The sequence below is a fragment of the Anaeromassilibacillus sp. SJQ-5 genome (genome assembly GCF_054108045.1).
Genome location: NZ_JBPJWQ010000001.1, coordinates 2,880,367 through 3,335,267, shown reverse-complemented (window position 1 = coordinate 3,335,267; position 454,901 = coordinate 2,880,367). Strand labels below are relative to the sequence as shown.

Below are 454,901 nucleotides of genomic sequence, written 5' to 3'. Positions count from 1 at the left end.
GATTCCGCTGTGCGTGCGTTCCAAGAGTGTGGACGATATTGTGAACACCGTGCGCCTGCTGGCGGGCAGCTTCGGCGGCGTCAACCTGGAGGACATCTCCGCCCCCCGCTGCTTTGAAATCGAGCGGCGGCTCAAGGAATGCTGCGATATCCCGATTTTCCATGACGATCAGCACGGCACCGCAGTGGTGACCCTGGCCGCTATGCTTAACGCCCTCAAGCTTACCGGTAAGAAGATCGAAGAGATCCGCGTGGTGACCAGCGGCGCGGGCGCGGCGGGCATCGCCATCATCCGCCTGCTCATCGCCATGGGCCTCAAGGACGTGGTTCTCTGCGACCGGCAGGGCGCGATTTATAAGGGCCGGGAGGGCCTCAACGCCGAGAAGACGGAAATGGCCGAAATCACCAACCAGGAATGCCGTAAGGGTACTCTGGCCGAGGTGCTCAAGGGCGCCGATGTGTTCATCGGCGTGTCCGCCCCCGGCTGCGTGACTCCGGAAATGGTGAAGAGCATGGCCCCCAACCCCATCCTCTTCCCCATGGCCAACCCGGTGCCGGAAATCATGCCCGCCCTGGCGCTGGAAGCCGGCGCCGCGGTTGTCGGCACCGGCCGCAGCGACTTCCCCAACCAGATCAACAACGTTCTAGCCTTCCCGGGCATCTTCCGGGGCGCTCTGGACGTGCGGGCCAGCGACATCAACGACGAGATGAAGATCGCGGCGGCGAAAGCCATCGCCGCGTTCGTCACCGACGATAAGCTGACCGCCGAGTACATCATCCCCAGCGCGCTGGATCGCAGCGTGGCGGCCGCCGTGGCCAAGGCGGTGGCCGAGGCCGCCCGGAAAACCGGCGTGGCCCGGATCTAATTTGTTTGTCCCCAGCCCCGTGGAGCCTCGGCTCCACGGGGCTTTTTTCATGGAACTCCCCTCCCGCTCTGGACATGGACAGGCCGCGCATGGTATACTTCGAGCATAAGGCTCGGACAGGGCCGCGGGGGATGCCCCCGCGTCGATTTGAGGAGGAGTTTCATGGGGCGGTATGTGGCGGAATACACCATCGGGCAGCCGGATGATTTTATTCGGCTGGTCAGTGAGGATTATTTCCAGAAGGAAGGGTTCAAGCTGGTTCCCTATAAGGGAGAAATGCTGTGGAAAAAGGGGCGCGGGGTGCTGACCGCTCCCCAGTATATCAAGCTGGCCTACGGGCAGGGGATTGTGCACGTGGAGGCATTCATCCGCTGGACCATCCTGCCGGGTGTATACGTGGGCGAAATGGCGCTGGACAACGGGTTCGTGGGGGCCATTCCCAAAAGCATGCTGATGGACAAGGTAAACACCCTGCTGCGGCTGCTCAGCCAGCCGATGCCGGCCGCCGCGCCTGCGGGCGGCCCGATGCCTGCAGCGGCGCCGGGGGCTGGAGCCCCGCAGGCGGCTGTTCCCCAGCCTATGCCCGCGCCGGGAGCGCCGATCCCTGCCACGCCCCCCATGCCGGGCGCGTATCCGGGAGCGCCGGCTCCATATGCGGCGGCGCCCGCTTACGCGGGCGGGCCGGTTCCGGTGGCGGTGCACAACCCCACCGGAAAGGCGACCATGGCCTTGGTGTTCGGCCTGCTGAGCGTCCTGGGGGCGCTGGCCTTCCCGGTGGGCATCGTGTTCTCCATCCTGGGAATAGTGAACAGCCGGACGGGGATGAAATCCACCGCCAAGGGCATGGCCGTGGCCGGTCTGGTGCTGAGCATCCTGTTCCTGGTGGTCAGCCTGGTGGAATGCGCGGCGATGATCCTGCGGTTTTGGCTGAGCCTGATTTGAGGAGGTTGGATTGATGCGTGCTATGAACATACGGGCCACGGCGCTGGCGGTGGCTTTCCTGATGTCTTTGCCGCTGCTGGGCGGCTGCAACACCATTCTGCTGACGCGGGAGCTGGCCGCCAAGACGGAGGAAGGGAATACTCCGCAGACCGTCGCGACCCCCGACGGGCGGTATGAGGTGACTGTGACCGGCGGCTGGACCGAGGACAGCAAGCAGTTGGAGAATCCGCAGGCCCTTCGAGTAATCCATACGCGCAGGGACATGGTAGTCATCGTGCTGGCGGAGAGCAAGGAAGAGATCGGGCTGGACATAGGGATCGAGGAATATATGGACGCGTCCCTGGAGGTCATGCAGGAGGATGCACAAGACGTTACCCATACCGCGGGCGTACCGGTGACAGTGGGCGGCATGCGAGGCTTATCTGCTGAAATGCGGGAGGAAACCGACGATTTGGAGCTGATATACTGGCTTTATTTCCTGGAAAATGACGACGATTTCGTCCGGGTAGTCGGCTGGACGACGGCCGAACGGGAAGCCGATAACCGGCAGGCCGTTCAGAACGTGATGCAGTCGGTGAAAACGGCGGAGCTCATCGGATAAAAGGGGGATCGGCCGATGAACAGGACGGATCGGCTGCGGCTCTGGTACGAACGGGCAGCTTCCCGATGGGAGGAGACTCTGCCTATCGGCAACGGCAGCCTGGGGGCCATGATCTGGGGCGGCGCGCCCTGCGAGGTGCTGGGCCTCAACGAGGAAAGCCTGTGGTCCGGATGGCAGCGGGATCGGAACAATCCCGGCGCCCGCGCGCATCTGGAGGAGGTGCGCCGCCTGATCCGGGAGGAACGGTACGGCGAGGCGGAAGCGGTGGCCGAAGCCCATATGCTGGGGGAATACGGCGAGAGCTATCTGCCGCTGGGCAGCCTGCATCTGGCGTTCAAACACGGGCCGGCGACGGATTATATGCGGGAGCTTGATTTGGAGCAGGCGACGGCCCGGGTGGCCTATACGGCCGATGGCGCGACCTACGAGCGGGAGTATCTGGCGAGCTTCCCGGCCCGGGCGATACTTGTCCGGCTGACCTGTTCGCAGCCCCGGATGGCCCTGACCCTTTCGTTCGAATCGCCGCTGTCCTGCCGGACGCGGGCGGATGAGGACGGGCTGATCATCGAGGGGCAATGCCCCGAGCATGTGGATCCCCCTTATATTCCCGACAGGCCGGAGGCGGTCATTCAGGGCGAGCGGGGCCGGCGTTTCTCCGCACGGGTGCGGGTGCTGTCCGGCGACGGGACGGTGCGCGCGCGGGACGGCCGCCTGTCCGTGGACGGTGCGTCTCGTCTCGTCCTGGCGGTGTCGGCGGTGCGGGAGCCGGAACTGCCCGCGGGCGCTTCGTATGAAACGCTGCGCGAAGCGCATATCCGGGATTACCGGGCCCTGTTCGACAGGGTGGAACTGTGGCTTGGGCCGCAGAAAGCTATGCCCACCGATCGGCGGCTGGCCGTCCTGCGGGAGGGCGGAGAGGATCCGGGGCTGTACGCGCTGTATTTCCAGTACGGCCGGTATCTGCTCATCGCCTCCTCCCGGCCCGGCGGCCTGCCCGCCAATCTGCAGGGGATCTGGTGCTGGGAGCTGCGGCCCCCTTGGAGCAGCAACTGGACCACCAATATCAACGCGCAGATGAACTATTGGCCTGCCCAAAGCTGCGGCCTGTCGGATTGCCTGTCCCCTTATGTGGGGCTGCTGAAACGGCTGTGCGAGCAGGGGCAAAAGACGGCGGCGGCGCACTACGGCTGCCGCGGCTTCGTCCATCACCACAACGCCGATGTCTGGGCCAACACCAATCCGGTGGGGATCCCCTACGGCGGCGCGGCGGGGCAGCCAGGCAGCGCGGAATGGGCGCTGTGGCCCATGGGCGGCGCCTGGATGGCGGCGGAGCTGTACAAACACTATGCCTATACGCTGGACGAGGCGTTCTTGCGGGAAACTGCGTATCCCTTGCTGCATGAGGCGGCGCGGTTCCTGGCCGACTGGCTGGTGGAGGTGGACGGCCGATACGAGACCTGTCCCTCCACGTCCCCCGAAAACCGGTTTATCGGGCCGGATGGGAGCGCCCATTGCTTGGCCATGTCCACGGCCATGGATTTGGCCATTATCCGGGAGGTGTTCCGGGATTTCCGCCGTGCCTGCGAGGTGCTGCACATTGAGGACGGGCTGCTGGATGAGATAGACGAGCGGCTCGGGCGACTGGCCCCCTTTCAGGTGGGCAGCCGGGGGCAGCTGCTGGAATGGCACAGGGAGTTTGAAGAACGGGAACCGGGGCACCGGCACCTGTCCCATCTGTACGGCCTGTTCCCCTCCGATCTGTTCGCCGGGGATGCGCGGCTGACCGAGGCGTGCCGGGTGTCCCTGCGGGAGCGGCTGGCTCACGGCGGGGGACATACCGGCTGGAGCTGCGCCTGGATTATCAATCTGCTGGCGGTGCTGAAGGATGGGGAAGGGGCCTACGCCTATTTACGTACTCTGCTGACCCGATCCAGCTACGACAATCTCTGGGACGCCCACCCGCCGTTTCAAATCGACGGAAATTTCGGCGGCACAGCGGGGATCGCCAATATGCTCGTGCAGGATCGGGGCGGCGAGGTGAAGCTGCTGCCCGCCCTGCCCGCCGCTTTTCCGCAAGGCTATGTCCGGGGGCTGCGGATTACCGGCCGCCGGGCGGTGGATATCCGCTGGGAAAACGGGACAATGACGGCGCATCGGATTTACACGGTGGATTGAATTCGGAGAGAGATGGTCATGGATTTCATCCGATCGGTTCTGCCGACGGCGGCGTTGCTCTTTCTATACGCCCTGATCCTGGCGGCTGTCTTCCGCTTCTTGGGAAACCGCCTCGTCAGCTCCTCCGTCTGTAAATTCCTATGGGAAAAGCTATGCGGCCTCTTTCATAAAGCCCAGTAACAACCACGCGCCGAAGGAAGATTCCTTCGGCGCGTGGTTGTTGTTTTACCGCGATTCCAGCTCGATATAGAATTCCACCCCGTCGCCGTGGGCGCTGCGGCAGTTGTAAGCGCCGTAGGGCATGCCGTGGGCTTTCATGATGGCCGCCACCACCGACAAGCCGATGCCGGTGCCTCCGTAGGCGCGGGTGCGGGCCTTATCCACCTTGTAAAAGCTCTCCCAGACGCGGGGCAGATCCTCCTCGGGAATATGGCTGCCGGTGTTGAACACGGTGACACGGACCCGGCCGTCCTCCTTGGGGATGATGCGGGCCTCCACCCGTCCCCCCTCGTTGACATGGTTGAGGGCGTTGGACAGGAAATTGGTCAGGACGTTTTCCATGAGGTAGTCGTCGGCCCAGACATATACCGGCCCAGACTCCGGCAGGATGGGAACGATGCCTTTTTGGGAAAAGCGGATGCTCATTTTGTTCATCAGGTTGTCGAGCAACTCGGTGATGTCAAACCGCTCGATCACCAGCTGCTCTCCGCCGGCTTCCAGCTGCATGAGCATGGTCATCCGCTTGATAAGCTCCGACATCTTCTGTGCCTCGTCCTCGATGACCTCGCAGTAGTAGTCGCGGTTGGCCGCCCCGTCGGCGATGTCCTCCTTCAGGCCCTCGGCATAGGTGCTGATGAGGGCGATTGGCGTTTTCAGCTCATGGGAGACATTGGAGATGAAGGCGCGGCGGGCCTCGTTCTGCTGGTTCTTTTGCTCGATGTCGTTCATCAGCTGGCGATTGGCGGTTTTCAGGTCGGAAATGGTGCGCTCCAGGGAGATGGACATGGAGTTGATGCTCGCCCCCAGATCGGCCAGTTCATCCCGGCCGCCGCCGGTGTACCGGTCCTGGAAGTCCAGGCGCGCCACGCTGCCCGCCACTCGGGACAACTCCCGGATGGGCCGGGTGAACCGGCGGGAAAAGAAAAAGACCAGGAGCAACGAGACCAGCAGGGTGACGGCACCCGAAATTAGCAGGAACTGGTTGGTGATGCCCACGCTTTCCTTGATACCCTCCACGGAGGTGCGCATCTCGATGGGAAACCCGTTGCTCAAAGCGCCGGTCAGGGTGATAAAGCTGGTTTTCAGCTTGGTGTCCTGCACCACCGTCACCTCGCAGGAGCCGGGCAGGTAGGTCTTGGTGGGGCGGACGGGGATTGCCTGGGTGCCCTCCGCGCGGTAGCGGGCGATCAGCCGGCTGCCCGCCCAGATGGTGCTGGATATGCCGTCGTTGTTGGCCAGGCTGTCCAGCGTCAGGTCGATGATTTCCAAATTGGCGGTATAGTCCTGGGAAAAGAGGCTGTTGACCTCGGTGAAGGCCATCTGCACCGCGTCGGATTTTTGCCGGCGGTAATAGCTTTCCAGCGCGAAATTGTTCAGCAGCCAGTTGACCCCTAGCAGCAGCGTGATGCACAGCAGGAACCAGCCCGCCAGCTTCCACACGATGGAATGGCGGGGAGGCAGCAGGGCCTGCAGGCTCTTTTCCGATAGGCGGTTGTGCGCAAGCTTGTCCATAGGTCTGTCCCTTTATCCGGCGTCGGGCTCGAATTTGTACCCAATGCCCCGAATGGTTTTGATGCAGTCGCCGTGACGGCCCAGCTTGCTGCGCAGCTTTTTGACATGGGTGTCCACCGTGCGGGCGTCGCCGTAATAATCGTACCGCCAGACGCTGTCCAGAATTTTGTCCCGGGAGAGGGCGACCCCGCTGTTGGTCATCAGGTAGGTCAGCAGCTCGAACTCGGTATAGGTCAGTTCCACCGGCTGGCCGTCCACCTTGACCTCGCGCCCCACCGGATCCACCAGCAGGCCGTCCACCACGGGGCGGGCCGCCGGCTCCTCGGGCGCGCCCCGGCGGAACACCGCCTCGATGCGGGCCAGCAAAATTTTCAGGCTGAAGGGCTTGGCGATGTATTCATCCACCCCCAAGGAAAAGCCCTGCAGCTCGTCGTCCTCCTCGGAACGGGCCGTGAGCATGATAATGGGCACCTGGGACTTGGAACGAATATGGCGGCAGACCTCCCAGCCGTCCATGCGGGGCATCATGACGTCCAGCAGGATGAGGTCCGGACGCCCGGATTCAAACAGACTCAGCGCCTCCACGCCGTCCCCCGCCTCCAGGGTTTCATACCCCTTGATGTGCAGATAATCAGCGATGACGCGGCGCATGCGGATTTCATCGTCCGCGATAAGAATGGTTTTTGACGCAGTGTTTTCCATAGCAAACGCCCCTTCATCTGATCCGTCGGACCAACAGCCAGCAGCCGTCCGGTTTTATGGAGCCAACGGGATATAGTATGCGATACCCGTGTGATAACCGTGTGAATTTCCGCTTGAAATTTTATGACGGTACTAGGTAAACGATAAAAAGATCATGCCTGACTGCTCAGCGGCGGCTTGGCGGGAAATCCCCTGGGGGAATTCTTCTGCACCGATCTAACCACTGGCTTTTTCATCATCGCTTACCTAGTATAACATAAAATCCGGCCAAACGGACAGTCGCCGCTGAAACGAATATTTTTTCTTTTTTCGGAAATACTATGGCAAGCGGTTGATTATATACCTCTATATATCCGGACAATTTTCTATGGATAATCCGATAAAACAGGCAATAATACGAAAAAGTATACAAATAAAAATTACATTATAAAAAATATTGCAATAAAAAACAAGATAACCGCTTGACATGTCAAGCGGTTGATGCTATACTGCAATTGTAGAGAACAGAGAGCGGCTGAACGCCGCGATCCGAAGGCGGGAGGTACCCTTTATGGACAATACCATTATGCTCATCACCTACGCGGACAGCTTGGGGAAAAACCTGAAGGAGCTGGGCGGGGTTTTGCGGGATCACCTGGACGGGGTGGTCGGCGCCGTGCACATCCTTCCCTTTTTCCCTTCCTCCGCCGACCGGGGCTTCGCCCCCATGCGGTACGACATGGTGGATCCGGCTTTTGGGGATTTCGAGGATATCCGGGCCATCGCGCAGCGCCACGCTGTGATGTTTGACTTTATGGTCAATCACATTTCCGCCCACTCCCCCTATTTTGAAGATTTCTTGAAAAACAAGGACGCCTCTCCCTATCGGGATATGTTCATCCGGTATAAAGACTTTTGGCCGGGCGGAGCGCCTACCGAGGATCAGGTGGATAGGATTTATAAGCGCAAGCCCCGGGCCCCTTCCATCACGGTCACCTTCGCCGATGGAACCACGGAAGACATCTGGTGCACCTTCTGCGAGGAACAGATCGACCTGAATATGAACAGTGCCGTCGCCCGGAAGTTTATCCGCAGCACCCTGCGGGACATGTGCGAAAAAGGCGCCGCGGTCATCCGGCTGGACGCCTTCGCCTATGCGGTCAAAAAACCGGACACCAGCTGCTTTTTCATCGAGCCGGAGATGTGGGAGCTGCTCGAGGACATCGAAGAGGTGGTCAAGCCTTACGGAGTGGATATCCTGCCCGAAATCCACGAGCATTACACCATTCAGCAGAAAATCGCGGACAAGGGCTTCTGGGTGTACGATTTCGCGCTGCCCATGCTGGTGCTTCATGCCCTGTATACCGGCAAGGGGGAGGAATTGGTGCACTGGCTGAACATCTGTCCCCGCCGGCAGTTCACCACCTTGGATACCCACGACGGCATCGGCGTGGTGGATGTGGCCGACCTGATGTCCCAGGAGGAAATCGACGCCACCAAGGAGGCGCTGTTCACCAAAGGCGCCAACGTCAAAAAGATTTACAACACCGCGGCCTATAACAATTTGGATATTTACCAGATCAACTGCACCTACTATTCCGCCCTGGGGGACCAGGACGCGGCCTATCTGCTGGCCAGGGCGATTCAGTTTTTCGCCCCCGGTATTCCGCAGGTGTATTACGTCGGGCTGCTGGCCGGCGGCAACGACATCGAGCTGCTGGAAAAAACCAAGCAGGGCCGGGATATCAACCGCCACTATTATTCCCGGGAGGAGGTGGACCGGGAAGTCCGCCGCCCGGTGGTGCAGAAGCTGTTTGAACTTATGCGGCTGCGCAACGCCCATCCCGCCTTCGCCGTGGAGGGAGAATGCCGGCCGGAGATGCTGGATGAAACTACCTTGCGGATTACCCGGTGCAGCGGGGAAAACCAATTGATGCTGACCGCCGATTTGGCCACTCACGCATTCCAGATAACCGAAGGCGATGCAGTCCTGTTTTCCCAAGAGGTATAAGGCTAAAGACGCTCGTGCCAAGCTGCCTTGGCCCCGCGTTGATAGGGCGGGGATTCTCCCCGCGAAACAACACAAATTTGATAAAGAAAGAGGTAATGACCATGCTGAAACGTATCCTGGCGGTAACCCTCTCGGCGGCCATGATCGGCGCCGTCCTTACCGGCTGCAGCAATGACAAGGAACCCGGCACCGAAAGCAAGATGAAGCTCACCTTCCTCAACTCCAAGGGTGAAATCCAGGACGGCCTGGAGGCCGTGGCCAAGGAATACAAGAAAAAGACCGGCGTGGATATCGAAATCCTGGTGGCGCCGGCTGGCACCTCTCCCTCCGAGCGGTTCTCCCAGCTGTACAACTCCGGCACGCCGCCTACCATGTCCATGCTCGACACCACCGACGTGGTGGACATTGGCTGGGACAAGGCGGTGGACTTGACCGGTGAAAAGTGGGTGGCCGACGCGGGCAACCAGGCCTACCGCATCAACGACAAAGTGTATTCCTTCCCCATGGGGGTGGAGGGCCGCGGCCTGATTTACAACAAAACGGCCATCGAGAAGACCCTGGGCAAAACTTTCGATCCCAAGGAATACAACACCATGGATAAGCTCAAGGCCCTTCTGGAGGAGCTGAAGAGCAAGGGGATGGCCACCCCGGTCGTGATTTCCAAGGAAGACTGGTCCCTGGGTTCCCACTATTTCGGCTATCTGTATATCACCCAGTCGGACGACGAGGGCGCCAGCGCGGCGTATATTGACAAGATGAAGAAGGGCGAAATCGATCTGAAGAACGATAAGCGCTTCAATCAGCTGCTGGACACCTTCGATCTGCTCCGCTCCTACAACATCAACGGCAAGGCGCCTCTGGACGCCAAATATGAGGTGGATCCCTCCTACGTGGTGGATGGAGAAGCGGCGTTCTGGTTCAACGGCAACTGGGCGTGGCCCAACATGAAGGAATTCATCACCGCCGACAACAAGAACGAGTTCGGCCTGATGATCCTGCCTTTGGGCAACGACGCCAGCGATTTTGTCAACACCAAGATGCTGGGCACCGCGTCCAAGCAGATCATCATCGATAAGACCAAAACCTCTGAGGAAGAGCAGAAGGCTGCCAAGGACTTCCTCAATTGGCTGGTGTATGACGAGGCGGGCCAGAAGGGCATGGTGGAAACCCTGCAGCTGGTGCCGGCATTCTCCAACATCAAGCTGGAGCCCACGGATCCCCTGGGAAAGGCCCTGAAGGTTTATGTGGACGAGGGCAAGACCAGCCCCGACTGCATCGTCCCGGCGGATCACTGGAGCAAGGTGGGCGCGGCCATGCAGCAATATCTGGCCGGCAAATCCACCCGTGAGCAGCTGGCTGCCAAGGTGCTGGAGTACTGGAAGAGCAAAGCGTAATAGCCCCATAAACGGCACCGCTTCCCGGACGCGGAACGCCGCGTCCGGGAAGCGGCGGCCGATACATACGGCGGCCACCCGGCGGGATTCCCACGGGCAGCCATGCAGAAAGAAGGCTTATCATGAGAGAAAAAACAAAACTGGGCAACCTGAAATTGTTTTTGATATTTGCCGGGCCGGCCGCGGTTCTGTTCCTCTGCGTGGTCGTCATCCCCTTCCTGTACGGCCTGGTGTTGACCTTTACCAACTGGAACGGCATTTCCGACGGGGCGGGCTTCGTGGCGTTTCAGAACTATGTGACCGCCTTTAAAGACACGGCGTTCTGGCATTCCCTGCTGCTGACCCTCGGCTACGTGGCCGCGTCGGTGATCCTCATCAACCTGGTGGCCTTTTTCCTGGCCTATCTGCTGACCAGCGGCATCAAGGGGCAGAATTTTCTGCGATCCGCCTTTTTCACCCCCAACCTCATCGGCGGTATCGTCCTCGGCTTCATCTGGCAGTTTGTGTTCAATAACGCGCTGACCAGCTTCGGCAGCGGCATCGGATCCGATTTGCTCTCCAGCTCCTGGCTGAGCGATCCCACCATGGCGTTCTGGGCGCTGGTGGTGGTGACGGTCTGGCAGTATTCGGGCTATATGATGATCATCTATGTGGCCGGATTTACCAGCGTGTCCCACGACCTGCTTGAGGCGGCCAGTATCGACGGCTGCACGGCCTTTCAGACCACCCGCTATGTCACCCTGCCCCTGATGGTACCCTCCTTCGTCATCTGCTTGTTCTTGTCCATCCAGCGGTGCTTTATGGTGTACGATGTCAACCTGTCCCTGACGGGCGGCGGTCCCTACGGCACCACCATCCTGTCCGCCATGCATGTGTACCAGAAGACCTTCGTGTCCAAGGAATACGGCGTGGGCCAGGCGGAGGCGCTCATCCTCTTCCTGGTGGTGGCCATTATCAGCATCACCCAGGTGTCCTTGGGCAAGCGGAAAGAGGTGGAGGCGTAACATGAAAACGAGCCTCACTCGGGATGGAATCCGATATATGGCCGTCTGCGGGCGGCGGAATGGGGGGATACGATGAAACGGCAGGTTATCGGCGGCACCCGTACGCGGATCTGGGGGATCGTCAAGACGGTGATCCTGTTTGCGCTGCTTCTGGTCTATATGGTGCCGTTTTTCATGGTGATTATCAACGCGTTCAAAACCAACCGCACCATCCTCAAGGAACCGCTCAAGCTGCTGGAGCCGGGCGGCCCGATCTTCACCAACTTCTCTTACGCCTTTGATAAAATGGATTTCCTGCGCGCCTTTTTCAATTCGCTGTTCATCACGGTGCTCAGCGTGCTGCTGATTGTGATCATCACCTCCATGACCGCCTATTTCTTCGTGCGGGCGGATTGGAAAATTAATAAGGTGTTTTTCGCCCTCATGGTCGCGGCCATGATCGTCCCCTTCCAGGTCATCATGACCCCGCTCATCTCCATCTACGGCAGCTTCCTGGGGATTCTTGATCACCGGCTGACCCTGGTGTTCATGCACGTGGGCTTTTCTATCAGCATGGCGGTGTTCATCTATCACGGCTTCATCAAGAGCAACATTCCCCTCTCCCTGGAGGAAGCCGCCACCCTGGACGGCTGCAGCCGGACACAGACCTTCTTCCGGATCGTATTCCCGCTGCTCAAACCCATCACCGCCACTATCATCGTCCTCAATGTTCTGGCCATCTGGAACGACTATCTGCTCCCTTCCCTGGTGCTGACCAAAAAGGAGCTGTTCACCCTGCCGCTGTCCACCTATTCCTTCTACGGCAGCTATCTGACCAACTACGGCGCGGTGATGGCCGGCCTGATGCTGACGGTTTTGCCGGTTATCATTCTGTACCTGTTCCTGCAAAAGCAGATCATCAGCGGCGTGATTTCGGGCGCGGTCAAGGCATAATTCGATTGCGTTCATTGGAAAGCCCTGTTATAATGGCGGTATAAGCGGCCGAAAGGAGCGGATAGCGGCATGGCGACTCTCAAGGATGTGGCGGAGCTGGCGGGCGTTACGGTGACCACGGTCTCCCGCGTGCTCAACAATCGGGGCTACATCAGCGATAAAACGAGGCAGGCGGTCTATGAAGCCATGAAGCGGCTGGACTACCGGCCCAACGAGCTGGCCCGTTCCCTCTCCAAACGGCGCACCAACGTCATCGGGGTCATCGTCCCCTCGGTGGCCCATCCGTACTTTTGCCGGGTGGTCAGCTTTCTGGAGCAGGAGGCGGCCCGGCATGGGTATAAAATCATGCTCTGCAACTCCTTCCATCAGCGTGAGAAGGAGATCGAATATATCGATATGCTCAAATCCAATAAGGTGGCGGCCATCGTCCTGTGCAGCCGGACGCCGGACATCGGGGCCTATCTGGACATGTCCCTGCCGGTGGTCACCTTCGAGCGCACGGAGGAGGGCAATGTGTCCGCCGTGTCCTGCGATAATTACCAGGGCGGGACGCTGGCCACCCGGCACCTTATTGGGAAGGGCTGCCGCCGCCTCGCCCATATCAGCGGAAGCAGCGAGGTGCATATGCCTGCGGATCAGCGGTGCGCGGCGTTTCTGGATGTCTGCCGAGAATATAATCTGACCGGCAAAGTGTTCGACACGGCGGAGGCCCAGTTTCTTTCCATGGATTATGGAGCATTTTTGGATCGGATTCTGATGGAAAACCCGGAGCTGGACGGCGTCTTTGCGAGCAGCGACGTCATCGCTGCCCAGCTCGTGCAGGCCTGCGCTCGGTGCGGCCGGCGGGTGCCGGAGGACATCAAGGTGGTCGGTTTCGACGATGTGGATATCGCCGCCCTGACCACACCGCCTATCACCACCATCCGCCAGCCGGTGGAGCAGATGTGCTCCTTCGCCGTGCGCACCATCCTGCAGCAGCTCGAACAGGGCTGTACGGCGGTCAAAACGGTGCTGGGCGTGACGCTGGTGGAGCGGGGCACGACGTAAGGAGGCGGAAAGACGCGATGCGTGATTTGGTTTCTCTCGGCGAGTTGCTGGTGGATTTCACCCCGGTGGGGGAATCCGCGGCGGGCAACCCGGTTTTTGAACGCAACCCGGGCGGCGGCCCGGCCAACCTGGCCTGCGCGGCGGCCCGCCTGGGCGTGAACACCGCGTTCATCGGGCAGGTGGGGGATGACGCCTTCGGGCGGGCTTTGAAGGGGATTCTCGCAGACAGCCGGGTGGATGTCGGCCGCCTGAGGCTGTCCGCTGACTATCAGACCACCCTGGCCTTCGTGCATCTGGACGCGGGCGGGGAGCGGTCCTTCAGCTTCTATCGGCGACAGGGCGCGGATACCATGCTCGTCCCGGAGGAAGCGGATTTCGCCCTGGCGGCTGATTGCCGGTGCTTTTTCTACAGCTCGGTGCTCATGACCGGCGGCCCCTCCCGCCAGGCGAGCTTTCAGCTGGCATCTCATGCCCGGGAGCGGGGGGCCGCCACGGTCTACGATCCCAATCTCCGTCTGAACCTCTGGGACAGCCCGGAGGAGGCCCGGTCGGTCATTCTCTCGGCCATGCAATGGGCCGATATCGTCAAGGTGTCTGAGGAGGAGCTGGTGTTCCTGACGGGTGAGCCGGATCTGGATAAGGCGGCCCGGCAGCTGAAAGCGGCTTACGGCGTGAAGGCGCTGCTGGCCACCCTGGGGGCCAAGGGCTGCTTCGCCCTGGTGAATGGGGAGCGGATCGACGTCCCGGGCTTTGCGGTGGAGACGGTGGACACCACGGCGGCCGGCGACTCCTTCACCGGCGGCTTCCTGTACGGCCTACTACAGGGCTGCACCCCCATCGAGGAGCGCTCCGCCGATCAAATCCGAGATATGCTGACCTTTGCCAATGCGGTGGGGGCGCTGACTACCACCCGGAAGGGCGCCATCTCAGCCCTCCCCTCCTACGGCGAGGTGCTGGAGTTTTTACAGCAACAAGGCCATATGTAACGCAGCTTCAAGCCCCGGCGGATTTTTCCGCCGGGGCTCAGCTTGTCGATAAAGTCGACAAGCTGCTGGACGGGGACGCCGGATCACGGCGGCTCACTGACGTTCGCCTTGTTCCATCTGTCCCCGCTGGCGGAGCGTTCGCTCCGCCCGACCACGCCCTGCTCTTGAAAACCGGCGGAAACACGTGTGTTTCCGCCGGTTTTCGCCTATAAGGTGTGTTTGCGAGGCACATGTCCTCGCAAACACCGATTGGTAACCCGCCCCCGCTTTTTTCGTTTTCCGAATGGCGGATTCCCCTTTTTTGACAGACTGCAAGCCCCGGCGGATTTTTCCGCCGGGGCTTTTTTGGACAGGCTGGTTCTTGACAACGGCGCTTTTGTTCCTTATAATTAGCATATCAACTATTAGGGTGCTAATCATTCGCCTGCAAATGATTAGCACCCTAATGATTAAATCGCGTATACTGATAAAGAAGGCGGCCCCCGCCGGACAGGAGACGACATATGAAAACGCCCTTTCACCTGCTGCTGATTCGCACCTATCACGCACAGAAAAACCGGCTGCGCCCCGAGATGGCGGGGATCGGCCTCTCGCCCGGCCAGCCGAAAATCCTCAACCGCTTGATGGAGAAGGACTGCTGTATGCAGAAGGAGCTGGCCGAATCCTGCGACATTCAGCCCGCCACCGTGTCCCGCATGCTGGACACCATGGAGCAGGCGGGGCTGGTCTGTCGGCAGGAGGAGGCTCCCCGCCGCCGAGCGGCCAGCGTGGCCATCACCGAGGCGGGCCGGGAGGCCCATCGGCAGTGGCAGGCCATCTGCGGCCGGGTGGGCGAGGTTTCCCTGGCCGGCTTTACCGAGGAGGAACGGCAGCAGTTCGCGGAATATCTCCGCCGGATGTACCGCAACCTCACCGGCCGGGAGATCGACGCAGGCGTGTAGAACAGGAGGCGGCTTCGGGTATGTTCAAGCGATTTTGGGCCTATTTCGGGCCTTATAAAAAATATCTGGTCATCAGCAGCGTCTGCGTCGTTTTGGAAGGGACGTTCGAACTGGTGATTCCTCTGATCATGGCGGATATCATCGACGTGGGCGTGGCGGCCCGGGACACGGGGTACATATTGGGCAAGGGGCTGCAGATGGTGTTTTGCGCCCTGGTTTCCCTGGCGCTGGGTGCAGTCTATGCCCGTCTGGCCGCCCTGGCCGGCCAGGGCTTCGGTGCCGAGCTGCGCCGGGCGGAATACCAGAAGGTGCAAAGCTTTTCCTTTTCCAACATCGATCGGTTCAGCACCTCGTCGCTGGTCACCCGGCTGACCAGCGACGTCGCCGTCCTGCAGAATGCGGTGTGCAACGGCATCCGGCCGCTGGTGCGGGGGCCGGTGATGATGGTCACCGCCCTGACCATGTCGATTCTGCTCAACGCGCAGCTGGCGTTGATTTTCGCGGTGGCCATTCCGCTGCTCGCGGCGGCGCTGTTCCTCATCCTGCGCAAGCTGCGGCCCGCCTATGGCCGGATGCAGCGGGCGCTGGACAAGGTCAACTCCGTGGTGCAGGAGAACCTGACGGCCATCCGGGTGGTGAAATCCTTTGTCCGGGGCGATTATGAGTGTAAAAAGTTCCAGGATGTCAATGAGGACTTTCAAAAGACCAGCGAGCATGCGTTCCGGTTCGCGGCGCTGAACATGCCCTGCTTCCAGCTGGTGATGTACGCCACCATTGTGGCGATTCTATGGTTCGGCGGCGGCATGGTGAACGCGGGCAGCATGCAGGTGGGGCGGCTGACCGGCTTTCTCAGCTATGTGCTGCAAATCCTCAATTCCCTGATGATGATTTCCGGCGTGTTCATGATGCTCACCCGTTCCATGACCTCCGCCTCCCGCATCGCGGAGGTGCTCGACGAGGTGCCGGGAATTCCGGCCGCCGGGCGGGAAAGCGCCCGGGTGGAGCGGGGCGGCGTCGATTTTGATCACGTGTATTTCAAGTATGCCGATACAGCGGCGGAATATGTGCTCTCCGACATCTGCCTGCACATTGCCCCGGGGCAGACGGTGGGGATCTTGGGGGGCACCGGATCGGCCAAAACCTCCCTGGTGCAGCTCATCCCCCGGCTGTACGACGTGTCGGGGGGCACGCTGCGCATCGACGGTATCGATGTCAAGGACTATCCGGTGGCCCATCTCCGGGACGCCGTGGGCATGGTGCTTCAGAAGAATACCCTGTTCACCGGCACCATCCGGGAAAACCTTCTATGGGGCAACGAGCAGGCCGGCGACAAGGAGCTGGCCTGGGCCTGCCGGGCGGCCTGTGCCGATGAGTTTATCCGCCGTCTGCCTGAAGGGTACGAGACGCATCTCGGGCAGGGGGGCGTCAATGTTTCGGGCGGGCAGAAGCAGCGGCTGTGCATTGCCCGGGCTCTGCTGAAAAAGCCTAAGGTGCTGATTTTCGACGATTCCACCAGCGCGGTGGACACCGCCACCGAAGTCCGCATCCGGGAGGGGTTGGCCGTCAGCCTGCCGGACACCACCAAAATCATCATCGCCCAGCGGATAAGCTCCATCGAGCACGCGGATCAGATTGTGGTGCTGGACGATGGACGGATACAGGATACCGGTACCCACGAGGAACTGCTGGCCCGCTGTGCGATATATCAGGACGTCTGGGCGTCCCAGAAGAAGGGGGCGACGGCGTAATGGCGCGGACCATGCGGCACGAAAAGCCCAAAAATTTCGGTTTGACCCTCCGGCGGCTGCTGGCTTATCTGAAGCGGCATACCCCGATGCTTCTCCTGATTTCCCTGCTGGTCCTGATCAGCGCGGGGGCCAACGTGTTCGGCACCTATCTGCTCAAGCCGGTGGTCAACCGGTATATCCTGCCCGGGGACATCGGCGGCCTTATCCGGATGCTGGCGTTTATGGGGGCGATTTATCTGGCAGGGGCGGCGGCCACCTTCGGTTACTCGCAGCTGATGGTGAAGACCGCCCAGCGGATTATCCGGGAGCTGCGGCAGGATTTGTTTGGCACTGTCCAGAAGCTGCCGTTGAGCTATTTCGATTCCAAAACCCACGGGGAGCTGATGAGCCGGTTCACCAACGACATCGATACCATCGCGGAATCCCTGAACAACAGCTTTACCGCCCTGGTGCAGAACACGGTCATGATTGCGGGCACCCTGACGGTACTCCTGGTGCTCAACTGGAAGCTGGGCCTGATTGTCATCGCCACCTTTGGCGGCATGGCCCTGTTTCTGCGGTACAGCAGCAAGAAAAGCCACGCCCACTTTTCCGAGCAGCAGGCCTATCTCGGCAGCTTGAACGGCTTCATCGAGGAATCGGTGGAGGGCCAGAAGGTGGTCAAGGTTTTCAACCATGAGGAAAAGAACCTGGAGGAATTCACCGCCCGCAATGAGAAGCTCCGGGGCGCGGCCACCCAGGCGTTGACCTATTCGGGCCTGATCATCCCGGTGGTGGTCAGCCTGTCCTATTTCAACTATGCTCTGTGCGCGTGTATCGGCGCGTTCTTTGCCATCGCAGGGGCCATCGATCTGGGCAGCCTGGCGTCCTACTTGGTCTACGTCCGGCAGGCCGCCATGCCCATCAACCAGTTTTCCCAGCAGGTGAATATCATCATGGCCGCCCTGGCGGGGGCGGAACGGATTTTCGACGCCATGTCCCAAACGCCCGAGGTGGACGAGGGCGACGTCACGCTGGTGAAAACAGCGGACGGGCAATGGGCCTGGCGCTCCCCGGAGGGCCTGGAGCCCCTGCGGGGGGACGTGCGCTTCCACGGCGTCAGCTTCGGCTACCGGCCGGATCACCCCGTTCTCAAAAATATCGAGCTGTACGCCAAGCCCGGGCAGAAAATCGCCTTTGTCGGCTCCACCGGCGCGGGCAAGACCACCATCACCAACCTCATCAACCGCTTTTACGAGGTGACGCAGGGCGTCATCACCTACGACGGCATCGACGTGCGCCGCATCCGCAAGGACGATTTGCGCCATTCCCTGGGCGTCGTGCTGCAGGATTCCCATCTGTTTACCGGTACCATCGCGGATAACATCCGCTATGGCCGGCTGGACGCCTCCATGGAGGAGGTGATCGCCGCCGCCCGGCTGGCCAATGCCGACGGCTTCATCCGCCGCCTACCCCAGGGGTACGATACCCTGCTGACCGGGGACGGGGCCAATCTGAGCCAGGGTCAGCGGCAGCTGCTGACCATTGCCCGGGCGGCCATATCCGACCCGCCGGTGCTCATCCTGGACGAGGCCACCAGTTCCATCGACACCCGCACCGAAAAACTCATCGAGGCGGGCATGGATCGGCTGATGGAAAACCGGACGGTGTTTGTCATCGCCCACCGGCTGTCCACCGTGCGCAACGCCAAGGCCATCATCGTGCTGGAAAACGGCGAAATCATCGAGCGGGGCAGCCACGACGAGCTGGTGGCGCACAAGGGCCGGTACTACCGGCTGTATATCGGCCAGTTCGAGCTGGAATAAGCCAAAAACACCCGCCATTTTTCAACGGCGGGTGTTTTGTGCGTGTGTTTATACAAACTGTTAATCCAAAACCAGTTCCCGGTGCTGATCGGCGGAGTCGTACAGCGCCTGCATGATGCGAGAGGTGATGACCGCGGTATCGATGTGGGAGGGCAGCTTTTCACCGGTCTGGATGCAGCGGATGAAGGCGTCGATTTCCTGCTGGAAATGATCCTTGGTGGGGAAGACGGGCGTGTAGGAAATCAGGGCGTTGTTCTCGGTGGTGTAAACGGTGAATTCCTTGCCGTACTGCAGGCGGATGCCGCCCTTGTCCCCCATGAAATCGATGAACATTTCTTCCTCGCCGATGTTCTGAGCCCAGGCGCCGTTGAGGGTGATGACCGGCCCCGCGGTGCGGATAAGGCCGGTGACCGAATCGTCCACGTCGTATACGCCGTCGTATTTGGGCGGGCCGGCCCACATGTTCTTATACACGTAGCCCTCCATCTCCTTGCCGAGCTTGCAGAAGGTTTCGCCCGACACGGTCCTGGGCGCGGGATCGCCGCAGCAGTACATGACGATGTCCAGGAAATGCACGCCCCAGTCGATGAGGGCGCCGCCGCCGGCGATGGCCTTGGTGGTGAAGGCGCCGCCCAGTCCGGGGATGGAACGGTAAGAGCGGAAGCTGACGTAGACGTGAAACACCTCGCCCAGCTTGCCGGCCTCTATGTATTCCTTGATCCGGTTGACGCTGTCGTTGAACCGGTTGACGACGCCGATGTTGAGAACCTTTCCCGTTTCATGCTGCACCCGCTGCATCTCCAGGGCTTCCTCATAGGTGCGGGCGGCGGGCTTTTCACACAGCACATGCTTGCCGGCCCGTAGGCAGTCCATGGCGATGGAGGCGTGGACGTTGTTGGGCGTGCAGACCGAGACCGCATCAACGGACGGATCCGCCAGAATCTCTTGGTAATCCGTGACCGGCTTGCCGCAGCCGTATTTGTCCACCGCGGCCTGGGCCCTTTCCGGGAGGATATCGCAGAAATACACGATTTCCGCTTCCGGGTTGTTCATGTAGGAGGGGATGTGCGCGTGGTTGGCAATGTTGCCGCAGCCAATGACAGCGATTTTCATGGGAACAGCTCCTTTTTTTGTAATATGGGAGAATCGCCCGGCGGCTTCCGGTTGTCCTCCGCCCAGCGCTTGTATTCGCGGGGGGACAAACCAATTTCCCGATGGAACGCCCGGCTGAATGCGTGAATGGATTGATATCCCAGGGCCTCGGCGACACTGGTGATGCTCATACCCCGGCAAAGATATTCCCGCGCCTTTTCAAAGCGGCGGCGGGCGGCATAGGTTTTCAGGGTTTCGCCCGTGATGGATACAAACTTATGCGCCAGATACGTATAGCTGTAGCCGAATACCGTGCTCAGGCCCGACAGGCTGCCGATGTCAGCAATGTGGGAATCCAGATAGTGGATGATGTCGTACACCAGCTTTTCATCCGTTTCCCGCGCCTGGTCGGCCAGATACGCCCGGTAGCGCTTTTGGCTGAACAGCCGGTACGCCGTACCGACGATTTGATGGATGGTTCCTTCCAGCAGGGAGGGAGAAAGAAAATCGTCGGTAATCAACTCGCTGAACAGCCGGATAAACGCCTCCTGCATGTCGGTCACACCGTGAAGGCACAGGTTGGCGGGATTGTCCAGCGTCTCCCGCAGCCGGCGGACAAACGCGGATTTTTCCGCGTCCCCGGTAAACCGAAAGCCCAGATAGTAAAACCGCAGGGGGTCGTCCTTCGACGACTGGATCTCATGCAGCTCGCCGATGCGGTTGACAAACACATCCCCCCGGCTCATGGGCTGGCCCCGGCCGTTTGTGCTGTTGGTACCGGTTCCCTCGGCCACATAGGTGATTTCGTACACCAGCTGCCGGTGGGGCGGCACCCGGTACCCCGGCTCGCAGCACAAATCGCCCGCCTGATACAGCAGATAGGGGCCAATCGTGACGTTCATATCGCCGTAAATGGTGTCGAAATGGAATTTGGCGCGGTTCAGCGGCATATGGGCCTCCTTTCCCCCGGTGTCACTTGTATTATAAACTTGCCCGTTCTAAAAGTATTTGATACATTTAACAACATAGGTATCCGTTTTCTCCAATGTACCATTTTTAAAACCTGCCTGCAAGGGAAAATTAAGAGTTAGGCGGTTTCTTTTGCTGCCCCGGCATGGTATAATAACCTCCGTAAGCGGCGCGGTGGGCGGAAAGCGTAGCTTCCCGCAACGGAGAACATTGTACCATCAAAAGGCCCTGCTGCGGCAGGGCACTGTCGTGCCCCCACAAACGTCGTTTGCTTGCTTTTGTGGTATAATAACCTCACGCCGTAAGCGGAAATCCAAGATTTCCGACGGCTGAGAGAACATGGAACCACCCCGGAACGGTCAAAACCGTTCCGGACTAAGGTAGGCAGCACGCTGCGCGTGCCGCTTTGTGGTATAATAATGCAAAAACATAAGACGACGCACGGAAAGGAGGCCGGTCATGCAGGATATCCATCGGATAAAAAAGGCACTGCTTCTCAGCGGGGCGAAAACGATTCTGCTGTTCCTGCTGTGGCTGACCGCAACGCTGGTGCTGGTGATCGGGCCGCTGCTGGCACCCGGCAATAAGGTGCGGGTGGAAGGCAAGCTGCGGGTAGAGGCCTATGCCTACGAGGGCACCGCCCAGACAGGGCCGGATTTGAGCACCCAGAGGGATTTGTCGGCGGATCCCATTCCCATCATCTCCAAGGACGATTGGCTGGAGGGAAAAAGCCGGGTCAAATTCCTGGAGGTACGCAACAAGGGGGACATTCCCGCCCGGGTCAAACTGAATTTCTCCATCACTGACGAGTCCATGGCCGGCGCGCTTTGGTACGATTTTAACCGGGTGGACGACAGCTGGAAGGAGATGGGGGAGCCCTCCCGCCGGCCGATGAACACCCTGGAACAGGTGGGCGATATCTATACCTATACCCTGCAGCCGCAGGAGACGCTGCGGCTCAAGCTGGAGTATGGGGTCAGCGAGGAGGAAAGCGCCTCCGAGCTGCATCCGGAGTTTGAGGCGGACGCTGTCGTGAGGGCCGCCCAGGTCATCGGCATGGAACAGATGGTCAAGGTGTACGATGCCGTGGATTTTTTGGATCGCAACGATCATCCCACCTATGTGCTGATGCGCAGCATTAAGGGAGACGTGTCCCTGAGCAGTCTCGCCAATATCGATTTGAACGGCTATACGCTGGACGGCAGCGTCCGCTTCGGCGCCGAGGCGCCGATCCTGGCGGCGGGGGATTTGTATATCGGATCGGGTACGGGCGGCGTCATCACCGGCAGGGTCTACGTCGACGCCCCCAACGCGGAGGTCTACCATTATGGCACGGCGGACAGCGTGAGTATCAAGGCGGCCGCCGGGTATCATTTCTATGGGGAGTCCAAAGTCTCCTTTTGGATGCAGGAGGGAACGCTGACCATCGGGCGGGACGCGCTGGTGGAATCGCTGAGCGTTTCCTCCAAGGCGGCCGCGCCGATAAAGATTGTCAACGACGGTGTCATCCGCGAATTCGAGGCGCAGGTGGAAAACGCCGCTTACACGCCGGTGATCACCGGCAACACCCCCCAGGTGCTTACAGAGGGGACAAAGGCCAATCTCGAGCAGGCAACCGGCTGGGATGGCGAATTCCTGACCGAACCGGAGCAGCGGGGAGGCGTTTACCAAATCGGTTCCGCGGCCGAGCTCGCCTGGATTGCCAACGAGGTCAACACGAACGGTCTCACACAGATCCGGATGTGCCTGACGCGATCGATCGATCTCAACGAGCGGGAATGGACGCCTATCGGCCGGCTCCATCCCTTTACCGGCTCGCTGGACGGGCAGGGGTACACGATTTCCCGTCTGCATGTGACCGACGGCGCCCAGCATAGCGGCCTGTTCGGCCTGGTCAGAGGGGCGGATATTCAGAATCTTACGCTGGAGGCGGCCACTCTCCAGGATGTCAATTCCTATTCCGGCGCGCTGATAGGGCGGGCTGTGTCCGCGTCACTGAAAAACTGCCATGTGCGAAACAGTACGGTTTCGGCTGCCTCCGCCTCGGTGGCGGTGGGCGGGCTGATCGGGCAGGCCGCCGAAGGCGCCTTCCGCGCCGAGAACTGCTCGGTGTCGAATACCTCCGTATCCGGCTACTTCAATTTGGGGGGATTCATCGGCTCCTGTCTGGCGGAGAAGAATCAGAAGCTGCTGCTGTCCGCCTGCCGGGTGGAGCGTGTGTCGGTCACGGCCGCCCCTTATGAGGGCGATGTGGAGGCCTGGAGCGGGAAATATGTGCAGACTCACCGCTTTATCGGGCAGGCGCAGGCCGATGCTGCCGGGGCTTCCCTGACGCTCCAGGGCTGTTCGGTTGCGGACAGCACCGATAACCTGTCGCCCGAGGCGCGGATCGGTTCGGAAGAGCTGAAGGACTGGATGGCGCGGGGCGTCGGCGATATCCGTATACAACCATAATGCAAAGAAAGAGGAAATGCCCGTGCCGATTCGAAAATCCGGCCGCGCGCTGACGGACAGGCCGGCTGTCAGGCTGGCGCTCGTGACTCTGGCGTCGGTGATTATGGCCGTCAATATCAAAAGCTTTGTGGAAGCGGGAGGCCTGTTTCCAGGCGGCTTTAATGGTCTGACGCTGTTGATCCAGCGCAGCCTGCAGCAGTTCGCCGGCGTAACCCTCCCCTTTTCCCTGATCAACTTCCTGCTCAACGCGATCCCCGCCATTGTCAGCTTCCGCCTGATCGGCAAACGCTTCACGCTGTACTCCTGCCTGATGATTGTGCTCACGAGCGTGCTCACCGATGTCATCCCTTCCATGCCGCTGACCGACGACGTGCTGCTCATCTGCATCTTCGGCGGCATCATCAACGGCTTCGCCATCAGTCTCTGCCTGCTGGGGCGGGCGACCAGCGGCGGCACCGACTTTATCGCCGTGGCCGTCTCAGAACGGATGAATGTGGATGCCTGGAACTATGTGCTGCTGGGCAACGCGGCGATGCTGGCGGTGGCCGGCTTCCTGTTCGGCTGGGATAAGGCGCTGTACTCCATTGTGTTCCAATTTGCCTCCACCCAGATCGTGCATATGCTCAACCCGCGGTATAAGCGGACGACGCTGTTCATTATCTCGGATAAATCGGAGGATATTTACGAGCATATCAAGGATTCCACCCACCACGGCGCCACCCTGTTCCGCGGTACCGGCCTGTACAACGGCGCGCCCAAGGATATGATTTATTCGGTCATTGCCGGCGATCAGGTCAAGCTGGTGACCCGGCAGGTGAGGGAAATCGATCCGCAGGCGTTTATCAACATTCTCAAAACCGATCAGGTGGCGGGGAATTTCTACCAGCGTCCCAATGATTGACACAAAACAAGGCGGCTGCTCTCCGGCAGCCGCCTTGGTCTATAAGGGCTCTCTGGGCTCAAAAACCAGATCCGTCATGCCATTGTACGTCTCGGTGGAAACCAGCCGCAGCCGCTGTTCCTCGTCGCGCGTGCCGAACAGACGCAGACCGCTCCCCAGAATGGTCGGGATAATCGTCAGATGATACCGGTCGATTAACCGTCGGTCGATCAGCTGGTTCACGATGTCGGCCCCGCCGCATATCCAGATGTCCCGGCCCTCCGCGGCCTTGAGCCGGGTTATCAGCCCGGCGATTTCTTCATCCGTAAAAATCACATCGCCGGCGGGCCTCTCCCGCCGGTGAGTGAGCACATAGCTGGTTTTCCCCTGATAAATCCACCCATCCGGGAAGAGTTCCGTCACAATTTGACGGTACGTCGCATACCCCAGGATGACCGTGTCGATGGATTCGTAAAACCGCGGGTACGATCCCGGATGATCCGGGCTGGAGCCGTCCCCAGCGAGCCATGCCACCCCGCCGTCCCTGTCCGCGATATACCCGTCCAGGCTCATGGCGATATACAATATGGTCTTTCTCATCCCGCGTCCCTCCCTCTATAGGATTTGTCGGACAAGTCGCTTGTATCCCTGCCACCCCGGACAATTCTTCCCACTAGCAAGGTATGGTAACAAATTTCTTTCCCAATATTGGATTCTGCCGGTTTCAGGATTGCAGACATGCGATTACGGCCATAGGCGATGAAACAATGAGTATAGAAAAGTCCCCACCAGTCAGCTGGTGGGGACTACTGTTTCGGATATATCTATATAGAAGAATATTTTGGATTTAAAGGAAAGGTAAAATAAAATGACCCCACAGCTACAAGTTAGATTGTAGTGTGGCACACTGACCGTTTTTTTAAGATCAATAGGACTGCCCCAACGCCGGCACTCAAAAGCAGGACGCCCGCTCCAACCAAAATCCAACCCCAAACCGGAAAACTGGAAGCAGACTGTCCCCCCATAAATATTGCCTGATCGCTTATAAACCACAGAGAGCAATGATCGGTACAAAAGGTTAGCGTTCCATCCTGTGCCACCAACTCTGTCGCTGCTTCAATCGGCTGATTTTCTTCATTCAAATAATAAACATACACCTGTTTGTTTGCATATTTCTCCGTTAACTGGATGGATATTTCCGCTGGGGCGGGCAGCGTACCGTGATGGGCAAACGCAAAGGGATAAACAGAGCGGTCTCCAGCAGCTTCTTGGATCTGCTTGCGCTCTGCCTGTGGAACCTGATCCCCAAACGAGATCGTTCCATTTAGCTCTCCCACGGTATCGCTTTTGAGATTCACTCCCGAAAATTTCCAGCGATATTTTTCTCCGATTAACACCAAGTCTTTTCCGTCCTGGACTGCTTGAGCAAACACCCCGGCGGGAACTACAGGTGTCTGTGTAAGATTCACTTGAAAAGCTGTCTGCTCTGGAGCGGATGCTGTTCCCTCCTGAGAAGAAGTGACAGGGGAGCTGGTTGGCTGGGAGGAAGTCTGTTCTGAGCGGCTGGGTTTAGAACTGGGAGGAGTGTTGGACTGGGGGAAATTGGTTTTTTTCGAACCGTCAGTCCCTTTCCCATAGGCCTTAGCTGCAATTTTATGGGTCTTGGCAAAGGTCGCTACTGTAGGAAAATTAGAGGAGTCATAGCTTTTTAACATATCCTGCCCCATCAGGACATATGAACCAGGATTAGAATCCTCAAAGGTACAATCGATACCATACCATTGGCCATCCAGCTCGACCATATTCCATACATGAACCGTTTGATAGTTTGAAAGGAGAACATTTTCCAGCCCCATTAAATCCAGAAAACGCATCATAGTAACCGCATAGGAGGTGCAGACGGTATTGGTCCGCACCTCGTTTAACACATCATACACCCCGTTAATACTGTCGTATCCGCCGCCGGGCAACTCTTGACTGCCATACTGCGCTTTTTTACAGATATATTCCGCAGCATATCGGATCTGCTCCGCCTGAGATTTAGAAGAAACTGCCGAAAGAATTTGCCGGATCTCAACGTCCGCCTTGGCAAGTTCCTCTTTAGTATCATTAAAGGTCAGGTCGATGGTTCCCCAATGCTCCTGAACCGACCCGTCTTCGGTCAAAGAATCCATCATCGTTGGAGTGACACAGACGGTGTTGGTATTGTAGTCCTTAAAATCGTCAAATTGAGTTTTGGTGTCATAATGGGTAAAATTTAACACATTATTACTGTAGGAACTATCCCATTGCTGTTTGTCCGTTTGATAGCAAACATTTACATGCTCCAGATGATTGTCAATGGCATACTGCACCATCTGCGCATATTCCTCTTTGGTGTTAACACAGGTGTAAACCTGTCCGTTTTTGGTTTTGATAGTCAACTTTGCTGCCGCTCCAGAGACAGTAAAGGAAGCCAGGAATGCGACTGTCATCAACAGACTCCCAAAGAGGTAGTGTCAAGAGTTATGCGCAAATTAGTTTGCAGTCAAAAACAGAAAGAAGTCAACCGGCAAAAGAGGCATCGTCACACGCCCCGTCTAAATGCTTCATGTTCATATACTTCTTGCTGCCCCACTGAGTGCCGGCCACATGACGCAGCCGGGCACAGACAAGCATGAGGGCAGAATTACCGTCTGGGAAAGCCCCCACCACGCGAGTGCGACGGCGGATCTCCCGGTTAAGACGTTCAATCACATTGTTGGTGCGGATGCGCGTCCAGTGCTCATAGGGGAAAGCAGTGTAAGCAAGTGTTTCCTCCAGCCCATCCTCTACCTTTTTCGCCGCCTCGGGCAGTTTCATTTCACGCAGAGCGGTCACTACGTCCCGCGCCTTCGCCTGGGCGGCGGCTCTGCTCTCTTGGGCATGGATTGCTTTGAGCATCTTGGCCACCAGCTTCCCCTTGGTGCGTGGGACGCAGGAAAACACGTTGCGGTAGAAGTGTACCACACACCGCTGGTATTTCGCGTCCGGGTACACCTCTCCCACAGCTTCCAGCATACCGAGGCATTTGTCTCCCACGATGAGCTGGACGCCCTCCAGACCCCGCCCTTTGAGCCACTGAAAGAAGCTGACCCAGCTAGCCTTGTCCTCTTTCATACCCTCGGCAGCGCCCAGCACCTCGCGGTAGCCGTCTTCGTTAACCGCAATGGCAACCAGTACGGCCACATTCTCATACTCTCCGCCCCAGTTGCGGCGCAGGTAGATGCCGTCTACATACACATACGGGTACTTACCGCCCTGTAAGGGGCGGTTGCGCCAGTCTTCAATGTGGACATAGGCTTTCTTGTTCAGTTCGCTGATGGTAGAGGGGGACACCTTGCTGCCCCACAGTGCCTCGGTGATGTCCTCCACGCGGCGCATAGATACTCCAGCCAGATACATTTCAATCAGCGCTTCCTCCACGCTGCTCTCCCGGCGGCGATACCGCTCGATGATGGCGGTTTCAAAGGTTGCTCCCTTTAAACGAGGGACGTTCAAGGTCACGTCGCCGGAGCTGGTGGTCAAGTTACGCTGGTAGTGACCGCTGCGGTAGGCCTGCCGCTCCTCGCTGCGCTCGTAGCGCGCCGCCTGGGTCAGTTTCTGCGCCTCCGCCTCCAACAGGCCGTTGAGGGTCTCCTCCACGCTCCCACGCACCAGTTCCCTGATTTCACCCTTGATTACTTCCTCATTTAGTTGTACAATTTTCTCGGACATAGTTTATTGTCTCCTTTCAGAATGGTGTGTCGTGACTTCATTCTACCAAAGACTGCAAACTATGTCTCTTTTTTTATCCCTTTTTCAATTTGCGCAACTTATTCTACCTTATCTCCCAAAGAATTTGATCCGTTTCATCCTGTCATTCTCCACAATCCATGTTGGATTTATTCTAAGCATAACAACAAACTCCTCACTGAAGGACAGCGAGGAGTTTGTTTGTGGGAAGCGTTGACAAAAAAGATGCCCGGCAAAATCATAAAGACCAAAATAGACTTTTGGGTTCAATTCTCAATAGGCGTTTTCTATTCTATTCATTCCCTTAAGATAAAGCATATTCTCTAAAATGCCAATGCTCTTCCACCAATTTTTGGCGACTGCCCATTCTTCAGGATAGCCCTCCCACCTCCAAGGGATGTCCCAAGAGCCGTCAGGAAGTTGGGTTGTGATGATATAATCGCACTCATATTCAGCAATTTCTTTGTTATCCGCATAGAAAATACTGTTGGTCGAGTTGAAAAACGACGATGGTTTCGCAATATAGCTATCCCATTTTGAAGTATCCTTTTCGATGACATTGCTTATCATATTTTTTAACTGCTGCAACAATAATTCAGGGGTATGTGTAATATCGGCTAGATTTATATTTGCAAACATGTCAACCAATCCGCCTGCTTCATGCATTTCTATAGCATCATGGTTAGTTACCTTTTGTGCGGCTTTGTTGGCTATATCCATCGCCTTTTTATAAAGTGCAGACGATTTATCCGCCGCTTTAACTATAAAGCTCACAATTCCCGCAGTGGGATTATATTCGGCTGCACCGTCAAAACCCATTTCGGTTTCTTTTGAGTATTCCCACCAAGGAGAGTGCGGAAAATCGTTGTTTGAAGGGATTTTTAACAGCCAACCGTTATGATGTTGAAACGATGTGTTTTCAAAATAATCCAGAATGGCTTTAATCATTTTATTCGAACAGTCGTAGAAATCAATTTCTCTTAAAATACCTGTAGCACTGGCGGTGGAAACGGGCGATGACTGTTCATTCCATAAATCGGGTTCTAGTGCGTATCCAAAACCACCGTCCGCATTTTGATAGTAAGACAAAGCATGGATTACGGCTTCTTTACTGCCGTTTTCAAAATGGTATTGCCATCTGGCTAAATCAAGCGGTCTTGCGTTGCGGTAAATAAATCTTCTTGCTTTTTCTAATGTATGCATATGTTGTCACCTCTCAAAAACGTCAATAAATTATACCATTGATTAACAAGGGCAAACACGCCTGACGGCGGTCAAAAGGGGCGCTGCCGTCGTTCTCGGATTTGGCGGGCGTCAGCCCGCCGACATCCTGTGGCCTAGCCAGCGCCTATTTTTATCCCGAAAAACCGTGTTTGCCCTTGTCAATCGATGGTATCAATAATATAGCATTCATTATGTTAAAAATCAACGGATATAAAAAGGGGCCTCAGCAACGTGAAAAGAGGATCCCCTTTCGGGAACCCTCTTTTCACGTTGTCAAGATCGGACGAAAAAGATCCGCTCCGGCGCGGGCCAATCGTTTGGACAAAGAAAAACCTGCGGTGCGCGTCTTGCTCACCGCAGGTGTGGGAAGTGTTGACAAAATAGATACCCAGCTAAAAATAAGAATTATAGGTTTAGCGTAAGTTTGTTTTTACAAACACTTAGATTTTCGCCGTTTCTTGCCCTATATTCAGTTTTTCACCACCCCACCAATTATATCATTAAAAGGCGGTGTGGCCCGGAGAAGTAAAAGCATGGAACAAAGTATTTAGATATCGGGCAAATCGATATGGCTTGTCCCATTCTTAATTGCTGCAATGACATCACCATCGCAATAACCAGCATATTTAATGAGAAGACTATTGTATGTATTGGGTTCGACATCTTTCAGAAAAGCCAAGTTCCCCAATATAGTATTTGGATTGTTAATTGCTTAAAATTATGATATATTGTTTTTGAGAGGTGAAAAAGATGTTTGATGATATGGTTAATCTCTTTAATTTGGGTGCTTTTTCGGACGAGGAAAAAGAATTGCTCAGAACCGATTTTACATATAAGAAGCAAATGAGCCGACTTTTAAAAGAAGCACGTCAAGCTGCAAAGAGAGATACTTGCTATTTTTGTGGAAAGAGCGTTACGAGCTTTTGTAATTCGCATTCTGTTCCGAGATTTTGTCTTGAAAATATAGCCACAAATGGCGATGTACTCACATTAAATACCGTTGTGGATAATCCTTTGATAGATACTGAAAACGGAGTGAATAAAGCAGGAACATTTCATTTAATTTGCAATGATTGCGACAGCAAGATTTTTTCGGATTATGAGAATCCGGATAATTATTCAAATCAACCTACTCCAAAGATGATTGCCCAAATGGCATTAAAAAACAGTTTGAAATCCATTAGCAAACGGCTTTTTGAAATCGAACTTTTTAATATTTCTGCCCAAAAAACAGATGCCGCACGGATGTTTAGCGATGCAAAAAACACTGCAAATGAAATGGATTTAAAGGAATATGAGGACAGCTATAAAAAAGCAAAGAAAGCATTAAAAAAAGACAGTTCAACAGACTACTATGTATGCTATTATGAAAAACTAAATTATGTGGTTCCAATTGCTTTTCAATCTTCGTTAGCATTGGCAGTTGATTTTAACGGTAATATTATCAACAACATTTATAATCCATCTCCTGAGTACAGAATACAAAACATTCATATAAGCATATTACCTTTAAAATCGGAAACTGTAATCGTGATGTTTATTGAGGATGGAGATAAGCGTTATAGGCAGTTTTACAAACAATTTAATAAACTTAAATTAGAGGATAAACTTGCCGCATTGACATTGATTATGTTTATGTATTCGGAGGATATGTACTTTTCAAAATCTATTGAGAATGAGGTCCGTGAAAGCAAGGTCCTTTGCGAAGCGGGAAAAACTGGGCAAGATATTGTTTCACTTACCCCATTCTTCGATCCCTTGGAAATACTTAGAGAATCACATTCTTTAGATAAAAGGCACGAGATTCCGAATTTGCTTTCAGAAAAATATAAATTGGCATAATCAAAACCCGCCACCTTAGAACTTAATCTAAGATGGCGGGCTTCTGTTTGGTATCAGAGCGAACATTTCACGGCAAAACCGCCTGCAAAAAGTAGGTGTTCGTCCAAGACCCGTTTGAGTCTGTGCTACAAAAAAGATACCCGGTGAAAATGGGAATTCCGGGTTCAGAATAAGTCTATTTTCATTTTTACACAGTGGTTTTTCGAGTTTTATTTCTGGATGTCCTGTTTTGGTAAAGGAGGACGATTCTAAAAAACGGCTTAAACGCCGGATTTATGACATGAAAAAAGAGGTCGAATTTGGATTGTCTCATTTTTGAGTTCCAAATTTCAACCTCTATTCACATGGTGCCGGTGGCCGGACTCGAACCGGCACGCTGTCGCCAGCGGTGGATTTTGAGTCCACTACGTCTGCCAATTCCATCACACCGGCATATGCATACGATGCTCACACATTATACAACATTCCCCGCCCGAACGCAAGAGGAAATTTGCCGCCGTGCCGGGGCCTCGCCTGCATATTTTCTCCGGCTTGCATTGCGGTGGCATCCGCGAGGCGGGCCTGGAAGGGCTGCTGTACCGCCAGGCGGACAATTTGATGGCCATTCTGTGGCCAGCGGAACAGCAAAACAATAGGCGGACAGACTGCACCGCACAGTCCGCCCGCCTGTTGTTTTCAGGACGTTTTCGACGGTTATACGCCGGGAATGTCGGGAATGGCCTGCAGGTCGTAGGGGCCGGTGTAGGAGTTGACGCCGTGGATCCAGCGGCCGCCGGTGAAATCCGGGATGGCCACCGGCGCGCCGCCCAGGGCGATGGATTCCTCGCTCAGGCAGGTGACGGCCATCCAGGCCGCCGCGTCGTAGATGTCGATGGGCACGCCGGTGCCGTTTTTCACGCTCTCTACAAAGGCGCGGAACACCAGGTAATCCATGCCGTCGTGGCCTCCCCGCACCCCCTTGGCCTGGTAATCTTTCCACAGGGGATGCTCATAGGTTTCCCGGTACTTATCAGTCGGCTCCCAGGTATGGGGTTCGGACACGCCCTCTATGTACAGGGAATGGTTGTCCTCCATCCAAGCCCCCTTGGTGCCCTGGATCCGCAGACCACGGGAATAGGGGCGGGGCAGGGTGGTGTCATGGATGAGCAGAATGGTTTCCCCGTGGGCGCATTTGATCATGGTGGTCACCACGTCCCCCTGGGTGAAGGCGCGGCCCATCAGGTCGGCGTCGTCGCTTTTGTGGGCGGCGATCCAGCTGTGCAGCCCCACAGCCTTGGAGGCCATGGAGGTCAGGGAGACCAGCCGGTTGCCCTTGTGGATGTTCAGCAGCTTGGCGATGGGGCCGAGCTCGTGGGTGGGGTAGATTTCTCCGTTCCGGTTTGAATAATTATCCAGCCGATAATGGCGGTTTTCCTTCCCGAGAGCCACCTCATCCCGCAAATCGTGCTCATACCCCCCCTGACAGTGCACCAGTTCGCCGAAAACGCCCAGGCGGGCCATATGTAGGGCCATCATTTCGTCCCGGCCGTAGCAGCAGTTCTCCAGCATCATGCAAGGAACGCCGGTCTCCTCTTGGGTGTGCACCAGCTGCCAGCACTGGTCGAGGGAGTAGGCGCCGCCCACCTCGAAGGCGGTGTACAGGCCCCGGCGCATGGCGGCGATGGCGATGGGCACGTGGTCCTGCCAGGAAGTGGCGATGATCACGCCGTCCAATCCCGGGTGGGCCAGCAGATCCCGGTAATCGGCATAGGCGGTGCAGGGGGTGCCCCGCACCTCTGTCACCTTGGCGGCGGCCTTCTCCCGCCGATCCTCATACAGGTCGCAGACTGCCGGGATGTCCACATCCTCCATGGGCAGCAGCAGAAACTCCAGCAGGCCGCCGCCCCGGGCGCCCAGGCCGATAAAGCCAAGGCTTATCCGTTCTTTCATATCCGACCGCATCCTTTCGCGCAAATTCCTTGGTTCTTCTATCCGCAGAATACCACACGCGGCGGGGAAAGACCATTGCATTATGTAACCTGAGCATGGTATAATGTCACTATGAAAATGGGGAGGTGGAGCAGCTTTGGACTATATGGATGATGCGAGGCAGGCGGTGGGGTTTCTGGTGGACAATATGCATTTGCCAGGCCTGAATCCCATCAACTGCGGGTGGCATCAGCGGCAGAGCCGGCGGCGCTTCGGACCGGGGGTGCGGGATCACTATATCCTGCATTATGTCCTGTCTGGGAAAGGGGTATACACCTGCGAGGGAGAGACGTATCCGGTGGGCCGGCAGGAAGTCTTCCTTATACGGCCGGGGGAACGGATATGCTACGAGGCCGACGCGCATACTCCCTGGGCCTATGCCTGGATCGGCTTTGAGGGAGAGGGAGCGGAGCGGCTGCTGCGGGCGGCGGGGTTCATCGGGCCGGTGCGCACGGCATCCCTACCCGAAATGCGGGAGTTTTTCCAGTCTCTGAAGATGGAAAAGAGCGGCACCCTTCTCTCCCCGCTGCTGCTGTGTGGGCGGCTGTACGAGCTGTTCGACTGGCTGCGGCAGCGGCAGTCGGTTCCAGCGGCGATTTCGGCGCCGGAGCAGTACGTCCGGCGGGCGGCGGAGTACATCCGCGCCAACTTTGCCCGTCCTATCACGGTGGAGGGGCTGGCCGGCGCCATGGGCATTGACCGGCGCTATTTTTCCCGGATATTTACCGAGTCCATGGGGATAAGTCCTCAGGCGTATCTGGTGGGGTTCCGCCTGGAGAAGGCCGCGGCGCTGCTGGCCGACAGGCGGTGCACGGTGGGGGAGGCGGCCAAGAGCGTGGGCTATGAGGACGCGTTCGTCTTTTCCCGCATGTATAAAAAGCGGTATGGGCTGCCTCCCTCCGCTACCCTGGCCGCCGGGGCGCTGCCCGGGGCGGAAGAGGATGAGGAGCCCGTTAATGAGAGCGATCCGCCTACCCATGGCTAAACCATGGATTTTGGAGACTTGCCCCCGGTTTTTACTGGGGACAATCTGCGCGTCCCGTTCCGGCGGCATACAATGGCCCTGAAGAGACTCAATACGGGAAAGGGGCTATGCGGGATGGATATCCATGTCGTCCGGGCGGGCGAAACCCTGAATGATATCGCACAGCGGTATGGCGTTTCCACCGAACGGCTGGCGCAGGATAACGGGCTGGCGGATCCGACGCGGCTGGTGCCGGGGCAGACCCTGGTGGTTTTGTATCCCAGGCGGGTGGTCACGGTGCAGCCCGGGGAAACCCTGGCGGGCATCGCCGCGAGGGAGGGGGTCACGCTCAATCAGCTGCTGCGCAACAATTACGGCCTGGGCGGGGACGTGACCGTCTATCCCGGCCAGACCATCGTCATCGACTATGAGCAGGAAAAACAGGGTGTCCTGTCCACCAATGGGTATGTGTATCCCTTCGTAGACAGGGCGGTGCTGCGGCAGGCGCTGCCCTATATGACCTATCTGACCATGTTCACCTACGGCTTCACCCCGGAGGGAGAGCTGATCGAGCTGGACGATGAGGAGCTGATCCGCCTGGCGCGGGAATACGGCGTTTCGCCGCTGATGCATCTGTCCACCCTGACGCCGGAGGGGAATTTCAGCAGCGCTCTGGCCGACGCTCTGCTGAACAATCCGCCGGTGCAGGATATATTGATCGATCGGGTGCTGGAGACCATGCGGGCCAAGGGTTACGACGGGCTGGACGTGGATTTCGAGTTTATCGCACCGGAAAACCGGCAGGCGTATGTGGATTTCATTCAGAAGGTGGCCGATCGGCTGAATCCGGAGGGCTACATCTTGGTCACGGCTCTGGCTCCCAAAACCTCCGGCGACCAGCCGGGTCTGCTGTATGAGGGGCACGACTACGCAGGGATCGGCGCTGCCAGCAACGCGGTGCTGCTGATGACCTATGAGTGGGGGTATTCTGCCGGGCCGCCCATGGCCGTGGCCCCCATCGGCAATGTGCGCAAGGTGCTGGACTACGCGGTGACCGTCATCGAACCGGGCAAAATATATATGGGGTTCCCCAACTACGGCTACGACTGGCCGCTGCCCTTTGTGCGGGGGGAGACCCGGGCCCCCTCCATCGGCAACGTGGAGGCGGTGGACATCGCCGCCCGCCATGGCGCGTCCATTCAATACGACGAGGTGTCCCAGGCCCCGCATTTCAACTATTTCAGCACCACCTGGCAGGAGCATGAGGTCTGGTTCGAGGACGCGCGCAGCGTCCAGGCCAAGCTGGCGCTGATACCAGAATACGGGCTGCAGGGGGTGGGGTATTGGAACCTGATGCGGCCCTTCCCGCAGAATTGGCAGGTGCTCAACGCCCTGTACGACATCCGGAGGGCCTAAAGAAACCGGCGGACGATTTCGTCCGCCGGTTTCTTGCAGGATGGGGTGGCCGTATCTTATTTTTCTTTGTCCTCCATGGCCTTCTGCAGCGCCAGGGCGAAGGCGCTTACCGCCGGCGCGGCGTCCTCCTGCTTGGCCAGGTACTGCTGTACCGCCCGCTTGGACATGCCCGCCCCCGCGCCGGTGCGCTCGCGGAATTTTTCCGCCTTTTCCCGGAATCCGCAGCGGCAGACATAGGACTGCTTGTCGCCGTCCCCGAACAGCTCCAGCTTTTTGTGGCAGACCGGGCAGCGGGAGTTGGTTTCCATGCTGACGTTCTGCCGGTGCCCGCATTCCCGGTCGGGGCAGACCAGCATCCGCCCCTTTTTCCCGGTGACCGCCAGCATCAGCTTGCCGCATGCCGGGCAGGGCGTCTGGGATACGTTGTCGTGCACGAAGCTCTCCGTGCTGTCCTTCACCGCCTGCACCAGCTCCTTCGTGTACCGGCGGATGTCGGCCAGGAAGGCGGCGGGGTCGGCCTTCTCCCGGCTGATGGCGTCCAGCTTCTGCTCCCACTTAGCGGTCAGCAGCGGCTCCTTCAGGTCGGGGGGCACCAGGCTGATGACCTGCGTCCCCTTGGACGTGGGCACCAGGGACACCCCCTTTTTCTCCACATAAAAGGCGGAGAACAGCTTCTCGATGATATCCGCCCGGGTGGCCGGGGTGCCCAGCCCTCCGCCAATGAACTCTTTCATCTGCTTGTCGTCGATGTACGGGGAGGGGTTTTCCATGGCGGACAGCAGGGTGGCCTCTGTGTATCGGGCCGGCGGCGCGGTCTTGAGCGCCTTGCACTGCACCAGGCCGCCGGTGTAAACGTCCCCCCGATGGAACAGGGGCACCGCCTGTTCGTCGGCTTCGTCCTCGTCCCGGCTGTCCTGCACCTTCCGCCACCCCTGCTGGAGCACTGTTCGTCCGGCGGCGTAGAACCGTTCCCCCTCGGCCAGCAGCTCCGCCCGGGTGCGCCGGTACTCGTAGGGGGGATAGAAACAAGCCAGAAACCGTTTGACCACCATCAAATAAATCCGTTTCTCCTCCAGGGAGAAGCGGGCCAGATCCGCCGCCTGCTCGGTGGGGATGATGGCGTGGTGATCCGACACCTTGGCATTGTTGACGCAGGCTTTGGCGATGGAACGCCTTTCTCTCTGGATTTCGGCCACATAGGGGGCGAATTCCCCCCGGGACACGGCCCGCAGCCGTTCGGGCAGGGTGGGGACGATGTCCTCGGTCAGGTAACGGGAATCGGTGCGGGGGTAGGTGAGCACCTTGTGAATCTCATACAGCCGCTGCATGACCGACAGGGTGTCCTTGGCCGACATCTGGTACTGCTTGTTGGCATCTCGCTGCAGCTCGGTCAGATCGTACAGCATGGGCGGCGGGGTGGCTTTGTCGGCGGCCTTCACATCGTAGACCCGGAATTCCTTCCCCTTGATTTTTTCCGCCAGCGCCTCGGCCTTTGCCTTGTCAAAAATGGCGGTCTGCCCCTTCCCGTCCTGCCAGGTGACGAAGAATTTGCCCAAATCCGCCTGCACCATGTAGTAATCCTTGGGCACGAAGCGCTTGATCTCCTCCTCCCGCCGCACGATGAGCGCCAGGGTGGGGGTCTGCACCCGCCCGGCGGACAGCTGCGCGCCGTAGTGGCAGGTCATGGCCCGGGTGACGTTGAGCCCCACCAGCCAGTCGGCCTCCGCCCGGCAGACGGCGGAGCGGTACAGGGGCAGATACGCCCGCCCGTCTTTCAGGTTGGCGAACCCCTCCCGGATGGCCTTGTCGGTCTGGGAGGAAATCCACAGCCGCTTGATAGGTTTGTGAAACCCGGCCTTGTCCAGGATCCATCGGGCCACCAGCTCCCCCTCCCGCCCCGCGTCAGTGGCGATGACCAGGGAGTCGATTTCCTTGCTGTGCAGCCAGGTTTTTACCACGCCGAACTGCTTGGCGGTTTCCGGGATCACCTTGAGGGCCATCTTTTCCGGCATCATGGGCAGGCTGTCCAGGCTCCAGGTCTTGTATTGGCTGCCGTAATGCTCCGGCTCCGCCAGCTCCACCAGGTGCCCCAGCGCCCAGGTCACCACATACTGCGCCCCGGCCATGTACCCGCTTCCGCCGCCATGGCAGCCCAGCACCCGGGCGATTTCCTTGCCCACCGACGGCTTTTCCGCCAGTACCAGCGTCTTTCCCATAGGTATCCCGCCTTTCTTTCGTCTATTGTAGCATACTCCCCTCCGGTTTTCCACCGGCAGAGCGGGACTGGTGGAAAACTTTCAGCCGCCCGCCTCCTTCCGACAGACCAGCAGGGCGTGGTTGCTCATGCCGGTGCACGCCTCGCTGGCGCACATCCGGTCGGCCAGTGGTTGGTATAAGGCGAAGGTTTCCTCGCTCATGGCGTCGATAACGCTGGCCGCCAGGAAGAAATCCAGCCCCAGATTGCTCACCTTGGTCAGCCCGTGCCGCTTCGCCGCGGCCTCCATCTCTTCCGGCGTGGTGTAGAAAAACACTCCCGGCTTGAAGTCGTCGGTCCCCTGCCCGAGCACGTATTCGTTGGCCCTTTTGCTGGGATAGAACTGCCGCAGGGTGTCGTGCACGCAGGCCGCGGCGTACACGCCTATCTGGCAGATGTAGGCGAAGGCCAGCACTCCGCCCGGCCGGCAGACCCGGCGGCATTCCGCAAAGACCAGCTCCCGCTCCTCCGGCGGCAGGTGGTATAAAGGGCCGAAGCAGCAAACCACGTCGAAGGAATCGTCAGGGATTTCCCCCAGCTGGGTGGCGTCCCCCACCCGGCCCGTGGCGTTGGTCAGCCCGGCCGCCCGGACGTTTTCCCGCAGCCGGTCAATGTGGGCGGGGACGAGATCCACCCCCACGTATTCCCGGCAGAGCGGGGCCAGCCGCAGGGCGTAATACCCGGTGGCGCACCCCACCTCCAGCACCCGGTCGGTTTTCTGGATATGCTTTTCCATGGTCTTCATGGTGTAGGCGAATTCCATGCCGGCCGAGCGGGATTGCGCCGCCCGGCTCTCCTCACGTTCGCCGTCCGCGTACAGCGCGCGGATTTGTTCTTCATTGCTGGACATAATGACCTTCCGTTCTCTCTTTGGCGTCTTATCGTGGATAATAGGTATAAAAACAAAAATCCCGCCGACTGGTGTCGGCGGGATTTTTTGGTGCGCCCGAAGGGATTCGAACCCCTGACCTTTTGGTTCGTAGCCAAACACTCTATCCAACTGAGCTACGAGCGCATAGGCTGTCCTTTTGAACAGCATAATAGATTATAGGGGGTTTTCCTCGGAATGTCAAGCGATATTTTTGCATTTTTTCGGTTTTTTCCAAACAAAAGCGGCCGCCCACACGACGGGCGGCCGCTTTTTCCGCACAATAGCGCGCGGTTTCGCTTATTTCTGCTCCGCCATCAGGCCGCAGATCTGATTCGAGAACTCCACCGGGTCCTCCACCGACATCCCCTCGATGAGAAGGGCCTGGGCGTACAGAAGCTGGCTGTAGGTTTTCAGCTTCTCCTTGTCGGTTTCATACAGGGCGGTCAGTGTGGCAAAAATGGGGTGGCTTTCGTTGACCTCCAGCACCCGCTCGGCCTTGACCTTGTTGTCGGTGGGCATGGCGTTGAGCACCTTTTCCATCTCGAGGGACAGCTCGCCGGCGGATGCCAGGCAGACGGGGTGAGTTTTCAGCCGCCGGGACAGGCGCACGGTCTGCACCTTGCCGTCGAGGGCCTCGGTCATGAAGGCGAAGAGATCCTTGTTTTCCTCCTGCTGCTTCTGCTCCTCTTCCTTCTCCTCCGGGGTATCCAGATCGAGATCGCCGGCGGAGACCGACTTGAACTCCTTGCCGTCCAGGTCATGGAGCACCTTGAGGGCGAATTCGTCCACATCCTCGGTCAGATAGAGGATTTCATAGCCCTTGTCCCGTACCAGCTCGGTCTGGGGCAGTTTTTCGATTTTTTCCACCGACTGGCCGCAGGCGTAGTAGATGCAGGTCTGGCCTTCCTTCATCCGGGAGACGTACTCGGCGAAGGTCACCGGCTTTTTCTCGGTGGAGGAGTAGAACAGCAGCAGATCCTTCAGGACGTCCTTGTTGCGGCCGAACTCGTTATACACCCCGTATTTCAGCTGCAGGCCGAAATTTTTGAAGAAGGTCTCGTATTTCTCCCGATCGTTTTCCAGCATGGAGAGCAGCTCGGACTTGATTTTCTTTTCCAGGCGGGAGGCGATGATCTTCAGCTGCCGGTCGTGCTGGAGCATCTCGCGGGAGATGTTCAGGGAGAGATCCTGGCTGTCCACCAGGCCCTTGACAAAGCTGAAGTGATCGGGCAGCAGGTCGGCGCATTTGTCCATGATGAGCACGCCGCTGGCGTACAGCTGCAGGCCCTTCTCGTAGTCCCGGCTGTAGTAGTTATAGGGGGCGCGGGCGGGGATGAACAGCAGGGCGTTGTAGGTCGCGGCGCCCTCGGTGCTGGAATGGATGACCCTGGCCGGGTTCTCGAAGTCGTGGAACTTCTCTTTATAGAAAGCGTTGTAATCCTCTTCGGTCAGCTCACTTTTGTTTTTCTTCCACAGGGGCACCATGCTGTTGAGGGTTTCCACCTCGGTATAGGTCTCGTATTCGCTGTCGCTGCCCTCCTTCAGGCGGCTGCGCTCCATCTCCATTTTGATGGGGTAGCGGATGTAATCGGAATACTTCTTGACCAGGGCCTGCAGCCGGTAGGGCTCCAGAAATTCGTCATAGTTCTCGTCGTCCGCGTTCGGCTTGATGTGCAGGATGATGCGGGTGCCGTGGCCCTCTTTCTCGCAGGGCTCCACCGTGTAGCCCGCCGCACCGTGAGACTCCCAGCAAAAGGCTTCGTCCGCGCCGAAGGCCCGGCTTTCCACCCGCACGCAGTCGGCCACCATGAAGGCGGAGTAAAAGCCCACGCCGAACTGGCCGATGATGTCCACGTCCTCCTTGGCCTCGTTCTCCTTTTTAAAGGCCAGGGAGCCGCTCTTGGCGATGGTGCCGAGGTTGCTCTCCAGCTCCTCCTTGGTCATGCCGATGCCGTTATCCTCCAGGGTGAGGATCCGGTTGTCCTTGTCCGCCGTGAGCTGGATGGTGAAATCCTCCCGGCTGACGCCGGTGACGTCGGCGGTCAGCGACCGGTAATACAGCTTGTCCATCGCGTCGCTGGCGTTGGAAATCAGCTCCCGCAGGAAAATCTCCTTATGGGTGTAGATCGAGTTGATCATCAGGTCCAGCAGCCGCTTGGATTCGGCCTTGAACTGTTTGGTTCCCATTGCAATCCCTCGCTTTTACATGTTGTACCGGGGCGGCGAAGAGCGTTAGCACTCGCCGCGCCAGAGTGCTAAAATAGAGTATAATCCAATTGAAGAGAAAGCGCAAGGCGTATTTGTTAAAAAATTGTAAAAGCTGATAAGGGAACGATTTCCGGAAAGGGGAAGGGGGCGGATTCGCGGGAAAAGCGGTAGACTTTTTGACGGACATGTTGTATATTAAGTTAGATACAATTCTTTAGCAAAGGCAGCGCGGGGGTTCACCCCGCTGAATAAAGGGAGATTCCATATGCCGAACAAAAAACGCAGACGAAAAAGACGGCGGGCGCTGCGCATACTGGTGGTCGCCCTGGGGGCGGTCGCGGTCGTGGGCGCGGCGGCCGGCCTGGTGGGCGGTGCCATCTGGCTGGCCGTGGCCCATCCGGACAAGCCTTCCTCCGGCCAGTCAGAGCCGGCGGGTCCGCCGGATTCCTCGGCCGCATCCGCGACGCTCCCCGCCGCGACGACCGACGAGCCCGGGGAGACGACGACCACCGCTCCGGCGCGGCCAGCCACCACCACACGCAGAGCGGCCACCCCTGGCTCCACCACCCGCGGTTCCACCACCGCGGCGGCGGTGGATACGCAGGCGCTCAACCAGAAGCTCGACGACATTCTGGCGAAAAACGGACGCACGCCCAAGGCCATCTACGACTATGTGCACGGGCACATGACCTACAAGAGCATGGCGCGGGGCAGCTCCTATGAGGAGATGGCTCTGTACGCTATCAAATACGGCAAGGGCTCCTGCTACCAATTCACCGCGCTGACCTATCTGCTGCTCAAACGGGCGGGCTACGACGCGTATTACATCGACGGCAACGGCTGGCAGGGCGGCGGGCCGCACACCTGGGTGATGGCCTATTTCGACGGGGGCTGGTATTTCATCGATTCCGTGTACGTCCGTTCCGCCAAGCTGACGCGGGCCGATCTGCTCCGCATCGGGTACAAGTGGGACGAAAGCCAATACCCCGCCTGCACCTGAGAACGGGAGCGGGCCGCCGGAAAGGACGGGATTTCATGACACGCAACCGACGGCTGGCCGCCGGCTTACTGACGGCGGCGGGCCTTATCGCGATGCTGGGAGGCTGCACGCCCGCCGCGCCGGCGGACGGGGACGCGTCCTCCCGCGCGCAAACCCCGGCGACGACGGGCACGGCGGCGCCGCCCCCCCCGCCCGAGGAGGCGGTGACCGACCCGGTCACCGGCGTGCTGTGCGTAAACGCCAACCTGACGGGCAAGACGGACAGCCAGTTCGAGCTGCCGCTGGCGGGGGCGACCGGGTACGCGTCGGTTCCGCTGAGCCTGACAGCCACGGCGGGAGGGACGGACAAGACGGCGGAGCTGAAAGCGGGGGAAGCCTTCCGCATCCTCGAGGAGCAGGGGGACAGCTGGCGGGTGGAAACCCGGAATGGCGCGTCCGGCTGGGTGCCCCACCGATACGCCTTTGTCAACCTGCCGGATATCCTGCCCTCCATCGTGTACGACATCACCAACGCCGACGCCTCGGTGTTCGTCAGCGCGGGCAAGGACATCCCGGGCATCACGGGACAGAAGCTGTACGACAGCCGGATGCTCAACGAGAGGCTGGAGGACAACGAATACCTGGTGCCGGTGCTCTACGCCATGGCAAAGAAGATAGCGGCGGCCCAGAAGGCCGCCCTTGCCAAGGGGGACACGCTGGTCATCGTGGAGACCTTCCGGCCGCTGGACACCCAGCTGCTGGTGGCCAAGCAGCTGGAGGCCCTGAGCGACGCGGACAGCGAGGTGCGCCGAGGAATTTCCACCGCGCCCTGGGGGATCGGCTGGTTCATCGCCAACCAGGTGTCCACCCATCAGAAGGGGTGCGCCATGGACGTGACGCTGGCCAAGCTGAAAACGGTGCGCCGCTACCGCAGCGGCGCGTATGTCTACAGCCGGGCGTCGCTTTACGAGCCGTACGAGATGCCCACCCCCATCCATGAGCTGAGCAACCGGGCGGTGTCCCTGGCAAAGCCGGTAAACTCCCGCTCCGCCACCGCGTGGAAGGCGGTGGCGGCCGCTCCCACCATGAACGAGCCGGCGCTCAAGCTGCGGCAGTACTGCACCGACGCGGGCCTGTCCCCCCTGGCGTCGGAATGGTGGCATTTCAACGATCTCGAGGCCAACGCGGCCATCGGCAGCCGCTACATGACCACGGCGTTCCAGGTGGCCGACTGTCTGACCGCCGCCTGCCCCTGATCGGCGGCGGGGCCGGTTTCCGGTCTTGTTTTACGATGAAGTTCCCTTGACCACAAACGCTACGGGCCGAAAGGTGTTACGACGTTTATGACATTCAGTTCCGTGAGTTTTCTCTGTCTGTTCCTACCGGCGGTGTTTGGGCTGTACCACATCCTGCCGGGGGCGCGGGCGAAAAACGCCCTGCTCATCGCGGCGAGCCTGCTGTTTTACGCCTGGGGCGAGCCGGTGTATATTCTGCTGATGATCCTCTCCGTCCTGGTCAACTGGCTGGCCGGGCGGTGGATCGGGAGCGCCCGGAAGGGCGCCCGGCTGCCCATGGTGCTGGCGGTGGTGTTCAACCTCGCGCTGCTGGGGGTGTTCAAATACAGCGGGTTCCTGATGGAGACCCTGGGCGCGGTGACAGGGCTGGCGCTGCCCGTACCCCGGATCAGCCTGCCCATCGGCATCTCGTTCTTCACCTTCCAGGCCATGTCCTATGTCCTGGACGTGTACTGGAATCCGGGGCAGATGCAGAAAAGCTTTTGGAGGCTGCTCTTATACATCTCTTTTTTTCCCCAGCTGATCGCGGGGCCCATCGTGCGGTACCACGACATCGAGGGGCAGCTTTCCAGCCGGACGGTGACGGCGAACGAGACGGCGGCGGGGCTGCGCCGGTTTCTGGCGGGGCTGGCCAAGAAGATGCTTTTAGCCAACGCCATGGCGGTGGCGGCTGACGGCATTTTCGGTATGGATCTGTCTATTTTGAGCGCGCCGGCGGCCTGGATCGGCGCGATAGCCTATCTGTTCCAAATTTATTTTGATTTCAGCGGGTACAGCGACATGGCCATCGGCCTGTCCCGGATGTTCGGGTTCACCTTTCCGGAAAACTTCCGGTACCCCTACGCGGCGCTGGGGATCAAGGATTTCTGGCGGCGGTGGCACATCTCCCTGTCCGGCTGGTTCCGGGATTATCTCTACATCCCGCTGGGTGGCAACCGCAAGGGGAAGGTTCGTACTTGGCTCAACCAGTTGATCGTCTTTTTCTGCACCGGGCTGTGGCACGGGGCCAACGTCACCTTCATCGTCTGGGGCCTGTTCCACGGGGCGCTGCTCATCGCGGAAAGCAGCGGGCTGCTGAACGTGCGAAAATGGCGGTTCAAGGGACTGGCGCATGTGTACACCCTGCTGATGGTGACGGTGGGCTTCGTGATTTTCCGGGCGGACACCATGGGGGATGCCTGGCTGTATCTCAAGGCCATGTTCACCTCCTGGAGCGTGGGCGGGGTTACCCTGCGGCAGGCGGTGGGGTATCTGACCCCGTATTTCCTCCTGCTGACCGCAGCGGCGGCCTTGGCCTGCACACCGGTATGGCCGCGGCTGCAGGAGGCGGCGCGGCGGCGGGCCGAGACGGGAGGCGGCGACGGGCTGGCCCGGGCAGTGCGGGCAGGCTCCTACGCCCTGTCGGGAGCGGCGCTGCTGCTGTGCCTGTTCGCGCTGGCCACCGATTCCTACAACCCGTTTATTTACTTCCGATTCTGATATGAGACCCATACCCACAGGTGGGAGAGACGCTATGAAGAAGAAACCGATAAAAATCGCCTATGTGGCCCTGGTGCTGGCGGTGTGCGCCTTCCCAGTGTTCACCATGCCGCTGTTCGGCGAGACGGCATCGACGGAGAAGCGGGAGCTGGCCGCGTTCCCCCGCCTGACGAAGGAGGGGGAAGGGTTCAACCTGGCCTTTTTCTCTGAGCTGAACACCTATTTGTCCGAGCATTTCAGCTTCCGCTCCCAGCTGGTGACGGCGGACAGCGTGGCGAAGGCCAGCTTGTTCGGCACATCGTCGGAGGACCAGGTGATCGTGGGCACTGACGGGTGGCTGTATTTTGAAAAGACGATGGACGATTACTGGGGACGGAACGTCCTGGACGAGAGGGGGACGGCCTGCCTGGCCCGGACGGTGGAGCTGATGCAAGAGTATGTGCAGGGGCAGGGGGCGGCCTTCGCCTTCGCCGTGGTGCCCAACAAGAACACGGTATATCCCGAGCACATGCCCTACTATACTCTGAAAACGCCGGATCCCACCAACCGGGAGCGGCTGGCCGCCGCCCTGGGCCCCCGTTCCTACGTCACCGATCTGACCGCGGTGCTCAGGGCGCCGGGGGAACTGCTGTATCACAAGCGGGACTCTCACTGGAACACGCTGGGGGCGCTGGCGGGCTATAACGCGGTGATGGACACGCTGGGGCTGCCCCATGAGGATTACGCGGACACGCCCCGGAGCGTACAGCAGATCTGGGACGGGGATTTGGACGCGATGCTGGATCCGGGGCTGGGACGCAAGGACGATCAGGTGGTGCTGGACACGACGTGGCATTACCGGTACACCTCCTCCTTTCGCAGCGAGGAGGACATCACCATCACCACCGAAAACGACAGGGGAAGCGGCCGGCTGCTGATGTTTCGGGATTCCTTCGGCAACGCGGTGCTGCCCTTTTTCGCGCAGGCGTTCCGGGAGGCGGAGTTTTCCCGCGCCGTGCCGTACCGGCTGGATTTGACGGCGGCGCGGCAGGCGGACGCGGTGGTGGTGGAGATCGTGGAGCGCAATCTCCCCGACTTGACCGTCCGCGCCCCGGTGATGCCCGCCCCCCGGCGGGATCTGCCGGGGGATGCCCCAGCCGACGGGAGCGCGGCGGCGCGTATCAAGACGCGCACGTCCCATGGCTTCCTCCACGTATACGGCGAGTTGGACGCGCGTTACAGCGGCAGCACAGCCGTCTATCTGCGGGCGGGCGGCGTCGGCTATGAGGCGTTTCCCATCCGGGAGGAGGCGCTGCTGGACGAGGGAGAGGGCGCGGGCTTTTCGGCCTACCTGCCCCCCGAGGCGGCGGATGGGCCGATCGAGCTGCTGGCCGAACAAGACGGGACCGTCACGGTCCTGGGAACCATCCAGCCCGCGCATGAAGCGACGGGCGACTGACTAGGAAAGGCAGGATGCTTACAATGAAAAAGTGGTTGAGCGTATGGGCGGCGGTGCTGCTGCTCCTTCTGGGGCTGACGGCATGCCAGGATAAGGGGGCGGACAGCTCTTCGGGCAGCCGGGCGATTGGGGATTTCCAGGCCGGGGGCGTGAGCGTGGCGCTGGGGCAGGAATATACCGAGGCGCTGGGGAACAGCCTGGGCGGCGCCACCGACGTGGTGGAGGCGCCCAGCTGCCATTACGACGGGATGGACACCATCTACACCTTCGCGGGCTTTGCGCTGTATACCTACCGTGCGGAGGATAAGAGCATCATTTATCTCATCGAGCTGAAGGACGACACGGCCGCCACCCGGGAGGGGGCCAAGGTGGGCATGACCGCTGGGGAGATCGAGGCGCTGTACGGCACCGGCTACACCGAAAGCGGGGTCATCCGCAGCTATCCCCTGGGCAAGGACGCGACGCTGGATTTCACCATGGAGGACGGCAAGGCGGCGCTCATCGAATACGTGGCGAAATAACAAAAGAGACAGACGGACGTGTCCGTCTGTCTCTTTTTGTTCCTGAAAAGCGGAGGAGGGCGCGCATGTTAGGAAAACGGGCGGATATGGAAAACAAAATGGGTGGCGTTTGTCCTTATCAAACGATATAATACGACTATATCGGATAAGGAGGAAAACCCCATGAATTTAGGAAACAGTTTATTTCATGCAAGGAAAAAACGCGGCCTTTCGCAGGAGGAGGTGGCGGAGAAGCTGGGGGTCAGCCGGCAGACCGTTTCAAAATGGGAAACGGACGAGACCGTTCCGGATATCCGCCAGGCGAAAAAAATGGCCGTGCTGTACAACCTGCCGCTCGATGACCTGATTGCTTTCGACGTTGACGTAAAGGAGATCCAGGAGATTATCGATAAAACCAGCGAGGAAGCGGAAGAAAAAATCGACTGGACAAAGGCATGGGGGAAAAAGTACCCGATTCTGGTCCGCTATCAAAAGGAGGTCAATGTTCCCGGCTATGCCCGGCGGCTGGCGGCCATGCTGGATGAATTGCGGCAGGAGTATTCGTATAGCGAACAGGATGCGATGCTGGTGCTGAAGGATATACTATACACGGTCTGGAAGAGCCGGAAAAGCTGACGAGGCGCCGATTGGCCGGAGCCGGTGATGGTGTATTCCCCGCCGCCGTCCAGGGAGGCGGCGGAGCGAGCGCCTACGATATTCTTAAGGCCCCGTGAAGGCGGAATCATAGTGTACAACCCCTCCGGCATACAGTGGACTGGAAGGGGGCGAGGCCATGAAGCCGCCTGTATTTGTGGTCACCGAGGCGTTCCGCCGACCGGACGAGGAGGAACGGCGGGCGTTTGTGCAGCGGGAGCTGCTCCGGTACATCGAGGCGCTGCGGAGGGCGGAGAGATGAGCCGCGCGGCGCTGTACTGCCGGCTGAGCAAGGAGGACGAGACGGCGGGGCCGGGCGGGGAGTCGGAGAGCATCCAGAACCAGAAGGCGCTGCTGGCCGCTTACGCGCAGGACAAGGGCTGGGAAATCGCCGGGGTGTACAGCGACGAGGATTATTCGGGGGCGGATCGGGATCGGCCGGGGTTCCGCCGGCTGCTGGCCGACGCCGAGGCGCGGCGGTTCGACATCCTGCTGGTCAAGACCCAATCCCGGTTCACCCGGGACATGGAGCTGGTGGAGCGGTATCTCCACCGGGATTTTCTGCTGTGGGGGATCCGATTCATCGCGCTGGTGGATCGGGTGGACACCGGAGTGCAGGGGGGCAAAAAGGCCCGGCAGATAAACGGGCTTATCAACGAATGGTATCTGGAGGATTTATCCGACAATATCCGGGCGGTGCTGGATTTCAAGAGGCGGGAGGGACGGTTCATCGGAAGCTTTGCGCCTTACGGATACCGGAAGGACGAGGCGGATCACAACCGGCTGGTCCCCGACCCGCAGGCGGCGCAGGTGGTGCGGGAGATATTCCGGCGGTATCTGGCGGGAGAGGGGACGGCGCGGATCGCGGCCGGACTCAACGCGGCGGGGGTGCCCAGCCCCACGGCCTACAAGCAGGAGGAGGGGCAGGCGGCGGCGACGCCGCTGTGGAGCCGCACCACGGTCTCCCGGATCCTTCGCAACCCGCTGTACACGGGGGTGGTGGCGCAGGGGAAACGGCGCAAGCCCAGCTACAAATCCAAGGTGCTGCTCAGCGTGCCGCGAGAGGACTGGGTGGCGGTGCCGGGGGCCTGCGCGCCGCTGGTGGACGCGGCGGATTTCGAAGAGGCGGGGCGGCTGCTTGAGGCGCACACCCGCTCGTCGGGGCAGGGAGAGCGGCACCGGCTGGCAGGGCTGGTGTTCTGCCGGGACTGCGGGGCGGCCATGGTGAAGGTATCCAGCCGGTACAAGGGGGAGACGCACAGCTATCTGCGGTGCGGGCGATACGCCGCCGACCGGGGGCAATGCGCCTCCCACGCGGTGCGGCTGGACTATCTGGAGGATCTGGTGACGGGGCGGCTGTGGGAGCTGCTTGCCCGGTGGTTTTCGCCGGAGGAGGTGCCGCCCTACCGGCCGGACGAGGAACTGGAGGCGGCGGTGAGCCGGGAGGCGGCGCTGCTCAAGGGGGAGATCGGCCGGCGGGATCGGGCGCTGAAGGAGTTGTATCTCGACAAGGCCTCCGGGCTGCTGACGACCGAGCAGTTCCGGGAGATGAGCGGCGACTATGCCCGGGAGAAGGCGGCCATGAGCGAGCGGCTGGCCCGGCTGGAGGAGACGATGGCCCGGCAGGCACAGCCGGAGCCTGCCGGGCGGGCGCTGGAGGATTTCGTGGACAGGGAGGCGATGCCGGCCCAGCTGCTGGCGGCGTTCGTGGAGCGAATAGAGGTCGGGACGCGGGACGGCGGCGGACGGCAGGCGGTCCGGATCGCGTGGAAGATTTAGGGAACCGGCGGGCGCTGGTTCAGACAGAGGACAATGGGGAAACCGTCGCCTAGGGGATGAAAAACACCGTGGGAACGCCGTGACTCGAAAAAGCGAAGAGGATGCTGCTAATTTTGCAGCATCCTCTTCACCTTTTTGTTTTCAGGAGGGGATCGACAAAAGCCCGCCCGGAGGGGCAGGCTTTCGGATGGATACGGGGGAATGGCTTATTCGGCGAAGCCGGATTCCACCAGGGTGACCAGGCCGTCCACTGCGCTTTCTTCGTCGGCGCCGTCGGCGATGATGCGGATGTTGGTGCCGCCGACAATCCCCAAGGACAGAACGCCCAGCAGGCTCTTCGCGTTGACGCGGCGCTCTTCCTTTTCCACCCAGATGGAGGATTTGAATTCATTGGCTTTCTGGATAAAGAAAGTCGCGGGACGGGCATGCAGCCCCACTTGATTCTGAACCAGCACATCTTTTACATACATATCGATTAATCTCCCTCTCAATATCGTAAAGCATCTATCGCCGCAAAGGGCGCTTATCCGGCCAGTAGGTAATGGGAAAAAGACGGTTTCCCCGCCTTGCTGTCTTATTATACCACAAATGTATGCCCCGTCAATCGCTTTTGTCCACAGAAATCGGGAAAAACCGCAATTTTGGTTCTCTGCCCTATTTTCCGGGAAACGCCGGTTCGTGGTTTGTCACTAATCACGGAAACCGTTAATAACTTTTGTAGAGAAAATCGAAGCCTCGCCTTAAATACACCACATTTACTGGAAATGGACACAAAAATGACAGGGAAGCCTCCGCCGTCGGCCGGCTCACTCGTCAGGGGTTTGTTGTAAAAACGCCCGATCTTCCGGGGTAAGTTCCGCCTTTTCCAGCATGTCTGGCCGATGGCGGCGGGTGCGCAGCAGGGACTGCTGGCGGCGCCACCGGGCGATGTTGAGATGGTGGCCGGTGAGGAGCACGTCGGGGACCGGCCGGCCCTCCCAGACCGCGGGACGGGTATACTGCGGGTATTCCAGCAGGCCGGCGTAATGGCTCTCCTCGGTGAAGCAGCCCTCCTCCGAGAGCACGCCGGGCACTAGGCGGGACACGCAGTCCACCAGAGCCAGGGCGGGCAGCTCGCCGCCGGTGAGCACATAGTCGCCCATGGAAATCTGCTCGTCCACCAAGGCATCAAGCACCCGCTCGTCCACCCCCTCGTAGTGGCCGCAGAGAACGCAGAAGCGGGGAAGCTGCGCCAGTTCCTTGGCCCGCTGCTGGGTTAGCACCGCGCCTTGGGGGGACATATAGATGAGGTGGGGCCTCACACCGCCATCGGCGCAGACGGCGCGGAAGCAGTCGGCAATGGGCTGGGCGTTCATCACCATGCCCAGGCCGCCGCCGTAGGGATAATCGTCCACCTGCTTTTGCTTATTGAGGGTATAGTCCCGGATTTGGTGGCAGCGGATATCCAGCAGGCCCTTGGCCTGGGCGCGGCCGATGATGCTTTCGTCCAGCACGGCGCGGCACATATCCGGGAACAGGGTGAGCAAATCGATTCTCATGCGTCAAACAGTCCTTCCAGGGGGCGCAGCCGGATGACGTCGGCATCCAGGTTGACCTCCACGATCACCGACGGGATGGCGGGGATGAGGATTTCTCGCCCGTCCTCCATCGCCATGTGATAGACGGGGTTGGCCCCGGTTTCGCTGACGGCGGTCAGGGTGCCGTAGGGATGGCCGCTGTCCGCGTCCACAATGGCCATGCCGATCAAATCCTTAATAAAATACCGCCCCGCCGGCAGCTTCAGATCCGCGCGGGCGAGATAGAGCAGCCTCCCTCGCAGGGCGGAGGCGTCCTGCACGGTGTCCACCCCGTCCAGCTTGGCCAGGGCGATGTTTTTATGAGGGCGGGACTTGACCCGGACGGGGGACGCGCCCGCCTTATCCCAGTACAGCGTGGTCAGGGTGGCGAACAGGGCGGGGGAATCGCACCAGGGCTGCACCCGCACCTCGCCCCGCACCCCATGGGTGCCCACGATTTGCCCGGCCTCGAGAAACGCCTGCTTCGGCATACGGCTGGCTCCTTCCTTTCCATGGTTCAACAGAATACATTGATTATACGGGCGGGGGACAGGTTTGTCAACCGGCGCGGCGGTCACAAAAAAGCCGGCGGCCTTGCGGGCCGCCGGCTTTCGGAATTAAATGGAAATTTCGTGGGCCATGCGGTAGAGCTCGAAATCGAAGGGCTTTTTCATTTGCAGCGCTTCCTCGATGTCGTAGTCCAGAATGTGATCGTTCTGGATGGTGACCACCCGGTTGCTCTTGCCGTCGAGCAGGAGGAGGACGGCGTGATAGCCCATCTCGCTGGCCAGCACCCGATCCCGCAGGGAGGGGGAACCGCCCCGCTGCACGTGACCGAGGATGGTGGCGCGGGTCTCGATGCCGGTGCGGGCCTGGATCTTCTCCGACATCTCGATGACGTGGCCCACCCCTTCGGCGACGATGATGATGAAATGCTTCTTGCCGGTGGCGGAGGTGGCAAACATCCGCTCGATGATATCCTTCTCGAAATCAAAGGGGATTTCGGGCACGATGATGCTGGTGGCGCCGCAGGCGATGCCCACGTTCAGCGCGAGATACCCCGCGCGGCGGCCCATGACCTCCACCACGCTGCACCGGTCATGCGACTGGGCGGTGTCCCGCAGCTTGTCGATCATTTCCATGCAGGTGTTCAGGGCGGTATCGTAGCCAATGGTGTGTTCACAGCAGGAGATGTCGTTATCGATGGTGCCGGGGATGCCGATGCAGGGCATGCCGTGGCGGGTCAGATCCTGCGCGCCGCGGAAGGAACCGTCGCCGCCGATGACCACCACGCCTTCGACGCCGTTGTCCCGGCAGGTCTGCACCGCCTTCTGAATGCCCTCCTCGGTGCAGAATTCGGGGCTGCGGGCGGTGTACAGCATGGTGCCGCCGCGGTGGATGATATCCGAGACGCTGCGCAGATTCATCTCCACCAGATCCCCGTGGATCAGGCCGTTGTACCCCCGGTAGACGCCGAGAACCTGCACGCCCCGGCTCAGAGCGGTACGCACGACGGCGCGTACCGCGGCGTTCATGCCGGGAGCGTCGCCGCCGCTGGTCAGTACGGCAATTTTTTTGATGGCCATAACGAATTTCTCTCCTATCCATCCCCGGAACTGGCCGGGGTAGAAATTACAAATGTCCTGCAAACAGCGCCCCGCCGGAACGGTCCGGCGCTGAACGGTATACGAACTTATTCTACCAGATTGTCAAGAAGATATCAATCCTGTATTTATCTAAGAAACCGCCCGTTTTTTGATGTATATTCGACATGTTGACGGCGGGTTCGCGCGAAATAACACGTGTTAATCGACCAGGGCCACGTTCTCCTCCCCCAGCACCCGGCACAGTTCTTCGAGCAGGGGGGCGTTGGGCCAGATCCAGAGGCTGCGGGGGGCCCGCACCAGCTTGCCGGTATCGGTGAAGCGGATATACACCGGCTCCTCCCCCTCGAAGATGGCCAGCAGGTTTTCCGCCCGCTTATAGGCCGGGCAGTCCTTGGAGGGCAGGCGCAGATATAGGCCGTGCCGACTGGAACGGGGCTTGGGGGCGGAGGGAGGAGGCGCGGCGGCGGCCCGGGGGTTCTCCGGCCGGGCGGGAGGGGGAGCCGCCGGATCGGGAGCCTCGGAAAACCGGTCGGCCAGGAGCTTGGGCTCCTCCTCTTCCCGGACGCTCAGCCGGCCCTGCACCAGCACCACGGTCCCCGCCTGCACCAGCGGGCCGTAGCGGGACAGGGTTTGGGGAAACACCAGCAGCTCCATGGCCCCGTAGAGATCCTCGAACTGGACATAGGCCATGACCCCGCCGCTTTTGGTCGTCTGGGTGCGCACGGCGCCGATCATGCCGAGCAGCTGCACCTGGGCGCCGTCGGCATAGCCGCCGCCCTCCTCCAAGGAGGTGAGGATGCGGTCTATCCGGGCGGCCCGCAACGTCTTATACAGCGGGGCATAGGGAGCCAGAGGGTGGCCGGAGAGATAGAGACCCGCCACCTCCTTTTCCATGGCCAGCAGCTCGGCATAGGGCAGCTCGGGCACATCGGGCAGAGGGATTTCATCGTTCCCCTCCAGGCCGGGAGTGTCGAAGAACCCCATCTGGCCGTCCAGATTGCGCCGGTTCTGATCGTCGAGCTGATCGATCACCCGATCAGCGATTTCCAGCATCTGCCGCCGGTTGGCCCCCAGGCCGTCCAGCGCGCCGCAGCGTATGAGGCTGTCCAGACCGCGGCGGTTGAATTCCCGGCAGGGGGAGAGGCGCTTGCAGAAGGTATAAAAGCTGCGGTAGGGGCCGTTTTCCTCCCGCTCCCGCGTCAGCTCCGCGATGAAGCCGCCGCCCAGGTTTTTCACCGCCAGCAGGCCGAAGCGGATATGGTCCCCTGAGACGGTGAAGCCGGCGGTGCTCTCGTTGACCGAGGGGGGGAGCACCTGGATGCCCAGCCGCTCGCATTCCCCGATGTAGCCGGCCACCTTGCCGCTGCCCAGGACGCTGGTCAGCAGAGCGGCCATGTATTCCCGGGGATAGAAGCATTTCAGATAGGCCGTCTGGTAGACCACCATCGCGTAGGCGGCGGCGTGAGGCTTGTTGAAGGCGTAGGAGGCAAATGCGGACATATCGTTAAAAATAACATCTGCTACTTTTTCCGGAACGCCGCGACGGTCGCAGCCCTCCACCACCACGGCTCCGGTTTCATCGGTCAGGCCGTGGAGAAAGATCTCCCGTTCCCGGGCCATGACGTCGTGCTTCTTCTTGGACATGGCGCGGCGCACCACATCCGCCCGGCCCAGGGAGTAGCCCGCCAGCTCGCGGAACACCTGCATGACCTGCTCCTGATAGACGATGCAGCCGTAGGTGACGCTGAGGATAGGCTCGAGGCGGGGATGAAGATACCGCACCTGCTCCGGATGGTGGCGGTTGTGGATATATTTGGGAATGGAATCCATGGGGCCGGGGCGATAGAGGGAAATCACGGCGATGAGATCCTCGAAGCGGTCGGGCTTCAGGCTCATGAGCACCCGCTTGAGGCCGGAGGATTCCATCTGAAACACGCCGTCGCTGTTGCCGGCGGAGAGCATGTCGTAGACCTCCTTGGCGTCCAGGGGCAGGCCCTCCACCGCAAAGCCGGGCTCCCGGCGGCGGATCAGCTTTTCGGCGTCGGCGATGACGGTCAGGTTGCGCAGGCCGAGAAAATCCATTTTCAGCAGGCCCAGCTCCTCCAGATTCTTCATGGGGTACTGGGTGGCGACGGCTTCGCTGTTGACGCACAGGGGGACGAAATCGCTGACCGGGCGGGGGGCGATGACCACCCCGGCGGCGTGGGTGGAGGCGTTGCGGGGCATCCCCTCCACTTTCTTGGCCATATCCACCAAGCGGCGCACCTGGGGATCCGTCTCCACACACTCCCGGAAGGCCTTGGACTGCTCGAGCGCCTTGTCCAGGGTCATATTCAGCTCCCAGGGGACCAGCTTGGCCACCTTGTCGGCCAGGGAGTAGGGCATGGCCAGGGCGCGGGCCACGTCCCGGATGGCGGCACGTGCCGCCATAGTGCCGAAGGTGATGATCTGCGCCACCCGGTCGGCCCCGTATTTCCGAATTACGTAGTCGATGACCTGCTGGCGTTTCTCGGTGCAGAAATCAATATCGAAGTCGGGCATGCTCACCCGCTCGGGATTGAGAAACCGCTCGAAAAGCAGGTTGTATTTCAGCGGGTCGATGGCGGTGATGCCGATGCAGTAGGCGCACAGGCTGCCGGCGCCGGAACCGCGGCCCGGCCCCACCGGAATGGCGTGGGTTTTGGCGTAATGCACATAGTCGTGGACAATGAGATAGTAGTCCACATAGCCCATCTGCTCGATGGTGTCCAGCTCATAGCGCAGGCGTTCGGTCACTTCAGGGGACGGGGATTCCCCATACAGCCGGTGCATCCCCTCGGTGCAGAGCTGCTCGAAGTAAGCGGTGCTGTCCCCGCCGGGGGCGTCGAAGGTGGGGAGCTTCAGCTTGCCGAATTCCAGCTCCACCCGGCAGCGCTCCGCGATGCGCACGGTGTTGTCGAAGGCCTCGGGGACGGCGGGGAACAGGGCGCGCATCTCCTCCTCCGATTTGAGGTAGAATTCCTCGGTGGCGAAGGCCATGGGGCTGGGGTCGTCCACGGTGGTGCCGGTCTGGATGCAGACCAGCACCTTCTGCATCTGGGCATCCTCCCGGCGCAGATAGTGGGCGTCGTTGGTGCAGACCAGGGGGATCCCGGTCTGAGCAGAGAGGCGGAGAATTTGCGGATTGACAGCCTTCTGCTCGGGCAGGCCGTGATCCTGCAGTTCGAGAAAATAGTTGTCCGGGCCGAACAGATCCCGGTACCACAGGGCGATGGCCTTTGCGCCGTCGAAGTCGCCCCGGCGCAGAGCGCGGGGAATTTCCCCGGCCAGGCAGGCGGACAGGGCGATGAGGCCCTCATGGTATTGGGTGAGCAGCTCCCTGTCCACCCGGGGGCGGCTGTAAAACCCTTCCGTCCAGGCGGCGGAAACCAGCTTGACCAGGTTGCGGTAGCCGGTTTCGTTCTCGCACAGCAGCACCAGGTGGCTGTGCTCGCTGTCCACGCCGTGCACCTTGTCGTGCCGGGTGCGGGCGGCCACATAGACCTCGCAGCCGAGAATGGGGTGCACACCCGCCTTTCCGGCGGCCTTATAAAAGTCCACCACGCCGTACATGACGCCGTGATCGGTGATGGCCACCGCGGTCTGGCCCAGCTCCCGGGCGCGCTCCACCAGCCCCTCGATGCGGCAGGCGCCGTCCAAGAGGCTGTATTCACTGTGAACATGGAGATGGGCGAAGCCGGACATAATCCATCACATTCCTTTCGGTCAGGGCAGCTTGTCCGCGTGTTCCACAATGCGGCGCAGCCGGTGGTTGATGCCGGATCGGCTCAGCGGCGGATCCATGGTCTCTCCCAGCTCTCTGAGGGACATATCGGGATTTTCCAGCCGCAGGCGCGCCACCTCGCGCAGTTCCTCGGGCAGCAGTGCGAGGCCGCCGTGGGCCTCGATTTTCCGCACCGCGTCCAGGTGGACGGCGGCGGCGGCCACGGTTTTGTCGATGTTGGCGCTCTCGCAGTTGGTGACCCGGTTGGCGTTGTTGCGGATGTCCTTGACCATTTTGATGCCCATCAGCTCCAGGGAGGCGTTGGTCGCGCCCATGAGGGTCAGGCAGTCCTCAATCTGCTCGCTTTCCTTGAGATAGACAACCTGGGCGCCCTTGCGGCAGACCTGCTTGGCATGAAAGCCCAGCTCCCGCAGCAGGGCCAGGAGATCGCGGCAGAGGTTGTAATAGGGGACACTGAATTCCATATGGTAGCCGCTGGCGGGGTCGATGACCGCGCCGCAGGCGAGGAAGGCGCCCCGCAGCAGGGCGGGCGCGCAGCCGTCGCATTCCAGGTTGGCCCGATTGAGGCGGACGGCGAGATCGGCGGGGCTGTGGCCGAAGCGCTCCAGCACCCGGGCGCGGGGGGCGTCCCCCTCCACCGACACGATGCAGAAGCCGCCCCGGCGGGGCAGGGTCTGCACGGCTGGCGGCGCGATGCCGCACACGTCGGCGGCCAGCGCGCTGTATAGGTGGGCCACGGCGGCGTGCTCGGTCTGCAGGGACATGCGGGAGCCGGTAAAGGCGTGGCCGAACTCCAGCAGGCCGTAGGCCAGCGCGGCGCGGCAGCAGGGTTTGTCGGCGGTCAGCTCCGCCAGCTCCTGTTTGACTTCGGAGGAAAAGGACATGGCCCATCACATTCCTTTCGCGTTCGGGGCGGCGGCCGGCGGCAGTTGCAAAAAACTGCCTGCGGGGCGCAGCATCGCCCGCAAGCAGTTTTCATCAGGCAGCCGGGCGTTTTCCCGTTCAGGCTTTTTCGATGTCCCGGTGGTTGACCATGACCCGGTGGCCCATGGCCGCGATATGTTTGGCCAGCTCTTCCGCCAGGGTGACCGACCGGTGCTTGCCGCCGGTGCAGCCAATGGCGATGACCAGCTGGCTTTTGCCCTCGTTGATATACAGGGGGAGGAGGTAATCGATCATGGCGTACATCCGCTCCTGGAAGCCTTTGGTTTCGGACTTTTCCAGCACGTAGTCCCGCACGTCGGCGTCCAGGCCGGTTTTGCGCTTGAGCTCGTCCACATAGAAGGGGTTGGGCAGGCAGCGGACGTCCAGCATCAGGTCCGCTTCCGCCGGGAAGCCGTATTTGAAGCCGAAGGACATGCACTGGATGAGCATGGCCTTGGAGGTGTCGCCCATAAACAGGGTGGTGATCCGCTCCTTGAGCTGGGCGGAGGAGAGGTGGGAGGTATCGATGAGGTAATCGGTGCGGGAGCGGGCGGATTTCAGCAGGGCACGCTCCATCTCGATGGCCTTGATCACCGAGCCGCCGTTGGCCGCCGCCAGGGGATGCTTGCGGCGGGTTTCCTTATACCGCCGGGCCAGCACCTGGTCGTCGCATTCCAGAAACAGCAGGGTATAATCCCCGCCCTGGCGCTTGAGCTCGTCCAGGCTTTCGGTCAGGTCGTCGAACAGCTCGCCGCCGCGGGCATCGATGACGATGGCCACCCGGGACAGGGTTTCCTTGGACTGCAGGCACAGCTCGGCAAATTTGGGAAGCAGTTTGGGAGGCATGTTGTCCACGCAATAAAACCCGATATCCTCCAGCGCGTCCACAGCGCGGGATTTCCCCGCGCCAGACAGGCCGGTCACTATAACAAATTCCACAGGCGCCTCCTCTTTCTATGCCGCACGCTTAAGGTAAGCGACGAATCCAACACGTCTGGCGGTTTGGTGGAGATTAACCACTGGATGGACCCATTGCTTATTAAAATTCTCCGATGAACCGAACTTCCGGCTCCAGCTGCACGCCCTGCTCGCGGAACACCCGCTCCTGCACCGCCTCGCACAGACGCAGCACGTCCTGTGCGGTGGCGCCGCCCCGGTTGACCACGAAGCCCGCATGTTTTTCACTGACCTGGGCGCCACCGACGGCGAAGCCCTTGAGGCCGCAGCCCTCGATGAGGGCACCGGCAAAGTGGCCGGGGGGACGCTTGAAAAAGCTGCCCGCGCTGGGGTATTCCAGCGGCTGCTTTTCCCGGCGGCGGCGCAGCAGCTCCTCCATACGGGCGGCAATCTCCGCCGGATCGCCGGGGGTGAGGCGGAGGGTGGCGGACACCACCATGTCTCCCTCGTCCATGAAGACGCTGTGCCGGTATCCCAGATTCAGCCGATCGGCGGCAAAGGTATGCCGCTTGCCCGTCCGGCTCAGGCCGGTGGCGGACACCAGCACCTGATCCATCTGCCCGCCGTAGGCGCCGGCGTTCATGTATACCGCGCCGCCCACCGCGCCGGGGATGCCGAAGGCGAATTCCAGGCCGGTGAGCGCCTTGTCCCGGGCATACTGGCACAGGCGTTTAAGAGACACGCCGGCGGAGCACTGGACGGTGCGGCCGTCGGGCTGAAGAGTGGGGGCGGCCTGCCGGCCGTCCAGACGGATCACCGCGCCGCGAAGGCCTTTGTCCCCCACCAGCAGATTGGTGCCGTTGCCCAGCAGGTAAACGGGAATATCCTCCTCCCGGCAGCGGATCAGCGCCGCGGCGGCCGCCGCCTCGGTGGGGGCGGTGATATACACGTCCGCGGGGCCGCCGATTTTAAATGACGTGTAATCGATCATGGACACCTGTTCTTCCGCCGTGCACCCCAGGGTGCGCGCATACGCGGCCAGCGCAGAAAGCCGCATGGCTCTCCTCCTCCGTATGAGTAATCCGGGCTATCCGGGGATGTGCGTTACCGCTCCCCCAGGAAGGCAGCGCCGATGATGCCCGCGTCGTTGCCCAGGGTGGCGACGCACAGGCGGGTCTGATGGCTGCTGTACTTGCTGTACCGTTCCCGCTCGATGTGGGCGGCCAGGGGCTTGAGGAGGGTATCCCCCTCCTTGCAGATGCCGCCGCCGATACACAGCACCTCGGGCTGGAAGATGTTGATGACGTTGATGAGACCGGTGGCGATGTATTTGATATAGGTATCCACCACCTGCGCGGCCACGGCGTCCCCGGCGCGCATGCCGTCGAAAGCGGTGCGGCCGTTGACCTTATCCAGATCCTCCGCGATGCTCCACATGGCGCTGTCCGGATGGTTGACCATGGCGCGGCGGGTCTGGTTGATAAGGGCGGTGGCGGAGGCGTAGGCTTCCCAGCAGCCGAACCGGCCGCAGGTGCACAGCTCCCCGTCCACCATGATGACGGTATGACCCAGCTCCGCGCCCGCGAAGTTGAAGCCGCCGTAAATCTTGCCGTCGATGATGATGCCGCCGCCCACGCCGGTGCCCAGGGTGATGCACACGCAGCTCTGCGCGCCCTTGGCGGCACCGGCCAGGGCCTCGCCCAGGGCCGCCGCGTTGGCGTCGTTCTCAATGTAGACCGCTTTGTCCAGCATGCCGCCCAGCATATCCCGCAGGGGCAGCTTTTCGAATTGCAGGTTGTTGGAATATTCCACGATGCCGGTATCGGCGTTGCAGGTGCCGGGGCTGCCCACGCCTACATAGGCGATGTCCGCCATAGTCAAGCCGGCGTTCTGCACGGCCTCCTTGGCCATGCGAGCCATGTCCACCACGATTTCTTCCGCCGGGCGGGGAATGCGGGTTTTGCATTTGGCGGTGGCGACGATGCGGAACTCGTCGTCCACGACGCCCGCCACGATATTGGTGCCGCCGAGGTCGATGCCGATTCTGTACATGGGTGTTCCTCCGATTTTATACGATTATGTAGAAGCCGCAGGGCTTCGGTAAAGGGTACGCCAGTTTAATATACACGCGGGACTCAGAATTTATTCCATTCCACCTGCACCTGGGGCGGGGCCTCGGTCTCGTCCAGCATCCCCAGGTTGTGCATGAGCTCCTGGGCCGCGTTATAGCCCATTTTTTTCTGCCGGTTGTTCATCGAGGCCACCTCGATGATGATGGCCAGGTTCCGGCCGGGCTTGACCGGGATGGTCAGCTGGGGCACGGTGATGCCCAGAATGTCGGTGTATTCGTTGTCCAGGCCCATGCGGTCGTAGACCTTTTCGCTGTCCCAAGGCTCCAGCAGGATGACCATGTCGATTTTCTCAGTCACCTTGACAGAGCCCATGCCGAAGATGCGGCGGGCGTTGACGATGCCGATGCCCCGCAGCTCGATAAAGTGGCGGATATTGTCCGGCGCGGAGCCCACCAGGGTCTTGGACGACACCCGACGGATCTCCACCGCGTCGTCCGCGATTAGCCGGTGGCCGCGCTTGACCAGCTCAATAGCCGTTTCGCTTTTGCCCACGCCGCTGTCCCCCATGAGGAGGATGCCCTCGCCGTACACCTCCACAAACACGCCGTGGCGGGTGATGCGGGGGGCCAGCTGCACGTTGAGATAGGCGATGAGGCTGGCCATGAAGCCGGAGGTGGTGTCCGCCGTGCGCAGGAGGGGCACCTGGTATTTCTCGCAGCTGGCCTTTAGCTCGGGGAAAATCTCCAGGCCGCGGGAGACCACCATGGCGGGGGGCTTATGGGACGCCAGCTCGTCCAGGCGGAGGGCCCGCGTTTCGGGGGCCAGATCCTCCAAAAAGCCGAATTCGCTTTTGCCCATGACCTGCACCCGGTCGTTGTCGAAATAATCGAAATAGCCGCTCAGGGCCAGGCCGGGGCGGTTGACGTCGCTGGAATACACCAGGATTTCCTCCGGCGGGGCGGGCATATAGATGGTTTCCAGCATGGTTTCCTTGATGATACCGGCCAGGGGGACGGTAAAGGTTTTCGCCATCGGGCATCACGCCTTTTCGTTTATTCAGGCTGGGTTCGCATATATATTGAGTATTATATCGTATTATACCGTATTCGGAAAAAACTTTAAAGGGCTTTTTCAGAGTTTTTCCACTGAAATTAAGAAGATATCGCCTGTTTCCACTTGAATCCGCGCGGGCGGGTATAGTAAAATAGAAGACATCGGGCCGGTATGCCGGCAAAGGGAAGGAAGGGACTCTCCGCATGAGCCGTTTGAAAATCGGGCTGTTTAACGATTCGTTTCCCCCCACCATCGACGGGGTGGCCCAGGCTGTGAAAAATTACGCGGCCGTGCTGCACGACAAGCACTGCGATGTGACGGTGGTGACGCCGGATTATAAGGATGTACAGGACGATTACCCCTTCGAGGTGTTCCGGTACCGTTCGCTGCGCGCCGACAAGCGGATCGGCTACCGGGTGGGCAATCCTTTTGACCCCAAAACCCTGATCAAGCTGCGCACCAAGCGGTTTGATCTGATGCATATTCACTCCCCCTTCGCCTCGTCGGTGCTGGTCAGCAACATCAACCACCGGCCCAAGGTGCCGGTGGTGCTCACCTACCACACCAAATTCGACGTGGACATCGCCAAGCGGGTGCCTCTGGACGGTATGCGGAAAATCGCCATGAAGTTCCTGCTCGACAACATCAACGCGGTGGACGAGGTCTGGGTGGTGACAGAGGGCTGCGGCCGCGCCCTGCGGGACGTGGGGTACCGGGGCAGCTACCACGTGATGGAAAACGGCACCGATTTCGCCTACGGCCGGGCGCCGCAGGGGGAAATCGACGCGCTGCGGGAACAGTACGGTGTGCGGGAGGACGAGTTCGTTTTCCTGTTCGTGGGGCGTATGATGTGGTACAAGAACGTGCGTCTCATTCTGGACGCGCTGAAATATCTGTACGGGCAGGGGGTGCCCTTCCGGGCCTTTCTGGTGGGAGACGGGTTCGACGCGCCCGATATACAGGCCTACGCCAAGGGGATCGGGCTGGAAGGGCCGGTCACCTTTACGGGGGCGATTTACGACCGGGAGGCGCTGCGGGCGTATTACTCCCTGGCGGATATGTTCCTGTTCCCCTCCACCTACGACACCTCCGGCATTGTGGTCAAGGAGGCGGCGGCCTGCGACTGCCCCGCCCTGCTGGTGGAGGGAAGCTGCGCGGCCGAGGGGGTCGCCCACGATTTCACCGGCTTTCTGGCGGAGGAAACCGCCGAGTCCTGCGGGCAGGTGCTGTTTAAGGCCTGCGAGGATCGGGGGCATATTGCGGAGGTGGGCAAGCACGCGGGCGAGCACCTTTACCTCTCCTGGGAGACGGCGGTGGAGCGGGCCTACAAGCGCTACACGGAAATCCTCGACCGATGGCCGGGTCCCATGCCATATAACGGAAAAACCCGGTGGTACTGAACAAGCAGAGCCCGCTGAAGCCATGGCTTCAGCGGGCTCTGCTTGTTGAACGGAGGCTCAATATTGCTTGCGCCGCAGGATGCGGGCGGAGAGAAGCAGGGAGGCGGCCAGGGCGGCCGCCAGAACGGCCGCGCCGATAAAGGGCAGGGCTGTCACCACCCCGGCGGGGATTTGCGAAAGCATGGAAAACGCGTCGGGGAAAAGCTTGCTGACCAGGACGATCGCCATAACGGGGAAGAAGACCACCAACAGCATGATGATCCGGCTTTTATTGACCCCGAACTTATAGAAGATCGGGAAGAGGATCGCCATGAGAACCAGGGCGGCCACCAAGGCGCCGATGAGGCCGAACAGCATGTCGTTGAAGGCGGCGTTCCCTTTGACCAGCTGCACCACCGAGCTGACGCCGGCGGTCAGCAGGCAGCCGAGCAGCCCCAACAGCAGGCTGGAGGCGTACCGGGAGAGAACCACCTGCATGGGGGGCAGCGGCGAGGCGGCCACCAGCTTATCGAAGCCGTTCTGTTCATCGTAGGCGAAGCAGTTGATGGACAGCATGAAGCAGACGACAGCCATGAAGGAGCTCATGCTGGCCGCCCCGTCCCCGATGCCGGAAAAGATGGCGACCATCAGCACAATATACACGATAAAAAATTTTCCTTGTCTGCCGATGAGGGACAGATCCTTATATATCAAGCCTTTCATGACCGGCCGCCTTTCTTTTTTCTGGTATAGAACAGCATGATTTCCTCGATGGTGGGGCGCTCGGCTGTCAGGGCGGGATACCGGCGGGCCACATCCCGGCGGCAGAGGGCCTCAAAGCCGAAGGCGTTCTCATGCACGCCGATAAAATCGGCGTCGTTCAGGACGCGCCGCTGATCCGCCCCGCCCTTGACAACGGCGTAGTCCTCCCGCAGCACGTCCTTTTCCTCGTGGAACAGCAGCTTTCCCTCATGGAGAAGGGCGATGGTGTCCGCCACCTTGTCCAGATCGCTGGTGATATGGGAGGAAAGGATGACGGCGCGGGTTTCGTCCTGCAGAAAATCCAGAAAAATATCCAGGATTTCATCCCGCACGAGGGGATCCAGACCGCTGGTGGGTTCGTCCAGAATGAGCAGGTCGGGATGATGGCTCAGGGCGGCGGCAATGGCCAGCTTCATTTTCATGCCGCGGGAAAACTCCTTGACGATTTTGTTTTCCGGCAGGCTGAAGTCCCGCAGGTAGCCGGCGAAGGCTTGGTCGTCCCAGTCGGCGTACAGGCCCTTCATGTACCGGCCGATCTGACGGGGAGCCAGCACATCGTGAAAGCAGGGCTCGTCGAACACCACGCCAATGCGCTTTTTCACGGCGGTCTCCTGCTCGATGTTGTCCAGTCCGAAGAGGCGGATGGATCCCGCGTCGCGGCGGATCAGGTTGAGAATGAGCTTGATGGTGGTGCTCTTGCCCGCGCCGTTGGCCCCTACCAGGCCGGTGATGGTGCCGGGCGCCACCGAGAGGTTCACGTTGTCCAGGCAAAACCCGTCGAACCGCCGGGTCAGCCCTTGTATCTCCAGAATGTTGTCCATGGTTTCTTCTACTCCCTTATGCGTTAGAATGGATCCTGGTACAGGATCCGGATGAGGGCGCACAGCTCGTCGGCGTCCACCCCGGCGGCGCGGGCCGCGTCCACGGCGTCGGCCAGATGGGCCTCCAGCCGCCGCCGCTGTTCCTCCCGCAGGATGTCCAGGTTTTTCGCCGCGACAAAGCTGCCCCGTCCCGTCATGGTGACGATAAAGCCTTCCCGCTCCAGTTCCTCATAAGCGCGTTTGGTGGTGATGAGGCTGATGCGCAGCTCCTTGGCCAGCAGCCGCATGGAGGGCAGCGCTTCCCCCTCCGTCAGCTCTCCGGCTACAATTGCCTGTTTGATTTGCACCACGATCTGCTCATAAATGGGCATGTCGCCGGTGTTGCGAATCACAATGTTCAAGGGGCGATCCTCCAAACGTGCTTATTGTGTATATAGTATATACACAATATTCTGTTTTGTCAACCGGTATTTTTCCCCGCGCCGCTGTCGAAAAAATGTGGACGGAACTTGCCGGTGGATCGTTGCGTGCGCGGTCGGAATGCGGTATACTAAGGGCAGCGGATAGAGGTTGTATTGTATATTTATCGTATTATATACGATGAGTTTAGAAAATAAGATGGCGGAAAGGGTAAAGGATGGCTGTGGAATATAACGCGTATGTTCCGTCCCCGGAGGAGATGCAGCGTCGGGCTCTGCGGGCGGACGGCAACTTTATTGGAACCGGCATGCTGTTCTTGGTCGCCCTGTCCCAGTTTCTTTACACCATCGTGGTGCTGGGGCTGGTGTTCTTTCATGTGATCCCCTATGCGTATGTGGGACTCAACGATCTGGGGCTGGGCAACACGTCGTATTTGCTGCTGTATATGGGCGTATACATCGTGATGATGGGGGCGCCTCTGCCGGTGGCGGCATTGATCCAGCGGCGGCGGATTCAGCCCTTCGGCCCGGCCAAAAGGGTGCACCCGCTGGCGTTCGCCGGCGGAGTGCTGGGCGGCATGGCCATGTGCGTGGTGGCCAACATCATCGCCAGTTACATCATGAATTTCCTGATGCTGCTGGGCATTCCCCAGCCGCCCATGCCCGATACCCTGACGCGCACGCCGCTGAGCCTCGGACTCAACCTGTTGATTTTCGCGGTGCTGCCCGCGCTGCTGGAGGAAATGGTGTTCCGGGGCTATGTGCTGCGCACGCTGCGGCCCTACGGCGACCGGACAGCCATTCTGGTTTCCTCCCTGCTGTTCGCCCTGATGCACGGGAACGTACTGCAGGTGCCTTTCGCGTTTATCGTGGGGCTGGTGCTGGGGTATGTGGCGGTGCAGACGGACAATATCTGGCTGGCGGTGGTCATTCACTTCGGCAACAACGCCATGTCCACGGTGCTGCAGTACCTGCAGATCGGCATGAGCGCGGAGGATCAGAACCGGATGACCACGCTGGTATTCTGCGTGCTGGCGCTGGTGGGGCTGCTGGCGCTGATCCTTCTCAAGGTGCGGGGCAGCCGGCTGGCGGCGCCGGTGAACCGGAACGGCGGCGGGGTGCCCACGACCCGGCATTTGAGCGGGCTGGTGGCGGCGCCGGCCTTTACGATTGCGATCATCGCGTTTATTCTCCTCATTCTGCTGAACACCGCGCTGAGCGTGGTACAGGCTGCGGCGTAAAGAGAAACCGCACGGAAAGGGGCACATGGTCTTGGCGGACGAAACCTACATGCGTCTGGCGCTGGAGCTGGCGCGGCAGGCGGCGGAGGAGGGCGAGGTGCCGGTGGGGGCGGTAATCGTGCGGGACGGCGAGGTGATCGCCACCGGGCGAAACCGGCGGGAAACCGCCCGCCACGCCCTGGCTCACGCGGAAATCGAGGCCATAGCCGGGGCCTGCGCGAGGCTGGGGGGATGGCGGCTTTCCGGCTGCGATTTGTACGTGACGCTGGAGCCCTGCCCCATGTGCGCGGGGGCCATCATCAATGCCCGGCTGAGCAGGGTCGTCCAGGGGACGGCGGATCCCAAGGCCGGCTCCTGCGGGTCGGTGGTCGATTTGTTCGCCCTGCCCTACAACCACCGGCCCGTGCTGGTGACCGGGGTGCTGGAGGAGGAATGCGCGGCTGAGCTGACGGGGTTCTTCCAGCGGCTGCGGCGGGAGCGGGACGGAAAAAAGCGGACGGGGCCGTGGAATGAGCAAAAAAAGAGGTAGCCTTTTGCAAAAATCTGTGGTATACTGAATTTATCAACAGAATACGTGCCGGAGCGATTGAGTTGTGCACAAACAGGACCTGGGGAAACCGCGGGTGTGTTTGCTGTACAGCTCTTTTTTTGTCTTGCGGGCGCTGACAGGGGGAATCGAATCTATGCCAAACCAATCCACCGCCTTTGACGTCGCGATCATCGGGGCGGGCATCGTCGGGTGCGCGGCCGCCTTCGAACTGAGCAAAACCACCGCCCGGGTGGCGCTTCTCGATCGGAGCAACGACGTGGGCACCGGCACCACCCGGGCCAACAGCGGCATCATCCACGCCGGGTACGACCCCGAGCCGGGCACGCGGATGGCCCGCTTCAATGTGGAGGGCAACGCGCTGACCCGGCAGCTGGCCGGAGAACTGCGGGTGCCTTTTGTGGGCAACGGCTCTCTGGTGGTCGCCTTGTCCGAGGAGGATTTGCCCGTGCTGCGCGGGCTGTACGAGAGAGGGCAGGCCAACGGCGTGCCGGGGCTGGAGCTGCTGAGCGGCGAGGAGGCCCGCCGGCGGGAGCCGGCGCTGGCCGGCGAGGTATGCGGGGCCTTATGGGCGCCCACGGCGGGAATTATCAGCCCGTGGGAGATGGCCATCGCCCTGGCGGACACGGCGGTAGTCAACGGCTGCGAGTTCCACGGAGGCTGCGCCGTGACCGGCATCGAACGGGAGGCGGACGGGTTCCGGCTGCACACCACGGGGGGCGATTTTCTCGCCCGGCGGGTTATCAACGCGGCGGGCACCCACGCGGACGCGGTCAACGCCTTCGTCACTGCCCCCTATTTCCGGATACAGCCCTCCAAGGGGCAGTACTATCTGCTGGACAAATCCCAGGGGGAACTGGTGGGGGCCACGGTGTTTCAGTGCCCCTCCGCCGCGGGAAAGGGCGTGCTGGTATCCCCCACGGTCCACGGCAATCTCATCGTCGGGCCGGACGCCATCCCCGCCGCGGGTCCGGACGATGTGGCGGTCACGGCCCAGGGGCTGAGCTTTGTGGCGGGGATGGCTCGCCGCTCCGTGCCTGGATTCAACCTGCGGGAATCCATCCGCAATTTCGCGGGGGTGCGGGCTATCAGTGATCGGGACGATTTTATCGTGGAGGAAGCGCCCGGCTGTCCCGGGTTCATCAACCTGTCGGGAATCAAGTCTCCCGGTCTGACCTCGGCCCCCGCCCTGGCGAAGGAGGCGGTCGCGCTGCTGCGAAAGAGCGGCCTTGTCCTGCAGGAGCGGGAGGGATTCCGCCTACATCCCCGGCCGCGGCCCTTCCGGTACGCCGGAGCGCGGGATCGGGCAGCCATGGCGGCGGAAAACCCGCGGATGGGCCGGGTGATCTGCCGGTGCGAAACGGTGACGGAGGGGGAAATCGTCGAAGCGATACACGCACCGGTTCCCGCCCGTTCCATCGACGGGGTCAAACGGCGGGTGGGCAGCGGCATGGGCCGGTGCCAGGGGGGCTTCTGCAGCCCCCGCATCGCGGCCATTTTGGCGCGGGAGCTGAACATTCCCCTGACTGCTGTGCTGCAGGACGGGGAAGGGACCGAAATACTCACGGAGGAGCTGGGACATGAATACCATCGGATATGATTTGGTCGTCATTGGCGGCGGCCCGGCGGGGCTGGCGGCGGCGGTGGCCGCCCGGGACAAGGGAGTGCGCTCCATCCTCGTGCTGGAACGGGACGGGACGCTGGGGGGCATTCTCAATCAGTGCATTCACAACGGGTTCGGGCTCCACTATTTCAAGGAGGAGCTGACCGGGCCGGAGTACGCGGGGCGGTTCATCGACAAGGCGGCCCAGGGCATCGACATCAAGACCGACACCATGGTGCTGGACATTTCCGACAGCCGGCTCATCCAGGCAGTCAATCCCACCGACGGCTATCTGTCCATCCAGGCGGGGGCTATCGTGCTGGCCATGGGCTGCCGGGAGCGGACGCGGGGAGCCATCGGCATCCCCGGCACCCGGCCGGCGGGGGTTTACACGGCCGGATGCGCCCAGCGGTTTGTCAACATCGAGGGCTGTATGCCGGGCCGGCGGGTGGTCATTCTCGGCTCGGGGGACATTGGGCTTATCATGGCGCGGCGGCTGACCCTGGAGGGGGCCAAGGTGCTGGCCTGTGTGGAGTTGCAGCCCTATTCCGGCGGGCTGCAGCGAAACATCACGCAATGCCTGGAGGATTTCGGGATTCCGCTTTACCTGTCCCACACCGTCACCGACATCCGGGGAGACAAGCGGGTGGAGCAGGTGGTGGTGTCGGCGGTGGACGACAGCCGCCGGCCGGTGCCGGGCAGCGAGATGGTGTTCGACTGCGACACCCTGCTGCTGTCGGTGGGGCTGATTCCGGAAAACGAGCTGTCCCGGCAGGCGGGAGTGGAGCTGGATCCCCGTACGAACGGGCCGCGGGTTTATGAAAATATGGAGACGTCCCTGTCGGGGGTGTTCGCCTGCGGCAATGTGGTGCATGTGCACGACCTGGTGGATTTCGTCACCATGGAGAGCACCCGGGCAGGGGAGGCCGCGGCGGCTTATCTGCAGGGGGACGCGCGGGGCGGCCCGGCCCTGGAGGTGCCGATCCGGGCCGGGGAAGGCGTGACCTACACGGTGCCTCAGGTGATCCGGCCGGATCGGATGGGCAAGACGGCGGAGCTGTTTTTCCGGGTGAACGCGGTGTATGAAAACGCCGTGCTGCGGGTGAGCGCCGGGGAACGGGTGCTGCTCGAGAAAAAACGGGAGCATATGGCGCCCGGCGAGATGGAACGGCTGCCGCTGCCGGCCAAGCTGATGCGAGACGCGGCGGAGCCGGTTACGGTACAGGTTGTGAAGGGAGGGAACGGCTGATGGACGGTTTGGAACGCCGGTTGGTCTGCATCGTCTGCCCGAAGGGCTGCCGGCTGCGGGCGCGGCAGGAGGAAGGGCGCTGGACGGTTGAGGGCAACGGCTGCCCCCGAGGCGAGGCATACGCCCTGCAGGAGCTGACCGCGCCCACCCGGGTGCTGACCACCACCGTGCGGCTGACGGGAGGGGCGCATCCCCGCCTGCCGGTCAAGACAGTGGGGGCCATCCCCAAGGAGCGGCTGTTCGACGCTATGGAGGCTCTGCGGCAGGTGGAGCTGACCGTTCCTGTGCGGCGGGGCGACGTGGTGGTGCCCGATCTGCTGGGCACCGGCATAGCGGTGGTAGCCACGCAGGACGCGGAATAACGAAACGAATAGAATAAGCCGGGAGCGGAAAGCTCCCGGCTTTTGTTTACAGACGCCGGGGGGTATGGTACACTGTATCCGACGCACAAAGCAGAGGAGGGGGTTCCGTGCGGTTTCGCGGGGCGATTTTTGATTTGGACGGCACGCTGCTCGACTCCATGGGCATGTGGGACGACATCGATGTGGCGTTTCTTTCCCGGCGGGGGCTGACCGTTCCGGATGACTACGTGCAGGCCATTGTTCCGCTGAGCTTTCGGGAGACGGCCGTATATACCATCGATCGGTTCGGGCTGACGGAAACGCCGGAGGCGGTGATGGAGGAATGGATGCGCATGGCGGAGGAGGCCTATGCCTTCCGGGTGGAGCCCAAACCCTATGCGGCGGAGCTGCTGCGCCGGTGGAAGGCGCGGGGCATCCGGCTGGCGGTGGCGACGGCCAACCACGAGAAGCTCTTTGCCCCGGCACTCCGGCGGGCGGGGATTTACGACTGCTTCGACGCCTTCACCACCCTGGCGGAGGTAAAGCGGGGCAAGGGCTTCCCCGACATTTATCTGCGCACGGCGGAGAAGCTGGCTCTGCCGCCGGCGGACTGCCTGGTGCTGGAGGACATTCTGGCGGGAATACGGGGCGCGCGGGCGGGCGGCTTTCAGACCGCGGCGGTGGCCGATCCCTCCAACCGGCACTCCAGGGAAGCGCTGGCGCGGGAGGCGGACCTGTTTTTGCAGGATTTTTCTGAAGCGCTGCGCTGGTGAGCGGGCTTGACAAAGTTTCCACAAGGGTGTATGCTGATTACGCCGCGAAAAACGGCGAAAAGACACCTGCATAAACGAAACAAGGGGTGCTGGCGTAAGGCCGGCTGAGAGGAAGCCCGTTTGGCTTTAAACCCTGTACCTGATCCGGATAATACCGGCGGAGGGATGTTTTCATAGGCGGCTGCCGGACGGGCCTTGGGCCTGTCTTCCGGAACTGCGTGAAAATCCTCCACCAACGGGTGGAGGATTTTTTTATGAAGCATGATTCGTGGCAGGAAAGAGAAGGGAAGACGCCTCTATGCAAACCAGCAAATCCATCCGACTGACGGAGAGCGCCATCATGCTGGCGTTCGCCACCGTGCTCAGCCTGATCAAAATCGTGGACATGCCCTTCGGGGGCAGCGTCACGGCCTGCAGCATGCTGCCGATTTTGATCATCGCCTACCGCTATGGCACCAAATGGGGCCTGTTCACCGCCTTTGCCGCCAGCCTGCTGCAGATGCTGATGGGGCTGAACAGCTTCAGCTATGTGACCAGCACGCGGGCCCTGATCGCCGTGGCTGTGTTCGATTTCCTCCTGGCGTTCATGGCAATGGGACTGGGCGGGGTGTTCCGCAAGGTCATTTCCAGCCAGAGCGGGGCCCTGGCTGCCGGCGCGGTGCTGGCCTGCTTCATCCGGTATCTCTGCCATACGGGGGTGGGCGCCACCGTGTGGGCGGACATCTCCATCCCGGCCCATGACGCGCTGATTTATTCCATCGTGTACAACGCCTCGTACATGGTGCCCGAGACCATCATCACCGTTATCGGTGCGATTTTTGTGGGCCAGATGCTGGATTTCCGGCGGGAAACCATCGAGCGGGTGCCGGCGACTGCCCGCAAGGGCTCCAATCTGCTGGGCGGCCTCTGCCTGGCAGCGGCGGTGGCGTTTGACGCGCTAATGCTGTACAACGCGGTGCAGACCGAGGAAGGCTTCGATATCACCCTGATCGGCGGGGCCAACTGGCTGCTGATGGCGGCGGTGTCCCTGTGCGCGGTGGTTCTCTATTTTGTCCCGCAGGCTGCGCGGCCCTGGACACTGGGCGGGTTTGCTCTGGCCTATGACGTGGTGCATGTCATCCAGCACGGCACGGCCGGCGCGGACTGGGCGATGCTGGCCGGGCTGACCGCTGGAGCGGTGGTGCTGGCGCTGGCTTTCGCCGGGCTGCGGAAATCTGCGGTGGTGGCCGCGGTGGTTTTCTTCGATGGGATCCATATCGTTTCCACCGCTCTTACCGAGGGGCTGCCCGCTTTTGTCTGGCCCGACGCGGTATGGTATATCGGGCCGGTGATGGCGGTGGCGCTGGGCGCGCTGGCCATTCTGGCGCTGAACAAATACGACAAGACCCGCGCACAGCGGGTGGCAGCGAAACCTGAGGAAGAAAAGACGCCCGTTCACGCGGGATAAACCCGGGGCCGGGAGAGGGTATCCTCTCCCGGCCTTTTTGCATATACTGGCAGGAATGCGTTGAATTTTAACAAATGGCGTGGTATGATGAAGGGGAAGAATAGGCACACTATCCATAGGATCGCCGTGATGGGATTGTGGAAGGAGTATGCCATATGAAACGGGTGCGGGGAATCGCTGCGGCGCTGGCGGCGGCGTTTTGCGTTTGTCTGGCCTCCTGCCGCCCGGCGGAGGGTTCCCGGGCGGAAGACAAGCATCCGGCCCCGCCCTACGCCGGCGTTACCGTCCGGCCGGCGGGGGATGCGGTCGAGGTGGACTGGAAGGCGGGGGACGTGGTAAAGCTGGAGTTTTACACCCAGCCGCCGGGCCGGGAGGCTGCTTCCCGGGTGCTGACCGACGCCAAGCGGCTCAAGCGCGCGCTGTCCCTGCTGACCCGCATGACGCTGCACGACAATGCGCCGCAGGATTGGGGCGAACGGAACGGCACGGCTTTGATTCTGGAGTTGACGTACCGGGACGGCACGGTAAGGACGGTGGCCTATTTCGATGGGTGCCTACGCATCGAGGGCGAGGCGCCGCCCCAAGGCGGGCGGTGGCTGACGGTGGAGGGCAGGCCGGATCTGGCCGCGCGTATGCAAACACTGTAAATGACCGGCGGATGTATCCATCCGCCGGCTTTTTACGCTGGATTTATAAAGGCCAAGCGGCCGCTTACGATGGTTCTTCTAGTTCTTTTCGTCCGGATACATGGCCGCGTGGAGGGCGGCGATATCCACCTTTCCCTGCTCGTAGGCTTCTTGCAGGGTGAGCACCTCGTCGCGGGTCACCACGTATATGGCCAGGCTATACGGCGCCATCTGCCCGCCGGTGAAGGTATAGCCGCCGATGTCCTCGCTGTACGGTTTGCCGTCGAGCTGTGCGTCCCAATGGGCCCCCATATGCTGGCGGAACACGGTGTAGGATATCCCGTCATACAGCACTGGAACGGTTTCGGTGAACGCCGCCCGTTCGTACATGCCTTTGGGCCAGGCACCTATTTTCTCCAGGTGATCGAACAGTCGACCCGCCATTTCGCCGCGCGCGCCGGGCGTCGAGGGATTGGTCACGGAGGCGGGGGGCTTGCCGGTGGTCTTCACTTGTGGGCCCGGATTGGTGGTCTGAACCGTGCAGGCTTCGATGCGCAGGGCGTTGACCTGCGGCGGATAGGTTTCCATAATCCGCCCGTCGTAGTAGACGGTGATACGATCGCCCGCTTCGAAGACGGGGGCGCCCTTCGGCGCGGAGACATGCACCCGCTCCCCCGCGTACTTGAAATCGGCTTCCGGCCTGACCATATAGGAGCCGTTCAGGCTTTCGAGAATCGTCGCGTAGAAAAAGGGCGTCTGCACGGCCGATGTGGCGGTTGTCGGCAGCGCGGCGGAGGAGCCGCCGGCTCCCCGCCGTTCTTTGGGGAGCATCCGCCACACGTCCGCCGCCTGCACGCTGCCGGCCGCCACCGCGTCTTCCAGGGTGGACACCCGGTCGCTCCACACGATATACACCCCCAAGGGTGAGGGGCTGTATATCGCGGGGCTGAGGAACGTATAGCCATCCAGCAGGATGGAGTGAACCGCGTCGTCCCCGGGGCCGGCGTACGTAACCACCGCGTAGTCGCCGCAGGTGCCCAGCAGGCCGAACGCGTCGGCCGACCAGGGCTCCCCGCCGTTTTCCGCCCAGTAGGCGGCGAAGGCCGCCCGGATCCGGGAATCTTCCATACCGGTGGAGGACTCCGCCTCCCCCGGCCCTATTCCGGGCTCCTTCGGCAGACTGCCCGCCACATAGGGGATGGTAAAGGCCGCCAGCGCGATGAGCACCGCCGCGCAGGCGGCTCCCGCGGCGATCCACGCCCTGACGGGCTTCTGATCTTCTGGAAGGAATCGTTCGCAGGAGGTGTAGCGGCCCACGATGTCCGGCTTTTCGGGCAGCGTCAACCGGACGTCGCCGCGCAGGCGCTCCTTCCAGCCTTGTTTATCCGACATGTGTTTCCCTTCTTTCGCCTTTATCCAATTGCTCGTAATACCGTTTGAGTTTTTTCTTCCCCTCCGAATACCGCCAGAGGACGGTACCATAGGGAATATCCAGATACCGGGCGATTTCGGTGAGCTTCAGGCCGGCGAACACGTGAAGAACCACCACGGGATATTCGCCGGCGGAGAGCACCCGCAGCGCTTCGCCGACGAGCATGGTCTCCAGGCAGCCGGTTTCCGTCCCGCCGGCCGCGGGCAGGGCGTCGGGCTCCTCCTCGTCCATCGTGTCGTAGTGGGCGCGCCGCAGCTGCCAGCGGGCCACATTGCGGGTGACGCCGAACAGCCACGCCCGCCCGTTGGTGCCCGGCCGGTACCGGCCCGCGCAGGTCTGCACTGTCAGGAACACTTCCTGCACCGTATCCTCCGCCAGCGCCGTATCCCCCGTCAGGGACGCCGCCAGTAGAAAAACCGGCTGATAATAGGCCCGATACAGCTCGGCCAGGGCGTTGGGATCGCCTGCCGCAACGGCCGCCAGGCCGGCCTCCAGTTCCGCTTTGGTCATCAGCACCGCTCCTCCCGCCCATCTGGGCCAACCTCTGCAGAGTCGAGGGGATCGGAGCCGATCCCCTTCATCTATATATGATACCAGAAAGCCGAATCCTTGGGTGTTTACGGGAACAAAATAAAAAACGCCTGCGAAAATTTCCGCAGACGTTGCTTGCAAAGGGTGCCGGATCCTTTATAATAAATACAGGGAGGGGATAGGATGCCGGATTGTGAACAGAAACATTGTCCGTACTGCGGTCACTCCCTGCCTACCGGGACGTCCTTCTGCCTGCACTGCTGCAAAAGGCTCGTCCAAACCCGCCGGCCGTTGAATCGAAAGCCGTTTCCAGGGGCGCTGCCCCTCTCCGCCGGGGCGCTGCTTCTGGCGGGCTGTGTGCTGACGGTCCTGCTTGTTCGGGAATCGCCGTCCGGCCTCCCCGTCGGGGCCGCCTCACAGCCACCCTCTGCCAGCCAGGCACCGTCCGAAAACAGCGCGTCAGGCGGCTTGACCCCGCCGGCGGAGCCGCCATCCCAGCTGTCGTTTTCGGGCTCCGAAGCGTCTGTTTCGCCCAGTCCCCCTCATTCCGTATCTGGCTCCGCGCCCGCTTCCTCGTCATCGACGGGCTCTTCCGCCGTGATAAACCGGACAGGCTATTACGGCGAAGTCGTCACCAACGCGTACCGGCTGGAACAGGCAATTAAATCCTTGATCCGCCAGGAAGACAGTGGACTCTACGTGCCGTCCGCTATGTACCGGCCGGACATTATGGCCACCGATCCCCTGTATACCAAGTTTATGGCCTCCTATGAAACCGATTTGCGGGTTCTGAAGGTAAACACCTCCCGGCCGGCGGATTTTACCGCCTTGTATGGGAATCACTGGTATACCTATGAAATCCGCTGGAAGGAAAAACCGCTGCTGAGCGTTGTGCTGGAGAACACAAGCGGCTTTGTCCAATTGGACAGCGACGGTTCTTATACCGACCGGGCTTTAGAGCCGCTGCTGATGTTCTATGCCTATCGGGTGATTACTCAGAGCAATCCGGCGCATAGCAGCAGCTTCGACATCTATACAGCCATGCTGAAAACCCGCCCGCTCATTTGGAACGATCACGCCCAGGACTACCTCTGGGCGGAGGACTCCGCTGCCTTCTTGGGCAGCGCGCCCTATTGCCTGGAAATAACACAAGAGGGTTATTTCCACCAGTACGAATTGTATCTAGACGGTGAAAAAACCAGCGACGTCCGGCACCGTCTGTATTTTTGCCCTGCCGATCGATACAAGGGCGGCGCGGCAAAGCCCTCCTCCAGCGCACCGGAAAAGACGTGGGCCCATCTGACCGCCGAGGCCGGGCTGCGTCAGGCGCTGGCCGCATGCCCGTGTGAGATTCTAAAGCGCGAAGAGCTGAAAAACGGCCGGTATCGGTATACGCTGACGCACCGCACGGAAAAGAACCCGTTTACCATGGAGTTCTCCGTGTATGGGGATTACGTGCGCTTTACCATCGAGCAGCGCATCCTCTATCGGCTGGAGGCGGTCGGTTCGCCCGGCTGGGCCGCCGCCCGCGCCCGTATGGATACCATGCGCAGTGTCGCGGCGGAAATCGCCGCTCGGATAACGCCGGACTATACGGAAAATATTTCCGCCTATTTGCGCGCGGATTCCAGCGGCCGCCAAAAGCTGACAAGAGGCATGCTGGTGCAGACGCAGCAGTACCCGCCCGTGGACAGCGCTAAGGACCTTAGCTGGAATCCGGACGATATGGACAAGGACGGGTATGTCACCTCCCGTCATATCATTGAGCTGTATCTTTACTAGGCCCTGCTTGGAAAATAGACAGTATTCTGGATTTTCCAAACAGAGCCTAATCCAGCGGCTTCTCCCCCACATCGTCCAGGGCCTGATTGCAAAGCAGCACACTCTGGTGCGTATGCAGGGCCCGAATCAGTACGGCGTCCCGCCGGATTTTCGGGTACAGCACCGGATATTGGCAGAATTTTAAGCAGCGCTGGCATTCCTCCAGCGTCAACTGCATGGCCAGTGCCAGGCGCAGGATCTTATCCCGGGCAGGGAATTTCTGCCCCGCGAAAATCGCGTAGGCATAGCTGGTGTGAATATCCGCGGCTTTGATGACGTCCGCCCGTTTCTTCCCGCGGCTTTCCACCAGCTCCGTCAGATATTGTCCCACGGTTTGATGGACAAAGCCGTCCCGGTTTTCCTCCAGATAGCTTTCCATATGCAGATCCGCCTGCTGCAGCTCCAGCAGCATATCGTCTGTGGCCCGTTCCAGCATGTGGCTCCCTCCTGCGGCAATACTGTATAAAATTATAGCGAGACGGTGACGAGAATGCAACCATGGCTCGATTGGTTCCAAGCCGAATATGAGGACGTGCGGATACTCAAGCAGACCGCCGCCTCCCGCATCGGCCTTTGCCGTCACAGAAAAACGGGCATGGAGCTGGTGCGGCTGGATCTGGAGAATACCAACGAGGAGGTTTATCGGCGGCTCCTGCCGTTGGAGCACCCCTGCCTGCCGCGGATTTATGAGGTGCGGGCGGACGGAGACCGGCTGATCGTTCTGGAGGAATTTGTGGACGGCGTCACCCTGGCCCAACGGATGAAGCAAGGCGCTGTATCTGGGAAAGAAGCGCGCCGCTATATGCTGGGGCTCTGCGACGCCCTGGAAATCCTGCATGACGCCTGCATAGTCTATCGGGATATCAAGCCGTCCAACATCCTGATAACCAACGACGGAACGATTACCTTGATCGATTTTCACATCTCCCGTATACGCAGCGGCTTTCAGGAGAGAGACACGCAGGTGGCCGGCACGGTGGGATACGCCCCGCCGGAGCAATTTGGACTGTCCGCGACCGAGCCGCGGGCGGATATCTACGCCTTGGGCGTTCTGTTCAACCAGATGTTGAGCGGGGAGCATCCCTCCGTCCGGATGTGCCGGGGATACCCCGCCCACATGGTTCGAAAATGTACGCGCACGGATGTGGAATCCCGGTATCCTTCCGTTGTCTCCCTGAAGAGAGCCTTGCTGCTTTGGCCCGCCTTCCTTCCCAGATAAAAATCAGTGACCGACTTCCTTCCAGCGCATAGAATGGAATGAGCTCGGAAGAAAGGAGGTCACCGATTATGTGCCTGAAGAACCTGTTTTGCGGCCTGGACTGCACGTGGATCCTGTTCATCATCATCCTGATTCTGCTCTGCGACGACAACGATAGCGGATGTGGATGTGGTGAGGCGCGCGGCTGTGGCTGCGGCTGCTGATTCTTTTCCTCCTCCATAACGGGGAACAGGGGCGCGGTAAATACCGCGCCCCTGTTCCCCGTTTTTAAATCAGCTGTTTGTTCATCCACTTGCCTCGGAAGAACCGGATGGCGAAACACAGGATGCGGAACGCCCAGTCGATGGTCATGGCGATCCAGACTCCCAGCACCCCCATCTGGAGCCCCTTGGCCAGCAGGTAGCTGAACCCGATGCGGAACACCCACATGGAGACGATGGACACCGTCATGGTAAAGCGGACATCCCCCGCGGCCCGCAGCCCGTTGGGCAGCACGAAGGAGGCGGGCCACAGCAGGATGGTGCACGCGATGCAGTACAGCATCAGCTCCCGGGCCAGCGCCGCCGTGGCGGGGGAGGGGTTGTAGATGCCGATGACCACCGGCAGCAGGGCGAGCATCACCAGATTGAGCGCTCCCATGGCCAAATAGGCGAGGCCGGTGAGCTTCAGCGTATATCGTTTGGCCTCCTCCTGCCGCCGGGCGCCGATGCACTGGCCTACCACCGTCACCATGGCGAGGCCGATGGCGGTACCGGGGATTTGGGGGAAGGCGGACAAGCTCATGCCGATGGCATTGGCGGTGGTGGCCGTCAGGCCGAAGGTGGCCACCAGCCCCTGGGTCATCAGCCGGCCGATCTGGAACATACCGTTCTCCAGGCCGGTGGGCACCCCGAATTTCAGGATATTCTTGATCATCTCGGGCTGGAAATCCAGCTTAAACACGGCCTCCAGCTGGATGACATGGGGCTTGAAGCGCAGCAGGCAGGTGATGAGCACCGCCCCCACCATGCGGGCGAACAGGGAGGCGATGGCCGCCCCCGCCACCCCCATATGAAAGCCGAAAATCAGCAGGGCGTTGCCGGCGATGTTGATGGCGTTCATCAGGGTGGAGGTGAGCATGGAGACCTTGGAATTGCCCATGGAGCGGTAAAGCGCCGCCCCGGCGTTATAGACGGCCAGGAAGGGATAGGACAGGGCCGACCAGAAAAAATACACCCGGCAGTTATCCATCACCTCCGGCTCGATTTTCCCGAAAATCAGATCGAGGATGGGGTTTCGTCCGATGAGGCAGACGGCCATAATAAACACCGACATAGCCGTGGTCACCAACAGCAGCTGCTTGGCGGCGACATTGGCCCGCTTGTTGTCCTCCCGCCCCAGGTACTGGGAAGCCACGATCGCCCCGCCGGTGGCCAGGGCGGAAAAGATGTTGATGAGCAGGATATTGATAGCGTCCACCAGGGACACGCTGGACATGGCCGCCTCCCCGGTGCTGGCCACCATGATGGTGTCGGCCATGCCAATGGTGACCGCCAGGAATTGCTCCACAATCAGGGGTAAAATCAGTTTGCGCAGATCCTTCGCCGTAAACATGCCGCCGCCCTCTTTCTCAAACCTTAATGATAGAGGAAGACCGCCGCGAATGCAAGCGCTAAAGCGACAAAAAATGCGAAAATACGCGAAAAAATCGGCGCGCCGTATGGGCGGCGGGTGAAAAAGTGGGAAAAGTTAAGAAAAAACCGCGGGGTTTTTGCAAATCGGCGCCTCCCGCCGTTGCGATGGCCGGGAATCCTGTGGTATACTATTCCATACCATCAAACAAGGAGGGCTGCGCCGTGAACGTCCAAGTCGGGGACATTCTGGAAATGAAAAAAAACCACCCCTGCGGGGCCAATCGCTTCGCCGTACTGCGGGTGGGGATGGATTTCCGCATCAAATGCGAGGGCTGCGGCCATGAAATGCTGGTGCCCCGCCTGAAAATCGAGCGGCACATCAAACGCATCCACCGCCAGGACGACACCCTCTAGCCGGCCCTGTATACAAGTTGTAAATATAACCAGAATTATACGGAGGCCAATATGCTGGATAAATTGAGCGAAGTGGAAAAACGATATGAAGAAATCGAGCACCGGCTGTACGATCCGTCGGTGGTCGCGGACGTGGAGCAGTACCGCCAGCTGATGAAGGAAAGCGCCGCACTGCAGCCCATCGTGGAAAAATTCAGGGAATATACGGCGGCCAAGCGGTACGCCGAGGAGGCCCGCGGCCTGCTGGACGGGGGCGGGCTGGACAAAGAGATGCGGGAGCTGGCGGAGCAGGAGCTGGCGGAGAACCGGGAAAAGGCGGAGGCCTGCGCCGAGGAGCTGAAGCTCCTCCTCCTGCCCCGGGATCCCAACGACCAGCGCAACGTCATTGTGGAAATCCGGGCGGGCGCGGGCGGGGAGGAATCGGCCCTGTTCGCGAATTCACTGCAGCGGATGTACACCATGTACGCCGAGCGGCGCGGCTTCGGCACCGAGGTGATGAACCGCAACGAAACCGAACTGGGCGGCTGCAAAGAGGTCAGCTTTATGGTGACCGGTGACGGTGCATACAGCCGCTTCAAATTCGAAAGCGGCGTCCACCGGGTGCAGCGGGTGCCCGAAACCGAGGCGGGCGGCCGGATTCACACCTCCACCGCCACGGTGGCGGTGCTGCCCGAGGCCGAGGAGGTGGAGCTGGAAATCAACCCCGCGGATTTGCAAATCGACACCTACCGCTCCAGCGGGGCGGGCGGCCAGCACATCAACAAAACCGAATCGGCCATCCGGATCACCCACCTGCCCACCGGCACGGTGGTGGAATGCCAGGACGAGCGCAGCCAGTTCAAGAACAAGGATAAGGCCATGCGGGTGCTGCGGGCCCGGCTGTTCGAGCGCAAGCAGCAGGAGCAGGACGCCGCCATCGCGGCGGATCGCCGCTCCCAGGTAGGCACCGGGGATCGCAGCGAGCGGATCCGCACCTACAACTTCCCCCAAGGGCGGGTGACGGATCACCGCATCGGCCTGACCCTCTACCGTATCGACGCGATCATGGACGGCGATTTGGACGAAATCATCGACGCGCTCATAACCGCCGACCGGGCGGAAAAACTACAGGCGGCGGGTGAGGGACAATGAGCGGCGAAACCCTGCGTCTGACCGACGCGCCCGCGGATTTGCGGCGGGCGGCGGAGCTGCTGCGGGCCGGGGAGCTGGTGGCCATTCCCACCGAGACTGTCTACGGCCTGGCGGCGGATGCCCTGAACGGGCGGGCGGTGCGGAAGATTTTCGAGGCCAAGGGCCGCCCCATGGACAACCCGCTCATCGTGCATATTGCCGACATAAGCGACTGGGCGGCGCTGGTGACCCATATTCCGGAGAAGGCCCGGGCGCTGGCCGCCGCCTATTGGCCGGGCCCGCTGACCATGATCCTGCCGCACGCCCCCTGCATACCGGACGAGGTGAGCGCCGGGCTGACCACGGTAGCCGTCCGCTTCCCCGCCCATCCGGTGGCGCGGGACCTCATCCGCCTGACGGGGCGGCCCCTCGCGGCCCCGTCGGCCAACCGCTCCGGCATCCCGAGCCCTACGACCGCCGCCCATGTGCTGGCGGACATGGAGGGGCGGATCGCCGCGGTGGTGGACGGCGGCCCCTGCGCCGTAGGGGTGGAATCCACAGTGGTGGATCTTTCGGGCGAAACGCCCCGGCTGCTTCGCCCCGGCGGGGTCACGCTGGAGATGCTGGAGGCTGTCGCGGGGCCGGTGGACGTGGACGAAGCGGTGACCCACGCCCTGCGGGAAGGGGCTGCGGCCGCCTCCCCCGGCATGAAATATAAGCATTATGCCCCGGCGGCCCATGTGGTGCTGGTCAAGGGATCTCCCGCCGCCTACGCGGCCTATGTCAACCGGCGGGGGGCCGCGTTCCCCGGCCGGGTGACGGCCATGTGCTTCGACGGGGAAGAGAGCGCGCTGACCGTGCCGTTCGTCACCTACGGGCGCCGGGAGGACGGAACGGATCAGGCCCATCGGCTGTTCGACGCGCTGCGGCGACTGGATGAACTGGGAGCCGAGGAGGTATACGCCGCCTGCCCGCCGGAGGACGGCGTGGGGCTGGCGGTCTATAACCGGATGCTGCGGGCGTCCGGATTCGAGGTGGTGGACGCGGATGAACCGGCCGGATAAGCTGTTTGTCCTGGGACTGACCGGCCCCACAGGGGCGGGCAAGTCCGCCGTGGCCGGCATGCTGGCCGCCGCCGGGCTGCCGGTGCTGGACGCCGACAAAATCGCCCGGGAGGTGGTGGAGCCCGGCTCCCCCTGCCTGGCCGCGCTGGCGCGGGCCTTTTCTCCCGACATCCTGCGCCCCGACGGAACCCTTGACCGCAAAAGGCTGGCCGCCCTGGCGTTTCAGGACGACGCCTCCGCTAAAAAGCTGAGCGCCGTCACTCACCCGGCCATTATCGCACGCTCCCTCGCCCGGCTGCAGGAGTGGGAGGCGGCGGGCTGCCGGGCGGCGGTGGTGGACGCGCCGCTGCTGTACGAAAGCGGCATGGACGCCATCTGTGGCCTGGTGGCGGCGGTGATCGCCCCGGAGGACTTGCGTCTGAAGCGGATTCTCGCGCGGGACGGCATCACCGAGCAAGAGGCGCGGCGGCGGATGGCCGTGCAGCCGGACGAGGCCTTTTATCGGGCCAAGGGTGCCCGGCTGCTGGTCAACGACGGCGATTTGGCCGCCCTCAGGCGGCAGGCGGACGCGCTGCTGGCCTGTATAAACCATCGGACATAAGACAGAAAGGGGTCCGGCCGTGAGCAAGGCAAAAACCGAAAATAAAAAGCGCGGCGGGCTCTCCATCCTGCTGGAGCTGCTGCTGCTGGCGGCGCTGGTCGTCGGTACGGGCTTCTTGCTGCGGGAGGGCTATCACCGCTATATGAAGGCGGCCTATCCCCTGCAGTATGACGAGCTGGTCGGCCGCTTTTCTCAGGAATACGGTATCGAGCCGTCCCTGGTGTACGCCGTCATCCGCACCGAAAGCGGGTTTGACCCTCAGGCGGTATCCTCGGCGGACGCCCGGGGCCTGATGCAGCTGACCGCTGACACGCTGGACTGGGCGGTGAGCAAGTCTCCGGGCGCCGAGCCGGTGGGCGGGGAGGATTTGTTCCGCCCGGAGGTGAATATTCGCTACGGGGTGTATGTCCTCAAGCTTCTGGGGGAACAATTTAAGGAACCGGACACGGTGCTCGCCGCCTACAACGCGGGTATGGGCAACGTGCGCCGTTGGCTGAAGGATCCGGCGTACTCGCAGGACGGCGAAACCCTGACCGCCATCCCGTTTGAGGAAACCCGGAACTATGTGCAGCGGGTGCGGGACGCTCAGGCGATGTACCGCGAGCTGTACGATATGGCGTAAATACAGCCGCTTCAAGCGGCATTTGGAAAGGAATGTGTGTCGACATGGCGGACAAGAACAAGGAACAAACAGCGGCCGACAAGCTGCGGGAGGAGCTGTGCTACGCGCCCACCCAGGCGGCCAAAACCCTCAGCGAGGAGGAAATCGCCAAGGCGGACGCCTATTGCGAGGAGTATAAGGCCTTTATCGACGCGGCCAAGACCGAGCGGGAGGCGGTGGAAACCGCTATCCGGGAGGCGGAAAAGGCGGGCTTCGTCCCCTTTGACCGGACCGCCGCGCTCAAGCCGGGCGACCGGGTGTATTACAGCAACCGGGATAAATCCCTGCTGCTCGCGGTAATCGGCAGCCGGCCGATTACCGACGGGGTGTCCATCGCGGCGGCCCACATTGACTCTCCCCGCCTGGATCTCAAGCCCAACCCCCTGTACGAGGACAGCAATCTGGCCTATTTCGACACCCACTATTACGGCGGAATCAAGAAGTACCAGTGGACGGCCATTCCCCTGGCCCTGCATGGGGTCATCGTCCGCCGGGACGGCACCACCGTGCAGGTGCGGGTGGGCGAAGACGACGGGGATCCCGTCTTCTGCGTCACTGACCTGCTGCCCCACCTGGGCACCGAGCAGATGAAGCGCCCCGCCACCGAGGTCATCAAGGGTGAGGATCTCAACCTGCTTATTGGCTCCCGCCCCTTCCGGGACGATGAGGGCAGCGATCTGGTCAAGCTGAATATCCTGAAGCTGCTTCATGAGAAATACGGCATTGTCGAGGCCGACTTCCTGTCGGCGGAGCTGGAAATCGTGCCCGCCTTCCGGGCGCGGGATCTGGGCTTTGATCGGAGCATGATCGCGGCCTATGGCCACGACGACCGGGTCTGCGCGTATCCTGCGCTGACCGCCCTGCTCGCGTTGGACGTCCCGGCCTACACCGCTGTGACCATCCTGGCCGACAAGGAGGAAACCGGCTCGGAGGGCAATACCGGCATGCAGTCCGCCTTCCTGCGGTATTTCATCGCGGACATTGCCGCCGCCTTTGGGCAGGAGGCCCGCCATGTGCTGACCAATTCCCTGTGCCTGTCGGCCGACGTCAACGCGGCGCTGGATCCCATCTATCCCGAAGTAATGGAGAAGCGCAACTGCGCTCAGCTCAACCAGGGCGTGGTGCTGACCAAATACACGGGCTCCCGCGGCAAATCGGACACCAATGACGCCTCGGCCGAGCTGATGGGGCAGATCCGCCGCATCATGGACGACAGCGAGGTCGTCTGGCAGATCGGGGAGCTGGGCAAGGTGGACGCCGGCGGCGGCGGCACTGTGGCCAAGTATATCGCAGATTTGGACGTAGACACGGTGGACATGGGCGTGCCGGTGCTGAGCATGCACGCCCCCTACGAGGTAGTCTCCAAAATCGACGTGTATATGGCCCACCGAGCGTTTTACGCCTTATTAAACCGTCAATAAAAAAGAAGCGGCCGCGCAGCGCGGCCGCTTCTTTTTTTGCTCTTATCCCCAAAGCTCCTGGATTTTGCGGTTGACCCGCTCCCGCATGGCCAGCACAGCCTGCGAGGTGCGGGGGTACTCTTTGAATTTCACCGCGCCGTCCTGCTCAAGCAGCGCCACGATCGCCTCATGAGGCAGCTTCTGCTCCAGCAGCTGGAGCGCCCGCAGATCCTGCAGCCCCTCGTGGAACACCAGCTGCCGGATGGAGGGCACCGGCTCCCCGTCCGGGCCGGGATATACCAGGAAGGCGTCCCCCGCCGGGAAAGCGTCCTCCGCCCCCGTCTCGGCATACGGGTCGATCGGCCGCTTGGAAAGCATGCTGTACCAGAAATTATAGCCCCACTGTAGGAACCCCTCGATGTGGTACTTGAACAACTGCGCCCCCAGAATCCGATTGCGCGCCGACGGCATGGCCATGAAGCGATTGCTCACATCCTCCCCCTGCCCGCAGCAATAGTAGGTCCACAGATGCTCCACCCCATGATCCAGGAAGGTGTCCACATGGTTATTGGCGGGAATGGGATGCTTCACCAGCCCCTTTTCATAGAAGGCATAGTCGGACAGCGCGTCAATGACCGGGTATTCGCCGCCCAGGGCCTCGTCCACCACCGCCGCCGCCCGGCCGTAGCTTTCCAGCGCGTCCATGCTCGGCTCATCGGACACGTGGAAATAGCAGCGGGACAGTCGGTCGTTCGCCCGTAAATGCGCCTGGAGCGCCTCCAGAAACGCCTTCAGGAAGCCCGTGTACTCTGCCGACGCCGCGTCGGTGTCCCACCCAAATATCTGTTTGACCTCGCCGTCCACGTCGGCCAAAATTTTGGGCGCCGCCGTGGCCCCCCACTGAGTAAACAGATGGGAGATCTCAAAGTACTGGATGCCGGAGGCTTCCGCCATTTCCATGTAGCGATCCAGCTTGTCAAAGCCGAAGCGCACCTCCCGGCCACGCACCGTCACATCGACCAGCTGCACGGTGGGCCGCTCCCCGCCCACCGCCGTGTCCAGCGGCGGGGTAAACACCGGCGTCAGCAGCAGGTTGATGCCATACGCCGCCGCGTTCTTCATATACTTGCCGAGAATGGTCCAGTGCTCCTCGGAAAGCGGCTCCACTCCGTACCAGGTGGCCAGACAGTCCGCGTGGAACCATTCGGTATGTACCAGCGTCTGGGGGGGAAGCGCGGCGCCGATGACCTCCACCCGGAACGTCGCCTCGGCCTGCTCCTCTCCCGCCGTCAGCCGCACCGTCACCACGCTCTCTCCAGCGGGGGCGTCATCCGGCACCACGAAGGATACCCACAGGCAGCGCCACTGCCCGCTGAGCACCCGCAGTTCCCCCTTGTGCGGAAAAAGCGGATCGGGGTACAGCCCCGGCTTGGTGCTAAGATACTGCCCGTCCCCCTGGCCATAGCAGGGGAGCGCCACCGGCGCCTGTCCCACGTCGTACAAATCGGCCTCGCCGCTGAAGGGCAGCTGAGCCCGGGCGGCCACCAGCATCCGTGCGACCTGCGTGGAACGGCAGGCCACTTGAAAATTCACCCGTTCCCCTCGCAGGGCGGTCACGCCCGCCGTCCCGCCGGCCGGCAGTTCCTCGTCGGCAAACACCTTTTGCAGGGAGTCGAGTACTCGTATGTCCATCCCCATTGTCCACATCTCCTTATCCGCTACAGTAAATCCCACAGTATGGCTCAAATTATAGCAAATTCTCTACGGCGGGGATTGACACTTTCGGCCAGGATTGTATCCGATTCGGCCAGTTTTTTTGTTGCGCTTTTTTCCTATTTCTGCTATGATGGTAGCTATGGAAACCCGTCCGGCGGCCGACTGCCGGAGAAAGGAAGATCTCTATGGCGTTTGTGAAGGAATTGCTGGCCGCCTGCGCGGCGGAAGGCTATCGGATAGATGAAAAAGCGGGCACCGCCAGCGGCGTGGCCTCCGGCATCGCTTTTCTAGCCCGGGTGGAGCCCGGCACCATCGAAATGTCGGTCAACATCCCCGCCGACCACCTGCCGAAGCTGCAGGCCGGCATTGCCGCGGCCAGTCCCGCTTATGCGGCCGCCACCGTGGTGCATCATAATTTCGGGGTGCTGTTAACCCTGCCCGGGACGGACGGCCTGTCCCCCGAGGAATATACCGCGCTTATCCGCATCGCCGCCGTCGAAGCTACCAAGCTCATCGGCGTGGCCTATGACGATAAGTTCGACCGGGACGGAGAGCCGGTCTCCGCCTACATCCGGGGCTTTTTCGGCGCGCTGCTGGGCGCGGTGGTCGGCATTATCCCCTGGGTGCTGGTCAGCAGCCTGCTGCACATCACCTCCTGGTATCTGGGCGCGCTCATCAGCGTTGCCTCCTTTTACGGCTACTGCTATCTGCGGGGCGCCCACAGCACCCGCTACGCCGTCACCCTGATCGTCGTCTTCTCCCTGGGCGTCATGGTGCTGCCCGGCGTCGTAACCCAATGCATCTACGTCATGCAGGAGGGCGCCGCGTTTTGGGATGCCCTGGCCCTTGCCTTTCAGCCCCAGGTGCTGATAAGCAATCTGGCCTCCATGGGCTTCGGGCTGCTGGCGAACATCGCCGGCCTGCTGGCTATCAAGAACCGGGTGCTGTCCTACACCCATGAGGCCCAGTTCCTCCGCCGCCCCCGCAAGCCGAAATTCTGATCGCCCGCCGCGTTAAGCGGGTATCGATAGGCAAAAAGGCCATCCGCACAGCGGACGGCCTTTTTGCAGTTCTTTTCCGTTTGCATGGGCGTTTCCCGGAGCTGGTACCGCCTGTTCCGGCACTCCGCCGTCTCCTCTACTCGTTGGCCTCGATGACCCGCCGGCACAGCTCTCCCAGATCCGCCAGGGAGGCGATTTGCCCGGCCTCGCCCCGGAAGCCCGCCGCCCCTTTAAGCCCCCGCATGTACCAGGCCGCGTGCTTGCGCGCCTCCCGAAGGGCCACTCGCTCTCCCTTGAGGGATACGGCCAGCTCGATCTGCCGGTACAGCACCGCCATGCGGCTGGACACCGGCGGCGGGGGCAGCTCCTGCCCGTGGTTCAGGTAGGCCTCGATTTGCGCGAACAGCCAGGGCGCGCCTAATGCCCCCCGGCCCACCATCACCAAGTCGCAGCCCGTCTGCTCATACAGGGCGGCGGCCTCCCGGGCCGTGGTGACGTCCCCGTTGCCGATGACCGGGATGCCCACCGCCTCCTTCACCGCGCGGATGATATCCCAATCCACCGGCGGGGCGTACATCTGATCCCGGGTGCGGCCGTGCACCGTCACCGCCGCCGCCCCGCCAGCCTCCACCGCCCGGGCCACCTCCACCGCGTTGACGCAGTCGGGGCCGTAGCCCTTGCGGATTTTGGCCGTCACCGGCACCGGCACCGCCCGGGCCACCGCCTGCACGATCCGCCGGCAGAGATCCGGCTCCCTCATCAGGGCGCTGCCGCAGTGGTTGCCCGCGATTTTCGGGGCGGGGCAGCCCATGTTGATGTCGATGACGTCGGGCCGGTATTCCATGGCCAGCACGGCCGCCCGGGCCATGATGTCCGGATCGTCCCCGAACAGCTGCACCGCCGCCGGCCGTTCCTCGTCGTCCAGCCGGAGCAGCTCCCGGCTTTTCGCGTCCTGAAAGCACAGCCCCTTGCAGCTGACCATCTCGCCTACCACATATCCCGCGCCGTAATCCACGCATATTTTCCGAAAGGCCCGGTCGGCCACCCCCGCCATGGGGGCCAGCGCCGCCCTGCCCTGGATCTCCACTGTCCCTATCCGCATCGCTCCGGCCTCCTTCGCCTTATCCTCATTATACCGGAATCGACGCGCGCGGGCAAGTCATGACCACCCGTAAAACGGGTGGCATGAAGGAGCCCTAGAAGGGCATAGGAAGGCCAGCGCCTAAAAGACGCTGGCTTTCACTATGTTCAAGCCGTAGTGGACTGACTACCGGCTACCCTTGAAAGGGTCGTCGTATTCTTTGGTAGTCAATTTGTCTTCGAGCATATCCTGCTTTTCCTGCTCTCGGATATATTTCTTGATGGTTGCCTCATTCAGTCCAACGGTACTCACGTAATACCCGGTTGCCCAGAAGTGCCTGTTGCCGAACTTGTACTTCAGATTCCCGTGTTTTTCAAAGATCATCATTGCCGATTTCCCTTTCAAGTACCCCATAAAGCTGGAGACGCAATATTTCGGCGGTATCGACAACAGCAGATGCACATGGTCGGGCATCATATGCCCCTCCAATATCTCCACACCCTTCCATTTGCACAAATCCCGAATATACTGCTGTATATCCACTCGTAATTGGTTGTAGATGATCTTTCTTCGATACTTCGGACTGAACACGATGTGGTACTTGCATACCCATTTTGAATGTGCTAAACTTTGTGCCATAGAGCAACACCTTTCCTTCTTTTTTGACGGCTTGAACATCGTCATTATACCAGGAAAGGTGTTGCTCTTGCTTAAGCCCACAATCCCACCCGCCTAGCGGGCGGCTTTTTGTAGGGGCCACCGCTTCGCGCTGTCCCCTACATGCTTAAGCATAGCTAAAAACCGCCCGGACAGCTTGACTGTCCGGGCGGCTATAAATAGTATAGATCTTAAGCCAGCACCACCTCGTGGCCAGAGGCGGCGGATTCGTAGGCGGCCTGCAGGATGGTCATCAGGGCCACCCCGTCCTCCGCCGGGGCGCGGCAGGCTGTGCCGCCCTCCACGCAGGACACGAAGTGACGGATTTCGTTCTCAAACAGCCCGTCGAAGCTCAGCGCCGTGCCGGTGGCGATGGTGGTATTGGTCATGTACCCCGCCTGCTGGCTGTACAAGGTCAGTTCCGGATCCAGCTTGGCGCCGGCCTTGGTGCCGAAGAGCTCAATTTTCCCCTCATCCTTTTCGATGTTCAGGCTGAAGCTGGCCTCGATGGACAGCACCGCGCCGTTGTCGAACCGGATCATCACGCTGGCCATATCCTCCACGTCGAACACTGGCTTCTCCTCGGTGGTGGAGGACTGATACGCGTCGCCCTTCTTGATGCCGGGGCGATCCCCTAGTTTCTGGAAGGTAGCGCCGTAGACCGACACGGGCTTCGGATTGCCCATCAGATACCGCACCAGGTCAATGACATGCACCCCCAGGTCAATAAGAGGGCCGCCGCCGGAACGGGATTTATCCCCAAACCAGCCGCCCGGGCAGCCGTTGCGGCGCAGATAGGTGGCCTTGGCGTAATACAGATCGCCGAAATACCCCTCATTGATGAAATCCTGCACCACCGCGCAGTCGTTGCCGAACCGGCGGACGAACCCGATCATCAGCAGCTTGCCGCTGCGCTTCGCCGTGTCCCGCATGGCCTCGGCCTCTGCCACATTCATGGCCATGGGCTTTTCGCACAGCACATGGAGACCCGCCTCCAGCGCCGCAATCGTACAAGGGGCGTGGGCCGCGTTCCAGGTGCAGACGCTCACCGCGTCCAGCTCCTCCTTCGCCACCATGTCCTTCACGTCGGTGTACAGCCGGGTCACCCCGTGCCGCTCGCCCTTTTCCTTCAGCCGCTCCTCGTTGATGTCGCAGAATGCGGCCAACTCCACCCGGGGATCGGCCTTATAGCCGGCAATGTGCATCTCGGCAATGCTGCCCACGCCGATAACGCCCACCTTGATTTTCTTTTCCATATGCTTTGCTCCCCCTTATCGAATCAGCGATTGCAGGAAGTTGACCGCCAGACGGATGTCTCCCTCCGGATCGTCCCCGACCTCCCGCTCGATGGTCAAATAGCCCGTATAGCCGATGTCGTTCAGCGCACTTAAGTATGCGGGGAAATCCACGTCCCCCTGGCCCAGCGGCAGCTCGATGAAGGGCGCCTCCGCAAAATCCAGCGTGCCGTTGTAAATGGTCTCCGGGTTGACACGGCGGAGCATCCGGCCGTCCTTGGCATGGGTGTGGACGATGTACTCCTTGAGGTTGTGGACGGCCTTGACCGGATCGTCCCCCGCCACCATGACCAGATTGGCTGGGTCGAGATTGACCGCCACGCCGGTGGAATGCAGGGTGTCCAGGAAGGTCTTGAGAACGGCAGACAGCTCGGGTCCGGTCTCGATGGCGAAATGGGCCCGCAGGCTGTCGGCGTAGGCCGCCAGCTGGCCGCAGGCGTCCTGCATGATCCGGAAGGTGTCGCAGTCGGTATCCGCGGGCACCACGCCAATATGGGTGGTCACCACGTCAGTCTCCAAATCCTTGGCCAAATCCAGAATGCGCTTGGATCGCTCGATGAGTTCTGGATTCTTCTCCGGGTTGGCAAAGCCCTGGCCCAAATCGCCGCACAGCGCGGAGATGGTCAGCCCCCGGGACTTGCACATGTCGAGGAACTCCCTCCGTTTCTGCGGGGATAGGCTCTCGGGGGAAAACGCGCCGCTCGTGGCATACACCTGCAGCCCGGACGCCCCCACCGCCACTGCTTTATCAAGCGCGGTGGTCAAATCGGTGCGGAAGGAATCGAGAATCACGCCGATGGAAAAAGGATACATAACGCGGCACTCCTTTACTGCTTCAAATATTGACACTTTCTACTGCTCATTATATACTCAAGATAAGGGATGTAAAGGAACAAACTTGTCTTGTCGTAACAAAATATTGCGATTTGTGATAGCCTCAAAATAGCCACACGTTTAGGAGGCGCGGGATGCAGAAGCAGATTTATGAAAAGCATATCCATGACGATCCGGATTTTCCTTTCTTTTTTCATGTCCGCATGCAGGCGGTGCCGTATTCCCCCGACCTGTTTCACTGGCATGAGAGCATCGAGCTGCTGTATGTCCTCGAGGGGACGCTGCGGGCCGTGTGCGGGGAGGAAGTCGTGACCGCGCGGGCGGGGGACTTGGTGATCGTGCCGCCCAACGCCCTGCACGCCGTCTGCGCGGACGGAGCCCCCGCCGTGTACCACTGCCTGATCGTGGACAAATCCTTCTCCGATGGGCTTAAGCTCTATCTGTCGGGCATGCGGTTCCGCCCCTGCGCGGCCAGCCCCGAGGCCGGGGAGCTGTTCGGGCGGATCGCGGCGGAGGTGACGGAAAAGCGGGCGCTTTACAAGCTCAGCGTGCGGTCCTATGTCATGGCCCTGCTGGTCTTTCTGTGCCGGGACTGCCGCGTCGCGGGGGAGGAGGAGCTGCCCGGGCGGGGCACTCATAAAATCGAGATGGTCAAGACCGTCATCGAATATCTGCGCCTGCATTTTGGGGAGGATCTGTCCATTGAGGACCTCTGCGGGGTGGTGGGGTTCAGCAAATACTACCTGTGCCACGCGTTTCGGCAGATTACCGGCAGCACGGTGGTGGATTATCTCAACAGCCTGCGCTGCTCCCACGCGCTGCAGCTGCTGTCCTCCGGCGAATACACGGTGGGGGAATGCGCGGAAAAATGCGGGTTCCACAACCTCTCCTATTTCGCCAAGGTGTACCGCCGGTACCGGGGATGCTCCCCCTCCGATGAGCTGGGAAAGGCCTCCGTAGCCACATAAAGTCGAAAAAAGCGCATACAAACGACGCTTTTTTCTGCTTTTTCCTCGTTGGAGCGCTCAAAAGCGAAAATTCCCGGCCCCTTTCAAACGGTTTTAAAAGGGGCCGGGATTCTTCTGAGCACGATATTGCTTTTTATGACAAAGCGCGATCAGGGCAGGACATTTCCGGCGGCCCGGTATATCGCGTACCATTCCGGCCGGGTGAGCTCGACGTCATAGGCGGCGGCGATGTCCTTCAGACGCTCCGGCTTGGTGGTGCCGACGATGGGCTGCATCCCGGCGGGATGACGGAGAATCCAGGCAATCACCAGGGCCTGGGCGGAGACGCCCTTCTGGGCCGCCAGCTCGTTGAGGGCCTGGTTCAGCGCGGGGAACTGGGGGTTATCCAGGTACACGCCCTCGAAAAAGCCGTACTGATAGGGGGACCAGGGCTGGATGGTAACGCCGTTCAGGCGGCAATACTCCAGCAGGCCACCGTCATGATCGACGGAGGGCGGATTGGTCATGTTGACGTTGAGGCCGCTGTCGATCATGCCGGTGTGCATGGGGCCGAACTGAAGCTGGTTGAACAGGAGGGGCTGGCGCACCGCGCGGCGCAGCAGCTCCATCTGGCCGGGATTCTGGTTGCTCACGCCGAAATGGAGCACCTTGCCCTGGGCCTCCAGCCGATCGAAAGCCTCGGCCACCTCCTCCGGCTCCATCAGGGTATCGGGCCGATGGAGAAGCAGCGCGTCCAGGTAATCGGTATGCAGGCGGCGCAGACTGTTATCCACCGCATCGAGAATATGCTCCTTGGAAAAATCGAAGTAACCGGGGCAGATGCCGCATTTGCTCTGCACCCGCATCTTCCCCCGCAAGGCGGGATCCTTTTCCAGTACCCGGCCGAACAGCTCCTCCGACCCGCCGCCGCCGTAAATATCCGCGTGATCGAAATAGGTCACGCCGCAGTCCAGGGCGGTGCGCACGAGGGCATCCGCCTGCCCAACATCCAGCTCCGCCAGGTGCATACAGCCCAGGGCGATGGCCGAGACCTCCAGGCCGTTTTGGCCGCCCACTTGCAATGTTTTCTTCATTCTAATGACTCATTCCTTTCCAGAAACCGGGGAATTGTGCCGGTTTCGCTTGCGAAATTCCCGCCTTTGGCGGGAAAGGCACAAAACCCGTTTGAAAGAAAGGCATTCGCCTTTCTTTTATACGTTTTGTAATAACAGCCTGTAAGTTTACAAAATCCCGCCGGACGGCGGGATTTTGGCTTCTTATTTGATAAAGGTGAAGAGCTTGCCGATAACCGGCAGGGGCGTCCGCTCGCCCTTGGCGGCGTGGACGATGCCCAGGATGACCATAGCCGCCACCAGCAGCCACAGCAGGGTGGCAATCAGGCTGAACACCCAGCCCACAAACGGAATCCAGTGGAAAACGCCCAGAATGGAGGCGACAATGCTGACCGCGATGTCGAAGATGCAGAGGATAATGCCCTGATTGGTATGAAATTTCACATCCTCGTTGTCCTTCTCGACGAAGAAGCCCAGGATAAACAGGATGCCGATATAATCCAGGATGGTAATCAGCTTGACGGTGGAATTGTTATTGTTCATAGTCGCAGCGCTCCTTTATCCAGTATGTATAATAAGCCGGAAATATACCATTAAGGGAGAAAGAAAACCTGCTCTAGGCGGGGCTGGGCGCCGGTGCAGGGGTCCATCTCCATGACCATGACGTCCTTCATATACGCGTTCCAGCGATCCACCACCGGGCTGCCGGCCTGCACGCGGGCAGCGTATTCCACCCCTTTTTCACACTCGTAATAGCCGAACAGGTCGTTGCCCACGTTCCAGATGGTGTAATTGGAAATGCCGGCCTCTTTCAGCACGGCCTTAAGCTCTGGCCACAGCGCAGCATGGCGGCGTTTGTATTCCTCCAGCTGGCCGTCCAGCACCTGGGCCTTCCAGGCATAACGCTCCATAGGTCATCTCTCCTTACCTTTCAATGGAATTATTATAGCAGGTTTGCCGCCAAAAAGAAACGGGGGAATGTAAATTCCGGGTGAACTTCCTCTTAAGATTTTCGAGCGGACGGCGCAAAACGCCAGGAACCCCGAGCGGCCTAGGGCCGCCCGGGGTTCCTGTATTCTATGGGCTTATGGGGGGCAATTAGAAGGTGACGTCGGTGCCGTAGTACGCGCAGGTCAGGACACCGAGCATCTCCTCGTCGCTGACCGGACGGGGATTGGAGGCGGTGCAGGGATCCAGCACCGCGTTGTGGGCGATGGCCTGGCAGTGGGCCTTGAAGTCTTCCTCGGACACGCCGTTCGCCTGGTAGGTCTGGGCGATACCCAGTTTGGCGTTCATGGCGCGGACGGCCTCGACCAAAGAATCGGTCAGCTGTTTATCGGTGGCGCCGGGCAGGCCCAGCGCGCGGGCGATCTGCGCGTAACGGGACATGCAGACGCGGGAGTTGAACTGAATCACGCTGGGCAGCAGGATGGCGTTGCAGCAGCCATGAGGAATGTGGAAAATCGCGCCCGTCTTATGGGCCAGGCTATGCGCGATGCCCAGCAGGGCGTTGGAGAAGGCCATGCCGGCCAGGCACTGGGCGATATGCATGGCGCCCCGGGCTTCCTTGTCGCCATGATAGGAATCGATCAGGTTGTCAAACACCGAGGAAATCGCCTGGAGGGCCAGGGGATCGGAGAACTCCGACCGGGCGGTGGCCACATAGGCCTCAATAGCGTGCGTCAGCGCGTCCATGCCGGTGTGGGCGGTGAGGGTCTTCGGCATGGTCTGGGGAATATCGGTATCCAGGACAGCCACATCGGGGGTGATTTCAAAATCAGCGAGCGGGTACTTGATACCGGTGGAATAATCGGTGATGACCGAGAACGCCGTCACCTCAGAGGCGGTGCCGCTGGTGGAGGGCACGGCCACAAAGATAGCCTTGGTGCGCAGGCGGGGCAGGGAGAAGGGCTCTTTGATGTCGTCAAAGGTTTTCTCCGGGTACTCATAGAACACCCACATGGCCTTGGCGGCGTCCATGGGCGAGCCGCCGCCGATGGCGACGATGACATCCGGCTCGAATTCCCGCATGGCCTTGGCGCCGTCATACACCCGCTCGATGGAGGGATCGGGCTCCACGCCGTCGTACAGCCGGGTTTGCAGGCCCGCGGCCTTCAGGATATCCTCCAGCTTCTGCAGAAAGCCGGTCTTTTTCATGGAGCTGCCGCCGGTGACGATGAATGCCTTCTTGTAGCCTTTGAGATTTTTCAGTTCCTCCATAGCGCCGGGACCAAAGTACAAATCGCGGGGTAACGTGAAGCGTGCCATAAGCGAACGTCCTCCTTATGTATGATAGTTTATCGGTCGATCGAGTCGTTAATAATTTAACAACTCGATTTGTTATTATTTTAACACTCTCTAGAAAAAATTGCAAGCGGTTGACACACTATTAAAAATTTTTTCACAATTGTATGTTAAGGCGCTCCAGGGAAAACGAACGCTGGCCCCGTTAAACGCGGAGAAATTCCGGGAGATACGGGACAGAGGGCTTTCCTCCTGCCGGGTTGTGGCCAAAAACGGGGATTCCATCTGGATAACCGAGGAGGAAAACCGCGTTATTTTGAAAAAAGAGGAAATCCGCCGCGCCACGAAAACATGGTTTCACGAGAACCCAGCGGTGAAATTGGAGGTCATCGAACCCGCGTAAGCAAAACCGCCCCCGCGTCCGGAATTGGACGCGGGGGCGGTTGTTTGTGTCAGCCTTCCGGTGCCTTGGTGGTCGTGGCGGCGGGGGTGCTGGTGGTGGCCGGGACGCTGGTGGTGGTCGCGCCGGCCTGAGTGGTACCCGCCGGCGGGTTGGCGGCGGGAGAGCCGCCGCCATGGACGTTGCAGGTGCCGGGGATGTTGTCGCTCTTATACACACCAGTCGCTTTGGGGCAGCCGGCGGTGGCGATGAGGCCGGTCTGGGTGCAATACTGCAGCTCTTGGGTGTTGCCCTTCTTGTCGAAGGATTTCGGCTCCAGGCCTTTATGCAGGGCCTTCATAGCCTGGCTCCACAGCTTTTTGGCATACAGGGTCTGGGAGCTGTTGAGGCTCTTATTATAGTCGTAGCCGAACCAGGAGGCCCCCACGTAGTAAGCGGTGCCGCCGCAGAAATACACGTCCTTATCGTCGCTGGTGGTACCGGTTTTGCCGAAGACCTCCCACCCCTTCCACTGGTTGCCGACACCGTTGTAGCCGGTGCCCTTGGTGATAACCTGCTGGAGGATGCGGTTCATAACGTAGGCGGTGCCCTCGTCAATGGTCTGGATGTTCTGGGGGCCCTTTTGGAGCAGGATCTCCTTTTCACCGCCGGAGGCGGCACGGCTGACCTCGTAATAGGTATAGGGCTTGTTGTATTGGCCCCCGCCGCCGTACACGGCGTAGGCGGCGGCCATATCCCGGGCATACACGCCATCGGTCAGGCCGCCCAGGCCCATGGGGGCCAGGTCGATGTCCGAGACGATGCCCCGGTCGGTGGACCGGGATTTGACCAGGGTGGACAGATGCAGGGTGTTGGTGGCGAAATCAAAGGCCTTTTGCGGGGTGAGCTTCTCCACCACGCGGACAGCCACGGTGTTCAGGGATTCCTGCACGGCGTAGTTGAGCAGCACATTGCCGTTATCCGCGGCCTTTTTGCGGTAGTTGACCGGCCACTTCTTTCCGTTTACTTCCTTGAGCCAGGCGTCCCGCTCCAGGGAGGAGTAGTGAATCACATTATAGAAGATACCGGGGCCGTAGACGGATACCGGTTTCATGGAGGAACCGGGCTGCCGCTTGGACTGGGTGGATCGGTTGAGCACCCGGTCGGCGGTTTTCTCCCCACGGCCGCCGACGGTGGCCACCACGCGGCCGGAATAATCCATGATGAAGATGGCGGCCTGGGGATCCTCTTTATCTTTGGCGATGGATTTGGGGAAATTCTTTTCGTTGGCGTAAATTTCCTCCACGGCCTTCTGCTGGGCGGGCTTTTCTGCGGAGCGGATGGTCAGGCCGCCGTGATACACCATGTTCTGGGCCATGCGGTAGGTATAGCCCTTGACATCCATGAGATCCGCGATGACGTCCTCCACAAGCAAATCCATGTAGTAGTCTTCCACGGCGGCGTGCTTGAGGCCGTTTTTAAAGTGCAGCTCCTCGCCGCGCGCCTGCTTATACTCTTCCTCGGTGATAAATTCCAGCTCATACATCTTCTGGAGCACCAGGCGCTGCCGGGCGCGGATGTTTTCGGGGCGGGTATACGGGTTGTATTTGCTGGGGTTCTGGGTAATGCTGGCGATGACGGCCGCCTCGGCAATGGACAAATCCCTCACGTCCTTGCCGAAATAATACTGCGCGCCCGCGCCCACGCCCACGATGTCACCGGTCAGGGGCAGGTTGTTCAGGTACGCCTCCAGGATTTCCGGCTTGGTATAATAATTCTTCTCCATCTCGATGGCGCGGAGAATCTCGGTGATTTTCCGCTCGATGCTGTGATCGTCGTCCTGGGTGGTGATTTTAATCAGCTGCTGGGTGATGGTGGATCCGCCGTATTCGGTGGAGCTGAAGTGGAAAATCAGGTTGGCGAAGGCGGAAATCGTCCGCTTCCAGTCCACGCCGTAATGATCGTAAAACCGTTCATCCTCGATAGCGACCACGGCGTCCTTCATGCACTGGGGAATCTCATCCCCGTCCACCCAAATGCTGTTGGTACCCTTGAGCTGCTGGAACACTTCCCATTCGCCCTTGTCGTTCTGCACCTCCACGGTGGTGGTGGCCTTCATGGACATCTGGCCCAGCTCAGTGGGAATGCCGTCGTTATCCTTGAAGTTGATCATCACGTACACGACCATCACGCAGCCCACCATGGTGGCGGTGATCACGCCGATGAGCAGGATGGTCATCAGGCACTTGAAGACGGCGGAGACAGCCTTCAGGGTATGGCGCACGGCGGGTTTTTTCATCACGGCGCGCCATTTTCCGGATTTGCGGGAATCAGCCATCTGTCTTGCCTCCTTACTCTTTAAAATACCGGGGGACCCGGCGGTATGTTACGGCAGGCGCGAACCCGCCGCACGGACTGGCTGAGGAAACATTTGGTCTTTCCCTATCTTATAGCACCGCAAGGAAAAAGTCAAATATCAAAACTGTAAGAGTTTCGACCCCTACGGATACAGCTTCGTAACCTTTTTGAGAAAGCGCCCCTGGATATTTTGCCCCAGATTGGGAAAGAATAGTAGGTGCAGAGAACTTTTTTATCAAAACAAAAGGCAGGCGGCCGGTTCCGGCCGCTCCGCCTGAGAAGGATGTGCTGGCATGAAAACGATACATCGCCGTCTGACCATATTGATTGCCGCGGCCGCGCTGTCCCTGGGCGCCATCACCACCCTGCTGCTCGTGGGGGCGCGGGGGCCCGCCGATCCGGCGTCGTCCACTTCGGTGCAGGCACTGTACACCATCGGGCAGTACGAGGGACAGGTGGCGGTATTCCTGGCGGGGCAGTCCCGGCCGGATCAGGTATTCGACGTCTATGTCGCCAGCCTGCCCGCCGAGGAGCAGGAGAGGCTGCACCAGGGAATCCCAGTATACGACGACAAGGAGCTGCAGCGACTGCTGGAGGATTACACCAGCTGAGGATCGGCGCGCCCGTCATTCAGCCGGGGGATGGGACTGGCGGTAGCCGGTGGGAGTCTCGCCAGTCAGCCGGCGGAACACCTTGGAGAAATACAGCTGATCCTCATACCCCACGGCGTGGGCGATGCTTTTAACGGACAGGTTGCTGCTTGAAAGCATGGCGCAGGCGCTCTGCACGCGGAAGCGGGCCAGGTATTCGTTGGGGGAAACGGCCAGGAACCGGTGGAACAGCCGGAACAGGTGGGTGCGGCTGATGCCGAGATGGGCGGCGATATCCTCCACCGACAGGGGCCGGTGGTAACGGGTGGTAATGAACTGCAGGGCGCTCTGCACATAGCCATAGCCGTCGTCCATCGGCCGATCGGGCGGGAATTTCTCCATATAGGTGCTCAGCAGCACATGGAGATAGCCAGTGGCCCGGGCTTGGTGGTACTCCTTATGGCCGTCCCCGGCAGCGAGAATCCGGCGGTAAAGCGGCTCCATCTCCTCCCGGGGAAGGGGCGGGGCCACGGGACAGCCGAAGGAGAAGCCGGTCTGCCTCAGGAGGGCGGCGGCCTCGCTGCCGCAGAAGTCCACCCAGATGTATTCCCAAGGAGCGGCGGGGTCGGGGGCGTAGCGAATGACGGCCCGGGGCCGCACCAAGAAGGTGCCGCCGGTTTCCACCGGAAAGACCCTGCCGTTTTCCTCGAACACGCCCCGGCCCCGCAGGACATAGTGCAGAATATAAATTTCCCGCATGCCGGGGCCGAAGCTGTGCAGGTCGGCGCAGTCCTGGGTGCTGCCGCTCAGGTAGGTGACGGGATAGACATTGCGGGCCCAGCCGGGGGCATTTATCAGCTCCATCATGACGACTCATCCTTTCCGCCGGGCATGGCGCGGGGGAATCATGGTACGATATTCCATATGGTGGGAACGATAGGAGATAGAAAACCCGGGGCTTCCGTGTTAGAATGAACCCGATCGGTCACCCGTCCGCGGGGGATCAGACTAACGAGGAAACGGGGTCAGAATCATGGTCAAGAATTTACCGGCACTGGGCTTCAACACCTGGAACACCTTCGGCGAGAATATCAACGAGCAGCTGGTGCGCGACACGGCGGACGCCATGGTGTCCACCGGCCTGCGGGACGCGGGCTACACCTATCTGGTCATCGACGACTGCTGGGCGGAAAAGGAACGGGACGACAGCCACCGGCTGGTGCCCAGTCATGAAAAGTTCCCCTCCGGCATGAAGGCGCTGGCCGATTATGTCCACGGCAAGGGGCTGAAGTTCGGCATGTATTCCTGCGCCGGCAACCAGACCTGCGCGGGCTATCCCTCCAGCTTCGAGTATGAGTTTATCGACGCGGCCACCTTCGCCTCGTGGGGCGTGGATTTTCTGAAATACGACTTTTGCAACCGGCCCGCTCACGTGCCGGGGCACATTCTGTACAAACGCATGGGTGCGGCGCTGGCGAACTGCGGGCGGGACATTCTGTTCAGCGCGTGCAGCTGGGGCGCGGAGGACACCAAGAGCTGGATCAAAACCACCGGCGCGGGTATGTGGCGTTCCACCGGGGATATTTTTGACAACTGGGAATCCATCAAGTCCCTGTTCAACCAACAGGTGGACATCCAGGCCTACAACGGGACCGGCTGCTTCAACGACATGGACATGCTGGTGGTCGGCATGGGCGGCGCCGGCAACGTGGGCATGGGCGGCTGCACCTTCGAGGAGTACCGCACCCATTTCACGCTGTGGGCGATGCTCAATTCCCCGCTGATGATCGGCTGCGACATCCGGAACATCCGCCAGGAGTCCCTGGATATCCTGACCAACGCCGACGTGCTGGCCGTCAATCAGGATCCCGCCTGCCGTCAGCCCTACATCATCTCGGGCGGCGCCGACACCCCGGTCATCGTCAAGCTGCTGGAGGGCGGCGACTTCGCCATCGGCATGTTCAACATGACGGACGAGGTGCGCGGCCCGCAGTTCACCCTGGCGGACATGGGACTGGGCCGCGTGTGCGGCAAAACCCTGGAGATGCGGGAACTTTGGAGCGGCAAGACCGCCGCGCCGCAGGATTACCTGTATCGCGAGGTCATCCAGCCCCACGACTGCCGGATCTTCCGCGCCCGCGTCGTCGACGCCCGCTAGAATGGACACGTGCTATCAGTGCGGCCGCCGGCTGACGGCCGACGAAATCGGCGCCCATAAAAAGCTGGTCAACCGGGGGGCGGAGACGTTTTTGTGCAAGGCCTGTCTGGCGGCGAAATTTCGGGTCAGCGAGGCGCTGATCGACGAAAAAATCCGGCAGTTCAAGGCCATGGGCTGCACCCTGTTCGCCCCATAAGCGCGGGATGATGAAATGGCGCACGCCTGCGCTTATCATACTGGATTCCACGACGAAATGCAAGACCGGGAACGGACGAATCCGTTCCCGGTCTTGTTGATCGGCTTATTTAGATGCCGCTGCCTTGCGCGGCGGAGGCGTTGGCGTCCCGGAGGGTCAGGGTGAGGCTCAGCTGCCGGTTGCCTCGGAGGACGACCACGGCGAGCTGGTCGCCCACGCTGCGGCCTTGCAGGGCCGCGTTGTAGTCGCTCATCGAGTCGATATCCTTCCCATCGATGGAAAGAAGCAGGTCGCCCGACTGGAAGCCGTCGGTATTGGTGGTCACTTCATAGACATAGACACCAGTGCGGCTGACGCGGTACTGCATAGCGGTGGCCTCGTCAGTCAGGTCAATGGGGGTGAAGCCAGTATCCACGCGGCCGGAGACATAGCCCTGGCTGATAAGCTGTTCGATGACGGGCTTGGCGGTGTTTATCGGGATGGCGAAGCCCAGACCTTCCACGCCTTCCTTGGCGTATTTCGCGTTGACGACGCCGACAAGCTCCCCATTGCTGTTGAACAGGCCGCCGCCGGAGTTGCCGGGGTTGATGGCCGCGTTGGTCTGCAGCAGGGTCATGGTTTGATTATCGATGGTGACTTCCCGGCTCAAGGCGCTGATGATGCCGCTGGTGACAGTGCCGCCCAGCTCGCCCAGGGGGTTGCCGATGGCAACCGCGGTTTCGCCCACGACCAGGTCGTCGGAGCTGCCCAGCACCGCGGGGGTCAGGCCGCTGGCCTCGATTTTGAGAACGGCCAGGTCGGTATCGGGATCGGTGCCCACCAGATTGGCGGCGTAGGACTTACCGTCCCGGGTGCGCACGGTGATGCTGTCCGCGCCGGCGACAACGTGATTGTTGGTGACGATATAGCCGTCGGCCGACAGGATGACGCCGCTGCCCGCGCTCTGGCTGACCCGCTGACCGCCGTAAAAGCTGCTCGACACGGTTTCGGTGTTGATTTCCACCACCGAATCGGCAGCTTTGGCGGCCACCTCAGCCACCGAGAGACTGCCCTTATTGGTGTTGTTGGAGACCGACTGATAGAAAACGGGCTGGCCGCCCGAGGCGCCGGAGGACGAGGCGGTACTGTTCAGCCGGCTGGCGAGATAACCGCCGCCGAAGCCGCAGCCCAGGGAGAAGACCATGCAGGCGGCCATTACGGCGGCAAAAGCGCCTTTGCGGCGGTCGCGGCGGGGCTTCTCACGGGGCGCCGGCGGTTGCGGGGCCGCGGCCCAGGGAACATAGGCGGCGGGCGGGGGAGCCGGGGATTCCGACTGCGGATTGTCGGCGGAGGCGGTTTCCACGCGGGTCCATCCGGTTTGGACGGTATTATCGGGCTGGTTATCCGGGCCGATAGGCTGATAGGGATTATACATAAGGGTTTCCTCCTTTTTGTTGTTAACCAGGTGGGGGGAAGTATCCCCTCGTCATGGTTTTAGTATAGGCCCCTTATGTGTCGGTTGGTTGGAGAAGAATGAGGAATTTTTTAAATAAGCTGTGACAAAAATATGTCCTGCGCTATGATTTGGTCATAAAAAAGCGAGCGGGTTACCGCTCGCTTTTTTGTACGTGTTAATCCTTACCCTGCCGCCGGCGCATGCTTTCCAGCAGCTGCAGACGGAATTCATATTCCCGCTTTTCCTTTTTAATAATGGCGTCCAGAACCATGCCGTTGAAAAAAGCCATGAGAGCGGCAACCATTACAAAGCCGCAGACGATGAGCGTCGGGAAATTCGGGACCAGTCCGGTCCGGATATAGGGAACTAAAACTACCGGTATGAACACGAGAGCATCGATAACCGTCAGTACAGCGGCAAGAACCGTGAAAAAATGAAAAGGCCTGTAATTTCTCCATAGATCGAATATGGTTTTCAGTACGGACAAGCCGTCGGAAATCGTATTGAGCTTGGATACACTGCCCTGAGGCCTGTCCCGATAATCAATAACGACGTTGTCCACCGACATATTTTTGTCCACCGCGTGAATGCTCATTTCGGTTTCGATTTCAAAGCCGCGGGACAGCACGGGAAAGCTTTTGACAAACTGGAAGCTGAAAGCGCGATAGCCGGTCATGATATCCTTGATCCTGCTTGAAAACAGCGCATTGATACTGGAACGAACGAGCCGATTCCCCATGTTATGAAACGGCCGCTTATTTTCCGTGAAATACGTGGAAGACAGACGGTCGCCGACCACCATATCAACCTGTTTGTTCAACACCAAATCCGCCATTTCTCTGGCGTTTTCAGCCGGATACGTATCGTCGCCGTCTACCATAATATAGCAAGCGGCATCAATTTCTCGAAACATGCGGCGAATGACATTACCTTTGCCTTGCTGATATTCATGACGCACAACCGCACCCGCTGCTTCCGCGATTTTATCCGTATGATCGGAGGAATTGTTGTCATAGACGTAAATGACAGCTTCCGGCAGAACCTTCTTGAAATCGGTGACAACTTTTTCAATTGTTTGGCTTTCGTTATAGCAGGGAATTAAAACAGCGATTGTATCCATAAAGATTTCCTTTCACGGTTATTGATTGGTTCTTTCTTGGGACGCGCTTTCCTCGGTTAAGACAAAGCTGATGAGCAGAGGAACCGACATAACAATGGGATATACATAGCGATACAAAACTACCGGTCCCAGAAGCAGGGTCAGCCATAGAGCAACCAGGAAGCTGGCAGGAACCAGGTATCTGTATTTTCTCTGATAAAGGCACCATGCTATATATAGAAAAACAATCCAAACCATAAACCCAGAGCTAAACAGCATGGATATAATCGGAATCTTCTGATAGCTATTTTTATACGTCAGCGTGTCGTAAAAGTTCGACAGCCATTCCATGCCGGACGGCGGGGTTCTTTCAACAATGAAAAAGGAGCCTTGAGCATTTTGCTGAGTGGATATATATTCCCAATACGGATGATACGCCCCTGGATCCCGGTAATTCATATCTGGATACCATAAGCCAACGGTGATGCGCAGGAAAGCGTCAATATACGTAGTGGGACATCGCAAACCAATACGCGCCCACAGTTTGATAAATTCGCCGGGCTTCTCGCGAAAACGCGCCGCATTAAACGTGTTTTTCATAGAATCCGAAATCGAGGTGAAGGTGGAATAGTGCTTATAGCCCGGAATGTAGTCTTCAATAATTTCTTTTTCTTCCGCGGTGAGCTTATCGGGCGCGTAAAGCATGACCCGGGACAACTGCATGCACGGGATACTCATCATTTCTCTCAAACCGTCAAATTTTTTCCCTTTGCACAAAGTGGTGATCGGTCCCGAGTATACCAGGAACAAAACCACACACGCTGAAAAAATGGCCAATACTCTCTTCCATTGCTTTCTGAGCCATATAAAACAAAAAATCATACCAAAAAAGAAAATATAAATGCCTTGGCTGCGGAAAATCATCATGAAGAAAGTGACTAGGACGCATACCAAACAAAATAGGTTCTTTTTTAAAAGGGAAGGATTTTCGGCTATAAGCAATAGGCCCAAAATCATTAGAGCAAAAAGAGCGGAAAATATAACGTCTTTGGTTGCGGAAAAAGACATTAACGCATTTACCGGCAAAAACATAAAAATCAGTAAAAACGCCGCCCGAATCAATACGGATGTATTCCTGCGCGCCATATAATAACAGATGGCGGCAAACGTCGCGGAAAGACAGAGCATTTGAAACAGGGAATAAACAAGCATGCCGATTTCCGGGCTGCCAAAGAGATTGCCCAGAGTCACCACACAGAACCCTAAGAGATAGGTATGGATCAACGGATGGTGCAAATAAATGGAGCCGGAAAGATAGTACCCGATTTGATAAACGCTGTCATAGGCATATATGCCAGGGAAAGAAGCGATCAAACCGGGAACCCATGCCAAAAAAATGAGCAGCCAGCTGATAAAAAACACCTTTTTCCATCCGAAAACACGTGTGGAAAAATTCTCCAGCTTTGAAATCTTTGTGACCGCATTCCACTTGGGGAGCGTCGTCAAAATCATGACGATCAGTGCCATGAACAGCGGGGTGCCAGCAAGAATACGCAGCCATGTAAACGTTTTATTTAAAAAGGCATAATTCCGCTGCAGAATATTGGCGCCGCATATCATAAAAGCCGAAAAGAAAAAGCCGAACACACCGGACACCACAGCTAACCGCTTGTTTATGCGCAAATAGGCGGCCCGTATCAGCCAAAAGAGGCCGACAAAAAGCACGACTGAAAAAACACTGTTGCTGATGGGATACCGACCGGCATCGAGCTTCAGCATAGACGTTAGGGCCCACAAGGATAAAAATGCTGACATAAGACACAGTATATTCTGTTTGATTTTAGGCATGCGCTTCCTCCTCCGTTATATACAGCTTTTGAGCGCCTTCAAAACAGCTGTATTCCCCATTTTCTCCAGCAGTATTCCCACTTAACCACCGTTCATCCCAGAAGAAGGGCGAGGCCGCTCGGCCCGACAGCGCTCCTTATTCCCACTCGATGGTGGCGGTGGGCTTGGGGCTTAGGTCGTAGCAGACGCGGTTGACGCCCTTAACCTCTTTCAGAATCCGGTCGGTGATGCGGAACAGGATCGGCCAGTCCACGGCTTCCACCGTGGCGGTCATGGCGTCCACTGTGTTGACCGCCCGCAGGATCACCGGGTACTCGAAGCAGCGGGCGTTATCCCGCACGCCCACCGACTTGAAGTCGGGCACGACGGTAAAATACTGCCACACCTTCTTGTCCAGGCCGGCGGCATGGAATTCCTCCCGCAGGATGGCGTCCGCCTCCCGCACGGCCTCCAGTCGGTCGCGGGTGATGGCGCCCAGGCAGCGCACCCCCAGGCCCGGGCCGGGGAAGGGCTGGCGGTAGACCATCCCGTCCGGCAGGCCCAGCTCCACGCCGCAGGCGCGCACCTCGTCCTTGAACAGCTGCCGCAGGGGCTCCACCAGCTCGAAAGCCAGATCCTCCGGCAGACCGCCGACATTGTGATGGGATTTCACCATTTTGGCGGTTTTGGTGCCGCTTTCCACAATGTCGGGGTAGATGGTGCCCTGGGCCAGGAAGTCGATGCCCTCCAGCTTGCGGGCCTCTTCCTCGAAGACGCGGATGAATTCCGCGCCGATGATTTTCCGTTTCTGCTCCGGATCGGCCACGCCGGCCAGCTTGCCCAGGAAGCGCTCGGAGGCGTCCACATAGACGAGATTCGCACCCAGCTGCTTCTGGAACACCTCGACCACCTGCTCCGGCTCGCCTTTGCGCAGCAGGCCGTGATTGACGTGCACGCAGGTGAGCTGATCCCCGATAGCCCGCAGGAGCAGGGCGGCGACCACGGAGGAATCCACGCCGCCGGACAGGGCCAGCAGCACCTTTTTATCGCCCACCTGACGGCGAACCTCTTCGATCTGATCCGCGATGAAATTCGGCATATTCCAGTTGGCCTCGGCCCCGCAGACGTCGAACACGAAGGGACGCAGCGCGTCGGCCAGCTTGTCCTCCTCCGGCCAGGCCGCCAGCTGGCGCTCCGTTTTCGCCGCGGGGTGATCCACCGCCAGCACGGGCAGGCCGCAGGCATACACCTCGTCAGCCACGAAAATCTCGCGCCCGTCCACCACATGGTTGGGGCCGCCGTTGACAATGACGCCCTTGACGCCGGGCAGAGCGGTCAGCTCGGCGGCGGAGATGTCGTGCGGATAAATCTCGCTGTACACACCCAGCGCGCGGACAGCGCGGGCGATGGTGGTGTTTTCGGTGCTGCCCAAATCCAAAATGACAATGCGATCCTGTTTCATGCGGGAACCCAGCCTTCCTCTGATAAACTTCCTTTATTTCCTATAGGAGACTATACCACAGGTCGCCCCCTCCAGTCAAACGGTTTGCATTCCGGACGGTCAGGAGGTATAATAAAACAAGAATACCGCTTGGGGAGAACCGTTATGGAGTACAGAAAAGTGGCTTTGGAGGAAATCGATCGGCAGCTGTTCCGCGCGTTTGTCCGGCGGCAGGACGTTACAAAATGCTGGCGGAAGGAGGGCGGCGACTGGGTAATCCGGGACATCGCGTTTATCGACGACTGGAGCGAGGCGGATTATGCGTATCTGGTCACCTGCCTGCGGGGGACGCTGGAAGGTGGGGGCGTGCTGTTCGGCGCGTTTGAGGGCGGTGTGCTCAAGGGCTTCGCGTCGGTGGAGGGCCGGCCGCTGGGGAGCCGGGCCGACATGCTCGATCTTTCGAGCCTGCATGTCTCGCGGGACCGGCGGGGCCAGGGCGCCGGCAGACGGCTGTTCACCCTGGCGGCGGGCTGGGCCAGGGAGCACGGTGCCAGTAAGCTGTACATATCCGCCCATTCGGCGGTGGAAACCCAGGCGTTTTACCGGGCCATGGGCTGCGTGGAGGCGGCGGAATACGACCCCCATCACACGGCCAAGGAGCCCTGCGACTGCCAGCTGGAATACCGGCTGACGGCAATCTGAAATCTGGAGACTGGTGTATGGAGAGGGATTCCATTTCGCGCACACTGCGGCGGTTTTCCAACATGCGTTACCTGCTGGTGCTGGAGGGCATCGGCGTGGGCGCGGCGGCGGGGCTGGTGACGGTGCTGTTCCGGGCGGTGCTGAGCCAAGGGGAAACGGTGCTGCACGCGGCGCTGGCCTTCGGGACGGCCCACCCCTATTTTATTCCCCTGTGGTTCGTCATCCTGCTGGGGGCTGCCGGGCTGGTGACTTACCTGCTCAAATGGGAGCCGCTGATCAGCGGCTCGGGTATTCCCCAGGTGGAGGGGGAGATGCAGGGACGCATCCGCACCGTCTGGTGGCGGGTGCTGCTGGCCAAGTTCTTAGGTGGCCTGCTGACCATCGGGGCAGGGCTGGCGCTGGGCCGGGAGGGGCCCTCCATCCAGCTGGGCGCCATGGCCGGCAAAGGGGTCTCCCGGCTGACCAAGCGGGTGCGCACCGAGGAAAAACTGCTGATGACCTGCGGGGCCAGCGCGGGGCTGGCTGCGGCCTTCAACGCGCCGCTGGCCGGGGTGCTCTTTTCCCTGGAGGAGCTGCACAAGAACTTCTCGCTGGATGTGCTGCTGCCGGCCATGGCCTCCTCTATCACGGCGGACGTGATTTCCCGCAACATATTCGGCCTGAAGCCGGTTTTTGATTTTTCGGGCATCGCCATGATGCCGCTGAAAAACTACTGGCTAGTGCCGGTGCTGGGGCTGATTCTCGGCCTGTTCGGCGTGCTGTATAACCTGTGCGTCGACAAGGCGCAGAACCTGTACGATAAAATCAAAATTCCCTATATCAAAACCGCCATTCCCTTTATGCTGGCGGGGATCCTGGGCTTTGTCTGGCCGGCCGTCCTGGGCGGCGGCCATGGGCTTATCGCGAGCCTCACCGGGCAGACCGCCCTATGGGGGCTGTTGGGGCTGCTGGCCGTCCGGTTCGCATATTCCATCCTCAGCTTCAGCGCGGGGGTGCCGGGGGGGATTTTCCTGCCGCTGCTGGTGCTGGGCGCGGTGGCGGGCAGCCTGGTGGGCGGGACGGCGGCCGCCGTCGGGCTGGACGTACATCTGGAGAATTTCGTAATTCTGGGCATGGCGGGATATTTCGCGGCAGTGGTGCGGGCGCCGGTGACCGGCATACTGCTCATCTGCGAAATGACGGGAACGCTGTCCCACATGCTGTCCCTGGCCATGGTGTCCCTCATCGCCTACGCCACGGCGGATTTGCTCCGCTCCAAGCCGATATACGATCAGCTTCTGCACCGGATGCTGCGCAAGCGCCGGCCGGAGGCGGAGAAAGCCGCCTCCGGGGACAAGGTGCTGGTCAACGCGCCGGTGCACCTGGGCGCGCCGGCCTGCGGCAAACGGATCGGCGACGTATCCTGGCCTGCAGGGTGCCTCATCGTTTCCGTCCGGCGGGGCGAGGAGGAGCTGGTTCCTAAAGGGAACACCCGGCTGCGGGCGGGGGACGATATCACCGTGCTGTGCGACGAATACGACAGCGAAGAGGTATACCGCGCGCTGGAGGAACAGTGCAAATCCACCGTCATTCCCCGCCGCACTCATTTGAAATAAGAAGGGAGGCCCGCCGTGGTCCCTTTTCTGCGTTTCTTACGGCGTTTCGGACGGCGGAGCGCCCGCTATTTCACCCATTTTCAAAAGAGCGTCGCCGAGAAAAACTGGATCGCCATCCGGCGGGTCAGCGTGTGCAGCCTGGCGCTGCTCACCGGCTATTTTGTCATGGCTCTGTTTTGTGTTCCGGCAAACGATTCTGCTGGCGACCTACGGGGCGTTTATCCTCCCTTACATCGGGCTGGTGGCTTACACCCGCCGGAAAAAGGGCGTCCCCTCCGCGCGGCAGGCGGAGGCGGTCTGCCTTGCCTACATCGTCCTCATCATGACGTTCATCACCATTATCACCGTGTTTCCCTATCCCGGCAGGCCGGCGATATTCTTTTCTCTGTTCTGCCTGCTGATGAAACAGAATCTGAACATAAAACGTAGAATCATCTTTATTGGCTGTATTTTTATGTTGTGTTTCTTAGTGGTATTATTTGTAGCGATACGCGTAGTTTTATCTGTTAAAAAAGCTTTAAATGGTACCACAGCAATAAACGCCCATATAGAGCCTTAAAGCAAAATTGTTTTAAAATTGTTTTGAAGACTACCCCATTGGCTTGCTACATACCAGTGGGGTAGTCAACCTATTTTTCTATTTACGGCAACAAAAGGCAACTAGATGATCACGACCGTGAAGTACGGGTTTGGGTACGACGGGATCGGGAACCAAACCAGCGTGACGGTGGGGAACGGGAGCGCGTTGAAAACGCTGATGAGCAACAGTTATGACAGCATAGCAGAAAAATCAGCGCTAATGTCGGAAATAAATTCTTTGTTAGACCTACCTGCCAGACGAGCCTTGTTCTCGGCCAATGGCGATGACAGCATCCTGCTTTGAGGATTTCAAAACAGCTTCCCCCCGTTTTTTGAGTTGTTCTATTTTCAACGACCGCATAAATGAGAGAATCAAAGCCACCGCCACAATCATAGCGATAAAGTCCGAAATCGGCGCAGCGAACAAAATGCCCTCGATACCAAAGAATTTAGGAAGAATCAGGATCAGCGGAATAAAGCAAACAATATCTCGTATCATCGAAGAAACAACCGCTTGCACTGGTTTTCCGACCACCTGAAAGAAAATAGAGGTCATTTTTATAATACAAGTGAACGTGACCAGCGAAAGGAAGATACGGAATGTTTTCTCGGCAAAATCCCAATAATCTTTGGGGTTCGGTATGTTGGTCGGTGTTCCGAAAATACCAACAACCGCCTGCGGCGCTAATTCGAATAGTAAGGTAGAAATTACGCCGATTACAATCGTACACAGAAGAATGGATTTATACAGTTTTTTTACTCTATCGTAATTCTTTGCACCGATATTATAGCCAATAATCGGCTGACAACCAAGAACAATTCCAACAACCAAGTTGATTACGACGGTAAAGACCTTGCTTTCGATTCCGATAATTGCAATCGGTATATCCACGCCATAATGCGACATTGCGCCGTACTTTGCCAGCATAATGTTGCAGACCAGCGAAATAATAACAATCGTCATCTGTGTAATAAATGAAGAAGCACCAAGTTTTAGAGCCCAAGCAAACGCTTTGAAATCGGGAATAAAGCTTTTCTTTGTAAGTTTGAAGGTCTTGGTACGGAAAAAGTAAAGAAAACTAATCACAAAGGAAACAAACTGCCCAATAACCGTCGCGAGAGCAGCGCCCTTCATACCCCAATGCAAACCAAAAATAAATACCGGATCTAAAATGATATTTATAATTGTGCCAACCAGCATTGAAGCCATAGACCAAGAGGGGCTTCCATCTGCACGAATAACGGCATTCATCATATTAGAGAGCATATACACGGGGAAAAATGCTAAAATGATATTGAAATACTCGATTGCCATACCAATGCTGTTTTCCGAAGCACCGAATAAGGTTAGGAGTTGTGTCTTTAACGGAAAAAATACAATCATCAGCACAACACTCGCAAACAGCGTAATAACAATTCCTGTTCCGATCGCCTTGGGTGCAGACTGTGTATCCTTTTTACCTTGACAGATGTTCAAATAGACGGCACAGCCATCGCCAAAACACCAAGCAAAGGCTTGGGCGATGATAAAGATCGGAAAGACAACACCAGTTGCCGCATTCCCGAGCGCACTCAATTCACTGTTGCCGATAAAAACTTGGTCAACAATATTATAGAGTGCGCTTACCAAAAGGGAGAGTATGCAGGGAATAGAAAATTTCAGCATCAGTTTTGATATTTTTTCCGTTCCTAAAAATTGACTGTTTTCAGACTGGTTCATAAGGTCCTCCTTGAAATTATAGTTGGAGTCTTTATCAGAGAAAAAGCTGCCTGAAAACTACGAAGAACAAAGAAAAAAGAGCGTAGAATCGTCGTGATTCTACGCTCTTTCGGCTGTTCGACCCGTATATTTTATATTAGAAAACTGTTTTTGTCAAGAGATCAATCGCCGTCGGTAGTGTCAGATAAAATCAGCAAATTCCTTAGCTGTGAGAAGCAACTCATAGCCAAGGGGCTTTTTGTCGTCTCTATCAGCCCATAAACATCGGGGGATTTTGACCTTTCAAGTTATTCGAACTCGATCGTGGCCGGGGGCCGGTAAGCCCCCGGTAGCGCTCGCCTCTTTATTCCCACTCGCTCCTGTCAGAAGTTTTCTAAACAGATTTGCTTATGGGAATTAGCTCAGATTATTGGCATTCTTTTCATTATTCAGATAGTAGAGGCTATCTGATTTTTTGTTGCCATGGTGTTGCCAGCAGTGTAACTGCGAAACTCTATGCAAGAATTATTATACCATACAAAAAGCCGCTCATCAAATTTATTACTACGCTATCTTGAATACTTTCTACTATCCACTTCAAGTATCTATCGATTGCTTGTTTTGCTGTTTTGCCCAGTCATTAGCCTCTTGCACATGTTTGGGATCTTTATAATACTCACGAATTGAAGGCAATAAAATTCTAGCAAAGCTTTCAATCTGCCATTCTGACAGTTCAAAATTCTCCAAGTTATATTCTTCAGTATACGTTGTCTCAAAGTTCTCGTCAAAATGTACGACTATCATCGGCACTTTTGCTGCTTTAAGCTTTTCTTCAAGTTCCATATTTCTCCCACCAAGCTAAAAAAGATATAAATATCTGGCTTTTTAGTTGTCCGGTATGAACTTTCGCATACTTAAAATAAATGTGGTTGAGCATGAGACCAAAGAAGCAATGAAATTTCGCAATACTTTATGTTGACGGCTACGATATCCGGCTTCAAATGATATATAGGCTTACTCGCTCATATAATCCAGCATTTGCTGATTCAGTGTTTCCTTTACTACTCGCCACTCCGGAAAAAAGGTATCCATATACTTCTGGAATTGCTCGTTGTGATTTCGCTCCAGCAGGTGTACCAATTCATGGGTCACAACATAAGCGAGACACTCTGGAGTTTTCTTTGCAAGCTGGAGGTTAATCCAAATTCTTTTCCGGTCTATATTGCAGGTTCCCCACTTGGTACGCATGTTTTTGACCTTCCACTCAGATGCATGGACACCTACAACCTGTTCACATTTTTGAATCACTTCCGGCAGCTTGCTTTTTAGTTGCTCCCGATACCAGTCATTCAAAACACGCTCGCGCTGCTCCGGAGTGCTTTCAGGCCGCACTTGTAAAATCAGATGCCCGCCTGTAAGGGATACCTCATTCCTAACATTTGAGTATTGCACATCCAAACGATAACGCCGCCCCCAGACATAGTAACTCTCTCCAGTCACATACTGTCGCTTTGTTTGACGTGCTTGAGCCTCAAAGCTCGCACGCTGCTTTTTAATCCAGGAAATTCTGGATACCGCAAACATTCGGATCGCGTCATCCCCAGCAGAGTGCGGTACAGTAATTTGGACTTTCCCATCGGGCGGCAGAACGCGGATGTACATATTCTTGATGTTCTTTTTTGTAACGGCAATACTCACGTTGCCGATTTGCAGTTCATCCACTAAAATTCACTCTGCTCCTTTACCAATGCAAGCAACTGATCGGCTTCCTGGTCATCTTTTACGACAGCACGAATAGCACGCCAGATTTTACGCTCTTTGATTTTGCTTCCCCGGAAATTGTCCTGTTTGCTGGACATGACAGCGTTATATATCTGATTGGCCACAACCGTATCCCCGTTAAGATGGTCATAAAAGGCTCGCTTGGCGGCACTCTCCCGGATTCCCGAAGGATATTCTGTGCCGCTTTCCGGCTTATGTACCTTTCTTGCCAGTTCCACAATCTGACGCAAATACTCCTCATAGTTGATCACGTCATTTTTGCGCTTTTCAATCAATTCTCGAAGAAGCGCAGACATCTTCTCATAGTATTTGGGGTTACTTTGGATTCTTTCAACAATTTCCTTGCCAATATTGTTTTCAATAGTCTCTGCAACTGCTTCCTGCTCTTTGGGTGTAGAGGCAGGCATATCCTTCAGCGCAGAAATTCCGTTGTCTACCAACAGCTCCACCAGTGTTGCTCCTCCAAAGGAGGTCAACACACGACTGGGATCAGCCGACAAATAAGTATCGATTAAATGGCGCATGTCCGGATCATATTTCTTCAAATCCACATAGTCACCACTAGCCAGACGCACATCGTCACGCACCTTGATGTAGTAGGTAACTTCTCTCTCCAGCGCCTTGATCTGTTCCACGGTATAGTGGTACTTTTCTTGCAATTCACCCGATACTTCACCAAAAGCGCGAAGAGCTGTCGCTGACAGATTGTAAAGCTGTTCCCGCTTGGGCATATTTTCTTCCAATTCATCCAAGTCAAAGGATTCGGTGTTGACACCGCAGAAATAATGGTAGTAGTCTACCATATCTTTAGGCGGTGCCACAGGCTCGCACAGTGCGCGCAGAGCTTCCAGAGAATCCTCCAGCTGTTCCTTGGCCTTGTCCAAACGATCTGTCAGCAGGCCGGAGACATCTTCCTTATCGTAGCAGTCAAATGCTTCGGAGGTATAGTCTGCAACCGCATTTTCCAAGGATCGAAACAGGTCTTTGTAGTCAATAATATACCCAAATTCCTTATCTTCACCATCCAAACGATTGACGCGGCAGATTGCCTGGAACAAGCCATGGTCTCGCATGGACTTATCAATATACAGGTAAGTGGCAGGCGGAGCATCAAAGCCTGTCAGCAACTTATCCACCACGATCAGCAGTTTCATCTGTTCCGGCTGCTTGATAAACTTTTCCTTGACCTCTTTTTCAAATGCCTTCGGGTCTTTCCCACCCAGCATCTTCATGTAGATCTCGTATTGCTCCACAGCCTCGGTCTCACCATCATCACCTACGGTTTCAGTGCGAATATCACCCACCGCTGGTTCGTAAGAAGTCACGATGGCGCACTTGCCCTTCAGCTCGGTCTCCTGGAACAATTCATAGAATTTGCACGCCTGATAGATACTGCCAGCCACCAGCATGGCATTACCCCGTCCATCATGCAGGCGCGGTTTTGTCTCCATATCAAAAACAATATCCGCTACAATCTGTCCCAACCGGGCTTTGGAGCTAAACATCTTTTGCAGATTGCCCCATCGCTGTTTCAGCTTAGCTTTTGCCACACCGGTCAGCCCGCGCGTTTTTGCCTCAAACCAAGCGTCGATCCGATCCTGCTGGACAACATTCTGCTCTACTTCACGAGCTTCATAGCGCAGATCCAAAACCACTTTATCCCGCACTGCTTCATCAAACTTGTAGCGATGGATGTAAGGGCCAAATACCTCCAGACTGGTCTCCTTATCCTTTTTCATCAATGGAGTACCGGTGAAGCCGATAAAGGTGGCATTCGGCAAAATGGTTTCCATCGCTTTGTGGAGTTTGCCGGATTGGGTACGGTGGCATTCATCCACAAAGACATAGAAATCGCCTTTGGGAGAAAAGTTTTCCGGCAGTGAGCGTTTCAGCTCTTCAATAAATCCAGCATAGTCGGTCTCGCCGCTCTTGCCTCTGTTTTTCTTGCCAAACTTGTGGATCAGGGAGCACATCATGACAGGCGAGGTGTCGTTGATCTTCTGAATCAATTCGCTTCCCCGGCGAATACGGACAATGCTCTCATTGACCCCGGCAAACACCTGCTCGATCTGCACATCCAGCTCGTCCCGGTCGGTGATAATCAGGATACGGCTGTCAGAAATATTTTCCTTAATCCACTTGCTGAGCCACACCATGGTCAAGGATTTTCCGGAGCCTTGGGTGTGCCAGATGATGCCGCCCTCATGCCGCCTTATAAAATCCCGCGCTGCCATATTTCCGAAGAACTGATTAGGCCGACAGGTCTTTTTCACTCCGCTGTCAAATACGATAAAATTGTGCAGCAGCTCTACAAGCCGCTCTTTCCGGCACAGAGAAATCAGGTTTTTGTCCAGACGCAGGGGATATTTTCCGATTTGAGCGCGTACCGCTACGGAAACCTCATCTTTGGCATTGGAATCTTCTTTCCAAGAAAGATAATACTTTTCCGGAGTGCCAGTAGTGCCGTAACGTGCCCCTTCCGAATCATTGCCTGCCAGGACAAGCCCAACGGTGGCAAAAAACTGCATAATCATATCCGGGCGCTGGTTGGTCAGGTTCTGGCGGATACCCTCCGACATGGAAACGGTGCTGCGCTTCAGCTCTATGACAGCAAAAGCGATACCGTTGATGTACAGCACAAGATCCGGACGTTTATGCTTGATAGTTACTTCCTCGGCGATGTAAAAGTCATTTTCCAGCGGATTTTCCCAATCCACAAACTGGACGGTAATCTTATGCTGGCCGACAGACTCGCTGACCTTGACCCCATAGCGCAGCTTTTTATAAGTCTGCTCGTTCAAATCATAGAGGTTCACCGACTGATCTCCGGCGGCATCTTGCAGCTCCTTCAAGGCGCGGTTGATAAGTACCGGCGAATAGCCCTTGCGGGTCAGAAATTTCGTCAGCAGTTCGGTTTCAATATTGGCGTTTTTTCGCTCGGTGAAATCGCCCAGATAGGTGTACCCAAGTTCCTGGACAAATAGTTTTATGACACGCTTCTGCGTGGCTTTTTCCCGTTGGCCAATACTCATGGCTTTCCTCCTTCGTTTGAATATAATTCATCGAAGCAAGCTGCATGTCGCGAAAAATCCAACTCAGCAATATTTTGAACAATTGCTTGGTTCCAATACTGGTATCTTGGATTAAAAAATAGGTTCTTGCGCATTTCCTTTGGGTATTGGGGATCAAACATATCCATCACACAAAAGGTTAATGCCCAACTTTGGATTGGAACAGTAAACTTTATGTTTCGCGTTCCTATTTTTTTCAAGAATCGTGCGGACTGCGTTAATATCCACTCATTTTCAGGTGACCACTCCGTTTTTGTATCCCAGCATCGTACGATGGTATTTATTATTTTACAAAAGATGCTTGCGACATTGTCTGCCAGTTGAATCAGTTCCTCTGCTTGACTATCTGCAAACTTAACAGTCACATCGAAATGTTTAAGTTCTTGTTTTAACATTTCATCGATACCTGAAATATTATCATGAACAATATCAATTTTTCTGGTATCACAGTTGCGCTCAATTTCAATTACTTCCAACAACTCTGAGAGAGCATTAAGATTAATAAGATTAGCAAATTTCCGATTTGAATAACTTCCAAACTTTAGAAAGTCATTTACAAACGTTTCTTCAATTCCTCTGTTCTGAATCTCTGAAACAGCCCAAACTAATCCATTTCCAGACGTTGGAATATGTTGATATGAATAGTTCTTTAAGTATTCAAACAGTTCGTGCACACTTGTCTCTGTAGCTCGCTTTGTTAGTTTGCAGAATGTAGCAAATAGCTCATCTTTTTCTTGCGAAAGGTCACTCACCAACGAGTAATATTCTACCGGGAACTGTTCTCTTGCTTGTTCTCCCAAAATGGCAAATAGCAAAAGCGATGCCAGGTAGAATTTTTTATCATACAAACATATCGAAAAATGGATATCATCTAAAATATTGTCCAAGAAGTATTCTAGAGCATTGTTATTTTCTTTTGTAAACAGGGAGTTTCCTTTCAGCTCTTTCTCAGATGCAAATTGACTCTTAAATGCTGTATATTTCTGATGAAGCAGCTGTTCACTTTGCATATCATGAGTAACAACAGCTGCCAAACAAAAATGGCGCTGTGTTCCATAATTTAGTTTTGTATTCTTATCAGTTATGCCACCAGTGTTTCCTGCTTCATCTAGAAATAGACGCATTAAACATGTCACCTCCCGTGGATATTAGCTTTCAAATAGATCTTCGCACTTTTTAATTGCTCGCTGAATATCCGAATCTCGGAAATAGGTCTTTTTCAGTTTATCTCTCCATTCCTTATTAGAACGAATCAAATCTTTAATCGAGGCTACGGAAATTTCCTTACCTTCCCGCCGCAAGTCGCAGATTGCCATATCTACCGTTGCCAAAAGCTCCAGCTCATTGACACTTGTGTACTGGAACTGCGACACCAGCCAATCCACATCTCCCTGCTTTCCCCAGTCTTGCAAATAGGTCAACGCCTGTTGCATTTGCACACCTTTTTCAAAACGGCTGCCCTTTTCGTTCCTTTTGACCTGGATATACTTGTTTTTCTGAGCAATCGGCTCGCCGCCTTTATAGCGGACTTCATCAGCGTAGGGACCAGCCGCTTTTTTATGAAAGGCAGAAATATCCGCCTGCTCCTTGCGGCGAACGAGATAAAGCAGCTTCTGAACTTTTTTACGTCCCAGAGGGTACTTCTCGGAATAGAAAGCGTTCACAATTCCTGCAATCATGACTGCATCATCAAAATGCTGATTGTGTGCTGGTTGCCTTTCCTGAAGAATCTGTGTTTTCGACTGTTCTTTGCCATCTGCATCTACCAGCCGAATCCGTCCGGTGAGCAACTCCTGCATCATGCCCTGCTTGATCTGTTGGTACTTCGCCAGTTTCTTTTCCAACTGTGCGATTTCGTCATCCATGTCAGAAAAAACTTGGGCAATAGCTTGTTGCTCCTCTACCAATGTGGGGTATTTCAAAACCAACGTAGAGATATTTGCCTTACTGATAGAAGACACCTTAATCCCTGTGATAAAAGGCAGCATTTGATTGTGAAAGCACTCTGCGTTCATGTAATAACCGAGGAATTTAGGTGCAAAAGTGATCTTAGGGCGACACAGCATTGTGTGCTGTCCGGATAAAACCTTTCCATGAACATTTACAAGCTCAACACATTTGCCAGTAGTACTATCTTCTGCTGTATCGGCTATAATCACATCGCCTTCTCTGACATAACTGGATTCAGAATATTTTCTTACAGAAACCGACTCCAGTAAATATGGCACATCCGTCTTGGCCATATCTAAACAGGCTCCATACTTTGTCAAAATATCACCGTAGTGGACATTCTGAATAGTTCCGTTATCCGTCATTTGATCCCTTGTAAACGCATTTGTAGGAAGAAAGTCAAAAAGATTCGCAAATGGTGCTTCGCTCCACTCCACGGAAAACCCCGGCAGACGTTTTTGGCCGGTGAGCAGTTCCTGTATGGACCCCTGCTTAATGGCTTTCTTTTTCTCAATCAGCTTTTGCAGGTAGAAAATCAGGTTGTCTGCATCGGACACGGCTTCTGCTATAGCTGTTTGTTCTTTCAAAGCTGGATACGGAATAGGGCATCTTCCCAAAACCGTTTGGTCAATAGTTGTCATAGTTGCCGTTTTTGCATTAGCAAGAAAATATTTTCTTGCATCAGGTCTTATGCATGCAAGGTATAAATACATTGGATTTACAACATCTGTGTTTGTCTTAAATCTTACTACATGACTATCAAACACAACTGCCTTTTTCTCGCTACATCTGTACCAATTACAAAATGCTATTCCACTTGGTACAATAGACGATCTTGTGAAAAACAAATCCCCATTAAATACTTGGTACCTTTTAATCTCCTCTGCTGTGGCATTAAACAACTCTAACTTGTCGTTTGCAATCGGAGAAGATTTATACAGATCCCCAACGTTAATTATTGGAATACCTTTATTCTTTCGAGCAACCTCATAAAACAAGCCATTTTGGAAACCTTCTATGGATAACTCAGATAACAGTACTATTCTCCAATCTTTTGGGTAATGGTTTACCATACAAACCCCATCCTTTCCAGATGAGATTTGACCTTGGCCTCGTACTGGTCTACTTCATCCTCGCATTCCTTCAGGGTATACTCATACCGCTCTACCAGCTGGGTCACACGGGCAGAAAGATGATGGGACACTGCTTCATGGATGGCGTCTATCCCGCTGTAAATAGCGGCAAACCACTTTTCCTCTACCAGCAAATGGCGAATCTCCTCCAGGGTCAGCTGAGGGTATTTTTTCTCCAGTTTGGTGTCCAGGTCTGCCTCAGCCTGCTTAATTGCCTTTTTGTAATTGCTTTCGGCATCCAACAGGGACATATACTCCTTTAATGCAGCCAATTCTTCCTTGGCAGCGGGATCTTTCTTGATTGCCTTGATCCGGGCGCTGACGGTGGCTTTTTTCAGATCGTCCAGCTGAGCAAACAGTCCATCCTCGCCGCCATTTTCTTCGGCCAGTTCTTCCAGCTTGGTGGACACCTCATCCAGTTGGCCCCGAAGGGTATCCAGTGCCTTGACATCCTCCTCAAAAAAGTGTGCGGCAATCAAAGCCTTGGGGAGCAACTTGCCCTCAAAGCCCTTGATCTTATCGGTCTTGACCTCGATGGTCTGGCCGTTTTCTTTTTTCTTCTTAGTCACATACTCATAGGCAATTTCCCGCCCAGCCTCGTAGCCGTCATAGCAGACCGCATACACATCGTCCTGCATGGTCTCCGCCCAGTACTCCATCAGCACTTCATAGACATCATATTTGTCGAGAAGAGCCACCTGGGAAAAATCATCAAGGAGCTGCTCGGAAATTTTGGCAATCAGCTCTTTTGGGTGAATATCCCGGCTGAGTTCCATCAAATCGCGGGTAACCGTCTCCTTCCATTGGGCATAGGCATCATCCACCCGGTCCGCATGGCGGATAAACTCCGGGTGGGAGGTAATCGTGGAAACCACTTCTTCCTTGTCCACCGCCGGACGCAGATACCCCGGACGAAGCGACTGGAACAGGATTTCCTTCAAAGATGGATATACCACCCAATATTCCGCCATGCTGTCCACATCGGTTTCCGGAATGCCGCCGTTCAGGTGAGCATTGATGTCCTGTAAATCTTCCGGCTCGCTGCTATCAATATAGCGCGGGATATTCAGGTTGTACTCGTTGGTGACTTTGATCTCCTCGTTCGGAACAAACCGGGCATACTTGGGGTCCGATTCATCCATTGTAAGGAAAGTGGTCACGATCTTGTGAATATCCTGTTCCCGCAGGCGATTCTTGTTGCCATCCTTCACATAGCCTTTGCTGGCGTCAATCATGAAAATGCCGGTACGATCAGCAGCATCCTCTTTGTCCAGCACCAGGATACAGGCAGGAATTCCTGTGCCATAGAACAAGTTAGCAGGCAGACCAATAATGCCTTTAATATAACCCCGGTCAATGATCTTTTTGCGAATGTCAGCCTCGGCATTGCCACGGAATAGCACGCCATGGGGCAAAATGATCGCCGCCTTGCCGTTGGATTTCAAGGATTTCAGGACATGCAGCAGCCAAGCATAGTCACCGTTTTTCTCCGGCGGCACGCCCAACACAGTCTCGCTGTATCTCCCATAAGAATCAGGGATCGTAATGCCATCCATCCAGGATTTATCCGAGAAAGGTGGATTGACTACGATGTAGTTGAAGGTTTTCAGCAGTTCAGGGTTGTTCTCATCTTTATACTGGGGTGCAGACAAGGTGCTTTTATTGCCGACAATGACGCCAGCGCCCTTGTTGTGTAGGACCAGATTCATGCGGGCAAGACCGGCGGTGGAGTTGTCCTTTTCCTGTCCATAGATGGAGATCTCGCAGGGGGCCTCATCCGCCGCACGAATCAGCAGCGAACCGGAACCGCAAGCAGGATCGTAGACTGTCATGCTGGGATCGGTGGCTTTATCAATACCAATCACCTTTGCCATAATCCGAGAGACTTCGCCCGGTGTATAGAACTGGCCCTTGCTCTTGCCGGAATCCTGGGCAAATTTCCGCATCAAAAATTCGTAGGCGTCGCCCAAAATGTCATCACCGCCAGCGCGATTGTTGGTGAAGTCCAACTCCGGTTTCTGGAAAATTTCCACGAGACCAGAGAGCTTATCTACCGCTTCCTTGTCGGTGCCCAGTTCCTCGCTGTTGAAGTCGGCAATGTCGATAATGCCTTTCAAGTCGTTGGCTTCTGCCAGCTTGCCAATGATGATATTGATGCCTTCACCAATGTTTTTCTTATATTTCAAGGCAATAACATCGTCAAAGCTGCCGCCTTCTGGCACTTCAATGTCCCAGTTATCACTGCTCTTGAAGCGGTCGGACACATACTTCACAAACAGCAGTGTCAGAATATAATCCTTATAACGGGCCGGTTCCACACCGCCCCGCAGTTTATCACACGCAGCCCATATCTGGCTGTAAATTTCGCTCTTTTTGATTGCCATCGGTACCTCTCCGTTCTCTTTTTAATTTCCTGTCAGGTTCCCATTTACTCCTCTGGCGGAACGGGGATGTACACCATTTTCAGGGGGATCATTTTGCGGTATTTGACACTGAGCTGATCGTAATATTTCAAGACCAGATCCACAAGTTCTGTGCCGTTAATGCCGCGAATAATAGGGGTGTTATCCAGGTATTTCTGCGCATTTTTGGTATAGTTGGACAGTGTCACAAACAGGCCATAATCTCCTTCACGCATAGCACCTTTCAGAGACTGGATGGTAGTCTCTTTAATATCTCCATCTTGGCTTTTGACCTGGACAACAATGCGGGGCGGCAGTTCATCTTTATAGGCGGTAATGTCGATACCGCTGTCTCCACCATGCGGAGACAGGATCGTGCGATAGCCCATGGCCTGCAAAAGATTTGCGACAAACGGCTCTAGATCGTATCCTTTCAGATTTTTGCTCAGCTCTTTTAAGATAAAATCTCGGGTAGCCTCGATAATTTCATCCGCCGTTTGTGCCACTGTCTCATCGGTATCCGGCTCCAAAATATTGCCTTTGAAATCTTTATCCAGAGCCTTAAAATACTCATCCGCATAATTTTTCACCTGGAAAAAGCTCAGTGCCGAACCGACTTCATGCAGAGCCCCCTGGGAAAAGGCTGTGCGCGGCAGATGTTTGAGCCACTTTACTTTCCGGCGATTGGGATACAGTGCTGCGGTAGCCTCATAGAAATAGGCACTCTCCACGACCCCAATATTGATCTTACGGTCAATTTTGGACGGGAACACCACATAGTCTCCTTCCTGTACCTCATGAACGAATCGGTACAGCATTCCGGCACTTGTGGCAATCGAACCTTTTTTAGCGTCCGGATAGGCTGCGATATATTTTTCTTTGTAGGCATCACGGGATGTACTTATAGCCGACAAGTCGCCCATCTCTTCCCAGCCAATTGCAATTAGATTCTGATTCAAAAAAAGAGGATCGTCCATCGTATGGATTCCCCAAACTGTTTTGTTTGCTGCTGCCATCACAGCCACACTCCTATCCGATCTTTCACAGCTTTTCAGCCTGCTAGGGTCTTGTATCCAGAAAGTCGCCTTCAAACGTCAGACCACTTTGTCAAAATTCTTGCTTATTTTTCTTCTGGAACAAACTCCAGAATATCGTCCACGCCGCACTCCATCACGCGGCAAATCTTCTCGATGCTTTCGATAGAAACATACTCGTTGCGCTTTAGGCGGGTGATAATATTGGCACTAAAACCGGCCTTCTCTTTTAGCTGTGCATTGCTTATCTTTTTATCAATCATCAGATGAAATAAGCGGTCATAACAAATCGCCATTTTAGTCCCTCCAAAGCAAGAAATGCTTGGATTTATTTTATCACACTTTCGTGAAAAACTCAACTTCATGTCGAATCATTATGCTTTATCACTGTTATGAAAAGAGAGCCTTTCTTTACTCGCCTTTTTGCATACTCCACCAGCTCCCGTGCATTACTGGCAGGGTGCCACGCATAGGCGATGAGGTAGTCTACATGATCCACAACATAGCGGTTTGCTCTCACGATTGCGATCTTGCGCGGAACGCTCTCCATCCCTGGCGGATAGAATGTTCCATCAAATCCATCGGGTGTTGGGATGGGCCGCTCTGCTGGATGATATGGCAACAGCAAGGTGAGCTTCACTTCTGGGTAGAAACACTTTACTTCTTTGACTGCTGACGCTGCAAGACGGTCAAATCCTCCGTAGTGACCAACGATAAATTCTGTAACGCCATATTCAACAATGTGCTGCTCAACAGCCGCATACAATGCCGGATAAATTTCTTCTGATGACTCTCTATGCCCGATAAAGAAACAGCTTTTTTCTCTCAAAGTTTTCCCTCCTTTATAGTTGTGTTTGTCGTTAAAATTATACGATATAAATGATTAAATCACAACGATTTATCAAAGTATAATTTGCGAAGAACACAAGCAAAGGAGTGATGCAGGTGAAGGATATTCTCTCTGTTATAACCGCGTATCGGGAGGAACGGGGCTGGACAGAGTATCAGCTTGCAGAACGCTCCGGTTTACCACAATCCACGATCTCCTCATGGTATCGTAAGAACATGGTTCCGACCATCCCATCCCTGGAGAAAATCTGCACAGCTTTTGGCATTACGCTGTCTCAGCTGTTTGCCGAAGAAGATGCACCTGTTTCCTTGACCGAGGCACAGAAAAAGCTTCTGGAGCGCTGGTCAAGATTGAGCGAAGAACAGCAGGCCGTTGTATTTGCTTTGATTGATAAGATGTAAAAAATCTGTCAGAGGCACACCCTTTAGAGTGCTGCTTCTGGCGGATTTTCTTTGCCATCAATCTAACGGAGTTTTCTTTGTTACTGCTTTTAGATATAATTCAGGGTCCCCATTCAAAATCAGTTCGGCATAGGCCAGCGGATCGTTGTAGATCAGCCAGTCCAATTCCGACCGCTGGTACATACTTTTCGCCGCCTCGTTCTCCACGGCGGTGCAATCGATGTAGAGCAGCGTCCCATCCGCCAGATGCAGCTCCACACAGGCGGTGTCCAGGTTGAACTCACAGGACAAAATCTTTCTCATACTCGTTACCTCCCAATACTTGAATTTCAGTTGATTTTCCGCAGCGGCACAAGGGCCGTTTCGGTTGTTTTAGATACAGGCAAGCAATGCGTGTGGATAGCCACACACAAATCCAGCAAGCAATGCGTGTGGATAGCCACACACAAATCCAGCAAGCAATGCGAGTGTTAATACACACTCACATTTCCTGCCGTCTGCTTGTTGAGGGCAGCGCCCCCAAGCCCCTTCTGAACACAGAATTTCATTCTGTGGCTACGCGTTCTCCGAACGCTTTTTGCCCCTGTACTCGGTGCCCTGTTTCGGGGCATAGGGTGTCGTGAATCGCGACATCCTCTGATACTTTTAGGGTGCCCTAAAATGGGGCATCCTCCTTGATGATGTGGTGGCAAAATACCACCCCATCTTTTTCTTTCCGCGACGGTGGCGACGGTCGCAACGGTGCTGGGAGTACCCCTCAAAACACCGTCGCGACCGTTGCGAGCGTCGCGCTTTACTCGATTACTTCAAATGCGGGTGCTTCTACCACCATGTAAGTCAGTCGGATGCGCCGACCAGCGTGCTTGGTTTTGTTCTCGTACCTCACCTGATGTTCTTCCAGCAGGCGGCTGGCATTCACATTCAGATGTTTGGTGAGCCGGTTCACCGCCATATCCGTTTGAATCGCCTGAGCCAGCTCGGTTGGACTGCCTTCCCATTCCTGGTTGTCAGCAGACACGATCTTCGCCACAGCTTCCAGTATCGGGTCTGGAGGTTGCTTCCAAAGCTCATTCTCTGCGTGGTCAAGGTCCCACACCAGGCTTTCCTGGTCTTTGCTGAGATACAGCCGCTGATCCGGCTGGTCTCTGCCTACCACCTCCAGGGTGGCCTTGCTATCTGTTCGCTTCTCCTTCTGCATCAGGAGCGCACCATCCGCACAGCCCAGCAAGCCCGTAGTCCCCGAGATCATCTCAAAGCTATCTCCCGCAGGCTGCTTTCTGGTGTGGTGGACGATCAGGACGCAGACGCCATATCGGTCAGCAAATTGCTTCAGCTTGCCGATCACTTCATAGTCGCTGGAATAGCTGTAACTGTCGCTTACCGCTTCCCGGACTTTTTGCAGGGTATCCACGATAATGAGTTTGGTATCGCCGTGTTCCCGAACGAACTTTTCCAGCTGTTCATCCAGGCCACCGCCGATCATTTTAGCGTTGGTGGCGAAGTGGAGGGAGCTTGTCCCCTCCACTCCGAACATTCGGAACATCCGGTGCTGCAAACGGCTCTCGTCATCTTCCAGAGCAAGATAGAGGACGGTTCCCTGGTGGACTTTGTAGCCCCACAGGTCTTGCCCGGTACTGACATGGTGGGCGATTTGCGCCACCAGGAAGGACTTGCCGATTTTCGGCGCTCCGGCAAGGATGTACGCTCCTGTATAGAGCAGGTTTTCAATCACCGCAGACTTGCCATCAAACACATTGTCCATCAGCTCGTCCAGGGTCACAGTATGGAGGTAAGCTGGGTCGCTCATGCGGCGCATTTTCTGGTAAAGTTCCTCCAAATCTTTTTCCGGGGAATTGCTTTTTTCGTCCGGATCTGGTATAGTGAACTTGGAATTTTGAGAGATTGACTGCCCATCATCTGCGCCAACAGATGAGTTCTGGGCGGTCATTTTCTTTTTATCATCGGTCATAGGCAAAATCCTCCTGCATTCCGTTCATAATGGTGGCGATCATCTGGATGGTGTCCAACAGCTCATCGTTTACGCCCTGTCTAGCTTCGATCCTGCGCAGCTCGTCCAGTACAGCGGCCAGCTGATCCCGCAGCGCCTTGTAGACCCTGGGGTTGCCCTGGACCACCACATCTCGGCAGAGCAGCCGTCGGATGATGTAATCCTGTTTAGTCAAGCCGGTGAGCTTCACCGCCGTCTCGATCTGGGCGTCCTCCTCCGGGGAGACCCGAAAAGCTACGGTCTTGTTCCTCCAACGGTTATGCTTATCCAAATTCTTTGCTGACATTTTTAATTGCCCCTTTCCATGTTCAATTTATCCGCCATTTCCGCTTGCTTGGACGGAAACAGGTGCGCGTAGTTGTAAGTGATGTCGATGCTCTCATGTCCCACCCGGTCCGCGATAGCCGTGGCGGAGAACCCCATATCGATCAGAAGTGAAACCGCGCTATGACGAATATCGTGGATTCTAATGCGTGGCACACCGGCTTCTTTGGCTCCCCGGTCCATCTCGCGGTGGAGATAGCTCTTGGTGACGGTGAACATCCGGTCATCCGGCCTGATCCCGTAGAGCATCTTGATGTAATCCTGGATTTCCTCGGCCAGAAACTGCGGCATGGTGATGACCCGATTGCTCTTTTCCGTCTTAGGGGTGGTAATCAGGTCCTCGCCGTTCAGCCGCTGATAGGACTTGTTGATGGACACGGTGCGCTTCTCAAAGTCAAAGTCCGCCGGGGTCAGGGCCAGCAGCTCCCCCTCTCGGATACCGCACCAGTAGAGCATCTCAAAGGCATAGAAGGACAGCGGCTTGTCCATCATCACCTCGGCAAATTTCAGGTACTGCTCCTTGGTCCAGAACATCATCTCCCGGTTTTTCTTCTTGCCCATGCTGCCTGCCTTCTTGCAGGGGTTCTCCCGGAGGTTGTAGTACCGAACCGCGTGGTTGAAGATGGCACTGAGCTGATTGTGGACCGTTTTCAGGTACACCGGCGAGTAGGGCTTGCCGTTCTCGTCCTTATGGTTCAGCATCTCGTTCTGCCAGGTAATGATCTGCTGGGCGGTGATGTTACACATTTTCAGCCTGCCGAAGTAGGGCAGCAGCTTGGTGCGGATGATGTGATCTTTGGTGGCCCAGGTGTTTTCCTTGAGCCGGGTTTTCATATCCGCCGTGTAGAGGTCCACGAAGCTCTTAAAGGTCATATCCAGATCGGCGCTGGTCTTATTGAGCTGTTCGCGCTCCCAGGCCTGCGCCTCCCGTTTAGTCTTGAAGCCCCGCTTCTGGGTCTGCTTGCGCTCGCCGTTCCAGTCAGTATAGCGGTAGACCGCCCGCCAGGTGTTTGTCTTTTCTTCCTTATAGACTGCCATGATTAGCCCTCCTTTCCCGTCTTGCCATAGCAGAACTTCTCCATGAAAAAGTTCCGATTGACCCGCCCGGAGATGGTCAGATAGCCCTTCTCACGGAGTTCGGCGTTGAGCTTGTGGATCACCTTGTAGGCGTGGGACTTGGAGATGCCCAGCTCCTGGGCCACTTCCTCCACGCGCATAAAGTTTTGTGCCTGCATTGAAAATACCTTCCTTTCTTCGTTGACGGCTGCTGCGGCTGGATATTGTGTTCCATAAATGCCTCCTCACTTCCGTCCGCCACTTTTTTCCCGGATGTATAACCGGGGGATTGTGGCAGTTCTTTTCCATTTATTGATTCTAAGCTATTATGCTTAGTCTATTGTCATTATACTAAGCAAAATAGCTTGTGTCAATCAGAGCACGCAAAATAAATTAAATAAAATTGTTTAGGATCCCCTTGACTTTACTAAGCATTTCTGCTACGCTTTTCCTAAAGACAATCAACGATTGGAGTGGATGATATGGCGATTGGCGAACGGATTCACTTTTTCCGTCTCCTACGGGGGATGACTCAGAAATATCTCGGCATGGCGCTGGGCTTTCCGGAAAAGTCCGCCGATGTGCGCCTTGCTCAGTATGAAACAGGATCAAGAACCCCTAAGGCGGACCTTACCGCCGCCCTGGCCCAGGTACTGGATGTCTCGCCCCATGCCCTCTCTGTCCCGGATATAGACTCCTATGTGGGGCTGATGCACACCCTGTTTACCCTGGAGGACAACTACGGGCTCAAGATCAGCGAGATGGATGGAGAAGTCTGCTTGAAGGTTGATGTGCGGAAGAACAAGGATGCTGCCCGGCTGCACGAGATGCTCTGCTCCTGGCAGCAGGCCGCTGCCATGCTGGAGGCGGGCGAAATCTCCAAAGAGGATTACGACAAGTGGCGCTACCACTATCCGGAGTTTGACAAAGCCCAGACCTATGTGAAGGTGCCGCCCCAGGACCTCTTTTGACCCTCTCACTTGTAGGCCACGGGAGAGGCCGTTTGTTGCACAAAATAATAATAAAAAGAAAAAGAGAGCTAACTGACTAATCAAAATCAGTTAGCTCTCTTTTTATGAATAATGAAAAAATGTTGCCAAATCGTTGCCACAGAGGGCCTTAACCCCTCAAAAACCCAGTCATATCAGGCTTTTCCGGGCCTCTGAAATCATTCCCATTCGATCGTGGCCGGGGGCTTACTGGTGATGTCGTATACCACACGGTTGACGCCTTTTACCTCGTTGACGATGCGGTTGGAGGCGGCCGCCAGGACGTCCAGCGGAATCCGCGCCCAGTCGGCGGTCATGAAATCCGTGGTGGACACCGCCCGCAGGGCGATGGTGTAATCGTAGGTACGGCCGTCCCCCATAACGCCCACCGAACGCATATCGGTGATAACCGCGAAATACTGATTCAGCTCCCGCGAGAGGCCGGCACGCGCCACCTCCTCGCGGAAAATGGCGTCCGCCTGTCGGAGGATATCCAGCCGATACGGGCTCACCGCACCGATGCACCGCACCGCCAGCCCGGGGCCGGGAAAGGGCTGCCGCCAGACCATCTCCTCCGGCAGACCCAGCTCCAGCCCCGCCTGCCGCACCTCGTCCTTGAACAAATCTCGCAGCGGCTCGCACAGCTTGAGCTGCATCCGTTCGGGCAGGCCGCCCACATTGTGGTGGCTCTTGATGACCGCGGCCTTGTCGCTGCCGCTTTCAATGACATCCGGATAAATGGTGCCCTGTACCAGAAAATCCACCTGGCCGATTTTCGCAGCCTCTTCCTCGAAGACCCGAATAAACTCCTCGCCGATGATCTTGCGCTTCTGCTCTGGCTCGGCCACCCCATCCAAGCGGGTGAGGAACCGTTCCGCCGCGTCCACCCGCACGAAGTTGAGATCGTAGTGTCCCCGGAACATAGCCTCCACCATGTCCCCCTCGTCCTTACGCAGCAGGCCGTTATCCACAAAAATGCAGGTCAGCTGGCTGCCCACCGCCTTGGCCACCATTACGGCGGCCACCGAGGAATCCACGCCGCCCGACAGGCCGCAAAGCACCCGGCTGTCCCCGATCTGCTCCCGAATGGCGGCGACGGAGGTCTCCACGAAGGAGTCCATCCGCCAGTCGCCCGCGCAGCCGCAGATCTCAAACAGGAAATTCTTCAGCATCTGCGCACCGTTTACGGTATGCAGCACCTCGGGATGAAACTGGACGGCATACAGCCCATTCGCCGCGTCCTCCATCCCCGCGCAGGGGCAGTGGGGGGTGGAGGCGTTGACCGCGAAGCCCGCGGGCAGGGTATTGATATAGTCGGTATGGCTCATCCAGCAAAGCTGCTCCGGCTCCAGCCCCTTAAACAGGAGGCTGTCGGTGCGCACAGTGACGGCCGTGCTGCCGTATTCCCGCTCGGCGCTTTCCACCAGGCCGCCCTTCAGGAACGCCATCAGCTGGGCGCCGTAGCAGATACCCAGCACGGGAATGCCCAAGGAAAGAATTTCCGCTGGGCAGCGGGGAGAATCCTCCAGATACACGCTGTGGGGGCCGCCGGTGAAGATGATCCCCTTATAGCCCGCCGCCCGGATGTCGTCGAGGGAGGTCTTATACGATTTCACCTCGGAATACACCCCGGCCTCCCGCACCCGCCGGGCAATGAGCTGGTTATACTGCCCGCCAAAATCCAGAACCAATACCGTTTCTTTCGCCATACGCCGTTCCTAACCTTTCCTTTTCCTATCATCAAAGGGGCAGGTGCGCGCACCTGCCCCTTGTATTCAGCGGACGATCAGCTCGTCGCGGCCGGGGCCGTTGGACACCATGGTCACCGGCACACCCAGCTCCTTCTCAATGAACTCTACATACTTCCGGCAATTCTCCGGCAGATCCTCGTACTTCTTGATGCCGCGCACATCGCTCTTCCAGCCGGGCAGAACCTCCAGCACCGGCTTGCAGCGGTTCAGGGTGGGGGTGGTGGGGAAATCCTTCAGGATTTTGCCGTCCACCTCGTAGCCCACGCACACCGGAATCTCGTCCAGATAGCCCAGCGCGTCGATGACGGTCAGCACGGCCTGAGTCGCGCCCTGGGCCTGCACGCCGTAGCGGGAGGCCACGCAGTCGAACCAGCCCATGCGGCGGGGACGTCCGGTGGTAGCGCCGAATTCGCCGGCGTCGCCGCCGCGCACCCGCATCTCCTGGGCCTCATCCCCGAAAATCTCACTGACGAAGGCGCCGGCGCCCACGGCGCTGGAATACGCCTTGACCACCACCACGATGTCCTCGATGGCATAGGGCGGCAGGCCCGCGCCGATGGCACCGTAGCCCGCCAGGGTGGAGGAGGAGGTCACCATGGGATAAATGCCGTAATCCGGATCCTTCAAGGCGCCCAGCTGGCCCTCCAGCAGGATGGTCTTCCCCTCTTTGAGCGCATCCCGCAGGAAATGGAAGGTATCCGCCACATAGGGCGCAATGGCGTCCCGCTGTTCCATCAGCTGGGCGAACACCTGATCCACGTTGAGGGCCGGCTTATGATACAGCTCCTCCAGCAGCACGTTCTTGACGGCCAGAACGCCCCGCAGCTTGTCGTAGGCGTAATCCTCGTCGAACAGCTCGTTGATTTCAAAGCCGATTTTCGCGTATTTATCCGAATAGAAGGGGGCGATGCCCGATTTGGTGGAGCCGAAGGACTTGCCGCCCAGCCGCTCCTCCTCGTACTGATCGAACAGCACGTGATAGGGCATGACCACCTGGGTGCGGTCGGAGACCATCAGGCGGGGCTTGACGCCCTTTTCCTTCAGGGCCGCCGCTTCTCTGAGAAACTTGCCGATGTCCAGCGCCACCCCGTTGCCGATGATGTTGGTGATGTGATCGTAAAACACGCCGGAGGGCAGCTGGTGCAGCGCAAACTTGCCGTACTGGTTGATGATGGTGTGCCCCGCGTTGCTTCCGCCCTGAAAGCGGATGACCACGTCGGATTCAGCCGCCAGAACGTCGGTGATCTTCCCTTTGCCCTCGTCGCCCCAGTTGGCGCCTACGATTGCTCGAACCATGAGGTTTCCTCCTGTTTCACAGGCGCGTGTCCGCGCCGTCGTTTTCCGTACGGTCTCAGCATACCACAGGTTTTTACATAAGTAAAATGCATATTCCTTATAAACGGCATGCAGTTTTGTTATGGGAGCAGCAGGTTTAGCAGCCGTTCCGCCGCCTTGGAGCCGGGGGCATGCCCCCGCACGACGCAGATGCGCCGGGGCGGCAGCTCTTTCTCCAGCGGCACCCGCACCACCTCGCCGGCGGCCAGCGCTTCCTCCGCGAAAGCGGCCACCACGCAGCCCACGCCCAGGTTTCGGCGGGCGAACTGCACGATGAGGCTGCTGGTCGCCAGCTCGAACTCCGGGGCCAGGACGACGCCGTTCTCCGCGAAGAAGCGATCGATATACCGGCGGGTGCTGGTGTTGCTCTCCAGGCAAATCACCGGCAGCTTCTCCAGCGCCTGCAGGGGCAGGGGAGAGGCGGCCAGATGGGCGAAGGCCTTTCCGGCCACAAAAATATCCCGGATCTCGCCCACCGGGGTGAGGGAAAAATCCCCGGCCTCCTCGGCCGGCTCGCTGACAATACCGAAATCGATGCACCCCTGCTCGAGAAACCGGATAGTTTCGGGGGTGGGGCCGTTGGTGACGTGGATTTTCACCCCAGGATATTCCCGGTGGAAGGCCTCAAGATAGGGAAGAAGAAAAAACTGCAGGGTCATGTCGCTGGCCCCGACGCAGATTTCCCCACTCTCCAGGTTCACCTGCTCGTAGAGCTTTTTTTCCCCCTGCCGGATCTGCTCCAGCCCCGCGGACACATGGCGGAACAGGGTCTCCCCCTCGCCGGTGAGCTGCACACCCTTGGGGGTGCGGACGAACAGGGGACAGCCCAGCTCCTCCTCCAGCTGCCGGATATTCCGGCTGACCGCGGGCTGAGAGAGATACAGGGCTTGGGCGGCCAGGGTGATGCTTTTATCCCGAGCGACCTGACAGAACACCCGATACAAATCCAGGCTGGCCCCCACAGGTCTTCCTCCCTCCGCCGTCAGACGTTGATTTCCGCTTGATAGCCCAGGTCGTCGCGGTACTTCTCCAACACCGGCGCCACTTCGCTCGCCAAGAACTCCCGAGTCTGTTCCGGTGCGCGGCCCACATACCGGCGGGGCTCCAGCACATTCTGCAGCTCCTCCAGGGTTACGCCGAAGGTGGCGTCCCCCGCGATGCGCTCGAGCAGGTCGTTGACGCCGTCCCCCTGCTTGACCCGGCGAGCGGCCTCCATGGAATGGGTGCGGATGGCCTCGTGCAGCTCCTGCCGGTCGCCGCCCCGCTTGACGCAGTCCATCATGATGTTCTCGGTGGCCATGAAGGGCAGCTCCCGGCGGAGATCCCGATCGATGACCGCCGTATTGACCACCAGGCCGTCCACCACGTTGACCACCAGCGACAGGATGGCGTCCACGGCTAAGAAGCCCTCGGCCACGCTGATACGCTTGTTGGCGCTGTCGTCCAGCGTCCGCTCAAACCACTGGGTGGAGGCGGTCATGGCCGGGTTGAGCGCGTCGGCCACCACGTAGCGAGCCAGGGAGGCGATGCGCTCGCTGCGCATGGGGTTGCGTTTATACGCCATGGCGGAGGAGCCGATTTGATGCTTCTCAAAGGGCTCCTCCACCTCCTTGAGATGCTGGAGCAGGCGGATGTCGTTGGAGAATTTGGCCGCGCTCTGGGCGATGCCGGACAGGGTGGAGAGGATGGCGGCGTCCAGCTTGCGGGGATACGTCTGCCCCGACACGGGGAAGCAGGAGGCATACCCCATCTTTTCAGCGATTTTCTGATCCAGCAGGCGGCATTTCTCGTGGTCGCCCTCGAACAGCTCAAGAAAGCTGGCCTGGGTGCCTGTGGTGCCCTTGGAGCCAAGCAGCCGCGCACGGGACAGGCGGTATTCCACCTCGTCCAGGTCCATCAGGAATTCCTGAGCCCACAGGGTGGCGCGCTTGCCCACGGTGGTGGGCTGGGCGGGCTGGAAGTGGGTGAAAGCCAGGGTGGGCAGATCGGCGTATTCCCCGGCGAACTTGCCCAGCAGAGCGATGGCGTTGACCAGCTTTTTGCGCACCAGCCGCAGGGCGTCGTACAGAATGATAAGGTCGGTGTTATCCCCCACGTAGCAGCTGGTGGCGCCCAGGTGGATGATGCCCTTGGCGTTCGGGCACTGCTGGCCGTAGGCGTAGACGTGGGCCATCACGTCGTGGCGCACTTCCTTTTCCCGGGCGGCGGCCACGTCGTAGTTGATATCGTCCGCATGCGCCTGCAGCTCAGCAATTTGTTCGTCGGTGATGGGCAGCCCCAGCTCCTGCTCGGTCTGGGCGAGCGCGATCCACAGCCTGCGCCAGGTGCGGAACTTGTTGTCGGGAGAAAACAGATACTGCATCTCCTTGCTGGCATAGCGGGAGGAAAACGGGGTTTCGTATTGGCTTGGCATGGCGAGCCCTCCTATTATAACAATCCTATTGTGTCTCATTGTACAGGTTTTTCGCCCGGGGCGCAAGCCTGTCCCCGCCAACTTTTGCTCCCGCATGGTTGAATTTTTTAGCGGGTACGTGTATACTGGAAGCACAGAAGCCGACGGTTGTGTGCGCGAGAAAACGGCCGCCGCTATTTGAAAGGCAGGGAATTTGTGATGAAACGCTCCTTCTCCTCTATACGCGCCGCCGTGATGGCCGCCGCGCTGACGGCCGCGGGCGCGGTGTCCGCCGCGGCGGACGGGCTGTCTCCCGCCACGGGCGAACGCACCCGCGTGCTTCCCTTCGTGCTGGGGGCCGTCGGCCTGGTGGCCGTGGCCGCCCTGATTGTGCTGACCGTGATGGACGCGAAAAAGAAAAAGAACACGCCGCCTCCGACGGACACGCCCCCCACGCCTCCGACGCCGCCCGCCGGGCCGAACGACGATGCGGACGGTCTGTAAAGCCGCCGTTTTCCTGGCGCTTTCCGCCCTGCTGGCCATGCCCGTCCTGGCGGACGAAACGCCGGGACAGAAAGCGGTGAGAGAAGCCCGGGAAGCCACGGCGGCCGAATGCGAGGAAGTGGTATTCAGTCTTCTGTCCTACTCCCGCTATTTCGATCTGGACGCTATGATCGGTTTTCCGGTTCACGGTTTCCGCCAGGATAACCCGGCGACGGCCTATCGCGAGGCGGGGAGCCTGGACGGCGCGCTAAGCGATGCGACCGTCTGGAAATTCCAGGTGGAAGGCAACGAGGTTTTCACCATGCAGCGCGGCGCAGACGGCCTCTGGACGACGGCCGGACATGCTGTCGACGCACAGACCTTTATTGACACGGACGCGGTCGCCGCCGCCATCGACGGGGAAGACGCCCTGCGGCAGGCGCCGTCGATTTCGCTGAAGTTCGCCTCCTCTTCCTACTGCCAGACGTATTTTGCCCTGATCCTGGCTGACGGCCGAGAGTGGGTGGTGCCTTTCGGCTCCCATCCCGACAGAACCGGCCTGGAAAACGGCCGCCTGTACACGGCGGCGATGGCCATGCGCCCCCTGGAGATATACGAAGGCGCCGGCTCCGCCCCGCCGATTGTCACCATGCCGGGATGTGTCTCGCTGCTGCCGTATGTATTAGCGGGGACGGGGGTGCTTCTGGCCGGAATCATTCTTGTCCTGCTGCTCCACAAAAAACACGCCCGTAAAAAAGCCCGCCTTTAACGGCGGGCTTTTTTCATCCGGGCAGCACAAACTGCACCAGCACCATGTAGACCACGGTGCCGCCGGCAATGCTCAGCAGCATATTTTTTCTCCACAGATGCAGACCGGCCACCGCCGCCACCGCGATGGCCTCCGGCAGGCCGAAGGGGCTGACCGTTATCGACACCTCTTTGAGGCAGTACACCACCAGCAGGCCGATAATGGTATAAGGCAGGGCCTTGCCCAGGTACTGGATATACCGGGGCGTTTCCTTATGCTCTGGAAAAATGACGAACGCCAGTGCCCGGGTGAACACCGTGGTCAGGGCGATGATGCCGAAAAACAGCAGCGTTTGGGCGGTACTCATAGGTCACCCCGTTTCTCGATAGGCCCCCGCAGCAGGGTCACCAGCACCAGAATGACGATCATGGCAGGAATCAGAAACTTTTCCGATCCCAGCACTATCCGGCACAGCAGGGCGGCCCCCAGGCCGATGAGCACCGGCAGATGGTTGGAGGTGGCCTTCCATTGATTGATGAAAATCACCACAAACATGGCCGTCAGCACAAAATCGATCCCCGCCGTGTTGAAGCTCACCAAGCCGCCCAAAAGACCGCCCGCCACCGAGCCCGCTATCCAATACGAATGGTCGAGCAGGGCGGTGAAAAACAGGAACCATTTACGGCTGACCCCTTCCGGCGGCGGGGAGCTGCACAGCAGGGAGAAGGTTTCGTCCGACATGGCAAAAATCAAATACGGCTTCAGCCTCCCTGTACCGCCCAGCCTGTCCAGCATGGCAATGCCGTAGAAAAAATGGCGGGCATTGACCATCAGGGTCATCAGACAGGCGCTCAGAGGATGGAACCCCATGCCCAGCATGCCGACGGACACAAACTGCATGGAGCCGGCATAGATGAAGGTGCTGGTCAGCAAGGCCCAGACGACGCCGTACCCCTTGGTGCTGAGCAGCACGCCGTAAGCCGCGCCCAACGCCAGATACCCGGTCAGTATCGGCAGGGTGTGCGGGAACGCCGCCCGCAGGGCCTTGATTTTCTCCCCCATATACCTTCCTCCTTAGCCGTCGCTAATTTATCAGTATACGCTTCCTGTCTCGCCGCCGTCAAGCCCGCTGCAGCCTTTATATATAATATAAGGTAATAAGAAGAAAGACCTGGTTGTCCGTCCCGCCGCTTTATGTTATAATAGGTAGGATATTAATTACAGCGAATCCGATCCGCCCGGGCGGATCTACGGAAAGGCATGAAATACCACCATGACAAAGGAAATTACCAGTTTCGACGAACTGGATCTGCGGGAGCCTACATTGAAGGCGCTGCAGCGCATGGGCTTTACCTCCCCCACCCCCATCCAGGCTCAGACCATTCCCGTAATGATGGATGGGCACGATCTCATTGCCAAGGCCCCCACCGGCACGGGGAAAACCTGCGCGTTCGGCATCCCGCTGCTGGAATGCCTGGATCCGGACTGCACCGATATCCAGGCGGTCGTCGTCTGTCCCACCCGCGAATTGTGTCTGCAGATTGCGGAAGAGCTGCGCCAGCTGGCCGCCTTCCGCCCCGATGTGCGCATCGCCGCCGTTTACGGCGGACAGCCCATCGGCAAGCAGCTGACCGCTTTAAAAAAGAACCCCCACATCGTGGTCGCCACCCCCGGCCGGCTGCTGGATCATATGGGCCGGCGCACCGCCTGGCTGGGCAACGTCTACACCGCCGTGCTCGACGAGGCGGACGAGATGCTGAAAATGGGCTTCATCAAGGACGTGCGCCGGATCCTCAACGCCACCCCGGCCGACACCCAGGTGGTCATGTTCAGCGCCACCATTTCCCGGGATGTCATGGACGTGGCCTGGGAATACCAGCACAACGCTGTAGAAATCTCGGTGGCCGCGGAAGGGGACAACCGTCCCCAGATTGACCAGTACGGCCTGATGTCCTCCGGTTCCCGCCGGCTGGAGGACATGACCCGGATTATTGACCAGATGGACTATCACCGGGTCATGGTCTTCGCCAACATGAAAACCTCGGTGCGCCAGCTCTGCGATCGCCTGCATAAACAGGGCCGATCGGTGGACTGCCTGCACGGGGATATTCCTCAGTCCCAGCGCAATCAGGTCATGACCGGCTTTCGAGAAGGGAAGTTCGAAATCCTGGTAGCCACCGACGTGGCCGCCCGCGGAATCGACGTGGACGACGTGGAAGCGGTATTCAACTACGACATTCCGGACGAGAATGAGTATTATCTTCACCGCATCGGCCGCACCGGCCGGGCCAAGCGCCGGGGCGCGGCATACACCTTCATGACCCCCGACGACCGGTTCCGCATCCGGGATATTAAGAAATACACCCACTCGGAAATCGAGGAAATCCTCTTTGCCGCGGACGGCCGCCTAACTCACAAGGACGGCTCCCCCCTGGCGCAGGCCGCCGACACCGCCTCCACCGAGGACATCTGACACAGCCTTTAAAAAAGACGGACGCAAACGCGTCCGTCTTTTTTATCTCCCTTTTTCCTGTTTTCGGCAAGTTCACTTTTCCCGGCTTCCCACCGCCTGTCCGGGAGAATTCCGACCGGTTTTCGACAGCCCGCCAAGGGGTGACGGCCGCGCGGCGGGGAGAAGGAAACTGGTAATTGCCGCCGATTTGTATATATATTCATTAAATTTATATATTTATTCCAAACGAGTGGGCTAGTATATGCGTTTTTCTCGACTTTATTCTCGTTTTCGAGCTGCAAACACGGTTTTTGGGTGGTTACAAACCTGTTACTTTTGTCTGGATGCACAAATTTTACGCAAAAGAATTCATTCTCAAATTCAAAAACCAGATTTGTAATTATTTTCCATATTTGATGGCAACCTGCATGAAACCCTGTGGCTCTTTTCCAGTTGCCGGATGGCTTTCACCGAAAACCACGCTTTCATCCCCGCTTTTGCCGCAATTCCCACCGCTCCGCTGAAAAAACGTCTTCCTGTCCATTGGAAAAGAATTTCAGCGGATATTTGTACTTTTCCAACAAAATTTGGATTTCTAAAGCCATTTGACAAGGCGGTTTGGTGTGCGTATAATACAGAGACGCGGAGACCCATCCACAAACGAACCAATCCGGATGCGTACCGGGAGCAAAGTCCGGCGCATTTTTGTACCGGCCTCATAGGCCGGGTATACTATGGAAGCCAGCGGCGCTGACAAGACGCGGAGACCCCATATGGAGGAACCCGCGCACCGGCTTCTCAGAGAAGAAAGGGAGTTCTACCGATGGAAACCGTATACCGCATGGCCACGGCACTGGTGCGCGCCTTGCGCAGCCGCCTGTTTGCCGCCGCCGCTCTCGCTGTGATGACCGCCGCCATGGTGGCTGTGGTCACAGTGAACACTCACGCCGTCACGGTAGTGGACGGCGATACCAGCAAGGTGGTCCTCACCCTCAACGAGGATCCCTACTATGTGCTGAAAACCGCCGGCGTGACATTGGGTAAGGACGACGTGGTGCAAACTGCGGAGAACGGCCAGCGCACTGCCTCCATTGAAATCACCCGCGCTTTCAACGTGCAGATCAACGCCGACGGCGTGAGCACCCTGGTCGCCATGACCGGAGGCACCGTGGCGGACGCGCTGGAAAAAGCCCAGATTACCGTGGGCGAGCACGACACCCTAAATGCGGATCCGGCCGCTCCGGCGACAGAGGGGATGAACCTCACGATCGAACGGGTGCAGTACCGGGAGCATACCAAAACCGAAGCCATCGCCTACACCACCTCCACCCGTTATACCAATGTCCTGCCCAAGGGGAAAACCCAGATTAAGCAGGCGGGGCAGAACGGGGTGAAAACCCTGACCTACCGGGATCGCATCGTGGACGGCCAGGTGGTGGAAACCGAGTTGGTGGGCGAAGCCGTGACCAAAAAAGCGGTGGAAAAAATCGTGCTCAAGGGCACGGTTGTAGGCACGCCCATGTCCAAAGCGCCGTTTGACATCGAGCTGGATTCCGCCGGGCAGCCGCTGAAATACAAATCCATGATTTCCGGCAAGGCCACGGCCTACACCTCCGATCGGGGGGACTCCGGCACGATCTGCTCCACCGGCATGAGGGCCCAGGTGGGCGTGGTGGCGGTCAATCCCAAGCGGATCCCCTACGGCAGCAAGCTGTATATCACCTCTCCCGATGGGTCGTATGTCTACGGGTATGCCATCGCAGGGGATACGGGCGGCGGCGTGCGCAAAAACGCGCTGGTGGCCGACCTGTTTATGGACACCTATGAGGAATGCATTCAGTTCGGCCGCCGAACCATGAATGTGTATATTCTGGAATAATTGCGCCCTTTTCCGCTCCCGCCATAGGCGGGAGCGGATTTTTGCGTCCGTCGAACCCCGCTTTTTCGCCGGGGATCGACGGGTTCCCGCTTCAGGGAATCCCCTTCTACAGAATCCGCGCCGTGTAGGATTGTCAAACATGTTGGACAAGGAATTCGATAGGAGAAAGCCAGGCGAGAGGTCTCATCGGTAAATCGTTGGAGCGGCGATTATGAGCAGCAAGTTGTTTTTCAAAATCAGCCAGGGAGAAGAAAGAGTGGAGAGAATAAAAGCGTTTCTGGTCTTCTCTGTGGCTGCGCTCTACCTTGCCATTATGTCTGGGAGTATAAGGGCGGATTAGTTTATGCTGGATGCCCAACTCAGCGGCAGTATTCTCAAAAAGGGTTTGGATATCCCGTTTGCTGTTGGAAAAGCGGTTGGTAAACTCAAAGCCGTTGTCGGTCTGGATGCATTCCACCTGAATACCCCGGCGGGAATACCACTTGACCAGCCTTTTGAGGAAGTCAGCGGAGGAATAGGTGGACTGCTCTGGGTAGGCGGCGAGGAATCGCAGGCGAGTGAACTCGTCAATGGCAGTATACTGGTACAGACGCAGTTCCGGATCGGTAATACAATGGCGGGGAACTACTTTCACATCCACCTGGATCCGCTGTCCGGGATAGGTCATCTGCTCATAGGGTTTGGGCTTGTATGGTTTCTTCTTCTTAGAAGCAGGGAACATCCCCAGCTTTCGCATGACCCGGAACAAACTCTCCGGACGGCGTGTATAACCCCGCTGGTGCAACCTATGCCACAGTTCCACCATACCTAGGGTAGGATTCCGGCGGCGCATATCCCGGATCAGTTTGAGTTCTGCTTCAGTATGCTGATTTGGATGGCTGTAGGGGCGTCTGGACTGACAGTCCAAAGAGCCAACGGTCCCATCCCAGCGTGCTTTCCAGAAGTAGATGTACGACCGGCTTTTGTTATACTTCCGGCTGGCACGGCTGACGCCGTATTTTTCCGCGTACTTCATCAGGGATTGCCGATATGCCATGTCCTGTGTTATACTTTTGCTCATGAAGGATATGGCTCCTTTCTCGGTAAGTTTTGTGTCGCAACTCAACTATAACCGATGTGGCCCTATCCTTCATCCTTTTTTATTCAACTGTCCAAGATGTATTGTACCTCTACAGAATCCCCTTCTACAGAATCCGCGCCGCCCATTGACCTTTGGCCCGCCATGCGGTACAATAATAGAATGGGTGAATGTGAACCCATTGGCCTTCAGTCAAGAATTTCGATACCATACGCGAGAGGACGGTCATTCGCTGTGAAAGTGTCTCCCTCTATTTTGACCTGTGATTTCGCCCATCTGGCCGAGGAGTTGGCCTTTGTGGAAAGCAGCGGGGCCGACATGCTGCATCTGGACGTGATGGACGGTGTCTTTGTGCCCAATCTCAGCTTCGGCCCGCCGGTCATCCGGCGTCTGCGCCCGCTGACCAGCCTGCCCTTCGACGTTCATCTGATGATGGCGTATCCGCAGCGGTTGCTGGACGCCTTTGCCGAGGCCGGAGCGGATCTTATTAACATCCATGCGGAATGTGCCTCCCCGCTTAAAGAGACCCTTTCGCAGATCCGGTCTTTAGGGAAGCGGGCGGCTTTGACCCTCAAGCCGGCCACCCCGGCCGAGGCGGCGTTCCCCTATCTGGAGCAGCTGGACATGGTACTGGTGATGACGGTGGAGCCCGGCTTTGGAGGACAAGCCTTTATGGCCGACATGCTGCCGAAAATCGCCGCCCTGCGGGCAGAAATTGAGCGCCGGGGCCTGTGCGTGGATATTCAGGTGGACGGCGGAATCAACGCCGCGACAGCGCAGCAGGCGGCAAAAGCCGGCGCAACCGTCGCCGTGGTGGGCAACGCCCTGTTCACGTCGTCGGATGCGCCGGCTCTGGTCAGACAGATGCAGGCCCTGTAGGCTTCTTTAATGATGGCGGTTGCCTTCCATCGCCTGCCACAGGCGGGGAAGAGCGTCGCCGATGGCCAGGGGCTGTCCATGCTCCGCCGCGAACGCGGCGGCGGCATCCCCTTCGCCGGCCGGCTGAGCGAACTCCTGCAGCAGGGCGCTGGCTTCCTTGGTCAGCGGCATGGCGGGATACAGCACCAGCCCATACGCGCCGCCGAGCTGATACAGCGAGCTGCCTGCCGTCAAGGTTCTTTCCGGGGCGTCTCCCCGCTGCGCCTGCAGCCGGTTCCAGTTCTCCGCCAGCCGGAAAAGCCCGTCGATATCGGGCACCCGGTATATGTAAGGGCCCACGGCCTTTTTCATCCGCACCCGCCGCCGGGCGTAAGCCGGGGTGAGCAGTAGCAAGCAGCCATCTTCCAGCGGAATGGCCTCCACGGTCAAATCGCCGTTATGATGAAACCCGGTTTCCTGCCGGGCAAGCAGCAGCAGCCGCTGAATCGCCCGCTGGGTTTCCGCGTTGCGGTAATCCAGCCGATCGAAGGTCAGCCCCATTTCCTCCAAATCCTCATTGGACAGCACAATTTTTAAGCATCCGCTCTCCAGCAGTTCCATTTTCAAGGCAAGCCCCCCTTATCGTTCGGGGGACTGCTGATCCCCCACCGTCCGCCGACGGATTTTCTCCGGATATCTTCATGATAATACACGCATTTCCCCTTTACAAGGCACAAAAATTGTCAGTCCCGCTTGCCTCCGGTTGATCGGCGGCGCCGGACGGCGGCGTTTTGTTCCGCGTGGTTTCATTAAGGCTTGTGCCTGGTCTTTTCCCAAGGGGGGACCGGCGACAAAGCTCGGAAAGGACAGAATTTAGCCTATGATTTTCTGGAATCGCGGCATCCGCATTCCTCACGATAAAGAGCCGGCCGCCTCCCGCGGCATTCTGCCGTTTTCCCCCGCCGGGCCGGTGCTCGTTCCCTTATGCTACGGCGACACGTCGGAGGCCCTGCCCGCGGCCGCAGCCGGCGCCCAGATCGGCCGTGGGGAGGTGCTGAGCGACCCCGGCGGCGATACTCCTTCCTTCGCCACGGTAACCGGAACCTTCGAGGATATCCGGACCATCAGTCACCCGGTGGTGGGCCAAGTTTCCTGCGCGGTGCTGCGTCCCCGGCCGGAAGAAAATCCTCCCCCACCCCAACCGGCGCTTCTGACTGCGCAGGAGGCCGAAGCCGCGGACGCCCTAGAGACCGACGCCATTCTGGGCGCGGCCCGGCGGGCGGGTATCATCGACGAGCTCGATGGGATTCCTCTCCACTTGAAATTAGCCGACTGGAAGGACAAGGCCTTCGATGTGCTCGTCGCTGACGGAACCGAGGCGGAGCCCTACGCGTCCTCCGCCTGGGCTGTTCTCACCGAATCGGCCGAGGATGTGTGGCGCGGTTTGGCCCTGGCCGCCCGCGCGGCCGGCATTCCCCGGTATCACGTGGCCGTCCTTCTGCCAACCAAGCGGCGGCGGCCCCTGGCCCAGAGGCTGGGGGAGGAGGCGGTCTATCAGGTGCGCTCCAAATACCCGGCGGATCGCCTGACGGGCGGCGCGGGGCGTTCCGCCGTCTGCCGCATCGGGGTACAGGCGGCGCTGGCCCTCTGCCGTGCCGCCGCCCTGGGAGAGCCGCAGACGTCCTGCGTTCTCACCGTGGCCGGTGACGCCGTGGCCAACCCGCAGAACGTCCGCGTCCCCTTTGGAACGCCGGCGGGGGAGGTGCTGCGCGCCTGCGGGTTGTCAAGCGATCCGCAGTACCTCATTTTCGGCGATGCCATGACCGGCGTGACGGCCGACAGCGTGGACACGCCCATTCTGCCCGGCACCACCTGTCTGCTGGCCCTGGTCAGCCGGACGGTTCTCGCCCCGCAGCCCTGCATGGGCTGCGGCCGGTGCGCCCGTGTCTGCCACGCCGACCTGCTGCCCTACGAAATCGTCCGGCGGCTGGAAAACATGCATTACGAACGGCTGGTGTCTCTTGAACCGGAAGCCTGCGACGGCTGCGGCGCCTGCTCTCATGTCTGCCCAGCCGGGCGGGACGTGACGGCCAAGGTGCTGGAGGCCCGGCAGACCCGCGGGACAATTTTCCTGAACTGGGGGGACGACGATGACGCTTAACAAAGGGTTCGCCCCTCACCTGCGGCGGACGGAACGGGCTTCGTACATGAGCCTGGACGTGCTCATCACCCTGATCCCCTTGTGTATTTTTTCTTCGGTATATTACGGGTTTCGACCGGTTTTGCTGGTGCTGACAGGTATGATAACGGCGATGGCCTGCGAACTGCTTTGCTGTGCGTTCCTGCGCCGCCGCCCCACCCTCCTGGACGGCACCGCCGCCGTGACCGGCGGGCTTATCGGGGCCATGATGTCCCCGCTGACCCCGTACTGGGTGCCGGCGCTGGGGGCCGCCTTCGCCATCGTGGTGGTCAAGATGCCCTTCGGCGGCACCGGCCGCAATGTCTTCAACCCCGCCGCCGCCGGCATGGCGGTGGTCACCCACTGCTTTTCCACCCGGCTGTTCCTCTATCCGGATCCCTCTCTAAACGCGCCTCTCGCCCTGAGCGGCGATTTGGGAAAGGCCCTGACCGAGATGTCCCCGGCGGCCCAGCTGGCCGGCGGCGGCTCCCCGACCTACAGCTGGGCGGAGCTGGCCATCGGCCGGTTCCCCGGCCCTATCGGCGCCACCTGCATCGCGGTGCTGGCCGCCTGCGCGCTGTATCTGTTCACTCGACGCACCGCCTCCCCTCTCATCACCCTGTCTTTTCTGGCTGTCTGCGCCTTGTCGGCCATCCTGTTTCCCCGGCTGAAGGACGCCGCCTGGCAGCAGAGCGTGATGATGGAGCTGTGCTCCGGCTATCTGCTGTTTGCGGGGATCTTCCTGCTCAACGATCCCGTCACCGCCCCCCGCCATTGGCTGGGCCGCCTGCTGTACGGCGCGTTTGCCGGGATACTGGTCATGGCCCTGCGGTATTTCGGGCGGTTTGAGGACGCGGCCTGTTTCGCCGTCCTGCTGGTCAATGCCTTTGCACCGATACTGGATCGCTGGTCCTGGCGGCTGGTACATACTCTGACGAAGGGCCTGCGGCCCGCGGAAGAAGGTGGCTGCTGATGGATAAAAAACGCTCCACCCATCAGTTCTGGAAGCTGACGGGGATTTTTATCGAAACCTTCATCGTTAACAACATCGTGCTGATCCAAGCGATCGGTATCTGCCCCATCATCGCCGTGGGCACCAACCTCAAATACGGCGTGGCTCTCACCCTGTGCACCGCCGCCGTGCTGCTGCCCACCAGCCTGTTCATGTCCCTGTATGGCGATAAGCTGCCCGCCGCCGCCCGGCCCCCGGTGTATACCCTGGGGGCGTCGGCCCTGCTGGTTGGGGTGGCCTTTCTGGTAGACCGCTTCATTTCCACCGAGCTGTACGCCTCGCTGTACCTGTTTCTGCCCCTGATGGCGGTCAACACCATCTTCACTTACCGGGCGGGCGGCTTTTCGGTGAGCAACCGGCCCGCTGCCGCCCTGGTGGACGCTTTGGGCTCGGTCTGCGGCTTCGGCCTGGTCATCTGCGCCGTTTCCGCCCTGCGGGAGCTGGCCATTTCCGGCACCCTATGGGACAAGCCCATGGGCTTCGATCTCCGGCTGCCGGAGGCCGCCCAGCCTTTCGCCGCCTTTATCCTGCTGGGCTTTATGGCCGCCTTCCTGCAGTGGATTAAAGCGGGGGTCAGCCACTTCTTCCAGAGGAAGGAGGAGGAAAGCCGATGACGGGCCTTCATCAATTTCTCGTTTTTCTGCTGGCCACCGCGTTTATCCAGAACCTGGTGCTGACCACCGGGTTCGGTTCCTCCATCATGCTGCGCATCGTCCGCCGGCCCGGGGACATCTGGCTGTTCGGCGGCTTTATGACCGCCTTTTCGGTGCTGACGGTACTCATCGCCTATCCGCTGGATAGCCTTATCGGCACCGGGCAGGCCGCCAAGCTGCTGCGACCCCTGATGATGGTGGCCATCGCCGCGGTGCTGTACGCCCTGGCCTCCTTCTGGCTGCACAGGGCCCTGCCCTCCGTCTACCGACGGGTGAGTCGTCTGCTGCCCCTGGCGGCCTTCAACAATCTGGTTATCGGCATTGCCCTAATCATCAACCACCAGTTCGCCCTGGGGCTGGCGGGGGCCATCGGCCTGTCGCTGGGGGCCTGCCTCGGTTTTGTATTGCTGACCTGGCTGACCGCCGAGGGGATGGAACGCATGGACAACCCCGATATGCCCCAGTCTTTCCGCGGCATGCCCGCCACCCTGGTTTATCTGGGCATTCTGGCCCTGGCCCTGCTGGGCTTTACCTCATCGTTTTCCTTCGTATAACATCAATTTGATAAAGAGGAGAGGTGCCCATGTCCCGTAAGCTGCATCGCGGACGCACCCGGGTCTTCCATAAAAGAAAATTCCCTGTCAAAGCCGTGGCTTGGCTCCTGGCGGCGGCGGTGATCATCCCCGGCAGCTTTTTCGGCGCGAAATATATGCTGGAGAACCGGCCCGCCTCTCAGCCGGATGTCAGCGTGCCTCCCGTGTCCCGGCCTGCCGACGCCTCCTCGCAGGACTCGTCGCAGCCGGCTGACCCGTCGGAGCCGAACACGCCCGCCGCAGGCGGCGCGCTGAAAGCCTTTTATCTGCCGACCGCCCAGCTGGCCGATAGCGCCAAGCTCTCCGCCGCCCTTTCCGCCGCCAAAGCCGCCGGATTGAACGCCGTGGTCTTCGATCTCAAGGACAGCGAAGGAAACCTGCTCTACGCTTCGGCCACCGAACTGGCCCAACAGGCCCAGTCCGCCGGCAGCGGCGCCTTAACTCTGGACGCCCTGAAGGCGGCTTTCGATCAAATCGGCGCGCAGGGGATGGCCCCCGTTCCGCGGCTGTACGCCTTCCAGGATCACGTGGCGCCCCGGCAGCTGTCGGCCGCTAAGATCACCCTGCCCAACCAACCCACCTGGACGTGGTACGACGGCGATCCGAAAAATGGCGGCAGGCCGTGGCTGAACCCCTATTCACCGGTGGCCCATCGGTATATAACCGACATGATAAAAGAGTTGAAAGCCCTTGGCGCCTCCACCGTCCTGCTGGATGGCGTCCAGTTCCCCAAACGGACCAGCGGAGCCAGCTTCGGCAACACGGAATACGCCTCGCAGTCCAAGGCGGAGGTGCTGGCCACCTTCATCGCCAGCGCCAACACAGCCATGGACGGGGGCCGGGTGATATTGTCCGCTCCCGGTCTGGCCGCGTTGGGCACCGACACCACGGTGTATGGGGGAAACCCCGTCACCTTTGGCGCGGGCGGCGTGGCCCCGGTTCTCATGCCCGCCACCCTGGGATCGTCCCTGACCGCCGGGGACGCGCAGGTGGAAGCCCCCGCGTCCCACCCTTATGAGGCAGTGAAAGCCGCCCTGGCCCAGATCCAGCTACGCCTGCAGGTGATCGATCAAGCCAAGCGGCCGGCCCTCACCCCTTGGCTGCAGGGATACGACTGTTCCGCGGACGCGATAAAGGAACAAATCCGCGCCGTGACCGAGGTACTGGGTAAAGACGCGTCCTATCTGCTGTACAATCCCGGCGGCGTCTACGATTTCGCCGCCCTTTCCTGACGCCTATGTAACCGGAGCAAGGAGCTTTTTCCATGATCATCGACTTCCATACGCATGCTTTCCCGGACAAGCTGGCCCCCGGGGCTCTCGCCCACTTGACGGAGAACGCCCGGGCCTACGCCCACCTGTACGGAGAAGCCCATCCCCATACCGACGCCACCCTGGACGGCCTGACCGCTTCCGCGCGGCGCGCCGGCATCGATTTCAGCCTGGTTCTGCCCATCGCCACCTCGCCCAAGCCCTCCCGCACCATCAACGATTTCGCCGCCCAGGCGGATAAGCATCCGGGGCTTCGCTCCTTCGGCAGCGTGCATCCCGGCAATCCCGACTGGGAGGAGGAGCTGGAACGGGCGGCGGCGCTCGGCCTGCGGGGCATCAAGCTGCATCCCGAATACCAGGGCTTTTTTGTAGACGACCCCGCTTGCGCGGCCGTGGTGCGCAAGGCGTCTGCGCTCGGCCTGTGGGTGGTTTTCCACGCGGGGGCTGACATTGGCATGCCGCCCCCTATCCATTGTACGCCGGAGAGGGTCATTCGGCTACGCCAGGACGCGCCCGACGCGAAAATCCTCCTGGCCCACCTGGGCGGGTACCGCGTATGGGAAGAGGTGCTCGCCGCCATGCCGGCCATGGGCGCGGCCATCGATACCAGCTTCTGCATCGCTGGCCATCCGGAACGGTGGGAGCTGTTTGCTGCCATCATCCGCGCCGCCGGCGTATCCCGCGTGTTTTTCGGCACCGATTCCCCCTGGGAGGATCAAGCCGCCTCCCTGGACGCCACCCGCCGGTTTCTGACCGCTTCGGGCTTCAGCCGGGAGGAGACGGCCGCCATTCTGGGCGGCAACGCTGCGCGGGAGCTGGGAATCGCCTGATTTTTTACGATAGAAAGGTTCTGTGTTCTGCTCATGCCAATCGCCGCATTTTTCGACTGGGACGGCACCCTGTCCGCCGACGGGCAAACTGTGGCCAGTGACACCGTCGACGCCATCCACGCCCTGCAGCAGGGGGGGAACGCCGCCATTCTTTGTACCGGCCGGGCCACCGGACTAATCCCCGACACGGCCAAGGCCATCGGCTTCGACGGTCTGGTGGCCGCCGCCGGGGCCTTTGTACGGCTGGGGGAGAAACAGCTGTTCCGCCGGTATCTGCCCCCGGAGCAAATTCCCGCCCTGATCGCCCATTTTTTGGCCGACGGGCAGACCTGTGTGCTCGAAGGGGAAACGCAGATGTACGTTCTCAATGACACGGCCGGCCGGTTCCCCGCAAGCTGGACGCCCCTCGCTTCCCCCGAAGAATTCGCCAGCCGATTTCCCGGCCATATTGTCAGTAAGTTGACTCTCCACGGCCCAATGAGCGCCGCCACCGACGCGCTGCTCTCCGCCAGCTACACCATTATCCGCCACCCCACCTACGCCGAAATCCTCCCCAAGGGCTGCGGCAAGGCCGCCGGCATGGGGATGATGCTCAAGGCGCTGGGGCTCGGGCCGGCGGACAGTTGGGCCTTCGGGGATAGCTATAACGACGTGGATATGCTGGCCGCCGCCGGGGTGGGGGTGGCCATGGGCAACGCCCCGGACGGAGTGAAAGCCCACGCCGATCGAATAACCGCCTCCGCCGACCGCGGCGGCGTGGCCATCGCCCTGCGGGAGCTGCTGGGGGGCTGACCGTCATGATTATCGGCGCCGCTTTGCCGGCGCGGAAAGCCAGGATACCGCTATGAAACTCACCATCAACACCAAACGAACTCTCAGCTGGGTTCTTTTCGGCCTCTGGGCGGCCTTTCTGGGCGTCTGCTCGCTGCTGCGGGCCGCCCCGGCCGCCGAGGCCTTGGAATGGGCCGTCCGTCTGTTCCAAGCCCTGTACGGGGCCGTGGCGGGCAATTATACCGCCGAAGCCGGAGAGCTTGTCCGCCAGTACCTTCCCTGGCTGCTCCAGGTGCTGGGTTACATGCTGCTGGCCCTGCTGGCGTGGAACGGTCTGCGGCTCCATCTGGGCCGGAACTCCTCTCTGGCGCTGGCCCTGGCGGTCACCTGCCTGGTCTCTGTCCTGAATGAACTCAGCCAGATGTTTGTCCCCGGCCGGATCCCCCGCCTCACCGACTGGTCTCTGGATATGGCGGGGGCGTTCGTGCTGCTGGCCGGCATCTGGGTGTTCCAGTTCCTGTGGTTCCGTTTTCCCCATCTGGTCAATCGGGAAACCGTCAGCTATGTGGTGTTCGGTGTTCTGACCACGGTGGTGAATATCGTCGCCTTTCAGGTCTGCTTCAATACCTTCCCCATGACGCCCGTGCTGCGCAACACGGTGAGCAATACCATTGCCTGGATTCTCGCCGTCGTTTTCGCCTATGTGGTCAACAAGCTGTTCGTGTTCCAGAGCAAAACCACCGGCTTCAAAGAGCTGCTGTGGGAGGCTGGCAAATTTGTGGGCGCCCGCTTGCTCTCCTATGTCGTGGATATGGCGGGCATGCTTTTGCTGGTCAACCTGCTGCATGTCAACAGCGGCCTGTCTAAAATCGGCATGAACGTCATCGTCATGATCATGAATTATTTCTTCAGCAAATGGTTCATTTTCAAGGAAACGGATGCCGCCCTCGTCGATAGAGAAGAAAAAACGCCATAAAACAAGGACCGCATCGGTTTGCATCGATGCGGTCCTTGTTTTATGGCGGAATTTCCCCGCGAAATTCTTTAGAAGCTTTATATTTGCCCGCCGCCCGCGTATACTAACGCCAGAAGGGCGGGAAACGTATGGAACGTATTATTGAGATTCAAGACATGTATAAAATTTACAACCCTGGGGACAACGAGGTCCGCGCACTGGACGGGGTGTCCCTCTCGGTGGATAAGGGGGATTTTCTCGCCATTGTGGGGCATTCGGGCTCCGGGAAATCCACCTTGATGAACATGCTGGGCTGCCTGGACGCCCCCACCTCCGGCCTGTACCGGCTGGAGGGACAGGACGTATCCATCCTGCCCGATCGGCGGCTGTCGGATATCCGCAACCGGTTTATCGGCTTCATCTTTCAGGGCTTCCACCTCATCCCCGGGCTGAGCGCCCTGGAGAATGTGGAACTTCCCCTGATGTACCAGGGCATGGGCCGGGACAAACGCCGCCGTCTGGCCGCCGAAAGCCTCGAACGCGTCGGCCTGGGAGAGCGGCTGCGCCACCGCCCGGCGGAAATGTCCGGCGGCCAGCAGCAGCGGGTGGCCATCGCCCGAGCCATTGCCGCCCGGCCGCCCCTTATCCTGGCCGACGAGCCCACCGGCAACCTGGATTCCCGCTCGGGGGAGGATATTATGGCCACCCTTCATGAGCTGAACCGGGAAGGGCATACTATCATCCTCATCACACACGACCGGCAAATCGCCGCCCAGGCCCAGCGCCTGGTACGCATCCGCGACGGCCGCATTGTCTCGTGATTCAGGTGCCCTGGGGCAGAAATCGGCGCAGAATCCCCGGGATTTTCTCAAACTCCTGGGTATAGGCCTCCCGGCTGCTCTCCCGGTTGAAAAAACCCCGTAAATCCTCTAGGGCCACCGTCAGGGCGGCTAGCTGCTCCTCGTCCAGATGCTCCACCACCGCCTCCACCATCCGTTCGTGGAATCGCTGGTGGGCGGCGGCGATGTTCCGCCCCTTTTCGGTCAGCCGTACCCGCACTACCCGTTTGTCGGAGGCGTCCCGCACCCGCTCCACCAGGCTTTTGGAGGCCAGCCGGTTGATGGCGATGGTCATGGTGCTGACCGTCACCTTGGTGGCGGTGGCCAGCTCGGAAACCGTGCGCGGATCCCCGGTGCCGATGGCGTCCAGGGTGTGCATCTCGGTAACGGTGACGGAACTCTGGGTGGCGGCACGCAGGGACTGCTCCTCCACCTTGAGAATTTCATTGAAGGTATCCACCAGCAGGGTGTTCAGGGTATCCAGTTGCTTATCCATGTCGGTGCCTCCCTTTTTGATTTTGCCGTGCAGCGGCAAGTCGCGCCGCCTTAAGGTGAGGGGGAGCGAACCCACCCCGCCTCAGCCGGCTGAGGTCAAAGAATTTTTGGGACCGAACGAGGGTTCACAGCAAGGCGGCCGAGCGCGCCATGCTGTCGCATGGCAAGTGGGGCCAACGCCGCTGTGGGCGCTCGCTCTCCCAAAAATCGGAGGTTGTTCGCTCCCCCTCACCTTATACGTTGGGGATATCCGCCGTGGCCGCGTACAGCCGGGCGTATAGGCCCTCCGCCGCCATCAGCTCTTCATGGGTGCCGGTTTCCCGCACCCCCACGCTGTCGATGTAGGCGATTTCGTCCGCATGCCGGACGGTGGACAGCCGGTGGGCGATAATCAGCGTGGTGCGCCCCTTGGCCAGCTTATCGAACGCGGCCTGGATATGGGCTTCGGTCACGGTATCCAGCGCCGATGTCGCCTCGTCCAGAATCAAAACCGGCGGATTCTTTAAAAAGATCCGGGCGATGCTTACCCGCTGCTTCTGCCCACCGGACAGCATGATCCCCCGCTCCCCCACATAGGTCTGATAACCGTCGGGCATGGCCAGGATATCCTCGTGGATTTCCGCCTGCCGGGCCGCCTCCATCACCTCTTCGTCGGTGGCGTCCAGCCGGCCGTAGCGGATATTGTCCAAAATGGTGCCGGCGAACAGCATGACATCCTGCTGCACAATGCCCACGCTGTCCCGCAGGGACTGGAGAGTCACGCCGCGGATGTCCCGCCCGTCGATGGTGATCCGCCCCGCCGTCGGCTCATAGAACCGGGGAATAAGATGGCACAACGTGCTTTTTCCGCCGCCGGAGGGGCCCACCAGCGCCACGGTCTGCCCCGCCCGGATGGACAGGTTCACCCCCGCCAGCACGTTGACCCCCTCGTCGTAAGAAAAGGTGACGTCCTCGAACCGGATATCCCCCCGCACGTCCTTCAGCGGCGCGGCGCCGGGCGCGTCGGAAATATCCGGTTCCACAGCCAGCAGATCCTGGAACCGGCCGAAGCCCGCCATCCCCACCGTGTATTGCTCCACAAAGCTGGACAGCCGCCGGATGGGCTGCAGAAAGGTGCCTACATACAGCGTAAAGGTCAGCAGATCGATATAGTCCAGCTGGCTGCTCATGATGAGCGCGCCGCCGAAAGCGATGACCGCCACATTCATGATACTGGTCAGGAAATCCATCCCCGACTGGAAAATCCCCATCTGCCGGTAAAAGCCCTTTTTGGCGTTCCGGTACCGGGCGTTGCCCTTTTCGAATTTTTCATATTCGTAGGTTTCGTTGTTGAACGCCTTGGCCACCCGCACACCGGAAATGCTGGACTCGATGTCCGCGTTGATCCCCGCCGTCTGCTCCTTGACCTGCCGGGACGCGGCCGACATTTTCCGTCGCCGCCAGGCGGTGAACCACACGATCAGCGGCACCAGCGCGAACACCACCAGCGCCAGCTTCCACTGGATGGTCAGCAGGATGATGAACGCCCCCACCAGCGTCACCAGGGAGATGAACAGATCCTCCGGCCCGTGGTGGGCCAGCTCCACCACCTCGAACAGGTCGTTGACCACCCGGGACATCAGCTGCCCCGTGCGGTTTTTATCGTAGAACCGGAAGGGCAGCTTCTGCAGATGGCGGAACAGGTCGCGGCGCATGTCCGCTTCCATGTACGCCCCCAGCACGTGCCCCCAGTAGTTCACAAAATACTGAAACCCCGCCCGGATCAGATAGGCGGCCACCAGGGCGCCGATGACGGCGAAAAACACGGCGTAGGCGTTTTTCGGCAGCAGTTCCTGCATCGTCCAGCGGGAAACCATGGGGAAGAGAAGATCCACCGCGGCAATCATCAGGGCGCAGAACATATCCAGAGCGAACAGCTTCCAATAGGGCCGGTAATACCGGGCAAACTTCTTGATCATGGGAGTATCGATGCCTTTCTGCTTGGTGATAGGTATAGTATACGACATTCCGCCTGATAGTTCAACCGGATAAACGCAAACATTTTCGCTCCTCATCTCCTTGTTTTCGGAACGTTCTTGTCCCATTTGCAAAAACACCTGCCGGCTGGGCGGTCGGCCCATCCGGCAGGTGTTGATAGGTGGTTTACAGCGCCACTTCGCGGCCGGTACGGGCCGATTCGTAGATGGCGGTCAGGATTTTAATCATGTTCAGCCCCTGTTCCGGCACAAAGCAGGGATCCGCGCCGTCCAGCAGCACGTCGGCAAAATGCCGCAGGTTCATCTCATGCCCGTTGGCGGAGCCGGAGCAGTGGGGGATCAGGTCGGCCAGCTCGCCGCCCTCCTCGGTGAAAATTTTCACCTCGCCGCCGTCCCAGGTAAACCCGGCCTTGGTACCCCGCAGCTCCACGAAGTTCCGTTCCCGTTCCACGTTGGAGGCCCAGCTGAACTCAATCTGCAGGCAGGCGCCATTGTCGAACTTGATGAAGCCCATGGCCAAGTCTTCCACGTCGAACACTCCATCGGCCTTGGCGTCGCCAAACTTGCTGTTGTCCGAATCGGCTCCCGCGTCGTCGTTCGCGAACTTGCAGTAGGTGCTGCCCGACACCGCCACCGGCCGGGGATTGCCCATCAGCCAGATGGACAGGTCGATCATATGCACGCCCAAATCGATCAGAGGACCGCCGCCCGACTGGGCCTTGGTGGTGAACCAGCCGCCCTTGCCCGGAATCCCACGGCGGCGCTGCCAGCCGCAGCGGCCGGCGTAAATCTCGCCCGCCTTGCCGTCCGCTATGTACTTTTTCAGGTACTGGGACGCGGTATGAAAGCGGTTGTTGCGCATGACCATCAGAGTCTTGCCCGTCTCCTTGGCCGCCTGCCCCATTTTCAGCGCTTCCTCCACGCTGACCGCGTCCGGCTTCTCGCAGAAAACATGCAGCCCCGCGTGCAGCGCGTCCACCGCGATAATGGAATGCAGGTAATTGGGCGTGCAGATATCCACCGCGTCCAGCCCCTCGGCCTTCAGCAGCTCCTTATAGTCGGTGAAAACCGCGGGCTTGCCGCCCAGCATCTCCGACGCCTCCTTGGCCCGCTCCTCGATGATGTCGCAGACCGCGATAATCTCCACGTTGTCCATATTCTTGTAGGCGGGGATATGGGCCCATTTGGCGATGCCGCCGTTGCCGATGATGCCAATGCGCAGCTTTTTCATAGTCGTATCTCTCCTTTTCAATCGGAACCCATCGTATGTTTGTAGTATACCGGAAATTCTCCCGCCTTTCTGCAACTATTTCCCGGAATTGGATAAACTTTTTTTGGACATCCTGACATGGAACCCCTGGAGAAAAACCGAAACGGGGACGCCGCATGCCGCAGCGTCCCCGTTCGTCAAGACATCGGCCGCCCCATATCTTCCACCAGCTGCTGCATCTCCTCAAAGGAGGCGACGTCCCGCTGGACGATCCGCCTCTGCACGTTTTCCGGCAGGCTGTGGAAATATTCGTAGCAGCTCAGATTCTGATCCAGCAAATCGCTCAGCCCCAGCTGATAACTACCTTCCAACATGGCGCACCTCAGGATTTGAGCATCAGCGTGCGCACATAGTCGCGCAGCTCGTCTTCCGAATGAAACGAACGCTCCATGGCCCTCTGGTTAACCTGTTCCTGAACCTCTTCAGGAAGCAGATAGAAGGCGTCCTCGTGGTACTGTCCCCGGTTCAGATAGGCATCGGTATCGATGGGCACTGTGGCGTAAAAGCTGTTCTCATACATGGTCGGTCCCGCCTTTCTGCGGCATGGCCTATGCTTCGCCTTCGGCCTGCGCCGTCCGCCAAGCCTGTGTCATGCCGCTACCTCTAGTCTGAGAAAAGAAGGCCGCCGCATACGTGGAAATGGATGCCGTCCAATTTTTATCCAGTTTTGCTTATACGTTTTGTATTGCGTATCTTTCCACACTTTCAACCAAATATTCCACAATCCATCGGATTGTCAAAACTCAAACACAATATCTTGTGGTTTACCCGCTGTAATTTTTGCAGAAGCCTGCCGAATCCCGGCGAATCTCCGCGGCACTCCCTGACAAAGATGGGGCCGTTATGGTATACTTATACCATTAAGGAGGGATTCTCTTGGTAAAACACGTGCTGTTCGTCAAGCTGAAGGACAATTCCCCGGAGAGCTGCCGGGAGCTCAAGGACCTGTTCCTGTCCATGAAAGGACAGGTGGAGGCTATCCGGGATATCCAGGTGGGTGTGGACTATCTTCACAGTGATCGCTCTTACGACGTGGTGCTGGAGCTGCTGGTGGATTCTCCCGAGGCGCTGGAGGCCTATCAGCGCGATCCCTATCACACCGGCGTTGTCAAGCCGTTCGTGGCCGAACGCCGCAGCGCCAGCGCCGCGGTGGATTATATTCTAGACAAAGGCGAATAAAAAAGAGCCGCCCAGAGCGGCTCTTTTTTATTCGCTGAAAACGGTCTATAACAGCGCCATCCTTGTAACCGCGCACCTTTTGATGGTGGTTCCAGAATCTCCCCTTATTTTCGGTAATCCGCCCGGATAAAGGGCGGGACGATCCGCTCCTCCGTCAGCGCCCGGTACTTGGCCGGATGCCGATAGGCGTTGCCGTGAATCTCCTGCTCGCGGTAGGCCCGGATGGTATCCATGGGAAAAGCCGCCGGGTAAATCCCCTCCAGCTCACCGGCCTCCACCACGAGGGTATCCCGCGCCTCCACCACGCCAGGTCGGATCTCCCCATACGCCACACCGTCGAAGGCCGACGAATGCCCGTTGCAGTCAGGCTGGCCATAGGCATAGTTACACGTGGCGATTCCCACCATGTTTTCGAACGCCCGGGCCCGCAGCTGGGACAGACGGTTCCCCTCCATCGGGCAGGCGTTGGGCACCAGAAGGATTTCCGCCCCCTGCAGCATCAGAATCCGGGCGCTCTCGGGGAACTCCCTGTCGTAGCAGATCATGGCCCCGACCTTGACCGGGCCTGCGGCGGTATCCAGCTCCGCCACCGGGAATTCGTCCCCCGGCGTCAGGTGCCGCTCCACATCAAAATCGCAGGTGTGCACCTTGGCATAGATCAGCACCGGCTTGCCGAACCGATCGAACAGCGTCACCGTGTTGCGGGGCAGCGGATCGTACCGCTCGAGATAGGTGATCGCCACCGCCATGTTCAGCTCCTTTGCCGCCTCCTGGAACGCGCGGACAAAGCCGCTGTCCCTGCCGATCGCACTCTGCCGCAGTGCCTGCTCGTCCTCCGTCATCGCGTACCCGGTGTTCCACATCTCGGGGAACAGCGCGAGGTCCGCTCCCATAGCTTTGGCACGCCGGCACCAGTCCAGCCCTTTGCGCCGGTTTTCCTCCTGAGAGGATCCCGCCGTCATCTGCAGCAGCGCCACGCGGAAAATTTGCACAAAACCCCTTCTTTCTTCCTGTCGCCGTGTCTATTCCACCGCCGTCCCCTGCTCGTAAACCAGCAACGCCGACGGCAGGTCGTCAAAGCACAGAACACGTGTCACGCGGAACCCGTTTGCCTTCAGCGCCCGACGGGAAGCACGTTGAAAATGGCCGGCGGCCTGTGCCGCAGCCTTGCCGATTCCATCAGGCCCCATGCCCTCTTCGCCGGCTGTTCGGCGCATTTTTTTGTCTGCCGGCCTTCCAGGCCCGCACCACGGCCGCCGCCCGGCCGATGGCCCACGCGACCAAACTGTACAGCACCAGGCTGGCCGCCGCCAGAATGAGGAACAGCGGCAGGGAATGAAGCGTCAGCGTGCCGATTTGCAGCAGATCGCGGAACAGATACGCCGCCACGCCGAACAGCGCCACCATGGTGCCGAACAGCGCCGCCCGCAGCTTGTTGAGGGGCATGCAGACCCGCAGCAGCAGATACAGCCAGATAAACGCCGTCAGATAGACATTCAGCGTGGCCAAATCCAGCGCGGCCAACCCCAGCAGCGGCCCGATTTGATCCACCAAAATGATGTTTAGCACAATGATGAACGCGCAGGGAAAGGCCTGCCGCAGAACGGTGGATAAAAACCGGCCCTTGATACGATCCCGGTTGGGCTCGAAGGTCAGGAAGAAGGAGGGGATTCCCTCCACCACCATGCTGATGAGGCTGAGCTGTATCGGAATGAAGGGATAGGGCATGGAAAAGGCCAGGGCCATGAAGGACAGCAGAAAGGAGAAAATGGTCTTGACCAGGAACAGTACCGCCGTGCGGGTGATGTTGTTGATGACCCGCCGCCCCTCCATGACAACACTGGGCAGGGAGGAGAAGTTGGAGTCCAGCAGCACCAGCTGGGAAATCTGCCGCGCCGCGTCGCTGCCCGAAGCCATGGCGATACTGCAATCGGCATCCTTGAGGGCCAGTACGTCGTTGACCCCGTCCCCGGTCATGGCCACCGTGTGCCCCTCATCCTGCAGGGCGTGAACCAGCTGCCGTTTCTGCTGGGGCGAAACCCGTCCAAATATGGTATACCGCTCCGCCGCCTGCCGCAGGGCCTCCTCGTCGGCCAGAGTGGAGGCGTCGATGTACGAATCGGAATGGGGCAGCCCCGCCTGCCGGGCGATGCTGGACACCGTCACCGGGTTGTCCCCCGAAATGATTTTCAGCTGTACATCCTCCCTGGTGAAAAAGGCCAGGGTCTCCCGGGCGTCGGGCCGGATGGGATCTTCCAGCACCAGAGCGGCCACCGGCCGCACCGTGCCGGGCAGCACACCCTCCACCCGCTCCTCGCTGTGGGCCACCAGCACCACCCGGCAGCCTGCGGCCTCCCGCTCGGCCACCGCCGGCGGCAGCAGCCCGCTGCGTCCCCGCAGCAGGATTTCCGGCGCGCCCACCAGCACGGTGCCCTGCCCCTCGAAGGTGACAGAGCTCCATTTGCGGGCGGAGGAAAAGGGGGTGCGGCAGACGGCCCGCCACCGCCCCCGGGCGGGAAACCGCTCCCCCAGGGCCAGGAAAGTGGCGTTGTTGTCGTCCAGCGCGCCGATGAAGCTGCCCACCGCCTCTTCCAGGTCAAAGGGCGGCTGGGCGGTCAGGGGCAGGATGTCGGAAACGGTCATTTTCCCCTGGGTGATGGTGCCCGTCTTATCCAGGCAGAGCATGTCCACCCGCGACAGGTTTTCAATGCAGAACAGCTCCTGCACCAGGGTCTTTTTCCGGGCCAGCTTGATGACCCCCACCGCCAGGGACACGCTCGTCAGCAGCACCAGCCCCTTAGGCATCATGCCGATCAAGGCGGCGGCGGTGGACACCACCGCTCCCTCCAGGGAATGATCCAGCACGAACCGGGCGTGCAGAAACAGCAGCGCGCCCAACGGCAGAATAAAGAAGCTGGTGAACTTCACGATTTTATTCAGGGCGTTCATCAGGTCGGAATGCACTTTTTTATATTTCTTGGCATCCAGGGCGATTTTAGTGGCGTAATTTTCGCTGCCGATATGTTCCACCCGGGCGCGGCAGGTGCCGCTGACCACAAAGCTGCCCGACAGCAGCATGTCCCCCCGGCTTTTTCGAATGGGCTCCGCCTCCCCGGTGAGCAGGGCCTCGTTGACCTCCACCTCGCCCGCCGCCACGATGGCGTCAGCGCAAATCTGCCCGCCCATGCGCAGCACCAGGATGTCGTCCAGCACCAGCTCCTCCACCGGCACCGCCTGCTCCCGTCCATCCCGCAGCGCCACCGCCTTGGGCATGGAAATGAGGGACAGCTTCTCCACCATCCGCTTAGAGCGGATCTCCTGCACGATGCCGACCCCGCTGTTGACAAAAATAATGATCAAAAACAGCAGGTTTTCATAAGCGCCCACCAGCGCGATGCAGGCGGCCAATGCGAAGTTGAACAGGTTGAACAGGGTCAGGGTATTGTCCCGTACAATCTGCCCCACGGTCTTGGTGTTGTGGCTGGGCTGTATGTTACTAAGCCCCCGCGCTTCCTGCTCCCTGACCTGCTGGGCGGTCAGCCCCACGTCCGGATCGGGGCGCAGGCGCGTGGGATTTTGTTCTGTCATGCTCGAACCGGCCTTTCCTATCATACTGTTATAGATTATAGCACAGCCCTGGACAAATATCCCTTAAGAGCGGCTTAATTTTTCCTGTGGGAATGCGAAAGGCCCGCCTTGACAGCGCCCCTGCCCCGCCGTATACTGGCCTTATCGAACCTGCGGAAAGAGGCGATTGGATGACCGTGCTGTTCGCTATTGATTCCTTTAAAGGCAGCTGCACCTCCGCTGAGGCCTGCGCCTGGGCCGCCGAGGGCTTCCGCCGGGGCTGGCCCGGCGCCGAAACCCGCTGCCTGCCGGTGGCCGACGGGGGAGAGGGCACGGTGGCCGCCTTCCTGGCTGCCTGCGGCGGGAGGACAGTGGAGGCGGCGGTTTCCGATCCATTTGGCCGGCCGATACAGGCCAAGGCCGCCGTTCTGTCCTCCGGGGCCGGCGTGCTGGAAACCGCCGCCGCTTCCGGTCTGCCGCTCTTAACCACGGAGGAGAGGGACCCCTGGCGCGCCTCCTCCTATGGATCCGGCCAGCTGCTGCGCCGTCTGTTGGACGAGGGGTGCGTCGATATCCTGGTGGGGCTGGGCGGCACCGCCACCAACGACGGGGGCATGGGTATGCTGGCCGCCCTGGGCGCCCGCTTTCTGGATGAGGAAGGGCGCGAGCTGGGCCCCGGCGGTGGGGAACTGCTCCGGCTGCACCGCCTGGATTTTTCCGGACTGGATCCGCGTCTGTCCGCCTGCCGGTTCCGGCTTCTCTGCGACGTGGACTCTCCTTTATGCGGCCCTGACGGCGCCTCCCTCACCTTCGGCCCTCAAAAAGGCGCCTCCCCCGAAACCGCCTCCCGTTTGGACAAGGCCCTGGAACATTTTGCCCGGGTGGTCCGAGAGCAGCTGGGTGTCGACATGCTGCCCTGGCGAGGCGGCGGAGCGGCCGGCGGCCTGGGTGCCGCCCTGCGGCTGGCGGGGAACGCGAGCATGACCCCCGGCATCGACGCCCTGCTGGACGCCGCCGGCTTCGAGGACAGGCTGGCGGGCTGCCGCTTGGTGATCACAGGGGAGGGCCGGATGGACGGCCAGACCGCCCGCGGCAAGGTCCCCGCCGGGATTGCCCGCCGGGCCAAGGCTGCGGCCAATCTGCCTGTCGCCGCCCTGACCGGCGGTCTGGGCCCCGGTGCCCACGCTCTGTATGCCTGCGGCATCGACGCCGTGTTTCCCATCCCCGACGCGCCCATGACCCTGCGGGAGTCCATGGCCGCCTCCCGCCGGTTACTCATCGGCGGGGCGGAGCAATTGGCCCGCCTCCTGCACGCCTCCGGTTTCACATAAAAAGGCCCTGTCCGGAAGAATTTTGCTTCTGGACAGGGCCCTTTTCATCTTTTTTGTCACCCTTTCCCTGCGCACCGCTATACTGATAAGGAACCGCAGCCTACAAGGATTGGAGGACAAACCCATGGAGAATCTACAAGCCATGATCGAGCGGTATAAGGCGGAAATGATGAAAGCCGCCTCCCGCAGCGCCCTTCCCCCGCAGGAATCCGTCCAACCGGCGCCGCCGGAGCCGGCCCCTGTCCCCACGCCCGCCCCGCCGCGGCCCGAACCGCCTCCCGCCTCTGCTCCGTCCCCCCAGCCCGCCGCGCCGGCCGTTCCTCCCCCGCCCCTGCCGCCGGACGAACCGGAAATCAATCCGCCCGAGGCGAATCCGCAGGACGATCCCCTGCAGCCCATCGCCCCCGAGGCGGACACCTATGAGAACTTCCTGCGGGAGAATACCAAGACCGGCATCCTGCGCGTCCAGGCCTACGCCGGCCGTCAGGCGGTGCCCGTCCCCGGCGCCCAGGTAACCGTCAGCCGTACCTTCTCCGACGGCACGAAAGAATTTGCCTCCGGCGTCACCGACGAAAACGGAATATTTGACAACATCGTGCTGCCCGCGCCGGATAAAGCGCTAGCTGAAGCGCCCACCGGCGAGGCCCCCTACGCCACCTATGATATCCGCGTCACCCATCCCGGTTATCGGACGGAGGTTTATCAGCAGGTGCCCATTTTCGACGGGATCAAATCCATTCAGCCGGTCCGCTTCCTGCCCGATCGATCGGTATCCTGAAAGGAGGGCGTTTCATGCAGCCGATATTAGACCTGCCGGTCATCCCCGAGTTTATTACCGTCCACCTGGGCCGGCCCGACCAGCCGGCGGAGAACATCCGCGTCTCTTTCGCGGACTACATCAAAAACGTGGCCTCCAGCGAAATTTATCCCACCTGGCCGGAATCCGCCATCCGTGCCAATATCCTGGCACAGATCAGCTACGCCCTCAACCGGATTTACACCGAATACTACCCCAGCCGCGGCTATGATTTCGATATCACCAGTTCCACCCAGTACGATCAGAAATTCATTCCCAACCGGGACATTTTCGAAAACATCTCCCAAATCGTGGACGATATTTTCAACGATTACGTCGTCCGGCAGGGGAGCGTGCAGCCCTATTTCACCCAATACTGCAGCGGCACCACCACCACCTGCGAGGGCCTGTCTCAGTGGGGCACCGTCGCCCTGGCCGAGGAGGGCCTGGTACCCTATGAAATCCTGCAGCGGTATTACGGCGACGATATCAACATCGTCTTCAACGCCCCGGTGGCGGGCATCGAACGCTCCTATCCCGGCGCGCCTCTTCGCCTGGGCAGCGCGGGGGAGGATGTGCGCATTATCCAGCGGCAGCTCAACCGCATCGCCGATAACTACCCGGCCATCCCCCGTCTGTCGGTCATCGACGGTTTTTTTGGTGTGGAAACCGAGGCTGCCGTGCGGGAATTTCAGCGGATTTTCAACCTGACGGTGGACGGCATCGTGGGCAAGGCCACCTGGTACAAAATCAAATCCATCTACAACGGCATCAAGGGCCTCAACGAGCTGTATTCCGAAGGGCTGTCCCCCGAAGAGGTGGAGCGGCTGTACTCCCGGCAGCTTGAAGAGGGAGACACCGGCATGGGCGTACGGGTCGTGCAGTACATTCTGGCCGTTATCGCCTACTTCGACAATCAAATCCCCGTTCCTATCATAGACGGTGTATTCGATCAGAACACCAAGGACGCGGTGCTGGCTTTCCAGCGCCAGTACGGTCTCCCGGCCACCGGCATCGTCGACCGGGACACCTGGAACCGGATGAACACTGCTTACGCCGACACTATCGCCAACATCCCGCCGGATGTGGTCCCCGATTCCGCATTCGTGTATCCCGGTCGCTTCCTGACCCTGGGCATGACCGGGGACGATGTGGAAGATCTGCAGCGCCTGCTCGCCCAGGCCGCCGCCCTTCACGATTTTATCCCCGCCGTGACCGTCACCGGCGATTTTGACGACGCCACCGAAAACGCCGTGCGGGCCGTGCAGCAGCAGGCCGGCCTGGAAGCCAACGGCGCGGTCGGCCCCCTGACCTGGGCCCGCATCGTGGAACTGGCACAGGATGCGTAACCCGCGATTTTTTCTTGTCCGCCCGCGAAGCCGCAGAGAATCGATAAAGGACGGCCCTGCCGTAGCCGGCGGGGCCGCCCTTTGCTTAAGGTGAGGGGGAGCGAACAACCTCCGATTTTTGGGAATGAGCGAGCGCCCACAGCGGCGTTGGCCTCACTTGCCATGCGACAGCATGGCGCGCTCGGCCGCCTTGCTGTGAACCCCCGCTCCATCCCAAAAATTCTTTGACCTCAGCCTGCGTATTTTGTCATTCGGCAAGGCAGAGGACGACGGTGGGCTGGCGCCCACCTAGGACGATAACGCGGCAGAATGGCTAAATACACCGGCTGAGGCGGGGTAGGTTCGCTCCCCCTCACCTTATGTCGTCCTGTCTACCTATGATCTTGTTGTAACCGCCGTTTTTATTCTCCAGCAACCCCGAACTTCCGGAACCGTATTCCATAAAATAAGAAGCTATGCGGATGCCTGCGGGGTGCATCGACACCAAACAGGGTTCAAATCCCAGACTGGCCGGTTATAAAAAGAACACGCACGGCTGAACGCCGTACGTGTCTTTTTCATGGCTGCGGAACTAGGATTTGAACCCAGACAAGCAGAGTCAGAGACTGCCGTGCTACCATTACACAATTCCGCAATATCTTAGAGCGTTATTTATTATACCGGATTTTTCCCGTTTGTCAAGAGGTACAAGCGTTTTTCTTATAAAAATCGCCTGCGTTTTTCCGCTCCGGAAGGAGTTTACCCCGCGCCGGGCGGGTTTATTCGCGTCGCCGCCGATTTTTTCTTCACCATCGGGCATACTACCCGTATCGCCGGGCAAGAAACCGCCCGGAAGGCGATTGCCTTCCGGGCGGCTGTGCCTTGTTCGGCAGTTCTTACTTCAGGTTGTTCTGCTCGTAAGCCTGGATCATCTTTTTGACCATCTGGCCGCCCACGGAACCAGCCTGTTTGCTGGTCAGGTCGCCATTGTAGCCCTGCTTCAGGGTCACGCCAACCTCGCTGGCAGCTTCCATCTTGAACCGGTCGAGACCTTCGCGAGCTTCGGGAACGAGAGATTTGTTGTTAGACATCGTTTTTTACACTCCTCAAATAATGGCGGCGGTAAGGCCGCGTTGATGATATTTGCGTTTGCAATCCTAGTATCGTCCCGGACGCCATAAATATGAACGGTAATTTGTGTTAAAAACGTGTCTTTTTCCCATCCGTCGTTTTTGGGTTAGCCCCGGCGGGAAACCGGCGGCTTGCCCGGCCCGCGGCGGGCGGGATGGACGCCGCCCCGCTGCCCGTCCCTTTCCGGCGTGACCGCCTTGTCTCGGCGGGGCAGTCGCGGCTGGGGCTTGGGCGCCGGCTCGAATACCTGCATGGGGAAGGGATGATCCTCCACCACCGGTATGGCCTTTCTGGTCAGCTTCTCAATGTCCTTTAAATAGGCTTTTTCATCGAAATCGCAGAAGGATATGGCGTCGCCCGACGCGCCCGCCCGCCCCGTGCGCCCGATACGGTGCACATAGGTCTCCGGTATGTTGGGCAAATCGTAATTGATCACGTGGGACAGCTCGTCCACGTCGATCCCCCGCGCCGCGATGTCGGTGGCCACCAGGATTTTCAGGCTCCCGTCCTTCAGGCCGCGCAGCGCCGCCTGCCGGGCGTTCTGGGACTTGTTGCCATGGATGGCCATGGCGTGAATGCCGTCCCGCTCCAAATCCTTGACCACCCGATCCGCCCCGTGCTTGGTGCGGGTGAACACCAGGGCGGAGGAGATCCCCCCGTCCCGCAGCAGATATGTCAGCAGCCGCCGTTTGTTGGCCTTGTCCACAAAATACACCGACTGCCGGATGGCGTCCACGGTGGAAGACACCGGCGTCACCGCCACCTTCACCGGATCCACCAGCAGGGAATCCACCAGCTGCCGGATTTCCGGCGGCATGGTGGCGGAAAAGAGCAGGGTCTGCTTTTTGATCGGTAGCTTGGTGATCACCCGCTTGACGTCGTGGACAAACCCCATGTCCAGCATCCGGTCGGCCTCGTCCAGCACAAAGGTCTGCACATCGTCCAGGTGGACATAGCCCTGGCCGATCAAATCGTTGAGCCGCCCCGGCGTGGCGATGAGGATGTCCACCCCGCGGGCCAGCGCCTCCACCTGCGGGTTCTGGGACACACCGCCGAACAGCACGCTGCAGCGCAGCCGGGTGTGCCGGCCGTACGCCTGGAAGCTCTCCAGGATCTGAATGGCCAGCTCCCGTGTGGGGGTGAGCACCAGCGCCCGGATGGGCCGCTTGCCCAGTCCCAGCGGCTGGGCGCAGAGCCGCTGCAGTATCGGCAGGGCGAAGGCCGCCGTCTTTCCCGTCCCCGTCTGGGCGCAGCCCACCAGATCCCGGCCGGCCAGCACGGGCGGAATCGCCTTTTGCTGGATGGGGGAGGGCGTGGTATAGCCCTCCTCCGCCACCGCCTTAAGCAGCGGCGCGATCAATTGCAAATCCTGAAACGTCATAAATCTCCTGTCTTTCCTTCGGTTGTCTGTGTCGTCAGTCTCATGGGGCGGTTTGCCCGCCCGCCTGGGCCGCTAAAGCCTCGTAGGCGTCCGCGGGATCCCGGATGTCCCGCACCCGCTGCTCCATGGGGCACAGGCCGGTGTTCTCCCGGTTGATGATGTACGGCACGCAGCGGCCGTACGCCACCTGCACGCCGTTTTCCTCCAGCAGGGCCAGGGCGCCCTCGCTGATGACGGCCGCGTATACCGCCCGCACGCCGCCGTACAAGAACAGCAGCGCCGCCGCCCTTCCCACGATTTTATCCGCTGCCGCCCCGTCCCGCAGGGCGTCCCCATCCTCGCCCAGCCAGACGAGCAGCGGCCGTATCCCGGTCAGATGGGATACCCGCACCTGCCCGTTTCGGCAGACCGCGCAGGTGGCGTTTTCCGCCTCCCACCGGCTTCTGGCCAACTCCCAATCGCTCATGGCCGCCTCCCTTTTTCGCTTCGCCGGGCTTTCCAGCAGGTGGGATTTGCGCAGCGCCGTCAGCAACAGGGGAATGACCGCCCACTGAACGGCCAGCCCCGGCAGCCCCTCCAAGGCGGCGGTGAACACCGACAATGCCGGCGGCGCTTTCACGCCGAACACCCCCGCCATCACGAACAGCAGCAGCGCCTTGACCAGCCGGCCCGCCGCCTGGGCCAACACCAGGCTGACCAGCGCCGGCAGCCGGCATTGCTTATAAAATGCCCCGCCCGCCAGACCGTATACCAGCAGCTCCACCGCCATATAAGGCAGCACCGCCGCCGCGGGCATGCCGGTCAGCAGGCAGCTGACAAGGGGCGTCAGAAGCCCCACCGTCCCGCCGAACAGCGGCCCGAGCAGAAACCCGCCCAGCAGCACCGGCAGGTGCATGGGCAGGAACAGGGTGCCCATGGCGCTGCCTCCCGCCAGATGGAACACCTGGGGCAGCAGAATGCCCACCGCGATCAGCAGACCGCCCACCGCCATTTTTTTGGTTTCCGCCATGGGAAACCGATCCCGTTTCGTCATGTCAACCCCGTTCTTTCGCATTATCTAAAAATCACCCGGCGCACTGTCCCAGCGACCGAAAAGAAACGTCCCCTTGTGGCCGGCGAGCGGTTCTTTCCAATCTCACTGGTGGTTATCAACCCTATCTAGAGCCTGTCGCGCCTCGAGCAGCCGCTCGCTGATGACAATATGCTGCGGACAGACCTTTTCACATTTCCGGCAGGCCCGGCACAGCTCCGCCTTTCCCTCGAGGGCCGCGTACCGCGTTTCCCCCTCCTCCTGCGAAAAGGCGGACCGGTTGTAGGCGTCGAACACCCCGGGAATATCCACCCCGAAGGGGCAGGGCATACAGTAGGCGCATTTGGTGCAGGGCACCTTGGCCATGGTGTCGTAGGCTTCCTTGGCTCCCGCGAACAGCGCCCGCTCTTCCCCGGTCAGCATTCCCTTCCCGCTGCGGGAGGCGTAAACGAGGTTGTCCCGCACCTGCTGCGCGCTTCCCATGCCGCTGAGCAGCAGGCTGACCTCGGGCCGATCCCAGATGAAATCCAGCGCCCATTCCACCGGCGTTTTCTCTGCCGGCAACACCCGGCGCACCCCTTCGGGCGGCAGCGCCAGCTTGCCGCCCAGCAGCGGCTCCATCACGATGACGGCCAGCCCCTTGCCCGCGGCGTATTCCAGCCCCTCGGTGCCGGCCTGATTGTTCACGTCCACATAGTTGTACTGGATCTGGCAGAAGTCCCAAGCGTACCCGTCCACGATTTCGTGGAACGCGTCGTTATCGTCGTGGAAGGAAAAACCGATGTACCGGATTTTTCCCGCCGCCCGGGCCGCCTCTATCCGGGGGATCAGCCCGAACCCCAGCACCTTTTCCCGCCACTCCTGCCGGTTGATGGCGTGAAACATGTAAAAATCCACATAGGGGAGGCCGAGCCTCTCCAGCTGCTCGTCCAGAATCCGATCAAAATCCTCCGCCTGATGCAGAAGGCTCACCGGCGATTTGGTGGCCACATAGGTTTTTTCGCGGTATCCGTCCCGCAACGCCTTGCCCACCAGCCCCTCGCTCTTGCCGTCGTGGTAAAAGTAGGCGGTGTCCACATAATTGACGCCCCCGTCGATGGCCTGCCGGATAAGCCCGATGGCCGCCGGCTCGTCAATGGCCCCGTCCGCCGTCGTCGGCATCCGCATGGCGCCGAAGCCCAGCGGAGACACCATGGCCCCCGTGCGTCCAAAGGGCCGCAGCGGCAGCCGGGCGGCGTCCTTGTCTACGCCCACCACCGGCCTTTCCATGATGTAATCGTCCATGACGAAGCCGCCGCCGATGTCGGCCACTTGGGTGTCCACCGTCTCAAAGCCCCAGTGCTTGTACACCGCGATGGACGAGGCGTTGCCCTTGTTGACCGTCAGCCAGATGGCGTGCAGCCTCTCCCGGCGGCAGAGCCCCTCGAGGAACGCCAGCGCCTGAGAGGCCGCGCCCTGTCCCCTGGCGTCCTTTTCTATGTAGAGCTTGCTGAGGAACAGCCTTTTGCCCGTTGTTTGCACGGCGGTATAGCCCGCCGCCCGGCCGTCCAGCTCCAGCAGGAAATACCGGTAGCCCTCCTGCGCGATCTGGCGGGCGATGGCCCCCGCCGACTGGAACTTGTCCACCATATAGGCTATCTGCGCGGGGGCCAGCAGCCCCGCGTAATGCTCGTTCCACACCTTATCGGCCAGCGCCGCGGCAGCGGCAATCCGCTCCGGCGTCGCCGCCGGTACAAACCGAACCTGCATACAACCATTCCTTTCGTATTCATCGATACGCCGAAACCCAGTGGCCGCCTTGTAGGGGCGAGCATCGCTCGCCCGCGAAACAGCGCACCATCTCGCCCGCCCCGACTACCAGCGGCGAGCACAAGCCTTCCCCTTGAGGTGATTTCCCCGCCTGGCGGGGGAAATGTCGCGCAGCGGCAAAAGGGGGCCTCCGGCTCTGCCGGACGTCGGATGAGGTGGCCTCCAACAAGCTCCCATCCGCGTACACCCCGCGCGCCTGTCCAACCCCCGCAAACCTTATCCCATCCTACAAAAGCCACACTCTCATGGCCGGAAAATTCCCCGCCGATACACCAAGGGGTGATGCTGCGCCCGCGCCGCATCACCCCGCCTTTATTCCTCTTTGGCGCAAGCCTGAAGCCCCAGCTCCGTCAGCTGCTCCGCGTCCACCGGGGAGGGGCAGGCCGTCATGGGCTCGGTCATGTTCTGCACCTTGGGGAAGGCCACCACGTCCCGCAGGGTCGCGGCCCCCAGCATCTGCATCACCAGCCGGTCCAGCCCGATGCCCATGCCGCCGTGGGGCGGCGCACCGTACTGGAACGCGTCGGTCAGGAACCCGAATTTCTCGTGAGCCTCCTCGTCGGACAGGCCCAGCGCCCGGAACATGTGCCCCTGCAGCTCCGGATCGGTAATCCGGATGGAGCCGGAGGCCAGCTCGACCCCCGCCAGCACCAAATCGTAGGCCTTGGCGTATACCTTGTCCGGCTCGCTGTCGAGATAGGGGATGCACTCGTCCAGCGGCGCGGTGAAGGGATGGTGCATGGCGACATACTGCTGCGTCTCCTCGTCCCACTCGAAGAAGGGGAAGGCCGTGATCCATAGCAGGCCCAGCCCCTTTTTCTCGATGGACAGCTTGTTGGCCAGCTCCACCCGCAGCGCGCCCAGGGTGGTGAGCACGTGTTTCTTCACCGTGTCCGCCACGATGAGCACCACGTCGCCCTTTTCCGCCCCCGCGGCGGTCAGCAGCCGGGTCATTTCCTCCTCGGTGAGGAATTTGCCGAAGGAGGAGGCGATATTCTCCTCGGTCCAGCGCACCCAGGCCAACCCCTTGGCCCCGATGCCGCGGACAAATTCGGTGAGCTTATCCACTTCCTTGCGGGTCAGCACGCTCACGGCGTTCTTGGCCGTCAGGGCCCGCACCGTGCCGCCCCCCTCGAGGGCGGAGGCGAACACCCCGAAGCCGCAGCCTCTTACCGCCTCGGACAAATCCACAATCTCCATACCGTACCGGATGTCCGGCTTATCGGAGCCGTACCGCTCCATGGCCTCGTTGTAGGTCAGGCGGGGGAGAGGCAGAGGCACGTCCACATGCAGCACCGTGTCATATACATATTTCATGAAGCCCTCGCCGATGTCCAGCACGTCCTGAACGTCCACGAAGGACATTTCCAGGTCAATCTGGGTGAATTCCGGCTGCCGGTCGGCCCGCAGATCCTCGTCCCGGAAGCACCGGGCCAGCTGCATGTAGCGATCGAAGCCCGCCACCATGGACAGCTGCTTGTACAGCTGAGGCGACTGGGGCAGGGCGTAGAAGGTGCCGGGATGCAGACGGCTGGGCACCAGGAAGTCCCTCGCCCCTTCGGGGGTGGAGCGGATGAGCATGGGGGTCTCCAGCTCGATGAACCCCTGCGCGTCGAAATAATCCCGGGCCGCCTTGGCGATCCGGTGGCGCAGCAGCAGGTTGCGCTGCAAATCCGGCCGCCGCAGGTCGAGGTACCGGTATTTCAGCCGGGTGGCCTCGGCGGTGGCGCAGTTCTCCACGATTTCGAAGGGGGGCGTTTCCGCCTTGCCCAGCACCCGCAGCTCGCTCACGGCGATTTCCACGTCGCCGGTGGGGATGTCCGGGTTCTTCGCGGTGCGAATGCGCACCACGCCCCTCGCCGCCAGCACGTACTCGCTGCGCGCGGCGAAGGCCTTGTCAAACGCCTCCCGGGGGGTGCCCTCGTCAAAGGCCAGCTGGATGATGCCGGTGCGATCCCGCAGATCGATGAATATCAGCTGTCCCAAATCCCGCTGCCGCTGTACCCAGCCGAACACCGTGACCTCCCGGCCCTCGTGTTCCGCCCGGAAGTCCCCGCAGTACGCGGTGCGTTTGAGTCCCTTGATGCTTTCTGCCATGGTTGACCATTCCTTTTTTCCAGGGCCGGAGCGCCGCCCGTCCCGTTATTCGCCGGTTTCCGCCAGTTCGGAGAACAAGTCCGTCATGTCCGCCAGCTGGCGGTCGAGCGACCGGTTGTACAGGGTGGTGTACAGGCTGTCGTCCAGCGCCACCTCGGTCTGCTCCCCGGTTTTCATGTCCTTGAGCCGGGCCTTTCCGGCGGCAAGCTCGTTGTCGCCCACCACCATGGAGTACCGGGCGCCCAGCTTGTCGGCGTATTTCATCTGGGCTTTGAGCCCCCGGCCGGCAATGTCGCATTCCACCGACACGCCCCCTTCCCGCAGGCGGGTGGCGATGGCGAAGCAGCGTCTGGCCGCCTCCGCGCCCATGGGGGCGAGATACAGCTCGCACACCGGCGGCTGAGGGAAGGCGCACTCCTTGGCCTTCATGATGAGCAGCAGCCGCTCCAGCCCCATGCCGAAGCCCAGGGACGGCAGGTGCGGCCCGCCCAGCTCCTCCACCAGCCCGTCGTACCGCCCGCCGCCGCAGACCACCGCCTGCGCGCCCAGCGCGTCGGACTCGAATTCAAACACCGTGCGGGTGTAGTAATCCAGCCCCCGCACAATGCGGGGGTTGATGTCGTAGGCGATCTCCGCCGCGTCCAGGCAGGCCTTCACCCCTTCGAAATGCTCCGCGCACTCCTCACACAGATAGTCGAGGATCACCGGCGCCCCCGCCGCCACGGCGGAGCAGACCGGCGACTTGCAGTCGAGAATCCGCATGGGGTTCTTTTCCAGCCGCCCGAGGCAGGTCTCACACAGCTCGCCCTTCCGGCTCTCAAAATAGGCCTTCAGCGCCGCGTGATACTTGGCCCGGCAGGTCGGGCAGCCGATGGAATTGAGATACAGCTTGACTCCCGGCACCCCCAGGGTGGACAGCACCATATGCGCCAGGGAAATCACCTCGGCGTCCGCCTGGGGCGCCGCCGCGCCGAAACATTCCACGCCGAACTGGTGGAATTCCCGCAGCCGCCCCGCCTGCGGGTTCTCGTACCGGTAGCAGGAGGTCAGATAGCTCACCTTGACCGGCAGGGCTCCGTTGTGCAGTCCGTTTTCCAGCAGGGCGCGTGCCGCGCCCGCCGTCCCCTCCGGCCGCAGGGAGATGGAACGCCCCCCCTTGTCAGAGAAAGTATACATCTCCTTCTGCACCACGTCGGTGGTCTCTCCCACCGACCGCTGGAACAGCTCGGTGTGCTCGAACACCGGGGTGCGGATTTCCCGGAAACCGAAATCCCGGGCGATGGACAGGGCGGTCTGTTCGACGTGCTGCCACTTGTAGCTGTCCGCCGGCAGCACGTCCTGGGTGCCGCGGATGGCTCTGGTGATCAGTTCCATAATGAAAACTCCGTTTCTTTTGGTTTGAAAATGGGCACTACTATGCGGATTTGTGCGAGGGGGCGTGCGGTAAAATGCTCTTTGTATCGAAAAAAGACGCACTTTCGTGCGTCTTTTTCAGGGAGCCGCCCCGTTCCCCCGGTACAAATTACCGGTTGGCCGGATTGACAATGTTCCGCCAATCCAAATCCCCGCGCTCCAGGCCGTGAATCAGCACCTCCGCCGTGGCGATGTTGGTCGCCACCGGGATATTCCGCATGTCGCACAGACGGAACATGTCGTTCTCGTTCGGCTCATGGGATTTCACCGTCATGGGATCGCGGAAAAACAGCAGCAGGTCGATTTCATCGCAGGCGATGCGGGCAGAAATCTGCTGATCGCCGCCCTGAGAGCCGCTCAAATACCGCACAATATTGAGGCCGGTCGCCTCCGCCACCATCTTGCCGGTGGTGCCGGTAGCGCAGATATTATGTCGGCTGAGAATGCCGCAGTACGCAATGCAAAACTGGACCATCAGTTCCTTTTTGGCGTCGTGTGCAATCAACGCGATATTCATACAGTCACTCCTTCTTTCATATGGCAGAGGGGCGGGATGCGCCCCGTTTGCTTTTCCGAACAGCCTCTACATCTTTTCCAGCCGCGCCAGGGGCACGTCCTCGCCCAGATAGCGGCGGGCGATGTTGGAAAAGCAGGAGGAGGCGTTACAGGCATCGGGCAGGGGCCGGCCGTTGGCGTTGGCCACCGCCACCTGCTCGTCCTCCGGCAGAACGCCCATCAGCTGCAGTCCCGCGGTGTCGATGATTTCGTCCACGTCGGGCATGGCCCCCCGCATCACCAGGGAGGGCCGCAGCCGGTTGATGATCAGCCGGGCGGGCAGATCCCGGGCAAAGAGCAGATGGCCCACCACCTGGGCGTCCCGGGCGCAGACCATATCCGGCGTGGTGACCACCAGGGCCCGCTCCGCCGCCGCGACGGCGGTTTCAAACCCCCGGCCCAGGCCGGCGGGGCAGTCGATGATCACATGGTCGTAGTACCGGGCGAAGCCGCGGCACAGACGCTTCATATCCTGCGGCGTACACAGCTTTTCAAAGCTGACCGGCGCGGGCACCACGAAAACGTTGGGGCAGACGGGGGAGGGATAAATGGCCCGTATAGGTTCGCAGTTTCCCGCAAAAATATCCGCCATGTCGTACACCGTGCTGCCGCCCACGCCCAGCATCAAATCCAGGCTGCGCAGGCCCGCGTCGGTGTCCACCACCAGCACCCGATGGCCCAGCTTGGCCAGGGCGCAACCCAGCCCAGCCGTCACGGTGGACTTGCCAGCGCCGCCTTTTCCCGATGTGACAACGCTTACCAGCCCCATAGGTCAACCGAATCCTTTCCGGGCGGCCCGTGGACGCACCTGTTCACAAGCCCGTTCGGCGCTTGATATAACTGCATAACCATACAGCCAAAACCGTGTAAAAATTAGCCGCTCTTGTAGCCAGTATAGCACAGTTTTACCGTCAAGTAAACCATTTTGGCCCCGCCGGAACGAAAAAATTCCGGCAGGGCTTCTTGTGCAAAGTTACAGGCCGGGCGCTCAGGGCAGGAGCTGGGCGGACGGGGTGGGCGCCAGGCCGGCCGTCTTGCCGGCAAAATAGGCGTCCAGCACCTGGCGGGCCACCTCGCTGGAGGCGGCGGAGGTGCCCTGCTCCATCACCACGGCCACGGCCACCTCTGGCTTTTCCACCGGGCCGTAGGCGATGAAGATGCCGTTATCCGTTTTCCCCTCCACAATCTGGGCGGTGCCGGTTTTGGCTGCCAGGGTATACGGGAGATTGCCCTTGTTGAAGAACCGGGAAGCGGTGCCCGACTTGACCACCTCCACCATGCCCTTGCGCACGGTGTCGATGGCTTCCTTAGACAAGTCGGCCCGGGACACCACCTCGGGCTGCACCACGGTGTCGGTCAGGCCGTCGTAGCTGCGCACGCTGTGCACCAGGTGGGTCTTATACCGCACGCCGTCGTTGGCCAGGGTCATGGCGTAGGTAGCCAGCTGGATGGGCGTCACGTTACTGGTCTGGCCGATGGCGGCCCGGAGGGTATCGCCGCCGGTCCAGATGTCACCTCGGTTCTTTTTGGCCTCCGGGCTGTCCAGATAGCCCGGAGACTCCCCAATTTCCACACCGGTCTTTTGGCACAGGCCAAACAGGTTGAAAAACTTGTTAATCGTGTCAATACCGGTGCGTCGGCCGGTATCATAGAAAAAAACATTGCAGGATTTGGAAAGCGCCGTGGCCACGTCTATGGATCCATGCCTTCCCATACAGGTAGGCTGATAATCCTCATAGTACCGGTACCGGCGATCGCAGGTAATGTGGGTAGAGGGGGTCAACTCATTTTTGGAGAAAGCCGCCAGGGCCACGGCGGGCTTGGCGGTGGAGCCGAAGGGGAACGCGCCGTTCAGGGCCCGGTTGAACAGGGGCTTGTCGGGATCCTTGACCAGATCGGCGTAGTTCTCGCCATAGGTGGCCAGGTCGAAGCTGGGCCAGCTGGCGCAGACCAGGACGCCGCCGTCGGACACGTCCAGCATGACCACCGAGCCGCTCTTGACATCGTGGCCGTTGTCGGCAAACTTCCCGCCCTTGGTGGCGGGCTTGGCCCGCAGCTCCTCGAACTTGGCCTTGAGAATCTGCTGCACCTTGGCCTGCAGGTCGGTATCGATGGTGAGCACCACCGATTTGCCGGGGACGGGCGCCTTGGTTTCCTTTTCCTCCAGGACGTTGCCCTTGGCGTCCTTGACCAGGGTGCGGGTGCCGGTGGTGCCCCGCAGGCTGTCCTCCATGGCGGCCTCGATGCCGCCCTTGCCGACCTTGTCGTTAAGGGCGTAGCCCTTTTCCTTGAGTTCCTCGTATTCCTCGGCGTAAATGGGGCCGACCTGGCCGATCAGATGGGCGGCCACGTCCCCCTGCACGTATTTGCGCACCGGCGTGGCCTGCACGTCCACACCGGGATATTCCGTGTTGTTTTCCATGATTTTATACATGGTCTCCCGGGAGACGCCGGAGGAGAAAACATAGGCGTTCTGGGCGGTGAAGTCCCGGATACTCATCTCATACCGCACGCCCGCGATAGCCCGCTGCTCCTCGGCGGTGTAACCGGCGAGGTGGTAGGCCTCCACCAGGGCCTTCATACAGTGTTCCGCCGTGGCGTAGTCGGCCATGTTCAGGTTTTTCTTCAGGGCGGCGATGCTGGCATCCCGCTCCTCCTCAAAGGCATAGGGCGCCTTCCGGGTGATGGGCAGGGTGTCGTTCCAGGTCTCCTCCGCCTCCCCCAGCAGGGTGACGAGGCGCAGAATGATGTCGTTCTGCAGCTTCTGCTGCCCGTCGTCGGTGCCCCGGGGAAAATAGTTGTAATCGAACAGCACCGCGTTGCTGGTGGCATTGACCGCGATGGGCCGCAGATACCGATCCAGGATTTCGCCCCGGGAGGCGGCGATGCTGATTTTTGTCTCCATTTTGCGGGTGGCCAGCTCGTTGTAGGCTTCTCCCTCCACGATCTGAATTTGAAAAAGACGCAGCGCGTAGATGCCGAAGACCGTCATGACCAGCAGGGCTATAAAGAACGAACGGCGTTTGCTCATGCGGTTGCCCTTGTTGTCCGCCATCATAGAGGGTGGCTCCTTTCTCCGGCCAAAGGGCCGGCGTCAGTCCCGCTTGCGCAGGGTTTTGGCGATTAAGAGGGTCAGCCCGTACAGCAGGGGCGACACCACCAGGGTATAGGCCATATCCGGCAGCAGCATCCGCCCGAGCATGTACAGCGGGTCCTCCTTCATCCACAGGACGTAATTGAAGAACCAGTCCATCAGCCCCTGCGTCAGCAAGGCGCCGCTGAACAGCAGCATGGCGGAGAGCAGGTTGTTGCGGATCAGCAGCCGCACCAGCAGGCCGCAGGCGCAGCAGATAGCCATCAGGAACAGGGCGCTGAAGCCAAAAAGGCGGTCGGCGTACAAATCCCACAGCAGGCCGCCGGCGATGCCGGCCGCTGCCCCGCCCACCGGCCCCTCGAACATGGCGATGCTCACCACGATGGGAATCAGCAGCAGGGGCCGGGCCCCGAACACGGCGGGAAAAACGCGGGGCGCCATCTGCAAAAGCCCGGCGCCCAGGATCAGCAGCCCGTAGGCCGTCCATTTCAGATACCGGCCGCTCAGCCGGTGCAGGGGGTTCTTTTCATTCAGCTTGGGTTGATTGTCCATGGTTCAGCCCCCCTCGCCCTGTCCGTCGAAGGAGGTGATGACCATGACGTTTTTCAGGGAGCGGACATCGACATACGGCTCGATGATCGCATACAGGGACAAGCCGTCCGACTCCGGGTTCACCTCGGTGATTTTCCCGATGAGCAGCCCCTCGGGGAAAACGCCGCCCCGCCCAGAGGTCACCACGATGTCCCCGATGGCGGCGCCGGACGATTTCTCCAGCGTGTTCAGCCGTAAGAGACCCTTTTCCGCCAGAGGCGGAGCCCCGCCGGTGATGGCGGTGTTGCCGTTGCGGCTGATCATGGCGCTGGCCTTGGTGTTGACATCGAGGATGGTGCGCACCTTGCAGGAGGTAAAGCTGACCTCGCTGACCAGGCCCACCAGGCCCTCGGCGGTAATGACCGGATCGCCCACGGCGATGCCGCTTTTGGTGCCGGCGTTGATGGTGAAGTTACCGAAGGGGCTGAGGGGATCCACCGCGATGACCTTGCCGGAGGCAAAGGTATAGTCGGAATGCTGCTCATGCAGGCCGAGAATCTTGGCGTACCACTCGTTTTCTTCCTTCATTTTGTCGTAGTCCACCACCTGCTCGCGCAGCTCCCGCAGCTCCTTTTGGGCTTGTTCCAGCTCCTCCCGGGTTTCTTTGGAGCTGCCAAACTGGCCGAAAAAGCCGCTGATCCCGTCCGAAACGCTGGTCACGGCGGACTGGAGCGGGGTGATGATGGCGCCGGCGATGGTGGCTGGTATGGTGGCCAGCCCCCCGGTCGACGCTCCGTAAATCATCACGCCCACCAGTATCAGGGCGATAACGCCCAGCACCTTAAAGGCGAAGCTTTTCAGAAAATCCTTCACGGCAGCCTCCCTGTGTTTGGATAATCCCGGCGGTTTCCCGCCATAAGGCGAGGGGGAGCAAACTCATCCCCTCTTAAGGTGAGGGGAGCGAACCCACCCCGCCTCAGCCGGCTGAGGTCAAAGAATTTTTGGGACGGAGCGGGGGTTCACAGCAAGGCGGCCGAGCGCGCCATGCTGTCACATGGCAAGTGAGGCCAACGCCGCTGTGGGCGCTCGCTCATTCCCAAAAATCGGAGGTTGTTCGCTCCCCCTCACCTTAACAAACCAGCCTCCGAAAACGTTGGTTTCGGAGGCCTGGTATCCGTTTCAGCCTCCGCTTTACGGAAGGCTCCGGTTCCTTATTTGCTGCGGTTGGAACGGAAGTTGCTGACCATACCGAGATCCAGGCATTTGCCGGTCCCCATAACCACACAGTCCAGCGGATCCTCGGCCACGTGCACCGGCATGCCGGTTTCCCGGTTGATCAGCACGTCCAGACCGCGCAGCAGCGCGCCGCCGCCGGTGAGCATGATGCCGTTGTTGATGATGTCGGCGGAAAGCTCCGGCGGCGTCCGCTCCAGGGTGGAGCGGATGGCGTCCACGATGGCGCTGACCGGATCGGCCAGGGACTCACGGATCTCCTCGGAGGTGACGGTGATATTCTTGGGCAGGCCGTCCACCAGGTTGCGGCCCTTGACGTCCATGCTCTCCTCCTCGTCATAGGGGAAGGCGGAGCCCAGGCGGATCTTGATGTCCTCGGCCGTGCGTTCGCCGATGAGGAGGTTATACTTTTTCTTGATGTAGGAAATAATGGCCTCGTCGAAATCGTCGCCGGCGGTACGCACCGAGCAGGAGGTGACGATATCTCCTAGGGAAATGACGGCCACCTCGGAGGTACCGCCGCCGATATCCACCACCATGCAGCCGGCGGCTTCCTCCACCTGGAGGCCGGCGCCGATAGCGGCGGCCATGGGCTCGGCGATCAGCTCCACGTCCTTGGCGCCCGCCTGACGGGCGGCCTCGTCCACGGCGCGGCGCTCCACCTCGGTGACGCCGGAGGGGATGCAGACAATGAGGCGGGGACGGTTGAACAGGGTGCTGTGCAGGGCGGCCTTGATAAAGTGCCGCAGCATGGCGGAGGTGACCTCAAAATCGGCGATGACGCCGTCCTTCAGAGGACGAACAGCGGAAATGGATCCGGGCGTGCGCCCGATCATCTCCTTGGCCTCGCTGCCGACGGCCATGACCTCCTCCTTCTTCACATCCACAGCGACCACGGAGGGCTCGCGCATGACGATCCCCTTGCCCCGCATATACACAAGCGTATTGGCTGTGCCCAAATCGATACCGATATCCCGACTGAAAAACATCTTTTCCTCTTCCTTTCCTTGCGGGTCCAACCCCGGCGGGGCGCGTTCCCCGTCTCCAACCAACCTGCCGCCGCGCGTTCCCCGATGGGCCGCGGCAGGGCGAAGTCCCGACCGGACTACTGTATGTGAAAGGGTTCCCGGCTCGTACCGCTATTTTATATATTTGGCTATTAACCCATATATTATATACTGCTGAAAAAAATTTCTCAACTGGGTAAACCAAATTTTTTACAAAAACTTTGGTTTTTATTGACAATGGAAAGAGGATAGGGGCCGTTCGGTCCCTGCAGGCCTGTCCGCGGGGGGAAAAGCCGGCTACTCCTTACCGGCCAGGAAGCGGGCGAGACGGGCGCCGGGCAGGCCCATCACGGTATAGAAATCCCCGCGGATGCCCCGGATGAACCGCATGCCCCGGCCTTGGATGGCGTAGGCGCCGGCCTTGTCCAGCGGCTCCCCGGTGGCGGCGTAGGCGGCCGCCTCCTCCCGGGTCATGGGATAGAACGTCACCTCGGCGGCGTCCACAAATCCGCCGCATTTACCCGGCGAGCAGACCCACACCCCGGTCATCACCACATGGGTTTTCCCCTGCAGGGACAGCAGCATCTCCACGGCCTCGGCCTCATCCCGGGGCTTACCCAGGGCGCGGCCGTCCAGGACGACCATGGTGTCGGCCCCCACCACCAGGCGATTGGGATGGGCGGCGGCCACCTCCTCGGCCTTGCACCGGGCCAGGGCCTGCACCCGTTCGGCGGGAGGCAGGCCGGCAGGGGCGCTTTCCCGCACAGCGGGGCACACCTCGAAGGGGATATCCAGCAGGGTGAGAATTTCCTTGCGCCGGGGGGAGGCCGACGCCAGCAGCAGAGGCATAGCCATACGCCTTATCTCACCTTCTTATACAGCAGCAGGGCAGCGCTTACCAGGATTACCTGCAGCACGTTGACCTGCATTTTAAAGGCAAAGCTTATCTGCACGATAATCAGATTCAGGTTCACCGTATCGAAGCCGACGGATTCGCCCCAGGTGAGCCATTTGAGGAAGCTGACCCCGGCGGTCAGCTGGCCGACCAGGGCGGCGATGACCAGGGCGGCCAGGACGAGAAATATCAGAATCAGGCTGTTTTTCGCTTTCAATGGAACCTTCCTATCCTTTCCGGGCCAGGGACGGCGCTATCGCGCCGCCGGGCCTTGTTGATGGGGGTGGCCGTCTTAAGGGGAGGGCCCCTCTCCTTATTGCCGGCCGGTGGAGCCGAACCCGCCGCCGCCCCGCTCGGTTTCCTTCAGGGAGTCGGCAAGCTCCATGTGCGGCAGGCAGACGGGCATAATCACCAGCTGGGCAATCCGCTCGCCGGGCTGGATGGTATAGGCTTCGTCCGACAGGTTGACCAGGCCCACCCGGATTTCCCCGGTATAGTCGCTGTCGATGACGCCCACGCCGTTGGACAGGGCGAGGCCGTGCTTGACAGCCAGGCCGCTGCGGGCAAAGACCAGGCCCACCGTCTCGGGGGAGGGCAGGCCGATGGCGATGCCGGTGGGCACGGCGGCACGGCCGCCGGGCGGAATTGTCAGCGCTTCGTCCAGCAGGGCGTGCAAATCCGCCCCGGCGCTGCCGGCGGTGGCCCGCTCGGGCGCCTGGGCGCGGGGATCCAACTTTTGAATATATACCGTCATAGGTCTTATCCTTTCCGCGGCAGCGGTTGCCTGCCGCCTTCCATATGCCGATCGCACCAGGCGACCACATCCTCCAGGAACTCGTCCCGGTTCAGCTCGTTATGCAGCTCGTGCCGGGCGTCAGGGTAGAGCTTGAGGGAGAGATCCCGCACGCCGGAGGCTTTCAGCCAGCCGTACACCTGCCGCGGGCCCTTGCCGTAGCTGCCCACCGGATCCATCTCTCCGGAAAACAGGACGATGGGCAGATCCTTGGGCACCCGGTCGCTCCACTTGGGGCCGGTGACGCTGTCGAGCAGGCGGAAGAGATCCCGGAAGCCCGCGTTGGTAAACACGAAATGACACTTGGGATCCTCCGACGCGTCGGGGTATCCGTCCTTATCCCGGGAGAGCCAGGCCAGCTCGTTGTCGTCCTCGGGGAAGCGGCGGTTATAATTCTGAAACGCCATGGCGTTGAGAAACCGGCCGGTGCGCTTGGGGCCCCGCAGGGCCGTGACGATACCGGCCAGGCCGATGCCCAGCTTGGTCAACGGGTTGCGTCCCGCGGTGCCGCAGCAGATATAGCCCGCCAGCCCCTCGCCGTCCAGGGCGACGACCCGGCGGGTGATGAAGGAGCCCATGCTGTGCCCCAGCAGAAAATAGGGCTTGTCCGGATACCGGCGCTGCATCTCCCGCCGGAGAAGCAGCTCGTCCTCGGCCATATGCTTCCAGCCGTCGGTTTCGCCGAAATAGCCCAGATCCTCCGGCTGCTCCGCGGTGCGGCCGTGGCCCAGGTGATCGTCCCCGCACACCACGAAGCCGCGATCGCACAGGGCCCTGGCAAACCGGTCGTACCGGCGGATGTGCTCCATCATGCCGTGGCAGATCTGGATCACCGCCCGGGGCTCGCCCTCCGATGGCTCCCAGATGGTGGCGTAGAGGGTATGGACGCCGTCCGACCCGGTGAACGACCAGTCCTTTTCCATGCAGTCGGCCATGCTGTTCGCTCCTTTTCCTTACACGTTCTCTGTTCAATATAGTACCGGTTTTTTACAGAATTTGCAACGGCTGCGGCAAAATTCTCCATAACAATTTTGTCACCATGGGGTTTCCAGCAATCTCCCATGGACTTCGCCCGAAAAATCCGGTATGGTGAGGACAGAGACCCTATGCTCATACATAAAGGATATGGAGATTTTTATGAAATACATACCGTTTGCCGGAAAAATATTTCTGACCTTGCTTCTCAACGTATTGGCCGTGCTGGCGGCCGATCGCCTGGTTAGAACGGCCCATAGACACGAGTAGTCCGACAAAAAGGGCGGAAATCCGCCGGCGGCTGTGGTATACTGACGGTATTCCAACAGACGGGGGAGAAGGCCATGCCGAAAAAGGGACGGACGATTGGGCTGGGGCTGCTGGCGGTGCTGGCGGCCGCGGCGCTGGCGATGCTGACGCTGAACAGGGACAGTCTGCCCGCTTTAGGGCGGCTGTTTTCCCCGGGGCCGGGGATTCTCGACGACCCCGCCGGTTTGGATCGGCGGGACATGCCGGCGGTGCCCGTACTACTTCAGAAGCCGGAGCTTCCCGCCGGGTGCGAGGCCACAGCGGCGGCCATGCTGCTCGGCGCCTACGGCTACGCCGTTTCCAAGGAGGAGATGGCACGGGCCATCCCCCGGGCCCCTTTCGAAAAGCGGGACGGACGGGTATACGGCCCCGATCCCCGCGACATGTACGCGGGGGATCCCTTTTCGGCGGAGGGGTACGGGGTATACGCCGACCCGGTGGCCGCGGCAATGCAGCGGGAGATCGACCGGCTGGGCGGCGGCGCGTCCGTTTATCTGCTGGAGGCTGAGGACGAGGGAGCGGTACTGGCCGCCGTCGACGCGGGATACCCCGTGTGCATCTGGGCGACCATGAACATGGCGCCCACGCAGAAAGGCAGTTCCTCCTGGTACCTGCTGGAGGACGGGGCGTACACCGACGAAAAAATCGAATGGCTGGGCAACGAGCACTGCCTGGTGCTGACGGGATACGGTGCGGACACCGTGACGGTCAACGATCCGCTGGCGGGAAGGAAAACCTATGGCCGCGCGGTGTTTTTCGCCCGCTGGCGGGAGCAGGGGCGGCAGGCCATCCTGGTGGCGCCGGACAAAAAATAGCGAAAAAATGGCGCGGCGCCCTTCCTTCTCGCGGCCGAATGCGGTATAATAACCTCACGGCGTTCTCCAAAGCCTTGCAGCGCAAGCCTTTGGACGCCTGAGAGAACATTGAACCACTCCGAAACGGTCAAAGCCGTTTCGGACCAAGGAAGGCGCTGCGCCTTGCGCACCGCTTTGTGGTATAATAACCTCACGGCGTTCTCCAAAGCCTTGCAGCGCAAGCCTTTGGACGCCTGAGAGAACATTGAACCACTCCGAAACGGTCAAAGCCGTTTCGGACCAAGGAAGGCGCTGCGCCTTGCGCACCGCTTTGTGGTATAATAACCTCACGGCGTTCTCCAAAGCCTTGCAGCGCAAGCCTTTGGACGCCTGAGAGAACATTGAACCACTCCGAAACGGTCAAAGCCGTTTCGGACTAAGGAGGGCGACGCTCCGCGCCGCCTTGTGGTATAATGAAAAAAACGACGCATGGCGCGCGGGAAAGGCAGGACAAGTTTAATGGGAATGACCAATAAAGTACGGCTGAATATCTGTGGGTCGGAGTATACCTTTACCACCGACGAGCCGGAGGGCTACATACAAGAGCTGGGCGCGCAGCTGGACGCCGAAATGCGCAATCTGATGAACAGCGACGACCGCATCACCCTGGTGATGGCGGCGGTGATGACCGCGCTGGTCAAGGCGGACGCGGCCAATAAAGCGGAGGAGACCGCCGACAACCTGCGGGCGCAGATGAAGGACTATCTGGACGACAACGCCCGGTACCGCCAGGCGGCCGACAGCTCTCACCGGGAGATTGAGCGGCTGCGCCGGGAGATACAGGAGCTGCAGAAGAAGCTGGCCGTCGGAGGCGGCCAGTGAACCGGCTGCCAGAAATCCTGGCGCCGGCCGGCTCGCCCGAGGCGCTGCGGGCGGCGGTGCGCTGCGGCGCGGACGCGGTCTATCTCGGCGCATCGGCCTTCAATGCCCGGCAGGGCGCTCACAACTTTGACACCGCCGCCTTACGGGAGGCGGTGTCTTATTGTCATGCCCGGGGGGTGGCGGTGCATCTGACTCTCAACACCCTGGTGCGGCAGGATGAGCTGCACGCCGCCCTGAAGGTGGCGGAGGAGGCCTGTGTGCTGGGAGTGGACGCGCTGATCGTCCAGGACGTGGGGCTGGCCCGGCGAATCCGGGCGGCGGCGCCGGGCATGGCGCTGCATGCGTCCACCCAGCTGTCCTGTCACACCCCTTCTGGGGTGCGGTTTCTGCGGGACAGCGGATTCTCCCGGGTGGTGCTGGCGCGGGAGATGTCCCGGGACGAAATCGCCGCCTGTGCGGGGCAGGGCTGCGAGCTGGAGGTGTTCGTCCACGGGGCGCTGTGCATGTGTGTGTCGGGGCAATGCTATCTGTCCGCCATGCTGGGCGGGCGGAGCGGCAACCGGGGACTCTGCGCCCAGCCCTGTCGGCTGCCCTTCGTCCCGGCGGACAGCGGGCGACGCGCCCGGGAGGGAGAGGCGGCCCTCAGCCTAAGGGATCTGTCCCTGCAGGCATACGGCGCGGATCTGGCGGCGCTGGGTGTGGACTCGCTGAAAATCGAGGGGCGGCTCAAGCGGCCGGAATACGTGGCGGCGGCAGTCTCGGTATACCGAGCGGCGGTGCGGGGGGAAGCGCCGGCCCCGGGGCTTTCAGAAGATTTACAGGCAGTATTTTCCCGCTCCGGTTTTACTGATGGGTATTACGCTGATCAGCGCGGCGGCGGGATGTTCGGCACCCGGAGGCGGGAGGACGTGCAGGCTGCTGCCCCGGTGCTGTCCAGGCTGGAACGGCTGTACGACAAGGAGACGGGCCGGGTGCCGGTGACGCTGACGTTCGCCATGACAGCCGACGAAGCCACGCTGACGGCGGCGGACGGCGAGGGACGAACCGTCACGGTGGCGGGCGATCCGCCCCAGCCAGCGGTGAACCACCCGCTGGACGCGGAACGGGCGGCCGCCCAGCTGGGCAAGACGGGGGGCACCCCCTTTCGCGCCGCCGTGCACTGCCGGATGGACGAGGGGCTGAGCCTGCCGCTGTCCCAGCTCAACGCCATGCGGCGGCAGGCGCTGGAACAGCTGCTAGAGGAACGAGGGCGGCCGCGGCCGGTCCCCTTCAACCGGGAGGCGGCGCCGGAAAGACGGCCGGCGCTGGCGGACAAGCCGGCGCGGCCGCTGCTTATCGCCCGGCTGGCCCGTCCGGATCAACTGGCCGGCGCGGGGGAGGCGGATCGGGTGTTCCTGCCGCTGTCCACGCCGGAGGATCTGCTGCGTCGGCACGCGGAGGACGGCAGGCTGGGGGTGGAGATCCCCCGGGGGCTGTTCGGGGCCGAGGAGGCGGCGCGGCGGGCGCTGGCGCGGGCGGCACAGGCCGGGGCGCGGTACGCCCTGTGCGGCAACGTGGGGGCCATCGATTTGGCCCGGGAGGCGGGGCTGCTGCCCGTGGGCGGCTTCGGGCTGAATATCACCAACGGGGAGGCGCTGGCCTTTTTCGCCGATCGGGGGCTGGCGGCGGCCACCCTGTCCATGGAGCTGACCTTCCGCCAGACGGCCTTCGCGGCGGACAGGCCCCTGCCCGCCGGGCTGCTGGTGTACGGACGGCAGCCGCTGATGCTGACCCGCAACTGCCCCCGCCGCTCGGCCGGCCAGCACTGCGAGGGTGCGCCGAACGCCGCCTGCGGCCTGACAGACCGCCGGGGTGTGACGTTCCCGCTGGCCTGCGCGGGAGGCTGCGCCGAGCTGCTCAATTCCGTCCCGCTGTACTGGGCGGACAGGCTGGAGGAGGTGCCGCGGCTGGACTTCTGGCTGCTGCACTTTTCCACCGAAAGCCCAGAGGAAGTGGAAAACCTGACGCGGACTTACCACCGGGGCGGCGCGGTCATGGACGGCATCACGCGGGGCCTGTACAAGCGGGGCGTGGAATAAATACAGAAATCAAAAAACGAGCAGCCGCCCTCCGGACGGCTGCTCGTTTTGGTTTGTAGCTATTATTCCCCGGTGCTCTCGCCCAAGACGCATTGCACGTCGAAGGAGACGGTTTTGCCGGTGCGGTTATCCACCCGCAGGAGGGTCAGGGTGATGGTGTCGCCCACGTTGTACTTGGTCAACTCGGTGCGCATGGCGGCGTAGGTGGTGACCCGCACCTTGTTGACGTGGGTGATGATGTCCCCCGCCTGGGCCTTAGTGCCCTGGAGGACGGATCCCTCGTTGATGGAGTTGATCATGAAGCCTTCGTAGCCGGGAGTGGCAACCTCGTTGCCCATGATACCCAGCATGACGCGGCCCTTGACGTAGCCGTATTTGAGCAAATCGTCGATGATGACCTTGGCTTCCTTAATCGGGATGGAGAAGCCGAGACCCTCGTAGCCTTCGGCCACGATTTTGGCGGAGTTGACGCCGATGACCTGGCCCTGGTTGTTGAGCAGGGGGCCGCCGGAGTTGCCGGGGTTGATGGCGGCGTCGGTCTGCAGGCATTTGATGGAATAGCCGGTGTCGTCATACACGTCCCGAGCGGTACCGGAGACGATGCCCTGGCTCGCGGACCATTCCAAGCCGCCGGCGTTGCCCAGCGCGACCACCCGGTCGCCCATGGACAGCTGGGAGGAGTCGCCGAATTCGGCGGCTTTCAGATTGGCGGCGTTGATTTTGATGACGGCCAGGTCGGTATCTTTATCGGCGCCGATCACCGTGGCCTGGTCATATTTGGTGCCGTCGTAGGTGGTGACCTGGATGCGGGCGAACTGGCGGTTGGTTTTTTCGTTGATGACGCAGTGCCAGTTGGTGATGATATACCCGTCGCTGGTCATGATGATGCCGGTGGCGCCGCCCGCCTGCTGTTCGCTGGTGGTGCCGCCGTAGAAGCCGCCGGAGGTCACGTTCTCATACATGCTGATGACCACGGTGGAATTCAGGTTCTTATCGATGATTTCCTTGCTGGTCAGGCCGCCGTCCTTGACGTCGGCGTCAGAGAAGTTGAGAGTGGGGGCGTTGGGATTCTCCGTGGTGGAGGTGGTGCCGCCTCCGCCGCCCGATGTGGTGGGCAGGCCGCCTTTCTTGTCCATGGACAGCGCGAGCAGCACCGACAGGGTGATGATGGTCGCCCCGCAAATCACGGCCAAGGCCGCGATGACGATGTTGGATTTGTTCCGCTTTTTCTTGGGCGGTTTGCCCGGAGGCGGGGTCTGCGCCGCGTTCCAGCCGTAGGGGTTATAACCGCTCTGCGGCTGATAGCCGGGAGTGGAATTGCCCGCGGGCGGGATCGGGCCGTTGTTCGGCTCGCTCTGCGCCGGAGGGGTGTAGGAGGCGCCCCAGGAATACGTGGGGGCCGCCGGCTGAGCGGGCGGAGTAACGGGCGCACCGGTATAGGCGGCGGAATCGCCGCGCTGCCAGCCGTCGGCCGGGGTTTCGCCGGCGGGCTCCTGCGGGGCCGGCTCCGCCGGGGCGGCGGGTTCCTCCGGCGAGGAGACGTCGGCGGGCGCGGCAGTCTCGTCGGGCGCAAAGCCCGCGGGAGGCGGCGTGATCAGGGGCTGCTGCTCCTGTTTTTTATCGTCGTCGAACCAGTTGGACATATGCATCACATACCTTTCAGGATGGTGGGCCGTTTTGTACGGGTCTATTGTACCGGGAGATTGTGTCGATTTGTTGAAGAAAGCGTACGCAAATTATAAACTTCCGCCGGCGCCGCCCTTTTTCGCGTTATCGGCTGGCTTTTTGGGCGGTTCCGCCCCGTCGGGATCGGGGAGCCAGAAGGCAAATTCCGTGTATTCCCCTTCCACCGACCGCACCATAATCTCTCCCTGGTGGAGATTGATGACGGTCTTCACGATATATAATCCCAAGCCCACGCCGTTTTTATCCAGGCTGCGGGATTTATCGCTTTTATAAAACCGTTCGAACAGGCGGGGCATCTCGTGAGAGGGCACGCCCGCGCCGCTGTTGCGCACGGCGCAGTAGACGCGGCCGTCCTTTTTTTCCAGATGGATGGCGATGGTGCCGCCCTCGTTGGTGAACTTCACGGCGTTGTCCAGCAGGTTGTACAGCACCTGGCCCAGCAGGTCGAAATCGCCCTGCACCTCCATGCGGGGGCAGTCCTCCAGGCCGACGATATCGATGCGTTTTTCGTCGATGCGCCGCTCGAAGGAGAGCAGAGCGGTGCATACCACCTCGGTCATATCGAAGCGCACAGGGTTGATTTTCAGCTCCCCGCTGTCGATGCGGGACAAATCCAGCATCGATCGCACCAGGCGGGACAGCCGCTTGACCTCGTTGGACACGATTTTCAGATAATAATTCCGTTTTTCATCCGGAATGGTGCCGTCCAGAATGCCGTCGATGAACCCGGCGATGGTGGTCATGGGGGTTTTCAGCTCATGGGACACGTTGGCCACGAAGCTGCGGCGCATCCCCTCCACCGAGGAGAGGGACACCGCCATGGCGTTCAAGGCGGTAGCCAGCTCGGCCACCTCGTCCTTGCCGCGCACCGGAATGCGATAGCTGAAATCCCCGTTACCGAAGCTGCGGGTGGCGGCCGCCATCTGGCGCAGAGGGCGCACCATCCGGTAGGTCATGGCGTACAGCACGATGAAGGTTAAGGTCAGCACGCCCAGGGCGGAGAGGAGAAACACCTGCAGGTTGTTGAGAATATACGCGCCCATGCCGTCGGCGGGCGTGGAGGCAAACACGTAGCCGATGACCACGCCGGTGTCGGTGGCCCGGATGGGGGCGCCGGCGGTATACATCTGCGCGCCGTACAGGTCGCCCAGCGTCCCGACGGTGAAGAAATGGCCCTGATCGTCCGTCTTGCCCTGCACATCCGCCAGGGGCACCGTGCCGCTGACATGGGAGCAGGAGCTGCCCTCCGAGCAGATGAGCACCTTGCCGCCGTTATCCGTAATCAGCACCTGGGACTGGATAGCGGTGGACAGCAGATTGAGCACCGGGGCCAGGGTGTCGTCCTGGATGGCGTACTGCTTTTTCCCGTTGGCGTCGGTGCTCACCTGAAAGGTGTTGACCGCCGTGTGCTTGGCGATGTCGTCGGCGTTGTCGATGAGCAGGGTGCGCTTTTCGTCCATCCAATACTGGGTGGAAAACAACAGCTGCATGCCGCCCATGGCCAGGAAGCTGACGACAATCACCAGGGACATGACGGTAAAATATTTGGAAAAAATGCTTTTGAACATGCTCCGAATCATGTCCTTTCTTACTCCAGCCGGCCTGGAAGAATCGGTCAGCCTGCGGCGCCGTCCTTGACCTCGAACTTATATCCCACGCCCCAGACGGTTTTCAGCGTCCACTGATCGGACACGCCGTCCAGCTTCTCGCGCAGCCGCTTGACGTGGACGTCCACCGTCCGGCTGTCGCCATAGTATTCGAAGCCCCACACCTCATCAAGCAGCTGATCCCGGGTGTAGACCCGGTTGGGATTGCTGGCGAGATGATAGATGAGCTCCATCTCCTTGGGCGGGGTATCGATTTGCTTGCCGCGCACCCGCAGCTCGTAATTTTCCATGTTGATGTACAGCCCGTCGTAACTGACTTCCTTGGTCTTTTTCTGATCCGCCGCGCCGCTGCGGCGCAGGACGGCCTTGATGCGGGCGATGACCTCCTTGGTCTCGAAGGGCTTGACCACATAGTCATCAGCCCCCAGCTCCAGGCCCAGCACCTTGTCGAACACCTCGCCCTTGGCGGTGAGCATAATGATGGGGCAGGCGGACTTTTTGCGGATCTCGCGGCACACCTGCCAGCCGTCCAGCTGGGGCATCATCACGTCCAGGAGCATGAGATCCGGCTTTTCCGTGTCAAACATCTCCAGCGCCTTGGCGCCGTTGGGGGCGATGATCGCCTCGAAGCCTTCCTTTTCGAGATACAGCCTGAGCAGCTCACAGATGTTGCTGTCGTCGTCGACGACCATGATTTTCAGTCCACCGGCCATGATGGTATCCTCCTTTGGTTTCCCTATGAATTACAGTGTACCAAGTTCTTGGCAAATTTGTATGAACAGTCTTTAAAAAATTTTTTAGGCTTTTGTGTTTGCGCGCCAGGCGTCATAGAGGCGGCGGACATCCGCCAGCCCCTCCGCGATTTCGGCCCGGGAGAAGCCGCCCGCCTCCTTTTGCGTTATTCGTCGTCCAGCAGTCGAGCGATGACGGCGTTGGAAACCAGGAAGCCCTCCCGGGTCAGGCGGATGCCCTCCGCGTCCGCCGTCACCAGCGCGGCGGGCAGGCGGGCCGCCCGCTGACGCCAGCGGGCGGGAAGGGGGAACCCGAAACGGGCGGCAAAGCCGTCCGCCCGCAGGCCGGCGGTCAGCCGCAGGCGCAGCATCAGGTATTCCTCCGGGCTGTTCTCCCTGATGGCGGCTTCCCGGCCCGCCGGCTGCTCGGAAACCGGGGCCTCCCCCCGGAGAAAGGCGGCCGTATCCCGGGGATAGGCAAAGCGGCGGCCAGATAGCAGCGAATGGGCGGCCGGGCCTATTCCCAGATAGGGCTGCAAATCCCAGTATTTCAAATTGTGCCGGCTCTCCCGGCCGGGGCGGGAAAAATTGGAGATCTCATACTGGGCGTAGCCCCGGGCTTCCAGCGCCCCGGCGGCGGCCAGATACAAATCGGCCGCGCCGTCCTCGTCCGGCAGACACAGCTCCCGGGCGGCAAAGGGGGTGCCCGGCTCGATCTTCAGCAGATAGGCCGAGACGTGGGACGCCCCCAGCTCCCGGCAGACGGCGGCCGAACGCTCGACGGTTTCCGGCCGCTGGCCGGGCAGGCCCAGCATCATGTCGAGGGACAGATTATCGAGCCCGGCCCGCACGGCGTCCCGGACGGCGCGCTCCACGTCGGCGGGAGTGTGCCGCCGGCCAAGGACCCGCAGCTCGTCCGGCTCGGCGGACTGCATCCCCAGGGAAAGGCGGCTGCCGCCGGCGGCGGCAAAGGCCCGCAGAGTTTCGTCCAAATCGTCAGCGGGGTTGGCCTCCAAGGTGATCTCCGCGTCCCGCAAGCCGAAGCCCCGGCGAGCGGCCTCCATCAGGCGGGCCAGCCGGGCGCCGCCCAGCAGGGAGGGGGTGCCGCCGCCGATATACAGGGTGTCCGCCGGGACGCCGATCCGGGCGGCCCAATCCGCCAGGGCCCGCTCCACCGCCGCCGTATAGGCGTCCATGGCCTCGTCGGAGGCCGCGTAGGAATAAAAATCGCAGTAGGGGCACTTGGACAGGCAGAAGGGCACATGGATATACAGGCCGATGGGCTCCACCCGGATCACCTCCAGAAAAAACGCGCCATACCGGCCGTTATAGGCACAGTATAGCGCATTTTGGCAGCATAGTCTATAAAATCTCTTCGGAAATGGCTTTTTGACACTCCAGGCATATCCATTTGCCGCGATGCAGCACGCCATCGGCCGCCTTTCCGCAAAAGATGCAAACGGCGGGCGGGCAAACCGTATCGGCGGCGGGCAGGAGGTCCGACCAGCACGCCGGGGGGTTATCTCGATAAAAAGTAAAGCCATATTGCGACCCCCAGGTGGACGCGCCCTCCCGCTTGGCCCCATACAGGCGCAGGCGCTCACCCTCGTCCACCAGAAAAAGGGCGGACAGTTGGCGGATGAGGCGGCGGCAATCCGCCGGTATATCAAAGCCGTGAGACGCGGCGTAATCCAGGATTTCTTGATAGGTCATCATTTATAAGCCTCCTAACAATCGTTTCATTTTGAACCCATTAACGAATATAATAGCTCGTTTCTGAAAATAATTCAATATGCGTTATGTTAGTGTGAATATAACACGTTTTGAATAGGTGATTGCATGCTGCGTTTGCGGGAATTACGCTGTGAAAAAAATATATCCAGACAACGCTTTGCCAGGGAGTTATCTATTTCTATTTCCACTTTAAGCGGTTATGAAAACGGGAAGCGTTTGCCAAATCTGGAGACTCTTAAGACTTTTGCCTCCTATTTTCAAGTTTCCGTGGACTATCTCATAGGCTTTACCGATAACCCCGATCCTTATCCAGGAGAAGACACCCATCTCATTCACCCGGAGGAACGCCGCTTTGTTCAGGGCTTTCGAAAGCTGCAGCCGGAAGACCGGCGGCTGTTCCAGGAGCTGATGGATCGCTTTCCCAAACACGAGAAGAAATAGAGCGCCTTACGGGGCGCTCTTTTTTCTATGTGGATATATGGCTCTATCGGGTTTTGTGTGGGTATGCGGGGTAGGAATTTGTACTCCTATTGTGCCTGTGCCGCTCCCGCACCCCCTCTTTCTTTTTCGTGCGTGAAAAAGAAAGAGGGGGAAGAAAGAAAAAGCCTTATCCAACAGACGCGCAGGAAAAGAACACGTCGAATCTTTTCCGTCCTATCTGCTTGAGATTGCGATCGCGCCGTGGGGGAGACCCCCACTGGAAGAACGAGGCTGCGCCCCGTTCTTCACCCCCCATGTAGGAAATACATTCTGAAAAATATTCGGCGCTATAGTTCGCAACAGCGCCTATCTGCCGGGAAGCGTGTCCTTTTCCCGCGCTACGAGCGCGCTGACGCGCGTAGTATACTTGAGCGATCACCCAAGTTGTACAATCAAGTGTGGTCTCCCTGTCTTAGGACGGCGAGCCCTATCAATCGAGCGTCATCGCCGCACTGCGGGCGAGCGATGCTCGCCCCTACAAGGTAGCCGCTAGTTTACGGATCTCCGTATGGGCTCGGCGGCCTAAGCCGGCGAGACCGGCAAGGGCAGAGCGTCCACCCTTGTCTCCTTCTTCTCCCCATGCAGCGGAGCCCCTGGGGAGTTGGTCGCCCGACTTTTCGGTGCGTGTGGTGACGCAGGCGCGAGGCGGGGCCGGTAGAAAGCAGAACGCTGCTGCCGCGTGGGCATTAGCGGGCGCACCAGCGGCGACACGAGCGCTAAAAGTTTGTATTTCCCTTGTGGGAGATCGAAGCCCGCAGCGACACAGGGGTTGCCGCGAGGCAGAGAGTGAGTCTCCCCACGCCGGATGGTTCCCCTAAGGCTTTTTCTTTCTCCCCCGTCTTTCTTTTTCACGCACGAAAAAGAAAGACGGGGTGCGGGCGGCTCACAGGCACAATAGGAGTACGGGGTACTACCCCGCATCCCTTCGCTAAGCTCCAATAGAGCATATACAGCTTTAGCACTCTAATAAAACGAGTGCTAAAATTCACATTTCAGTCACAATTTCGCAAAACCTTGCACACATCTATCGGATATAGTAAGGTTTAGGCAAGTGCCCCGTGGCCTGCCGAATCCTATGTATCTGAATGAGGAGGGCTGTTTTATGAATGCCCAAAAATTCACCCAAAAATCCCTGGAAGCCATCCAGGCGGCGCAGGATCTCACGATAGAGAACCAGAACATGCAGATGGAGGAGGTTCATCTGCTGACTGCCCTCCTGGAACAGGATCAGGGCCTGATCCCCCAGCTGCTGCTGAAAATGGAGCTGCCCGTGGAGGATATTACCGCCCGCGCCCGCCGGGTGCTGGGCAGCCTGTCCAAGGTCTCCGGCCCCGGCCGGGAGGCGGGCAAAATCTACATTTCCGCCCCCATGGACGTGATGCTTACCGAAGCGGAAAAGACCGCCGAGCACATGAAGGACGAATTCGTCTCGGTGGAGCACCTGTTTTTGTCTATGCTTGAGCATCCCGACGGCACGGTGCGGGATATTTTCAAGGAATTCCACATCGAGAAAAACGCCTTTTTGAAAACCCTGGCCACCGTGCGGGGCAACACCCGGGTCACGGGGGACAGCCCGGAATCCACCTACGACGCGCTGAAAAAATACGGCGCCGATCTGGTGGAGCAGGCCCGGAGCAAAAAGCTGGATCCCATTATCGGACGGGACGATGAAATCCGCAACGTCATCCGGATTCTGTCCCGCAAAACCAAAAACAACCCCGTCCTCATCGGCGAGCCCGGCGTGGGCAAAACCGCCATCGCGGAAGGGCTGGCCCAGCGGATTGTCAAGGGGGACGTGCCCCTGAACCTCCGGGACAAGACCATCTTTTCCCTGGACATGGGCTCCCTGGTGGCGGGTGCCAAGTACCGGGGCGAGTTTGAGGAACGGCTCAAGGCCGTGCTCAGCGAGGTAAGCAAGAGCGAGGGCCGGATCATCCTGTTCATCGACGAGCTGCACACCATCGTGGGCGCGGGCAAAACCGACGGCGCCATGGACGCGGGCAACCTGCTCAAGCCCATGCTGGCCAGAGGCGAGCTGCACTGCATCGGGGCCACCACCCTGGACGAATACCGCCAGTATATCGAAAAGGATCCGGCCCTGGAACGTCGGTTCCAGCCGGTGACGGTGGGCGAGCCGACGGTGGAGGACACCATCGCCATCCTCCGCGGCCTGAAGGAGCGGTACGAGGTCTATCACGGCGTGAAAATCACCGATCCGGCCATCATCGCCGCCGCCACCCTGTCCCACCGGTATATCACCGATCGGTTCCTGCCGGACAAGGCCATCGACCTCATCGACGAGGCCTGCGCCATGATCCGCACCGAAATCGATTCCATGCCCACCGAGCTGGACGTGATCCAGCGCAAAATCATCCAGCATGAAATCGAGGAGGCCGCCCTGAGAAAGGAGAGCGACCGCCTGTCCCAGGAGCATCTGGCCGAAATCCAGCGGGAGCTGGCCGAGATGCGGGAGCAGTTTAACGCCATGAAGGCCAAATGGGACAACGAGAAGGCCGCCATCGGCAAGGTGCAGAAGCTTCGCGAGCAAATCGAGGCCCTGAACGCCGACATCGAACGGGCGGAGGAAAGCTACGACCTGAACAAAGCGGCCGAGCTGAAATACGGCCGGCTGCCCGCCTTGCAGAAAGAGCTGGAGGAAGAGGAACGGCTGGCGGAGACCGCCTCCCGTTCCGACAGCCTGCTGCGGGACAAGGTGACGGATGAGGAAATCGCCCGGATCATCGAGCGCTGGACCGGCATCCCGGTATCCAAGCTGATGGAAGGGGAGAGGGATAAGCTGCTGCATCTGGAGGATATTCTCCACAAGCGGGTCATCGGCCAGGACGAGGCGGTCACCCGGGTGACGGAAGCCATCATCCGCTCCCGCGCCGGCATTCAGGATCCCAACCGGCCCATCGGTTCCTTCCTCTTCCTAGGCCCCACCGGCGTGGGCAAGACCGAGCTGGCCAAGACCCTGGCGGAATGCCTGTTCGACGACGAGCGCAATCTGGTGCGCATCGACATGTCGGAATACATGGAGAAATACTCCGTTTCCCGGCTCATCGGGGCGCCTCCCGGCTACGTGGGCTACGAGGAGGGGGGCCAGTTGACCGAGGCGGTGCGCCGTAAGCCTTACGCGGTGGTGCTGTTCGACGAGGTGGAAAAGGCCCATCCCGACGTGTTCAACGTGCTGCTCCAGGTGCTGGACGACGGCCGGATTACCGATTCCCAGGGACGGACGGTAGACTTTAAGAATACCATCATCATCCTGACCTCCAACCTGGGGTCGGCCAGTCTGCTGGACGGTATGCGGGAGGACGGCACCATCGCCGAGGAGGCCAAGCAAGAGGTGGAGGCGCTGCTGCGGCGTTCCTTCCGGCCGGAATTCCTCAACCGGCTGGACGAAATCGTCTTCTACAAGCCGCTGACCAAGGCGGATATCACCTCCATTATCGATCTGCTGGTGGCCGGCCTGAACAAACGGCTGGCCGACAAGGAGTTGACCTGTATGCTCACCCCGGCGGCCAAGGCCTTTGTGGTGGACAACGGGTACGATCCCCAGTTCGGCGCCCGGCCGCTGCGCCGGTTCCTGCAAAGCCAGGTGGAAACCCTCATAGGGCGGAAAATCATCGCCGACGACGTACTTCCCGGCGCCACCCTGACGGTGGACGTGGAAAACGGACGGCTGACAGTCAAATAACCGGCGGCGCGGAGCCCCTTCCTGCTTTAGGCAGGAAGGGGCTTTTTTGACAGGGTTTTCCTCCCGGTTCCGTCAAATGGCGACTTGCGGCGACAGCTTTCGATATGGTATAATAACCTCACGGCGTTCTCCAAAGCCTTGCAGCGCAAGCCTTTGGACGCCTGGGAGAACATTGAACCACTCCGAAACGGTCAAAGCCGTTTCGGACTAAGGTAGGCGATGCGCAAGGCGCAGCGCTTTGTGGTGTAATAACCTCACGCCGTAAGCGGAAATCCAAGATTTCCGACGGCTGGGAGAACATGGAACCACCCCGGAACGGACAAGGCCGTTCCGAACTAAGGAGGGCGGCGCTCCGCGCCGCCTTGTGGTATAATGAATATCCATTCAATTTTGACACAAGGAAGGATTTGGCCTGCATGAGATATACGTTCCGCAAGAGCTTGTCCTTAGGGCTGGCGGTCTGCCTGCTGGCCGGCATGACCGGCTGCGGCGCCGCGGCGCGCCCCACGGACGAGTGGCATCTGGGCCCGCCGGAAAGCGCGGAAAGCTCCGGTGTGGCGACCGCGCCGGACAGCGGCGATTCCACCACAGCGACCGACACCACCGGCCCCGAGACCGGTACGTCGGATTCCACCACCGTGGGTGAGACCACAGGCTCCAAGAAAAGCACGACGCGGACCACCCGCACCACCAAAGCCGTCGCGCCGCCGGATGACCCGCAGCGGCCTAAGGAGGAGGAAAAAGAGGAAGAGCCGGAAACGCCGGTTTCCACCCTGCCGGACGTCACGCTGCCGCCCTCCACCACCGCCGGCACCACCACAACCACCACCAAGGGAACCGTCACGACGGTGACCGGCTCCGCCGGCACCACAGCGTCCACGGCCCCGCCCACCACGTCGCCGCCCCCCAGCACCGGCTGGCATACGGCGGGCGGCCAGACATATTATTATCTGAACGGTAAAAAGTTGACCGGCTATCAGGACATCGGCAAAGCCAAGTATTACTTTGACAAGGACGGGGCCCTATCGTCGAAGGTCGGCATCGACGTGTCCACGTATCAGGGGGACATCAACTGGAACCAGGTGAAGGCGGACGGCGTGGATTTTGCCTTTATCCGCCTGGGCGCCCGGGGCTGGGGAACGGCCGGCACCATGTTCACCGACGCCAAATATGAAGCCAACATGAAGGGTTCTATCGCCGCCGGCGTGGATCGCGGCGTGTATTTCTTTTCCCAGGCAATCAACGTGGCGGAAGCTAAGGAAGAAGCCCAATATGTCCTCGACCGGATCAAGGGATACGCTGTCACTTATCCGGTGGTCATCGACATGGAAAACCCGCCCGACAAGGAGGCGCGCACCCAGGCGCTGGTAGGTAAGAAGACACTGTGCACCGATATCGCCATCGCGTTCTGCGACGCCATCAAGGCGGCGGGATATTATCCCATGGTGTATACGGGGGCCAGCTGGGCCACCAGCAACATGGAACCCGCGCGGCTGAAGGAGAAATACGACATCTGGCTGGCGCAGTATAACACCACTGTCACCTATCCGGTACCGTATACGATATGGCAGTATACCAGCAAAGGCGCCGTTGCTGGCATCGCCGGGAACATAGACCGCAACATCGGACTGAAGGACTATGCCAAGATCATCCGGGACGGCGGCTGGAACCACCTGAAATAGCGCAAAAGCCTGCGGCAGACGCCGCAGGCTTTTCTTTGTTTGCGTTTTCGCCCTTTACGGCGACCGGGTTTTGGGGTATACTGAAAAGATACGGCATCGCGGGGAGGCGGTGAGGGTTATGCCTCTGTTTTCACTGAAAAAAATCGGCGAGCTGGCGGACGGCCGGCAGGCCTACTTGAAGGGGACATCCCTGAACAGCAGCGGGAAGGTATTGGACATTGCCCGGTTGGCAAACCCGCTGTTTGACGAGTATCTGAGCGCCAATGTGGAGGAAAACGCCGGCAGGCGCTGCCACGTGGAGGTGGGATTATCCGCCGAGGGAACCATGGCGTATATGACCTGCGACTGCCCGGGTTTTCGCCCGGACAGCGGGGCCTGCCGGCACATTGTGGCCCTGCTGGTGCATAAATATTACGAGGATATGGGCGGGCGGACCTATTCCGCCGCCCCGGCCGGCAAGGGGCCAGCCCGCTCGGACGACGCGGCCCGCCGGATGGTGGAGACCTATCTGGCCCGGGAGGCCGCTGAGCTGGTGGCGCAGACCTCCGATGACGCGGACAAGGTAGCGCTGACCCCGGTGCTCGAGCTGCTGTACCGGCGGCCGCGGCTGAGCTTTTCCCTGGGAACCCGGCGGCCCTACGTCCTCAAGGACATCGCCCGCTTCTGCTCGGATATGGCCTCCGGCGCCACGGCGGAATACGGCAAGCTGCTCCGGTTCGTGCACCATCCCTCCAGCTTCACGGAGGAATCCCGCCCCCTGCTGCGGTTTCTGCTGCGGGAGTTCGAAGATTTGCAGGCCCAGCAGGAGATCCTCAAGGTCTATGGGAACACCCGCCTGGGCAAGGAGCTGCCTTTGTCGCCGGGCGGGTTTGACCGCTTTTTCGAGCTGTACGCTGGATCCTGTGTGGATTTCCGGGAAAACGGCCGGGTGCGCTCCATCCGGCTGATGGATGAAAACCCGCCGCTGACCATCCAGGTGCACGCGCCGGAGGAGGGCGGCGGGCTGCTGCTGCGCACCGAGGACGCGGGCAGCATCCAGGGCGCGGCCCACTTCTACGTCCTGCACGGCACCCGGCTCTACCGCTGCGCGGAGGATTACGCCAGCCACATGACCGAGTGGATTTCCACCATCCAGACCGCGCAGAACGGCCTGTTTATCGCTGGGGACGATTTGCCCGCCTTCTGCGCATCGGTGCTGCCGGTCATCCGCCCCTATATCCGTCTGGAGGGTGACACCGACGGTCTGGAGCCCTACCAGCCCCGTGCGCTGGAATGCGCCGTTTATCTGGACGCGCCGGACGCGGAAACCATCACCGCCCGGCTGGAATGCCGGTACGGCGACGATGTGTTCAATCCGTATGCGGAAGGGCCGACGGCCCCTTTTCGGGATCGGCTGGGCGAGCTGAAGGCTCGGCTGATCCTGCAAAAATATTTCACCTCCTTCCGGCCGGAGGACGGGCGTCTGCTCTTTCACGGGGACGAGGAGCAGATTTACCGCTTTGTGGCCGGGGGCGTGGAGGATATCGAGCGGATTGCGGTGGTGTACGCCACCGATGGATTTAAAAAAATCGGCCTCGTGCCGCCTCCCAAGGTCTCGGTCGGCGTGAGCCTGGACAGCGATCTGCTGCTGGATTTTGACGTGAGCGGCCTGGATATCGACGAGCTCAGCCGGGTGCTGGACAGCTACCGGCAGAACAAGAAATACCACCGGCTGCGCACCGGCTCCTTCATCCAGCTGGACGACAACGCGCTGGCGGGGCTGGCGGAAATGGCCGATGGGCTCGCCCTGACCGACGCGGAGCTGCGCACCGGGCGGATCCGGGTGCCCAAATACCGGGCCATGTATCTGGACAAGGTGCTCCGGGAGCAGGAGACCATCCATTACCAGCGGGACTCCGGCTTTAAGAGCCTTATCAAAAACATGAAAGCGGTGGCGGACAGCGATTACCCCGTGCCGGCCGCGCTGTCCCCCGTTCTGCGGAACTATCAGAAAACCGGCTACCGCTGGCTGAAAACCATGGAAACCGCGGGATTCGGCGGGATATTGGCCGACGACATGGGACTGGGCAAGACCCTGCAGGTCATCGCCCTGCTGCTGAACGCCCGGGAGGAGGGCAACGATCTGCCCTCTTTGGTGGTATGCCCCGCTTCCCTGGTGCTCAACTGGGAAAGCGAAATCCGCCGCTTCGCCCCTCAGCTGACCGTTCTGCCCATTCTCGGGGATGCGGAACAGCGGGCGGCCTCCCTGCGCCGGACGGCCGGATACGACGTGGTCGTCACCTCCTACGATTTGCTCAAGCGGGATATTGAACGGTACGGCGCCAAAGAATTCCGTTATCACATTCTCGACGAGGCGCAGGTCATCAAAAACCACAACACCCAGAACGCCAAGGCGGTTAAGGCGATACGCAGCCGGCAGCGGTTCGCCCTGACCGGCACCCCCATCGAAAACCGCCTGAGCGAGCTGTGGAGCATATTCGATTTTCTCATGCCCGGCTTTCTCTATCCCTACAGCCGGTTTCGCGAGCGGCTGGAAAGCCCCATTGTGAAAAACGGCTCCCGCCAGGCGCTGGATAGGCTGTCCAAAATGACCGGCCCCTTCATCCTGCGGCGGCTCAAGCGGGACGTTCTCAAGGAGCTGCCACCCAAGACGGAAAGCGTTCTGGCCACCACCATGGAGCCCGAGCAGCGGCAGCTCTATCTGGCCAACGCCGCGCAGATCAAGCGGGATTTGGCCCGGCAGATGGAGGAGGGCGGCTTTCAGGCCAGCCGGATGACCATCCTGGCCATGCTGACCCGCCTGCGGCAGTTATGCTGCCATCCCGCCCTCTGCTACGACGACTATACTGGCGGAAGCTGCAAGCTGGACACCTGCATGGAACTGCTGCGGGAGGCGGCGGAAACCGGCCACAAGGTGCTGCTGTTCTCTCAGTTCACCTCCATGCTGGCCATCCTGGCCGACGCTCTGGACAGGGAGGGGCTGTCGTATTTCCTGCTGCAGGGCTCCACCTCCAAGGAAAAGCGCGCCGCCATGGTGGACAGCTTCAACCGGGACGGCACCCAGGTCTTCCTTATCTCCCTGAAAGCGGGAGGGACGGGGCTGAACCTGACAGGCGCGGACATCGTTATCCATTACGACCCCTGGTGGAACGTAGCCGCCCAGAACCAGGCCACCGATCGCGCCTATCGCATCGGCCAAGTCAATCCGGTGCAGGTGTACCGCCTGATCGCCAAGGATACCCTGGAGGAAAAAATCCTGCTGCTGCAGGAAAACAAGCGGGAACTGGCGGAATCGGTCATCCGGGAGGAGACCGGCCAGCCAGCCCTCCTGACGCCCGAACTGCTGTTGGATATCCTGGACTAGACCGGTTCCTACTGTGAAATTCCACCACGTATGTTTTACAATGTTGTCTTTCCCGGTAACAGTTTTGTAGGAATCCTTGTAATCGACCCCGCCCGCGCCTATACTGTGGTGGTCAGGACGTGCGAGAGCCCACACGGCAAGGGGGAAGATTATGAAACGAACCGGTATTCTCTTTATAATGGCGGCCCTTTGCTGCCTGCTTCTGGCCGGCTGTGAACCCTCTGTGCAAACCGATTATCCGCGGGATAAAATTTACGAGGCGGGCGAAACCATCCACGTATACGAGATGGATACCGGCGACCTCCTGCTGTCCTTAACGCCGGTGGGCGCCGCCGTGTACTCCGATGAAGAGCAGATTTGGGAGCTGGATGACGGCGTGAATTCCGACGGGGAGGCCAAAACGAAGCCGATCACCATCCGCCAAGAGGTCGCTATCACGTTTACCTACGAGCTCCATAAGGATGCTACCGAACCGTCCTTCAATCGCTTCCATTTCTATAGCGCGGCGGGGGAGAGCGGCCGGGAGGCCCCGGAAGACAGCGAAATCGAGGTCAGCCGGGAGGGGGATACCGTCACCCTCGCACTGCGGGTTGGTTTTGAAACCCCCACGGATACCTTGCGCATCGATTATTATTATGGTGTTTTCACGTTCAGCAAAACCGCCTCCATATCCCTGCCGGTAGAGGGCGTTTTCTCTGTCACAGCGCCGCCCTCCGGCGCCACCACCAAGAGGACGACTGCCAAAAAGACGGAAAAGCCCACCACGAAAGCGACAAAGCCGGCCACCACATCAAGCGCCGCAAAGCCCCCCACACGGCAGACAAAAAAGCCGACCACCACGACGCAGGAAACACCGCCGACAGGCACACGGGCCACAGATCCCACAGTCGGCACCTCCCCCAGCGCGGCCGCGGATCCGTCTGTCGCAGAAGCGGAGAGCCGTTCGGCCTTTGAACGGATCTGGCCGCTGGTGTTCCTGTTGGTGGGCGTTGTCACCCTGACGGCCGGGATTACCCTGCTGATTTATCAAAAGACTGCGCGTCCATAAAGAAAGGGCGGTGAGGCGCCTTGCCATCTCTTATCAAACCTCCGCGGCTTCGACCGGGGGACATTGTCGCCACGGTCAGCCTGTCTTGGGGCGGGGCGGGGGACGAAAATATCCTGTGGCGTTACCAGCAGGGGAAGGCCCGGCTGGAAACACGGTTCGGCCTCCGTGTAGTGGAAATGCCGCACACCCTCGCCGGAACCGCCTATGCCTACGAGCACCCGCAGGAGCGGGCAGCCGATCTGATGCAGGCCTTCACCGATCCGTGTATCCAGGCGATTTTCTGCTGCATCGGCGGGGAGGAGACCATCCGGCTGCTGCCGTATATCGACTTCGCTGTCATCCGCCGCCATCCCAAAATTTTTATGGGGTATTCCGACACCACCGTCAACCATTTGATGTGCTGGAAGGCCGGTCTTTCCAGCTTCTACGGCCCAGCAGTTCTCTCGGATTTCGCTGAAAACCTCCGACTGCCCGCTTATACGGAAAAGTGGGTGAAAAAGGCCTTGTTTTCCCCGGAACCCCTCGGCCAGGTGGAACCGGCTGGAGAGTGGACTGCGGAATTCCTTCGCTGGGATATCGAGAACCAGAAAACAGCCCGGCGGTTTCAGCCCAACGGCGGCTACCGGCTGCTGCAGGGAAGCGGAACGGTCACAGGACGGCTGCTGGGCGGCTGTCTGGAGGTTTTCGACTGGCTGCGGGGAACACCGCTGTTTCCAGATCCGGAGGATTTCAACGGCGCCATCCTGTTCTTGGAGACCAGCGAGGAAAAGCCGGTGCCGAAGGCCGTGCGTTATATGCTTCGCTCCTTGGGGGCGATGGGCCTCCTTGATCGAATTCACGGCATGGTCTGGGGCAAGCCCTATGAGGAGGCCTACAGAGAGGAATACGCCGTGGAAATCCGAACCGTACTGAAAGAATATGGCCGGGAAGACTTGCCGGTACTGACCAATCTCAGCTTTGGGCACTGCGAGCCGAAGTGCGTCATCCCTTACGGGGCCCTGGCACAAATCGACTGCGAAAGCCGGACGTTTTCTATCCTGGAAAACGCCGTCGTATGACACCGGCGCGGCCGGCATATACAAAAAGGGTGGTATCGATTTCCCGATACCACCCTTTTCTATTTGCGCAAACCTTATTTGACTTCGACTTTCGCGCCGACTTCTTCCAGCTTCGCTTTGATGGAATCGGCATCGTCCTTGGACACGCCTTCCTTGATGGGCTTCGGAGCGCCGTCAACCAGATCCTTGGCTTCCTTCAGGCCCAGGCCGGTGATCTCGCGGACAACCTTGATGACCTTGATCTTCTCAGCGCCGGCTTCCGCCAGGATCACGTCGAACTCGGTCTTCTCTTCCGCAGCGGCAGCAGCGGGAGCGGCAGCGGCAGCGGCCACGGCCACGGGGGCGGCGGCGGACACGCCGAATTCCTCTTCCAGGGCTTTCACCAGTTCGGACAGCTCCAGAACGGTCAGGGCTTTGACGTCTTCGATCAATTTCAAAACTTTATCAGACATGTGTAAATCCTCCATTTACTTTATTTTTTCTTGATGATTGGGTCGCAGACCCCTTGTTTAGGCGCTCTGCTTCTCGGCGATAGCGTTCAGGGCGCACACCAGACCGCGCAGGTTGGCATGAAGAACGCCGACAAAACCGGTAATGGGCGCGTTCAAGCCGCCCAGCACCTTGGCAACCAACACCTCTTTGGGAGGCATTTTCGCCAGCTCCTCAACCTCCGCCTTGTTGATGACTTTGCCCTCAACAAAACCGGCCTTGATTTCGAAGCTCTTGTTCTTTTCAGCATACTCGCACAAGATTTTCGCAGCGGCCACATGATCGCCGGCGCTGACCGCCAGGGCGGTGGAGCCTTCCAGCACGCTGTCCAGCTCGTTGAGGCCGACCTTTTCCGCGGCGCGGCGCAGCATGGTGTTCTTCACGACGGAATATTCCACGCCGGCTTCCCGCATCTTGCGGCGCAGCATGGTGTCGTCCGCCACGGAAATGCCTTTGTAGCTTACCACCACACCGGCCACCGAGCTGTTCAGCTTCTCCGCCAGCTGTTCGACGTATGCCTGTTTCTGTTGCAGAATCTTCTCGCTTGCCAAATTCCATTCACCTCCATTTTCCGATGCCCTTGCGGGGCTTGCCGCCGTTCTTTGAAGGCAAATAAAAAGCCCTTCCCGCTTCATCCACGGGAAGGGCGCGATAACACGTTCAACACGGCCGCAGCCGTCTGATGGTTAAAGCTCTCTGCCTCGGCAGGCGGATGATTCCATCCGTTAGGCGGTTGCCCGCACCTGCTGTCTGTGGAAGAACAGCATGAATTATACTAGCACAAAGCGTTCCGCTTTGCAAGTGCTTTTTTGCATTTTCGGCAAAAAGAGGGATTAGCCAACCTTCACCGGGTTGATTTTCACGCCAGGGCCCATGGTGGAGGCCACCACGCAGGAGCGGATATACTGCCCCTTAGCCGCCGCCGGCTTGGCGCGGACGATGGCGCTCAGCAGGGTCTCGAAGTTCTCCTGCAGCTTCTCCACGCCGAAGGACACCTTGCCGATGGGGCAGTGGATGATGTTGGTTTTATCCAGGCGGTACTCGATCTTACCGGCCTTAGCGTCGGTGACAGCCTTGGCCACGTCGGGGGTCACGGTACCGGCCTTGGGGTTGGGCATCAGGCCGCGGGGGCCGAGCACCTTACCGAGGCGGCCCACCACGCCCATCATGTCGGGGCTGGCGATGACCACGTCGAAATCCATCCAGCCGCCCTGGATCTTGGCGACCAGCTCTTCGGCGCCGACAAACTCAGCGCCGGCATCGGTGGCGGCCTGCGCTTTGTCCGCCTTGGCGAACACCAGCACCCGCACCGATTTGCCGGTACCGTGCGGCAGCACGACCGCGCCACGGACTTGCTGGTCGGCGTGACGGCTGTCCACGCCCAGCTTGACGTGTACTTCGACGGTTTCATCGAATTTGGCTTTGCCGGTCTTGACAGTCAGGTCAAGGGCCTCGGCAACATCGTAGAGGTTATTGCGGTCGATCAGCTTGGCGCTGTCGACATACTTCTTACCGTGTTTCATTGGTTTTTCCTCCCTGTTGATACCGGAAAATACCGCCCTCTCAAAAAGCGGCGGCCGGTATGAGTGGTCAAATCGGAATGCCTAAGTTGTTCCTCCCACCCGGAACGGATATGGAGTTTCCATCCGTTCAGCGGAAACGCAGTTAGTCCACAACCTCAATGCCCATGCTGCGGGCGGTGCCGGCGATCATGCTCATGGCACTTTCCACGTTGGCGGCATTCAGGTCGGGCATTTTGGTCTCGGCGATCTTGCGCACCTGTTCCTTGGTGATCTTGGCCACCTTGTTCTTGTTCGGCACGCCGGAGGCCTTATCGAGACCGCAGGCTTTCTTGATCAGAACCGCCGCAGGGGGGGTCTTGGTAATAAAGGTAAACGAACGGTCGGCATACACCGTGATGACGACGGGGATCACAAGACCTACGTCGTTTTTCGTGCGTTCGTTGAATTCCTTGGTGAACGCCATAATGTTGACGCCGTGCTGGCCGAGGGCCGGCCCAACAGGGGGCGCCGGGGTTGCCTTTCCGGCCGGAATCTGCAATTTGATATAACCGGTTACTTTCTGAGCCATTTTTTCTTGCACCTCCAAAATTTGTGGTAAACGGCGGAGCAATAGCCGCGGTGCGCCGCAGGCACGCCGGGCCGCCCCTCCCACAGCCGGACAAAACCGTCCGGCGCACAGGAAAAACGCCTAACCGACAGCCAGGGGGTTCCCAGCCGTCATCAGTCCATGGGTTCCGCTTGATCCAATTCCAATTCCACGGGGGTTTCCCGCCCGAACATGGAAATGGTCACGCGGACTTTGTTTTTCTCGAGATCGATTTCGTCCACAATGCCGGAGAAATTCTCCAGCGGGCCGTCGATGATACGCACGGTATCGCCCACGGCATAGGTGATCTCGATCTCCCGCTTCTCGACGCCCAGCGCCGCCACTTCCTCCTCCGTGAGGGGGATGGGCTTGCCATTAGGCCCGACAAAGCCGGTGCAGCCCCGGGTGTTGCGCACGACATACCAGGAATCGTCCGTCATCACCATCTTGACCAGCACGTAGCCGGGGAAAATTTTCCGCTCGACTTCGCGCTTTTTGTTGTCTTTGATTTCGACAACGGTTTCGGTGGGGACGCGGATTTCATGAATCCAGTCGTGCAGCTTCCGGTTCTCCACGATTTTTTCCAGGTTGGTGGCTACCTTATTCTCATAGCCGGAATAGGTATGCACCACATACCATCTCGCCAGATCGCTCATCGCCAATCCTCCATACGCATTTTATCCAACAGCCGCATAGGGATTAGCCGGCGTTCACCAAGAGATTGACCAGAGCGCCCAGTCCAAAGTCGATGACGCAGATGACCAGGCCCAAAACGGCGCACATCGCCAGGGTCACGCCCGTGTTGCGCACCACCGTGGGCAGCGTCGGCCAGATGATTTTTTTGAACTCGCCTTTCACATCCCGGAAGTACTTGGCGATCCGCTTGCCCAGGCCGGGGCCCTTTTTCTTGGCGGCATCGGCCTTGGCGTCCTTGTCCGACTTGGCGGTCTTGGCGCCCTTTTCCGGGGTCACGGTTTCCGACTCTTGTGTAACTTCCTCCGTGTCCTTGGACAGGTCTTTTTCGTCAGCCATTGCAAACCCTCCCGTTTGAAACGAGCTTTGTCAGCCGCATTTCTTATTTGGTTTCCCGATGCGTGGTGTGTTTGCGGCAGAAGCGGCAGTACTTGCTCATTTCCAGCCGGTCCGGATCGTTCTTCTTGTTCTTCATGGTGTTGTAGTTGCGCTGTTTGCACTCCGTGCAGGCCAGGGTGATTTTGACTCTCATAACGGCACCTCCCGATTTTCGGAAATTTGTGAACCTCCCTCGACAAGGGGAGACTGCGCCTAAAAATGGGCACAAAAAAATAAACCCCTTTTGAGGTATTATCTATCATAGCACAAACCCATGGGCAGGTCAAGCCCTTTTCCCGCCGATTTTTCACGTCGAAAGCCGCGGAACGTCCCCGCGGCACCGTATATAGCCAAAAAGACGCTCTCTTCCGCCGTCAACCACCATATATGGCCGACAAAACCGAAAAGAGAGCGTCTTTTAATGATTCTGCAGGGGGTTATTTCCGGCTCTTACCGGAACTTTTTCCGCCCGACGTAACTGGTGTGCAGCACTTCGTGGGCCTTGTGGCTGCCGTAGCTACCGAAGAATTCCTCGTAAATCGCCTTGACCATCGGGTTGTCGTGGGATTTGCGCAGCGTCATGCCGGCGTCCTGGTCATACAGCGCTTTGGCGCGCATGGCCTTGAGGTCGAACACATTGCGCACCGAGGCGGGCTGAATGGGCTGGCCGCCGCCGTTGACGCAGCCGCCGGGGCAGCACATGACCTCCACGAAGGTCCAGGGGGCGGTGCCGTCCTGGATACAGCTCATGACATAGTTGGCGCCCGCGATGCCGCTGACCACCGCCACCTTGACCTCCAGGCCGCCAATGTTGTAGGTGGCTTCCTTCAGGCCGGCGGTGCCGCGCACCTCCTTGAATTCCACGGCCCCGTTATCCTTGCCGGTGAGCCAGTCGTTGGCGGTGCGGAGCGCCGCCTCCATGACGCCGCCGGTGGCGCCGAAAATGACCGCCGCGCCTGTGTCCTCGCCCATGGGGCTGTCGAATTCCTCATCGGGCAGATAGGGGAACTTGATGCCCGCCCGATCGATCATCCGGGCCAGTTCCCGGGTGGTGAGAGCGATGTCCACGTCCGCGAGACCGGCCGCGTCCTGATCGTCCCGGCCGATTTCGAACTTCTTGGCGGTGCAGGGCATGATGGAAACGGACACGATGTCTTTAGGATCGATGCCGTTTTTCTCAGCATAGTAGGTTTTCAGAATGCCGCCGAACATCTGCTGCGGGGATTTGCAGGAGGACAGATGCGGGAGCAGATCCGGATAATAATACTCGGCAAACTTGACCCAGCCGGGGGAGCAGGAGGTGATCATGGGCAGCACGCCGCCGTTTTTCACCCGCTCGACCAGCTCGTTGGCCTCTTCGACAATGGTCACATCGGCGCCGAAGTTGGTGTCGAACACCTTGTCAAAGCCCAGGCGGCGGAGAGCCGCCACCATTTTGCCTTCCACGTTGGTGCCGATGGGCATACCGAAGGCCTCGCCCAAGGTGGCCCGGATGGACGGGGCGGTCTGCACCACCACGTGCTTGGTGGGATCGGCCAGGGCCGCCCACACCTTGTCGGTGTCGTCCTTTTCGGTCAGCGCGCCGGTGGGGCAAACCACGATGCACTGGCCGCAGGACACGCAGGGCACGTCGTTGAGAGGCTTCTCAAACGCGCAGGCGATGTGGGTGTCGATGCCGCGATCGTTGGCCCCGATGACCGAAACGAACTGCTGCTTGCAGGCCGCGACGCAGCGGCGGCAGAGAATGCACTTGTTGTTGTCCCGCACCAGGTGGGCGGCGGAGGTGTCCAGCTCGTACTGGGGCCGGAAGCCCGCGTACTTGTCCGCGTCCTCCACGCCGTAGTCGCGGCACATTTTCTGCAGCTCGCAATCGCCGGAACGCACGCAGGACAGGCACTTCTTCTCATGGGTGGAAAGAATCAGCTCCAGGGTGGTTTTCCGCGCCTTCTGTACCTTTTCGGTGTTGGTCTGGATTTCCATCCCCTCCGAAACGGGGTAGACGCAGGCGGTCACCAGTCCGCGGGCGCCGGTGGCCTCCACCACGCAGATGCGGCAGGCGCCGATTTCATTGATATCCTTCAAAAAGCAGAGGGTGGGGATTTCCACGCCGGCATACCGGGCGGCTTCCAGAATGGTGGAGCCTTTCGGTACGCTGACGGCAATCCCGTTCACTTTTACATTCACCATATCCATTGCAGCAAACACTCCTTCCTCAAACCTTCACGACCGCGCCGAACCGGCACTTCTCGATACAGGCACCGCACTTGATGCACGCGTTCACGTCGATGACGTGCGGGTTTTTCACGGTGCCGGAGATGGCGCCGACCGGGCAGACGCGGGCGCAGGCGGTGCAGCCCTTGCACTTGTCCGCCACAATTTCATAATGCAGCAGGGATTTGCAGACCCCCGCCGGGCACTTTTTGTCCACCACGTGCGCCACATACTCGTCGCGGAAGAACTTCAGGGTGGACAGCACCGGGTTGGGCGCCGTCTGGCCCAGTCCGCACAGGGAGTTCTCCTTGATGTAGTGACAGAGCGCCTCCATCTCGTCCAGATCCTCCAGGGTGCCGTTGCCCTTGGTGATCTTATCCAGCATTTCCAGCAGGCGCTTGGTGCCCACGCGGCAGGGGGTGCACTTGCCGCAGGACTCGTCCACCGTAAACTCCAGGAAGAACTTCGCGATGTCCACCATGCAGTTGTCCTCGTCCATGACGATAAGACCGCCGGAGCCCATCATGCAACCCATGGCAATGAGGTTGTCGTAGTCGATTTCGGTATCGATGAGGGAAGCCGGGATGCAGCCGCCGGAGGGGCCGCCGGTCTGGGCCGCCTTGAACTTCTTGCCGTTCGGCACGCCGCCGCCGATTTCCTCCACGATTTCCCTGAGGGTGGTGCCCATGGGGATTTCCACCAGGCCGGTGTGCTTGATTTTGCCGCCCAGGGCGAACACCTTGGTGCCCTTGGATTTCTCCGTGCCCATGGAAGCGAACCAGTCCGCGCCCCGCAGGATGATCTGCGGCACGTTGGCGAAGGTTTCCACGTTGTTCTCCACCGTCGGGCAGCCGAACAGGCCCTTGACGGCCGGATAGGGGGGACGGGGACGAGGCTCTCCGCGGTTGCCCTCGATGGAGGTCATCAGCGCGGTTTCCTCGCCGCAGACGAAGGCGCCGGCACCCAGCCGGATTTCCATGTCAAAATCAAAACCGGAACCGAAAATATCCTTGCCCAGCAGACCGGCCTCCCGGGCCTGATCGATGGCAATCTGCAGGCGGCGCACCGCAATGGGGTACTCTGCGCGGACATAAACGAAGCCCTTCGTCGCCCCGATGGCATAGCCGGCGATGGCCATGGCCTCGACGATGCAGTGGGGATCGCCCTCCAGCACCGAACGGTCCATGAACGCGCCGGGATCGCCCTCGTCGGCGTTGCAAACCACGTACTTCTGGGGCGCCTTGTTGGGGGCGCAGAGCGCCCACTTGCGGCCGGTGGGGAACCCGCCGCCGCCGCGGCCCCGCAGGCCGGAATCGGTAATCACCTGAATGACCTGATCCGGGGTGTACTCGGTCAGGCACTTGGCCAGCGCCTGGTAGCCGTCGAAGGCAATGTATTCGTCAATGGATTCGGGGTTGATAACGCCGCAGTTGCGCAGCGCCACCCGCACTTGTTTCTTATAGAAATCGGTCTCGTTCAGAGACTTGACCTCGTCCTTCTCCACTGTCTCATCGTAGAGCAGGCGGGTGACGATACGGCCCTTGAGCAGATGCTCGCTGACGATTTCCGGAATATCCTCCACGTTGACGCGGGAATAGAAGCAACCCTCGGGATACACGATCATAATCGGGCCAAGAGCGCACAGGCCGAAGCAGCCGGTACGCACGACCTTGACTTCATCGGTCAGGCCCTGGACGGCAATCTCCTTTTCGAGCGTCTCGATGATCTGCTGACTGCCGGAGGAGGTGCATCCTGTGCCGCCGCAAACCAGTACATGGGAACGATACATGGCTTTTCTTCCTCCTCTTTATTTCATCTGCGCGCCGACGGTGTACTCGGCGACGGGGTTCCCGTTAACCAGGTGATCCGCGACGATGCGCGCCACCTTTTCCGGGGTGACCTTGCAGTAGGTGACCTTTTCTTTGCCGGGCGCCAGAACCTCCACGATGGGCTCGAGCTGGCACATGCCGATGCAGCCGGTCTGGGTGACCGTTATGTTCTGGAGGTGCCGTTTGGCCACCTCGTCCACAAACGCGTTCAAAACCGGGCGGGCGCCGGCGGCGATGCCGCAGGTGGCCATGCCCACGATGACACGCGTGGCGTCCTGCTGGTTGTCCCGCACCGCCATTTTTTCGCGGGCTTTATCACGGATGGCCTGCAATTCTGCCAGGGTTTTCATATGATCCTCCATTTCTTGCCGGGCGGGCGGCCCGGCAGACGTAAATTCGGCGCGAAAAGCTTCCCTCGCGCTGGATGTCAAACGGTTCAGATTGTCAAGCGGTGCCGCCGACGGCCCCGTCCTGCTCCCGGAGGTACTCGTTCAGCCACAAGGCCACGTCCGGATCGTCCAGGGGCACGTCCCCCAGGATATCGCGGATTTCCCGGGTGTCGAACACGAACTCCCGTCCGTCCACCCGGTGGATATAGCGAAAATCCAGTCCCGGATTCATCCGCACCAGGGTGGACACCGTCCCGTCCATGTCGCCCAGCGGCAGCCGGTCGATATGGGACAGCCCGAACACCGCCGTCACGGTGGTGCCGGCCCCCGGCTTAGACGTGATGGAAAGCGAGCCGCCGGTGGCCTCCGCCGCCATGCGGAACAGGGGGATCCCCATGCCCACCGGGCGGGTGGTGCGGGTGGTGTAAAACGGATCCCGCACCCGCTCCAGCTGCTCGGACGTCATGCCGCAGCCGTTATCCTCCACCGACAGCGTCAGCCGGTCCGCCCCGGCGTCCTCTTCCACCGTCATGGTGATGACGGACGCGCCGGCGGCGATGGAGTTCTGCGCGATGTCCAAGACGTTTAACGACAATTCCCGCATAACTCAAGCGGTATACTTGGCCAGTATACCGTCAATGTCGTCCACGGTCAGACGGCCGTACACATCCTCGTTCACCGTCAGGACGGGGGCCAGGCCGCAGGCGCCGATGCAGCGGCAGGCGGTCAGGGAGAACTGGCCGTCCTCGGTGCATTCGTCCGCGCCGATACCCAGCTTTTCGCTGAGCTTATTGAACAAATCGCCCGCGCCCTTGACATAGCAGGCCGTGCCCAGGCAGACGGATACATTGTAGACACCCTTGGGGGACAGGGCGAACTGGGCGTAGAAGGTCGCCACCCCGTACACCTTTTCGAGCGGGACATTCATCCCGTCCGCGATCATCTGCTGCACCTCCATGGGGAGATACCCATAAATCCCCTGGGCTTCCTGCATGACGAACATCAGGCGACTGGGATCCTGCTTGTTGGCGTCGATAACTTCCTTCAGTTGGGCCGCCTGCTCAGCCGTCCCTTTAAACGGGAGTTTGCTGATCTTTTTTTGCATGTTGCCGTTTCCTCCTTGCCAATCATAGGTTCTATTCAGATCTGCACCTCGACAAATATTGTGAAGAAAATATCAATCTTTTGTGCAGCATCGACTACCCCTCAGTATAACAGAGTTCTCCGCAAAAAGCTAGATAAAAAACGCTTTTTTTTGGCCTTTTACGCGCTTTCTGACGCTTTTTCGCGAATCGGCGCGAGCCGGCTGCCGGCTTGTCCATATGGGGAAATATATGTGGTAGGCACCTCAAACATACCACGTTTTTTTGCCTAGCGCCGCCTGGCCTGAAAAATATAGAAGAAACGGAAAATTCATCGGCAAAACTCCTTACGATCCTATTAAGATTGTTAAACGCGGTTTACTTTGCCTAACCGATTTGATAAAATATAGTGGTAGTAAAGGGGTTCGCTCCCGTGAATCGATCGATTGCGATGGGCATTAGCCGATCTGAATAAATTTCCCAACACCACACAGAGGACGGTGAGCGTCAATGAAACTGAAAATGTGGGCCGCGGCGGCCACAGCCGTTATTTGTATCACCTCCATCGGCTCGCTCCCAGCGGCGGACGCCTCGGAGCTGCAGCCTGGCGATATTTCCAACTCCTGTTCCTTCTCGGCCTCCCAGAATGGATCCATCGTACGGTTTCTGACGGATGGATCCGCCGGCACCTCCTGGAAGGGCGGAAAAGAGGCGTATATCCAGCTGCACAGCAAACAGCCGATCGGCGGCGTTTATCTTCTGTGGAACAGCAAGCCCGTCCCCTGGGTGCTGTCCCGGGTGACGGACGGCGGCACTGAGCCGTTGGCGGAGGGCGGGGCAGATTCGTTCCTCCACGAGTTCAAAAAGCTGGACGCGGGCAGCGGCACCTATCGCCTGACCTTCAGCGGCCAGGCCGTGCTCGGCGAGCTGTATGTCCTCGGGGCGGGGGAGACCCCTTCCTGGGTGCAGCAGTGGAACCCGCCGCTGGAAAAAGCGGATATGCTTCTCGCCTCCACCCACGCGGACGACGAGCTTCTCTGGTTCGGCGGCGCCATGCCGGTGTATGCCGGCCAGTTTGGGAAAAAGGTGCAGGTGTCTTATCTCATCCGTCACGGCTACGGCCGCACGCACGAGCTGCTCGACGGCTTGTGGACGGTGGGGATTACCAACTATCCCATCCTGTCAGATTTCGGGGACAAATACTGCTCCACCCTTAAGCAGGCGTATCAACTGTATAATAAAAACGATATCATGGCCTGGCAGGTGGCCCTGATCCGCCGGGTCAAGCCCGATGTGGTGCTGACCCAGGATCTCAACGGCGAATACGGCCACGGGGCTCACCGGATGAACAGCAACACCCTTGTCAAAGCCATCACCCTGAGCGGCGATCCCCAGCAGTATCCGGACAGCGCCGGGAAGTACGGCACCTGGCAAATCAAAAAGCTGTACCTGCATAAATACGACAAGGACGATTTGCTGATGAACTGGAACGTGCCCCTATCCCGTTTCGGCGGCAAAACCGGGCTGGACATGGCGCGCGCCGGGTTCGCCTGTCATATCTCCCAAGCCAAACGAGGCCGGTACCACGTGGACGAGGCGGGCAAGAATGACAACCGCTGGTTCGGCCTGTATTATTCGTCGGTGGGCCCCGATGTCAAGAAAAACGACTTTTTCGAGAACCTGGCGCCGGTGATCCCCTGGGACGGCCTGCCTCTTTCGGAAAAGCAAAAAGGCGCCGCCTCTGTTCCCACAACGTCGATGGGCACACCACCCGCCACGACGGCCCCGACCACACAAGCCTCCACCACCTTCACCGTCCCCACTTCGACCACCGCGTCGGAACCGCCCTCCGCCACGGAAGCGGTGACCGCGCCGACAACCGGCACGACGATTACCGCCGCTCCGCCGGATTCCTCCGTCCCCGGGGAGGAGCCGTCCGCCTCCAAAACCGTTCTTATTGCGGTGATCTGCCTGACAGCAGGCGCCACCGCCACGCTGGTCATCCTCGTGCTGCGCGCCAAGAAAAAGGCATAACAAAGGCGCCGGACTGTTCGTCCGGCGCCTTTTTACTGCTTCACTATTTCCACTCAGGCGTTTCGTTCTTTGAGGGCGCGATCGGCCTCCCGTTTCATATCCCGCCGGGCGGCGTCCTCCCTCTTGTCGTACAGCTTTTTGCCCCGGCAAAGGCCTATCTGCACCTTTACCCGAGAGCCTTTAAAATACAGGGACAAGGGGATGAGGGTATAGCCCTGCTGCTTCATCACGCCGTACAGACGGAGGATTTCCTTCTTGTGCAGCAGCAGCCGGCGCACCCGCATGGGATCCCGGTTAAAGATATTTCCCTTTTCGTAGGGGCTGATATGCATGCCGTTAACAAAAATCTCGCCCTCCACTATGGAGCACCAGGCGTCCTTGAGGTTGACGGTGCCGGCCCGCAGAGCCTTGACCTCCGTTCCGGCCAGCTCAATGCCCGCCTCCATGGATTCCTCTACGAAGTAGTCGTGAAAGGCTTTTTTATTCGTGGTTATCGTTTTGGTGCTGACGTTTGGCAAGGCCGTTCACCTCCTTACATCGCTTGACGGATGGGTTTCCCATCTCGCGCGAGCTCTTGCCTGCTCAAAGGCCGTTTCCACACGGCGGAAATCCCCCCGCAGCCTACAGCTCGTTGCGTCCCTCCAGCGACCGGCGCAGGGTGACCTCGTCGGCGTACTCCAGATCGCCGCCCACCGGAATGCCGTAGGCCAGCCGGGTCACCTTGACCTGGAAAGGCTTGAGCAGCTTGGAGATATACATGGCCGTCGCTTCTCCCTCCACCGTGGGATTGGTGGCCATGATCACCTCCTGTACCTCTTCGTCTGCCACCCGGACCAGTAGTTCCTTGACCCGGATTTGATCCGGGCCCACGCCGTCCATAGGGGAGATGGTGCCGTGCAGCACGTGATACAGGCCCGCGTATTCCCGCGTGCGCTCAAAGGCCATGACATCCCGGGGATCCTCCACCACGCAGATGACAGAGGCATCTCGGTTGCCCGCCCGGCAGATGGGGCATAAATCCTGATCCGTCAGGTTCCGGCAGACCGCGCATTCGTGGATCTTTTCCCGCGCCTCGGTGATGGCGGAGACAAAATCCGCCGCGTTCTTCTCCGGCTGGTTCAGCAGGAAAAAAGCCAGCCGCTGGGCCGACTTGTGCCCGATGCCCGGCAGACGCTCAAGCTGTTCGATCAGCCGCTCCAGCGGCGCCACGCTGTAGGACATCGGCTCCCCCCTTCCTTCTGGCCGCCCGGTTTAAAACAATCCCGGCATGTTGATACCGCCGGTGATTTTCGACATTTCCGCCTCGGAGGTATCCACCGCCTGGCGGATGGCCTCGTTGACCGCGGCCATCACCAAATCCGCGAGCATGTCCACATCCTCGGGATCCACGACCTCCGGTTTGATCTCCAGCTTCTTGACGATGTGCTTGCCGTCCACCACGGCGGTCACCGCGCCGCCTCCGGCGGTGGCGGTGTACTCCCTTACGTCCAGCTCTTCCTGCAGCTTGCCCATTTCCTCCTGCATCTGCTGGGCCTGCTTAATCATGCTTTGCATGTTGCCGGGGCCGCCGCCCACGCCCTTGGGAAGTCTCGCTTTCATTGTCATAACCTGCCTTTTCTTTAATCCTTAAATTCCACGTCCAGGCCCTGGGCCCGGCTGTTTTGCAGAAAAGCCGCCAGCGGATCCTCCGGCGGCGGCGCCTGCCCGGCGGAGGATCCCGCCGCCGGCGCGCCGCTGCTCCGCTTGACGCCGATGCGGTGGTTCCGGCCGGTCACCGACCGGATGGCCCCCAGCAGGACGTTCTTGTTCCCGTCCCGGGTGACCAGCGCCTTGAACATATCGTTATCGGTGCAGATCAGCACGTAATCCCCCCGCAGCAGGGCGGTGGAATCCACCAGCACGCCGTACAGCGGCGGGCAGGTGCCGGACAGCGTGTCCAGTACGTCGTTCCATCTCTCGAAGGGCACCTCCTGATCAGTACCCAGGCTATCGCCGGCCGCCGGCCCTTCGTTACTGGGGAGCGGCGGGGCCTCGGGCTCGCCGCCTTCCGCCCGGGCCGCCGGACGAGACGGAGCCGCCGGCGCCTGCGGCGCCAGCGTCATACCCGATTTGATCGTATCCTCCAGCATCTTGACCCGACGCAGCAGGCTGTCCGCGCTGGCGTCCAAATCGGGGGAGCATAGGCGGAGCACCGCCATCTCCATCTCCACCCGGCGGGACACCCCGCCCCGCAGCCGCTCCAGCGCCTGCTGCAGCACGTTCATGCAGTGCAGGATGGCGGGCAGTTCGAACTGCTCCGCCTCCGCCGCCATCCGATGCAGCTCGGCGGGCGGTGCGACAATGAGGTCAGCGGCGTCTTTGACGCTTTTGAGAATCATCAGGTTGCGGAAATACTCCGTCCACTCGGCGCACAGCCGCTCCATGTCCTTGGACGCGTTGTACAGCCGGTCGATGAGGGCCAGGGCCGCGCCGCTGTCTCCGGCCCGCACGGCCGCCGACAGCTCGAACAAATACTCCCGGCCCGCCAGCCCGGTGGTCTCGGCCACCACGTCGGCAGTAATTTCCCGGGAACGGGAAACGCATTGATCCAGCAGGGACAGCGCATCCCGCAGCGCCCCGTCGGCCAGGCGGGCCAGCAGGGTGGCCGCCTCATCGGTGACGGTGAACTGCTCCTGACCCGCCACATACTGGATGCGCGCCGCGATGTCGGCCGGCTGAATGCGATGGAAATCGAACCGCTGGCAGCGGGACAGAATGGTGGCCGGCAGCTTATGCACCTCGGTGGTGGCCAGGATAAACACGACATGGGGCGGAGGCTCCTCCAGCGTCTTAAGCAGGGCGTTGAAGGCCCCGGTGGACAGCATGTGTACTTCGTCGATGATATACACCCGGTATTTGGCCACCGCAGGGGTGAAGTTGACCTCCTCGCGCAGATCCCGGATGTTGTCCACCCCGTTGTTGGACGCGGCGTCGATTTCCACCACATCCATGATGGCGCCGCTGTCGATGCCCTTGCAGATGTCGCACTCGTTGCAGGGGTCGCCGTCCACGGGATGGAGGCAGTTGACCGCCTTGGCCATAATCTTGGCGCAGGTGGTCTTGCCCGTCCCGCGGGACCCGGTGAACAGATACGCGTGGGCCAGACGGCCGGTCTGCAGTTCGTTTTTGAGGGCCGCCGTGATGTGGTTCTGCCCATACACGTCGGCGAACGCCTGGGGCCGCCATTTGCGGTACAGCACCTGATACATAAAGCCGCCTCCCTTCGATCAAATAAAACCGCATGCTCTCGGGTCATACGGACGGACAGGTTACCTGCGGCGCCCGGAAGCTACCGCTTAATGCTGCTCGGTTCCCCGCCTGACATGGTTCACGGCGCACCGTCGCACAGGACCCGCCCATCCGTATGCCCCAAAGCATGCGGTCTTTACATTTCGCTCTAAGAGTATACACCAATCGCCGCAAAAAATCAACTGTTGCCGGCCGGTTTCCGTCTCCTGCCAAAAAGCCCTCATCCCTAGGGATGAGGGCTTGCTTTGGAAAACCATTTATGCATTGGCTTTTTTCGCGAGGGCGGACTTTCTCCGTGCAGCGGTATTCTTGTGCAGGAGTCCCTTCGCGGCGGCCTGGTCAATCTTCTTCATGGCGATCCGGAGGATCTCCTCTTTGTTCTCGACGCCGGTCTCAAGAGCCGCGTTCGCCTTCTTCACTTCGGTTCTCAGGGCGGAACGGTTGGCCTTGTTGCGGGCGGTCTTCACAGCGATGACCTTCACACGCTTCTTGGCGGATTTAATGTTGGGCATGGTCACACCTCCTCTGCAAAAAAGATTATACTTCTAAATCACGCACGGATTATAATACCACGTCCAATTCGAAAAAGCAACTGTTTTTTTCGGAAAATTTCCAAAGGTGTATAGCCCCGCGGTTTTCGCAAATACTGAAACAAATCGATTTATCCGAAAACAAGGGGGACACCACCATGCAATTCCGCACCGACCTGGCCATTGAGGTGGCCGACGAAGCGCAGCATCTCACCGACGAGGACGTGGGAAAAGACACGTTTCGCGAAGGGGACACCTGCGTCACCCGCCTGCACATCCGCACCGATCGGGCCGCCCGGGCGCTGGGCAAGCCCCAGGGCGCTTATATCACCGTCGAGGTGCCTCCTCTGACAGACAACGAGGAAACCCTGGGAAAAGCCGCCGGCCTTGTGGCCAATGAGCTGACCGCCCTGCTGCCCGCCGAGGGCTCCGTGCTTGTGGTGGGGCTGGGCAACCGGGCCATCACCCCCGACGCCCTGGGCCCCGAGTCCGCCGACATGGTGCTGGCCACCCGCCACATCGGCGGCGAGTTCGCCCGCAGCGTGGGGCTGGACGACCTGCGCCCCACCGCCGTGCTCACCCCCGGCGTCCTGGGACAGACCGGCACCGAAAGCGGGGAAATCGTCCGGGGCGTCTGCACGGTGGTGCATCCCGTGGCCGTGGTGGTGGTGGACGCCCTGGCCGCGCGCAGCGTGGCCCGCCTGGGCTGCACCGTCCAGCTGTGCGACACCGGCATTGCCCCCGGCTCCGGTGTGGGCAATAACCGCCAGCCCCTGAATGCCGAAACCCTGGGCGTGCCGGTCATCGGCATGGGGGTGCCCACGGTGGTGGACGCCGCCACCATTGCCCGGGAATTCAGCGACCGGGGAGAGGAGGCGCCCGACCTCACCCCCCGCGGCGCTCAGATGATGGTCACCCCCCGGGAGGTGGATGTGATGATCCACCGGGCGGCCCGTCTGGTGGCCATGGCCATCAACGGCGCGCTGCAGCCCGATTATAACCCCCTGGAGCTCATCGCCGTGGCGAAGGGATAACCCGGCCGGCGGCCCGTGACGGGCCGCCGCTTTTTATGCCTCTCCGGTCCGCCCCCTCCGGCAGTTTTCAAAACAGCCGCCGTATGACTACTGTGGCCCTACTTGTATCCGCTTGCCCGTTGTGCTATAGTGGATGTACCGATTTTGAGGAAGGATGACCGATATGAAGCGCAAAACTCTCTGGCTGACAGCGGCGGCCTGCCTGCTGGCTCTGCTGATCGGCCTGACCGGCTGTTCCCCCAAAAAAGCTGCCCCCGGTTCCTCCGCGCCGGAGCAGAAAACCGTGACCATCGAGGTGATACATAAGGACAAAACCCAAAAGGAGTTTCAGATTCTCTCCGCGGCGGAGTACCTGGGCGACGCCCTGGTGGCCGAGGGGCTCGTCAAGGGCACCACAGGCGACTACGGCCTCTACATAGACACGGTGGACAATGAAACCGCCGACAAAAGTAAGGAAGAATGGTGGTGCATCACCAAAGGCGGACAAGCCGTCATGACCGGCATCAGCACCACCCCCTTTGCGGACGGGGACACCTTCGAGCTGACCCTGACCGTCGGCTATTGACGCCATATCAGACAGGAAGCGGCGGAAACACAGTTGTGTTCCCGCCGCTTTTGTTTATGTATAAGGCACGTATGCGTTTCTGCGTCACTTTCCCACGCAGAAACGGGCGAACACCTCGTCCACCACTGCCTCGGTAGCCCGCTCCCCCGTCAGCTCGAGCACCGCTGCAATCGCTTCGTCCACGCTCACCGACACGGCGTCCAGGGTCATCCCTCCCGCCAGGGCGGCCCGCGCCTCCCGCACGCCTTCCAGGCAGCGCTGCGCGCATTGCCGCTGCCGTTCGGTGGCCAGCAGGGGCTCCGCCCCGTCCAGACGTTCCACCCCGGTGACGGCCGCCACCTCGCGGCTCAAATCCTCCAGCCCCGTGCCCTCCCGGGCCGACAGGGTGACCAGCCGGGGAAACCGCTCGGCCAGGAAGTCCCTGTCCACCAGCGTCTCCTCGTCCGCCTTGCTGACGACGGCAATGGCCGCAGCCCCCCGCGCCGCCTCCGCCAGCGCCCGGTCGTCCTCGCTCAACGGACGGGAGCCGTCGAACACCGCCAGCACCAGGGCCGCCTGCTCCATCCGCTGCCTGGCCCGCTGCACGCCGATGCTTTCCACCGCATCGTTCGTTTCCCGGATGCCCGCCGTGTCCGACAGCCGGAGCACCACGTCCCCCAGGCGGACGGTTTCCTCCACCACGTCCCGGGTCGTGCCCGCCACCGGGGTGACGATACTTCTCTCGCACCCGGCCAGCCAGTTCATCAGGGTGGATTTCCCCACGTTGGGGCTTCCCACAATGACGGTGTCCACTCCTTCCCGCAGCACCCGCCCCGCGTCATAGGTGGCCAACAGGGAAGAGAGGCTCTCCTCCGCCCGGGCCAGCACGCCGTCCAACGCGGCTTCATCCAGCGCGGGGATATCCTCGTCCGGATAATCCACATAGGCGGAGAAATGGGCCGACAGCCCCACCAGCTCGTTTTTGACCGTTTCCATCCGTCGGTACAGGTTTCCCTCCCGGGCCGCCAGGGCCGTCCGGGCCGACAGCCGCCCGTCGGCCGCGATCAGTTCCATCACCGCCTCCGCCCGGGTCAGATCCAGCTTGCCGTTCAGGAAAGCTCGCCGGGTGAATTCGCCCGCGCCCGCTGGCCGCGCCCCCGCGGCCAGCACCGCCCGCAGCACCCGCCGGAGCAAATACAGCCCCCCGTGGCAGGACAGCTCCACCACGTCCTCCCCGGTATAGCTGTGCGGCGCGCGAAACACCAGGGCCACGCAGTCGTCGATGTCCCCCTCCTCGTCGAACACATGCCCATAGGCGGCGGTGTATCCCTTCAGCCCCGCCAGATCCCGTCCCGCTCGGCCGGGCCGGAACACCCGGGACGCCACCGCGACGGCCTCGTCCCCCGACAGACGGATAACGCCCAGCCCGGCGGGGGCGGGCGGGGTGGAAATGGCGGCAATGGTCTGGCTCATGAATCGCGGCTCCTTTATATACAATATAAAGCCAGTATACCCGCCCGGCCCGTCCTTGTCCAGTGGCCGCCCCCACTGTCTTAAGAAATTCTTTCGATCTCCACCGGTTGACAAATGCTGTGCATGTAGATATACTATGTATTGCATACTATACAAAGCATAGTATCCGACTGCAAAGGAGGTGCCTGTTTGGATACACAGCGGAAAAAAGGTCTGCTGGAAATCTGTGTCCTGGCGGTTTTGCAGAGGGAACCCTCCTATGGATACAAAATCATCGGCGACATCACCCCCTGCATCGATATTTCCGAATCTACCCTGTACCCCATTCTCAAACGGCTGGAAACCGCCGGCTGCCTCATCACCTTTACCCAGGAGCACAACGGCCGCCTGCGGAAATACTACGCCATCACCGACGAGGGCCGGCGGCGTATCACCGCGTTTCTCGAGGAGTGGGACGAACTGCGCAGCGTCTACGCCTTTATTCAAAACGGTGGCGTGGCCCCGCAGCCCCTGCCGGGAACCGGCCCCCCTCAAACGCCCGCCCCTTCCAAATCAACCGGAAAGGACTTGGAATCCTCATGACAAAAAATGAATTCCTTCAGCAGCTGCTGCCCCGGATCACGGGCCTTCCCGCCACCGAGCAGCAGCGGATCCTGGATTACTACAACGAACTTGTCCTGGATGGCGTGGAAAGCGGCCGGGACGAGGAGGCCATCGTCGCCGGTTTCGGCAGCGTGGAGGATGCCGCCTGTAAAATCTGGGAGGACTACGCCGCTCCGCCGATCAAAACCCGGAGCAGCGGGATGCGCATCCTCATCGGCGTCGCCTGGTTTTTCGGCGGCATCATCGGGCTTCCCCTGGTCCTGGCGGCCGGCGTGCTCTATCTGTGCGGCTGGATTGTGCTGCTGTCCCTGGCCATCACGGCCGTGTCCCTGCTCCTCGGCGGGGTCGCCTCCTGCGCCATGATGCTGGCCATCCTCGGTCAGGCACCCCAGGCCGCCCTGTTCCAGTTCGGCGCCGGCGTGCTGATCATCGGGCTGGGTATCCTGTCAAGCGTGGGCGTCTTCCATCTGTTCCGGCTCTATTGGGTGTTCAGCCGCAGGCTGTCCGCCTCCATCTCCAGGGCTTTTGCCCGGAAAGGGGTGCGCTATGCGTCTTAAAAGTAAAACCTTCCTGGTCATCGGCGGCGCCCTGTGTGCCTTTGGCACCATATTCTGTGCCATCATTCTCGCCATTGGCCAATTTGATTTTATGAAGGTGATATCTGTGGAGAAATACGAGGACAAGGTGTATACCCTCTCGGCTGACACCCTGACCGCACTGAACCTGGACATCCAGAACCAGCGGGTCGTCTTCCAGCCCGCCGCCGGCTCCGACATCGTCATCCGCTACCGCGAGTTTGCCAGCGATACCTATACCTTCGAGCAGCAGGGCGCCTCCCTGAACGTGACCCACCGCTGCGATCAGAAATGGTACCAGAGCCTGGTGCAGGGCATGTTCGGCGGCATCGCCCGGGCGAGCCAGTCCATCACCGTGGAGGTGCCGCCCCAGTACGCCGGCCTCCTGAACGCCCGCACCACCAACGCCTCCCTCACCGCCGACAGCCTGCCGAAGCTGACCGAATGCCGCCTGGCCACCACCAACGGCACCCTGCGGGTCTCGGATATCACCGCCGACACCTTCATTCTCTCCACCACCAACGCCGGCGTGCATCTGGATCGCCTGCAGGGCGCGGCCCTCTTTGTCACCTCCACCAACGGCAGCATCCACCTGGCCGATTTGGCCATGACCGGCGAGCTGACCGCCCGCACCACCAACGCCAGCCTCCAGGCCGACCGGGTGGAGGCGGCCGCCGGCCAGTTCAACACCACCAACGGCTCCCTGGCGCTGCGCAACGGCAGCTTTAGCGGCACGGTGTCCGCCGGCACCACCAACGCCTCTCTCAAAACCGACGCGGTGGAAGCCCCGGAAGCGGATTTCACCACCCAGAGCGGCAGCGTCCGCCTGGAGAATTCCCGCTTTGCCGCGCGCGTGTCGGTGCGCACCACCAACGCCGGCATCCGGGTGGAACAGCTCGCCTCCCCGGATATCCGGCTGTCCAGCACCAACGGTTCCATCAAAGGCACCATCGCCGGCAGCCAGCAGGATTATTCCATCGTGACCAACACCACCAACGGCTCCGCGTCCCCCTCCTCGGTCATCAACAAGCAGGCCCCGGGGCAGCTCAACGCCACCACCTCCAACTCCAGCATAACGCTCACCTTTACCGGCGCCTAATCCGCCGCGCTTCTAAAACGCCTCCGGTCGTCTAACGGCCGGAGGCGTTTCGTGTTTATTTTGAACGGGCATGGGCGTTCTGCCGCCGGTACACGCTTGGCGAAACCGAAAAGACGTCCTTGAAGCACTTGGAAAAATACGCGATGTCGTCATAGCCAGACGCAACGGCGATGGCTGTGACGGATTCCGCGCTGGTTTCCAGCAGCATGGCCGCGTTTTGCAGGCGGACGCGGTTGATATAGTTGGCGGGGGACAGGGAGAAGTAGCGCCGGAACAGGCGGTAAACCTGCGCGGGAGAGCAGCACAGATATCCGGCCAAATCGTCGGCGCGGATCGGCTCCCGGAAATGCGCCGCGACGTATTCCTGGATCCGGATCATCGTCCTGTCGGGATCCGCCCGCCTTTTGGATACGCGCAGCAGCCGCTCGAGGATCTGGTAGGCGGCGGCGTATCCCGCGCAGATATTGTCCGCGTACCGAATGGCGGCGATGTGCGCCGCCAGAGCCTCGTTTTCCTCCGGCGGAAACAGCCGGGGGAACTCATAGAGATCCTCCAACCGGTAGAAGGTGTTCACCCGCACGTGCATCGACACCCAATGCGCGCGCATGACGTGCTCGCTTCCATTGTGGTGGATAATCCGCTGAAAGCAATTGGCCGGAGCGATAAACGCGCCGCCCTGTCCGGTGGATACCAGCGCCTTGTGATCGAGGCCGATTTCGTAATACCCATGCAGGGCCTGCACAACGGACAGGCAGGGCAGGGTCTTGCGATGCTCCACACCTTCCAGGTCGCAGGCGAAGCCCGCGGAAAACAGCTGGCTGATTTCCACCGATTGCATATCGACGCTCATACCACAACTCCTTGTTTGATAGTATATTACAAAACTATGATACTATATTTATACGCAAAATGCAATCTATGCGATAAAATGCTACAAGGAAGGAGCGTGGATGTTATGCGATTTCAAACGGCCAGCGCCACCCCGCGTCCGGTACGGCTTGCCCCGGCCACAAGGCAATGGGCCTGGAACTCCCTGCACGGGCTCTATGGGGACGACGCCGCGCGCACTCCCTGCGTTTCTCTGGACGAAATCGACGGGTTTTCCTCCATGCCGCCCTTGGCCCAATACGACGCCGCCATCCGGCAAATCGCCCGGCAGGCGCCGATCCGGATTTGCCCGGAGGAGCGGATCAGCGGCGCCGCCACCCTTGGAGCCGCCATCGACTACGCCGTCCCCGCCGCCTATCGGGGAGCCTGCCTGTTTCCCGGCGTCAACCATTTAACCATCCGTTACGACCGGGTGTTGAAAGAGGGCCTGGAAGCGTATAAGCGGGATATCACCGCGCGTCTCGCCCTGGCCGCCGACGGGCAGGAGACCGCCTTTCTGCGCAGCCTGGACAACGTCGTCGAAGCCCTCCGCGTCTGGCACGCCCGCTATCTGGACGCGGTCCGGGAGGAAAAGCCGGCGGTCTATCGGGTGCTGCAGCGGGTGCCGTTTGCCCCGGCGCGGAATTTTCTCGAAGCGGTGCAGGCGCTCTGGTTCATTTTCGCCTTTGTCCGCCTGTGCGGCAACTGGCCGGGCATCGGACGGATCGACTGGCTGCTGGGCGACTACCTGCAAAAGGATTTGGCCGCCGGCGTCCTGACCAAACCCGAAGCCCGGGAAATTCTCGCCTCCTTTTTCATCAAAGGCTGCGAGTGGATCCAATCCCAGCCCCGGCCGGGTTCGGGGGACGCCCAGCATTATCAGAACATTGTTCTGGCCGGGATCGACGCCGCCGGCCGGGAGGTGACCAACGACGTCACTTACCTGGTGCTGGATATCGTGGAGGAGCTGGCCATTGCCGATTTCCCCATCACCGTGCGGCTGAACAGCCGTTCCCCCGAACGGCTGCTGCGCAAAACCGCCCAGGTGATGCGGCACGGCGGCGGCATCGTCGCGGTGTATAACGAGGATCTGATTCTGCGGGCGCTGAAAAACGAAGGTTATCCGGAAAGCGAGGCGAGAAGCTTCGCCAACGACGGCTGCTGGGAAATCCAGATTCCCGGCAAAACCGACTTTGCCTATATGCCCTTCGATGCCCTGCAGGTGTTCAACCGCGTCCTCGGCGTCGATTCCGACGGCCCCGTCCCCGCCTATCCCAGCGCGGAGTCCCTCTATCAGGCCTTTCTGGAAGAGCTGAAGCAAACGGTGGAGCAGCTCTATCAGTCTCATGTCCGCGACGTTTTCTGCTGCACGAACGGACGCTGGCGCCGCCGGGAGGCCGCCTCGCCGTCCTCGGTCGTCAGCCTGTTCGAGGATGGCTGCATCGAGAACACGGCGCCCTACTTCGCCCTTGGCCCCGTTTATACCGTCCGCTCCCCCCACATCGGCGGCGCGCCCGACGTCGCCAACTCCCTGTACGCGCTGCAAAAGGCGGTCTTTGAGGAAAAAAGGCTGTCCCTGCGCGATATGGTGACCCTCCTGCGCGGCAACTGGGAGGGGGCGGAGGCCCTGCGGCTGTATATGAAAACCCACTATGTATATTACGGCAACGATTCCGACGAGGCGGACGCTTGGCATACCCGTCTGCTTGACGACTTTGCCGCCATCGTCGGGCGGTGCGGCGGGGGAGAGGGCTGCCCCGTGAAATTTATCCCCGGGGTCAGCACCTTCGGCCGCCAGATCGCCTGGCTGCCCAATCGAAGCGCCACCGCCTTCGGCTGCCGGCGCGGCGATATCCTGGCGGGGAACGATTCCCCCACCCCCGGCACCGACAGCGCGGGGGCCACAGCCATCATCCGATCCTACTGCAAGGCGGATCTGGAAAAACAATCCTGCGGCGCCGCGCTGGATATCCGGATTTTCCCCGACACCCTGCGGGGGGAAAATGGTATCGCCGCCCTAAAGGCCCTGCTGCGCGGGTTCGTCCAGCTGAACGGCTGCTTTATGCAGCTCGACACCGTCGACGCGCAGACCCTGCGGGAAGCGCAGCGGGATCCGGAGACCTATAAAACCCTGTCGGTGCGCGTCTCCGGCTGGAACGCCCGCTTCATCACCCTGGAAAAGGAGTGGCAGTCCATGATCATCGAGCGCACGGCGCAGGGCCTGTGAGGGGGTGCCGTCCATGAGAGAAAACCGCCTTCCCGTGACCCAAATCCAGCGGTTTTGCACCCACGACGGCCCCGGTCTGCGCACGACGGTTTTTCTGAAGGGCTGCCCCCTGCGCTGCGTGTGGTGCCATAACCCGGAAACCCAGTCCGCCCTGCCCGAGTTTTTCTATAATGAAGCCCTGTGCATCGGCTGCGGCGCCTGCCAAAGCGTCTGTCCCGCGGGCGCGCACGCCCTCTCTTCGGGGGAACACCGGATCGACCGGGACGCGTGCGTGGGGTGCATGGCCTGCGCCCGCGCCTGTCCCTCCGGGGCGCTGGAGGCCTGCGCGGCCGAACCATCCATCGGGGACATCCTGAACGCCGTCCTGCGCGATCGCGCGTTTTTCGGCCAGTCCGGCGGCCTCACCCTTTCCGGCGGGGAGCCCCTGCTTCACGCCGGCCCGGTGTGCCGCCTCCTCCGGGAGGCGAAAACCGCCGGCCTGCATACCGCCGTGGAAACCTGCGGCTTTTTCGAGGAAGCCTGGCTGAGCGAGGCGGTGCCGGTCACGGATTTGTTCCTGTGGGACTTCAAAGACAGCGACGAGGGTCGGCACCTGGCCAACACCGGCGTTTCCCTGCAGCCGATTTTGAAAAACCTGCGCGCGGCGGATGAACAGGGGGCCTCCATCCGGCTGCGCTGCATCCTCATCCGGTCGGTGAACCTGACGCGGGAGCACCTGGAGGCCATCGCCGGCCTATACGCCTCCCTCCGGCACGCCGAGGGGGTCGAACTGCTGCCGTATCACACCTACGGCGCCTCCAAGGGGCGGCAGCTCGGCCGCGAAAACGCCGCCCGTCCCGACTGGATCCCCACACAGGCCGATTTGAAAAGCGCCAAGGCCTTTCTGCGCCGGCATGTGCGGCTCCTCAACCCCTGAAAAACCGCCCGAACGACAATCGTTCGGGCGGTTTTCGCATATTCCCGCCGCCACCCGCATACACATGGATATTGGTACGGGTACACACCCTCGGGACATCCCGCCGTCCGGCGGGCGGAAAGGCAGGGACATGCAAATGAAAGACGCTTATAAGAAGGCAGGGAAACGCCTGGCGGGGATATTGACCGCCGCCTGCTGCGTGGGCCTGGCCGTGGGACATATCTCCCTCGACGATTTGACCTCCTGGGGCCGGACGGCCGCCATGCTGTCGGTGGGCCTGATGCAGCCGGCCGGCGGCGCGGAGGCCCTCAGTGAGCGCCTGGATCGCACGCCGGACAAGGGGGCCGCCGCCACCACCGCGCCCACCTCCACCAACACCACCGCCGCCACTACCGCCGGATCCGGCACCTCGCAGCCCACCACCTCCACGACGACACCCCCTACAACCGGCACCATTCCTCCCAAAAAGGAGGGCGGCGGCGTGGTGAAGGAGCTGAAAATGGGGCTGGGATCCGATTTTGTCCAGGGCGTGGCTATCAAGAACTCCAGCGGCAAAACCTTCGACATCGCCAAGGAAATTCAAATAAAGCCCAATTTTAAAATCAAGAACTCCGCGGAGCCGCAGGTCCTGATTGTGCACACGCACACCACCGAGGCGTATATGTCCTATTACGCCGGCTATTATAACGAGGGGGACGGCGGCCGCTCCAAGGATGAAAGCAAAAACGTCTGCGCCGTGGGCGAGGCCATCGCCGCCGAGCTGCGCGCCGCGGGCATCGGCGTCATTCACGACACCACCATTCACGACAACCCCAAATACACCGGCGCCTATACCCGTTCCGAGGAAACGGTTAAAAAAAACCTGAAGCAATACCCCAGTATTCAGGTGGTGCTGGACGTCCACCGGGACGGCATCATGATCGACAACACCACCAAAGCCAAGCCCACCGTCACCATCAACGGAAAAAAGGCCGCCCAAACCATGATCATCGTGGGCACCGTGAGCACGTCCGCCCTGCCGCACCCCAATTGGCAGGACAATTTTCATTTTGCGCTCCAGCTGCAAAAGGCAGCCGTGGCCAAGTACGAGGGCCTGATGCGCCCCGTTTCGGTGGTTGCCAGCCGGTATAACCAGCACCTGGCCCGCGGCTACCTGCTGGTGGAAATGGGCAGCGAGGGAAACACCCTGGACGAGGCGGTATATTCCGGCCAGATGCTGGGCAAAACATTGGGAGAAGTCCTGCAAACCCTGAAGTAATCCGGCCCCGCCGGCTATAGGAGCGACCTCCCATGAGTAAAAAAGCCTCCCGGCGCCGCTGGCGCGCCTTCGGTTCCGCCTTTATGCTGACCCTGTGCCTGTTGATCCTCGGCGCCGGCTGCCTGGTGGCGGAATACAACACCCGGCGCACCGCCTTTGGCGACGCCCGTATACAGATGGACTATCGGATACAGGACGGCAAGGTGACGATCCGCACCCCCTCCGCCGAAACGGATTACGCCCTGCCCGGCTGGGCGGAGGACTGGGCCGGCCGGGCCTGGACGCTGCTGCCCGCCCGGGTGCGCGCCGCCGCCTGGTTTACCGAGTCGGAGCAGGCCGCCTCGCCCCTGCTGATTCAGTGGGTGCTGGATCTGCAAAAAGACTGGGCCAAGGATTATCGCCGCTGAGTGCCGTAAAGCGCTCTTCCGTGGGTAAAAGCCCGCCGCGCAACCACCGGTTGCCGAAATGCCCGCCTCTGTTGGTTGCCAAACCGGCCCGCTTGTGAGACAATACAGGCAACGACAACCACGAAACGGAGGGCAACCCATGGAATTTCGGAGAAAAGCTGCGCACCCTGCGGCGCGAAAAGGGTCTGTCACAGGAGGAATTGGCGGCGATGGTGGGCGCTTCCCGCCAGGCCTTGTCCAAGTGGGAGGCCGGCCAGTCCCGGCCGGAACTGGACAAGCTGCTGGCGCTCAGCGACATCTTCAGCGTCACGATGGACTCCCTGGTGCGCCCGGGCGGCCCGGAACCGCAGCCGGATCCGCCGGCCTCGCCGTCCCTGGGCTGGTGGTATCATGGCCCCGTCATCGAATACAAAAGCGCGCGGACTCTGCGCGGCCTGCCCCTGGTGCATATCAATCTCGGCCCGGGAAAACGGCGGGCCCGCGGTGTTCTGGCCATCGGCAATGTGGCTACCGGTTTGGTGTCCGTTGGATTTGTCGCACGCGGCGGCCTCTCCCTCGGCATCCTGAGTCTGGGCGTTCTCAGCATCGGCCCCCTGGCCGTTGGCCTGCTGGCGGTCGGCGCCCTCGCGCTGGGGGTAGCGTCCGTTGGCGCGGTGGCGATCGGCCTGTTCGCCGTCGGCGGCTGCGCCGTGGCCTCCCATGTCGCGATCGGGGACGTGGCCAGGGGCCATGTGGCTGTCGGCCGGGATGTCCGCGGCGCCTTCACCCTGGCGGATCCCGCCTTCTCCAGCCGCCGCACCCTGACCGCCGAACAGGTGCACCGCCTAATCCGTTCCGCTTATCCTCAGCTTTGGGATTGGCTGGTCGGCCTTCTGACCGCCATGTTCCCATAATAAAGACCGGCCTCCTGCTGTGGAGGCCGGTCTTCCAGCTTGTCGATAAAGTCGACAAGCTGCTGGACGGGGACGCCGGATCACGGCGGCTCACTAACGTTCGCCTTGTTCCCTCTGTCCCCGCCAGTGCCACCCCTGCTCTTGAAAACCGGCGGAAACACGTGTGTTTCCGCCGGTTTTCGCCTATAAGGTGTGTTTGCGAGGCACATGTCCTCGCAAACACGGATCGGTAACCCGCCCCCGCTTTTTTCGTTTTCCAAATGGCGGATTCCCCTTTTTTGACAGACTGAAAGACCGGCCTCCTGCTACGGAGGCCGGTCTTCTTTACGGACTCAATAATTCTTCGCGACCATCTGGAAATAGGCGCGGGGATGGGAACACACCGGGCAAACCTCCGGCGCTTCGAGCCCCTCATGGATATGGCCGCAGTTGGCGCACTGCCAGTACACCTTGCCGTCCTTTTCAAAGACGCGGCCCTCTTCGATGTTCTTGAGCAGCTTGCGGTACCGCTCCTCGTGCTCCTTTTCGATCTTGCCGACCTCCTCAAACAGGAAGGCGATGTGATCAAAGCCCTCTTCCCGGGCCTCCTTCGCAAAGGTGGCGTACATGTCGGTCCACTCGTAATTCTCGCCCGCCGCCGCGTCCTCCAGGTTGGCCGCCGTGTCACCGATACCGTCGTGCAGCAGCTTGAACCAGATTTTCGCGTGCTCCTTCTCGTTGTTGGCGGTCTCCAGGAACAGGGCGGCAATCTGCTCGTACCCGTCCTTCTTGGCCTTGGAGGCGTAATAGGTGTACTTGTTGCGGGCCTGGGATTCCCCGGCAAACGCCGCCGCGAGATTGGCCTCGGTCTTGGTGCCCTTCAGATTTTCCATGTGCATAACCTCTTTCTATGTAAAATTAAATGGAACCGCTTGCGGATTTGTCCGCCCGGCGGCAAGCCTCGCACTGTCCCCAGATGACCAGCCGGCAGCCCGACACTGCCGCCCCCGTCTTCTGCCGGATCTGATCGAGAAGCCCCGGCTCCAGGCCGAGGCATAAATCCACCGCCCGGCCGCAGGTTTCGCAGATCATATGCTCATGGGGATCCAGCCGCCCGTCGTACCGATCGGAGCCATCGGGAACCGCCACCCGCCGCAGTCGGCCGCAGGTCTCCAGCTGCCGCAGATTGCGGTACACTGTGGCCAGGCTGAGCGCGGGGTTGTCCGGCTTAAGCCGCTGATACAGCTCTTCCGCCGTGGGATGCCCGCCGCCCTGTGTCACCGCGTCCCAGATGAGCTGCCGTTGTCTGGAATAGTTCATAGCCAACTTCCATTCAGACTTAAGAATGATAACAATTCCTGATTTATTTCCATAATAACCCATTCTTTTCAAAAAGTCAACCCTTTTCGACACTTTTTAAACAAAAAAGCCGGAGAGCACACGCTCTCCGGCCCTTTGTATCCTATTTAATCGTCGTCCAGCTTGAGCACCGCCATGAAGGCCTCCTGCGGCACCTCCACGCTGCCCAGCTGCCGCATCCGCTTCTTGCCTTCCTTCTGCTTTTCCAGCAGCTTCTTTTTCCGGGTGATATCGCCGCCGTAGCATTTGGCCAGCACATCCTTGCGCATGGCGCGCACCGTTTCCCGGGCGATGATCTTGCCGCCGATGGCCGCCTGAATCGGCACCTCGAACAGCTGGCGGGGGATGTTGTCCTTAAGCCGCTCGCAAAGCTTGCGGCCCCGGGCGTAGGCGCTTTCCGCAAACACGATAAAGGACAGCGCGTCCACAATCTCGCCGTTAAGCAGAATATCCAGCTTGACCAGCTCGGATTGGGCATACCCCTTCAGCTCGTAATCGAAGCTGGCGTATCCCTTGGTTCGGGATTTCAGCGCGTCGAAGAAATCGTAGACGATTTCATTAAGGGGCAGCTCATAATGAATGTCCACCCGGGTGGGATCCAAATACTTCATGTCCCGGAACACGCCCCGCCGCTCCTGGCACAACTCCATGATGTTGCCCACATAGTCGGTGGGGGCTAGGATGTGCGCGTCGGCAATGGGTTCCTCCGCCATGGCCACGGCGCCGGGCTCCGGGTAGTTGGTGGGGTTGTCGATGAGCATCTCGGTGCCGTCGGTCAGGGTGATGCGGTAAATGACGCTGGGCGCGGTGGTGATGAGATCCAAATCGTATTCCCGCTCCAGCCGTTCCTGGACGATTTCCATATGCAGCAGCCCCAGAAAGCCGCACCGGAACCCAAATCCCAGGGCCGCGGAGGTCTCCGGCTCGAAGGTCAGGGACGCGTCGTTGAGCTGCAGGCGGGCCAGGGCCTCCCGCAAGTCCTGATAATGGGCGCCGTCCGCCGGATAAATGCCGCAGAATACCATGGGATTGGCCTTGCGGTAGCCCGGCAGCGGCTGGGCGGCCGGCCTGTCCGCGCGGGTGACGGTGTCGCCCACCCGGGCCTCGCTGACCGTTTTGATGGAAGCGGCGATATAGCCCACCTGGCCCGCCTGCAGTACGCCGCAGGGCTCCAGTCGCCCGGGGCGCATCAGCCCCACCTCCACCACGTCGAACTGCGCGCCGGTGGCCATCATCCGGATGGTGTCGCCCGCCCGCACCTCGCCGTCCATGACACGGATGTACACGATGACCCCGCGATAGCTGTCGTAGTAGCTGTCAAATATCAGCGCCTGCAGCGGCGCGCCGTCATCCCCCTTGGGAGGCGGAATCTGCCGCACCACCGCCTCCAGCACCTGCTCGACGTTCAGCCCCGATTTGGCGGATATCAGCGGGGCGTTTTCCGCCTCGATGCCGATGACGTCCTCGATTTCCTTGCGCACCCGCTCGGGGTCGGCGGCGGGGAGATCGATCTTGTTGACCACCGGCACGATTTCCAGTCCGTGCTCCGCGGCCAGATAGGTGTTGGCCAGTGTCTGCGCCTCGATACCCTGGGAAGCGTCCACCACCAGCAGCGCGCCCTCGCAGGCCGCCAGGGAACGGGACACCTCGTAGTTGAAATCCACGTGGCCGGGGGTGTCGATGAGATTGAACACATAGGTCTGCCCGTCCTGCGCGGTATAGGAAAGGGTGACGGCGTGGGCCTTGATGGTGATCCCCCGCTCCCGTTCCAGATCCATGCTGTCCAGCAGCTGATCCTCCATGTCCCGCAGAGCCACCGCCTGGGTTTTCTCCAGAATGCGGTCGGCCAGGGTAGACTTGCCGTGATCGATATGGGCGATAATGCAAAAGTTCCGGGTCAGCTCGCGGGATACCGCCAAATTCAACACCTCAATTGCCGTTCGTTTGTCTCCGTGTATTCTACCATAAACCGCCAAGGGGATGCAAGCTCAGCGCGGCTTTTCCTCCACGCCCTCATCCGTGCGGCGGGCCACGATATATTTGGGCCGTCGTTTGACCTCGTCGTATATCCTGGCGATATAATGCCCGATAATTCCCAAACTTATCATGATGGCGCCCCCGATAATCAGCAGCAGCAGAATGACAGTGGTAAAGCCTTCCACCGCCCGGCCCATCAGGAATTTCACCAGGGTCTGGATTCCCAGCACCACCGAACTGATCAGCAGCACCGTTCCGATAAACGTTACGGCCTGCAGGGGTACGGTGGTGAAGGAGGTGATATTCTGCACCGCATAGTTTACCAGCCCCTTGAACGACCATTTGGACTGGCCGAACCGGCGCTGCTCCACCTCGAATTCCACCGACGCGGTTTTAAACCCGACCCAGAAGGACAGCGCCCTAAAAAAGGTATCCTTTTCCGGCAGCGCGACCAGCACGTCCACCACTTTGCGATCGAGGAGCTTAAAATCCGAGGAGGACTGCATGTCCACATGGGTGCAGCGGCTGATCAGCTTGTAAAAAGCGCCGGCGGAACATTTATGCAGCAGGCTCTCCTTACCGCGGCTGGCCTTGATGCCTTCCACCACCTCGTATCCCTGCTCCCACAGCCGGTACATGTCGGGAATCACCTTGGGCGGGAACTGCAAATCGCAGTCCAAAATGACGCAGCAGTCCCCCCGGGCCTCCCGCAGCCCGGCGAAAATCGACGCCTCCTTGCCGAAATTGCGGCTGAAGCTCAGCCCCCGCACCTTCGGGTTCTCCCGACTCTCCTCGCAGATGCGCGCGTAGGTCTTGTCCCGGGAACCGTCGTCCACGAACAGAATTTCATACGGAATCTCCGCGTCGTGCAGAATTTGCGCGACGGTGCGGGCGGCCAGGGCGATATTGTCCTCCTCGTTGTAGGAAGGCACGATGACGGACAGCAATCCCATAACAAACCCTCGTTTCCGCATTGTTTTGCACCGTATAATGGCTGTATTCCTTAGTATAGCGTAAACCACCGGGACATTCAACCGTCTTTTTCCATTCGCGGCCCTTCTTTTCTGCCCACGGCTATGGTATAATAACCTCACGCCGTAAACGGAAATCCAAGATTTCCGACGGCTGGGAGAACATTGAACCACTCCGGAACGGGCAGAGCCGTTCCGGACTAAGGAGGGCGGCGCTCCGCGCCGCCTTGTGGTATAATAACCTCCGTGACCGGCGCGGCTGCGCGGTTAACGGAAAGCGTCGCTTTCCGTTACGGAGAACATTGTACCATCAAAAGGCCCTGCTGCTGGGCGGCCTGGTCTTCGTGCTGTCCGGCGCATGGGTTTCCCTCGGCGTTTTTGTTTTGAACTTCATCTTAATCTTATAAAAAGGACGGGATCTGCACATGCTTACTTCCTATTGGCAGCATTTTAAAAGCGGCACCGACATTCGCGGCGTGGCGCTGGACGGTGTGGAGGACCAGCCCCTCGATTTGACCGACGAGGTGGTGGAAAAGCTGGCCGCCGCCTTCGCCCGCTGGCTGTCCGGTAAAACCGGCAAGCCCGCCGCCGCGCTGACCGTTTCCCTGGGCCGGGACAGCCGGCTGTCCGGCCCCCGGCTGCGGGACGCGGTTGTGCGATCGCTGACCGCCCGGGGCGTGACGGTCCTCGACTGCGGTTTGGCCTCCACCCCCGCCATGTTCATGACCACGGTGGATCTTGGCTGCGACGGCGCGGTGCAGCTGACCGCGAGCCATCACCCCTATCACCGCAACGGCCTGAAATTCTTCCTTCCCTCCGGCGGCCTGGAAGGGGCGGATATCACCGCCCTGCTCGAGCTGGCCCAGGCGGAGGATTTTCCGCCTCCCGCCGCCGGCACGGTGCGGGAGATCGCCTATATGACGCAGTATGCGGCCCGGCTGCGCCGCCTTATCTGCGAGGGCGTGCAGGCGAAGGACTACAACCGCCCACTGGCCGGCTTCCGCATCGTGGTGGACGCGGGCAACGGCGCGGGCGGCTTCTACGCCCGGGACGTGCTGGAGCCCCTGGGCGCCGACGTTTCCGGCAGCCAATTTCTCGAGCCGGACGGCCGCTTTCCCAACCATATTCCTAACCCCGAGAACCCCGAGGCCATGGCCTCCGTCTGCGCGGCCACCCTGAAGGCGGGCGCGGATCTGGGCGTCATTTTCGACACCGATGTGGATCGGGCGGGCTGCGTGGGCGCCGACGGGCGGGAAATTAACCGCAATCGCCTGATCGCCCTGGCCGCCGCCATTGTGCTGGAGGACGCGCCCGGCGGCACCATCGTCACCGACTCCGTCACCTCCAGCGGTCTGAAGACCTTTCTGGAGCAGACGTTGGGCGGCGTCCACTGCCGGTTCAAGCGGGGCTATAAAAACGTCATCAACGAGGCGCAAAGGCTCTGTGCCTCCGGCGTGAACGCCCCGCTGGCCATCGAGACCTCCGGCCACGCCGCCCTGAAGGACAATTATTTTCTGGATGACGGCGCCTATCTGGTCACTCGGATTATCATCAAGGCCGCGCAGCTGCGCCGGGAGGGCCGCACCCTGGAGGACCTCATTGCCGCCCTGGAGGAACCCGCCGAAAGCGTGGAACTCCGCTTCAATATTCTGGAAAGCGACTTCAAGGCCTACGGCCTGCAGGTGCTGGAGAGGCTGGAAGCCTACGCCCGCCGCCAGGGCTGGCCGGTGGCGGAGGACAGCCGGGAGGGCGTGCGCACCACGGTGGGGGACGGCTGGCTGCTGCTGCGCCTGAGCGTTCACGATCCGGTGATGCCCCTGAATATCGAAAGCGCCGCGCCCGGCGGCTGCCGCGCCATCGCGTCGGCCCTGACGGACTTTATGTCCGCCGAGGGCGGGCTGGACAAAAGCCAGCTGGACGCGTATCTCTCCTGAGTATCTGAAATGAACGGATGAACCCGGCGCCGGGTCCGGGTCTCCGCGAAAGGATGGGTCAACCCTATGGACTGGACGGAAGTGAAAATCACCGTGGACGCCGCCGATACCGACCGCGCGTCGGCTATCGCCAACATGGTGGTGCCTTATGGCATTTATATTGAGGATTACAGCGATCTCATCCAAGGGGCGCGGGAAATCGCCCACATCGATCTGATCGACGAAGAGCTGTTGGCCCGGGATCGCACCCGGTCGATCATTCACCTCTATGTCTCGCCGGAGGAAAATCCGGCGGAGGCGGTGGCCTTCCTTAGAGAACGGCTGCATACCGCGGGTATCGGCCACGAAGTGCTGGCCAGCGAGGTCAGCGAGCAGGACTGGGCCAACAATTGGAAGGCCTACTTCAAGCCCCTTCCCGTGGGTCGCCGGCTGCTCATCCGTCCCACCTGGGAGACGGTGGAGGACGCCGGGGGCCGGGCGGTGCTGTCCATTGATCCCGGCATGGCCTTTGGCACCGGCGGCCACGACACTACCCGTCTGGTGCTGGAAGCCCTGGAGGACGCGGTAAGCCCCGGCGCGCAACTGCTGGACGTGGGCTGCGGCAGCGGGATATTATCTATCGCGGCCTTGCTGCTGGGCGCGGAAAAGGCCGTGGGGGTGGACATCGATCCCCTGGCCGTGAAAACCGCCAGGGAGAACGGGGAGCTCAACGGCTTTACGCCCCCCGTCCTCACCATCCTGCACGGCGATTTGGTGGACAAGGTGGAGGGCCGGTACGACGTGGTGGCCGCCAACATCGTGGCCGATGCCATCATCGCCCTGTCCCCGTCCATTCCCCGGTTCCTGAAGCCAGGCGGCGTCTATATCGCCTCGGGCATCATCGACACGCGGGAGGCGGAGGTTCTCTCCGCCCTGGCCGCCTGCGGCTTTGCGGTCGAAACCCGGCGGGAGCACGGCGGCTGGCTGTGCCTGACCCTGCGCTATACCGGCTGAGGAAAGGACGGAGCCCACGTGGAAAACTGGATGTCCCGCACCGCCATGCTCCTGGGGCGGGAAGCGGTGGAACGGCTGGAGCAGGCGACGGTGGCGGTGTTCGGCCTGGGCGGCGTGGGATCCTACACCGCCGAAGCCCTGGCCCGGGCCGGAGTGGGCCGCCTGATTTTGGTGGACGGCGATACCGTGTCGGATTCCAACCGCAACCGCCAGCTCATCGCCCTCTGCTCCACGGTGGGGCAGCCCAAGGCCGAGGTGATGGCCCGCCGGGTGCGGGATATCAACCCCGCCTGCCGGGCGGAGGCTCACACCGTGTTTTATCTGCCCGGGGAGGGCCAGGGCCTCATAGACGGCTGCGATTTTGTGGCCGACGCCGTGGATACCGTGGCCGCCAAGCTGGCCCTCGCCGAAGAGTGCCGGGATAAGGGTATTCCCCTGGTCAGCGCCATGGGCTGCGGCAACAAGCTGGATCCCAGCCGCTTCCGCACGGCAGACATCGCGGATACCCGCGTCTGTCCCCTTTGTCGGGTCATGCGGCGGGAGCTGAAGAAACGCGGAATCCCCCATCTGCCGGTGGTTTTTTCGGACGAGCCGCCCCGCCGGCCCGGCGAGTACCCAGACGGCGACGAACGGCGGGAGGGCAAGCACGCCCTGCCCGGCAGCCTGTCCTTCGTGCCGGGGGCGGCCGGACTGGTGCTGGCGGGCTATATTCTCCGGCGGCTGGCCGGGATCGAGGACGGAAAGGACGGATAGCCATGCCCCGCTTTTTTATCGACGGGACGGCGGATGGCCGGGCTTATATCGCCGGCGCCGACGCGCTCCACATCGCCAAAGCCCTGCGGATGCGGCCGGGGGAGGCCCTGACCCTCTGCGACGGAAAGGGCACCGATTTCGAAGGGGTGCTGGAAACGGTGACCGATCGGCAGGTGACGGTGCGAATCACCGTTAGTCGCCCCTCTCAGGCAGAGCCTACTCTGGCCGTCACCCTGTACCAGGGCCTGCCTAAGGGGGACAAGATGGACTGGATCGTCCAGAAGGCGGTGGAGCTGGGGGTGACGGCGGTGGTGCCGGTCGCCACCCGGCGCAGTGTCGCCCGCCTGGAGGGAAAGGCCGACAAAAAGCAGGAGCGCTGGCAGCGGATCGCCGCCGAGGCGGCGGGCCAGTGCGGCCGGGGGATTCTGCCCGCCGTGGAGCGGCCCCTATCTTGGAACCAGGCCCTTTCCCGCCTTTCCGGGGAACCCGCCCTGGTGTTTTACGAGGGAGGCGGCCGGCCCCTGCGCGAGCTGGTGACCCCTTCCACCCGGCGGCTGTCGGTGTTCGTCGGCCCGGAGGGCGGCTTCGACCCGGAGGAGATCGACGCGATCCGCCGCCAAGGCGGCGGCGTCGCCACCCTGGGCCCCCGGATCCTGCGGTGTGAAACGGCCCCTCTGGCGGCCCTGACCCTTCTGATGCATCTGAGCGGCAATATGGAATAAACCTTTTCTTCGAAAGGATGACTGGACGATGACGACGGCGTATCTGGTGGTTCCCTGCTACAACGAAGAAGCGGTGCTCCCCGAAACGGTGAAGCGGCTGACGGAGAAGCTGCGCGGCCTAATCGCCTCCGGCCGGGCGGGGGAGGACAGCCGCATCCTGCTGGTGGACGACGGCAGCAAGGATCGCACCTGGGAGCTGATCGCCGGGTTCCACCAGGAAAACCGCCTGGTTTCCGGCCTCAAGCTGGCCCACAACCGGGGTCATCAGAACGCCCTGCTGGCCGGTCTGATGACCGCCCGGGAACGGGCGGACTGTGCCATCTCCCTGGACGCCGATCTCCAGGACGATATCGACGTGCTGGACGCCTTTTTGGACAAGTATCATGAGGGCTGCGAGGTGGTCTATGGGGTGCGGAACAAACGGGATACCGACACCCTCTTCAAACGCTCCACCGCCCAAGGCTTTTATAAGTTCATGAAAATGCTGGGCGTGGATATTGTGTATAACCACGCCGATTACCGTCTGATGGGCAAACGGGCCCTGGACGCCCTGGCCCAGTATAAGGAGGTCAACCTCTTTCTGCGGGGTATCGTGCCGGAAATCGGTTTTAAAAGCGGCGTCGTAACCTATGACCGGCACGAGCGCTTCGCGGGAGAGTCCAAATACCCGCTGAAAAAGATGCTGCATTTCGCGGTGGACGGCATCACCTCCTTCAGCGTGCGGCCGCTGAAAATCATCTCCAATTTCGGGATTTTCATCTCCCTGGCCAGCATTGCCGGTCTGCTGTACGCCTTGATTTCCCACTTCATGGGGGCCACAGTGGCCGGCTGGACGGCCATTGTCTGCTCCATCTGGCTGCTGGGCGGCATTCAGCTGCTGTGCATCGGGGTGCTCGGGGAATATATCGGCAAGATCTACAGCGAGGTCAAGGGCCGTCCCCGCTATGTCGTCGAGGCCTTTCTGGACGAATAAACAAACCGGCGGTTCCCGCTTGATGATGCGGGAACCGCCGGTTGTTTATACCTTTACGATTTGTCGCCCGACTTGGACACCAGGGCGCAGACGAAGCCGAACAGAATAGCGGCGGAAATGCCGCCCGCCGTGCCCGACAGCCCGCCCATCAGCGCGCCGAGCAGCCCTTTTTCCTTGACCATTTCCTCCGCGCCCTTGGCCAGCGTGTAGCCGAAGCCGGTCAGCGGAACCGTCGCGCCTGAGCCGGCAAACTTGACCAGCGGCTCGTAGAGGCCGACGGCGGTCAGGACGACACCCATGGTGACGAACAGCACCAGGATGCGCGCCGGGGTCATGGAGGTGTAGTCGATCAGCAGCTGCCCCAATACGCAGATAATGCCGCCCACCGCAAAGGTTTTTATCAGCATCAGCCAATCCATTGTTTTACCCAGCCTTTCCGGGTGGGGTCGCCGTTATGCTCCTCTTACCACCCTAACGGCTCTATTTTTTCCGCATATTCGCGCATTTATGCGCACAAAATCAAACGGAGGGCAAACAATTGCGGCATGGATTCGCACATTTTCCAACCAAAACGGCGCGTTATCGCTCAGGATCGGGTTTCCGGACGGGAACCCGCGTTTTTCCGGCTGACCACCCGCCAGAGGACGAAAGATCCCACCGACAGAAGCACCACCAGCACCGCGGTGACGATGAACACCGGGGAGGTGGGATCGGACAGGGAGGAGCCGGCGACGGTGGTCGCCACCATGACCGGCAGCAGCCCTAACAGGGATCCCACGGCGAACTTCCAATAGGTCATGCCGGAGGCACCCAGCACCATGCTCACCACATCCCCGGGCAAAAACTCAATGATGCGCAGAAAAAAGGCGAAGAAAAACTCGCTGCCCCGCTTAATCTCGTTGATGCGGGCGATTTTTTTATATTTTTTCTGCAGGCTGTCCACCAGATCCTTGCCCGCAAAGCGGCCGATGCCGTAGGGGATGGTGACACACACCAGCAGGCCGGACAGATTGACCAAAAGGGCAGCGGGCAGGGGGAACAGCAGCCCCGCCGCCGCGTACAGCACCAGCAGGGGGAAAAAGACGGACAGGGATTTGACGGCGTAGGCCGCCAGCACCGCCAGGGCGGCCAGCCACAGGTTGTCCGGCGTATACCGGAGGATACTGTCCACGCTGACAGCATCCTTATTCGGCAGATACAGCGCCACCAGCGCCAGCATGACGACAAAAGGCAGGATTTTCGCTATGGTCATCAGGATCTCCGCCACGCGTTTTCTCATGTCCGTTCCTCCTTCCTGGATACATAGGGTAGTATATCACAAAATCCGACCAAATCCGCCTGCCGCGAAAACTTTCGCAAAAAGCCGCTTTTCATCCGTGTGGTACGCATTTCTATAGAAATTTTTATTAATTTTTCCGAAAACCCGTCGTTTTTGATAAAGACGTACGCTATACTATAGGCGAGGGGAAGGGCAGCTCGGCTTGTCCAAATGTAAAGAAACCGATCTGCCGCCGCGTATATCAAGCGGCGCGAGGATTATGAGCTGAACGATACCTTTTATTATTTTAAGGAGGACGTCTATGCCATCCAAGTATACGATTTTCCGGATTCTCACCCTGGCGCTGGCCGCCGTGCTGTACGTCCTGTGCCTTAGGGGGAACATTCCCGAAACCACTCGTGAGCAGTTCGGCCTGAAGCTGACGCTGTCCATCGCCTTTTTCTTAGTCTGGCTGCTGCAGGCTTTTTTGTTTGGAAACAGCCGGGGCTATCTGATTCTTATTTCCATCTATTTCGGTGTGATAGCTTTGTCCACGGGCCTGTCTTATCTATTGAGCGATCCCTCCGTATGGAGAACCTTCTTAGTGATTTTCCCGGGCCTGTCGTTCTATCCGGCTTTCTCGCCGATCGGGATGGTTTTGCATGTGGATGGGGTTGTTCCCCTGTTCCTGTTCCTGGCGGCGGTTTACGCCTTGCTGTTCGGGACGCACCGGCTCGGAAAATACAAGCTGAAAGAGTGACCGCCGGCCGCCCTTGTATACGGAATATTTTTCGTTTCCCCTGCTCCATATAAAAACCAAGCGGGCCGCGACCGGGCAAATTCCGGTCGCGGCCCGCTGTGTTTCCTGTCGATACCGTGCTACCGTATTCAACGGCGTTATTCCTTTTCCCAGCCGCGGGCGCGGGTGACGGCTTCGTGCCAGCGGGACAGGTGGAAGGCGCGGGAGGCGTCATCCATTTGAGGGGTAAAGCGGGTTTCCAGGGCCCAGCTTTTCTGGATGGCCTCCGGGCTGCTCCAGGCGCCGACGGTCAGGCCCGCCAGGAAGGCGGCCCCCAGGGCGGTGGTTTCCCGCACGGCGGGGCGCAGCACGTCGCAGCCCAGCATATCGGCCTGAAACTGCATGAGAAAATTGTTGGCCGAGGCCCCGCCGTCCACCCGCAGGGCCCCCAAGGCCAGGCCGGTATCAGCGGCCAGGGCGTCGGTGAGATCCCGGCACTGGTAGGCGATGGATTCCAGGGCGGCCCGCACGATGTGGGCGCGGCCCGCGCCGCGGGTCAGGCCGAAGATAGCCCCTCTGGCGTACATATCCCAATAGGGGGCGCCCAGGCCGGTGAAAGCGGGCACCACCGTCACCCCGCCGCTGTCCGGCACCTGGGCGGCGAGGTACTCGCTGTCGGCGGCGTTTGCCAGCAGACCCATCTCGTCCCGGAGCCACTGGATCACCGCGCCGCCGACGAAGACGCTGCCCTCCATGACATAGTCCACCTCCCGGCCGGTCCCCGCCGCCAGGGTGGTCAGCAGGCCGTGCTTGCTGATGCGCAGTTCTCTGCCCAGGTTCATCAGCAGAAAGCAGCCGGTGCCGTAGGTGTTCTTGCAATCCCCCGGGGCAAAGCAGGCCTGGCCGAACAGAGCGGCCTGCTGATCCCCCGCGGCGGCGGCCAGGGGGATATCCACCCCTTCCAGCCGGGTGGTGCCGTACAGATGGGAGGATGGGTATACTTCTGGTAACATACACCGCGGAATATCCAGTTCGTAAAGAACATTCTCGTCCCAATCCAAGGTGCGGATATTGAACAGCATGGTACGGGAGGCGTTGGTGAAGTCGGTGGCGTGCACCCGGCCCCCGGTCAGCCGCCAGATCAGCCAGGTATCCACCGTGCCGAAGAGTAGCTCCCCGTTCCGGGCCCGCTGCCGGGCGCCGGGAATATGGTCGAGCAGCCATTTGACCTTGGTGGCGGAAAAGTAGGCGTCGATACGCAGACCGGTGTTCTGCCGAACATATTCCTCGCAGCCGTCGGCCAGCATTTTTTCGCACTGGGGGGCGGTGCGCCGGCACTGCCAGACGATGGCGTTATAAATCGGGCGGCCGGTTTTCCTGTCCCAGACGATGGTGGTTTCCCGCTGGTTGGTGATGCCGATGGCGGCGATGGCGGAGGCGGGGATGTTGTTTTCCCGCAGCACCCGGTTCATCACCTCCACCTGGGAGTTATAGATCTCCTCGGCGTCATGCTCGACCCAGCCGGCCTTGGGATAGATCTGGGTGAACTCCTTCTGGGCGGCGGCCACGGGGCGGGCGCCATCGAACAGGATGGCACGGGAGCTGGTGGTGCCCTGATCCAGGGCGAGAATATAGGATTTCATAGCCGAACCTCCTTACAGAAACCAGATGGCGGGGTTGGTGGAGGAAATGGCGGCGGCACCGGCGTCCAGGGCGGCGATGATGTCCTCCTTATCGCTGATAAGGCCGCCGGCGATGACCGGCACCCGGGCGAAACCGGTGATGCGGCGGATCACCTTGGGCATGACGCCGGGCAGGATTTCGATGCTGTCCGGCCGGGTGTTTTCCAGCTGGCGCTTCAGATTCTCCAGCGCGATGGAGTCGAGGACGAAAAACCGCTGAACGGCGCAGAGCCCCAGCTCCCGCGCCCGGCGAATGAGGGCGGGCTTGGTGGAGATGATGCCGGCGGCGGCGGTTTGAGCGGCGATAAAGTCCACCGCCACCTCCCGGGCGGACAGGCCGTCGATGAGATCCGCGTGGACAAAGGGCACCTTGCCGGCGGCGGCCACCCGGCGGGTCTGCCCGGCCACCGAGCAGACGGAGCCATAGAGGAGGAAGACCACGGGGCTGTCGGAGGACAGGGCCTGCTCCAGCCCTTCGTCATTTTTGGCCGCCGCGATAATAGGGCAGTCCGCCAGGCTGTCCGCAAGTGAGAAATTCATGGGCGCACCCTCTCCTTCCATCCGCCGTCAACGGCGGGGGCTGCCCTCATTGTACCAGCTTCGGCGGGCGGTTGCAAGCCGGGATCAGACCGGTTCTAAAACGATGGCGAACGTGCCCACCTCGGCGTGTCTTTGGAAAAAGAGGGCGCGCTCCCAGGTAACGACGCCCTGGAGGGGATCGTGCACGGTGACGGTGTTCCGATCATAGGCGACCAGCACCACGCAGTGCTCGTTCCCCGGCCAGGTATAGTATTCCTCGGTATAGGCGGCGCCGTCCTTGAGATACCAGCCGCCTTTATTGGCCAGGGGAAGCAGATCCATGGTGGTCCAGGCGCAGACCGGGATGCCCCGATCCAGATAAGACAGCAGGGCGTCTTCCCCGACGCCGGTGAGATCGATCGCCCGGTGCCGCCCGGAGGCCTCGTCGATAATCGCCTGCATGGTTGTCACGACGGGGGCGGCGAACACACCGAAGCCATAGGAAGAGTCGGGGCTGCCGATGAACGCCTCGCTGGGATGGGGGCCGTAGAGAAGGCCGTCATGCAGCTCCAGCGGGCATTTTGGCAGGGCGGCGGCGAAAGAGAGCTTATCGGTATCATAGCCGTACGCAGCCAGCAGCATGGCGGCAGAGGTGGCCTCGCACCCAGCGGGAAGCTCCGGATTCTGCAGATAGACAGGCACGGACGGCGACAGGGCTTCCGGTTCCTGCCGGCTATACGGTACGGCGCTCTGAGGCAAATCTGCGCGGAGAGAGGACGACGGCACCCGGGCGGGCGGCAGGAACCGGGCCAGCCCCCACAGGCCGCACCAGACAACGAAACCCGCGGACACGGCCAGCAGAAACAGCCCCGTCCACAGGCCGCGCGTTCTTTTTTTCTTTTCCGCATTCTTTTTTGACATAAAACACACCTTCCGCAGTATACTTCCTACATACTACAGAAGGTGTGTTTTGCAGCTGCATCACAGCTGTATCATGGTTGTATCATTTGATCGAATTGGCCTTCCTTTTCGACGGTATAGTCATAGATGCCGATATACAACCGGTATTTGGAAAGGCCGTCAAAGGCGTATCGCTGAAAGTCCTTGCCGGATTCCAGTCCAAGACCCTGGTAATAGCGGTCGGGATAGTCATTTTCATCCACGGCAGCAGAAAATTCATTGGTGGAATAGGCGTTCCCTCCTTCGCCCAACACGGCGATGGCCAGAACCACCTCGGTTTCCTCCTCGTAACAGATATACAGATCACCAAAGTAGGCCATCACCACCGTTCTTGTGAGAACGTCATAGCCGGACATGGTCAGGAACCGATACGTTTCCACCGTGACGGCGGCGGGCCCCGGCAGGCGGCCGATCAGCAGCTTGGTCAAATAGCTCGCCGGCCCGCAAACCGCCTGAATAAGCGTTGGCGCCTTGGCCAGGTATTCATCGGTGCTCCGGTTATTCTGCACCCGTGAAAAGAGACCGGTTGAGGCGTTGTCGTGCAGAAGCCGGATGGTCTGGCTGGGGGTCAGCGGATCCGCCGTTTGCTCAAGATAAATTTCGCGGGTAGAGACGTTGGCGTTTTCCCTATCGGTCAGGCGGTAATAGAGGGTAGGGATGCACAGAAACAACAGAGTCAGAGCCGCCATCACCAGACCGGACAAGCCGTATTTGAGAGTTTTCATACAGCGCCGCCCCCTTTCTCTTCGGCCTCCCCGACGACGGACAGGCATAACGTCACCGTTGTGCCCCGGCCCGCCTGGCTGTCAAACGTCAGACGGGTGCCGTGCAGGTCGGCAATCCGTTTGCACAGGGCCAGCCCAAGCCCGGCGCCGCCCTGCCGCCGGGCGCGGGATTTATCCTCCATATAAAAGGGCTCGGTGATTTTATCCAGATGCTCCGCGGGAATGCCGCGGCCATGATCGACGACGGCGATCCGATAGCCGTCCGCCTCCCAGCGGCCGGAAATCGTCACGGTTTCCCCGGCGGGAGAGGCCTTACAGGCGTTGTCGGCCAGGTTATACACCAAAGACAGCAGCAGAGACGGCTCCGCCCGGACGAGGGCGGGTTCCGCCTGGACGGCAACCGTCACGCTGTATTTTTCGGACAGGAACCGGAGCGATTTTTTCAGATCGTCAAACAAAGGGGCGGCGGACACCGGAACGAGGGTGGGGGGGACATTGGTCAGCACCAACAGCTGAAGCAGCTGCATGGACAGCCGCTCCAGCCGTTTCCCCTCCCGAAAAATGGCGTCCGATGCCTCGCGGCGCTCTTCCTCGTCCAAATCGTAGGATCGCAGCATATCGGCATAGCCGATAATGGAGGTCATGGGGGTCTTCAGTTCGTGGGTGAAATCGGCCACAAAGATTTCCCGCTTTTCAATTTCCTGCTTGAGTTCGCTGACGTTGTTTTCCACCGCGGCGGCCATGGTGTTGAAATCCTCAGAAAGTTTTCGAATTTCCTCACTGCTCCGCCTGACCGGAACCCTGCGTTCATAGTCCCCGGCCGCCACCTGATTGGCCGCCTGGGACAGACGGCGCAGCGGATACGTAACCGCGAGGGAAAGCCCCAACAGGGCGGCGCCGCTCAGCAGCGCGGCGGCGACGACGGTGGTACGGTAGACCCGCATCAACTGCTCTCTCTGGGCGTACACGCCGGAGAAGTCGGACAGGGTTTCGATATAATACGGCTCTCCGGAAAAATCCACCCGGGTAACGGCCTGCAGGGTGGGCTTGCCGTCCATGTCCACAAAGGTCCAGCCCTGTTGGGAGGAAGCCAGCCGGTCGACAAAGGAATCGGAATGATAGGACGCGGTCTCCTGCGCATTGCCAATTGTCAGCCGCTCCGTTTGATCCGTCCCCACCATTTTTGCGATTTGATCCTGAATTTGTTTTGTCCGGGGCTGAATAGACGGGCCGTTTTCCGCCAGCGCGTAAAACATCTTTCCCGCGTATTCATTGGAGGTCAGCACCGCGTCCCGCCGGCTGTCGGCCATGGAATCAGATGCCGCTTGAACCAGCGCAAAGCCGCCCGCGCCCACAGTCACCATGACGATGCAGTAGGCCGCGCAGAATATTTTCCAGGCAAGTTTCATAGGTCATCCGCCTTAAATCGATAGCCGATCTTATACACCGACTGGATTTCATCCGACAGGTTCAGCTTTTTCCGCAGCCGCTGCACATGCAAATCCACCGTCCGGGTATCGCCGTAGTACGGCTCGTCCCAGACCCGTTCGTAGATGGTTTCCCGGTACAGGGCGACGCCCGGGTTGCGGACAAACAGCAGCAGCATCTCATATTCCTTCAGGGTCAGGGATACCTCTGCGCCGTCCCGGGTCACGGTGCGGGACTCGGTATCGATCACAACGCTTCCGGCACACAGGAACCGGTCCTTTTTATGATACCGGCGGAGCACGGCCTCCACCCGGGCAAGAAACTCGGAAAGATCGAAGGGTTTGACAATATAATCGTCCGCCCCCATCCGCAGGCCCTTCACCCGATCGGCCACGGCGGCGCGGGCGGTGATAAAGATCACCGGGATCTGGTATTCCTGGAGATAGTCCATCAGCTCGAAGCCGTCCAGCCCGGGCAGCATCACGTCGAGGAGGAGAAGGTCATAGGCCGCGGATTCCACCGCCCGGGCGGCGGCCAGGCCGTCGGGCGCGGTTTCCACGTGATAGCCGTTTTTGCACAGGGTCATCCGCATGAGGCCTGCGATGGAATCATCGTCTTCCACAATCAGAATTTTAATCATACCCATCGCCCCCCACAACAGTGTACCCCACAAATGTATCCTTCTTGTATCCTGTCTCAAGCGGCCGCCGGGAAAGCAGACCGAAAGGCCTCCAGGCCGTCCCGCACCAGGGCCATGGTCCGCTCGTAAGAGTTTTCCGCGTTGGCGGGGCCGTCGTTCCCGGTATCGGCGGGGCCGGCGGCGGGGCGATCCAAATCGAAGGCGGTGCGCCAGTCTTTGGCGGTATCCAGGGGGACGATTTGGAACACGTCGCGATCGCCGTCCCGGTAAAGATTGACCCAGGTGGGCAGCACATCCACGCCGCTTATCTGAACCGGGCCGTCGCCGGTACGGCGGAAGGTGACGCTGAACAGCACGCCGTCCTCGGTGTGGCCGGTTTTGATGCTGGCGCGGTAAATCCGCTGGTTGGACACGGCGTTGCCCATGGAGTAAAGGCAGACGGTGCGCCCGCCGTCGGGGGCGGTGAGGATTTCCAGGGGCTGCACCACGTGGGGATGGCCGCCGATGATGACATCCACCCCCAGGTCGCAGAGTTTCTGGGCGATGGCCCTCTGCTGCTTGTTGGGCGTGGTCCGGTACTCGTTGCCCCAGTGGATATAGACCACGGTGGCCAGGGCGCCGTCCCGCCGCATGGCGGCCAGCTCGCCGGCCAGCTCGTTATAAAAGTCGTCCAGCCGGCGGTAATCGAAGGAGTTGACCAGGGGAACGGCCGCGTCCTCGAGCAGGAGGTTCAGGGACGGCTTACCGTCGGCCCGGGCGGCCTGGTAGGTATAGTTGATAAGGCCCACCGGGATGCCGCCCACGTCCGCCACCCGATACCGCTTATCCCGGTCGCTTTTCCGGGTGCCGGTATAGGACATATCCATGCGCTCCAGGGCCTCCATGGTGCGGCGGATGCCAAACAGGCCGGAGTCGTTGGTGTGGTTGTTGGCGGTGAGAAGCAGGTCGAACCCGGCGGCCTTGGCGGCGGTCACGATGGCGTCGGGGCAATTGAACCGGGGATAGCCCCGGTAGGGGTACTTGGTATCCCCGGCCAGGGTCACCTCCAGATTGGCCACGGCCAGATCGGCTTTTTCCACATACGGGGCGATATGTGTGAATATCCGCGAGAAGTCGTAGGTGTTATCCGTCTTGGAATAGGCGGCCTCCAGGATGGGATCGTGCATCAGCAGATCTCCGGTGCTCAGCAGGGTGCCCTCAAGGGTAACGGGGGCAGGGGGAGAGGAGGACTCGTCCAGCGAAACAGGGGAGGAGACGGACGGCGGCGTCTGCACGGGGAGGCTTGCGGGGGCGGCGGGAGCGGCGCCGGCCAGCAACAGGGCGGCGGTCAGCGCCGCGAGGGCGGGAGCGCGCCAGGACAGGGCCATGGAAGGCGCCTCCTTTCATAAAAAATAAAGCCGCCCGGCAAGCGGCCGGGCGGCTTGGTTGCGTTGGTTTCATTGTACACAGCGGGGCGAAAGTTGTCAACGGGAGTCGACGCTCATTCGAGAATCTCCTGCACCCGGCCGACCTGGCCGTCCTCGAGCATGACCTTGATGCCGTGGGGATGGAAGCGGCTGTTGGTCAGCAAGCGCAGGACCACGCCTTCGGTCCGCCGGCCGGTGGCCTGATCCGCCTTGAGCACAATGCTCACCCGGGCGCCGATCGTCACGTCGCTGCGGTTTTGTCCGTTTTTCATGGGAAATTCCACTCCTTTCTCCGACGTCAAGCAGGCGGCCTGCCGCGCGGCAATCCAGCCGCCGAAAGAAAAGAACCCGCCGCGAAAATGCGGCGGGTTCGGAAAAAGGCCAATCAGCGCTTGGAGAACTGGGGAGCGCGGCGGGCGGCCTTCAGGCCAGCCTGCGCGAGTTTTTGAGCTGTTTTCCCTTGATACTCCGGGCTTTTCCGGCTTTCTGCCTCTCAGTTATCCGGTGTGCGGACCATAAAAAACGTCCTTTTTTCATTCAGCAATAGCCTGATGAAACGCACCATTTACTACCCCAAACAGCTCCTCTGGTTTATTGTACTTCACTTTTGCATAGATGTCCATAGTTGTTTTGCTGTTTTCGTGTCCGGCAAGGTATTGGACAGTCTTTGGATCAACACCAGCATAGAGAAGATTGGTAATGTAAGTGTGCCGCAGCTGATGCGGGGTTACATCAAAGTCCAGCGTATATCTGATTTTGGGTTGATTTTTCTGGGTCATGCCCAACGTTGGGGTAACCGTGTATTTGATGCTCTGCCCATTCACATACTTATAATAGTTCCGGGGCTTAGTGGAGCGGACAACGACATACTGCCACACTCTTTGAAACTGCGAAGCAGCCAGCGGCTCCCCTTTGCTGTCAGCAATCACATAATCTGATATGGAATTTTCTTTCGTTTCTCTCAGACAATCCACCAAACACTTCGGTATCGGAATATCCCTTTTTGCCGCCGGAGTCTTTAGAACCGTAGAAATCACGGGTCTGTTATGCTCTGTACGCCATGCCCGCCTCACCGATATATAAGGTGTATCCTCGTCCAGAAATACACAATCCCATTGCAGTGCAAGAATTTCTTCCCGACGCAGACCGGAATACAAACCGAGCATAATAAACAAATATGGAGGAAGTCCCTTGACTGTATCCAGAAGCACGGCTACCTGCTGATCTGTCAATGCCTCCTTCTTTTTTGTCGGTTTTCCGCCTTTACCGGATATTCCCGCACAGGGATTGTGTTCAAGAATTTGGTTTCTCTCTGCCGCATAAAAAATGCACTTGAGTAGCATATTGACCTTATTGTATAAGCCTTCCGATTTCTTTGACAATGGAACAAGCGCCAGCCGAATATCGTCAGCGGTCACTTCTTCCATATACATCTCTCCCAGATGTTTTATGATATAGTTTGTCATATCCCTCGTATAACCTCTGAGTGTAGACGCAGACACCTTTGCCGACTGCATCAGCAGCCACTTCTCTCCATACTCGGCTACTGTCGGGTGTTGCCGGTGAAAGATAATTTCTTCCACCTGCTTCCGGGCCTCTAACTGCTTCTCATACAATTCTTCACAAGTTGCGGCATACAAACTCAACTCTTTGCCATCCGCATCCGTAATCCGGGTTCTGTAATACTGGATTCCTTTCAATGTAATAGTCCCATACTTCGGAACCTCCGTTTTCTTTTTAGCCATCTTCGATCTTCCTTTCTTGATAATGTGTAGTCTCCGTATCTACACTCTCTTTTTATCAGAAAGCCTCGATTTAATCAAAGATACGGCTGATGTAAAACAAAGAGCGAGACATCCTTGCCTCGCTCCTGCTTCATTTCCTATTTGTTATTACTGTGCTGCATCCCAGCTTGCAAACGCGCAGCTCATTGATCTGACCAGCTCATCCGGCCTGTTATACTTAACCTTTGCATAGATGTCCATAGTAATCTTGCTACTTTCATGGCCTGCCAGGTATTGAACCGTTTTTGGATCTACCGACGCATGAATGAGGTTAGTGATATAAGTATGCCGCAACTGATGGGGTGTTACCTCAAAGTCCAGGCTGTAAACCACTTTTCCGTTATGAGCGGCCTTTTCTCCCAAGACAGGTGTGACAGTATGCTTTACTCTTTTTCCATCTTCATACCGATAATAGCTCCGCTCCTTGACCGTCCTCGTAACAATATACTGCCAAAGTCGCTTAAACTGCGTGTAGGACAGCGGTTCGCCATCCCGGTTTGAAACCACATACTCCGAAGTCGAAGTTTCCTTTGCTGCTTTCAAACACTCAGCCAAGCAAACAGGAAGGGGGATATTTCTCTCCGCAGCCTTGGTTTTCAATTCATCCGAAATCACCGGTCTGTTATGTTCGGTGTGCCATGCCCGTCTTACCGTCAGATATGGAGTATCTGTATCCAGATATACTGAATCCCATTGCAGAGCAAGAATTTCTTCCCGGCGTAGCCCTGCATATAAACCAATCATGACAAAGACATAAGGCGGCAAATCTCGGATAGCATCCAAAAGGCGCTCCACCTGTTCATCTGTCAAAGCCTGACGATCCTCTTGTGGAACACCGCCACCTTTTGTTGTCAGATAAATCGTTGGGTTGTGGTCAATAATCCTGCTTTCCATCGCTGCGCGAAAGATAGATTTGTAAAGGATTACCACAGATTTATAAACCGATGCAGATTTTTTGGAAACCGGAACAAGGGCAAGCTGAATATCATCCAGGCTAACCTCACCCATCCGTTTATCTCCCAATTCCGCTATAATATGCCGCCTGACCTTTGAGGTGTAATCCGTCAAAGTAGTAGCTCGTACATGAACCGACTGCATCAGCAGCCACTTTTCACAATACTCTGCAACTGTGGGCGTTTTCCGATGAAAAGTGGCATTCTCAATCTGTTCCAACGCAAGCGTTTCTTTGTTGTATAGTTCTTCAGGTGTTTTTGCGTAGATAGCTACGAGCTTACCATTCGCGTCTTTGATTCTGGTCCTATAATATAGGACACCTCTTTTCATAACTGTGCCATATTGAGGAATTATTGTTTGCCGTTTGGCCAATTCCGTCACCTCCTAAGAATAGACTCCAGCGCTGTATCTATGTTTTATCAGACCATTATGATTTCGACAAGGATACGGACCGGCTCACACTCCAGCTCTGCGAGGTTTACGATAAGTTGCGTTCTTTTCTGTTGGCTTTGCTCTGTGGGTGCATTTTGCGATATACTCCTGAAGGCCCGCTGAAGTAAAGTACACACAGCCATTCTGCACATATTGCACATAAGAAATAAGACCATTGTTACGGGCCGCGTCCAGCGTTGCAATGCTGATACCTAAAATTTCTGCTGCTTCTTTTCGTGTAATAAGTTTTTCCATAAAGCATATTTCCTCCAATCTGTCAAGTTTGTCATCGTGTTTGTTCAAAGCCACATGAATACGCTGGCAGCCGAAACTGCCAGCGCATGGTATCTGATTTTGAACAGGAAGCTGCAAACGCTTCCTATTTATATAACTCAGCTTTCATCACATTTGCCACGCCCCCTGACGATGGGAACACAACAAGTCTCCGCTGGCGCGGCTGTCATAACTCCGCAGCACCGTTCGTATCGTGTGCCGCAGGGTTCCCCCCAAGTCTTTGGCGGGCCGTGAGGAAGTATCTTTAAGCCCCCATGCAGTCATCGCGCCGAATCTGCCACAATCCGTTTTATGAAATCGTAGATCGCTCCGAAGCAGTTCTTTCATCACCTCCCTGACTGCTCCATCTTCGCGGCGTTTCATATTCGCTCGTACATGGGTTATGTACCTGTTGTGCTGTCTATTCGATTGTCAATGTACTGATGAAGGAGGAAAACTTGTCCTTCTTATTAACACTGACAAAAAAGGCAAAAAACAGGCGCATCAAATGAAATTTTATCAAAAATATTTTACAAGCTGCTTTAATCCACGGCGGATACTGTCTCGGACACGGCTTGGGTCTACACCTTCTACTTCGGCAATTTCATTTACCGTCATTCTCAGATAGTATCGGGCATAAATTCGCTTTGCCTGTTTCTCCGGCAGCTTCATCACAGCGGCATAGACCTGCTCCTGAAACTGTTTTTCCTCCAGAAGCATCTCCGGTGTCTGGGGCTTCATCAGAATCGCATTTTCAATGCCGTTGTCGCAGTCCAGGGAGTAGTACGCCTTATAGCGATACATCCTCCGGTCATAAGCAGCTTCCGCACGTTCAGCTGCTCGAATAGTCTCCATTACTTCCTCTGTCACATCTACAAAAAAGTCTGTTGTATAAACATTAGGATAAAGTTCCCGAAGGTTAATTTTCTTCATTATGTACCTCCATTTCGATTCACGGGTGATTGACGGGTGAATCGAATGGAGGCGGAGACCGACACCGGCAGACAACCGGGTCATCTCCGAAAAAATGGCAACAAAAAACGCCAGATTTCCGTGAGGGAAAACTGGCGCGCCAAGAACAGCCATTATTATACTGAATTACATGGAACGATAATGCCGATGCAATGTTATACTTGCCCGGAGGAGGAGCAATGCTTTTTTTAACTGATGTAGATCATGTGAGCTTTGAAAAAGCAAACGAGACACGGCAAAATAACCTCCAATCGGCTACCGTGTCCCTGCAAGTCGTTATAGGTTTGTGTAAACGCAAAGAAACGGCGGCTCTGATTTCTCAAAACCGCCGCCAAAGTAAGTAGAGTAAGCGCACAAAATCAACCTGCCCAGCTACGGTTTTTTTCTTTCCCCATTGGGCGGGGCAGGCTCTCGTCGTATATTGAAATAAAAAAGGACCGATAACCACAAGTGAATTTACCTTGTGTATTATCGGCTCTGCGTCTGTGCGTCTGGCTCTTGAACGATGGATAAATTTAGTTTTCTTACCGTAATCAGGGTTTCATGTTTGCATTTAGGACAATATAACGGAAAGTTTTCCAGTACTGTATCACCGCGGATTTTCAATCGCGTTTTGCTGCCGCAAAAGGGGCATAAAATCCATTCTATCTTCATGTTATCTTCCTCTGTGCTTGGCTTTCTTCTTTTCCTGCCGTATGGCAAACTGACGGTCTTTCTCAGCCTCTTTCTGCTCACGGCTCTTGGTTTTCCGTTCCAGCTTACATTGCTCATGCTGGAGTTTCAACGCCTGCTGTGCCTTTGTGCCAATGCCTTTATCTTGCAGTTGACTTTGAATTTCGCGCTGCATTCGTTTGGGATTGATTTTTCGCTCTATGGCTACTTCGGTCTGGATCGGGGGACTGAATTTCAATTTATGCCAATTCTTCAGCAGAAAATCATAGACCTCATAGTCTTTGGGCTCTGAACCAAAAGTGATTTTACATACCTCGTACTTACCGCTATCAGTTCTTTCATATAGGCCGATCCAAAATGGAGCTTCAAACAGGATGGTCAAACTGCTTTGGAGGACTGTGCTCATTCTTTTAAGAACTGCCCTTCAAAGTGATCCAGCCATTCCAAAAGGGCGCGATAGAGAAGCTGCTGCTGCTCAAAAATCGTTCTCCCAACCAAAGGAATGTCTGTAAATTCCCGCGCATAGCCCTCGTTGGATTCAGCCGAGGACTGTATGCTCTGGCGCAAAGCCGAAACCAACTCCAACGCTTCGACCTTGTCCATCTTGTTCAAATTGGTAATGACCACATTGAAATCGAATAGCAAGGGTACTGGGCCAGCGACATAAGAGGCCATCAGCTCCTTGAAATACGCTCTGCCCTGATCGGTAATAGAATAAATGGCTTTATCCGCAAACTTATCGCCCTTGACAATATCGCTTTGCAGATAACCCTTTTCGCTCAACTGGAGAACCTTGCGATAAATAGAAGGTACGCTTATTTTTGTCCAGCGGGAAAAATGGTGGTACTCCACATCCTTTTGAATGTCATAGGCGCTTTGCGGTTTTTCCAATACAATACCAAGTATGACTAAATCGATTGACGACATAACTACACCTCCAACTTTTACTATTATCAATAGTACTATTGTTGATAGTAAAAGTCAAGGAGAAGTACCTTATATTTCCGAATTGGACATAGCCTGTTTTTCAGCCATAGACAATTCCCGATGAAGGTGTACCGCCATAAATACAGTGATTACTACGGAAATTACATCTGCGATGGGTTGGGCATATAGGATTCCGTTCATTCCCCATACCATAGGCAGCAGCAAAATGACAGGAACAAAGCAGACACCTTGTCTACATGCTCCCAAAAAGAAACCTGCCGCACCTTTACCCAAGGCAAGGAACAAAGAGGAGTAAACCGTGTAGAAACCAAAAAGAATGAATGTGATCCCATTTGCAAACAGTGATTTTTGACCCACTAAAATCATTTGATTATCTCCCTCAGTAAATTGAGAGATAATCTGCGTAGAAAAAATGGCCATCACCAAGCCTACGACTAAGCAGAAACTTGTAGACCAAATGATTGAGGTTTTGATTGCTTCGCGCAGGCGATCAAACTTCTTTGCCCCATAGCTGAATCCAGCAATAGGCTGGAACCCTTTCAGAAATCCAAAGACAACAAGAGTTCCCATAGAAGTAACTCGCGTAACCGCCCCCATGCCTGCAATGACCGAATCGCCATAATTGCTGGATGCGCGGTTAATTAGCGCAATCGAAAGACTTGTTAGCAGTTGGAACACCAAAGTGGGAACTCCAATTTTCAAAATTTCCGTTATCATTTGCCTCGTAGGAGAAAACTCTTTTATGCTGAACGAAAATACGCTTTTTTTGCGCAGAACATAGGTAAGATAAACAAGCGTGGATACCATTTGCGAAATTGCTGTGGCGATTGCTGCACCTTCTACTCCCATGTCCAAAGTATAAATGAAAAGAGGGTCTAATCCGATGTTCAATACGGCTCCCAATAGCAAGGCACACATGGTCGTTTTTGCTGCACCCTCGCTACTTACAATATTGTTCATTGTTACATTAAATACATTGAAAATACAGGACAGCACATAAATTCTTGCGTATGTCAAAGCATACGGCATAATTGTTTCCGTCGCGCCCAACATTACCAAAATTGGTTTAAGGAAAATCGCAGAAAGTAGGATGATAATAGCACCAATCAGAATACTGCTATACAATGCGGTGCTTGCCACTTTATCGGCGGTATCTTTATCTCCGCGTCCCAATAGTCTTGACAGATAAGATGCGGCTCCGTTACCGAACATAAGGCCTAAACCAACCACGACTTGTCCCAACGGAAATACGACAGAAATAGCACCCATTTGACTTTTGCCCAAGCCACTCACAAAATAGGCATCCACCAGATTATAGAGTGCATTGATCAACATCCCAATCATAATCGGTATGCCGAGAGCCATCAGCGCTTTTGGGATAGGCGCACTACCCAAAAGCTCAAGTTTGTTGTTGCGTTCATTCATTGTTAATACTCCTTTCGCTTCTTTAAGTATAATTTATAGTAGTATAGATTATAGTATACTACCGTATAAATCATAGTACTATAATTTATAGTATGTGTCAAGAGAAGTCAGGCGTTTTATCTTGACAAAGAGTATAAAATCTAATACTATAATTTATAGTAAATTTGACAGTATTCTTTCATGCAGAAAGCATAGTGAAAGGGTGTGATTCCACATGGCAACCATAGATTTAATCGTGTTGGGAATATTGAAAAAGGAGCCAATGAGCGCCTACGATATTCAAAAGTTAGTAGAATATAGAAACATATCCAAATGGGTAAAAATCAGCACTCCATCCATTTATAAAAAAGCCATTCAGTTAGAAGAAAAGGGGCTAATCCGAGGCGAAATCGTAAAGGAAGGGAAGATGCCAGAAAAAGCGATTTATTCCCTGACGGAAGCCGGAGAAGCAGAATTTGAACGGCTCATGTTTGAGATTTCTGGAAAACCTATTAACATTTTTCTGGACTTCAACGCTGTTATTGTGAATTTGGATTCCTTGCCACCTGAAAAACAAAAATCGTGCATAGCAGAAATTGAGGAAAATATTAGTACTTTAAAATCCTATCTGGAACATAATATACAGAAAAAAGAAAATGAACCCAGTATTCCCGCAACAGGTATGGCTGTTTTGCGTCAGCAGTATGTACTGGTGGAAGCAATCCAAGCATGGATTGCTTCATTAAAAAAGAATATTGGATAAACAGGCAAGTACAAATCTATAAGAAAACGCCAGATGCAGAGGTGATACGCCCCTGGATCTGGCGTTTTCTTAATAAGCGCACTTCAAATCGGTATAACCTTCTTATTAACACTGACAAAAAACAGGCGAATCAAATGAATTTTTATCAAAAATATTTTACAAGTTGCTTTAATCCACGGCGGATACTATCTCGGACACGGCTTTGGTCTACACCTTCTACTTCGGCAATTTCATTTACCGTCATTCCCAGATAGTATCGGGCATAAATTCGCTTTGCCTGTTTCTTCGGCAGCTTCATCACAGTAGCATAGACCTGCTCCTGAAACTGTTTTTCCTCCAGAAGCATCTCCGGTGTTTGCGGCTTCAATAGCACCGCATTTTCAATGCCATTCTCGCAATCCAGAGAATACTGTGCTTTATAACGATACATCTTTCGCTCATACGCAGTCTCCGCACGTTCAGCTGCTCGAATAGTCTCCATTACTTCCTCTGTCACATCTACAAAAAAGTCTGTTGTATAAACATCAGGATAAAGTTCCCGAAGGTTAATTTTCTTCATTATGTACCTCCATTTCGATTCACGGGTGATTGACGGGCGAATCGAATGGAGGCGGAGACCGACACCGGCAGACAACCGGGTCATCTCCGAAAAAATGGCAACAAAAAACGCCAGATTTCCGTGAGGGAAAACTGGCGCGCCAAGAACAGCCATTATTATACTGAATTACATGGAACGATAATGCCGATGCAATGTTATACTTGCCCGGAGGAGGAGCAATGCTTTTTTTAACTGATGTAGATCATGTGAGCTTTGAAAAAGCAAACGAGACACAGCAAAATAACCTCCAATCGGCTACCGTGTCCCTGCAAGTCGTCATAGGTTTGTGTAAACGCAAAGAAACGGCGGCTCTGAAAATCAAAGCCGCCGTTTCAAATGGGCGTGTCAAATTGTCTGCTCTACGACGGCTTTTTTTCTTTTGCCGTCGTCCGGCAGATTGTAGTTTTATTCTTTACCTATATGCTATATGGAAAGTTTGTAGATTTCATAAAGATTTGAAAAAATAATGAGCGATACCACAGTACCGCCCACTACTTTTAATATGGAATTTTGATAATAACCTGTGCGCCGCCAGTCTTTTTAGAATTGCTTAAAACAAGCTGCCCGCCATGTTGCTTGATAATGCTGCTTGTGATATAAAGTCCCATACCAAAGTGCATATTAGAAGTACGGCTTTTGTCGCCCATGAAAAACTGTTCCTGTGCATGATGTAGGGCCTCCGGTGTGAAGCCGCCTCCCTCGTCCGTTATAGATATATGTAAAAAGCAGTCCGTTTTTTGCACCGTTACATAAATTGTCCCCTGTGGTGGAGAATAGTCTAACGCATTGCTTATCACGTTCATAATTGCCCGTTCCAACAGCAGCTTATCCGCCTTGAGTGTGCCCAGGTTAGCCCCCGTTTCCAGTTGCAGACAAATTCCTTTGGTAAGGCATAAAGAGCTTGCCTGCGCTTTAATCTGGCCCATGTAATCAGCTATATCAAATTTCTCCAAATGAAGCTGATACCCGGCGATTGTCCGGGAAATGTCAATTAACGCTTTAATATAAATGCCTATCTGTTCGGAGCTTTCAGTGATGTAACCCGCATATAGACGTTGTTCGTCGTCAAGCTCCGTTTCATTTATCAAATCAATATTTCCTTGAATGACGGTCAAAGGTGTTTTCAAATCGTGAGCGAGTGCTGCAATCTGTTCTCTCTGTAACTGTTCCGCGTTCCATTGCTTCTCTAAAGATATTTTCAGATTATCTTTCATATTTGCAAAAGAACAAAGTACGTCCTCAAATTCTTTGATTTTTGAATGTCCCACTTCAAAATCAAGATTTTGTTCTGCTACCTGCCTTGTCGCTTCAAAAAGCGGAGAGAGCTGCGTCCGCATATTTTTTGCAAACTTCGTTGTCAATATCACGCATACTGCAATACAGTTGATTGCTATAAAAATATAAAGCAGAATTTCCGGTGAGGGAAAATGCTCATAAAGCCATTCATTTGTAAACTGTGAACCTATGTAATATTGCAGCACTACATATTCATTTTTGCGGGTCACAAGCAAATACTGTTTGTTGAGGTTTGTATTTATCTGCCCGGATATTGCGTATTCCATAGCCCGGTCCAAATCGTCGCCCTCTAAGGTCGTTTCCGTCACTTGATAATTTTTATCCAGCACCAAATATTCACAGCCCATAGGAAGCTGCACATCTGCCAAATCCGGCGTTGCAGCAATAACAGGAGCAAGATCTTTTGTGCAGCGTTCTGAATAATCCGCATAGGTAATAAGCCCTGTACTGGTTCCAGCTAAAATAAGACTAAATGGTATTGCCACCGCACCTATTAGTCCAATCAACAGCATACATAAGAATTTCCAAAAAGACGCTTTCAGTGATGTTGTTTTTTTCATTCCCATTTATATCCAATCCCCCAGACTGTCGCTATCGGCTGAATATCCAGTTTGTTCAATTTTGACCGGATATTCTTGATATGAGTAGAAATCGTAGAATTATCACTGTCGCCCTCTAAGCTGAAAACAGCTTCGTAAATCTGTTCTTTTGAAAATACCTGTCCTTTATTCCTTGCAAGATATTCACAAATCAGATATTCGCTTTTCGTTAAGGCAACAGGCGTGTTATCTACCCGTAATTCTTTTTCAGATAAATCAATTTTTATGCGGTCAAAGGTAAGTGCGGTATGTCGTTCCCTACGTTCACGCCGTAGGTGGGCGTTTACTCTCGCCCGCAATTCTGCAATACGAAATGGTTTTGTCAGATAGTCGTCTGCTCCCAGACCAAGCCCAAATGTGATGTCATGCTCCATTGTCTTTGCTGTCAGAAAAAGAATAGGACAGTCTACAAGGGAACGAATTTTATCACAATAGGAAAAGCCGTCTACATCTGGCATCATAATATCCAGTATAATCAAGTCATATCTGTTCAGCTTATCAAGCGGTACCTGTGCGGCAGAGGTATAAGTGGTCACGAAATGCCCATCCTTTCGCAGCCCGTTTTTGACAAGCTCTAAAATAGCCCGTTCATCATCAATCATAAGGATCGCCGCCATATTGTTGCCTCCTTTCGTTGTCCTTTTTAGTATAGCACAAACTCCAAGGGTAGGAAGGTAGGAAAGCTGTCATTGTCGCTTTGCAATATAGTAATTGTCATTTACATTGACCGCAACCGCTTCCGTTTTATCGGTTCCGTAAATCTCATAGACATCTGTGTAAAACCAAGACTCTCGCCCCTGTCCGGCATTTTCCCCGTACCAGTCAATCTTGCTTAAATCTTCTTTTGACAAAGGGATTTTCGTTTCTGTATCGAATGTAACACTTTCAGCGAGAATATCAATGTAGCTGCCTAATTCATCATCTGATACCATATCAGACGTTACTTGATAAACCGTCCCGCCCCAAAGAAGTTGTGTCGCATTTTCTGGATTGACTTCAAAGCTGTCATTTATAGATTCTTCTGTTTTCTTAAAATCAAAAACAGTATCGCTATCTTTGACATTTTCGCTGATAACAGCTTTATGATACCCTCCGTTTACATCTACAATAAGATAATCGTCTGCGTTAGGAGCCGCATATACATTGAGAAAAGGAATAATGTAAGCGGCTTCTGGTGCTTTCTCCGCCAAATCCGCTAAGGATTGAAAAGTTGCCGGTTCAACATTTTCTTGCAGCAATATTTTTCCGTTCTCGTCTATGGCGGCAAGCTGCCGGATATATCCAATCCATTCTCCAAGCCCGCCATTTGATACGGTATCTGCCAAAATGGTGTAATCGTTACCTTTATAGGAAAAACGTGTTACATTTTCCGTATTCAAATAGCATTGTTCCTTGTCACTGGAATATTCTTCGATTCTGTCCTGTAAAGTACAGCCAGCAAGAGCCACACAAACGATAAAGGTAAACAGCAGAAGTAGCATTATTTTTTTGCTTTTATTCATAATTTTTTCTTCCCTCCCAATGAGAAAACCATAATAAGGTCAGCAATAAGCCGCCTGTCGTTAATGCTGCAATCCATATTTTTTCTGTTCCATAGTTGAAAATTTGTCGGCTCAAAATATCCTGTACCCAATTCATAGACCATGCAAAGGGAATATACCGGGCTACACCTTTCAGCTCAATATTGCTATATAAGATACATTGCAGACTTTCAAACACGCCCCAAAACAGGGATAACCCTAATCCAAATTTGAAGCTAAGGAACAGGTGCAAGATGTATATTATAAAATTACAAAAGGCCATCCCGGCGGCGGCTCCAATGAGCATTCCGAGCTGCACTGTATCAGCCATTCCCAAAAGATGTATGCCAATCACAAATAACAGGAACAGAAAGAACAATGCAAATACCCCCGAACCATAAAGATAAGTTAATTTTGCAAGCATATTTTTGTGTCTGTTTGGTACAGCAAGCAGCGTTTGGAAGTGTGAAGCCTTTTCTTCCAGTGCAACGTTCAGACCAACAATAACGCTTATCAACACCGGAAAAAACGTTGTCGTAATTTCCAATATCATTTTGAGCTTTTTACTGTCTGCGGTGCTGGCATACTGGGAATAGTAAGCAAGAAATAACAATGCCCCCATAACGGGTACACAAAAATGAATAGCCCAAAACGATGTATGCTTCGTTTTTTCCTGTTCAGAACGAAGCGCATAAATAAAACCCATTTCTGTCTACCTCCCTTTGGAAAAATCCTTTGCGTCGGCATAGGATAAAATAAGAAACAAGAGTATTGACAACGAAATGGAAATCATAATGGCTATAGAAAATCCACAATTCCCCGTATAAGTTCCGTTTATTTCAATTCCCATAAGTGGCTCTGCCAGTTTTGCTGCCCAACAATACGGTACAAACCACCATGCTATTGTATTTCCTAATGCGGTAGCAGTAGATAGGACAATCCCAAGTATTGTATTTAACACAATCGGCACAAACATTCCCGTTTTGCGTGCTAAGTACAGACACAAAGGGATTTGCCAGACAGACGCAAGGATAATTCCAATACTTCCTGTAATGCTGTGTAAAAGAGAATATACTGCCGTTGCCGGAGCAATGATATTACTGATAGAAATAAGCAATGCTAAAAATATCGCTGAAACAAGCAGTTTTTCGACTAAGATAATGCCCTTGGCAAATTCAAATCTCGAAAGATTTACAGGCATAGAAAATACCGAATAGTATTTCCCGGCGTTTTCTTCTTTTCTGTGTGACAAAGAACACAAAATTGCGATTGCTCCCGGAAGCAGGAACGCATACCACCAGTAAAGCGTCATGTACTGATACCCCATATATCCACCCATAAGCCATGCAAAAATAGCCGTAATTAGCGGAACAATGAAAATCAGTTTGTTCGATATTGTCCTCTTGAATTTCAAATGTTCTGATTTTAGATAGTCCATGCCTTAACCCTCCCTGTGATTGCTTTTTACAACGTCCATAAAAAGCTGTTCCAAATTTTCGTTTGCATTAAGTTTCCCCTCATATCCTAAGACGCCGCCCGCAATAATGCCGATGTGGTCAGCGGTCTGTTGTACCTCGGAGAGAATATGACTTGATAAAATAACGGTAATACCCTTTGCAGGAAAGGAACGGATAAGCTCTCTAAGTTCTTCAATCCCAATCGGGTCAAGCCCGTTGGTTGGTTCATCAAGTATGAGCAGCTTCGGGTTGTTTAGTAATGCAACTGCAATTCCAAGACGCTGTTTCATACCAAGAGAAAACTGTCCGGCTCTTTTCTTGCCTGTTTCCGTCAGCCGGACGATTTGCAGCACTTCGTCAATCCGCTTATCTGTCAGCCCTAAAATAGTAGTCCTTACTTTCAGATTTTCATAGGCGGTCAAATTTTCATAAAGCGGCGGCATTTCAATTAACGCTCCAATATGGTTTAAGTCGCTGCGTTTCCATGCGTGGCCGTCAAACTCAATACTCCCAGATGTGGGCCTCAAAATACCTGTTATCATTTTGAGTGTTGTAGATTTTCCGGCTCCATTTGGTCCTAACAATCCATAGACGGAATTTCTTTCAATGTTCAGCGATATGTTATTTACGGCTGTCTGCCCGTTGAACGATTTGCAGAGATTTGTTGTTTTCAAGATTATACTCATATTTTGTACTGTCCTTTCTTTTGGTTTCAACAAGAGGATACAAGGGAAATTTGAAGATTTCATAAAGATATTAAATTTTAATCTGCATAATCAAACCTATTAAATGGACAAATATAGATAAAGCTCAAGCCCCTGTGCTGGAAACATTTTGAGACCTTGCGCCCTTTGTTATTCTATCCTAAAAATACTTTGCCAGTTGCTTCAGACCGCGCCGAATGCTGTCACAGATACAGGTAAGTTTGCATCCTTCATTACTCTTTAATGGAATTTGTATCCTCAGTTTTATAATCGGTATAATCAAGCCCATTAACCGGCATAATAAGGTCATTCCATCACATAAACCGGAACGATACAATATTATTGAGGTGAACGATTATGCCGATTGATGATTTGACTGCTTTGGGGCAAAAAATGCGGGAAGCCCGAAAGAAAAAAGACCTGACACAGCAGGAGCTTGCGGATCTGAGCCATGTTTCTGTAAAGCAAATCGCCAATATCGAAAAGGGGAAAATGAATCCTTCTTATTTGATTTTGAGAGCATTGGCCAAGGTCCTGCATATCTCTTTAGATACACTTATAAATCCAGATGTTTCTCTGGAGGATGAGGGTGTCAATCAGATGAAAATGCTTTATTCCAGCTGTCCGCCAGAAATGCGTGACACCCTGCTGCATCACACCCAAGAAACGGTGAAGGAACTGACAAAGTTGTCCGAGAAATTTGAAACGAATTGAGCCAGTGAGTGAAATTTAACGATTCTCTCACTGGTTCTTTTCATTTTCGGAGAAAAGAGGCAAGCAATGCCTGTGTTAATACACACAGGCCCGCAGAGAAGAAAATCCCTTTGTGATTTTCCTCTCCGCTTGCTTGTTGAGGGCAGCGCCCCCAAGCCCCTTTGAACACAGAATTTCATTCTGTGGCTGCGCGTTCTGCGAACGCTTTTGACCAGGACCAGCTTACCGCTGGCCGTGGTCTTTTTCTTTTTCAACATCCTGTTCTACCTCCATTTTCAGCACTCGATCTACATTTGCCTTTGCCGTTAAAAGCTCCCGCATTTCCTCACGGGAACGCCGGTACTCGGCATAGGTCTTTTTCTTTTCTTCCAGCAATTTCGCGTACTCCGTCTGCAACTCTTTGACCTTGGGAAGCTTCTTGACTCCCATCTCATCAAAGGCATTCTTAGCAGCCTGGTGGAGCAGAATTTCTTCCTCATGTTCCTCCCGGAATTTCTTAGAGTAACCCGCCTTGCGGTATGCCACATAGACCTCACGGGTCTTGGCATAATTTACGATGTGAGTACGCAGAACAGCAATCTCTGCCATGCGCTTTTCAGCCGCTTTGATCTGCGCCGAAAGATCATTGTGATGTGCCGTGGCAGCCGCAGCCTTTTCTTCCAAAACCGCATACTCCAGCAGATTGTTCTCTGACAGGTAATTCATGGTCTGCGCCATATGTTTCAGATTAAAAACTTTAGCCCATCGAGCATAGCCAGCACCTTTTCCAGCCTGCAATTTTGCCTGAATGTCCACCAGCAGATTGATCTTCGGCGGCTCTGCCTGTGTGACTGTTTTCTTTCGCGGGGTATGTGCTTTCTTCCCTAAGAGAACTGCCCGCAAATCTTCCAATCCATATCCTTCGCCCAGACTGTCCATGCGGGCGGCTTTCTCCCAACCAGAGAGTTTCAGTCGATACGATTTTCCGCGCTTTGAGACTTCACAACCATATTCTCGCAACAGCTTCAGCAGTTCTTCAAAGTCAGCAGGACTTTGTGATAATGCGTTGTCAATCGCCACACGAAGCAGCTCTCGGTGAGATGGCTTTGCCTGATCGCCCAGCCATTTGTTATAGCTCTTTCCGTGAAGTTTCGGATTCTCTACAATGGACAGTCCATTCTCAATACAGATGGTGTCACTTAGCCGACGAACCGCCTTGGTGCTGCCCCAAAAGTTTCGGAACTTCCGGTCATATTCTAAGCTGACCGATGACCAGATAATGTGATTATGAATGTGCGACTTGTCTATGTGCGTGCATACCACAAAAGCATGATTGCCTTTGGTAAAACGCCTTGCAAATTCTACGCCCAGCCGGTTTGCTTCTTCTTGGGTAATCTCACCGGGGCGGAAGGACTGGCGCACATGATAGGCAATCACATCATCCGCGCCACGCACTCGTCCGGTAGCGGCAATGTACTGCCGCTTTGCCAGAAGAAACTCTGCATCCGCAGTCCGGCTGTCACACGCATAGCTGGTAATGAGCTTGCCGTCATCTGTTTTCTGTGGATTTGCTACATAGTCGATGATGTCACTGATCGCCCGACTCTCTGTGCGGCCTTTGCCGACATGAAGCGGCATGATTCTTGTAGTTGCCATAAAAAGCCCTCCTCTCAAAATATTTTCTCTGAACTCTTTGTGCCTATCGTTGAAATAAACTCTCCTTATGGGTATAATATAAAGAAACTACCAATACCTCAAAGGAGGGATTTTATGATAGAACAGCTCATTGCTGAAGCAACCGAATGTGATTTCAAAGTTGCACTTGAAATAAAGAAACCCAAAAGCTGGTTAAAAAGTGTCAGTGCCTTTTCCAATGGAATCGGCGGCACTCTGTTTTTCGGGGTCTCTGATGACCGGAAGCCTATCGGCTTGTCTGATGTTCAAAAGGATGCTGAAGCGATCAGCCGCTTAATCAAAGAACGTATCACACCATTACCGCAGTTTATCTTAAAGCCATTGCAGGAAGATGGTAAAAATCTATTAGCTCTGGAGGTTTCTCCCGGCCGCAGCACCCCATATTATTACAAGGCAGACGGCGTAATGGAAGCATATATCCGTGTTGGAAATGAAAGCGTAATTGCCCCTGATTACATTGTGAATGAACTGATCTTAAAGGGAACCAATCAGTCCTTTGATACCCTAACAACAGACGCGGTAAAAAAGGATTACAGCTTTACACTTCTGGAAGCAACCTATCTGGAACGGACCGGTCTCCGCTTTGAGCCATCCGATTATGTTTCCTTTGGTTTGACTGATAAAAATGGACTCCTGACCAATGCCGGAAAACTCATGACCGATCAGCACACGGTTTATAACTCCCGTATGTTCTGTACCCGGTGGAATGGCTTGGAAAAAGGCTCTATCTTTGATGATGCGCTGGACGATAAAGAATACGAGGGAAATTTGATTTATTTACTGAACAGCGGCAGTGAATTTATTCGCAATAATTCCAAAGTCCGTTTTGTCAAAAAGGCACAGTATCGTGTAGACAAGCCGGATTATGCTGAACGAGCTGTGACAGAGGCTCTTGTCAATGCGCTTATCCATCGTGATTATATTGTGCTTGGCAGCGAAATCCATATTGATATGTTTGATGATCGGGTGGAAATCACATCTCCGGGCGGTATGTTTGGCGGCGGCTCAATTCAGGAATACGATATTTACAGTATCCGTTCCATGCGACGAAACCCTGTGATTGCTGACCTGTTCCACCGCATGAAGTACATGGAACGCCGTGGAAGTGGCCTACGCAAAATCGTCAGTGAAACCGAAAAGCTGCCTGGATACACAGAGGCATATAAGCCCGAATTTTCCTCAACAGCGACAGATTTCAGAGTCATCTTGAAAAATGTAAACTACATCATGTGCGGTGCTTCCGCACATGATACAGCACATGATGCCGCACATGATACATCTGTGATCAGCAAACAAAACTTGCTATTGGAATTTTGTGCAGACCCTAAAAGTCGAGATGAAATGCAAGCATATATTGATGTTTCCAGCCGTTCTCACTTCAGCAAATATTACCTCAAGCCTTTATTATCTTCTGGTAAACTTGAAATGATGTTTCCAGACAAACCCAAAAGCAAAAACCAGAAATATACTACCGTTCATTCCAAATAACCAAGAAGCAGGGCATTGGGTCTCATCTCCCATTGTCCTGCTTCTTTTTCATTCCAAATTATATTCACATCATTTACCCATACACCCAATCCTGTATCGCAAATTTCAAACTCTGCACCTTTCCCAGCAGCCAGATCGCAGCCAGCGGCAGCCCCATCGGGCTAATCAAAAATGCCATAATCAGCAAAATTGCACCATTCTGCGGGGAATAGGTAATAAGCACAGCCACGCCAAGTAGAGCAATTACCGTGCTGAGCAGACCAAGCACCAGACCAGATATGTAGATCAGCCCCATGCAGAGCCAGACAAAAAGCGTCAACACCAAAACGACCGGTGCAGTTACAATCATCAGCAAGCATTTCAAAATCTTCATTCCAGTTCCTCCCTCCAACGCTCCAGATGCCGTTTGCACAGGGCATCCGCTTCTCTCTCATCATCTTCCGTCACTTCCCGTTTTCCTTTGGTCAGTTCAATCTCCAGATAAGTCCGGTAATCATCGGCTAAGAGGTCGAACAGTTCCTTGGGAGTATGGCATACCTCGCCAGAGCAATAGTGAAAATCTTGGTCAAATTCAACTCTTACACATCCATGGCGGCTGATATAAACTTCTATGGTCTCGTCTGCGGTCAGGTAATCCGCAAAAATCTCCAGTACCTTTTCAAAGGTCAGCATCTGTTTTCACTCCTTTGCTACGCTTCTTATTCTACTCATATTATCCGGTACGGACAGGCAAAAGACAAGGATACCGCCAAAAAGAAAAAGCGGAGGAAGGTGCGGCGAAGAAACGCCGTTCCTCCCTCCGCAAATGGAGTATCTATCCCTGTTATGAAAGTTTGGAGAGTTGGGTAAGGATTTCCTTCACACCCTCCCACAGTTGTTCCTGCCGCTGGGATATATCCTCCAAGTCAGCATTATAAACCCGCCCGGTCTCATGCACTTTGCGGGTCAGCTGATTCAAGTTGTTGCTGCTTCGACGCATCAGAGAGACCAACTCCTTCAGCTCCGGCAGTTCCAGCTTGACCACATAACCATCCAGCGCCATTTTCCGCAGATAAGCGCTCAAATTCTCTGTCCCGTATTGCTGCATCTTTTGATGGATCAGTTCCAGTTCTTCTGCGGACACCCAAAACAAAACCGGTACATCCCGCTTGCGCTTTGCCATGGTTATCGCTCCGGCTCCCGTTTTTTCGGGGCGGCAGACTTATGGGCGGGCAACTCCTGTTTGAGCTTATCCCGTACTGAGGGACGGGACGGTTCCAGTTTTTCTCTCTGGGTACGGCTGCGCTGCTGTTCTTCACGCACCAGATCAATAAAACCATCCAGCACAGCAGGGTGGCTGTTTAAGGCATAACCACAACGGACGGTTTCGGGATTATCGTTGGGAATGGTCTTGGCCCATTCTTTGTTGCGTCGGGAGTAACGCCCATCCCAGTCCTGAAGCTGGACCGTGTTAGACAGAACCATAGACACACGCTCCATGCCATAGGTCTCGATCACACCCTTTGCCGCATCGTGGCTGAGATACATTCCGTCGAAGTGCTCCCGCACCGCCGCTTCAATAGACTCCTTGCATTGGCGATTTACATTGTTGGAAGCTCGGTACTGCTCCAGCTCCCCATGTTCTCTCGCATAGGCAGCTGAATGGGGATAGATCGGTGTTGTTCGCAGTTCCTCTTTGGCTCTGCACACATCGTCGGCACGGCTTTCAATGCTGTCCCGGATCACATCCATATAGCCGGTCTCCAGCTTTTCAAAATAGCGGTACACATCCGCCAGCGGAGAGGGAGATTCCAAAAGTGCCTGAGCCTGGGTGTCGGTCAACTCCAGTTCCTCCATTGCCATCACGATGTCCTCGCGGATGGTGTACTCATAGGCATGGTTTAAGACTTCTTCCGGGGGCTGGCTTTTCAGCCAGTCCCGGAACTTGTCCTGTTCGGCAGCCATCTTTTCATAAAGGGCTGTATTCAGATCGTTAGTATTCATGTTATCGCACCTCCTCATGCTGTTTTGGTTTCTTGTCTGTACTACGGGGTTGCACCGGGCGTTTTAGGGTATCCAGCACCGAAGGCCGTGTGCTTTTGGCAACAACAGACTCGGTGTGTGCCTGCCCCTTTCCGTCGATGTTCAGCAAAGTATCCAACTCCACCAGACGGGCGTTTTTGCTTCTCAGTTCTTCTTCATAAAGGAATGGCTTTCCGACTTCCTCCTTTGCGGCAGCCTGCTGCTGATAGAGGTTATCCAGCTGGGCCTTTGCCGCCTCCAGACGCTGGGGCATCTGGGCGAGGGCATTGTCGATACGGGTAAGATTTCCGCGAGGGTCTGTACCAAGGGTTGCCCGGTGGGTCATCTGTCCTTTCAGCAGGAGCGTATATTCCTGTTTCCAGGCGGAAAATTCCACGGACATGGCATAACCCCAGTAGCTGCCGATCTGCACCGGATCGGAGGTTTTGACCTCCTTGCAGGCATCCAAAAGAGCTGCACCAGCGTTCTCCTTATCGGTCAGCAGGTCTCCACGAATCTCCATACCGGCAAAGCCGTCCTCTGGGTGCGGGTGAGCTGCCAAAACCTCCAGATCGGATTCAAAGCCCTTGATAAAGCCTTTGTGCTTTTCAATCTCCTCCGGGAAGTATTTGAGCAGCTGGTCCTCCAGACGATACTGCTTGCTCTGGTGGTCGGCTTTCATCAGCTTTAGGCGGGATACCTCCACATCCAAATCCATACGCTCCTTGATACGGGGGTCTCCGGCACACAAAGCCTTGATCTCTGCAAAACTGAGGGCGGTTTCATCCACATCATCGCAGGAGCGCACCGGCGATTTAGAAGTCATGATCTGGCTGATGAATTTTTGCTTATTCTCCACCGTCTGCCAGAGGTATGCGTCAAAGGTTCCTTCGGTCACATAGCGGTACACATGGACAAGGGGATTCTGGTTGCCCTGTCGCTCGATACGGCCCTTGCGCTGGGCAAGGTCTCCCGGTCTCCACGGACAGTCCAGATCATGAAGTGCCACCAGACGGTCCTGTACATTGGTGCCTGCGCCCATCTTGGCGGTGCTGCCCATAAGTACACGCACCTGACCGGTACGGACTTTGGAGAACAGCTCCTTTTTACGCACCTCGGTATTGGCTTCATGGATAAAAGCGATCTGGTCGGCAGGCATCCCCTGGGCAATGAGTTTCTGACGAATATCGTCATATACCGTAAAGACCGGTTCCTGCTCCGGCAGGGGTACAGCGCTTTCCAATGCATGAAGCAGTGGATTATCCAGCGTTTTCGCCGCCTTACTTGCAGGGGCTTTTGCCTGCGGGGTAGAAATGTCGCAGAATACCAGCTGGGTCAGCTTGTCAGCTTCTCCATCCCGCCAGATCTGCATGATGTTTTCCACGCACTGATTAACCTTTGTGCCGGGTTCATCCGGCAGCATCTGGTTGACGATCCTCTGGTCCAGCCCCAGCTTGCGGCCATCCGAGGTAATCTTGAGCATATTGTCCTGAGACGGGTCAACGGTTCCGCTGTGTACCAGCGATGCGCGCTCCGAAAGGGTCTTGACCATTTCCTGCTGATGTTCGGTAGGCTGCGCCACGATGTTGTGGTATTCCACCTCCGGGGTGGGCAGGTTCAGTTGGTCGGCGGTCTTGATGTCCGCCACTTCTTTGAACAGGTTCATCAGCTCCGGCAGATTAAAGAACTTGCTGAATCTCGTTCTTGCCCGGTAGCCGGTGCCTTCCGGTGCCAGCTCCAATGCTGTGACGGTCTCTCCAAATCGGGAAGCCCAGCAGTCGAAGTGGGTCATGTTCAGTTCTTGCAGGCGTTCATACTGAAGATAACGCTGCATGGTGTAAAGCTCGGTCATGGAGTTGCTGACCGGGGTGCCGGTGGCAAAAATCACGCCACGGTTTCCGGTGATCTCATCCATATAGCGGCACTTGGCAAACATATCGGAGGATTTCTGCGCGTCCGATGTGGAAAGACCAGCCACATTCCGCATTTTTGTGTATAGAAACAGATTTTTATAGTTGTGGGCCTCGTCCACAAACAAACGGTCCACACCCAGCTGCTCGAAGGTTACCACATCGTCTTTTCGCCCTTCGGCTTGCAGCTTTTCCAGTCTGGCTTCCAGAGACTTTCTGGTACGCTCCAGCTGCTTGACGGTAAAACGCTCGCCGCCACTGGCCTGTACCTCTGCAATCCCCTCAGTGATCTCGTCGATCTGTTCATAAAGAAGCCGTTCCTGACGCTCCCGGCTGATGGGGATACGCTCAAACTGACTGTGCCCCATGATAATGGCATCATAATCACCCGTCGCAATACGAGCGCAGAACTTCTTTCGGTTATGGGTCTCAAAGTCCTTTTTTGTGGTAACTAAGATATTGGCGGAAGGATAGAGACGCAGAAACTCCGACGCCCACTGCTCGGTCAGATGGTTTGGAACCACAAAGAGAGATTTCTGGCACAGTCCCAGGCGTTTGGCTTCCATCGCAGCGGCCACCATCTCAAAGGTTTTACCTGCGCCTACTTCGTGTGCCAACAGGGTATTTCCTCCATACAGCACATGGGCGATAGCGCTTTTCTGGTGTTCCCGAAGGGTAATGGCTGGATTCATGCCGCCAAAAGTGATATGGCTGCCATCATATTCACGGGGACGGGTAGAGTTCATTTCCTCGTTGTACTGGCACACCAAAGTCTGGCGACGCTCCGGGTCTCTCCAGATCCAGTCCCTAAAGGCTTCCCGGATCGCCTGCTGTTTTTGGGCAGCCAGGGTGGTCTCCTTGGCGTTCAGCACGCGGCGCTCTTTTCCGTCTGCGTCCTCTATGGTGTCATAGATACGGACATCCCGCAGGTTTAAGGAATCCTCCAGAATCTTGTAGGCGTTGGCGCGGCTGGTCCCATAGGTGGTATAAGCTGCCACATCGTTGTAGGATACAGAAGATTTCCCCTTGATCTGCCATTCAGCGGTAAAGGACGAATAGTTGACCTCGATACTACGCTGGAGATAAAACGGGGTATTAAAGGTCTCATACATAAATTGCTGGATATATTCCTTGTCAATCCAGGTAGCGCCCAGACGCACCTCAATCTCCGACGCATCCAGGTCTTTGGGCTGGGCGGCGGTAAGAGCTTCCACATTGACTGCATAAATCGGGTCCTGCTGTGCGGCCCGTTGCGCCTGACGCAGTTTGCGGCGTACATTGCCGGAGAGGTATTCATCAGCAGTCACATAATGGGGTGTGCCGTCTTTCTCCAGCTGTCCCGGTACACGGAAGATTACGCCTTGCAGCTCTCCGGCCAGTTCTTCTTTTGTTTTTCCGGTAAGCTGGCTCATATAGTCCATATCCACGCAGGCTTTTTCCGAGATGGACACCGCCAGTGCTTCACTTGCCGTATCCACCACAGCCACCGCCTGATGGGGCTTGATGGTCCGCTTGGTGAACATATCTGCCTTGCGTTCCAGCTTTCCGTCCTCGTCGATGACTTCCAGCGCACAGAGCAGGTAATAGGAAGAATCGTCTGCATAGGCCAGACGGTTTGCACGGTCATTGATGAGACCGTATTTGGAAGAAAAGCTGTCATAGAGACTGTTCAGTTCCGCCTGCTTCTCCCGAATGGTGCTGTCCGGAACCGCTGCATCCATCTGAAGGTCGATCAGTTCCTGCACACAATCACGCAGTCCCACAAGACCTTTTACACGGGCTTCGGCGGTGGCGTTGAGGTCAGGGCGCACCATACGGCTGTTTTCCCGGTAGTACACCTGCCCGTCTACAATGGCATAGGAATAGTTCTTCACATTGGGGTCGGCAGGAATGGAGGTGTCAATAGCTTCGCCTTCGCCCAGCTCCGGCAGCTCTGCCTCCTGATAAGTGCCATGAATGTACTTCACAGCATCATGCAGCTGGTCGGAAAGCTCCAGTCCCTCGATAGGGTTCACGGTGTAGTCCATACCATGAGCAGTGCTTACCGGCTCCTGTCTGCCCAGCACCATTTCTGGGTGGTCGATAAAATACCGGTTGATGGCAAACCCGTCCTCCGTCTGTCCGGTCTGGGTCCATTCCGGCACAATGTCCAACGGGCGGTCCCGCTTTTGGAGGAAGATGATGTCCGATACCACCTCGGCACCGGCATTCTTTTTGAACGCGTCATTAGGCAGACGGATAGCTCCCAGCAGCTCGGCACGCTGGGCAAGATAGCGGCGCACGGTGGAATCCTTGGCGTCCATGGTATATCGAGAGGTCACAAAAGCTACCACACCGCCGAGACGCACCTGATCCAGTGCTTTGGCAAAAAAATAGTTATGAATACTGAAATTCAGCTTGTTGTAGGCTTTGTCGTTGACCTGATACTGACCGAAAGGTACATTGCCGATGGCAAGGTCAAAGAAGTCACGCCTATCGGTGGTCTCAAAGCCGCCTACTGTGATGTCCGCCTTGGGATAGAGCTGCTTTGCGATGCGCCCGGAAACAGGGTCCAGCTCCACGCCGTACAGACGGCTGTTTCGCATTTTCTCCGGCAACATACCAAAGAAATTGCCCACACCCATAGATGGCTCCAGAATATTTCCGGTCTCAAATCCCATACGGTCCACCGCTTCATAGATGGCCTGAATGACCGTAGGGCTGGTGTAATGGGCGTTGAGGGTAGAGCTTCTGGCGGCGGCATATTCCTCCGGGGTCAGCAGTTCTTTTAGCTGGGCATACTCTAAAGCCCATGCCGGTTTCTCCGGGTCAAACGCATCAGAGAGACCGCCCCAGCCCACATATCGAGAAAGAACCTCCTGCTGTTCGGGGCTTGCCTGCTGTCCGGCAGCTTCCAGCTCTTTCAGCAAACGAATCGCATTGACATTTGCCTGGAACTTGGCTTTCGGACCGCCCTCACCCAAATGCTCATCTGTAATGCGGAAGTTTTTTGCATTGCGGCGCAGGTTAGCCTTGTATTCCTCATAAGATGCTTCCTCGGCAGCTTTGGCATTGGGAAAGGTCTGCCACTGGCCATTGACCTGAATGGAAACCGGGTGTTCGTCCAGCACTTCCTCAAAGGTTTTCTCCGGCTCAGTCACAGGGGCTGGCGGCTCCGGCTCCTCGATATGCAGTCGTTCCACCACCACATCATAAGGCAGATTGTTCTTATCGCCCGGATAGACGGCCATGGTCTCGGAATGGAAGGTCGGGGATTCGGTAGCCGGTTGGGGCTGTTCCTGTCCAAAACCGTCCTGCTGACGGGCATACATCCCGCGCAGCAAAGGCGCAACCTCATCCCAGCGGAAATACAGCATAGCCAGACGCTTTTCCTCTGCATCCATGATTTCCAGCTCTATGCCCTGTGCCGTGGTACGGTAATCGGCAATATCGCCAGTCTCCAGATTCAGTGTCTCGATCTCACCGGAATAGGCTCTGCTCAGCCAGTAGGCGATCTCGCTGTTGCTCCTGCCGGATTGCAGCAGCGTGGAAATCTGCTTTTTATCCGCTTCATCCATCAATCCATGAGCCAATACATCCCGCAAGTCCTGATCTGCCTTGTCCGGGTCAGTAGGAAGAAACTCGGTATAGTAAGCATTGCGGCGGTCTGCCCGAAGCAGCTGCTCGAACTGTTCTTTGCGCTCTGCCCGGTAGATGGGATATACCATCCCGGTGGGCAGAAGCTGTACGGTGTCCTCCTGCAGCTCTGTGATCTGATAGGCGTCATCCTCGATATACACGGTATCGCCCACGGCATAGACCGGGGCGGCTGGGTCATAGGAGGTTCTTTGCGGAATTGGGCGGCGAACTGCGTCATATTCCTCATCGGAAATGGAAACTTTGGAAGTCTGCTCGGCATCTGACATCACCTGTTGGATAAACGGATCATTGTCCAGTTTTTCCGGGTCTGCCACCTGGCCGTTGACGATCCCTCTTTCCTCCAGAGCTTCCCGGATGGCGATTGGGTCGATGTCGTCAAAACGGTCCTGTTCTTCTTCGGTATAGAACCGGTCCTCCTGAATGAGCTGGGCAAGCCTACGCTGTACCTTCGGCCAGGGCAGCTGCGTTTCCTCCGGGCTGCCGGCACGGACAACGAACAGGCTGTTGCTGTTACTGCCGCCGTATTCCTGAGCCAGCCATGCGGCGGTATCTTTTTCTCTTGCATGGTCTTTCATATAGCGGACAACAGCGTGTTTACTCTCGATATTGCCGTTCCATGCACAAAGGGCAGTATCAATATCTTCCTGAGAAAGAGGGCGCAGAAGCTCATGGAGCTTTGGATAGGTCTCGTCGATCACTTCCCGGTGTAAACGCTGACGGAACTCCGGCACATCCGAATAGAGTCGGATCAGCTCCATATCCTTAGAACCAAGAACCGCACGGCGCACAGCGGCATTGCCCTCGATGACAGCATTTTCACGGTCAGAATGACCGCAGGCATTGCGATATGCGGTATCCTCGGAAATGGCGGCAGTCACCACAGGCTTATACTGCTCAAACTGCTCCCCAAGGGTAGGCTTTGGTGTTTCTTCATCCACCTCCGGCTGCTGTGTTTGAATGGCATCTTCTTCTGCCAGTTCCTTTTCAGCCTGGATTTTGTCATACTGCGCCTGTTCCTGTTCGGTAAGATAGCGGTCTTTCTGGACAAGTGAGGTAATGCGCTTGGCAACCTTTTCCCAGTTCAAGTGAACATCCGGGCAGTCCTGCTTTTTATAGTGCAGTCCTTTCCCATCGTGATCTTCGCCGCTGTGTGTTGCACCGGACAAGGCATGAGAGCGTCCGCCAATGCCATACTCGTCTTTGAGGAATCTTACTTTCTCCTTATCCGTATGGTTTTCCATGAAGAACGCATAGATACGGCCTTTTCCTCCGGCGAAACTGCTTCCGCCGGTCATGGCGGCGTCGATCTCATCCTCGGTAATAAAGTGCTGGACGGTTGGCACTTTGGAAAGCTCTGAAGAAAAGGTCCTGCGGGGCAGGTCAAGGTCCTTCAGGTTCTCCCAGATCTCCCTCGGTCTATGATAGTGAAAACGCAACAGGTCACGGTCCTGCTGATAGGCAGTCCAGAAGGCAGCGTATTCTTCCTTGAGGGTCTGGCGGAAAGCCGGGTCACTCAGCTGCTCCGTCAGGCGGCGGGTCTCCTCTGGGAAACCATTGCCTTTGATCTCTGACAGGCAGGACAAATATCCGGCTTCTCTGGCGTCCTCACTGAGATCGTGATACAGATGCCAGAGCTTTTTCGAGAGGAGGGAGCGTTCATAGCCTGCCGCTTCTGCAAGCTCCACATTGGAGGCAAACTGGCCGCTTTCCAAAAGCTCCCCGATACGCTCTGCGGCGCTCTCCCAGGAAATGACCTGAGCAGACCTGTCATAACGGACAGACTTCCCATGGGAAAGATGGATACCATCCTCGGCATACCATGCGCTCACACTGCCAAGGCCATTGCCGCCGTGGTACAGCGTTTTCAGTATCTCGGCAATCTCAGCGGTGGTTTTCTGCTTTTCAAAGGCTGCAACCACACGCTCCCTTTGACGGTCTGTATTGCCGCCCAAACGCAGCACATGGTCAATATCATTTTGGGCAAAAGAAAAAGCAGAGGATGTATGCGCTACATTCTCTGCTTCATCTATGGATTGGATCTGTTCCGCTTCGGAGAGGAACAGGTTTAGGGTCAGCTGTTGATAAGCTCCGCCATCAGGATTTCCTCGGCCTGAGCTTTGCAGGTGTTCATCAGCCCCACCCACTTCATGGGATCGCTGGCTTTCAGTTCCTCGGTGGCTCCCGCTTCCTTCGCCAGCTGGGGCATCATCTGATCCAGTCTGCTCTGGGCGGTCTCGTCGATCTCCAGAAGGTGCGGGTACAGCTTCTCGCTCAGCAACATCTGGTTGTAGAGGATGGGACGATGTTCCTTCAGGTAGGTTTTCCTCATCCTGCCGTACTTGCCCAGGGGTTTCTCCGGCTGCTGGCTCAGCTTCAGGTCGGGAATCAGATAGTCTCCGTTCTGGATATAGGTCATGGGATTGTTCATCTTGTTTGCTCCTTTCTTGGTTGGCTTCGCGCTCTGCATTTCGGACGGTAACGCCGATCTGCCGCAGCACCTGCTGGTTGATCTGGCTGACCGCTGTTCCCAGCGCCCCGATGGTGGACGGGGTATTGAAATCAAAGATTGCCATGAAATCTTCGTGGTCGAAGTAGCGTTCCGGCTCCAGTCCGCAGCGGGACATCAAAGCGTAAGTGATGCTGACGGTGGCTGCTGCCTTGAACTGTACTCCGATGTTAAACTCATCATATTCCTCCAAAAAGGAACCGTCAACGATATAGAAGAAGTCCTGCTGATGCTCCGTCCAGTATTCCTCAGCCAGTTTTCCGGCTACCTCGGTGAGCTGTCCGGCAAGGTCATCACCGGAAACATCATAGGTGCGCTCAAGCATGGCCTGCACCGAATCCAAATGGCGCTCCTCCAGCTGCCACAGCCAGGGAGTGCGGGAATGTTCACGGGTTCCGGTGTCGGAAATATCAAAAACATAGCGCAGGCGAGGTCTGTCCCCGGAATCGTCCACCAGAGCGATTCCCTTGGAGCCGCGCCTTACATACCGGCCCATCTTTTCATTCCACAAATCGTACTCTGCACAGGCGGTAGCGTCCGGGCGCTGGGCGTAGATCATCAGCTGCTCATAGAACGGGTACTTGTAAAGTCGGGCTGCCGTAGTAAGGAACCCTGCCCATTCCTGCCAGCTTCCAGTGAGTTGCGTTGCCACTTTCTCCGCCATCTGTGCATATAGTTCAGCTTTGGTTGGCATAGTGTTCTGTCCTCCTTTCAGTTTTGGGGTAAAAAGTGGGGTAGCATATTGCCACCCCATCCCTGCGACTATGGTGTTTACTGCTCAAAATCCGGGTACAACTCCAGCTCGGCAAACTCGGCATCACTCATGGCCTGGAGCTTGCCCAGTGCGCTGTCTGTCAACTCCCGCAGCTCGGTTTCCTCCGGGGCCAGCTCGCCGCGCATCTCACGCAGGCTGTCGATCAGTCCGGTGCGGCTGCCGGTATTGTAAATGCACATCAGGTTCATTTCCTCAAAAGTAAAGTTTCCCATATCAAATCTCCCTTTCCGCACTCTTTTTTGGCGCTATCTTTTTGTGTTCTGCCTTGGGCTGGCTTTTCAGCTGCTCCATGACGGACTTTTTCTTTTCCCGTTCCTCCCGATGGGCAGCGGCAGCCAGATCCATCAGGGAAATGGGCTGACCGCTGCGGGCCTGCTGTTCCAGCTCTGCCACCGTAGGCTCTTTTGCGCCATTGTTGATGATACCGTCGATCATGCCGTAATCATCCTCCACGGCCATCTCCGCATTTTTCAGCGGATTTTCTGGCAGGAATCCGGGGATCTGGGTAAAACCAACACTGTCACAGTAATGACAGGATACCTTACCATCCTGCTTGATCGCAACGATGTCACTGACACTCATAGAAGGACTGTGAAAATCCGCCGGTTTTTGCAGATTAAACTGCTCATATAGTTTTTCCAGCTGCTCCGGTACCGTGCCAGACTCCCTCAGCGGAGCAGTGTAAATGAGATTATAATTGCTGCGCTCTATGGATATATCATGGGACTTTAGCCAGTCCAGATTCATAAAGCGCACATTCTGCGGATCGTCACGGCTCACCTGATAGATAGCAAAGCAATCTCTGTTCTGGGATAGAAATGCCTGTTCGCGTTCCTGCTGATGTTCCTGACGCTCCATGACCTTTTCGTGGAACTGAGGGCTTTTCTCCCATTCCTCACGGTCCACGCCAAAAAGACCGCCATGATCCATGATTTCCTGCGGGTCAAACACCATGCTCTCCGTATTGTCCTCATGCAGCACATAGACGGTCAAACCAGCGGCATCCAGTTCCAGCGCCCGTTCTCTGGTGACAGGGAGCATCCCATCATAGAAGTAGCCGTATTCCTGCATATCCGGTGTGGATACCTGCTCATCAGGCATAGGGTATTCATCCAGCGCCTGCTCTTGTGCTTCCGGCAGCTGAGAAGAAGCAGCCATCTGACTGGCCTCTGCCTGCATCTGCTGGTAGGCAGCTTCCTGCAAGGTCTCAATCATGGACAACGGTGCGTATTTTACCGAGTCTCTGCCCAAATCGTTGTCATCACAAATCTGGAGAACTGCCTTCATGCGGGAAATCTCCGGCATATCCAGCTGACCACCATCCAACTCTTTCATGGACGCGGCATCGTAAAGGGTATAGTCCCAGCCGCTGTCACAGGACTGGATATGAAGATAGGTGGCATCGTCAATCAGAAACAAAGCCTCCTGCTGGTTGGCATCCGCCCCCAGCACTTCCATTTCCGGCATTGCCGCAGCCAGTTCCTTTACCGCTTTTTGCACCAGAGGATTATCACGGTAATAGTCGATTGCCTGGATGGTGTCCAGGTCAATGGTCTGGCCGGTCAAAATCGGAAAAGGTCCTTCATAGTCGCTTCCGTCTTTCAGCTCAAAACCAATGCCCTTGATCCCGTTCATTCGCTCTGCTGGAATCTCCTGATAAATGCGGACAGCTTCCTCCAAAGACAGGTTATCGTGGTATTCTCCGAGGTTTGGAAATTCCATGCACTCTGCTACATAGTAGGTCAGATCGCCGGTCGGCAGCCTATCAGATACCTTAATGGCATCTGCTGGCTGCTCTATCGGGGCGGTTTCCGGCTCTACCTTTGCATGAGGGTCGATTCCACGCTCTTTGCAGATTTCCTTATAGTGGCGCTCAATGTCGGAGATCAAAGTGCCGGAGGTTTTGTTGATGGTCTCCAAACTGGCTCTCAGCTCTTTCAGCTCTTTGCCCTGGCTCCAGCTTGCAATATAGCCAAAGCTGTTTTCTCCTGTCTCAATTCCAAAATATTTGCAGACTGCATAGGAGATGCTTTCAGCCTCCACTTCTTCCGTGTGACGGTTTTTGATTGCCTGTTTTTCTGCGGTTACATCTTCCTCAACTGCAAGACGCCATTCAAACTGATTTTCGTCCACATAACGCCAATCCATATCAGAAGCAAACTGTTCGGCTTCTTTTTCTGTGGCAAAATCCAACTTGAAATCATGCTTGGTTCCACCTTCACTCTCCTGCACAACCTTCCATAACGGTAGCATTTCATATTTTTTAGGGTCATGGAGCTTGCTGTGGGCAATCTCGTGTACTGTGGCTGAAACCGTCTGAACCTCACTCATGCCCTGACGAATGGCAATTTTCTGATGATCAGCAGAAAAATAGCCGTCCGTATCTGCGGCCATTGCTTCAAAAGTAATCGGCACCGGTGCGCTGCGGCGCAGGGCCTCCATGAATGCCTCATAATTTGGCACATTGCCGGAAAGGGATGATGCAAGCTCAGGCAAAGGTTTCCCGTCGGTCTGGCTCACATCAAAGACCTTGACCGGACGAAACATGGGGATCTCGATTTCTTTTTCCTCTGTAACGATCTTTCCGTCTTTATCCAAAATCGGAGCCTTGGTATCCGGGTCCAGCTTCTGCTCCTCGATTTTCTTCTTATACGGTGTCGGGGCAATGATGGTAATGCCATGCTCGCCCTTTTTTACATGACGCTCAAACTGGTCTTTCCACTTATTGTATCCGGCTACCAAAGTGGCATCCGGCTTCTGCATATAGATGAGCATGGTGTTGTTTACCGAATAGCGGTGAAATCGGGACATGACGGACAGATAGCGCATATACTTTTCACTCTCAAACAGTTCTTTGATGCCCTGCTCGATGCCATCTGTGATTTCCCTTAGCCGTTCTCGGTTGGTGGGTTTGTTCTCTGCCATGATTTTCAATCTCCTTTCCAAGTGTGTGATTTCTGCTGTGTGTTCTGCAATCCATGCCTTTTGTTCTTCTTCACTTTCATAAAGAAAAAGGTCCAGCAGGTACTCTACATAGGCTTTCTTCTGGATTGCTTCCACAAAACGGGGGTGCGGTTCTTCCTCCGGTGTCCTGGGAGAACGGTCGGCTTCCCATTTTTTCAGCAGATAGTAGTAATCGGACAGTACGCGATAACAGCGCTGTCGATCCTCCCGAAACTTCTGTGCCTCGGTTTTTTGCCGGACATATCTCCTGCGGGGCGGGGCCTGACTGTCATAGATCAGGCCAAAGTCCTGTGCCAGTTTCTCCGCCGCTTCTTTTGGGGAGAGGTTAAAGAGCTTTGCGGTAAAGTCGATCACATCCCCATCTGCACCGCAACCAAAGCAGTGGAACCGCTGGTCTACCTTCATGCTGGGGTTCTTATCATCGTGAAAGGGACAGCAGGCCATACCATTTCGTTTGACCTCGATCCCATAAAACGCTGCCGCTTCTCTGGTGCTGACCGACTGCTTGACCGCTTCAAATACATTCTCTGCCATGTGCCTTTAACTGCCGGACTTTTTCACAGGGGGCTGGTATCCGGCGGCTTTCGCACGCTCACTGGCAGCTTTGCGACGCTCGGCGCTGTATGGCTCCCGGACTGATACACACCGCTTGGGGACGGTAAAGTTATGGGCGTCCTTTCGGATGATCTGGTCGGGGTGCTTTTTTGCCAGCAGTTCCAGCTTCTCCATCAGATGGGGATCGTGGGTGTAGACCTCAGCCATTGGTTCTGCCTGGTTATAGAGGAGAATGGTTTCCCGTTCCACTAAAGAGAGCTTCATCGGCTGCCTCCTTTCCGCTGGTCAAATTCCAGCTTGAAGTTGGCATACTGTCCATCGTCCTCCAAAACCACAGTGGCATCGTAGGTCTTGCCGGTTTTCTCCGAATATAACCCCGTCACACGGACACGGCCATCGTTCAGCAGCGCAGACACCACAGCCTTGGTCGGCTGTTTTTTCTTGGCAGCCCACCATTTGTTGTTTTTCCAGATTGCAAATCTGCAAGAATCATTCTGACAGAAGAAGCCTTTTTGCAGTTCTGCAACTTCACCGCCGCAGCGAGGGCATTTGCCCACCACCTCGTGGGGCGGAGTGAACAGGTACTCAGTTCCCTTGATGACCTGATAAGTCCCCACCAGATCTTTCAGCATGGTGCTGATCCCGGCCAGAAACTCCTCTGAGGCAAGCTGCCCGCGCTCGATCTCTCCCAGGCGGTACTCCCACTCGGCAGTCAGAAGCGGCGATTGCAGTTGTTCCGGCAGCACTGTGATAAGGGAAACTGCATCGTGGGAAGGGAGAAGCTGCACCGTTTTCCTGCTCTTTTTTCGTTCCAGAAAACCAGCAGATACCAGCTTTTCCAAAATACCGGCACGGGTGGCCGGTGTCCCCAGACCTTTTCGCTCAGCATCCTCCGGCATATTCTCTTTTCCGGCAGTCTCCATTGCGGACAACAAGGTATCCTCCGTAAAGTGCTGAGGTGGACTGCTTTTACCTTCTTTGACGATTGCCGCAGCAACCGAAAGGGTCTGGCCTTCGGTCAGCTCCGGCAGAGCTTTCTCTGCGCCCTCTTTTTTCGGCTCTGCATCCTTCATTTTGGTACGGTAAGCGTCCTCCAATGCTTTCCATCCGGGATGCTTCACCGTTTTTCCTTTTGTGGTAAACTCCCCACCGGCACACGCTGCAATCACAACGGTTTCCGAATAGATATGGGGTTTGGCTACGGCGCACATCAGACGCAGGGCCACCAGCTCCAGCACCGCTTTTTCTCCCGCAGGAAGGGCAGAAAGGTCTGCATCCTTGAGATTTCTGGTAGGGATTACTGCGTGATGGTCGGTTACTTTCTTATCGTTGATGACCGTATGCGGATCACAGGTAATGGCGATCCCTTTGCGAAACGGCATAGCACTGGCAACCAGATTCACCAGCACCGGCAGGCTGTCTGCCATATCACCAGTCAGATAGCGGCTGTCAGTACGGGGATAGGTGCAGAGCTTCTTTTCATACAGACTTTGCAGATAGTCCAGGGTCTGCTGGGCTGTAAATCCAAGCAGGCGGTTGGCATCTCTTTGCAGAGTAGTCAGGTCATAGAGGGCAGGCGGCTTTTCAGACTTTTCCTTGCACTCCACCTTTTTGATTATGACATTTGCACCCCGACAGGTTTCTTTCAGCTGCTTAGCAGCGGCCTTATCCGCCATGCGCTCCCCAGATACGGTAAGACCGGGCAGCTCCAGCGCCACGGTATAAAAGGGAATCGGCTGAAAGGTGTCGATCTCAGCTTCTCGCTGAACAATAAGCGCCAGCGTCGGGGACATCACGCGCCCGATGTTGAGGGTTCGGTGATACAGCACGGAAAAAAGCCTTGTCGCATTGATCCCCACCAGCCAGTCGGCCTTGGCACGGCAGAGGGCAGCATCCCGAAGTCCGTCATAATCCGCACCGGGGCGCAGGTTTGCAAAGCCTTCCCTTATGGCAGAGTCCTCCATCGAAGAAATCCAGAGCCTTTTCATCGGCTTCTTGCAACCTGCCAGCTCATAGACGCTACGGAAGATCAACTCGCCCTCGCGTCCGGCATCGCAGGCATTTACCACCTCCGAAACATCCGGGGCATTCATCAGCTTTTTGAGAATATCAAACTGCTTTTTCTTATCCTTTCCCACCACCATCTGCCAATACTCCGGCAGAATAGGCAGGTCATCATATCGCCACTTGGCATACTTGGGGTCATAGCTGTCTGCATCCGCAAGACCGGCCAGGTGGCCCACGCACCAGCTGACACGCCAGCCGTTGCCCTCCAGATACCCGTCCTTACGGACGGTTGCGCCGATCACCGCCGCCAAATTCTGGGCAACTGATGGTTTTTCGGCAATTACCAATTTATGTTGAGCCATGATGGTTCCTCCTCTCTTTGAGCCATCGGGACATTTCCCGGTGACAGATACCTACGCAGGGTCTTCCATAATTCCCGCAACCATAGCAGGGGTGGCTGTGGGGCAAAGAAGAAGGACGGGAAGTTTCCTTCCCGCCCTCCGGCCTGCGTGTCATCATGCGTTCATAGGGACTGTCTGTGAAACGGGTCATTTCACACTGTCCTCATCATCTTCTTCTGTGCTGCCCCCGTCAGCATCCGGTTCTTCCGACTCCTCATCCTCGGTTTCCCATTCCTCGGAATCTTCCTCTCCATAATCATAATCGTCCAGACTGTCATTACCCTTGGTCTTAGGCTTGTTCTTAACGAGCTTCAAGTAGGCAAATACGCCACCGCCACCAAGCAGAGCCAGCAAAAGGACCAGCGCAGCCGGGTTCAATCCGGCAGGCTTCTCCTTTTCCGGCTCCGATGTTTCTGCCGGAGGTTCCGGTGCTTTGCCCGTACATTTACTCTTATCAGTTGCGCAGACCGGGCAGGCCGTATTGACTGCCCCTGCTTCACATTTTGTTGAACAGCTGCATACCGCAGGCATCTCCTCTTTGGGTTTTCCATCTTCCATCAGCGCCGCAAGGTCTGCATCGTCCACCTGATTCAGAAAGTGAACAGCAGTCTCCTTGTCCTCATTCGCCCTATCAATCAGGATGTAAAAGTAATTTCCAGCTTTGGTCGTAACAGTAATAAGCTGCTTATTGCCTCCAAAATCATCCACCAATGCCGCATTCCCCTCCGGTGTAAGTGCCGGTGCCGGTTCTGTTTCTTCCACAATCACATTGCTGTCATTGGTAGAATCCTCTGCCGGTGCCGCCGGTGCCTGTTCTGACCCCTGTGCGAAAGCAGGGATCGTAAAGCCAAATGCCACAACCATTGTCAGGCAAAGGGCGGAAAGTGTTTTGCAAATTCTTTTATTCTTCATAAGCGGTAACCTCCTGATTATTTGATTCCGACAGTGCTGTATCTCTGCCGTGGTTCATTCCACCGGAAAGCATAGCGTTCAGCTGTGCTGGAGTCATGCGTAGCGCACGAACCATCTGAACGATTTCCAGATTCTCTGCCTCCGTTTTCTGTGCTTCCAGGGTCTTGAGCTTTTCCTGATATTCCGCAATCTTCTCACGGGTTTTCTCAATTTCCTGGTCGATACGTTCAATTTTATTTTTTGCCATAACCGTTCACTCCTTTCCACAAAGTCTGTTACCAGTTCATCAGGCCGTAGCCCTTAATACTTTGATAATTCAGGTCATAACTTTTGATCTTGCAGGCATCGCCGGAATTTCCCTCCACCGTATAAACACGGCTGCCATCCGTACCGATCACGATACCCACATGGTCTGCTGTCCCATCTAAATCCCAATCAAAGAAAATTGCATCTCCGGGAGCCAGATTGTTATAGCCTCTTGCACCCCATTGTCCATGAGACTGGAACCACGGAACGCCCTGCCACTCACAGCCTGCAAAGCGCGGTTCACTTTTTCCAGCCTGGTTATAACACCAGGATACAAAGCAAGCGCACCACTCCACGCGGCTGTCAAAGCCATACCAGCTCCAATAAGGATAGCCGCCCACATTGCCGACCTGACGCTTGGCCAGCTCCACCAACTGCGGATTTCCGGGACGGGTTCCATTTACAAACTGTACACCGGTCAAGTCCTCGGAATTACTCATGTCAGGGGAACCACCGCCAAACAACAGCGGCTTATTGCCCATGGTCTGCCGGTAAACCTGATACATTTCCATCTGCTCCGGGGTCAGTAACTCCGACGCCACAGCGGAAATGGGCTTGCTGGTGAGTTTCACATTCAAAATGTAATACTCATAGGGGACTTCTTCTGAGGTGGTCTCGCCGGTCTCCGGGTCGGTGGAGGTCTCCGTGCGGTAGCGAATCTCCACTTCTTCAGTAAGCGTCAGCTGATACTGTGCTGCAAACACACGCGCCAGCTCTGCCTGAGCGCTCTGCCGGGTGTAGCCTTGCAAAACGGCAGACAGAAATGCTGCCAACTCATGAGGGTCATGACCGATCATACCAAGGTCATAGCGATACTCGTCATACCCTGGGTGGCTGCTTTCTATGTTGTCGATTTCCTCCTGCAACTGGGCTTCTCTGGCTGCATAATCTGCCTCCACCGCCAGCATTTCCGGGTCATCCGACGGATAGGTGGTGCCGGAGAGGACGGAACCGATGCTCTGCGCCATCATGGAGCAGGAGGACATGGTATTCATCAGCATACAGGTAATGAGGAACAAAACCCCTGCCATCAGGAAACCCTTCTTGTGGCGCATGACGAATGCCCCTGCCTGCTGTACCTTTTCTTTTACCGTCCTTGCGACTTTTCCGGTTTTGGATGTAGCCTGGGCGGTATTTCCGGCAGTCTGACCGGCGTGTTTGGCGGCGGCATACTGCTTTTTGATGGCCTGCTTTTGCTGCCAGCGGGAAAGAGGGTTGCTGGCAAACTGGGGATTTTTCTGCAAAGATTTCTGGTACAGAACATTTACATTTGCCTTTTCCAGTTGACGCTCTGCCTGGGCTGCTTTGCGGTACGGCTTCAGCTTGTGGCTGCAATAGCCCTCCCGCACCAGATAAGCGCCGGTCTCCACCGCTTCCTCGGACTTGTGGGCGCTTTCCACGCCCACATTGTCCTGCTCTGTTTCCCGGATCTCTTTGTGGAGCTTGCCTGCGACCAGATGGACGGGAGCTTCCCTGACTCCTTGAGAAACTTTGGAAGGTGGCTTTTTCTTGTCCTCAAAGGTCAGCTTCGAGGTCTTTTTTCCGGTATCCGGGTCAATGACCGTCTGCCTGACCTTTTTCTTTGGGATATTGGCCTGCGCCTTATCTGCTCTGGCCGCAGCTTTCTCCGCTTTACGGATCGGCTTTTCCAGTGCAGGATCAGACCGTTCCTCATCAGTAAAGCGCAGGCGCGGCTCTTTATTCAAACCATTCTCCCAGCATGAGGGAGGACATCATGTAGTGCAGCTCTGCATAAATGGCCATTCCCACAGGATCGTTGAACATACAGCCGGACAGGTAGGCATAAAACTGTGCCACCACATCGGACAGGATCTTCGCCTCTGTTCCTTCCAGAATCAGGCCGCCCATACCTTCTTTAGCACGAATGGCGCTCCAGACCTCTGCCAGACGGAGAAGCCCCACCTGACCGGTCTCATTCAGTTCGGCTGCCTGATCTGCCGCCGTGCGGCACTCACTTACCGCATCGGCCATTACCGTAAGCAGCTGGCTGCGCTGGGCATTTACCGCCCTGTCAAAAAACATCAGCGGGTTTTTATTCAAAATGTTGGGGTTCATAATCATTCATCCTCCTTTTTCAATTCTTGAGGTTTGGTGGTCATAATGCGGTAAAGTTCGGTGTTCTTCGGGAAGTGGTCTACAAACGGCAGGATCGTGGAGCCATAGAACAGCAGGCCCTCGCCCTCACCGGAGTGGGTCACATAGCTAAGCTGGTGCGTGGAAATCCCCAGTTGCTTCGCCAAAATCTGACGGTCTCCGCCTGCCTGGTTAAGCATATACACGAAGTCCGAGTTTTCAAAGATGTTCTCTACCTCGCGGCTGCTCAAAAGGTCTTTGACATTCTGGGTGATACCTGTCGGAATACCGCCCCATTTTCTGAATCGCTTCCAGATTTCCACCGTATAGGCGGCGGTCTGCTCCTCCTTCAAAAGCAGGTGCATCTCGTCGATGTAGTAACGGGTGGACTTGTGGGCGGCACGGTTGATGGTAACGCGGTTCCATACCTGATCCTGAACCACCAGCATACCGATTTTTTTAAGCTGCTTGCCCAGTTCCTTGATGTCATAGCAGACAATCCGGTTATCAATGTCCACATTGCTCTGATGATTGAACACATTCAAAGAACCCGTTACATAGATTTCCAATGCCGTTGCAATGTACTGAGCTTCCTTTTCCTCCTGTTCCCGAAGCAGGTTATACAGATCCTCCAGTATGGGCATATTCTCCGGGCGCGGGTCATTGAGATAGGTCTGATAGACCAGACGCACACAGCGGTCAATGATGGTTTTCTGCACCGGCTGTAAGCCCTCCTTACCGCCCACGATCAGCTCACACAAGCTGAGGATAAAATCAGATTTGAGGGACAGTGGGCTTTCATCATCCGAGTAGTCCAGGTTCAGGTCCATCGGATTGATGTAGTTGGCAGAGGTAGGCGAAATCTTGATGACCTGCCCATGCAGACGCTCAACAAGAGGTGCGTACTCCGCTTCCGGGTCACAGATAATGACATCATCACTGGTAAGCAAAAAGCAGTTGGCGATTTCTCGTTTTGCGCTGAAGGACTTACCGGAACCCGGCGTACCCAAAATCAAGCCGTTGGGGTTTTTCAGCAGCTTTCGATCCACCATGATGAGGTTGTTGGACAGGGCGTTGATGCCGTAGTACAGAGCCTCTTTGCCGTTCTGGAATAATTCCTGTGTGGTGAACGGTACAAAGATAGCCGTAGAACTGGTGGTCAGTCCTCGCTGGATCTCAATCTGATTGAGTCCCAGGGGCAGACAGCTCATCAGCCCTTCTTCTTGCTGGAAGTCCAACCTGGTCAGCTGACAGTTATACTTCTGGGCAATGGAGCCTGCCTGGAAAATGTTGTTGCCAAGCTGACGGGGATTGTCCGCTGTGTTCAGCACCAGAAAGGTCAAAAGGAACATTCTCTCGTTGCGGCTCTGCAAATCCTGCAAGAGTTTTTTCGCTTCACTGCCGTAAGTAGCAAGGTCAGATGGAATGATGTCCATGTCGTATCCGGCACGAACTGCTTTTTTCTGTTCCTCGATCTTACTGCGGTCAAGGTCGGTAATCTTGCGCTTTACCGTTTTGATGGCTTTCACCTGATCCACCGACTGAATGTGCATACTCACAATGAGCGAGCTTTCCATATCCAGAAAATCAGCCAATAGACGGTCATTCAGCTCCGGTGCGAGAATCTGCAAAAAAGAAACAGCCCCGTATTTCTTGCCCATACGGAACTGCTTGCCGGTGCGGAACTCAAAGGAGCTTGGTGCAATAAAATCCTTTGTGGACAGACCGGAAGGAGCCAGCCAGTCCCATTCAAACTGAAACGGGAGCTGTTCATCCATGTGGAATACCGCATGAAGCTGAGAAAGCCTTTCTTTACCGTCCAGCGTTCTGGCAGCTACACCAAGACGCTTGAAGTTGTTGAGTATATCGGTCTCAATACGCTCCAGACGGGGCTTGGCGGCTTTGATGCTGTCTGCGTCGATACCAAAGGTCAGGTATTTGGTCTTGATGAGGCCGTTGTTACCTCTGGCCAGCTGATTTTGCAGCATTGTGGTATATTCCTCGCGGATACTGTCAAAGGCATCCCTCTGGGGCGGGATGGAAATGGAGTTAGCAAAGGTCTCCTCCGATGCCGCAAGGTTCAAAAAAGACAGCTGGAAATGAATCGAGCTGTCAAAATAATTGAGGAAATCACACCAACCCTCAAAGATTGCCGTCTTATCTTCGTTTTGGGAGAGCTGATAGTTGATGTCCTGAAACTGAATGGTCTTTGTGTAGTGGCTGTCCGATATGCGGCAGATTCCGTCCGGCCACATCCGTTCATAAGGGATACTGTCCTGCGCAGATTTTCCTTTTTTGTCCGTGCGGTTGGCGCGGACAATGGCCGCGTCGATCTGCTTCTTATCGGCGCGGGACAGCTTTTTCTTTGTCTTTACCGGCTGCACAGTTTTTTCCTCGGTTTTCCCGAACATCCGATGCAGCCATTTTTTTATTGCGGTGAACAATGTCATACACCTCCTTATCGAGCATTTCCTGCCGCTTTAATACGGCATAAAAGTTATTGGTCTGGTAGGGACGCTGCTTGGGACGGATCACAGCTACTTTGAGAATGTTGCCCACGATCTTTTCCAGGGGCTGTCCATGCTTTTCGTACATAGCCAGCATAAAGAAGGGCAGCATAACCAGCATCATACACATAGCCGCTACACTGTTTCCGGTAGGTTTTCTGAGCAAAAAGAAAAGCGGTACGCCAATAAGCGCTCCGCCCGTGAAGCAGATAAGCTGCCGCTTGGTCAGATTGAACATGACCTTTGTTTTGACTTTTGTTAAGTCCTTGGGTACGGGTACATAAGCCAATGTGGAAACCTCCTTCCGTTTTAGTGCGCCTGAAAGACTGATTTGGCGAGACTGCCGGTTTTGAACAGCGTAAAACATAGCAGTACGGTGTAGCCCACGCAGCTCCAGATTGCCATGATGATGTCATCTTCCAGAGCGATGTTCTGCACCAGCACAGCATAAATTGCCACGCAGACGATAATGAGAAACGCCTGAAAGCCCAGTGCCAGCAGGGATCGGAGGTAATTCTGTCCCATACCGCCCCATTCTTTGCCCATCATTGCAGCCATTGGAACGGGAGCCACCGAAGTTACAAGGTAGATCTCTATCATACGGCCATAAATAACGATAAAGATACAGATATACAACGCCCACATGGTAATGCCAATAAAGAGGGATTGGAACCACAGTCCGAACAGCGGTCCCAAATCCATTTCCATCAGCCTCGGTTCCAGATCGGTCATAACTGAGGAAATGTCAATGGACGCATCCGAATTGATAATCCCTGCCGCCTGCGCCACCACGCTCTGCGCCATATCAAAGACGCCCATCACGATATTCCATGTGTTTGTGACAATGAGGATGGCGGTAGCTGATTTGAACACCCACTTGAAAATCATCCAGGTATCCACATCATGCAGGTTGTTCTTGTCTGCAATCATCTGGATCAGGTCTACGGTCATCACGATAGCCAGAATCACACCTGCAATCGGCACCATGATGGAGTTTGACAGATTCTCAATCATGCTGAAAATACTGCCATTCCATCCCTGTGGGGTCTGGCCTACCTGTACGGATATATCCACCACCTGTTGGTTTACGCTGTCAAACATCCCCGAAAGGTTGCTCATAATACCGCCCACCAGCATTTCTTTCAGCCAATTTGTCAGGGCTTCAAGTAAGAAATCCATACGGTGTCAACCTCCTTTCCGCCGCCCCCGCAAAGCTGCGGGAGCGGCAAGGATTTCATACGGAGACGCTTAGACAGAGAAAAGCCCGGAGAGCAGAGGTACAAGGACCATGCCTACCACGGCTACACCAGCACCGGCCATGAGCTGCTTCATGCCCTGGCTCTTGGCGCCGGGGTTGTCGTTGCCGTAACCTTCCAGCAGGTTGATAACGCCCCAGATACCGAGACCGGCACCGAGCGCGATAACGAGGGTCTGAAGAACGGTGATTGCCTGTTCAAAAAATGCCATATAGTTTGTTAGCCGGAATCTGACTAAAAAATAGGTTTGTCATGTTTCATAGGCATACAAAAGCCGGAACAATCTGCCGCCCGGTTTCCGAGGGCATGATTCCGGCTGTCCTCCTTTTTCATTATTTTTTCTTGCGATTGTCCGCTTTGTACGCCAATGGCCCATAGAGGGCAGTTGCGGCAAATAGATACGATCACTCCTTTCTCAGCGGAACCGTATTACACGCCCTCCGTGTCTACTTCATATACATCGCAGACCTCATCAGGCTTGAGTTTTAGTCTGGCAGACAAAAATGCTTCAATATCAAAGGTATTTCGCTTGTCTGCATCAGCTGTGTATTTGAAATTAGGGTGCTTGGTGATGTCGTACTTATCCGAAAGAAAAGGGCGCACACCGCGCAGCTGCAAGATGCACTTGCCGCCATCCATAACAGCAAGCTCATCCTGGCTCATCAGCTCTTTCCCCAATTTTTGATAGTTGAGAGAGTGGGAAGTTTCCCGGCCACGGCTCTCTCCGGTGTTGTAGGTGTCGATGGTTTCCTTGCCCAGCACGGCAGCCAGCTCTTTGAGGGTAGTCGGCTCTTTACCGCCCAGGAAGATGGAAGTATCCATGTTTCCGATAATGGTATCGGCGTTGTCCTTATAAATCGCCTTGAGCTGACTCTGCGCCTGCAACACCAGACAGGCGGAGATCTCACGGCTTCGGATGGTGGCCACCAGCTTTTCCAGACGAGGAATCTGCCCGATATTGGCGGCTTCATCAATGAGACAGCGCACATGGACTGGAAGCCTGCCGCCATACACATCGTCCGCCTTTTCGCAGAGCAGATTAAACAGCTGGGTGTAGCACATAGAGATTAGGAAGTTAAAGCTATCGTCCGTATCACTCATGATGAGGAACAGGGCAGTTTTCCTGTCTCCCAGAGTGTCCAGCTCCAGCTCATCATAAGCCGTGACCTCACGCAACTCTGCAATGTCGAACACGGCAAGGCGAGCGCCGCAGGAAATCAAAATCGACTTGGCTGTTTTTCCGGCGGCCAGCTTATATTTCTTATACTGGCGCACCGCAAAGTGGTTTGGCTTCTCGGTTTCCAGTGCATCAAACATCAGATCCACGGGGTTTTTGAACTCCTCGTCATCCTCCCGGACCTCCATGGCGTTGATGAACTCAATGAGGGTGGAGAAGTTTTGTTCCTCCACCGGAGCCTCATAATGGATATAGCCAATAAGCGCGCAGTATAACAAGGTTTCTGCTTTTACCCAGAAATCGTCTCCGGCCTTGCCTTCGCCTTTGGTGTTGGCGATCAGCGTTGTTACCAGCTTCAAGATGTCCTTTTCGCTATGGATATAGGCGAAAGGGTTATAGTGCATGGACTTCTTGAAGTTGATGGTATTTAGGACCTTGATTCGGTACGGCTCATAAATGACCTTGCCGTGCTTATCCTTCATGGGCTTTCCGTCCTTCTCCAGCTTGGGCGCACCCCTTTGGAGCATTTTTCCGCATTCCACCAGAATTGTTCCCTTCGGGTCCGTCACAACATAGGAGCTGTGCATCTGCATCAGGTATGAGGTAGGCACCCTGCGCCTTGCTGACTTTCATCAGTAGGTTTCAGGGAGCCGCCTCCCAAACCGGACGTACACCTCTCAGCGTATCCGGCTTTCCATGAATCACCTTGATTCTTTGGTTTCGTGTAAGAGTTCAAAGCAGTCAGGGCAGAGAGCCAGAGATTTTCTTCTCATTTTCAGCATTTTCTGCTCAAATATATCCCTGCCTTTCAGCGATTTCAGCGTTCTTACGTGGTGCATACATAAATAGTCTGCATGTTCCCCGCAAATCTCGCATACTCCGGCTTTTATGCGGTTTACTATCGTGTGCCTGCTGTCATATTTCCTATAACTCGGCATAACGTCTGCCACATTGTCATAGCCGTCGCTGTGCTTTCTGAATCCATCATGGTAAAATTCGCAGTATTTACGTCCCTTAGTTGTATCGTATGGGATTCTCAGTACTCCGTTTACCATGTGCCGCTTCTTAATAACACTGACATTCGTTCTGTGCTTTCCTGCCAGAGTTTTTAACATGCTGTACCGCACCATGTAGTAATACTTGTGCAATGCGCCTACGTTTTCTGCTATCCGATAGAAGTTATATAACCCTCGAATTTCGGAATTGAAAGTAGACACAATCTCTGCGTCGCTGCGGTTCATCAGGTCTTTCCTTGGCATAGGCCGCCACATTTCTTTGCCTGTGTCATTGTTGCGTTTCACCTGTATCGCTCCCCGTTCCATCGCTTTTTTAATCCATTTTTCTTTCGGCATATACAGGAATACTTTTCCATACCACACCCGTTTCATGTCGCCGTTTTTACAACGCTTCATGTTCTTGGAATGGATTACTTTGAAATCGTACCCCAGATAGCGTACCGGCTTACTGGAATGGGTGACTTTCGTCTTTTCCTCGGACATTTCCAAATGCAGTTTTTCTTGGAGAAAGATTTTTACATCTTCCTTGATTTTTTCTGCGTCCTTTTTGGAGCCGATAACGCCGATTACAAAATCATCGGCGTAACGGTTGTACTGGATTTTCTTGAAGCCTTCCTCAAACGGATTGTAATAGTGCTGATTCATCTTCTTCCTTCTGGAATCCTTAAATTCTTTTACCAGTTCAGGAGTTGATTTTTCTGCGCCCATTAACGCTTTACGTGCCTTTCTGTATCTCCGGGACGCCCGCTCGTATTCTCTGGTCGTCCTTCTGCGTTCTGGCTCGCAATCATACTTTTCTTTGTATTCCTGCATATAGTTGTCCAGTTCGCTGAGGTAGATGTTTGCACATATCGGACTGATACCGCTGCCCTGCGGAACACCGGAGTAGGTGCAGTTGTACTGCCATTGTTCCATATATCCGGCTTTCAGGAACTTCCAGATTAGACCGATAAAAGCCTCGTCTGAAATCCTTTTCCGCAGTAATTCAACCAACACATGATGGTCGAAGTTATCAAAGCACGCCTTAATGTCTCCCTCGACAATCCATGTAACACCTGTGAAGTTTTTCTTCACTTGCGTAAGTGCCGTGTGACAGCTTCTTTTTGGTCTGAAACCGTGTGAATTGTTGCTGAATGTCGGCTCATAGATTGCTTCAAGAATCATTCTGACCACTTCCTGCACTAACTTATCATCAGTAGAAGTGATTCCCAACGGGCGAAGTTTCCCGTTCTTTTTAGGAATGTACTTTCTTTTTGCAGGCTTTGGCTGATATGTCCTGTTGCGTATGGATTCAATAATCCGGTTAATTCTCGGCAGGCTCATGTTGTCCAGCGTCTGCCCGTCTACCCCCTGCGTCATGCTCCCCTGCGATTTCGCAATGTTCGCATATGCAAGGAGATAGAACTCTGGATTGTATAGGTTGCGATATAATCTTTCATATTTGTAGTTACTTACACTTGCCTTTTCTTCAAGGCTTTTCAAGACATGAATCGGATTTCTCATAGTGTCTCACACACCATCCTTTCTGTTTTGAAAATGATTCACTGTTCCCCTTTGCCATGTAGACGGCTTTCCCGTCCGCAGACTACTATGGGAACTCTGTTGCCATGGTGAATATTCAGAACCCCGCATTTCAGCGTTTTCATAGCCTTTCGGCATTTCACTTTAGGCAATCCCCGTTTAGTACGGTATAAACAAGCGTTCCACGTTGTCGGTATGTGACGTTCGCCTTTTTCCACTTTCCCGTGGCTGAACCTGCTCCGAGTATCAGCAGCCGCATAGCCAAACAATGCGACTGTCAGGAACACTGACGAGTACAACCTCTCTACGTCAGGGGTACGCTCTTGGTCCCGATTTCAGGCTGTCATTCAAGCAGTCTAGCTTCCATCCTCATACGTGGATTTTCATTCCGTCACGCCGGCGCTTCTGAGGCTTCAGCGCCCCGTGTCCTCCGTCATGCTATGGTCGCCCTCCGGTTTCCCTTTTGGGGTAAGACGGGGAATGATAGGTTGCGGCACAATGCCGCTTGATACTTTTACCTACTACTTGCTCAAGGTAGGATTTATACCGCCCTTACGGGCGCACTGGGTTTGAGCCAGAAGCGGGTCTTACCGGAACCGGAGCCGCCAATCACCAGTACATTTTTGTTTCTGGCAGTCTTGGGGTCCTTGGGGCGGCTGTTCATGGTCAGGCTCTCCGTTTTCGTCAGAATCACATTGTTCTGAAATACAGGATCAACGTAAGGTGCAATATCCTCACGGGTTCCCCAGCGGGCCGAACCATATTCCAAACCATGTCGATATTTCTTGGCGTTCTTGCTTTTAAGATACACCGCCAGCCTCAGACTGCCTCCACAACACAGTCCTACCAACAAGTCCAACGGATGCAGGCTTGGCCAGAAACTTTGCAGCGCCCCAGGCAGAACCGCAACCAGCGAAAGAAACTTTTCTGAAGCATCCGCCCCTTGTGCCATTCGCCATGCCTCTCCAAAATTGGTAGCAAACAGCCCCAGCAGGATATACGGCATATTCAGCAAAACGAGCTTTTTGATGTCCAATGTCTTTTTCATCGTTCCAGCTCCTTTCGCTTGGTGCGATCCACCACAGCATTTTTAACCATCTCTTTGAACTGGTTAAGTTTTGCCAGTACGGACGGGCGCTCTGTTTTCGTTGCCTTTTTGACCTTTTTGTTGGTGTACTCTGTAAAAGCTGCTGTCAGAGCATCTGCATCACGGCCTTTGAAAAAAATCAGGTACTTTGGCGGAGAACTGCTGCGGTCCTTTTTCACCGCATAATCCACACCATATTTCCGGGCGATTTTCTCAAACTCCTTGATAGAGGGGTCTGTGATCTCAATGTTGGATATTCCCTGATTCTGCCCGACAAGCTGCTTCACAGTCTGTTTTCCATGCGGAACAACCGGCGCATCACGGCTTCTCTGTTTTTCCAGCTTCTTTTCCTTTCGATGTGCCATGTACTTGCTTATGGCAGCCTTAAACATTCTGCCGGTAAACTTTGTTCCACTGACAACCAGCGTCAAAGTTCTGTTTTCCACTTCTTCCTGCATTTTCTCGCCTCCTTTCCACGAAGTTTGCAGGGAATCTCTTTTTTTGCTAAGGCGGAACCACCAGCCGCCGCAGAAGATAACGCTTCATACCACCCTCCTTAGCGTAACTGGTCAGAACGGTCATAGTGCAGATTGCCCTGACGTACCTTTGCGTGGCTCAAAATCTTAATCTGCCCCTTTTCCTGACTATCCAGTGCTTTTTCATAACCGGTATCCGACAGGAACAGGCGGGTTCGTTCGCCTTTCCAGCCAACAGGGGAATCGTTCGTCAGCACATCAAAAATAATCATGTGCCGGGTGTCATCCGCAAAACGCTGGAGATCCATATATCCATGACCGTGATAATTCTGCGCTCCTGCCTTTGCCCGCATTTCTTCCATCAGCTGCCCTATGGTCTTTCCCTCAGACATCATGCTTGCTCCTTTCTCCCGGCAGTTCCGGGCAATAAAAAAGCGACCATTTACCAGCCGCCATACAGATCGTGATTTACTTGTGAGGTGTAATGATTGCTTATCGTGGTCGGTGCATTGAACAGAACGGTCAGAAGATACTGCTTCATGTTGCGAATTTCCGTGGTGTTCTTCTGTAAACAGTCCATGACAAACTCAATGTGCGAGTTATCCAGCTTCAAGAACCTGGAACGAACGATTTCATGCGGAAAATCACTTCCTGCAATACGGGTGGTCTTTCGCTTTGCACAGACCGTTTCCACGATTAGCTCCACAATCTCATCCAAATCCTCCCGATAAGTTTCATACTGCTGACACAGGTATTCATACCCGATATTCTCCTGAATCAATTCCCGATAACTCTCTATCTCTGTGAGTGACATCGCATCCCTTCCTTTCCGTTCCGGCAGACAATCTGCCGCGCAATCCCGGAAGGGAATGGAATCGGTACTTGATCCATAAATATTTTGTTTTTGAGTATTAGATTTCTCTATATTTAATTCTGCGGGCTTTTCCGTATCCGGTTTATCCATATACGGGTTTTCCGTATCTGGTGAATCCGTATCCGGTTTTCTAAGCTGTGGCTGCTCGTATATGACATACTCTGTATCGCTGATGCGTCCCTGCCGGTCACGCAACTTGTGCCGTACAATATAACCGGCGGCCTCCAATTCCCGCAACGCAGCGCCTATGGCATCCACGCCCTCCTTACAGATCTTTGCAAGACCACGGGTGGTGTAATTCCAGTCCTCTGGCAAAGACAGCATCATGGAAAGCAGCCCCTTGGCTTTTAACGACAGGTTTGCATTTCGTAAATGATGATTGCTCATCACAGTATAATCACGGGTCCGTTCAATGCGAAAAACGGCCATCGACCTCACTCCTTCCGAATTTTGGGTACAAAAAAACCGCAATCCTCATTCCAAAGAATTGCGGTGTTCAACACTTTTTAAATTTTCTTGCATAGAACCAAAACAGCGGCTTTCGAGGACGCGCCTCTGTAAATGGCTCCTCCTGGGCAAAAGGAAGTGTTTGCATCACTCGGTCAATATCCGTTGATTCCATGTCATACTGAGATTTGCAATCTTCCCGGATTGCTTCTTGAATTTCCTTTACCGTACACATAGTCATTCCTTTCCTTTCGTTGTATGGGTTTATGAGCGGCGGCGTTTTCCCGGTTTGAAATCGAGGATATGTCCCTCAATCACACGAGCGTAACGCTTGATCTTGATCTCCCGACGCTGCTGGCTTTGCAGGGCAGCCTGATACCCGTCCTCGGTCAAAAACAGCCGCATTTCCTCTCCGGGGCTGCCGTAAGCTGTGCTGGGACGCAGGACGAAAAACTCAATCATCCAGCGGGTGTTATCCCAAAACCTCTCTACGGCGAGAATGTTGTGTCCTTTCAGCTCACGGGCTGAAATATCCCTCATAGGCGGCTCCTTTCATCGTTCCTGGTCTCTCTGACGCTTTTTCTGCCATGCCTCCAGCAGCTTGATGATGGTTTCCTGCATCCGCTGGGGCGTATAGCTTTTAGGAAAATACTTCCGCAAGGTGTCAGAGGTAAATGTCACTCGGTCCAGATCGCTTTTCTTTTCCTCACCCATGATGACACGCATCATATCAAGGGTCAGATGCCCCTCCTGACTGTATTTCTTGAGCCGCTGGGCTTGAGAAAGAGAAGGGGTAGCCTGTTCGCTGTCCATTGCATCCAGCAAATCCCTCTGTTCCTCTTTTTTGAGGAAGGACAGCTCATAAGCAGGATTTAAGGCAATTTTCTTTTCATCCACCATGTCCAGCAGTTCGGGAATCAGCTCGGTCAGACGGATAAATCTTTTAATCTGTGATTTGCTATCTGGACTGTTCTCCGCGATTTTTTCTGCCGCAGTCAACTTCGGCCCAACTTGGGCCGAGGTTAAATCCGTCCTGGCTCCTTGGTGCTTAATGGCATCCAGTTTCATCTTATAGGCAAAGGCCCTTTCACTGGGAAGCAGGCTTTCTCGTTGCAGGTTGCTGTCAACCATAATGATCGTGGCGGCATCATCATCCAAATCCCGAACAATGACCGGCATGGTCTCCTTTTCTGCCAGCTCACTGGCTCTGTGCCGCCGGTGTCCGGCTACCAGCTCATAACCGCCCTCCGGGTCCGGTCGAGCAATCGCCGGAACCAGAACGCCATACTGCTTGATACTGTCAGCGGTCTCCATCATGGCTTCGTCATCCTTGACTTTGAATGGGTGGTTCTTAAAGGGATGCAGTTCAGACAGCGGAATCTCCTGAATCTTTTCCAGCTTTGCATCCTGACGGCCTTCTTCGGTGGAGAACAGATCATCTACCGAGGCCAGCTCTATTTTTTTCGCGCTGCTTTTCAAGTTTCAACACCTCCTTCGTCAGATTTCGATACCCCTCTGCCACCTTGCCGCCAGGGTCATGGGCGAAAATACTTTTTCCCTCTGCGCTGATTTCCTTTGCACGGACAGAGTGTGGAATCTCCGTTCCAAAGATTTTGATTTTACTTCCATAGGTGTCCCGCAGCAAAGCAGCAATCTCTTTTGCAAAGTTGGTGCGGTTATCCACCATCGTCAGCAGGATACCGTCAATCTGGAGCTTTGGATTGATCTGCCGTTTCACCTTACTGACCGTAGATAGAAGCTGTTCCAGTCCTTTGGCGGGCAGATACTCTGCCTGAACGGGAATTATGATCCTGTTAGCAGCCGCCAGCGCATTGACCGTAAGCATCCCCAACGAGGGCTGACAGTCAATCAGGATATGGGAATATTGTCCCTTCAGTGTGTCCAGATATTGCCGTAAAATCGTTTCACGGCTCATGGCGTTTACCAAAGAAACCTCCATACCGGAAAGCTGAATATCCGCAGGCATCAGGTCAACGCCTTCTGCATGATGCAGAATACCTTCTCCGGGGCGTATAGGCTGATCCATCAGAATTTTGCCCATTGCATCCGACAGTGTAAATGGCAGCTTGTCTGGTTGCGGATTTCCCAAGCTGATTGTCAGGCTTCCTTGCGGGTCCCCGTCGATCAGAAGCACTTTCTTTCCGGCCTGTGCCAGACCTATTCCCAAGTTCGCACAGGTTGTTGTTTTGCCAACGCCGCCTTTCTGGTTGGCGATGGCGATGATTTGTGTGTTCATGACTTCACCTCATTTCTGATTGTTGCTGTTGTTTCTGGAAATAGAAAAAGCCGCCACTTCAAAATTAACAGTGAAGTGACGGCTCTTTCTATCGCCGGAATACGAGTTCCTGAAATGAAAAAAGCACCCAGCATTTATACTGTGTGCTACATCAAATTCATATTCAATTATTCAAATTAGCTCAAACTATGCCAAACTGCCACAGCCAAAAAACGAGGGGAAGGAGGGCTGAAAAGCACCCCAAAAATCGGCTCTCGGTTAACCACTTTGGGAACCACTTCCCCCTCTTTTTGCCCTCTTTTTAGCCAGTTAACCACTTGCGGACCACTAAAAATTGGATGAAATCGGCTCTCGTTTTGCCAAATTTGGTCAAACCATATCAGCCCGTTTAGATATAGCAAAAGCCCGGAAAACCTTGATTTTCCGGGCTTTTTGAAGCATTTTGATATAGTCTGAGCAGTCGATTATCGCTTGCTGAACTGCGGAGCGCGACGAGCTGCTTTGAGACCGTACTTCTTGCGTTCCTTCATTCTGGGGTCGCGGGTCAGGAACCCGGCCTTCTTCAGCTGGGGACGCAGCTCCTCGCTGTTAAACTGCAGCAGGGCGCGGGCGATGCCGTGGCGGATGGCGCCGGCCTGGCCGGTGACGCCGCCGCCGGCGACGCGGCATTCGATGTCGAACTTATCCGCGGTGCCGGTCAGGTTCAGAGGCTGACGGACAATCAGCTTGAGGGTGTCCAGGCCGAAATAATCGTCGATATCGCGGCCGTTGATCTTCACGCTGCCGGTCCCCTGGTACAGGCGGACGCGGGCAACGGATTTCTTTCTTCTGCCGGTGCCGTAAAAATACGGTCTCTTATTGTAATCCATCGTGGTTGCCTCCTTCCTTAAAATTCGAACGCTTCGGGCTTCTGCGCGGCGTGCTCGTGGTTGCTGCCGGCATAGCAGCGCAGACGGGTCTGCGCGGCGCGTCCGATGGTGTTGGACGGGATCATGCCGCCCACGGCCAACTCCATGGCCTTTTCGGGACGCTGCGCCATCAGAGTGGCGTAGTTGGTCTCCTTGAGATGACCGATCCAGCCAGTGTGCCGCTGCCATTTCTTCTGCTCCAGCTTCTTGCCGGTCAGCACGGCTTTGGCGCAGTTGATGATGATGACGTGATCCCCGCAATCCACGTGGGGGGTGAAGGTGGGCTTATGCTTGCCGCGCAGCAGAATGGCGGCCTGCGCCGCGACACGGCCCAGGGTCTTGCCGGCGGCGTCGATGACGTACCATTTGCGCTCGACCTGACCCGCTTTTTCCATATAGGTGGACATCGCGATACCTCCTGTTGTTTTTTCATCGATAGCGGACTAAAGCCCGGACGCAAGCCTTTGTGACCGGGCTTTAACCCGCTATACGGCCCATTTTTTCACGGGCACGCATGATAATACCACATTCGAATTCCGCTGTCAATAGCAAAATACCGTATTTTTTAATTTACACCTCGCAATCTCTCGTTTTCTCTCGATTTTGCATGTATTTGCTCTGTATCTCGCGGATCATTTCTGCTTTTCATAGGAAACAGCCGGCCCGGCAGGACCGCCGGGCCGGCTGTGGGTTTACCGCTTATCGACGACTTCGCCTTGCTTTTTATAAATGCTGCGGGCGGGTATATAGCCCCGCACCATGGACAGGGGATAGACGGAGGCCTCCCGGCCCACCACAGTGCCGGGGTTCAGCACGCTTCCGCAGCCGATTTCCACCAAATCGCCCAGCATGGCGCCGCATTTCTTCAGCCCGGTTTCCACCGGATCGCCCGCCCCTTTGATGGTCACCAGGGTTTTGTCGCTCTTGACGTTGGAGGTGATGGATCCCGCCCCCATATGCGCTTTGTAGCCCAGGATGGAATCCCCCACGTAATTGTAATGGGGCACCTGCACCCTGTCAAACAGGATGACGTTTTTCAGCTCGGTGGAATTGCCTACCACGGCCCCTTCCCCCACCAGGGCGTTCCCCCGGATAAACGCGCCGTGGCGTACCTCGGCCCCGGGGCCGATAATGACGGTTTCCCCCACGAAGGCGGTGGGCGCCAGCACGGCTGTCTTATGGATCCAGACGCCGGGGCGGGGAGACGCGTACTCCTCCTGGGAAAGGGTGGGACCTAGGGCGGCGATAAAGGCGCCGATACCGGACAGGGCCTCCCACGGATACCGGACTTTTTCCAGCAGGGGGGCCGCCAGGGTATGGGACAAATCGTACAGCGCGCGGGTTTCCAATGGATTCATGTGCATTTCTCCTTTGGTCCATATTTTTTTCCACACAGGATTTACTTTAGCACGGCGAGCCTTTAATGGCAAGAAAAAAATTCCACCGGATACGCCGAATTGGTGGAAAATAAGTGGCTTTAGAAAATAGACAGGTTAATTTCCACCGATATCGATTGGCGTGTGGAAAAAAGCTCCCGGCCGATACGGCCGGGAGCTTTGGTATTATAGGTCGATGCGTCCGTACAGGGTGGCGGAAGCCTCTTTCTCCGACTGGGTGCGGGAGGGGGGGGTAGCGCCGTCGGCGGTGGGCAGCGGATTGCTGCGGGGCACGAACTGGCGCACCGGCCGCTCGGGCGCAATCTCGGGCATGTCGGAGGCGGGCCGGGCCGGGCGTTCCGGACGGGCGGGTCGCTCGCCGCGAGGAGCGTCGCCGCCGGCGGGCCGGGGACCGCGGCCGCCGCGGCCCGATCGGGAGGATCCGGAACGGGGCGCCTTGGCTTTGGCGGGATTGTCGTCGGACGGGCCGATAACCACATGGCGGTTGGGCTCGCTGCCCACGCTCCAGGAGGTGACGCCTTCCACCTCCTGCACAGCGGTGTGGATAATCCGGCGCTCATACGGGTTCATGGGTTCCAGGGAGGTGCGCCGTCCGGTGCGGGCCGCTTGGCCGGCCACCTTCTTGGCCAGGCCGATAAGGGCCTGCTCCCGCTTTTCGCGGTAATTGCCGATGTCGATGGTGACCCGGTAATAGGCGTTGTCCACCCGGTTGGCGACCAGGCCGGTGAGATATTGCAGCGCGTCCAGGGTATCCCCCCGGCGGCCGATGATAAAGCCCAGGTCCTCGCCCTCCAGACTGAGGGTGCAGGCATTTTCCTCTTCCTTGATGGCGATGGTGGTGCCGCTGACCCCCATGCCCTTCAGAATGCTGTCCAGATAGGCCGCCGCGGTGGAGGCGGGGGTAATTTCGATATACGCGCGCACCTTGGCGGGGCAGCCGCCGAAGAGACCCAGCGTCTTTTTCTGCGGCATCTGCAGGATTTCGAATTGCAGTTGGTCTTCTTCAAGCCCCAGCTCGGCCGCCGCCGCCCGCTTGGCTTCTTCCAACGTGGTCGCTTCCTTAATGGCTTCTTTCAGCATGCCAGTTCCGTCCTTTCCCTCATTCGCGATCCGGATCGCTCTTCTCTTTCAGATCTTCAAAATCCTTGGGCAGGTGGCCGTCGTCCGGCTTCTCCTCCGGCGCTTCGTCTTCCTTCTTGGGCGTTTCCTCCGTCTTGGAGGCGGCGGCCTCCCGCTTTTTAATCTTGTTGGGGTTCTTGGAGGGCTCTACCGGCTTCTTCGCGGCGGCCGCCGCTTCCAGCCGGGCCCGTTCCTTCTCCTCGGCCTCTTCCTTGGCCTGGCGGCGTGCTTCCTCCTCCTCCCGCAGACGGGCCTCCTTCAGGCGTTTCTTATCCTCCGCCTTCCTCTTCCGGCGTTCCTCATACTCGGCCTCGGCCTGGGCGCGGATCTTCGCCGGGTTGTAGATGTTGTTGAGAATGATAGTCTGCACCACGGCGATAATATTGGAGCATATCCAGTAAATACCGACGCCACCCGGGACGATAAAGGCAATATACAGAGAGAACATGGGCATGAGGCCGAGCATCATGAAGTTGCTGCAGCCCTGGCCGGGCACCTTCTCACCCTGAGGGGTCAGCTGTTTGGTATAGCGCATGGAAATGATGCTGGAGGCCACAGCGGTCAGCGCGGAGATAAGCGGGATCAGCCACAGGATATTGATGCTCTTGAAACCGCCGGGCTGCCACGGATTTTCGAGCAGGGTGCCGCCGAAGAAGGAGAAGTCGTTACGGATATGCAGCATCTGCTCATAATACTCGTCCGCCGTTTTGTTTTTTCGATCGGCGTCGCTCAGGCCGTTGATGGCGGATTTGATGTCGCCCTCGTTCTTGTCGGCCACCATGAGCATTTTCAGCTCCCGGTAATACCCGGTCAAGTCCTTGGGGTTGACCTTGTTGGGCTGGGAATCCAGCACGTCCTCGCCCTTGTCGTTCTTGACGGTGGGCTGGGTGACGGCTGTGACGCTCGCGCTGATAACCGGCTCGGGAATACGGGCCAGGTGGGTCAGCGGGGAGTAGATGACCGAGATGATGCCCATCAGGATGACCATCTGCACCACCATGGGCAGGCAGCCGCCGGTCATGCTCACGCCCTCTTTTTCATAGAGCTCCATCTGCTTTTGCTGGAGCTTCTGCTTGTCCTGGGCGTACTTTTTCTGAATCCGTTCCAGGCGGGGCGCCAGCCTGGCCCTGTCCGCCTGGCTCTTCTGAGACTTCAGGGACAGGGGGAAGGTGGCGGCGCGCACGATCAGGGTAAACAGGAAAATGGACACGAAATAGTTGCCCACAAACCGGTAGATAAACCAGAGCACATACCCCAGGGGTATACCAATGATATTGAAAATGGCGTTCATACAAGCTCCATGTCCTTTCAGTCTTGGTCGTCGGAATCCGGGGGAGACGGCGGGCTCTTCCGGCCTTTCTTCTCCGGCACCGGATCATAGCCGTGGCCTCCCCAGGGATTGCAGCGCAGAATGCGCCACACTGCGAGACCGGTGCCTTTCAGAACGCCAAAGCGCTCCAGCGCTTCTATGGCGTATGCCGAGCAGGTGGGCGTAAAGCGGCAGACCGGCGGGGTGTTCGCAGAAATGTGGCGCTGATAAAACCGAATCAGCGCGATAAGCAGCTTTTTCATAGCGGTTAAATCCCGTGAACGGGCGTTCAGAGAAGGACGCCCGCCTTTTTCAGGTGCGCTTCCATCACCCGGCGCACCTCGGTGCTTTTCATATGCAGCGTCCGGCTGCGGGCGACGAACACCAAATCCCAGCCCCCCTGCACCGCGGGGACCAGCCCGCGATAGGCCTCCCGGATGACCCGGCGGCAGCGGTTGCGCTGCACGGCGTTGCCCAGCTTTTTGCTGGCGGTGATGCCAGCCCGGGGGATCCCCAGACGGTTGCGGCGCACATAGGTCACCAGTCCGGGATGAACCTGGGATTTCCCGCGGTAGTAGAGCGTGCGGAAATCCTTGTTGGTATGCAGTACGGCAAATTTCGTCATGGCCACCATTCCACTTTTGCAGCGTGAGAAAGCGGGACGATGCCTGTCCCGCCGCGGCCTGCGCCTACAAAAAAAAGCCACACGAGGTGGCCTCTTTTAGTAGCTCAGGCGTTTTCTTCCCTTTTGTCTTCTGCGGGCCAGAACCTTACGGCCGTTGGCGGTTGCCATTCTCTTGCGGAAACCATGTTCCATTTTACGATGCCGCTTCTTGGGCTGATACGTACGAAGCATGTGTCCTCCTCCTTTCGGGCTGGGTATCATGAGCACGTCCCCGCGGGGTGGGCGGAGGACGGGCTATTCTGAAGATAGAGGCCGGCAAACAGCCGCGCCGAAATACCCGGCGCCGTGTTTCCGGCAGGGGGAACCCCCCGCAATAGCCTTGCGAGGATATATTATATACCCAATGCCAGGCAAAAGTCAAGGCGAAAATGCGTGGGAACCTGCCTTTTTGCCGATTTTTTTGCCGCGTTGTGTCCGCCGGACAGGCAGCCCCTACATCTAGTGGTTATCGCCCCGCCGCACGCGGCGTACAATGCCCCTCCCGTGGCTTTAAAGGGGGTATTTTCGCGCTTTTGGCAAAAATGCTTTTTTCGAAATACTCGTCCCGAAATCGTTGAAAATCGCGGCCGTTTATGCTACAATTAAATGTAACCCTGTGTGGAACCGGCTGACAGGCGATCCGTCCCTCCGACGGGTCGGGCGCGCGGACGATTTTACCGCTGAGTGCGGACTGCGATAAGGAGTTTTGGAGAGAATGGAAACCATCAAGGAAGTCTGGTCGGGCATCCTCGACTATCTGCACAACTTGGACGATATCAGCGAGGTGGCCTACAATGTGTGGATTACCTGCATCGAGCCGCGCACCATCGAAGACGGCGAGGTGGTGGTGTTCGTTCACACCAACTTCCAGAAGAAAATCGTCAGCGAGCATTACGCGGACAAGCTGAAGGACGCGTTTGAAAACGTGCTGGGCATTCCGCTCGGGCTGAAAATCGTCTCGGGGGAAGATTTGGAAAAAACCACGGCCGCCGCGCCGCCCCCAGCCTCCGGCAACCTGTTCGACGGCAGCACCGATCAGGACTACTCCTTTGAAAACTTCGTGGTGGGCTCCTCCAACAAATTCGCCCACGCCGCCTCCCAGGCGGTGGCCAGCAAGCCGGCCGGCTATTACAACCCGCTGTTTATCTACGGCGGCTCCGGCCTGGGGAAAACCCACCTGCTTTACGCCATCTGCAACGAGATCCGGAAAAACTCGCCGGCGGCCAACATCCTGTTTACCAAGGGCGAATACATGGCCAATGAGCTGATCGAGGCCATCCAAAAAGGCCAGACCATGGAGTTCCGGGCCAAATACCGGCAGGTCGACGTGCTGCTGATCGACGACATCCAGTTCATTTCCGGCAAGGTCAGCACCCAGGAGGAATTCTTCCACACCTTCGACGCCCTCCATCAGGCCAACAAGCAGATCGTCCTGACCTCCGACCGGCCGCCGCGGGAAATCGCCACCCTGGAGGAACGGCTGCGCACCCGGTTCGAAATGGGCCTGCTCGCCGATATTCAGCCGCCGGATTTGGAAACCCGCATCGCCATCATCCGCCGCAAGGCCCAGCTGCTGGATATTCCCATCACCGACGACATCGCGGAGTACATTGCGGGCCAGCTCAAAAGTAACGTCCGGCAGCTGGAGGGCGCGGTCAAATGCATGCGGGCCCAGTATCTGCTCGCGGGCGAACAGCCCACGCTGGTCACCGCACAAAACGCCATACGCGACATCCGCAACGACAGCCAACCTGTTCCCATCACCGTGGAGCGGATCATCAACGAGGTGGCCCGCACCATGACGGTGACGCCGGAGGATATTCGATCCACTAAACGGTCGGCCCCTATTTCCCAGGCCCGGCAGGTGGCCGCCTATGTGGTGCGCAGCATCACCGGCCTGCCCATGAAGGCCATTGGGGAGGAGTTCGGCACCCGGGATCACTCCACCATCGTCTACGCCATCCAAAAGGTGGAGAGCCGGATGGCCAAGGATTCCTCCTTCAAGGGCATGGTGGGCGATATCATCAAAAACATCAGCGAAAAGTAAGGCGTCCGCCTTCTTTATATAATCCTTATTATATGGACGGAAAATGAAAAAAGCTTTCCACATCAGCGGCCGGCGGTCGTTTTTCGGCCAGTTTCCACCGAGATCCCACCCGGTTCCCACCGGCTGATCACGGGAAGTTCTCCTCTTTTCCACCGTCCACGGTGATCAACGGGGAAAGGAAGCGCCTCGGACTTCTCCACCTTTCCCACAGAGTTTTCCACATTCCACCACCCGGCTTCCACCAGATGGTGAAGAGGAAAAACCCGTTTCCACTTGTCCACCAAAACGTCCCCCGGCTTCTTCACCGGCGGATAAAGAAAAAACCGGCCCGTGTCGCGGCGCGGCGGGGGTTTTCCACCAATTCCACAGCCCCTACTACTACGACTATTTTCATAAAGATTGATTTTTTATGATTAGCGCGTACGAATCATCCAACGGAAAGGACTCGCGTATATGAACATCATCTGTGACAAGCAAGCACTCATCGACGCCGTCGGCAACGTGCAACGCGCCGTCTCCGGCAAATCCACCCTGCCCGCCCTCGAGGGCATCCTGCTGCGGGCCGCCGGAAGCAGCCTGTTCCTGGCTGGCTTCGATCTCGATCTCGGGATCACCACCACCATCGACGCCGATGTCCGCCAGCCGGGAGAAATTGTGCTCACCGCCAAGCTGTTCGGTGAAATCGTGCGCAAGCTGCCGGGGGATAGAGTGACGCTCACCTCCGACGAGCGGTTTAACACCACCATTCAAAGCGACGTCACCGAATTCACCATTATGGGGATTTCGGCCAGCGAATACCCGGAGATCCCCTCGGTGGACGACGGGGCCTCCTTTACCCTGCCGCAGAACACGCTGAAAAGCATGATCCGCCAGACTATTTTCGCCGTGGCGGCCCCCAATGATCCCCGGCCGATACACACCGGCACCAAGTTCGAAATCGAACCCGACAGCCTCCGGCTGGTTTCGGTGGATGGCTCCCGTCTGGCCATGCGCTGCGAAGAAATCAAAAGCCCGGAGACCGCCAGCTTCGTGGTGCCCGGCAAAACCCTGCAGGAAATACTCAAGCTGCTGGCCGATGAGGACAAACCCATGGCCCTGTCGGTCGGCCGTCGGCATATCGTGCTGGAAATCAGCGGCTACAACGTGATTTCCCGGCTGCTGGACGGGGAATTCCTCGCCTATCAAAAGGCCATTCCCCAGCAGGTGAACACCACCATCCGGGTCAAGACCCGGGCGCTGATGGACGCGGTGGAACGCACCTCCCTGGTGATTAACGACCGGCTGAAATCCCCCCTTATCTGTGAGTTCAAGGACGGCCATATCCTGGTCTCCTGCACCACCCCGCTGGGAAGCGCCAGCGACCGGATCGCCGCTGATTTGCAGGGCAATGGAGAGGAAATGGGCTTTAACAGCCGATTCCTGTTGGACGCCCTGAAAAACTGCGAAACCGACGAGGTACGCATCGAACTGGGAGGGCCGCTGTCCCCCATGAAGGTGCTGCCGGTCACCGGCGAATCCTTTCTCTTCCTGGTGCTGCCCGTGAGGCTGAAGAAATGAGCCGGGAAGTCATCGCCATCGATACGGAGTTTATCCGGTTGGACGCATTGCTCAAGCTGGCCGGGGCCGTACCCACCGGCGGGCAGGCCAAGGTGATCATTCAAAGCGGCCGCGTGCAGGTAAACGGCGAGCCCTGCCTGCTGCGGGGGAAAAAGATGCGGCCGGGCGACGTGGCGGCCCTGCCCGAGACCGGACAGGAGATCGAAGTGTCCGCATGAAAGCCGACCGACTGGAATACGAGGGCTTCCGCAATCTGAAGGCCGGGGAATTCCGGCCCTCAGAGGGCGTCAATATTGTTTACGGCGATAATGGCCAGGGAAAAACCAATCTGCTGGAGGCCCTTTGGCTGTTCACCGGCGGGCGGAGCTTCCGGGGGGCGCGGGACGGGGAAATGAAGGGCTTTGCGGCGGACAAGGCCGCGCTGCGCCTGGAGTTTACCGCTGAAGATCGAGCGCAGGAGGCGGCGATTACTATCCAGAAGCGGCGGGCCGCCTCCATTGGCGGCATCCCGCAGCCCAGCCCCTCCCGGCTGGCCGGCCAGTTCTGCGCCGTGGTGTTTTCGCCGGCCCATTTGTCCCTCATCAAGGACGGGCCGGAGGAACGGCGGCGGTTTCTGGACGCGGCCTATTGCCAGCTGCGCCCGGGATATATCGCGTCCCTGTCCGAGTATTCCCGGACCCTGGCCCAGCGCAACGCCCTGCTCAAGAACGCGCGGCAGACCGGCGCCCGGCCGGGGGAGCTGCTGGATGTCTGGGATGACAGGCTGGCCCGCATCGGCGCTCGGCTTCTGCTGGCCAGGCGGGCCTATGTGCGGAAAATCCAGCCGGTGGCCGCCGCCATTTATGACGGGCTGTCGGCCGGCCGGGAGAGCTTTTCCATCGCGATGCACGACGATGGGGGTGAGGACGGGATGGACAGCGGCCAGGCGGCCGCCCGGCTGCTGGAGCGGCTTCGGGAGACCCGATATGCGGATTTGGCCGCTGGGTTCACCACCGCGGGACCTCATCGCGCGGATCTTCTGGTGCAGATTCGGGGCTTGTCCGCCCGGTCCTATGGTTCCCAGGGTCAGCAGCGCTCCGCTGTGCTGGCCCTCAAGCTTGCTGAGGCGTCGGTGCTGCGGGAGGTGACGGGGGAACAGCCCGTCGCCCTGCTCGACGACGTGATGAGCGAACTGGATTTGTCCCGGCAGGACTATATACTCAACCACATTCACGGCTGGCAGGTGTTCATCACCTGCTGCGATCCGGGCGCGGTGCGGCGGCTGGACGGAGGCCGGGCCTTCCGGATGCAGGACGGAATCCTGACGCCGGACGGGTAGTGCCGTTTTAGCCAATACCGGCTCTGGGGAGGAGGCAACAAGCATGTATCTGCATCTGGGACAGGACACGGTGGTCCGTCTGGACGAGATCGTGGGCATTTTCGACATGGAGAACGCCACCATTTCCAAGCACACCCGCCGGTTTTTATCGGATGCCCAGAAGGGCGGGCGGATATTCAACGTGTCGATGGAGCTGCCCAAGTCTTTTGTGGTCTGCATGGACAAAAAACACGGCGAAACTGTTTATATATCGCAGATTTCCTCCTCCACCCTGCTCAAACGCACCGGGTTCATCGAGGATATCGCCAACATCTGACGCAAATTAACGGAAAACGGAGGCAATGACCCAGAATGAGTACAGAGATGGACATGGATTTGGAACTGGAAAACAGCATGGTGCGCCCTGAAAACACCCCGTATGATGAAAGCCAAATCCAGGTGCTGGAGGGGCTGGAAGCCGTCCGCAAGCGCCCGGGCATGTATATCGGATCCACCGGGCCGCGGGGGCTGCATCATCTGGTATATGAGATCGTGGATAACTCCATCGACGAGGCTCTGGCGGGTTACTGCACCCATATCGAGGTGGATGTGCTGCCGGGGAACATCGTGTCGGTGCGGGACAATGGCCGGGGCATCCCGGTGGGCATGAACGAAAAGCTGGGGATCCCCACCGTGACGGTGGTGCTCACCGTGCTGCACGCCGGCGGCAAGTTCGGGGGCAGCGGCTACAAAGTGTCCGGCGGCCTGCACGGCGTGGGCTCCTCGGTGGTCAACGCCTTGTCCACCTGGCTGGAGGTGGAGATCTCCCGGGACGGCAAGGTGTATGCCCAGCGCTTCGAACGGGGCGTTGCGGTCAGCGAGCTGACCGTGATCGGCGCGTCGGATCACGACGGCACCCTCATCCGTTTCCAGGCGGATCCCGAAATTTTCACCGAAACCACCGAATACGAGTTCGAGGTGTTGCAAAAGCGCCTGCGGGAACAGGCCTTCCTCAACGCGGGCCTGTCCATCCGGCTGACCGACACCAGGGATCCGGAACTGGTGCAGAGCGAGACCTACTGCTATGAGGGCGGTATCTCCTCCTTCGTGGATTTCATGATCAAAACCAGAGGCTACCAGGTGCTGCATCCCGATGTCATCCACATGTCGGTGTCCGACGGGGATTCCATCGCGGAGGTGGCCCTGCAGTATAACGACAGCTATAACGAAAACATTGTCTCTTTCGCCAACAATATCCACACGGTGGACGGCGGCGTCCATGAAACCGCTTTTAAAACCGCCATCACCCGGATTTTTAACGATTACGCCCGCAAGCACGGGCTGCTTAAGGACAACGACACCTCCCTGAAGGGCGACGACGTGCGGGAAGGGCTGACGGCGGTTATCAGCGTCAAGCTGAAGGACGCCCAGTTCGAGGGACAGACCAAGGCAAAGCTGGGCAACACCGCCATCGGCACCCTGGTCAATACCCTGCTCAACGATAAGCTCGCGCCCTATCTCGAGGAAAATCCCGCGGTGGCCAAGGCGATTTTGGAGAAATCCATCAACGCCGCCCGGGTGCGGGAAGCGGCGCAGAAGGCCCGGGAGCTGGCCCGGAAAAAGAGCGGCCTGTCCTCCACCCGCATGCCCGAAAAGCTGGCCGATTGCATTTGGAGCGACATGGAACGCACCGAACTGTACATCGTCGAGGGTGATTCCGCCGGCGGTTCCGCCATTCAGGGGCGGGATCGGAACTTCCAGGCCATTCTGCCGCTGTGGGGCAAAATGCTCAACGTGGAAAAGGCCCGGCTCGACAAGGTGTACGGCAACGAGAAGCTGGTGCCCATCGTCATCGCCCTGGGCTGCGGCATCGGGGACGACTTCGATTTGTCCAAGCTGCGGTACGGCAAGGTTATCATCATGGCCGATGCCGACGTCGACGGCTCGCATATCCGCACCCTGCTGCTGACCTTTTTCTTCCGCTACATGCGGCCACTGGTGGACGAGGGCCATGTGTATATCGCGCAGCCCCCGCTGTTCAAGGTTTCCAAAGGCAAGCAGGTGCGCTACGCCTTCTCCGAGCCAGAACGGGATCAGTTTATTGCGGAGCTGGGTGGCAACGCCGACGTCCAGCGGTACAAGGGCCTCGGTGAAATGGATCCCGAGCAGCTGTGGGAGACCACCATGGATCCTGCCTTCCGTACCATGCTCCGGGTGGAGCTGGAGGACGCGGCGGCGGCAGACGAGGTCTTCACCGTTCTCATGGGCGACAAGGTGGAGCCCCGCCGGGAATTCATCGAGAAAAACGCCCAGTATGTCTCCAACCTGGATATCTGACGAAAGGGCGGCGGACCAATGGATGAAACCTGGATACGGGAGTTTTCCTATACCTGCACGGAAGAAGAAATTTACCTCTGTCTCAAACGCAGCGGGCAGCGCAAGGCCGGCCCGGTGCGGGTGGGGGTGCAGACCGGTATCCTCCTGCTGCTGACCATTTACTGCCTCATCGGCTTTTTCGCCGACGGCATGACCGACTGGCGGGCCTTCGGCGTCGCGGTGATCGCGGTCATTCTTGCCGGTATCCTGCTGCTGGTCCCGGAAAAGCGGTTTCGCCACGACGCGGCCCGGGAGGCAGAGCTGAACCGGCAGCTGCACGTGTTTCTGTACGACGAGGGGTTGGCCTTCGGCACGCCGGACGAACTCCTGCCCTTTTCCGCCTGCCGGCCCCGGCTGTACACCGACATGGCGGTGCTTCGGTTCGAGGGCGGCGCCGTGATGGCCGTACCCAAGCGCGTCATGTCGCCGGAGGATTGGCAGCTGTTTACCGACCGCCTTTCCCCGGTGGCGGAGAAAATGGAAAGCCCACGAGAAAAGGAGTGACCTCTATGCCGCAGGAAATCCCGCCCCGTTTGGAATTTCCCGTCGACGTGACGGAAAAGGAATACATCGAGGCGTCTCTCATCGCGGCGCGGCGGATCGGATCCCTGCGGCCGACGCCGGTGATTGTCGCGGCCGCGGCAGCACTGTGCGCCGTGGGGCTGCTGGCCTTCTCCTGGTTTGCCTCGCCGTTGCTGCCGATTATGCTGTGCGTGCTGGGTCTGCTGCTGGCCATTGCTTTTTTCACCATGGAGCCGGCCAACATCCGCAAGCGGGCCCACCGGGATTATCAGACCTACAAAGAGTTGATGAAGGACAGCGTGGTGCGGTTGTACGCCGACGATGTGCGCACCGACACGGCCCTTGTCCGCCTAACGGACCAATATGCTTTGCTGGCCCTGTGTGTGGAAACGCCGGAGCTGCTGGTTTTTCTTAAGGACAGGGATCGGCTGCTGATCCTTCCGAAGCGCTGCCTGCCCGCTGAGCAAAAGGACGACGCGCTGGAGTTTCTCCGCCTCGTCTTTATTCGCAAGCGCAAGGTGATGCGCCGCTGGTATTTCTGATAGAAGCCCCTGGAACCGGGTTTCTTTGCAAGGAGGAAGGCTGCTATGGAACCGAAACCTATCGCCCTGAGCGTGCTGATGACCCGCGAGGAGTATATGCAGCTCACCGTTCAGATTCACCGGCTGCGGTCGGGAGGCCCGTCCTTTTTCACCCTGGCGGGCGGTATTCTGGGGATCTTGTCCCTGGCCGGTATCTTCTTTGGCCATTATATTTCGCTGTCCCCTTTTACAGCGGGATGTCTGCTGGTGTTCGGCGTGTTTTTGATGATTTATGAGGGGGTTATTGCCCCCATTCTCGACAAGGGGGCGGCCGCCCGGGAATTTGAGGAGAAGGAAGAGCTGCGCACCGCCAACGTGTACGAGTTCGGCCCCGGCTTCATCAAAATCCGGAACAGCCGCATGGAAGGGAAGCTTCCCTTATCCCTGGTGACCAGCTGGGCCAAGACCGCCGGGGGGCTGAGCATCTCCTTCGGGCGGGAATGCCATGTGCTGGTACCCAGCCGCCTGCTCGACGAGGGGCAGTGGAGCGCCATACAGGAATGGCTGGCCGCCGCGCCGGTCAGCGGGCACGCGTAACGCCGCGCCGGCAGAAAGGATGTACCATGGACGAATTTCAACCGCAGGCCGCCCCGGATACCGAGGCGATCGGCTTCCCGGTGGATCTCAGCCGGGAGGAATATATCGCATTCAATATGCTGCTGGCGAAAAACGGCGGCATGCTCCGTTTCCGCAAGGGGCAGCTGGTCATTTTCGGCCTGATGATGGCCTTCAGCCTGGTGATGCTGGCGGTGGAATTTTTCATGTTTCAAAGCTTGGACGTGGTGATGATCCTGGTGGTGGCCTTCATCGCGCTGACCGGTGGGTTCCTGCTGTTCGGCATGCCCGCCTATCTGCGGCGCAATGCGGGCCGGGCCTATGATCAAAGCGTGTTGGGCGGCCACGAGTATTACGGCATGGTCTACGTCTACGAGGATCGGCTGGAAAAGGTCAGCGGCGGGACAGTGAATCGGGTCTATTACGGAGAAAACGCCGCCTATATAGAGACCGGGGACATGATGGTGCTGCTCGCCTCCTCCAGCCGGGCCATCGTGCTGCCCGCCCGGTGCATGACCAGGGAGGATGCCGAGCTGGTGCGCCGGACGGTGCTCCCCCGCATTCCGCCCATGCGCCAGCGCCTGTTAAGCAAGATGGTGCCGCAGGCCTCCCAGCGGATGGCCCCGCCCCCCGCCGAGGGGGAGAGCCACCTGGACGAGGAGTTAATGGCGTTTTCCGTCACCTATACGCCGGAGGAATTTCTCAAGCTGGTGGGGGACACCACCACCCGATCCTTTCTGCGGATGCTGCCGGTGTTCAGCGCGCTGTCCCTGTTCTCTGGTGTGATGTTCGGCCTGCTGTCCGGCATCGGGGTAGGCGTGGGCGCTTTCCTGCTGATTCTGGGGGTGCTCTTTCTTCTCAACGTGGTGCTGCCACGTTCCCGCGCCAAGCGGTCGCTGGAGACTATGCAGCAGGATGCCATGACCATCCGGCTGTCTTTGACTGAAAGGGGACTGGTGGGTTCCAGCGTCCGGCCGGGGGAGGAGACCCGCATCGCCTGGGTGTCTCTCCAGCATGCGGTGGATAAGGAAGACTGCGTGGAATTTTACAACAACCGTCTGTTTATCCGGGTGCCGAAACGCTGCATCCCCGATATGGACGAGCTGCGGCGCATTGTGGATACCCACATGCCCAAGAAAACGGGTTAACCGGGAAAGGTGGGAACCCCTATGGAGAACGATCCCCGCTGGCAGCCGCCAATGAACGGGCCTTATGTCTCGCCCGGTGCGGGCCGGCCGCCGGCTTATGCCCCTTATCAGCGCCCGGCGCCGCCTCCGGTCTACGGCCCGCCTCAGCCGGCGTATCGCCCCTTTGTTCCACCGGCGGACAATTCCTGCCCCATGACCGCCACGGTCTGCCACCGGCTGAACGCCTCTCAATATGATCGGGTTCACCGGCGGACGGAAAAAAGGGCTTTGCCGGTGGGGTTGGCCATTGCGGCGGCTGTCGCACTGCTGTTGTTTGGCTATAACGCGGCGGTTCCCTTTCAGCTGTACACTCGGGATTGGCAGACCCTCCTGTTTATCGGGCTGGAATTTCTCTGCTTGTGCGCGGCGGTGGGGATGATTCCCTTTCTCCTTCATCGAAGAACCGTATGGAGGGCCAAGCAGTTCGCCGCTTATATGGACAGCGAGCCGGAGGAAAGCGTCATCGAGCTGTATGGGGACAGGGCGGTCCAGATTTCCGCCAGGGGAAAAACCGTCATCGATTACCGGCTGGCCGACTTTTTGCTGGAATCGGCGGATTTGATTGTGCTGGGCGGGCAGGGGCAGGTAATCGCCTGGCGGGCGGAGGACATGGATCCCGCCGGCGCCCAGCTGGTGCTCGCCTGTTTGACCTATATGGTGCGTCCCGCGTATTTTCGGCGGGACGGCATGTTTACGCCCTGGCTGCGGCAGCCCCTTCCCGTGCCGGTGTTTTCCGGCGGGGAAGAGGTCTGGATGACCGTCTCGGTGGACGAGGAAGAACTGCAAAGCTTCGGCGGCCTGTACCGCCAAACCATGGCCGGCCGGTTTCCGTATGTTTTGCCGGTGCTGCTGCTGCTGGCCGGTCAGCTGGCCATGGTGTTTTTCCTCACCCCGTCCATCCTGCTGGATTGGGCGATATATACGGGGATTGTGCTGGCGGGAGCGGCGGGCCTCAGCCTGCTCATCTGCGGCTTGCTGCATACGATGGGGGCCGCGGGCGCCCAGACGGTACAGCTAGCCTTCACCCCATCGGGGTTGGCCCTGCGCCGGGGAGAAACCGTCTCCTTCATCGATCGCCGGCATATCCGGGTACGGGAAGTCCAGAAGGGCGTGCGGCTGCAAACGCCCTTCGGCCGCCTGGAAATCCCCTGGCATTGTGTGGATTCGCCGGCCACTCTCAAATCCATCCTGTCTCTATAGGGAAGCGATGATGAAATCCAGTGGATGGATTGGTGAAGGAAATTTTCCCCACCAATCCGCCGCTGAGCCGCCAAGCGTGATGTATTCAGCGCTTGCCTAGCGACGGATGGACTCTGGTAACACGCATCGGTTTTGTTCCCATTCTGTCCGCTGGCGAAGCGATGGGAGGAACATAAGCCCGGAAAGGACATGGAGCTGAAATGGAAGAACAGACGACACAATTGATGAAAACAAAACCGGTCGACCTGGAAAAGGAAATGAAAAAGAGTTTCCTGGAATATTCCATGTCGGTCATTGTGGCCCGCGCCCTGCCGGATGTCCGTGACGGACTCAAGCCGGTTCATCGCCGCATCCTCTACACCATGCACGAGAATAACCTGACTCCCGATAAGGCGTACCGCAAGTGCGCCGATACGGTCGGCGCGGTGCTCGGGCGGTATCATCCCCATGGCGACGCCTCTGTGTATGACGCCATGGTGCGTATGGCGCAGGATTTCTCTCTGCGGTATCCGCTGGTGGACGGGCACGGTAACTTCGGTTCCGTCGACGGCCATCCCGCCGCCGCCTATCGGTATACCGAGGCCCGGATGAGCAAAATGTCCCTGGACATGCTGGCGGACATCGAAAAGGAAACGGTGGATTTCACCACCAACTACGACGACCGCCTGCAGGAACCCGTGGTGCTGCCTTCCCGGTTTCCTAACCTGCTGGTCAATGGATCCACCGGCATCGCGGTGGGCATGGCCACCAACATCCCGCCCCATAATCTCTGTGAAGTGGTGGATGCCATCTGTCTGCTGATCGATAACCCCGAGGCGGAGCTTATCGACATCATGGATCACATCAAGGGGCCGGATTTTCCCACCGGCGGCATTATCATGGGCCACGCGGGGATCCGCGCCGCCTACGCCACCGGCCGGGGCCGGGTCATCGTGCGCGCCAAAACCGAGATCGAGGAGCATAATAACCGGTTCCGCATTGTCATTTCGGAGATTCCCTACCAGGTTAATAAGCTCAACCTGGTTAAATCCATCATCGAGCTGGCGGACGAAAAGCGGGTCGAAGGTATCCATGACGTGGTCGATCACTCCAGCCGGGAAGGCATGCGGGTGGTCATCGACCTGAAAAAGGACGCCAATCCTCAGGTGGTGCTCAATCAGCTGTTCGCCTACACCCAGATGCAGACCACCTTCGGCGTGATCATGCTTTCCCTGGTGAATGGTATTCCCCGCATCCTGACCCTCAAGCAGATGCTGGAGGAGTACATCAAATTCCAGGTGGAGGTCATCACCCGCCGCACCCTGTTTGAACTGCGCAAGGCCAAGGAACGGGCCCATATCTGGGAAGCGCTGAAAACCGCCGTGGATTTCATCGATGAGGTTATCAATATCATCCGGTCTTCTCCCGATATCCCCACCTCCAAGCAGCGGCTGATGGAACGCTTCGCCTTCGACGACGTGCAGGCCACCGCCATCGTCCAGATGCGTATCGGCCAACTGTCCGGTCTGGAACGGCAGAAGATCGAGGACGAGTTGAACGCCCTGCATACCCGGATCGCTGAACTGGAGGGTATCCTGGCCGACGAGGGGAAAATCAAGGCCATCGTCAAGGATGAGTGCCTGAAGATGCGGGACAAATACGGCGACGAGCGCCGCACCGCCATTTCCGCCGTTTCCGGCGAGGTGGACATTGAGGATTTGATCCCGGTGGAGGAATGTGTGCTCACCATGACCAACCTGGGCTATATCAAGCGCCAGGCGGCCGACAGCTATAAGACCCAGCGGCGCGGCGGGCGCGGCATCATGGGCATGGCCACCCGGGACGAGGACGTGACCGAGACCATGTTCCTCTGCTCCAGCCACGATTATGTGATGTTCTTTACCTCCGCCGGGCGGGTGTATCGGTTGAAGTGCTACGAGGTGCCGGAAGGAAGCCGCACTTCTAAGGGCATGAATATCGTCAATCTCCTGCCCCTGGCGCCGGAGGAGAAGGTGACCGCCATGATCCGCGTGTCGGAATTCGAGGGGGATCACTATCTCTGCATGGTCACCCGCAAGGGCATCATCAAGCGCACCCGTCTGGACGCCTATTCCCATGCCAGAAAGAACGGCCTGATTGCCATCGACCTGGACGAAGGGGATGAACTGGCCTGGGTGCGGCTGACCGACGGCTATCAGCGCCTGATTGTGGCCACCCGCCTGGGCATGGCCATCAGCTTCGATGAAAACGACGCCCGTGTCGTGGGCCGGACGGCCCGGGGCGTGAAAGCCCTGACCCTGGGCGACGGGGACGAAGTCGTAGGCATGTCCGTCTGCCGGGAGGGCGGCCTTCTGCTGACGGTGACGGAGACCGGCTACGGCCGGCTCAGCGAGCTGTCGGATTACCGGATTCAGTCTCGCGGCGGCAAGGGTCTGACCAACTATCATACCGAGACCTTTGGTAACGTGGCTGGTATCAAGGTGGTCGATTTGGACGACGATGTCATTCTCATCGCTTCCGATGGGATCATCATCCGGATGCAGGTCAGCGAAATCCGATTGTGCCGCCGTCCCTCTAAGGGCGTGCGGGTCATGCGGGTGGAAGAGGGCTCGCGTATCGTCTCCCTGGCCCGGGCGCCTCACGAGGAGCCGGAGGAGGAAGCCGAGGCCGGCGAGGAAGGCGGCGAGCCGGAAGCAACGGCCGCTGAGACCGCGCCTGCCGAGGAAACCGCCGGGGATGAAAACACACCTTCGTAAGAACAGCGGATGGAATTTTCTAAGTAAAGCCAAAAAAGCGGCCGCACATGCATCTGTGCGGCCGCTTTTTATACGCTGGTGACATAGTCGGAGAAAAAGGACTGGAATTTTTCCAGGCTGACCTTATAGGATACCGCCCAGCGGGGGAGGGAATACGGGTCGCTGTTCCGGTTGAGATGCCCGCCGGTGGCGCGGAAGGCGATGCGGATCCCCCGCGCTTTGAGTGCGTCCACCACCCTGTCGTTGTAAAATCCGTAGGGATAGGAAAAGACCGTCAGAGTGCTGCCCGCGAAGGGGCGCAGGGTGTCGAGGCTGGCGGACAGATCCTTTTCCAGCGTGGCGGGATCCGCGTCGGTCAGGGCCGAATGTCCGGTTCCGGTGGCGCGGTGCAGGTTGTGGGTGTGGCTGGCAAACTCGAACACCGGCGCGCACTTTTCCATGGTCTCCCGGTCCAGCATATTGATCTGCGCCGGCTTAAAGGTTTCGGGCGTTTCCCCGATTTTCCCAGTGACGGAAAAGATCACCGCCGTGAAGCCATACTGAGATAACAGGGGATACCCATAAATATAATTGCTCAGATACCCGTCATCAAAGGTGATCATCACCGGCTTGGCGGGCAGCGGGCCATTGTCGTATAGATACGCTTCCAGCTGAGCGGTGGAGATACTGACAAAGCCGTTGCTTTTCAGCCACGCCAGCTGCTGCTCGAAATCCTCCACATAGGTGACGATGTCGTTGCCCTGATAGCGGGTATTTTCCGCCCGCTTCAGCAGATGATGGTACATCAGCACCGGTACCGAGGGTTTCTCCGTGCCGGCGGTCTCCGCTGCTGTGCTGCCGCCGTGGCAGCGGGACAGCAGCAGCAGAAAGAGAAGGATCGCCGTGAAAACGGCGCAGAATGTCAGGTTGATGGTCTTTTTCCGCATGTGGTTCCCCCTGTCCGGGCAATGACGGGCCCAGCTTCGCTCCGGTAAACACCTGTTTACTTATATGCAAGGTGCTGAACGGGTATGAGAGGGGGACAAGGTGGACGGACAGAAAAATTGGAAAAGCTTTCACAGGCCGGTGAAAAAGCCCCGTGGAAATGTGGAAAACCCTGTGGAAAGAGTGGAAAGTTTGTTTTTTAACAAAGAAACCTTGTTCTGCACTAGCGGGAGAGGTATAATACTGGTGGTTCCTGTCGAAGCAAAATCCCGAATAAACGGACACCAACAGAACGGATGCTGACCTATGAAGTTTATTGACGAACATGTTGACGTGGCGGTGATCGGCGCCGGCCACGCGGGCATCGAGGCGGCCCTGGCCGCCGCCCGCCTGGGCTGCCGCACGGCGATTTTCACCATCAATCTCGACTGGGTGGGGAATATGCCCTGCAATCCCTCCATTGGCGGCACCGCCAAGGGCCATCTGGTCAGAGAACTGGACGCCCTAGGCGGGGAAATGGGCAAGGCCGCCGACGCCACCTTTCTGCAATCCCGGATGCTCAACCGGGGGAAGGGGCCGGCCGTCCATTCCCTGCGCGCGCAGATCGATCGCCGGAACTATTCCGCCTATATGAAGCACCGGCTGGAAACCACCCCCGGCCTGGATATCCGGCAGGGGGAAATCGTCCGCCTGGAACGGTTGGCCTCCGGCGAGTGGCTGCTGACCACCCGACTGGAGGTGCAGTATACCGCGAAGGCGGTGATCCTGGCCACCGGCACCTTCCTCAAGGGAAAAATCTTTGTGGGGGATGTCTCTTATGAGGGCGGGCCGGACGGCATGTTCGCCGCCACCGAGCTGACGGCCTCCCTGCTGGAGCTGGGGATGCGTCTTCGCCGGTTTAAAACCGGCACCCCCGCCCGCGTGCTGCGCTCGAGCATTGACTTCTCGGGTCTGGAACAGCAGGACGGGGAAGACCCGGTGGTGCCTTTCTCCTTTGAAACCTTCGAGCCGCTGGAAAACCGCCTGCCCTGCCATATCACCTGGACCAGCCCGGAAACCAAACGGGTGATTCTGGAGAACCTGCACCGCTCGCCCTTGTATGGGGGAAAAATCGAAGGGGTGGGCCCCCGTTATTGTCCCAGCATCGAGGATAAAATCGTCCGTTTTGCCGATAAGGAGCGCCATCAGGTGTTTATCGAGCCCTGCGGCCTGCAAACGGAGGAGATGTATCTCCAGGGCCTGTCCTCTTCCTTGCCGGTGGATGTGCAGCTGCGTCTTCTGCGCACCATTCCCGGGCTGGAGCATGTCCAGGTGATGCGCCCGGCGTATGCCATCGAATACGATTGCTGCGATCCTCTCCAGCTGGACGCCACGCTGGAATTTTTGGATATCCCCGGCCTTTACGGCGCGGGCCAGTTTAACGGCAGCTCCGGGTATGAGGAGGCGGCGGCCCAAGGACTGGTGGCCGGTGTGAACGCGGCTAACAAGATATTGGGGAAGGAGCCGCTTCTCTTGGATCGGGCCTCCAGCTATATCGGCACCCTTATCGACGATTTGGTCACCAAGGGCTGCACCGACCCTTATCGGATGATGACCTCCCGGTCGGAATACCGCCTGGTGCTGCGCCAGGACAACGCCGACGAAAGACTGACGCCGCTCGGCCGGAAGGCCGGCTTGGTGGACGATGGGCGATGGGCGCGGTTTTGCGCCCGGCAGGAGGCTAAGCAGGCGGAACGGCGGCGGCTGGAAGAAACGGTGCTTCCGCCAAGCGAGGAGGTCAACGCGCTGCTTGTTTCACGTGAAACAACCCCGCTGAGCTCCGGCGCCCGGCTGTCCGAGCTGATGAAACGTCCCCAACTGGGATACGAGGCCCTTGCCCCTCTGGATACCGCCAGACCGGAGTTGGAACCGCTGGTGATGGAACAGGTGGAAGTGGGACTGAAATACGAGGGGTATATCCGCCGGCAGCAGGCTGCTATTGATGAAATGAGGCGGCTGGAAAATCGATTGCTCCCGGATCCTATGGATTATACGGCCATCACCGGCTTGCGCAAGGAAGCGCAGGAGAAGCTCGGCCGGGTGCGGCCCCGCAGCGTGGGCCAGGCTTCCCGCATCAGCGGGGTCAGCCCTGCCGATGTGTCGGTGCTGATTATCTGGCTCAGTCAAAATCAATAGGAAGGGGGAGAGCATCATGATCGATCGCGACTGTCTGAAAGCTGGCGGCGAGGCGGTAGGAGTACCGGTGGACACTGATTTGGCAGAACGGCTGGACACCTACGCCCGCCTGTTGGTGGAGTGGAACGAAAAGATGAACTTAACCGCGATTACCGAGCCAGGAGCCATGGTAGTCAAGCATTTCGTGGACAGCTTGGCGGCGGCTCCTCTGCTTCCGGCGGGGCCTCTGCGCCTCATCGACGTGGGGACGGGGGCAGGTTTCCCTGGTGTTCCTTTGGCCCTTTATCGCCGGGACATTCAGCTCACTCTGTTGGACAGCCTGAATAAGCGGCTGGTGTTTTTGGAGGCTCTCTGCCGGGAGCTGGACTTGCCGGTAAAGCTGGTGCACGCCAGGGCCGAGGAGGGAGGCCGCCGGCCGGAGTTGCGGGAGCGGTACGATGTAGCTTCCGCCCGTGCGGTGGCGGCTTTGCCTACCCTGTGCGAATACTGCCTGCCCTTTGTGCGGCCTGGCGGAATTTTTCTCGCGATGAAGGGGCCGGAAGGGGAAACCGAACAGACGGCGGCGGCCAACGCCGTGCGCATGCTGGGCGGCAAGGTGCGCCGGGTGAAGGCGCTGACCCTGCCCGCTTTGCCTGACGGGGAGCCGGGGGGAGAACGCCGGATCCTAGTGATCGACAAAATAGCGCCCACGCCGCCAAAATATCCACGTCCTTCTGCGAAAATCGCCAAACAGCCCCTTTAACTTCATTTCCGCGACATGCCCATTCCGACAGGCATCCGGCAAAATTCATGGTATGCTGACAGCAGGAAAGCGGACAAGCCCGTGCGTTTCACGTGAAACATGCCGGGCGACAGCCATCGGAATGGGAAGGACGTGCGAAAGATGTGGGGCAAGGAAAATAAGAAGCCGAAATACCAAAGCAGCGGAAATGTGTGGATGATTCCCACCGCGGAAATTCAACCCAACCCCGAACAGCCGCGCCGGGATTTCAGCTATGAAAAGCTGCTGGAGCTGGCGCAGAGCATCGGGGAGAATGGGCTGCTGCATCCCGTTACTGTGACCTTCCGGGATGGCGTTCCGGTATTGGTGGCAGGGGAGAGGCGTCTGCGAGCCGCTAAAATCGCGGGAATTCGGGAAATTCCCTGTATCGAGCTGGAGGCCGAGGGCGTGCAGAGGGCGCTGCTCACGCTGGTTGAGAACCTGCAGCGCCAGGATATGAACTGCTTTGAAACCGCCGAAGGCATGCACCGGTTGATCGATACATACGGGCTGACCCAAGAGGAAGCCGCCAATCGTCTGGGCTGCTCCCAGCCCACCATTGCCAACAAGCTGCGGCTGCTTCGTCTGCCGCCCGAGGAACGCAGCGCCATTATCGGCGCCGGCTTGACCGAGCGGCACGCCCGGGCTCTCCTGCGTATCGAGGACGAGGAGCTCCGCCGGGTGGCTCTGGGCCGGATTATCGAGGGCCGCCTGACCGCCGCCCAGTCCGATAAGCTGGTGGACGACTTTTTGAAAGGTAAAATCAAGCGCAAACGCCCGCTGCCGGTGGTGCGGGACGTGCGGCTGTTCTTCAACACGGTCAACCACGCGGTGGAAACCATGCGCCGCTCGGGTATCGAGGCCCGGTCGGAGAAAAACGAAACGGAAGACTACATTGAATACGTGGTGCGGATCCCCAAGCCCTCCGCCCGCCCCGTCATCGTCCATACCGCCTGAATACAAAAAGACTCCGCGGCCATGCCGCGGAGTCTTTTTAACGGATGCTTATCCGACCTTGGTGTTTCCCTCGTTGCCCTTGCTTACCAGGCAGATGTAGGTCTTGCCCGTGGCCATCTTGGCGGGAGAACCGTCCTTTTCGGTAATACTCAGCTTGCTGCTGGAACGCGACCAGGAAACCGGCCGGCTGGTGCCGCCGCTGACCAACAGCCCGCCGCCGCTTTTCAGGTTGAAGCCGATGGTATAGGCATTCTCGGCATATTTGGTGTCGTACAGCACCAGCACATTGGAGGCGGTCAGCGCTTTTCCGCCGGCTGTTTTATGGGGTGAACCCTTGCCGACGACCCCGTTGTACTTGGTATACAGGCCGGTGCCTGCGTCATACTGGAAGCTGATGGTCTGAGCGCCGGAGAAAAACACCTGCACCGTCTTACCCGCCCCGCTGCCGGCCCCTTCCCCGAAGGTGAACAGGGATGTAAGCTTGCCGTTCCGGCGGATATTGGCGGATTTCATCCGAGCCCCCAGCTTGTCCCCGCTGGTCATCATGGAATACTCCAGCCCCTTTGTCCTTTTCAGATTCGCGTCTCGCCAGAAGGTGGAGCCGTCGTATACCAGCCCGTCAATGTGATGGATCCCCAGTTTTTTCACGGTGGCCAGCCCCGCCGTGCTGCCACCGGCGTGACAGTAGACCGCGTCCAGAGACTGGGCCAGCAGCGCGAAGGGCGACCGGGCGCTTCGCACCGGTCCAAGCTGCGCCGGAACCCGCGCGGCATTGGCGAAAACCGCCATGATCCGGGTGATGCCGCCCTCCGTCTCCGCCTCCACATACATGTCCGCCTGATCCAGCCCGTACTGCGGCCGCGACTTGTCGTTGTTGCCGATCATAACCGCCACCGGCCGGGTGTCCGCCCCCGCCGCTAGGGAATCCTCCCCGGTGAATATGTTGAAATCCCCCTTAGGCTGTGTCGGCGGAGAGGTGGTGGGCGGCGCGGTGGTGCCCACAGTGGTTTCCGGCGCCGGCTGGGACGAGGCCGGAACAGAACCGGGATTTCCCGTTCCGCAGCCGGCCAGCGCCCCCGTCAGACAAAGAGCGGTCAGTATCGTAAGAATTCGCTTGTTCATGGGCCAAAGATCCTTTCTGTTAATCGTCCTCGATATCGCCGTTTTCGTATACCAGCTCGCAGATAAAATCATACAGCGACTGGGCTGCGGCGTGATACCGTTCCACGGTCTCTCCCGACAGATGCAAATCCTCGTCGGAAGGGTACCGCGTTTCTATATAAAGCCGGTTCATCTTGGCGCAGTCTTCCATCCAGTCGCCGAAATCCGGATTGTACCGGACGGCCTGGCGGCAGAGCCACGTGACGTTGTGCCCGTCCACCAGCTGCCCCGACGCATGGATGATATACGCCTTCAAGCCCTTTTCCACGGCCTGCTGGCAATGAAACCCCGCAATTTCCAGGCATTGCTGCCTCTCCATCAGCAGGCGGGCCGCCAGCAGATCCCGGGCGGCTATCTCCAGCCAGTCGAAAAATAACCGGCTGTCGTCGCTGTGCTTACTTCGCCTCATACAGCAGCCTCCCGTGTTCCACAGCCCTGGCCGCCAGGCTGAACGGCGTCCGGCAGAGCCGATCCCACTGTTCCTCGGTATACACCAGCGCGTCGAAGGACAGCCCCGCGTCGATTTCCATATACAGCCGGTGCTCCACCTCCTCCGGATTTCCCCCGGGGATCACCACGCACAGCTTGACGGAAGACGGAGACCCGTCCGGATGGGTTTTCTGGCTGAACAGAACGATGCGGCTGGGCGCGGCGATGCGCACAATTTCATCGCGCAGAATATCCAACAGCATACCAGACTCCTCCTTTGCCTACTTAGTATACACCCATCCCGCCCGCTTGGCAATTCCCCGGAAGGGATTGACAACCCAGGCCGAAATGGTGTACACTAATACACGCCGCTTGGATATGCTTCCGTAGTTAAATGGATATAACAGCCCCCTCCTAAGGGGCCGTTGTGGGTTCGATTCCCGCCGGGAGTACCACGCCGCCGCAAGCAACTGGATTGCTTGCGGCGGTTTTTAAGTTGACAGCCATGCCGGAATGTTTCACATGAAACATTCCGGCATAAAAATATTCCAGCCCCTTTTCCTTCCAAGGAATCTGTGCTATACTATCATGCAGACGCATGTATTCCAGCGAGAGAAAGGCGGTCGTGTCGACATGGCGAAAGTGACGGCGGTGGTCAATCAAAAAGGCGGTGTGGGGAAAACCACCACCACGGTGAATCTTACCTCCGCCATGGGCGCCCGCAGGAAGAAATGCCTCCTGGTGGATATTGATCCCCAAGGCAACGCCACCAGCGGCTTGGGGATCGACAAGCGGCAGGTCAAAGCCTCCACCTATGAACTGCTCATCGGCACCGCTCAGCCGGCGGAGGTCGTTGTCCACACCGCGTTTAAGAACGTGGATGTCCTGCCCTCCAGCATGCAGCTCGCCGGTGCTGAAATCGAAATGGTGGAGCTCAACCGGCGGGAAAGCCGGCTGAAAGCGGCCCTCGCTGCCCTGAGGGATGCGTACGACTATATTTATATCGACTGTCCGCCCTCCCTCGGTTTGCTGACCCTCAACGCCCTGTGCGCGGCCGATACCCTGCTCGTACCCATCCAGTGCGAGTATTACGCCCTGGAAGGTCTGTCCCAGCTGATGGCCACCGTCCGGCAGGTCAAACGGCTGTATAACAGCACGCTGGAGCTGGAAGGGGTTTTACTGACCATGTATGACGGTCGGCTGAACCTGACGCAGCAGGTAGTGACGGAGGTTAAAAAATTCTTCCCCCGTAAGGTGTTCGCCACCGCCATCCCCCGCAGCGTCCGCCTGTCCGAAGCGCCCAGCTTCGGCAAACCCATCAATTATTACGACGGCGGCTCCCGCGGCGCGGCGGCGTATGATGCCCTGGCCAAGGAGCTGTGCGGCAAACGATAACCCGGGCGGCGCGCATCCTGTCCGCCCGTCTTCCAAGAAAGGGGGCTGTCTGAATGGCAGCGAAAAAAGGGGGCCTCGGCAAGGGCCTGGAGGTCCTGTTCGCCGAAAACTCCATTGAGGAGGAGGGGAAAACCGTTTCCCTTCCCATTTCCGAAATCGAGCCCAACCGGGCCCAGCCCCGCAAGCAGTTTGACGACGAAGCGCTCGCCGAGCTCTCCGCCTCCATTTCCCAGCACGGCGTGCTTCAGCCCCTGCTGGTCCGCCCGGTGGCCGGCGGCAGCTATCAGCTGGTGGCGGGCGAACGCCGCTGGCGGGCTTCCCGCATGGCCGGCCTGACCGAGGTGCCGGTGGTCATCCGGGAAATGAGCGATAAAGAAGCGGCCGAGCTGGCCCTGATCGAGAACCTCCAGCGGGAGGATCTTAACCCCATGGAAGAAGCCATGGGCTACCGCACCCTGATGGAAACCTACGGCCTCACGCAAGAGGAAACCGCCAAATCGGTGAACAAATCCCGCCCCGCCGTGGCCAACGCCCTGCGGCTCCTCCACCTGCCGGACACCATCGCGCAGATGGTGGCGGGGGGCGAGCTTTCCGCCGGTCACGCCCGCGCCCTGCTCGCCTTCGCCACCGAGGAGGAGCAGCTGGACGCCGCCGCCGCCGCCGTGGATAAAAGCCTGTCGGTGCGGGATCTCGAACGAATGGCCAAGGCCTCCCGCGCCCCCCGCAAGGAAAAGGAAGCCCCGGCCCTGTTTTCCCGCCCGCCCTTCTTTGAGGAGGTCGAGCTCTCCCTCACCGAACACATGGGCCGCCGCGTGAAGGTCACGCCCCTGAAAGCCGGCGATAAATCCGGCGGCACCCTGACCATCGAATTCTTCGATCCGGGCGATCTGCAGGATCTGGCCGCTCGCCTCGCCCCCGAATCCTAACAGGCAAGAAAAGTAAAAAGGTTCCGCGCCGGCGGACGGCACGGGGCTCGGAAAGGACAAGAAATTCACATGCTGGACATCAAAATGGTACGCGCCAACCCCGACCTGGTCAAACAGGCCATGAAAACCCGCAATAAGGATATGGACGCGCAGGTGGATCGGGTCATCGCCATCGACGCCGAGCGGCGGGAGCTGTCCGCTAAGGCCGACGGGGTCAAGGCCCGGCAGAACGCCGCGAGCAAGGACATCGCCCGCCTGAAAAAAGAAGGCGGCGACGCATCCGCCATCATGGACGAGATGAAACGCCTGGCCGAGGAGGGCAAGGAGCTGTCCGCCCGCGCCGCGGATCTGGAAACCGAGCAGCGGAATATCCTGCTGTCCATCCCCAATATCCCCCATGCCAGCGTGCCGGTGGGGAAGGACGATACCGAAAACGTGGAACAGCGCCGCTGGGGTGAGCCCCGCGCCTTTGATTTTGAGCCGGAAGCCCACTGGGACATCGGCAAACGCCTGGAGCTCTTCGACCCGGAGGTCGCGGCCAAAATCACCGGCAAGCGTTTCCATGTCTATAAGGGCCTGGGTGCCCGGCTGGAACGCTCCATCATCAACTTCTTCCTCAACACCCATACCGAAAACGGCTATACCGAAATTCTGCCGCCCTTTATGGTCAACCGGGCTTCCATGACCGGCACCGGCCAGCTTCCCAAGTTCGAGGAGGACGCCTTCAAGCTGACCGATCCCGACTATTTCCTCATTCCCACCGCCGAGGTGCCGGTCACCAATATGCATCGGGATGAAATTCTCGACGGCGCCAGCCTGCCCATTAAATACTGCGCGTATTCCGCCTGCTTCCGCGCCGAGGCGGGCAGCGCCGGCCGGGATACCCGCGGCCTTATTCGTCAGCACCAGTTCAATAAGGTGGAGCTCGTCAAGTTTGCCGATCCCGCCACCAGCTATGAGGAACTCGATAAGCTGACCCACGACGCCGAACGGGTGCTGCAGCTGCTGGGCCTGCCCTACCGGGTGGTGGCCCTGTCCACCGGCGACCTGGGCTTCTCCAGTGCCAAAACCTTTGACATCGAGGTGTGGATGCCCTCCTACGGCCGGTATGTCGAAATTTCCAGCTGCTCCAACTTCGAGGACTACCAGGCCCGCCGCGCCGCCATCCGCTTCAAGCGGGACAAGGCCGATAAAGCCCAGCTGGTGCATACCCTCAACGGATCCGGCGTGGCCGTTGGCCGCACCGTGGCCGCTATTCTGGAGAACTACCAGAACGCCGACGGGTCGGTCACCGTCCCTGAGGCGCTGCGCCCCTATATGGGCGTCGACGTCATCCGCTAAACCCTTGCGGGCCATGAAACGTGGCCCGCATTTTTGTCTTTATGTATACGCAACAGGAAATATACTAAAAGTATAAAGGAGAATCCTCATGGAAGAGGCGACGATCGCCAGGGATTACACCTGGCCGGTGAAAATCAGCACCTTCGACGCGGGGCAGGATCAACGTCTGACCCCCGCCGGGCAGCTGCGGCTTCAGCAGGAGATCGGAGAGCTGCATATGCGCACGGGCGGCCTCGGGTATCAAGTGCTCTGCGACGCGGGCATGGCCTTTCTGCTCACCCGCACCAACAGTGTTGTCCATCGCGCGCCCGCCCTCAACGAGGAGGTGGCCCTGCGCACCTGGCACCGGGGCACCCGCGGCGCCCAGTTTTACCGCTGCTATGAATTCCTGGACAAGGCGGGGGAGAAGCTTATCGAAAGCGTCACCGCCTTCGCCCTGGTGGATGTGCGGGATCACCGCCTGCTGCGCCCCGACGCCTTCGAGCCCTACGGCCTGATCACCCAGCCGGAACGTCGCAACGCCTGTCCCGATCCCGCCAAATGGAAGCCGCCCGTCGATATGGCGCCCGTCGGCGACCACGTGGTGCGCTGGTCGGAGGTGGACTGGAACGGCCATTTGAATAACACCATCTATGCCAATTACCTCTGCGATTATCTCCCCGGCGGCATGAAAGGCAAACGCATAACCGGCTTCTCCATCGCCTTTGTCAAGGAGGCGGTGGAAGGGGAGACCCTGCATATGACGGCGGCGCAGCGGGAAGGGGAGGCCTTCGTCACCGGCGCCCATGACCGGGGCGTCTGCTTCGACGCCCGTCTGTCCTTCGTGCCGGAGCCATGACCGCCCCCTATCTCGATCCCGACGCGTTCGACGAGGCCCGGCTGAACGGCCTGGCCGGTCTGCGGCAGCGCCAGGGCATCGGCACCCTTGGGGAACGCAGCCTCCACGCTGTAATGAAATACTGGCTGGATCCCGATGACAGCCATCACGAGATCCGCCTGGAGCGCTGTGTGGCCGACATCTTCGACGGCCGGCAGGTGACGGAAATCCAAACCCGGGGCTTTTCCGCCCTGCGCCCCAAGCTGGAACGCCTGCTCGAAACCTATCCGGTGACGGTGGTGCACCCCTTGACCTGGCACAAAACCCTCGTCTGGGTTGATCCCGCCAGCGGTGAAACCTCCAAGCCCCGCCGATCCCCCAAGACCGGCCACTTCTGGGACGCCGCTCGAGAACTTGTTTATATCCGCGCCCTCCTGGGCCACCCCCGCCTGACGGTGGTGCTGCCTCTCCTCGATATGGAGGAATACCGGCTGACCGACGGCTGGAGCGCCGACGGCAAGAAGGGATCCCACCGGGCCGAGCGGATGCCCACCGCCCTGGGCCCCGTGGCCGTCCTGCGCGAGAAGGCGGATTACGCCAGCCTGCTGCCCCCCGATCTCCCGGAACCGTTCACCACCGCCGATGTCAAACGCGCCTCCCGCCTGAGCCAGAAGGGAACCGGTACGCTGATTAACATATTGTATAATCTGGATGTTATACAACGCACAGGCAAGAAAGGCAACGCCTTTCTTTATCAAAAAGCCCCGTAAATTTACCCTATAGCCGCTTTCTTGACTTTTCAACCGCGCCATAGTATATTTGACTATGGCGCGGATTTTTTATCCCCGCAGGTCAGTTCGAAACCATCCTGACCGGAGCTTCGGCTCCAATCAAAACTATGGAAAGTAGGTCGTATCATGAAAACCCAATCCCCTGTGCGCACCCTGGCGCAGGCGGGGCTGATCGCCGCCATGTACGCGGCGCTGACCCTGCTGCTGCCCGCCCCGTCCTTCGGCATTGTCCAATGCCGCATTTCCGAAATGCTGACCATTCTGGCCGTCTTCACCCCGTCGGCCATCCCCGGCCTGGCCGTGGGCTGCCTGGTCTCCAATCTGGTGGGCCTGGGCATGGGGGCCAATCCCGCCGGCGCGTGGGATTTGTTGTTCGGCCCCCTGGCCACCCTGGCCGCCGCCCTGCTGACCTGGCGGCTGCGGAACCTCCGGGTAAAAGGCGTCCCGGTGCTCGCGTCCCTGCCTCCGGTGGTGATCAACGCCGTGGTGGTGGGCTTGGAGCTGACTCTGGTGTCCCCGGTTTTCACGCCCCAGGTGCTGGCGATCAATATGCTGTCCGTCGGGATCGGGCAGCTACTGGCCTGCACCGTCTGCGGCCTGCTGCTCCACGCCGCGCTGGAGCGTTCCGGCGCCGCCGCCCATCTCTTCGGCCGCCGCGCCCGTATTTAAAACCCGGATTTTAAGGAAAAAGTGTATAAAAACAGCGCCGAAGACTTTCGGCGCTGTTTTCAACAAAAAAGGGCATAAGGAAACGATTTTACACCATCGCCGCAATCACCCAGCACAGGCCGAACAACACCGGCTGGTGCGCAACGTAAATAATCAGCGTGTGCCGCCCCAGCCAGGCGAGCCACCGCGCCCGGCTGACATACATGAACTGGGGGAACCGTCCCTCCTTGGCCCACCGCCCCAGGAAGCTGCCCGCCAGGAACACGAACAGCCAGGGCAGCAGCGGGAAATAATCGGCCCCCTCGCCCAGGCCCAAACCCAGGGGATACAGCCACCCGCAGGCCCGCACGCTCTCCGGTATGGGGAAGGACAGCAGCCCCGGAATGCCGAACTGGCTCCCCCGGTAGCCGGGAACCCACCAGGTGATCAGGGTCAGCACGGCGCAGGCCGCCACCCCCCAAGCCGGCGGAATTTTATCCAGCAGCGGCCGGCACAGAGCGAACAGCAGGATGGACACCGCCAGGAAGTGCAGGATGCCGAACCAAATCATTTCTTTCCGCATGAACACAAAGAGGAACGCGGACATCACGGCGGCCACCGCCAGCAGCAGCCCGCCCCGCTTCCAATTGCTGTGGGACAAGCGGCAGGAGATGCCGCAGATCAGGATGAACAGCCCGGCGAAAAACGGCTCCACCGGGTTAAAAAAGTTAAACAGCCAGGCCGCGGGTCGGAAGCCGAAAAGGTATCCCGCGGTGTAAAACCCGTGAAAAGCCACCATCAGCAACAGATCGAAGCCCCGCACCTCGTCCATGAAATATATCCGGCCCGTCCGGCTATTTGTTTCGGTCAACTGGCATCCCCCCCGCACATTCGAGATGGTCATTAGTATACCACGATTTTCAAAAAACGCCAACAAAACCGAGAGGAGTCCTTCTATATGGAAGAAAAAGCCCTGGTGGGCATGACCCGTGAGGAAAGCCGCACGGTCACGGAGGATCAGCTGGCTTGCCGGGTGGGCAGCGGCACCGCCCGCGTGTTCGCCACCCCCTGCCTGGCCGCGCTGATGGAGGCGGTCTGTATGCATCTCGTGCAGCCCTGCCTCGAGGAGGGGATCGGTACCGTGGGTACCGCCCTGGATATTGTCCACACCGCCGCCACCCCCTTGGGGATGACCGTGACGGTGGAGGCTGTCCTTCTGGAAACCGACGGCCGCCGGTTTACCTTTCACGTCACCGCCCGGGACGAGGCCGGCCCCGTGGGGGAGGGTACGCACCAGCGCTGCACCGTCAAGACTGCCCGCTTCGAGGAAAAAGCCGCCGCCCGCCGCCCCGCCGGGGAATAAGCGAGAGGCGAAACAAGAAGCCCGGGCGTTTCCCCCTAGAGGAAACGCCCAGGCTTTTTTCAGGTGTTGTCTGCGTCGGCAGGCACCCAGTCCGGCCTAGGCACCGTCACCGGCTTACCCGGATTGTCAAAGGATGTTTTGCTGACGAGCCGTAGGGTGTACCAGCCGGTGGTATTGGTCGCGTCGTTGACAACGCCGATGTCCGCCGAGAACGTGTCGATTTCTGTGGACACGTAACCTTCCGGCGTATAGCTTACCTTCATGGTGACGATCAGATTGCGAATTAAGCCGAATTGCTCTTCAAAATACTGGGTATCCTTTTCGGAAAGCTGAAATGTGAAAACGTCCGCGCCGCCTTCTGTAGAATAGCCGAGGATATTACTTTCCTCCAAGGGCGAGAAGCTGGCGTAGTCAAAAGCGGAATCAAAGGCGTCCGGATCAAAAGCGAAGGTCTTGATAGTCCCGTCGGTGTTTTCAAAGACGGACGTCCCGTCGATGTAAATGCTGTGCTGAGACTGGTCGCCTGCCCCGCTGCTGAAATCCGTGGCATATAACTGATGAGTAGACCCGTTTTTATACATTTCATTAGAGGAAGTCACCATCATGAAGGCGTGTCCGTCCACGTTCATTTCCATTTGTATGTGGCCGGTGTAGTGGTAGCTGTCCAGCGCGAAAAACTTCTCCTGGCCCTTCTGATACCGAGCGAGGGCTGCCTTTCCCTGGGCGGACAGCACGAATCGGTTTTCTGTGGGCGTGGTGGTGGGCGGTGGCGTGGGGCTGCCGGTGGGCGCGTTGGTGGGCAGCGTCACCTTGGTGGGGGCGGCGGTTTTTCTGGGGGCGGTGGTTTTCGGCTTGGGCTTCTTGGTGGTGGTTTTCTTTTTGGTGGTCGTGGCGGCCGCTGTCTCGGTGGTGGTCGTGGTGCTTTCCGTGGTCGCCATGGTGGTGGACGGCGCTGTCGCTTCCGTTGTGGCCGCCGCGGAGGACGCCGGCGGCGTGGCCGGCTTGTTGCAAGCGGTCAGCGAAACCGCCAGCAGCGCCGCGAGAAAACCAGCCGCTGCCTTTTTCCTGTTCATCTGTGTTACCCTTCCTTTCAAATCCGGCCTCTGTCCGGTTCTGATGCGTCGGGATAAAAAACCGCAGATTTCTTTCTTTATCCAACGCTTAGTCTAACTATACGCCAGATTTGCCATAAAATCAACTGCAATTTATACGAGAAAAGAAACAAAAAGAGACGTTGACAACCTCTTCCAAATATGATACAATGAGCGTTGCCGCATGTGCCGGGCTTTTATAAGCGATCCCAAATGGGATCCGCCTGAGGACAGCGAGACTGAAGGAAAGCAGGTCTCCCATCATGTACGCCATCATCGAAACCGGCGGCAAGCAGTACAAAGTGCAGAACGGCGACGTTCTGTTCGTGGAAAAGCTGGATGCTGCCGAGGAATCCTCCGTGACCTTTGATAAGGTCGTCGCCCTGCATAACGACAAAGAACTGAAAGTCGGCGCGCCGTACGTCAAGGGCGCCTCCGTGGAAGCGCGGGTCGTCAAGAACGGCAAGGGCAAGAAAATCGCCGTCTTCACCTATAAGCCCAAGAAGGGCTGCAAGCGCGCGCTGGGCCATCGCCAGCCCTACACCAAGGTGCAGGTTGAGGTCATCAACGCCAAAGCTCCCAAGGCCCCCAAAGCGGAACCGGAAGCTGCCGCGGAATAATGACGCGGGCCACCTTCGTCCGAAAGGACGGCCTTCTGTGCGGCTTTACCCTGCGGGGCCACGCCGGCGCGGGCGTGTCGGGGACCGACGTGGTCTGCGCGGCGATTTCCTCCGCCGCCTATCTGGCGGCCAACACCATCACCGAAATCTGCCGCTGCCCGGCCGATACCGAGGCGCGGGACGGGTTTCTCAGGGTGTCGGTGGAGGAACCGGTCGGCTGTCAGGATATTCTCCTGGGGCTGAGGCTGCACCTCGGGCAATTGCAGCAGCAATATCCCCGGCAGTTAGTGGTTGAAACGATAGAAGCGCGCTAGGCGCTTCATCAGGAAAGGAAGGGCATTATCATGTTGAAGATAAACATTCAGCTGTTCGCTCACAAAAAGGGCGTCGGCTCCACCAAAAATGGCCGCGATTCCGAGTCCAAGCGTCTCGGCGTCAAGCGGGCGGACGGGCAGTTTGTTCTGGCCGGCAACATCCTGGTGCGGCAGCGCGGCACCCACATCCATCCCGGCAACAACGTGGGCATCGGTTCGGACGATACCCTGTTCGCCCTGTCGGACGGCGTGGTGCGGTTCGAGCGGGTCGGCAAGGATCGCAAGCGCGTGAGCGTCTACGCGGCCGAAGAATAAGAACTGGAAAATCCCTGCCGCATCCGGCGGGGATTTTTTTATGGTTTTAAGAAACGCTAAGAAGAGCGAAATTGTGCGGTCCCGTGCGGGAATCCGGGCGGTTTTGTTCACTAAAATGCGGAGAAATGTGAAAAAATCGGCGCTGAAAGGCGGGAAAATCCATGTTCGTGGATAAAGCGACCATACGCATCAAGGCGGGAAACGGGGGGAACGGAGCGGTTTCCTTCCACCGGGAGAAATACGTGGCGGCCGGCGGCCCCGACGGCGGCGACGGCGGCCGCGGCGGCAGCGTGGTCTTCGTCCCCCAGGACGGAACCGGCACGCTGGTGGACTTCCGGTATAAACGGAAGTTCGCCGCCGAGGCGGGCCAGCCGGGCGGGGCCAAGCGCTGCTTTGGAAAATCGGGGGCCGACTGCGTCATCCCGGTGCCCCGGGGCACCCTGATTTATGACGACGAAACCGGTCGATTGATGGCCGACATGTCGGGGGACGAGCCCTTTGTGGCGGCCAAGGGCGGCCGGGGCGGCTGGGGCAACAGCCATTTTGCCACCGCCACCCGCCAGGTGCCCCGCTTCGCCAAGCCCGGCGTGCCGGGGGAGGAGAGGACCGTCCGCCTGGAGCTAAAGCTGCTGGCCGACGTGGGGCTGGTGGGCTTCCCCAACGTGGGAAAATCCACCCTGATTTCCGTCGTCAGCGAGGCCAAGCCGGAAATCGCCAACTACCCCTTCACCACCATCACCCCGGTGCTGGGTGTGGTTCGCGTGGAGGAAGGGATCTCCTTCGTCATGGCCGATATCCCCGGCGTGATCGAGGGGGCCAGCGAGGGCGTGGGCCTGGGCCACGAGTTCCTGCGGCACGTGGAACGGTGCCGGATGCTGATCCACGTGGTAGACGTGGCGGGAAGCGAGGGCCGGGATCCCCTGGAGGATTTCGACATCATCAACCGAGAGCTGCAGGCCTTCAACCCCGAGCTGGCCGCCCGGCCCATGATCGTGGCGGGCAACAAGTGCGATTTGGCCACCGACGAGCAGCTGGAGGCCTTTGCCAAGGCCATGGAAGAGAGAGGCTGCGCCTATTTCCCCATGATGGCGGCCATCGCCCACGGCACCAAAGAGGTGGTGGACTGCTGCGCCCGGATGCTGGCCGAGCTGCCGCCCATCCGGGCCTATGAGCCGGAGCCCGAGCCCCTGCCCGACGCGGAGGCCCTGTCCGGCCGGGAGGTGACGGTCACCTGCCATGACGGCGTGTTCTTTGTGGAAGGGGAGTGGCTGCTCCGCCTGATGCAGGGCATCAATTTCGACGATTATGAGAGCCTGCAGTATTTCCAGCGGGTGCTCCAGTCCGCCGGCGTCATCGACGCGCTGGTGAAGACGGGAGTGGCCGAGGGGGATACCGTCAGCCTGTACGATTTTGAATTTGATTTTGTGTTTTAAAAGGAGGACGGGTTATGGGACGGCTGCTGCCGGAGGATGTGGAGCCCCGGAACCTGAGCCCGCTGGCCCTGGCGTTCGTGGGGGACGGCGTGTATGAGCTGATGGTGCGGGAGCGGCTGGTCTGCCAGGCCAACCGCCCGGTCAATGAGCTGCATAAGCAGGCGGTGGCCATGGTGCGCGCCGAGGCCCAGGCCGCGGCCATGGACGCCATTCTCCCCCGGCTGACCGAGGAGGAGGCAGCGGTTTTCCGCCGGGGGCGCAACGCTCACACCGCCCGCAGCGGCGGCGATTATCACCGGGCCACCGGCCTGGAGGCGCTGTTCGGCTATCTGTACCTCCGTGGGGAGACCGACCGGATCCGGGAGCTGTTCGAGGCGGCGTTTTGCGCCGGGGAACAGGAGAATCCACCGGTTTAGGGATAGAACGGGGCCGGAAGGGACATGCTAAGCCTGCAGAAAGGCGGGCTGTGGGATGAGCAAAAGCAAACGGGGAAATCCTTCGCATAGCAAGGCGGGGAGGGCGGTACTGGACGGCGGATTTTACCTGCTGGGCAGCGTTCTGTACGCCCTGTCGGTGAACATCTTCACCGCGCCCAACCAAATCGCCCCCGGTGGGGTCACCGGCGTGGCGACCCTGCTGAATTATGCCTTTCACCTGCCCATCGGCACCATGATTCTGGTCATCAACCTGCCGCTGCTGATTGCCGCCTGGTACAAGTGCGGGGCGGCGTTCACGGTGCGCACCCTGATCGTCACCGTGCTGTCCTCGGCCATCATCGACGGCACCGCCCGGTTTCTGCCCCCCTTCCGGGGAGATAAAATCCTGGTGGCCCTGTTCGGCGGGGTGCTGGCCGGGGCGGGCTTAGGCCTCATCTATCTGCGGGGCGCGACCACGGGGGGCAGCGAGGTGGTGGCCCGCCTGCTGGAGCGCCGCCTGCGCCATATCCCCATTGGCCGGCTGATCCTGCTGGTGGACGCGGTGGTGGTGGCGGCGTCGGCGCTGGTGTACAAGCAGCTGGAAAGCGCGCTGTACGCCATGGTGCTGATTTTCGTTTCCACCAGCATTATGGACGCCATCGTCTACGGCGGAGACACGGGCCGGATGCTGCTGGTCATGTCCCGCAAGGAGGAGCTGCTCTGTCGGAAAATCTTGGAAGAGATGGGGCGGGGGGTGACCTTGCTTAACGCCACCGGGGCCTATACCGGGGAGGACAAGCGGGTGCTGCTCTGCGCCGTGCGCCGCTCGGAGATGTACCAGCTGCGCACCCTGGTGCAGGACTGCGATCCCGATGCCTTTCTCATCGTGGTGTCCACGGAGGAGGTGCTGGGCGAAGGTTTTAAGCGCATCGAACAAAAGCATTGACATCCCGCGGAAAATCGCGTATGATAAAGACAAATCGTTCCATGGGGAACACAAAAGGAGTTGTAGGTATGTCGGTATTGGTTGAGGTGACCTCTGCATAAAACCGCATAGGGGCGTGAGGAAGCTTTTCCGCACGCTGATAGAGAACCTTTCGTGAACTATACGCTTGCGCGATAGCACACTCGACAGGGTGTGCTATTTTTATGCCCCTATGCGGGCGCCGCAGAGTGCAGCCGACGGGAAAGGCTGCTTTCTGCGGCTTTTTTCGTTTTTATAAGATGAGGGTGCGTGACGACAGGACACATAACGACATGGCAAAACGGAAGAAAGGAAGAGAGAATTGCAACTAAGCGATTATGGCTGGTCCCCCGCGATGGCGGCGGGATTGTCCGGCGGGATGCCGGCTCGGGTGACCGCGGTGCACAAGGAACGGTATGAACTGGTGTGTGATCAAGGCGAGGGATACGGGCGGCTGAAAGCCGGCGTGTATTTCAACGGAGGCGGGGAGGCGTTCCCCACCACGGGGGATTTCGTGGAAATTCAGTACAATCCCCAGGGGGACAGCCTGATCCTCCGCACGCTGCCCCGAAGCACCTTCTTTTCCCGGCGGGATCCCACGCCGGGGCGGGGTGAACAGGCGGTGGCCGCCAACTTCGATACCGTGTTTATCCTCCAGTCCCTGAATCATGATTTCAACGAGCGGCGGCTGGAGCGGTACGTGACCCTGGCGTGGCAGTCGGGAGCGGTGCCGGCGGTGGTGCTGACCAAGACGGATCTCACGCAGGATTCCGCCGAGGCGCGCAGGCGGGCGGAACGCCTGGCCGCCGGGGTCGGGGTGTTCACGGTCAGCGCCAAAACTGGGGAGGGGCTGGCCGCGCTGGACGGCTATCTGCGGCCGGGAAAAACCGTCGTGTTTCTCGGCTCCTCCGGCGTGGGCAAGTCCAGCCTGTTGAACGCGCTGGCGGGCGAGGAGCTAATGGAGACGGGCGGCATCCGGGAGGACGACAGCCGAGGCCGCCACACCACCACCCACCGGCAGCTGTTCCGGCTGGACAGCGGGGCGATGGTCATCGACACGCCGGGAATGCGGGAACTGGGTATGTGGGACGTGTCGGAGGGATTATCCGAGGCGTTCACCGATGTACAGGCCCTTCTGGGGCGGTGCCGGTTTTCTGACTGCCGCCATCAACAGGAGCCGGGTTGCGCGGTGCGGGAGGCGCTGGAAACCGGCGTGCTGTCCCCCGAACGCTGGGAGAGCTATCAAAAGCTGAAGCAGGAGGCTCGGTACGCCGACGACAAGGCGGGATATCTGCGGCAGAAACAGCAATGGCACAAGGGTATATCCAAAACCATCCGGCAGATGGAGAAGGAAGGGAGAGTCAAGGAATGAAGCTGACCATACGGCTGGAGAGGCCGGAGGACTACCGGGAGGTGGAGGCGCTGACCCGGGAGGCGTTCTGGGGCGTGTTTCATCCCACCTGCGACGAGCATTACCTGGTGCACAAGCTGCGAAACAGCCGGGACTTTGTGCCCGCGCTGGACATGGTGGCCGAGAGCGACGGCCGGATCGTGGGGCATATCCTGTACACCAAGGCCCGGGTGACCGACGCGGCGGGCCGAGAGAACGAGGTGCTGACCTTCGGGCCGCTGAGCGTCCTGCCCGCCTATTGGAAACGGGGGATCGGCACGGCGCTGATGCGGGCCACCATCGATCGGGCCCGAGAGCTGGGCTACCGAGGGATTGTGATTTTTGGCCATCCCGATTACTATTGCCGGGTAGGGTTCCGGCCTGCCGGTGAGTTCGGCATTGTTACGGGGCAGGGGGATGCCTATGACGCTTTTATGGCGCTGCCGCTGTATCCGGGGGCGCTGGACGGGATCGCCGGTGTTTACCGGGAATCGCCGGATTTCGAGATGGACGAGGCTGCGGCGAAGGCCTTCGACAACACTTTCCCGCCCAAGGCGCCGGCGGACATGGCGCCTATCGACACGCTCCTGAAACGGCTGGCGCCTCCCGCCCGGCGGGCGATCGAGACGCTTAAGCTGCCGGCGCTCAACTGGCTGAGCCGCTTCAGCGGACGGGAGATCCGCGCCCTTGAGGGCATGGACGACGCGGCCATGGAGCAGATAAACGCAGCGCTGCGGGAGCAGGGAATGCCGGAAAAAGAGGAGGGGCGTTCGCCTCTCGACTTCACAACTCGTATAAAAAACGAGAAATATACAAAATAGAAAAAATCCCGCCGGAGAAAGTTCGCTTTCTCTGGCGGGATTATGCATTTACTGAGCGTGTTCGGCCTGCCATTTTTCCGCCGTGGCGGCGGAGGCGGGCTTGATGGTTTCTTTGGGATAGGGGGAGGCGTCCCCACCCAGGCCATAGAGGAAGTAGAATCCCTCGGGGGTCTGGTAAAGCCGTTCCTCATAGCCGGCGGGATCGCCGAACAGGCCGGAGGTAACGGTGCCCAGCAGGGCGGCAGTATCGGTATCGTAGACCTTTTTCCGAACGGTTTTCTGCATCGGTATCTCCTTTTCTCCGGCGAAACGGGGAAGGAGGGCTCCATGTTCGCCGGGGCACGGAGCCGGTTATGTATACAAAGAGGATGTCTCCTATTAGTATATCGTCCCCAAAAACAGAACGCAACCGAAAACCGTCGAATTCTCGGAGGTTGACAGTTTTTCCACCGATACGGTGGCATTTGTGGAAAAATCGGCCGGATAATTCCCGCGCCGGAGCCGCAGGATTTTCCAGGGATCAGGCGCGAATTTCCCGGTAGTTGCCCAGGAAGTGGAAAACCGGCAGTTCCTCCGACAGGGCGCAGAGCAGATCCACCGTGCCGCTGTTGTCCAGGCTGCCCTCGAAATCCAGGTAAAATACGTAGTCAAAATCCCCGTTGCGCAGGGGGCGGCTTTCCAGCTTGGTCAGGTTCAGCCCTTCCATGGCGAAGCGGGCCAGGGTTTTATACAGGGAGCCGGTGACGTTGGGCAGGGTGAAGATCAGGCTGATTTTATCCGCCGCGGGCGGCAGCAGCAGCTGAGAGGACAGGGCGATGAAGCGGGTGATATTGTTGGATACCGACTGTATATTCTCTGCGGCAATTTCCAATCCGTAAATCTCTGCCGCCTGTCGGGAGGAGATGGCGCAGGCGGTGGGATCGCCGCTTTCGGCCACCATACGGGCGGCGGCGGCGGTGTTGCTGTACTGCCGGGGCTCCAGGCCCCGGGCGGCGATGAAATCCGCGCACTGGGACAAGCCCTGGTGGTGGGAATAGACGGCCTTCAGGCGGCGGGGATCCGCGCCGGGCAGGGTGAGCAGGCAATGATGAACAGGCAGCTCCGCCGCCCCCACGATGGAGAGGCGATGCTGCATGAGCAGGTCATAGTTTTCATGCACGGATCCGGTGGAGGAATTCTCCACCGGCAGAATGCCGTAATCGGCCCGGCCCTCCCGCACAGCCTCCACCACGTCGGCGAAGGAGGGGACGAAGAGGGGGCGGCTGTCCGCGTCCTTGGTGAAGGGGAAAAGAATGCCGGCCGCCTCGTCGGCATAGGCACCGGCGCAGCCGGCGCAGGCCACCCGGGCGGGGATGTCGGTCACCGGACGGCGGGGGGCCTGCCCGATGGCGGCGCGCAGGGCTTTGCCGGCGGACAGCTTCCGATGCTGGAGGGCGCGGGAGGTGTCCATCATGGTGGAGAACACCACCGCCGCCGCCCCGGGGAAACCGGCGCCCCGTTGGTCATACCGGGCAGCAGCGCGGCGCACCCCGTCCAGCACCTGCTTTTCCCTCTCCTCATTGAGCACGGGGAGGTGATGCGCCGCCTTATAGGCAGCCACCTGCAGGGAACAATCCATCCGGCGGCAGAGCAGGGCGACCAGCTCGTCGTCCAGACGGTCGATTTCGGCACGGATATCGGCGAGTTCCATGGGCGGATAATCCCCTTTCAATCAATCGGCGCAGTGATCCGGAATGGCCTCGGTCTCCAGAATATCCAGCAGGCCCAGGGCCAGGGCGGCTTCCGCCACCGGGAGGGCGCGGGGGACGATGCAGGGATCGTGCCGCCCCTTGACAACCAGCTCCGCCTCCCGGCCCGCGACCAGATCCACGGTCCTCTGCGGCTGGCCGATGGAGGCGGTGGGCTTGACGGCCAGACGGACAATGAGAGGCATGCCGCTGGTGATGCCGCCGAGAATGCCGCCGTTGTGGTTGCTGGTGGTCACCACCCGGCCGGACGCGTCGTAGGCATAAGGGTCGTTGGCCTGGCTGCCCCGCATACCGGCGAGGGCGAAGCCGTCCCCGAACTCTACCCCCTTGATCGCCGGAATACCGAAGAACAGGGGAGCCAGCCGGTTCTCCACCCCATCGAACATGGGGGAGCCGAGGCCGGCGGGCAGGCCGACGGCGGCTATTTCCACCACGCCGCCCACGCTGTCCGCTGCCATCCGGGCGGCCTCCACGGCGTTTCGCATGGCGGGCTCCGCCTTGGCGCGCAGGAGGGAGAAGGGGCGGGCGGCCAGCTCCTCCAGCAGCTGGGAGGAGAGGTTCACGGGATCGAAAGCCTCGTCGGCGGCGTCGGCGATGCGCAGAATATGGCCGCCGACGCTTACCCCCCGCCGGCGCAGGATTTGGCGGCAGACGGCCCCGGCGAACACCAGGGGGGCGGTGAGTCGGCCACTGAAATGGCCGCCGCCCCGCACGTCGTTATACCCGCTGTACCGGACGTGGCCGGTGAAATCGGCGTGGCCGGGGCGGGGGAGGATCTCGAGATTCTGATAGTCCCCCGAACGCTGGTTCTCGTTGCGGATGACCATGGCCAGGGGGGCGCCGGTGGTGCGGCCGTTCAGGGTGCCGGACAAGATAGCGGGGATATCGCTCTCCAGGCGAGTGGTGGCGGTTTTGTCCCGGCCGGGGGCGCGGCGGGCCATCTGGACGTGGATTTCCTCCATGTCCAGGGCCTCCCCGGCGGGCAGGCCGTCCAGAACGCAGCCGATGGCTTCGCCGTGGCTCTCCCCGAAAATGGAGAGGCGCACCCGGTTACCGATGGTCGATGACATGCGCGGTTCCTCCTATCGCTCGATAGTCTTCAAAAAAGGCGGGCCAGCTTTTGGCCACGCTTTGGGCGTCGGTGACGGTGACGGGGGCTTCGCAGCCCAGTGCCGCCATGGACAGGGCCATGACGATGCGGTGATCGTTGTATCCTTCCGCCCGGCCGCCGGCCAGTCGGGAAACGCCGGTAATGGTCAGGGAATCGGGGCCCTCCTCCACCCGGCCGCCCAGGCGGCGGATGCCGTCGGCCACGGCGGCCAGGCGGTCGCTTTCTTTCAAACGCAGGCGCGCCGCGCCGGTGATGTGGGTGACCCCGTCGGCCAGGGCGGCGGTGACGGCCAGGACGGGCACCAGATCCGGAATCTGGGCCGCGTCGATGTCGATGCCGTGCAGAGGGGCCTTCCGGCAGACGATGCGGCCGGGCGCCTCCTCGACGGCGGCGCCGAAGCGGCGGAACAGCGAAAGGGCTTCCCGATCCCCCTGGGCGGAGGCGGGGTTCAGCCCGGTGAGGGTGACCTCCCCGCCCAGGGCCCCGGCGGCCAGCAAAAAGGCGGCCTGCGACCAGTCGCTTTCCACCGCCGTGTCCAGGGGCCGATAGGTCTGGGAGCCGGGGATGAACCAGCCGTCCTCCAGGGGTTCCACCCGGATACCGGCCTGCCGCAGCACCTGGAGGGTCATATCCACATAGCCCGCCGATTCCAGCGGGGTGGTCAGGCGGATGCGGCTGTCCTCCCGGCAGAGGGGGAGGGCGAAGAGCAGGCCGGTGATGAACTGGCTGGACACGTCGCCGGGCAGGGCGAAGTCCCCGCCGGTCAGCCGGCCGGTAACGGTTAGGGGCAGGCCGGAGGCGGCCGAGAGGGTCACCCCGTGGGGGGGCAGACAGTCGGCGTACACCCCCAGAGGGCGCTCCGGCAGCCGGCCGTGGCCGGTGAAGACGGCGGGAATACCCCGGGCGGCGTACAGGGGAATGAGAAAGCGCAGGGTGGATCCGCTCTCGCCGCAGTCCACCGGCAGGGGGGAGGGCGAAGAGGACGGGGGAGCGGGGGCGAAACAGGCGGCGTCCCCGTCCAGACGCACGGACACGCCGAGGCCCCGCACGGCCCGGAGGGTGGCCTCCATGTCGGCGGAAAGGCTGAGGCCTCGCACCCGGCCTTCACCGGCCAGGGCCGCGGCGATCAGCAGCCGGTGGGCGGCGGATTTGGAGGGCGGGGGCGTCAGGGTTCCCCGGATGACGGAGGGAGAGATGACGGCGAGGAACATGGCGGGACTCCTTTCATTGTGTCAGCCGCCCAGGAAGGCGGGCAGCTCCGACAGGGGGAGACGGTGAATAAACGCGTCCCCGATGGAGCGAAGCAGCACCAGGTCGATGGCCGCGCCGGTGCGCTTCTTATCCATGGCCACAGCGGGAAGATAATCGGCTGGGGCCGCCGGGTCGCTTACCGGCAGGCCGTAGGCCTCCAGCACAGGCAGCAGGCGATCCAGGGTGCCGGGGGCGGTGAGGCCCGTCCGTTCGGAGGCGGCGGTGATGGCGGCCATGCCCAGGGCGACGGCCCGGCCGTGGGTCAGGCCGGTGTAGTGGTAATAGGTTTCCAGCGCGTGACCCAGGGTATGGCCGAAATTGAGCAGCTTGCGCTCCCCGGTTTCGGTCTCGTCCCGTTCGACCACCCCCTGCTTGATGGCGATGGCCCGCACGACGGTGGCCTCTCGCCGGGCGGGGGACAGGGCGTCCCCGGCTTCCAGGGCGGCGAACAGCTCCTTATCCAGGATGCAGCCGGCCTTGATGATTTCGGCCATGCCGTCGGTGAGAAAGGAGGGAGGCAGGCTGTCCAGGACGGAGAGATCGGCCAGCACCCGGGCGGGCTGCCGAAAGGCGCCCACCAGGTTCTTTCCCTGGGGGATATCCACGCCGGTTTTCCCGCCCACCGAGGAGTCCACCTGGGCCAGCAGGGAGGTGGGGATCTGGACGAAATCGACGCCCCGCAGCCAGGTGGCGGCGGCGAAGCCGGTCATATCCCCCGTTACGCCCCCGCCCAGGGCCACCAGCAGGTCGCTGCGGGTGAGGTTCTCCTCCGCCAGCTTGGCGTAAATCCGGGCGATGGTATCCAGGCGTTTCTGCTCCTCCCCGGCGGGGAAGGTGAACGCCGACACGGTATAGCCCGCGCTTTCCAGGGAGCGGGCGACCTGCCCGGCGTACAGGGGATAGACGTTGGAATCGGTAACGATGAGGGCGCGAACACCCCGGGGATTGACCTCGCGGCAGAGGGGGCCGGCCTGCTGGAGCAGGCCGTCGCCCACGAAAATGTCATAGGCACGGCTGCGGGTATGGACGGACAGGGTGGTCATGGCGTTCGATCCTTTCTATGCTCCGGAAGGGGCGGCAGGGCGCCGTCGGCCTCTTCCTTGCGTTCCCGGCCTGCCCGCAGCAGGGCGGTCAGCGCCTGCCGATCCCCGGCGGCCACGGCGTCGCGGCAGGCTTGCAGGCGCTCCATCAGCCCGTCGATTTCGGCGCAGAGATCCGCCTGGTTGAGAAGGAAAAGCTGGGCCCACAGCGTTTCATCCACGGAGGCGACGCGGGAAACATCCCGGTAGCTACCCGCCGAAAAGCCGGCGTGGTAGAGGCAGCAGGGGGATTTGACATACGCGCCGGCCAGCACATGGGGCAGCTGGCTGGTGAAAGCGATCATCCGGTCGTGATGGGCCGGGGTGGTGACGGTCATGCGGGCGCAGCCCAGCTGGGCGGCCAGCTCCTTCATCCCGTCCACCACGGCGGCGGGGGTGGACGGGGTGGGGGTGAGGATGTAGCAGGCCCCCTCGAACAGGGCGGCGTCGGCGTTGTCGAACCCGCCTTTTTCCTTGCCCGCCATGGGGTGGCCGCCGATGAAGGTCAGGCCCGCCGCCTCGCATAGGGCGGCGGCGGGTTCTACAATGGCCTGCTTGACGCCGCAGACGTCGGTGACCACGGCCCCCGGCTTGATGGCGGCGGCATTGTCCCGCAGAAAGGCCAAGGCGGCCTCGGGCGGGAGGGCCAGGATGACGAGATCCGCGTGGGCCAGCAGCTCGGCGCCGCCGGCCTTGTCCACGGCGCTGCGCTTGAGGGCGTTCATGAGGGTGACGGGATCGCTGTCCAGGCCGTAGAGGATATAGCGGCTGCTGCGCCGCAGGGCGAGGGCCATGCTGCCTCCGATGAGGCCCAGGCCGACGATGGCGATGGTTTTTTTATTCATACGCGGCTCCCTTTAACGGTACGGTTCAAACGCGGGTGGACAGGGTTTTGCCGAACACGGCGGCCACCTCGCCCAGACGGGCGGCCAGCTTGTCGAACTGATCGGGGGTCAGGGACTGGGCGCCGTCCGACAGGGCGTGGGGCGGGTCGTTGTGCACCTCGATGATCAGGCCGTCGGCGCCGGCGGCCACGGCGGCCAGTGCCAAGGGTTCCACCAGGGAGCTGACCCCTGCGGCGTGGGAGGGATCCACCACCACCGGCAGGTGGGACAGCTTTTTGAGCAGGGGGATGGCGGAAATGTCCAGGGTGTTGCGGGTCATGGTTTCGAAGGTGCGGATGCCGCGCTCGCAGAGGATGACCTTCTCGTTGCCCGCGGCCATGATGTATTCGGCGCTCATGAGCAGCTCTTCGATGGTGTTGGCCAGGCCCCGCTTGAGCAGGATGGGCTTGTCGCATTTGCCCAGCTCCTTGAGCAGCTCGAAGTTCTGCATATTGCGGGCGCCGACCTGGATGATGTCCACATCCTCAAACAGCACCATATGGGCGGCGGACATGATTTCGGTGACGATGGGCAGGCCGGTTTCCCGGCGGGCATGGCGCAGCAGCTCAAGGCCCTCGGCCCGCAGGCCCTGGAAGGCGTAGGGGGAAGTGCGCGGCTTGAACGCGCCGCCCCGCAGGAAGGCCGCACCCGCCGCCTTGACGCGGGCGGCCACCTCGCTTATCTGCTCCTCGCATTCCACGGAGCAGGGGCCGGCAATGAGACCCAGCTTGCCGCCGCCGATAACCGATCCGCCCCCGAGATCGATGACGGTGTCGTCCGGGTGGAACTTGCGGTTGGCCTTTTTATAGGGCTCCTGGACGCGGCGGACGCTCTGAACAATATCCTGGGCGGCGATGGAGTCCATATCCACCGCGGCGGTGTCGCCCAGCAGGCCCAGGACGGTGGAATGCTCGCCGTACCAGGCGTTGACGGTGACGCTGTTGGTTTTGGCCAGGTGGTTGGAGAAATCCTCCACCTGGTCGCGGGTGACGCCGGGTTTTAAGACGATGATCATAAGAATTGCCTGCTTTCTATAAAATTTGATATAAAAAAGGTGGAGCCCATTTCCATGAGCTCCACCTGAATATCCAACTGCACGGGAGAATTTTGACGGCAAAAGCCGCCGGCTCACGGAGTGCCCGTATTCGATTTTTCCCAGCAAAAATAGCCCCAGCCAAAAAAGCTGAAGCGATAGCCGGTGTTAAATCGATTGTGGGCGGCGGTTCGGTTCATGGGTTCCTCCAAGATGTGACGTTAATTTTATGATAGCCGCTCCCGGCGGGTTTGTCAAGGCAGTGGGAAAAATTTTACGGTTTTTTCTCTGTGAGGATTTCCGCCGTGGCAACCAGCAGGCTCTCCAGATATTTCCGGTCTTCGGGTTTCGCCTCCAAAATCGCCCTGGAAATATTGTCGGCGGTAACGGCTTCCCTGCCGAACAGGAGGTAATCGGCGGAAACATGCAGGGCTTTGCATAATCCATATAGCGTAACAGTAGTCATATTTTTACGCCCGTGTTCTATGTCAGCGAGAAAGGACAAAGAAATATCCGCTTCTTCGGCCAATTTTTCACGGGATAGCTTTAGAAGAGTCCTGTTGTTGCGCACACGTAAACCGATTTCCGCAGCCAAATCCAGCGATTCGCTCATATGACCACCTCCTAACACTATAGTATTTTACATATTACTATTGATTATTAAAATCAGCAGTTGTAATATGTATATAGCTATAGAAATGGTTTAGAGGTGGAAAATATGAAATGTGAAAATTTCTTTTGTGTGTATTGGGAAGCGGGGACTTGTTGGTTGGATGAAATTGAGGTGGATGAGCTGGGTCGGTGCTTTAGCTGCATATTGGTGAATATTCCGCCCGAGGTGGTCGAGGAGGAGCGCCGGAAGATGCGGGTACGGTATGAATGATGGAGCACGGCACAGGCGTAAAAGAAATGCGGGGGCATGAAATATCATGCCCCCCAGAATTTATTTACAGCAAGGCCTGGATCGTTTTGGCCACCGCGAGAGGGGGCTGTTCCCCGTCTACAGTATACTGCGCCGCCGCCCGGTACAGCGGCAGGCGGGCGGCGAACAGCTCCCGCACGGCGGTTTCCTTATCCTCCCGGGCGAGCAGCGGCCGGGAGGTATCCCCCTTCAGGCGGGTCAGCACCGTCTCCGGCTTCACCTCCAGCAGCACGATGACGCAGGAGGGGCGCAGGGCCTCCACGTTGGCGGCAAAGGTCAGCGCGCCGCCGCCCGCGGCGATCACCAGGCCGGTCTGCCCGGCCAGGGCGCGGCAGGTCTCCCGTTCCCGGCGGCGGAAGTCGTCCTCGCCGTATTGCCGGAAAATCTCCGACACGGCCATGCCGGCTTGCTGCTCGATATACTCGTCCATATCCACGAAACGGCGGCCGGACAGGGCGGCCAGCTGCCGGCCCACGGTGGTTTTGCCGCAGCCCATGAAGCCGCAGAGCACCACGTTACGCATGGGTATCCATCCTTTACTGACGAAAATGTTGGTTCATATAGACGTTGGCGTCGGCGATGATGGAGGCGACGGCCTCCGCTTGGAAGTCCGCTCCGTACCAGCAGGTATGGGCGACGGCGGCCTGCCAGACCAGCATGGGCATGCCCCCCACGGTGCGGGCCCCCGCCGCGCGGGCGGCGGAGAGCAGGCGGGTTTCCTCGGGATTGTATACCGCGTCGAACACGGCGGCGCAGCGGGCCAGGACGCCGGGATCCACCGGCGACGCGTCGCAGCGGGGATACATCCCCACGGGGGTGGCGTTTATCAGCAGGTCAAAATCCCCGGACAGACGGGACAGCTCCACCGTCTCGAACGCCGCGCCGGGCACGAGGGACAGCACGTAATCCTTCAGCGCGCGGGAGGCCTCAAAGTCCTCCGGGCGCACGGCGTTGATCAGCCGGCAGCCGGCCAGGGCGGCTTCGCAGGCGAAGGTGCGCCCTACGCCGCCGCAGCCAAGCAGCGCCACCCGGCCGGCGAGGGACACCCCCCCGGCCTTCAGCGCGCAGAGGAACCCGTCAGCGTCGGTGTTGTAGCCCACGGCGCCACTTTCGGTCACGGCGATGGTGTTCACCGACCGGTACAGCTTCGCCCGGCCCTCCAGCCGATCCAGCAGGGGGATGACCGCCTGCTTGTGCGGGATGGTCACGTTGAGGCCCTGCACCTGGGGAAGCATCTCCCGCAGGGCGGCGGACAGCTGCTCGGGAGGGATGTCCCGGGCTTCATAGGCGGCCGGCCGGCCGGAGAGGGCGAACAGGCGGCTGTGGATAAAGGGGGACATGCTGTGGCCCAGGGGATGGCCGATGACAAAATATGACGGGATATGAGCCATTGCGAAACCAACCTTTCGGGCGGGCGGAGCGCCCCGCCGATAAATTTAAAAGAATTCAAAAGAAATGGAAAAAGGTGATTGACAAATCCAAGGATAACGCATAATATTTTGGGTGTAGTGGTTTTGTGCCGAGACGAGGCGATGGCCTGCTGTCTGTGCCTTCTACTATAGCACAAAGCCCCTCCCGCGCGCAATGCCTTCCCGAACGACGAGGGGAAGACGAAGGACAGCGGCCGACATTATCGATTTTTGGAAGGATGAACGGTATGGTACTGGAAAAAGTGAAAATGATTCTCAGCAACCAGTTTGACGTGGAGGAGGACAGCATCACGCCCGAAACCAATATCGCGGACGATCTGGGCGCCGACTCCCTGGACGTGGTGGATATGCTGATGTCGCTCGAGGATGAATTCGACGTAGAAATCCCCGACGACGAGATCGAGAAAATCCGTACCGTGGGCGATTTGGTCACCTATATCGAGGAGAATATGTAGTATCCGGTTGTCTGTATCCGAAATAAGAAGCCGCGTCCGGGGCATCCGTCTGCCCGGCGCGGCTTTTTTCTCAGGCGGTGAAGGCGGATTGGACAATGTCGATGGTGGGGATAGTGGCGGGAAATTTCCAGAATGCTGCAAGGAGGGGGCCGGATGCGGCGGACAATTGAGACACCGGGAGGGCCGCTGTCCTACGAACTGACCCGCAAGGCGGTGAAAAATCTGAATTTCCGGCTGCTGCCGGGCGGGGAGCTGGCGGTTTCCGCCCCCCGCCGCGTTTTGCCCGAACAGGTGGACGCGCTGGTGAGACAGAAGGCGGACTGGGTGGAGCAGGCCCGCCGCAGGCAGGAAACCCGCCGCACCGCGGCCGACAGCCAGGGCGTCTGGCTGCTGGGGGAAAGGCTACGGCTGACGGCGGTTCCGGGCGAGCGGGACGGGTTTGCAGCTGGGGACGGGATGCTAATCCTGACCCTGCGGCCAGGCGACGACCAGGAGGAGAGGCGGCTCGCGCTGGTCAAGGCCTTTCTGGAGCAGGAGGGGCGGGAGGTGCTTCCCGCGTCGCTTTGCCGGATGCACCGGCTGGTGGAGCCGCTGGGGGTTCCCTTTCCAAAGATGACCACCCGATGGGCGGTGGCCCGCTGGGGAAGCTGCGCGCATCGGGAGGGGCGGATTTCCATCAATAAGGCGCTTGTCTGCGTCCCGCCGTCCTGCGTGGATTATGTGATGCTGCATGAGCTGGTGCATTTTCTCCACCCCGATCATTCGCCGGCCTTTCATGCCCGGATGGCGGCGCTGCTTCCCGATTGCCGGGAGCGGGAGGCCGTCCTCCGCCGGTTTTCGCCCCGGCTCGCGCTTGAATAACCGGCGAGAATGCGGTATACTGAAAAATACGGGCTCGGCGGTGGTCGACCTGCCGCCGCGTGGTTCTATTAATAATAGGTAATATAACCGGGTGTTTTCGGCCCGGACGGAGTGAAAAAACGAGATGAACATCCTGTTTGTATGCACCGGCAACACCTGCCGCAGCCCCATGGCCGCCGCGCTGATGAAGCGGCGGATGGAGCGGGAGGGCATTCCCGGTAAGGCGGAGAGTGCCGGACTGGCGGCCAGCTGCGAGCCGGCGTCCCAGCTGGCCGTGACAGTCATGCGGGAATGGGACATCGATTTGAGGGGACACCGCTCCCGGCCGGTAACCGCCATGCTGTGCGAGGCGGCGGATTTGGTGGCGGTGATGTCTTTGCGGCACCGGCTGGCCCTGACGGCCATGGGGGTGGATCCGCAAAAGATTGTGGTGTTGGGGGAGGAATCCGGTGGGATTCCCGATCCCTACGGCGGGGATGCCGCCGACTACCGGCAATGCCGCGACGCGCTGGAGCGGGCGGTGGCGGCAATACAGCCGGTTTTCTGACAAGAAAAAAGACCTGAGGAGTTTTTGGGACGGGGGGAGTTGCCCCCGCAAGGAAAGGAAGAGCTATGGACGAGCACCGATCAAAGCCTCCGGCGGGGATGATGATCACCCCCATGCACGCGGATCACCTGGACAGCCTGGCGGATTTGGAAAGCCTGGCGTTTTCCATCCCCTGGTCCTATGACGCGCTGGCGGAGGAGCTGCAGAACCCGCTGGCCGTGTTTTACGTGGCGGAGGATGTGGACGCCGAGAGCGCGGTGGGCTATGTGGGCATGCACCACATCCTGGACGAGGGCTTCATCACCAACGTGGTGGTGCATCCGGCTTACCGCCGCCAGGGGATCGCCACGGCCCTGTTGGCCGAGCTGGAGGCGTATGGCAAGGCCCACGATCTGACCAGGATCACGCTGGAGGTGCGGGCCTCCAACCAAAAGGCCATCGCTCTGTATGAGCAAATGGGGTACGAAAAGGAAGGGGTGCGTCCCGGATTTTACGACTCTCCTAAAGAGGATGCGCTTATCTATTCCCTGTATCTGTAGCCTAGTTGGCGGGGGGCCGCGCCACCCCAGCACTGGCTTTCATCATCGCTTATCTAGAAGGAGACACGGCCTCATGCGAGTATTAGGAATCGAATCCTCCTGCGACGAAACGGCGGCGGCGGTGGTGGTGGACGGACGGACGGTGCTGTCCAACGTCGTCGCCTCCCAGGTGGAGGAACATAAGCTGTATGGCGGGGTGGTGCCGGAAATCGCCAGCCGCCGCCACGCGGAGGCCATCAGCGGGGTGGTTCGCCAGGCGCTGGACGAGGCGGGAACGGCTCTCGCGGATATCGACGCCGTGGCGGTCACCCACGCGCCGGGACTCATCGGCGCGCTGCTGGTCGGGGTGAATTTCGCCAAGGGGCTGGCCTTGTCGGCACACAAGCCCCTGGTGCCGGTGCATCATCTCCGTTCTCACATCGCGGCCAACTATCTGGCCCATCCGGACTTGCATCCGCCCTTCCTGTGCCTGGTGGTGTCGGGGGGGCACAGCCATATCGTGCAGGTGGAGGACTACACCCGCTTTTCCGTGCTGGGGCGTACCCGGGACGACGCGGCGGGGGAGTGCTTCGACAAGGCGGCCCGGGCCATGGGGATGCCGTATCCCGGCGGTATCCATCTGGACAAGCTGGCCCCCTCGGGAAACCCCGACGCCTATGCGCTGCCCCATCCGCGGGTAGAGGGAAGCGCCTACGACTTCAGCTTTTCGGGGTTGAAAACGGCGGTGCTCAACCTGCTGCACAACGCGCGGCAGAAGGGGGAAGAGGTAAACCGGGTGGATTTGGCGGCCTCTTTCCAGAAAACGGTGGTGGAGCTGTTGGCCGGGAACCTGCTGCGGGCCGCCGCCGACACCAGGGCGCACACCATTGTGCTGGCCGGAGGAGTATCCGCCAACTCGGGACTGCGCCGCCGGATGGAGGCCGACTGCGCCCGGCTGGGATACCGGCTGTACGCGCCGCCGCTGCCGCTGTGCGGGGACAACGCCGCCATGGTGGGGGCCCAGGGTTATTACGAATATCAGTCCGGGCATTTGGCAGGAATGGATTTGAATGCTTGCGCCACGATGCCCATCGAAGGGGATACTGTCCGTATGCAGGGGTAGGTTTTGCAGGATACGCCGACCAAATATGCAAACTTACTGACCGAACGTTAAAATATTATCAATTTATTCACAATTCATCTATTGCGCTTCTCCATCGGCATAGGCTATAATAGGAGGCGTTAACAGAAATTCACCGATATGGATTGAAAGGGGATTGGCACATGACCAACAACAAGACTGTTCTCGATTGGATCGAGAAAATGGTCCAGCTGGTAAAACCGGATAAAGTCGTTTGGATCGACGGCTCCGAGGAGCAGCTGGAGGCCCTGCGCGCCGAGGCCTGCGCCTCTGGCGAAATGATTAAGCTTAACGAGGAGAAGCTGCCCGGCTGCTACCTGCACCGCACCGCCGTCAACGACGTGGCCCGCGTGGAGCACCGCACCTTCATCTGCTGCGACAAGGAAGAGGACGCCGGCCCCACCAACCATTGGATGGCCCCGGACAAGGCGTATGAGATGCTGTACGACATCGCCCGGGACAGCTACAAGGGCCGTACCATGTACGTGATTCCGTATTCCATGGGCCCCATCGGCTCCCCTCTGGCCAAGGTGGGCATCGAGCTGACCGACTCCATCTACGTGGTGCTGAACATGGCCATCATGGCGCGCGTGGGCCAGAAGGTCCTGGACGTGCTGGGCGACAGCAACGACTGGGTGCGCGGCCTGCACTGCAAATGCGATATCGACGAGGAGAAGCGGTACATCTGCCACTTCCCGCAGGATAACACCATCATCTCCGTCAACTCCGGCTACGGCGGGAATGTGCTGCTGGGCAAAAAATGCTTTGCGCTGCGCATCGCGTCCAACCAGGGCCGCAACGAGGGCTGGATGGCTGAGCACATGCTGATCCTGGGCCTGGAGAACCCACAGGGCGAGGTCAAGTACATCGCGGCGGCGTTCCCGTCCGCCTGCGGCAAGACCAACCTGGCCATGCTGATTCCGCCCAAGGCGTATCAGGAGAAGGGTTACAAGGTGTGGTGTGTGGGCGACGATATCGCCTGGATGCGTCAGGGCCCCGATGGCCGCCTGTGGGCCATCAACCCGGAGAACGGCTTCTTCGGCGTGGCGCCCGGCACCAATGCGAAATCCAACCCCAACGCGCTGGCTTCCACCCGGCAGGGTACCATCTTCACCAACGTGGTGCACAACCTGGACGACAACACCGTGTGGTGGGAAGGCCTGGATAAGAACCCGCCCACGAACGCGCTGAACTGGAAGGGCGAGAAGTGGGACTGCACCGACGGTTCCAAGGGAGCGCATCCCAACTCCCGTTTCACCGCCCCGGCGGAGAACTGCCCCTGCATCTCTTCGGAATTCAACTCCACCACCGGCGTGCCGATTTCCGCCATCGTGTTCGGCGGCCGCCGCGCCAAGACCGCTCCCCTGGTGTACCAGTCCCGCGACTGGGATAACGGCGTGTTCGTAGGCTCCATCATGGCCTCCGAGACCACCGCGGCCGCCACCGGCGCCGTGGGCGTTGTCCGCCGCGATCCCATGGCGATGCTGCCCTTCTGCGGCTACAACATGGCCGATTACTGGGAGCACTGGTTCGAGATGGGCGAGAAGCTGGGCGACAAAGCGCCGAAAATCTTCAATGTCAACTGGTTCCGCACCGACGACGAGGGCAACTTCATCTGGCCGGGCTTCGGCGATAACCTGCGCGTGCTGGAGTGGATCATCAAGCGCTGCGAGGGCAAGGCCGACGCGGAGGAAACCCCCATCGGTTTCGTGCCCAAGGCCGAGGACATCAATCTGGAAGGCCTGGATTTCGACCTGGAGACCCTCAAGGGCATCCTGCAGGTGGATCCCAGCCTGTGGACCAGCGAGCTGGACGGCATCAAGGAGTTCTACGCCCAGTTCGGCGACAAGCTCCCCGCCAAGCTGCGGGAAGAGCTGGACGGCCTGGCCGCCCGCCTGAAATAAGTTCCGATAAAAAGCGTCCGCTGGCAGCAGCGGACGCTTTTTTCTGGATAAAGGGAGCGCGCAAACCGGAACGAGAGGTTTTCCAAAAATCCTCTGGACGAATGAGGCATTTTTCCCCTTGTTATCCGGGACGTAACCTGTCATAATAAGCACAGGTTACGATAAAGGATGGTTGGCATGTATTTTCAATCACGGGACGAGCGGTACCGCTCGCCTTTTGGGGCCGTTCCGGAGGGGACGGCCATATATCTGCGGGTCAGGCTGCCTCGGGCGTGGCAGTGCTCGGGGTGCCGGCTGGTCACCGCCCTGGACGGGGGTCTCGACCGGCGGGCGGACATGTTCTGGGCCGGCATGGACGGAGATGATCAGGAATGGTGGGACTGCCACTACACGCCCGCCGTGCCCGGCCTGTACTGGTACGGCTTTGAAATGACGCTGGCCGACGGGGCGGCATATCTCGTCCGGCGGCCCGACGGCAGCGCCGACATGGTGCGGACGCCCGGCGGCGCGCGTTGGCAGCTGACCTGCTATGAAGCGGGATTTTCCACCCCCGATTGGCTGGCGGGTGGGGTGATGTATCAGATTTTCCCCGATCGGTTCGCCAGGTCAGAGGAGCCGAAGGCCGGCGTGCCGACCGACAGGGTGCTGCGCGGCGATTGGGGCGGACAGCCGGAATGGCGGCCCGACGCCACAGGCACGATCCGCAACAATGACTATTTCGGCGGGGATTTGAAAGGCATCGAGCAGCGGCTCGACCGGCTGGCGGAGCTGGGCGTTACCTGCCTGTATCTCAACCCGATTTTTGAGGCGCATTCCAATCATCGGTACGATACCGCCGACTACACGGCGGTGGATCCCCTGCTGGGCACGGCCGAGGACTTTGAGGCGCTGACCAAAACGGCCGCCCGTCTCGGTATTCGGGTGCTGCTGGACGGTGTGTTCAGCCACACCGGCGCAGACAGCCGGTATTTCAACAAAGAGCGCCGGTACCCGGAGGAAGGGGCGTTCAATTCCCTGTCCTCCCCCTATGCGAGCTGGTATCGGTTCAAGAACTGGCCCCATGAGTACGGCGGGTGGTGGGGATTCCCTACGCTGCCCGAGGTGGACGAGATGGCGCCAGCCTTCTTCAGCTACATCAACGGGGCGGACGGGATTGTCCGCCGGTGGCTGGCCGAGGGGGCGGCCGGCTGGCGGCTGGATGTGGCCGATGAGCTGCCGGACGAATTTCTCGACGCGCTGCGCCGGGCGGCCAAGGCCGAGAAGCCCGACGCGCTGGTGCTGGGCGAAGTCTGGGAGGACGCCAGCAACAAGCAGAGCTACGGCCACCGCCGTCGGTATCTTCTGGGGCGGCAGCTGGACAGCGTGATGAATTATCCTTTCCGGGACGCGGTGCTGGGCTTTTTGACCGGCTGCCGGGCGACGGATTTTTTCAACAAAATCCTGGATGTGGTGGAAAACTATCCGCCGCAGGTGCTGCGGCTGCTGATGAACATCATCGGCACCCACGACACCGAACGGGCGCTGACCGTTCTGGCGGGAGAGCCGGTGAACGGCTGGGGCCGGGAGTGGCAGGCCTCCCGCAGCCTGTCGGTGGAGCAGCGGAAAACGGGACTGCGCCGGATGCGGCTGGCCGCCGCGCTGCAGTATTGTCTGCCCGGCGTGCCCTGTGTGTATTATGGGGATGAAGCGGGGATGGAGGGGTACAAGGATCCCTTCAATCGGGGCTGTTATCCCTGGGGCCAGGAGGATACGGGCCTGCTTAACTGGTATCGAAAGCTGGGGCAGCTGCGCAAAATCTGTCCGGCGCTGCGGGAGGGGCGGTTCCATCCCCTTCCAGCCGGGGATGAGGTGGTCGCTTTCCTGCGGCAGGACGGCGGCAGTTCCCTGCTTTGCGCGGTCAACCGCGCGGGGGCGGAGAGGACGGTGGCGCTGCCCGAGGAATGGCGGGGCCGGACGGTGAACCTGGGCGGCGGCTGGATCGCGGAGGACACGCTGCATCTGCCGTCGGAGGACTGCGCTATCTGCATACGGGATACCGAGCGGGAATGAGTGAGATTGGCATTTCCTGACGGCGTCAACCAATTCCTTTATAAGCTAAAAACCACTTACGGGGCATGAGGCGTGGCCCGTAAGTGGTTTTTCTAAGTTTAGCGGTATGATATTTCAGCTGCAGAAAACGTGCTTGCCGATAGTGGCGATGACAGGACGGGATCGGATCCATTTGTTGGTGGCTGTTTTGGGGTTGTAGTAGTAGATGGCGCCACCGGAGGGATCCCAACCGTTGAGGGCGTCCTGCGCCGCGCGGTAGCTGCTTTCTGCCACCGGCTGATCGAACTGGCCGTCATACAGGCAGGAGAAGGCGCCCTTTTGATAAATCACGCCCGAAATGGTGTCGGGAAACGAGGGGTGCTGCACCCGGTTGAGCACCACGGCGCCCACCGCCACCTGGCCGGTGTAGCTCTCACCGCGGGATTCTGCGGAGATTAGGCGGGCCAGCAGGTTGTAGTCGCTTTGGGTATAGCCGCCGCCTCCGCCGCCAGAAGAACCGCCGCTGCCGCCCGAGCTGAAAATACCCATGGCTTTCAGAGTGGCCGGCCCGGCAATGCCGTCCGGCGTCAGACCGTTCTTTTTTTGGAAGCGGATAACCGCTTCCTTGGTTTGCTTGCCGTAAATACCGTCCACCTTGCCGGGATTATATCCCCAGTTGTTCAGCTTGGTTTGTATTTGGCGCACCTCTTCGCCGCGGGAGCCTTCCTTGGATAATACGTCCACTGTCTGCCCGGACGACAAAAGGCCGAGGCAGAAAAAAGCCGTGATAAGCAAAGCGGCCAGCCGCCACAGGGTCGTGCGCATCCCTGTGATGCGGGCCATATGAATCCGATCCATACTGCATGTCCTCCCCAACTTGGAAATCTACCCATAGTCTGGCAGAATTGACGCGCAATATGCCGCCTGGAAACGCCTGGAGGAAATTTCCAGTAAAAACAGTCGAAAAGTGTCGTCTTTTTGGGAAAATCCGCACTTTTCGAAAAAAGGCAAAAAAAGATTAAAAAAGTAGTTGACAAAGGAGGAGAGGGATGGTATTATAGTCAAGCGCTCTCGAGCGGGGGAACCCGCGGGAGGCCAAAAACCCAGGAAAATCAAGGGTTGAGAGGCTCTGATGGGAATGGGCTGGGAATGAAATGCATAAAGCAGGGAAACATTGGCAACAATGAAACCGCGGATATGCAGGAGAGTTCCAAGGCCGTAGAGTGGGGACCTTGAAAATTAAACAACGTAAACGGAAAGAACCAAAACTACCCGTTAATTAAAGGCACACCGGGCCTAAACCGGTGCGAGCAGCAGAGAGGCTGCGAATGAGCTAGAAGCTCTAAAGACGATATAGACCGCTTCGGCGGATATATACCATATTTAGAGAGTTTGATCCTGGCTCAGGACGAACGCTGGCGGCATGCCTAACACATGCAAGTCGAACGGGGATACGAGAGCTTGCTTTTGTATCTTAGTGGCGGACGGGCGAGTAACGCGTGAGCAACCTGCCCTTCAGTGGGGAATAACGTCTGGAAACGGACGCTAATACCGCATAACACAACGGAGCCGCATGACTTTGTTGTCAAAGGATTTATTCGCTGAAGGATGGGCTCGCGTCCGATTAGCTAGATGGTGGGGTAAAGGCTCACCATGGCGACGATCGGTAGCCGAACTGAGAGGTTGATCGGCCGCATTGGGACTGAGACACGGCCCAGACTCCTACGGGAGGCAGCAGTGGGGGATATTGCACAATGGGGGAAACCCTGATGCAGCAATGCCGCGTGAGGGAAGAAGGTCTTCGGATTGTAAACCTAAGTAGCCAGGGACGATAATGACGGTACCTGGAGAGTAAGCTCCGGCTAACTACGTGCCAGCAGCCGCGGTAATACGTAGGGAGCGAGCGTTGTCCGGATTTACTGGGTGTAAAGGGTGCGTAGGCGGGATGGCAAGTCAGATGTGAAATACCGGGGCTTAACCCCGGGGCTGCATTTGAAACTGTCGTTCTTGAGTGAAGTAGAGGCAGGCGGAATTCCTAGTGTAGCGGTGAAATGCGTAGATATTAGGAGGAACACCAGTGGCGAAGGCGGCCTGCTGGGCTTTAACTGACGCTGAGGCACGAAAGCATGGGGAGCAAACAGGATTAGATACCCTGGTAGTCCATGCCGTAAACGATGATTGCTAGGTGTGGGGGGACTGACCCCTTCCGTGCCGGAGTAAACACAATAAGCAATCCACCTGGGGAGTACGGCCGCAAGGCTGAAACTCAAAGGAATTGACGGGGGCCCGCACAAGCAGTGGAGTATGTGGTTTAATTCGAAGCAACGCGAAGAACCTTACCAGGTCTTGACATCCAACTAACGAGGCAGAGATGCGTTAGGTGCCCTTCGGGGAAAGTTGAGACAGGTGGTGCATGGTTGTCGTCAGCTCGTGTCGTGAGATGTTGGGTTAAGTCCCGCAACGAGCGCAACCCTTGTCATTAGTTGCTACGCGAGAGCACTCTAATGAGACTGCCGTTGACAAAACGGAGGAAGGTGGGGACGACGTCAAATCATCATGCCCCTTATGACCTGGGCTACACACGTACTACAATGGCCATTAACAGAGGGAAGCAAGACCGCGAGGTGGAGCAAAACCCCAAAAATGGTCCCAGTTCAGATTGTAGGCTGCAACTCGCCTATATGAAGTCGGAATTGCTAGTAATCGCGGATCAGCATGCCGCGGTGAATACGTTCCCGGGCCTTGTACACACCGCCCGTCACACCATGGGAGCCGGTAATACCCGAAGTCAGTAGTCCAACCGCAAGGAGGGCGCTGCCGAAGGTAGGATTGGCGACTGGGGTGAAGTCGTAACAAGGTAGCCGTATCGGAAGGTGCGGCTGGATCACCTCCTTTCTATGGAGAGAAGAAGAAGCAAGACTTCTTCGGAATCCAAGGTCAGGCGGAAGAAGCGCAAGCGGAAACCGCAAGGGTAGGATAGGAACGGACCGAATACGTTGTTTAATTTTGAGGGTCTCCAAGATGGGGCGGAACGGCTTAGGCCGTTTTGTTCTGTCCAGGAATCTTCAGAAGGTGGAAGCTGGAAGGCTCAACCGAGAGAGGCAAACCTGTAGGATATGGGGGTGTAGCTCAGCTGGGAGAGCACCTGCCTTGCAAGCAGGGGGTCGACAGTTCGATTCTGTTCATCTCCACCACCAGCTGCGCTGGAGGCAAGACGCGCTGAAGAGAGTACGAACGGCAAGTTGGCACTCGCGAAGCGAAGAGGACCGCGCAGCAACAGGTAGGCCGGGAATGGCAACTTGAAACGGCCACGGATATGGGCTCATAGCTCAGGTGGTTAGAGCGCACGCCTGATAAGCGTGAGGTCGATGGTTCGAGTCCATTTGAGCCCACCACGCCACGAAAGTGGCACAAAGAAAGGGAAGCGCAAGAGCGGCAAAGGACAGGAGAGCTGAGAGGCTCAAATGGACATGGCCATCTTGAGCCCACCAGCGGCTGGCGCCGCGGCAATTCGCGAACCAAGAGGGAAGGGACTGAAAAGTCAATACCTCGCGGAACGGAGAAAGCTGAAAAACCAAAAAGGACGCGATTGAGCGAAGCACAAACTAGCCGAGAAATACGCGGAGCGTATTTCCAGGACAAATTGTGCGAAGCCCAATTTGTCCGGTGTACCTTGAGAACTGAATAAAGAAAAGCAAGAAAGCAAAGTGAAGTAGAATTATGGGTAAGCTGTTTGCGAGAGCAAATGGCAGACTATGATTTTGCCAAGAAGAACCCAAGAATGATTCGAGCATGATTGGAGCAATGCGGACGACGCCCGTAGAGGTTAATCTAGAAATATGCGCAGCATATTTCCGGAACGAACCTCCGCGAAGCGTAGGTTCGTTCGGTCAAGCTAGAAAGAGCGCAAGGGGGATGCCTTGGCACTGGGAGCCGATGAAGGGCGTAGCGATCTACGAAAAGCCACGGTTAGCCGAAAGCAGGCGCCTGACCCGTGGATGCCCGAATGGGGAAACCCGGCCGGATAAGCCCGGTCACCATACACTGAATTCATAGGTGTATGGGGGGAACCGCCTGAACTGAAACATCTAAGTAGGGCGAGGAAAAGACATCAACAGAGATTCCCTGAGTAGTGGCGAGCGAAAGGGGAAGAGGCCAAACCGGAGGTAGCAATACCTCCGGGGTTCGGACAGCGATATGTAGGATGTAGTTTAGCCGAAGCGTATGGGAAGACGCACCATAGGGAGTGAGAGTCTCGTAGGCGAAAAGCGAAATCCGCTAGCTGAATCCAGAGTACCGCCGGACACGTGAAACCCGGTGGGAAGATGGGGGGACCACCCTCCAAGCCTAAATACTACCCAGTGACCGATAGCGAAGAGTACCGTGAGGGAAAGGTGAAAAGAACCCCGGGAGGGGAGTGAAATAGAACCTGAAACCTTGTGCTTACAAGCACCGAGAGCCCGTCAAGGGGTGATCGGGTACCTATTGTAGAATGGTCCGGCGAGTGAATGTAACTGGCAAGGTTAAGGGCTTCAAGCCCGGAGCCGCAGCGAAAGCAAGTCTGAATAGGGCGCATGAAGTCAGTTGTATTCGACCCGAAACCGTGTGACCTACCCATGTCCAGGTTGAAGTGGCGGTAAAACGCCATGGAGGACCGAACCGACTCCCGTTGAAATGGTAGCGGATGAGATGTGGGTAGCGGAGAAATTCCAATCGAACTCGGAGATAGCTGGTTCTCTCCGAAATAGCTTTAGGGCTAGCCTCGGTTTGAGATTACTGGAGGTAAAGCACTGAATGGGCTAGGGGCCGAGAGGTTACTGAACCCTATCAAACTCAGAATGCCAGATAATCATAACTGGGAGTCAGACAGTGTGAGATAAGTCTCATTGTCGAAAGGGAAAGAGCCCAGACCCACAGCTAAGGTCCCTAAACATGGTTAAGTGGAAAAGGATGTGGGGTTGCACAGACAACCAGGATGTTGGCTTAGAAGCAGCCACTCATTAAAAGAGTGCGTAATAGCTCACTGGTCGAGTGACCCTGCGCCGAAAATTTAACGGGGCTAAACCATGTACCGAAGCTTGGGATTCCGTATGCTGAACAATGCATACAGGTAAAGCGGAAGGAAATATAGCGACGGCGAAGCCGGCGCGAAATTCGTTCAGCTAAAGCGTGTGTGTGGTTGTTCAGCATACGGAATGGTAGGAGAGCGTCGTATGAGGGGTGAAGTCAGAGCGGAAGCGCTGGTGGACTTCATACGAGTGAGAATGCCGGAATGAGTAGCGAGAATTATGTGAGAATCATAATGGCCGAAAGTCTAAGGTTTTTGAAGGAAGGTTCGTCCGCTTCAAGATAGCCGGGAGCTAAGGCGAGGCCGAAAGGCGTAGTCGATGCACATACGGTTGATATTCCGTAGCCGTCCGAAGATTTAAGCAAGGGGACACTTTGAAAGCGCATGACCCGGGCGATGGTAGCCCCGGGCGAAAGGGACTGAAATTCAAGTAGGGAAGCATGCGTGGACGAAGGCGAGAAAAGCCTTGTGTATATCGAGGATGCCCGTACCGCAAACCGACACAGGTAGACAGGAAGAGGATTCTAAGGCCAACGGGAGAAGGGTAGTTAAGGAACTCGGCAAATTGACCCCGTAACTTCGGGAAAAGGGGTGCTCTGGAAACAGAGCCGCAGTGAATAGGCCCAGGCAACTGTTTAGCAAAAACACAGGTCTCTGCAAAATCGAAAGATGAAGTATAGGGGCTGACACCTGCCCAGTGCTGGAAGGTTAAGAGGAGGGGTGCAAGCTCCGAATCGAAGCCCCAGTGAACGGCGGCCGTAACTATAACGGTCCTAAGGTAGCGAAATTCCTTGTCGGGTAAGTTCCGACCCGCACGAATGGTGTAATGATCTGGGCACTGTCTCAACTACCCGCCCGGCGAAATTGTAGTACCGGTGAAGATGCCGGTTACCCGCGACAAGACGGAAAGACCCCATGGAGCTTCACTGCAGCTTAATATTGGGTTTCGATATTTTATGTACAGGATAGGCGGGAGACTAGGAAGCAGAGGCGCCAGCCTTTGTGGAGTCAACCTTGGGATACCGCTCTTAAAGTATTGGAATTCTAACCTGCGGCCATGAATCTGGCCGGGGGACATTGTTAGGCGGGCAGTTTGACTGGGGCGGTCGCCTCCAAAAGAGTAACGGAGGCGCTCAAAGGTTCGCTCAGCACGGACGGAAACCGTGCCTTAGAGTGTAAACGCATAAGCGAGCCTAACTGCGAGACCGACGGGTCGAGCAGTAACGAAAGTTGGAGTTAGTGATCCGGCGGTATGAGAGTGGAATTGCCGTCGCTCAACGGATAAAAGCTACCCTGGGGATAACAGGCTGATCTCCCCCAAGAGTCCACATCGACGGGGAGGTTTGGCACCTCGATGTCGGCTCATCACATCCTGGGGCTGTAGTAGGTCCCAAGGGTTCGGCTGTTCGCCGATTAAAGTGGTACGCGAGCTGGGTTCAGAACGTCGTGAGACAGTTCGGTCCCTATCTGTCGCGGGCGCAGGATATTTGAAGGGCTCTGTCCTTAGTACGAGAGGACCGGGATGGACGTACCTCTGGTGCACCAGTTGTCACGCCAGTGGCACAGCTGGGCAGCTAAGTACGGTGCGGATAAACGCTGAAAGCATCTAAGCGTGAAGCCGACCCTAAGATAAGATATCCCACTGAGTAATCAGGTAAGGTCCCAGGAAGACTACCTGGTAGATAGGCTGCATGTGTAAGAGCAGTGATGTTTTTAGCTTGGCAGTACTAATAGACCGAGGGCTTGACCTATGCACCAAGGGCGGAATTGTTCTTGGGTTTCTTGGAGAGTGGTTGTTTGATGTCCTCCCTCTCCTGCTTTCTCGCTCCCCTCTTTATTCAGTTCTCAGGGTATATCCAGAACCCCCCGCCGCTTTTCGCGGCGGGGGGTTTCTCATATACCTTAGCCTGGATGGCGGGGGTAGAGGGCTAAAGAAAGCGCTGTGTCAGCATTATCCGCGGATAAGGGGACGGGCCGGCGTTGACAAATGACCGGGATCCTGTCATACTGAGATTGTATAGGCAATAAGAGGGGGAAACGGGTTGAGCAAGGGCGGCGGACACAAGACCAGATGGACATTGACCGTGCTGGTCATAGCGGCCTTCGCCGCGCTGATCCTGGCGGTTCAATTTCTCAATACCGATTTGACCGTTCTGGCCGACACTTACCGGGACACTTGGGAAGTGATCCCCATCCTGTTGGGGGCCTATCTTCTCAAGGCCTGCACCGTGGTGATCGTGCCCCAGCCGCTTGTCTATCTGCTGACCGGGCTGATGTTTTCCCCGCTTATCGCCTTCCTGCTAACCATCGTGTTTCTTTCGCTGGAGTTCACGGCCGACTATGCGGTGGGCAAACGGTTCGGAAAACGCCTTATAGATAAATTATTTCGCTGGATTAAGGGCAAGAATAAATTTTTGGACAAGGTTTTGGATGATCGCTATCTCGATCGGTTCAGTTCCATCGCCCTGCTGCGGCTGATGCCCGGCATATCCACCGATTCCGTCAGTCTGCTAGCCGGGGCGAAGGGGCTGCATTTCGGCCGCTTCTTTTTGGGCTCCATGGTGGGCTGTATGCCCCAGGCGGTCACGGTGACCCTCATGGGCAGCGCGGCCACCGACCCGCTGTCTCCCGGCTTTTTGATTCCTTTGGCTGCCCTTGTGATCATTCTGGTGGCAACGCTGCTGATGAAAAAGCTGGTCGCCGCCAAGAGAAAGGACCCGTCCGCCGATGAGTAAAAAAAAGGAAAAGCAAAACACCACCCACGATCGCAACAGCGCGCTGACCACTTACATCCGCATCGGCATCATCGCCCTGGCCATTTTGCTGCAGCTGGGCATCATGATGTTTACCACCTATTTCCTGCGGGCCAACGCGGCGCCCCTCTATGTGGCGCTCGATATTTTGGCCATGGTGACGGTGTTCAGCCTGATTAACCGACACGACAGCTCCGCCTACCGGCTGGCCTGGATCGTGGTGGTGCTGATGACGCCGATCGTCGGCATGGCGCTTTACTGGCTGTGGGGCCGGGTGGACTTTAATAAAAAGGAAAAGGGCGCGCTGAACACGGCGTTTGAGAACGGCTTCATGAAGCTGCCGGCCAATAAGCCGCAGCTCAATCAGTTTACCGCCCGGTATCCCAACGACGCCCCCTATGTCCATTCTCTCGCCAAAGCCCAGTATCCGCTGTATACCGACACAGCCGCGCAGTATTTCCCCATCGGTGAGGAGTATTTCGAACGGCTCATCGGAGACATGGAACGGGCGGAACGGTTTATATTTATCGAATATTTCATCGTCGCTACCGGTCAATTGTGGAACCGGGTGCACGAGCTTCTGCTGCGGAAAATCCGACAGGGGGTAGAGGTGCGCCTTCTCTATGACGATGTGGGCTGCTTTTTCAAAATTCCGGACAAGTTCGATAAGAAGCTGGAGGCCGAGGGCTTCAAGGTGGCGGTGTTCAGCCCCGCCCACCGCTTTGTTTCCAGCTTTTATCTGAACTACCGCAACCATGAAAAAATCGTGGTGATCGATGGACAGGTGGGGTATGCCGGCGGCGTCAATCTGGCGGACGAATATGTCAATATCGACTCCAAGCTGGGGCACTGGAAGGATGTGGGTATCCGCCTGGAGGGCAGCGCGGTGCGCAGCCTGTCGGTGATTTTTTTCCAAATGTGGAATATTGCCACACGAAATCAAGAGGGCGATTACAGCGATTATCTTATTGAAAAACCGGTAGAAGCCAAGGGATATTTTCAGCCTTATGCCGACGGCCCGTATAACAATCCAAAGAATCCCGCGTTGGATCTCATCCGGCAGGCGGCGGGAGGCGCGCGGCAGTATCTGTGGCTGACCACCCCGTATTTGGTTATCGATCAGGAGCTCAGCTCCACCCTCTGCCTGGCGGCGCGGGGTGGCGTGGATGTGCGCATCTGCACCCCTGCCATCTGCGATCACTGGTATGTCGGGCTGGTCAACCGGCACAATTATCGGCATTTGGTGAAAAACGGGGTGCAGATTTACGAATATACCCCCGGTTTCATTCATGGCAAGCTGATGCTGTGGGACGATCGCTGTGCGACGGTCGGTTCGGTCAACCTGGATTTCCGCAGCCTGTTTCTCCACTATGAAAACGGGGTGCTCATCTGCGACGCGCCGGTGGTGGCCGACATCCGCCGGGATATCGAAAAGACGATGGAGGTTTCCCACCGGATCACGATGGACGATATTCAGAGCCGTCCCTGGTGGCAGAAGGTGCTGGCGCCCGTCTTCAATCTGTTCTCCCCCCTGATGTAAGGGATAAGGGCTGTTGCAAAAGGGATTTTCACCCCTTTCGCAACAGCCCCAATTTGTTCAGACGGTCAAAAAAGTCGACAAGCGGCTGGACGGGGACGCTGGATCGCGGCGGCCTTGTAGGGGCGAGCATCGCTCGCCCGTTTCCCAGGACGGCGGGGCCGTTTCGCGGGCGAGCACTGCTCGCCCCTACAACCTCTGTCCGAATGGGCGGGGGGCAAAAAGCAGCGCTTACCATAGCTTCATCCGCTATGGCAAGCGCTGCTTTTTCAAAATGAGTTTAGCAACAGCCCCTTTTTTATAGCCGATCCGGGAGATTGCGTATCGCCAGGCCCTGCCGGTGGGCGTAGCTCACCGTGTAGGCGGTGCCGCCGGCTTGCCGGGTCAGCCAGCTGACGCACCAGGAGCTTTCATCGACCAGACGGCGGTTGCGCTCCTGCATACAGCCGGGGCGGTAGCGGTCCGCGACGTAAGAAACCGCGTCGGCCTGGGCGAGAATATCCACATAAACCGCCGCGTCCTCCGGCGGCCAGCCCCGCGTTTGATCGCGGCAGGGCAGGATCAGGAGCAGCCGCAGGAAAGGACAGGCCGCGCGGGCCCGCAGAACGGACTGCGCGGCGAGCGTGTCAAAGCCCCGCGCGCCGCCGCAGGCGAAATCGACAATACCGCGACCGATCAGCTCGGCAACGGTGTCGTCGAGCAAGGAAGGGATAGCCGGCAGATGTTCCGCCGGCAGGTTCCGGTGGCCGGTAAAACAGCAGGTAAACGCTTTCATTATAACCCTCCTTATAAAATATATCGTATATTATATCACGCCTTGGGACAATATAAAATATATCTTACACAATATATTTTAGATATAGATACCCTGATATAAGATAAATCTTGTATGGGGTGACTAAGTTGGACACAAGGGAAGCCGTGGCGAATAGGATTCGGGAGCTTTGTAAAGACAGAGATTTAAAAATTAACGCATTAGCCAACGAAGCGGGCATGCCCCCCATGACCATTTATAGCATTTTGTATACTAGAAGTAAAAACCCCGGAATTGTTACGTTAAAAAAGATTTGTGATGCACTTGGAATTACGTTGGGCGAATTTTTCAGCACGAAGGAATTTGACGATTTGGAGCAGGAAATCCGATAAGCGGCCGCCCGGGCCGCCGCACATAATCCCTGAGGCAGGCACATAAGGTAATATAGGCCAAACTGCTGTCTGTCGGAGGGAGAAACGCCTTATGTGGCTGGATACGGGAATTGTCATTGCGTATATATTGCTGTTGGTGATCATGGGGCTGCGGGGAGGCCGCAACGTCAAAAACGCCGGGGATTTCACCGCTTCCGGCGGCCGGTACGGCACGCTGGTGATTTTCGCCACCCTGTCCGCCTCCTACGTGGGCGGGGGATACTCCTCCGGCAACGCCGCCCAGGCGTATACCAGCGGCATCGGCACCACCCTGACCCTGTTCGGGTTCAGCCTGTCCATGATCCTCATCGGGAAATACCTGGTGCCGGGCGTGGGCCGCTTTACCGGCGTTTCCACCGTCGGCGGCATCATTGGGGTAAGCTACGGCCGGTCGGCCCGGATTCTGGCGGGCCTGTTCTCCTTCATCTGCTGCGCCGGGGTGGTGGGCGCCCAGATGGAGTCCATGGGCATGGTGTTCCACGTGCTGCTGGGGGTGCCCGAATGGGCCGGTATCCTTATCGGCTGCGGGATTGTGCTGATTTACACCACCTTCGGGGGTATGCAGTCGGTGATTGTAGCCGACATCATTCAGTTCATCCTGCTGGCCGGCGGCATGCCCCTGCTGCTGATCATGGGGCTTCACCGGGCGGGCGGCGCCCAGGCGGTGCTGGACACCCTGCCTCGGGAATATTTCAACCCCTTCAACGGCACCACCTTTGCCGGGTTTCTCTCCATGTTTTTCACCATGATGTTCGGCGAGGCGCTGGCCCCGCCCTATACCCAGCGGCTGCTGATCGGCCGCAACCCCAAGGGCACCGCCCGGGGCACCGTCCTGAGCGGTCTGTTTTCCATCCCTTTTTTCATCGTCACCGGCATGATCGGATTCACCGCGTATGCCCTCGGAGTGGCCAAGGACGCCTCGTCGGCCATGCCCGATTTGGTACAGGCGGTGCTGCCCCTGGGGATCCGTGGGGTGGTGATGGCCGCCATGGTGTCCATCATCATGTCGGCGGCCGACGGCTTTCTCAACGGGGCGGCGGTGGGGCTGGTCAACGACATGATTCTGCCGCTGCGGCCCCATATGTCGGATAAAAGCCAGCTGCGCTGGCTGCGGGGGGTGAACTTCGCCACGGGGGCGGCGGCGGTTTTGGCCGCATTTGTCCTGCCCGATGTGTTCTCCATCCTGGTGTTGGCGTATTCCTTCTGGTGCCCCCTAATCCTGGTACCCCTGGCCGCCGCTTTCCTAGGGGTCAAGTCCAACGGCCGGGCGTTCCGCTATGCGCTGCTGGCGGGGCTGACGTCCACCCTCCTGTGGAACTATGTCCTGGGCAAGCCCTGGGGCGTGGACGGCACCATGGTGGGCATGCTCTGCAATTTCCTGGTCTTTACCGCATGCACCAAGGCCTATCAGCGCTATGACGTGCAAAAAATCCGCGTGTGGAAATAATGCCTTGAGTTTCCCCGCCAAACTTGGTATACTAACCGTAACCAGAGAAAGGGGCGGTGACAAGGGTGAAGGGTCTGAAAGGGGTTATATCCTGGCTATCGGCGTTCCTGTTCGCGGTGGCCGTCATCGCGGTGTACAAGACCTTTGATAACTTCGACAGCATCTGGGCCTTTGTCGGCACTATTCTCGACATTCTCAGTCCCTTTGTCACCGGGTTCGGTCTGGCCTTTCTGCTGTTCGCCCCCAGCCGCTTTCTCGAAAATAAACTCGCGGGCGCGCACAACCGTTTCCTCCGCAAGGGCGCCCGGCCCATCGCCATCGCGGTGGTGTATCTGGCCCTGCTGCTGATCGTCGCGGTGATTTTGATTTTTGCTCTGCCCGCCCTGGCCCGCGCCCTTATCGGCTTTTTGAAAACCCTGCCCGACTATTACAAAACCGCGATGGACTGGGTGGAACAATACACCCGCCCTGGCGGCGTTTTGGAAAATTTCGACGTGCCCGGCAAGCTGCAGGAGCTGTACGATAATGTGCTGTCCAAAATCAACATGGACACCATCACCGCCTCTCTTCAAGGGGTCGCCAACCTCACTTCCTCGCTGCTCAACGTGTTTATGGCCTTCATCATCTCGGTTTATATGCTGGCCAGCCGGGAGGCGCTGTTCCGCGCCCTGCGCGCCGTGTGCGGCCTGTTCATGAAGGACAAGTGGATGGACAACATCAGCCGGTATGGTCATAAGGCGGGGGAAATCTTTTATAAATACCTGTACAGCATTTTGATCGACTGCTGCGTCATGGGGGTCATCGTGTCCATCGGCCTGCTGATTTTCGGGGTGCCCAACGCCGTACTGCTGGGCATGATCGTGGGCTTCCTCAACATGATTCCTTATTTCGGCGCCCTGGCGGGCGGCGTGGGCTGTGTCGTCATTGCCCTGCTGTCGGGTAACATCTATACCGCCATTGGGGTAGGAGTGTATATCCTGGCCATGCAGCAGATTGACGGCAATGTGATCCAGCCCCGGATCGTGGGCGGGGGCGTCGGCATCAAGCCCATCTATGTGCTGCTGGCCATCACCATCGGCGGCGGGCTGTTCGGCTTCTGGGGCATCGTCCTGGGCGTCCCCTTTATGGCGGTGGCACTGATGCTCCTGCAGGACTTTATCGCCTACCGCAACAGCCTGAAGGTGGAACCGTCCGCCGCGAAAGCGACATCGGCCCCTGGGGACACAGGCGAGGAACCGTCCGCGGACGACAGCCGCAAAGAGAAATAAAACCGGGGCGGCGAATGCCGCCCCGGTTTTTAAAGAGGAGAGTGCGCGTATGCAGGTGCGTCCCTTTCTCCGGGGGATCCGGCTGGACAGGGAGTGGGTGCCGGATTTCGAAGAGTATCCTTTCTGCATCCCCGCTGTTCGCGCCCTCGAGGAATTGGCCTTTCATGAAGCGGTCACCTTTTTCGTAGGGGAAAACGGCACGGGGAAATCCACTTTGCTGGAGGCGATCGCCGTGGCCTGCGGGTTCTGCCCTGAGGGCGGCGGCCGCAATTTTCAGGTGGAAACCCGGGCCACTCACTCACCTTTGTGGCGGTATCTGCTTCCTCTGCGGGGGCCCTTATCCCCGCGGGACGGGTACTTCCTGCGGGCGGAGAGCTTTTACAACGTGGCCACCGCCATCGACGAGCTGGATCGCGTCCCGGCCCCCGCGCCGTTTATTCGGGACGCCTATGGCGGAAGCCCGCACGCCTGCTCTCATGGGGAGAGTTTTTTCGCCCTGCTGCACAACCGGCTGGGCGGAAATGGGCTGTATCTGTTCGACGAGCCGGAGGCCGCCCTGTCGCCCGCCCGGCAGCTGGCCATGCTGGCGGAAATGCGCCGGCTGGTTGAGGCCGGCAGCCAGCTCATCCTGTCCACCCATTCCCCCATCCTGCTGGCGTATCCGGACAGCCGCATTTACCAGCTGGACGGGACAGGGATCCGGCCGATCGCGTACGAGGAGGCCGAGGCCGTCCGGATCACCCGCGCGTTTCTGAACCGGCCGGAGCAGACGGTGCGGCAGCTTCTGCAAGCAGAAGAAAATCGGCCACCGTCCGGTGAATGATTCCGTCCGCCTTTTCCCAGTCCATGGCCCGGACGTTGAAGGCCTCCATCCGATCGTGGACATGCTTGGCGTCGCCGGCGATGGAGACCGCTTCGGCCAGCAGCTCCCGGGCCGCCCGCCGGTTGAAGGACAGAATCTGCCGCTTCTGGCGCAGCCGTTCGGCGTCGGTAAAGCGAGCGGCGTGGATCCGGCGGTAGACGGGGAAGTCCACCTTGTGGCACCCGCCGGAGGTGGTGAACCCGAGCCCCAAAGAGGGAATAAGCAGGTGCTCCAGCTTATCGTAGGGGGACAGGGGACAGGCGCAGGTGATGATCTCCAGGCCGGCGGCCAGCGCCCGTCCGCGCAGCTCGGCCAGCAGCAGGCGGGAGGCCGCGCCATACTCGTCCTCGATGGCGTAAATGCGGGAGCACAGGGTCTGCAGGGTTTGGTGGAAAATCACCGGCCCCTCCGGCGTGATGGCGGACAGGAACCGGCGCTTTTCTTTCCCGCGCCCGGGATGGAGCCCCGCGAATTCCCGATCCGCGATTCGCTCCGCCGTCCGGATGACCTTGGGCACGTCGGTGCAGTCCTGGGCGATACGGGTGCTGTCCCCCAGCAGGGACGCGGCCGCGCTCATGAATTTGCGGCAGCGGGCGTGCAGGACGGAACAGGCGTCGGTCGCCTCGATGATGTCCGCCGCCTGCCGGTGGAGCCGCTCGGCGTCCATGCAACAGCTTAAGTCGACGATCCGTTCTACCGCGCCCCAATATTTAGGTTCGATTACATGGGCCGCGGAACCATAAACACAGAAAGGGGAGATACGCCTATGCCCTGTCCGGATTGGGAAGAATGCGTGCGCCGTCACGGGTTCGACGCCTATGGCGTCTGCGACTTCGCCGCCGTCAGCGAGCGGCTGCTGCCCTGCCGCGCGGCGGCCCGCCTGCCCGCCGGGGCCCGCCGGGTGCTGGCGCTGCTGTTTCCCTACCGCTTTCCCGACGACGATCCCAGCCGCAATCTTTCCCGCTACGCCTGCGTCGAGGATTACCACCAGGCGGGCGGGCGGGTGCTGCGCGCGCTGGCGGAGGATTTGGCTATCCTCTGGCCGGGCCGGGCGTTCGAGCCTTTTCTGGACAATTCCCCTCTGCCGGAGGTGTACGCCGCCGCCCTGTGCGGCCTGGGCGTCGTGGGGGACAACGGCCTGCTCATCCATCCCCGCTACGGCTCCTACGTGTTCATCGGCACTATTGTCACCGACGCGCCTCTGCCGCCGACCGGCGGCGCCGTGGCCGCCTGCCCCCACTGCGGGGCCTGCGCCGCCGCCTGTCCCGGCGGGTGTCTGCCGGGCGGAGAGCGGGACAACTGCCTGTCGGCCCTGAGCCAGAAGAAGGGCGCGCTGACGCCGGCGGAGGAGGAGACGCTCCGGCGGGGCGGGCTGGCCTGGGGTTGTGACGCCTGCCAGGAGGCCTGTCCGCTCAACCGGGCCGCCGTAATCGCGCCCCATCCCTGCTTTACCTGGTATCGGCCGCGGATGACCGAGGAGGACGCGGAGGATTTGACGGGGAAAGCTTACGGGTGGCGGGGCAAGGCGGTGCCCCTGCGCAACCTGCGGCTGCTGCATATCGATAGGAACCGGGAGGGTGCGGATTCTTAAGGCCGCCCCTCCTGTTTTTATCAAATCGAAAGGAAAACCGTCGATACTGCTTAATACTTTCTGAAGATAGCGGAAATCGTGTTTTCAAACCTGGGGGAGTGTGGTATGCTTTTCCAAAACAGCCGGAAATGCCGGCGGAAAAGGAGAGGGAGCGGTGAAGAAGAAATCCTTTTGGCAGCGAACCAACCGGGGCTTCTGGGTCTCGATGGTGCTGCTGCTGGCGGTTGTTCTGTATATTGCGGCGACGCAGCTGATGCTGATTCCCCAGCGCAAGGAGATTCAGGAACTGAGCGACGCCGTCAATAAAATTTGGGAAGAAACCACGCTGATGACCGACGAACAGGCGGCTGCCTTGAACACCTCGAAGGAGAAACAGGATGCGGTGAAGGCGCGTATCCGCCAGGGGCTGTCCCCGCTGTTTGTGGAGGGCTCCAGTTACCTGGACAGCGCCTGCGATTCCCTGATGGCCCTGGTGCAGCAGGAATACAGCGGCCAGCAGCGCACCAAGACCCGCGTGTACCTGGATGTGGATCCAGACAAATGCAACATCATCGAGGACACGGCCCAGGCCACCTATTATTACGCCAACCGGGTCAGCGGACGGTATTATGACTACTACAACGGCGAGGGCGACCTGAAGGATATGGAGAATATCCGGCAGACGCTGAGCCTGTCCCTGATCTGCCAGAAGGTCAAGGGCGAATGGAAGATCTACCGCATCAGCGGTATCAGCAGCAACACGGATACGAGAGGAGATGGGTTCCGATGAGCACAGGCGATATCCTGGTGCTGGAGCACGTGTGCAAGAGCTTCGGCGCCCGTCCGGTGGTGCAGGACGTGTCCTTTTCCGTTAAGGAGGGGGAAATCTTTGGGTTCCTCGGCCCCAACGGCGCGGGGAAAACCACCACCATCAAAATGATTCTCGGCTTGCTGTCCATCGACAGCGGCTCCATTCTGGTGGACGGCCACAATGTCGAAACGGATTTCGAACAGGCCATGCGGTATATCAGCGGCATTGTGGAAAATCCGGATATGTACGGTTACCTTTCCGGCTACGACAATCTGCTGATTCACGCCCGGGCCTGCGGCGTGGCGGAAAGCCGGGTGCAGGAGGTGGCGGAGCTGGTAGGGATGCAGATGCGCATCCGGGAAAAGTTCAAAAGCTACTCTCTGGGCATGAAGCAGCGGCTCGGCGTGGCACAGGCGCTGCTGCACAACCCCAAGGTGATGATTCTCGACGAGCCTACCAACGGCCTCGATCCAGCGGGCATTAAGGAGTTCCGCGATCTGCTGCGGGGTCTGGCCCATTCACAGGGGCTCGCGGTGCTGGTGTCCAGCCATATCCTGCAGGAGATGCAGCTGATGTGCGATCGGGTGGGGATTATCAGCAAGGGCTGCCTCAAGCAGGTGGCCACCATGGAGGAGCTGACCCACGCCGGCCAGGGCGGCGTTTACCGCTATACCGCTCGGCCCATGGAGACCTTCCGGCAGCTGCTGGAGGCGAACGCGGCGGATCGGATTGTGGCCGCGGCGGCGGATCACATGGATATCCGCATTGCCGAAGACGAAATCCCCGGGTTCAACCGCCGCCTGATGGAAAACCAGGTGGATATTTACGGGCTGAGCCCGGTGGGCACCACCCTGGAGGAGACCTTCATCGAAATCACGGGGGGAGGGAACATCATTGGCTAAGCTGCTGCAGAATGAGCGGACGAAGCTCTATAAAAAGCCGTCTACCTGGGTGCTGTCCGGCGTGGTGATCCTGCTGATGCTCAGCACCGTGGTGCTCCTGAAAGTGATCAACATCATTTCAGCCAATAATAACTACTACTACAGCCAGGCGGATGCCTGGAAGGATGTCTATCAAAGCAACCTGCAGAGCAATGAATGGCAGTTGGAAAACGAGCCGGATAATATCCAGGTGCAGATGGAAATCGCCAAGTACAAGTATCTGCTGGATAATGAGATTCCGCCCAGCGACTGGCGCACCGATGCGGTGGCCGCCTATTACGAAGCGCTGGGCAACCTGAAAAGCGAGACCGCCATGATGGAAAGCGGCGAGCCGTCCTATCCCGAGGATCAGATGAAAGAGCACATTGCCGCCTACACCGCCCAGGTGGAAGGCTATAAAAAGGTGCTCGATAATGGCAACTGGAAGGATTTCCTCCGCCTGCGCATCGAGTTTATCAAAAGCGGATACACGGATTCCAGCATCATGGATGTCCCTCAAACGCCCCAGGAGCAAGAAGTGTTTATCCGCGTCCTGCAAATGCAGATCGATATGGACATCGAACCGGTGCCCACGACGTACAGCTGGCTGACGAAAACCTCTCCCAACCAGTGGAAGGTCAACAAGCTGAGCACCCTGCAGAAAAACGAGCTGTCCCTTCTGCGGGGCGAGGTGATCAACGATATGGTCGGGGAGCCGCAGCCCCTGACCTCCTCGGCCAAAGCCAAGCTGGAAAAAGAGAACAAAATCATCCTCAAGGAGCTGCAGACCAACACGCCGCCTGTCGACGAGGATGGCTTCCTGGGAATGCTGGATTCCACCACCGGCAATCTGAACCTGATCGGCGTGCTGCTGGTGGTGCTGGCCGGCGGCATCATCGCCGGGGAATTCGGTTCCGGCACAGTCAAGCTGCTGCTGATTACGCCCCACAAGCGGCAGAAAATTTTCTGGGCCAAGGCCGTGCTTCTGCTGGAAATCACCGGCCTGATTCTGGCGGGCATGTTCGTACTGTCCTTCCTGACCTCCGCCGCCTTTAACGGCTTCGGCGGCATCGGGGATATGGTGGTCGTCAGCGTTTTCGGCAACGTCGTGCGGCTGCCCTTCCTGCTGATCATCGTGCTGAAATATCTGCTGTATATGCTGCCGGTGCTGGCATACGGCGGCCTGGCGCTGATGCTCTCGGCAGTGACCCGCAAAAGCGCCGTGTCCATCGCCGTGTCTCTGCTGCTGATGTTCGGCAGCAAGGCGGGTATGCTGATGGTGGTTCTCGGTTCGGTGGCGATGCTGGGCGCGCCGCTGCCCGGGCTGAAATTCCTGCTCTTCGCCAACGAGGATCTGTCGGTCTATTTCCCCGGCGTTTCCTCCCTGATGGAGAAGATGTTCGGCATGAACACCAGCCTGGCCACCTTTGAGCCGACCATGAGCCTGGGCTTCACCGTGTCGGTGCTGCTGGTCTATCTGATCTGCTTCTTGTGGATCGGCCGGGACAGCTTCTGCCGCCGGGATATTCAATAAGAAAAGCACCCGGAATTCGCCTTCAAGGCGGATTCCGGGTGCTTTTTACATGGCGATATACAGCAGGGCGAGGACGATTTCCATCTGCGCGCCGTTTTTGATCAGCAGCACGGCCAGCATCAGCAGGAACAGCTGCTCCTGATCCTGAAACAGGCCGCCCAGTCCCCCGGCCTTTTCCTTCTTCTCCAGACAGCTTTCCGGTTCCCTGGGGGGCGGTTCGGGCGGAGGGCCGGGTGGTGGCTGCGTATGGATGGGGAAGGTACGGGGCCGCGGCCGCCCGGCGGCCATGGTTTCCGCCGTGCGCCCCCCCTCCGGCAGCCCGCCGCTGACCAGCAGGCGGGAACGTTCCCGCATCTGCTGAACCCGCTGCTCGGCCTCCTGCTGCATTCGGATAACATCGTTTACCATTTTCCACTCCCTCTCTGCCGGGAATTCCCGTGCGCCATGACGCGGCGGGTTATTTGCCGCCGAGCAGGCCCTAGGTAAGCAATGAATAAATCACGCCTGACAGCTCAGCGGCGGCTTGGTGGGGGAAATTCCCTTCACCAATCCATCCACTGGATTTACTCATCGCTTACCTTGCCTTGCAGCAGCGGCAGCAGCTTCATCATTTTCATCATTTGGATGGCGTCGTCCAGCCGCTTTTCCCGATCCCCGTGCAGATAGGGCCGCAGGGCCTTGAGCAAGGCGGTGTTTTCATCCTCCTTGTTTAGGCCGGCCATCAGGGGCGCCATTTTGGCGATGGCGGACAGGTCGGGCAGGCCGCCGCTGTCGGCATGGGCGGGCTTTTCCTTCCCGCCCCCCGATAGGCCGGCCAGCAGGGACTGGATGGTGTCGGCCATGCCTTCGTCCGGGCTGGCGCCGCCGTCGTCTCCTCCGCCATCCCCATCCAGACCCATGGCCGCCATGGCCGACTGGATCTTTTCCATGCTGTCCGGGGAACTGAGCAGGTCGTTAAGCTTTTGTGCCAAGTCGTCCATGACAACCTCCTGTCTGCCGGTGACCGGCGGATTATTTCTTGCCGAGGATCTGCTCGATGAGTCTCTGGGCCTCGGGCGTCTGCAGAAGCGCCTGCGCCTTGGCCTTGTCGTGAAGGACTTCGTCGATTTTTCCGGCTTCCTTGGCCGGCAGGTCGGGGGACAGTTTGCTCAGGCCGTCCAGCCCGCCGCTCTGCACCGTCTCGGCCAGTTTTTCCGGCGTGGTGCCCAGCTTTTTGCTTGCGAATTTCAACAGGGCCTGCATCTGATCCGGGGTGATGTTTTTGTCGCTCATGGCTGTGGATTCCACCTTTCTGCGGGGGCTTCCAACCCCGCCGCGTCTATGCTATACTTATGATACTTGCCTATGGGATATGAGAAAGAGATAAGTCGTCGGAGGAAATTTGAGCGAGGGAGGCGTCCGGCTGTGCGGATACTGGTGGTTTCGGATACCCATGGGGACGAGGGGGCGCTGCAGCGCGCCGTGCAGGCGCAGCCCTCCGCCCGGACGGTGATACATCTGGGGGACGGGGCGCGGGAGGCGGAGGCTGTGGCGGCCCGCTTTCCCGATCGGATGTTCTGGCAGGTACGGGGCAACGGCGATTTCGCTCTGGGTTCCGCCGACCTGCTCTATGCCCGGGAGGAAACCCTGGGCGGTAAACGGCTGTTTTTCACCCACGGCCATCTCTATGGGGTCAAGACGGGGCTTTACCGGGTATGCTGCGCAGCCCGTGAGCGGCAGGCGGACATTCTTCTGTTCGGTCATACCCACCAGCCCCTGACCGATTACGACGACGGCCTGTATATCCTCAACCCCGGCAGTCTGCGCGGCCGGGGCACCTACGGCCTTCTGGACGTCACGCCCACCGGCGTGCTCCTGAACGTCGTGGAGAATCGAAGATGAGCGGGGCGGGGCTTCCCGGGCTGACTACCCGGGTGCTGGGCCGGACGGTCATTTCGCTGGACGAGGTGGATTCCACCAACCGCTATCTGAAGGAGCGGGCCGGGGAGCTGCCGCACGGCACGGCCTGCCTGACCGGCTGCCAGCGGGCGGGCCGGGGGCGGCTTGGCCGCTCTTGGGACGTGCCGGACGGGCAGACGCTGGCCCTGTCAGTGCTGTTCCGCACCGGCGGGGACGTCGAGCGGCTCCCGCTTCTCTGCGGTCTGGCGGTATCCGGGGCGCTGGAGGCTTTGACGGGGGCGGCCTTTCGTATAAAGTGGCCCAATGACATTGTATGCAGCGGCCGCAAGGTGTGTGGCATTTTATGTGAGAGTCGGCCGGACGGGCAGGGCGGGCTGGCCGTGGTGGCGGGCATGGGGGTCAATCTGCGGCAGACCGCCGCTTGGTTCGCCCAGGCCGGTCTGCCCCACGCGGGCTCGGTTTTGGAGCTCACCGGCCGGACGCTTTCGCTGGAGGAGACCGCCGCCGCCATCCTCAACCAGCTGGAGCCGCTTTGGGATTTGTGCGGGCAGGAAGGCTTTGCCGTTCTGCGGGAGAGGTACGCCCGCCGCTGTATCAATCTTGGCCGATCCGTGCGGGTGCTGTCGCCGGCCGGCGCCATTCGTCTGGAGGGGACGGCCGTCGGCGTCGGCGAGGACGGCGGCCTGCTCGTGGAGAGCGGGGGAGAGGTCATACCGGTCACGGCGGGGGAAGCCTCCGTGCGGGGGGCCGACGGTTACGTGTGAAAGCGGCCTTATTACTACCATATATATGGGGAAATTTCCCGTTTGTCCACCTTATATGGAATTTGCATGAAAAAACGACGAAACGCGGCTGCTTTTTGAAAAACGCCGCGTCCCTTCGATCCCCGGAACCCCGCATGGCGGCTGGGTTTTCCGGGGATTTTTTTATTGAAAAAAGTTTCGCTTTTTTTGAAAAAACACTTGCATTTCCGAGACAGATGGTGTAATATAATCAGGCGTGACTGCGACAGACGGGTGATTTGCGCGTTTTTACGGGTGGATTTTTCCGGAAATCGTGGTTCGAGACTGCACGATATGCGATGACGCGGGAGGTTGCGGCCAGTTCCGGCCGGTTTTTCCGCTGAGTATGTCCGATTTCAAACCGGGCGAAAAGGAACCCTGTGTGCAGTGGCCGGCAAGGCCGCCTTCGGCCCTTCGGGGCGGGAAGCGGTTTTGAGTTGCGGCGGTCCTTCGGGAGCGCTTTGCCGGTCGCGGCCAGCAGGATGCAGAACCTGACCCGGACGCTTGTACCAGGCAAGTTTCCGGTTTTTTTAACGGCCGGGAAAGGAACACCCGGCGGTGTGTATGGTTTTGCACAGCCCGCCAACTCAATTTATTAAGGAGGCGTTTTTCAGTGGCAGTCAAAGAAAAAATCCGCATCAGAATCAAAGGGTATGATCATCAGCTCGTCGACCAGTCGGCCGAGAAGATCGTCGAAACCGCCCGCCGCACCGGCGCCCGCGTTTCCGGTCCCGTGCCGCTGCCCACCGAGAAGGAGATCGTCACCATCCTGCGCGCCGTGCACAAGTACAAGGATTCCCGCGAGCAGTTCGAAACCCGCACCCACAAGCGCCTGATTGACATCCTCAGGCCGTCGAACAAGACCGTTGAGGCCCTGATGGGCCTTGAGCTCCCCGCCGGCGTGGAAATCGAAATCAAGCTGTAAACTCCGCAAGGAAGCAACGGCTTGTCAGATTTCCCGGCGAGGTCAAGTTGGCCTCCTGTCGGGCGGCCAACCAATAACCAAGGAGGTATAGACATGCAAAAAGCTATCATCGGCAAGAAGGTCGGCATGACGCAGATCTTCGACGAGAAGGGCAACGTCGTCCCGGTCACCGTCATCGAAGCGGGGCCCTGCGTGGTTGTCCAGAAGAAGACCGTGGAGAACGACGGCTACGCCGCGGTTCAAATCGGCTTCGGCGACATCTCCATCAAAAACGTGACCAAGCCCCTGAAGGGCCACTTTGAGAAATCCGACGTGGCTCCCAAGCGTACGCTGCGCGAATTTCGTCTGGACGACTGCAGCGCTCTGAATGTCGGCGACATCATCAAGGCCGACACCTTCGCCAGCGGCGACCGCGTGGACGTGGTCGGCACCAGCAAAGGTAAGGGCTATGCCGGCGCTATCAAGCGCTGGAACTTCCAGCGGCTTAAGGAATCCCACGGTACCGGCCCTGTGGCCCGCCACGCCGGTTCTCTGGGCGCCTGCTCCTCTCCCTCCCGTGTCTACAAGGGCATGAAGGGCGCCGGGCATCTGGGCGCGGAGCGCGTGACCGTGCAGAATCTGACCGTTGTGAAGATTGACGCGGAGAACAATCTCATCGCTGTGAAGGGCGCCGTTCCCGGCCCCCGCGGCGGCGTGGTGATGCTCTCGGATTCCGTCAAGAAGGCCTAAGGGAAGGAGGAAATCTAAATGCCTACAGTATCGACTTTTGACATGACCGGCAAACAGAGCGGCACCATGGAGCTGAGCGCCGAGGTGTTCGGCATCGAGCCCAACGCCGCCGTCCTGCACAGCGCGGTTGTGAATTATCTGGCGAATCAACGCCAGGGCACCCAGTCCACCCTCACTCGTTCCGAGGTTCGCGGCGGCGGTAAAAAGCCGTGGAAGCAGAAGGGCACCGGCCACGCCCGCCAGGGCTCGACCCGCGCGCCCCAGTGGACCCACGGCGGCATCGCCCTCGGCCCGAAGCCCCGCAGCTACCGGTTCGTTCTGAACAAGAAGGTGCGCCGCTTGGCCATGAAGTCCGCGTTCTCCTCCAAGGTGGCTTCCGGCGATATGCTGGTGCTCGATTCCCTGTCCATGGAGGAAATCAAGACCAAGACCGTGGCGACCCTGCTCAAGGCTCTGGAAGCCGACCGCAAGGTGCTGCTGGTTCTGCCGGAGAAGGACGAGACGGTCATTAAGTCCGCCCGCAACATCCCCGGCGTCAAGACCGCTCTGGTCAACACCCTGAACGCCTACGACATCCTGAACGCCGACAAATTCATCGTTGTGAAGGATGCGGTTGCCAAACTCGAGGAGGTGTACAAATAATGGAAGCTCGCGACATCATTATCGCGCCGGTCATCACGGAAAAGTCCGTCGTCGCCCTGCCCGAGAAAAAGTACACCTTCCGCGTCGCCAAGGGCGCCAATAAGATTGAAATTGCCAAAGCGGTAGAAGAGATTTTCAAGGTGAAGGTGCAGAAGGTCAACACCATCAGCATGAAGGGCCGCCTGCGCCGCATGGGCCGCAACGAAGGCTATACCCCCTCCTGGAAAAAGGCCGTTGTGACCCTGACCGCGGATTCCAAGACCATCGAGTTCTTCGACGGCATGTTCTAAAAGCGGGCCGTACCCGCCTGGTAACGTATGGGGCTCCTTATGCGGGAATCCGGCTCGTCCGGCTCCCAGCGACAAAAGCCCCGCAAAGCCAATGATTAGGAGAGTGAATCGGAATGGCAATGAAACTGTATAAACCGACTACTCCCGGCCGTCGCGGTATGTCCGTCATCGACTACAGCGTACTGTCTAAAGTAGAACCGGAAAAGAGCCTGCTGGCTCCTCTGAACAAAAAGGCCGGCCGCAACAGCTACGGCCGCATCACCGTCCGTCATCGCGGCGGCGGCAACCGCCGGAAGTACCGCATCATCGACTTCAAGCGCAACAAGTTCGATGTGCCCGGCACGGTGGTGTCCATCGAGTACGATCCCAACCGCAGCGCGCACATCGCCCTGCTGCAGTATGAAGACGGCGAGAAACGCTACATCGTAGCGCCCCAGGGCCTGTCCGTGGGCGACGTCGTCACCTCCGGCACCTCCGCCGATATTAAGCCCGGCAACGCCCTGCCCCTGGCCAACATCCCCACCGGTACCTTCATCCACAATGTGGAGCTGTATCCCGGCAAGGGCGCCCAGCTCGCGCGCAGCGCGGGCACCATGGCGCAGCTGATGGGCAAGGAAAACAACCTGGCGATGATCCGCCTGCCCTCCGGCGAAATGCGGTACGTGCCGCTGTCCTGCATGGCCACCATCGGCCAGGTGGGCAACGTGGAACACGAAAACGTGAAGATCGGCAAGGCCGGCCGGAAACGCCACATGGGCTGGCGTCCGACGGTGCGCGGCTCGGTTATGAACCCCTGCGATCACCCCCATGGCGGCGGTGAAGGCAAGTCCCCCATCGGCCGTTCCGGCCCTGTCACCCCGTGGGGCAAGCCTGCTCTGGGTTACAAGACCCGCAAGACGCATAACCGCTCGGATAAGTTCATCGTCAAGCGCCGCAACGGCAAGTAAGCGAAAGGAGATTCAGATTTATGGGTAGAAGCGTAAAGAAGGGTCCTTTCGTACAGCCCGTGCTGCTCAAAAGGATTCAGGAAATGAATAAAGCCGGCGAGAAACGCATCCTCAAGACCTGGAGCCGCGCCTCCACGATCTTCCCGGATTTCGTCGGACACACCATCGCTGTTCACGACGGCCGCAAGCATGTGCCGGTGTACATCACCGAGGACATGGTTGGGCACAAGCTGGGCGAATTCGCCCCCACCCGCACCTTCCGGGGCCACACCGGTTCCAAAAGCACGAAGTAAGCGGCTGAAAGGAGAGAAATGCCATGGAAGCAAGGGCGCAAGTTACACACGTCCGTATGTCCCCTCGCAAAGTCAAAGTAGTTCTCGACCTCATCCGCAACAAGCCGGTTGATGTCGCCCTGGCGATTACGCAGCACACCCCCAAGGCCGCCTGCGAGCCTGTTGAGAAGCTCATCAAGTCCGCGGCCGCCAATGCGGAGAACAACCACAACATGGACAGGAACAACCTGTATGTCGCCGAGTGCTTCGTATGTCCCGGCCCCATTCTCAAGCGTGTCCGTCCGAGAGCCCAGGGTCGTGCATTCCGCATCGAAAAGAGAACGTCACACATCACCTTGGTGCTCAAGGAAAAGGAATAAGCGAGGAGGAGGTTAATTTATGGGCCAGAAAGTCAATCCCCACGGCCTTCGGGTCGGCGTTATCAAAGATTGGGACTCCCGCTGGTTCGTCAAGGACAGCGAGTTTGGCGATACCATCGTGTCCGATTACAATCTGCGTAAATTTCTGAAGAAGACCCTGTACGCCGCCGGCGTGCCGAAAATCGAAATCGAACGGGACGCCTCCCGCGTGCGCGTGCATATTCACTGCGCGAAGCCCGGCCTGGTTATCGGCAAGGGCGGCACGGAGATCGAGAAGCTGCGCATCAAATGTGAGAAAATGCTGGGCAAGCCCACGTCCCTGAACATTGTCGAGGTGCGCAGCCCCGACGTCAACGCGCAGCTGGTGGCCGAGAACATCGCCCAGCAGCTTGAGAAGCGTATTTCCTTCCGCCGCGCCATGAAGCAGGCCATCGGCCGCGCCATGAAACTGGGCGCGAAGGGCATCAAAACGCAGGTCTCCGGCCGTCTAGGCGGCGCGGAAATCGCGCGTACCGAACAGTATCATGAAGGGACGATTCCGCTGCAGACCCTGCGCGCGGACATCGATTATGGCTTCGCTGAGGCGAACACCACCTACGGCCGGATCGGCGTGAAGGTCTGGATCTACCGTGGTGAGGTTCTCGCCGGCGCTGCCAAGCCCCGCCGGGAAGGAGGCCGCAAGTAATGCTGTTGCCCAAGAGAGTGAAATACCGCCGCGTTCACCGTGGCCGCTTGACCGGTAAGGCCATGCGCGGCAACAAGGTGACCTACGGTGATTTCGGTCTGCAGGCTCTGGAGCCCGCCTGGATCACCTCCCGCCAGATTGAGGCGGCCCGTATCGCCATGACCCGTTACATCAAGCGTGGCGGTCAGGTGTGGATCAAGATTTTCCCCGATAAGCCCGTGACCGAGAAGCCGGCCGAGACCCGCATGGGTTCCGGTAAAGGCTCGCCCGAGTACTGGGTGGCCGTGGTGAAGCCCGGCCGCGTCATGTTTGAAATTGCCGGCGTGTCCGAAGACATCGCCCGGGAAGCTATGCGGCTTGCAGCGAACAAGCTGCCCATCAAATGCAAATTTGTCAGCAAGGCGGCCATGGATGCCGCTGCGCCGGAAGAAACGGATGGTGAGCAGTAATGAAGGCCAGTGAGATTGCAAAAATCCGCGACATGAATGACGCCGAGTTGCAGAAGCGGCTGAAGGAACTGAAAGAAGAGCTGTTCAACCTCCGCTTTCAGCATGCGATCAATCAGCTCGACAATCCGATGCGTCTGAAGGCCGTCAAGAAGGAAATCGCCATTGTCAAAACGATTATGCGCGAGAATGAAATCAAAAACGGCGCCGAGGCGTAACGGAAGGAGGAGTTATTGTGAGCGATAGAAATCTGAGAAAGACGCGGACCGGCCTGGTCGTCAGCGACAAGATGGATAAAACCATTGTCGTGGCCATCGAAGACAACGTCCGCCATCCGCTGTACAAGAAGATCATCAAACGCACCGTGAAGCTGAAGGCGCACGACGAGAAGAACGAGTGCCGCGTGGGCGATCGCGTGTCCATTATGGAGACCCGCCCGCTGTCCAAAGACAAGCACTGGCGTCTGGTCGAAATCATCGAGAAAGCAAAATAATGTTGGTCGTCAGGCGCTGCGTATCCTGTAGCGCGGCGCTCGAAAGGAGGAACAACCTGTGGTACAACAGCAGACTTACCTCAAAGTGGCCGACAACACCGGCGCAAAGGAGCTTATGTGCATCCGCGTCCTCGGTGGTTCCGGCAGGAGGTATGCCAATATTGGCGACGTTGTGGTGGCTTCTGTCAAGAAAGCAGCACCCGGCGGCGTTGTGAAAAAAGGTGACGTGGTCAAAGCGGTCGTCGTGCGTTCGGTCAAGGGGCTGCGCCGTGAGGACGGCACCTACATCCGGTTCGACGAAAACGCGGCTGTCATCATCCGCGACGACAAGAACCCGAGGGGAACCCGTATTTTTGGACCGGTGGCCCGTGAGCTCAGAGAAAAGGATTATCTGAAAATCCTGAGCTTGGCCCCCGAAGTGCTGTAAGTGGAGGTGTCGAAATTGAGTAGCAAACTGCATGTGAAAAAGGACGATACCGTCCTCATCATCAGCGGCGACGAGCGCGGCAACACCGGCAAGGTCATCGAGGTCAGCCCCAAGGAGGGCAAGGTGATTGTCGAAGGCCGCAACAAGGTCAAGAAGCATGTGAAACCCCGCAAGATGGGCGATCCCGGCGGCATCATCGAGGCCGAGGGCGCCATGTACGTGTCCAAAGTCCAGGTCATTTGCCCCGCTTGCAAAAAGCCGACCCGCGTCGGCCACAAAAAACTCGCCGACGGTTCCAAACAGCGTATCTGCAAACGCTGCGGCGAAACGCTGTAAGGAGGGAAAATAGTTCATGGCCAGAATGAAGGACTTCTATAAAGACGACGTCGCTCCGGCTCTGATGAAAAAGTTCGGCTACAAGAGCGTGATGCAAATCCCCAAGCTGGACAAGATTGTCATCAATGTCGGCTGCGGTGAAGCCCGTGACAACGCGAAGGTTATCGACGCGATTCTCATCGACCTGGCGGCCATCACCGGCCAGCGCCCGATCGTCTGCAAGGCCCGTAAATCCGTCGCCAACTTCAAGCTGCGCGAAGGCATGAATATCGGCGCGAAGGTTACCCTGCGGGGCGACCGGATGTACGAGTTCTTGGATCGCCTGTTCAACGTGGCGCTGCCCCGCGTCCGCGATTTCCGCGGAATCAACCCCAACTCGTTTGACGGCCGCGGCAATTACAACATGGGCCTCAAGGAGCAGCTGATTTTCCCGGAAATCGACTACGACAAGATTGACAAGGTGCGCGGCATGGACCTGTGCTTTGTCACCACCGCCAAAACCGACGAAGAAGCGCGCGAGCTGCTCAGCCTGATGGGCGCTCCGTTCGCGAAGTAAGGAGGAGAAACCTGTGGCGAAAACATCGATGAAGCTCAAGCAGCAGAGAACGCCGAAGTTCTCCACGCGGGGCTACAACCGCTGCAAAATCTGCGGCCGTCCCCACGCGTACCTGCGTCGGTATGGCATCTGCCGTATTTGCTTCCGGGAGCTTGCCTATAAAGGTGAGATTCCCGGCGTAAAGAAGGCCAGTTGGTAAGCAATAGCTAAAGGAGGTTGACGGAATGCAAATCACCGATACCATTGCCGACATGCTGACGAGAATCCGGAACGCAAACTCGGCCAAGCACGATACGGTGGATATCCCCGCTTCCAACATGAAGAAGGCTATTGCCCAGATTCTTGTTGACGAGGGATACGTAAAGAATTATCAAGTCATCGAAGATGGCAAACAGGGCGTCATCCGCATCACCCTGAAATACCAGGGCCCGTCCAAGACCCCGGTTCTTCTGGGGCTGCGCCGGGTGTCCAAGCCCGGTCTGCGCATCTATTCCAGCAGCGAGGATATGCCGAAGGTTCTCAAGGGCATCGGCACCGCCATTGTTTCCACGTCTCAGGGCGTCATGACTGACAAGAAAGCCCGTAAAGAGCACGTGGGCGGCGAAGTCCTGGCCTTTGTTTGGTAAGGGGGAGAGAAGAGTATGTCGAGAATTGGACGTAAACCGATTTCTATCCCTGCCGGCGTGGAGTTCAAAGTGGAGGACAGCGTCGTGACGGTGAAGGGCCCGAAGGGCACCCTGACCCAGAAGGTGCACCCCAACATGAGCTTTTCCCTGGAAGACGGCGTTTTGACCGTAATCCGCCCGGACGACGCGAAGGAAAACCGTGCGCTGCACGGCCTGACCCGTTCGCTGGTGAGCAACATGGTCATCGGCGTGACCGAAGGCTTCAAAAAGGAGCTGGACGTCAACGGCGTGGGCTACCGTGTGCTCAAGCAGGGCAAAGACCTGGTGATGAACCTGGGCTACAGCCATCAGGTTGTCGTCAGTGAAATCCCCGGCATCACCATCGAGGTGCCGTCTCCGAATAAAATCGTCATCACCGGCCCCGACAAGCAGCTGGTCGGCCAGTTTGCCGCCGAAGTCCGTGAGAAGCGGCCTCCGGAACCCTATAAGGGCAAGGGCATCAAATATGTCGACGAGGTCGTCCGCCGCAAGGAAGGCAAGGCCGGCGGCAAGGGCAAGAAGTAAGGAGGAGTGAAGACCCATGGTGAGCAAAAAAGACAGCAACCAGGCGCGTCTGCGCCGCCACACCCGTGTGCGCGGCAAGATCACTGGCACCGTCCAGCGTCCCCGTCTCAACGTGTATCGCTCCCTGAACCACATCTATGCCCAAATCATTGATGATGTTAAGGGAGTTACCCTTGTGGCCGCTTCGAGTGTCGAAAAGGATTTCGGCATGGCCGGCGGGAACAAGGAAGCCGCTAAGAAGGTTGGCGAGCTGATCGCCAAACGCGCCGCCGAAAAGGGCATTACCGAGGTCGTGTTCGACCGCGGCGGCTACGTCTATCACGGCCGCGTCAAAGAGCTGGCCGAAGGCGCCCGCGAGGGCGGCCTCAAGTTCTAAGGAAAGGGAGGAAATACTTTGGCCAGATTTGACGCAAAAGAGAAAGACACCGAATTCAAAGAGCGCATCGTGGCGATTAACCGCGTGAGCAAGACCGTAAAAGGCGGACGTATCTTCAAGTTCGCCGCCCTGGTGGTTGTCGGCGACGGCAACGGCACAGTGGGCTTCGGCCTGGGCAAAGCGGGCGAGGTGCCGGACGCTATCCGCAAAGGCATCGAGGACGCCAAGAAGAACCTGATTAAGATCTCCCTCAAAGGGAGCACCATCCCCCACGAAGTGGTGGGAGCGTTTGGCGCGGGCCGTGTCCTGCTCAAACCCGCTGCCCCCGGTACCGGCGTTATCGCCGGCGGCGCTGTGCGCGCCGTGGTGGAAGCGGCCGGCATTAAGGACATCCGGACCAAGGCTCTCCGCTCCAACAACCCCTGCAACGTGGTCAGCGCCACTATGGAAGGGCTGGCCCGTCTGCGCACGGCGGAACAAGCGGCGGCTACCCGCGGCAAAACCGCCAAGGAAATCTTAGGTTAAGGGGAGCGGCACGAAACAGGGTTTCGTGCGGAAATTTGTTCTTTCCGGCCAGACACCGTGGCCGGAATTTCGGCAAAGCCGAAACCGACCAAATTTCAGTGTCTGAGAAAGGATGACAGTATACCATGGCGAAGAAAGCAAAAGCCGGCACCTTGCAGGTGAAACTGGTCCGCAGCCTCATCGGGAGCAAGAAGGATCAGATCGCCACCGCCAATTCCCTGGGGCTCCGCAAAATCGGCGATTGCACGACGCAGCCCGACAACGCGGCCACGCAGGGTAAGGTGGCCAAGATTATCCACCTCATCGAGGTAACCGAAGCGTAAGCAATTCGAGCAAGGAGGTGCGAAACAACATGAAGCTTCATGAGCTTTCCCCGGCTCCCGGTTCCGTCCGGGAGGTCAAGCGGATCGGCCGCGGACATGGTTCCGGCCAGGGCAAAACCGCCGGCAAGGGCCATAAAGGCCAGAAAGCGCGCGCGGGCCGCGGCATGCGTCCCGGGTTCGAAGGCGGCCAGATGCCCCTGCAGCGGCGTGTTCCCAAAAGAGGATTCAATAACATTTTTGCCACCCGGTACGCCATTGTCAACCTGGCGGCTCTCAACAAGTTTGAGAACGGCGCGGTGGTGGACACCGAGGCGCTGAAAGCGGCCGGTCTGGTGAAAAATTCTTACGACGGCGTGAAAATCCTGGGCAACGGAGCCCTGGAGAAGAATCTGACCGTCAAAGCGGCGGCTTTTTCCGAGTCGGCCAAATCGAAGATCGAGGCGGCGGGTGGAAAGGCAGAGGTGGTCTGATGTTTCAGGTTCTGAGAAACGCTTGGAAGATCACCGATCTTCGTAAGAAGATTCTCTATACCCTGTTTATCATCCTGATTTTCCGCATCGGCTCCGCCATCACCATTCCGTTCATCGACGCGGCGGCCATCGCCAATGCGGTGAACAGCAGCAACACCGGTTTTGAGTTCCTGACCCTGATGTCCGGCGGCGGTTTCTCCAACGGCAGTATTTTTGCCCTGTCCATCACCCCCTACATCAACGCCAGCATCATCATTCAGCTGCTGACGGTGGCTATTCCTCCCCTGGAGCGGATGGCCAAGGACGGCGAGGCGGGCCGCAAAAAGCTGGGTCAGATCACCCGGTACACCACTGTTATTCTCGGCTTGATGCTGGGCGTCGCGTACTACTTCATGGTGAAGAATAAGTACAACGCCCTGTCCGCCGACGCGAAAAGCGGCTTCGGCCTCTGGTTCGGCGCTATCGTCATCGTCCTGTGCTTCACCGCCGGTTCGGCGCTGATGATGTGGCTGGGCGAGCAGATTAACGAAAAAGGCATCGGCAACGGCATCTCCATCCTGCTGTTCGCGGGCATTATCTCCCGCATCCCCACCGGCGCGAAAGCGCTGTGGACCTGGTTCTATGACGGCGGTATCAAGATGCTGAACACCTCTGGCAGCGCGGCTGTCAAAAACGTCATCCTGGTGCCCATCGTGCTGGTGCTGTTTTTGGGTATGATCGCCTTCATCGTTTTCATGAACGATGCCGAGCGCCGTATCCCGGTTCAGTACGCCAAGCGGGTGGTGGGCCGCAAGATGTACGGCGGGCAGAACACCTTTATCCCGATTAAAGTCAATATGTCCGGCGTCATGCCGATTATCCTGGCTTCGTCGATCGTGTCCCTGCCCTCCATCATCGCCAGCTTCTTCACTGCCCCCACCAAGGGCTTCTGGTTCCACTTCCTCAACTGCTTCAAGCAGGACAGCTGGGTGTACATCATCCTCTACTTTGTCCTGATCATCGGGTTCGCCTTCTTCTATGTGACCATTCAGTATAATCCGCTGGAGATGTCCAATAATCTCCGTAAGAATTCGGGCGCCATCCCCGGCTACCGGCCGGGCAAGCCCACCACGGATTACATCAAGAGGGTTCTGTCCAAGGTGACTCTGATCGGCGCCTTGTTCCTGGGTGTCATCGCGCTGTTCCCGGCCCTGTTCGGTAAGTTCAGCGGCTTCTACGGCCTGACCCTGGGCGGCACGTCCATCATGATCGTGGTGGGCGTCGCGCTGGAAACCACGCAGCAGATTGAAAGCCAGATGATGATGCGGCATTACAAGGGCTTCTTGGAATAAACCGATCGGATGCGGGACGCGCCGATAGGGTAAGGGCCGGCGGTATCCGGTTTGGCCGGATTCCCCGCCCCCTGCCCGGCGTCTGCTGCGGCCGATTTTCACAGAGCAACTGCCAAAAGGAGGCGTATTCTAATGAAGCTGATTCTATTAGGCGCGCCGGGTGCCGGCAAGGGCACCCAGGCGGAAGTCATCAGCCAGCATCTGGGTATTCCCACGATTTCCACGGGTAACATTATCCGTGAAGCGCTGAAAAGCGGCTCGGAGATGGGGCGGAAAGCCAAAAGCTTTATGGATTCCGGCAAGCTGGTTCCCGACGATGTCGTCATCGGCATCATCCAGGAGCGGCTGGCGCAGCCCGACTGCGCCAAGGGGTTCATTCTGGATGGGTTCCCCCGCACCATTCCCCAGGCCGAGGCACTTGACCGCATGGGCATCGACATCGACCGCGTCGTCGACATTGAAGTCGCGGACGAGACCATCGCCCGGCGTGTATCGGGTCGCCGTGTCTGCCCCGGCTGCGGGGCCACCTACCATGTCGACTATAAAAAGCCGGCGGTGGAAGGGGTCTGCGACCGCTGCTCGGACACCCTTGTTCAGCGCAAGGATGATCAGCCAGACACCGTGCAGGAGCGTTTGAATGTCTACCATGAGCAGACCGAACCCCTCAAGAACTACTATGCCGCCTGCGGCAAGCTGGTGATTGTGGAAGGCCAGGAGGAAGTCGCGGATACCACCCGCCTGACCCTCGCGGCTATTGAGGCCTGAGCATGATAGCGATAAAAAGCGGCCGGGATTTGAAAGCCATGCGGGAAGCGTGCGTCATCTCGGCCAGAGCGTTGAAACTGGCCGGTGAGGCGGTGGAGCCCGGTGTCACCACCGGGGAAATCGACCGCCGCATCCGCAAGTACATCGAGTCGACGGGGGCGAAGCCCTCTTTCCTCGGGTATGGCGGCTTTCCGGCCAGCGCCTGTATTTCTGTCAATAACGAGGTCATCCACGGCATACCGGGCAAACGCGTGATACACGCCGGCGACGTCGTCAGCGTGGACGTGGGCGCGTTTTTTAACGGTTACCACGGCGATAACGCCGCCACCTTCCCCTGCGGGGATATTTCTCCCGAGGCGAAGGCGCTGCTTGACGCCACCAGGGAAAGCCTGTACGAGGGCATTCGGGCGGCGATGGCCGGCAATCGGATCGGCGATATCGGCGCGGCGGTACAGCGGTATGTCGAGGTGCGTGGTTACTCGGTGGTACGGCAGTTCGTCGGCCACGGAGTAGGCACGAACCTGCACGAGGATCCCAGCGTACCTAATTTCGGTACGCCCGGCCGCGGCCCCCGGCTGCTTCCGGGCATGACCTTAGCCATTGAGCCTATGATCAACGCCGGCGCCTATGAGGTGAAAATCCTGGGCGACGGCTGGACCACGGTGACGAAAGACGGCAGTCTTTCGGCCCATTTTGAGCATACCATCGCCATCACCCCCGACGGACCCGTCATCCTGACGAATCCTTGAAGGCGGTGACCGACATGGTTGAGAGGGGCTGCGTGGTGATTTCGCTTTCCGGCCGGGACAAGGGACGGCTGATGGCGGTTCTCCGCACCGGGCCGGACGGCCTTTGGCTGGCCGACGGACGTCGGCGGCGGGTGGAGGCCCCCAAGCGGAAAAATCCGCGCCATGCCGCGCTCGCCGGCTGTACGGTGAGCGAAGCCGCAATGGCGACCAATCGTGAGCTGCGCCGCGCTCTCGCCGCCCTGACGGCAGACCCCGGCGCACGCGCCATCACTTGAGGGAGGTTAATCGATGTCCAAATCGGATGTTATCGAACTGGAAGGTACCGTGATCGAAGCTCTGCCCAACGCGACGTTTCAGGTAGAGCTGGCCAACGGCCACAAAATACTGGCCCACATCTCCGGCAAGCTGCGGATGAACTTTATCCGCATCCTGCCCGGCGACAAGGTGACGGTGGAGATGTCTCCCTACGACCTGACCAAGGGCCGGATCACCTGGAGAACCAAGTGATTTTCCGGGCAAATACGCAACCACTGACTACTCGATAGGAGGGTACGCTATGAAAGTCAGACCTTCTGTAAAGAAAATCTGCGAGAAATGCAAGATTATCAAGCGCAAGGGCCGCATCATGGTCATTTGCGAGAACCCGAAGCACAAGCAGCGGCAGGGCTGAGCACCGGCTGCGACTCTGACAGTCTTTGCGCCTCTCCGGGGGCGCAACCGAAAGGAAGGAAACATTTATGGCGCGTATTGCTGGTGTAGACCTGCCCAGAGATAAACGCATTGAGATCGGCCTGACCTACATTTTCGGTCTGGGCCGCAAGTCGGCGACAGACATCCTGGCCGCCACCGGGGTCAACCCCGACACCCGTGTCCGTGACCTGAGCGAGGACGACGTGTCCAAGCTGCGGGATTATATCGATAAGAACTATACCGTGGAGGGCGACCTCCGCCGCGACGTGGCTTTTGATATCAAGCGTCTGATTGAAATCGGCAGCTATCGCGGTCTTCGCCATCGCAAGGGGCTCCCTGTGCGCGGCCAGCGGTCCAAGACCAACGCCCGCACCCGCAAGGGCCCGAAGAAGACCATCGCCAACAAGAAAAAGTAAGCAGGAGGGATAAGAATGGCTGCTGCAAAAACCACAGCGCGCAAGGGTGCAACCACCCGCCGCCGCAAAGAACGCAAGAATATCGAGCGTGGCGCCGCCCATATCCAGTCCACGTTCAACAATACCATCGTGACCATCACCGATACCCAGGGCAACGCCCTTTCCTGGGCCAGCGCTGGTGAGCTGGGCTTCCGCGGTTCGCGGAAATCCACCCCCTTCGCCGCTCAGACGGCTGCCGAGACCGCCGCGAAAGCCGCGATGGAGCACGGCCTGAAAACCGTCGAAGTGTTCGTCAAGGGACCGGGCGCCGGCCGTGAAGCCGCTATCCGCGCCCTGCAGGCCGCCGGACTTGAGGTCAACATGATCAAAGACGTGACCCCGGTTCCCCACAACGGATGCCGTCCTCCCAAAAGAAGACGCGTCTGATCATCCAATTCAGGAGGTGCAACCAATATGGCTAGATATACCGGTGCGGTGTGCAGACTCTGCCGCCGTGAAGGACAGAAACTCTTTTTGAAAGGCGAGCGGTGCTATACGGCTAAATGCTCCGTGGCCCGCCGTGCTTACGCCCCTGGCCAGCATGGCCAGGCCCGCAACAAGAAGGCGTCCGAATATGGCCGCCAGCTGCGCACCAAGCAGTATGCCAAGCGCTACTACGGCGTTCTGGAAGGCCAGTTCCGCCACTATTTCGAAATGGCTGAGAAAATGCAGGGCGTGACCGGCGAAAACCTGCTGCGTCTGCTCGAATCCCGCCTGGACAACGTGGTGTACCGTCTGGGTATGGCCAGCTCCCGCGCCGAGGCGCGCCAGCTGGTGGATCACGGCCACTTCACCGTCAACGGCCGCAAGGTCAATATCCCTTCCTTCCTGACCCGTCCCGGCCAGGTTGTCGCCATGAAGGACGGCAGCCGTTCCCTGGATAAGATGAAGGCGATTGTCGAGGCCAACGCGGGCCGGCCCATCCCGAAGTGGCTGGAGCTCAACCGTGAGACTCTGGAAGCGAAAATCGTCGCGGTGCCTAACCGCGAGGACATCGATCTCCCCATCGAAGAAACCCTCATCGTCGAGTTGTACTCGAAGTAAGAACCACCGACCGGCGGCGGGTTTCCGCCGTCCCGGCGGGCCGGTTCTGACCGACATCCAACCGCGGACGTGGGGGAGAAGCCTTGTGTCCGTTCCCCCAATCCGTTTTTTATAAGGAGGGTTTTGAATGATTGAGATTGAGAAGCCCAGAATTGAAGCCGTGGACCTTGCGCCCAACGGCACGTACGGGAAGTTTGTCGTGGAACCCCTTGAGCGGGGCTATGGCACCACTTTGGGAAACAGCCTGCGCCGCGTGCTGCTGTCCTCCCTGCCCGGCGTGGCGGTGACCTCCGTGAAAATCGACGGCATCCTCCACGAATTTTCCACCATCGAGGGTGTGAAAGAGGACGTTACCGAAATTATATTGAACATCAAGGGTCTGATCGTCAAGATCAACGGCGACGGCCCCAAGGTTGTATATATTGAAGCGGAAGGCCCCGGCGAAGTCACGGCCGGCTCCATCAAATGCGACAGCGAGGTGGAGATTCTCGAGCCCGACATGCACATCGCCACGTTGGGCGAGGGTGCCAAGCTGTATATGGAAATCACCCTGGATAAGGGCCGCGGCTATGTCCCGGCCGAGCGGAACAAGCAGCAGATGGCTCCGGTCATCGGCGTTATCCCGGTGGATTCCATCTACACCCCGGTTCTCAAGGTCAACTACACGGTGGAGAACACCCGTGTCGGTCAGATCACCGACTACGATAAGCTGACCATGGAAGTGTGGACCAACGGCACCATCAGCGCCAAGGAGGCCGTGTCTCTGGGCGCTAAGGTGCTCACCGAGCACCTGAACCTGTTTGTGGATTTGTCGGGAGAGACCTATTCCGGCGACTCCATCATGGTCGAAAAGGACGACAAGGGCAAGGAAAAGGTTCTGGAGATGACCATCGAGGAACTGGATTTGTCCGTCCGATCCTTCAATTGCCTCAAGCGTGCGGGCATTAACACCGTGGAAGACCTCATCAACAAGAGCGAAGACGATATGATGAAGGTCCGCAACCTCGGCCGCAAATCGCTGGAGGAAGTTATCAATAAATTGGCGTCGTTGGGCTTCGGCCTGTACGACGAGGAAGAATAAACCCGCCGGGAACCCTAGGGATCCCCGGAATGTCTTCCAAGAATTCGGAAAAGGAGTGAATCCCAATGCCTGGAACCAGAAAGCTCGGCAGACCCACGGCTTCCCGTATGGCGATGCTGCGCGCGATGGTCACCTTCCTGCTTGAGAAGGGCCGGATCGAAACCACCGTGACCCGTGCCAAAGAGGTGCGGAGCATGACGGAAAAAATGATCACCATTGCCAAGAACCCCACCCTGGCGAACAAGCGCCTGGTTTACGCCTTCGTGACCAAGGAGAGCGTTTCCAAGAAGCTGTTTGATGAAATTGCGCCCAAATATATGGAGCGCAACGGCGGCTATACCCGCATCATCAAGACCTGTGCCCGCCGCGGCGACGCCGCCGAAATGGCGATTATCGAGCTGGTCAAATAAGCTCCCTACAAAAGACGCGCGCAGCCGAAACCGGCTGCGCGCATTTTTTACTCTGTTATGGTATAATAACCTCACGCCGTAAACGGAAATCAGAGATTTCCGACGGCTGGGAGAACATTGAACCACTCCGGAACGGGCAGAGCCGTTCCGTACTAAGGAGGGCGGCGCTCCGCACCGCCTTGTGGTATAATAACCTCCGTGACCGGCGCGGTGGTACGCGCCGAACCGCGCGGCTGCGCGGCTAACGGAAAGCGGCGCTTTCCGTTACGGAGAACATTGTACCATCAAAAGGCCCTGCTGCGGCAGGGCGGGGCACTGTCATGCCCCCCACAAACGTCGTTTGCTTGCTTTTGTGGTATACTAACAACCAGGATTCTGCACGATCTCCAACACAAACGCAAAGGAGTCGATCTTATGGGCGAAATCGTAGCCTCCCGTGTGCTCAACACTCTGTATATCTACCTCGACATCGGCTTTCTCCTTTTCCTGGCCGTGACGCTTCTCGTGCTGAAGCGGTACGCCGCCGCGATTTTCGGCTTTCTGGGCGGCCTGCTCTACTTCGCCGTGGACTACGGAATCTTCTATCAGCTCCTTGGTACCCGCACCGTCACCGGGGCCGCTCCCTTCTGGTTTCTGCTCTGGCTGAGTATGAGTTACGGCTTTACCAACTTCGTGTGGATCTGGCTCTGGCTCGACCGGGACGGCCACACGCTCGAATGGTCGCTGCTCATCGTCTCCGGCTGGTTTGCCACCGCGCTGCTCAGCCGGAATTTCGGCGCCGGCTTCGGTGAAATCGCCATTTCCCGGGGCAGCGACAGCTATCATGGGGTCATGGCCCTCCTCCTGTTCGTGGGCTATGCCATCCTGTGCCTGCACAACCTGCGCGCTCAGGACCCCTCCCGCAAAATCCCCATCCCCTGGATTCTCGCCATTGGCATCCTGGTCCAGTTCGCCTGGGAGGCCGTGCTGCTGGTGACCGGTATCCGCGCCCAGGGGCTAGGCCCGCTTATCGTCAACTCCCTGCTGGAAACCAACCTCGGCCTGCCATATATCTACTTCATCCACCGGGCGGTCTCCCGCCGCCGGGGGGAGGATCTCCGTCCCGTCGGCTAACAGATGATCCCGCCTGGCCAGCCGGATCGCCTTCTCCGCCCGGTAGGACGCCAGCGACCACTCCATGGGCGGCCGGTTCTCCAGCTCTGTCTCCAACTCCCGATACCACTGCCGCACCTGCCGCGCCACTTCGGCGTCCTGATCCCGCAGCAGGGGATAGGCCGCCGGCACCGCCGCCTCCGACAGCCCCCGCAGATGGGCCACGTCGATCGTCTCCAAGTCCCCGCTGCGGTAATGCTCCACATTGTAGGCCGCCATCCGGGCATCCACGTCCGCGAAATTCAGCAGCGCGAACAGCAGGATGAACGCCGCCCCGATGCCGCGCGCCAAATGCAGCCGGGTCGCCAACTGGCTGGCGATGACCAACAGGAACACCATTCCCAGCAGCACCATGAACCAGGAGGTGTACACCCGCAGCGCCGTCAGCCCATACCCATCGATGTACAGCAGCATCTTGCGCAGCGCCGTGACAATAAGCGCCAGGGTGAACACCGCCAGGATTACCGTGTACACCCGCACCGCTGCCGGCTTTTTGCCGGTGTCCGCGTCCCGCCGGCTGAACAGCTGCAGCAGCGCGATGAGCGTCAGGTTGAGCACCGCCACCCCGCACAGCTCGAAAAACCCCCGCCGCGCGTAATCGGCGTAAGTGTACCCCGCCGGCAGCAGGTTTTGAAACGCCGACAAAAAATACGCCGACTGGGACGCGAAATACACGAGATACAGCAGGCACACCGGCGTCATGGCTGCCACCGCCACCGTGCGGGGCATCACCCGCAGCTGCCGCCGGGTCTCGTCCATCCCCTCGTCGGTGAAGGCCGTGGGGCAGCAGCGGCTCCGCCCGGAATACACCGCGCTGAACAGCAGGAACGCTCCTGGCACCGCCAGCGCCGCCCGCATTACGCTGCGGAAGATGTTGAGCTCAAAGCCGCCGAACAGCGTGTCCCATACCGTGGTCAGCAGCCCCGCGAAGGCCGCATCCGCCTGAAACAGCAGCACGCCCGTCGCCGCCGTCACCGGTATCGCGATGAGAAGTCCCAGCGCCACCCGCTTCGTCTGTTTCCCGGCGGGCACCCGGCGGAACAGCCCGCCGAAGGAGCCGGCCGCCGCCCCGAAAGAGGCAAACGGCATCACCAGGAAGGCCCGCGCCTGATCCGCCGGCCAGTGGCGGCGGATCAGCCCCTTGCCATCGTCCATGGCGGTGCGGTACGCCCAGAGGGTGAGCAGCAGCAGCAAAAACACCGCCGTGCAGAAGGTGACGAAGCTGGGCCGGAACAGGGAAAACACCGTACCGAACCCCAGCAGCAGGAGTATCCCCGCCCAGTAGGCGCGGCCGAGGGCGCAGCCCTTGCCCCGCAGATACACGCTGATTCCCACCCCCAGCGTAAAAAACAGCAGGGTGGTGCCGATGCCGTAGCTCCCGAAAAAATACCATCGCACCCCCATATAGCCGGCCGCCAGGCAGAACAGCGTGAATAGTCCGTCCCCCAGGGTATAATTTTTGGCTGCCGGCGGGGCCGTCGCCTCTACCGCCGGCTCGGCCGGCCTGTCTATCCCATAGTCCATAGCAGGTTCCTCCTTGCTTTCCACTACTTGAAATTTGCATTTCCAAGAGCCACAATAGCATACAGGAATCTATTTGTCAACAAAAAATTATCGTTTATCGATACATAACGCCCTGGAAGCCTCTGGAGCCCTTAACATATAAAGGAGACGCTGCCCGTGGAACTTTCCCCGATGTATAACGCCGATACGCCACTCGCGAACGCCATCGGCGCTCATCTTTATCGAAAAACGGCATCTTTCCACACCCCTGGCCACAAGGGCCGGGCCCCTGTGTTGAAAAGTCTGTCCACCCTGTCCGCCGACCTCACCGAGTTGCCCGATACCGGCAGTTTGTACGACGGCGGCGACGCCATCGAGGCCGCGGAAATCCAGGCGGCGCGCGCCTTCGGCGCCTCCCAGACGTTTTTCAGCGGCGGCGGCTGCACCCTGTGTATCCAGGCCATGCTGCTCCTGGGCGCGGGGGCCGGCGGCCGGGTGCTGATGGCCCGGAACGCCCACCGCAGCGCCCTTCACGCCGCCGCCCTCCTCGGTCTTGACGTGACCTGGCTGTGGCCGGATATGACGGAAATCAACGGTTTTCAACAGCCCTCTGTGGAAAGTGTGGAAAGTTCGCTGAAGGCGGACAGGCGTATACGCGCCGTATATGTCACCAGTCCCGACTATGCCGGCAATCTGTGCGACATCGCCGGCATGGCCGTGGTCTGCCGGCGGGCCGGCGTCCCCCTGCTGGTGGATAACGCCCACGGCAGTCACTTGGGGGCCTTCGAGCGGCATCCCCTGGCCCTGGGGGCGGCGATGACCGCCGATTCGGCGCACAAAACCCTCCCGGTGCTCACCGGCGGCGCTTGGCTTCATATCCGGCCCGGAGCTCCCGTCAGCCGGGTGGAGGCCAAGGCCGCCATGGCTCTGTTCGGATCCACCTCGCCCGCCTTTCCGGTGCTGGCCTCCCTGGATTTGGCCCGCCGGTGGTGGGAGGAGAGCGGGCCCGCCGCCTTCCGCGCCCTGGCGGAGCGGGTGGAAGCCCTGCGCCGGGCGGCGGACGCATCCGGCGTCGTACGCGCCGCCTTTTCCGAGCGGCCCGCCGCCCTGCGGGATCCCGTCCGCCTGGTGCTGGACGGCGCGCCCGGCGGCGTCAGCGGGGAGGCCCTGGGGGCCTATCTGCGCGCCCGGGGCTGCGAACCGGAGCACACCGACAGCCGGTATGCAATCCTCATCCCCACCCCCTTCAACACCGAGGAGGAGTTCGCCCGCCTAGAGCGGGCCCTGCGGGAGCTGCCCGCCGCCCGCCTGTCCGTAGGCGCCGCCGCCGGCTTCACCCCTTTTTTGGCGGACGAACGGCCCGAGGCGGTGCTGTCCCCCCGGGATGCCCTCCTCCGCCCCGCCGAAACCGTGCCGGTAGGGGAGGCGGCCGGCCGGATCGCCGCGCGCAGCGTGTGTCCCTGCCCGCCCGGAATCGCCGCCGCTGTCCCGGGGGAACGGCTGTCGCCGGCTCTGGCGCGGATGCTGGAAATCGCCGGATTTTCCCAGATTGTTGTATTAAAAACCTTGTAACGGCGCATAAAATACAGTATAATATAAAAGCGGCAACCTGCCGCGCGACGCGTTCTCTAAATGAAACGGAGGATTTGTTCTATGAAACTGATCTTCGCCATTGTGAATAAGGACGACAGCGGATCGGTGTCGTCCGCGCTGACCCGCGCCGGGTTCTCGGTGACCAAGCTGGCCACCACCGGCGGCTTCCTGATGGCCGGCAACACCACCTTCCTGGTAGGGACCGATGACAGCCGGGTGGATGAGATCATCTCCATCATCGAGAAGCACTCCAAAAAGCGCACCCAGATGGTGCCCAGCTCCACCTACGGCACCTCCACCTACGCCTCCTTCCCCGTGGAGGTCACGGTGGGCGGCGCCACTGTCTTCGTCACCGACATTGAGCGGTACGAGAAGCTGTAAGGATGCGATTTGAAGGCTTTGCGGGCAACGAGGCGGCCAAGCGGCAGCTGGCCGCCGATATCGACGCCGGGCGGTTTCCCCACGCCCTCGTGCTGGAGGGCCCGCAGGGGAGCGGCCGGCGCACCCTGGCCCGCCTGCTGGCCAAAGCGGCCGTCTGCCAGGGGGCGGGGGACAAGCCTTGCGGCGTCTGCCCCGGCTGCGTCAAGGCCGCGGCCGGCGGCCACCCGGATATCATCGAGGTGGGCGGGGACGGGTCGGCCCGGTCCTTTCATATCGACGCCGTGCGGGCCGTGCGGGAGGACGCCTATGTCCTGCCCAATGAGGCGCCCCGCCGCGCCATTCTGCTCATCGGGGCCCACAATATGACCGAGCAGGCGCAGAACGCCCTGCTGAAAATTTTGGAGGAACCCCCGTCCCACGTGGTGTTTCTCCTGACCTGCGACAACCGCGCCCAGCTGCTGCCCACCGTTCAGTCCCGGTCGGTGTGCATCCCCCTGGGCGGCGTGCCGGAGGAGGAAGCCCTGCCCCTGCTGCGGCAGCGGCTGCCCGATGCCGGCGAGGAGGAGCTGAAGCGGGCCCTCATCGTGTTCGGCGGCGTGATTGGCCAGGTTCTCCACGGGATGGAGGAGGGCACGTTCCGTCGGGTGCTGGAGTTGGCCCCCGCCCTGGCGGCCGCCGTCGCCGCCCCGGACGAAATCGAGCTGCTCCGCCTGACCGCTGGCCTGGATAAGGACAAGGAGGCTCTGGATGGGGTGCTCGGGGCGCTGCGGTGGATCTTCCGCGACGCGCTGGCCGCTCGCTGCGGGGCCGCTTCCCGTCTGTCCACCTCGCCTGAAACGGCGGACAAGCTGGCCCGCGCCCTCACCCGGGCGCAGCTCATGGCCCTGCTGGAAACGGTGGAGGGGCTGGAGCAGGCCCGCCTGCGCAACATGAACGCCACCCTGTTTGTCACCCTGTTCTGCGCCCGCCTGCGGGCCGCGGCCGGGCGGTGAACTTTTCTATAAACGATAGGAGACAAGCGAATGGCTGTGATTATCGGCGTCCGTTTTAAGAATACCGGCAAGGTCTATTATTTCGATCCCGGCCAAAACCAGCTGGAAAAGGGCAGTCTGGTGGTGGTGGAAACCGCCCGCGGCATCGAATGCGGCGAGGTGGTCATCCCCAATAAGGAGGTGGCCGATTCCACCATCGTCAAGCCCCTGAAGCCGGTGCTGCGCCCCGCCACGCCGGAGGATAAGCGGCGGGCCAAGGAGAACGCGGAAAAGGAACAGCGGGCCATGCGGGTCTGCCAGGAGAAAATCGCGGCCCATAAGCTGGATATGAAGCTGGTGGACGTGGAATACACCTTTGACAATTCCAAGATCCTGTTTTACTTTACCGCCGACGGCCGGGTCGATTTCCGGGATTTGGTCAAGGATCTCGCCTCCGTTTTTCGCACCCGCATCGAGCTGCGGCAAATCGGCGTGCGGGACGAGGCCAAGATGCTGGGGGGCCTTGGCATCTGCGGCCGTCCCTTCTGCTGCTCCCAGTTTCTCAGCGATTTTCAGCCCGTGTCCATCAAGATGGCCAAGGAGCAGGGCCTGTCCCTGAACCCCACCAAGATTTCCGGTTCCTGCGGCCGCCTAATGTGCTGCCTGAAATATGAGCAGGACGCGTATGAGTCCCTGCTGCGCATGACCCCCAAGGTGGGTGCTTTGGTTACCACCAAGGAGGGCAAGGGCGTGGTCTGCGACGCCAATATTCTCACCGGCGTGGTCAAGGTGCGGCTGGACAAATCCCCCGATTCCCCGCCCGTGGTGATGGATCGCAAGGATGTCAAGGTCATCCGGGACGGCAAGCTCAAGGTGGGCAAGGAGGAGCGGGCCAATTTGTCGAACCTGGAAGAATAATGCCCGCCTGGCAGAAATTTTAACACAAAACCGGTTGCAATTTCGCCGCGGTATGGTATTATAAAAAAGAACATAATATAGGAGGTGCTTTTCAATGGCATATAAGATTTCCGACGACTGCATTTCTTGCGGTGCGTGCGAGGCGGAATGCCCCGTGTCCGCTATCTCCGAAGGGGATGGCAAATATGAAATCAACCCCGAGCTTTGCACCGAGTGCGGCAGCTGCGCGGATGTTTGCCCCGTTGGCGCTCCTCAGGGCGAATAAGTGATTTCGTAACGCGTTGCCGGGCGGCCCCAGCGGGGACGCCCGGCAATTGTCGTTTTCCGGCGGGCCGCGCGCCCGGTATTTTCACAGGAAGGAGGGGCGGCCATGGCCATCCGGTATGAACCTCTGGACGGCGGGATGGCCGTGGCGGTGGACGACTTCTGCGGCTTCGGCGCCGACGCCCTGTTCCTGGCCCGCTTCGCCTCGCCGCGGCCCGGCGAGCGGGTGGTGGATCTCGGCACCGGCTGCGGCATTCTGCCGGTTCTCCTCCTGCGGGATTCCGCCGCCGCCCATGTGACCGGCGTGGAAATTCAGCCCGCCGCCGCCGCGCTCGCCCGCCGATCGGTGGCGCGCAGCGGCCTGGACGGCCGGGCCGCCGTCCTCTGTGCCTCCTGGACGGATTTGGATGGTCTCCTGCCCCGGGAAGGGTTTCACCTGGTGGTGTGCAACCCGCCCTATTTCCCGCCCGGATCCGGGCGGGAAAGCGCGTCGCCCGCCGCCCGCCTGGCCCGGCATGAGCAGCCGGGCACCCTGGACGAGGTGGTTGCCGCCGCGTCCCGTCTGCTACGCTTCGGCGGCCGGTTCTGCCTCTGTCACCGGCCGGAGCGGCTGGCGGATGTCGTGGCCGCCCTGCGCCGCCGCGGGCTGGAGCCCAAGCGGCTGCGCACCGTGCAGGGCGCCGCTGCGTCCGCCCCCTGGCTGCTGCTCCTGGAGGCCAAAAAGGGCGGCAAACCCGGCTTGCGATGGGAACCGCCCTGGCTGCAGGACCAGCCGGCGCATAGGCAGGAGATATACGGTAGGAATATATCGTGAATACTATACGGACTGTTGAGGTGAAATCGGCTATGAGCGGCCGTTTGACTTTGGTGGGCACGCCCATCGGCAACCTGTCGGATATGTCGCCCCGGGCGGTGGAGGCCCTGGAGGCCTGCGATTTTATCGCCGCGGAGGATACCCGCGTCACCCTCCGCCTGCTGAACCATTTCGGCGTCAAAAAGCCCCTGGTCAGCTATTATGAGCACAATAAGCGGACGAGGGGAGAGGCGCTGTGCGCCCGCCTGCTCGCGGGGGAGAACGGGGTGCTGGTCAGCGACGCGGGGATGCCTGCTATCTCCGATCCCGGGGAGGATCTGGTGGCCCTCTGCCATGAAAAGGGCATTCCGGTGGGGGTGGTGCCCGGTCCCAGCGCGGTGGTCACCGCCCTGGCCATCGCCGGCCTGCCCACCGGCCGTTTCACCTTCGAGGGGTTTCTCAGTATGAACAAGCGCAGCCGGCGGGAGCATCTGGCGTTGCTGAAAGCCGAGCCCCGCACCATGGTGTTCTACGAGGCGCCCCACAAGCTGCCCTATACCCTGGCGGATCTCCTGGAGGCCCTGGGCGATCGGCGTATCGCTCTGGTGCGGGAGCTGACCAAGATCCACGAGGAAGTGGTGCGCACCACCTTGGCCGAGGCCGCCGCCCGGTACCGGGAGGAAGCGCCCCGGGGGGAATTCGTGGTGGTGGTCGAGGGCGCTGCCCCGCCACAGGCCCCGCCCGCCTCTCCGGAGGACGGGGCGGCCCTGGCCGGAGCGTACGTGCGCGAGGGGCTGTCTCCCTCCGAGGCCGCCAAGCGCGCGGCGGCCGAGACCGGGCTGAAAAAGGGCGATATCTACCGCCTGTTGATGGAATAGCGGCGCCGGGAGCGCCCGCGGAGAGGAAGGACAAGATATGACGGCAATGCTTTTGGACGGATTCTTTTCCCAGCTGGGGGTGGGCAATTACATCATGCTCGGCGTGATGGTGGTCGGCGTGGTGGTGCTGTACATCTGGGGCAGCCATTATAAGGGCAAGGACAGCCGGGCCGAAATGCTTCAGCGCCGGTACGGCTTGATGGACGCGGATAAGCTGGCCGAGGTGCCGGACGAGGAGCTGGTGGAGGCTGTGGTGGCCAACATCATGGCCAAGGTGGACAAGCGCCGTCCTGATGCCTATAAAACGGTGTCTCAGCTGTCCCACGGCCGCAACGCGGTGTACTGCGTGTGGCTCATCTGCAAGGAGCTGGACGCGGGCAGCTTTGAGGAGGTGCTCGAGGGCCCCTCCGCTGTGTTCCTGGAGCTGGCGGCCGACGGTTTTGACGCCGTGGGCGCGCCGGGCTGCGCCGCCGCGGTGCGGAGCGTCCTCACCGCCTCCTCCGAGGAGGAGCGGGCGGAACTCCACGCCGATTTCCTGGAGCAGGCCGAGGTCGAGCAGCCCCTGGAAAAGTGCGTGGAATACATCCGGGACAATCCCGACGAATTCCTGGACGAGGGGATTCTGGGCCGGTAATGCCAAGAGACCGCCGCGGAAGAGGGGCGCCCTCTGCCGCGGCGGCCTTTTATGTCTGCGGGAGTTAAAACAAAAGCCGGGAGACCAAGCAGCTCCCGGCTTTTGCGTTTATTCCTCCATCTGCTTGCCGAGGAACGCCGCCGCCACCTGGCAGAGCTTCACGTCGCTCTCGCCCGGGATGGCGCCGCTCTCGGGCAGCATCATGCATACCGCGCCGGTCACGTCGCCCGCCGCCACGATGGGGGCCACCACCGCCGCGTACCGATCCACCGATTCCACCGGCTGCAGCCGTCTCGCGTCACCCGCCTTGGCCACGTGGGTCTGCCGCTGGTCCATGACCTCCTCGAGCTGGCCGGAAATCCGCCGCTCCAGGAAATCCTTCTTGGCGCCGCCCGCCGCGGCCACCACGTGATCCCGATCGCAGATGAGCACCGTCAGCCCGCAGGCCCGGGACATCACGTCCGCGTACTGGGCCGCAAAGGGAGACATTTCGCCCACTGGGGAATATTTCTTAAAGACGACCTCGCCGTCGTTATCGGTGAAAATTTCGAGCGGGTCCCCTTCGCGGATCCGCATGGTGCGCCGGATTTCTTTCGGTATGACCACACGACCTAAGTCGTCGATTCTTCTGACAATTCCTGTTGCTTTCATCGCTTATCCTCCGTCTGTCGTTTTCTAAGGCCGGCCGCCGCCGTTGCTTTTTCATAGCAAGGTTATTGTCTGCACCCAAAGAAAATTTATACGGAGAAACTTTCAAAATTTGTAAGAGGTTTGTTGGATATTTGCGACCGCTTTCCCCAAAACATATTGTGCCAGAGCATTCTTTTGTTCCTCGTCAAGAAGCATAAATAGTTTTTCTCCAATCTGTTTGCCGAATTCTTCTATGTCAAAAACAGATAATGTCCCATATGACCACCTTCTTTATATTGCATGGTTCTCTTCATATTATTTCTTCAGGAACAGGGAAAAGGTGCTGCCGTTTTCATCGGATGCCACCTTGATGTACCCGTTCTGCTTATTCACAATATCACGGGTAAGATATAAGCCGATTCCTACACCGTCAACCCCTGCCGACTGCTTTCCACGGTAAAACCTGCCGAAGATCTTTGCCTGTTCTTCTTCGGGAATACCAATCCCATTATCAGATATATCCAGCCGCAGATAGGATGGGTATTCGGTGATTTTTAAACCCACAACGCCGCCGTTAGGCGTGTATTTCACAGCATTGTCAAGCACATTGGTAATGGCCTCCGCCGTCCAGTTAAAATCAAGCACCGCCTCAAAGATCTGTTCACAGTCAAAGGTGATCGTTATGTTTTTCTCTTTTGCTTTTGCGTAGACAGTTTTTACTGCTTGCAGAACAATATCATTCAGGCTGTTTCTTTCAGGTTTCAGACTGATAATGCCGCTTTCCAGACGGGACATTTTAATCAGGCTGTTTGTCAAAAAGGTCAGCTTTTCAAGGGATGTTTGCAGGGTGGCAACATATTCGTTTCGCTCCTCATCGGATAACGCTTTATCACCGAGCAGCTGCGCAAAGGTATTTGCCGCCGCTACCGGCGTTTTGATTTGGTGGGATATATCGGAAATCAAGGTCTTGATATGCTCTTTTTCCTGCGCCAGCATTTGATTCTGCGCTCTTAAAATATTGCGGAGTTTTAGAAGCTGGTGCTGCAACCGTGCGGTCAGGGTGTCCTCGGCTTCTGAAAAGACCGTCCGTTCCTGCTGCTCCACCAAAGCCTCAATGAGCAGTGTGATCTCCTCCAACAGATTATCGTTATAGCGGTTGTGCAGAAAGTCCAGCAGAAAAAGCAGACCGCATAAAAGCACAAAGCCAGAAACGACAAAAAGCATACGGGAAAAGCTGTCCTCCATAAAAAAGAACGCGCCAACAGATACCGCCGCCGTGGCAGTACCTGCAATCAAAATCAGTTTTCTGTAAATTCCAAAATGCTTCATCGTCATTCTCCAAGGGTATAGCCCATACCAAAAACCGTCACAATGTATTCCTGCTTTTCATCATTCAGTTTCTGCCGCAGCCGCTTAATATTCACACGCACCGTATTGTCGTCCACAAAGTTCCCGTCTATATCCCAAAGCTGGTCTAAAAGCATGGCCTTTGTAACAACCCTGCCCCTGTTTTCCATTAGATAAAGGAGCAGTTTGTATTCCGTTGATGTCAGGTGTATTTCCTGGCCCTTCATCAAAACAAGGCATTTTTCTTTATCCACTTCTAAATCCCGATATCGAATACGGGCAGCTCCGCCACCCGTCCGTTTTAAGACTGCCAGTACCTTTTTCCGCAAAACCTTAATGGGAAAGGGTTTGGAAATATAGTCGTCACAGCCCGCCGAAAAGCCGGAAAGCATATCTTCCTCGGTGTCATTGGCGGTCAGGAACAGCACAGGCGTTTCGGAAGTTTCACGGATTTTTTCGCAAAGCGCAAGACCGCTGCCGTCGGGCAGGTTAATATCGAGCAGGAACAAATCATATTTTTGTTTTTGGTATTGCTGCAAGGCTTCCAGATAGCCATAGACTGCTGTAACCGTATGCTCGTCCTTTTTTAAGGCGATAGAAATGCCCTTGCTCAAAATTTTGTCATCTTCAAGGAGAAAAATATTTGCCATAGCTGCAAAACTCACCGCCTTTCCTCATAGATAGAATTGCAGGAGCAGACGCAGCAGCGCTGCGTCTGTTCCGCAAACTCACTTAGTTATCAAAATTGTGCAGCCGTTCAATGACCGTTTCATCAGAAGTCGCCTTGTAAACAATGGCGGGAACGCTCAGGCAGATCACAAAGATTGCCGCAATCAAACCGATGACAAGTGCAACAGGGTACTCAAACACCGCATAGTTTGCTATGTGGGGAACGGCGTCCGCCACCAGCAGCAGAAACGCATTGCCGAAGGTCATAATCAGCAGCGTAGAGATGAGGGCATAAATGCCGCCTTCCAAGGTCAGTATCTTTCTGATCTGCTTTTTCGTTGTGCCGATACTTTCCATCATGGCAAATTCATTTTTTCTTGCCACTACGCCGGTCAGCATCACATTGACAAAGTTAATCAAGCCGATGACAATGAGCAGAATCGCCGCGCCATTCCCTAACAGGTTGATAGAATAGAACGTCTGATTAAATAGTTCTTTCTGATTCACGGCAGATTTCATCTGCCACTCCGATGTGGTCAAGGTACTGTTGATTGCCTGCAATTCGCTGTCAATCTGTTCCAAGTCATTGAAATTCTTAATATCCACGCCGATTGCGGAAATGATCGATTCTTTCGTCAGGCGTTCCATACCCGCTTCGCTGACAAAGATGATATTGGGCACCATATAAATGTCCTTGCGTCTGCCAATACTATCGGAAAGATTATTCCCATAATCGTCATAGTAAAAAGCTCCGTCGATTTTGAAATCGGTTGCTTTGCCGTCTGTACTGTCAGCGGTCAGCGTCAGTGTTTTACCCACCAAAGCGGTATTGGGAGCAAGATGTTCTGTATCTTTTCCTGCAGTCGCTGTTTCGCCGCGCTTAAATGCCGCAATGTCAATGGGCGTATCCGGATGCTTGGCGTTGTATTCTTCCAGCGCCTTATCATCGTCGAGAGTTGTAATATAGCAGCCGTACTCACCGGCGTCAGCATACCCTTTAAGCGCCTCTATCATCTGTTCATAGGACTGCCCTTTGGACTTATATTTGCTGTCCTCATATTTGATTTTCATAAAGCCTTCTAAAGCGGCTTCATCAAACTTAATGCCTGCCCAGACGGTTTTTTGAATATCTACATTTTCAATGCCGTCGATTTGCTCAATCTGCTCTATAAAGTGTTCGTCAAACTGCGGTACTTCCTTGTTGGGCTGCTCAGGCTGTTCAAACTGGATATCGTTGTATTCAAAGTGATAGTCCATATATGCTTTAATAAAGTTTTCGGCATTCATACTTCCGATGACTCCGTTCACGCCTAAGATCATGGTGATACCCATAAACAGGGACATAAACACAAGAATAGCGCGCTTTTTGTCACGGAATACATTGTGGAACGCCATCGCGTGCAGCTTGCCGCCATTGATGGAATTTCTGCTTTTCGTTTTCTTCGGCGCGAAGTTCTGGAATTTCAGCGCTTCCACAGGCGAAATTTTCGCCGCCGCTTTTGCCGGTGCGTTGCAGGCAATCCAAACCGTTACCGCCGAAAAGAGGATAGACAGAATATAGATCGACGGATGGAAGAACACCTCGGCCTCCATCATCGACTTGCCCTGTTCAAAGCCCTCATTCAAGACAAGGGGAACAATGCCAAAAGAAACGGCAGTAGCTAACAAAATGCCAATCGGGATACCGATACAGGCAAACTTGACTGCCTGATTTTTAACCAGCGATTTGATCTGCGCCTGTGTTGTACCCAGCGTTTTCATCAAACCGTAAAACCGGGTGTCTTTTGAAATGGAGATATACAGGACATTGTAAATAAGCAGATAACCGCTGCCGATAATGAAGAACACCAAAAGGATCACCATGGCGATAACCGAGCCGTTTGATGTTTTCATCGAAACCGAACCGCTGAAAGATTGGTTTTCGTTTAACTCCACATCTCGTTGAATACGGTGAAAATCATCGGGCATTTTTTTCAGCGATAAAGAGAGAATGCCGTCCTGTGCCATTGTGTAGCCTGCGTTTTTACAATACGCCTCGGAAACAAAGCCCATTCCCGTGCCTGTATAGGAATGAAACCAGCCGCTTAATGTGAAAGTTTTTTCCTGCTGACCGTTTTTATCATAGTAGGACAGAGGAATTTCCATATTCAGTTTCGGTTCTGTAATGCCGAGCTGTGAAAGGGCATCCTCCGACAGCATGATTTCATTTTCGCTTGCGGGGTATTTGCCCTCCAAATCCTTAATGGCTTCCTGATAGTGTTTTTCCCATTCAGTGGTGTCGTAATACTGGAGCGCAATGGAAAGCTCACGCCCCTCGCCGTTCTCCTCGGCAACCGAGCCGACCATATACTGCATACCGACGGTTTTGACATAATCCAAGTTCCGGATCTGCTGCTCCTGCTCTGCTGTCGGCATCGCAAGGGATACATTCGCGGTTGTACCGGCTGTTCGTACCTGCATTAACTTCATATTTTCCATATAGTTAATGCCCAAACTGAACACGGTGGTAATCATAAACGTGGTGAGGACGATTGCAAACACCGCAAACAGGTTACGGGTGCGGTTTGCTTTCATCATTCCCTTTTCCACTCGCTTAACTGCGCTTTTATTCCGGTTAGCGTGCATACCTGACACCTCCCGAAACAACCTTGCCGTCCTCAATGCGGATCGTGCGGTCTGCCATTTGAGCGATTTCCTCATTGTGAGTAATCATAATGGTGGTCTGGTGGAACTGACGGCTGATAGCCTGCATCAGCAGAATAACATCCATGCTTGTTTTGGAGTCCAGATTGCCGGTCGGCTCATCCGCAAGGATAATAGCGGGTTTTGTTGCAAGGGCACGGGCAATCGCCACTCTCTGCTGCTGACCGCCGGAGAGATTGTTCGGCATATTTTTGAGTTTTCGCTCCAAACCGAGGGTGTGGATAATCTCTTGCACAAAACCTGTATCGGTCTTGCCGCCGTCGATTTCAATGGGGTACACGATGTTCTCATATACATTGAGGACCGGGAGCAGATTGTAGTTCTGAAAGACAAAGCCGATATTCCTGCGGCGGAAAATTGTCAATTCCTCGTCCTTCATTTTCAAAAGCTCTTTGCCCCGAATCGTGACGCTGCCGGAAGTGGGGAGGTCTAACCCGCCGATCATATTTAAGAGGGTGGATTTACCGCTGCCCGATGTACCGATGATAGCAACAAACTCGCCTTCTTCTACAGAGATAGACACCCCGTCCAAAGCGTGGACTTCGCTTTCTCCACTGCCATATATCTTGCGTAAATCTTTTGTTTCAAGGATTGCCATAACTAAAACCTCCAAGTTCTTTTTATGATTTTAGTATAGCGGCCACTTCTTACAATCTCATTACAATCCATACTGAAAATAAAAAGGGTATTGTTGATCTTTAGTTTATTGGAATATCCATTTGTCTTTCGGTAAAACCAAAGTCTTTGCCCCAACAGCCCAATGATATGCGAAACCAGCGTAACGTCCTCTTGGGGATAAACACCGTTTGTGATCTGCAAAGCCACCTTCTCTATTTTTTCATGCTTGTTGGTGACATATCCCCAAACCTCTGAGATCATTGCCGCTGGCAATGGCTGCGCGTTCCGTTGGAACGCTGAAAAAATATAACCAAATAGAAGAACAAAAGAAAACTGCTATGCATCGGATAAACCTTTTGCATAGCAGTTGTTCTTTTTCCGTTTACCTGACATTCGTCATAAGTTTTGCAATGTTTCCTTATGGGCTACTGCCTTCCGGCACGGGCCCTGTCTGTTTTTTATTCCGCCAGCCGCGCGGCCACCGCGTCCAGGAACTCCATGGAGCCCACTGCCGTCTTGTTCGGCAGGGTGGACAGCAGCGCCAAATCCTTGGTCATCACGCCGTCCTCGATGGTGCCTAGGGTCGCGGCCTCCAGTCGGTCGGCGAAGGCTTCCAGGTCGGCCAGCCCGTCCAGCTGCGCCCGCTTGCGCAGTGCGCCCGACCAGGCGAAAATGGTGGCCACCGAGTTGGTGGAGGTGGCCTCCCCCTTCAGATGGCGGTAATAGTGCCGGGTGACGGTGCCGTGCGCCGCCTCATATTCGTATTTCCCGTCCGGGGAAACCAGCACGCTGGTCATCATGGCCAGAGAGCCGAAGGCCGTGGCCACCATGTCGCTCATCACGTCCCCGTCGTAGTTCTTGCAGGCCCAGATGAACCCGCCCTCCGACCGGATAACCCGGGCCACCGCGTCGTCGATGAGGGTGTAGAAATAGGTGATTCCCGCCTTCTCAAAAGCCTCCTTGTACTCCGCCTCGAAGATCTCGGCAAAGATGTCCTTAAACCGGTGATCGTAAATCTTCGAAATGGTGTCCTTGGTGGAGAACCACAGGTCCTGCTTAATCGACAGGGCATAGCTGAAGCAGGAGCGGGCGAAGCTGCTGATGGACGCGTCGGTGTTGTGCATCCCCATGACCACGCCGCCGCCCGCGAAATCGTGGATCAGCCGGCGGGTCTCCCGTCCGTCCTTGCCGGTGACCACCAGCTCCGCCTTGGCCGCGTTCTCCACCCGGATTTCGGTGTTCTTGTAGATGTCACCATAGGCGTGACGGGCGATGGTGATGGGCTTCTTCCAAGTGGACACGCTGGGCGTGATTCCCTTGACGATGACCGGCGCGCGGAACACTGTGCCATCGAGCATGGCCCGGATGGTGCCGTTGGGGCTCTTCCACATTTGTTTAAGGCCGTACTCCTCTACCCGCTGGGCGTTGGGGGTGATGGTGGCGCATTTGACGCCCACGCCGTATTTCTTGATGGCGTTGGCCGCGTCTACCGTCACCTGGTCGTCGGTGTCGTCCCGATGCCGCAGCCCCAGGTCGTAGTATTCGCATTGCAGATCCACAAACGGGGTCAGCAGCTTGTCTTTGATTCCCTGCCAGAGAATGCGGGTCATTTCGTCCCCGTCCATCTCCACCAGCGGCGTCGTCATGGCAATTTTCTTCATACGCGTCCTCTCCTTCTATGGTAGCATTCATTGACAAGGGCAAACCGTGCGGCCCCTTTGTCAACCGATGCTATGGTTTCTCAGTTGTTCTTCAGCCGGACGAATACCAGCCGGCTGTTTCCCGCGCTGGAGGGGCTGGACTGCACGTCCAGGATCCCCAGCGACTTGACAAACGGGGTCAGCTTTTTGAACCCGTAGTTGCGCACGTCAAACTCCGGAAACCGCTTAGGCAGCCGGTTGCCGATTTCCGCAATGGGTACCCACTCGTCCTCGTCGGACACCTCGTCCACGATGGTGAGGATGGCCCGTTTGATGGTGGACAGGGGCGTCATTTCCGATTCCACCGGCTCCACCGGTGCCGGGGCGGCCTTGGGCTCCGGCTTGGGCCGGTTGGCCTGCTCGAGCACCTCCAGGTACTTGAACTTGTTGCAGGCCGCGATGAAAGCGTTGGGCGTCTTTTTCTCGCCCATCCCGATGACGTACATCCCCGACTCCCGCAGCCGCACCGCCAGCCGGGTGAAATCGCTGTCGCTCGACACCAGGCAGAAGCCCTCCACGTTCCCGGAATAGAGAATGTCCATCGCGTCGATGATCATGGCCGAGTCGGTGGCGTTTTTCCCCGTGGTGTACCCATACTGCTGAACCGGCGTGATGGAATTGTCCAGCAGCACGTTTTTCCACGACCCCAGGGCCGATTTGGTGAAATCCCCGTAAATCCGCTTGTAGGTGGTGGTGCCGTCATTGGATAATTCGTCGAGAATATACTTGATGTATTTGTCTGACACGTTGTCCGCGTCGATGAGGACGGCCAACCGGCAATCCTTGGCGGAATGCTTGTCTTCCATATATCCGTTCCTTTCTTTGTTAGTCCAGCTTCCCCGCGTGGCGGAAATCGACGGCCGCGCCGTAGGCTCCGCCGTTGAAGGGGCGCAGGATGATGCCGCTGTTTTTCGCGGGGATGCCGATGGTCCGTTTCTGAAAATCCAGCGGGATGGAGGGGCATTCCTCCACCAGCAGCTTTTCCAGCGCGTCCACGTCCGCCCGGCTCACGTCTCCCACCGACAGCTTTTTGTACTGCTCGTCGAACCGTGCGCTGCTGTACTTGGCCAGGTTTCCTGCCGGCGCGTCGGACAGGAAGGCCGCCAGCCCGCCCATGGCGTACAGGGAGCCCCCCGTCTGGGCGCCGATGGCTATCTGATAATTTCCCACCTGGAGGCGGGCGCGCAGCTGGTCGGCGGGAACCGGATCCAGGGTGAAATACAGCGTCAGATGGCTCTGCCAGGACTGGATGACGTACCGCGCGAGGTTGATGCTGTAAGCGTCGTCGGCGCACAGCACCTTGAGCGCCGGCATGGCGGTCAGCGAGAGGGCCGCCATCCCCTCGCTCAGCTCGCGGCGCGCCTTGTCCCGGTCGGTGGTCACCGCCCGGGAATTGTCCGCGTTCCGGTAGGGCTCCGTCCCCTTCAGGATGGCGTCGGGGGCGATATACCCTTGGGCCAGGGTGCAGATGGTCTTGTCCAGCTGCTCCGCGATCCGATCGTAGGCCAGCGCGTCCCGCAGCGCCCGGCGGATGGAGGCGTTCGACAAAGCGGTCACGCTGTTGTTCAGCCAGACATACTCGATGGTGTCGTCCATGACCTCCAGATGGAACGCCTGCTCCCGGGCCGCCTCCAGCTGATCCGGCCGCAGCGCCGCCGCGTCCAGCGTCCCGGCCAGCAGCGCCTCGCCCGTCTCCGCCTCCGGCTGGATGACGTACCGCACCGTCGCCGGATACACGTCCTCCGCCTCGTGGTACTGCTCGTTCTTGTTCAGCAGCAGGGACTGGCCGTGGTTCCACGCCCCCAAGCTGAACGGCCCGTTGGTCAGCACATAGGCCTTTTCCAGCCCGTACCGTCCGGCGGTGTACTCGAAGAATTCCCGGTTGCAGGGCATGAAGGGCGTCCCCGCCAGCTTAACGGGAAATCCCGCGTCCGCTTCGGTCAGCGTGATGGTCAGGGTGTCCTCGTCCACCGCCTTGACCCCCAGCTCCTCCGCCGCCTTTTTCCCTTCGCTAACGGCCTGCGCGTTCTGGATCCCGAACAGCTGGGCCGCCAGGGCCGACCCGGTTTCAGGCATCACCGCCCGCTGCATCCCGAACACGAAATCCGCGGCCGTCACCTTCACCGGCTGCTCCCAGACCGTGGGGGTTTCCCCTTTCTTCGCCTTGGGCAGGGTGCTCCAGTAGGATTCCTTCAGCCGGAAGGTGTACACCCGCCCGTCGTCGGAAACCGTCCAGTCCGCCGCCGCCGGCACCGCCTCGCCGTTCTCGTTCAGCCGGGCCAGTCCCTCGAACAGCGCCGCCACCAGCGTCACCGACGCCGCGTCGGTGGAGACCTGGGGATCCAGCTGCCGCGGCTCCGCGCTCAGCGGGAAGCGAAAGCTCTTGCCCAGCGGCGTGTCCCTATGGCATCCCGCCAGCCCCAGCAGGGCTGCGCCCGCCAGCAGGACAGCCAGCAGGGATCTGCCCCATTTTCCGTGCAACAGCCTTCGCCCCCTTTCGTACCGTTCCTATGAACCCTTTTATTATACCAAGTGCGTCCCTGTATGTCCAATTGCATTTTTCTTAAATTCCTGATAAAATAGGTCCGTTTTCTTATCCAATCGGAGCGGCGGCCCCTTCTCCCCGCGTGGACGAGCCGCCATCCGGGTGAGTTGTGCCGCCCCATCGGGTGGAAAGGGGGAGCCGCATGACAGGCTTCGGTATCTTCGCCTATTTCGGGTACGATCTGCCCCTGGAGGAATCCCTGCGCCGCCTCGCCGCCGCCGGCTTCGATACCGTGTCCCTCTTCTGGGGCGCGTTCGACGGCGGCCCGCCCCTGCATCGTCAGCCGGAGCTGGCCCGCCGCGCCGGCCTGCGGGTTGAGAATGCCCACGCTCCCTTTGACGGGGTCAATGCCCTGTGGACGCCCGGCGACGACGGCGACCGCTACGCCGCCTCCCTTGTCGAGGCCCTGGAGGGCTGCGCCGCCTCCGGCGTCCCCGTCCTGGTGGCCCATCTGACGGACGGCCCCGCCCCGCCGCCGCCGTCTCCCCTGGGGATCGACCGCCTCCGGCGGGTGGAGGCCGCCGCCGAACGCCGCGGCGTTGTCCTCGCGCTGGAAAACCTGCGCCACGCCGCCCATCTGCACGCCGCCCTGTCCGCGCTGACCGGCCCCTTCACCCGCTTCTGCTACGACAGCGGCCATCATTTCGGCTGGGGAAAGGGGGAGCCCTATCTGGAACGGTATGGCTCCCGCCTCGCCGCTCTCCATCTCCACGATAACGACGGCACGCGGGATCAGCACCTCCTGCCCTTTGACGGCGCCGTGGACTGGCCCGCTCTCATGGCCCGGCTGGCCGCGACTGGCTACGACGGGGCTCTCACCCTGGAGGTGCAGGCCTTCGGCCGGTACGAGCGGGCTATGTCCGTCTCCGCCTTTCTCGAGCGGGCCCATGCCGCCCTCGAGCGGCTGTATGCCTGCCGGCCCTAGGCCTCATGTGTACAGCGCCTGTCCTTCCGGCATGGCGTCCCGCCGGCGCATCAGCCGCCCGAACAGCCGGCTGAACACCAGCGTGGACACCGCCGCCCCCAGAAGATCCGCCGCCGGCTCGGCGTAGAAGGCCGCCCGCGCGCCCCAAAGCGCCGCGAACGCCAGCGTCCCCGCCATATAGGAGATCTTGCGGAACAGGCTGAGCGATACCGACACCCGGGTGATTCCCAGCGCCGTCATCGCGTCCACAAAGGTGTACTGGAACCCCAGCGGTATAATCGCCAGGGTGAACGTCCGGATCCCCCAGCTGGATAGGTCGATAAGCGCCGGATCGGCGGTGAATATCCGCACGAACACCCGTGGCGCCAGCTGGGAAACCGCGAACATCCCCCCGGTGAAAACCAGGCACAGCAGCAGAATCCAGCGGATTCCCTGCCGGATCCGCGCCGTCTGCCGGGCGCCGTAGTTGTAGCTGAGGATGGGCTGCGTCCCGCCCGTGATCCCCGCCATGGGCATGGTGATGATCATCATGTAGCTCTGCACAATAGTCGCCCCGGTGATCAGCCGGTCGCCCTCGCCCGGCCCGCCGTACCGCTGCAGCACCGCGTTGAGCACGATGAGCAGCAGGCTGTCGGTGGCCAGGATGATGAAGGGGGAGAGGCCGAAGGCCAGCACCCGCCGGATAATCCGCGCCGAATACCCGCCGAAGGTGATGCGCACCGGCGTGTTCCGGTGGAACAGGAACAGCAGCACGAACGCGCAGCTCGCCACCTGGGACAGCACCGTGGCCAGCGCCGCCCCCGCCACCCCCATGCGCAGCGTGAAGATGAATAGGGGATCCAGCAGGATGTTCAGCACCGCCCCCAGCAGCACCGTGGCCATGCCGGTGGTGGAATACCCCTGGCAGATGATGAAATAGTTAAGCCCCGCCGCCAGCAGGGCAAAAAATGTCCCCGCCGTGTAGATGGTCAGATACGTGTCGGCATAGGGCAGGGTGGCGGCGCTCGCCCCGAACCAAAGCAGCAGCGGCCGCTTGATGAGCAGGAACAGCCCCGTCAGCACGCCGGCCAGCACCAGCAGCAGCAAAAAACAGTTGGCCAGGATCTGCCGCGCCCCTTTGAGGTTCTTTTCGCCCATCCGGATGGTGAGCAGCGGCGCGCCGCCCAGCCCCACCAACGTGCCGAAGGAGGACAGCAGCGTCACGATGGGGCCGCAGATGCCCGCCCCCGCCAGCGCCGTTTCTCCGATGCCCGGGATGTTCCCGATATACATGCGATCCACAATGCCGTACAGCACGTTGACCAGCTGCGCCACCATGGCCGGAATCGCCAGCCGCAGCACCAGCCGGGGGATGCTGTCGTTGCCCAAATCGTTCGTCCGTTTCATGCCCGTCCCTCTGTTCTCACCGATTTTCCGATGCTCAGTATAGCACACAGGGCGGGATTTGCAACCAGAAAATAAAGGGGCCGCGGCATCCCTGCCGCGGCCCCTTGCGTCTCTGTTTTAGGGCCGCAGTCCCATGCCGCCCTCCAGGGTGATGGTCTCGCCCGACATGTATTTGAAGTCGGGGGAGCCCAGGTGCACGCACACCCGGCCGATGTCCTGCTCCGGGTCGCCGAACCGGCCCATAGGCACCGCCCGCAGGTTCTTCTCGTACGCCTCGGGGTAGGAGACCTGAAAATTCTCCAGCTGGGAGGTCATGGCCAGGGGGCAGACCACGTTGACGTTGATGTTGTCCTTGCCCCATTCGGTGGCCGCCACCCGGGACAGGCCCCGGATGCCCTCCTTCGCGGCGGCGTAGGAGCATTGCCCCGCGTTGCCGAACAGGCCGGCGCCCGAGGCGAAGTTGATGACCGACCCCTGCGTTTCCTTCAGGTATGGGTAGCATTCCCGCATGTAGTAGAAGGTGGCGTACAGGCCGGAATACATGCCGAGATCGAAATGATCCTTGGTCTGGATGGCCAGCGGGATGCCAGATGCGGACGCCTGGGCGTTGTTGATCAGCACGTCGATGCGCCCGAAGACCTCGATGGTCTTTCGCACCACCTCCTTGACCCGGTCCTCCGACTCGTCGTCGGGGGTGACGTCCGCCTGCAGGGCCAGCACCCGGATGCCGTAGAGCCGTTCCAGCTCCTCCTTGGCGTCCAGAAGCTTCTGCTCGTTGCGTCCGGTCAGCACCAGATCCGCGCCCTCCTTGGCGTAGGCGACGGCGATGCCGTAACCAATGGATTTGGCTTTCCCGCCGCCGGTGATAATGGCGACTTTTCCATCAAAGATTCCCATGCGTTTCCACTCCTTATATGAATATAGTATAGTCAAAAGCGGCGCGTTCAAACCTCAGTATAGTCCCTTGTTAAATGAACGTCAATCAAAACCAAATAAAAACAAGCGCCCTTCCGCTGCATAGGATAGGTAAAGCACAGCGGTGGGCATAGCCTTCCTCTCGAGGTGATCCCACCCCGCCTATCTACACCGCGGATAGATCCCCCTTTTGCCGCTTCACTCCTCGTTCCAAAGAGCCAGCGCCAGCCTGGCCCCGATGCGCGCCCCTACAAGGCCGCCGCGATCCATCGTCCCCGTCCGGCCGCTTATCGACTTTTTTGACTGCCTGAACAAATTGGGGCTGTTGCGAAAGGGGTAAAAATCCCTTTTGCAACAGCCCCTAATCTCTATTTTATGTCGCGGCGCAGGCCGCCTCTTCCGCCGAGAACCGTGTCTCGATGATTTTCGGGCAGTCCGGCGGGGAATAGACCCACCGGTCCATGTGTCCCCCGGTGAGAAAATACCGGGGCGGCGCCAGGGACTTGTCGGAATCCTGCGCGTCGATGATGATCAGCTTCATCTTCATCTTGTCGGGCAGGATGCTCTTGATGTACACGCCCGCGTGCTGCCCCACCCGGACTCCTTCCCGGGGCTCCGCCAGCCCCGCCAGATTGGGGGTCAGCTCCACAAATATGCCGTAGCTTTCCACCGAGCGGACGACTCCCGCCACCGTCTCCCCCTGGGAGAACAGCGCCGCGTTTTCCTCCCACGTGCCCAGCAGCTCCCGCTGGGACAGGCAAATCCGGTTGTTTTCCAGGGAGGACACCACGCCGAAAATGTCCATCCCCGGCACAAACCGATCGGAGGGATGTGAGATCCGGCTGACCGAAATCCCCGCGATGGGCAGCAGCGCCGGCAGCCCGCACCCGATGTCGCAGAAAGCCCCGAAAGTCTCCAGCCGGGTGATCCGCGCGGGCACAATGTCTCCGCACCGCATGTTTTGTATGTATTCGTACCGGCACCGTTCCTGGGCGTCCCGGCGGGACAGCACCGCCCGCCGCCGTCCGTCCGGCAGATGCTCGAAGCCCGAAACCGTAAAGCAAACCGGCTTGCTCACCCGGGAAATCAGGGCGATGTCCCGCGTCGTTCCCTCCGCGATGCCCACGGCCCCCTCATAATAGGGGATGATGCCCTCCATGCAGGGCATTTCCACATGCAGATTGTGATCCGCGTCGCACAGGACGGCCCGCGCCTCCACCACCCGCCCCTCCATGGCGGCCTCCGCCAGGTTGGTGGCCGACCGAATGGTCAGTTGATTGTGGGGGGTGTCCAAAAGCGCCCCCTCCGGTAAAAATCGGTTCATTTTTAACCTCCATTTCTTTGCGGGCCCCTTCGCCCGGCTGCCGCGGATTCCCTCTCTTTGCCCCCAGCCGTCGCTCCCAAGGGCGTACATCCCTTATATATGCGGCCCTGTCCCCCGCCATGCCATGGAATCGCTTTCCCGTGGAAAATTTTTCATGGCGCGGCGGGTATTTTCCTCCCGGGCGGCGCAGACTAAGGAGGGGCCGCGCCGGCAGGCGCATTTGCATGATTCACCGCCCGAACGTGCATTTGCACGATTCGCTGTCCGAATGTACATTTGTACATTCGGACGGAAATTTTGACTTCGCCGGCATACCCGGCCCGGTTCTCTTGTTTTTCCGGCCGGTTTTGCTATAGTGGAGGTACAGAGTCGCGGCAGGGGAGAGCCCCGCCCGACAGGCTCCGCGCTAGGCCGCGCGCCTGCATTCCATATTGAGGAGGATCCCCGATGAATGTTTACGGCATTGAGGTCGCGATAAAAAATACCCCTGTGTTGGACAAGGGGTTTATCCCCATGGCCGCCTTCACCTCCGCCTTTGAGGCCTCCGCCAAAAACGGCAAAGACATCGCCGTGGCCGTGGAGCGCAACCAGGGCCAGGTGGCTGTGCGCCGTCTGAAGATTCACGGCACCCCCGCCATGGATAAGGCGGACAAGGTGTATGTGGAACGCACCGTGAAAATGCTGCTGTGGGCTTACGGCGGCTGGAAAGTGGTGGTCTGCGGCGACGAGGCCCTGGGCCGTTATATCGCCGAAGCCTACGCCCCCGGCGGCGCCCGCGCGTTCGACGCGGACTTCATGGGCCGCGTGTATGAGCGGGACTTCACCGTGGAAATCCGCCCCCTGTCCGAAACGCCGGAGGCCTATTCCGCCTCCGCGCCGGTGGGCCGGAATTTGGACGGCTGCCGCATCGGCTTCGACGCCGGTGGAAGCGACCGCAAGGTCTCCGCGGTGGTGGACGGCGTGCCCGTCTATTCCGAAGAGGTGGTCTGGTATCCCAAGACCAACAGCGACCCCGCCTATCATTATGAAGGGATCCTTTCCGCTTTCAAATCCGCCGCTTCCAAAATGCCCCGGGTGGACGCCATCGGCGTGTCCTCCGCTGGCATCTATGTCGATAACCGCGCCATGGTGGCCTCCCTGTTCCTGCAGGTGCCCCGGGACGAGTTTGATAAACAGGTGAAAGACATCTATATCCGCGCCGCCAAGGAACTGGGCGACGTGCCCCTGGAAGTGGCCAATGACGGCGACGTCACCGCCCTGGCCGGGGCCATGTCCCTGGAGGAAAACCGCATCCTCGGCATCGCCATGGGCACCTCCGAGGCCGCCGGCTACGTCGACGGCGACGGCAACATCACCGGCTGGCTCAACGAACTGGCCTTCGCCCCCGTGGATCTCCAGGAGGACGCCATGGAGGACGAGTGGTCGGGCGACATCGGCTGCGGCGTGAAGTATTTCTCGCAGGACAGCGTGATTAAGCTGGCCCCCCGCGCCGGCATCCAGCTCGACGCCTCTCTGTCTCCGGCAGAGAAGCTCAAGGTGGTGCAGGGCGAGATGAACAAGGGCAGCGAGACCGCCCGGGACATCTATCGCTCCATCGGCGTCTATCTGGGCCACACCCTGGCCTATTACGCCAACTTCTATGATATTTCCCACGTGCTGCTGCTCGGCCGCGTCATGTCCGGCGAAGGCGGCGACATCGTGATTGCCGAGGCCCGCCGGGTGCTGGATGAGGAATATCCCGCCGCGGCCTCCATGGAGCTGCATCTCCCCGATGAGAAGATCCGCCGTGTCGGCCAGTCGGTGGCGGCTGCCAGTCTCCCCAAAACCCGCTAGTATCGAGCCTCCCACAAGGCCATACTTTTTTCCCACACAGCAAAAGGCCCCGCCGTCAAGGCGGGGCCTTTTGCTGTGTATTGGGCCTCCTTCGGGGATGGCCTTTCGTACGTTCCCCCTATCGCCCCCGGTTCAGCGCTTGGCGCCGCACCGGGGGCGCGGTCTATTCCGCCGTTTTCGCTGTCCGTTTCGCCTCCCCCTCACCTTAAGCGCTGAATAAATCGCGCCTGGCGGCTCGGCGGCGGCTCGGCGGGGAAATCTCCCCCACTTCTGCGTCAAAAGCCCTCGGAATACGATAGTATTCCTGCGGTTTTTCCTTGCAGTGGGGAAAATTCCCTTCACCAATCCATCCACTGGATTTAATCATCACTTACCTTGGGTGCGGCTCCCTCCACGCCCGGCTTTTCCCCTCGCCTGTCTGTTTTTTCGCCGGGTATTCCTCCCGATGTGGAGCTATCCGTGTGATTTCGTGCGAAATTGACCGTTATCATGCGTTAAAAATCGCTTTTTTGCGAAAAAACCGCCGATTATTTCCGGATTTTTGCATAAAAACTGCGTGAAACAACACAATATTGCGTTTTTCTTCACTTTTCTTACACATAACCCCCTTAAAATCCTGAATTTATTTAAACAGGAGGAATATACCAGGGATTCATATGCTAATTATTCCAATAATTACTAAATTTAACAAATGTCAAGCAGGTGACATGTACCAAAAACTGGTTATAACCTGGAATAATGTAAGAATCAAGGGAATATATGGAAATTTATCTAAAAATGACGTAAAATTGTATGCGTTGGCAGATTCTGATGTAATCTGAGGAATCCGACCAATGGTTAGAAAAGAAAATGGGGGTAAAACAATGAAAAGATCATCCAAAATCAAAAGACTGCTGAGTCTGACCCTGGCCATGGCCTGCCTGTTCGCCGTTGTGGCGATTCCTCAGGTGAGCGCGGAGACTGCCGACAATCCTTTTGTCTACGTCCCCGCTCCCAACGGCGGGTATGTCCTCAGTGAGGTGGCTGCCGGCGAGGCGGCACCCCGCGCGGCCCTGCTTTCCTACTATGGGATTGATTTTTATCATGACAATCAATTTACGGGCGGCTCCCTGTCCTTTACCCTTTCCTCGGAATCCTTGGAGGTCGTGAAAAAAATCGGCATCGTGGATTTCAAGCTGCAGAAGTTCAATACGGACAACCACGTTTGGGAAGACTATATTCAGTTCGACGACTATTTTGCCACCAACACCAACCGCTTCTCCTTCACTAAAGAGGACCTCCGTGTTCTCATGCATGCCGATTATCGTCTGTGTGTTACCTTCTATGCGGAAAAGAACATCTTCAGCAAACAGCGCGTCGATAAGATCAGCAACGTTGTGACGATCGAATAATTTCTCACTGCGCCGGGCCCGCCGTTCTCCTTGGAGAACGGCGGGTCTTTTGCTTGTCTGCCCGCCGTTTATGTAGGATTGTCAAACATGTTGGACAAGGAATTCGATAGGAGAAAGCCAGGCGAGAGGTCTCATCGGTAAATCGTTGGAGCGGCGATTATGAGCAGCAAGTTGTTTTTCAAAATCAGCCAGGGAGAAGAAAGAGTGGAGAGAATAAAAGCGTTTCTGGTCTTCTCTGTGGCTGCGCTCTACCTTGCCATTATGTCTGGGAGTATAAGGGCGGATTAGTTTATGCTGGATGCCCAACTCAGCGGCAGTATTCTCAAAAAGGGTTTGGATATCCCGTTTGCTGTTGGAAAAGCGGTTGGTAAACTCAAAGCCGTTGTCGGTCTGGATGCATTCCACCTGAATACCCCGGCGGGAATACCACTTGACCAGCCTTTTGAGGAAGTCAGCGGAGGAATAGGTGGACTGCTCTGGGTAGGCGGCGAGGAATCGCAGGCGAGTGAACTCGTCAATGGCAGTATACTGGTACAGACGCAGTTCCGGATCGGTAATACAATGGCGGGGAACTACTTTCACATCCACCTGGATCCGCTGTCCGGGATAGGTCATCTGCTCATAGGGTTTGGGCTTGTATGGTTTCTTCTTCTTAGAAGCAGGGAACATCCCCAGCTTTCGCATGACCCGGAACAAACTCTCCGGACGGCGTGTATAACCCCGCTGGTGCAACCTATGCCACAGTTCCACCATACCTAGGGTAGGATTCCGGCGGCGCATATCCCGGATCAGTTTGAGTTCTGCTTCAGTATGCTGATTTGGATGGCTGTAGGGGCGTCTGGACTGACAGTCCAAAGAGCCAACGGTCCCATCCCAGCGTGCTTTCCAGAAGTAGATGTACGACCGGCTTTTGTTATACTTCCGGCTGGCACGGCTGACGCCGTATTTTTCCGCGTACTTCATCAGGGATTGCCGATATGCCATGTCCTGTGTTATACTTTTGCTCATGAAGGATATGGCTCCTTTCTCGGTAAGTTTTGTGTCGCAACTCAACTATAACCGATGTGGCCCTATCCTTCATCCTTTTTTATTCAACTGTCCAAGATGTATTGTACCTCTACACTTTTGCTTGTCTGCCCGCCGTTTAGTGGTTGTTTGCACCGGTAATGTATGGTATAATTGTGCCTGTATGAATTCCGGCGGGATGAACGGGCCGCCATACTACGATGAAAAAGGATGCCGCTATGAAAAAGACGAGTCTTTCCTCCATTTCGACGTTCCAGCTGGTCAAAGGATGCGTGCTTGCCATCATCTTTTTGATCGCCGCCTTGGCCGCCTTCATGCTGCTGCGGGAGGATACGGGGCTGAGCACTACCGCGCAGCAGTGGGTGTATCCCATTGGCATGGCCGGGCTGTTGGCCGCCCTGATCACTCTGTTCCTGGGGATTGCCACGCAGGATCCCAACAAGCCGGAGGCCGCCCGCAAAGCGTGGTTCTATCCGCTGATGGCCGGCCTGCTCGGCCTTGTCTGCATGTCCCTGGCCTACGCGTATCTCGGCATGTGGCCGGTCGGGGTGGAAACCGGCCTGATTGTGGACATGCACCATCAATACGCCCCCCTTCTGGCAGATTTGCGGGATATGCTTCTGCACGGCGGCAGCCCGCTGTATTCCTTCCATGTGGGCCTGGGAAGCAGCTATCTGCCCCTGTTTGCCTACTATCTGGCCAGCCCCTTCAACCTGCTTTTGGTGCTGTTCCCCGAGCATTTGCTGCCCGAGGCTCTGCTGGTCATCACCCTGCTGAAAAACGCCCTGACGGCAGCGCTGTTCGCCGCCTGTCTCCAATATGTTTACCGCCGCCGGGATATGAGCGTGTGCATCGTGGCGATCATGTACTCCATGATGATGTACCTGCTGGCCTATTCCTGGAACATCATGTGGCTGGATTGCGTGATGATTCTGCCGCTGGTGGTCCTGGGATTTGAGCGGATGATGCGCACGGGGAAATTCCTGACCTACGTGCTGTCCCTGGCGTACGCCCTGTACGCCAACTATTATATCGGATTCATGATTTGCCTGTTCATGGTGCTGTACTACGCGGTTTATTTCCTGCGCAAGCGCCGGGAAGCCGGCCGGCAGGCCAAATCCTTCCTTCGTTTTGTGGTCGGCTCCGCTTTGGGCGGCGGCCTGGCCATGTTCCTGCTGATCCCGGTGGCCATGGCCCTGGGGCAGACCTCGGCCGCCGGCGGCACCCTGCCGGATATCAAGGCCAATTTCGATATCTTCAATCTGTTGGGCCGGCATCTGTACGAAACATCTCCCACCATCCGGTCGGGCAACCTGCCCAATCTGTACTGCGGCCTGCTGTCCGTTGTCCTGCTGCCGGTTTTTGCTACCACCCGGTCGATTCCCTTGCGCCGCCGGGCGGCCTATCTGGGGCTGCTGGCGGTCATGGCGCTGAGCCTGGTGGTCAACCAGATGGATTTGATTTGGCATGGCCTCCACGCCCCCAACGACCTGCCCTACCGCTTCTCCTTCCTGTATTGTTTTGTGCTCCTGCTTATCGCCTTTGAAACCTTGACCCGCCTGAAGGATATCTCCTTGAAGCAGGTCGGCGGCACCTTTGTGGGGCTGCTGGCTTACCTGATGATCGAGGATCGGTTTGGCGACGAGGCGTATGGCTTCACCTCCATTTATGTCAGCCTGCTGCTGGTGGCGGTGTACGTCGGGATCCTCGCCTTCGTCTCCCGCCGCCATCTGCGTGTAAAAACGGCCGTGGCGCTGCTGCTTGTGGTGGTGACGGCGGAAATGACCTTCCAGGCTGGCGATACCTTCAAGACATTGAACGGCAACGAGTATTACACCGATCACATCGATTATGTGGATAACGACATCACCGCCGCGGGCCGTGCGGCGGTGGACAAGATGAAGCGGTACGGGGACGCCCAGTCGGACGGCGCGTTTTACCGTATGGAAAAGCTCCCCCGCCGCACCACGGTGGATCCCGCCTTGTATCATTACCGGGGTCTGAGCGTGTTTGCCTCCAGCAATTCCTATAAGACCACCAAGTTTATGGGGAGCCTAGGCTATGCCATCAACGGAGTCAACAGCTATTTGTACCACAGCTTTGTGGCGCCGGTCGATTCCCTGTTCGGCATCAAGTATCTGGCGCTGAACGTCAATCTCAGCAGCCATCCGCAGCTTAAAAAAATCGACAGCGTGCAGATAGGATCGAGCAGCTTCTATATCTATGAAAACACCATGGCGCTGCCGGTGGGCTACTTTGTCAAGGCCGGTATCCGGGATTGGTCGGCCGACGCCTGGAACCCCTTCACCTCCCAGTCCGGGCTGCTCTCCGCCATGACCGGCAATTATGCCGACCTGTATGAGTTCCAGGCGATCGAGGTGGACGAAGGCAGCGTGGATATGGCCAGCGTGGGCGGGATTTACAATTTTTCAGTCAACCCCGTGGGCGATACCGCTTCGGCCGATTTCACCGCGCCGGTCACCAAAAAGGGCCAGGGCTTTATCTATGTGGACTGCCGCGCGGCCAAGGACATCAGCGTCTCGGTGCGGAACAAGGACACGGGCGAAACTCGGGACAGCTGGACCGTTACCCCTCACGAGCCGTATATCATCGACGCCGGCACTTTGGGGACGGATTATGAGGTGTGCGTTACCGTGGGCGCCGAATCGGCGGCCACCGGCAATATTTACGTGGCCATTATGGACGATGCGGTGCTGCAGCAGGATATGCAGACTCTGTCCGCCGGCGGCATGCAGGTGTCCAGCTTCAGCGACAGTCGTATCGACGGAAAACTGACGGCGCCGGAGGACGGCGCGGTCTTCACCTCCATTCCCTATGATGCCGGCTGGACAGTCACGGTGGACGGTGTGAAGGTGGACACCTACGGCGTGGGAGAAACGGATGTGGAGGACGAGCGCGCGGGGGCCATGCTGGCCTTCGACGTGGCGCAGGGTGAACACGATATTGTGTTGTCCTTCTTCCCCCGCGGCCTCATCCCCGGCGCCCTCATCTCCCTCATCTCCCTGGCCCTGCTTGTTTTTCTGGTGTTGTATACGAGAAGAAAAGAGCGCTTGACAGTGCCGGCCCTTCCGGAGGAGCCGATCATGGAGGAGAGCGTTCAGGGAACGACGTCCCAGATCTCGGTGGAGGATCCTGCTTTAGAAGCGCATGTTCCGCTGGATCCCCAGCAAAGGGAAGAACAACCGCCGGCAGAGCCCCCCTCCAACAATCCGCCAGAGTCACCGCCTATTGCATAAACACAAACTTGCTAAAGGGCCCCGCCCGGGGCCCTTTAGCAAGTTTATTAATTTTACACAAAAATCAGAAATGAATATAATAGCGTAAATTTCGATGATTCCATACACCATATTTACGACGTTTTTGCTTGCATTTTATTGCCGGGTATGCTATACTATCAAAACGGATGAACCAAGTGCTTTAAAAGGAGTTTAACCAAGCACTTCGGGTTCAAAAAACCAGAATTTAAATCAATTATTTCGGGGTGTAGCTCAGTTTGGTAGAGCGCTTGGTTCGGGACCAAGAGGCCGTGTGTTCAAGTCACATCACTCCGACCAGATAAAAGCCGAGAAGCCGCATTGTTACACGGCTTCTCGGTCTTTTTGCTTTCTACGGGTTTGGTTGATTTTTGGCGCTGACCCATGCCGTGACCCATACGGGGATTAGTCGGCGTATTCGCTGTCCAAAATATTGGTGTTGTGAGGAAAGAGGTGCGCGGTCATGAAGTATTCCCGTCTTGTCCAGAAAAAAGAGCAGCTGGCTGGGATTTATGACCGGCTCCCTAAAGCTGCGCTTGAAAGCTTCGAGCGCAGCTTCGATGTGGAATACGCTCACAACTTCACCGCCATTGAGGGGAATACACTGACGTTGATTCAAACCAAAGCGCTGCTGGAGGACGGGATTTCCGTCGGCGGCAAGCAGCTTCGGGAAATCTACGAGGTTATCAATCATTAGAAAGCCTTTGCCTATGTCCGGGATTGTATAGCCGACAATAAGCCTATGGACGAAAGCATCACGAAAGATATCCACGCTCTGCTTATAGAAAATATACTGCTTGGAGGGTCTATCGTCAGGTTGAGGTGCGGATATCCGGGGCAGGGCATAAGCCGCCACTGCCAAGCGACATGTACAGGCAAGTCAAAGCGTTTTTCGCCGACTTGCCAAGCAAAGACTTGAAGGGTATAGAGCTGACCGCGTGGACGCATGCGGAATTTGTGAGAATCCATCTATTCGAGGGTGGAAACGGCAGAACCAGCCGTATGATCATGAACTATCAGCTGATGGCGGGTGGCTTTCTGCCTGTATCGATAGCCAAGGAAAACCGGCTGGAATATTTTGAAGCGCTGGAAACCTATGCGGTCGAGGGCAATCTGGAGCCGTTTGCTGACATGATCGCGGCACTTGAAGAACGGCGGCTGGATGAATATCTGGGTATCGGGCAAGACCGAGAATAGGCTCGACACGGGCGCACAAAGGGCTTATTTAGGCGTTCTGTGGTTTTCGGCGGGTTATTCCTCCACCCCCCCGGTGTTTCGTGGCTGCGTTTGACGGAAACCGTCGGTGCTTTCCTGCCCGAAAAAGGACTTGCTTTTTCTCTCCGCTAGAGTTAAAATGCGACACGGCGGGGATTTCCCCGGCATAAAATAAACGCCGCGGCAGGCGAGGATGCGCCAACATCCCCGCCCTGCGCAATGGTGATCTGACCACCCTGCACAACTGTAAAAACAGCACCGCGACAATGCTAGTATAGCGTATTTGTCGCGGAGAAACAAATATGCCTTTCAGCGCGTGCAAGGGTAAACGGACGGCTCAGGCCGTCCAGCCTTTGTGCGCGTTTTTCTATACGGGGAATTCCCGACCTCTTTTGAAAGGTCGGGATATTGTGAATGTCTTTAGAAGCAGGGACGCATTCGTCGGGCAGGGAGAAGCGGCGGTGTTCTGTGTCGTATGGGAGGAGTTTCTCAGCTTGGCTGAACGGCTTCGGCGGGAACTGGGTGCTCGGAAATAGTAACTCTTAATCAATATGCAGTATAGTTACTTGAACAAAGTAACCGTATATGATAATATAAAATATGTAAAATTAAGGGAAATAAGGGTGTGACGTATTGAAACCAATAAACTATTATGACGTTTTTGTTCCCGGTGGTATTCCTACGTTAACCTATAACGATAAGGTAGAATAAGTTGCGCAAATTGAAAAAGGGATAAAAAAAGAGACATAGTTTGCAGTCTTTGGTAGAATGAAGTCACGACACACCATTCTGAAAGGAGACAATAAACTATGTCCGAGAAAATTGTACAACTAAATGAGGAAGTAATCAAGGGTGAAATCAGGGAACTGGTGCGTGGGAGCGTGGAGGAGACCCTCAACGGCCTGTTGGAGGCGGAGGCGCAGAAACTGACCCAGGCGGCGCGCTACGAGCGCAGCGAGGAGCGGCAGGCCTACCGCAGCGGTCACTACCAGCGTAACTTGACCACCAGCTCCGGCGACGTGACCTTGAACGTCCCTCGTTTAAAGGGAGCAACCTTTGAAACCGCCATCATCGAGCGGTATCGCCGCCGGGAGAGCAGCGTGGAGGAAGCGCTGATTGAAATGTATCTGGCTGGAGTATCTATGCGCCGCGTGGAGGACATCACCGAGGCACTGTGGGGCAGCAAGGTGTCCCCCTCTACCATCAGCGAACTGAACAAGAAAGCCTATGTCCACATTGAAGACTGGCGCAACCGCCCCTTACAGGGCGGTAAGTACCCGTATGTGTATGTAGACGGCATCTACCTGCGCCGCAACTGGGGCGGAGAGTATGAGAATGTGGCCGTACTGGTTGCCATTGCGGTTAACGAAGACGGCTACCGCGAGGTGCTGGGCGCTGCCGAGGGTATGAAAGAGGACAAGGCTAGCTGGGTCAGCTTCTTTCAGTGGCTCAAAGGGCGGGGTCTGGAGGGCGTCCAGCTCATCGTGGGAGACAAATGCCTCGGTATGCTGGAAGCTGTGGGAGAGGTGTACCCGGACGCGAAATACCAGCGGTGTGTGGTACACTTCTACCGCAACGTGTTTTCCTGCGTCCCACGCACCAAGGGGAAGCTGGTGGCCAAGATGCTCAAAGCAATCCATGCCCAAGAGAGCAGAGCCGCCGCCCAGGCGAAGGCGCGGGACGTAGTGACCGCTCTGCGTGAAATGAAACTGCCCGAGGCGGCGAAAAAGGTAGAGGATGGGCTGGAGGAAACACTTGCTTACACTGCTTTCCCCTATGAGCACTGGACGCGCATCCGCACCAACAATGTGATTGAACGTCTTAACCGGGAGATCCGCCGTCGCACTCGCGTGGTGGGGGCTTTCCCAGACGGTAATTCTGCCCTCATGCTTGTCTGTGCCCGGCTGCGTCATGTGGCCGGCACTCAGTGGGGCAGCAAGAAGTATATGAACATGAAGCATTTAGACGGGGCGTGTGACGATGCCTCTTTTGCCGGTTGACTTCTTTCTGTTTTTGACTGCAAACTAATTTGCGCATAACTCTTGACACTACCCCTATAACCCAAGAAGTACATATAATCTTGAAAGCAAAGTAATGGCGGCACGAGAAAATATATGTAAATTGATGATTGTCACAGGTCAAACTAAAATTGGTAAAACTGTACTTGTCGAGAAAATGTATGACCGTACACAGGCTGTATGGATTGATGGCGGTTCAGTATCAAGCGAGGAAAGCTTCTGGGAAATAATAGCAGATCAACTGGATGTAACTACAGACATAAACCAAAGTGAAACTTTAGATGTGGGAGCAATGTTTGAAATAGGTTTGGAGGGTCAGATCAATTTTGTTTTTGCAAATGCAACCCCTTCTGGGAAATTAGGCTTTAGCCGAACTAAGATAAAAAGTATGAGTGAAGGTAGAACTATTAGTACCAAAACTGCTGCCATTCAATATATATCTAAAAATAAAGTGCCAATTGTCGTTGATGATTTTCATTATATTGATAGAAGCATACAAACTGCCATCGTTAGAGCACTGAAGTCTCCTATAATGCACGGATTACCTGTTATTTTCATAGCAATACCAAATAGAAAATTTGATGTAATTAAGGTAGAAAGGGAAATGACAGGCAGAATAGAAATTTTTGATATTCCAGTTTGGCGCGACGATGAACTCAAACAAATAGCAGAAGTTGGGTTTAAAAGCCTTAATGTCAGACTACCGGAAAAAGTTCAAGACTCCATGGTTAGAGAAGCAATGGGAAGTCCTCACCTTATGCAAGAATTTTGTAAAGCAATATGTCAAAAAAATAGAATAGATAAATCTGCAAAAACTACTATTATAGTATCAGAAAATATTGATCTACCTGCATTATTCTCTAATATTGCCATCAACAGTGGTCGTTCATTATTTGAAAAATTAGCACGTGGGCCTAGGCCGCGATCCGATAGAATAGAACGCACACTTAAAAGCGGAGAGATTACAGATATTTACGGTGTAATTATGGAAGCCCTCTTAAAAATGAAGCCGGGTATAGAATCTATTGCATATGATAAATTTCGTGGTTATATAAGGGATGTTATTTCATCTGATTTGCCCCAGTTCGGCGAAGTTTCACGAGTGCTCGAAAAAATAGCAGAGATATCTTATAACGATGGAGCTTCCACTCCCGTTGTGGATTGGGATAAAGACGACGCGGTTTTGACTATAACAGATCCTTTTTTTGCTTTCTACCTTAGATGGAGAGACCCTGATGACCCATACGCTGACCCATAATCGGAAATCAGCGGGTGGACTGGGTGGTACGCATCAACTAAACCCGCCAAAACCCATCCCAAGCATCACTTAACGGACCCGAAATCACGACTTTTTTCCTCCCACAGCATTTCGGGACCAAGAGGCCGTGTGTTCAAGTCACATCACTCCGACCAGAACAATACCCGGAAACCGTGTGAACATGCGGTTTCCGGGCATTTTCTTTTTGTGTTAAATCTGGCATTTCGCAGCGCTGACTGCCGTGACCCATACGGTGAATGAAGATAAACTTTTGGGTCGTGGTTTGGGACTTTCGGTTTGGCTAAGTGTGTTGTGATGCCGTGCCATCTTGGAAAGATATCGGTGATGTTTTAGAGGGAGGGAACGGGAAGATACATCTTTCTCACCCAATGTCTTATTGCAGAAAAAGACCATGTAATTTCGGGATAAATATTTTTATTGTTTGGCTGGTAAATTAAAAGGCGACGCTTGGCATAACGGTATTTCAAAGAAAGGGTGAGCCTGTTGACAAAAACACGTAAAAAAGCTATACATGAATATTTTGAGATGAAACTTAACAATTGCTTCAATACTCTAAGCGTATCTGCATTGCTTACCGAAAGAAAAATAAAAGAAAAACCTGATAATGTTCTTATATATGCGGGCGACTTTTGTTCGGAGGTAAAGAGGTTGCTTTCAGCTGCCGGTTCAGAAATGACAACAATTTTAAAGGAGCAGCATTTGGTATTGTCTGCAAAAGACAATGATATGATAAAAAGATTATGTGGCGACAAAATAACACGGGAAATAAGTTATTTAATCGAAAAAATTATTAAGCCAGCCATACAGAATGTTGATCGGTACAATAGAACAATAGAAACTGCTCTTAACGTATTGGCTGGAAATACGGTCGGTGCTTTTTTAGAGCAAATAAGTTTTCATCAATTAACAGAATCTTTACGTATGGATGATGAAGCTATTAAACAGAGTAAAAAGAATAACCGTTTAGTGTTATGTAGTACTGTATTTGCAGCTATTGCTTTGTTAATCAGTATACTTACATTTTTATATAAATAGAAAACAGACAAGCACAGTTGGCTTGTCTGTCAATAAAAAACGTTACTTTAATTTTATGGTATCTCTGAAGATTTTCTCGAGATAATCCGTGACACCGTTGGCTGCGTGGATCGTGGCGATCATTAATTCCTCCATATCCATGTTGCCGAATTCAATGTCATATCCTGCTTGGCGGATCAGTTGGGTCAAAAACACCCGCTGTGTCCGTCCGTTGCCTTCCCTGAATGGATGAAGACGATTGGTATCGCAATAGAATTCGGTGATATGCTCGACGAACGCATCGAATCCCTCATTGCGGAAGAAATTCATTTCGGCCAGCCGGTCAAAATTAGCGTTGCCTACCTGCTCAATTTCATCAGCCGGAACAAACTGTGTCCCCTTCTTTGACAGGTTGACGGTACGGATTTCACCGGCCCATTCATAAAGTTCCCCGAACAGGAATTTATGAATTGCTCGGTAATGGGCAAAGTCAAAATGGCCCTCCAGAGGCTCCTGCTCCAGAAGGCCGATATTCGCCAGCGTCAGGGCTGCCTCGACAGATGCGAGTTTGTTCCTCGTCCCGGATATCCAGCTTATTGATCAGGCACGTGGTGCCTTCATAGCAGTTGTCCGTGGAGGCTTCGATATCGTAGGGCATGTTACTGTCTTTTCGCCGTTTCCGTAACCTGACGGATGTATTCGGCTTTGGTAATTTCTTTATTGAGCAGCTTTCGGCACAGTTCCTTATGCTGGACGGTCAAGTGGAAGCCTTCCATCTCAATGGAGGCGGCTGCATTGGCGATGGCTCGGCTGGTGGACATAGATGAATTCATCGTGATCACCTCTTGCGGCCATTTTACCACGATTGCTTGCCTTAATCAAGAAAATCCGGCCTTTTTTGGTTTGCCACTGTTTCTGACCCATACGCTGACCCATAACCGGAAATCAGCGAGTGGATTGGGTGGACTACGCATCAATCAAACCTGCTGAAACTCGGCCCAAACATCACCCAGCGGACGCGAAATCACGCCTTTTCTTCCTCCACAGCATTTCGGGACCAAGAGGCCGTGTGTTCAAGTCACATCACTCCGACCACGGGTAAAGCATTGGAAACACTATGTTTTCAGTGCTTTTTCTTATGCTTAAACAAGCAAGATACAGCGTGAAGCAGTGTATTCTAGCAAAAATCCCCCGTTAGGCGGGTGGTCCTGACTTGGGATATGCTGTGAGGTATAGTGGGTATTCCTCGTTTTTCGACAGGATATTTGCCAAATAGGTTGAAATTTGCGGCATAAATGGTATACTGTCTATATATTACATATTTTTGGTAATATTGTAATCTATTTCAAGAGCGAGGAGAGGTATCTATGCATGGTTGTATCTGGAAAAGAAGCCTGGCGGTATTGCTGACAGCGGCGTTAGCCATCCAAGCGGCGCCCGTCACGTCCCTAGCGGTGGGGACGGAGCCGGAGGCGTCCGCCATCTCCGGGGAAACGGCAGCTTCCTTGGAATATCCGACGGGGGAGGACGCGCCGGAGCCGGACATTCTTGCGGAGGACGAAACCAAGCGGGAGCCCGGCGTCAAGCATTTCCGCCGGTCGGACGGCTCCTATGTGGCGGCGATTTACAGCGAGCCGGTGCATTATGAAAAGGACGGCAAGCTGCTGGACATCGACAACACGTTGGTGGAGAAGGACGGCTACTACACCAACACGGCCAACAGTCTGATGGTGCATCTGCCGAAGCAGGCATCCACCTCCCGGCCCATAACGGTGGAGCACCAGGGAAAGACCCTGCGGTTTTTCATGGAGGGACAGCAGACCGCTTCCGCCGCCCTGCAGCAGGCGGATTCCGGTGAGTCTATCTCACGCCTGAGCGCCTCCGCGTCCAAGGCGGACAAGCAGCGGGAGAAAAACGAGCGGAAGCTGCAGGCGAAAAAGCAGCACGCGGCCGTGACCTACCCGGAATCCCTGGACAGCGCGAGCCTGACCTATGACGTGAAGGGCAGCTCGCTCAAGGAAAGCCTTATTCTGAAAAAGCTGACCGGGCGCAAAAGCTACTCCTTCAAAATCGAAGCGGAGGGGCTGCGCGCCGAGGTACAGGCGGACAGCTCCGTCCATTTTTACGCGGAGGGGACGGAGGAGCCGGCCTTTATCATCGCCTCCCCCTACATGTTCGACGCGGCCGGGGAGTACAGCAGCGCGGTGGCCGTCGAGGTCAAGAAAACGGGCAACCACTACCGCTACACCCTCACGCCGGACAGGGCCTGGCTGGAGGACAGCGCGCGGGTTTGGCCGGTGACCGTAGATCCGACGATACAGACACCGCAGGAAGTATCAAAGATACAGGATGCCCGCGTATATTCCCGGTACCCTACTGTAAACTATTCCCAAGCGCATATACTGAATGCCGGTTCCGTAAGGGTAACGGCAAACGGCAAAACCACCACAGAAGAGTTCCGAGCGTATATCAAGCTTCCCAAGGCTGAAGGCATCGCCTCTTCCAGTCGAATTATCGAAGCGAAAATGAACCTGATTTATTATCAGGAGTCGGACGCCGCCAGAACCGTTTCCAACAATGTTCTCAACTTGTACAGGGTCACGGCGCCATGGGATCAAACGAAAATCACCTGGGGCACACAGCCCGCTTGCGATTGGAGCCGTGTTATCGATTATGTGGTGGCAGACAAATCGAAGCTGTCCGGCAATGCGCGGTACGACACCTTCGACATAACCGCGCTGGCACAGGATTGGTATCAAAACGGGAACGATAACGGCGTGGTAATCAGAGCCAACACGCTGGACAACACCAAACCAAACTGTGCCGAGTATTATTCCGCCAATGTCAGCACACAATATCAGCCTGCCCGCCCTTATGCGTTCATCGCCTACCGCGACACCAAGGGCGTGGAAGATTATTGGACGTACACGTCCCTGCCGGCGGGGCGGGGCACGGTGGCGGTGAACAATTTTAACGGCAATCTGATCGCGACCGAGGACGACATCGGCAACGACGGCGCCCGCATGCCGGTGACCATTTCCCACATATACAATGCCAGCGGCTCCAACATCGGCTATTGCGGAACCAATTGGCGCACCAATTTTAACATGTCTATCGAAAAGACAACGGGCGAGGTGCTTGCGAGGGGTTACAAATACTATCTCCTCGACGCCGACGGAACCGAGCATTATTTCTACTTCAAGGACGCCAACGGCAACGCAACCGCCTCCGGCAAGGATGAGAACGGGCTGGGTTACACCCTGACGGACACCGGCACCGGCGACGCCAAATACGTCATCACCGACAAGGACGGCGGAAAGATGCAGTTTTGGGCCAGCGGCAAGCTGGCGACGATCCACGACACAAACGGGAACTTCATACGCGTGACCTATAACGCGGAGGATCGTATCAACACCGTCTACGACGGCGCGGGACGGAATTACTCCTTTTTTTACAACGGCCCCCGGCTGTCCCATATCAAAGATAGCCGCAACCGGCAGACCACTTATAACTGCGACGGGAACAACCTCATTAAAATCACCTATCCCGACGGCGCGGTGGTGGAGATGGCCTACAGCGGCGCGCTGCTGACGAAAATCACCAATAAGGCGGATAACACGGTCACCACCATCACCTACACAGGCAGCAACCCTAAGCGGGTGGCTTCCATCTCCTATGGCCCGGGCACGACGGTCAACACCAAGTATTCCTTCACCTACAAGCACAACGCGACCACCATCACCAGCAACACCGGGGACAACGTGACCTATCAGTTCAACAACGCCGGGCAGACGGTGGGCGTGGTGAACAACGTGACCGGGCAGGGGCAGGCGTACCAATATGGCGCGCCCGGCAACTTCAACGGCAGGGACAATAAGCTGCTGACAGTGTCGAAGACGCAGCAGAGCGTGACCAATCTGGCCATCAACCCATCCTTTAACCGGGATACCGCGAATTTTACCACCTACAAAGCGGCGGCCAACAGCAATTCCGTAACCATTGACAGCAACAAGGGCCACATTGGCAAGAAGTCCGCCAAGTTCACCCAAACGGCCTCCAATCCGGGGCAGATTTGGCTGGGACAGGACATCAAAAACCTGTCCGCCGGCTTCTACACCTTCTCCGCCTATGTGAACACGGGAGGCACCAGTGTCAGCGGCCGGGGCGTCGTGGTGGATATCGAGCCCAAAACCAGCACAGGGGCCAACGCCGGATGGACCTGCTCGGAGAGCGTCACCTCCACAGGCGTTGACGAATGGAAGCGCATTCGGGTCACCGCGCTCATTCCAGAGGGATACACCGCCCGCATTCTCATCGGCTTCATCGATAAATCCTGTATCGGCACCGTCTGGTTTGACGATCTCCAGTTCGAAAAAACGGAGAACGCCAATAGCTTCAACCTGCTGGAAAACACCAATTTTAAGAACGGGAGTACCAATTGGAGCAGTTCCGGGGGTGTGTGGAGCGGCGCGGGCGTACCACAGGGCGGGAACGCCATAAAAATGACAGGCATCCCGTTTCAAAATGTCAGCTCTAACACCATCATACCTGTAGACGGCAAAACGGGTGATGTGTACACGTTCGGCGGCTGGTCTAAAGCCGCTTCCATTGCGACGGATGGCAACGGCAAATCCAGCGGATCGGCCACGCGAAACCCCGTCTACCAATTCTATTTGTTTTTCCTGGACAGCAATAAAAACCGGTTGAATCATGCGACGGCGAAGTTCAACCCCGCGATCAACGACTGGCAGTTTGTAAGCGGCACCGCCAAGGCTTCCAAGCCGTATAGTTATATTCAATTTTTCATCAGCTACGACAATAACGCGGGTGATGTCTACATGACCGCGCCGTATGTGTACAAGGAGGAATTCGGCCAGACCTACGACTACGACAAGGACGGCAACCTGCAGAGCAGCGTGGATTTGGCCAATACGCAGGCCAGCTTTACCTATAACAATCAACAGCTGTCAAAGCTGGCCAATCCGACGGGCAGCAAGTTCCTGTATACAACCAATATTAACACGAGAAATCTGGAATACGCGCAAACGACCGATGGCCAGCGATACGAATTCTTGTACGACGAGTACGGGAATCCCAGACAGAGCATCCTGGGTTCGGACAAATTCGTCAACAGCGTATCGGCGGGGAAAGCCTACTATATCCGGAACGCCTACTCGGGCAACTCCATGGATAACTCTACCCACGAAAAGGGGGGCTTGGTCAAGAACTGGAGATGGACACCAGGCAATTCCAACCAGATGTGGAAGCTGATTGCCACCAGCGAAAGCGATGTGTACGAACTATGCCCGACGGTCAATACGGGGGTGCGGTTGGACATAAAAGATGCCTCTACGGCGAACAACGCGGTTGTACAGCTGCATACCGCCAACGGGAGTAATGCGCAGAAGTTTAAAATCCTGCGGAATTCGGACGGCACCTTCTACATACGGACCAAGGTGACCGGCTACGCTAAATCGCTGGATGGACAGCCGGGAAATTCCACCAATACGGAAAACGGCAGCCCGATGCAGCAGTATGCCAATGACACCAGCGAAGGACAGAAATGGTATTTCATCGAGGTGAATACCATCCTCTCTCAAAAGCCGTATATCCAGACCAACGCGAAGTATACGGACAGCGGGAACAAGCTGGAGTCAGTAACGGACGAGCGGGGGAAAACCACCAGCTATACGTACGGCGACACGTCCAAGCTGCTGACGCAAGCGAAGGATCCCAAGGGCAACACAACCGACTACACCTATGACAACGCGGATCGGGTGAAGAAGGTGGCCAGCGGCGTCGCGTCCAACGAGTACGAGTACGCGCAGGACCGGCTGAGCGCCATCTGGCACAACAACCGGCAGGTAAAGTATGGGTTCGGGTACGACGGGATCGGGAACCAGACCAGCGTGACGGTGGGGAACGGGAGCGCGTCGAAGACGCTGACGAGCAACAGCTACGACAACCGGAACCGGTTGACGTCGGCGCTGTACGGGAACGGGCAGCGGGTGAACTACAAATACGACAGTCTGGACAGGCCGGTCATCAAGTACTATAATAATGACGACGCCAACTCGACCGGGTATCACACGGTGTACAACGCCAACGGGCTGGTGGGGCTGCACAAGGACGTGGTGAACACCCAGCGGACACGGTACACCTACGATCTGGCCCAGCGGCTGGTGCGGGTGCGGCGCAACGTGGGGGTGCTGGAGGACAACGGTGCGTTCCTGGCGGAGCTTGCCTACACCTATGAGAACAACACCAACCGACTGAGCGCCTATACCCTGGAGCTGCTGCTGGGAAGCGGCACGAGCAAGGTGAAAACCAGCTTCACCTACGGGAACAAGAACGGCAGCCAGATGACCGACGCGGTGTATGAGGTCCGCCAGAACGGCGGGCTGCACAAGACCTACACCTACGACGGGCTGGGACGGAAAACCCAAACCATGATGTCCATGGGCGGGGCGAACAAGCCGATCCGGTACACTTATGTGGGGGTGAAGGACAACCGCACCACCACGATGCTGGAGAGCCTGGACAATTTCGGGGAGAAGCTGTCCTACACCTACGACGACAACGGGAACATCGAAACCATCCGGAAGAACGGGGTGCTGCAGGAGACCTACCACTACGACGTGCTGAACCAGCTGGTGCGGGCGGACAGCGCGGCACAGAACAAGAGCTTCGTCTATGCCTACGACGCGGGCGGGAATATCCTGTCGGTGAAGGAGTACGCCTACACCACCGGAGCGCTTGGAACAGCCGTCAAAACGGTGAATTACGGGTACACGGACGGGACGTGGAAGGATCTGCTGACAAGCTACGCCGGGCAGACCATCACCTACGACGGGATCGGCAACCCGCTGAGCTACCGGGACGGCCTGTCCATGACGTGGCGGAACGGGCGGGAGCTGGCGAGCCTGACGAAAAACGGGGTGACGGCCTCGTACCTGTACGACGAAAGCGGACTGCGCACCAAGAAAACGGTGGGCGGCGTGGTGACCAACTACCACGTCATCGACGGGCGGCTGTACGGGGAGTACACGGGCAGCCACCGCCTGCTGTACATGTTCGACGAGGCGGGGACGCGGTATTCCTTCCTGTACAACGGGAGCACCTATTACTATGTGTTCAACGGGCAGGGGGATGTTATCGGGATCACCGACGGTTATGGCAACATGCTGGCCCGGTACACCTACGACGCGTGGGGCAAGCCGCTGACCATCACCGACGGCGCGGGCAACGACGTATCCGGCAACGCCAGCCATATCGCCAATGTCAACCCCTTCCGCTACAGAGGGTATTATTACGACAAAGAATCTGGGTTGTATTATGTGGGCACCCGTTATTATGATCCGGTTATTGGGCGGTTTGTCAATGCAGATAGTGCAATGGGTGTCAATGGTGATATGGCGACATACAATTTGTTTGTCTATTGCGGAAATAATCCCGTCAATCGGTATGATGTCGGAGGAATGTTCTGGAAAGAAGTAATTAGCGGGGTGATACATGCGAGTAATAATTTTGCAGTGTCAATTGGCATTGACACTGCTGCTATAGGCGCTGCCTTTTTAAACATGTCGAAGGATAGTAGTGGCGTTTATCATGCGAGTTTTGATTGTTGGCAACAAATAGCGGGATACAATGATTTGTACGATTTCTTCTTTGATTTAGGTACAAGCTGCGTTGCTGCGAAATTTCCATTTTCTTATAATGGGCAAGACTATATCTTTTGGGCATGGAAAGGTGACTATATCAATTTGGGCGCTGGTGCGGAAATGGGTATATACTATGGTGGTGAGCCGCATTGGCTTGTGGACAAAAATTTAGCACAGCCTATGGCAATGTGGTTAAGTTACAAAGGCGAAAACATAATAACTTATACCAACGGGGGTAGCCAATGGTGGTGTACAGGCTTTAATCCGGCATATAAAAATGTAAATGCTGGTGACTTGACAGCAACTTTTTCCATACGGTTTACCGATCCGGGAATGTTTACTGCATTTCGCGGTAGGTGGAATGGCGAGCCAGGATGGAAATTTGGTATGTTGCAAGGATTTGGTATCGCCAGCTATACTTTTTAGATGGCAGAAAGGATTAAAGTATGAAAAAATTATTTGTACTGACTCTTGTTTTTATGTTATTATTTTTGACAGCATGCTCGACAGGAGGACAAATAATGAGTAAATTTCCTGAAAATGAAAACTTATCAAAAAATCTACCGTCAGACAATGACAGGAGTATAGCTAACACGCAATTTGAACAAATAGTAAATGCTTGTGAGACTCAAGATAGAAACGCTTTAAAAGCTTTGTTTTCCAAAAAAGCTATTAGCGAAACGCCTGACATAGACGAAAGTATTGTTGGATTGTTTAACTTTTTTCAAGGTGAAGTTCTTTCATATGATGATTGGGGTGGACCCGGTACTTACGCAGGAAAAAACGATGACGGTTCAGGCCGCAACTGGAAAAAACTACGATCGTCCTATGATCTTGAAACAAGCAAACAAAAGTTTCGCTTTGCAATTGAAACTTTTGTCCTTGACACGGCAAATCCGGAAAACGTTGGTGTCTCTTCACTGTATATCATTAAGGCAGAAGATTCCGATTTGGCGTTTGCTTACAAGGGGGATGGCAAATGGACCACAGGAATTAACATTATCAACGGCGGAAAAATAGACGCATAAATATTTTTGTTTACTTCTTATCACAGAAAGCATTTTGTTTTAAACCAGGAGTTGTTTTTATAACAGCTCCTGGTTTTTACGGTTGACGTCGGCGCTGTACGGGAACGGGCAGCGGGTGAACTACAAATACGACAGTCTGGACAGGCCGGTCATCAAGTACTATAATAACGATAACCCCAACAACGCGGGATACCACACGGTGTACAACGCCAACGGGCTGGTGGGGCTGCACAAGGACGTGGTGAACACCCAGCGGACGCGGTACACCTACGATCTGGCCCAGCGGCTGGTGCGGGTGCGGCGCAACGTGGGGGTGCTGGAGGACAATGGCGCGTTCCTGGCGGAGCTTGCCTACACCTACGAGAACAACACCAACCGACTGAGCGCCTATACCCTGGAGCTGCTGCTGGGAAGCGGCACGAGCAAGGTGAAAACCAGCTTTACCTACGGGAACAAGAACGGCAGCCAGATGACCGACGCGGTGTATGAGGTCCGCCAGAACGGCGGGCTGCACAAGACCTACACCTACGACGGGCTGGGACGAAAGACCCAAACCATGATGTCCATGGGCGGGGCGAACAAGCCGATCCGGTACACCTATGTGGGGGTGAAGGACAACCGCACCACTTCAGTCCAAAGTATCGGAGGAAAGTCATCTACAACCAATTACGTGCGGATATACAGCAGTATATCCGGGACTTGTGCAAATGGAAAGGCGTAGAGATACTGGAAGGGCATATGATGCCCGACCATGTACACTTGCTGTTGTCGATACCGTCAAAATATTGCGTCTCCAGCTTCATGGGGTATCTCAAAGGAAAAACAGCGATGATGATTTTTGAGAAACACGGGAATCTGAAGTACAAGTTCTGGAACAGGCACTTTTGGGCAACGGGGTATTAAGTGAGTACCGTTGGACTGAACGAGGCAACCATCAAGAAATATATTCGAGAGCAGGAAAAGCAGGATATGCTCGAAGACAAATTGACTACCAAAGAGTACGACGACCCTTTCAAGGGTGCAGGTGGCTAAAAGCCACCGGGTAGTCAATCCACTACGGCTTGAACGCAGTGAAGGCCAGCGTCTTTTAGGCGCTGGCCTTCCTATGCCCTTTTAGGGCTCCTTCATGCCCCCCCGTTTTACGGGTGGTCTTGACTTAGAGCGACAACCACCGGCATGGCCGGTGGGGTAAGAAAAAGCGAAAGCATCGATTAGAAAAAGAAAGACCTCCTTTGGTAAAATGGAAGCGGGTAACGCCACCGCACCAGAAACCAAAGGAGGTCATGCCCAGATAGACAAAGAAAGCTTATCACGCAGGGAGAATTTTGAATAATGGGGCACAATGTTTCGTGCGTACTGGAGCCTGCGCTTCCAGACTAGCTGTACGAATGCTTACAGGATGAGTGTATAAAATCGGATGTTAAGCGTGGATGTAAGCGTACCGATCCAGCCGCGGCCTCATACAACACTAGATTAAGAGACGGGCTGGACACCCGTTTTACGAGTGATCTTGACTTTATTGGGACAATTTTCGTACGGAGGCCCGCTCTACAATAGAGGAACTCATCAGGTATTCCGATTGGACCGGCTGTCCGCTGCGCAGGGCGTTCATCAGTTCGATGACTTTTTTGCCAATGGCTTCATAGTTCTGGGCCACACTGGTCAGAGGGATCTCCAGATGGCTGCACAAGGAGCTGTTATCAAAGCCGGTCAGCGATAAATCGTCGGGAATGGAAATCTTCAGCAGATTGGCCTGCTGCTCCACATAGGAAGCCAACAGGTCGAACGCGCAGATAAGCGCGGTGGGCGGCGCTTCCAGGGCCATGATATCTTTCAGATATTGATTGACGCGGTGGGCGGCGTCCGGGTTATTTTCCCGCAGCATGATATCCTCCACGTCGTTTTTCTTCAGTTCCGCGACATACTGGCTGTTGAGCTGAATCCCATTGTCCGTCAGAGCGGCGATATAGCCTTTGAAACGTAACAACTCGTTGTGCGTGTTGAGATCGTGGCAGTAAAAGGCGATACGCTTATGCCCTTGATTGATCAGCCACTGAGTCAGATTGTACATGGCGTCGTAGTTGTTTGTGCTGACATAGGGGATATCAATATAGGGCAGCTGCCGGTCCATAAACACAATGGGGATCTTCTGTGCCTGCAGCTTGGTGTACAGCGACAGGTTCTGGTAACTCTCAATGGGCAGGCAGATAAGCCCGCCGATGTTCATGCGGGAAATTTGATCGAGAATTTCTCTTTCCCTGTCCAGCCGCTTTTCCGAATTGAACAGAGTGATGAGGTAATGGCTGTTCTGCGCTTCCCGCTGAATACTGCTGAGTATGTCAAATTGCGAGGCGGAAAAAGGCATCAAAAGCGGAATGTGTTCATAGACCGCCGAGGGGGCCACTGCCTCCCGGGGGCGCTCTTCCGGAGGAGCCGGCGATTCCCCGTCGGTGGCGATTACGGTAGAGCCGTTTTTTCTCGTGCGTTGTATGTACCCGTCGTTAGCCAGCTCTTTCAAGGCGCGGGCCGTGGTGATACGGCTCACGGAATACTGCTCCATCAATTCGAATTCCGTGGGGACTTTCGTGCCCAAAGGCAATGCGCCGCTTTTAATTTTTTCCCGGATATCGTTATAAATTTTTTGATATAGAGGCTCGTAGGATGTCTCCATGGTAATCCCTCCGGTACTATTTGCTATATACAGTATACCACAGCCTATTTGATATAGCAAATAGAATTTTACAGAGATATCCGAAGCACAATGACGAATAGGTGTTTCACGGTTAGCGCCGGCCAGTAACATCCTAAGAAAACCAAAGCCCAGAGGTCTTTATACCTCTGGGCTTTTTTGCTGCCTGCCCTACCGGGTTGAAGCATAGCAGACGATAATCATTAGGCAATGGGTTTAGGTGTCTGGAAAGGAACCCTATCCTCACAGATATGGCTTATTCAGACGTGACGGATGTCTTATTGGTTTTGCGAAGGAAATAGAGCCCTGCACTCGCAAGCCCGGCTGCCACGATAGCCATTACATACAGGAGGCCCGAATCGCCGGTGGTGGGAGAGGCGGCATCGGAAGCGGTATTCGTCTGTTCGGTGGTTGGCGTCGTGGGCTGGGGTTCCGGAGAGACGCTGGAATCCGGCTTTTCCGGCTCCACAGGGGACTCCGAGCCATATTGCACCAGGTACTGCGCCGAGGCCAGCCACTGCTCGTTGTCGAAGTCCCGGCCAAGAACCAGCACCTTATCCTTGTACACCTTGACAAAATATCCCTGCGCACCCTCGATGGTGGCCTGCGCGTCGCTCCACAGATAGGCCACGGAGGCCGTATTGAAAATCGTCGGCAGCTTATCATCCCGCTCTTTCATGTTGGAAGCGGAATTCATTTCCCAATGGCTGTGGCCGCTAAACAGGATGACCTCGGGATAGTCCTTGAGGATCGCGGCAAATTCCTCCGCCCGGTCAATACCGTGCCATCCCTGATATTCGTAGGTGCCCGCCACTGTATCGATAAGTCCCTGGTGCAGGAACACATAGATCGGCCGATTTTCATCCCGCTTTTCCGCCAGCTTTTCCCGGAACCAGTTCAGCTGCTCATCCGACAGATAGGCATACAAGCCGTTTCCGCCCATCTCGCTGCCCAGGAAAATGAAGTGGGCGCCGTCGATCCACTCGTCAAAATAAATCGTTTTGGAATCTGGATTGGTGTATTCCAGGAAGGTTAACAGCTTCTGCTTATCATTGCCCGGCCCATAAAAATCATGGTTGCCGATGGCGCAGCGCACCTGCGATAGATCAAAGCCGGCCTTTTCGACCAGATCCTGATAAAGCTCGTATTGCCTTACCGTACCGTTGTCCGCGATATCCCCGTTGATCATGATACCTTTGCTGTTCGGGGACAGCTGCTTAACCTGTTTGAGCGCACTGGTGAAATGCTCGTTGTGGATAGCCGCCGTGGCGGGGTTATCGCTCAGATGGATGTCGCTGAATACCTGAAACTCATATAGCGGTTTGCCGAAATCATACTCGTTGCAGCCTTTCGGCAGCATGGCGGTGGCATAGGTTTCCGAGAGCCGTTTGCCCCGCGCGGCGTACACCAGAATCCGATCGGCGCCGTTGGGGATCAGGGTGTTGGCCACCATCGTATACGTGGTGACCTCTCCGGCGGCCTTAATCAGGGGAAACGAGGTATAGTCCGCCAGCTTCCCCTGCGCATTCCCCCAGAAAGCCGCATAGGAATCCGGGATCGCGTCCTTGCTGGCCGTGATGGTCAGCTTGCCGTCGGCCGAACCGGTGAAGCGGTTGTTCCGCTCATAGACGGCGGAGGCTGGCGCCACAAGAGCCGTGTTCTTCTCGTTAATGGTGATGCCCGTCTGCGCCAACACCGTATACCCGTCGTTTTCACATAAAAAAATGGTGTATTCCCCGGCGGGCAGATTCTTCAAATCCTGACGGACGATATATTCGGATTCAAAAATATTTTTGGCTTTCCCGGACGTGTTGCCGTCCTTGGCCACGTAGTACCACCGGATGGATTGTATCGCCGCGCCGGGCATCTCGCCGTTTTTATATATGCCTACCCAGTCATTGCCCGTCCCGGCCGCTGTTATCATAATGGCCTCGCCCTCGGTATAGGCCGCCTTGTCCGTGCTCAAGAGAGCGCTGTCCGCAGAGGCAGACAGCGGAACGCAAGCGGACGCCGCCAGCAAAAGGCTGGATATAGCCGCCAAAGCCTTTTTTTGACTTTCAATTTTTGCCCTCCCTATTTGTGCTTTATAAAATACCACGCATGTCCGGAGATTTTCGGTCTGCCGCAAAGCACCGAGGCAACAGCGCACACCACCACCCGAAATCTTTGGAGGTTTGGAAACCGGCTACGAGGCCTTTTTACCACGCAACAGGAACCACCAGGCGGCAAATCCGCCGCCGCCCAGCACCAGGACGATGCCGCCGACGACAAAGGGCCAGACGGGAACCCCGCCCTTCGGTTCTGTGGACGTCGCTGCCGTCGTTGCGGCAGAGGCGGTGCCGGTGGTGGTGCTATCTTCTGCCGTGTCGGTGCCGGTGGTTTCGCCGCTGCCGCTGGACACGGCGTCGGTTACGGTCGTGGTATTGGGTTGGCTGGTGGGTTTTCCCGTGGCTTTTGTCGTCGTTTTAACGGCCGGCGGTTTGGTCGTGGGTTTAACAGTCGGATCGGTGGGGGAGTCGATGTCATCCCAGGGGGAATCCCGATCCACGTGAATGGTATCCATGGCCTTGCCGCCCAGCAGCTTTTGAATTTCCTTGTACGCCGGCTTCACCGCGCCGATGTTGCCGTTGATGTCACAGTTGACCAGGCCGAACCACGCCTCGTTTTCGTGTTCAACCAAATTGCGCTCGTCCAGGAGCTCATAGAAAATCAGGCCTTTGACTCTTTTAGAGGGATGGTAATACGCTTCTTTCATGACCTTGGTCAAGTAAGCGGTGCGCTCGGCTTCATACTTGCCCTCGGTACCGTCCCAAATATTGGTTTCACAGACGATGATCTCTTTTTGCTTGTAGCGGGTGAGGTAGGTGAGCATATCCGTCATGCTGCCCATGTTGGAGTACCAGTCGAGGCCGATGACATCGAAATTGACGCCTCCCTGGTAATCCGCCAGGTAGTCGAACAGGCCTGTATGCTTGTAGCTGATATTGACGACGGTTTTCACCGATTTGTTCTCCGCTTTGATGGCGTCGTTGACCGCCTTGAAGCGCTTGGCGTAGATGGCGAGCCAGGTCTGGTTGAACTGATTGACGTTGCTGCCGTCGCCGCCCTGTCCGTTGACCAGGCAGGGGATATCCACTTCGTTGAATATCTGGATGTAATCGATTTTGCCCGCATACCGGGCGGCGATCATCCGGCCGCGATCGGCCAGGGCGGAGATGTAAGAGGCCTCTTTGGAGGACTGGTATCCGTCGCTGTTAGGCGCTGGGCCGGAATTGTCCATCACCAGCATCATTTTGAGGCCGTATGCCTTGCAGAGCTTGACAACGTAATCGAGATATTCGATTTCATCCAGGGTGGCGGGATTGTAGTTAAACCGGTAAATGCCCACCCCAAGCTCGGCCGCCACCTTGATCTGCTTTTCCACCTGGCTCTCCGGATAGGCGGCATATCCCTTGTTGTGGCCGTTGACCCCCCCAGATAAAGTCGCTGCGTTGGGTCAGCTCCGTACCGGCAGCCGCTGCCGGCAGGGCGGCCGCGCCCAGAAGGGCGGCGCAGAGTCCGCCGCAAAGAAGGGATTTCCAAAGTCCTTTTCTCATGGATTATCCAACCTTTCGTCCGGGTCCCGGTCTCAGCGGGCGCCGTTCTTGTTCAGGACGCGGGCAATTTCGCCGTAAGCGGTTTTGGGACGGCCGATATGGCCGTCTTTATCGTTCAGAAACAGCCCGAAATGCGCCTCGCCCTTTTCCAAAGCGGGTTCGTCCAGCAGTTCGTATATCATGTAGCCTTTCACCTTCGGGTTGGGATGGTGGTAAAAACGGCTCATGGCGTCCAGCAGGTAGTCGGCCTGGGCGCGCTCGTCTTCCCAATAATCGCCGCCCCATTGATTCGCTTCCGCCACAATGACTTCCTGCTGGGGAAGGGCAAACAGCCGGTCTAAAATCGTGTTGACATCGGCGGCTTTGTCCATGTCTGAATACCAGTCGATGGCGTTGATATCCCATTCCAGGCCGTCGGCGGAGAGCATTTCCAAGATGCCGCAGTGCTTCCAGGAGAAGTTGACGACCGTTTTAGCCTCCGGATCCCCATCCCGCACGCCTTTCATAATAGCGCGCATGGCCTCCCGGGCGAGAAGGTAGTCTTCCCGGACAAAATGCTCCGGTCGATCCCCGTCGGGGCCTTCAAAATTCACCAGATCCAGACAGGCTAGATCCTGCTCATTGGATATTTGATACAGCGGGATCCGCCCTTTGTATCGTTCGGAGACGGCACGGGTTTTGTCGTAAAGCTGGTCGGGTGTCAGGCCGTCCTTTGTAAATTTGCGATCAAACAGGATAAGAAACAGGCGCAGGCCGTTGGCGTCGCAGAGATCCAAAACTCGATCGAGATAGGCGAAATCTTCGGACGTTTCTGGGCTGTAATTCAGGCGGTAGACATCGACGCCCAGCCCGGCCGCCTTTTGAATCTGCTCTTCCAGATATTCCTCCGGATACGCGGCGTAGCCCTTGTGATGGCCGGATATACCCCAGATAAAATCTTGCCTTCCGATAAACGTTAAGCTGTTCGCAGGCATCATTCTTTTCCTTTCCGTAACCGAAATGATAGCGTGAAATCACTTGATTTTAGCCAGCTGTTTCTCCAGTTCGGTGATAGCGGCCTTTTTCCGTTCATCCACCAGGGTCTGAGGGTCTTTATTGTCACCGATGGTTTCATACATGACGCGGAAGGTGCCGTCGTGAATCGGCCAGAGGCTCTGGCCGCCAAAAATCTGTGCAGCGTCCATTTTCAACCCCTTTTCAATAATGGACAGCATATCGCTGGATTCATCGTCACGGAAATGGCGATCGGCGTACTCCTGCTTGATGGCTTTCATCGTGTCCTGAGACAGATAGGCGAAAGCCTCCAGAAATTTGCCGGTGTTCTGAGCTTCCACGTCGGTAGCTTTCTGATTCTTCGGGTTTTTCGGAACCATCATGACCGTGTAGTTCCAGTCCACATTGGAACGGTACTGCTTCTGGCTGTCGCTATGAGGGAAGGGGATCAGGCCGAAATCGTCGTCCATGTTGGTGATTTGCTCCACGTTGGACAAGCCGCCGGACAGGAGCAGCGCGTGGCCGGAAGTGAACAGCTTGATGTCGTCGGCGTCCGCTTTGCCGGCGTAGTTGACCTTGTCGTCCTTGAACAGGGCTTTGCCGATGTTGATGGTGTTGATGATATCTTTGTTATCCATATTGTAGGTGAATTTACCGTTGCTGCCTTTAATCATTTCCAGGTTGGAGCCGGTGAGCAGGGCCATCATGCCGGCGGTGCCGGGATCGATCTGGGCCATACCCCACTGATCGGCTGCGGTCATACCGGACTTACCGTCCAAATCCCGGGTGGCGGCCTTGGTCACACGGCGCAGCTCACTGACAGTCCACTGGTTATTTTTAACCTGTGCGTAGGGATCCCAGTTCAGGCTCTTGGCTATTTTTTTGTTGAAGAAAAGCACCAGGGAGCCGGTCAGATGCTCGTTGCCCGGCGTGGCGGCAAAGTATGTATTCTTGCCAAAGGTGGAAATGGTGTCCACCGCCGACTTCCAATAGGCCTGGCTGAGATCGATATTCGGTATATTGTTCAGCGGCACAAGCATATTGGAGGACAAATACGCACAGGTCTTATAGGCGTGGGGAATGAGAATGTCGGCGTATTTTTTGCCGGACATGCTCGCGTTGAAGGCCGCCTGGTACAGCGCGTCGGAATCCTCTTTGTATTCCACCTTAATGGTGCAGTGCAGCTTGCTCTGCAGTTGGTTGAAACGATCCGCGATGGCGTTCAGGCGCTTGCTGCTGCCTTTCTTGGTGTTAAACATATCCTTGCTGCTGGTGCCAATGACGATGGTCGCACCTTTGAGATCGACCCCTTCCAGGGGATTGCCCTTGCTTCCGCCCGGCTTTGCGGTGGTTTTGCCGCCGGAGACATTGTTCTTGCTGGTGGTGGCCTGCGTGACCTGGCTGCCGTTGGTATCCGTCGCCGGGGTGGTCGTCGCTTCGCCGCTGGCGTCGGGGTTTTCTTCGCCGCCTTGCGAGGCAGTACCCATGTCGGACGAGACGCTCACGCCAGCCGAACTGTCAGGGGCGCTGCCAGGGTTCTCTTTGCCGGAGCATCCGGCAAAACTGGCCAGAATAAGAGACGCGCACAGGACGGATGTGAGTAGCTGCTTTTTTGCGTTCATCGTATTTCCTCCAATTTTTATTTGTTCAAGCATGTATTTTGCGTCTAATTTTCTAACAGCATTATATCAAATGGATATTTATGTGTCAACAGTTTTCAAAAAAATATAAGTCAAAAATAAATTTATATCCCTCGCTTACCCATTATGACAAAATTATTTAAAAATATTCGCGCTTAAATTAGACAACAATTTTGCGATACCTGCCATTTTATTAGAGCAAATAGGAAAAACCACTTGACTTATCATGCGAATAATGCTATATTCAATATATCAAATAGAGTGATAGAAACGCTGGAGGGCTTGGGATGCGTATAGTGAACAGAAAGAAGACATCACCCAGGCTGGCCGCCGCCGCGTCTGCGCTGCTGCTTCTTCTGGCGGCGCTGCCGGCCGCCGGACCTGCGAAAGCGGAGGGGGAGACGCTGCCCTCCGACAATAACGCCTCGGCCGTCGGCCTGCAAACGTATACGTCTTATATAAAAGCCCAAACCGTTTCCGATGCCGAAGGGGACGCCGCCCAGGTAACGGTTCCCTCTGCCCAGTCCGCGGACACACAGACGACGGACAACTTTAAGGATACGGGCAAAAGCTGCGCGATTCTAACCGACACAGGATTTGTGGAATGGACGTTTTCTGTCCCTAAAGAAGGATTATATCAAATTTATATTACCTATGCTGCGGGAAGTGCTTCCAGCGGCGATATTGAGGCCAGTGCCGCAATCGATGGGAAGACTCCGTTTCGGGAGCTGAGCGCTCTGGCATTCAAGCGAACCTATGAGCAGCGGGGTGAAATCAAGACCAATGTAGCGGGGAATGATATCAAGCCCGACGCCGTGGAAATCGTCCGCTGGTCCGAGACGGGCCTGCAGGACGCGTCGGGTTATGTGGCGGCGCCGTTCCGGATAGCGCTTGCGGCGGGAAGCCACACGCTGCGGCTGACCGGCGTGCGGGGAAGCCTGGCGGTACATAGCATTCGGATAGCCGCGCCGGTGGAACCGATGCCCTACGCTGCGTATCTCGCGCAGCAGAAGGCGGCGGGCCGCGGCACGCCGCAGGTGCCTCTCGCCTTTGTGGAAGGGGAAAAACCGACCCTTAAAAGCGACTTGTCCATCCTGCCGGCCTCTGATCGCAGCTCGCCGACCACCTATCCGCAGTCGGCATCGGCCGTCAAGCTGAACACTTTGGGCGGTTCGAGCTGGAAGCGGGTGGGGGAGTCCGTCACCTGGACCATCCAAGTGAAGGAATCCGGCCTGTATCAAATCGCTCCCCGGTTCCGCCAGAATATCCTGGACGGTATTTTTACCAGCCGCAGGCTGCTGATCGACGGCGAGGTCCCCTTCAAGGAGGCGGAAAGCCTGCGGTTCGGATACGACGCCAACTGGCAGCTGGAGGCCTTAGGCGGGGCGGAACCGTATCTGTTTTATCTGGAAAAGGGCACCCACCAGCTGACGCTGCAGGTGGTGATGGGCGATGTGGCGGAGGTGATCGGCCAGGTTCAGGCCTCCCTGACCACGCTCAACGAGGTGTACCGCAAAATCATCATGATCGCCGGCACTTCCCCCGACGTCTATCGGGACTATAACTTTAAAGCGCTGATTCCCGAGGAGATAGCGGAATTCGGCCGGCAGAAAGCCCTGCTGCAAAACGTTGTGGATACCATCGACGCGCAGACAGGCACCGGCGGCAGCTATACGTCTATCATTAAAAAAATTGTGTTCCAGCTGGGGCGGATGTACGACAACCCCGAATCTATTGCCAAGTACCTGGAGCAGTTTAAATCCAACATCGGCTCCCTCGGTACCTGGCTGCTCAGCGCCAACGAGCAGCCGCTGCAGATCGATCGGATTTATATCGCGCCCGAAGGGGCGGCTCTGCCCGCCGCCGATGCCGGCTTTTTCTCGCGCCTGGGTTTCGGTGTGCAGTGCTTTATTTCCAGCTTCTTCACCGACTACAGCGCCGTGGGCCAGACGGGTGACGCCTCGTACGATCAGTCCCTGAAGGTCTGGATTCAGACCGGACGGGATCAGGCGGAAATTCTGCGACGGCTGATCGACACCGGCTTTTCCGGTCAGCAGAAAGCGTCGGTGAATTTGGAGCTGGTGGCGCAGGGAACTCTGCTGCAGTCGGTGCTGGCGGGGCTCGGCCCGGACGTGGTGCTGAACAATCCGGTGTCGGAGCCTATCAACTACGCCGTTCGCAACGCGGTGCTGGATCTTACGCAGTTTAAGGATTACGCCGAGGTGGCCTCCTGGTTTCATCCCGCCGCCGTCGAACCATATACATACAAGGGAAAAACCTACGCTCTTCCCGAAACCTTTACCTTCCCCATGTTCTTTTACCGTACCGATATTTTCGAGGAGCTGGGACTGAAAGAGCCGGAAAGCTGGGACGACATCATCGAGATGATCCCCGACCTGCAGAAGAAAAACTTGTCCATGGCCTTTCCGAAGGATATCAACGGCTATGCCCTGCTGCTGTATCAGAACGGCGGCGATCTATATATAAACGAGGGCGAAAAAACCAACCTGAAATCCAACGAAGCGCTCAACTCCTTCGTGGAATTCACCGAAATGTTCACCTTGTACGATCTGCCGATTACCTACGACTTTCCCAACCGGTTCCGCTCGGGGGAAATGCCCTGCGGCATCCAGGACTACACCATGTATAATCAGCTGACCGTTTTCGCGCCGGAAATCAAAGGGTTATGGAAATTCATTCCAGTACCCGGCAAGAAGAAGGCTGACGGGACGACGGAAAACATTTCGGTGGGCACCGGTATGGGGGATATGATCCTGGCCGGCAGCCGGAACCCCGATCTTTCCTGGGAATTTCTGAAATGGTGGATGTCTGCCGACGTGCAGAGCGCGTTCGCCAAGGAGATGGAGACCATTCTCGGACCGGCGGCCAAGCAGCCCACCGCCAACATGGAGGCGCTGACGAAGATGACCTGGAGCAGCGCGGAATCCCGAAGCCTGCAGCAGCAGCTCGAGCATGTCCGCGCCGTGCCGGAGGTGCCCGGCGGGTATTATCTCACCCGTGTCATCACCTTCGCCCTCAACCGGGTGTATAACGGTTCCGGCACCCAGAACATGGCGGAAAATCCGGTGGAGGTTCTGTCCGAATACGTGCCGGAGCTGAACGACGAGCTCAGGCGCAAGCGCGAGGAGTTCGGCGTGAAATAAATCCCGGATCCCTTGCCCCCACCCTCGTATGCGAAAGGATTGGTCATACGAATGAGACGATCAAAGACCCTGCGGGCGCCAGGCGGGCTTTGGCAGGAAATGAAGAAAAGCCGCATCTCCTATTTGTTTATCCTGCCTTATGTCGCGTTGTTTTTCATCTTCGTGGTGCTGCCGGTGGCGGTGTCCCTGGTGCTCAGCTTCACCTCCTTCAACGTGCTGGAGCCGCCGCGTTTCACCGGGCTGGCTAATTACACCCGCCTGCTGTTCAACGACAGTGTGTTTCTCAAGGGCGTGCAGAACACTATCATCCTTTCGGTCGTGCTGGGGCCGGGCAGCTACCTGCTTTGCATGCTGTTCGCCTGGTTTATCAACGAATTGAAGCCGAAGATGCGCGCGTTTGTCACCCTGATATTTTATGCGCCGTCGATTTCGGGCAACATTTACCTCATCTGGCAGGTGATGTTCAGCGGCGACGAGTATGGCTATGTCAACAGCCTGCTGACCAAGATGAACCTTATCCAGAAGCCCATTCAGTTCCTGCAGAACACCGAGTATATTCTGCCGATTGTGATTGTGGTTTCCCTGTGGGTCAGCCTCGGCACCAGCTTCCTGTCCTTTATCGCCGGCTTCCAGGGGGTGGACAAAACCTACTACGAGGCGGGGGCCATCGATGGGGTGCGCAACCGGTGGCAGGAGCTGTGGTATATCACGCTGCCCATGATTAAGCCTCAAATGATGTTCAGCGCGGTGATGAGCATCACCTCGGCCTTCAATGTCGGCACCCTGATCACCGCGTTGTGCGGCTATCCCACGGTGGACTATGCCGCGCACACGATTATGAACCACCTGACCGATTACGGCACCATCCGCTTTGAGATGGGGTACGCCTCGGCGATCGCTACATTGCTGTTCCTCATGATGGTGGGGGCCAACCTTCTGGCCCAGAGGCTTATCGCCAAGGTGGGCGAATAGCGCGGCGATCGGATAATCGGCGGGTTTACCCGCAACCTGAACGGAAAGGCGTGGCTGCTAATGGATAAAACGGCGGTGCAGCGACCGGCGCGCCGGCGCCGGCAAAAAAAATTATATCTCAACCGTTCGCTGGGAGGCAATCTGGCGATTGTGGTGATGATGACGCTGGTGGGGTTGTTCATGGCCCTACCTCTGGTGTACTCCATCTGCAGCGCCCTCAAGCCGCTGGATGAGCTGTGGATGTATCCGCCGCGGTTTTTCGTGGAAAATCCCACGGTGAAAAATTTTTCGGACTTGTTCGAGATGATGAGCGACAGCTGGGTGCCCTTCTCCCGCTACCTGTTCAACACCTTGTTTGTGGCGGTGGTGGGCACGGCGGGGCATGTGATCGTCGCCTCCCTGTGCGCGTATGCGCTGGCCAAGCATCATTTCCCCGGGCAGAATCTGATTTTCCGGATTATCGTGCTTTCCTTGATGTTCAGCACAGCCGTCACCCAGGTGCCCAGCTTTCTCATCATGACCAAGCTGCATATGATCAACACCTTTTCCGCCTTGATTCTTCCGGCTTTCGCCTCCTCCCTCGGGCTGTATTTGATGAAGCAGTTCATGGAGACCAGTATTCCCGACGCGCTGTTGGAATCCGCCCGTATTGACGGCTCCGGCGAATGGCGCACCTTTTGGCGCATTGTCATGCCTCTGGTCAAGCCGGCATGGCTGACCCTGATTATTTTCTCCTTCCAGGGGCTTTGGAATACGGGCACCAACGTGCTCATCCAGAGCGAGGATTTGAAGACCCTCAACTACGCTCTGACCCAAATCGTGGCCGGCGGCATCGCGCGTTCCGGCACGGCGGCGGCGGCCACCATCGTCATGATGAGCGTCCCGGTCGTTATCTTTGTGATTTCGCAGAGCAATATCGTGGAAACCATGGCCACTTCCGGCATGAAAGATTAAGCGGGGTGACGGTTTGAAGCTGACGAAAAAAATCGCGGCGGCAGCGCTGCTGCTGACGCTGGCGGCGGGGGCGTTTCCCGTCCTGGCCGAACCCCCGTATGAAACGTATACCTATTCCTACGAAGGGGACGTGCAAATTTCTCCCAGCGCCTATACGCCGGATAAAAAGGTGTCCACTTTCGGCGAGGCCGGCACGCTCAACGCCCCCGCCGACATTATCCGGGACGGTCGCGGCAATTTTGTGGTGGCGGACAAGGAGAATAACCGGATCGTCGTCCTCGATCCCCAGACCCTGCATGCTGTTAAGATCCTGGACGGGTTTACCGGCAAGAACGGGCAGCCGGACACCTTCAACAAACCGCAGGGGGTGTTTTCCGCCCCGAGCGGCCGGCTCTATGTGGCGGATACCGATAACGGCCGCCTGGTGGTGTTCGATAAGGACTACGCCTACGTGACCACCATCGACCCGCCCAGCGCCGACATTCTGCCGGAAAATTTCAAATATAACCCCAAGGCGGTGGCGGTGGACAAGGCGGGGCGCATTTATGTGGTGTCCATGAACACCAATATGGGCGTCATCGCTCTGGACAAAAACGGCGGCTTTGAGGCCTTTATTGGCGCTCAGCGGGTCAAGCCCAATCTGGCGGAGCTGTTCTGGCGCACCTTCATGACGGAGGAGCAAAAAGCCATGACCACCAGCTTTGTGCCGGTGGAATACAGCAATCTGACGATTGACGATAAGGGGTTCGTTTATGTGACGGCCTCCTCCATCGATCGGTATACCCTGTACAACACCATCTGGACCCGTTCTGCCGACAGTTCCTATGCGCCTATCAAAAAGATCAACCCTTCCGGCACCGATGTGCTCAGCCGTACCGGCTTTTTTCCGCCGGTGGGAGACATCAACTTCGACGCGTATACCGGTGCCAAGGAGCCGGTGGATCCCTCCTCCATCAGCGAGGTCACCCTGATGGGCAACGGCATGTACACGCTGGTCGACAAGGAATACAGCAAGCTGTTCACCTACGATTCCTACGGCAACCTGCTCTACGCCTTCGGCGGCGAGGGGGAAGCGCTGGGCCTGTTCGGTCAGCTGGCCTCCGTGGCCTGTGACGGTGACAGGCTGCTGGCGCTGGACAGCCTGGACGGCTCCATCACCCTGTTCCGCAAAACCGCTTACGGCAGGAAGGTGGACGAGGTCATCGGCTATCAGGAAAACCGAGAATACGATAAGGCGATGGCCGGATGGCGGGAATTGGCTGGGCTTAATAACAATTTCGATCTGGCCTATCTAGGGATCGGCAAAACCTTACTGGAACAGGGCGATTATCAGGCAGCCATGGAAAATTTCCGCTTGATCAACAACCGCTCTTATTATTCCAGGGCCTATAAGCTGTACCGGCAGACCATTCTCGACAAGATCGGCCTGCTTCTGGTGGCGGGGGCGGTGGTGCTGATCGTGCTGCTGGTGAAATTCTTCGCTTTTGCTAAGGCCTATAACGGCCGTCTGAAGCCTTCCGGCGCTCCCCGCGGTTTCCGGGAGGAAATCGTATACGGGTTCCATGTAATATTCCACCCCTTCGACGGCTTCTGGGATTTGAAGCATGAAAGGCGGGGCGGTATGCGGGGCGCCACCTTCTGGCTGGGCGTTACCCTGCTGGTCCAGCTGTACAGTGTGCTGGGCAAGGGCTATCTCTTGGGCGAAAAGGGAGACGTGCTGGAGGCGCTGGTGAATCTGCTGGCCCCCTTCCTGCTGTGGATCGTGGCCAACTGGTGCCTGACCTCGCTGATGGACGGCAAAGGCAGCTTCCGGGATATTTACATTGCCGCCTCCTATGCGCTGATACCGTTGACCCTCTTCAATCTGCCCTGTACCATCTTCAGCAATTTCCTTATCACAGAGGAAATGTCTATTCTCAGCTTCGTGATGGCTGTGGGCTCCTTTTGGATGGGCCTGCTTATCTTCTTCGGCATG

Annotated in this window: 432 protein-coding genes, 7 tRNA genes, 2 rRNA genes, 1 other RNA gene, 4 pseudogenes, 1 riboswitch and 1 other annotated feature (2 of these 448 only partly in view); of the genes and pseudogenes, 217 read left to right on the top strand and 229 right to left on the bottom strand. The window is 58.3% G+C overall.

All coding sequences use genetic code 11. The annotated features are described in order from the left end of the window. From ACSAMM_RS14435 to ACSAMM_RS14415, 5 genes are all read left to right on the top strand, one after another. Nucleotides 1-865: the 3' portion of a malic enzyme-like NAD(P)-binding protein gene (locus ACSAMM_RS14435; RefSeq protein WP_178724964.1), read on the top strand. It extends 308 nt beyond the left edge of the window; 865 of the gene's 1,173 nt are visible here — the last part of the coding sequence; the start codon falls outside the window, past its left edge; it ends in the stop codon at nt 863-865. Between the two features lie 162 nt (nt 866-1,027). Further along, entirely contained in the window at nt 1,028-1,807 is a 780-nt protein-coding gene (locus ACSAMM_RS14430; RefSeq protein ID WP_457791980.1) for a hypothetical protein, read from the top strand. A 13-nt stretch (nt 1,808-1,820) separates the two neighbouring features. Then, complete coding sequence (locus ACSAMM_RS14425; protein WP_457791979.1) at nt 1,821-2,408, top strand: hypothetical protein; 588 nt, start codon at nt 1,821-1,823, stop codon at nt 2,406-2,408. 15 nt (nt 2,409-2,423) lie between these two features. Beyond that, entirely contained in the window at nt 2,424-4,583 is a 2,160-nt protein-coding gene (locus ACSAMM_RS14420; RefSeq protein WP_457791978.1) for a glycoside hydrolase family 95 protein, read from the top strand. 18 nt (nt 4,584-4,601) lie between these two features. Continuing rightward, nucleotides 4,602-4,763: a hypothetical protein gene (locus ACSAMM_RS14415; protein ID WP_457791977.1), complete on the top strand. Its 162-nt coding sequence runs from the start codon at nt 4,602-4,604 to the stop codon at nt 4,761-4,763. A 45-nt stretch (nt 4,764-4,808) separates the two neighbouring features. Here ACSAMM_RS14415 and ACSAMM_RS14410 read toward each other — a convergent pair whose 3' ends face one another. Continuing rightward, nucleotides 4,809-6,314, bottom strand: coding sequence for a sensor histidine kinase (locus ACSAMM_RS14410; protein ID WP_457791976.1), 1,506 nt, complete (start codon nt 6,312-6,314; stop codon nt 4,809-4,811). A 12-nt stretch (nt 6,315-6,326) separates the two neighbouring features. Further along, a complete protein-coding gene (locus ACSAMM_RS14405; RefSeq protein WP_457791974.1) occupies nt 6,327-7,016 on the bottom strand; it encodes a response regulator transcription factor in 690 nt (229 codons plus the stop codon). Between the two features lie 550 nt (nt 7,017-7,566). On the opposite strand from ACSAMM_RS14405, the gene gtfA reads away from it, so the two are divergent. The 9 genes from gtfA (at nt 7,567) to ACSAMM_RS14360 (ending at nt 18,864) form a co-directional block, all read left to right on the top strand. Further along, nucleotides 7,567-9,006, top strand: a complete 1,440-nt coding sequence (gene gtfA, locus ACSAMM_RS14400) for a sucrose phosphorylase (RefSeq protein ID WP_457791973.1) — start codon at nt 7,567-7,569, stop codon at nt 9,004-9,006. 101 nt (nt 9,007-9,107) lie between these two features. After that, nucleotides 9,108-10,400, top strand: coding sequence for a sugar ABC transporter substrate-binding protein (locus ACSAMM_RS14395; protein WP_457791971.1), 1,293 nt, complete (start codon nt 9,108-9,110; stop codon nt 10,398-10,400). Nucleotides 10,401-10,522: 122 nt separating this feature from the next. Then, on the top strand, nt 10,523-11,404 hold the full coding sequence (locus ACSAMM_RS14390; protein ID WP_457791970.1) for a carbohydrate ABC transporter permease: 882 nt from the start codon (nt 10,523-10,525) through the stop codon (nt 11,402-11,404). Between the two features lie 72 nt (nt 11,405-11,476). After that, the gene (locus ACSAMM_RS14385) at nt 11,477-12,337 is read left to right on the top strand and encodes an ABC transporter permease subunit (RefSeq protein WP_178724979.1); all 861 of its coding nucleotides are present in this window, start codon (nt 11,477-11,479) and stop codon (nt 12,335-12,337) included. A 69-nt stretch (nt 12,338-12,406) separates the two neighbouring features. Further along, complete coding sequence (locus tag ACSAMM_RS14380) at nt 12,407-13,384, top strand: substrate-binding domain-containing protein (RefSeq protein WP_178724982.1); 978 nt, start codon at nt 12,407-12,409, stop codon at nt 13,382-13,384. A 17-nt stretch (nt 13,385-13,401) separates the two neighbouring features. Next, complete coding sequence (locus tag ACSAMM_RS14375; RefSeq protein ID WP_457791969.1) at nt 13,402-14,370, top strand: carbohydrate kinase family protein; 969 nt, start codon at nt 13,402-13,404, stop codon at nt 14,368-14,370. Between the two features lie 503 nt (nt 14,371-14,873). Then, nucleotides 14,874-15,311 (top strand): MarR family winged helix-turn-helix transcriptional regulator, encoded by a 438-nt coding sequence (locus ACSAMM_RS14370; RefSeq protein WP_457791968.1) that lies wholly within the window; start codon nt 14,874-14,876, stop codon nt 15,309-15,311. A gap of 20 nt (nt 15,312-15,331) precedes the next feature. Beyond that, nucleotides 15,332-17,059: an ABC transporter ATP-binding protein gene (locus ACSAMM_RS14365; protein ID WP_457791966.1), complete on the top strand. Its 1,728-nt coding sequence runs from the start codon at nt 15,332-15,334 to the stop codon at nt 17,057-17,059. Next, entirely contained in the window at nt 17,059-18,864 is a 1,806-nt protein-coding gene (locus ACSAMM_RS14360; RefSeq protein ID WP_457791965.1) for an ABC transporter ATP-binding protein, read from the top strand. Before ACSAMM_RS14365 ends, ACSAMM_RS14360 begins: the two co-directional genes overlap by 1 nt. A 60-nt stretch (nt 18,865-18,924) precedes the next feature. On the opposite strand, the gene ACSAMM_RS14355 is transcribed toward ACSAMM_RS14360, so the two are convergent. Both ACSAMM_RS14355 and ACSAMM_RS14350 read right to left on the bottom strand, forming a co-directional pair. Then, entirely contained in the window at nt 18,925-19,977 is a 1,053-nt protein-coding gene (locus tag ACSAMM_RS14355; protein WP_457791963.1) for a Gfo/Idh/MocA family protein, read from the bottom strand. Next, nucleotides 19,974-20,906 (bottom strand): AraC family transcriptional regulator, encoded by a 933-nt coding sequence (locus ACSAMM_RS14350; RefSeq protein WP_457791962.1) that lies wholly within the window; start codon nt 20,904-20,906, stop codon nt 19,974-19,976. Before ACSAMM_RS14350 ends, ACSAMM_RS14355 begins: the two co-directional genes overlap by 4 nt. Before the next feature lie 478 nt (nt 20,907-21,384). On the opposite strand from ACSAMM_RS14350, the gene ACSAMM_RS14345 reads away from it, so the two are divergent. Beyond that, nucleotides 21,385-23,379, top strand: coding sequence for a hypothetical protein (locus ACSAMM_RS14345; RefSeq protein ID WP_457791961.1), 1,995 nt, complete (start codon nt 21,385-21,387; stop codon nt 23,377-23,379). A gap of 22 nt (nt 23,380-23,401) precedes the next feature. Beyond that, nucleotides 23,402-24,280 carry a YitT family protein gene (locus ACSAMM_RS14340; RefSeq protein ID WP_457791960.1) on the top strand — a complete coding sequence of 293 codons (879 nt, stop codon included), beginning with the start codon at nt 23,402-23,404 and terminating at the stop codon, nt 24,278-24,280. 39 nt (nt 24,281-24,319) lie between these two features. Here ACSAMM_RS14340 and ACSAMM_RS14335 read toward each other — a convergent pair whose 3' ends face one another. The 4 genes from ACSAMM_RS14335 to ACSAMM_RS14320 form a co-directional block, all read right to left on the bottom strand. Continuing rightward, a complete protein-coding gene (locus tag ACSAMM_RS14335; RefSeq protein ID WP_178721068.1) occupies nt 24,320-24,859 on the bottom strand; it encodes a dihydrofolate reductase family protein in 540 nt (179 codons plus the stop codon). Between the two features lie 287 nt (nt 24,860-25,146). Further along, a complete protein-coding gene (locus tag ACSAMM_RS14330; RefSeq protein ID WP_457791959.1) occupies nt 25,147-26,682 on the bottom strand; it encodes a hypothetical protein in 1,536 nt (511 codons plus the stop codon). Nucleotides 26,683-26,803: 121 nt separating this feature from the next. Next, nucleotides 26,804-27,994 (bottom strand): IS256 family transposase, encoded by a 1,191-nt coding sequence (locus ACSAMM_RS14325; protein WP_457791267.1) that lies wholly within the window; start codon nt 27,992-27,994, stop codon nt 26,804-26,806. Nucleotides 27,995-28,285: 291 nt separating this feature from the next. Next, complete coding sequence (locus ACSAMM_RS14320; protein ID WP_457791958.1) at nt 28,286-29,215, bottom strand: hypothetical protein; 930 nt, start codon at nt 29,213-29,215, stop codon at nt 28,286-28,288. Nucleotides 29,216-29,986: 771 nt separating this feature from the next. Here ACSAMM_RS14320 and ACSAMM_RS14315 point away from each other — a divergent pair. Then, nucleotides 29,987-31,078, top strand: a complete 1,092-nt coding sequence (locus ACSAMM_RS14315) for a hypothetical protein (protein WP_457791956.1) — start codon at nt 29,987-29,989, stop codon at nt 31,076-31,078. A gap of 345 nt (nt 31,079-31,423) precedes the next feature. On the opposite strand, the gene ACSAMM_RS14310 is transcribed toward ACSAMM_RS14315, so the two are convergent. Then, nucleotides 31,424-31,510: transfer RNA gene (locus ACSAMM_RS14310), tRNA-Leu, on the bottom strand. 261 nt (nt 31,511-31,771) lie between these two features. Next, the gene (locus ACSAMM_RS14305) at nt 31,772-33,007 is read right to left on the bottom strand and encodes a Gfo/Idh/MocA family protein (protein WP_457791955.1); all 1,236 of its coding nucleotides are present in this window, start codon (nt 33,005-33,007) and stop codon (nt 31,772-31,774) included. A 145-nt stretch (nt 33,008-33,152) separates the two neighbouring features. Here ACSAMM_RS14305 and ACSAMM_RS14300 point away from each other — a divergent pair, with 145 nt between their 5' ends. After that, nucleotides 33,153-34,031: an AraC family transcriptional regulator gene (locus ACSAMM_RS14300; protein ID WP_457792198.1), complete on the top strand. Its 879-nt coding sequence runs from the start codon at nt 33,153-33,155 to the stop codon at nt 34,029-34,031. Between the two features lie 114 nt (nt 34,032-34,145). Next, nucleotides 34,146-35,426 carry a LysM peptidoglycan-binding domain-containing protein gene (locus ACSAMM_RS14295; protein ID WP_457791953.1) on the top strand — a complete coding sequence of 427 codons (1,281 nt, stop codon included), beginning with the start codon at nt 34,146-34,148 and terminating at the stop codon, nt 35,424-35,426. Between the two features lie 56 nt (nt 35,427-35,482). On the opposite strand, the gene ACSAMM_RS14290 is transcribed toward ACSAMM_RS14295, so the two are convergent. The 4 genes from ACSAMM_RS14290 to htpG form a co-directional block, all read right to left on the bottom strand. Continuing rightward, a complete protein-coding gene (locus ACSAMM_RS14290) occupies nt 35,483-37,642 on the bottom strand; it encodes a DNA topoisomerase III (protein WP_457791952.1) in 2,160 nt (719 codons plus the stop codon). A gap of 81 nt (nt 37,643-37,723) precedes the next feature. After that, nucleotides 37,724-38,530, bottom strand: coding sequence for a methyltransferase domain-containing protein (locus ACSAMM_RS14285; RefSeq protein WP_457791950.1), 807 nt, complete (start codon nt 38,528-38,530; stop codon nt 37,724-37,726). 88 nt (nt 38,531-38,618) lie between these two features. Beyond that, nucleotides 38,619-38,695: transfer RNA gene (locus ACSAMM_RS14280), tRNA-Arg, on the bottom strand. Between the two features lie 153 nt (nt 38,696-38,848). Beyond that, on the bottom strand, nt 38,849-40,738 hold the full coding sequence (htpG, locus tag ACSAMM_RS14275) for a molecular chaperone HtpG (protein WP_457791949.1): 1,890 nt from the start codon (nt 40,736-40,738) through the stop codon (nt 38,849-38,851). A gap of 286 nt (nt 40,739-41,024) precedes the next feature. Here htpG and ACSAMM_RS14270 point away from each other — a divergent pair, with 286 nt between their 5' ends. The 8 genes from ACSAMM_RS14270 to ACSAMM_RS14235 all read left to right on the top strand — a co-directional run bounded on the left by ACSAMM_RS14270 (nt 41,025) and on the right by ACSAMM_RS14235 (nt 48,883). Continuing rightward, nucleotides 41,025-41,759 (top strand): transglutaminase domain-containing protein, encoded by a 735-nt coding sequence (locus ACSAMM_RS14270; protein WP_457791948.1) that lies wholly within the window; start codon nt 41,025-41,027, stop codon nt 41,757-41,759. Between the two features lie 35 nt (nt 41,760-41,794). Then, nucleotides 41,795-42,994: a M15 family metallopeptidase gene (locus ACSAMM_RS14265; RefSeq protein WP_457791946.1), complete on the top strand. Its 1,200-nt coding sequence runs from the start codon at nt 41,795-41,797 to the stop codon at nt 42,992-42,994. 87 nt (nt 42,995-43,081) lie between these two features. After that, nucleotides 43,082-44,512, top strand: coding sequence for an MBOAT family O-acyltransferase (locus ACSAMM_RS14260; RefSeq protein WP_457791944.1), 1,431 nt, complete (start codon nt 43,082-43,084; stop codon nt 44,510-44,512). 34 nt (nt 44,513-44,546) lie between these two features. Beyond that, the gene (locus ACSAMM_RS14255; RefSeq protein WP_457791943.1) at nt 44,547-45,950 is read left to right on the top strand and encodes an alginate O-acetyltransferase AlgX-related protein; all 1,404 of its coding nucleotides are present in this window, start codon (nt 44,547-44,549) and stop codon (nt 45,948-45,950) included. A 23-nt stretch (nt 45,951-45,973) separates the two neighbouring features. Next, entirely contained in the window at nt 45,974-46,471 is a 498-nt protein-coding gene (locus ACSAMM_RS14250) for a hypothetical protein (protein ID WP_457791942.1), read from the top strand. 162 nt (nt 46,472-46,633) lie between these two features. Continuing rightward, a complete protein-coding gene (locus ACSAMM_RS14245) occupies nt 46,634-47,086 on the top strand; it encodes a helix-turn-helix transcriptional regulator (protein ID WP_457791941.1) in 453 nt (150 codons plus the stop codon). A 157-nt stretch (nt 47,087-47,243) separates the two neighbouring features. Next, entirely contained in the window at nt 47,244-47,366 is a 123-nt protein-coding gene (locus ACSAMM_RS14240; protein WP_457791940.1) for a hypothetical protein, read from the top strand. Then, the gene (locus tag ACSAMM_RS14235; RefSeq protein ID WP_457791939.1) at nt 47,363-48,883 is read left to right on the top strand and encodes a recombinase family protein; all 1,521 of its coding nucleotides are present in this window, start codon (nt 47,363-47,365) and stop codon (nt 48,881-48,883) included. Before ACSAMM_RS14240 ends, ACSAMM_RS14235 begins: the two co-directional genes overlap by 4 nt. A gap of 206 nt (nt 48,884-49,089) precedes the next feature. Here the strand turns inward: ACSAMM_RS14235 and ACSAMM_RS14230 are convergent, their stop codons facing one another. The 10 genes from ACSAMM_RS14230 to hprK all read right to left on the bottom strand — a co-directional run bounded on the left by ACSAMM_RS14230 (nt 49,090) and on the right by hprK (nt 60,734). Then, complete coding sequence (locus tag ACSAMM_RS14230; protein WP_178721031.1) at nt 49,090-49,353, bottom strand: HPr family phosphocarrier protein; 264 nt, start codon at nt 49,351-49,353, stop codon at nt 49,090-49,092. A 336-nt stretch (nt 49,354-49,689) separates the two neighbouring features. Beyond that, the gene (gene trmD, locus ACSAMM_RS14225) at nt 49,690-50,421 is read right to left on the bottom strand and encodes a tRNA (guanosine(37)-N1)-methyltransferase TrmD (protein WP_178721029.1); all 732 of its coding nucleotides are present in this window, start codon (nt 50,419-50,421) and stop codon (nt 49,690-49,692) included. Then, complete coding sequence (gene rimM / locus ACSAMM_RS14220) at nt 50,418-50,930, bottom strand: ribosome maturation factor RimM (RefSeq protein WP_178721027.1); 513 nt, start codon at nt 50,928-50,930, stop codon at nt 50,418-50,420. The genes trmD and rimM overlap by 4 nt, the downstream gene beginning before the upstream one ends. Nucleotides 50,931-51,056: 126 nt before the next feature. Further along, entirely contained in the window at nt 51,057-52,025 is a 969-nt protein-coding gene (gene pfkA, locus ACSAMM_RS14215; RefSeq protein WP_178721025.1) for a 6-phosphofructokinase, read from the bottom strand. Between the two features lie 219 nt (nt 52,026-52,244). Next, nucleotides 52,245-55,769, bottom strand: a complete 3,525-nt coding sequence (locus ACSAMM_RS14210; RefSeq protein WP_457791938.1) for a DNA polymerase III subunit alpha — start codon at nt 55,767-55,769, stop codon at nt 52,245-52,247. 21 nt (nt 55,770-55,790) lie between these two features. Next, nucleotides 55,791-56,693 (bottom strand): DNA-binding protein WhiA, encoded by a 903-nt coding sequence (gene whiA / locus ACSAMM_RS14205; protein ID WP_178721022.1) that lies wholly within the window; start codon nt 56,691-56,693, stop codon nt 55,791-55,793. Between the two features lie 118 nt (nt 56,694-56,811). Further along, complete coding sequence (rapZ, locus tag ACSAMM_RS14200; protein ID WP_178721020.1) at nt 56,812-57,672, bottom strand: RNase adapter RapZ; 861 nt, start codon at nt 57,670-57,672, stop codon at nt 56,812-56,814. Between the two features lie 100 nt (nt 57,673-57,772). Next, nucleotides 57,773-58,687: a UDP-N-acetylmuramate dehydrogenase gene (gene murB / locus ACSAMM_RS14195; RefSeq protein WP_457791937.1), complete on the bottom strand. Its 915-nt coding sequence runs from the start codon at nt 58,685-58,687 to the stop codon at nt 57,773-57,775. Nucleotides 58,688-58,734: 47 nt separating this feature from the next. Next, nucleotides 58,735-59,682 (bottom strand): ROK family protein, encoded by a 948-nt coding sequence (locus ACSAMM_RS14190; protein ID WP_178725945.1) that lies wholly within the window; start codon nt 59,680-59,682, stop codon nt 58,735-58,737. A gap of 83 nt (nt 59,683-59,765) precedes the next feature. Beyond that, entirely contained in the window at nt 59,766-60,734 is a 969-nt protein-coding gene (hprK, locus tag ACSAMM_RS14185) for an HPr(Ser) kinase/phosphatase (RefSeq protein WP_178725947.1), read from the bottom strand. A gap of 224 nt (nt 60,735-60,958) precedes the next feature. Here hprK and ACSAMM_RS14180 point away from each other — a divergent pair, with 224 nt between their 5' ends. Then, complete coding sequence (locus ACSAMM_RS14180) at nt 60,959-62,155, top strand: glycosyltransferase (RefSeq protein WP_178725949.1); 1,197 nt, start codon at nt 60,959-60,961, stop codon at nt 62,153-62,155. Between the two features lie 57 nt (nt 62,156-62,212). Here the strand turns inward: ACSAMM_RS14180 and ACSAMM_RS14175 are convergent, their stop codons facing one another. The 3 genes from ACSAMM_RS14175 to ACSAMM_RS14165 are packed head-to-tail and all read right to left on the bottom strand — an operon-like array spanning nt 62,213 to nt 64,118. Continuing rightward, nucleotides 62,213-62,857, bottom strand: coding sequence for an ABC-2 transporter permease (locus ACSAMM_RS14175; protein ID WP_178725951.1), 645 nt, complete (start codon nt 62,855-62,857; stop codon nt 62,213-62,215). Next, on the bottom strand, nt 62,854-63,717 hold the full coding sequence (locus ACSAMM_RS14170; protein WP_457791936.1) for an ABC transporter ATP-binding protein: 864 nt from the start codon (nt 63,715-63,717) through the stop codon (nt 62,854-62,856). Before ACSAMM_RS14170 ends, ACSAMM_RS14175 begins: the two co-directional genes overlap by 4 nt. Before the next feature lie 23 nt (nt 63,718-63,740). Continuing rightward, entirely contained in the window at nt 63,741-64,118 is a 378-nt protein-coding gene (locus tag ACSAMM_RS14165) for a GntR family transcriptional regulator (RefSeq protein WP_178725955.1), read from the bottom strand. 236 nt (nt 64,119-64,354) lie between these two features. On the opposite strand from ACSAMM_RS14165, the gene ACSAMM_RS14160 reads away from it, so the two are divergent. The 8 genes from ACSAMM_RS14160 to ACSAMM_RS14125 all read left to right on the top strand — a co-directional run bounded on the left by ACSAMM_RS14160 (nt 64,355) and on the right by ACSAMM_RS14125 (nt 71,984). Continuing rightward, a complete protein-coding gene (locus ACSAMM_RS14160; protein ID WP_178725957.1) occupies nt 64,355-65,377 on the top strand; it encodes a CPBP family glutamic-type intramembrane protease in 1,023 nt (340 codons plus the stop codon). A gap of 31 nt (nt 65,378-65,408) precedes the next feature. After that, nucleotides 65,409-65,906, top strand: a complete 498-nt coding sequence (gene tadA / locus ACSAMM_RS14155) for a tRNA adenosine(34) deaminase TadA (RefSeq protein ID WP_457791935.1) — start codon at nt 65,409-65,411, stop codon at nt 65,904-65,906. 154 nt (nt 65,907-66,060) lie between these two features. Further along, nucleotides 66,061-67,524 carry an FAD-dependent oxidoreductase gene (locus ACSAMM_RS14150; protein ID WP_457791934.1) on the top strand — a complete coding sequence of 488 codons (1,464 nt, stop codon included), beginning with the start codon at nt 66,061-66,063 and terminating at the stop codon, nt 67,522-67,524. Then, nucleotides 67,505-68,776 (top strand): NAD(P)/FAD-dependent oxidoreductase, encoded by a 1,272-nt coding sequence (locus ACSAMM_RS14145; RefSeq protein ID WP_457791933.1) that lies wholly within the window; start codon nt 67,505-67,507, stop codon nt 68,774-68,776. The genes ACSAMM_RS14150 and ACSAMM_RS14145 overlap by 20 nt, the downstream gene beginning before the upstream one ends. Next, entirely contained in the window at nt 68,776-69,138 is a 363-nt protein-coding gene (locus ACSAMM_RS14140) for a DUF1667 domain-containing protein (protein ID WP_457791931.1), read from the top strand. The genes ACSAMM_RS14145 and ACSAMM_RS14140 overlap by 1 nt, the downstream gene beginning before the upstream one ends. A 107-nt stretch (nt 69,139-69,245) precedes the next feature. Next, nucleotides 69,246-69,890, top strand: a complete 645-nt coding sequence (locus ACSAMM_RS14135; protein ID WP_178725239.1) for an HAD-IA family hydrolase — start codon at nt 69,246-69,248, stop codon at nt 69,888-69,890. A 72-nt stretch (nt 69,891-69,962) separates the two neighbouring features. Next, nucleotides 69,963-70,073, top strand: a riboswitch (TPP riboswitch). A 115-nt stretch (nt 70,074-70,188) separates the two neighbouring features. Then, nucleotides 70,189-71,337 carry an energy-coupled thiamine transporter ThiT gene (locus ACSAMM_RS14130; RefSeq protein WP_457791930.1) on the top strand — a complete coding sequence of 383 codons (1,149 nt, stop codon included), beginning with the start codon at nt 70,189-70,191 and terminating at the stop codon, nt 71,335-71,337. A gap of 155 nt (nt 71,338-71,492) precedes the next feature. Then, nucleotides 71,493-71,984 (top strand): hypothetical protein, encoded by a 492-nt coding sequence (locus tag ACSAMM_RS14125; RefSeq protein ID WP_457791928.1) that lies wholly within the window; start codon nt 71,493-71,495, stop codon nt 71,982-71,984. Between the two features lie 78 nt (nt 71,985-72,062). On the opposite strand, the gene ACSAMM_RS14120 is transcribed toward ACSAMM_RS14125, so the two are convergent. Together ACSAMM_RS14120 and ACSAMM_RS14115 are read right to left on the bottom strand one after the other, a co-directional pair. Next, entirely contained in the window at nt 72,063-73,355 is a 1,293-nt protein-coding gene (locus ACSAMM_RS14120; protein ID WP_457791926.1) for a hypothetical protein, read from the bottom strand. Further along, entirely contained in the window at nt 73,345-73,905 is a 561-nt protein-coding gene (locus tag ACSAMM_RS14115) for an RNA polymerase sigma factor (RefSeq protein ID WP_457791924.1), read from the bottom strand. The genes ACSAMM_RS14120 and ACSAMM_RS14115 overlap by 11 nt, the downstream gene beginning before the upstream one ends. A 618-nt stretch (nt 73,906-74,523) precedes the next feature. Between ACSAMM_RS14115 and ACSAMM_RS14110 the strand changes: the two genes are divergently transcribed. Then, nucleotides 74,524-75,708, top strand: a complete 1,185-nt coding sequence (locus ACSAMM_RS14110) for a hypothetical protein (protein WP_457791923.1) — start codon at nt 74,524-74,526, stop codon at nt 75,706-75,708. 46 nt (nt 75,709-75,754) lie between these two features. On the opposite strand, the gene ACSAMM_RS14105 is transcribed toward ACSAMM_RS14110, so the two are convergent. After that, nucleotides 75,755-76,183: a helix-turn-helix domain-containing protein gene (locus ACSAMM_RS14105; protein WP_457791922.1), complete on the bottom strand. Its 429-nt coding sequence runs from the start codon at nt 76,181-76,183 to the stop codon at nt 75,755-75,757. Between the two features lie 54 nt (nt 76,184-76,237). Here ACSAMM_RS14105 and ACSAMM_RS14100 point away from each other — a divergent pair, with 54 nt between their 5' ends. Then, on the top strand, nt 76,238-76,966 hold the full coding sequence (locus ACSAMM_RS14100) for a serine/threonine-protein kinase (protein WP_457791921.1): 729 nt from the start codon (nt 76,238-76,240) through the stop codon (nt 76,964-76,966). Between the two features lie 68 nt (nt 76,967-77,034). After that, nucleotides 77,035-77,169, top strand: coding sequence for a hypothetical protein (locus tag ACSAMM_RS14095; RefSeq protein WP_457791920.1), 135 nt, complete (start codon nt 77,035-77,037; stop codon nt 77,167-77,169). A gap of 64 nt (nt 77,170-77,233) precedes the next feature. Here the strand turns inward: ACSAMM_RS14095 and ACSAMM_RS14090 are convergent, their stop codons facing one another. Further along, entirely contained in the window at nt 77,234-78,559 is a 1,326-nt protein-coding gene (locus tag ACSAMM_RS14090) for an MATE family efflux transporter (protein WP_178725220.1), read from the bottom strand. Between the two features lie 242 nt (nt 78,560-78,801). Here ACSAMM_RS14090 and ACSAMM_RS14085 point away from each other — a divergent pair, with 242 nt between their 5' ends. The 6 genes from ACSAMM_RS14085 to ACSAMM_RS14060 are packed head-to-tail and all read left to right on the top strand — an operon-like array spanning nt 78,802 to nt 83,850. Further along, nucleotides 78,802-78,993, top strand: coding sequence for a DUF951 family protein (locus tag ACSAMM_RS14085; protein ID WP_178725218.1), 192 nt, complete (start codon nt 78,802-78,804; stop codon nt 78,991-78,993). Nucleotides 78,994-79,044: 51 nt separating this feature from the next. Then, on the top strand, nt 79,045-80,124 hold the full coding sequence (gene prfA / locus ACSAMM_RS14080; RefSeq protein WP_457791919.1) for a peptide chain release factor 1: 1,080 nt from the start codon (nt 79,045-79,047) through the stop codon (nt 80,122-80,124). Beyond that, nucleotides 80,121-81,167, top strand: a complete 1,047-nt coding sequence (locus tag ACSAMM_RS14075; RefSeq protein ID WP_457791918.1) for an L-threonylcarbamoyladenylate synthase — start codon at nt 80,121-80,123, stop codon at nt 81,165-81,167. The genes prfA and ACSAMM_RS14075 overlap by 4 nt, the downstream gene beginning before the upstream one ends. Further along, a complete protein-coding gene (gene coaE / locus ACSAMM_RS14070) occupies nt 81,151-81,768 on the top strand; it encodes a dephospho-CoA kinase (protein WP_457791917.1) in 618 nt (205 codons plus the stop codon). Before ACSAMM_RS14075 ends, coaE begins: the two co-directional genes overlap by 17 nt. Before the next feature lie 19 nt (nt 81,769-81,787). Next, on the top strand, nt 81,788-82,390 hold the full coding sequence (locus tag ACSAMM_RS14065) for a lytic transglycosylase domain-containing protein (RefSeq protein ID WP_457791915.1): 603 nt from the start codon (nt 81,788-81,790) through the stop codon (nt 82,388-82,390). Nucleotides 82,391-82,434: 44 nt separating this feature from the next. After that, complete coding sequence (locus ACSAMM_RS14060) at nt 82,435-83,850, top strand: aminopeptidase (RefSeq protein WP_178725208.1); 1,416 nt, start codon at nt 82,435-82,437, stop codon at nt 83,848-83,850. A 42-nt stretch (nt 83,851-83,892) separates the two neighbouring features. Here ACSAMM_RS14060 and ACSAMM_RS14055 read toward each other — a convergent pair whose 3' ends face one another. Continuing rightward, nucleotides 83,893-85,521, bottom strand: coding sequence for a DUF4091 domain-containing protein (locus ACSAMM_RS14055; protein WP_457791914.1), 1,629 nt, complete (start codon nt 85,519-85,521; stop codon nt 83,893-83,895). A gap of 209 nt (nt 85,522-85,730) precedes the next feature. On the opposite strand from ACSAMM_RS14055, the gene ACSAMM_RS14050 reads away from it, so the two are divergent. Continuing rightward, nucleotides 85,731-86,546: a hypothetical protein gene (locus ACSAMM_RS14050; RefSeq protein ID WP_457791913.1), complete on the top strand. Its 816-nt coding sequence runs from the start codon at nt 85,731-85,733 to the stop codon at nt 86,544-86,546. A gap of 136 nt (nt 86,547-86,682) precedes the next feature. Here ACSAMM_RS14050 and dusB read toward each other — a convergent pair whose 3' ends face one another. The 4 genes from dusB to ACSAMM_RS14030 form a co-directional block, all read right to left on the bottom strand. Beyond that, on the bottom strand, nt 86,683-87,648 hold the full coding sequence (gene dusB, locus ACSAMM_RS14045) for a tRNA dihydrouridine synthase DusB (protein ID WP_178725204.1): 966 nt from the start codon (nt 87,646-87,648) through the stop codon (nt 86,683-86,685). Between the two features lie 165 nt (nt 87,649-87,813). Further along, nucleotides 87,814-88,266 (bottom strand): IS200/IS605 family transposase, encoded by a 453-nt coding sequence (gene tnpA / locus ACSAMM_RS14040; RefSeq protein ID WP_457790176.1) that lies wholly within the window; start codon nt 88,264-88,266, stop codon nt 87,814-87,816. 209 nt (nt 88,267-88,475) lie between these two features. After that, complete coding sequence (locus tag ACSAMM_RS14035; RefSeq protein WP_457791911.1) at nt 88,476-89,540, bottom strand: Gfo/Idh/MocA family protein; 1,065 nt, start codon at nt 89,538-89,540, stop codon at nt 88,476-88,478. Between the two features lie 15 nt (nt 89,541-89,555). Continuing rightward, on the bottom strand, nt 89,556-90,392 hold the full coding sequence (locus ACSAMM_RS14030; protein ID WP_457791910.1) for a sugar phosphate isomerase/epimerase family protein: 837 nt from the start codon (nt 90,390-90,392) through the stop codon (nt 89,556-89,558). A gap of 155 nt (nt 90,393-90,547) precedes the next feature. Between ACSAMM_RS14030 and ACSAMM_RS14025 the strand changes: the two genes are divergently transcribed. Next, nucleotides 90,548-91,381: an AraC family transcriptional regulator gene (locus tag ACSAMM_RS14025; RefSeq protein WP_457791909.1), complete on the top strand. Its 834-nt coding sequence runs from the start codon at nt 90,548-90,550 to the stop codon at nt 91,379-91,381. Between the two features lie 149 nt (nt 91,382-91,530). On the opposite strand, the gene ACSAMM_RS14020 is transcribed toward ACSAMM_RS14025, so the two are convergent. From ACSAMM_RS14020 to ACSAMM_RS14000, 5 genes are all read right to left on the bottom strand, one after another. After that, nucleotides 91,531-92,454 (bottom strand): aldo/keto reductase, encoded by a 924-nt coding sequence (locus tag ACSAMM_RS14020; RefSeq protein ID WP_457791908.1) that lies wholly within the window; start codon nt 92,452-92,454, stop codon nt 91,531-91,533. 183 nt (nt 92,455-92,637) lie between these two features. Continuing rightward, nucleotides 92,638-92,976 (bottom strand): DUF4870 domain-containing protein, encoded by a 339-nt coding sequence (locus ACSAMM_RS14015; protein WP_178725192.1) that lies wholly within the window; start codon nt 92,974-92,976, stop codon nt 92,638-92,640. Between the two features lie 50 nt (nt 92,977-93,026). Further along, nucleotides 93,027-93,344: an L-rhamnose mutarotase gene (locus ACSAMM_RS14010; protein WP_178725190.1), complete on the bottom strand. Its 318-nt coding sequence runs from the start codon at nt 93,342-93,344 to the stop codon at nt 93,027-93,029. A 187-nt stretch (nt 93,345-93,531) separates the two neighbouring features. Further along, nucleotides 93,532-94,701, bottom strand: a complete 1,170-nt coding sequence (locus ACSAMM_RS14005; RefSeq protein ID WP_178725188.1) for an iron-containing alcohol dehydrogenase — start codon at nt 94,699-94,701, stop codon at nt 93,532-93,534. A 428-nt stretch (nt 94,702-95,129) separates the two neighbouring features. Further along, complete coding sequence (locus ACSAMM_RS14000; RefSeq protein ID WP_457791907.1) at nt 95,130-97,394, bottom strand: transglycosylase domain-containing protein; 2,265 nt, start codon at nt 97,392-97,394, stop codon at nt 95,130-95,132. Between the two features lie 313 nt (nt 97,395-97,707). Here ACSAMM_RS14000 and ACSAMM_RS13995 point away from each other — a divergent pair, with 313 nt between their 5' ends. Continuing rightward, the gene (locus ACSAMM_RS13995; protein ID WP_178724400.1) at nt 97,708-98,025 is read left to right on the top strand and encodes a BofC C-terminal domain-containing protein; all 318 of its coding nucleotides are present in this window, start codon (nt 97,708-97,710) and stop codon (nt 98,023-98,025) included. Nucleotides 98,026-98,040: 15 nt separating this feature from the next. Here ACSAMM_RS13995 and ACSAMM_RS13990 read toward each other — a convergent pair whose 3' ends face one another. Then, nucleotides 98,041-98,871: an AraC family transcriptional regulator gene (locus tag ACSAMM_RS13990; RefSeq protein WP_457791906.1), complete on the bottom strand. Its 831-nt coding sequence runs from the start codon at nt 98,869-98,871 to the stop codon at nt 98,041-98,043. A 166-nt stretch (nt 98,872-99,037) separates the two neighbouring features. Between ACSAMM_RS13990 and ACSAMM_RS13985 the strand changes: the two genes are divergently transcribed. Further along, the gene (locus ACSAMM_RS13985; RefSeq protein WP_457791905.1) at nt 99,038-100,162 is read left to right on the top strand and encodes a glycoside hydrolase family 27 protein; all 1,125 of its coding nucleotides are present in this window, start codon (nt 99,038-99,040) and stop codon (nt 100,160-100,162) included. A 1-nt stretch (nt 100,163) separates the two neighbouring features. Next, nucleotides 100,164-100,358, top strand: a complete 195-nt coding sequence (locus tag ACSAMM_RS13980) for a hypothetical protein (protein WP_178724406.1) — start codon at nt 100,164-100,166, stop codon at nt 100,356-100,358. A gap of 109 nt (nt 100,359-100,467) precedes the next feature. Here ACSAMM_RS13980 and ACSAMM_RS13975 read toward each other — a convergent pair whose 3' ends face one another. The 4 genes from ACSAMM_RS13975 to guaA (ACSAMM_RS13960) form a co-directional block, all read right to left on the bottom strand. Further along, complete coding sequence (locus ACSAMM_RS13975; protein WP_457791902.1) at nt 100,468-101,772, bottom strand: S1C family serine protease; 1,305 nt, start codon at nt 101,770-101,772, stop codon at nt 100,468-100,470. A gap of 196 nt (nt 101,773-101,968) precedes the next feature. After that, nucleotides 101,969-102,913, bottom strand: coding sequence for a glycosyltransferase (locus tag ACSAMM_RS13970; RefSeq protein ID WP_177691688.1), 945 nt, complete (start codon nt 102,911-102,913; stop codon nt 101,969-101,971). 18 nt (nt 102,914-102,931) lie between these two features. Further along, nucleotides 102,932-104,740 carry a DUF6020 family protein gene (locus tag ACSAMM_RS13965; RefSeq protein ID WP_177691689.1) on the bottom strand — a complete coding sequence of 603 codons (1,809 nt, stop codon included), beginning with the start codon at nt 104,738-104,740 and terminating at the stop codon, nt 102,932-102,934. Between the two features lie 136 nt (nt 104,741-104,876). Then, complete coding sequence (guaA, locus tag ACSAMM_RS13960) at nt 104,877-106,181, bottom strand: glutamine-hydrolyzing GMP synthase (RefSeq protein ID WP_178724415.1); 1,305 nt, start codon at nt 106,179-106,181, stop codon at nt 104,877-104,879. 144 nt (nt 106,182-106,325) lie between these two features. Between guaA (ACSAMM_RS13960) and ACSAMM_RS13955 the strand changes: the two genes are divergently transcribed. The 3 genes from ACSAMM_RS13955 to ACSAMM_RS13945 all read left to right on the top strand — a co-directional run bounded on the left by ACSAMM_RS13955 (nt 106,326) and on the right by ACSAMM_RS13945 (nt 109,016). Then, complete coding sequence (locus ACSAMM_RS13955; RefSeq protein ID WP_457791900.1) at nt 106,326-106,862, top strand: GNAT family N-acetyltransferase; 537 nt, start codon at nt 106,326-106,328, stop codon at nt 106,860-106,862. Nucleotides 106,863-106,924: 62 nt separating this feature from the next. After that, nucleotides 106,925-108,457 carry a ClC family H(+)/Cl(-) exchange transporter gene (locus tag ACSAMM_RS13950; protein WP_457791898.1) on the top strand — a complete coding sequence of 511 codons (1,533 nt, stop codon included), beginning with the start codon at nt 106,925-106,927 and terminating at the stop codon, nt 108,455-108,457. A 178-nt stretch (nt 108,458-108,635) separates the two neighbouring features. Further along, nucleotides 108,636-109,016 carry a hypothetical protein gene (locus ACSAMM_RS13945; protein WP_457791897.1) on the top strand — a complete coding sequence of 127 codons (381 nt, stop codon included), beginning with the start codon at nt 108,636-108,638 and terminating at the stop codon, nt 109,014-109,016. A gap of 267 nt (nt 109,017-109,283) precedes the next feature. Here the strand turns inward: ACSAMM_RS13945 and ACSAMM_RS13940 are convergent, their stop codons facing one another. From ACSAMM_RS13940 to ACSAMM_RS13895, 10 genes are all read right to left on the bottom strand, one after another. Continuing rightward, the gene (locus ACSAMM_RS13940) at nt 109,284-110,756 is read right to left on the bottom strand and encodes an MATE family efflux transporter (protein ID WP_457791895.1); all 1,473 of its coding nucleotides are present in this window, start codon (nt 110,754-110,756) and stop codon (nt 109,284-109,286) included. 576 nt (nt 110,757-111,332) lie between these two features. Further along, a complete protein-coding gene (locus ACSAMM_RS13935; RefSeq protein WP_289520338.1) occupies nt 111,333-111,578 on the bottom strand; it encodes a hypothetical protein in 246 nt (81 codons plus the stop codon). A 171-nt stretch (nt 111,579-111,749) separates the two neighbouring features. Beyond that, a complete protein-coding gene (locus ACSAMM_RS13930; protein ID WP_457791893.1) occupies nt 111,750-112,457 on the bottom strand; it encodes a M48 family metallopeptidase in 708 nt (235 codons plus the stop codon). Further along, nucleotides 112,457-115,549 carry a type I restriction endonuclease subunit R gene (locus ACSAMM_RS13925; protein ID WP_196011535.1) on the bottom strand — a complete coding sequence of 1,031 codons (3,093 nt, stop codon included), beginning with the start codon at nt 115,547-115,549 and terminating at the stop codon, nt 112,457-112,459. Before ACSAMM_RS13925 ends, ACSAMM_RS13930 begins: the two co-directional genes overlap by 1 nt. After that, nucleotides 115,546-116,712, bottom strand: coding sequence for a DUF3800 domain-containing protein (locus tag ACSAMM_RS13920; protein WP_196011537.1), 1,167 nt, complete (start codon nt 116,710-116,712; stop codon nt 115,546-115,548). The genes ACSAMM_RS13925 and ACSAMM_RS13920 overlap by 4 nt, the downstream gene beginning before the upstream one ends. Nucleotides 116,713-116,736: 24 nt before the next feature. Beyond that, nucleotides 116,737-118,611 (bottom strand): restriction endonuclease subunit S, encoded by a 1,875-nt coding sequence (locus ACSAMM_RS13915; protein ID WP_196011539.1) that lies wholly within the window; start codon nt 118,609-118,611, stop codon nt 116,737-116,739. Next, entirely contained in the window at nt 118,605-121,055 is a 2,451-nt protein-coding gene (locus tag ACSAMM_RS13910) for a type I restriction-modification system subunit M (protein ID WP_457791891.1), read from the bottom strand. The genes ACSAMM_RS13915 and ACSAMM_RS13910 overlap by 7 nt, the downstream gene beginning before the upstream one ends. Nucleotides 121,056-121,099: 44 nt before the next feature. Further along, complete coding sequence (locus tag ACSAMM_RS13905) at nt 121,100-122,089, bottom strand: restriction endonuclease (RefSeq protein WP_087358959.1); 990 nt, start codon at nt 122,087-122,089, stop codon at nt 121,100-121,102. 104 nt (nt 122,090-122,193) lie between these two features. Continuing rightward, entirely contained in the window at nt 122,194-122,403 is a 210-nt protein-coding gene (locus ACSAMM_RS13900) for a helix-turn-helix domain-containing protein (RefSeq protein WP_054338619.1), read from the bottom strand. A gap of 65 nt (nt 122,404-122,468) precedes the next feature. Next, a complete protein-coding gene (locus ACSAMM_RS13895) occupies nt 122,469-122,936 on the bottom strand; it encodes an LOG family protein (RefSeq protein WP_087358961.1) in 468 nt (155 codons plus the stop codon). A gap of 110 nt (nt 122,937-123,046) precedes the next feature. Between ACSAMM_RS13895 and ACSAMM_RS13890 the strand changes: the two genes are divergently transcribed. Then, a complete protein-coding gene (locus tag ACSAMM_RS13890; protein ID WP_050624078.1) occupies nt 123,047-123,358 on the top strand; it encodes a helix-turn-helix domain-containing protein in 312 nt (103 codons plus the stop codon). Nucleotides 123,359-123,415: 57 nt separating this feature from the next. On the opposite strand, the gene ACSAMM_RS13885 is transcribed toward ACSAMM_RS13890, so the two are convergent. The 5 genes from ACSAMM_RS13885 to ACSAMM_RS13865 form a co-directional block, all read right to left on the bottom strand. After that, entirely contained in the window at nt 123,416-123,661 is a 246-nt protein-coding gene (locus ACSAMM_RS13885) for a DUF6061 family protein (RefSeq protein WP_457791890.1), read from the bottom strand. 490 nt (nt 123,662-124,151) lie between these two features. Continuing rightward, the gene (locus tag ACSAMM_RS13880; RefSeq protein ID WP_457791888.1) at nt 124,152-125,327 is read right to left on the bottom strand and encodes an AAA family ATPase; all 1,176 of its coding nucleotides are present in this window, start codon (nt 125,325-125,327) and stop codon (nt 124,152-124,154) included. Next, on the bottom strand, nt 125,317-125,652 hold the full coding sequence (locus tag ACSAMM_RS13875) for a plasmid mobilization protein (protein ID WP_457791887.1): 336 nt from the start codon (nt 125,650-125,652) through the stop codon (nt 125,317-125,319). Before ACSAMM_RS13875 ends, ACSAMM_RS13880 begins: the two co-directional genes overlap by 11 nt. A gap of 2 nt (nt 125,653-125,654) precedes the next feature. Continuing rightward, a complete protein-coding gene (locus ACSAMM_RS13870) occupies nt 125,655-126,728 on the bottom strand; it encodes a site-specific integrase (protein WP_457791885.1) in 1,074 nt (357 codons plus the stop codon). Between the two features lie 2 nt (nt 126,729-126,730). Then, nucleotides 126,731-126,925, bottom strand: coding sequence for a helix-turn-helix domain-containing protein (locus ACSAMM_RS13865; protein WP_006571508.1), 195 nt, complete (start codon nt 126,923-126,925; stop codon nt 126,731-126,733). Between the two features lie 303 nt (nt 126,926-127,228). Here ACSAMM_RS13865 and ACSAMM_RS13860 point away from each other — a divergent pair, with 303 nt between their 5' ends. Next, the gene (locus ACSAMM_RS13860) at nt 127,229-127,717 is read left to right on the top strand and encodes a helix-turn-helix domain-containing protein (protein ID WP_289520368.1); all 489 of its coding nucleotides are present in this window, start codon (nt 127,229-127,231) and stop codon (nt 127,715-127,717) included. 197 nt (nt 127,718-127,914) lie between these two features. On the opposite strand, the gene guaA (ACSAMM_RS13855) is transcribed toward ACSAMM_RS13860, so the two are convergent. The 4 genes from guaA (ACSAMM_RS13855) to purB all read right to left on the bottom strand — a co-directional run bounded on the left by guaA (ACSAMM_RS13855) (nt 127,915) and on the right by purB (nt 133,234). Continuing rightward, a complete protein-coding gene (gene guaA, locus ACSAMM_RS13855) occupies nt 127,915-129,444 on the bottom strand; it encodes a glutamine-hydrolyzing GMP synthase (protein ID WP_457791882.1) in 1,530 nt (509 codons plus the stop codon). Between the two features lie 66 nt (nt 129,445-129,510). Beyond that, the gene (locus tag ACSAMM_RS13850) at nt 129,511-130,782 is read right to left on the bottom strand and encodes an adenylosuccinate synthase (protein WP_178724424.1); all 1,272 of its coding nucleotides are present in this window, start codon (nt 130,780-130,782) and stop codon (nt 129,511-129,513) included. Nucleotides 130,783-130,901: 119 nt separating this feature from the next. Further along, nucleotides 130,902-131,783, bottom strand: a complete 882-nt coding sequence (locus ACSAMM_RS13845) for a LysR family transcriptional regulator (RefSeq protein ID WP_457791880.1) — start codon at nt 131,781-131,783, stop codon at nt 130,902-130,904. A gap of 20 nt (nt 131,784-131,803) precedes the next feature. Continuing rightward, on the bottom strand, nt 131,804-133,234 hold the full coding sequence (gene purB, locus ACSAMM_RS13840; RefSeq protein ID WP_457791878.1) for an adenylosuccinate lyase: 1,431 nt from the start codon (nt 133,232-133,234) through the stop codon (nt 131,804-131,806). A 195-nt stretch (nt 133,235-133,429) separates the two neighbouring features. On the opposite strand from purB, the gene ACSAMM_RS13835 reads away from it, so the two are divergent. Both ACSAMM_RS13835 and ACSAMM_RS13830 read left to right on the top strand, forming a co-directional pair. Then, a complete protein-coding gene (locus ACSAMM_RS13835; protein ID WP_178724430.1) occupies nt 133,430-133,717 on the top strand; it encodes a hypothetical protein in 288 nt (95 codons plus the stop codon). Beyond that, complete coding sequence (locus ACSAMM_RS13830) at nt 133,701-134,465, top strand: hypothetical protein (protein ID WP_457791876.1); 765 nt, start codon at nt 133,701-133,703, stop codon at nt 134,463-134,465. The genes ACSAMM_RS13835 and ACSAMM_RS13830 overlap by 17 nt, the downstream gene beginning before the upstream one ends. Before the next feature lie 13 nt (nt 134,466-134,478). Here ACSAMM_RS13830 and ACSAMM_RS13825 read toward each other — a convergent pair whose 3' ends face one another. Then, nucleotides 134,479-134,811, bottom strand: coding sequence for a branched-chain amino acid transporter permease (locus tag ACSAMM_RS13825; protein ID WP_457791875.1), 333 nt, complete (start codon nt 134,809-134,811; stop codon nt 134,479-134,481). Further along, nucleotides 134,808-135,506 carry an AzlC family ABC transporter permease gene (locus ACSAMM_RS13820; protein ID WP_457791873.1) on the bottom strand — a complete coding sequence of 233 codons (699 nt, stop codon included), beginning with the start codon at nt 135,504-135,506 and terminating at the stop codon, nt 134,808-134,810. The genes ACSAMM_RS13825 and ACSAMM_RS13820 overlap by 4 nt, the downstream gene beginning before the upstream one ends. A gap of 211 nt (nt 135,507-135,717) precedes the next feature. On the opposite strand from ACSAMM_RS13820, the gene ACSAMM_RS13815 reads away from it, so the two are divergent. Then, nucleotides 135,718-136,917 (top strand): DEAD/DEAH box helicase, encoded by a 1,200-nt coding sequence (locus ACSAMM_RS13815; RefSeq protein WP_457791872.1) that lies wholly within the window; start codon nt 135,718-135,720, stop codon nt 136,915-136,917. 360 nt (nt 136,918-137,277) lie between these two features. On the opposite strand, the gene ACSAMM_RS13810 is transcribed toward ACSAMM_RS13815, so the two are convergent. Further along, nucleotides 137,278-137,550, bottom strand: coding sequence for a hypothetical protein (locus ACSAMM_RS13810; RefSeq protein WP_457791871.1), 273 nt, complete (start codon nt 137,548-137,550; stop codon nt 137,278-137,280). Nucleotides 137,551-137,719: 169 nt separating this feature from the next. Here ACSAMM_RS13810 and ACSAMM_RS13805 point away from each other — a divergent pair, with 169 nt between their 5' ends. Then, nucleotides 137,720-138,775, top strand: coding sequence for a G5 domain-containing protein (locus tag ACSAMM_RS13805; RefSeq protein WP_178724438.1), 1,056 nt, complete (start codon nt 137,720-137,722; stop codon nt 138,773-138,775). 133 nt (nt 138,776-138,908) lie between these two features. Here the strand turns inward: ACSAMM_RS13805 and ACSAMM_RS13800 are convergent, their stop codons facing one another. Further along, nucleotides 138,909-139,835, bottom strand: coding sequence for a DDE-type integrase/transposase/recombinase (locus tag ACSAMM_RS13800; RefSeq protein WP_457790346.1), 927 nt, complete (start codon nt 139,833-139,835; stop codon nt 138,909-138,911). A gap of 252 nt (nt 139,836-140,087) precedes the next feature. On the opposite strand from ACSAMM_RS13800, the gene rpe reads away from it, so the two are divergent. Then, the gene (gene rpe, locus ACSAMM_RS13795; RefSeq protein WP_457791870.1) at nt 140,088-140,732 is read left to right on the top strand and encodes a ribulose-phosphate 3-epimerase; all 645 of its coding nucleotides are present in this window, start codon (nt 140,088-140,090) and stop codon (nt 140,730-140,732) included. 6 nt (nt 140,733-140,738) lie between these two features. On the opposite strand, the gene ACSAMM_RS13790 is transcribed toward rpe, so the two are convergent. Continuing rightward, nucleotides 140,739-141,332, bottom strand: coding sequence for an adaptor protein MecA (locus tag ACSAMM_RS13790; RefSeq protein ID WP_457792197.1), 594 nt, complete (start codon nt 141,330-141,332; stop codon nt 140,739-140,741). 259 nt (nt 141,333-141,591) lie between these two features. On the opposite strand from ACSAMM_RS13790, the gene ACSAMM_RS13785 reads away from it, so the two are divergent. The 9 genes from ACSAMM_RS13785 to ACSAMM_RS13745 all read left to right on the top strand — a co-directional run bounded on the left by ACSAMM_RS13785 (nt 141,592) and on the right by ACSAMM_RS13745 (nt 149,796). Continuing rightward, entirely contained in the window at nt 141,592-142,872 is a 1,281-nt protein-coding gene (locus ACSAMM_RS13785; protein ID WP_457791869.1) for a 4Fe-4S dicluster domain-containing protein, read from the top strand. Further along, nucleotides 142,862-143,863 (top strand): RnfABCDGE type electron transport complex subunit D, encoded by a 1,002-nt coding sequence (locus ACSAMM_RS13780; RefSeq protein ID WP_178724446.1) that lies wholly within the window; start codon nt 142,862-142,864, stop codon nt 143,861-143,863. Before ACSAMM_RS13785 ends, ACSAMM_RS13780 begins: the two co-directional genes overlap by 11 nt. Further along, on the top strand, nt 143,863-144,516 hold the full coding sequence (locus ACSAMM_RS13775) for an Rnf-Nqr domain containing protein (protein ID WP_457791868.1): 654 nt from the start codon (nt 143,863-143,865) through the stop codon (nt 144,514-144,516). The genes ACSAMM_RS13780 and ACSAMM_RS13775 overlap by 1 nt, the downstream gene beginning before the upstream one ends. Continuing rightward, complete coding sequence (locus ACSAMM_RS13770) at nt 144,513-145,109, top strand: Rnf-Nqr domain containing protein (RefSeq protein WP_178724450.1); 597 nt, start codon at nt 144,513-144,515, stop codon at nt 145,107-145,109. Before ACSAMM_RS13775 ends, ACSAMM_RS13770 begins: the two co-directional genes overlap by 4 nt. Nucleotides 145,110-145,138: 29 nt before the next feature. After that, nucleotides 145,139-146,380, top strand: coding sequence for a putative glycoside hydrolase (locus ACSAMM_RS13765; RefSeq protein ID WP_178724452.1), 1,242 nt, complete (start codon nt 145,139-145,141; stop codon nt 146,378-146,380). Nucleotides 146,381-146,412: 32 nt separating this feature from the next. Next, nucleotides 146,413-147,249 carry an amidohydrolase family protein gene (locus tag ACSAMM_RS13760; protein WP_457791867.1) on the top strand — a complete coding sequence of 279 codons (837 nt, stop codon included), beginning with the start codon at nt 146,413-146,415 and terminating at the stop codon, nt 147,247-147,249. Nucleotides 147,250-147,282: 33 nt separating this feature from the next. Then, nucleotides 147,283-148,041 carry an HAD-IIB family hydrolase gene (locus ACSAMM_RS13755; protein ID WP_457791866.1) on the top strand — a complete coding sequence of 253 codons (759 nt, stop codon included), beginning with the start codon at nt 147,283-147,285 and terminating at the stop codon, nt 148,039-148,041. Between the two features lie 52 nt (nt 148,042-148,093). Continuing rightward, nucleotides 148,094-148,996 (top strand): VanZ family protein, encoded by a 903-nt coding sequence (locus ACSAMM_RS13750; RefSeq protein WP_457791865.1) that lies wholly within the window; start codon nt 148,094-148,096, stop codon nt 148,994-148,996. A 128-nt stretch (nt 148,997-149,124) separates the two neighbouring features. Next, nucleotides 149,125-149,796, top strand: a complete 672-nt coding sequence (locus ACSAMM_RS13745; protein WP_178724459.1) for an ATP-binding cassette domain-containing protein — start codon at nt 149,125-149,127, stop codon at nt 149,794-149,796. Between the two features lies 1 nt (nt 149,797). On the opposite strand, the gene ACSAMM_RS13740 is transcribed toward ACSAMM_RS13745, so the two are convergent. The 5 genes from ACSAMM_RS13740 to ACSAMM_RS13720 all read right to left on the bottom strand — a co-directional run bounded on the left by ACSAMM_RS13740 (nt 149,798) and on the right by ACSAMM_RS13720 (nt 154,075). Beyond that, nucleotides 149,798-150,310 carry a MarR family transcriptional regulator gene (locus ACSAMM_RS13740; protein WP_178724461.1) on the bottom strand — a complete coding sequence of 171 codons (513 nt, stop codon included), beginning with the start codon at nt 150,308-150,310 and terminating at the stop codon, nt 149,798-149,800. A gap of 232 nt (nt 150,311-150,542) precedes the next feature. Further along, a complete protein-coding gene (locus ACSAMM_RS13735; protein WP_457791862.1) occupies nt 150,543-152,267 on the bottom strand; it encodes an ABC transporter ATP-binding protein in 1,725 nt (574 codons plus the stop codon). Nucleotides 152,268-152,451: 184 nt separating this feature from the next. Continuing rightward, on the bottom strand, nt 152,452-153,516 hold the full coding sequence (locus tag ACSAMM_RS13730; protein ID WP_457791860.1) for a Gfo/Idh/MocA family protein: 1,065 nt from the start codon (nt 153,514-153,516) through the stop codon (nt 152,452-152,454). 176 nt (nt 153,517-153,692) lie between these two features. Next, nucleotides 153,693-153,869: a hypothetical protein gene (locus tag ACSAMM_RS13725; RefSeq protein WP_457791859.1), complete on the bottom strand. Its 177-nt coding sequence runs from the start codon at nt 153,867-153,869 to the stop codon at nt 153,693-153,695. Nucleotides 153,870-153,877: 8 nt separating this feature from the next. Further along, nucleotides 153,878-154,075 (bottom strand): hypothetical protein, encoded by a 198-nt coding sequence (locus ACSAMM_RS13720; protein WP_457791858.1) that lies wholly within the window; start codon nt 154,073-154,075, stop codon nt 153,878-153,880. 356 nt (nt 154,076-154,431) lie between these two features. Between ACSAMM_RS13720 and ACSAMM_RS13715 the strand changes: the two genes are divergently transcribed. Next, entirely contained in the window at nt 154,432-154,734 is a 303-nt protein-coding gene (locus ACSAMM_RS13715; RefSeq protein ID WP_457791856.1) for a Dabb family protein, read from the top strand. A 104-nt stretch (nt 154,735-154,838) separates the two neighbouring features. Here ACSAMM_RS13715 and ACSAMM_RS13710 read toward each other — a convergent pair whose 3' ends face one another. The 3 genes from ACSAMM_RS13710 to ACSAMM_RS13700 are packed head-to-tail and all read right to left on the bottom strand — an operon-like array spanning nt 154,839 to nt 158,322. Continuing rightward, nucleotides 154,839-155,726 carry a carbon-nitrogen hydrolase family protein gene (locus ACSAMM_RS13710; protein ID WP_457791855.1) on the bottom strand — a complete coding sequence of 296 codons (888 nt, stop codon included), beginning with the start codon at nt 155,724-155,726 and terminating at the stop codon, nt 154,839-154,841. A 30-nt stretch (nt 155,727-155,756) separates the two neighbouring features. Further along, nucleotides 155,757-155,924, bottom strand: a complete 168-nt coding sequence (locus tag ACSAMM_RS13705) for a hypothetical protein (RefSeq protein ID WP_457791854.1) — start codon at nt 155,922-155,924, stop codon at nt 155,757-155,759. Continuing rightward, nucleotides 155,914-158,322 (bottom strand): cation-translocating P-type ATPase, encoded by a 2,409-nt coding sequence (locus tag ACSAMM_RS13700; RefSeq protein ID WP_457791853.1) that lies wholly within the window; start codon nt 158,320-158,322, stop codon nt 155,914-155,916. The genes ACSAMM_RS13705 and ACSAMM_RS13700 overlap by 11 nt, the downstream gene beginning before the upstream one ends. A gap of 170 nt (nt 158,323-158,492) precedes the next feature. Here ACSAMM_RS13700 and ACSAMM_RS13695 point away from each other — a divergent pair, with 170 nt between their 5' ends. From ACSAMM_RS13695 to ACSAMM_RS13685, 3 genes are all read left to right on the top strand, one after another. Beyond that, a complete protein-coding gene (locus ACSAMM_RS13695) occupies nt 158,493-159,632 on the top strand; it encodes a glycerate kinase (protein WP_457791851.1) in 1,140 nt (379 codons plus the stop codon). Between the two features lie 124 nt (nt 159,633-159,756). Further along, nucleotides 159,757-160,410, top strand: coding sequence for a carboxypeptidase-like regulatory domain-containing protein (locus tag ACSAMM_RS13690; RefSeq protein ID WP_457791849.1), 654 nt, complete (start codon nt 159,757-159,759; stop codon nt 160,408-160,410). Between the two features lie 14 nt (nt 160,411-160,424). Next, entirely contained in the window at nt 160,425-161,777 is a 1,353-nt protein-coding gene (locus ACSAMM_RS13685; protein ID WP_457791848.1) for a peptidoglycan-binding protein, read from the top strand. Between the two features lie 560 nt (nt 161,778-162,337). Here the strand turns inward: ACSAMM_RS13685 and ACSAMM_RS13680 are convergent. The 17 genes from ACSAMM_RS13680 to ACSAMM_RS13600 form a co-directional block, all read right to left on the bottom strand. Beyond that, nucleotides 162,338-162,411, bottom strand: a tRNA-Gln gene (locus ACSAMM_RS13680). A gap of 241 nt (nt 162,412-162,652) precedes the next feature. Beyond that, nucleotides 162,653-162,847: a small, acid-soluble spore protein, alpha/beta type gene (locus ACSAMM_RS13675; RefSeq protein ID WP_178725059.1), complete on the bottom strand. Its 195-nt coding sequence runs from the start codon at nt 162,845-162,847 to the stop codon at nt 162,653-162,655. Between the two features lie 146 nt (nt 162,848-162,993). After that, nucleotides 162,994-164,268 (bottom strand): DEAD/DEAH box helicase, encoded by a 1,275-nt coding sequence (locus tag ACSAMM_RS13670; protein ID WP_178725061.1) that lies wholly within the window; start codon nt 164,266-164,268, stop codon nt 162,994-162,996. A gap of 40 nt (nt 164,269-164,308) precedes the next feature. Then, entirely contained in the window at nt 164,309-165,301 is a 993-nt protein-coding gene (locus ACSAMM_RS13665; protein WP_178725063.1) for an ECF transporter S component, read from the bottom strand. Between the two features lie 102 nt (nt 165,302-165,403). Continuing rightward, nucleotides 165,404-167,047 (bottom strand): aldo/keto reductase, encoded by a 1,644-nt coding sequence (locus tag ACSAMM_RS13660; protein ID WP_178725066.1) that lies wholly within the window; start codon nt 167,045-167,047, stop codon nt 165,404-165,406. Nucleotides 167,048-167,419: 372 nt separating this feature from the next. Beyond that, nucleotides 167,420-169,204: an aspartate--tRNA ligase gene (gene aspS / locus ACSAMM_RS13655; RefSeq protein ID WP_178725068.1), complete on the bottom strand. Its 1,785-nt coding sequence runs from the start codon at nt 169,202-169,204 to the stop codon at nt 167,420-167,422. 45 nt (nt 169,205-169,249) lie between these two features. Further along, nucleotides 169,250-170,578 carry a histidine--tRNA ligase gene (gene hisS, locus ACSAMM_RS13650; RefSeq protein WP_457791845.1) on the bottom strand — a complete coding sequence of 443 codons (1,329 nt, stop codon included), beginning with the start codon at nt 170,576-170,578 and terminating at the stop codon, nt 169,250-169,252. A gap of 148 nt (nt 170,579-170,726) precedes the next feature. After that, on the bottom strand, nt 170,727-171,134 hold the full coding sequence (locus tag ACSAMM_RS13645; protein WP_178725072.1) for a methylglyoxal synthase: 408 nt from the start codon (nt 171,132-171,134) through the stop codon (nt 170,727-170,729). A gap of 66 nt (nt 171,135-171,200) precedes the next feature. Continuing rightward, on the bottom strand, nt 171,201-171,941 hold the full coding sequence (gene minD / locus ACSAMM_RS13640; protein WP_178725074.1) for a septum site-determining protein MinD: 741 nt from the start codon (nt 171,939-171,941) through the stop codon (nt 171,201-171,203). 219 nt (nt 171,942-172,160) lie between these two features. Next, on the bottom strand, nt 172,161-174,230 hold the full coding sequence (locus ACSAMM_RS13635; RefSeq protein ID WP_457791844.1) for a penicillin-binding transpeptidase domain-containing protein: 2,070 nt from the start codon (nt 174,228-174,230) through the stop codon (nt 172,161-172,163). 36 nt (nt 174,231-174,266) lie between these two features. After that, a complete protein-coding gene (gene mreD, locus ACSAMM_RS13630) occupies nt 174,267-174,818 on the bottom strand; it encodes a rod shape-determining protein MreD (RefSeq protein ID WP_178725078.1) in 552 nt (183 codons plus the stop codon). A gap of 3 nt (nt 174,819-174,821) precedes the next feature. Then, on the bottom strand, nt 174,822-175,670 hold the full coding sequence (gene mreC / locus ACSAMM_RS13625) for a rod shape-determining protein MreC (RefSeq protein WP_457791843.1): 849 nt from the start codon (nt 175,668-175,670) through the stop codon (nt 174,822-174,824). Nucleotides 175,671-176,008: 338 nt separating this feature from the next. Continuing rightward, nucleotides 176,009-177,019, bottom strand: coding sequence for a rod shape-determining protein MreB (locus ACSAMM_RS13620; RefSeq protein ID WP_178725082.1), 1,011 nt, complete (start codon nt 177,017-177,019; stop codon nt 176,009-176,011). A gap of 315 nt (nt 177,020-177,334) precedes the next feature. Continuing rightward, nucleotides 177,335-177,892 carry a Maf family protein gene (locus ACSAMM_RS13615; RefSeq protein ID WP_457791841.1) on the bottom strand — a complete coding sequence of 186 codons (558 nt, stop codon included), beginning with the start codon at nt 177,890-177,892 and terminating at the stop codon, nt 177,335-177,337. Nucleotides 177,893-177,897: 5 nt separating this feature from the next. Next, nucleotides 177,898-178,149 carry a DUF4321 domain-containing protein gene (locus tag ACSAMM_RS13610; RefSeq protein ID WP_178725085.1) on the bottom strand — a complete coding sequence of 84 codons (252 nt, stop codon included), beginning with the start codon at nt 178,147-178,149 and terminating at the stop codon, nt 177,898-177,900. A gap of 96 nt (nt 178,150-178,245) precedes the next feature. Continuing rightward, a complete protein-coding gene (gene dut / locus ACSAMM_RS13605) occupies nt 178,246-178,686 on the bottom strand; it encodes a dUTP diphosphatase (protein ID WP_178725087.1) in 441 nt (146 codons plus the stop codon). A 5-nt stretch (nt 178,687-178,691) separates the two neighbouring features. Then, a complete protein-coding gene (locus ACSAMM_RS13600; protein WP_457791840.1) occupies nt 178,692-179,660 on the bottom strand; it encodes an alpha/beta fold hydrolase in 969 nt (322 codons plus the stop codon). 384 nt (nt 179,661-180,044) lie between these two features. Here ACSAMM_RS13600 and ACSAMM_RS13595 point away from each other — a divergent pair, with 384 nt between their 5' ends. The 3 genes from ACSAMM_RS13595 to ACSAMM_RS13585 all read left to right on the top strand — a co-directional run bounded on the left by ACSAMM_RS13595 (nt 180,045) and on the right by ACSAMM_RS13585 (nt 183,763). Continuing rightward, nucleotides 180,045-180,824, top strand: a complete 780-nt coding sequence (locus ACSAMM_RS13595) for a C39 family peptidase (RefSeq protein WP_457791838.1) — start codon at nt 180,045-180,047, stop codon at nt 180,822-180,824. Between the two features lie 498 nt (nt 180,825-181,322). After that, on the top strand, nt 181,323-181,685 hold the full coding sequence (locus ACSAMM_RS13590) for a cell division protein ZapA (RefSeq protein ID WP_457791837.1): 363 nt from the start codon (nt 181,323-181,325) through the stop codon (nt 181,683-181,685). Beyond that, nucleotides 181,682-183,763 carry a U32 family peptidase gene (locus tag ACSAMM_RS13585; protein WP_457791836.1) on the top strand — a complete coding sequence of 694 codons (2,082 nt, stop codon included), beginning with the start codon at nt 181,682-181,684 and terminating at the stop codon, nt 183,761-183,763. Before ACSAMM_RS13590 ends, ACSAMM_RS13585 begins: the two co-directional genes overlap by 4 nt. A gap of 62 nt (nt 183,764-183,825) precedes the next feature. Here ACSAMM_RS13585 and ACSAMM_RS13580 read toward each other — a convergent pair whose 3' ends face one another. From ACSAMM_RS13580 to ACSAMM_RS13560, 5 genes are all read right to left on the bottom strand, one after another. Continuing rightward, entirely contained in the window at nt 183,826-185,406 is a 1,581-nt protein-coding gene (locus ACSAMM_RS13580; RefSeq protein ID WP_457791835.1) for a trypsin-like peptidase domain-containing protein, read from the bottom strand. Between the two features lie 93 nt (nt 185,407-185,499). Further along, nucleotides 185,500-187,017 carry an ATP-binding protein gene (locus ACSAMM_RS13575; protein WP_457791834.1) on the bottom strand — a complete coding sequence of 506 codons (1,518 nt, stop codon included), beginning with the start codon at nt 187,015-187,017 and terminating at the stop codon, nt 185,500-185,502. A 47-nt stretch (nt 187,018-187,064) separates the two neighbouring features. Beyond that, nucleotides 187,065-187,769: a response regulator gene (locus ACSAMM_RS13570; RefSeq protein ID WP_178722896.1), complete on the bottom strand. Its 705-nt coding sequence runs from the start codon at nt 187,767-187,769 to the stop codon at nt 187,065-187,067. Nucleotides 187,770-187,954: 185 nt separating this feature from the next. Further along, entirely contained in the window at nt 187,955-189,076 is a 1,122-nt protein-coding gene (gene hemW, locus ACSAMM_RS13565; protein WP_457791832.1) for a radical SAM family heme chaperone HemW, read from the bottom strand. 73 nt (nt 189,077-189,149) lie between these two features. Then, nucleotides 189,150-189,503: a hypothetical protein gene (locus tag ACSAMM_RS13560; protein ID WP_457791831.1), complete on the bottom strand. Its 354-nt coding sequence runs from the start codon at nt 189,501-189,503 to the stop codon at nt 189,150-189,152. Nucleotides 189,504-189,626: 123 nt separating this feature from the next. Between ACSAMM_RS13560 and ACSAMM_RS13555 the strand changes: the two genes are divergently transcribed. From ACSAMM_RS13555 to ACSAMM_RS13530, 6 genes are all read left to right on the top strand, one after another. Continuing rightward, nucleotides 189,627-189,962: a helix-turn-helix domain-containing protein gene (locus ACSAMM_RS13555; protein WP_457791830.1), complete on the top strand. Its 336-nt coding sequence runs from the start codon at nt 189,627-189,629 to the stop codon at nt 189,960-189,962. Nucleotides 189,963-191,103: 1,141 nt separating this feature from the next. After that, nucleotides 191,104-193,701 (top strand): ATP-dependent chaperone ClpB, encoded by a 2,598-nt coding sequence (gene clpB, locus ACSAMM_RS13550; protein WP_457791829.1) that lies wholly within the window; start codon nt 191,104-191,106, stop codon nt 193,699-193,701. A gap of 416 nt (nt 193,702-194,117) precedes the next feature. Beyond that, a complete protein-coding gene (locus tag ACSAMM_RS13545) occupies nt 194,118-195,383 on the top strand; it encodes a GH25 family lysozyme (RefSeq protein ID WP_178722823.1) in 1,266 nt (421 codons plus the stop codon). Between the two features lie 118 nt (nt 195,384-195,501). Next, a complete protein-coding gene (locus ACSAMM_RS13540) occupies nt 195,502-198,747 on the top strand; it encodes an SNF2 helicase associated domain-containing protein (protein WP_457791827.1) in 3,246 nt (1,081 codons plus the stop codon). Between the two features lie 151 nt (nt 198,748-198,898). After that, nucleotides 198,899-199,795, top strand: coding sequence for a hypothetical protein (locus ACSAMM_RS13535; protein WP_457791825.1), 897 nt, complete (start codon nt 198,899-198,901; stop codon nt 199,793-199,795). A gap of 20 nt (nt 199,796-199,815) precedes the next feature. Beyond that, entirely contained in the window at nt 199,816-200,853 is a 1,038-nt protein-coding gene (locus tag ACSAMM_RS13530; RefSeq protein ID WP_457791824.1) for a S66 family peptidase, read from the top strand. Between the two features lie 74 nt (nt 200,854-200,927). On the opposite strand, the gene rplL is transcribed toward ACSAMM_RS13530, so the two are convergent. The 12 genes from rplL to ACSAMM_RS13470 all read right to left on the bottom strand — a co-directional run bounded on the left by rplL (nt 200,928) and on the right by ACSAMM_RS13470 (nt 210,056). Next, nucleotides 200,928-201,305 carry a 50S ribosomal protein L7/L12 gene (rplL, locus tag ACSAMM_RS13525; RefSeq protein WP_178722829.1) on the bottom strand — a complete coding sequence of 126 codons (378 nt, stop codon included), beginning with the start codon at nt 201,303-201,305 and terminating at the stop codon, nt 200,928-200,930. Nucleotides 201,306-201,362: 57 nt separating this feature from the next. Then, the gene (gene rplJ / locus ACSAMM_RS13520; protein ID WP_178722831.1) at nt 201,363-201,893 is read right to left on the bottom strand and encodes a 50S ribosomal protein L10; all 531 of its coding nucleotides are present in this window, start codon (nt 201,891-201,893) and stop codon (nt 201,363-201,365) included. 53 nt (nt 201,894-201,946) lie between these two features. Further along, nucleotides 201,947-202,116 (bottom strand) — a sequence feature (ribosomal protein L10 leader region). 59 nt (nt 202,117-202,175) lie between these two features. Further along, on the bottom strand, nt 202,176-202,865 hold the full coding sequence (rplA, locus tag ACSAMM_RS13515) for a 50S ribosomal protein L1 (RefSeq protein ID WP_178722833.1): 690 nt from the start codon (nt 202,863-202,865) through the stop codon (nt 202,176-202,178). Between the two features lie 142 nt (nt 202,866-203,007). Beyond that, complete coding sequence (rplK, locus tag ACSAMM_RS13510; protein ID WP_178722835.1) at nt 203,008-203,433, bottom strand: 50S ribosomal protein L11; 426 nt, start codon at nt 203,431-203,433, stop codon at nt 203,008-203,010. Nucleotides 203,434-203,585: 152 nt separating this feature from the next. Continuing rightward, entirely contained in the window at nt 203,586-204,107 is a 522-nt protein-coding gene (gene nusG / locus ACSAMM_RS13505) for a transcription termination/antitermination protein NusG (RefSeq protein WP_178722837.1), read from the bottom strand. 43 nt (nt 204,108-204,150) lie between these two features. Then, a complete protein-coding gene (gene secE, locus ACSAMM_RS13500; protein ID WP_457791823.1) occupies nt 204,151-204,483 on the bottom strand; it encodes a preprotein translocase subunit SecE in 333 nt (110 codons plus the stop codon). A gap of 43 nt (nt 204,484-204,526) precedes the next feature. Next, nucleotides 204,527-204,676: a 50S ribosomal protein L33 gene (rpmG, locus tag ACSAMM_RS13495; protein WP_178722841.1), complete on the bottom strand. Its 150-nt coding sequence runs from the start codon at nt 204,674-204,676 to the stop codon at nt 204,527-204,529. 296 nt (nt 204,677-204,972) lie between these two features. Next, complete coding sequence (locus tag ACSAMM_RS13490) at nt 204,973-206,715, bottom strand: NADH-dependent [FeFe] hydrogenase, group A6 (RefSeq protein WP_457791822.1); 1,743 nt, start codon at nt 206,713-206,715, stop codon at nt 204,973-204,975. A gap of 19 nt (nt 206,716-206,734) precedes the next feature. Next, nucleotides 206,735-208,522: an NADH-ubiquinone oxidoreductase-F iron-sulfur binding region domain-containing protein gene (locus ACSAMM_RS13485; RefSeq protein ID WP_457791821.1), complete on the bottom strand. Its 1,788-nt coding sequence runs from the start codon at nt 208,520-208,522 to the stop codon at nt 206,735-206,737. A gap of 18 nt (nt 208,523-208,540) precedes the next feature. Continuing rightward, the gene (locus ACSAMM_RS13480; protein WP_178722850.1) at nt 208,541-208,912 is read right to left on the bottom strand and encodes a (2Fe-2S) ferredoxin domain-containing protein; all 372 of its coding nucleotides are present in this window, start codon (nt 208,910-208,912) and stop codon (nt 208,541-208,543) included. Between the two features lie 94 nt (nt 208,913-209,006). Continuing rightward, nucleotides 209,007-209,555 (bottom strand): ATP-binding protein, encoded by a 549-nt coding sequence (locus ACSAMM_RS13475; protein ID WP_457791818.1) that lies wholly within the window; start codon nt 209,553-209,555, stop codon nt 209,007-209,009. A 3-nt stretch (nt 209,556-209,558) separates the two neighbouring features. Then, on the bottom strand, nt 209,559-210,056 hold the full coding sequence (locus ACSAMM_RS13470) for an NAD(P)H-dependent oxidoreductase subunit E (protein WP_178722854.1): 498 nt from the start codon (nt 210,054-210,056) through the stop codon (nt 209,559-209,561). Between the two features lie 487 nt (nt 210,057-210,543). Here ACSAMM_RS13470 and ACSAMM_RS13465 point away from each other — a divergent pair, with 487 nt between their 5' ends. Further along, nucleotides 210,544-212,067, top strand: a complete 1,524-nt coding sequence (locus ACSAMM_RS13465) for a PIG-L deacetylase family protein (RefSeq protein ID WP_457791816.1) — start codon at nt 210,544-210,546, stop codon at nt 212,065-212,067. A 53-nt stretch (nt 212,068-212,120) separates the two neighbouring features. Here ACSAMM_RS13465 and smpB read toward each other — a convergent pair whose 3' ends face one another. The 6 genes from smpB to rpsT form a co-directional block, all read right to left on the bottom strand. Beyond that, a complete protein-coding gene (gene smpB, locus ACSAMM_RS13460) occupies nt 212,121-212,585 on the bottom strand; it encodes an SsrA-binding protein SmpB (protein ID WP_178722859.1) in 465 nt (154 codons plus the stop codon). A 103-nt stretch (nt 212,586-212,688) separates the two neighbouring features. After that, complete coding sequence (gene recR / locus ACSAMM_RS13455) at nt 212,689-213,288, bottom strand: recombination mediator RecR (protein ID WP_457791815.1); 600 nt, start codon at nt 213,286-213,288, stop codon at nt 212,689-212,691. A 30-nt stretch (nt 213,289-213,318) separates the two neighbouring features. Continuing rightward, nucleotides 213,319-213,666, bottom strand: a complete 348-nt coding sequence (locus ACSAMM_RS13450) for a YbaB/EbfC family nucleoid-associated protein (protein ID WP_178722863.1) — start codon at nt 213,664-213,666, stop codon at nt 213,319-213,321. A gap of 20 nt (nt 213,667-213,686) precedes the next feature. After that, nucleotides 213,687-215,315, bottom strand: coding sequence for a DNA polymerase III subunit gamma/tau (gene dnaX, locus ACSAMM_RS13445; RefSeq protein WP_178722864.1), 1,629 nt, complete (start codon nt 215,313-215,315; stop codon nt 213,687-213,689). Nucleotides 215,316-215,365: 50 nt separating this feature from the next. Then, nucleotides 215,366-215,464: signal recognition particle sRNA small type (gene ffs / locus ACSAMM_RS13440), an RNA gene on the bottom strand. 148 nt (nt 215,465-215,612) lie between these two features. After that, the gene (gene rpsT, locus ACSAMM_RS13435; RefSeq protein ID WP_178722866.1) at nt 215,613-215,867 is read right to left on the bottom strand and encodes a 30S ribosomal protein S20; all 255 of its coding nucleotides are present in this window, start codon (nt 215,865-215,867) and stop codon (nt 215,613-215,615) included. A 176-nt stretch (nt 215,868-216,043) separates the two neighbouring features. On the opposite strand from rpsT, the gene gpr reads away from it, so the two are divergent. Then, nucleotides 216,044-216,919: a GPR endopeptidase gene (gene gpr, locus ACSAMM_RS13430; RefSeq protein ID WP_178722869.1), complete on the top strand. Its 876-nt coding sequence runs from the start codon at nt 216,044-216,046 to the stop codon at nt 216,917-216,919. 163 nt (nt 216,920-217,082) lie between these two features. Further along, nucleotides 217,083-217,484 carry a DUF4430 domain-containing protein gene (locus ACSAMM_RS13425; protein ID WP_457791813.1) on the top strand — a complete coding sequence of 134 codons (402 nt, stop codon included), beginning with the start codon at nt 217,083-217,085 and terminating at the stop codon, nt 217,482-217,484. An 84-nt stretch (nt 217,485-217,568) separates the two neighbouring features. Here the strand turns inward: ACSAMM_RS13425 and mnmE are convergent, their stop codons facing one another. Next, entirely contained in the window at nt 217,569-218,936 is a 1,368-nt protein-coding gene (gene mnmE, locus ACSAMM_RS13420) for a tRNA uridine-5-carboxymethylaminomethyl(34) synthesis GTPase MnmE (protein WP_457791811.1), read from the bottom strand. Between the two features lie 189 nt (nt 218,937-219,125). Between mnmE and ACSAMM_RS13415 the strand changes: the two genes are divergently transcribed. Genes ACSAMM_RS13415 through ACSAMM_RS13405 form a run of 3 tightly spaced genes read left to right on the top strand, consistent with a single transcriptional unit; the run spans nt 219,126 to nt 221,213 of the window. Continuing rightward, nucleotides 219,126-219,518, top strand: coding sequence for a PadR family transcriptional regulator (locus tag ACSAMM_RS13415; protein WP_457791809.1), 393 nt, complete (start codon nt 219,126-219,128; stop codon nt 219,516-219,518). Beyond that, on the top strand, nt 219,515-220,096 hold the full coding sequence (locus ACSAMM_RS13410) for a DUF1700 domain-containing protein (protein ID WP_457791807.1): 582 nt from the start codon (nt 219,515-219,517) through the stop codon (nt 220,094-220,096). Before ACSAMM_RS13415 ends, ACSAMM_RS13410 begins: the two co-directional genes overlap by 4 nt. Continuing rightward, nucleotides 220,086-221,213, top strand: a complete 1,128-nt coding sequence (locus tag ACSAMM_RS13405; RefSeq protein ID WP_457791805.1) for a DUF4097 family beta strand repeat-containing protein — start codon at nt 220,086-220,088, stop codon at nt 221,211-221,213. The genes ACSAMM_RS13410 and ACSAMM_RS13405 overlap by 11 nt, the downstream gene beginning before the upstream one ends. A gap of 55 nt (nt 221,214-221,268) precedes the next feature. Here ACSAMM_RS13405 and ACSAMM_RS13400 read toward each other — a convergent pair whose 3' ends face one another. After that, nucleotides 221,269-222,063 carry a helix-turn-helix domain-containing protein gene (locus ACSAMM_RS13400; RefSeq protein ID WP_178722882.1) on the bottom strand — a complete coding sequence of 265 codons (795 nt, stop codon included), beginning with the start codon at nt 222,061-222,063 and terminating at the stop codon, nt 221,269-221,271. 105 nt (nt 222,064-222,168) lie between these two features. Here ACSAMM_RS13400 and ACSAMM_RS13395 point away from each other — a divergent pair, with 105 nt between their 5' ends. From ACSAMM_RS13395 to ACSAMM_RS13375, 5 genes are all read left to right on the top strand, one after another. After that, nucleotides 222,169-224,307 (top strand): pyruvate formate lyase family protein, encoded by a 2,139-nt coding sequence (locus ACSAMM_RS13395; RefSeq protein WP_457791803.1) that lies wholly within the window; start codon nt 222,169-222,171, stop codon nt 224,305-224,307. 13 nt (nt 224,308-224,320) lie between these two features. Further along, on the top strand, nt 224,321-225,223 hold the full coding sequence (locus ACSAMM_RS13390) for a glycyl-radical enzyme activating protein (protein ID WP_457791802.1): 903 nt from the start codon (nt 224,321-224,323) through the stop codon (nt 225,221-225,223). Nucleotides 225,224-225,353: 130 nt separating this feature from the next. Next, on the top strand, nt 225,354-226,481 hold the full coding sequence (spoIIP, locus tag ACSAMM_RS13385) for a stage II sporulation protein P (RefSeq protein WP_457791801.1): 1,128 nt from the start codon (nt 225,354-225,356) through the stop codon (nt 226,479-226,481). Between the two features lie 32 nt (nt 226,482-226,513). Further along, a complete protein-coding gene (locus ACSAMM_RS13380; RefSeq protein WP_178721517.1) occupies nt 226,514-226,888 on the top strand; it encodes a hypothetical protein in 375 nt (124 codons plus the stop codon). 158 nt (nt 226,889-227,046) lie between these two features. Then, the gene (locus tag ACSAMM_RS13375) at nt 227,047-227,781 is read left to right on the top strand and encodes a helix-turn-helix domain-containing protein (protein WP_457792195.1); all 735 of its coding nucleotides are present in this window, start codon (nt 227,047-227,049) and stop codon (nt 227,779-227,781) included. A 332-nt stretch (nt 227,782-228,113) separates the two neighbouring features. Here ACSAMM_RS13375 and rbr read toward each other — a convergent pair whose 3' ends face one another. The 4 genes from rbr to ACSAMM_RS13355 all read right to left on the bottom strand — a co-directional run bounded on the left by rbr (nt 228,114) and on the right by ACSAMM_RS13355 (nt 232,049). After that, complete coding sequence (gene rbr, locus ACSAMM_RS13370) at nt 228,114-228,653, bottom strand: rubrerythrin (RefSeq protein ID WP_178721514.1); 540 nt, start codon at nt 228,651-228,653, stop codon at nt 228,114-228,116. Between the two features lie 25 nt (nt 228,654-228,678). Continuing rightward, nucleotides 228,679-229,080 (bottom strand): Fur family transcriptional regulator, encoded by a 402-nt coding sequence (locus ACSAMM_RS13365; RefSeq protein ID WP_457791799.1) that lies wholly within the window; start codon nt 229,078-229,080, stop codon nt 228,679-228,681. 146 nt (nt 229,081-229,226) lie between these two features. Next, complete coding sequence (gene lepA, locus ACSAMM_RS13360) at nt 229,227-231,038, bottom strand: translation elongation factor 4 (protein ID WP_457792193.1); 1,812 nt, start codon at nt 231,036-231,038, stop codon at nt 229,227-229,229. A 69-nt stretch (nt 231,039-231,107) separates the two neighbouring features. Then, nucleotides 231,108-232,049 (bottom strand): glycosyltransferase, encoded by a 942-nt coding sequence (locus tag ACSAMM_RS13355; protein ID WP_178721508.1) that lies wholly within the window; start codon nt 232,047-232,049, stop codon nt 231,108-231,110. Nucleotides 232,050-232,492: 443 nt separating this feature from the next. Between ACSAMM_RS13355 and ACSAMM_RS13350 the strand changes: the two genes are divergently transcribed. The 5 genes from ACSAMM_RS13350 to ACSAMM_RS13330 all read left to right on the top strand — a co-directional run bounded on the left by ACSAMM_RS13350 (nt 232,493) and on the right by ACSAMM_RS13330 (nt 237,442). Next, on the top strand, nt 232,493-234,001 hold the full coding sequence (locus ACSAMM_RS13350) for a phosphomannomutase/phosphoglucomutase (protein ID WP_178721506.1): 1,509 nt from the start codon (nt 232,493-232,495) through the stop codon (nt 233,999-234,001). 66 nt (nt 234,002-234,067) lie between these two features. After that, nucleotides 234,068-234,994: a 50S ribosomal protein L11 methyltransferase gene (prmA, locus tag ACSAMM_RS13345; protein ID WP_178721504.1), complete on the top strand. Its 927-nt coding sequence runs from the start codon at nt 234,068-234,070 to the stop codon at nt 234,992-234,994. A gap of 18 nt (nt 234,995-235,012) precedes the next feature. Next, entirely contained in the window at nt 235,013-235,747 is a 735-nt protein-coding gene (locus ACSAMM_RS13340) for a tRNA threonylcarbamoyladenosine dehydratase (RefSeq protein ID WP_457791797.1), read from the top strand. Nucleotides 235,748-235,749: 2 nt separating this feature from the next. After that, nucleotides 235,750-236,469, top strand: coding sequence for a 16S rRNA (uracil(1498)-N(3))-methyltransferase (locus ACSAMM_RS13335; protein ID WP_457791795.1), 720 nt, complete (start codon nt 235,750-235,752; stop codon nt 236,467-236,469). Between the two features lie 28 nt (nt 236,470-236,497). Continuing rightward, on the top strand, nt 236,498-237,442 hold the full coding sequence (locus tag ACSAMM_RS13330; RefSeq protein WP_178721500.1) for a glycosyltransferase: 945 nt from the start codon (nt 236,498-236,500) through the stop codon (nt 237,440-237,442). Between the two features lie 53 nt (nt 237,443-237,495). Here ACSAMM_RS13330 and spoVAE read toward each other — a convergent pair whose 3' ends face one another. Beyond that, nucleotides 237,496-237,861, bottom strand: coding sequence for a stage V sporulation protein AE (spoVAE, locus tag ACSAMM_RS13325; protein ID WP_457791793.1), 366 nt, complete (start codon nt 237,859-237,861; stop codon nt 237,496-237,498). Between the two features lie 167 nt (nt 237,862-238,028). Further along, nucleotides 238,029-238,721 carry a TVP38/TMEM64 family protein gene (locus ACSAMM_RS13320; RefSeq protein ID WP_457791790.1) on the bottom strand — a complete coding sequence of 231 codons (693 nt, stop codon included), beginning with the start codon at nt 238,719-238,721 and terminating at the stop codon, nt 238,029-238,031. Nucleotides 238,722-239,022: 301 nt separating this feature from the next. On the opposite strand from ACSAMM_RS13320, the gene ACSAMM_RS13315 reads away from it, so the two are divergent. Continuing rightward, nucleotides 239,023-239,460 carry a hypothetical protein gene (locus ACSAMM_RS13315; RefSeq protein ID WP_178721494.1) on the top strand — a complete coding sequence of 146 codons (438 nt, stop codon included), beginning with the start codon at nt 239,023-239,025 and terminating at the stop codon, nt 239,458-239,460. Between the two features lie 137 nt (nt 239,461-239,597). On the opposite strand, the gene glpK is transcribed toward ACSAMM_RS13315, so the two are convergent. From glpK to ACSAMM_RS13235, 16 genes are all read right to left on the bottom strand, one after another. Next, nucleotides 239,598-241,082, bottom strand: coding sequence for a glycerol kinase GlpK (glpK, locus tag ACSAMM_RS13310; protein WP_457791789.1), 1,485 nt, complete (start codon nt 241,080-241,082; stop codon nt 239,598-239,600). Nucleotides 241,083-241,094: 12 nt separating this feature from the next. Continuing rightward, the gene (locus ACSAMM_RS13305) at nt 241,095-241,661 is read right to left on the bottom strand and encodes a glycerol-3-phosphate responsive antiterminator (RefSeq protein ID WP_457791788.1); all 567 of its coding nucleotides are present in this window, start codon (nt 241,659-241,661) and stop codon (nt 241,095-241,097) included. Between the two features lie 84 nt (nt 241,662-241,745). Continuing rightward, entirely contained in the window at nt 241,746-242,561 is an 816-nt protein-coding gene (locus tag ACSAMM_RS13300) for a C39 family peptidase (RefSeq protein WP_457791787.1), read from the bottom strand. A gap of 71 nt (nt 242,562-242,632) precedes the next feature. Beyond that, nucleotides 242,633-243,325 (bottom strand): hypothetical protein, encoded by a 693-nt coding sequence (locus ACSAMM_RS13295; RefSeq protein WP_457791785.1) that lies wholly within the window; start codon nt 243,323-243,325, stop codon nt 242,633-242,635. Next, nucleotides 243,322-244,734: an ATP-binding protein gene (locus ACSAMM_RS13290; RefSeq protein WP_457791784.1), complete on the bottom strand. Its 1,413-nt coding sequence runs from the start codon at nt 244,732-244,734 to the stop codon at nt 243,322-243,324. Before ACSAMM_RS13290 ends, ACSAMM_RS13295 begins: the two co-directional genes overlap by 4 nt. Next, a complete protein-coding gene (locus ACSAMM_RS13285) occupies nt 244,731-245,393 on the bottom strand; it encodes a response regulator transcription factor (protein ID WP_457791783.1) in 663 nt (220 codons plus the stop codon). The genes ACSAMM_RS13290 and ACSAMM_RS13285 overlap by 4 nt, the downstream gene beginning before the upstream one ends. A gap of 56 nt (nt 245,394-245,449) precedes the next feature. After that, the gene (locus ACSAMM_RS13280) at nt 245,450-246,760 is read right to left on the bottom strand and encodes a CapA family protein (RefSeq protein WP_457791782.1); all 1,311 of its coding nucleotides are present in this window, start codon (nt 246,758-246,760) and stop codon (nt 245,450-245,452) included. Nucleotides 246,761-246,873: 113 nt separating this feature from the next. Continuing rightward, a complete protein-coding gene (locus ACSAMM_RS13275; protein ID WP_457791781.1) occupies nt 246,874-247,071 on the bottom strand; it encodes a YwbE family protein in 198 nt (65 codons plus the stop codon). 261 nt (nt 247,072-247,332) lie between these two features. Further along, nucleotides 247,333-248,544 carry a tyrosine-type recombinase/integrase gene (locus tag ACSAMM_RS13270; protein WP_117441335.1) on the bottom strand — a complete coding sequence of 404 codons (1,212 nt, stop codon included), beginning with the start codon at nt 248,542-248,544 and terminating at the stop codon, nt 247,333-247,335. A gap of 147 nt (nt 248,545-248,691) precedes the next feature. Next, nucleotides 248,692-249,867 (bottom strand): tyrosine-type recombinase/integrase, encoded by a 1,176-nt coding sequence (locus tag ACSAMM_RS13265; protein ID WP_422698337.1) that lies wholly within the window; start codon nt 249,865-249,867, stop codon nt 248,692-248,694. 126 nt (nt 249,868-249,993) lie between these two features. After that, entirely contained in the window at nt 249,994-250,224 is a 231-nt protein-coding gene (locus ACSAMM_RS13260) for a helix-turn-helix domain-containing protein (RefSeq protein WP_040015730.1), read from the bottom strand. A gap of 537 nt (nt 250,225-250,761) precedes the next feature. After that, entirely contained in the window at nt 250,762-251,175 is a 414-nt protein-coding gene (locus ACSAMM_RS13255; RefSeq protein WP_154780954.1) for a sigma-70 family RNA polymerase sigma factor, read from the bottom strand. 507 nt (nt 251,176-251,682) lie between these two features. Then, complete coding sequence (locus ACSAMM_RS13250) at nt 251,683-251,868, bottom strand: cysteine-rich KTR domain-containing protein (protein WP_117441390.1); 186 nt, start codon at nt 251,866-251,868, stop codon at nt 251,683-251,685. 1 nt (nt 251,869) lies between these two features. Next, entirely contained in the window at nt 251,870-252,292 is a 423-nt protein-coding gene (locus ACSAMM_RS13245) for a YjdF family protein (protein ID WP_117441391.1), read from the bottom strand. Next, a complete protein-coding gene (locus ACSAMM_RS13240; protein WP_117441392.1) occupies nt 252,289-252,813 on the bottom strand; it encodes a PadR family transcriptional regulator in 525 nt (174 codons plus the stop codon). Before ACSAMM_RS13240 ends, ACSAMM_RS13245 begins: the two co-directional genes overlap by 4 nt. 69 nt (nt 252,814-252,882) lie before the next feature. Beyond that, the gene (locus ACSAMM_RS13235) at nt 252,883-254,259 is read right to left on the bottom strand and encodes an MATE family efflux transporter (protein ID WP_117441393.1); all 1,377 of its coding nucleotides are present in this window, start codon (nt 254,257-254,259) and stop codon (nt 252,883-252,885) included. Nucleotides 254,260-254,473: 214 nt separating this feature from the next. Between ACSAMM_RS13235 and ACSAMM_RS13230 the strand changes: the two genes are divergently transcribed. Then, nucleotides 254,474-255,001, top strand: coding sequence for a PadR family transcriptional regulator (locus ACSAMM_RS13230; protein WP_055056202.1), 528 nt, complete (start codon nt 254,474-254,476; stop codon nt 254,999-255,001). 145 nt (nt 255,002-255,146) lie between these two features. Here ACSAMM_RS13230 and ACSAMM_RS13225 read toward each other — a convergent pair whose 3' ends face one another. The 7 genes from ACSAMM_RS13225 to ACSAMM_RS13195 form a co-directional block, all read right to left on the bottom strand. Further along, nucleotides 255,147-255,560: a sigma-70 family RNA polymerase sigma factor gene (locus tag ACSAMM_RS13225; protein WP_457791779.1), complete on the bottom strand. Its 414-nt coding sequence runs from the start codon at nt 255,558-255,560 to the stop codon at nt 255,147-255,149. Nucleotides 255,561-256,096: 536 nt separating this feature from the next. Further along, nucleotides 256,097-257,461 (bottom strand): sensor histidine kinase, encoded by a 1,365-nt coding sequence (locus ACSAMM_RS13220; protein WP_117441261.1) that lies wholly within the window; start codon nt 257,459-257,461, stop codon nt 256,097-256,099. After that, on the bottom strand, nt 257,452-258,111 hold the full coding sequence (locus ACSAMM_RS13215) for a response regulator transcription factor (RefSeq protein ID WP_044922413.1): 660 nt from the start codon (nt 258,109-258,111) through the stop codon (nt 257,452-257,454). Before ACSAMM_RS13215 ends, ACSAMM_RS13220 begins: the two co-directional genes overlap by 10 nt. Before the next feature lie 69 nt (nt 258,112-258,180). Next, entirely contained in the window at nt 258,181-258,996 is an 816-nt protein-coding gene (locus ACSAMM_RS13210; protein WP_117441260.1) for a NisI/SpaI family lantibiotic immunity lipoprotein, read from the bottom strand. Then, on the bottom strand, nt 258,989-259,720 hold the full coding sequence (locus ACSAMM_RS13205; RefSeq protein ID WP_005423209.1) for a lantibiotic immunity ABC transporter MutG family permease subunit: 732 nt from the start codon (nt 259,718-259,720) through the stop codon (nt 258,989-258,991). The genes ACSAMM_RS13210 and ACSAMM_RS13205 overlap by 8 nt, the downstream gene beginning before the upstream one ends. A 6-nt stretch (nt 259,721-259,726) precedes the next feature. After that, entirely contained in the window at nt 259,727-260,452 is a 726-nt protein-coding gene (locus tag ACSAMM_RS13200; protein ID WP_117441259.1) for a lantibiotic immunity ABC transporter MutE/EpiE family permease subunit, read from the bottom strand. 3 nt (nt 260,453-260,455) lie between these two features. Continuing rightward, nucleotides 260,456-261,157, bottom strand: a complete 702-nt coding sequence (locus ACSAMM_RS13195) for a lantibiotic protection ABC transporter ATP-binding protein (RefSeq protein WP_026649306.1) — start codon at nt 261,155-261,157, stop codon at nt 260,456-260,458. Between the two features lie 375 nt (nt 261,158-261,532). On the opposite strand from ACSAMM_RS13195, the gene ACSAMM_RS13190 reads away from it, so the two are divergent. Then, the gene (locus tag ACSAMM_RS13190) at nt 261,533-261,889 is read left to right on the top strand and encodes a helix-turn-helix domain-containing protein (protein WP_117441257.1); all 357 of its coding nucleotides are present in this window, start codon (nt 261,533-261,535) and stop codon (nt 261,887-261,889) included. A 222-nt stretch (nt 261,890-262,111) separates the two neighbouring features. Here ACSAMM_RS13190 and ACSAMM_RS13185 read toward each other — a convergent pair whose 3' ends face one another. Beyond that, nucleotides 262,112-263,524, bottom strand: a complete 1,413-nt coding sequence (locus ACSAMM_RS13185; protein ID WP_117441255.1) for a relaxase/mobilization nuclease domain-containing protein — start codon at nt 263,522-263,524, stop codon at nt 262,112-262,114. 114 nt (nt 263,525-263,638) lie between these two features. Between ACSAMM_RS13185 and ACSAMM_RS13180 the strand changes: the two genes are divergently transcribed. Continuing rightward, nucleotides 263,639-265,051, top strand: a complete 1,413-nt coding sequence (locus ACSAMM_RS13180) for an ATP-binding protein (protein WP_008728404.1) — start codon at nt 263,639-263,641, stop codon at nt 265,049-265,051. A 73-nt stretch (nt 265,052-265,124) separates the two neighbouring features. Here ACSAMM_RS13180 and ACSAMM_RS13175 read toward each other — a convergent pair whose 3' ends face one another. The 6 genes from ACSAMM_RS13175 to ACSAMM_RS13150 all read right to left on the bottom strand — a co-directional run bounded on the left by ACSAMM_RS13175 (nt 265,125) and on the right by ACSAMM_RS13150 (nt 275,029). After that, nucleotides 265,125-265,424, bottom strand: coding sequence for a CD1845 family protein (locus tag ACSAMM_RS13175; RefSeq protein WP_008728403.1), 300 nt, complete (start codon nt 265,422-265,424; stop codon nt 265,125-265,127). Continuing rightward, complete coding sequence (locus tag ACSAMM_RS13170) at nt 265,421-265,723, bottom strand: hypothetical protein (RefSeq protein WP_008728402.1); 303 nt, start codon at nt 265,721-265,723, stop codon at nt 265,421-265,423. The genes ACSAMM_RS13175 and ACSAMM_RS13170 overlap by 4 nt, the downstream gene beginning before the upstream one ends. 151 nt (nt 265,724-265,874) lie before the next feature. Next, nucleotides 265,875-266,219: a plasmid mobilization protein gene (locus ACSAMM_RS13165; RefSeq protein WP_425518628.1), complete on the bottom strand. Its 345-nt coding sequence runs from the start codon at nt 266,217-266,219 to the stop codon at nt 265,875-265,877. Then, nucleotides 266,216-267,034, bottom strand: coding sequence for a DUF3849 domain-containing protein (locus tag ACSAMM_RS13160; protein ID WP_008728401.1), 819 nt, complete (start codon nt 267,032-267,034; stop codon nt 266,216-266,218). The genes ACSAMM_RS13165 and ACSAMM_RS13160 overlap by 4 nt, the downstream gene beginning before the upstream one ends. 1 nt (nt 267,035) lies before the next feature. Further along, nucleotides 267,036-273,842 carry an SNF2-related protein gene (locus ACSAMM_RS13155; RefSeq protein WP_457792191.1) on the bottom strand — a complete coding sequence of 2,269 codons (6,807 nt, stop codon included), beginning with the start codon at nt 273,840-273,842 and terminating at the stop codon, nt 267,036-267,038. 830 nt (nt 273,843-274,672) lie between these two features. Beyond that, on the bottom strand, nt 274,673-275,029 hold the full coding sequence (locus tag ACSAMM_RS13150) for a TnpV protein (protein ID WP_243002536.1): 357 nt from the start codon (nt 275,027-275,029) through the stop codon (nt 274,673-274,675). Here ACSAMM_RS13150 and ACSAMM_RS13145 point away from each other — a divergent pair. Further along, entirely contained in the window at nt 275,016-275,783 is a 768-nt protein-coding gene (locus tag ACSAMM_RS13145; RefSeq protein ID WP_243002535.1) for a hypothetical protein, read from the top strand. The two genes, ACSAMM_RS13150 and ACSAMM_RS13145, sit on opposite strands and share 14 nt — an antisense overlap. A 95-nt stretch (nt 275,784-275,878) precedes the next feature. Here ACSAMM_RS13145 and ACSAMM_RS13140 read toward each other — a convergent pair whose 3' ends face one another. The 31 genes and pseudogenes from ACSAMM_RS13140 to rpmH all read right to left on the bottom strand — a co-directional run bounded on the left by ACSAMM_RS13140 (nt 275,879) and on the right by rpmH (nt 303,328). Continuing rightward, on the bottom strand, nt 275,879-276,094 hold the full coding sequence (locus ACSAMM_RS13140) for a transposon-transfer assisting family protein (RefSeq protein ID WP_055270031.1): 216 nt from the start codon (nt 276,092-276,094) through the stop codon (nt 275,879-275,881). A gap of 1 nt (nt 276,095) precedes the next feature. Continuing rightward, a complete protein-coding gene (locus ACSAMM_RS13135) occupies nt 276,096-279,380 on the bottom strand; it encodes a YodL domain-containing protein (RefSeq protein ID WP_117441252.1) in 3,285 nt (1,094 codons plus the stop codon). Nucleotides 279,381-279,386: 6 nt separating this feature from the next. After that, nucleotides 279,387-279,665 carry a hypothetical protein gene (locus ACSAMM_RS13130; RefSeq protein ID WP_002576228.1) on the bottom strand — a complete coding sequence of 93 codons (279 nt, stop codon included), beginning with the start codon at nt 279,663-279,665 and terminating at the stop codon, nt 279,387-279,389. Continuing rightward, a complete protein-coding gene (locus ACSAMM_RS13125) occupies nt 279,662-281,770 on the bottom strand; it encodes a type IA DNA topoisomerase (RefSeq protein WP_117441251.1) in 2,109 nt (702 codons plus the stop codon). The genes ACSAMM_RS13130 and ACSAMM_RS13125 overlap by 4 nt, the downstream gene beginning before the upstream one ends. After that, nucleotides 281,757-281,960, bottom strand: coding sequence for a hypothetical protein (locus tag ACSAMM_RS13120; protein ID WP_117441250.1), 204 nt, complete (start codon nt 281,958-281,960; stop codon nt 281,757-281,759). The genes ACSAMM_RS13125 and ACSAMM_RS13120 overlap by 14 nt, the downstream gene beginning before the upstream one ends. Beyond that, nucleotides 281,957-282,721 (bottom strand): DUF4366 domain-containing protein, encoded by a 765-nt coding sequence (locus ACSAMM_RS13115; RefSeq protein WP_110436576.1) that lies wholly within the window; start codon nt 282,719-282,721, stop codon nt 281,957-281,959. The genes ACSAMM_RS13120 and ACSAMM_RS13115 overlap by 4 nt, the downstream gene beginning before the upstream one ends. Next, nucleotides 282,711-282,968: a DUF4315 family protein gene (locus tag ACSAMM_RS13110; protein ID WP_009003366.1), complete on the bottom strand. Its 258-nt coding sequence runs from the start codon at nt 282,966-282,968 to the stop codon at nt 282,711-282,713. The genes ACSAMM_RS13115 and ACSAMM_RS13110 overlap by 11 nt, the downstream gene beginning before the upstream one ends. Before the next feature lie 28 nt (nt 282,969-282,996). Further along, on the bottom strand, nt 282,997-284,733 hold the full coding sequence (locus tag ACSAMM_RS13105) for a CHAP domain-containing protein (protein WP_457791771.1): 1,737 nt from the start codon (nt 284,731-284,733) through the stop codon (nt 282,997-282,999). After that, nucleotides 284,726-285,109 (bottom strand): DUF3851 domain-containing protein, encoded by a 384-nt coding sequence (locus ACSAMM_RS13100; RefSeq protein ID WP_040005130.1) that lies wholly within the window; start codon nt 285,107-285,109, stop codon nt 284,726-284,728. The genes ACSAMM_RS13105 and ACSAMM_RS13100 overlap by 8 nt, the downstream gene beginning before the upstream one ends. After that, a complete protein-coding gene (locus ACSAMM_RS13095; protein ID WP_117441248.1) occupies nt 285,106-287,505 on the bottom strand; it encodes a VirB4-like conjugal transfer ATPase, CD1110 family in 2,400 nt (799 codons plus the stop codon). The genes ACSAMM_RS13100 and ACSAMM_RS13095 overlap by 4 nt, the downstream gene beginning before the upstream one ends. Then, a complete protein-coding gene (locus ACSAMM_RS13090) occupies nt 287,462-287,917 on the bottom strand; it encodes a PrgI family protein (protein ID WP_009272665.1) in 456 nt (151 codons plus the stop codon). Before ACSAMM_RS13090 ends, ACSAMM_RS13095 begins: the two co-directional genes overlap by 44 nt. A gap of 20 nt (nt 287,918-287,937) precedes the next feature. Continuing rightward, nucleotides 287,938-288,807 (bottom strand): VirB6/TrbL-like conjugal transfer protein, CD1112 family, encoded by an 870-nt coding sequence (locus tag ACSAMM_RS13085; RefSeq protein WP_117441247.1) that lies wholly within the window; start codon nt 288,805-288,807, stop codon nt 287,938-287,940. A gap of 69 nt (nt 288,808-288,876) precedes the next feature. Then, nucleotides 288,877-289,095 carry a Maff2 family mobile element protein gene (locus tag ACSAMM_RS13080; RefSeq protein WP_003525154.1) on the bottom strand — a complete coding sequence of 73 codons (219 nt, stop codon included), beginning with the start codon at nt 289,093-289,095 and terminating at the stop codon, nt 288,877-288,879. Between the two features lie 218 nt (nt 289,096-289,313). Next, nucleotides 289,314-290,657, bottom strand: a pseudogene (locus tag ACSAMM_RS13075) (VirD4-like conjugal transfer protein, CD1115 family); the annotation flags it as partial. 105 nt (nt 290,658-290,762) lie between these two features. Then, nucleotides 290,763-292,580 (bottom strand): reverse transcriptase domain-containing protein, encoded by a 1,818-nt coding sequence (locus ACSAMM_RS13070; protein WP_003504504.1) that lies wholly within the window; start codon nt 292,578-292,580, stop codon nt 290,763-290,765. Nucleotides 292,581-293,160: 580 nt separating this feature from the next. Continuing rightward, a pseudogene (locus ACSAMM_RS13065) lies at nt 293,161-293,646 on the bottom strand (recombinase); the annotation flags it as partial. Continuing rightward, nucleotides 293,643-294,143: a PcfB family protein gene (locus ACSAMM_RS13060; protein ID WP_007886614.1), complete on the bottom strand. Its 501-nt coding sequence runs from the start codon at nt 294,141-294,143 to the stop codon at nt 293,643-293,645. The gene ACSAMM_RS13060 and the pseudogene ACSAMM_RS13065, both read right to left, overlap by 4 nt. A 98-nt stretch (nt 294,144-294,241) precedes the next feature. Further along, a complete protein-coding gene (locus ACSAMM_RS13055) occupies nt 294,242-294,553 on the bottom strand; it encodes a DUF5720 family protein (protein WP_181969593.1) in 312 nt (103 codons plus the stop codon). Nucleotides 294,554-294,603: 50 nt separating this feature from the next. Further along, nucleotides 294,604-295,464 (bottom strand): DUF6017 domain-containing protein, encoded by an 861-nt coding sequence (locus ACSAMM_RS13050; RefSeq protein WP_007886611.1) that lies wholly within the window; start codon nt 295,462-295,464, stop codon nt 294,604-294,606. 67 nt (nt 295,465-295,531) lie between these two features. After that, a complete protein-coding gene (locus tag ACSAMM_RS13045; protein WP_181969594.1) occupies nt 295,532-295,717 on the bottom strand; it encodes a hypothetical protein in 186 nt (61 codons plus the stop codon). Between the two features lie 29 nt (nt 295,718-295,746). After that, on the bottom strand, nt 295,747-296,022 hold the full coding sequence (locus ACSAMM_RS13040; RefSeq protein ID WP_117441091.1) for a DUF5720 family protein: 276 nt from the start codon (nt 296,020-296,022) through the stop codon (nt 295,747-295,749). 12 nt (nt 296,023-296,034) lie between these two features. After that, nucleotides 296,035-296,961, bottom strand: coding sequence for a ParB/RepB/Spo0J family partition protein (locus tag ACSAMM_RS13035; RefSeq protein ID WP_117441092.1), 927 nt, complete (start codon nt 296,959-296,961; stop codon nt 296,035-296,037). Next, nucleotides 296,918-297,739 (bottom strand): ParA family protein, encoded by an 822-nt coding sequence (locus tag ACSAMM_RS13030; protein WP_005335951.1) that lies wholly within the window; start codon nt 297,737-297,739, stop codon nt 296,918-296,920. The genes ACSAMM_RS13035 and ACSAMM_RS13030 overlap by 44 nt, the downstream gene beginning before the upstream one ends. Before the next feature lie 464 nt (nt 297,740-298,203). Further along, nucleotides 298,204-298,608: a 30S ribosomal protein S9 gene (gene rpsI / locus ACSAMM_RS13025; protein ID WP_457791767.1), complete on the bottom strand. Its 405-nt coding sequence runs from the start codon at nt 298,606-298,608 to the stop codon at nt 298,204-298,206. A 17-nt stretch (nt 298,609-298,625) separates the two neighbouring features. Continuing rightward, nucleotides 298,626-299,054, bottom strand: coding sequence for a 50S ribosomal protein L13 (gene rplM / locus ACSAMM_RS13020; RefSeq protein WP_457791765.1), 429 nt, complete (start codon nt 299,052-299,054; stop codon nt 298,626-298,628). A 285-nt stretch (nt 299,055-299,339) separates the two neighbouring features. After that, the gene (locus ACSAMM_RS13015) at nt 299,340-300,005 is read right to left on the bottom strand and encodes a UDP-N-acetylglucosamine pyrophosphorylase (RefSeq protein WP_178724619.1); all 666 of its coding nucleotides are present in this window, start codon (nt 300,003-300,005) and stop codon (nt 299,340-299,342) included. 204 nt (nt 300,006-300,209) lie between these two features. Continuing rightward, on the bottom strand, nt 300,210-301,124 hold the full coding sequence (gene jag, locus ACSAMM_RS13010; RefSeq protein ID WP_178724621.1) for an RNA-binding cell elongation regulator Jag/EloR: 915 nt from the start codon (nt 301,122-301,124) through the stop codon (nt 300,210-300,212). A gap of 19 nt (nt 301,125-301,143) precedes the next feature. Further along, nucleotides 301,144-302,454 carry a membrane protein insertase YidC gene (gene yidC / locus ACSAMM_RS13005; RefSeq protein ID WP_457791763.1) on the bottom strand — a complete coding sequence of 437 codons (1,311 nt, stop codon included), beginning with the start codon at nt 302,452-302,454 and terminating at the stop codon, nt 301,144-301,146. A 17-nt stretch (nt 302,455-302,471) separates the two neighbouring features. Next, nucleotides 302,472-302,735, bottom strand: a complete 264-nt coding sequence (gene yidD, locus ACSAMM_RS13000; RefSeq protein ID WP_457791762.1) for a membrane protein insertion efficiency factor YidD — start codon at nt 302,733-302,735, stop codon at nt 302,472-302,474. Between the two features lie 26 nt (nt 302,736-302,761). Next, nucleotides 302,762-303,097, bottom strand: coding sequence for a ribonuclease P protein component (rnpA, locus tag ACSAMM_RS12995; protein ID WP_178724627.1), 336 nt, complete (start codon nt 303,095-303,097; stop codon nt 302,762-302,764). Between the two features lie 96 nt (nt 303,098-303,193). Next, on the bottom strand, nt 303,194-303,328 hold the full coding sequence (gene rpmH, locus ACSAMM_RS12990; RefSeq protein WP_178724629.1) for a 50S ribosomal protein L34: 135 nt from the start codon (nt 303,326-303,328) through the stop codon (nt 303,194-303,196). Nucleotides 303,329-303,851: 523 nt separating this feature from the next. Between rpmH and dnaA the strand changes: the two genes are divergently transcribed. From dnaA to gyrA, 12 genes are all read left to right on the top strand, one after another. Then, nucleotides 303,852-305,183: a chromosomal replication initiator protein DnaA gene (gene dnaA, locus ACSAMM_RS12985; protein ID WP_457791760.1), complete on the top strand. Its 1,332-nt coding sequence runs from the start codon at nt 303,852-303,854 to the stop codon at nt 305,181-305,183. Between the two features lie 453 nt (nt 305,184-305,636). Continuing rightward, nucleotides 305,637-306,740, top strand: a complete 1,104-nt coding sequence (gene dnaN / locus ACSAMM_RS12980; RefSeq protein ID WP_178724634.1) for a DNA polymerase III subunit beta — start codon at nt 305,637-305,639, stop codon at nt 306,738-306,740. Beyond that, entirely contained in the window at nt 306,737-306,958 is a 222-nt protein-coding gene (locus ACSAMM_RS12975; protein WP_457791759.1) for an RNA-binding S4 domain-containing protein, read from the top strand. Before dnaN ends, ACSAMM_RS12975 begins: the two co-directional genes overlap by 4 nt. Then, nucleotides 306,955-308,058, top strand: a complete 1,104-nt coding sequence (recF, locus tag ACSAMM_RS12970) for a DNA replication/repair protein RecF (RefSeq protein WP_457791758.1) — start codon at nt 306,955-306,957, stop codon at nt 308,056-308,058. Before ACSAMM_RS12975 ends, recF begins: the two co-directional genes overlap by 4 nt. A gap of 43 nt (nt 308,059-308,101) precedes the next feature. Next, entirely contained in the window at nt 308,102-308,374 is a 273-nt protein-coding gene (gene remB, locus ACSAMM_RS12965) for an extracellular matrix regulator RemB (RefSeq protein WP_178724640.1), read from the top strand. A 35-nt stretch (nt 308,375-308,409) separates the two neighbouring features. Beyond that, nucleotides 308,410-310,374: a DNA topoisomerase (ATP-hydrolyzing) subunit B gene (gyrB, locus tag ACSAMM_RS12960; protein WP_457791757.1), complete on the top strand. Its 1,965-nt coding sequence runs from the start codon at nt 308,410-308,412 to the stop codon at nt 310,372-310,374. An 18-nt stretch (nt 310,375-310,392) separates the two neighbouring features. After that, the gene (locus ACSAMM_RS12955) at nt 310,393-310,917 is read left to right on the top strand and encodes a hypothetical protein (protein WP_178724642.1); all 525 of its coding nucleotides are present in this window, start codon (nt 310,393-310,395) and stop codon (nt 310,915-310,917) included. 5 nt (nt 310,918-310,922) lie between these two features. Continuing rightward, the gene (locus tag ACSAMM_RS12950) at nt 310,923-311,477 is read left to right on the top strand and encodes a YcxB family protein (RefSeq protein ID WP_457791755.1); all 555 of its coding nucleotides are present in this window, start codon (nt 310,923-310,925) and stop codon (nt 311,475-311,477) included. A gap of 45 nt (nt 311,478-311,522) precedes the next feature. Beyond that, a complete protein-coding gene (locus ACSAMM_RS12945; protein WP_457791754.1) occupies nt 311,523-312,053 on the top strand; it encodes a hypothetical protein in 531 nt (176 codons plus the stop codon). 26 nt (nt 312,054-312,079) lie between these two features. Next, entirely contained in the window at nt 312,080-313,219 is a 1,140-nt protein-coding gene (locus ACSAMM_RS12940) for a YcxB family protein (RefSeq protein ID WP_457791753.1), read from the top strand. A gap of 21 nt (nt 313,220-313,240) precedes the next feature. Further along, on the top strand, nt 313,241-314,458 hold the full coding sequence (locus ACSAMM_RS12935) for a hypothetical protein (protein WP_457791751.1): 1,218 nt from the start codon (nt 313,241-313,243) through the stop codon (nt 314,456-314,458). Between the two features lie 200 nt (nt 314,459-314,658). Then, a complete protein-coding gene (gene gyrA, locus ACSAMM_RS12930) occupies nt 314,659-317,193 on the top strand; it encodes a DNA gyrase subunit A (protein ID WP_178724653.1) in 2,535 nt (844 codons plus the stop codon). 68 nt (nt 317,194-317,261) lie between these two features. Here gyrA and ACSAMM_RS12925 read toward each other — a convergent pair whose 3' ends face one another. Further along, nucleotides 317,262-318,119 (bottom strand): polysaccharide deacetylase family protein, encoded by an 858-nt coding sequence (locus ACSAMM_RS12925; RefSeq protein ID WP_457791750.1) that lies wholly within the window; start codon nt 318,117-318,119, stop codon nt 317,262-317,264. A gap of 304 nt (nt 318,120-318,423) precedes the next feature. Between ACSAMM_RS12925 and mnmG the strand changes: the two genes are divergently transcribed. The 3 genes from mnmG (at nt 318,424) to ACSAMM_RS12910 (ending at nt 322,009) form a co-directional block, all read left to right on the top strand. Continuing rightward, complete coding sequence (mnmG, locus tag ACSAMM_RS12920) at nt 318,424-320,292, top strand: tRNA uridine-5-carboxymethylaminomethyl(34) synthesis enzyme MnmG (RefSeq protein ID WP_457791748.1); 1,869 nt, start codon at nt 318,424-318,426, stop codon at nt 320,290-320,292. Between the two features lie 16 nt (nt 320,293-320,308). Next, a complete protein-coding gene (gene rsmG, locus ACSAMM_RS12915; RefSeq protein WP_457791747.1) occupies nt 320,309-321,034 on the top strand; it encodes a 16S rRNA (guanine(527)-N(7))-methyltransferase RsmG in 726 nt (241 codons plus the stop codon). 141 nt (nt 321,035-321,175) lie between these two features. Beyond that, nucleotides 321,176-322,009: a ParB/RepB/Spo0J family partition protein gene (locus tag ACSAMM_RS12910; protein WP_178724727.1), complete on the top strand. Its 834-nt coding sequence runs from the start codon at nt 321,176-321,178 to the stop codon at nt 322,007-322,009. Nucleotides 322,010-322,057: 48 nt separating this feature from the next. Here the strand turns inward: ACSAMM_RS12910 and ACSAMM_RS12905 are convergent, their stop codons facing one another. Genes ACSAMM_RS12905 through ACSAMM_RS12895 form a run of 3 tightly spaced genes read right to left on the bottom strand, consistent with a single transcriptional unit; the run spans nt 322,058 to nt 323,862 of the window. Then, nucleotides 322,058-323,131, bottom strand: a complete 1,074-nt coding sequence (locus tag ACSAMM_RS12905; protein ID WP_457791746.1) for a DUF3048 domain-containing protein — start codon at nt 323,129-323,131, stop codon at nt 322,058-322,060. Nucleotides 323,132-323,150: 19 nt separating this feature from the next. Further along, on the bottom strand, nt 323,151-323,579 hold the full coding sequence (locus ACSAMM_RS12900; protein WP_457791744.1) for a HEPN domain-containing protein: 429 nt from the start codon (nt 323,577-323,579) through the stop codon (nt 323,151-323,153). Next, nucleotides 323,566-323,862: a hypothetical protein gene (locus tag ACSAMM_RS12895; protein WP_178724666.1), complete on the bottom strand. Its 297-nt coding sequence runs from the start codon at nt 323,860-323,862 to the stop codon at nt 323,566-323,568. The genes ACSAMM_RS12900 and ACSAMM_RS12895 overlap by 14 nt, the downstream gene beginning before the upstream one ends. A 117-nt stretch (nt 323,863-323,979) precedes the next feature. Between ACSAMM_RS12895 and ACSAMM_RS12890 the strand changes: the two genes are divergently transcribed. From ACSAMM_RS12890 to ACSAMM_RS12860, 7 genes are all read left to right on the top strand, one after another. Beyond that, nucleotides 323,980-324,054: transfer RNA gene (locus ACSAMM_RS12890), tRNA-Arg, on the top strand. A 178-nt stretch (nt 324,055-324,232) separates the two neighbouring features. Then, nucleotides 324,233-324,994: an AAA family ATPase gene (locus tag ACSAMM_RS12885; protein WP_178724668.1), complete on the top strand. Its 762-nt coding sequence runs from the start codon at nt 324,233-324,235 to the stop codon at nt 324,992-324,994. A 53-nt stretch (nt 324,995-325,047) separates the two neighbouring features. After that, complete coding sequence (locus ACSAMM_RS12880; RefSeq protein ID WP_457791743.1) at nt 325,048-325,920, top strand: ParB/RepB/Spo0J family partition protein; 873 nt, start codon at nt 325,048-325,050, stop codon at nt 325,918-325,920. Nucleotides 325,921-325,989: 69 nt separating this feature from the next. After that, complete coding sequence (gene serS / locus ACSAMM_RS12875) at nt 325,990-327,261, top strand: serine--tRNA ligase (protein ID WP_457791742.1); 1,272 nt, start codon at nt 325,990-325,992, stop codon at nt 327,259-327,261. Nucleotides 327,262-327,349: 88 nt separating this feature from the next. Further along, a complete protein-coding gene (locus tag ACSAMM_RS12870; protein WP_457791740.1) occupies nt 327,350-328,099 on the top strand; it encodes an acyl-[acyl-carrier-protein] thioesterase in 750 nt (249 codons plus the stop codon). Continuing rightward, nucleotides 328,096-328,848, top strand: a complete 753-nt coding sequence (locus ACSAMM_RS12865) for a hypothetical protein (protein ID WP_457791737.1) — start codon at nt 328,096-328,098, stop codon at nt 328,846-328,848. Before ACSAMM_RS12870 ends, ACSAMM_RS12865 begins: the two co-directional genes overlap by 4 nt. A gap of 147 nt (nt 328,849-328,995) precedes the next feature. Continuing rightward, a complete protein-coding gene (locus ACSAMM_RS12860; protein ID WP_178724677.1) occupies nt 328,996-329,538 on the top strand; it encodes a QueT transporter family protein in 543 nt (180 codons plus the stop codon). Nucleotides 329,539-329,626: 88 nt separating this feature from the next. Here the strand turns inward: ACSAMM_RS12860 and ACSAMM_RS12855 are convergent, their stop codons facing one another. Beyond that, a complete protein-coding gene (locus ACSAMM_RS12855) occupies nt 329,627-330,388 on the bottom strand; it encodes a heparan-alpha-glucosaminide N-acetyltransferase (RefSeq protein WP_457791736.1) in 762 nt (253 codons plus the stop codon). An 87-nt stretch (nt 330,389-330,475) separates the two neighbouring features. Between ACSAMM_RS12855 and ACSAMM_RS12850 the strand changes: the two genes are divergently transcribed. Beyond that, nucleotides 330,476-330,880 (top strand): thioesterase family protein, encoded by a 405-nt coding sequence (locus tag ACSAMM_RS12850; protein WP_457791734.1) that lies wholly within the window; start codon nt 330,476-330,478, stop codon nt 330,878-330,880. A gap of 59 nt (nt 330,881-330,939) precedes the next feature. Here ACSAMM_RS12850 and ACSAMM_RS12845 read toward each other — a convergent pair whose 3' ends face one another. Beyond that, nucleotides 330,940-331,953 carry a hypothetical protein gene (locus ACSAMM_RS12845; protein WP_457791733.1) on the bottom strand — a complete coding sequence of 338 codons (1,014 nt, stop codon included), beginning with the start codon at nt 331,951-331,953 and terminating at the stop codon, nt 330,940-330,942. A gap of 281 nt (nt 331,954-332,234) precedes the next feature. Between ACSAMM_RS12845 and rplU the strand changes: the two genes are divergently transcribed. The 8 genes from rplU to ACSAMM_RS12805 all read left to right on the top strand — a co-directional run bounded on the left by rplU (nt 332,235) and on the right by ACSAMM_RS12805 (nt 338,244). Next, entirely contained in the window at nt 332,235-332,591 is a 357-nt protein-coding gene (rplU, locus tag ACSAMM_RS12840; RefSeq protein ID WP_178724684.1) for a 50S ribosomal protein L21, read from the top strand. Beyond that, nucleotides 332,591-332,905: a ribosomal-processing cysteine protease Prp gene (locus tag ACSAMM_RS12835; protein WP_178724686.1), complete on the top strand. Its 315-nt coding sequence runs from the start codon at nt 332,591-332,593 to the stop codon at nt 332,903-332,905. The genes rplU and ACSAMM_RS12835 overlap by 1 nt, the downstream gene beginning before the upstream one ends. A 30-nt stretch (nt 332,906-332,935) precedes the next feature. Beyond that, on the top strand, nt 332,936-333,220 hold the full coding sequence (rpmA, locus tag ACSAMM_RS12830; protein WP_178724688.1) for a 50S ribosomal protein L27: 285 nt from the start codon (nt 332,936-332,938) through the stop codon (nt 333,218-333,220). A gap of 161 nt (nt 333,221-333,381) precedes the next feature. Next, nucleotides 333,382-334,653 carry a GTPase ObgE gene (gene obgE, locus ACSAMM_RS12825; RefSeq protein WP_457791730.1) on the top strand — a complete coding sequence of 424 codons (1,272 nt, stop codon included), beginning with the start codon at nt 333,382-333,384 and terminating at the stop codon, nt 334,651-334,653. Between the two features lie 14 nt (nt 334,654-334,667). After that, nucleotides 334,668-335,069, top strand: a complete 402-nt coding sequence (locus ACSAMM_RS12820; RefSeq protein ID WP_457791728.1) for a Mini-ribonuclease 3 — start codon at nt 334,668-334,670, stop codon at nt 335,067-335,069. A 55-nt stretch (nt 335,070-335,124) separates the two neighbouring features. Beyond that, complete coding sequence (locus tag ACSAMM_RS12815) at nt 335,125-336,015, top strand: YitT family protein (protein ID WP_178724694.1); 891 nt, start codon at nt 335,125-335,127, stop codon at nt 336,013-336,015. Nucleotides 336,016-336,355: 340 nt separating this feature from the next. Next, nucleotides 336,356-337,405: a ribosome small subunit-dependent GTPase A gene (rsgA, locus tag ACSAMM_RS12810; protein ID WP_457791726.1), complete on the top strand. Its 1,050-nt coding sequence runs from the start codon at nt 336,356-336,358 to the stop codon at nt 337,403-337,405. Continuing rightward, complete coding sequence (locus tag ACSAMM_RS12805; RefSeq protein WP_457791724.1) at nt 337,402-338,244, top strand: GNAT family N-acetyltransferase; 843 nt, start codon at nt 337,402-337,404, stop codon at nt 338,242-338,244. The genes rsgA and ACSAMM_RS12805 overlap by 4 nt, the downstream gene beginning before the upstream one ends. Before the next feature lie 48 nt (nt 338,245-338,292). Here ACSAMM_RS12805 and ACSAMM_RS12800 read toward each other — a convergent pair whose 3' ends face one another. The 10 genes from ACSAMM_RS12800 to ACSAMM_RS12755 all read right to left on the bottom strand — a co-directional run bounded on the left by ACSAMM_RS12800 (nt 338,293) and on the right by ACSAMM_RS12755 (nt 347,663). Next, complete coding sequence (locus ACSAMM_RS12800; RefSeq protein ID WP_178724702.1) at nt 338,293-338,529, bottom strand: hypothetical protein; 237 nt, start codon at nt 338,527-338,529, stop codon at nt 338,293-338,295. Between the two features lie 235 nt (nt 338,530-338,764). Beyond that, complete coding sequence (gene pheA, locus ACSAMM_RS12795; protein WP_457791722.1) at nt 338,765-339,934, bottom strand: prephenate dehydratase; 1,170 nt, start codon at nt 339,932-339,934, stop codon at nt 338,765-338,767. A 21-nt stretch (nt 339,935-339,955) separates the two neighbouring features. Continuing rightward, the gene (aroC, locus tag ACSAMM_RS12790; RefSeq protein WP_457791721.1) at nt 339,956-341,062 is read right to left on the bottom strand and encodes a chorismate synthase; all 1,107 of its coding nucleotides are present in this window, start codon (nt 341,060-341,062) and stop codon (nt 339,956-339,958) included. Then, nucleotides 341,043-342,314, bottom strand: coding sequence for a 3-phosphoshikimate 1-carboxyvinyltransferase (gene aroA, locus ACSAMM_RS12785; RefSeq protein ID WP_457791719.1), 1,272 nt, complete (start codon nt 342,312-342,314; stop codon nt 341,043-341,045). Before aroA ends, aroC begins: the two co-directional genes overlap by 20 nt. A 21-nt stretch (nt 342,315-342,335) precedes the next feature. After that, complete coding sequence (gene aroB / locus ACSAMM_RS12780) at nt 342,336-343,397, bottom strand: 3-dehydroquinate synthase (protein ID WP_457791718.1); 1,062 nt, start codon at nt 343,395-343,397, stop codon at nt 342,336-342,338. Beyond that, nucleotides 343,394-344,278, bottom strand: a complete 885-nt coding sequence (locus ACSAMM_RS12775) for a prephenate dehydrogenase (protein WP_457791717.1) — start codon at nt 344,276-344,278, stop codon at nt 343,394-343,396. Before ACSAMM_RS12775 ends, aroB begins: the two co-directional genes overlap by 4 nt. A 25-nt stretch (nt 344,279-344,303) precedes the next feature. Next, nucleotides 344,304-345,332 (bottom strand): 3-deoxy-7-phosphoheptulonate synthase, encoded by a 1,029-nt coding sequence (aroF, locus tag ACSAMM_RS12770; protein ID WP_457791716.1) that lies wholly within the window; start codon nt 345,330-345,332, stop codon nt 344,304-344,306. 292 nt (nt 345,333-345,624) lie between these two features. Next, entirely contained in the window at nt 345,625-345,963 is a 339-nt protein-coding gene (locus ACSAMM_RS12765; protein WP_178724717.1) for a helix-turn-helix domain-containing protein, read from the bottom strand. A 334-nt stretch (nt 345,964-346,297) separates the two neighbouring features. After that, nucleotides 346,298-346,795, bottom strand: coding sequence for a shikimate kinase (locus tag ACSAMM_RS12760; protein ID WP_178724719.1), 498 nt, complete (start codon nt 346,793-346,795; stop codon nt 346,298-346,300). A 13-nt stretch (nt 346,796-346,808) separates the two neighbouring features. After that, the gene (locus ACSAMM_RS12755) at nt 346,809-347,663 is read right to left on the bottom strand and encodes a shikimate dehydrogenase family protein (protein ID WP_457791715.1); all 855 of its coding nucleotides are present in this window, start codon (nt 347,661-347,663) and stop codon (nt 346,809-346,811) included. A gap of 266 nt (nt 347,664-347,929) precedes the next feature. On the opposite strand from ACSAMM_RS12755, the gene acpP reads away from it, so the two are divergent. The 7 genes from acpP (at nt 347,930) to ACSAMM_RS12720 (ending at nt 355,177) form a co-directional block, all read left to right on the top strand. Next, the gene (gene acpP / locus ACSAMM_RS12750; protein WP_178724721.1) at nt 347,930-348,157 is read left to right on the top strand and encodes an acyl carrier protein; all 228 of its coding nucleotides are present in this window, start codon (nt 347,930-347,932) and stop codon (nt 348,155-348,157) included. Between the two features lie 153 nt (nt 348,158-348,310). Beyond that, complete coding sequence (locus tag ACSAMM_RS12745; RefSeq protein ID WP_457791714.1) at nt 348,311-349,018, top strand: M48 family metallopeptidase; 708 nt, start codon at nt 348,311-348,313, stop codon at nt 349,016-349,018. A 124-nt stretch (nt 349,019-349,142) separates the two neighbouring features. Next, nucleotides 349,143-349,565: an arsenate reductase/protein-tyrosine-phosphatase family protein gene (locus ACSAMM_RS12740; RefSeq protein ID WP_457791712.1), complete on the top strand. Its 423-nt coding sequence runs from the start codon at nt 349,143-349,145 to the stop codon at nt 349,563-349,565. A gap of 65 nt (nt 349,566-349,630) precedes the next feature. Next, complete coding sequence (gene rimI, locus ACSAMM_RS12735) at nt 349,631-350,104, top strand: ribosomal protein S18-alanine N-acetyltransferase (RefSeq protein WP_457791711.1); 474 nt, start codon at nt 349,631-349,633, stop codon at nt 350,102-350,104. A gap of 73 nt (nt 350,105-350,177) precedes the next feature. Continuing rightward, nucleotides 350,178-351,206: a tRNA (adenosine(37)-N6)-threonylcarbamoyltransferase complex transferase subunit TsaD gene (gene tsaD, locus ACSAMM_RS12730; RefSeq protein WP_457791709.1), complete on the top strand. Its 1,029-nt coding sequence runs from the start codon at nt 350,178-350,180 to the stop codon at nt 351,204-351,206. 161 nt (nt 351,207-351,367) lie between these two features. Next, a complete protein-coding gene (locus ACSAMM_RS12725) occupies nt 351,368-353,128 on the top strand; it encodes a phosphoenolpyruvate carboxykinase (GTP) (RefSeq protein ID WP_178721689.1) in 1,761 nt (586 codons plus the stop codon). A 177-nt stretch (nt 353,129-353,305) separates the two neighbouring features. Continuing rightward, the gene (locus tag ACSAMM_RS12720; protein ID WP_457791708.1) at nt 353,306-355,177 is read left to right on the top strand and encodes a glycoside hydrolase family 13 protein; all 1,872 of its coding nucleotides are present in this window, start codon (nt 353,306-353,308) and stop codon (nt 355,175-355,177) included. A gap of 114 nt (nt 355,178-355,291) precedes the next feature. Here the strand turns inward: ACSAMM_RS12720 and sleB are convergent, their stop codons facing one another. Further along, nucleotides 355,292-356,014 carry a spore cortex-lytic enzyme gene (gene sleB, locus ACSAMM_RS12715; protein WP_457791706.1) on the bottom strand — a complete coding sequence of 241 codons (723 nt, stop codon included), beginning with the start codon at nt 356,012-356,014 and terminating at the stop codon, nt 355,292-355,294. A gap of 522 nt (nt 356,015-356,536) precedes the next feature. Between sleB and ACSAMM_RS12710 the strand changes: the two genes are divergently transcribed. The 6 genes from ACSAMM_RS12710 to cls all read left to right on the top strand — a co-directional run bounded on the left by ACSAMM_RS12710 (nt 356,537) and on the right by cls (nt 364,517). Next, nucleotides 356,537-358,051 (top strand): 16S ribosomal RNA (locus ACSAMM_RS12710). 223 nt (nt 358,052-358,274) lie between these two features. Continuing rightward, nucleotides 358,275-358,350: transfer RNA gene (locus ACSAMM_RS12705), tRNA-Ala, on the top strand. 124 nt (nt 358,351-358,474) lie between these two features. Further along, nucleotides 358,475-358,551 (top strand) — tRNA-Ile (locus tag ACSAMM_RS12700). A gap of 493 nt (nt 358,552-359,044) precedes the next feature. Further along, a 23S ribosomal RNA gene (locus ACSAMM_RS12695) occupies nt 359,045-361,975 on the top strand. The 16S and 23S rRNA genes sit together here with 2 tRNA genes alongside, the layout of an rRNA operon. A 291-nt stretch (nt 361,976-362,266) precedes the next feature. Next, nucleotides 362,267-362,959, top strand: coding sequence for a VTT domain-containing protein (locus ACSAMM_RS12690; protein WP_178722821.1), 693 nt, complete (start codon nt 362,267-362,269; stop codon nt 362,957-362,959). Continuing rightward, complete coding sequence (gene cls / locus ACSAMM_RS12685; RefSeq protein WP_178722819.1) at nt 362,952-364,517, top strand: cardiolipin synthase; 1,566 nt, start codon at nt 362,952-362,954, stop codon at nt 364,515-364,517. Before ACSAMM_RS12690 ends, cls begins: the two co-directional genes overlap by 8 nt. Nucleotides 364,518-364,812: 295 nt before the next feature. Here the strand turns inward: cls and ACSAMM_RS12680 are convergent, their stop codons facing one another. Continuing rightward, the gene (locus tag ACSAMM_RS12680; RefSeq protein WP_457791705.1) at nt 364,813-365,289 is read right to left on the bottom strand and encodes an SLOG family protein; all 477 of its coding nucleotides are present in this window, start codon (nt 365,287-365,289) and stop codon (nt 364,813-364,815) included. Nucleotides 365,290-365,408: 119 nt separating this feature from the next. On the opposite strand from ACSAMM_RS12680, the gene ACSAMM_RS12675 reads away from it, so the two are divergent. From ACSAMM_RS12675 to ACSAMM_RS12660, 4 genes are all read left to right on the top strand, one after another. Beyond that, nucleotides 365,409-365,660, top strand: a complete 252-nt coding sequence (locus ACSAMM_RS12675; protein ID WP_457791703.1) for a helix-turn-helix domain-containing protein — start codon at nt 365,409-365,411, stop codon at nt 365,658-365,660. Nucleotides 365,661-365,751: 91 nt separating this feature from the next. Further along, nucleotides 365,752-367,146, top strand: coding sequence for a sodium:solute symporter family protein (locus tag ACSAMM_RS12670; RefSeq protein WP_178722811.1), 1,395 nt, complete (start codon nt 365,752-365,754; stop codon nt 367,144-367,146). Nucleotides 367,147-367,211: 65 nt separating this feature from the next. Beyond that, nucleotides 367,212-368,414 (top strand): AI-2E family transporter, encoded by a 1,203-nt coding sequence (locus ACSAMM_RS12665; protein WP_457791701.1) that lies wholly within the window; start codon nt 367,212-367,214, stop codon nt 368,412-368,414. Nucleotides 368,415-368,463: 49 nt separating this feature from the next. Further along, a complete protein-coding gene (locus ACSAMM_RS12660; protein WP_457791699.1) occupies nt 368,464-369,237 on the top strand; it encodes an AAA family ATPase in 774 nt (257 codons plus the stop codon). On the opposite strand, the gene ACSAMM_RS12655 is transcribed toward ACSAMM_RS12660, so the two are convergent. Continuing rightward, nucleotides 369,152-369,943 (bottom strand): hypothetical protein, encoded by a 792-nt coding sequence (locus tag ACSAMM_RS12655; protein WP_457791697.1) that lies wholly within the window; start codon nt 369,941-369,943, stop codon nt 369,152-369,154. The two genes, ACSAMM_RS12660 and ACSAMM_RS12655, sit on opposite strands and share 86 nt — an antisense overlap. Nucleotides 369,944-370,042: 99 nt before the next feature. On the opposite strand from ACSAMM_RS12655, the gene ACSAMM_RS12650 reads away from it, so the two are divergent. The 4 genes from ACSAMM_RS12650 (at nt 370,043) to ACSAMM_RS12635 (ending at nt 374,111) form a co-directional block, all read left to right on the top strand. Further along, on the top strand, nt 370,043-370,867 hold the full coding sequence (locus tag ACSAMM_RS12650; RefSeq protein ID WP_457791695.1) for an epoxyqueuosine reductase: 825 nt from the start codon (nt 370,043-370,045) through the stop codon (nt 370,865-370,867). A 154-nt stretch (nt 370,868-371,021) separates the two neighbouring features. Further along, on the top strand, nt 371,022-371,636 hold the full coding sequence (locus ACSAMM_RS12645; protein ID WP_178722801.1) for a hypothetical protein: 615 nt from the start codon (nt 371,022-371,024) through the stop codon (nt 371,634-371,636). Beyond that, the gene (locus ACSAMM_RS12640; RefSeq protein ID WP_178722799.1) at nt 371,633-372,559 is read left to right on the top strand and encodes an ATP-binding cassette domain-containing protein; all 927 of its coding nucleotides are present in this window, start codon (nt 371,633-371,635) and stop codon (nt 372,557-372,559) included. Before ACSAMM_RS12645 ends, ACSAMM_RS12640 begins: the two co-directional genes overlap by 4 nt. Further along, nucleotides 372,552-374,111 (top strand): ABC transporter permease, encoded by a 1,560-nt coding sequence (locus ACSAMM_RS12635; RefSeq protein WP_457791694.1) that lies wholly within the window; start codon nt 372,552-372,554, stop codon nt 374,109-374,111. The genes ACSAMM_RS12640 and ACSAMM_RS12635 overlap by 8 nt, the downstream gene beginning before the upstream one ends. A 45-nt stretch (nt 374,112-374,156) precedes the next feature. On the opposite strand, the gene ACSAMM_RS12630 is transcribed toward ACSAMM_RS12635, so the two are convergent. From ACSAMM_RS12630 to ACSAMM_RS12620, 3 genes are all read right to left on the bottom strand, one after another. Beyond that, nucleotides 374,157-374,519 carry a hypothetical protein gene (locus ACSAMM_RS12630; protein WP_178722794.1) on the bottom strand — a complete coding sequence of 121 codons (363 nt, stop codon included), beginning with the start codon at nt 374,517-374,519 and terminating at the stop codon, nt 374,157-374,159. Between the two features lie 155 nt (nt 374,520-374,674). Next, nucleotides 374,675-375,091: a hypothetical protein gene (locus ACSAMM_RS12625; RefSeq protein ID WP_457791693.1), complete on the bottom strand. Its 417-nt coding sequence runs from the start codon at nt 375,089-375,091 to the stop codon at nt 374,675-374,677. A 31-nt stretch (nt 375,092-375,122) separates the two neighbouring features. Beyond that, nucleotides 375,123-375,383, bottom strand: coding sequence for a hypothetical protein (locus ACSAMM_RS12620; RefSeq protein WP_178722790.1), 261 nt, complete (start codon nt 375,381-375,383; stop codon nt 375,123-375,125). A 132-nt stretch (nt 375,384-375,515) separates the two neighbouring features. On the opposite strand from ACSAMM_RS12620, the gene ACSAMM_RS12615 reads away from it, so the two are divergent. The 35 genes from ACSAMM_RS12615 to ACSAMM_RS12445 all read left to right on the top strand — a co-directional run bounded on the left by ACSAMM_RS12615 (nt 375,516) and on the right by ACSAMM_RS12445 (nt 394,442). Next, a complete protein-coding gene (locus ACSAMM_RS12615; protein WP_457791692.1) occupies nt 375,516-375,992 on the top strand; it encodes a YfcE family phosphodiesterase in 477 nt (158 codons plus the stop codon). After that, nucleotides 375,989-376,774 (top strand): biotin--[acetyl-CoA-carboxylase] ligase, encoded by a 786-nt coding sequence (locus tag ACSAMM_RS12610; protein ID WP_457791691.1) that lies wholly within the window; start codon nt 375,989-375,991, stop codon nt 376,772-376,774. Before ACSAMM_RS12615 ends, ACSAMM_RS12610 begins: the two co-directional genes overlap by 4 nt. 631 nt (nt 376,775-377,405) lie before the next feature. Beyond that, nucleotides 377,406-377,717 (top strand): 30S ribosomal protein S10, encoded by a 312-nt coding sequence (gene rpsJ / locus ACSAMM_RS12605; RefSeq protein WP_178627477.1) that lies wholly within the window; start codon nt 377,406-377,408, stop codon nt 377,715-377,717. A 93-nt stretch (nt 377,718-377,810) separates the two neighbouring features. Beyond that, nucleotides 377,811-378,446 (top strand): 50S ribosomal protein L3, encoded by a 636-nt coding sequence (rplC, locus tag ACSAMM_RS12600; RefSeq protein WP_178723176.1) that lies wholly within the window; start codon nt 377,811-377,813, stop codon nt 378,444-378,446. An 18-nt stretch (nt 378,447-378,464) separates the two neighbouring features. Continuing rightward, nucleotides 378,465-379,088: a 50S ribosomal protein L4 gene (rplD, locus tag ACSAMM_RS12595; RefSeq protein WP_178723174.1), complete on the top strand. Its 624-nt coding sequence runs from the start codon at nt 378,465-378,467 to the stop codon at nt 379,086-379,088. After that, nucleotides 379,088-379,378, top strand: a complete 291-nt coding sequence (gene rplW, locus ACSAMM_RS12590; RefSeq protein WP_457791689.1) for a 50S ribosomal protein L23 — start codon at nt 379,088-379,090, stop codon at nt 379,376-379,378. Before rplD ends, rplW begins: the two co-directional genes overlap by 1 nt. 113 nt (nt 379,379-379,491) lie before the next feature. Beyond that, entirely contained in the window at nt 379,492-380,325 is an 834-nt protein-coding gene (gene rplB, locus ACSAMM_RS12585) for a 50S ribosomal protein L2 (protein ID WP_457791688.1), read from the top strand. Nucleotides 380,326-380,345: 20 nt separating this feature from the next. Further along, nucleotides 380,346-380,618, top strand: coding sequence for a 30S ribosomal protein S19 (gene rpsS, locus ACSAMM_RS12580; RefSeq protein WP_178723170.1), 273 nt, complete (start codon nt 380,346-380,348; stop codon nt 380,616-380,618). A 23-nt stretch (nt 380,619-380,641) separates the two neighbouring features. Next, nucleotides 380,642-380,977 (top strand): 50S ribosomal protein L22, encoded by a 336-nt coding sequence (gene rplV / locus ACSAMM_RS12575; RefSeq protein WP_178723168.1) that lies wholly within the window; start codon nt 380,642-380,644, stop codon nt 380,975-380,977. Between the two features lie 19 nt (nt 380,978-380,996). Continuing rightward, nucleotides 380,997-381,662, top strand: coding sequence for a 30S ribosomal protein S3 (rpsC, locus tag ACSAMM_RS12570; RefSeq protein ID WP_178723166.1), 666 nt, complete (start codon nt 380,997-380,999; stop codon nt 381,660-381,662). Beyond that, nucleotides 381,662-382,111 (top strand): 50S ribosomal protein L16, encoded by a 450-nt coding sequence (gene rplP / locus ACSAMM_RS12565; RefSeq protein WP_178723164.1) that lies wholly within the window; start codon nt 381,662-381,664, stop codon nt 382,109-382,111. Before rpsC ends, rplP begins: the two co-directional genes overlap by 1 nt. Then, entirely contained in the window at nt 382,111-382,326 is a 216-nt protein-coding gene (gene rpmC, locus ACSAMM_RS12560; RefSeq protein ID WP_178723162.1) for a 50S ribosomal protein L29, read from the top strand. The genes rplP and rpmC overlap by 1 nt, the downstream gene beginning before the upstream one ends. A 17-nt stretch (nt 382,327-382,343) precedes the next feature. Then, nucleotides 382,344-382,601 (top strand): 30S ribosomal protein S17, encoded by a 258-nt coding sequence (gene rpsQ, locus ACSAMM_RS12555; protein WP_178723160.1) that lies wholly within the window; start codon nt 382,344-382,346, stop codon nt 382,599-382,601. 58 nt (nt 382,602-382,659) lie between these two features. Continuing rightward, nucleotides 382,660-383,028, top strand: coding sequence for a 50S ribosomal protein L14 (gene rplN / locus ACSAMM_RS12550; RefSeq protein ID WP_178723158.1), 369 nt, complete (start codon nt 382,660-382,662; stop codon nt 383,026-383,028). 15 nt (nt 383,029-383,043) lie between these two features. Next, nucleotides 383,044-383,364: a 50S ribosomal protein L24 gene (gene rplX, locus ACSAMM_RS12545; protein WP_178723156.1), complete on the top strand. Its 321-nt coding sequence runs from the start codon at nt 383,044-383,046 to the stop codon at nt 383,362-383,364. Between the two features lie 16 nt (nt 383,365-383,380). Beyond that, complete coding sequence (rplE, locus tag ACSAMM_RS12540; RefSeq protein WP_178723154.1) at nt 383,381-383,920, top strand: 50S ribosomal protein L5; 540 nt, start codon at nt 383,381-383,383, stop codon at nt 383,918-383,920. Nucleotides 383,921-383,933: 13 nt separating this feature from the next. After that, on the top strand, nt 383,934-384,119 hold the full coding sequence (locus ACSAMM_RS12535) for a type Z 30S ribosomal protein S14 (RefSeq protein ID WP_178723152.1): 186 nt from the start codon (nt 383,934-383,936) through the stop codon (nt 384,117-384,119). 25 nt (nt 384,120-384,144) lie between these two features. Then, on the top strand, nt 384,145-384,546 hold the full coding sequence (rpsH, locus tag ACSAMM_RS12530; RefSeq protein WP_178723150.1) for a 30S ribosomal protein S8: 402 nt from the start codon (nt 384,145-384,147) through the stop codon (nt 384,544-384,546). A gap of 15 nt (nt 384,547-384,561) precedes the next feature. Continuing rightward, nucleotides 384,562-385,110 carry a 50S ribosomal protein L6 gene (gene rplF, locus ACSAMM_RS12525; RefSeq protein ID WP_178723147.1) on the top strand — a complete coding sequence of 183 codons (549 nt, stop codon included), beginning with the start codon at nt 384,562-384,564 and terminating at the stop codon, nt 385,108-385,110. Between the two features lie 16 nt (nt 385,111-385,126). After that, nucleotides 385,127-385,486: a 50S ribosomal protein L18 gene (gene rplR, locus ACSAMM_RS12520; protein ID WP_178723145.1), complete on the top strand. Its 360-nt coding sequence runs from the start codon at nt 385,127-385,129 to the stop codon at nt 385,484-385,486. A gap of 18 nt (nt 385,487-385,504) precedes the next feature. Beyond that, a complete protein-coding gene (gene rpsE, locus ACSAMM_RS12515) occupies nt 385,505-386,011 on the top strand; it encodes a 30S ribosomal protein S5 (RefSeq protein ID WP_178723142.1) in 507 nt (168 codons plus the stop codon). A 125-nt stretch (nt 386,012-386,136) separates the two neighbouring features. Further along, entirely contained in the window at nt 386,137-386,334 is a 198-nt protein-coding gene (gene rpmD / locus ACSAMM_RS12510) for a 50S ribosomal protein L30 (protein ID WP_178723140.1), read from the top strand. A gap of 29 nt (nt 386,335-386,363) precedes the next feature. Continuing rightward, nucleotides 386,364-386,804, top strand: a complete 441-nt coding sequence (gene rplO / locus ACSAMM_RS12505; protein WP_178723138.1) for a 50S ribosomal protein L15 — start codon at nt 386,364-386,366, stop codon at nt 386,802-386,804. After that, nucleotides 386,804-388,135, top strand: a complete 1,332-nt coding sequence (secY, locus tag ACSAMM_RS12500) for a preprotein translocase subunit SecY (protein WP_178723136.1) — start codon at nt 386,804-386,806, stop codon at nt 388,133-388,135. The genes rplO and secY overlap by 1 nt, the downstream gene beginning before the upstream one ends. Nucleotides 388,136-388,267: 132 nt before the next feature. Further along, nucleotides 388,268-388,900 carry an adenylate kinase gene (locus ACSAMM_RS12495; protein WP_178723134.1) on the top strand — a complete coding sequence of 211 codons (633 nt, stop codon included), beginning with the start codon at nt 388,268-388,270 and terminating at the stop codon, nt 388,898-388,900. A gap of 2 nt (nt 388,901-388,902) precedes the next feature. After that, nucleotides 388,903-389,649: a type I methionyl aminopeptidase gene (gene map, locus ACSAMM_RS12490; protein WP_178723132.1), complete on the top strand. Its 747-nt coding sequence runs from the start codon at nt 388,903-388,905 to the stop codon at nt 389,647-389,649. A gap of 14 nt (nt 389,650-389,663) precedes the next feature. After that, nucleotides 389,664-389,924: a hypothetical protein gene (locus tag ACSAMM_RS12485; protein ID WP_178723130.1), complete on the top strand. Its 261-nt coding sequence runs from the start codon at nt 389,664-389,666 to the stop codon at nt 389,922-389,924. Nucleotides 389,925-389,937: 13 nt separating this feature from the next. Continuing rightward, complete coding sequence (gene infA, locus ACSAMM_RS12480; protein ID WP_178628269.1) at nt 389,938-390,156, top strand: translation initiation factor IF-1; 219 nt, start codon at nt 389,938-389,940, stop codon at nt 390,154-390,156. 49 nt (nt 390,157-390,205) lie between these two features. Then, nucleotides 390,206-390,319, top strand: a complete 114-nt coding sequence (gene rpmJ, locus ACSAMM_RS12475; protein ID WP_068749336.1) for a 50S ribosomal protein L36 — start codon at nt 390,206-390,208, stop codon at nt 390,317-390,319. Nucleotides 390,320-390,386: 67 nt separating this feature from the next. Continuing rightward, nucleotides 390,387-390,755: a 30S ribosomal protein S13 gene (rpsM, locus tag ACSAMM_RS12470; protein ID WP_178723128.1), complete on the top strand. Its 369-nt coding sequence runs from the start codon at nt 390,387-390,389 to the stop codon at nt 390,753-390,755. A gap of 15 nt (nt 390,756-390,770) precedes the next feature. Next, entirely contained in the window at nt 390,771-391,181 is a 411-nt protein-coding gene (gene rpsK / locus ACSAMM_RS12465) for a 30S ribosomal protein S11 (protein WP_178723126.1), read from the top strand. 27 nt (nt 391,182-391,208) lie between these two features. Further along, entirely contained in the window at nt 391,209-391,838 is a 630-nt protein-coding gene (rpsD, locus tag ACSAMM_RS12460) for a 30S ribosomal protein S4 (RefSeq protein WP_178723124.1), read from the top strand. 127 nt (nt 391,839-391,965) lie between these two features. Then, the gene (locus ACSAMM_RS12455) at nt 391,966-392,919 is read left to right on the top strand and encodes a DNA-directed RNA polymerase subunit alpha (protein WP_457791684.1); all 954 of its coding nucleotides are present in this window, start codon (nt 391,966-391,968) and stop codon (nt 392,917-392,919) included. Between the two features lie 65 nt (nt 392,920-392,984). Continuing rightward, nucleotides 392,985-393,329 carry a 50S ribosomal protein L17 gene (gene rplQ, locus ACSAMM_RS12450; RefSeq protein ID WP_178723120.1) on the top strand — a complete coding sequence of 115 codons (345 nt, stop codon included), beginning with the start codon at nt 392,985-392,987 and terminating at the stop codon, nt 393,327-393,329. A 414-nt stretch (nt 393,330-393,743) separates the two neighbouring features. After that, the gene (locus ACSAMM_RS12445; protein ID WP_457791683.1) at nt 393,744-394,442 is read left to right on the top strand and encodes a hypothetical protein; all 699 of its coding nucleotides are present in this window, start codon (nt 393,744-393,746) and stop codon (nt 394,440-394,442) included. Here the strand turns inward: ACSAMM_RS12445 and ACSAMM_RS12440 are convergent. Next, nucleotides 394,326-396,005 carry a DUF4153 domain-containing protein gene (locus tag ACSAMM_RS12440; protein WP_457791681.1) on the bottom strand — a complete coding sequence of 560 codons (1,680 nt, stop codon included), beginning with the start codon at nt 396,003-396,005 and terminating at the stop codon, nt 394,326-394,328. The two genes, ACSAMM_RS12445 and ACSAMM_RS12440, sit on opposite strands and share 117 nt — an antisense overlap. A gap of 171 nt (nt 396,006-396,176) precedes the next feature. Between ACSAMM_RS12440 and ACSAMM_RS12435 the strand changes: the two genes are divergently transcribed. From ACSAMM_RS12435 to ACSAMM_RS12400, 8 genes are all read left to right on the top strand, one after another. Further along, entirely contained in the window at nt 396,177-397,556 is a 1,380-nt protein-coding gene (locus ACSAMM_RS12435) for an Orn/Lys/Arg family decarboxylase (RefSeq protein WP_178723189.1), read from the top strand. Nucleotides 397,557-397,637: 81 nt separating this feature from the next. Beyond that, on the top strand, nt 397,638-397,958 hold the full coding sequence (locus tag ACSAMM_RS12430) for a cyclic-di-AMP receptor (RefSeq protein ID WP_178723113.1): 321 nt from the start codon (nt 397,638-397,640) through the stop codon (nt 397,956-397,958). Nucleotides 397,959-397,960: 2 nt separating this feature from the next. Then, entirely contained in the window at nt 397,961-398,950 is a 990-nt protein-coding gene (locus tag ACSAMM_RS12425) for a DNA polymerase III subunit (RefSeq protein WP_457791680.1), read from the top strand. A gap of 30 nt (nt 398,951-398,980) precedes the next feature. Then, nucleotides 398,981-399,847, top strand: a complete 867-nt coding sequence (locus tag ACSAMM_RS12420) for a stage 0 sporulation family protein (RefSeq protein WP_178723109.1) — start codon at nt 398,981-398,983, stop codon at nt 399,845-399,847. 94 nt (nt 399,848-399,941) lie between these two features. Next, nucleotides 399,942-400,112 carry a 4Fe-4S binding protein gene (locus ACSAMM_RS12415; protein ID WP_178723107.1) on the top strand — a complete coding sequence of 57 codons (171 nt, stop codon included), beginning with the start codon at nt 399,942-399,944 and terminating at the stop codon, nt 400,110-400,112. 105 nt (nt 400,113-400,217) lie between these two features. Then, entirely contained in the window at nt 400,218-400,925 is a 708-nt protein-coding gene (locus tag ACSAMM_RS12410; RefSeq protein WP_457791679.1) for a tRNA1(Val) (adenine(37)-N6)-methyltransferase, read from the top strand. A gap of 32 nt (nt 400,926-400,957) precedes the next feature. Next, complete coding sequence (rsmI, locus tag ACSAMM_RS12405) at nt 400,958-401,782, top strand: 16S rRNA (cytidine(1402)-2'-O)-methyltransferase (RefSeq protein ID WP_457791678.1); 825 nt, start codon at nt 400,958-400,960, stop codon at nt 401,780-401,782. A 37-nt stretch (nt 401,783-401,819) separates the two neighbouring features. Next, nucleotides 401,820-402,416 carry a DMP19 family protein gene (locus tag ACSAMM_RS12400; RefSeq protein ID WP_178723101.1) on the top strand — a complete coding sequence of 199 codons (597 nt, stop codon included), beginning with the start codon at nt 401,820-401,822 and terminating at the stop codon, nt 402,414-402,416. A 108-nt stretch (nt 402,417-402,524) separates the two neighbouring features. Here ACSAMM_RS12400 and ACSAMM_RS12395 read toward each other — a convergent pair whose 3' ends face one another. From ACSAMM_RS12395 to ACSAMM_RS12360, 8 genes are all read right to left on the bottom strand, one after another. Next, nucleotides 402,525-403,067 (bottom strand): stage V sporulation T C-terminal domain-containing protein, encoded by a 543-nt coding sequence (locus tag ACSAMM_RS12395; protein ID WP_178723099.1) that lies wholly within the window; start codon nt 403,065-403,067, stop codon nt 402,525-402,527. Between the two features lie 294 nt (nt 403,068-403,361). Beyond that, on the bottom strand, nt 403,362-404,375 hold the full coding sequence (locus ACSAMM_RS12390; RefSeq protein ID WP_457791677.1) for a sensor histidine kinase: 1,014 nt from the start codon (nt 404,373-404,375) through the stop codon (nt 403,362-403,364). Nucleotides 404,376-404,377: 2 nt separating this feature from the next. Then, on the bottom strand, nt 404,378-405,058 hold the full coding sequence (locus ACSAMM_RS12385) for a response regulator transcription factor (RefSeq protein ID WP_457791676.1): 681 nt from the start codon (nt 405,056-405,058) through the stop codon (nt 404,378-404,380). 67 nt (nt 405,059-405,125) lie between these two features. Beyond that, complete coding sequence (locus ACSAMM_RS12380; protein WP_457791675.1) at nt 405,126-407,687, bottom strand: ABC transporter permease; 2,562 nt, start codon at nt 407,685-407,687, stop codon at nt 405,126-405,128. Further along, nucleotides 407,677-408,363, bottom strand: coding sequence for an ABC transporter ATP-binding protein (locus ACSAMM_RS12375; RefSeq protein ID WP_457791674.1), 687 nt, complete (start codon nt 408,361-408,363; stop codon nt 407,677-407,679). Before ACSAMM_RS12375 ends, ACSAMM_RS12380 begins: the two co-directional genes overlap by 11 nt. A 478-nt stretch (nt 408,364-408,841) precedes the next feature. Beyond that, nucleotides 408,842-410,044 (bottom strand): NADP-dependent isocitrate dehydrogenase, encoded by a 1,203-nt coding sequence (locus ACSAMM_RS12370; protein ID WP_457791673.1) that lies wholly within the window; start codon nt 410,042-410,044, stop codon nt 408,842-408,844. A gap of 80 nt (nt 410,045-410,124) precedes the next feature. Continuing rightward, nucleotides 410,125-410,889: an NYN domain-containing protein gene (locus ACSAMM_RS12365; RefSeq protein ID WP_178723846.1), complete on the bottom strand. Its 765-nt coding sequence runs from the start codon at nt 410,887-410,889 to the stop codon at nt 410,125-410,127. Between the two features lie 19 nt (nt 410,890-410,908). Beyond that, nucleotides 410,909-412,564 (bottom strand): peptide ABC transporter substrate-binding protein, encoded by a 1,656-nt coding sequence (locus tag ACSAMM_RS12360; protein WP_457791672.1) that lies wholly within the window; start codon nt 412,562-412,564, stop codon nt 410,909-410,911. Nucleotides 412,565-412,770: 206 nt separating this feature from the next. Between ACSAMM_RS12360 and ACSAMM_RS12355 the strand changes: the two genes are divergently transcribed. Continuing rightward, entirely contained in the window at nt 412,771-413,553 is a 783-nt protein-coding gene (locus tag ACSAMM_RS12355) for a sugar phosphate isomerase/epimerase family protein (protein ID WP_457791671.1), read from the top strand. 3 nt (nt 413,554-413,556) lie between these two features. On the opposite strand, the gene ACSAMM_RS12350 is transcribed toward ACSAMM_RS12355, so the two are convergent. The 3 genes from ACSAMM_RS12350 to ACSAMM_RS12340 form a co-directional block, all read right to left on the bottom strand. Further along, on the bottom strand, nt 413,557-414,939 hold the full coding sequence (locus tag ACSAMM_RS12350) for an MATE family efflux transporter (protein WP_457791670.1): 1,383 nt from the start codon (nt 414,937-414,939) through the stop codon (nt 413,557-413,559). A 117-nt stretch (nt 414,940-415,056) separates the two neighbouring features. Beyond that, nucleotides 415,057-415,836, bottom strand: a complete 780-nt coding sequence (locus tag ACSAMM_RS12345) for an SDR family oxidoreductase (protein WP_178723854.1) — start codon at nt 415,834-415,836, stop codon at nt 415,057-415,059. Nucleotides 415,837-416,227: 391 nt separating this feature from the next. Continuing rightward, nucleotides 416,228-417,178, bottom strand: coding sequence for a hypothetical protein (locus ACSAMM_RS12340; RefSeq protein ID WP_178723856.1), 951 nt, complete (start codon nt 417,176-417,178; stop codon nt 416,228-416,230). A gap of 447 nt (nt 417,179-417,625) precedes the next feature. On the opposite strand from ACSAMM_RS12340, the gene ACSAMM_RS12335 reads away from it, so the two are divergent. Beyond that, nucleotides 417,626-419,011 (top strand): ROK family protein, encoded by a 1,386-nt coding sequence (locus tag ACSAMM_RS12335; RefSeq protein WP_178723858.1) that lies wholly within the window; start codon nt 417,626-417,628, stop codon nt 419,009-419,011. Between the two features lie 863 nt (nt 419,012-419,874). After that, the gene (locus ACSAMM_RS12330; RefSeq protein ID WP_457791669.1) at nt 419,875-420,402 is read left to right on the top strand and encodes a hypothetical protein; all 528 of its coding nucleotides are present in this window, start codon (nt 419,875-419,877) and stop codon (nt 420,400-420,402) included. Nucleotides 420,403-420,483: 81 nt separating this feature from the next. Here the strand turns inward: ACSAMM_RS12330 and ACSAMM_RS12325 are convergent, their stop codons facing one another. After that, nucleotides 420,484-421,410, bottom strand: a complete 927-nt coding sequence (locus ACSAMM_RS12325; protein WP_457790346.1) for a DDE-type integrase/transposase/recombinase — start codon at nt 421,408-421,410, stop codon at nt 420,484-420,486. Between the two features lie 236 nt (nt 421,411-421,646). Here ACSAMM_RS12325 and ACSAMM_RS12320 point away from each other — a divergent pair, with 236 nt between their 5' ends. The 8 genes and pseudogenes from ACSAMM_RS12320 (at nt 421,647) to ACSAMM_RS12285 (ending at nt 430,250) form a co-directional block, all read left to right on the top strand. Further along, the gene (locus tag ACSAMM_RS12320; protein WP_457791668.1) at nt 421,647-424,685 is read left to right on the top strand and encodes a YfhO family protein; all 3,039 of its coding nucleotides are present in this window, start codon (nt 421,647-421,649) and stop codon (nt 424,683-424,685) included. 241 nt (nt 424,686-424,926) lie between these two features. Then, nucleotides 424,927-425,003 (top strand) — tRNA-Pro (locus ACSAMM_RS12315). 163 nt (nt 425,004-425,166) lie between these two features. Further along, entirely contained in the window at nt 425,167-425,400 is a 234-nt protein-coding gene (locus ACSAMM_RS12310) for a hypothetical protein (protein WP_457791667.1), read from the top strand. 125 nt (nt 425,401-425,525) lie between these two features. Beyond that, a pseudogene (locus ACSAMM_RS12305) lies at nt 425,526-425,666 on the top strand (Fic family protein); the annotation flags it as partial. 39 nt (nt 425,667-425,705) lie between these two features. Further along, nucleotides 425,706-425,900 (top strand): hypothetical protein, encoded by a 195-nt coding sequence (locus tag ACSAMM_RS12300; RefSeq protein WP_457792205.1) that lies wholly within the window; start codon nt 425,706-425,708, stop codon nt 425,898-425,900. 827 nt (nt 425,901-426,727) lie between these two features. Further along, nucleotides 426,728-427,918, top strand: coding sequence for an IS256 family transposase (locus ACSAMM_RS12295; RefSeq protein WP_457791267.1), 1,191 nt, complete (start codon nt 426,728-426,730; stop codon nt 427,916-427,918). Nucleotides 427,919-428,012: 94 nt separating this feature from the next. Further along, nucleotides 428,013-429,194: a hypothetical protein gene (locus ACSAMM_RS12290; protein ID WP_457791666.1), complete on the top strand. Its 1,182-nt coding sequence runs from the start codon at nt 428,013-428,015 to the stop codon at nt 429,192-429,194. Between the two features lie 504 nt (nt 429,195-429,698). After that, entirely contained in the window at nt 429,699-430,250 is a 552-nt protein-coding gene (locus ACSAMM_RS12285) for a hypothetical protein (RefSeq protein ID WP_457791665.1), read from the top strand. Nucleotides 430,251-430,292: 42 nt separating this feature from the next. Here ACSAMM_RS12285 and ACSAMM_RS12280 read toward each other — a convergent pair whose 3' ends face one another. Together ACSAMM_RS12280 and ACSAMM_RS12275 are read right to left on the bottom strand one after the other, a co-directional pair. Next, a complete protein-coding gene (locus tag ACSAMM_RS12280) occupies nt 430,293-430,688 on the bottom strand; it encodes a Fic/DOC family protein (protein WP_457792189.1) in 396 nt (131 codons plus the stop codon). A 200-nt stretch (nt 430,689-430,888) separates the two neighbouring features. After that, entirely contained in the window at nt 430,889-431,062 is a 174-nt protein-coding gene (locus ACSAMM_RS12275) for a hypothetical protein (RefSeq protein ID WP_457791664.1), read from the bottom strand. A gap of 534 nt (nt 431,063-431,596) precedes the next feature. Between ACSAMM_RS12275 and ACSAMM_RS12270 the strand changes: the two genes are divergently transcribed. The 4 genes and pseudogenes from ACSAMM_RS12270 to tnpA (ACSAMM_RS12255) all read left to right on the top strand — a co-directional run. Further along, nucleotides 431,597-438,316 (top strand): DNRLRE domain-containing protein, encoded by a 6,720-nt coding sequence (locus ACSAMM_RS12270; protein WP_457791662.1) that lies wholly within the window; start codon nt 431,597-431,599, stop codon nt 438,314-438,316. A gap of 20 nt (nt 438,317-438,336) precedes the next feature. Next, complete coding sequence (locus ACSAMM_RS12265; RefSeq protein ID WP_457791660.1) at nt 438,337-438,918, top strand: DUF5104 domain-containing protein; 582 nt, start codon at nt 438,337-438,339, stop codon at nt 438,916-438,918. 115 nt (nt 438,919-439,033) lie between these two features. Next, complete coding sequence (locus tag ACSAMM_RS12260) at nt 439,034-439,639, top strand: hypothetical protein (protein ID WP_457791659.1); 606 nt, start codon at nt 439,034-439,036, stop codon at nt 439,637-439,639. Then, nucleotides 439,546-439,950 (top strand): annotated as a pseudogene (gene tnpA, locus ACSAMM_RS12255) (IS200/IS605 family transposase); the annotation flags it as partial. The gene ACSAMM_RS12260 and the pseudogene tnpA (ACSAMM_RS12255), both read left to right, overlap by 94 nt. Nucleotides 439,951-440,434: 484 nt before the next feature. On the opposite strand, the gene ACSAMM_RS12250 reads toward tnpA (ACSAMM_RS12255), so the two are convergent. The 5 genes from ACSAMM_RS12250 to ACSAMM_RS12230 form a co-directional block, all read right to left on the bottom strand. Next, complete coding sequence (locus ACSAMM_RS12250) at nt 440,435-441,589, bottom strand: GntR family transcriptional regulator (protein WP_457791658.1); 1,155 nt, start codon at nt 441,587-441,589, stop codon at nt 440,435-440,437. Between the two features lie 274 nt (nt 441,590-441,863). Beyond that, on the bottom strand, nt 441,864-443,648 hold the full coding sequence (locus tag ACSAMM_RS12245; protein WP_457791657.1) for a metallophosphoesterase family protein: 1,785 nt from the start codon (nt 443,646-443,648) through the stop codon (nt 441,864-441,866). A gap of 144 nt (nt 443,649-443,792) precedes the next feature. Then, nucleotides 443,793-445,031 (bottom strand): hypothetical protein, encoded by a 1,239-nt coding sequence (locus tag ACSAMM_RS12240; protein ID WP_457791656.1) that lies wholly within the window; start codon nt 445,029-445,031, stop codon nt 443,793-443,795. A 204-nt stretch (nt 445,032-445,235) separates the two neighbouring features. Next, nucleotides 445,236-446,177: a hypothetical protein gene (locus tag ACSAMM_RS12235; RefSeq protein WP_457791654.1), complete on the bottom strand. Its 942-nt coding sequence runs from the start codon at nt 446,175-446,177 to the stop codon at nt 445,236-445,238. A 39-nt stretch (nt 446,178-446,216) separates the two neighbouring features. Next, nucleotides 446,217-447,818 carry a hypothetical protein gene (locus ACSAMM_RS12230; protein WP_457791652.1) on the bottom strand — a complete coding sequence of 534 codons (1,602 nt, stop codon included), beginning with the start codon at nt 447,816-447,818 and terminating at the stop codon, nt 446,217-446,219. 305 nt (nt 447,819-448,123) lie between these two features. On the opposite strand from ACSAMM_RS12230, the gene ACSAMM_RS12225 reads away from it, so the two are divergent. The 4 genes in view from ACSAMM_RS12225 to ACSAMM_RS12210 are tightly spaced (at most 60 nt apart) and all read left to right on the top strand, a layout consistent with a single transcriptional unit that may run on beyond the window. Next, the gene (locus tag ACSAMM_RS12225) at nt 448,124-451,000 is read left to right on the top strand and encodes an extracellular solute-binding protein (protein WP_457791650.1); all 2,877 of its coding nucleotides are present in this window, start codon (nt 448,124-448,126) and stop codon (nt 450,998-451,000) included. A gap of 51 nt (nt 451,001-451,051) precedes the next feature. Next, nucleotides 451,052-451,972 (top strand): carbohydrate ABC transporter permease, encoded by a 921-nt coding sequence (locus ACSAMM_RS12220; RefSeq protein WP_457791648.1) that lies wholly within the window; start codon nt 451,052-451,054, stop codon nt 451,970-451,972. Between the two features lie 60 nt (nt 451,973-452,032). Next, a complete protein-coding gene (locus ACSAMM_RS12215) occupies nt 452,033-452,926 on the top strand; it encodes an ABC transporter permease subunit (protein ID WP_178726216.1) in 894 nt (297 codons plus the stop codon). Between the two features lie 13 nt (nt 452,927-452,939). Further along, nucleotides 452,940-454,901: the 5' portion of a YIP1 family protein gene (locus ACSAMM_RS12210; protein ID WP_457791646.1), read on the top strand. It continues 165 nt past the right edge of the window; the window shows 1,962 of its 2,127 coding nt (coding positions 1-1,962); it begins with the start codon at nt 452,940-452,942; its stop codon lies off the right edge, out of view.

Bases quoted from the DNA above. Each gene is read 5' to 3' on its own strand.
- ACSAMM_RS14430 (WP_457791980.1), top strand. From the start codon at position 1,028: ATGGGGCGGTATGTGGCGGAATACACCATCGGGCAGCCGGATGATTTT.
- ACSAMM_RS14425 (WP_457791979.1), top strand. From the start codon at position 1,821: ATGCGTGCTATGAACATACGGGCCACGGCGCTGGCGGTGGCTTTCCTG.
- ACSAMM_RS14420 (WP_457791978.1), top strand. From the start codon at position 2,424: ATGAACAGGACGGATCGGCTGCGGCTCTGGTACGAACGGGCAGCTTCC.
- ACSAMM_RS14415 (WP_457791977.1), top strand. From the start codon at position 4,602: ATGGATTTCATCCGATCGGTTCTGCCGACGGCGGCGTTGCTCTTTCTA.
- ACSAMM_RS14410 (WP_457791976.1), bottom strand. From the start codon at position 6,314: ATGGACAAGCTTGCGCACAACCGCCTATCGGAAAAGAGCCTGCAGGCC.
- ACSAMM_RS14405 (WP_457791974.1), bottom strand. From the start codon at position 7,016: ATGGAAAACACTGCGTCAAAAACCATTCTTATCGCGGACGATGAAATC.
- gtfA (WP_457791973.1), top strand. From the start codon at position 7,567: ATGGACAATACCATTATGCTCATCACCTACGCGGACAGCTTGGGGAAA.
- ACSAMM_RS14395 (WP_457791971.1), top strand. From the start codon at position 9,108: ATGCTGAAACGTATCCTGGCGGTAACCCTCTCGGCGGCCATGATCGGC.
- ACSAMM_RS14390 (WP_457791970.1), top strand. From the start codon at position 10,523: ATGAGAGAAAAAACAAAACTGGGCAACCTGAAATTGTTTTTGATATTT.
- ACSAMM_RS14385 (WP_178724979.1), top strand. From the start codon at position 11,477: ATGAAACGGCAGGTTATCGGCGGCACCCGTACGCGGATCTGGGGGATC.
- ACSAMM_RS14380 (WP_178724982.1), top strand. From the start codon at position 12,407: ATGGCGACTCTCAAGGATGTGGCGGAGCTGGCGGGCGTTACGGTGACC.
- ACSAMM_RS14375 (WP_457791969.1), top strand. From the start codon at position 13,402: ATGCGTGATTTGGTTTCTCTCGGCGAGTTGCTGGTGGATTTCACCCCG.
- ACSAMM_RS14370 (WP_457791968.1), top strand. From the start codon at position 14,874: ATGAAAACGCCCTTTCACCTGCTGCTGATTCGCACCTATCACGCACAG.
- ACSAMM_RS14365 (WP_457791966.1), top strand. From the start codon at position 15,332: ATGTTCAAGCGATTTTGGGCCTATTTCGGGCCTTATAAAAAATATCTG.
- ACSAMM_RS14360 (WP_457791965.1), top strand. From the start codon at position 17,059: ATGGCGCGGACCATGCGGCACGAAAAGCCCAAAAATTTCGGTTTGACC.
- ACSAMM_RS14355 (WP_457791963.1), bottom strand. From the start codon at position 19,977: ATGAAAATCGCTGTCATTGGCTGCGGCAACATTGCCAACCACGCGCAC.
- ACSAMM_RS14350 (WP_457791962.1), bottom strand. From the start codon at position 20,906: ATGCCGCTGAACCGCGCCAAATTCCATTTCGACACCATTTACGGCGAT.
- ACSAMM_RS14345 (WP_457791961.1), top strand. From the start codon at position 21,385: ATGCAGGATATCCATCGGATAAAAAAGGCACTGCTTCTCAGCGGGGCG.
- ACSAMM_RS14335 (WP_178721068.1), bottom strand. From the start codon at position 24,859: ATGAGAAAGACCATATTGTATATCGCCATGAGCCTGGACGGGTATATC.
- ACSAMM_RS14325 (WP_457791267.1), bottom strand. From the start codon at position 27,994: ATGTCCGAGAAAATTGTACAACTAAATGAGGAAGTAATCAAGGGTGAA.
- ACSAMM_RS14320 (WP_457791958.1), bottom strand. From the start codon at position 29,215: ATGCATACATTAGAAAAAGCAAGAAGATTTATTTACCGCAACGCAAGA.
- ACSAMM_RS14315 (WP_457791956.1), top strand. From the start codon at position 29,987: ATGTTTGATGATATGGTTAATCTCTTTAATTTGGGTGCTTTTTCGGAC.
- ACSAMM_RS14305 (WP_457791955.1), bottom strand. From the start codon at position 33,007: ATGAAAGAACGGATAAGCCTTGGCTTTATCGGCCTGGGCGCCCGGGGC.
- ACSAMM_RS14300 (WP_457792198.1), top strand. From the start codon at position 33,153: ATGGATGATGCGAGGCAGGCGGTGGGGTTTCTGGTGGACAATATGCAT.
- ACSAMM_RS14295 (WP_457791953.1), top strand. From the start codon at position 34,146: ATGGATATCCATGTCGTCCGGGCGGGCGAAACCCTGAATGATATCGCA.
- ACSAMM_RS14290 (WP_457791952.1), bottom strand. From the start codon at position 37,642: ATGGGAAAGACGCTGGTACTGGCGGAAAAGCCGTCGGTGGGCAAGGAA.
- ACSAMM_RS14285 (WP_457791950.1), bottom strand. From the start codon at position 38,530: ATGTCCAGCAATGAAGAACAAATCCGCGCGCTGTACGCGGACGGCGAA.
- htpG (WP_457791949.1), bottom strand. From the start codon at position 40,738: ATGGGAACCAAACAGTTCAAGGCCGAATCCAAGCGGCTGCTGGACCTG.
- ACSAMM_RS14270 (WP_457791948.1), top strand. From the start codon at position 41,025: ATGCCGAACAAAAAACGCAGACGAAAAAGACGGCGGGCGCTGCGCATA.
- ACSAMM_RS14265 (WP_457791946.1), top strand. From the start codon at position 41,795: ATGACACGCAACCGACGGCTGGCCGCCGGCTTACTGACGGCGGCGGGC.
- ACSAMM_RS14260 (WP_457791944.1), top strand. From the start codon at position 43,082: ATGACATTCAGTTCCGTGAGTTTTCTCTGTCTGTTCCTACCGGCGGTG.
- ACSAMM_RS14255 (WP_457791943.1), top strand. From the start codon at position 44,547: ATGAAGAAGAAACCGATAAAAATCGCCTATGTGGCCCTGGTGCTGGCG.
- ACSAMM_RS14250 (WP_457791942.1), top strand. From the start codon at position 45,974: ATGAAAAAGTGGTTGAGCGTATGGGCGGCGGTGCTGCTGCTCCTTCTG.
- ACSAMM_RS14245 (WP_457791941.1), top strand. From the start codon at position 46,634: ATGAATTTAGGAAACAGTTTATTTCATGCAAGGAAAAAACGCGGCCTT.
- ACSAMM_RS14240 (WP_457791940.1), top strand. From the start codon at position 47,244: ATGAAGCCGCCTGTATTTGTGGTCACCGAGGCGTTCCGCCGACCGGAC.
- ACSAMM_RS14235 (WP_457791939.1), top strand. From the start codon at position 47,363: ATGAGCCGCGCGGCGCTGTACTGCCGGCTGAGCAAGGAGGACGAGACG.
- ACSAMM_RS14230 (WP_178721031.1), bottom strand. From the start codon at position 49,353: ATGTATGTAAAAGATGTGCTGGTTCAGAATCAAGTGGGGCTGCATGCC.
- trmD (WP_178721029.1), bottom strand. From the start codon at position 50,421: ATGAGAATCGATTTGCTCACCCTGTTCCCGGATATGTGCCGCGCCGTG.
- rimM (WP_178721027.1), bottom strand. From the start codon at position 50,930: ATGCCGAAGCAGGCGTTTCTCGAGGCCGGGCAAATCGTGGGCACCCAT.
- pfkA (WP_178721025.1), bottom strand. From the start codon at position 52,025: ATGGCCATCAAAAAAATTGCCGTACTGACCAGCGGCGGCGACGCTCCC.
- ACSAMM_RS14210 (WP_457791938.1), bottom strand. From the start codon at position 55,769: ATGTCCGGCTTCGCCCATCTCCATGTTCACAGTGAATACAGCCTCTTG.
- whiA (WP_178721022.1), bottom strand. From the start codon at position 56,693: ATGTCCTTTTCCTCCGAAGTCAAACAGGAGCTGGCGGAGCTGACCGCC.
- murB (WP_457791937.1), bottom strand. From the start codon at position 58,687: ATGCGGCTTTCTGCGCTGGCCGCGTATGCGCGCACCCTGGGGTGCACG.
- ACSAMM_RS14190 (WP_178725945.1), bottom strand. From the start codon at position 59,682: ATGTACAGAATCGGCATCGACCTCGGCGGCACCAATATCGTGGCGGGC.
- hprK (WP_178725947.1), bottom strand. From the start codon at position 60,734: ATGGCGAAAACCTTTACCGTCCCCCTGGCCGGTATCATCAAGGAAACC.
- ACSAMM_RS14180 (WP_178725949.1), top strand. From the start codon at position 60,959: ATGAGCCGTTTGAAAATCGGGCTGTTTAACGATTCGTTTCCCCCCACC.
- ACSAMM_RS14175 (WP_178725951.1), bottom strand. From the start codon at position 62,857: ATGAAAGGCTTGATATATAAGGATCTGTCCCTCATCGGCAGACAAGGA.
- ACSAMM_RS14170 (WP_457791936.1), bottom strand. From the start codon at position 63,717: ATGGACAACATTCTGGAGATACAAGGGCTGACCCGGCGGTTCGACGGG.
- ACSAMM_RS14160 (WP_178725957.1), top strand. From the start codon at position 64,355: ATGGCTGTGGAATATAACGCGTATGTTCCGTCCCCGGAGGAGATGCAG.
- ACSAMM_RS14150 (WP_457791934.1), top strand. From the start codon at position 66,061: ATGCCAAACCAATCCACCGCCTTTGACGTCGCGATCATCGGGGCGGGC.
- ACSAMM_RS14145 (WP_457791933.1), top strand. From the start codon at position 67,505: ATGAATACCATCGGATATGATTTGGTCGTCATTGGCGGCGGCCCGGCG.
- ACSAMM_RS14140 (WP_457791931.1), top strand. From the start codon at position 68,776: ATGGACGGTTTGGAACGCCGGTTGGTCTGCATCGTCTGCCCGAAGGGC.
- ACSAMM_RS14130 (WP_457791930.1), top strand. From the start codon at position 70,189: ATGCAAACCAGCAAATCCATCCGACTGACGGAGAGCGCCATCATGCTG.
- ACSAMM_RS14125 (WP_457791928.1), top strand. From the start codon at position 71,493: ATGAAACGGGTGCGGGGAATCGCTGCGGCGCTGGCGGCGGCGTTTTGC.
- ACSAMM_RS14120 (WP_457791926.1), bottom strand. From the start codon at position 73,355: ATGTCGGATAAACAAGGCTGGAAGGAGCGCCTGCGCGGCGACGTCCGG.
- ACSAMM_RS14115 (WP_457791924.1), bottom strand. From the start codon at position 73,905: ATGACCAAAGCGGAACTGGAGGCCGGCCTGGCGGCCGTTGCGGCAGGC.
- ACSAMM_RS14105 (WP_457791922.1), bottom strand. From the start codon at position 76,183: ATGCTGGAACGGGCCACAGACGATATGCTGCTGGAGCTGCAGCAGGCG.
- ACSAMM_RS14100 (WP_457791921.1), top strand. From the start codon at position 76,238: ATGCAACCATGGCTCGATTGGTTCCAAGCCGAATATGAGGACGTGCGG.
- ACSAMM_RS14095 (WP_457791920.1), top strand. From the start codon at position 77,035: ATGTGCCTGAAGAACCTGTTTTGCGGCCTGGACTGCACGTGGATCCTG.
- ACSAMM_RS14090 (WP_178725220.1), bottom strand. From the start codon at position 78,559: ATGTTTACGGCGAAGGATCTGCGCAAACTGATTTTACCCCTGATTGTG.
- prfA (WP_457791919.1), top strand. From the start codon at position 79,045: ATGCTGGATAAATTGAGCGAAGTGGAAAAACGATATGAAGAAATCGAG.
- ACSAMM_RS14075 (WP_457791918.1), top strand. From the start codon at position 80,121: ATGAGCGGCGAAACCCTGCGTCTGACCGACGCGCCCGCGGATTTGCGG.
- coaE (WP_457791917.1), top strand. From the start codon at position 81,151: ATGAACCGGCCGGATAAGCTGTTTGTCCTGGGACTGACCGGCCCCACA.
- ACSAMM_RS14060 (WP_178725208.1), top strand. From the start codon at position 82,435: ATGGCGGACAAGAACAAGGAACAAACAGCGGCCGACAAGCTGCGGGAG.
- ACSAMM_RS14055 (WP_457791914.1), bottom strand. From the start codon at position 85,521: ATGGACATACGAGTACTCGACTCCCTGCAAAAGGTGTTTGCCGACGAG.
- ACSAMM_RS14050 (WP_457791913.1), top strand. From the start codon at position 85,731: ATGGCGTTTGTGAAGGAATTGCTGGCCGCCTGCGCGGCGGAAGGCTAT.
- dusB (WP_178725204.1), bottom strand. From the start codon at position 87,648: ATGCGGATAGGGACAGTGGAGATCCAGGGCAGGGCGGCGCTGGCCCCC.
- tnpA (WP_457790176.1), bottom strand. From the start codon at position 88,266: ATGGCACAAAGTTTAGCACATTCAAAATGGGTATGCAAGTACCACATC.
- ACSAMM_RS14035 (WP_457791911.1), bottom strand. From the start codon at position 89,540: ATGGAAAAGAAAATCAAGGTGGGCGTTATCGGCGTGGGCAGCATTGCC.
- ACSAMM_RS14030 (WP_457791910.1), bottom strand. From the start codon at position 90,392: ATGTATCCTTTTTCCATCGGCGTGATTCTCGATTCCTTCCGCACCGAT.
- ACSAMM_RS14025 (WP_457791909.1), top strand. From the start codon at position 90,548: ATGCAGAAGCAGATTTATGAAAAGCATATCCATGACGATCCGGATTTT.
- ACSAMM_RS14020 (WP_457791908.1), bottom strand. From the start codon at position 92,454: ATGAAGAAAACATTGCAAGTGGGCGGCCAAAACGGCCTGGAGGTCTCG.
- ACSAMM_RS14015 (WP_178725192.1), bottom strand. From the start codon at position 92,976: ATGAACAATAACAATTCCACCGTCAAGCTGATTACCATCCTGGATTAT.
- ACSAMM_RS14010 (WP_178725190.1), bottom strand. From the start codon at position 93,344: ATGGAGCGTTATGCCTGGAAGGCCCAGGTGCTGGACGGCCAGCTGGAG.
- ACSAMM_RS14005 (WP_178725188.1), bottom strand. From the start codon at position 94,701: ATGGCACGCTTCACGTTACCCCGCGATTTGTACTTTGGTCCCGGCGCT.
- ACSAMM_RS14000 (WP_457791907.1), bottom strand. From the start codon at position 97,394: ATGGCTGATTCCCGCAAATCCGGAAAATGGCGCGCCGTGATGAAAAAA.
- ACSAMM_RS13995 (WP_178724400.1), top strand. From the start codon at position 97,708: ATGAAAACGATACATCGCCGTCTGACCATATTGATTGCCGCGGCCGCG.
- ACSAMM_RS13990 (WP_457791906.1), bottom strand. From the start codon at position 98,871: ATGATGGAGCTGATAAATGCCCCCGGCTGGGCCCGCAATGTCTATCCC.
- ACSAMM_RS13985 (WP_457791905.1), top strand. From the start codon at position 99,038: ATGGTCAAGAATTTACCGGCACTGGGCTTCAACACCTGGAACACCTTC.
- ACSAMM_RS13980 (WP_178724406.1), top strand. From the start codon at position 100,164: ATGGACACGTGCTATCAGTGCGGCCGCCGGCTGACGGCCGACGAAATC.
- ACSAMM_RS13975 (WP_457791902.1), bottom strand. From the start codon at position 101,772: ATGTATAATCCCTATCAGCCTATCGGCCCGGATAACCAGCCCGATAAT.
- ACSAMM_RS13970 (WP_177691688.1), bottom strand. From the start codon at position 102,913: ATGGATACAATCGCTGTTTTAATTCCCTGCTATAACGAAAGCCAAACA.
- ACSAMM_RS13965 (WP_177691689.1), bottom strand. From the start codon at position 104,740: ATGCCTAAAATCAAACAGAATATACTGTGTCTTATGTCAGCATTTTTA.
- guaA (WP_178724415.1), bottom strand. From the start codon at position 106,181: ATGAAACAGGATCGCATTGTCATTTTGGATTTGGGCAGCACCGAAAAC.
- ACSAMM_RS13955 (WP_457791900.1), top strand. From the start codon at position 106,326: ATGGAGTACAGAAAAGTGGCTTTGGAGGAAATCGATCGGCAGCTGTTC.
- ACSAMM_RS13950 (WP_457791898.1), top strand. From the start codon at position 106,925: ATGCGTTACCTGCTGGTGCTGGAGGGCATCGGCGTGGGCGCGGCGGCG.
- ACSAMM_RS13940 (WP_457791895.1), bottom strand. From the start codon at position 110,756: ATGAACCAGTCTGAAAACAGTCAATTTTTAGGAACGGAAAAAATATCA.
- ACSAMM_RS13935 (WP_289520338.1), bottom strand. From the start codon at position 111,578: ATGGAACTTGAAGAAAAGCTTAAAGCAGCAAAAGTGCCGATGATAGTC.
- ACSAMM_RS13925 (WP_196011535.1), bottom strand. From the start codon at position 115,549: ATGAGTATTGGCCAACGGGAAAAAGCCACGCAGAAGCGTGTCATAAAA.
- ACSAMM_RS13920 (WP_196011537.1), bottom strand. From the start codon at position 116,712: ATGCGTCTATTTCTAGATGAAGCAGGAAACACTGGTGGCATAACTGAT.
- ACSAMM_RS13915 (WP_196011539.1), bottom strand. From the start codon at position 118,611: ATGGTAAACCATTACCCAAAAGATTGGAGAATAGTACTGTTATCTGAG.
- ACSAMM_RS13910 (WP_457791891.1), bottom strand. From the start codon at position 121,055: ATGGCAATCAAAAAGAGCGAAATTTACAGCCAGATATGGGCTGCGTGT.
- ACSAMM_RS13905 (WP_087358959.1), bottom strand. From the start codon at position 122,089: ATGGCAGCAGCAAACAAAACAGTTTGGGGAATCCATACGATGGACGAT.
- ACSAMM_RS13900 (WP_054338619.1), bottom strand. From the start codon at position 122,403: ATGGCGATTTGTTATGACCGCTTATTTCATCTGATGATTGATAAAAAG.
- ACSAMM_RS13890 (WP_050624078.1), top strand. From the start codon at position 123,047: ATGCAGGTGAAGGATATTCTCTCTGTTATAACCGCGTATCGGGAGGAA.
- ACSAMM_RS13885 (WP_457791890.1), bottom strand. From the start codon at position 123,661: ATGAGAAAGATTTTGTCCTGTGAGTTCAACCTGGACACCGCCTGTGTG.
- ACSAMM_RS13880 (WP_457791888.1), bottom strand. From the start codon at position 125,327: ATGACCGATGATAAAAAGAAAATGACCGCCCAGAACTCATCTGTTGGC.
- ACSAMM_RS13875 (WP_457791887.1), bottom strand. From the start codon at position 125,652: ATGTCAGCAAAGAATTTGGATAAGCATAACCGTTGGAGGAACAAGACC.
- ACSAMM_RS13870 (WP_457791885.1), bottom strand. From the start codon at position 126,728: ATGGCAGTCTATAAGGAAGAAAAGACAAACACCTGGCGGGCGGTCTAC.
- ACSAMM_RS13865 (WP_006571508.1), bottom strand. From the start codon at position 126,925: ATGCAGGCACAAAACTTTATGCGCGTGGAGGAAGTGGCCCAGGAGCTG.
- ACSAMM_RS13860 (WP_289520368.1), top strand. From the start codon at position 127,229: ATGGCGATTGGCGAACGGATTCACTTTTTCCGTCTCCTACGGGGGATG.
- guaA (WP_457791882.1), bottom strand. From the start codon at position 129,444: ATGGCGAAAGAAACGGTATTGGTTCTGGATTTTGGCGGGCAGTATAAC.
- ACSAMM_RS13850 (WP_178724424.1), bottom strand. From the start codon at position 130,782: ATGGTTCGAGCAATCGTAGGCGCCAACTGGGGCGACGAGGGCAAAGGG.
- purB (WP_457791878.1), bottom strand. From the start codon at position 133,234: ATGCCAAGCCAATACGAAACCCCGTTTTCCTCCCGCTATGCCAGCAAG.
- ACSAMM_RS13830 (WP_457791876.1), top strand. From the start codon at position 133,701: ATGCGGACGGTCTGTAAAGCCGCCGTTTTCCTGGCGCTTTCCGCCCTG.
- ACSAMM_RS13825 (WP_457791875.1), bottom strand. From the start codon at position 134,811: ATGAGTACCGCCCAAACGCTGCTGTTTTTCGGCATCATCGCCCTGACC.
- ACSAMM_RS13820 (WP_457791873.1), bottom strand. From the start codon at position 135,506: ATGGGGGAGAAAATCAAGGCCCTGCGGGCGGCGTTCCCGCACACCCTG.
- ACSAMM_RS13815 (WP_457791872.1), top strand. From the start codon at position 135,718: ATGACAAAGGAAATTACCAGTTTCGACGAACTGGATCTGCGGGAGCCT.
- ACSAMM_RS13810 (WP_457791871.1), bottom strand. From the start codon at position 137,550: ATGGGTCTCCGCGTCTCTGTATTATACGCACACCAAACCGCCTTGTCA.
- ACSAMM_RS13805 (WP_178724438.1), top strand. From the start codon at position 137,720: ATGGAAACCGTATACCGCATGGCCACGGCACTGGTGCGCGCCTTGCGC.
- ACSAMM_RS13800 (WP_457790346.1), bottom strand. From the start codon at position 139,835: ATGAGCAAAAGTATAACACAGGACATGGCATATCGGCAATCCCTGATG.
- ACSAMM_RS13790 (WP_457792197.1), bottom strand. From the start codon at position 141,332: ATGGAACTGCTGGAGAGCGGATGCTTAAAAATTGTGCTGTCCAATGAG.
- ACSAMM_RS13785 (WP_457791869.1), top strand. From the start codon at position 141,592: ATGATTTTCTGGAATCGCGGCATCCGCATTCCTCACGATAAAGAGCCG.
- ACSAMM_RS13780 (WP_178724446.1), top strand. From the start codon at position 142,862: ATGACGCTTAACAAAGGGTTCGCCCCTCACCTGCGGCGGACGGAACGG.
- ACSAMM_RS13775 (WP_457791868.1), top strand. From the start codon at position 143,863: ATGGATAAAAAACGCTCCACCCATCAGTTCTGGAAGCTGACGGGGATT.
- ACSAMM_RS13770 (WP_178724450.1), top strand. From the start codon at position 144,513: ATGACGGGCCTTCATCAATTTCTCGTTTTTCTGCTGGCCACCGCGTTT.
- ACSAMM_RS13765 (WP_178724452.1), top strand. From the start codon at position 145,139: ATGTCCCGTAAGCTGCATCGCGGACGCACCCGGGTCTTCCATAAAAGA.
- ACSAMM_RS13760 (WP_457791867.1), top strand. From the start codon at position 146,413: ATGATCATCGACTTCCATACGCATGCTTTCCCGGACAAGCTGGCCCCC.
- ACSAMM_RS13755 (WP_457791866.1), top strand. From the start codon at position 147,283: ATGCCAATCGCCGCATTTTTCGACTGGGACGGCACCCTGTCCGCCGAC.
- ACSAMM_RS13750 (WP_457791865.1), top strand. From the start codon at position 148,094: ATGAAACTCACCATCAACACCAAACGAACTCTCAGCTGGGTTCTTTTC.
- ACSAMM_RS13745 (WP_178724459.1), top strand. From the start codon at position 149,125: ATGGAACGTATTATTGAGATTCAAGACATGTATAAAATTTACAACCCT.
- ACSAMM_RS13740 (WP_178724461.1), bottom strand. From the start codon at position 150,310: ATGGATAAGCAACTGGATACCCTGAACACCCTGCTGGTGGATACCTTC.
- ACSAMM_RS13735 (WP_457791862.1), bottom strand. From the start codon at position 152,267: ATGATCAAGAAGTTTGCCCGGTATTACCGGCCCTATTGGAAGCTGTTC.
- ACSAMM_RS13730 (WP_457791860.1), bottom strand. From the start codon at position 153,516: ATGAAAAAGCTGCGCATTGGCATCATCGGCAACGGCGGCATCGCCAAA.
- ACSAMM_RS13725 (WP_457791859.1), bottom strand. From the start codon at position 153,869: ATGTTGGAAGGTAGTTATCAGCTGGGGCTGAGCGATTTGCTGGATCAG.
- ACSAMM_RS13720 (WP_457791858.1), bottom strand. From the start codon at position 154,075: ATGTATGAGAACAGCTTTTACGCCACAGTGCCCATCGATACCGATGCC.
- ACSAMM_RS13705 (WP_457791854.1), bottom strand. From the start codon at position 155,924: ATGGGGCCTGATGGAATCGGCAAGGCTGCGGCACAGGCCGCCGGCCAT.
- ACSAMM_RS13700 (WP_457791853.1), bottom strand. From the start codon at position 158,322: ATGACAGAACAAAATCCCACGCGCCTGCGCCCCGATCCGGACGTGGGG.
- ACSAMM_RS13695 (WP_457791851.1), top strand. From the start codon at position 158,493: ATGACCGTGCTGTTCGCTATTGATTCCTTTAAAGGCAGCTGCACCTCC.
- ACSAMM_RS13690 (WP_457791849.1), top strand. From the start codon at position 159,757: ATGGAGAATCTACAAGCCATGATCGAGCGGTATAAGGCGGAAATGATG.
- ACSAMM_RS13685 (WP_457791848.1), top strand. From the start codon at position 160,425: ATGCAGCCGATATTAGACCTGCCGGTCATCCCCGAGTTTATTACCGTC.
- ACSAMM_RS13675 (WP_178725059.1), bottom strand. From the start codon at position 162,847: ATGTCTAACAACAAATCTCTCGTTCCCGAAGCTCGCGAAGGTCTCGAC.
- ACSAMM_RS13670 (WP_178725061.1), bottom strand. From the start codon at position 164,268: ATGACGTTTCAGGATTTGCAATTGATCGCGCCGCTGCTTAAGGCGGTG.
- ACSAMM_RS13665 (WP_178725063.1), bottom strand. From the start codon at position 165,301: ATGACGAAACGGGATCGGTTTCCCATGGCGGAAACCAAAAAAATGGCG.
- ACSAMM_RS13660 (WP_178725066.1), bottom strand. From the start codon at position 167,047: ATGCAGGTTCGGTTTGTACCGGCGGCGACGCCGGAGCGGATTGCCGCT.
- aspS (WP_178725068.1), bottom strand. From the start codon at position 169,204: ATGGCAGAAAGCATCAAGGGACTCAAACGCACCGCGTACTGCGGGGAC.
- hisS (WP_457791845.1), bottom strand. From the start codon at position 170,578: ATGGAACTGATCACCAGAGCCATCCGCGGCACCCAGGACGTGCTGCCG.
- ACSAMM_RS13645 (WP_178725072.1), bottom strand. From the start codon at position 171,134: ATGAATATCGCGTTGATTGCACACGACGCCAAAAAGGAACTGATGGTC.
- minD (WP_178725074.1), bottom strand. From the start codon at position 171,941: ATGGGGCTGGTAAGCGTTGTCACATCGGGAAAAGGCGGCGCTGGCAAG.
- ACSAMM_RS13635 (WP_457791844.1), bottom strand. From the start codon at position 174,230: ATGATGGCGGACAACAAGGGCAACCGCATGAGCAAACGCCGTTCGTTC.
- mreD (WP_178725078.1), bottom strand. From the start codon at position 174,818: ATGGACAATCAACCCAAGCTGAATGAAAAGAACCCCCTGCACCGGCTG.
- ACSAMM_RS13620 (WP_178725082.1), bottom strand. From the start codon at position 177,019: ATGTTTTTCAGTCGGGATATCGGTATCGATTTGGGCACAGCCAATACG.
- ACSAMM_RS13615 (WP_457791841.1), bottom strand. From the start codon at position 177,892: ATGGCTATGCCTCTGCTGCTGGCGTCGGCCTCCCCCCGGCGCAAGGAA.
- dut (WP_178725087.1), bottom strand. From the start codon at position 178,686: ATGACGGTATATATTCAAAAGTTGGATCCCCGCGCCCAGGCGCCCGAG.
- ACSAMM_RS13600 (WP_457791840.1), bottom strand. From the start codon at position 179,660: ATGGCCGACTGCATGGAAAAGGACTGGTCGTTCACCGGGTCGGACGGC.
- ACSAMM_RS13595 (WP_457791838.1), top strand. From the start codon at position 180,045: ATGCCGAAAAAGGGACGGACGATTGGGCTGGGGCTGCTGGCGGTGCTG.
- ACSAMM_RS13590 (WP_457791837.1), top strand. From the start codon at position 181,323: ATGGGAATGACCAATAAAGTACGGCTGAATATCTGTGGGTCGGAGTAT.
- ACSAMM_RS13580 (WP_457791835.1), bottom strand. From the start codon at position 185,406: ATGTCCAACTGGTTCGACGACGATAAAAAACAGGAGCAGCAGCCCCTG.
- ACSAMM_RS13575 (WP_457791834.1), bottom strand. From the start codon at position 187,017: ATGTTCAAAAGCATTTTTTCCAAATATTTTACCGTCATGTCCCTGGTG.
- ACSAMM_RS13570 (WP_178722896.1), bottom strand. From the start codon at position 187,769: ATGGCCGGTGGACTGAAAATCATGGTCGTCGACGACGACAGCAACATC.
- ACSAMM_RS13560 (WP_457791831.1), bottom strand. From the start codon at position 189,503: ATGATGACCTATCAAGAAATCCTGGATTACGCCGCGTCTCACGGCTTT.
- ACSAMM_RS13555 (WP_457791830.1), top strand. From the start codon at position 189,627: ATGCTGCGTTTGCGGGAATTACGCTGTGAAAAAAATATATCCAGACAA.
- clpB (WP_457791829.1), top strand. From the start codon at position 191,104: ATGAATGCCCAAAAATTCACCCAAAAATCCCTGGAAGCCATCCAGGCG.
- ACSAMM_RS13545 (WP_178722823.1), top strand. From the start codon at position 194,118: ATGAGATATACGTTCCGCAAGAGCTTGTCCTTAGGGCTGGCGGTCTGC.
- ACSAMM_RS13540 (WP_457791827.1), top strand. From the start codon at position 195,502: ATGCCTCTGTTTTCACTGAAAAAAATCGGCGAGCTGGCGGACGGCCGG.
- ACSAMM_RS13535 (WP_457791825.1), top strand. From the start codon at position 198,899: ATGAAACGAACCGGTATTCTCTTTATAATGGCGGCCCTTTGCTGCCTG.
- rplL (WP_178722829.1), bottom strand. From the start codon at position 201,305: ATGTCTGATAAAGTTTTGAAATTGATCGAAGACGTCAAAGCCCTGACC.
- rplA (WP_178722833.1), bottom strand. From the start codon at position 202,865: ATGAAACACGGTAAGAAGTATGTCGACAGCGCCAAGCTGATCGACCGC.
- rplK (WP_178722835.1), bottom strand. From the start codon at position 203,433: ATGGCTCAGAAAGTAACCGGTTATATCAAATTGCAGATTCCGGCCGGA.
- nusG (WP_178722837.1), bottom strand. From the start codon at position 204,107: ATGAGCGATCTGGCGAGATGGTATGTGGTGCATACCTATTCCGGCTAT.
- secE (WP_457791823.1), bottom strand. From the start codon at position 204,483: ATGGCTGACGAAAAAGACCTGTCCAAGGACACGGAGGAAGTTACACAA.
- rpmG (WP_178722841.1), bottom strand. From the start codon at position 204,676: ATGAGAGTCAAAATCACCCTGGCCTGCACGGAGTGCAAACAGCGCAAC.
- ACSAMM_RS13490 (WP_457791822.1), bottom strand. From the start codon at position 206,715: ATGGATATGGTGAATGTAAAAGTGAACGGGATTGCCGTCAGCGTACCG.
- ACSAMM_RS13485 (WP_457791821.1), bottom strand. From the start codon at position 208,522: ATGTATCGTTCCCATGTACTGGTTTGCGGCGGCACAGGATGCACCTCC.
- ACSAMM_RS13480 (WP_178722850.1), bottom strand. From the start codon at position 208,912: ATGAAAACCCTGGCAGAATTGCAGGCCATCCGTGATAAAGCCCGCGAA.
- ACSAMM_RS13475 (WP_457791818.1), bottom strand. From the start codon at position 209,555: ATGCGGGAATTGTCGTTAAACGTCTTGGACATCGCGCAGAACTCCATC.
- ACSAMM_RS13470 (WP_178722854.1), bottom strand. From the start codon at position 210,056: ATGCAAAAAAAGATCAGCAAACTCCCGTTTAAAGGGACGGCTGAGCAG.
- ACSAMM_RS13465 (WP_457791816.1), top strand. From the start codon at position 210,544: ATGAAACTGAAAATGTGGGCCGCGGCGGCCACAGCCGTTATTTGTATC.
- recR (WP_457791815.1), bottom strand. From the start codon at position 213,288: ATGTCCTACAGCGTGGCGCCGCTGGAGCGGCTGATCGAACAGCTTGAG.
- ACSAMM_RS13450 (WP_178722863.1), bottom strand. From the start codon at position 213,666: ATGAAAGCGAGACTTCCCAAGGGCGTGGGCGGCGGCCCCGGCAACATG.
- dnaX (WP_178722864.1), bottom strand. From the start codon at position 215,315: ATGTATCAGGTGCTGTACCGCAAATGGCGGCCCCAGGCGTTCGCCGAC.
- rpsT (WP_178722866.1), bottom strand. From the start codon at position 215,867: ATGCCCAACATTAAATCCGCCAAGAAGCGTGTGAAGGTCATCGCTGTG.
- gpr (WP_178722869.1), top strand. From the start codon at position 216,044: ATGCAATTCCGCACCGACCTGGCCATTGAGGTGGCCGACGAAGCGCAG.
- ACSAMM_RS13425 (WP_457791813.1), top strand. From the start codon at position 217,083: ATGAAGCGCAAAACTCTCTGGCTGACAGCGGCGGCCTGCCTGCTGGCT.
- mnmE (WP_457791811.1), bottom strand. From the start codon at position 218,936: ATGAGCCAGACCATTGCCGCCATTTCCACCCCGCCCGCCCCCGCCGGG.
- ACSAMM_RS13410 (WP_457791807.1), top strand. From the start codon at position 219,515: ATGACAAAAAATGAATTCCTTCAGCAGCTGCTGCCCCGGATCACGGGC.
- ACSAMM_RS13405 (WP_457791805.1), top strand. From the start codon at position 220,086: ATGCGTCTTAAAAGTAAAACCTTCCTGGTCATCGGCGGCGCCCTGTGT.
- ACSAMM_RS13400 (WP_178722882.1), bottom strand. From the start codon at position 222,063: ATGAGCGTCGATATGCAATCGGTGGAAATCAGCCAGCTGTTTTCCGCG.
- ACSAMM_RS13395 (WP_457791803.1), top strand. From the start codon at position 222,169: ATGCGATTTCAAACGGCCAGCGCCACCCCGCGTCCGGTACGGCTTGCC.
- ACSAMM_RS13390 (WP_457791802.1), top strand. From the start codon at position 224,321: ATGAGAGAAAACCGCCTTCCCGTGACCCAAATCCAGCGGTTTTGCACC.
- spoIIP (WP_457791801.1), top strand. From the start codon at position 225,354: ATGCAAATGAAAGACGCTTATAAGAAGGCAGGGAAACGCCTGGCGGGG.
- ACSAMM_RS13380 (WP_178721517.1), top strand. From the start codon at position 226,514: ATGAGTAAAAAAGCCTCCCGGCGCCGCTGGCGCGCCTTCGGTTCCGCC.
- rbr (WP_178721514.1), bottom strand. From the start codon at position 228,653: ATGGAAAATCTGAAGGGCACCAAGACCGAGGCCAATCTCGCGGCGGCG.
- ACSAMM_RS13365 (WP_457791799.1), bottom strand. From the start codon at position 229,080: ATGAACTATTCCAGACAACGGCAGCTCATCTGGGACGCGGTGACACAG.
- ACSAMM_RS13355 (WP_178721508.1), bottom strand. From the start codon at position 232,049: ATGGGATTGCTGTCCGTCATCGTGCCTTCCTACAACGAGGAGGACAAT.
- ACSAMM_RS13350 (WP_178721506.1), top strand. From the start codon at position 232,493: ATGCTTACTTCCTATTGGCAGCATTTTAAAAGCGGCACCGACATTCGC.
- prmA (WP_178721504.1), top strand. From the start codon at position 234,068: ATGGACTGGACGGAAGTGAAAATCACCGTGGACGCCGCCGATACCGAC.
- ACSAMM_RS13335 (WP_457791795.1), top strand. From the start codon at position 235,750: ATGCCCCGCTTTTTTATCGACGGGACGGCGGATGGCCGGGCTTATATC.
- ACSAMM_RS13330 (WP_178721500.1), top strand. From the start codon at position 236,498: ATGACGACGGCGTATCTGGTGGTTCCCTGCTACAACGAAGAAGCGGTG.
- spoVAE (WP_457791793.1), bottom strand. From the start codon at position 237,861: ATGGATTGGCTGATGCTGATAAAAACCTTTGCGGTGGGCGGCATTATC.
- ACSAMM_RS13320 (WP_457791790.1), bottom strand. From the start codon at position 238,721: ATGAGAAAACGCGTGGCGGAGATCCTGATGACCATAGCGAAAATCCTG.
- ACSAMM_RS13315 (WP_178721494.1), top strand. From the start codon at position 239,023: ATGCCATCCAAGTATACGATTTTCCGGATTCTCACCCTGGCGCTGGCC.
- glpK (WP_457791789.1), bottom strand. From the start codon at position 241,082: ATGAAATCCTATATTCTCGCCCTGGATCAGGGCACCACCAGCTCCCGT.
- ACSAMM_RS13305 (WP_457791788.1), bottom strand. From the start codon at position 241,661: ATGAATTTCTCACTTGCGGACAGCCTGGCGGACTGCCCTATTATCGCG.
- ACSAMM_RS13300 (WP_457791787.1), bottom strand. From the start codon at position 242,561: ATGTCAAAAAAGAATGCGGAAAAGAAAAAAAGAACGCGCGGCCTGTGG.
- ACSAMM_RS13295 (WP_457791785.1), bottom strand. From the start codon at position 243,325: ATGAAAACTCTCAAATACGGCTTGTCCGGTCTGGTGATGGCGGCTCTG.
- ACSAMM_RS13290 (WP_457791784.1), bottom strand. From the start codon at position 244,734: ATGAAACTTGCCTGGAAAATATTCTGCGCGGCCTACTGCATCGTCATG.
- ACSAMM_RS13285 (WP_457791783.1), bottom strand. From the start codon at position 245,393: ATGATTAAAATTCTGATTGTGGAAGACGATGATTCCATCGCAGGCCTC.
- ACSAMM_RS13280 (WP_457791782.1), bottom strand. From the start codon at position 246,760: ATGGCCCTGTCCTGGCGCGCTCCCGCCCTCGCGGCGCTGACCGCCGCC.
- ACSAMM_RS13275 (WP_457791781.1), bottom strand. From the start codon at position 247,071: ATGAAAAACGGACAAAACCGCAGCGACGTGACGATCGGCGCCCGGGTG.
- ACSAMM_RS13270 (WP_117441335.1), bottom strand. From the start codon at position 248,544: ATGGCTAAAAAGAAAACGGAGGTTCCGAAGTATGGGACTATTACATTG.
- ACSAMM_RS13265 (WP_422698337.1), bottom strand. From the start codon at position 249,867: ATGAAAAGAGGTGTCCTATATTATAGGACCAGAATCAAAGACGCGAAT.
- ACSAMM_RS13260 (WP_040015730.1), bottom strand. From the start codon at position 250,224: ATGGAAAAACTTATTACACGAAAAGAAGCAGCAGAAATTTTAGGTATC.
- ACSAMM_RS13255 (WP_154780954.1), bottom strand. From the start codon at position 251,175: ATGAAGAAAATTAACCTTCGGGAACTTTATCCTAATGTTTATACAACA.
- ACSAMM_RS13250 (WP_117441390.1), bottom strand. From the start codon at position 251,868: ATGAAGATAGAATGGATTTTATGCCCCTTTTGCGGCAGCAAAACGCGA.
- ACSAMM_RS13245 (WP_117441391.1), bottom strand. From the start codon at position 252,292: ATGAGCACAGTCCTCCAAAGCAGTTTGACCATCCTGTTTGAAGCTCCA.
- ACSAMM_RS13240 (WP_117441392.1), bottom strand. From the start codon at position 252,813: ATGTCGTCAATCGATTTAGTCATACTTGGTATTGTATTGGAAAAACCG.
- ACSAMM_RS13235 (WP_117441393.1), bottom strand. From the start codon at position 254,259: ATGAATGAACGCAACAACAAACTTGAGCTTTTGGGTAGTGCGCCTATC.
- ACSAMM_RS13230 (WP_055056202.1), top strand. From the start codon at position 254,474: ATGGCAACCATAGATTTAATCGTGTTGGGAATATTGAAAAAGGAGCCA.
- ACSAMM_RS13225 (WP_457791779.1), bottom strand. From the start codon at position 255,560: ATGAAGAAAATTAACCTTCGGGAACTTTATCCTGATGTTTATACAACA.
- ACSAMM_RS13220 (WP_117441261.1), bottom strand. From the start codon at position 257,461: ATGGGAATGAAAAAAACAACATCACTGAAAGCGTCTTTTTGGAAATTC.
- ACSAMM_RS13215 (WP_044922413.1), bottom strand. From the start codon at position 258,111: ATGGCGGCGATCCTTATGATTGATGATGAACGGGCTATTTTAGAGCTT.
- ACSAMM_RS13210 (WP_117441260.1), bottom strand. From the start codon at position 258,996: ATGAATAAAAGCAAAAAAATAATGCTACTTCTGCTGTTTACCTTTATC.
- ACSAMM_RS13205 (WP_005423209.1), bottom strand. From the start codon at position 259,720: ATGGGTTTTATTTATGCGCTTCGTTCTGAACAGGAAAAAACGAAGCAT.
- ACSAMM_RS13200 (WP_117441259.1), bottom strand. From the start codon at position 260,452: ATGGACTATCTAAAATCAGAACATTTGAAATTCAAGAGGACAATATCG.
- ACSAMM_RS13195 (WP_026649306.1), bottom strand. From the start codon at position 261,157: ATGAGTATAATCTTGAAAACAACAAATCTCTGCAAATCGTTCAACGGG.
- ACSAMM_RS13190 (WP_117441257.1), top strand. From the start codon at position 261,533: ATGCCGATTGATGATTTGACTGCTTTGGGGCAAAAAATGCGGGAAGCC.
- ACSAMM_RS13185 (WP_117441255.1), bottom strand. From the start codon at position 263,524: ATGGCAACTACAAGAATCATGCCGCTTCATGTCGGCAAAGGCCGCACA.
- ACSAMM_RS13180 (WP_008728404.1), top strand. From the start codon at position 263,639: ATGATAGAACAGCTCATTGCTGAAGCAACCGAATGTGATTTCAAAGTT.
- ACSAMM_RS13175 (WP_008728403.1), bottom strand. From the start codon at position 265,424: ATGAAGATTTTGAAATGCTTGCTGATGATTGTAACTGCACCGGTCGTT.
- ACSAMM_RS13170 (WP_008728402.1), bottom strand. From the start codon at position 265,723: ATGCTGACCTTTGAAAAGGTACTGGAGATTTTTGCGGATTACCTGACC.
- ACSAMM_RS13160 (WP_008728401.1), bottom strand. From the start codon at position 267,034: ATGAATACTAACGATCTGAATACAGCCCTTTATGAAAAGATGGCTGCC.
- ACSAMM_RS13155 (WP_457792191.1), bottom strand. From the start codon at position 273,842: ATGGAAAACCATACGGATAAGGAGAAAGTAAGATTCCTCAAAGACGAG.
- ACSAMM_RS13145 (WP_243002535.1), top strand. From the start codon at position 275,016: ATGGGATTGTTCATCTTGTTTGCTCCTTTCTTGGTTGGCTTCGCGCTC.
- ACSAMM_RS13150 (WP_243002536.1), bottom strand. From the start codon at position 275,029: ATGAACAATCCCATGACCTATATCCAGAACGGAGACTATCTGATTCCC.
- ACSAMM_RS13140 (WP_055270031.1), bottom strand. From the start codon at position 276,094: ATGGGAAACTTTACTTTTGAGGAAATGAACCTGATGTGCATTTACAAT.
- ACSAMM_RS13135 (WP_117441252.1), bottom strand. From the start codon at position 279,380: ATGGCAGAGAATGTATTTGAAGCGGTCAAGCAGTCGGTCAGCACCAGA.
- ACSAMM_RS13130 (WP_002576228.1), bottom strand. From the start codon at position 279,665: ATGAAGCTCTCTTTAGTGGAACGGGAAACCATTCTCCTCTATAACCAG.
- ACSAMM_RS13125 (WP_117441251.1), bottom strand. From the start codon at position 281,770: ATGGCTCAACATAAATTGGTAATTGCCGAAAAACCATCAGTTGCCCAG.
- ACSAMM_RS13120 (WP_117441250.1), bottom strand. From the start codon at position 281,960: ATGACCCGTTTCACAGACAGTCCCTATGAACGCATGATGACACGCAGG.
- ACSAMM_RS13115 (WP_110436576.1), bottom strand. From the start codon at position 282,721: ATGAAGAATAAAAGAATTTGCAAAACACTTTCCGCCCTTTGCCTGACA.
- ACSAMM_RS13110 (WP_009003366.1), bottom strand. From the start codon at position 282,968: ATGGCAAAAAATAAAATTGAACGTATCGACCAGGAAATTGAGAAAACC.
- ACSAMM_RS13100 (WP_040005130.1), bottom strand. From the start codon at position 285,109: ATGATTATGAACCCCAACATTTTGAATAAAAACCCGCTGATGTTTTTT.
- ACSAMM_RS13085 (WP_117441247.1), bottom strand. From the start codon at position 288,807: ATGGATTTCTTACTTGAAGCCCTGACAAATTGGCTGAAAGAAATGCTG.
- ACSAMM_RS13080 (WP_003525154.1), bottom strand. From the start codon at position 289,095: ATGGCATTTTTTGAACAGGCAATCACCGTTCTTCAGACCCTCGTTATC.
- ACSAMM_RS13070 (WP_003504504.1), bottom strand. From the start codon at position 292,580: ATGAGAAATCCGATTCATGTCTTGAAAAGCCTTGAAGAAAAGGCAAGT.
- ACSAMM_RS13060 (WP_007886614.1), bottom strand. From the start codon at position 294,143: ATGCAGGAAGAAGTGGAAAACAGAACTTTGACGCTGGTTGTCAGTGGA.
- ACSAMM_RS13055 (WP_181969593.1), bottom strand. From the start codon at position 294,553: ATGTCTGAGGGAAAGACCATAGGGCAGCTGATGGAAGAAATGCGGGCA.
- ACSAMM_RS13050 (WP_007886611.1), bottom strand. From the start codon at position 295,464: ATGGCCGTTTTTCGCATTGAACGGACCCGTGATTATACTGTGATGAGC.
- ACSAMM_RS13045 (WP_181969594.1), bottom strand. From the start codon at position 295,717: ATGTGTACGGTAAAGGAAATTCAAGAAGCAATCCGGGAAGATTGCAAA.
- ACSAMM_RS13040 (WP_117441091.1), bottom strand. From the start codon at position 296,022: ATGAGGGATATTTCAGCCCGTGAGCTGAAAGGACACAACATTCTCGCC.
- ACSAMM_RS13030 (WP_005335951.1), bottom strand. From the start codon at position 297,739: ATGAACACACAAATCATCGCCATCGCCAACCAGAAAGGCGGCGTTGGC.
- rpsI (WP_457791767.1), bottom strand. From the start codon at position 298,608: ATGGATTACAATAAGAGACCGTATTTTTACGGCACCGGCAGAAGAAAG.
- rplM (WP_457791765.1), bottom strand. From the start codon at position 299,054: ATGTCCACCTATATGGAAAAAGCGGGTCAGGTCGAGCGCAAATGGTAC.
- ACSAMM_RS13015 (WP_178724619.1), bottom strand. From the start codon at position 300,005: ATGAATCCATTGGAAACCCGCGCGCTGTACGATTTGTCCCATACCCTG.
- jag (WP_178724621.1), bottom strand. From the start codon at position 301,124: ATGCTGAAAGAAGCCATTAAGGAAGCGACCACGTTGGAAGAAGCCAAG.
- yidC (WP_457791763.1), bottom strand. From the start codon at position 302,454: ATGAACGCCATTTTCAATATCATTGGTATACCCCTGGGGTATGTGCTC.
- yidD (WP_457791762.1), bottom strand. From the start codon at position 302,735: ATGAAAAAGCTGCTTATCGCGCTGATTCGGTTTTATCAGCGCCACATT.
- rnpA (WP_178724627.1), bottom strand. From the start codon at position 303,097: ATGACGAAATTTGCCGTACTGCATACCAACAAGGATTTCCGCACGCTC.
- rpmH (WP_178724629.1), bottom strand. From the start codon at position 303,328: ATGCTTCGTACGTATCAGCCCAAGAAGCGGCATCGTAAAATGGAACAT.
- dnaA (WP_457791760.1), top strand. From the start codon at position 303,852: ATGGAAACCATCAAGGAAGTCTGGTCGGGCATCCTCGACTATCTGCAC.
- dnaN (WP_178724634.1), top strand. From the start codon at position 305,637: ATGAACATCATCTGTGACAAGCAAGCACTCATCGACGCCGTCGGCAAC.
- ACSAMM_RS12975 (WP_457791759.1), top strand. From the start codon at position 306,737: ATGAGCCGGGAAGTCATCGCCATCGATACGGAGTTTATCCGGTTGGAC.
- recF (WP_457791758.1), top strand. From the start codon at position 306,955: ATGAAAGCCGACCGACTGGAATACGAGGGCTTCCGCAATCTGAAGGCC.
- remB (WP_178724640.1), top strand. From the start codon at position 308,102: ATGTATCTGCATCTGGGACAGGACACGGTGGTCCGTCTGGACGAGATC.
- gyrB (WP_457791757.1), top strand. From the start codon at position 308,410: ATGAGTACAGAGATGGACATGGATTTGGAACTGGAAAACAGCATGGTG.
- ACSAMM_RS12955 (WP_178724642.1), top strand. From the start codon at position 310,393: ATGGATGAAACCTGGATACGGGAGTTTTCCTATACCTGCACGGAAGAA.
- ACSAMM_RS12950 (WP_457791755.1), top strand. From the start codon at position 310,923: ATGCCGCAGGAAATCCCGCCCCGTTTGGAATTTCCCGTCGACGTGACG.
- ACSAMM_RS12945 (WP_457791754.1), top strand. From the start codon at position 311,523: ATGGAACCGAAACCTATCGCCCTGAGCGTGCTGATGACCCGCGAGGAG.
- ACSAMM_RS12940 (WP_457791753.1), top strand. From the start codon at position 312,080: ATGGACGAATTTCAACCGCAGGCCGCCCCGGATACCGAGGCGATCGGC.
- ACSAMM_RS12935 (WP_457791751.1), top strand. From the start codon at position 313,241: ATGGAGAACGATCCCCGCTGGCAGCCGCCAATGAACGGGCCTTATGTC.
- gyrA (WP_178724653.1), top strand. From the start codon at position 314,659: ATGGAAGAACAGACGACACAATTGATGAAAACAAAACCGGTCGACCTG.
- ACSAMM_RS12925 (WP_457791750.1), bottom strand. From the start codon at position 318,119: ATGCGGAAAAAGACCATCAACCTGACATTCTGCGCCGTTTTCACGGCG.
- mnmG (WP_457791748.1), top strand. From the start codon at position 318,424: ATGAAGTTTATTGACGAACATGTTGACGTGGCGGTGATCGGCGCCGGC.
- rsmG (WP_457791747.1), top strand. From the start codon at position 320,309: ATGATCGATCGCGACTGTCTGAAAGCTGGCGGCGAGGCGGTAGGAGTA.
- ACSAMM_RS12910 (WP_178724727.1), top strand. From the start codon at position 321,176: ATGTGGGGCAAGGAAAATAAGAAGCCGAAATACCAAAGCAGCGGAAAT.
- ACSAMM_RS12905 (WP_457791746.1), bottom strand. From the start codon at position 323,131: ATGAACAAGCGAATTCTTACGATACTGACCGCTCTTTGTCTGACGGGG.
- ACSAMM_RS12900 (WP_457791744.1), bottom strand. From the start codon at position 323,579: ATGAGGCGAAGTAAGCACAGCGACGACAGCCGGTTATTTTTCGACTGG.
- ACSAMM_RS12895 (WP_178724666.1), bottom strand. From the start codon at position 323,862: ATGCTGTTGGATATTCTGCGCGATGAAATTGTGCGCATCGCCGCGCCC.
- ACSAMM_RS12885 (WP_178724668.1), top strand. From the start codon at position 324,233: ATGGCGAAAGTGACGGCGGTGGTCAATCAAAAAGGCGGTGTGGGGAAA.
- ACSAMM_RS12880 (WP_457791743.1), top strand. From the start codon at position 325,048: ATGGCAGCGAAAAAAGGGGGCCTCGGCAAGGGCCTGGAGGTCCTGTTC.
- serS (WP_457791742.1), top strand. From the start codon at position 325,990: ATGCTGGACATCAAAATGGTACGCGCCAACCCCGACCTGGTCAAACAG.
- ACSAMM_RS12870 (WP_457791740.1), top strand. From the start codon at position 327,350: ATGGAAGAGGCGACGATCGCCAGGGATTACACCTGGCCGGTGAAAATC.
- ACSAMM_RS12865 (WP_457791737.1), top strand. From the start codon at position 328,096: ATGACCGCCCCCTATCTCGATCCCGACGCGTTCGACGAGGCCCGGCTG.
- ACSAMM_RS12860 (WP_178724677.1), top strand. From the start codon at position 328,996: ATGAAAACCCAATCCCCTGTGCGCACCCTGGCGCAGGCGGGGCTGATC.
- ACSAMM_RS12850 (WP_457791734.1), top strand. From the start codon at position 330,476: ATGGAAGAAAAAGCCCTGGTGGGCATGACCCGTGAGGAAAGCCGCACG.
- ACSAMM_RS12845 (WP_457791733.1), bottom strand. From the start codon at position 331,953: ATGAACAGGAAAAAGGCAGCGGCTGGTTTTCTCGCGGCGCTGCTGGCG.
- rplU (WP_178724684.1), top strand. From the start codon at position 332,235: ATGTACGCCATCATCGAAACCGGCGGCAAGCAGTACAAAGTGCAGAAC.
- ACSAMM_RS12835 (WP_178724686.1), top strand. From the start codon at position 332,591: ATGACGCGGGCCACCTTCGTCCGAAAGGACGGCCTTCTGTGCGGCTTT.
- rpmA (WP_178724688.1), top strand. From the start codon at position 332,936: ATGTTGAAGATAAACATTCAGCTGTTCGCTCACAAAAAGGGCGTCGGC.
- obgE (WP_457791730.1), top strand. From the start codon at position 333,382: ATGTTCGTGGATAAAGCGACCATACGCATCAAGGCGGGAAACGGGGGG.
- ACSAMM_RS12820 (WP_457791728.1), top strand. From the start codon at position 334,668: ATGGGACGGCTGCTGCCGGAGGATGTGGAGCCCCGGAACCTGAGCCCG.
- ACSAMM_RS12815 (WP_178724694.1), top strand. From the start codon at position 335,125: ATGAGCAAAAGCAAACGGGGAAATCCTTCGCATAGCAAGGCGGGGAGG.
- ACSAMM_RS12805 (WP_457791724.1), top strand. From the start codon at position 337,402: ATGAAGCTGACCATACGGCTGGAGAGGCCGGAGGACTACCGGGAGGTG.
- ACSAMM_RS12800 (WP_178724702.1), bottom strand. From the start codon at position 338,529: ATGCAGAAAACCGTTCGGAAAAAGGTCTACGATACCGATACTGCCGCC.
- pheA (WP_457791722.1), bottom strand. From the start codon at position 339,934: ATGGAACTCGCCGATATCCGTGCCGAAATCGACCGTCTGGACGACGAG.
- aroC (WP_457791721.1), bottom strand. From the start codon at position 341,062: ATGTCATCGACCATCGGTAACCGGGTGCGCCTCTCCATTTTCGGGGAG.
- aroA (WP_457791719.1), bottom strand. From the start codon at position 342,314: ATGTTCCTCGCCGTCATCTCTCCCTCCGTCATCCGGGGAACCCTGACG.
- aroB (WP_457791718.1), bottom strand. From the start codon at position 343,397: ATGACCACCCTGTCCGTCCATACCCGCAGCCGTGCCTATGACATTTTC.
- ACSAMM_RS12775 (WP_457791717.1), bottom strand. From the start codon at position 344,278: ATGAATAAAAAAACCATCGCCATCGTCGGCCTGGGCCTCATCGGAGGC.
- aroF (WP_457791716.1), bottom strand. From the start codon at position 345,332: ATGATCATCGTCTTAAAACCCGGCGTCACCCGCGACCAGGTGGAGGAT.
- ACSAMM_RS12765 (WP_178724717.1), bottom strand. From the start codon at position 345,963: ATGAGCGAATCGCTGGATTTGGCTGCGGAAATCGGTTTACGTGTGCGC.
- ACSAMM_RS12760 (WP_178724719.1), bottom strand. From the start codon at position 346,795: ATGCGTAACGTGGTGCTCTGCGGCTTCATGGGCTGCGGCAAAACCACC.
- ACSAMM_RS12755 (WP_457791715.1), bottom strand. From the start codon at position 347,663: ATGGCTCATATCCCGTCATATTTTGTCATCGGCCATCCCCTGGGCCAC.
- acpP (WP_178724721.1), top strand. From the start codon at position 347,930: ATGGTACTGGAAAAAGTGAAAATGATTCTCAGCAACCAGTTTGACGTG.
- ACSAMM_RS12745 (WP_457791714.1), top strand. From the start codon at position 348,311: ATGCGGCGGACAATTGAGACACCGGGAGGGCCGCTGTCCTACGAACTG.
- ACSAMM_RS12740 (WP_457791712.1), top strand. From the start codon at position 349,143: ATGAACATCCTGTTTGTATGCACCGGCAACACCTGCCGCAGCCCCATG.
- rimI (WP_457791711.1), top strand. From the start codon at position 349,631: ATGGACGAGCACCGATCAAAGCCTCCGGCGGGGATGATGATCACCCCC.
- tsaD (WP_457791709.1), top strand. From the start codon at position 350,178: ATGCGAGTATTAGGAATCGAATCCTCCTGCGACGAAACGGCGGCGGCG.
- ACSAMM_RS12725 (WP_178721689.1), top strand. From the start codon at position 351,368: ATGACCAACAACAAGACTGTTCTCGATTGGATCGAGAAAATGGTCCAG.
- ACSAMM_RS12720 (WP_457791708.1), top strand. From the start codon at position 353,306: ATGTATTTTCAATCACGGGACGAGCGGTACCGCTCGCCTTTTGGGGCC.
- sleB (WP_457791706.1), bottom strand. From the start codon at position 356,014: ATGGATCGGATTCATATGGCCCGCATCACAGGGATGCGCACGACCCTG.
- cls (WP_178722819.1), top strand. From the start codon at position 362,952: ATGAGTAAAAAAAAGGAAAAGCAAAACACCACCCACGATCGCAACAGC.
- ACSAMM_RS12680 (WP_457791705.1), bottom strand. From the start codon at position 365,289: ATGAAAGCGTTTACCTGCTGTTTTACCGGCCACCGGAACCTGCCGGCG.
- ACSAMM_RS12670 (WP_178722811.1), top strand. From the start codon at position 365,752: ATGTGGCTGGATACGGGAATTGTCATTGCGTATATATTGCTGTTGGTG.
- ACSAMM_RS12660 (WP_457791699.1), top strand. From the start codon at position 368,464: ATGCAGGTGCGTCCCTTTCTCCGGGGGATCCGGCTGGACAGGGAGTGG.
- ACSAMM_RS12655 (WP_457791697.1), bottom strand. From the start codon at position 369,943: ATGGACGCCGAGCGGCTCCACCGGCAGGCGGCGGACATCATCGAGGCG.
- ACSAMM_RS12650 (WP_457791695.1), top strand. From the start codon at position 370,043: ATGCCCTGTCCGGATTGGGAAGAATGCGTGCGCCGTCACGGGTTCGAC.
- ACSAMM_RS12640 (WP_178722799.1), top strand. From the start codon at position 371,633: ATGAGCACAGGCGATATCCTGGTGCTGGAGCACGTGTGCAAGAGCTTC.
- ACSAMM_RS12630 (WP_178722794.1), bottom strand. From the start codon at position 374,519: ATGGTAAACGATGTTATCCGAATGCAGCAGGAGGCCGAGCAGCGGGTT.
- ACSAMM_RS12625 (WP_457791693.1), bottom strand. From the start codon at position 375,091: ATGGACGACTTGGCACAAAAGCTTAACGACCTGCTCAGTTCCCCGGAC.
- ACSAMM_RS12620 (WP_178722790.1), bottom strand. From the start codon at position 375,383: ATGAGCGACAAAAACATCACCCCGGATCAGATGCAGGCCCTGTTGAAA.
- ACSAMM_RS12610 (WP_457791691.1), top strand. From the start codon at position 375,989: ATGAGCGGGGCGGGGCTTCCCGGGCTGACTACCCGGGTGCTGGGCCGG.
- rplC (WP_178723176.1), top strand. From the start codon at position 377,811: ATGCAAAAAGCTATCATCGGCAAGAAGGTCGGCATGACGCAGATCTTC.
- rplD (WP_178723174.1), top strand. From the start codon at position 378,465: ATGCCTACAGTATCGACTTTTGACATGACCGGCAAACAGAGCGGCACC.
- rplW (WP_457791689.1), top strand. From the start codon at position 379,088: ATGGAAGCTCGCGACATCATTATCGCGCCGGTCATCACGGAAAAGTCC.
- rplB (WP_457791688.1), top strand. From the start codon at position 379,492: ATGGCAATGAAACTGTATAAACCGACTACTCCCGGCCGTCGCGGTATG.
- rpsS (WP_178723170.1), top strand. From the start codon at position 380,346: ATGGGTAGAAGCGTAAAGAAGGGTCCTTTCGTACAGCCCGTGCTGCTC.
- rplV (WP_178723168.1), top strand. From the start codon at position 380,642: ATGGAAGCAAGGGCGCAAGTTACACACGTCCGTATGTCCCCTCGCAAA.
- rpsC (WP_178723166.1), top strand. From the start codon at position 380,997: ATGGGCCAGAAAGTCAATCCCCACGGCCTTCGGGTCGGCGTTATCAAA.
- rplP (WP_178723164.1), top strand. From the start codon at position 381,662: ATGCTGTTGCCCAAGAGAGTGAAATACCGCCGCGTTCACCGTGGCCGC.
- rpmC (WP_178723162.1), top strand. From the start codon at position 382,111: ATGAAGGCCAGTGAGATTGCAAAAATCCGCGACATGAATGACGCCGAG.
- rplE (WP_178723154.1), top strand. From the start codon at position 383,381: ATGGCCAGAATGAAGGACTTCTATAAAGACGACGTCGCTCCGGCTCTG.
- rpsH (WP_178723150.1), top strand. From the start codon at position 384,145: ATGCAAATCACCGATACCATTGCCGACATGCTGACGAGAATCCGGAAC.
- rplF (WP_178723147.1), top strand. From the start codon at position 384,562: ATGTCGAGAATTGGACGTAAACCGATTTCTATCCCTGCCGGCGTGGAG.
- rplR (WP_178723145.1), top strand. From the start codon at position 385,127: ATGGTGAGCAAAAAAGACAGCAACCAGGCGCGTCTGCGCCGCCACACC.
- rpmD (WP_178723140.1), top strand. From the start codon at position 386,137: ATGGCGAAGAAAGCAAAAGCCGGCACCTTGCAGGTGAAACTGGTCCGC.
- rplO (WP_178723138.1), top strand. From the start codon at position 386,364: ATGAAGCTTCATGAGCTTTCCCCGGCTCCCGGTTCCGTCCGGGAGGTC.
- secY (WP_178723136.1), top strand. From the start codon at position 386,804: ATGTTTCAGGTTCTGAGAAACGCTTGGAAGATCACCGATCTTCGTAAG.
- ACSAMM_RS12495 (WP_178723134.1), top strand. From the start codon at position 388,268: ATGAAGCTGATTCTATTAGGCGCGCCGGGTGCCGGCAAGGGCACCCAG.
- map (WP_178723132.1), top strand. From the start codon at position 388,903: ATGATAGCGATAAAAAGCGGCCGGGATTTGAAAGCCATGCGGGAAGCG.
- ACSAMM_RS12485 (WP_178723130.1), top strand. From the start codon at position 389,664: ATGGTTGAGAGGGGCTGCGTGGTGATTTCGCTTTCCGGCCGGGACAAG.
- infA (WP_178628269.1), top strand. From the start codon at position 389,938: ATGTCCAAATCGGATGTTATCGAACTGGAAGGTACCGTGATCGAAGCT.
- rpmJ (WP_068749336.1), top strand. From the start codon at position 390,206: ATGAAAGTCAGACCTTCTGTAAAGAAAATCTGCGAGAAATGCAAGATT.
- rpsM (WP_178723128.1), top strand. From the start codon at position 390,387: ATGGCGCGTATTGCTGGTGTAGACCTGCCCAGAGATAAACGCATTGAG.
- rpsK (WP_178723126.1), top strand. From the start codon at position 390,771: ATGGCTGCTGCAAAAACCACAGCGCGCAAGGGTGCAACCACCCGCCGC.
- rpsD (WP_178723124.1), top strand. From the start codon at position 391,209: ATGGCTAGATATACCGGTGCGGTGTGCAGACTCTGCCGCCGTGAAGGA.
- ACSAMM_RS12455 (WP_457791684.1), top strand. From the start codon at position 391,966: ATGATTGAGATTGAGAAGCCCAGAATTGAAGCCGTGGACCTTGCGCCC.
- rplQ (WP_178723120.1), top strand. From the start codon at position 392,985: ATGCCTGGAACCAGAAAGCTCGGCAGACCCACGGCTTCCCGTATGGCG.
- ACSAMM_RS12445 (WP_457791683.1), top strand. From the start codon at position 393,744: ATGGGCGAAATCGTAGCCTCCCGTGTGCTCAACACTCTGTATATCTAC.
- ACSAMM_RS12440 (WP_457791681.1), bottom strand. From the start codon at position 396,005: ATGGACTATGGGATAGACAGGCCGGCCGAGCCGGCGGTAGAGGCGACG.
- ACSAMM_RS12435 (WP_178723189.1), top strand. From the start codon at position 396,177: ATGTATAACGCCGATACGCCACTCGCGAACGCCATCGGCGCTCATCTT.
- ACSAMM_RS12430 (WP_178723113.1), top strand. From the start codon at position 397,638: ATGAAACTGATCTTCGCCATTGTGAATAAGGACGACAGCGGATCGGTG.
- ACSAMM_RS12425 (WP_457791680.1), top strand. From the start codon at position 397,961: ATGCGATTTGAAGGCTTTGCGGGCAACGAGGCGGCCAAGCGGCAGCTG.
- ACSAMM_RS12420 (WP_178723109.1), top strand. From the start codon at position 398,981: ATGGCTGTGATTATCGGCGTCCGTTTTAAGAATACCGGCAAGGTCTAT.
- ACSAMM_RS12415 (WP_178723107.1), top strand. From the start codon at position 399,942: ATGGCATATAAGATTTCCGACGACTGCATTTCTTGCGGTGCGTGCGAG.
- ACSAMM_RS12410 (WP_457791679.1), top strand. From the start codon at position 400,218: ATGGCCATCCGGTATGAACCTCTGGACGGCGGGATGGCCGTGGCGGTG.
- rsmI (WP_457791678.1), top strand. From the start codon at position 400,958: ATGAGCGGCCGTTTGACTTTGGTGGGCACGCCCATCGGCAACCTGTCG.
- ACSAMM_RS12400 (WP_178723101.1), top strand. From the start codon at position 401,820: ATGACGGCAATGCTTTTGGACGGATTCTTTTCCCAGCTGGGGGTGGGC.
- ACSAMM_RS12395 (WP_178723099.1), bottom strand. From the start codon at position 403,067: ATGAAAGCAACAGGAATTGTCAGAAGAATCGACGACTTAGGTCGTGTG.
- ACSAMM_RS12390 (WP_457791677.1), bottom strand. From the start codon at position 404,375: ATGAAGCATTTTGGAATTTACAGAAAACTGATTTTGATTGCAGGTACT.
- ACSAMM_RS12380 (WP_457791675.1), bottom strand. From the start codon at position 407,687: ATGCACGCTAACCGGAATAAAAGCGCAGTTAAGCGAGTGGAAAAGGGA.
- ACSAMM_RS12375 (WP_457791674.1), bottom strand. From the start codon at position 408,363: ATGGCAATCCTTGAAACAAAAGATTTACGCAAGATATATGGCAGTGGA.
- ACSAMM_RS12370 (WP_457791673.1), bottom strand. From the start codon at position 410,044: ATGAAGAAAATTGCCATGACGACGCCGCTGGTGGAGATGGACGGGGAC.
- ACSAMM_RS12365 (WP_178723846.1), bottom strand. From the start codon at position 410,889: ATGGAAGACAAGCATTCCGCCAAGGATTGCCGGTTGGCCGTCCTCATC.
- ACSAMM_RS12355 (WP_457791671.1), top strand. From the start codon at position 412,771: ATGACAGGCTTCGGTATCTTCGCCTATTTCGGGTACGATCTGCCCCTG.
- ACSAMM_RS12350 (WP_457791670.1), bottom strand. From the start codon at position 414,939: ATGAAACGGACGAACGATTTGGGCAACGACAGCATCCCCCGGCTGGTG.
- ACSAMM_RS12345 (WP_178723854.1), bottom strand. From the start codon at position 415,836: ATGGGAATCTTTGATGGAAAAGTCGCCATTATCACCGGCGGCGGGAAA.
- ACSAMM_RS12340 (WP_178723856.1), bottom strand. From the start codon at position 417,178: ATGAACCGATTTTTACCGGAGGGGGCGCTTTTGGACACCCCCCACAAT.
- ACSAMM_RS12335 (WP_178723858.1), top strand. From the start codon at position 417,626: ATGAATGTTTACGGCATTGAGGTCGCGATAAAAAATACCCCTGTGTTG.
- ACSAMM_RS12330 (WP_457791669.1), top strand. From the start codon at position 419,875: ATGAAAAGATCATCCAAAATCAAAAGACTGCTGAGTCTGACCCTGGCC.
- ACSAMM_RS12325 (WP_457790346.1), bottom strand. From the start codon at position 421,410: ATGAGCAAAAGTATAACACAGGACATGGCATATCGGCAATCCCTGATG.
- ACSAMM_RS12320 (WP_457791668.1), top strand. From the start codon at position 421,647: ATGAAAAAGACGAGTCTTTCCTCCATTTCGACGTTCCAGCTGGTCAAA.
- ACSAMM_RS12310 (WP_457791667.1), top strand. From the start codon at position 425,167: ATGAAGTATTCCCGTCTTGTCCAGAAAAAAGAGCAGCTGGCTGGGATT.
- ACSAMM_RS12300 (WP_457792205.1), top strand. From the start codon at position 425,706: ATGATCATGAACTATCAGCTGATGGCGGGTGGCTTTCTGCCTGTATCG.
- ACSAMM_RS12295 (WP_457791267.1), top strand. From the start codon at position 426,728: ATGTCCGAGAAAATTGTACAACTAAATGAGGAAGTAATCAAGGGTGAA.
- ACSAMM_RS12290 (WP_457791666.1), top strand. From the start codon at position 428,013: ATGGCGGCACGAGAAAATATATGTAAATTGATGATTGTCACAGGTCAA.
- ACSAMM_RS12275 (WP_457791664.1), bottom strand. From the start codon at position 431,062: ATGAATTCATCTATGTCCACCAGCCGAGCCATCGCCAATGCAGCCGCC.
- ACSAMM_RS12270 (WP_457791662.1), top strand. From the start codon at position 431,597: ATGCATGGTTGTATCTGGAAAAGAAGCCTGGCGGTATTGCTGACAGCG.
- ACSAMM_RS12265 (WP_457791660.1), top strand. From the start codon at position 438,337: ATGAAAAAATTATTTGTACTGACTCTTGTTTTTATGTTATTATTTTTG.
- ACSAMM_RS12250 (WP_457791658.1), bottom strand. From the start codon at position 441,589: ATGGAGACATCCTACGAGCCTCTATATCAAAAAATTTATAACGATATC.
- ACSAMM_RS12235 (WP_457791654.1), bottom strand. From the start codon at position 446,177: ATGCCTGCGAACAGCTTAACGTTTATCGGAAGGCAAGATTTTATCTGG.
- ACSAMM_RS12230 (WP_457791652.1), bottom strand. From the start codon at position 447,818: ATGAACGCAAAAAAGCAGCTACTCACATCCGTCCTGTGCGCGTCTCTT.
- ACSAMM_RS12225 (WP_457791650.1), top strand. From the start codon at position 448,124: ATGCGTATAGTGAACAGAAAGAAGACATCACCCAGGCTGGCCGCCGCC.
- ACSAMM_RS12220 (WP_457791648.1), top strand. From the start codon at position 451,052: ATGAGACGATCAAAGACCCTGCGGGCGCCAGGCGGGCTTTGGCAGGAA.
- ACSAMM_RS12215 (WP_178726216.1), top strand. From the start codon at position 452,033: ATGGATAAAACGGCGGTGCAGCGACCGGCGCGCCGGCGCCGGCAAAAA.